This is a genomic window from Streptomyces sp. NPDC020747 (assembly GCF_044334695.1).
In the GTDB taxonomy this organism is placed as follows: Bacteria; Actinomycetota; Actinomycetes; order Streptomycetales; family Streptomycetaceae; genus Streptomyces.
Genome location: NZ_JBIRTJ010000010.1, coordinates 1 through 400099, shown reverse-complemented (window position 1 = coordinate 400099; position 400099 = coordinate 1). Strand labels below are relative to the sequence as shown.

373 protein-coding genes, 4 tRNA genes, 6 pseudogenes and 1 riboswitch are annotated in these 400099 nt (G+C 69.3%); of the genes and pseudogenes, 130 read left to right on the top strand and 253 right to left on the bottom strand.

Annotated elements, in window-relative coordinates; translation table 11 throughout:
* On the top strand, positions 1–234 hold a 234-nt coding region (locus ACH4YP_RS27070), incomplete at its 5' end, for a hypothetical protein (RefSeq protein WP_398492975.1).
* Positions 235–438: 204 nt separating this feature from the next.
* Here the strand turns inward: ACH4YP_RS27070 and ACH4YP_RS27065 are convergent.
* On the bottom strand, positions 439–1446 hold the full coding sequence (locus ACH4YP_RS27065) for a stage II sporulation protein M (RefSeq protein WP_361072709.1): 1008 nt from the start codon (positions 1444–1446) through the stop codon (positions 439–441).
* A 117-nt stretch (positions 1447–1563) separates the two neighbouring features.
* Between ACH4YP_RS27065 and ACH4YP_RS27060 the strand changes: the two genes are divergently transcribed.
* A complete protein-coding gene (locus tag ACH4YP_RS27060) occupies positions 1564–2580 on the top strand; it encodes an RDD family protein (RefSeq protein ID WP_398492973.1) in 1017 nt (338 codons plus the stop codon).
* Positions 2581–2621: 41 nt separating this feature from the next.
* Here the strand turns inward: ACH4YP_RS27060 and ACH4YP_RS27055 are convergent, their stop codons facing one another.
* A complete protein-coding gene (locus ACH4YP_RS27055) occupies positions 2622–3236 on the bottom strand; it encodes a hypothetical protein (RefSeq protein ID WP_361072705.1) in 615 nt (204 codons plus the stop codon).
* A gap of 111 nt (positions 3237–3347) precedes the next feature.
* Positions 3348–4805, bottom strand: coding sequence for an adenosylhomocysteinase (gene ahcY, locus ACH4YP_RS27050; protein WP_361072702.1), 1458 nt, complete (start codon positions 4803–4805; stop codon positions 3348–3350).
* Between the two features lie 415 nt (positions 4806–5220).
* Here ahcY and ACH4YP_RS27045 point away from each other — a divergent pair, with 415 nt between their 5' ends.
* The gene (locus ACH4YP_RS27045) at positions 5221–7458 is read left to right on the top strand and encodes a fructose-specific PTS transporter subunit EIIC (RefSeq protein WP_361072699.1); all 2238 of its coding nucleotides are present in this window, start codon (positions 5221–5223) and stop codon (positions 7456–7458) included.
* Between the two features lie 368 nt (positions 7459–7826).
* Here ACH4YP_RS27045 and ACH4YP_RS27040 read toward each other — a convergent pair whose 3' ends face one another.
* The 7 genes from ACH4YP_RS27040 to ACH4YP_RS27010 form a co-directional block, all read right to left on the bottom strand.
* A complete protein-coding gene (locus ACH4YP_RS27040; RefSeq protein ID WP_361073192.1) occupies positions 7827–8804 on the bottom strand; it encodes a cation diffusion facilitator family transporter in 978 nt (325 codons plus the stop codon).
* A 187-nt stretch (positions 8805–8991) separates the two neighbouring features.
* Positions 8992–10143, bottom strand: a complete 1152-nt coding sequence (gene manA, locus ACH4YP_RS27035; RefSeq protein WP_361073189.1) for a mannose-6-phosphate isomerase, class I — start codon at positions 10141–10143, stop codon at positions 8992–8994.
* 64 nt (positions 10144–10207) lie between these two features.
* On the bottom strand, positions 10208–11335 hold the full coding sequence (locus ACH4YP_RS27030) for an SIS domain-containing protein (RefSeq protein ID WP_361073186.1): 1128 nt from the start codon (positions 11333–11335) through the stop codon (positions 10208–10210).
* Positions 11336–11461: 126 nt separating this feature from the next.
* Complete coding sequence (locus ACH4YP_RS27025) at positions 11462–11632, bottom strand: Trm112 family protein (protein ID WP_079053628.1); 171 nt, start codon at positions 11630–11632, stop codon at positions 11462–11464.
* 246 nt (positions 11633–11878) lie between these two features.
* Positions 11879–13243: a phosphomannomutase/phosphoglucomutase gene (locus tag ACH4YP_RS27020; protein WP_361060548.1), complete on the bottom strand. Its 1365-nt coding sequence runs from the start codon at positions 13241–13243 to the stop codon at positions 11879–11881.
* 127 nt (positions 13244–13370) lie between these two features.
* On the bottom strand, positions 13371–14987 hold the full coding sequence (locus ACH4YP_RS27015) for an L-lactate permease (RefSeq protein WP_361060546.1): 1617 nt from the start codon (positions 14985–14987) through the stop codon (positions 13371–13373).
* A gap of 169 nt (positions 14988–15156) precedes the next feature.
* Complete coding sequence (locus ACH4YP_RS27010; RefSeq protein ID WP_398492968.1) at positions 15157–15537, bottom strand: DUF3499 domain-containing protein; 381 nt, start codon at positions 15535–15537, stop codon at positions 15157–15159.
* Positions 15538–15947: 410 nt separating this feature from the next.
* Here ACH4YP_RS27010 and ACH4YP_RS27005 point away from each other — a divergent pair, with 410 nt between their 5' ends.
* On the top strand, positions 15948–16400 hold the full coding sequence (locus ACH4YP_RS27005; RefSeq protein WP_361060574.1) for a metallopeptidase family protein: 453 nt from the start codon (positions 15948–15950) through the stop codon (positions 16398–16400).
* 26 nt (positions 16401–16426) lie between these two features.
* Here the strand turns inward: ACH4YP_RS27005 and ACH4YP_RS27000 are convergent, their stop codons facing one another.
* From ACH4YP_RS27000 to ACH4YP_RS26990, 3 genes are all read right to left on the bottom strand, one after another.
* Complete coding sequence (locus tag ACH4YP_RS27000; RefSeq protein ID WP_398492966.1) at positions 16427–17944, bottom strand: DUF5719 family protein; 1518 nt, start codon at positions 17942–17944, stop codon at positions 16427–16429.
* Positions 17941–21606: a glycosyltransferase gene (locus tag ACH4YP_RS26995; protein ID WP_398492965.1), complete on the bottom strand. Its 3666-nt coding sequence runs from the start codon at positions 21604–21606 to the stop codon at positions 17941–17943. Before ACH4YP_RS26995 ends, ACH4YP_RS27000 begins: the two co-directional genes overlap by 4 nt.
* A gap of 226 nt (positions 21607–21832) precedes the next feature.
* A complete protein-coding gene (locus tag ACH4YP_RS26990; protein WP_053723761.1) occupies positions 21833–22096 on the bottom strand; it encodes a WhiB family transcriptional regulator in 264 nt (87 codons plus the stop codon).
* 742 nt (positions 22097–22838) lie between these two features.
* On the opposite strand from ACH4YP_RS26990, the gene ACH4YP_RS26985 reads away from it, so the two are divergent.
* The 4 genes from ACH4YP_RS26985 to ACH4YP_RS26970 all read left to right on the top strand — a co-directional run bounded on the left by ACH4YP_RS26985 (position 22839) and on the right by ACH4YP_RS26970 (position 26843).
* Positions 22839–23342: a cysteine dioxygenase family protein gene (locus tag ACH4YP_RS26985; RefSeq protein WP_189845020.1), complete on the top strand. Its 504-nt coding sequence runs from the start codon at positions 22839–22841 to the stop codon at positions 23340–23342.
* Between the two features lie 41 nt (positions 23343–23383).
* Positions 23384–24343: a 2-phospho-L-lactate transferase gene (gene cofD / locus ACH4YP_RS26980; RefSeq protein WP_361060536.1), complete on the top strand. Its 960-nt coding sequence runs from the start codon at positions 23384–23386 to the stop codon at positions 24341–24343.
* Positions 24344–24381: 38 nt separating this feature from the next.
* Complete coding sequence (locus ACH4YP_RS26975; RefSeq protein ID WP_361060572.1) at positions 24382–25740, top strand: coenzyme F420-0:L-glutamate ligase; 1359 nt, start codon at positions 24382–24384, stop codon at positions 25738–25740.
* An 80-nt stretch (positions 25741–25820) separates the two neighbouring features.
* A complete protein-coding gene (locus ACH4YP_RS26970) occupies positions 25821–26843 on the top strand; it encodes a DNA-3-methyladenine glycosylase family protein (RefSeq protein WP_398492963.1) in 1023 nt (340 codons plus the stop codon).
* A gap of 181 nt (positions 26844–27024) precedes the next feature.
* Here ACH4YP_RS26970 and ACH4YP_RS26965 read toward each other — a convergent pair whose 3' ends face one another.
* The gene (locus tag ACH4YP_RS26965; RefSeq protein WP_361060532.1) at positions 27025–28107 is read right to left on the bottom strand and encodes an NDP-sugar synthase; all 1083 of its coding nucleotides are present in this window, start codon (positions 28105–28107) and stop codon (positions 27025–27027) included.
* A 163-nt stretch (positions 28108–28270) separates the two neighbouring features.
* Positions 28271–29980: a peptidoglycan recognition protein gene (locus ACH4YP_RS26960; RefSeq protein ID WP_398492997.1), complete on the bottom strand. Its 1710-nt coding sequence runs from the start codon at positions 29978–29980 to the stop codon at positions 28271–28273.
* Between the two features lie 110 nt (positions 29981–30090).
* Between ACH4YP_RS26960 and ACH4YP_RS26955 the strand changes: the two genes are divergently transcribed.
* The 4 genes from ACH4YP_RS26955 to ACH4YP_RS26940 all read left to right on the top strand — a co-directional run bounded on the left by ACH4YP_RS26955 (position 30091) and on the right by ACH4YP_RS26940 (position 36561).
* Positions 30091–30846: a TIGR03089 family protein gene (locus ACH4YP_RS26955; protein WP_361060528.1), complete on the top strand. Its 756-nt coding sequence runs from the start codon at positions 30091–30093 to the stop codon at positions 30844–30846.
* Between the two features lie 254 nt (positions 30847–31100).
* Entirely contained in the window at positions 31101–32456 is a 1356-nt protein-coding gene (locus ACH4YP_RS26950; protein WP_398492961.1) for an LCP family protein, read from the top strand.
* Between the two features lie 258 nt (positions 32457–32714).
* Positions 32715–34451 (top strand): LCP family protein, encoded by a 1737-nt coding sequence (locus ACH4YP_RS26945; RefSeq protein ID WP_361060526.1) that lies wholly within the window; start codon positions 32715–32717, stop codon positions 34449–34451.
* Positions 34452–34956: 505 nt separating this feature from the next.
* The gene (locus tag ACH4YP_RS26940) at positions 34957–36561 is read left to right on the top strand and encodes an LCP family protein (RefSeq protein ID WP_361060568.1); all 1605 of its coding nucleotides are present in this window, start codon (positions 34957–34959) and stop codon (positions 36559–36561) included.
* 85 nt (positions 36562–36646) lie between these two features.
* On the opposite strand, the gene ACH4YP_RS26935 is transcribed toward ACH4YP_RS26940, so the two are convergent.
* Positions 36647–37675, bottom strand: a complete 1029-nt coding sequence (locus ACH4YP_RS26935) for a glycosyltransferase family 2 protein (RefSeq protein ID WP_361060524.1) — start codon at positions 37673–37675, stop codon at positions 36647–36649.
* Positions 37676–37889: 214 nt separating this feature from the next.
* Here ACH4YP_RS26935 and ACH4YP_RS26930 point away from each other — a divergent pair, with 214 nt between their 5' ends.
* Entirely contained in the window at positions 37890–39251 is a 1362-nt protein-coding gene (locus tag ACH4YP_RS26930) for an LCP family protein (RefSeq protein WP_398492959.1), read from the top strand.
* Between the two features lie 166 nt (positions 39252–39417).
* Here ACH4YP_RS26930 and ACH4YP_RS26925 read toward each other — a convergent pair whose 3' ends face one another.
* Positions 39418–39810, bottom strand: a complete 393-nt coding sequence (locus ACH4YP_RS26925) for an SgcJ/EcaC family oxidoreductase (RefSeq protein ID WP_398492957.1) — start codon at positions 39808–39810, stop codon at positions 39418–39420.
* A 64-nt stretch (positions 39811–39874) separates the two neighbouring features.
* On the bottom strand, positions 39875–40423 hold the full coding sequence (locus ACH4YP_RS26920; protein ID WP_361060518.1) for an acyl-CoA thioesterase: 549 nt from the start codon (positions 40421–40423) through the stop codon (positions 39875–39877).
* Positions 40424–40542: 119 nt separating this feature from the next.
* On the opposite strand from ACH4YP_RS26920, the gene ACH4YP_RS26915 reads away from it, so the two are divergent.
* Positions 40543–41808 carry an LCP family protein gene (locus ACH4YP_RS26915; RefSeq protein ID WP_398492955.1) on the top strand — a complete coding sequence of 422 codons (1266 nt, stop codon included), beginning with the start codon at positions 40543–40545 and terminating at the stop codon, positions 41806–41808.
* Between the two features lie 107 nt (positions 41809–41915).
* On the opposite strand, the gene ACH4YP_RS26910 is transcribed toward ACH4YP_RS26915, so the two are convergent.
* A complete protein-coding gene (locus ACH4YP_RS26910; RefSeq protein WP_361060514.1) occupies positions 41916–43073 on the bottom strand; it encodes an acyl-CoA dehydrogenase family protein in 1158 nt (385 codons plus the stop codon).
* 223 nt (positions 43074–43296) lie between these two features.
* Here ACH4YP_RS26910 and ACH4YP_RS26905 point away from each other — a divergent pair, with 223 nt between their 5' ends.
* From ACH4YP_RS26905 to ACH4YP_RS26880, 6 genes are all read left to right on the top strand, one after another.
* Positions 43297–44640 (top strand): UDP-glucose/GDP-mannose dehydrogenase family protein, encoded by a 1344-nt coding sequence (locus ACH4YP_RS26905; protein WP_361060512.1) that lies wholly within the window; start codon positions 43297–43299, stop codon positions 44638–44640.
* Positions 44641–44931: 291 nt separating this feature from the next.
* Positions 44932–45582, top strand: coding sequence for a hypothetical protein (locus tag ACH4YP_RS26900; RefSeq protein ID WP_398492953.1), 651 nt, complete (start codon positions 44932–44934; stop codon positions 45580–45582).
* A complete protein-coding gene (locus ACH4YP_RS26895) occupies positions 45579–46922 on the top strand; it encodes a copper resistance CopC/CopD family protein (RefSeq protein WP_398492951.1) in 1344 nt (447 codons plus the stop codon). The genes ACH4YP_RS26900 and ACH4YP_RS26895 overlap by 4 nt, the downstream gene beginning before the upstream one ends.
* A 49-nt stretch (positions 46923–46971) precedes the next feature.
* Positions 46972–48051, top strand: a complete 1080-nt coding sequence (locus ACH4YP_RS26890; RefSeq protein WP_398492949.1) for a plastocyanin/azurin family copper-binding protein — start codon at positions 46972–46974, stop codon at positions 48049–48051.
* A 117-nt stretch (positions 48052–48168) separates the two neighbouring features.
* Positions 48169–48663 (top strand): hypothetical protein, encoded by a 495-nt coding sequence (locus ACH4YP_RS26885; RefSeq protein WP_361060504.1) that lies wholly within the window; start codon positions 48169–48171, stop codon positions 48661–48663.
* Positions 48660–49427 carry a cupredoxin family copper-binding protein gene (locus ACH4YP_RS26880; RefSeq protein WP_361060502.1) on the top strand — a complete coding sequence of 256 codons (768 nt, stop codon included), beginning with the start codon at positions 48660–48662 and terminating at the stop codon, positions 49425–49427. Before ACH4YP_RS26885 ends, ACH4YP_RS26880 begins: the two co-directional genes overlap by 4 nt.
* A gap of 51 nt (positions 49428–49478) precedes the next feature.
* Here the strand turns inward: ACH4YP_RS26880 and ACH4YP_RS26875 are convergent, their stop codons facing one another.
* Positions 49479–49979, bottom strand: coding sequence for a CGNR zinc finger domain-containing protein (locus ACH4YP_RS26875; protein WP_361060501.1), 501 nt, complete (start codon positions 49977–49979; stop codon positions 49479–49481).
* A 114-nt stretch (positions 49980–50093) separates the two neighbouring features.
* Here ACH4YP_RS26875 and ACH4YP_RS26870 point away from each other — a divergent pair, with 114 nt between their 5' ends.
* Positions 50094–50459, top strand: a complete 366-nt coding sequence (locus ACH4YP_RS26870; protein WP_361060566.1) for a VOC family protein — start codon at positions 50094–50096, stop codon at positions 50457–50459.
* A gap of 103 nt (positions 50460–50562) precedes the next feature.
* On the opposite strand, the gene ACH4YP_RS26865 is transcribed toward ACH4YP_RS26870, so the two are convergent.
* From ACH4YP_RS26865 to ACH4YP_RS26825, 9 genes are all read right to left on the bottom strand, one after another.
* Complete coding sequence (locus ACH4YP_RS26865; protein WP_361060499.1) at positions 50563–51714, bottom strand: dipeptidase; 1152 nt, start codon at positions 51712–51714, stop codon at positions 50563–50565.
* A gap of 252 nt (positions 51715–51966) precedes the next feature.
* On the bottom strand, positions 51967–53292 hold the full coding sequence (locus ACH4YP_RS26860) for an RNA polymerase sigma factor (RefSeq protein WP_398492946.1): 1326 nt from the start codon (positions 53290–53292) through the stop codon (positions 51967–51969).
* A gap of 41 nt (positions 53293–53333) precedes the next feature.
* Positions 53334–53690 (bottom strand): YciI family protein, encoded by a 357-nt coding sequence (locus ACH4YP_RS26855; RefSeq protein ID WP_055618818.1) that lies wholly within the window; start codon positions 53688–53690, stop codon positions 53334–53336.
* A gap of 171 nt (positions 53691–53861) precedes the next feature.
* Positions 53862–54440 carry a Uma2 family endonuclease gene (locus tag ACH4YP_RS26850; RefSeq protein WP_361060495.1) on the bottom strand — a complete coding sequence of 193 codons (579 nt, stop codon included), beginning with the start codon at positions 54438–54440 and terminating at the stop codon, positions 53862–53864.
* A 59-nt stretch (positions 54441–54499) separates the two neighbouring features.
* Positions 54500–55357, bottom strand: coding sequence for a hypothetical protein (locus tag ACH4YP_RS26845; protein WP_398492944.1), 858 nt, complete (start codon positions 55355–55357; stop codon positions 54500–54502).
* Positions 55358–55604: 247 nt separating this feature from the next.
* The gene (locus tag ACH4YP_RS26840; protein ID WP_398492995.1) at positions 55605–55853 is read right to left on the bottom strand and encodes a DUF397 domain-containing protein; all 249 of its coding nucleotides are present in this window, start codon (positions 55851–55853) and stop codon (positions 55605–55607) included.
* Positions 55850–56665, bottom strand: coding sequence for a helix-turn-helix domain-containing protein (locus ACH4YP_RS26835; protein WP_398492942.1), 816 nt, complete (start codon positions 56663–56665; stop codon positions 55850–55852). Before ACH4YP_RS26835 ends, ACH4YP_RS26840 begins: the two co-directional genes overlap by 4 nt.
* Before the next feature lie 104 nt (positions 56666–56769).
* Entirely contained in the window at positions 56770–57846 is a 1077-nt protein-coding gene (locus tag ACH4YP_RS26830) for an LCP family protein (RefSeq protein ID WP_398492940.1), read from the bottom strand.
* Positions 57847–58035: 189 nt separating this feature from the next.
* Positions 58036–59094, bottom strand: coding sequence for a LacI family DNA-binding transcriptional regulator (locus ACH4YP_RS26825; protein ID WP_361060490.1), 1059 nt, complete (start codon positions 59092–59094; stop codon positions 58036–58038).
* A 233-nt stretch (positions 59095–59327) separates the two neighbouring features.
* On the opposite strand from ACH4YP_RS26825, the gene ACH4YP_RS26820 reads away from it, so the two are divergent.
* The 4 genes from ACH4YP_RS26820 to ACH4YP_RS26805 are packed head-to-tail and all read left to right on the top strand — an operon-like array spanning position 59328 to position 64864.
* Entirely contained in the window at positions 59328–60656 is a 1329-nt protein-coding gene (locus ACH4YP_RS26820; RefSeq protein ID WP_398492993.1) for an ABC transporter substrate-binding protein, read from the top strand.
* 50 nt (positions 60657–60706) lie between these two features.
* The gene (locus ACH4YP_RS26815; RefSeq protein WP_398492991.1) at positions 60707–61591 is read left to right on the top strand and encodes a carbohydrate ABC transporter permease; all 885 of its coding nucleotides are present in this window, start codon (positions 60707–60709) and stop codon (positions 61589–61591) included.
* A 4-nt stretch (positions 61592–61595) separates the two neighbouring features.
* A complete protein-coding gene (locus tag ACH4YP_RS26810) occupies positions 61596–62501 on the top strand; it encodes a carbohydrate ABC transporter permease (RefSeq protein WP_398492938.1) in 906 nt (301 codons plus the stop codon).
* 26 nt (positions 62502–62527) lie between these two features.
* A complete protein-coding gene (locus tag ACH4YP_RS26805) occupies positions 62528–64864 on the top strand; it encodes a glycoside hydrolase family 3 N-terminal domain-containing protein (protein ID WP_398492937.1) in 2337 nt (778 codons plus the stop codon).
* A 102-nt stretch (positions 64865–64966) separates the two neighbouring features.
* On the opposite strand, the gene ACH4YP_RS26800 is transcribed toward ACH4YP_RS26805, so the two are convergent.
* From ACH4YP_RS26800 to tsaB, 4 genes are read right to left on the bottom strand one after another with little or no spacing between them, the layout of a single operon-like run.
* Complete coding sequence (locus ACH4YP_RS26800; protein WP_398492935.1) at positions 64967–65221, bottom strand: hypothetical protein; 255 nt, start codon at positions 65219–65221, stop codon at positions 64967–64969.
* On the bottom strand, positions 65218–66333 hold the full coding sequence (gene tsaD / locus ACH4YP_RS26795) for a tRNA (adenosine(37)-N6)-threonylcarbamoyltransferase complex transferase subunit TsaD (protein ID WP_398492934.1): 1116 nt from the start codon (positions 66331–66333) through the stop codon (positions 65218–65220). Before tsaD ends, ACH4YP_RS26800 begins: the two co-directional genes overlap by 4 nt.
* Positions 66334–66341: 8 nt before the next feature.
* Complete coding sequence (gene rimI, locus ACH4YP_RS26790) at positions 66342–66857, bottom strand: ribosomal protein S18-alanine N-acetyltransferase (protein WP_398492932.1); 516 nt, start codon at positions 66855–66857, stop codon at positions 66342–66344.
* Positions 66854–67510 (bottom strand): tRNA (adenosine(37)-N6)-threonylcarbamoyltransferase complex dimerization subunit type 1 TsaB, encoded by a 657-nt coding sequence (gene tsaB / locus ACH4YP_RS26785; RefSeq protein ID WP_398492930.1) that lies wholly within the window; start codon positions 67508–67510, stop codon positions 66854–66856. Before tsaB ends, rimI begins: the two co-directional genes overlap by 4 nt.
* A gap of 83 nt (positions 67511–67593) precedes the next feature.
* Here tsaB and ACH4YP_RS26780 point away from each other — a divergent pair, with 83 nt between their 5' ends.
* Positions 67594–68175, top strand: a complete 582-nt coding sequence (locus ACH4YP_RS26780; protein ID WP_398492928.1) for a hypothetical protein — start codon at positions 67594–67596, stop codon at positions 68173–68175.
* 445 nt (positions 68176–68620) lie between these two features.
* Here ACH4YP_RS26780 and tsaE read toward each other — a convergent pair whose 3' ends face one another.
* The 8 genes from tsaE to ACH4YP_RS26740 all read right to left on the bottom strand — a co-directional run bounded on the left by tsaE (position 68621) and on the right by ACH4YP_RS26740 (position 76248).
* The gene (tsaE, locus tag ACH4YP_RS26775) at positions 68621–69172 is read right to left on the bottom strand and encodes a tRNA (adenosine(37)-N6)-threonylcarbamoyltransferase complex ATPase subunit type 1 TsaE (RefSeq protein ID WP_398492927.1); all 552 of its coding nucleotides are present in this window, start codon (positions 69170–69172) and stop codon (positions 68621–68623) included.
* A complete protein-coding gene (locus ACH4YP_RS26770) occupies positions 69138–70388 on the bottom strand; it encodes an alpha/beta hydrolase (RefSeq protein ID WP_361060476.1) in 1251 nt (416 codons plus the stop codon). The genes tsaE and ACH4YP_RS26770 overlap by 35 nt, the downstream gene beginning before the upstream one ends.
* Positions 70389–70503: 115 nt before the next feature.
* Positions 70504–71655 (bottom strand): alanine racemase, encoded by a 1152-nt coding sequence (gene alr / locus ACH4YP_RS26765; protein WP_361060474.1) that lies wholly within the window; start codon positions 71653–71655, stop codon positions 70504–70506.
* 35 nt (positions 71656–71690) lie between these two features.
* Positions 71691–72602: a L,D-transpeptidase family protein gene (locus ACH4YP_RS26760; RefSeq protein WP_398492926.1), complete on the bottom strand. Its 912-nt coding sequence runs from the start codon at positions 72600–72602 to the stop codon at positions 71691–71693.
* Between the two features lie 148 nt (positions 72603–72750).
* Positions 72751–74199, bottom strand: coding sequence for an NAD(P)H-hydrate dehydratase (locus tag ACH4YP_RS26755; RefSeq protein WP_398492925.1), 1449 nt, complete (start codon positions 74197–74199; stop codon positions 72751–72753).
* Positions 74200–74343: 144 nt separating this feature from the next.
* Positions 74344–74715 carry a holo-ACP synthase gene (locus ACH4YP_RS26750; RefSeq protein ID WP_398492923.1) on the bottom strand — a complete coding sequence of 124 codons (372 nt, stop codon included), beginning with the start codon at positions 74713–74715 and terminating at the stop codon, positions 74344–74346.
* Positions 74716–74797: 82 nt separating this feature from the next.
* Positions 74798–75751, bottom strand: coding sequence for a hypothetical protein (locus ACH4YP_RS26745; RefSeq protein ID WP_398492921.1), 954 nt, complete (start codon positions 75749–75751; stop codon positions 74798–74800).
* Positions 75752–75831: 80 nt separating this feature from the next.
* A complete protein-coding gene (locus ACH4YP_RS26740; protein ID WP_398492919.1) occupies positions 75832–76248 on the bottom strand; it encodes an ATP-binding protein in 417 nt (138 codons plus the stop codon).
* A gap of 235 nt (positions 76249–76483) precedes the next feature.
* Here ACH4YP_RS26740 and ACH4YP_RS26735 point away from each other — a divergent pair, with 235 nt between their 5' ends.
* Positions 76484–77335 carry a helix-turn-helix domain-containing protein gene (locus tag ACH4YP_RS26735; protein WP_398492917.1) on the top strand — a complete coding sequence of 284 codons (852 nt, stop codon included), beginning with the start codon at positions 76484–76486 and terminating at the stop codon, positions 77333–77335.
* An 8-nt stretch (positions 77336–77343) separates the two neighbouring features.
* Positions 77344–77565: a DUF397 domain-containing protein gene (locus ACH4YP_RS26730; RefSeq protein WP_398492989.1), complete on the top strand. Its 222-nt coding sequence runs from the start codon at positions 77344–77346 to the stop codon at positions 77563–77565.
* On the opposite strand, the gene glmS is transcribed toward ACH4YP_RS26730, so the two are convergent.
* Together glmS and ACH4YP_RS26720 are read right to left on the bottom strand one after the other, a co-directional pair.
* Positions 77526–79373: a glutamine--fructose-6-phosphate transaminase (isomerizing) gene (glmS, locus tag ACH4YP_RS26725; protein WP_398492915.1), complete on the bottom strand. Its 1848-nt coding sequence runs from the start codon at positions 79371–79373 to the stop codon at positions 77526–77528. The two genes, ACH4YP_RS26730 and glmS, sit on opposite strands and share 40 nt — an antisense overlap.
* Positions 79374–79501: 128 nt before the next feature.
* Entirely contained in the window at positions 79502–79750 is a 249-nt protein-coding gene (locus ACH4YP_RS26720) for a hypothetical protein (protein WP_398492913.1), read from the bottom strand.
* Between the two features lie 209 nt (positions 79751–79959).
* Between ACH4YP_RS26720 and coaA the strand changes: the two genes are divergently transcribed.
* Positions 79960–80949 (top strand): type I pantothenate kinase, encoded by a 990-nt coding sequence (gene coaA, locus ACH4YP_RS26715; protein WP_361054399.1) that lies wholly within the window; start codon positions 79960–79962, stop codon positions 80947–80949.
* A gap of 121 nt (positions 80950–81070) precedes the next feature.
* On the top strand, positions 81071–82000 hold the full coding sequence (locus ACH4YP_RS26710) for a DUF389 domain-containing protein (protein ID WP_361054401.1): 930 nt from the start codon (positions 81071–81073) through the stop codon (positions 81998–82000).
* A 120-nt stretch (positions 82001–82120) separates the two neighbouring features.
* Here ACH4YP_RS26710 and glmM read toward each other — a convergent pair whose 3' ends face one another.
* The 3 genes from glmM to rplM form a co-directional block, all read right to left on the bottom strand.
* Positions 82121–83479: a phosphoglucosamine mutase gene (gene glmM, locus ACH4YP_RS26705; RefSeq protein WP_398492910.1), complete on the bottom strand. Its 1359-nt coding sequence runs from the start codon at positions 83477–83479 to the stop codon at positions 82121–82123.
* Between the two features lie 267 nt (positions 83480–83746).
* On the bottom strand, positions 83747–84292 hold the full coding sequence (gene rpsI, locus ACH4YP_RS26700) for a 30S ribosomal protein S9 (protein ID WP_361054407.1): 546 nt from the start codon (positions 84290–84292) through the stop codon (positions 83747–83749).
* A 42-nt stretch (positions 84293–84334) separates the two neighbouring features.
* On the bottom strand, positions 84335–84778 hold the full coding sequence (gene rplM, locus ACH4YP_RS26695; protein ID WP_055614906.1) for a 50S ribosomal protein L13: 444 nt from the start codon (positions 84776–84778) through the stop codon (positions 84335–84337).
* 356 nt (positions 84779–85134) lie between these two features.
* Here rplM and ACH4YP_RS26690 point away from each other — a divergent pair, with 356 nt between their 5' ends.
* Positions 85135–86004 (top strand): hypothetical protein, encoded by an 870-nt coding sequence (locus tag ACH4YP_RS26690; protein ID WP_398492908.1) that lies wholly within the window; start codon positions 85135–85137, stop codon positions 86002–86004.
* Between the two features lie 138 nt (positions 86005–86142).
* On the opposite strand, the gene ACH4YP_RS26685 is transcribed toward ACH4YP_RS26690, so the two are convergent.
* The 38 genes and pseudogenes from ACH4YP_RS26685 to ACH4YP_RS26500 all read right to left on the bottom strand — a co-directional run.
* The gene (locus tag ACH4YP_RS26685; RefSeq protein WP_361054413.1) at positions 86143–86895 is read right to left on the bottom strand and encodes a polyprenol monophosphomannose synthase; all 753 of its coding nucleotides are present in this window, start codon (positions 86893–86895) and stop codon (positions 86143–86145) included.
* A gap of 71 nt (positions 86896–86966) precedes the next feature.
* Positions 86967–88826 (bottom strand): glycosyltransferase family 39 protein, encoded by a 1860-nt coding sequence (locus ACH4YP_RS26680; RefSeq protein ID WP_361054416.1) that lies wholly within the window; start codon positions 88824–88826, stop codon positions 86967–86969.
* Positions 88823–90907, bottom strand: a complete 2085-nt coding sequence (locus ACH4YP_RS26675; protein ID WP_361054419.1) for a glycosyltransferase family 39 protein — start codon at positions 90905–90907, stop codon at positions 88823–88825. The genes ACH4YP_RS26680 and ACH4YP_RS26675 overlap by 4 nt, the downstream gene beginning before the upstream one ends.
* Complete coding sequence (locus ACH4YP_RS26670; protein WP_361054422.1) at positions 90904–91953, bottom strand: glycosyl hydrolase; 1050 nt, start codon at positions 91951–91953, stop codon at positions 90904–90906. Before ACH4YP_RS26670 ends, ACH4YP_RS26675 begins: the two co-directional genes overlap by 4 nt.
* Positions 91950–93545 carry a glycosyltransferase family 2 protein gene (locus ACH4YP_RS26665; RefSeq protein ID WP_361054425.1) on the bottom strand — a complete coding sequence of 532 codons (1596 nt, stop codon included), beginning with the start codon at positions 93543–93545 and terminating at the stop codon, positions 91950–91952. The genes ACH4YP_RS26670 and ACH4YP_RS26665 overlap by 4 nt, the downstream gene beginning before the upstream one ends.
* 200 nt (positions 93546–93745) lie before the next feature.
* Positions 93746–94603 (bottom strand): tRNA pseudouridine(38-40) synthase TruA, encoded by an 858-nt coding sequence (truA, locus tag ACH4YP_RS26660; RefSeq protein ID WP_361054428.1) that lies wholly within the window; start codon positions 94601–94603, stop codon positions 93746–93748.
* Positions 94604–94686: 83 nt separating this feature from the next.
* Positions 94687–95223: a 50S ribosomal protein L17 gene (rplQ, locus tag ACH4YP_RS26655; protein WP_361054431.1), complete on the bottom strand. Its 537-nt coding sequence runs from the start codon at positions 95221–95223 to the stop codon at positions 94687–94689.
* A 191-nt stretch (positions 95224–95414) separates the two neighbouring features.
* Entirely contained in the window at positions 95415–96437 is a 1023-nt protein-coding gene (locus ACH4YP_RS26650; protein ID WP_306939468.1) for a DNA-directed RNA polymerase subunit alpha, read from the bottom strand.
* A gap of 148 nt (positions 96438–96585) precedes the next feature.
* Entirely contained in the window at positions 96586–96990 is a 405-nt protein-coding gene (rpsK, locus tag ACH4YP_RS26645) for a 30S ribosomal protein S11 (protein ID WP_003956432.1), read from the bottom strand.
* A gap of 69 nt (positions 96991–97059) precedes the next feature.
* A complete protein-coding gene (gene rpsM / locus ACH4YP_RS26640; RefSeq protein WP_055513621.1) occupies positions 97060–97440 on the bottom strand; it encodes a 30S ribosomal protein S13 in 381 nt (126 codons plus the stop codon).
* Between the two features lie 194 nt (positions 97441–97634).
* Positions 97635–97748, bottom strand: a complete 114-nt coding sequence (rpmJ, locus tag ACH4YP_RS26635) for a 50S ribosomal protein L36 (RefSeq protein WP_003998809.1) — start codon at positions 97746–97748, stop codon at positions 97635–97637.
* 59 nt (positions 97749–97807) lie between these two features.
* Entirely contained in the window at positions 97808–98029 is a 222-nt protein-coding gene (gene infA, locus ACH4YP_RS26630; RefSeq protein ID WP_003948620.1) for a translation initiation factor IF-1, read from the bottom strand.
* Between the two features lie 268 nt (positions 98030–98297).
* Positions 98298–99134 carry a type I methionyl aminopeptidase gene (gene map, locus ACH4YP_RS26625; RefSeq protein ID WP_398492904.1) on the bottom strand — a complete coding sequence of 279 codons (837 nt, stop codon included), beginning with the start codon at positions 99132–99134 and terminating at the stop codon, positions 98298–98300.
* A 101-nt stretch (positions 99135–99235) separates the two neighbouring features.
* Positions 99236–99961: an adenylate kinase gene (locus tag ACH4YP_RS26620; protein ID WP_361054437.1), complete on the bottom strand. Its 726-nt coding sequence runs from the start codon at positions 99959–99961 to the stop codon at positions 99236–99238.
* Positions 99961–101274 carry a preprotein translocase subunit SecY gene (secY, locus tag ACH4YP_RS26615; protein WP_361054440.1) on the bottom strand — a complete coding sequence of 438 codons (1314 nt, stop codon included), beginning with the start codon at positions 101272–101274 and terminating at the stop codon, positions 99961–99963. The genes ACH4YP_RS26620 and secY overlap by 1 nt, the downstream gene beginning before the upstream one ends.
* A 248-nt stretch (positions 101275–101522) precedes the next feature.
* Positions 101523–101978 carry a 50S ribosomal protein L15 gene (gene rplO, locus ACH4YP_RS26610; RefSeq protein WP_107022203.1) on the bottom strand — a complete coding sequence of 152 codons (456 nt, stop codon included), beginning with the start codon at positions 101976–101978 and terminating at the stop codon, positions 101523–101525.
* 2 nt (positions 101979–101980) lie between these two features.
* A complete protein-coding gene (gene rpmD / locus ACH4YP_RS26605) occupies positions 101981–102163 on the bottom strand; it encodes a 50S ribosomal protein L30 (RefSeq protein WP_006376032.1) in 183 nt (60 codons plus the stop codon).
* On the bottom strand, positions 102163–102765 hold the full coding sequence (gene rpsE / locus ACH4YP_RS26600; protein ID WP_055513610.1) for a 30S ribosomal protein S5: 603 nt from the start codon (positions 102763–102765) through the stop codon (positions 102163–102165). The genes rpmD and rpsE overlap by 1 nt, the downstream gene beginning before the upstream one ends.
* 43 nt (positions 102766–102808) lie before the next feature.
* Positions 102809–103189 (bottom strand): 50S ribosomal protein L18, encoded by a 381-nt coding sequence (gene rplR, locus ACH4YP_RS26595; RefSeq protein ID WP_143642846.1) that lies wholly within the window; start codon positions 103187–103189, stop codon positions 102809–102811.
* Positions 103190–103192: 3 nt separating this feature from the next.
* Positions 103193–103732: a 50S ribosomal protein L6 gene (gene rplF, locus ACH4YP_RS26590; RefSeq protein WP_361054446.1), complete on the bottom strand. Its 540-nt coding sequence runs from the start codon at positions 103730–103732 to the stop codon at positions 103193–103195.
* A gap of 21 nt (positions 103733–103753) precedes the next feature.
* Positions 103754–104152, bottom strand: a complete 399-nt coding sequence (gene rpsH / locus ACH4YP_RS26585; protein WP_055614920.1) for a 30S ribosomal protein S8 — start codon at positions 104150–104152, stop codon at positions 103754–103756.
* A gap of 209 nt (positions 104153–104361) precedes the next feature.
* Positions 104362–104547, bottom strand: a complete 186-nt coding sequence (locus tag ACH4YP_RS26580; RefSeq protein ID WP_003948630.1) for a type Z 30S ribosomal protein S14 — start codon at positions 104545–104547, stop codon at positions 104362–104364.
* A gap of 5 nt (positions 104548–104552) precedes the next feature.
* Entirely contained in the window at positions 104553–105110 is a 558-nt protein-coding gene (gene rplE / locus ACH4YP_RS26575) for a 50S ribosomal protein L5 (RefSeq protein ID WP_100594878.1), read from the bottom strand.
* Positions 105110–105433 carry a 50S ribosomal protein L24 gene (gene rplX / locus ACH4YP_RS26570; RefSeq protein WP_055614922.1) on the bottom strand — a complete coding sequence of 108 codons (324 nt, stop codon included), beginning with the start codon at positions 105431–105433 and terminating at the stop codon, positions 105110–105112. Before rplX ends, rplE begins: the two co-directional genes overlap by 1 nt.
* Before the next feature lie 2 nt (positions 105434–105435).
* Entirely contained in the window at positions 105436–105804 is a 369-nt protein-coding gene (gene rplN, locus ACH4YP_RS26565; protein WP_003992364.1) for a 50S ribosomal protein L14, read from the bottom strand.
* Positions 105805–105915: 111 nt separating this feature from the next.
* Positions 105916–106203 carry a 30S ribosomal protein S17 gene (gene rpsQ / locus ACH4YP_RS26560; protein WP_143642848.1) on the bottom strand — a complete coding sequence of 96 codons (288 nt, stop codon included), beginning with the start codon at positions 106201–106203 and terminating at the stop codon, positions 105916–105918.
* Positions 106203–106427 (bottom strand): 50S ribosomal protein L29, encoded by a 225-nt coding sequence (rpmC, locus tag ACH4YP_RS26555; protein ID WP_003998824.1) that lies wholly within the window; start codon positions 106425–106427, stop codon positions 106203–106205. Before rpmC ends, rpsQ begins: the two co-directional genes overlap by 1 nt.
* Entirely contained in the window at positions 106427–106846 is a 420-nt protein-coding gene (rplP, locus tag ACH4YP_RS26550) for a 50S ribosomal protein L16 (RefSeq protein WP_055614924.1), read from the bottom strand. Before rplP ends, rpmC begins: the two co-directional genes overlap by 1 nt.
* Before the next feature lie 5 nt (positions 106847–106851).
* Positions 106852–107703 carry a 30S ribosomal protein S3 gene (gene rpsC, locus ACH4YP_RS26545; RefSeq protein WP_359940466.1) on the bottom strand — a complete coding sequence of 284 codons (852 nt, stop codon included), beginning with the start codon at positions 107701–107703 and terminating at the stop codon, positions 106852–106854.
* On the bottom strand, positions 107703–108050 hold the full coding sequence (gene rplV / locus ACH4YP_RS26540) for a 50S ribosomal protein L22 (RefSeq protein WP_006604878.1): 348 nt from the start codon (positions 108048–108050) through the stop codon (positions 107703–107705). The genes rpsC and rplV overlap by 1 nt, the downstream gene beginning before the upstream one ends.
* Before the next feature lie 42 nt (positions 108051–108092).
* Positions 108093–108374 carry a 30S ribosomal protein S19 gene (gene rpsS, locus ACH4YP_RS26535; protein ID WP_006376029.1) on the bottom strand — a complete coding sequence of 94 codons (282 nt, stop codon included), beginning with the start codon at positions 108372–108374 and terminating at the stop codon, positions 108093–108095.
* Between the two features lie 12 nt (positions 108375–108386).
* Entirely contained in the window at positions 108387–109223 is an 837-nt protein-coding gene (rplB, locus tag ACH4YP_RS26530; RefSeq protein ID WP_359940463.1) for a 50S ribosomal protein L2, read from the bottom strand.
* A gap of 39 nt (positions 109224–109262) precedes the next feature.
* The gene (gene rplW, locus ACH4YP_RS26525) at positions 109263–109679 is read right to left on the bottom strand and encodes a 50S ribosomal protein L23 (RefSeq protein WP_361054457.1); all 417 of its coding nucleotides are present in this window, start codon (positions 109677–109679) and stop codon (positions 109263–109265) included.
* Positions 109679–110344, bottom strand: coding sequence for a 50S ribosomal protein L4 (rplD, locus tag ACH4YP_RS26520; RefSeq protein WP_361054460.1), 666 nt, complete (start codon positions 110342–110344; stop codon positions 109679–109681). Before rplD ends, rplW begins: the two co-directional genes overlap by 1 nt.
* Positions 110345–110351: 7 nt before the next feature.
* On the bottom strand, positions 110352–110996 hold the full coding sequence (gene rplC / locus ACH4YP_RS26515) for a 50S ribosomal protein L3 (protein WP_361054463.1): 645 nt from the start codon (positions 110994–110996) through the stop codon (positions 110352–110354).
* A 17-nt stretch (positions 110997–111013) separates the two neighbouring features.
* Positions 111014–111322 carry a 30S ribosomal protein S10 gene (rpsJ, locus tag ACH4YP_RS26510; RefSeq protein ID WP_003948644.1) on the bottom strand — a complete coding sequence of 103 codons (309 nt, stop codon included), beginning with the start codon at positions 111320–111322 and terminating at the stop codon, positions 111014–111016.
* A 462-nt stretch (positions 111323–111784) separates the two neighbouring features.
* Positions 111785–112504, bottom strand: coding sequence for a hypothetical protein (locus ACH4YP_RS26505; RefSeq protein WP_398492898.1), 720 nt, complete (start codon positions 112502–112504; stop codon positions 111785–111787).
* Positions 112505–113061: 557 nt separating this feature from the next.
* A pseudogene (locus ACH4YP_RS26500) lies at positions 113062–114111 on the bottom strand (putative T7SS-secreted protein); the annotation flags it as partial.
* Positions 114112–114474: 363 nt separating this feature from the next.
* Between ACH4YP_RS26500 and ACH4YP_RS26495 the strand changes: the two are divergent.
* The gene (locus ACH4YP_RS26495) at positions 114475–116073 is read left to right on the top strand and encodes a hypothetical protein (protein WP_398492896.1); all 1599 of its coding nucleotides are present in this window, start codon (positions 114475–114477) and stop codon (positions 116071–116073) included.
* 11 nt (positions 116074–116084) lie between these two features.
* Here ACH4YP_RS26495 and ACH4YP_RS26490 read toward each other — a convergent pair whose 3' ends face one another.
* Together ACH4YP_RS26490 and ACH4YP_RS26485 are read right to left on the bottom strand one after the other, a co-directional pair.
* A complete protein-coding gene (locus ACH4YP_RS26490; protein WP_398492894.1) occupies positions 116085–116285 on the bottom strand; it encodes a DUF397 domain-containing protein in 201 nt (66 codons plus the stop codon).
* Complete coding sequence (locus ACH4YP_RS26485; RefSeq protein ID WP_398492892.1) at positions 116282–117130, bottom strand: Scr1 family TA system antitoxin-like transcriptional regulator; 849 nt, start codon at positions 117128–117130, stop codon at positions 116282–116284. Before ACH4YP_RS26485 ends, ACH4YP_RS26490 begins: the two co-directional genes overlap by 4 nt.
* Before the next feature lie 140 nt (positions 117131–117270).
* Between ACH4YP_RS26485 and ACH4YP_RS26480 the strand changes: the two genes are divergently transcribed.
* The 3 genes from ACH4YP_RS26480 (at position 117271) to ACH4YP_RS26470 (ending at position 119679) form a co-directional block, all read left to right on the top strand.
* Entirely contained in the window at positions 117271–117729 is a 459-nt protein-coding gene (locus ACH4YP_RS26480) for an ATP-binding protein (RefSeq protein WP_398492890.1), read from the top strand.
* Between the two features lie 314 nt (positions 117730–118043).
* The gene (locus ACH4YP_RS26475) at positions 118044–118985 is read left to right on the top strand and encodes a helix-turn-helix domain-containing protein (RefSeq protein WP_398492888.1); all 942 of its coding nucleotides are present in this window, start codon (positions 118044–118046) and stop codon (positions 118983–118985) included.
* A gap of 52 nt (positions 118986–119037) precedes the next feature.
* Positions 119038–119679, top strand: a complete 642-nt coding sequence (locus tag ACH4YP_RS26470; RefSeq protein WP_398492886.1) for a Uma2 family endonuclease — start codon at positions 119038–119040, stop codon at positions 119677–119679.
* Positions 119680–119695: 16 nt separating this feature from the next.
* Here the strand turns inward: ACH4YP_RS26470 and ACH4YP_RS26465 are convergent, their stop codons facing one another.
* The 20 genes from ACH4YP_RS26465 to ACH4YP_RS26370 all read right to left on the bottom strand — a co-directional run bounded on the left by ACH4YP_RS26465 (position 119696) and on the right by ACH4YP_RS26370 (position 145351).
* Entirely contained in the window at positions 119696–120757 is a 1062-nt protein-coding gene (locus tag ACH4YP_RS26465) for an endo-1,4-beta-xylanase (RefSeq protein ID WP_398492884.1), read from the bottom strand.
* 39 nt (positions 120758–120796) lie between these two features.
* Positions 120797–123982, bottom strand: a complete 3186-nt coding sequence (locus ACH4YP_RS26460) for a glycosyl hydrolase 115 family protein (RefSeq protein WP_398492882.1) — start codon at positions 123980–123982, stop codon at positions 120797–120799.
* 165 nt (positions 123983–124147) lie between these two features.
* Positions 124148–124756, bottom strand: a complete 609-nt coding sequence (locus ACH4YP_RS26455; RefSeq protein ID WP_398492880.1) for a hypothetical protein — start codon at positions 124754–124756, stop codon at positions 124148–124150.
* On the bottom strand, positions 124753–125307 hold the full coding sequence (locus ACH4YP_RS26450) for a sigma-70 family RNA polymerase sigma factor (RefSeq protein ID WP_361054603.1): 555 nt from the start codon (positions 125305–125307) through the stop codon (positions 124753–124755). Before ACH4YP_RS26450 ends, ACH4YP_RS26455 begins: the two co-directional genes overlap by 4 nt.
* Before the next feature lie 235 nt (positions 125308–125542).
* Entirely contained in the window at positions 125543–126736 is a 1194-nt protein-coding gene (gene tuf, locus ACH4YP_RS26445) for an elongation factor Tu (RefSeq protein WP_361054488.1), read from the bottom strand.
* Positions 126737–126878: 142 nt separating this feature from the next.
* Positions 126879–129008, bottom strand: a complete 2130-nt coding sequence (gene fusA, locus ACH4YP_RS26440; protein WP_361054491.1) for an elongation factor G — start codon at positions 129006–129008, stop codon at positions 126879–126881.
* A gap of 39 nt (positions 129009–129047) precedes the next feature.
* On the bottom strand, positions 129048–129518 hold the full coding sequence (rpsG, locus tag ACH4YP_RS26435) for a 30S ribosomal protein S7 (RefSeq protein WP_081218873.1): 471 nt from the start codon (positions 129516–129518) through the stop codon (positions 129048–129050).
* A gap of 2 nt (positions 129519–129520) precedes the next feature.
* Positions 129521–129892 (bottom strand): 30S ribosomal protein S12, encoded by a 372-nt coding sequence (gene rpsL / locus ACH4YP_RS26430; protein WP_003948652.1) that lies wholly within the window; start codon positions 129890–129892, stop codon positions 129521–129523.
* Positions 129893–130180: 288 nt separating this feature from the next.
* Positions 130181–130807: a DUF1707 and DUF4190 domain-containing protein gene (locus ACH4YP_RS26425; protein ID WP_398492877.1), complete on the bottom strand. Its 627-nt coding sequence runs from the start codon at positions 130805–130807 to the stop codon at positions 130181–130183.
* A 134-nt stretch (positions 130808–130941) separates the two neighbouring features.
* The gene (locus ACH4YP_RS26420; protein ID WP_361054494.1) at positions 130942–134841 is read right to left on the bottom strand and encodes a DNA-directed RNA polymerase subunit beta'; all 3900 of its coding nucleotides are present in this window, start codon (positions 134839–134841) and stop codon (positions 130942–130944) included.
* 97 nt (positions 134842–134938) lie between these two features.
* Positions 134939–138421, bottom strand: coding sequence for a DNA-directed RNA polymerase subunit beta (gene rpoB, locus ACH4YP_RS26415; RefSeq protein ID WP_361054497.1), 3483 nt, complete (start codon positions 138419–138421; stop codon positions 134939–134941).
* A gap of 663 nt (positions 138422–139084) precedes the next feature.
* Positions 139085–139465 carry a 50S ribosomal protein L7/L12 gene (gene rplL / locus ACH4YP_RS26410; protein WP_361054500.1) on the bottom strand — a complete coding sequence of 127 codons (381 nt, stop codon included), beginning with the start codon at positions 139463–139465 and terminating at the stop codon, positions 139085–139087.
* 109 nt (positions 139466–139574) lie between these two features.
* Positions 139575–140105 (bottom strand): 50S ribosomal protein L10, encoded by a 531-nt coding sequence (gene rplJ / locus ACH4YP_RS26405; protein ID WP_361054503.1) that lies wholly within the window; start codon positions 140103–140105, stop codon positions 139575–139577.
* Between the two features lie 310 nt (positions 140106–140415).
* A complete protein-coding gene (locus ACH4YP_RS26400) occupies positions 140416–141276 on the bottom strand; it encodes a DUF1396 domain-containing protein (protein ID WP_361054506.1) in 861 nt (286 codons plus the stop codon).
* 145 nt (positions 141277–141421) lie between these two features.
* Positions 141422–142333 (bottom strand): hypothetical protein, encoded by a 912-nt coding sequence (locus tag ACH4YP_RS26395; RefSeq protein WP_361054508.1) that lies wholly within the window; start codon positions 142331–142333, stop codon positions 141422–141424.
* 163 nt (positions 142334–142496) lie between these two features.
* The gene (rplA, locus tag ACH4YP_RS26390) at positions 142497–143222 is read right to left on the bottom strand and encodes a 50S ribosomal protein L1 (protein WP_143642867.1); all 726 of its coding nucleotides are present in this window, start codon (positions 143220–143222) and stop codon (positions 142497–142499) included.
* 77 nt (positions 143223–143299) lie between these two features.
* Positions 143300–143734 (bottom strand): 50S ribosomal protein L11, encoded by a 435-nt coding sequence (gene rplK / locus ACH4YP_RS26385; RefSeq protein WP_030359033.1) that lies wholly within the window; start codon positions 143732–143734, stop codon positions 143300–143302.
* 181 nt (positions 143735–143915) lie between these two features.
* Positions 143916–144803 carry a transcription termination/antitermination protein NusG gene (gene nusG / locus ACH4YP_RS26380; protein ID WP_398492873.1) on the bottom strand — a complete coding sequence of 296 codons (888 nt, stop codon included), beginning with the start codon at positions 144801–144803 and terminating at the stop codon, positions 143916–143918.
* A gap of 77 nt (positions 144804–144880) precedes the next feature.
* On the bottom strand, positions 144881–145168 hold the full coding sequence (gene secE / locus ACH4YP_RS26375; protein ID WP_055610500.1) for a preprotein translocase subunit SecE: 288 nt from the start codon (positions 145166–145168) through the stop codon (positions 144881–144883).
* Positions 145169–145278: 110 nt separating this feature from the next.
* Positions 145279–145351, bottom strand: a tRNA-Trp gene (locus tag ACH4YP_RS26370).
* A 203-nt stretch (positions 145352–145554) separates the two neighbouring features.
* Here ACH4YP_RS26370 and ACH4YP_RS26365 point away from each other — a divergent pair.
* Positions 145555–146781, top strand: coding sequence for a pyridoxal phosphate-dependent aminotransferase (locus ACH4YP_RS26365; RefSeq protein ID WP_398492872.1), 1227 nt, complete (start codon positions 145555–145557; stop codon positions 146779–146781).
* A gap of 149 nt (positions 146782–146930) precedes the next feature.
* Entirely contained in the window at positions 146931–147959 is a 1029-nt protein-coding gene (locus ACH4YP_RS26360; protein ID WP_398492871.1) for an adenosine deaminase, read from the top strand.
* Here the strand turns inward: ACH4YP_RS26360 and ACH4YP_RS26355 are convergent.
* The 10 genes from ACH4YP_RS26355 to ACH4YP_RS26310 form a co-directional block, all read right to left on the bottom strand.
* Entirely contained in the window at positions 147904–148623 is a 720-nt protein-coding gene (locus ACH4YP_RS26355; RefSeq protein ID WP_398492869.1) for a hypothetical protein, read from the bottom strand. The genes ACH4YP_RS26360 and ACH4YP_RS26355 overlap by 56 nt on opposite strands.
* A 60-nt stretch (positions 148624–148683) precedes the next feature.
* The gene (locus tag ACH4YP_RS26350; RefSeq protein WP_361054525.1) at positions 148684–149739 is read right to left on the bottom strand and encodes a UDP-N-acetylmuramate dehydrogenase; all 1056 of its coding nucleotides are present in this window, start codon (positions 149737–149739) and stop codon (positions 148684–148686) included.
* A gap of 79 nt (positions 149740–149818) precedes the next feature.
* On the bottom strand, positions 149819–150196 hold the full coding sequence (locus tag ACH4YP_RS26345; protein WP_398492867.1) for a DUF3291 domain-containing protein: 378 nt from the start codon (positions 150194–150196) through the stop codon (positions 149819–149821).
* A gap of 65 nt (positions 150197–150261) precedes the next feature.
* Positions 150262–151707 carry an MFS transporter gene (locus ACH4YP_RS26340; protein ID WP_398492866.1) on the bottom strand — a complete coding sequence of 482 codons (1446 nt, stop codon included), beginning with the start codon at positions 151705–151707 and terminating at the stop codon, positions 150262–150264.
* A 93-nt stretch (positions 151708–151800) separates the two neighbouring features.
* Positions 151801–152370, bottom strand: coding sequence for a TetR/AcrR family transcriptional regulator (locus tag ACH4YP_RS26335; protein WP_361054534.1), 570 nt, complete (start codon positions 152368–152370; stop codon positions 151801–151803).
* A 179-nt stretch (positions 152371–152549) separates the two neighbouring features.
* Positions 152550–152978, bottom strand: a complete 429-nt coding sequence (locus ACH4YP_RS26330) for a MaoC family dehydratase (protein ID WP_361054537.1) — start codon at positions 152976–152978, stop codon at positions 152550–152552.
* Positions 152979–152982: 4 nt separating this feature from the next.
* Positions 152983–153435 carry a MaoC family dehydratase N-terminal domain-containing protein gene (locus tag ACH4YP_RS26325; protein ID WP_398492863.1) on the bottom strand — a complete coding sequence of 151 codons (453 nt, stop codon included), beginning with the start codon at positions 153433–153435 and terminating at the stop codon, positions 152983–152985.
* 88 nt (positions 153436–153523) lie between these two features.
* Positions 153524–153688, bottom strand: coding sequence for a 50S ribosomal protein L33 (rpmG, locus tag ACH4YP_RS26320; protein ID WP_003948671.1), 165 nt, complete (start codon positions 153686–153688; stop codon positions 153524–153526).
* 96 nt (positions 153689–153784) lie between these two features.
* Positions 153785–153857, bottom strand: a tRNA-Met gene (locus tag ACH4YP_RS26315).
* A gap of 47 nt (positions 153858–153904) precedes the next feature.
* Positions 153905–153977, bottom strand: a tRNA-Thr gene (locus ACH4YP_RS26310).
* A 259-nt stretch (positions 153978–154236) separates the two neighbouring features.
* Here ACH4YP_RS26310 and ACH4YP_RS26305 point away from each other — a divergent pair.
* Complete coding sequence (locus ACH4YP_RS26305) at positions 154237–155511, top strand: amidohydrolase family protein (protein ID WP_398492861.1); 1275 nt, start codon at positions 154237–154239, stop codon at positions 155509–155511.
* Positions 155512–155662: 151 nt separating this feature from the next.
* On the opposite strand, the gene ACH4YP_RS26300 is transcribed toward ACH4YP_RS26305, so the two are convergent.
* Positions 155663–156763, bottom strand: coding sequence for a hypothetical protein (locus tag ACH4YP_RS26300; protein ID WP_398492860.1), 1101 nt, complete (start codon positions 156761–156763; stop codon positions 155663–155665).
* A gap of 107 nt (positions 156764–156870) precedes the next feature.
* Here ACH4YP_RS26300 and ACH4YP_RS26295 point away from each other — a divergent pair, with 107 nt between their 5' ends.
* Positions 156871–157527: an NAD(P)H-binding protein gene (locus ACH4YP_RS26295; protein ID WP_361054547.1), complete on the top strand. Its 657-nt coding sequence runs from the start codon at positions 156871–156873 to the stop codon at positions 157525–157527.
* 119 nt (positions 157528–157646) lie between these two features.
* Positions 157647–158090, top strand: coding sequence for a nuclear transport factor 2 family protein (locus tag ACH4YP_RS26290; RefSeq protein WP_398492858.1), 444 nt, complete (start codon positions 157647–157649; stop codon positions 158088–158090).
* Here the strand turns inward: ACH4YP_RS26290 and ACH4YP_RS26285 are convergent.
* Together ACH4YP_RS26285 and ACH4YP_RS26280 are read right to left on the bottom strand one after the other, a co-directional pair.
* Positions 158001–158213, bottom strand: coding sequence for a hypothetical protein (locus tag ACH4YP_RS26285; protein WP_361054553.1), 213 nt, complete (start codon positions 158211–158213; stop codon positions 158001–158003). The genes ACH4YP_RS26290 and ACH4YP_RS26285 overlap by 90 nt on opposite strands.
* A gap of 206 nt (positions 158214–158419) precedes the next feature.
* Positions 158420–158501, bottom strand: a tRNA-Tyr gene (locus tag ACH4YP_RS26280).
* 202 nt (positions 158502–158703) lie between these two features.
* Here ACH4YP_RS26280 and ACH4YP_RS26275 point away from each other — a divergent pair.
* The gene (locus ACH4YP_RS26275; RefSeq protein ID WP_055614648.1) at positions 158704–159192 is read left to right on the top strand and encodes a YajQ family cyclic di-GMP-binding protein; all 489 of its coding nucleotides are present in this window, start codon (positions 158704–158706) and stop codon (positions 159190–159192) included.
* A gap of 112 nt (positions 159193–159304) precedes the next feature.
* Here the strand turns inward: ACH4YP_RS26275 and ACH4YP_RS26270 are convergent, their stop codons facing one another.
* Positions 159305–159571 (bottom strand): GlsB/YeaQ/YmgE family stress response membrane protein, encoded by a 267-nt coding sequence (locus ACH4YP_RS26270; protein WP_361054556.1) that lies wholly within the window; start codon positions 159569–159571, stop codon positions 159305–159307.
* A 178-nt stretch (positions 159572–159749) separates the two neighbouring features.
* Between ACH4YP_RS26270 and ACH4YP_RS26265 the strand changes: the two genes are divergently transcribed.
* Entirely contained in the window at positions 159750–161045 is a 1296-nt protein-coding gene (locus tag ACH4YP_RS26265) for an APC family permease (protein ID WP_361054559.1), read from the top strand.
* A 191-nt stretch (positions 161046–161236) separates the two neighbouring features.
* Here the strand turns inward: ACH4YP_RS26265 and ACH4YP_RS26260 are convergent, their stop codons facing one another.
* The 14 genes from ACH4YP_RS26260 to ACH4YP_RS26195 form a co-directional block, all read right to left on the bottom strand.
* Positions 161237–161803 (bottom strand): SMI1/KNR4 family protein, encoded by a 567-nt coding sequence (locus tag ACH4YP_RS26260; protein WP_361054562.1) that lies wholly within the window; start codon positions 161801–161803, stop codon positions 161237–161239.
* Positions 161804–161854: 51 nt separating this feature from the next.
* Positions 161855–162994, bottom strand: a complete 1140-nt coding sequence (locus tag ACH4YP_RS26255) for a barstar family protein (protein ID WP_398492854.1) — start codon at positions 162992–162994, stop codon at positions 161855–161857.
* 12 nt (positions 162995–163006) lie between these two features.
* A complete protein-coding gene (locus ACH4YP_RS26250) occupies positions 163007–163405 on the bottom strand; it encodes a YccF domain-containing protein (protein WP_361054567.1) in 399 nt (132 codons plus the stop codon).
* Positions 163402–164265, bottom strand: a complete 864-nt coding sequence (gene htpX / locus ACH4YP_RS26245) for a zinc metalloprotease HtpX (protein WP_200397698.1) — start codon at positions 164263–164265, stop codon at positions 163402–163404. Before htpX ends, ACH4YP_RS26250 begins: the two co-directional genes overlap by 4 nt.
* Before the next feature lie 242 nt (positions 164266–164507).
* Complete coding sequence (locus ACH4YP_RS26240; protein WP_398492852.1) at positions 164508–166019, bottom strand: NADH-quinone oxidoreductase subunit N; 1512 nt, start codon at positions 166017–166019, stop codon at positions 164508–164510.
* Positions 166016–167590, bottom strand: coding sequence for an NADH-quinone oxidoreductase subunit M (locus ACH4YP_RS26235; RefSeq protein WP_398492851.1), 1575 nt, complete (start codon positions 167588–167590; stop codon positions 166016–166018). The genes ACH4YP_RS26240 and ACH4YP_RS26235 overlap by 4 nt, the downstream gene beginning before the upstream one ends.
* Positions 167591–167596: 6 nt before the next feature.
* Positions 167597–169591, bottom strand: a complete 1995-nt coding sequence (locus ACH4YP_RS26230; protein ID WP_398492849.1) for an NADH-quinone oxidoreductase subunit L — start codon at positions 169589–169591, stop codon at positions 167597–167599.
* Entirely contained in the window at positions 169588–169995 is a 408-nt protein-coding gene (nuoK, locus tag ACH4YP_RS26225; RefSeq protein ID WP_398492847.1) for an NADH-quinone oxidoreductase subunit NuoK, read from the bottom strand. The genes ACH4YP_RS26230 and nuoK (ACH4YP_RS26225) overlap by 4 nt, the downstream gene beginning before the upstream one ends.
* Complete coding sequence (locus ACH4YP_RS26220) at positions 169995–170690, bottom strand: NADH-quinone oxidoreductase subunit J (protein ID WP_398492988.1); 696 nt, start codon at positions 170688–170690, stop codon at positions 169995–169997. The genes nuoK (ACH4YP_RS26225) and ACH4YP_RS26220 overlap by 1 nt, the downstream gene beginning before the upstream one ends.
* Positions 170691–170710: 20 nt before the next feature.
* Positions 170711–171334, bottom strand: a complete 624-nt coding sequence (locus tag ACH4YP_RS26215) for a 4Fe-4S binding protein (RefSeq protein WP_398492845.1) — start codon at positions 171332–171334, stop codon at positions 170711–170713.
* 2 nt (positions 171335–171336) lie between these two features.
* Positions 171337–172305, bottom strand: a complete 969-nt coding sequence (locus tag ACH4YP_RS26210) for a complex I subunit 1 family protein (protein ID WP_361054588.1) — start codon at positions 172303–172305, stop codon at positions 171337–171339.
* The gene (locus ACH4YP_RS26205; RefSeq protein WP_398492843.1) at positions 172302–173840 is read right to left on the bottom strand and encodes an NADH-quinone oxidoreductase subunit C; all 1539 of its coding nucleotides are present in this window, start codon (positions 173838–173840) and stop codon (positions 172302–172304) included. The genes ACH4YP_RS26210 and ACH4YP_RS26205 overlap by 4 nt, the downstream gene beginning before the upstream one ends.
* Entirely contained in the window at positions 173837–174508 is a 672-nt protein-coding gene (locus tag ACH4YP_RS26200) for an NADH-quinone oxidoreductase subunit B family protein (protein ID WP_361054594.1), read from the bottom strand. The genes ACH4YP_RS26205 and ACH4YP_RS26200 overlap by 4 nt, the downstream gene beginning before the upstream one ends.
* Positions 174499–174951, bottom strand: a complete 453-nt coding sequence (locus ACH4YP_RS26195; protein WP_055617709.1) for an NADH-quinone oxidoreductase subunit A — start codon at positions 174949–174951, stop codon at positions 174499–174501. Before ACH4YP_RS26195 ends, ACH4YP_RS26200 begins: the two co-directional genes overlap by 10 nt.
* A gap of 488 nt (positions 174952–175439) precedes the next feature.
* Between ACH4YP_RS26195 and ACH4YP_RS26190 the strand changes: the two genes are divergently transcribed.
* From ACH4YP_RS26190 to ACH4YP_RS26170, 5 genes are all read left to right on the top strand, one after another.
* On the top strand, positions 175440–176636 hold the full coding sequence (locus ACH4YP_RS26190) for a sensor domain-containing protein (RefSeq protein WP_361054597.1): 1197 nt from the start codon (positions 175440–175442) through the stop codon (positions 176634–176636).
* Between the two features lie 493 nt (positions 176637–177129).
* Positions 177130–178485: a sensor histidine kinase gene (locus ACH4YP_RS26185; RefSeq protein WP_398492840.1), complete on the top strand. Its 1356-nt coding sequence runs from the start codon at positions 177130–177132 to the stop codon at positions 178483–178485.
* A 263-nt stretch (positions 178486–178748) separates the two neighbouring features.
* Positions 178749–179408: a response regulator transcription factor gene (locus ACH4YP_RS26180; RefSeq protein WP_361072097.1), complete on the top strand. Its 660-nt coding sequence runs from the start codon at positions 178749–178751 to the stop codon at positions 179406–179408.
* A 267-nt stretch (positions 179409–179675) separates the two neighbouring features.
* On the top strand, positions 179676–181604 hold the full coding sequence (locus ACH4YP_RS26175) for a 2-oxoacid:acceptor oxidoreductase subunit alpha (protein WP_398492838.1): 1929 nt from the start codon (positions 179676–179678) through the stop codon (positions 181602–181604).
* On the top strand, positions 181597–182691 hold the full coding sequence (locus ACH4YP_RS26170; protein ID WP_361072088.1) for a 2-oxoacid:ferredoxin oxidoreductase subunit beta: 1095 nt from the start codon (positions 181597–181599) through the stop codon (positions 182689–182691). The genes ACH4YP_RS26175 and ACH4YP_RS26170 overlap by 8 nt, the downstream gene beginning before the upstream one ends.
* Before the next feature lie 48 nt (positions 182692–182739).
* Here ACH4YP_RS26170 and ACH4YP_RS26165 read toward each other — a convergent pair whose 3' ends face one another.
* Positions 182740–183165 carry a helix-turn-helix domain-containing protein gene (locus ACH4YP_RS26165; RefSeq protein WP_361072085.1) on the bottom strand — a complete coding sequence of 142 codons (426 nt, stop codon included), beginning with the start codon at positions 183163–183165 and terminating at the stop codon, positions 182740–182742.
* A gap of 93 nt (positions 183166–183258) precedes the next feature.
* On the opposite strand from ACH4YP_RS26165, the gene ACH4YP_RS26160 reads away from it, so the two are divergent.
* Both ACH4YP_RS26160 and rarD read left to right on the top strand, forming a co-directional pair.
* Positions 183259–184113 (top strand): SDR family oxidoreductase, encoded by an 855-nt coding sequence (locus ACH4YP_RS26160; RefSeq protein ID WP_361072083.1) that lies wholly within the window; start codon positions 183259–183261, stop codon positions 184111–184113.
* Between the two features lie 199 nt (positions 184114–184312).
* Entirely contained in the window at positions 184313–185341 is a 1029-nt protein-coding gene (gene rarD / locus ACH4YP_RS26155; protein WP_361072094.1) for an EamA family transporter RarD, read from the top strand.
* A gap of 44 nt (positions 185342–185385) precedes the next feature.
* On the opposite strand, the gene ACH4YP_RS26150 is transcribed toward rarD, so the two are convergent.
* Both ACH4YP_RS26150 and ACH4YP_RS26145 read right to left on the bottom strand, forming a co-directional pair.
* Positions 185386–186624 carry a 4-hydroxybenzoate 3-monooxygenase gene (locus tag ACH4YP_RS26150; protein ID WP_361072080.1) on the bottom strand — a complete coding sequence of 413 codons (1239 nt, stop codon included), beginning with the start codon at positions 186622–186624 and terminating at the stop codon, positions 185386–185388.
* A 34-nt stretch (positions 186625–186658) separates the two neighbouring features.
* Positions 186659–188197, bottom strand: coding sequence for an MFS transporter (locus ACH4YP_RS26145; protein WP_361072077.1), 1539 nt, complete (start codon positions 188195–188197; stop codon positions 186659–186661).
* Positions 188198–188299: 102 nt separating this feature from the next.
* Here ACH4YP_RS26145 and ACH4YP_RS26140 point away from each other — a divergent pair, with 102 nt between their 5' ends.
* The gene (locus ACH4YP_RS26140; protein ID WP_361072074.1) at positions 188300–188734 is read left to right on the top strand and encodes a helix-turn-helix domain-containing protein; all 435 of its coding nucleotides are present in this window, start codon (positions 188300–188302) and stop codon (positions 188732–188734) included.
* 249 nt (positions 188735–188983) lie between these two features.
* Here ACH4YP_RS26140 and ACH4YP_RS26135 read toward each other — a convergent pair whose 3' ends face one another.
* A complete protein-coding gene (locus ACH4YP_RS26135; protein WP_361071167.1) occupies positions 188984–189583 on the bottom strand; it encodes an ABATE domain-containing protein in 600 nt (199 codons plus the stop codon).
* 37 nt (positions 189584–189620) lie between these two features.
* On the opposite strand from ACH4YP_RS26135, the gene ACH4YP_RS26130 reads away from it, so the two are divergent.
* From ACH4YP_RS26130 to ACH4YP_RS26120, 3 genes are all read left to right on the top strand, one after another.
* Entirely contained in the window at positions 189621–190115 is a 495-nt protein-coding gene (locus tag ACH4YP_RS26130) for a VOC family protein (protein WP_361071133.1), read from the top strand.
* 352 nt (positions 190116–190467) lie between these two features.
* Entirely contained in the window at positions 190468–191409 is a 942-nt protein-coding gene (locus ACH4YP_RS26125; RefSeq protein ID WP_361071136.1) for a M28 family metallopeptidase, read from the top strand.
* Between the two features lie 125 nt (positions 191410–191534).
* Positions 191535–192116: a flavodoxin family protein gene (locus tag ACH4YP_RS26120; protein WP_398492834.1), complete on the top strand. Its 582-nt coding sequence runs from the start codon at positions 191535–191537 to the stop codon at positions 192114–192116.
* 40 nt (positions 192117–192156) lie between these two features.
* Here the strand turns inward: ACH4YP_RS26120 and ACH4YP_RS26115 are convergent, their stop codons facing one another.
* The 5 genes from ACH4YP_RS26115 to ACH4YP_RS26095 all read right to left on the bottom strand — a co-directional run bounded on the left by ACH4YP_RS26115 (position 192157) and on the right by ACH4YP_RS26095 (position 198100).
* Entirely contained in the window at positions 192157–193065 is a 909-nt protein-coding gene (locus tag ACH4YP_RS26115) for an ABC transporter permease (protein WP_398492832.1), read from the bottom strand.
* A complete protein-coding gene (locus tag ACH4YP_RS26110) occupies positions 193052–194119 on the bottom strand; it encodes an ABC transporter ATP-binding protein (protein ID WP_398492830.1) in 1068 nt (355 codons plus the stop codon). Before ACH4YP_RS26110 ends, ACH4YP_RS26115 begins: the two co-directional genes overlap by 14 nt.
* Positions 194120–194192: 73 nt before the next feature.
* Positions 194193–195434: a DUF2092 domain-containing protein gene (locus ACH4YP_RS26105; RefSeq protein ID WP_361071147.1), complete on the bottom strand. Its 1242-nt coding sequence runs from the start codon at positions 195432–195434 to the stop codon at positions 194193–194195.
* 411 nt (positions 195435–195845) lie between these two features.
* Positions 195846–196871, bottom strand: a complete 1026-nt coding sequence (locus ACH4YP_RS26100; RefSeq protein WP_398492828.1) for a CHRD domain-containing protein — start codon at positions 196869–196871, stop codon at positions 195846–195848.
* A gap of 218 nt (positions 196872–197089) precedes the next feature.
* The gene (locus ACH4YP_RS26095) at positions 197090–198100 is read right to left on the bottom strand and encodes a polyprenyl synthetase family protein (protein ID WP_190231051.1); all 1011 of its coding nucleotides are present in this window, start codon (positions 198098–198100) and stop codon (positions 197090–197092) included.
* Between the two features lie 354 nt (positions 198101–198454).
* On the opposite strand from ACH4YP_RS26095, the gene ACH4YP_RS26090 reads away from it, so the two are divergent.
* The 4 genes from ACH4YP_RS26090 to ACH4YP_RS26075 all read left to right on the top strand — a co-directional run bounded on the left by ACH4YP_RS26090 (position 198455) and on the right by ACH4YP_RS26075 (position 204287).
* Complete coding sequence (locus ACH4YP_RS26090) at positions 198455–199984, top strand: peptide MFS transporter (protein WP_398492826.1); 1530 nt, start codon at positions 198455–198457, stop codon at positions 199982–199984.
* 28 nt (positions 199985–200012) lie between these two features.
* Positions 200013–202007 (top strand): CocE/NonD family hydrolase, encoded by a 1995-nt coding sequence (locus ACH4YP_RS26085; protein WP_398492825.1) that lies wholly within the window; start codon positions 200013–200015, stop codon positions 202005–202007.
* 100 nt (positions 202008–202107) lie between these two features.
* A complete protein-coding gene (locus ACH4YP_RS26080; RefSeq protein ID WP_398492823.1) occupies positions 202108–203028 on the top strand; it encodes a DUF5959 family protein in 921 nt (306 codons plus the stop codon).
* 356 nt (positions 203029–203384) lie between these two features.
* A riboswitch (cyclic di-AMP (ydaO/yuaA leader) is annotated at positions 203385–203549 on the top strand.
* Positions 203550–203552: 3 nt separating this feature from the next.
* Positions 203553–204287: a transglycosylase SLT domain-containing protein gene (locus ACH4YP_RS26075; protein WP_398492821.1), complete on the top strand. Its 735-nt coding sequence runs from the start codon at positions 203553–203555 to the stop codon at positions 204285–204287.
* A 277-nt stretch (positions 204288–204564) separates the two neighbouring features.
* Here ACH4YP_RS26075 and ACH4YP_RS26070 read toward each other — a convergent pair whose 3' ends face one another.
* The 3 genes from ACH4YP_RS26070 to ACH4YP_RS26060 all read right to left on the bottom strand — a co-directional run bounded on the left by ACH4YP_RS26070 (position 204565) and on the right by ACH4YP_RS26060 (position 208244).
* Positions 204565–205383 carry an HAD family hydrolase gene (locus tag ACH4YP_RS26070; RefSeq protein ID WP_361055040.1) on the bottom strand — a complete coding sequence of 273 codons (819 nt, stop codon included), beginning with the start codon at positions 205381–205383 and terminating at the stop codon, positions 204565–204567.
* A 312-nt stretch (positions 205384–205695) separates the two neighbouring features.
* The gene (locus ACH4YP_RS26065; RefSeq protein WP_398492819.1) at positions 205696–206898 is read right to left on the bottom strand and encodes an FAD-dependent oxidoreductase; all 1203 of its coding nucleotides are present in this window, start codon (positions 206896–206898) and stop codon (positions 205696–205698) included.
* A gap of 101 nt (positions 206899–206999) precedes the next feature.
* Complete coding sequence (locus ACH4YP_RS26060) at positions 207000–208244, bottom strand: ATP-grasp domain-containing protein (protein WP_398492985.1); 1245 nt, start codon at positions 208242–208244, stop codon at positions 207000–207002.
* Positions 208245–208458: 214 nt separating this feature from the next.
* Between ACH4YP_RS26060 and fahA the strand changes: the two genes are divergently transcribed.
* The 6 genes and pseudogenes from fahA to ACH4YP_RS26030 all read left to right on the top strand — a co-directional run bounded on the left by fahA (position 208459) and on the right by ACH4YP_RS26030 (position 216051).
* Positions 208459–209724: a fumarylacetoacetase gene (fahA, locus tag ACH4YP_RS26055; RefSeq protein WP_398492817.1), complete on the top strand. Its 1266-nt coding sequence runs from the start codon at positions 208459–208461 to the stop codon at positions 209722–209724.
* A 402-nt stretch (positions 209725–210126) separates the two neighbouring features.
* A pseudogene (locus ACH4YP_RS26050) lies at positions 210127–210935 on the top strand (GntR family transcriptional regulator).
* Positions 210936–210983: 48 nt separating this feature from the next.
* Complete coding sequence (locus tag ACH4YP_RS26045) at positions 210984–211211, top strand: ferredoxin family protein (RefSeq protein WP_010986276.1); 228 nt, start codon at positions 210984–210986, stop codon at positions 211209–211211.
* A 15-nt stretch (positions 211212–211226) separates the two neighbouring features.
* Positions 211227–212282, top strand: a pseudogene (locus ACH4YP_RS26040) (ABC transporter substrate-binding protein); the annotation flags it as partial.
* A gap of 17 nt (positions 212283–212299) precedes the next feature.
* Positions 212300–213097 carry an ABC transporter ATP-binding protein gene (locus tag ACH4YP_RS26035; protein ID WP_398492815.1) on the top strand — a complete coding sequence of 266 codons (798 nt, stop codon included), beginning with the start codon at positions 212300–212302 and terminating at the stop codon, positions 213095–213097.
* Positions 213098–213108: 11 nt separating this feature from the next.
* Complete coding sequence (locus tag ACH4YP_RS26030) at positions 213109–216051, top strand: fumarate reductase/succinate dehydrogenase flavoprotein subunit (RefSeq protein ID WP_398492813.1); 2943 nt, start codon at positions 213109–213111, stop codon at positions 216049–216051.
* Positions 216052–216338: 287 nt separating this feature from the next.
* Here ACH4YP_RS26030 and recQ read toward each other — a convergent pair whose 3' ends face one another.
* From recQ to ACH4YP_RS25955, 15 genes are all read right to left on the bottom strand, one after another.
* Entirely contained in the window at positions 216339–218384 is a 2046-nt protein-coding gene (recQ, locus tag ACH4YP_RS26025) for a DNA helicase RecQ (protein ID WP_398492983.1), read from the bottom strand.
* A gap of 179 nt (positions 218385–218563) precedes the next feature.
* Positions 218564–220213, bottom strand: coding sequence for an NADH-quinone oxidoreductase subunit NuoN (gene nuoN, locus ACH4YP_RS26020; RefSeq protein ID WP_361055020.1), 1650 nt, complete (start codon positions 220211–220213; stop codon positions 218564–218566).
* Entirely contained in the window at positions 220210–221781 is a 1572-nt protein-coding gene (locus ACH4YP_RS26015) for an NADH-quinone oxidoreductase subunit M (protein ID WP_361055017.1), read from the bottom strand. Before ACH4YP_RS26015 ends, nuoN begins: the two co-directional genes overlap by 4 nt.
* Before the next feature lie 5 nt (positions 221782–221786).
* Positions 221787–223682, bottom strand: a complete 1896-nt coding sequence (gene nuoL, locus ACH4YP_RS26010) for an NADH-quinone oxidoreductase subunit L (RefSeq protein WP_398492811.1) — start codon at positions 223680–223682, stop codon at positions 221787–221789.
* A 14-nt stretch (positions 223683–223696) separates the two neighbouring features.
* Positions 223697–223996: an NADH-quinone oxidoreductase subunit NuoK gene (nuoK, locus tag ACH4YP_RS26005; RefSeq protein WP_003974374.1), complete on the bottom strand. Its 300-nt coding sequence runs from the start codon at positions 223994–223996 to the stop codon at positions 223697–223699.
* Positions 223993–224835: an NADH-quinone oxidoreductase subunit J gene (locus ACH4YP_RS26000; protein ID WP_398492809.1), complete on the bottom strand. Its 843-nt coding sequence runs from the start codon at positions 224833–224835 to the stop codon at positions 223993–223995. The genes nuoK (ACH4YP_RS26005) and ACH4YP_RS26000 overlap by 4 nt, the downstream gene beginning before the upstream one ends.
* Positions 224832–225434: an NADH-quinone oxidoreductase subunit NuoI gene (nuoI, locus tag ACH4YP_RS25995; RefSeq protein ID WP_361055008.1), complete on the bottom strand. Its 603-nt coding sequence runs from the start codon at positions 225432–225434 to the stop codon at positions 224832–224834. The genes ACH4YP_RS26000 and nuoI overlap by 4 nt, the downstream gene beginning before the upstream one ends.
* Complete coding sequence (nuoH, locus tag ACH4YP_RS25990; RefSeq protein WP_055610922.1) at positions 225427–226815, bottom strand: NADH-quinone oxidoreductase subunit NuoH; 1389 nt, start codon at positions 226813–226815, stop codon at positions 225427–225429. Before nuoH ends, nuoI begins: the two co-directional genes overlap by 8 nt.
* A complete protein-coding gene (locus ACH4YP_RS25985; protein ID WP_398492806.1) occupies positions 226812–229316 on the bottom strand; it encodes an NADH-quinone oxidoreductase subunit G in 2505 nt (834 codons plus the stop codon). Before ACH4YP_RS25985 ends, nuoH begins: the two co-directional genes overlap by 4 nt.
* Positions 229313–230695, bottom strand: coding sequence for an NADH-quinone oxidoreductase subunit NuoF (nuoF, locus tag ACH4YP_RS25980; RefSeq protein ID WP_361055002.1), 1383 nt, complete (start codon positions 230693–230695; stop codon positions 229313–229315). Before nuoF ends, ACH4YP_RS25985 begins: the two co-directional genes overlap by 4 nt.
* Positions 230695–231519 carry an NADH-quinone oxidoreductase subunit NuoE gene (gene nuoE / locus ACH4YP_RS25975; RefSeq protein ID WP_398492981.1) on the bottom strand — a complete coding sequence of 275 codons (825 nt, stop codon included), beginning with the start codon at positions 231517–231519 and terminating at the stop codon, positions 230695–230697. Before nuoE ends, nuoF begins: the two co-directional genes overlap by 1 nt.
* Before the next feature lie 50 nt (positions 231520–231569).
* A complete protein-coding gene (locus tag ACH4YP_RS25970) occupies positions 231570–232901 on the bottom strand; it encodes an NADH-quinone oxidoreductase subunit D (RefSeq protein WP_361054999.1) in 1332 nt (443 codons plus the stop codon).
* Positions 232898–233638 (bottom strand): NADH-quinone oxidoreductase subunit C, encoded by a 741-nt coding sequence (locus tag ACH4YP_RS25965; protein ID WP_361054996.1) that lies wholly within the window; start codon positions 233636–233638, stop codon positions 232898–232900. The genes ACH4YP_RS25970 and ACH4YP_RS25965 overlap by 4 nt, the downstream gene beginning before the upstream one ends.
* Positions 233635–234189, bottom strand: a complete 555-nt coding sequence (locus ACH4YP_RS25960) for an NADH-quinone oxidoreductase subunit B family protein (RefSeq protein ID WP_307523713.1) — start codon at positions 234187–234189, stop codon at positions 233635–233637. Before ACH4YP_RS25960 ends, ACH4YP_RS25965 begins: the two co-directional genes overlap by 4 nt.
* Positions 234190–234255: 66 nt before the next feature.
* On the bottom strand, positions 234256–234615 hold the full coding sequence (locus ACH4YP_RS25955) for an NADH-quinone oxidoreductase subunit A (protein WP_033319564.1): 360 nt from the start codon (positions 234613–234615) through the stop codon (positions 234256–234258).
* A 789-nt stretch (positions 234616–235404) separates the two neighbouring features.
* Here ACH4YP_RS25955 and ACH4YP_RS25950 point away from each other — a divergent pair.
* A complete protein-coding gene (locus tag ACH4YP_RS25950) occupies positions 235405–236241 on the top strand; it encodes a C40 family peptidase (RefSeq protein ID WP_361054991.1) in 837 nt (278 codons plus the stop codon).
* A gap of 171 nt (positions 236242–236412) precedes the next feature.
* Here the strand turns inward: ACH4YP_RS25950 and ACH4YP_RS25945 are convergent, their stop codons facing one another.
* Complete coding sequence (locus tag ACH4YP_RS25945; RefSeq protein WP_398492803.1) at positions 236413–237717, bottom strand: geranylgeranyl reductase family protein; 1305 nt, start codon at positions 237715–237717, stop codon at positions 236413–236415.
* 137 nt (positions 237718–237854) lie between these two features.
* Here ACH4YP_RS25945 and ACH4YP_RS25940 point away from each other — a divergent pair, with 137 nt between their 5' ends.
* A complete protein-coding gene (locus tag ACH4YP_RS25940; protein ID WP_398492801.1) occupies positions 237855–238361 on the top strand; it encodes a GNAT family N-acetyltransferase in 507 nt (168 codons plus the stop codon).
* Between the two features lie 70 nt (positions 238362–238431).
* The gene (locus ACH4YP_RS25935) at positions 238432–238779 is read left to right on the top strand and encodes a PASTA domain-containing protein (RefSeq protein WP_373466232.1); all 348 of its coding nucleotides are present in this window, start codon (positions 238432–238434) and stop codon (positions 238777–238779) included.
* Between the two features lie 12 nt (positions 238780–238791).
* Here ACH4YP_RS25935 and ACH4YP_RS25930 read toward each other — a convergent pair whose 3' ends face one another.
* From ACH4YP_RS25930 to ACH4YP_RS25915, 4 genes are all read right to left on the bottom strand, one after another.
* Positions 238792–239490 carry a demethylmenaquinone methyltransferase gene (locus tag ACH4YP_RS25930; RefSeq protein ID WP_361054982.1) on the bottom strand — a complete coding sequence of 233 codons (699 nt, stop codon included), beginning with the start codon at positions 239488–239490 and terminating at the stop codon, positions 238792–238794.
* Positions 239491–239585: 95 nt separating this feature from the next.
* A complete protein-coding gene (locus tag ACH4YP_RS25925) occupies positions 239586–240896 on the bottom strand; it encodes an acyltransferase (RefSeq protein WP_398492798.1) in 1311 nt (436 codons plus the stop codon).
* Positions 240896–243265, bottom strand: a complete 2370-nt coding sequence (locus ACH4YP_RS25920; protein WP_398492796.1) for a bifunctional polysaccharide deacetylase/glycosyltransferase family 2 protein — start codon at positions 243263–243265, stop codon at positions 240896–240898. Before ACH4YP_RS25920 ends, ACH4YP_RS25925 begins: the two co-directional genes overlap by 1 nt.
* 19 nt (positions 243266–243284) lie before the next feature.
* Complete coding sequence (locus ACH4YP_RS25915) at positions 243285–243782, bottom strand: hypothetical protein (RefSeq protein WP_398492794.1); 498 nt, start codon at positions 243780–243782, stop codon at positions 243285–243287.
* 176 nt (positions 243783–243958) lie between these two features.
* On the opposite strand from ACH4YP_RS25915, the gene ACH4YP_RS25910 reads away from it, so the two are divergent.
* Positions 243959–245011: a chitinase gene (locus ACH4YP_RS25910; RefSeq protein WP_398492792.1), complete on the top strand. Its 1053-nt coding sequence runs from the start codon at positions 243959–243961 to the stop codon at positions 245009–245011.
* An 85-nt stretch (positions 245012–245096) separates the two neighbouring features.
* Here the strand turns inward: ACH4YP_RS25910 and ACH4YP_RS25905 are convergent, their stop codons facing one another.
* The 4 genes from ACH4YP_RS25905 to ACH4YP_RS25890 all read right to left on the bottom strand — a co-directional run bounded on the left by ACH4YP_RS25905 (position 245097) and on the right by ACH4YP_RS25890 (position 250672).
* Positions 245097–245558: an imidazolonepropionase-like domain-containing protein gene (locus ACH4YP_RS25905; protein WP_398492790.1), complete on the bottom strand. Its 462-nt coding sequence runs from the start codon at positions 245556–245558 to the stop codon at positions 245097–245099.
* A 43-nt stretch (positions 245559–245601) separates the two neighbouring features.
* On the bottom strand, positions 245602–246801 hold the full coding sequence (gene mqnC / locus ACH4YP_RS25900) for a cyclic dehypoxanthinyl futalosine synthase (RefSeq protein ID WP_361054965.1): 1200 nt from the start codon (positions 246799–246801) through the stop codon (positions 245602–245604).
* A 140-nt stretch (positions 246802–246941) separates the two neighbouring features.
* Positions 246942–247688, bottom strand: a complete 747-nt coding sequence (locus ACH4YP_RS25895) for an A24 family peptidase (RefSeq protein ID WP_361054962.1) — start codon at positions 247686–247688, stop codon at positions 246942–246944.
* Positions 247685–250672: a BTAD domain-containing putative transcriptional regulator gene (locus ACH4YP_RS25890; RefSeq protein WP_398492787.1), complete on the bottom strand. Its 2988-nt coding sequence runs from the start codon at positions 250670–250672 to the stop codon at positions 247685–247687. The genes ACH4YP_RS25895 and ACH4YP_RS25890 overlap by 4 nt, the downstream gene beginning before the upstream one ends.
* 322 nt (positions 250673–250994) lie before the next feature.
* On the opposite strand from ACH4YP_RS25890, the gene ACH4YP_RS25885 reads away from it, so the two are divergent.
* The 3 genes from ACH4YP_RS25885 (at position 250995) to ACH4YP_RS25875 (ending at position 253800) form a co-directional block, all read left to right on the top strand.
* Complete coding sequence (locus tag ACH4YP_RS25885) at positions 250995–251645, top strand: hypothetical protein (protein WP_398492785.1); 651 nt, start codon at positions 250995–250997, stop codon at positions 251643–251645.
* Positions 251642–252709, top strand: a complete 1068-nt coding sequence (locus tag ACH4YP_RS25880) for a hypothetical protein (protein WP_398492783.1) — start codon at positions 251642–251644, stop codon at positions 252707–252709. The genes ACH4YP_RS25885 and ACH4YP_RS25880 overlap by 4 nt, the downstream gene beginning before the upstream one ends.
* A 71-nt stretch (positions 252710–252780) precedes the next feature.
* Positions 252781–253800, top strand: coding sequence for a hypothetical protein (locus ACH4YP_RS25875; RefSeq protein ID WP_398492781.1), 1020 nt, complete (start codon positions 252781–252783; stop codon positions 253798–253800).
* 275 nt (positions 253801–254075) lie between these two features.
* On the opposite strand, the gene ACH4YP_RS25870 is transcribed toward ACH4YP_RS25875, so the two are convergent.
* From ACH4YP_RS25870 to ACH4YP_RS25820, 11 genes are all read right to left on the bottom strand, one after another.
* On the bottom strand, positions 254076–255107 hold the full coding sequence (locus tag ACH4YP_RS25870) for a hypothetical protein (RefSeq protein ID WP_398492779.1): 1032 nt from the start codon (positions 255105–255107) through the stop codon (positions 254076–254078).
* The gene (locus ACH4YP_RS25865; RefSeq protein WP_398492777.1) at positions 255104–255760 is read right to left on the bottom strand and encodes a hypothetical protein; all 657 of its coding nucleotides are present in this window, start codon (positions 255758–255760) and stop codon (positions 255104–255106) included. Before ACH4YP_RS25865 ends, ACH4YP_RS25870 begins: the two co-directional genes overlap by 4 nt.
* 94 nt (positions 255761–255854) lie before the next feature.
* Positions 255855–256322, bottom strand: coding sequence for a TadE/TadG family type IV pilus assembly protein (locus ACH4YP_RS25860; protein WP_398492775.1), 468 nt, complete (start codon positions 256320–256322; stop codon positions 255855–255857).
* A complete protein-coding gene (locus tag ACH4YP_RS25855) occupies positions 256319–256822 on the bottom strand; it encodes a TadE/TadG family type IV pilus assembly protein (protein WP_398492773.1) in 504 nt (167 codons plus the stop codon). Before ACH4YP_RS25855 ends, ACH4YP_RS25860 begins: the two co-directional genes overlap by 4 nt.
* Positions 256822–257202 (bottom strand): TadE family protein, encoded by a 381-nt coding sequence (locus ACH4YP_RS25850; RefSeq protein WP_361055045.1) that lies wholly within the window; start codon positions 257200–257202, stop codon positions 256822–256824. The genes ACH4YP_RS25855 and ACH4YP_RS25850 overlap by 1 nt, the downstream gene beginning before the upstream one ends.
* A gap of 116 nt (positions 257203–257318) precedes the next feature.
* Complete coding sequence (locus ACH4YP_RS25845; protein ID WP_398492771.1) at positions 257319–257570, bottom strand: hypothetical protein; 252 nt, start codon at positions 257568–257570, stop codon at positions 257319–257321.
* An 89-nt stretch (positions 257571–257659) separates the two neighbouring features.
* Entirely contained in the window at positions 257660–258586 is a 927-nt protein-coding gene (locus ACH4YP_RS25840) for a type II secretion system F family protein (RefSeq protein ID WP_361054936.1), read from the bottom strand.
* Positions 258583–259536: a type II secretion system F family protein gene (locus ACH4YP_RS25835; RefSeq protein ID WP_361055043.1), complete on the bottom strand. Its 954-nt coding sequence runs from the start codon at positions 259534–259536 to the stop codon at positions 258583–258585. The genes ACH4YP_RS25840 and ACH4YP_RS25835 overlap by 4 nt, the downstream gene beginning before the upstream one ends.
* Positions 259537–259567: 31 nt before the next feature.
* The gene (locus ACH4YP_RS25830) at positions 259568–260881 is read right to left on the bottom strand and encodes a CpaF family protein (protein WP_055610897.1); all 1314 of its coding nucleotides are present in this window, start codon (positions 260879–260881) and stop codon (positions 259568–259570) included.
* The gene (locus ACH4YP_RS25825; RefSeq protein ID WP_398492769.1) at positions 260878–261732 is read right to left on the bottom strand and encodes a hypothetical protein; all 855 of its coding nucleotides are present in this window, start codon (positions 261730–261732) and stop codon (positions 260878–260880) included. The genes ACH4YP_RS25830 and ACH4YP_RS25825 overlap by 4 nt, the downstream gene beginning before the upstream one ends.
* 22 nt (positions 261733–261754) lie before the next feature.
* On the bottom strand, positions 261755–262483 hold the full coding sequence (locus tag ACH4YP_RS25820) for a hypothetical protein (protein WP_398492767.1): 729 nt from the start codon (positions 262481–262483) through the stop codon (positions 261755–261757).
* 569 nt (positions 262484–263052) lie between these two features.
* Between ACH4YP_RS25820 and ACH4YP_RS25815 the strand changes: the two genes are divergently transcribed.
* Positions 263053–263766 (top strand): hypothetical protein, encoded by a 714-nt coding sequence (locus ACH4YP_RS25815; protein WP_398492766.1) that lies wholly within the window; start codon positions 263053–263055, stop codon positions 263764–263766.
* A 94-nt stretch (positions 263767–263860) separates the two neighbouring features.
* On the opposite strand, the gene ACH4YP_RS25810 is transcribed toward ACH4YP_RS25815, so the two are convergent.
* Both ACH4YP_RS25810 and ACH4YP_RS25805 read right to left on the bottom strand, forming a co-directional pair.
* Positions 263861–264538, bottom strand: coding sequence for a hypothetical protein (locus ACH4YP_RS25810; protein WP_398492764.1), 678 nt, complete (start codon positions 264536–264538; stop codon positions 263861–263863).
* Between the two features lie 134 nt (positions 264539–264672).
* Positions 264673–265371: a hypothetical protein gene (locus tag ACH4YP_RS25805; RefSeq protein WP_398492763.1), complete on the bottom strand. Its 699-nt coding sequence runs from the start codon at positions 265369–265371 to the stop codon at positions 264673–264675.
* A gap of 520 nt (positions 265372–265891) precedes the next feature.
* Here ACH4YP_RS25805 and ACH4YP_RS25800 point away from each other — a divergent pair.
* The 10 genes from ACH4YP_RS25800 (at position 265892) to ACH4YP_RS25755 (ending at position 275745) form a co-directional block, all read left to right on the top strand.
* A complete protein-coding gene (locus ACH4YP_RS25800) occupies positions 265892–266194 on the top strand; it encodes a hypothetical protein (protein ID WP_398492761.1) in 303 nt (100 codons plus the stop codon).
* 266 nt (positions 266195–266460) lie between these two features.
* The gene (locus tag ACH4YP_RS25795) at positions 266461–267114 is read left to right on the top strand and encodes a hypothetical protein (protein ID WP_398492760.1); all 654 of its coding nucleotides are present in this window, start codon (positions 266461–266463) and stop codon (positions 267112–267114) included.
* Positions 267102–268136 (top strand): hypothetical protein, encoded by a 1035-nt coding sequence (locus tag ACH4YP_RS25790; protein WP_398492758.1) that lies wholly within the window; start codon positions 267102–267104, stop codon positions 268134–268136. The genes ACH4YP_RS25795 and ACH4YP_RS25790 overlap by 13 nt, the downstream gene beginning before the upstream one ends.
* 131 nt (positions 268137–268267) lie before the next feature.
* Positions 268268–268597 carry a hypothetical protein gene (locus tag ACH4YP_RS25785; RefSeq protein WP_398492756.1) on the top strand — a complete coding sequence of 110 codons (330 nt, stop codon included), beginning with the start codon at positions 268268–268270 and terminating at the stop codon, positions 268595–268597.
* A gap of 290 nt (positions 268598–268887) precedes the next feature.
* A complete protein-coding gene (locus ACH4YP_RS25780; protein ID WP_398492755.1) occupies positions 268888–270462 on the top strand; it encodes a DUF6571 family protein in 1575 nt (524 codons plus the stop codon).
* Between the two features lie 91 nt (positions 270463–270553).
* Positions 270554–271129 carry a hypothetical protein gene (locus tag ACH4YP_RS25775; protein WP_398492753.1) on the top strand — a complete coding sequence of 192 codons (576 nt, stop codon included), beginning with the start codon at positions 270554–270556 and terminating at the stop codon, positions 271127–271129.
* Between the two features lie 165 nt (positions 271130–271294).
* Positions 271295–271750 carry an RDD family protein gene (locus tag ACH4YP_RS25770; protein WP_398492751.1) on the top strand — a complete coding sequence of 152 codons (456 nt, stop codon included), beginning with the start codon at positions 271295–271297 and terminating at the stop codon, positions 271748–271750.
* An 86-nt stretch (positions 271751–271836) separates the two neighbouring features.
* Positions 271837–272787, top strand: coding sequence for a hypothetical protein (locus ACH4YP_RS25765; protein WP_398492749.1), 951 nt, complete (start codon positions 271837–271839; stop codon positions 272785–272787).
* A gap of 283 nt (positions 272788–273070) precedes the next feature.
* A complete protein-coding gene (locus tag ACH4YP_RS25760; RefSeq protein WP_398492748.1) occupies positions 273071–273766 on the top strand; it encodes a hypothetical protein in 696 nt (231 codons plus the stop codon).
* A 566-nt stretch (positions 273767–274332) separates the two neighbouring features.
* Complete coding sequence (locus ACH4YP_RS25755; RefSeq protein ID WP_398492746.1) at positions 274333–275745, top strand: PE-PGRS family protein; 1413 nt, start codon at positions 274333–274335, stop codon at positions 275743–275745.
* Between the two features lie 99 nt (positions 275746–275844).
* On the opposite strand, the gene ACH4YP_RS25750 is transcribed toward ACH4YP_RS25755, so the two are convergent.
* The 3 genes from ACH4YP_RS25750 to ACH4YP_RS25740 form a co-directional block, all read right to left on the bottom strand.
* Positions 275845–276681, bottom strand: coding sequence for a hypothetical protein (locus ACH4YP_RS25750; protein ID WP_398492744.1), 837 nt, complete (start codon positions 276679–276681; stop codon positions 275845–275847).
* A 37-nt stretch (positions 276682–276718) separates the two neighbouring features.
* The gene (locus tag ACH4YP_RS25745) at positions 276719–276979 is read right to left on the bottom strand and encodes a WXG100 family type VII secretion target (protein WP_398492743.1); all 261 of its coding nucleotides are present in this window, start codon (positions 276977–276979) and stop codon (positions 276719–276721) included.
* 88 nt (positions 276980–277067) lie between these two features.
* The gene (locus tag ACH4YP_RS25740; RefSeq protein ID WP_398492741.1) at positions 277068–277370 is read right to left on the bottom strand and encodes a hypothetical protein; all 303 of its coding nucleotides are present in this window, start codon (positions 277368–277370) and stop codon (positions 277068–277070) included.
* 176 nt (positions 277371–277546) lie between these two features.
* Here ACH4YP_RS25740 and ACH4YP_RS25735 point away from each other — a divergent pair, with 176 nt between their 5' ends.
* The 4 genes from ACH4YP_RS25735 (at position 277547) to ACH4YP_RS25720 (ending at position 280426) form a co-directional block, all read left to right on the top strand.
* Positions 277547–277876 (top strand): SAV_915 family protein, encoded by a 330-nt coding sequence (locus ACH4YP_RS25735; RefSeq protein ID WP_398492739.1) that lies wholly within the window; start codon positions 277547–277549, stop codon positions 277874–277876.
* Positions 277869–279329, top strand: a complete 1461-nt coding sequence (locus tag ACH4YP_RS25730) for a hypothetical protein (protein WP_398492737.1) — start codon at positions 277869–277871, stop codon at positions 279327–279329. Before ACH4YP_RS25735 ends, ACH4YP_RS25730 begins: the two co-directional genes overlap by 8 nt.
* A 12-nt stretch (positions 279330–279341) precedes the next feature.
* Positions 279342–279986 (top strand): DUF3592 domain-containing protein, encoded by a 645-nt coding sequence (locus ACH4YP_RS25725; protein WP_398492735.1) that lies wholly within the window; start codon positions 279342–279344, stop codon positions 279984–279986.
* Between the two features lie 179 nt (positions 279987–280165).
* Complete coding sequence (locus ACH4YP_RS25720) at positions 280166–280426, top strand: WXG100 family type VII secretion target (protein ID WP_398492733.1); 261 nt, start codon at positions 280166–280168, stop codon at positions 280424–280426.
* Between the two features lie 132 nt (positions 280427–280558).
* Here the strand turns inward: ACH4YP_RS25720 and ACH4YP_RS25715 are convergent, their stop codons facing one another.
* Both ACH4YP_RS25715 and ACH4YP_RS25710 read right to left on the bottom strand, forming a co-directional pair.
* On the bottom strand, positions 280559–285037 hold the full coding sequence (locus tag ACH4YP_RS25715; protein ID WP_398492731.1) for an FtsK/SpoIIIE domain-containing protein: 4479 nt from the start codon (positions 285035–285037) through the stop codon (positions 280559–280561).
* A 111-nt stretch (positions 285038–285148) separates the two neighbouring features.
* A complete protein-coding gene (locus ACH4YP_RS25710; protein ID WP_398492729.1) occupies positions 285149–287485 on the bottom strand; it encodes a PQQ-binding-like beta-propeller repeat protein in 2337 nt (778 codons plus the stop codon).
* Between the two features lie 257 nt (positions 287486–287742).
* Here ACH4YP_RS25710 and ACH4YP_RS25705 point away from each other — a divergent pair, with 257 nt between their 5' ends.
* Positions 287743–288234: a hypothetical protein gene (locus ACH4YP_RS25705; protein WP_398492727.1), complete on the top strand. Its 492-nt coding sequence runs from the start codon at positions 287743–287745 to the stop codon at positions 288232–288234.
* A gap of 31 nt (positions 288235–288265) precedes the next feature.
* Here the strand turns inward: ACH4YP_RS25705 and ACH4YP_RS25700 are convergent, their stop codons facing one another.
* Together ACH4YP_RS25700 and ACH4YP_RS25695 are read right to left on the bottom strand one after the other, a co-directional pair.
* Positions 288266–290032, bottom strand: coding sequence for a serine/threonine-protein kinase (locus ACH4YP_RS25700; RefSeq protein WP_398492725.1), 1767 nt, complete (start codon positions 290030–290032; stop codon positions 288266–288268).
* Positions 290033–290173: 141 nt separating this feature from the next.
* Positions 290174–291055 (bottom strand): menaquinone biosynthesis protein, encoded by an 882-nt coding sequence (locus tag ACH4YP_RS25695; RefSeq protein WP_361054851.1) that lies wholly within the window; start codon positions 291053–291055, stop codon positions 290174–290176.
* A 354-nt stretch (positions 291056–291409) separates the two neighbouring features.
* On the opposite strand from ACH4YP_RS25695, the gene ACH4YP_RS25690 reads away from it, so the two are divergent.
* Positions 291410–291613, top strand: coding sequence for a cold-shock protein (locus ACH4YP_RS25690; protein ID WP_033319512.1), 204 nt, complete (start codon positions 291410–291412; stop codon positions 291611–291613).
* Positions 291614–291717: 104 nt separating this feature from the next.
* On the opposite strand, the gene ACH4YP_RS25685 is transcribed toward ACH4YP_RS25690, so the two are convergent.
* From ACH4YP_RS25685 to ACH4YP_RS25660, 6 genes are read right to left on the bottom strand one after another with little or no spacing between them, the layout of a single operon-like run.
* Positions 291718–292530, bottom strand: coding sequence for an ATP-binding cassette domain-containing protein (locus ACH4YP_RS25685; RefSeq protein ID WP_361054848.1), 813 nt, complete (start codon positions 292528–292530; stop codon positions 291718–291720).
* Complete coding sequence (locus ACH4YP_RS25680) at positions 292527–293522, bottom strand: ABC transporter ATP-binding protein (protein WP_398492722.1); 996 nt, start codon at positions 293520–293522, stop codon at positions 292527–292529. The genes ACH4YP_RS25685 and ACH4YP_RS25680 overlap by 4 nt, the downstream gene beginning before the upstream one ends.
* Before the next feature lie 4 nt (positions 293523–293526).
* On the bottom strand, positions 293527–294378 hold the full coding sequence (locus ACH4YP_RS25675; RefSeq protein ID WP_361054843.1) for an ABC transporter permease: 852 nt from the start codon (positions 294376–294378) through the stop codon (positions 293527–293529).
* Positions 294379–294421: 43 nt separating this feature from the next.
* The gene (locus ACH4YP_RS25670) at positions 294422–295372 is read right to left on the bottom strand and encodes an ABC transporter permease (RefSeq protein ID WP_361054840.1); all 951 of its coding nucleotides are present in this window, start codon (positions 295370–295372) and stop codon (positions 294422–294424) included.
* 33 nt (positions 295373–295405) lie between these two features.
* Complete coding sequence (locus tag ACH4YP_RS25665) at positions 295406–297064, bottom strand: ABC transporter substrate-binding protein (protein WP_398492720.1); 1659 nt, start codon at positions 297062–297064, stop codon at positions 295406–295408.
* The gene (locus ACH4YP_RS25660; protein WP_398492718.1) at positions 297061–298242 is read right to left on the bottom strand and encodes a C45 family autoproteolytic acyltransferase/hydolase; all 1182 of its coding nucleotides are present in this window, start codon (positions 298240–298242) and stop codon (positions 297061–297063) included. Before ACH4YP_RS25660 ends, ACH4YP_RS25665 begins: the two co-directional genes overlap by 4 nt.
* 121 nt (positions 298243–298363) lie before the next feature.
* Here ACH4YP_RS25660 and ACH4YP_RS25655 point away from each other — a divergent pair, with 121 nt between their 5' ends.
* A complete protein-coding gene (locus ACH4YP_RS25655) occupies positions 298364–299269 on the top strand; it encodes a MurR/RpiR family transcriptional regulator (RefSeq protein ID WP_398492717.1) in 906 nt (301 codons plus the stop codon).
* A 213-nt stretch (positions 299270–299482) separates the two neighbouring features.
* On the opposite strand, the gene ACH4YP_RS25650 is transcribed toward ACH4YP_RS25655, so the two are convergent.
* Positions 299483–301384, bottom strand: a complete 1902-nt coding sequence (locus ACH4YP_RS25650) for an AMP-dependent synthetase/ligase (RefSeq protein ID WP_398492715.1) — start codon at positions 301382–301384, stop codon at positions 299483–299485.
* Positions 301385–301926: 542 nt separating this feature from the next.
* Between ACH4YP_RS25650 and ACH4YP_RS25645 the strand changes: the two genes are divergently transcribed.
* Both ACH4YP_RS25645 and ACH4YP_RS25640 read left to right on the top strand, forming a co-directional pair.
* On the top strand, positions 301927–303267 hold the full coding sequence (locus ACH4YP_RS25645; protein WP_361066409.1) for a 3-oxoacyl-ACP reductase: 1341 nt from the start codon (positions 301927–301929) through the stop codon (positions 303265–303267).
* A gap of 54 nt (positions 303268–303321) precedes the next feature.
* Positions 303322–304197: a MaoC/PaaZ C-terminal domain-containing protein gene (locus ACH4YP_RS25640; RefSeq protein ID WP_361066412.1), complete on the top strand. Its 876-nt coding sequence runs from the start codon at positions 303322–303324 to the stop codon at positions 304195–304197.
* A 17-nt stretch (positions 304198–304214) separates the two neighbouring features.
* Here ACH4YP_RS25640 and ACH4YP_RS25635 read toward each other — a convergent pair whose 3' ends face one another.
* The 9 genes from ACH4YP_RS25635 to ACH4YP_RS25595 all read right to left on the bottom strand — a co-directional run bounded on the left by ACH4YP_RS25635 (position 304215) and on the right by ACH4YP_RS25595 (position 311581).
* On the bottom strand, positions 304215–304898 hold the full coding sequence (locus ACH4YP_RS25635) for a TetR/AcrR family transcriptional regulator (RefSeq protein ID WP_361066415.1): 684 nt from the start codon (positions 304896–304898) through the stop codon (positions 304215–304217).
* A gap of 68 nt (positions 304899–304966) precedes the next feature.
* Positions 304967–305269, bottom strand: coding sequence for a DUF4229 domain-containing protein (locus ACH4YP_RS25630; protein WP_361066418.1), 303 nt, complete (start codon positions 305267–305269; stop codon positions 304967–304969).
* A gap of 149 nt (positions 305270–305418) precedes the next feature.
* The gene (locus tag ACH4YP_RS25625; protein ID WP_361066421.1) at positions 305419–305943 is read right to left on the bottom strand and encodes a GNAT family N-acetyltransferase; all 525 of its coding nucleotides are present in this window, start codon (positions 305941–305943) and stop codon (positions 305419–305421) included.
* A 102-nt stretch (positions 305944–306045) separates the two neighbouring features.
* A complete protein-coding gene (gene mqnE / locus ACH4YP_RS25620; protein WP_398492711.1) occupies positions 306046–307209 on the bottom strand; it encodes an aminofutalosine synthase MqnE in 1164 nt (387 codons plus the stop codon).
* Positions 307210–307305: 96 nt separating this feature from the next.
* Positions 307306–307761, bottom strand: coding sequence for an Lrp/AsnC family transcriptional regulator (locus tag ACH4YP_RS25615; protein WP_361066427.1), 456 nt, complete (start codon positions 307759–307761; stop codon positions 307306–307308).
* 134 nt (positions 307762–307895) lie between these two features.
* Positions 307896–308570, bottom strand: a complete 675-nt coding sequence (locus ACH4YP_RS25610; protein WP_361066430.1) for a UbiX family flavin prenyltransferase — start codon at positions 308568–308570, stop codon at positions 307896–307898.
* A gap of 31 nt (positions 308571–308601) precedes the next feature.
* Entirely contained in the window at positions 308602–309174 is a 573-nt protein-coding gene (locus tag ACH4YP_RS25605; RefSeq protein WP_398492710.1) for a Uma2 family endonuclease, read from the bottom strand.
* Between the two features lie 47 nt (positions 309175–309221).
* Entirely contained in the window at positions 309222–310124 is a 903-nt protein-coding gene (gene mqnP, locus ACH4YP_RS25600; RefSeq protein ID WP_361066436.1) for a menaquinone biosynthesis prenyltransferase MqnP, read from the bottom strand.
* Positions 310121–311581, bottom strand: coding sequence for a menaquinone biosynthesis decarboxylase (locus ACH4YP_RS25595; RefSeq protein WP_398492707.1), 1461 nt, complete (start codon positions 311579–311581; stop codon positions 310121–310123). Before ACH4YP_RS25595 ends, mqnP begins: the two co-directional genes overlap by 4 nt.
* A gap of 106 nt (positions 311582–311687) precedes the next feature.
* Between ACH4YP_RS25595 and ACH4YP_RS25590 the strand changes: the two genes are divergently transcribed.
* Positions 311688–312140 (top strand): PLD nuclease N-terminal domain-containing protein, encoded by a 453-nt coding sequence (locus tag ACH4YP_RS25590; RefSeq protein ID WP_361066442.1) that lies wholly within the window; start codon positions 311688–311690, stop codon positions 312138–312140.
* A 190-nt stretch (positions 312141–312330) separates the two neighbouring features.
* On the opposite strand, the gene ACH4YP_RS25585 is transcribed toward ACH4YP_RS25590, so the two are convergent.
* The 3 genes from ACH4YP_RS25585 to ACH4YP_RS25575 all read right to left on the bottom strand — a co-directional run bounded on the left by ACH4YP_RS25585 (position 312331) and on the right by ACH4YP_RS25575 (position 313698).
* Positions 312331–312537, bottom strand: a complete 207-nt coding sequence (locus tag ACH4YP_RS25585) for a hypothetical protein (protein ID WP_361072748.1) — start codon at positions 312535–312537, stop codon at positions 312331–312333.
* A 140-nt stretch (positions 312538–312677) separates the two neighbouring features.
* On the bottom strand, positions 312678–312791 hold the full coding sequence (locus ACH4YP_RS25580) for a DUF397 domain-containing protein (protein WP_398492705.1): 114 nt from the start codon (positions 312789–312791) through the stop codon (positions 312678–312680).
* Positions 312754–313698, bottom strand: a complete 945-nt coding sequence (locus tag ACH4YP_RS25575; RefSeq protein ID WP_398492703.1) for a Scr1 family TA system antitoxin-like transcriptional regulator — start codon at positions 313696–313698, stop codon at positions 312754–312756. Before ACH4YP_RS25575 ends, ACH4YP_RS25580 begins: the two co-directional genes overlap by 38 nt.
* A 116-nt stretch (positions 313699–313814) precedes the next feature.
* On the opposite strand from ACH4YP_RS25575, the gene ACH4YP_RS25570 reads away from it, so the two are divergent.
* Both ACH4YP_RS25570 and ACH4YP_RS25565 read left to right on the top strand, forming a co-directional pair.
* A complete protein-coding gene (locus ACH4YP_RS25570; RefSeq protein ID WP_398492701.1) occupies positions 313815–314039 on the top strand; it encodes a hypothetical protein in 225 nt (74 codons plus the stop codon).
* Complete coding sequence (locus ACH4YP_RS25565; protein ID WP_398492699.1) at positions 314036–314281, top strand: hypothetical protein; 246 nt, start codon at positions 314036–314038, stop codon at positions 314279–314281. Before ACH4YP_RS25570 ends, ACH4YP_RS25565 begins: the two co-directional genes overlap by 4 nt.
* Before the next feature lie 22 nt (positions 314282–314303).
* Here ACH4YP_RS25565 and ACH4YP_RS25560 read toward each other — a convergent pair whose 3' ends face one another.
* Positions 314304–315056 (bottom strand): helix-turn-helix domain-containing protein, encoded by a 753-nt coding sequence (locus ACH4YP_RS25560; RefSeq protein ID WP_361072762.1) that lies wholly within the window; start codon positions 315054–315056, stop codon positions 314304–314306.
* Positions 315057–315282: 226 nt separating this feature from the next.
* Between ACH4YP_RS25560 and ACH4YP_RS25555 the strand changes: the two genes are divergently transcribed.
* The 7 genes from ACH4YP_RS25555 to ACH4YP_RS25525 all read left to right on the top strand — a co-directional run bounded on the left by ACH4YP_RS25555 (position 315283) and on the right by ACH4YP_RS25525 (position 321080).
* Complete coding sequence (locus tag ACH4YP_RS25555) at positions 315283–315957, top strand: DUF4097 family beta strand repeat-containing protein (RefSeq protein ID WP_361072764.1); 675 nt, start codon at positions 315283–315285, stop codon at positions 315955–315957.
* A gap of 64 nt (positions 315958–316021) precedes the next feature.
* Positions 316022–317002, top strand: coding sequence for an ATP-binding cassette domain-containing protein (locus ACH4YP_RS25550; RefSeq protein ID WP_398492696.1), 981 nt, complete (start codon positions 316022–316024; stop codon positions 317000–317002).
* Positions 316999–317793 carry an ABC transporter permease gene (locus ACH4YP_RS25545; RefSeq protein ID WP_398492694.1) on the top strand — a complete coding sequence of 265 codons (795 nt, stop codon included), beginning with the start codon at positions 316999–317001 and terminating at the stop codon, positions 317791–317793. Before ACH4YP_RS25550 ends, ACH4YP_RS25545 begins: the two co-directional genes overlap by 4 nt.
* 198 nt (positions 317794–317991) lie before the next feature.
* The gene (locus ACH4YP_RS25540) at positions 317992–318453 is read left to right on the top strand and encodes a nuclear transport factor 2 family protein (RefSeq protein ID WP_398492692.1); all 462 of its coding nucleotides are present in this window, start codon (positions 317992–317994) and stop codon (positions 318451–318453) included.
* Between the two features lie 47 nt (positions 318454–318500).
* A complete protein-coding gene (locus tag ACH4YP_RS25535) occupies positions 318501–319493 on the top strand; it encodes an aldo/keto reductase (protein ID WP_398492690.1) in 993 nt (330 codons plus the stop codon).
* A gap of 243 nt (positions 319494–319736) precedes the next feature.
* Positions 319737–320180, top strand: coding sequence for a GNAT family N-acetyltransferase (locus ACH4YP_RS25530; RefSeq protein ID WP_361068389.1), 444 nt, complete (start codon positions 319737–319739; stop codon positions 320178–320180).
* A 129-nt stretch (positions 320181–320309) separates the two neighbouring features.
* Positions 320310–321080 (top strand): VOC family protein, encoded by a 771-nt coding sequence (locus tag ACH4YP_RS25525; RefSeq protein ID WP_398492688.1) that lies wholly within the window; start codon positions 320310–320312, stop codon positions 321078–321080.
* Between the two features lie 40 nt (positions 321081–321120).
* On the opposite strand, the gene ACH4YP_RS25520 is transcribed toward ACH4YP_RS25525, so the two are convergent.
* Positions 321121–321654, bottom strand: coding sequence for a hypothetical protein (locus tag ACH4YP_RS25520; RefSeq protein ID WP_398492687.1), 534 nt, complete (start codon positions 321652–321654; stop codon positions 321121–321123).
* Positions 321655–321814: 160 nt separating this feature from the next.
* Between ACH4YP_RS25520 and ACH4YP_RS25515 the strand changes: the two genes are divergently transcribed.
* From ACH4YP_RS25515 to ACH4YP_RS25505, 3 genes are all read left to right on the top strand, one after another.
* Complete coding sequence (locus tag ACH4YP_RS25515; protein WP_398492685.1) at positions 321815–322282, top strand: nucleoside deaminase; 468 nt, start codon at positions 321815–321817, stop codon at positions 322280–322282.
* Positions 322263–323240 (top strand): isopenicillin N synthase family dioxygenase, encoded by a 978-nt coding sequence (locus tag ACH4YP_RS25510; protein ID WP_398492683.1) that lies wholly within the window; start codon positions 322263–322265, stop codon positions 323238–323240. Before ACH4YP_RS25515 ends, ACH4YP_RS25510 begins: the two co-directional genes overlap by 20 nt.
* Positions 323241–323449: 209 nt before the next feature.
* Entirely contained in the window at positions 323450–324610 is a 1161-nt protein-coding gene (locus ACH4YP_RS25505; RefSeq protein WP_398492681.1) for a hypothetical protein, read from the top strand.
* On the opposite strand, the gene ccsB is transcribed toward ACH4YP_RS25505, so the two are convergent.
* The 7 genes from ccsB to hemL all read right to left on the bottom strand — a co-directional run bounded on the left by ccsB (position 324595) and on the right by hemL (position 332746).
* Positions 324595–325716, bottom strand: coding sequence for a c-type cytochrome biogenesis protein CcsB (ccsB, locus tag ACH4YP_RS25500; protein ID WP_398492679.1), 1122 nt, complete (start codon positions 325714–325716; stop codon positions 324595–324597). The genes ACH4YP_RS25505 and ccsB overlap by 16 nt on opposite strands.
* Positions 325713–327599 carry a cytochrome c biogenesis protein ResB gene (locus tag ACH4YP_RS25495; RefSeq protein ID WP_398492677.1) on the bottom strand — a complete coding sequence of 629 codons (1887 nt, stop codon included), beginning with the start codon at positions 327597–327599 and terminating at the stop codon, positions 325713–325715. Before ACH4YP_RS25495 ends, ccsB begins: the two co-directional genes overlap by 4 nt.
* Before the next feature lie 3 nt (positions 327600–327602).
* Positions 327603–328370: a cytochrome c biogenesis protein CcdA gene (locus ACH4YP_RS25490; protein ID WP_361068366.1), complete on the bottom strand. Its 768-nt coding sequence runs from the start codon at positions 328368–328370 to the stop codon at positions 327603–327605.
* 6 nt (positions 328371–328376) lie between these two features.
* Positions 328377–329054, bottom strand: coding sequence for a TlpA disulfide reductase family protein (locus ACH4YP_RS25485; RefSeq protein WP_361068363.1), 678 nt, complete (start codon positions 329052–329054; stop codon positions 328377–328379).
* A gap of 101 nt (positions 329055–329155) precedes the next feature.
* On the bottom strand, positions 329156–330490 hold the full coding sequence (locus ACH4YP_RS25480; protein ID WP_398492675.1) for a hypothetical protein: 1335 nt from the start codon (positions 330488–330490) through the stop codon (positions 329156–329158).
* Positions 330491–330710: 220 nt separating this feature from the next.
* Positions 330711–331385: a histidine phosphatase family protein gene (locus ACH4YP_RS25475; protein WP_361068357.1), complete on the bottom strand. Its 675-nt coding sequence runs from the start codon at positions 331383–331385 to the stop codon at positions 330711–330713.
* Positions 331382–332746, bottom strand: coding sequence for a glutamate-1-semialdehyde 2,1-aminomutase (hemL, locus tag ACH4YP_RS25470; protein ID WP_361068354.1), 1365 nt, complete (start codon positions 332744–332746; stop codon positions 331382–331384). Before hemL ends, ACH4YP_RS25475 begins: the two co-directional genes overlap by 4 nt.
* 383 nt (positions 332747–333129) lie before the next feature.
* On the opposite strand from hemL, the gene ACH4YP_RS25465 reads away from it, so the two are divergent.
* Positions 333130–333789 carry a hypothetical protein gene (locus tag ACH4YP_RS25465; protein WP_398492672.1) on the top strand — a complete coding sequence of 220 codons (660 nt, stop codon included), beginning with the start codon at positions 333130–333132 and terminating at the stop codon, positions 333787–333789.
* Positions 333790–333872: 83 nt separating this feature from the next.
* Here the strand turns inward: ACH4YP_RS25465 and ACH4YP_RS25460 are convergent, their stop codons facing one another.
* The 4 genes from ACH4YP_RS25460 to ACH4YP_RS25445 form a co-directional block, all read right to left on the bottom strand.
* On the bottom strand, positions 333873–334931 hold the full coding sequence (locus ACH4YP_RS25460; RefSeq protein ID WP_398492670.1) for an aldose 1-epimerase: 1059 nt from the start codon (positions 334929–334931) through the stop codon (positions 333873–333875).
* 19 nt (positions 334932–334950) lie between these two features.
* Entirely contained in the window at positions 334951–335733 is a 783-nt protein-coding gene (locus ACH4YP_RS25455; RefSeq protein ID WP_361068348.1) for an ATP-binding cassette domain-containing protein, read from the bottom strand.
* Positions 335730–336764, bottom strand: a complete 1035-nt coding sequence (locus ACH4YP_RS25450) for an ABC transporter permease (RefSeq protein ID WP_398492669.1) — start codon at positions 336762–336764, stop codon at positions 335730–335732. The genes ACH4YP_RS25455 and ACH4YP_RS25450 overlap by 4 nt, the downstream gene beginning before the upstream one ends.
* Before the next feature lie 162 nt (positions 336765–336926).
* The gene (locus ACH4YP_RS25445; protein ID WP_398492667.1) at positions 336927–338045 is read right to left on the bottom strand and encodes a substrate-binding domain-containing protein; all 1119 of its coding nucleotides are present in this window, start codon (positions 338043–338045) and stop codon (positions 336927–336929) included.
* 197 nt (positions 338046–338242) lie between these two features.
* On the opposite strand from ACH4YP_RS25445, the gene ACH4YP_RS25440 reads away from it, so the two are divergent.
* On the top strand, positions 338243–339253 hold the full coding sequence (locus tag ACH4YP_RS25440; protein ID WP_398492665.1) for a LacI family DNA-binding transcriptional regulator: 1011 nt from the start codon (positions 338243–338245) through the stop codon (positions 339251–339253).
* A 289-nt stretch (positions 339254–339542) separates the two neighbouring features.
* On the opposite strand, the gene ACH4YP_RS25435 is transcribed toward ACH4YP_RS25440, so the two are convergent.
* Positions 339543–340463: a DMT family transporter gene (locus tag ACH4YP_RS25435; RefSeq protein ID WP_398492663.1), complete on the bottom strand. Its 921-nt coding sequence runs from the start codon at positions 340461–340463 to the stop codon at positions 339543–339545.
* A 228-nt stretch (positions 340464–340691) separates the two neighbouring features.
* A pseudogene (locus tag ACH4YP_RS25430) lies at positions 340692–340922 on the bottom strand (ATP-binding protein); the annotation flags it as partial.
* Positions 340923–341401: 479 nt separating this feature from the next.
* Here ACH4YP_RS25430 and ACH4YP_RS25425 point away from each other — a divergent pair.
* Complete coding sequence (locus tag ACH4YP_RS25425; protein WP_398492661.1) at positions 341402–343201, top strand: hypothetical protein; 1800 nt, start codon at positions 341402–341404, stop codon at positions 343199–343201.
* 149 nt (positions 343202–343350) lie between these two features.
* Here the strand turns inward: ACH4YP_RS25425 and ACH4YP_RS25420 are convergent, their stop codons facing one another.
* Positions 343351–344385 carry an FAD-dependent monooxygenase gene (locus ACH4YP_RS25420; RefSeq protein ID WP_398492659.1) on the bottom strand — a complete coding sequence of 345 codons (1035 nt, stop codon included), beginning with the start codon at positions 344383–344385 and terminating at the stop codon, positions 343351–343353.
* Positions 344386–344646: 261 nt separating this feature from the next.
* On the opposite strand from ACH4YP_RS25420, the gene ACH4YP_RS25415 reads away from it, so the two are divergent.
* The 4 genes and pseudogenes from ACH4YP_RS25415 to ACH4YP_RS25400 all read left to right on the top strand — a co-directional run bounded on the left by ACH4YP_RS25415 (position 344647) and on the right by ACH4YP_RS25400 (position 346086).
* Positions 344647–345363, top strand: coding sequence for a TetR/AcrR family transcriptional regulator (locus tag ACH4YP_RS25415; protein WP_398492658.1), 717 nt, complete (start codon positions 344647–344649; stop codon positions 345361–345363).
* Between the two features lie 166 nt (positions 345364–345529).
* A complete protein-coding gene (locus ACH4YP_RS25410; RefSeq protein ID WP_361068395.1) occupies positions 345530–345721 on the top strand; it encodes a hypothetical protein in 192 nt (63 codons plus the stop codon).
* Between the two features lie 10 nt (positions 345722–345731).
* Positions 345732–345881, top strand: a pseudogene (locus ACH4YP_RS25405) (aminoglycoside phosphotransferase); the annotation flags it as partial.
* Between the two features lie 13 nt (positions 345882–345894).
* Entirely contained in the window at positions 345895–346086 is a 192-nt protein-coding gene (locus ACH4YP_RS25400) for a hypothetical protein (protein WP_361068392.1), read from the top strand.
* A gap of 167 nt (positions 346087–346253) precedes the next feature.
* Here the strand turns inward: ACH4YP_RS25400 and ACH4YP_RS25395 are convergent, their stop codons facing one another.
* A complete protein-coding gene (locus ACH4YP_RS25395) occupies positions 346254–347486 on the bottom strand; it encodes a M20 family metallopeptidase (protein WP_398492657.1) in 1233 nt (410 codons plus the stop codon).
* Between the two features lie 50 nt (positions 347487–347536).
* On the bottom strand, positions 347537–349117 hold the full coding sequence (locus ACH4YP_RS25390) for an AbgT family transporter (protein ID WP_398492655.1): 1581 nt from the start codon (positions 349115–349117) through the stop codon (positions 347537–347539).
* A 115-nt stretch (positions 349118–349232) separates the two neighbouring features.
* Here ACH4YP_RS25390 and ACH4YP_RS25385 point away from each other — a divergent pair, with 115 nt between their 5' ends.
* Together ACH4YP_RS25385 and ACH4YP_RS25380 are read left to right on the top strand one after the other, a co-directional pair.
* The gene (locus ACH4YP_RS25385; RefSeq protein ID WP_361063581.1) at positions 349233–350258 is read left to right on the top strand and encodes an Lrp/AsnC family transcriptional regulator; all 1026 of its coding nucleotides are present in this window, start codon (positions 349233–349235) and stop codon (positions 350256–350258) included.
* A 197-nt stretch (positions 350259–350455) separates the two neighbouring features.
* Complete coding sequence (locus ACH4YP_RS25380; protein ID WP_361063584.1) at positions 350456–351952, top strand: MFS transporter; 1497 nt, start codon at positions 350456–350458, stop codon at positions 351950–351952.
* Positions 351953–352004: 52 nt separating this feature from the next.
* On the opposite strand, the gene ACH4YP_RS25375 is transcribed toward ACH4YP_RS25380, so the two are convergent.
* On the bottom strand, positions 352005–352820 hold the full coding sequence (locus ACH4YP_RS25375) for an SAM-dependent methyltransferase (protein ID WP_361063587.1): 816 nt from the start codon (positions 352818–352820) through the stop codon (positions 352005–352007).
* Positions 352821–353063: 243 nt separating this feature from the next.
* Between ACH4YP_RS25375 and ACH4YP_RS25370 the strand changes: the two genes are divergently transcribed.
* Positions 353064–353813 (top strand): transglutaminase domain-containing protein, encoded by a 750-nt coding sequence (locus ACH4YP_RS25370; protein WP_361063590.1) that lies wholly within the window; start codon positions 353064–353066, stop codon positions 353811–353813.
* Between the two features lie 88 nt (positions 353814–353901).
* On the opposite strand, the gene ACH4YP_RS25365 is transcribed toward ACH4YP_RS25370, so the two are convergent.
* Together ACH4YP_RS25365 and ACH4YP_RS25360 are read right to left on the bottom strand one after the other, a co-directional pair.
* Complete coding sequence (locus ACH4YP_RS25365; protein WP_398492652.1) at positions 353902–355212, bottom strand: FtsX-like permease family protein; 1311 nt, start codon at positions 355210–355212, stop codon at positions 353902–353904.
* Positions 355213–355217: 5 nt separating this feature from the next.
* Positions 355218–356015: an ABC transporter ATP-binding protein gene (locus ACH4YP_RS25360; protein WP_398492650.1), complete on the bottom strand. Its 798-nt coding sequence runs from the start codon at positions 356013–356015 to the stop codon at positions 355218–355220.
* Between the two features lie 231 nt (positions 356016–356246).
* On the opposite strand from ACH4YP_RS25360, the gene ACH4YP_RS25355 reads away from it, so the two are divergent.
* Positions 356247–356543 (top strand): hypothetical protein, encoded by a 297-nt coding sequence (locus ACH4YP_RS25355; RefSeq protein WP_361063598.1) that lies wholly within the window; start codon positions 356247–356249, stop codon positions 356541–356543.
* Between the two features lie 48 nt (positions 356544–356591).
* On the top strand, positions 356592–357485 hold the full coding sequence (gene ppk2 / locus ACH4YP_RS25350) for a polyphosphate kinase 2 (RefSeq protein WP_361063601.1): 894 nt from the start codon (positions 356592–356594) through the stop codon (positions 357483–357485).
* A 57-nt stretch (positions 357486–357542) separates the two neighbouring features.
* On the opposite strand, the gene ACH4YP_RS25345 is transcribed toward ppk2, so the two are convergent.
* Together ACH4YP_RS25345 and ACH4YP_RS25340 are read right to left on the bottom strand one after the other, a co-directional pair.
* Complete coding sequence (locus tag ACH4YP_RS25345; RefSeq protein ID WP_398492648.1) at positions 357543–359042, bottom strand: ATP-binding protein; 1500 nt, start codon at positions 359040–359042, stop codon at positions 357543–357545.
* Positions 359043–359750, bottom strand: a complete 708-nt coding sequence (locus ACH4YP_RS25340; RefSeq protein WP_361063607.1) for a response regulator transcription factor — start codon at positions 359748–359750, stop codon at positions 359043–359045. It lies immediately after the preceding gene.
* 191 nt (positions 359751–359941) lie between these two features.
* Between ACH4YP_RS25340 and ACH4YP_RS25335 the strand changes: the two genes are divergently transcribed.
* Positions 359942–361207 carry a glycosyltransferase family 4 protein gene (locus tag ACH4YP_RS25335; protein WP_398492979.1) on the top strand — a complete coding sequence of 422 codons (1266 nt, stop codon included), beginning with the start codon at positions 359942–359944 and terminating at the stop codon, positions 361205–361207.
* A 263-nt stretch (positions 361208–361470) separates the two neighbouring features.
* Here the strand turns inward: ACH4YP_RS25335 and ACH4YP_RS25330 are convergent, their stop codons facing one another.
* Together ACH4YP_RS25330 and ACH4YP_RS25325 are read right to left on the bottom strand one after the other, a co-directional pair.
* Positions 361471–362154 (bottom strand): FMN reductase, encoded by a 684-nt coding sequence (locus tag ACH4YP_RS25330; RefSeq protein WP_398492647.1) that lies wholly within the window; start codon positions 362152–362154, stop codon positions 361471–361473.
* Positions 362151–363272: an LLM class flavin-dependent oxidoreductase gene (locus ACH4YP_RS25325; protein WP_398492645.1), complete on the bottom strand. Its 1122-nt coding sequence runs from the start codon at positions 363270–363272 to the stop codon at positions 362151–362153. Before ACH4YP_RS25325 ends, ACH4YP_RS25330 begins: the two co-directional genes overlap by 4 nt.
* Before the next feature lie 180 nt (positions 363273–363452).
* On the opposite strand from ACH4YP_RS25325, the gene ACH4YP_RS25320 reads away from it, so the two are divergent.
* Complete coding sequence (locus ACH4YP_RS25320) at positions 363453–364298, top strand: DUF6597 domain-containing transcriptional factor (protein ID WP_398492644.1); 846 nt, start codon at positions 363453–363455, stop codon at positions 364296–364298.
* 59 nt (positions 364299–364357) lie between these two features.
* On the opposite strand, the gene ACH4YP_RS25315 is transcribed toward ACH4YP_RS25320, so the two are convergent.
* On the bottom strand, positions 364358–364846 hold the full coding sequence (locus tag ACH4YP_RS25315) for a hypothetical protein (RefSeq protein WP_398492642.1): 489 nt from the start codon (positions 364844–364846) through the stop codon (positions 364358–364360).
* A gap of 211 nt (positions 364847–365057) precedes the next feature.
* On the opposite strand from ACH4YP_RS25315, the gene ACH4YP_RS25310 reads away from it, so the two are divergent.
* Both ACH4YP_RS25310 and ACH4YP_RS25305 read left to right on the top strand, forming a co-directional pair.
* Complete coding sequence (locus tag ACH4YP_RS25310; RefSeq protein WP_398492641.1) at positions 365058–365843, top strand: SDR family NAD(P)-dependent oxidoreductase; 786 nt, start codon at positions 365058–365060, stop codon at positions 365841–365843.
* Positions 365843–366004, top strand: coding sequence for a hypothetical protein (locus ACH4YP_RS25305; protein WP_388478260.1), 162 nt, complete (start codon positions 365843–365845; stop codon positions 366002–366004). Before ACH4YP_RS25310 ends, ACH4YP_RS25305 begins: the two co-directional genes overlap by 1 nt.
* Positions 366005–366115: 111 nt before the next feature.
* On the opposite strand, the gene ACH4YP_RS25300 is transcribed toward ACH4YP_RS25305, so the two are convergent.
* Positions 366116–367309, bottom strand: a complete 1194-nt coding sequence (locus tag ACH4YP_RS25300) for an RtcB family protein (RefSeq protein ID WP_361063629.1) — start codon at positions 367307–367309, stop codon at positions 366116–366118.
* Positions 367310–367526: 217 nt separating this feature from the next.
* Between ACH4YP_RS25300 and ACH4YP_RS25295 the strand changes: the two genes are divergently transcribed.
* From ACH4YP_RS25295 to ACH4YP_RS25285, 3 genes are all read left to right on the top strand, one after another.
* Positions 367527–368414 carry a DUF3558 domain-containing protein gene (locus tag ACH4YP_RS25295; RefSeq protein ID WP_398492639.1) on the top strand — a complete coding sequence of 296 codons (888 nt, stop codon included), beginning with the start codon at positions 367527–367529 and terminating at the stop codon, positions 368412–368414.
* 149 nt (positions 368415–368563) lie between these two features.
* Positions 368564–369487: a DUF3558 domain-containing protein gene (locus ACH4YP_RS25290; protein ID WP_398492638.1), complete on the top strand. Its 924-nt coding sequence runs from the start codon at positions 368564–368566 to the stop codon at positions 369485–369487.
* Positions 369488–369665: 178 nt separating this feature from the next.
* Positions 369666–371024, top strand: coding sequence for a DUF2637 domain-containing protein (locus ACH4YP_RS25285; RefSeq protein WP_361063637.1), 1359 nt, complete (start codon positions 369666–369668; stop codon positions 371022–371024).
* Positions 371025–371101: 77 nt separating this feature from the next.
* On the opposite strand, the gene lysS is transcribed toward ACH4YP_RS25285, so the two are convergent.
* The gene (gene lysS, locus ACH4YP_RS25280) at positions 371102–372844 is read right to left on the bottom strand and encodes a lysine--tRNA ligase (RefSeq protein WP_361063640.1); all 1743 of its coding nucleotides are present in this window, start codon (positions 372842–372844) and stop codon (positions 371102–371104) included.
* 273 nt (positions 372845–373117) lie between these two features.
* Between lysS and argS the strand changes: the two genes are divergently transcribed.
* The 3 genes from argS to ACH4YP_RS25265 all read left to right on the top strand — a co-directional run bounded on the left by argS (position 373118) and on the right by ACH4YP_RS25265 (position 377088).
* On the top strand, positions 373118–374899 hold the full coding sequence (gene argS, locus ACH4YP_RS25275) for an arginine--tRNA ligase (protein WP_361063643.1): 1782 nt from the start codon (positions 373118–373120) through the stop codon (positions 374897–374899).
* Positions 374900–375318: 419 nt separating this feature from the next.
* The gene (locus ACH4YP_RS25270; protein WP_361063646.1) at positions 375319–376245 is read left to right on the top strand and encodes an aminoglycoside phosphotransferase family protein; all 927 of its coding nucleotides are present in this window, start codon (positions 375319–375321) and stop codon (positions 376243–376245) included.
* Positions 376246–376290: 45 nt separating this feature from the next.
* A complete protein-coding gene (locus tag ACH4YP_RS25265; protein ID WP_398492636.1) occupies positions 376291–377088 on the top strand; it encodes a DUF4253 domain-containing protein in 798 nt (265 codons plus the stop codon).
* Between the two features lie 3 nt (positions 377089–377091).
* On the opposite strand, the pseudogene ACH4YP_RS25260 reads toward ACH4YP_RS25265, so the two are convergent.
* Together ACH4YP_RS25260 and ACH4YP_RS25255 are read right to left on the bottom strand one after the other, a co-directional pair.
* Positions 377092–377794: pseudogene (locus ACH4YP_RS25260) on the bottom strand (SAM-dependent methyltransferase); the annotation flags it as partial.
* A 53-nt stretch (positions 377795–377847) separates the two neighbouring features.
* The gene (locus tag ACH4YP_RS25255) at positions 377848–379185 is read right to left on the bottom strand and encodes a helix-turn-helix domain-containing protein (RefSeq protein WP_398492635.1); all 1338 of its coding nucleotides are present in this window, start codon (positions 379183–379185) and stop codon (positions 377848–377850) included.
* A gap of 215 nt (positions 379186–379400) precedes the next feature.
* On the opposite strand from ACH4YP_RS25255, the gene ACH4YP_RS25250 reads away from it, so the two are divergent.
* Entirely contained in the window at positions 379401–380129 is a 729-nt protein-coding gene (locus ACH4YP_RS25250) for a DUF4232 domain-containing protein (protein ID WP_361063655.1), read from the top strand.
* Positions 380130–380146: 17 nt separating this feature from the next.
* On the opposite strand, the gene hemB is transcribed toward ACH4YP_RS25250, so the two are convergent.
* Entirely contained in the window at positions 380147–381139 is a 993-nt protein-coding gene (hemB, locus tag ACH4YP_RS25245; RefSeq protein WP_361063657.1) for a porphobilinogen synthase, read from the bottom strand.
* A gap of 206 nt (positions 381140–381345) precedes the next feature.
* On the opposite strand from hemB, the gene ACH4YP_RS25240 reads away from it, so the two are divergent.
* Entirely contained in the window at positions 381346–382752 is a 1407-nt protein-coding gene (locus ACH4YP_RS25240) for an FAD-binding oxidoreductase (RefSeq protein ID WP_398492634.1), read from the top strand.
* A 264-nt stretch (positions 382753–383016) separates the two neighbouring features.
* Here ACH4YP_RS25240 and ACH4YP_RS25235 read toward each other — a convergent pair whose 3' ends face one another.
* From ACH4YP_RS25235 to ACH4YP_RS25215, 5 genes are all read right to left on the bottom strand, one after another.
* Positions 383017–384702: a uroporphyrinogen-III synthase gene (locus ACH4YP_RS25235; RefSeq protein WP_398492632.1), complete on the bottom strand. Its 1686-nt coding sequence runs from the start codon at positions 384700–384702 to the stop codon at positions 383017–383019.
* Positions 384699–385658 (bottom strand): hydroxymethylbilane synthase, encoded by a 960-nt coding sequence (gene hemC, locus ACH4YP_RS25230; protein ID WP_361063666.1) that lies wholly within the window; start codon positions 385656–385658, stop codon positions 384699–384701. Before hemC ends, ACH4YP_RS25235 begins: the two co-directional genes overlap by 4 nt.
* Positions 385655–387493 carry a glutamyl-tRNA reductase gene (locus ACH4YP_RS25225; RefSeq protein ID WP_398492629.1) on the bottom strand — a complete coding sequence of 613 codons (1839 nt, stop codon included), beginning with the start codon at positions 387491–387493 and terminating at the stop codon, positions 385655–385657. The genes hemC and ACH4YP_RS25225 overlap by 4 nt, the downstream gene beginning before the upstream one ends.
* Positions 387490–388266, bottom strand: a complete 777-nt coding sequence (locus ACH4YP_RS25220; RefSeq protein WP_361063672.1) for a redox-sensing transcriptional repressor Rex — start codon at positions 388264–388266, stop codon at positions 387490–387492. The genes ACH4YP_RS25225 and ACH4YP_RS25220 overlap by 4 nt, the downstream gene beginning before the upstream one ends.
* Positions 388267–388588: 322 nt before the next feature.
* Positions 388589–388888, bottom strand: coding sequence for a glutaredoxin family protein (locus tag ACH4YP_RS25215; protein ID WP_398492627.1), 300 nt, complete (start codon positions 388886–388888; stop codon positions 388589–388591).
* Positions 388889–389049: 161 nt separating this feature from the next.
* On the opposite strand from ACH4YP_RS25215, the gene ACH4YP_RS25210 reads away from it, so the two are divergent.
* The 3 genes from ACH4YP_RS25210 to ACH4YP_RS25200 all read left to right on the top strand — a co-directional run bounded on the left by ACH4YP_RS25210 (position 389050) and on the right by ACH4YP_RS25200 (position 392643).
* Complete coding sequence (locus ACH4YP_RS25210; protein ID WP_361063678.1) at positions 389050–389988, top strand: HAD-IB family hydrolase; 939 nt, start codon at positions 389050–389052, stop codon at positions 389986–389988.
* A 361-nt stretch (positions 389989–390349) separates the two neighbouring features.
* Positions 390350–391126, top strand: coding sequence for an ECF subfamily RNA polymerase sigma factor, BldN family (locus ACH4YP_RS25205; RefSeq protein ID WP_361063681.1), 777 nt, complete (start codon positions 390350–390352; stop codon positions 391124–391126).
* Between the two features lie 287 nt (positions 391127–391413).
* Entirely contained in the window at positions 391414–392643 is a 1230-nt protein-coding gene (locus ACH4YP_RS25200) for a DUF5667 domain-containing protein (protein WP_398492624.1), read from the top strand.
* Positions 392644–392731: 88 nt separating this feature from the next.
* Here ACH4YP_RS25200 and ACH4YP_RS25195 read toward each other — a convergent pair whose 3' ends face one another.
* From ACH4YP_RS25195 to ACH4YP_RS25160, 8 genes are all read right to left on the bottom strand, one after another.
* Positions 392732–393781, bottom strand: a complete 1050-nt coding sequence (locus ACH4YP_RS25195) for a lysophospholipid acyltransferase family protein (protein WP_398492622.1) — start codon at positions 393779–393781, stop codon at positions 392732–392734.
* Between the two features lie 14 nt (positions 393782–393795).
* Positions 393796–394857, bottom strand: a complete 1062-nt coding sequence (locus ACH4YP_RS25190) for an NAD-dependent epimerase/dehydratase family protein (RefSeq protein WP_143644173.1) — start codon at positions 394855–394857, stop codon at positions 393796–393798.
* A 349-nt stretch (positions 394858–395206) separates the two neighbouring features.
* Positions 395207–395305 (bottom strand): 30S ribosomal protein bS22, encoded by a 99-nt coding sequence (locus ACH4YP_RS25185; RefSeq protein WP_003948845.1) that lies wholly within the window; start codon positions 395303–395305, stop codon positions 395207–395209.
* A gap of 163 nt (positions 395306–395468) precedes the next feature.
* Positions 395469–395678, bottom strand: coding sequence for a helix-turn-helix domain-containing protein (locus ACH4YP_RS25180; RefSeq protein ID WP_093781815.1), 210 nt, complete (start codon positions 395676–395678; stop codon positions 395469–395471).
* Positions 395679–395808: 130 nt separating this feature from the next.
* Positions 395809–396624 (bottom strand): phosphatase, encoded by an 816-nt coding sequence (locus ACH4YP_RS25175; protein ID WP_398492977.1) that lies wholly within the window; start codon positions 396622–396624, stop codon positions 395809–395811.
* A 245-nt stretch (positions 396625–396869) separates the two neighbouring features.
* On the bottom strand, positions 396870–398042 hold the full coding sequence (locus ACH4YP_RS25170) for an acetoin utilization protein AcuC (RefSeq protein ID WP_361072739.1): 1173 nt from the start codon (positions 398040–398042) through the stop codon (positions 396870–396872).
* Positions 397993–399213: an MFS transporter gene (locus ACH4YP_RS25165; RefSeq protein WP_398492620.1), complete on the bottom strand. Its 1221-nt coding sequence runs from the start codon at positions 399211–399213 to the stop codon at positions 397993–397995. Before ACH4YP_RS25165 ends, ACH4YP_RS25170 begins: the two co-directional genes overlap by 50 nt.
* Before the next feature lie 131 nt (positions 399214–399344).
* The gene (locus ACH4YP_RS25160) at positions 399345–399992 is read right to left on the bottom strand and encodes an HAD family hydrolase (protein WP_361072733.1); all 648 of its coding nucleotides are present in this window, start codon (positions 399990–399992) and stop codon (positions 399345–399347) included.
* Positions 399993–400099: the final 107 nt, after the last annotated feature.

Sequence of the window (400099 nt, the reverse complement as noted above, 5' to 3'; positions counted from 1 at the left end):
CTGGCGTTGATTTTTGGCACGCTGTTGAGTTCTCAAGGAACGGACGCTTCCTTCGTACTCACCCTCTCGGGCTTTCCTCCGGGCGCTTCCCTTCGTGTTTCCAACCTTACCAGATCCGTTTTCCGTTCCGTTTCCGGTCGGAATTCATTTCCGGTGGCCAGTTGGGAGGCCTTTGCCTATTCGATTGCCTGGTGGCTTTCTTTCGGCGAGCCCGACTTTATCAGAAGTTTTTGACCGGCCTGACCGGCTACTCGATCCTGATTTATCGGGAAGTGCTTCTCCGGAACCAAATTCCAGGAAGCTGACAGATGCTAAACCTTCGCCACCGAACTTGTCCAGTTCTAGGCAACTGTTCGAATCTACCTCCCCACACGTCCCGTGTCAACGGTTTTTGTGGGGCGAAGAGGACAGTAGCAGCTCAGTAGGCGTGCCTGCACATCAGGCGGCGGTCGGTACGGAGGCGCTGCGTTCGGCTTCCTCGACGTCGCCCGTCTCGCCGGCTCGCGCCGCGCGACCGCCCAGGATGTAGACGTACGCGAGGAACAGCAGCTCGGCGGCTATGCCGATGCCGATGCGGGCCCAGGTCGGGAGGCCGGACGGGGTGACGAAGCCTTCGATGGCGCCCGAGACGAAAAGGACCAGGGCGAGGCCTATCGCCATGCCCAGGGCGGCTCGGCCCTCCTCGGCGAGGGCGGATCGGCGACTGCGGGGGCCCGGGTCGATGACGGTCCAGCCGAGGCGTAGTCCCGTACCGGCCGCTACGAAGACTGCGGTCAGTTCCAGGAGGCCGTGCGGGAGGATCAGGCCGAGGAAGGTGTCGAGGCGGCCTGCCGAGGACATCAGGCCGATGCCCACGCCCACGTTGAGCATGTTCTGGAAGAGGATCCAGACGACCGGCAGGCAGAGGAAGGCGCCGAGGACCAGGCACATCGCGGCGGCCTGGGCGTTGTTCGTCCACACCTGGGCCGCGAAGGACGTCGCCGGATGGCTTGAGTAGTAGGTCTCGTACTCGCCGCCTGGGCGTGTGAGCTCCCGCAGGTCGCTCGGGGCCGCGATCGAGGACTGGACCTCCGGGTGGGTGCCGATCCACCACCCCAGGACGATGGCGACGGCCGTGGAGAGCAGCGCGGTGGGGACCCACCAGTGGCGTGAGCGGTAGACCGCGGCGGGGAAACCGTGCGTAAGGAAGCGGGTGACATCGCGCCAGGAGGCTCGGCGGGTGCCTGTCACCGCACTACGCGCGCGTGCCACCAGTTGGCTGAGACGGCCGGTCAGCTGGGGGTCCGGGGCGCTCGACTGGATCAGGGAGAGGTGGGTCGCCGTGCGCTGGTAGAGGGCGACGAGTTCGTCGGCCTCCGTGCCGGTGAGGCGCCTCTGGCGTCCGAGGAGTGCGTCGAGCCGGTCCCACTCGGCTCGGTGGGCGGACACGAAGACGTCGAGGTCCATCGGGTTGGCTGCTCCTCGGCTGCTCGTCGTGTGGTCAGCTTGTCGCACTGCGGCGCGATGTGCCCTCAGCTTGGCAGACTGACTGTCCTCGGGGCAGTTCGGGGAAGGACGGCGGGCGTGAGTGAGCTTGTGACGGGCGAGGCGGTGGCGCTGGAGTTGCGCCCCGCGAAGCTGCCGAGCCGAGTGCTGGCCGTGGTGCTCGACCTGGCGGTGGCGGTGGCCGCCTATGTCGCGGTGACCATCGCCCTGGTGGCGTCCACGACCGCGCTCGACGAGGCGGCGCAGATGGCGATCTCGATCGCCGCGTTCATTCTTCTGCTGGTGGGCGGGCCGATCGCCGTGGAGACGCTCAGTCATGGGCGGTCGCTGGGAAAGCTGGCGTGCGGGCTGCGGGTGGTGCGGGACGACGGCGGGCCGATCCGGTTCCGGCACGCGCTGGTACGTGGCGCGGTCGGTGTCGTCGAGATCCTGATGACGTTCGGGGTCGTGGCGTGCATCGCCTCGCTGGTGTCCGCGCGGGGGCGACGGCTCGGTGATGTGTTCGCGGGGACCCTGGTCGTACGGGAACGGATTCCCGCCGGGCGTACGTCTTTCGTGCCCCCTCCGCCGCCTTGGTTGGCGGGGCGGTTCTCCGGCCTTGATCTGTCCGGGGTTCCGGACGCGCTGTGGCTGGCTGTCCGCCAGTACCTGACGCGGATGCAGCAGCTGGATCCACAGGTCGGCTGGGCGATGGCGGAGCGGCTCGCGGCCGATGTCGCGGAGCGCACCGGGGCTCCGGCGCCGCAGGGGGTGCCGCCGGCAGCGTATCTGGCGGCCGTGATGCAGGAGCGGCAGGCGCGGGAGGCCCGGCGGGCGTTCAGTGGTGGGGCCGCTGGTGGTCGTCCTGCCGCGGGTGCGCAGATGGCCGGCACGCCGGCCACACCAGGCATGCCAGGCACGAGCGGGCCCGTGATGCCGTACGGGATGGTGCCTTCGCCGGAATCGGCCTACCCCTCCCATCCGTACCCACCGGCTTCGCCGCCCGCCGGCTACTCGGCTCCCGCACCGACGCCAACACCGACACCGGCCCCCGACCCGGCCCCGCAGGACGCCGGCGCCGAGCGTCCCGCCACCGGCTTCGCCCCGCCCGCGTAACTCCCGGGGAGCCCGGGTGCCCGGGCTCCCCGGGACCTTCGTCAGGCGAACACCGACGGCGGGGATTCCAGGTCCTCCAGCTCGATGCCGGGTGCGGAGAGGATCACGTCGCCCGAGAGGTGCACGGTGTGCTGCTCACCGGTATCCAGGGCTGTGACCTGGTATTCCTCCACGGTCAGGGGGCCGTTGTCAGTGGCGTGTGTTTCTCTCGTGATCAGGGCCCAGGACTGGTCGAGGGTGCGCGGGGCGAGGACCGGGTCGGTGAGGGCGACGAGGCGTACACGCGTGGCGGAGGCATCGGGGGTGAGGCGCAGCAGACGTGCGGTGGCGACGAGGAACGCGGGGGATGTGCCGGTGAAGGCGTGGGCGCGGACATTGCCTTCGGTGGCGTGAGCTCCCGTGGGGTCGGTGCGGACCCAGGTGACGCCGTCGAGGGCGGCGCCGCGGACCTGCCAGCCCGAGGCGTGCAGTTCGAGGCGGATGGGGCGGCCGAGGGCGTCGAGGGCGAGGTCGACGGAACCGGCGGGGTCGCCGGAGGGGGTGGTCAGTTGAGAGACGTAGCGCCAGCCGGAGGGGCCGGGCGCGCAGTGGAAGTGTTCTTCGGCGAGGGGGGTGTGGTCGTGCGGGTCATGGAGCGAATATCGGCCGCGGGGCATGGTGGCTCGGGTCCTCGTAGGGGGCAGGCCCCCGCCGGTGACGACGGGGGCCTGCTGACAACCGTTGGCTGAGTGCCGGGTGAGCGCCGGGTGAGCGCCGGGCTCGGCTGCTCAGTAGCGGTAGTGGTCCGACTTGTACGGGCCCGCGACCTCTACGCCGATGTAGCTCGCCTGCTCCGGGCGGAGCGTCGTGAGCTTCACGCCGAGGGCGTCGAGGTGGAGGCGGGCGACCTTCTCGTCGAGGTGCTTGGGCAGCACGTAGACGTCGGTCGGGTACTCCTCGGGCTTGGTGAACAGCTCGATCTGGGCCAGGGTCTGGTCCGCGAACGAGTTGGACATCACGAACGACGGGTGGCCGGTCGCGTTGCCCAGGTTCAGCAGGCGGCCCTCGGAGAGGACGATGAGCACCTTGCCGTCGGGGAACTTCCAGGTGTGGACCTGGGGCTTGACCTCGTCCTTGACGATGCCCGGGATCTGCGCGAGGCCGGCCATGTCGATCTCGTTGTCGAAGTGGCCGATGTTGCCCACGATCGCCTGGTGCTTCATCTTGGCCATGTCCGAGGCCATGATGATGTCCTTGTTGCCGGTCGTGGTGATGAAGATGTCGGCCTTGTCGACGACCTCGTCGAGCGTCGTGACCTGGTAGCCGTCCATCGCCGCCTGGAGCGCGCAGATCGGGTCGATCTCGGTGACGATCACGCGGGCGCCCTGTCCGCGCAGGGACTCCGCGCAGCCCTTGCCCACGTCGCCGTAGCCGAGGACGACCGCGGTCTTGCCGCCGATGAGGACGTCGGTGGCGCGGTTGATGCCGTCGATCAGGGAGTGGCGGCAACCGTACTTGTTGTCGAACTTCGACTTGGTGACGGCGTCGTTCACGTTGATCGCCGGGAACAGGAGGGTGCCGTCGCGGTGCATCTCGTACAGGCGGTGGACGCCGGTGGTGGTCTCCTCGGTCACGCCGCGGATCTCCGAGGCGACCTGGGTCCACTTCTGCGAGCCGTTCGAGATCGTCCGGGTCAGGAGCCCCAGGACGACGCGGTGCTCGTCGGACTCGGCGGTGTCGAGGGACGGGACCTTGCCGGCCTTCTCGTACTCGACGCCCTTGTGGACGAGCATGGTGGCGTCACCGCCGTCGTCCAGGATCATGTTCGGGCCGCCGGTGGGGGTGTTCGGCCAGGTCAGCGCCTGCTCCGTGCACCACCAGTACTCCTCAAGCGTCTCGCCCTTCCAGGCGAAGACCGGGATGCCCTGGGGGTTGTCGGGCGTGCCGTTCGGGCCGACGGCGATGGCGGCGGCCGCGTGGTCCTGGGTGGAGAAGATGTTGCAGGACACCCAGCGGACCTCGGCGCCCAGGGCGACCAGGGTCTCGATCAGGACGGCGGTCTGCACGGTCATGTGCAGCGAGCCCATGATGCGGGCGCCGGCCAGCGGCTGGGTGGCGGCGAACTCCTTGCGGATCGACATCAGGCCGGGCATCTCGTGCTCGGCGAGGGTGATCTCCTTGCGACCGAAGTCGGCCAGGGAAAGGTCGGCGACCTTGAAGTCCTGTCGGTTGTCGACAGTGGTCATACGAGCTGCTCCTCGGGTTGGGCGAGGTCGGTTGGGCTGGTCTGCGCGGCGGCGGGGCTGGACGTGCGTCCACGGGGCACACGAATGCCCGGTGCCTTGCGCAGCGCAGTCCGTCGGAGGCCCTCTCTCCCTCGGCCGGCCCGTACGGGGCCGCCCGACCGCCATCAGCAGCGACGTCTGGCTCGGTTACGAATCTACACCGATCGGCTCAGCGGGCCCCAGCCCGCCTCCGGCCAGAAAGAAGCGGAGCCTGAGAGTCCGCCGGTGGGGGTCGAGGAGCAACAAGCCTGGACAATCCGGGACTTTTGAACTTTTGGCCCTGCGCAGGGGGCTGTTGCAGGATGCCGGGGATCGGGACCATGTGCACCAGCCCGCGGATCACGATCCCCCACAACAAAGGCGTTAGGAGATCGACGTGACCAGTTCGGCCGGCCTTCCCCCCACGGGCGGCGGCAGTGGCGAGCGGCAGCGGTTGAGGCTGCTCGCGGTGACCGCCTGCCCGACCGGCATTGCCCACACCTACATGGCGGCCGAGAAGCTCTCGCAGGCGGCGGAGCGGCTCGGCGTCGACATCAAGGTGGAGACCCAGGGCTCGATCGGGGCCGAGAACGTACTAACTGACAACGATGTCAGAACCGCGGACGGCGTCATCATCGCCGCGGACAAGGATGTGGACCTGAGCCGGTTCGCCGGGAAGCGGGTGGTGACGGTCGGCGTCGCCGAGGGAATCCACCACCCCGAGCGGCTGATCGAACAGGTGCGGACCGCGCCCGTGCACGGCGGGGGTGGGGGCGGGACCAGTACGTCCAAACCCGCCAACGGCGGCGGTGGCGGTGGCGGCAAGGAGCGGAGCGTCGGGTACAAGGCGCTGATGAACGGCGTCAGCTACATGATCCCGTTCGTCGTGGTCGGCGGGCTGCTGATCGCGATCTCGCTGTCACTCGGCGGGCACACCGATCCGTCCGGTGGCCTGGTCATCCCGAAGGGCTCCTTCTGGATGGACGTCAACAACATCGGCGTCATCGGGTTCCAGCTGATGGTGCCGATCCTGTCCGGCTATATCGCGTACGCGATCGGGGACCGGCCCGCGCTGGTGCCGGGCATGGTCGGCGGGTGGATCGCCAACACCGGTTCGCTGTACGACTCCGAGGCGGGCGCGGGCTTCATCGGGGCGATCGTGACCGGGTTCCTCGCCGGCTATCTGGTGCTGTGGATCAAGAAGGTCGAGGTGCCGAAGTTCGTCCGGCCGATCATGCCGATCATCGTGATCCCGATCGTGGCGACGACGGCGCTCGGGCTGTTCTTCATCTACGTGATCGGCGAGCCCATCTCCTGGGTCTTCGAGCATCTGACGGACTGGCTCGGCGGGATGACCGGAACCAGTGCGGTGCTGCTCGGCGCGATCCTGGGGCTGATGATCGCGTTCGACATGGGCGGGCCGGTCAACAAGACGGCGTTCCTGTTCGGCGCGGGGCTCATCGCGACCGGCAACCAGGAGGTCATGGGCATGTGCGCCGCCGCGATCCCGGTGATGCCGCTCGGGCAGGGCCTCGCCACGCTGATCCGGAAGCGGCTCTACACCGAGCAGGAGCGTGAGACGGGTCTCGCCTCGCTGTTCATGGGGTTGTTCGGGATATCCGAGGGCGCCATTCCGTTCGCCGCCGCGCGGCCGGCGCAGGTCATCCCCGCCAACATGCTCGGCGGCGCGGTGGCCGGTGCGCTCGCGGGTCTCGCCGGGGTCGAGGACGCGGTACCGCACGGCGGGCCGATCGTGGCGGTGCTGGGTGCCGTCAGCGGCGTACCGATGTTCTTCGTGGCCGTGGTGATCGGGACCGTGGTGACGGCCCTGACGACGGTCGCGCTCATGGATGTCGGTGAGCGCAGGCGGCGGGGCCGGTCGATGGTCGACGGGCTCGCGCCGCAGCCGGAACTCGCCCTCGCGGGCGTGGGTGCTGGTGCGGGAGCGGGTGCCGGCAGTGACGGCCTCGGCGCCGGCGGCGGGACGGCCACCGCGCACGCTCCCGCCCAGCGGACGGCATCGGCAGCGGCTCCGGCCTCCGCCGGCTCCACGGCTGTCGGCACCAGCACCGACAGCGACAGCGGCTCGAAGAACCCTGCCGGTGCCTCTCCCCGTGACGCGTCCGCGGACCGATCCGCCGAAGCGTCCCCGGACGCGTCCGCCGGTGGCCCGGACGGCGAAGTCCTTTCCGGGTATCTCACGGCGCAGACCGTCAAGGTTCGGCTCGATTCCGGTGACAAGGAGTCCGCGATCCGGGAGATGGCCGGGCTGCTGGCCGCCACCGGGAAGGTCACGGACGTCGAGGAGTTGGTGGCGGCGGCGCTGCGGCGCGAGGAGCAGGGCACGACCGGGCTCGGCGAGGAGATCGCCATCCCGCATGCCAAGACCGACGCGGTGACGGCACCCGTCGTCGGGTTCGCGCGGTCGGCGGAGGGTGTCGAGTGGGGTTCGCTCGACGGTACGAAGGCGAAGCTGGTCTTCATGATCTCCGTGCCCGAGGCCGCCGCCGGGGACGAACATCTGCGGATCCTGGCGTTGCTGTCCCGGAAGTTGATGGACGCCGGGTTCCGGGATCGGCTGCTGACGGCTCCCGACGAGGCGGCTGTTCTCGACGTGCTGCGCGAGATCCGGTAGCCGCGCGGATCCCGTCCGGGGCCTCGCACCTCACGGAGGCGCGAGGCCCCTCCCGTTCACCGGGGCGCCCCACTCTCCGCACGCGCGGAAGTGCCGCGAGGGGTCCTCGCGCTCGTCGGGCTCGGCTGCGGGATCGCCGCCCGGGTCGTACGACGGCGGTCGTCGCCTCCGCCTCCCGCCGCCGCCCTGGCCCACGCACGCGTAGGCGGCGTGTACGTCGAAGGGCCCGCCGAATCGCTCGGCGGGCCCTGTCTCGTACGAGGAAGGCTCGTACGAGGAAGGCTCGTACGAGGAAGGCTCGTACGAGGAAGGCTCGTACGAGGAAGGCTCGTACGGGGAAGAGGGCGCCCCCTTCCCCGTACCGGAAGTCAGTGTTCAGTGGTGGGTGTCGGGCCGCCCGGGGCTGCCTCGGGGTCCGGGCCCTTCGCGGCCTCGGTCTCGCTGTAGATGTCGGGTTCGAGGTAGATGACGCGGGCGATCGGGACGGCCTCGCGGATGCGGGACTCGGCGGCGTCGATCGCGGCGGCGACCTCGGTGGCCGTTTCGTCGTGCCGGACGGCGATCTTGGCGGCGACCAGCAGTTCCTCGGGGCCGAGGTGGAGCGTACGCATGTGGATGATGGCGGGGACCGTGTCGCCGTCGACGATGGCGGCCTCGATCTTCCTGACGTCCTCGACGCCGGCGGCCTCGCCGAGGAGCAGCGACTTGGTCTCGGCGGCCAGGACGATCGCGATGGCGATCAGCAGGATGCCGATGCAGAGGGTGCCGATGCCGTCCCAGACGCCGTCGCCCGTGCCCAGGGCCAGGCCCACGCCGATGAGCGCGAGGACCAGACCGACGAGCGCGCCGAGGTCCTCAAGGAGCACGACCGGCAGCTCGGGTGCCTTGGCGTGGCGCACGAACTCCTTCCACGACTGCTTGCCGCGGATCGTGTTGGACTCCTTGATGGCGGTCCGGAAGGAGAAGGTCTCGGCGATGATCGCGAAGACGAGGACGCCCACCGGCCAGTACCAGTGGGTGATCTCGTGCGGGTCCTTGATCTTCTCGTAGCCCTCGTAGATCGCGAACATGCCGCCGACCGAGAAGAGGACGATCGAGACGAGGAAGGCGTAGATGTACCGCTCGCGGCCGTAGCCGAAGGGGTGTTGCGGGGTCGCCTCGCGCTGGGCCTTCTTGCCGCCGAGGAGCAGCAGGCCCTGGTTGCCCGAGTCGGCGAGCGAGTGCACGGATTCGGCGAGCATCGACGACGAACCACTGAAGAGGAACGCCACGAACTTCGCTACCGCGATCGCGAGGTTCGCGGCGAGTGCCGCCACGATCGCTTTGGTGCCGCCTGACGCGCTCATGTGTTCCCGATGTCCCTTCGTCTGCCATCTCGGCCGGCCGTCTGCCCGCTCGGCCGCCGTCCCGGGCTTTGCCCGCCCTTTGCGGTGGGCCATTGTTGCAGCCCGCGCCGACATCGGTGCGCCGGGTCGCCGCAGTGACCGTTTCAGGCCACCGTCATCGCCGGGACTCGGGCAGGGCCGCCAGGACTCAGGCGATGACGGTGGCCCGGAAAACCGTGCCGTCGCCGGACACTTCGGCCCTTTCGCCCGCCGGTACGAAGACGGACCGGCCGGGGCCGAGCGCGTGTTCGCCCGCCTGTACGGAACCCGCGGTGCACAGCAGGATCTGCGGGGTGCCGAGGGTGAGATCGTGGACCGGGGCGCCCGCCGCGAGGACGTAACGGGAGAGGCGGAACTCGTCGATGGGGGTCGCGTAGACCTCCTCGCCGTCGGGGGACGCCTCGGGGCGCAGTACGCCCGGGTCGCTCGCCTCGAAGCGGACGATACGCAGGAGTTCGGGGACGTCGACGTGCTTGGGGGTGAGGCCGCAGCGCAGGACGTTGTCGGAGTTGGCCATGATCTCGACGCCGAGGCCGTTCAGATACGCGTGCGGCACGCCGGCGCCGAGGAACAGGGCCTCGCCGGGCTGCAGTCGGACGTGGTTGAGCAGCATCGCGGCGATGACGCCCGGGTCGCCCGGGTAGTGGTGGGCGAGATCGGCGTACGGGGCGTGGGCGCCGCCGAGCCGGGCGCAGGCCGCCGCGGCCTCGGTGACCGTGGCGGCCAGCTGCTCGCGGTCCGCGGACAGCACGGCCGTCAACACCTCGCGCAGCGCCGCCTCTTCGGGGTGGGCGTGCAGCAGGTCGACGTACGGCTTGAGGGAGTCGACCTCAAGGGCCGCGAGCAGGTCGGCGGCCTCCGCCGGGGCCCGGAATCCGCACAGGCCGTCGAACTCCGTGAGCGCGCAGATCAGTTCGGGCTTGTGGTTGGCGTCCTTGTAGTTGCGGTGCGGGGCGTCGATCGGGACGCCCCGGCGCTCCTCGTCCTCGTACCCCTCCTTGGCCTGGTCGAGGTCGGGGTGCACCTGGAGGGAGAGGGGGGCGCCCGCGGCGAGGAGCTTGAGGAGGAACGGGAGGCGCGGGCCGAACTTGGCGACGGCCGCCCGGCCGAGCTCCTTCTCGGGAGCCTCGTCGATCACCTCGGTGAGCGGGCCGCGGGGGGTGCGCGAGGGAGCGCCGGGGTGGGCGCCCAGCCACATCTCGGCCTGCGGCTCGCCGGTCGGCTCGACGCCCAGGAGGCGCGGGATGGCCGTGGTGGAGCCCCAGGCGTAGGGGCGGATCGTGTTGTCGAGGCGGTCCATGCTCTGTTTTCTTCTCCGTACGTACGCTGCTCAGCGGGCGCTGGTCACCAGGCGTGGCTCAAGGTCAGGCTCCCGAGGCGAGCGCCAGGTAAACGGCGGCGAAATCCGTGATGGCGATCAGCTCGGCGAGGGTCTCCAGGTCGCCGCCGTCCTCCGGTTCGAGTTCGCTGATCGGTGTGTCGTGGCTGAGGGCCAGTTCACGGGCGCCGGGGGCGGCGCTGAGGCCGCCGGTCGGGCGGTCGCGGAGGAGGACCACGCGCGCGTGCATGACCTGTGCGTCCTCGACGCGGTCGCGGAAGAAGTCGTCCGGGTCCGCGCCGGCGGCCAGCACTCCCGAGAGCAGGACGCTGTGCGCGTCGAGCGCCTCGGGCAGCTCGGCGGCGAGCGCGGGACGGCCCGCCAGCTCTGCCAGCGCGCCGACGAAACGGCGGCCCGCCGGGCCCGCGGAGGTGCCCTCGGTCCAGATCACCGGGAGCGCCTCGGCCAGTTCGGCCGCGAGGGTCTTGGCGGGGTTGCTGTACGTCGCGACGGCCGGGCCGCAGCGCTCCGCGATCTGGTCGAGCCGGTCGGCGACCTTCTGCAGGGCCTCGGGCGGCGCGGTGACCAGCCCGGTGCGGTCGAGGAGCGCGAGCAGCGGTGTGAGCAGCGCCCAGAGCACTCCGGGGGCGGACGCGGCGGAGGGCGCCCCCGGCTCGTACGGGGCGGTCGCCATCGGTACGAAGAGGCCGTGGGCGCCGTCCACCGCGTCTGTGAGCGGGGAGCGGGCGGGGGCCACGGCGGCGACCGTGCAGCCTCGGCGGTAGGCCTGCTCGATCAGGAGCGAGAGGCCGGGCTCGCTGCCGTCCGGGGTGGCGATCAGGAGCAGGTCGACTGGGCCCGCCCAGCCGGGCAGCTCCCAGCGGAGTGCGCCCGCGGCCGGGGCCACGCCGGTGGGGGTCAGGCGGATGACGGGGCAGCCCGCCCCGGCGAGGGTGCCGAGCAGGTCCGCGGCGCTGATCGCGGCGGCGCCGGGGCCCGCGATCAGGACGGCTCGCGGGCGGCCGTCCGGTTTGAGCTCGGGGATGCCCGCCTCGGCCGCGTGCCGGGCCGCCGTGCGGACTCGGGCGCCCGCTTCGGCGGCGCCGCGGAGCAGCCCGCGGCGGTCGGCCGCCGCGAGGGCCTCGGGGGCGTCGAGCAGCGATTCGTCGAGCATGGGCGGCAGCCTCCGGTCGCCGGTTCTTCCTTGGGGCTCGGGCTCGGCCTTGTGGGTCGCCTGCGGGCCCCTGTGTGCGGGTCGCCTTGCCTCGGGCCCCGTGCGGTGGGCCTTGCACGGCGGGCTTTATGCGGGGCGGCGGGCCTCGTCCACGAGGAGGACCGGGATGTCGTCCCGGACGGGGTAGGCCAGGCCGCAGTCCTGGCCGGTGCAGATCAGCTCGGTTTCCTGCTCCTTGAGGGGGGCGTGGCACGCCGGGCAGGCGAGGATCTCCAGGAGGCCGGCTTCGAGCGGCATGTCGGGTCCCTTCGGGGGCGGGGTGGTGCGGTGATGTGGCCTGGTCAGGGTACCGCTGTGGGTGGCTGGGCGTCGGGGGAGTTCGCCCCCGCCGCCCCTGCCCTTCCCGTCCCTGGGGGCTGCCGCCCCCAGACCCCCGCTGATCGGCCTGAACGGCCTCGTCCTCAAACTCCCCCGCTCTCGGCTTCGCTCGAGCGGGGGGGACCCCCACGACGGGCTGAAATGTCGGCCCGGGCCGACACGGCCTCAGCCCCTGATGATCGCCAACGCCTCGTCCCGTACCTTCGCCATCAACGTCTCCTCCCGCGCTTCCGCGTTCAGGCGGAGGAGCGGTTCCGTGTTGGAGGGGCGGACGTTGAACCACCAGTCGGCGGCGGAGACGGTGAGGCCGTCGAGCTCGTCGAGGGTGATGCCGTCGCGGCCCTCGTAGGCGGCCTTGATGGCGGCGAGGCGGTCGGCCTGGTCGTCGACCGTGGAGTTGATCTCGCCGGAGCCGGCGTAGCGGTCGTACTGGGCGACGAGGGCGGAGAGCGTGCCCTCCTGCCCGCCGAGGGCGGCCAGGACGTGGAGGGCGGCGAGCATGCCCGTGTCCGCGTTCCAGAAGTCCTTGAAGTAGTAGTGCGCGGAGTGCTCGCCGCCGAAGATCGCGCCGGACGTGGCCATCTCGGCCTTGATGAAGGAGTGGCCCACGCGCGTGCGTACCGGCGTGCCGCCGTTCTCCCGGACGACCTCCGGGACCGACCAGGAGGTGATCAGGTTGTGGATGACCGTGCCCTTGCCGCCGTTCCTGGCCAGTTCGCGGGCGGCGACCAGGGCCGTGATCGCGGACGGGGAGACCGGCTCGCCGCGCTCGTCGACGACGAAGCAGCGGTCGGCGTCGCCGTCGAAGGCGATGCCGAGGTCGGCGTCCTCCTCGCGGACACGCTTCTGGAGGTCGACGATGTTCGCCGGGTCCAGGGGGTTCGCCTCGTGGTTCGGGAACGTGCCGTCCAGCTCGAAGTACATCGGGACGAGGGTCAGGGGCAGCCCGTCGAAGACGGTCGGGACGGTGTGTCCGCCCATGCCGTTGCCCGCGTCGACCACGACCTTCAGGGGGCGGATGGAGGTCAGGTCGACGAGGCCGCGCAGGTGCGCCGAGTAGCCCTCCAGCGTGTCCCGCTGCGTGATCGTGCCCGGTGTCGCGTCCGACGTCGGGGCTACGGAGTCGATCCAGGACTCGACCAGTTCGCGGATCTCCGAGAGGCCGGTGTCCTGGCCGACCGGGGCGGCGCCCGGGCGGCACATCTTGATCCCGTTGTACTGCGCCGGGTTGTGCGAGGCCGTGAACATCGCGCCCGCGAGGCCGAACGCCCCCGACGCGTAGTACAGCTGGTCCGTCGAGCACAGCCCGATCTCGGTCACGTCGACGCCGCGCGCCGCCGCCCCGCGCGCGAAGGCCCTCGACAGACCGGGGGACGAGGGGCGCATGTCGTGCCCGGTCACGATCGCGTCGGCGCCCGTGACCTGCACGAAGGCCACACCGAACAGCTCGGCCAGCGTCTCGTCCCACTGGTCCGGGACCACCCCGCGTACGTCGTACGCCTTAACGAGCTGCGACAGATCAGCGGTCACGGCCAGCCTTCCTTGAGTCCTCAACGGTGGCCCCAAACTACCCGTACGGACTGACACTCGGCCGTGCGGGACCCGGGAGGGCACATACGGACATCGCGCACGGACCTCCCACGGACTTCGCAAGGCCTTACGGAAGCATCCATTCCAGGACGGGCGAGCTCTGTCCGACGACGATCAGGCACATGACCAGCAGAAGTCCGAGGCTCCATGGGAGCACCTTGCGCAGCAGGTCTCCCTCGCGCCCGGCGAGGCCGACCGCCGCGCAGGCGATGGTGAGGTTCTGCGGCGAGATCATCTTGCCGAGGACGCCTCCGGAGCTGTTGGCGGCCGCGAGGAGTTCCGGCGAGAGCCCCGACTCGCGGGCCGCGGTCACCTGAAGGGCGCCGAAGAGCGCGTTGGCGGAGGTGTCCGATCCGGAGACCGCCACGCCGAACCAGCCCAGGACCGGTGACAGGAACGCGAGCCCCGCGCCGGCCGCCGCCACGAAGTGGCCGATCGTGGCCGCCTGTCCGGAGAGGTTCATGACGTAGGCGAGCGCCAGGACGGACGTCACGGTGAGGATCGCGAACCTCAACTCGTGGACGGTGGCCGCCCATTCCCTGACCGCCACGCGCGCGTGCACCCCGAGTACGACGGCCGTGCACACCCCGGCGAGCAGTACGAGCGTGCCGCCCGTGGACACGATGGGCCAGGTGAAGACGTTGCCGCCGACGGGGTCGCCGTCCGCGTTCGCGACGTTCAGGAACGGCCAGTCGAAGGTGCGGGTCGCCTTCGCCAACTGGTCCTTCACCACCGGGATCTGGGCGATGGAGAAGATCACGACGATCAGCGCGTACGGCGCGTAGGCCCGCAGCACCTCGGGGCGCGGGTCCTCCTCGTCCAGGTCCTCGCTGCGTACGCCCGTCAGGACCGCGGCCCGTACGGGCTCGGCGGCGGGTTTGCGAGCTTGGGGCACCGCCATCAGCGCGCCCGCGCCGGCCAGGGCGGCGCCGATGTCGGCGAGTTGGGCGGAGATGTAGTTGGATGCCACGAACTGGGCGACGGCGAAGGCGAATCCGCACGCCATGGCCGGGATCCAGGTCTCGCGCAGGCCGCGCCGCCCGTCCACCAGGAAGACGAGCACCAGGGGCACCACCAGGGCGAGCAGCGGGGTCTGACGGCCCACCACGGAGGCGACGGAATCCAGTGGCAGGCCCGTGACTTGAGCGAGTGTCACGACCGGTGTGCCCATCGCGCCGAAGGCGACCGGCGCGGTGTTGGCGACCAGCGCGACCACCGCGGCGCGGACCGGGTCGAAGCCGAGCGCGACCAGCATGACCGAGCAGATCGCGACGGGCGCGCCGAAGCCCGCGAGGGCCTCCAGGAGCGCGCCGAAGCAGAACGCGACGACGAGCGCCTGGATGCGCGGGTCGTCGGAGAGCCGCCCGAACGAGCGGCGCAGGATGTCGAAGTGCCGGGTGTGGACGGTCATCCGGTACACCCAGAGGGCGTTGACGACGATCCACAGGATGGGGAAGAGGCCGAACACGGCTCCCTGGGCGGCGCTGGAGAGCGTCTGGCCGACGGGCATGCCGTACGCGAGCCAGGCGACCAGGGCCGCGGCCGCGAGGCCGGTCAGGCCCGCCAGGTGCGCCTTCATCCGGACGCCGCCGAGCAGGACGAGGACGATGACGAGGGGCAGGGTCGCGACGAGTGCGGACAGGCCGAGCGAGTCGGCCACGGGCTCGAGTTCCTGGATGTACACGAAGCCTCCCCGGATTCCGCGATGCGGAAAGCGATTTCTCACGGGCGGGGGAATGGTCGTGTCCGCGACAAGCGCGCGTCAATGGTCGTGCGTCATCGAGTGAAACGTGCACCGAATGTGCACGGGGTGAAGTCCCGTTCGCGGGAAGGGGGTTCAGGAGTCCGAGGGTTCAGGAGTCCGGCGAGCGCAACACCCGGAGATGACCGCGGCGGGCGACCTCCATCGGGTCCGCGCCGCGGGCGTTGCCGCCGCCGCCCGCCTGCGCGGTCCGCCGCTGCGGACGAGCCGCCTCACGCACGGCGTTGGCGAGCGCTTCCAGGTCGTCACCGCTGGGGCGGGAGGGAGCGGAGGCGTCGGCGAGCCGGACGACCTCCCAGCCGCGCGGGGCGGTGAGGCGCTCGGAGTGCTCGGCGCACAGGTCGTAGCAGTGGGGTTCGGCGTAGGTGGCGAGCGGGCCGAGGACCGCGGTCGAGTCGGCGTAGACGTACGTCAGCGTCGCGACGGCGGGACGGCCGCAAGCGGTGCGCGAACAGCGACGTACAGGGCTCACGACGTTGGACGGTACCGCACTCTTGAGCGGGCCGCGACGACTCCCCCCGGGGTCACCCCACCGTGTCGTGGTGTGACCCCTGACACAGGTGGTTCCTGGCGCGCCTTGTTGACCTGCGGGTACGGGTGTTGGCGAAATTTCGGACGGGTCCAGTAGTGATCCCGAGTTGGTGCGAAAGCTGTCAATTACCGTTATTTCTGCGGCCCTAGAGGCATATGGAAACGAGCCCAACCTTGGCTGGAATGGTCATCAAGTGGCATACGCGGTTGGTGAGTCGCTGCCGGTGGTGGGCGCTGGTCGCGCCGTGGCGCGGGAGCCGTGGGACGCCCCGGCCCCTCTCCTCCGAGGGGGTGACCGCCGGTGGACACGTGCAGGCGGGGGGAGGGTCTGGGGACTACTCTTCGTCAGTGATGGACAACCCCGTACCGCCCCCTGCCGCCGAGCCCAGGCCCCGTCGTCGTGATCGACACGGGCGGGGGATGCGTGGCCCCGTGGCACCGCCGCAGGTACCCCTCTCGGCGCCTCGGGCCGAGGTGTTCGCGGACCTGGTGCAGGACTCCGTGGAGCGGCTGGAGCGGCGCTGGCCGCAGCTCGCCGACATCGAGTTCCTGGTGCTGGAGGTTCCCCGGCTGGACCCGGCGCGTGACGAGGGCTGGGCCGACGAGACGGTGCCCCTGGGCGGCACGATCCCGGCGCGCGAGGGCGGGCCCGCCCGTGTGGTCGTCTACCGCCGCCCGGTCGAGATCCGCACCAAGGGGCGCGACGAGCGGGCCGCGCTCGTGCACGAGGTCGTGGTGGAGCAGGTCGCCGAGCTGCTGGGACTGACTCCGGAGACGGTGGATCCCCGGTACGGGGAGGACTGACCGCACTCCCGGAGGCGTGCGGCGTCCTACTTCTGCAGCACCGAGAGATCCTGCGCCGCGTCCGGTACCTCCACCGTGCCCCGGTCGTCCGGCAGCGTCTGCATCGTGAACATCGGTACGCCGCCACTGGCCTCTTCGAGCATGCGCGCCGCGTAGACCGGACCACCGGACTGCGGCTCGACCGTGAGGGCGTACGTGCCCTTGAGGCCACTGGGGACGGGCAGCTCGACGTTCTGGGTGGTGCCGCCCTTGATCGTGTACGTCTTCTCCGCGGCCGTGCCGCCGCCGCTGCCCGCGGAGGCCGTGACCTTGACCTTCGCGGCGCGGCCGGGGGCCACCAGGGAGAGCGTGGAGCCCTTGGAGCGGTTGTCGGCGACCGTCGCGCGCGCGTCCACCGGGCCGGTCGCCGGGATGAACGCCGTCTCCTGCTTGTCGCCCTTGCCGCAGACGACCTTGAGGGCCGCGACGACCGGCACGGACTGCCCGGTCGGCGTCAGCATCAGGGATCCCGCCTCGCCGCGCGTGACGTCCCCGAGGTCGATGGCTGCGGTCATGCCGGCCTTGATGTGCAGCGTCTCGTTTCCGGCGGGGGTGATCGGCCCGTTCGGAGAGGCGAGCCGCACCTTCAGGTCGGCGTCGGCGTCACCGGGGGCGAAGGCGATCAGCCGCACCGACGTGGCGTCCTTCGGGATGCCCGGCATGACGAGGCTGCCCGCGGGGTCGGTGGAGGGGCCGAGCCAGTCGCCGCCGAGCTTGTCGTCGATGGCCTGGACGGCGGCGGCGACCCGGCCGCTGCGGACCGTGACGTGCACGGTGAGGTTGGTCTGCGGCTCGTCGACGAGCGTGGACAGCAGCACCGCCTCGCTGGAGCGCGGCGGGATCTGGATGCCCTCCCCCACCGTCGACTTGAGGGCGCCGTCCTTGCCGTACAGCTCGATGTCGGCGACGGCGGCGGAGTCGTCCGGGTTGGTCAGGTGCGCGTAGTCCGTTCGTTCCTTGGCGGTACTGGCGCCCGGGAACCAGAACTCCGTGTCCGGAGCGGTGCAGTTGGCGCCGAGCAGGCCTCGGCCGCTGCCCGCCGGGATCTCCGTCGTCTGCTGGACGGTCCAGCCGGGCGCGAACCTGCCCTCGGCGGTGCCGACGAGCGCGGGCGACTCGGCGCCGGACGCCTCGCCGGTGACCGGCTTGCCCGGCTCCTTCGGCGTCAGGACGGCCTTCTCCTTGCCGTCCTTGTCGTCGTCCTTCTTGTCGCCCTTGTCCGTGTCGGTCTTGCCGTCGGCCGACTCCTCGCCCGCCGCCGTGAGTTCGGCCGAGCCGTCGTCACCGGTGCCCTCGGCGACGGGAGTGAAGGACGTGTACGTGGTCTCCGCGAGGTCCGAGGTGCTGGGAGCCGGGCAGAGCAGGCTGGTGCGCTCCACGGGCAGCTGGGCGGCCGCCTTCGCGGTGGCCGTGCCGGAGGTGTCCGGCTCGGACATCGAGGCGAATCCGGTGACGGCGGCGAGCGCGGCCACGCCGGCGATCAGGGACACGGTGGTGCGGTTCACTGCTGGCTCCCGTCGGGGCGCTCACTGTCGGTGCCGTGCGGCGGCTGCTGGTGCTGGTCCGGGTCGTACGCCGGGTCGTAGCCCTGGGAGTACGTCTGCGACGGGTCGTACGCCGCGTTCCCCGTGCCGTACGTCGCGTACGGGTCGTACTGGCCCGTCTGGTACGGATCCGCCTGGTACTGCTGCTGGTCGTAGGTGCCCGCCGGGTACTGCTGCGGGGCGCCCTGGTACTGCTGCTCGCCGCCGTAGGTGCCGTACTCGGCGCCCGCGTACGTCGTCGTGTCCCACTCTCCGTAGGTCTGCTGCTGCGGGACCTGGGCGGCGACCGGGACCTCCTCCGGAGGAGGAGTGGCGGGCGGGGCGTCGGGGGTGAACTCGTCGGGCCGGTCCGTCTGTTCGGCCTCCGCCTGGGCGCGCAGCCTGCGGGCCCTGCGGCCCTCGCCGGAGACGGCCTGGGCGGGGACGACGGGCTCCTCGGGGAGGTCGTCGTCGACGTCACGGCGGCGGCCGGGCAGGGCGAGCACCACGAGGACGACGGCGAGCGCGCCCTGCGCCCACAGCCAGCCGGTGTGGCTCATCGGGGCCTCGAAGGTGACGTCCAGCCGGCCCGCGGTGGCGGGCAGTTCGAAGCCCTGCGCCCAGCCGTCGACCGTGGTCCTGGTGAGCGGCTTCCCGTCGAGGGTGGCCGTCCAGCCCTCGTCGGCGGTGTCGGCGAGGCGCAGGACGCGGCCGTCGGCACCGGCGGGGATCCTGGTGTGCAGTTCGACGGGTCCTGCGGCGATGGGCTGCGGGTCGCCGGAGCCGGGGACGATGGCCGCGCGCGCGACCTGCCGGTCGACGCGCCACAGTGCGCTGCCGTCCTGCTGGCTCAGCCGGCTCAGGCCGGGGGTGGCGTCCAGGACGCGGCTGACCTCGCGGGGCGCGCCGCCGCGCACCAGGACGTAGCGCACGGCGAAGCCGCCGAGCTGGTCGGCCTGGTCGGCTCCGGAGCCCGCCACGAGGTTCGCGACGACCTTGTCGAGCGGCTTGTTCTCGCCGTCCGACGCGGCCAGTTCGGCGTCGCCGAGGCGGACGCCGGAGCCCCGGACGAGCACATAGCCGACCTCGGCCGCCGAGGCGCTGTCCAGGACGAGGGTGCGGGCCTGGTCGCGGGTGCCGCTCTCCTCGGCGACGAACGCGGGCACCTGGACCGGATCGCGGCGCTCCAGGGGCCCGTCCGCGCCGCGGATCATCCACCCGGCGGCGACGAGCAGGGGTCCCGCGGCCGCGGCGAACGCGATGAGCACGGCGAGCGGCTGACGCCAGCCGAAGCTCTGCTCGGCCACGCGCGAGCGTGCGCCGTCGGCACCGAGCGCGGCGGCGGCGAGGAAGGCGAGGCCGTAGACGAGGGTGGCCGGTCCGGCCCAGGTCGAGCTGTTGGACAGGACGGCGAAAACGAGCGCCACGAGGCCGGCCGCCCAGGCGGTCCAGATTCCCGACTGACGCTCTGTACGCACCAGCGCGGCCACTGCGGCGCACACGATGCCGATGAGCATCAGCCCGCTGACGGTCCCGGGGCCGCCCGGGCTGCCGCCCAGCAGGTCGAGCGCGGAGGCCGCCCCCGGCCCGTACTCCATCCCGGCCTCCTGGAAGAAGCCGAACGGCAGCAGCGTCAGCGACCAGGGGGCGAGGACGAGCAGCGGGGTGCCGAGCTGTGCCAGGAAACGTGGCACGTAGGCGGTGATCTCGCCGCGGCGCACCACCAGCAGGGCGAGACCCAGCACGAACGCGATGGGCCACACGATCGGCGTGAAGGCGGTGGCGAGGGTCAGCAGCAGTGCGTACGCCCAGGTGGCACGCCAGCTGCCGCGGGCCGTCTCCGAGGCGAGCCCGCTCGCGGCGATGCCCGTGCGCGCGATGAGGGGCAGCAGCACGGCGAGTACGGCCGTGCCGATGCGGCCGCCCGCGAGCGCGCCGGTGGTGGCGGGCAGGAAGGCGTACGCCACGGACGCCCAGGCGCGCAGCAGGCGCGACTGGACCAGCGGCCGGGAGGCGAAGTAGGCGGTGAAGCCGGCCAGCGGCACCGAGCCGACCAGCAGCACGGTGACGGCGAGCCCGGTGGAGCCGAACAGCAGGCTGGCGAGCATCGCGACGAGCGCGAGATACGGCGGCGCGGACTGGGTGCCGCCGGCGCCGACCGGATGCCAGGCGTCCAGGTAGCGCGACCACAGCTCGGAGGAGTCGGCCGGGGCGGGCAGCAGTGCGCCGCCGGAGAGCGCGCCGCCGCCGAGGAGCTCACGGCAGGCGACGAGCGAGACGAGGAGGAGTGCCACGAAGAGCATCGGTCCCGGCTTGCGGGCGACGCGCTTGACGCGGGCGAACTGCTCGACCTCCAGGAAGTCGGCGTCGTCGCCGCCGGGCCCGGACTCGACGGCGCTGCCGTGGCGTCCCGCCGCGTTCAGCTCCGGGTCGGAGCTGCCCGTGAGGTTGCTCGCGGCCTGTTCGATGGTGGCCCGCACGGTCGCGCCGGGCGGCGGGAACAGCGGGCGCAGCTCGTCCTTGTCGACCTGGGGGCGCCCGCGCCTGCGCCGGCCCGCGAGGATGCGCTCCGGGCGCAGCAGTGTCCCCAGGAGGCCGCGGATCTCGTCGACCGCCTGTCCGGGGACCTTGCCGACGAGGTACGCGACCGTGCGCAGCAGCGTGCCGAGGACGAGCCGTACGAGGATCCAGGGGAGCGCCGCGCTGCGGCTGTTCACGAGCAGGGTGTAGACGGCGCCGGCCTTGTCGACCTTGTGCGGGGAGGCCGAGGTGCGGCCCATGACGTCGACGGTGCGCCGCTCGCGGGAGGACGCCTCGGCGTGCCGCACGACCGCTTCCGGGGCGACGAGGACGCGGTGGCCCGCGGTCTGGGCACGCCAGCACAGGTCGATGTCGTCGCGCATCAGGGGCAGCCGGCGGTCGAAGCCGCCGAGTTCCTCGAAGACGTCGCGGCGGATCAGCATGCCGGCGGTGGACACGGCGAGCACGGGCTTGACGTGGTCGTGCTGGCCCTGGTCCTGCTCGCGCCGGTCGAGGCCGGTCCAGCGGCGGCCGCTGTGCGCGATGGTGACGCCGACTTCCAGGAGCTGTCTGCGGTCGTACCAGCCGCGGAGCTTGGGGCCGATGATCGCGACTTCCTTGCCGAGCTCCCGTTCGTTCTCCACGACCCGCAGCAGCTGGGCCAGGGCGTCCGCCTCGGGGGCGCAGTCGTCGTGCAGCAGCCACAGCCACTGCTCGGGCTCGCCGTGGGGCAGCTCCGGCATGTCGTACGCGTCGTCGCGCCAGGTGCGGGTGACCGGGTCCCAGCCGCTGGGGCGTTTGAGGTACGGCAGGTCGTCCGGGGTCAGCACGCCGGCCGTGCGGGCGGCCTCCTCGACGGCCTGGCCGAAGCCGGTGCGCCGGGCGAGGTGCAGGACCCGGTCGGCGCCGAGGGCGTCGGTGACCAGCCGGGCGGAGTCGTCCGCGCTGCCGGTGTCGGCCGCCACGGCGTTCTGTACGGGGCGTTCCTGACCGAGCAGCCCGGCGAGGGCGTCGGGGAGCCAGCGGGCACCGTCGTGCGAGACGAGCACTGCGGTGACCACGTGCCGTGGGAACTCGGGCGTGGCAGTGTCGTACTGACCTGCCGAATGGCTGTGCACGGACATCGAGGTACGGGCCCCGGTTCGATGGACTGCGGTGGACGCCTGTGCCCCCAGAGGACAGCGGGGCGTCTCGGACGGAGGCCCACACTAACGGCTGGGCACGAGAGCGGCCCGCCGCCTGTGGATAACCCACCGGCGACGGGCCGTTCGTTACGTAGCGGAACGTAGGGGTGTGCGCCGTTCGGTCGGGCGGCGCACACCTGGCGATCAGGTCGCGATCAAGTCACGATCAGACGGCGGCCTTCTTCAGGCGGCGCCGTTCACGCTCGGACAGGCCGCCCCAGATGCCGAAACGTTCGTCGTTGGCGAGCGCGTACTCAAGGCACTCGGAGCGGACCTCACAGGCGAGGCAGACCTTCTTGGCCTCGCGGGTGGAACCGCCCTTCTCGGGGAAAAAGGACTCGGGGTCGGTCTGCGCGCAGAGCGCCCGCTCCTGCCAGCCGAGCTCCTCTTCGGCCTCGTCGACCAGCAGTTCCTGAAACAGCTCGGTCATGTGCGCCCCTCGTCCGTCTCGCGTCCCCGTGATGCTGCCGCTACCGATTTCGGCTGAACGACACGAGTGAAATTACAATTGCGCCGCTCCGGCTCAGTCAAGCCGAGATCTGCTATTGGGCCCCTTATTCACTCTGCGGAACCAAGGCTTTGCGGAAAGTGTTCAAATCGGCATAAACCCTGACAGCCGAATAGGGCCCCGGCCGGGCTCCGTCTCCGCACAGGACCTGTACGAAGAAGGACGCTCAGAAGTTCGATCTCGTTCCTGCACGAACGACGAAGCGAACCGGATCACATGTGGATCACACGGATGCCCCATGGATCAGGGATCGTGACAAGGTTCGTGCGCCCGGTTGTGCGCCATGTGTCCTCACAAGCTCCTGCACAAACCTTTCGCCACAGAGATGAACCGGATGAGGTGAAACATCGCCCACATACCGGACATCAAGTTGACACTGTGAGTGTGAACCGGTGTCCTAGTGGGCATGCTCGCGAACTTGGCACTCACCTCGACCCGCACCGCCGGGTCCCTCGGTGCTGCCCACGCTCGCTGTAGCTGTTTCTGTTGCTGTCACAGCTGTTGAGCCAACCGCGCTCCGGCTGCCACCGGGTCCTCTGACCAAGACCCGGCCGCTGGTCCCCTCGCCCGTACCAAGGGCACACCTCATGCCCGCGACCCGGGCGGACGGTACGTGACACCCCAGTCCTCCAGCACTCTCTTCCGCCGAGGAACCACCGCATCCATGAACAGCGACAGCGACCTCCAGATCGCCGGCGACATCCTCGAAGTACCGCACCTCCTCCAGGCGCCGCGCGAGCACCCGGCCACCGTGGCCGACTTCGTCGGCCTCGCCCGCTCCATCGCGGCCGACCGCTCCCAGTGGGAGCACCTCGTCGAGTACGACGCGACCTCCCGCTGGTACCACCGGCTGCGCACCGGGCCCGGCTACGAGGTGTGGCTGCTCTCCTGGGTGCCCGGACAGGGCAGCGGGCTGCACGACCACGGCCGCTCCTCCGGCGTACTCACCGTCCTGGAGGGCGCGCTGACCGAGCGCACCGAGCGGGGCACGCGCGCGTTGGGCGCGGGCGCCCAGCGTGTGTTCGCGCCCGGGTACGTGCACGAGGTCGTCAACGACTCGCTCGATCCGGCCATAAGCCTGCACGTGTACTACCCCGGGTTGACGGAGATGCCGATGCACGCCGTCCGGTGCGCGGCGGAGTCGGGGACTGTGGCCGAGGTCTCGTAACCGGCCGACGCGTTGTCGTAGCCGCCTGCAAGACTGAATCCATGCGCATTGTGGTTCTGGCAGGCGGCATCGGTGGTGCCCGGTTCCTGCGTGGTCTCAAGCAGGCCGCGCCGGACGCGGACGTCACGGTCATCGGCAACACCGGGGACGACATCCACCTCTTCGGGCTGAAGGTCTGCCCGGACCTCGACACGGTGATGTACACCCTCGGCGGCGGTATCAACGAGGAGCAGGGCTGGGGGCGGACCGACGAGACCTTCCACCTCAAGGAGGAACTCGCGGCGTACGGGGTCGGACCCGAGTGGTTCGGGCTCGGCGACCGGGACTTCGCGACGCACATCGTGCGGACGCAGATGCTGAGCGCCGGGTATCCCCTCAGCGCCGTCACCGAGGCGCTCTGCGACCGGTGGAAGCCGGGCGTCCGGCTGATCCCCATGTCGGACGACCGCATCGAGACCCATGTGGCCGTCGAGATCGACGGCGAGCGCAAGGCCATCCACTTCCAGGAGTACTGGGTGCGGCTGCGGGCCTCCGTGGACGCGTACGCGGTGGTGCCCGTCGGTGCCGACCAGGCCAAGCCGGCGCCCGGAGTGCTGGAGGCGATCGCCTCGTCCGACGTGATCCTCTTCCCGCCGTCCAACCCGGTCGTGTCCGTCGGCACGATCCTCGCCGTGCCCGGCATCCGGGAGGCCATCGCCGAGGCGGGCGTCCCGGTGGTCGGCCTCTCCCCCATCGTCGGCGACGCGCCCGTGCGCGGCATGGCCGACAAGGTCCTCGCGGCCGTCGGCGTCGAGTCCACGGCCGCCGCGGTCGCCGAGCACTACGGCTCGGGGCTCCTCGACGGCTGGCTCGTCGACACGGTGGACGCCGGGACGGTGGAGCAGGTCGCCGCCGCCGGCATCCGGTGCCGGGCCGTGCCCCTGATGATGACCGACCTGGCCGCGACGGCCGAGATGGCCCGTCAGGCGCTGGCGCTGGCGGAGGAGGTGCGGGGCGCTTGAGCGACGACAGCGGCAACGATTTCGGGAGTACGGGGCACATGAGCGGCGAGGTTTCCGCGAGTCCGGCTCCGGCCGGGGACGAAGGGCTGCCGTCGGCTGCGCCCGGCTTCCGGGTGTGGGCTCTGCCCGGGCTGCCCGAGGTACGGCCGGGGGACGATCTCGCCAAGCTGATCGCCAGCGCCGAGCCGGGCCTGGTCGACGGGGACGTACTGCTGGTCACCTCGAAGATCGTGTCCAAGGCAGAGGGGCGGATCGTCGAGGCGGCGGACCGGGAGGCCGCCATCGACGCCGAGACCGTGCGGGTCGTCGCTCGGCGCGGGCCGCTACGGATCGTGGAGAACCGGCAGGGGCTCGTCATGGCCGCCGCCGGCGTCGACGCCTCCAACACCCCCTCCGGGACCGTGCTGTTGCTGCCCGAGGACTCGGACGCCTCCGCGCGCGCGATCCGCGACGGGCTGCGGGACGCGCTCGGGGTCGAGGTCGGGGTCGTCGTCACGGACACCTTCGGGCGGCCCTGGCGGACCGGGCTCACCGATGTCGCCATCGGGGCCGCCGGAGTGCGCGTGCTCGACGATCTGCGGGGCGGCACCGACGCGCACGGGAATCCGCTCAGCGCCACCGTCGTCGCCACCGCCGACGAGCTCGCCTCCGCCGGTGACCTGGTCAAGGGCAAGGCCGCCGGGCTGCCCGTCGCCGTCGTGCGCGGACTGCCCCACGTGCTGAGCGCGAGCGGCGAGGACGAAGGGACGCGAGGCATGGTCCGGGGCGCGCGCGACGACATGTTCCGGCTCGGCACCTCCGAGGCCGTCCGGGAGGCCGTCACCCAGCGGCGTACCGTACGGGCCTTCACCGACGAGCCCGTCGACCCCGATGCCGTACGGCGTGCGGTGGCCGCCGCCGTGACCGCGCCCGCGCCGCATCACACGACGCCCTGGAGATTCGTACTCCTGGAGTCGGCCGAGTCGCGGACGCGGCTGCTCGACGCGATGCGGGACGCCTGGGTCGCCGATCTGGAGCGGGACGGGAAGAACGCGGAGTCCATCGCCAAGCGGGTGCGGCGCGGAGACGTGCTGCGGGGCGCCCCGTATCTCGTCGTGCCGTGCCTGGTCATGAACGGGTCCCACACGTACGGGGACGAGCGGCGGGACGGGGCCGAGCGGGAGATGTTCGTGGTCGCCGCGGGCGCCGGGGTGCAGAACTTCCTCGTCGCGCTCGCCGGGGAGCGGCTCGGGTCCGCGTGGGTGTCCTCGACGATGTTCTGCCGGGAGGTCGTGCGGGACGTGCTCGGGCTGCCGGAGGGATGGGATCCCATGGGGGCCGTCGCGGTCGGGCACGCGGCGGAGGAGCCGAAGGCGCGGCCCGAGCGGGATGCGGGGGCGTTCATCGAGGTGCGTTGAGCGTCGACGTTCACATCACCCCTGGTTCGTACGGCATTCTCGTACGGCATCCCGAGCGGCCCAAGCCCTAGGACCCCATCGTGGCCGGACGTTTTGATCCTCGACCGACGCGTACGACCGTGCGCGGCGGGCATGTCGTCGTGCCCGGGCAGACGGGGGCGGGCCGGTCGGCCGGACTCGGCGGGCGTACGCGGAGCTGGGTGCCGCCGTGGCCGCTGGATCTCGGGCTGGTGCTCGGGCCGTTGCGGCGGGGGCCCGCCGATCCGACCTTCCGTACGACGCCGGACGGGGCCGTGTGGCGGGCCAGCCTCACTCCTGTCGGGCCCGGGACCCTGCGGGTGTCCGTGCGCGCGGGTGTCGTCGAGGGGGAGGCGTGGGGGCCCGGGGCCGAGTGGCTGCTGGAGCAGCTGCCACGGATGCTCGGGGAGTCGGACGATCCCGATGCCTTCGAGCCTCGGCATCGGCTGGTGGCGGTGGCCCGGCATCGGCGGCCCGGGTTGCGGCTGACACGTACGGGGCTGGTGCTGGAGTCTTTGATTCCGTCGGTTCTTGAGCAGAAGGTCACGACGGACGAGGCGTATCGGGCCTGGCGGTTGCTCGTGCGGAAGTACGGGGTGCCCGCGCCCGGGCCCGGGCCGGTGGTGGGTCGAGGTGGGGGGATGTTCGTGATGCCCGAGCCTCGGGTCTGGGCGTTGATTCCCTCGTGGGAGTGGCATCGCGCCGGGGTCGACAACAAGCGGGCCTCGACGATTCTGCGGGTCGTTCAGGTGGCTCGGCGGATGGAGGAGGCGGTGGGGTTCGAGGCGGGGCGGGCCCAGGAGCGGCTTGAGGTGGTGGCGGGGGTGGGGCCCTGGACCTCGGCGGAGGTTGTGCAGCGGAGTCATGGGGCGGCGGATGCGGTGACGGTCGGGGACCTGCACCTTCCCGGGATCGTGGGGTATGCGCTGGCCGGGGACCGGGATGCGGATGATGCCGTGATGTTGTCGCTGCTGGAGCCTTATGCGGGGCAGCGGCATCGGGCTGCTCGGCTCATTTTGTTGAGTGGGCGTACGCCGGCGCGGCGTCAGCCGCGGATGCCTCGCGGGGACATTGGGCGGCTTTGAGTTTTTCGCCCCCGCCGCCCCTGCCCAATCCCGTCACTTACTCAGGGGCTCCGCCCCCGAACCCCCGTATCGCGCTCCGCGCTCGTCCTCAAACGCCGGACGGGCTGGGTGGTGTGAGCCTGCGCCAGATTGTGTGCGCAGACTCTGCTCCCCCCTCGTGAAGCCCTTGCTTGAGTCGGTGTTACTGGTCCGATGAGAAGCGGAGTGCCGCTGCTGGGATCTGGGCGTCGCACCAGATGCGTACGCCCTCGCGGAGTTCGTTGTCGGGGCCTACCGAGGCGCCGTCGCCCACCACCACTCCGGTGAGGATCGAGCGGGCTCCTACTTGGGCGCGGGCGCCGATCAGGGAGTCGGTGATGACCGCGCCCGGGGCGATGACCGCGCCGTCGAGGATGGTACTGCCGGAGATGCGGGCGCCCTCGCCGACGGTGGCGCCGTGGCCGACGACGGTGCCGCCGGTCAGTTTGGCGTCGGCGGCGACCGTGGCCGACGGGAGGACCAGGCGGTCGCCGCAGCGGCCCGGGACGGCCGGGGACGGGGCGCGGCCGAGGACCAGGTCGGCCGAGCCGCGCACGAAGGCACCCGGGGTGCCCAGGTCCAGCCAGTAGGTCGAGTCGACCATTCCCTGGAGGTGGGCGCCGGAGGCGAGGAGTTCCGGGAACGTCTCCCGTTCGACCGAGACCGGGCGGCCCACCGGGATCGCGTCGATCACCGAGCGGCGGAAGACGTACGCTCCCGCGTTGATCTGGTCGGTGACGATCTCCTCGGGGGTCTGGGGTTTCTCCAGGAACGCCTGGACCCGGCCCGACGAGTCCGTGGGGACCAGGCCGTACGCCCTCGGGTCCGTCACCCTCGTCAGGTGCAGGGAGACGTCCGCGCCCGACGACCGGTGCGTGCCGATCAGGGCCGGGATGTCCAGGCCCGTCAGGATGTCCCCGTTGAAGATCAGGACCGGGTCGTCGGGGCCAGAACTCAGCCGGGAGGCCACGTTCCGGATGGCGCCGCCGGTGCCGAGGGGCTCCTCCTCGGTGACGTACTCGATGTGGAGCCCCAGCGACGAACCGTCGCCGAAGTGGGGCTCGAAGACCTCGGCCAGGTAGGACGTGGCGAGCACGATGTGCTCGACCCCCGCCGCTCTCGCCCGTGCCAGCTGGTGCGTGAGGAACGGTACCCCGGCCGCCGGAACCATCGGCTTCGGCGTGTGCACCGTGAGGGGGCGCAGCCGTGTGCCCTTGCCGCCGACCAGGAGGATCGCTTCTGTCACCTGTCGTCTCTGCTTCCTGATGGGGCCGGTCAAACTGTATTTCGACCGGCCAGTGTATGCAGACCGTTTCGATGGCTGTGGGGCGCCTGGGGGAGGTTCGGCTGTGGGGAGCCGCCGGGGCTGGGACCCCGGCGTACCGGGCTCCGTTCCCGCCGACCGGACCTCATCGTCCCTGGTAGCGGGCCGAAGTCGCACGGGCCGTGCCGAGCTTCGCGTACAGCCGGCCGCCCGGGCATTCGGTGGCGAAACCATCCCGGTGACCGGAGATTACATTGAGTCGTACGTTCTTTCCTTTTCGGTACAGATTTCCGCCACCGGACTTGAGGTAGGTCTTACCTTTCGGGTTCGCTCCGAAGAGGCCGAGCTTCCACGCCGTGAGCTTCGAGATCGCCTTCACCGCGGCGGCGGGCGGGTTCGCGGTGCCGAAGCTCCCGAGGACCGCGATCCCCATGCTGTTGGTGTTGAAACCGAGAGTGTGTGCGCCCATGACGGGTTTGGCCACGCCTCCGGCCCGCCCCTCGTAGATGTTTCCGCACTTGTCGATGAGGAAGTTGTAGCCGATGTCCCGCCAGCCGCTGCTCTTCACGTGGTAGCGGTAGATACTGCGGATGACTGAAGGTGCCTGCGCGCAGCGGTAGTTGTTGCCCGACGCGGTGTGGTGGACGAAGGCGGCCTTCACGGTCTTCGTGTAGCTGAAGTTCCGCTCGCGGAGCGTCTCGTCGGCGCCCCAGCCCCGGCGGGTGACGATGCGCGGACGTGCGCCGATGTACGGCTTCACGCGCTGGCCCGTCGCCGGGTCCGCCGCGTCGGCGGTGCCGATCGTGCCGGTCTTGCCTGTCGTACCCGGCTTCTCCTTCGGCCCCGGCTTCTTCTTCGGATCCGGCTTGTCCTTCGCACCCGCCGCTTCCGCCGGGTCTCCGCGGGTCGCGAGCAGGTCGGCCTCCGTCTGCTTCTGGCTGAGGGCGGGGATCGCGGTGGCGCCGAGGGGGGCGAGGTCGGCGTTGACGGCGGAGGACGCCGCCGCCTCCGCGGACAGGACGTTGCCCCGCGGGGTGTCCACCCCGGACGCCTGGGGCGGGGGTTCGGCGGCCGGGTCGACGCCGGGGTCGATCAGCTCGATGTGCAGACCCGTGGGGAGGGCGTCGCCGGCGACGGCCCGGCCGTCCGCCTCCGGCCTGTCGTCCGCCTCCGCCTCGACGCGGACCTCCACACCGTCCGAGTCGCCGACCCACAGCGGGGCCGTGGCTCCCCGTACGCGACCGGAGGTGCGCTCCGCAGTGTCCGGGTCCGCCGCGTGCTCGTGGTTGTGCGTGTCCACGTCCTGCCAGCCGGACCACTTCGCGGTACCGCTCGCGCGGGTACGGACCTGGACCCGGCCCTGGAGTTCCGTGTCCGGGTTGTCCCAGACGACTCCCACGAGGGAGAAGTGGCGTACGTCGCGTCGCGGGAGGCCCTGGACGGCGGCGGGGGCGGCGGCCGGGGCGGACGTGGGCGGCAGGGTGCGGTCGCCGGTGGGCGGGGCGAGGGGCGCGAGGGGGAGGGACTGGGTGCTGCCGGGGATGGAGGGGGTGGAGAGGATCGAGCGGCCGGTCGCGGAGTCGGCGGGGGCAGCGGGGACGACAGGGGCGGCGGGGGCGGCTTCCGCGGCCGTCCCGGCCGGTGTCGTCGAGGTGCTCGGCGTCTCCGGTCGGGCCCTGGCCGTTCGTTCGGATGCCGGTCTGTCCGGTGTCGCCCGCTCGGTGGTCGGGCTCTCGGCCGCCGGGGGTGCGGCCACGGCGTCGGTGGACACGGCCAGGGGGAAGGCCAGGGCGGCCGCACACGTGACGGCGATCGAGGAAGCAAGATATCCGCGCATGCCCCTGATCCTGGACATAGTCATACTTATCTGTCCATCTGGGATTTGACGGACCGTCGGCCGCACTCCGCCGAACCGGTGGCCCGCACTCCCCCGCCCGGGCGGGTGTCCGCGTACCCTTGCGTCCCGTGAACGCCACCGACCGCACCCCTGCCGACCTGCTGCGATCCGCACTCGCCACGGATCCCGCACGCCCCCTGGTGACCTTCTACGACGACGCCACGGGTGAACGTGTCGAACTGTCCGTGGCCACCTTCGCCAATTGGGTGGCCAAGACCGCCAACCTGCTCCAGGGCGAGCTGGCCGCCGAGCCCGGGGAACGGGTCGCCCTGCTGCTGCCCGCGCACTGGCAGACGGCGGTGTGGCTGCTCGCCTGTTCCTCCGTGGGGGTCGTGGCGGATGTCGGGGGCGACGCGGGTGCCGCCGACCATGTGGTGGCCGGGCCCGGGCAGTTCGAGGCCGGGCTCGCGTGCTCCGGGGAGCGGGTGGCGTTGTCGCTCGCGCCGCTCGGGCGGCGGTTCGCCCAGGTGCCCGCCGGCTACGCCGACTACGCCGTCGAGGTGCCCGGGCAGGGGGACGTCTTCCAGGCGTACGGGCCCGTGGATCCGGAGGCGCCCGCGGTGGTTGTCGCCGGGGCGGAGCTGACGGGGGCGGAGGTTGTCGAGCGGGCTCGGGCGGATGCGCCCGCGCTGGGGCTTGCGGGGCCCGGGGCTCGGCTGCTGTCCGCCCTGTCGTACGACACGTGGGAGGGGCTGAGCGCCGGGCTCTTCGCCCCTCTGGCCGTCGGGGGGTCCGTGGTGTTGTGCCGGAACCTTTCACAGGTCGGGGAGGATGTGGTGGCGAAGCGGATCGAGAGTGAGCGGGTTTCGGCTACGGCTCGCTGACGGGGGCCTTCGGGGTGGGGGCCTTTTTTCGCCCCCGCCGCCCCTACCCGTCCCATCCCGTTCCTGGGGGCTCCGCCCCCAGACCCCCGCTATCGCGCTCCGCGCTCGTCCTCAAACGCCGGACGGCCTGAAATTCAGCCCCTCCGGCGAGAAGACCTCCGTCCCCCATTCGGCCCACCCCCCGAAGCCTCCCGCCCCCGCCCGGGCCATGGTCGTAGGACCAGGCCCGTACGCCGTGAGGGGTGGACTCGGACGTGAGCGACACCGGAGGGACGCGGGGCGCGGCGCCGGGGGCGGTCGGGCCCGGGGCCGGCGCGTCTCCCACCGGGGCCGGGATCAGGCGGCGTCGGCGGCGGTGGCTGCGGTACACCGCGGTCGGTGTCGTCGTGGTCGTGGTGGGTGCCGCGGGGGCCGGCTGGGCGCTGTACGAGAAGCTGAACGGCAACATCACGTCGGACGACGACACCGCCGCCGAACTCGCGCGGTACGAGAGGGAGCGGCCGACCTCGCTGGTGCGCGACGCGCAGAACATCCTGCTGATCGGGTCGGACTCACGGTCGGGGAACGGGAACCAGAAGTACGGGCGGGACTCCGGCACCGAGCGGTCCGACACCACGATCCTGCTCCACCTCACGGCGAACCGGCGCAGCGCGACCGCGGTCTCCCTCCCCCGGGATCTGATGGTGGACGTACCGAGCTGCCGCGGGCCCGACGGCGGCCGCACCGCGCCGGTGTTCGCGATGTTCAACCACGCCTTCCAGAGCGGCGGTTCGGCGTGCACGATCCGTACGGTCGAGAAGCTGACCGACATCCGGATCGACCACCACATGGTCGTGGACTTCCACGGCTTCAAGGACATGGTCGACGCCGTCGACGGGGTCGTGGTGTGCCTGAAGGAGCCGATCGACGATCCCGCCGCCAAGCTCCGGCTGCCCGCGGGCCGGGTGAAGCTCAACGGCGAGCAGGCCCTCGGGTACGTACGGGCCCGCAAGACCATCGGCGACGGCAGCGACACCGACCGGATGGACCGCCAGCAGCGCTTCCTGGGTGCCCTCGTCAACAAGGTGCGCAGCAACGACGTACTGCTGAATCCGGTGAAGCTCTATCCGGTGCTGGACGCGGCGACCTCGTCGCTCACCACCGACCCGGGCCTCGCGAGCCTGCGGGGCCTGTACGACCTGGTCCGCGGCATGCGCAACATCCCTACCGAACGGGTGCAATTCCTTACGGTGCCGCGGGAGTCGTACGCCTACGACGCCAATCGCGACCAGCTGGTGGAACCCGAGGCGGAGAAACTCTTCGAACGGCTGCGCATGGACGCGCCGTTGGAGGTCTCCAAGGAGCTTCCGGAGGATTCCGGCGCAAAGAGGAGCGGCACGGCGTCGGTCGACGACGGGGGCGCGTACGGCGATTCGTCCAACTACGAGCGCCGCGACGGGAGTTACGAGCCCCATGACGGGAGTCACGGGGAGCAGGAAAGTGGTTACGGTCAGGAATTCGGCCGGGAAGATGGCAAATCGGGTGCAAAGCGGCCCGACAGCCCTTCGTCGACACCGAGCACCGCGCCGACTTTCCGCGGGAACACGGCCGCCGAGGACGCCTGCGGTTAACGCCCGAACAGGCCTCTGAGTAAAGAGCATGCCAAGACGGGGAACGTACGTTCAAAGAATTGGGCGGATTGCCCGGTTGTATGAACGTGGAATTTCTCACCGTCGTCGCTCGACGCCGAACTGGGCGGCTAGTGTGAGCGATCCGGTGCACCCGGTCCTGAGGTCAGTCCTGAGGTCGCGCACTGGTTGGACCGACTGACCGAGCGTCTTTTGAGGGGGAAAGACGCCGCGTGGCCCCGACGGAGGACTCAAGCAACCGTGGACGCGCAAGGCCGTGGGCGGGCGGACGATATCGACCCCGCAGACCAGTGGGTACTCAACCCGAACACCGGCGACTACGAACTGCGACTGCAGAGTTCCGCACCGCAGTCGACGGTTCCCGGTCCCCGGAGAACCGCCACCCGAGCCGGTGGGGCGGCGACACGCTCGCGTCCCGCGCCGGGCCGTGACCGTGGGATTCCGGGCACCGATGTGCCCGGACCGCGCAGGCGCCGTGGCGTGCCGGACGAGCCGCCTCCGGGCCGCCGCCGGACGCGTACGAAACCCAAGCAGTCGCGGGCGAAGAAAATACTGCTGTGGACCGGCGGCGGCATGGCCCTGGTGCTGGTCGGTGTCTCGGCGGCGGCGTACGCCTACATCAAGCACCTTGAGGGCAACGTCGCCACGACGGACGTCGGCAGCGCGGGCGCCGGCAGCTTCAGCAAGGACGAGGCCTTCAACATCCTGATCATCGGTACGGACAAACGCACCGGCGCGGGCAACGAGGGCTACGGCGACAAGGGCAGCGTCGGGCACGCCGACACGAACATCCTGCTGCACGTCTCCAAGGACCGTACGAACGCGACCGCGATGAGCATTCCGCGTGACCTGAAGGTCGACATTCCGGACTGTCCGACCAAGCAGGAGGACGGCACGGAGAAGATCGTTCCGGGGACGCTCAACCAGCGCTTCAACACGAGCCTGGGCCAGGACGGCCGGGACCCGGGCTGCACCATGCGCACGGTCAAGGCTGTCACCGGCATCCAGCCGCAACACTTCATGATGGCCGACTTCAACGCGGTCAAGACCCTCACCACGGCGGTGGACGGCGTCGACGTCTGCGTGGAGAAGGCCGTCGACGACAAGGAGTCGAAGCTCAAGCTGCCGGCCGGTACGTCCAAGGTCGAGGGCGAGCAGGCGCTGGCCTTCGTGCGGACCCGGCACAGCTTCGGCAACCAGGGCGACCTCGACCGCATCAAGGTGCAGCAGCAGTTCCTCGGTTCGCTGATGCGCAAGATGTCGTCCAGCGACACCCTCACCAGCCCGGGCAAGCTGCTGAAGCTCGCCGAGGCCGCCACCAAGGCCCTGACCGTGGACACCGGTATCGGCAAGGTCAGCACGCTCAAGGACGTGGCGCTGGAGCTGAAGAAGGTGCCGCCGAAGAACATCTCCTTCACGACGGTGCCGGTGGTGGACAACCCGGCCGAGACGGTCAAGGCGACGGTCGTCGTCGACGAGACGCGCGCGCCCCAGGTCTTCCAGATGATCAAGAGCGACACCTCCTTCACCGCGGTGAAGAAGAAGGAGGCGAAGGAGAAGGCCGCCGTCGCCGCCCGTCTCAAGGGCACGAAGGCCGCCGCCTCCGAGGTGCGCGTGCAGATCCTCAACGGCGGCGCCCCGGCCGGCAGCGCGCAGGCCGAGCTCAACTGGCTGCAGTTGGAAGCCGGCGTGAGCAAGTCCGAGAACGCGGGCAACTCCGGTGGCACACAGGCCAAGACGACACTCGAGTACGCGCCCGAGCAGGCGGACCAGGCCCGCAGGCTGGCCGACATCATGGGCCTGAGCGGCTCGGCGATGAAGCCTGGCAAGAGTGTCACCAACTCCCAGGGACTGCCGACGATGACCCTCACGCTGGGAGAGGACTTCAAGGGCGCCGGGGTGAAGCTGAACTCCGCTTCGGCCGCCGCTCCGGATGTGGAGAAGTCCACGGCGGACAAGGTCCAGTGCGCCAGCTGATTCGCTGACACGGGTGACCTGACGGGCCTGTCGCACGTCTTACGGGGCGAGCGACAGGCCTTTGCCGGATACGGAGTTGGCTCCCGGTGGGGCCGAATCGACCGGTGCCGGGTGCGGAGTTGGCCGTGTCAGGTGCAGGCCGGCCAGTATTCGGCTCGGAGTTGTTCGGCTTGGAACACAACCGTGCGGGGCCCATGTTGGTCTGACGTGGCGCACCGCTGTGTCGACTGCGCGTCCGTCCGACGTCGGCCGCATGCCGGGCCGACAGCACAGGGCCGTGCCAGTCGCTGATTTTGCCGACGCGTAGCCAACCTCGTTCGGACCCCAAAACGTCTGGTAGGTGGCGGACCCAGTGTCGGACAGGGTGGCCTGACAGGGTTCGCTCCGCACCGGCCAGGGAGGGCCGGACGCGGGGCGCGGCCTTGTCGGGCAACAGGGGTGGGGAAGGGGCAGGGAGTTGAGCCAGAGCAGTGTGCAGGGGGAGGTGCCCGCGGTCGAGGACACGATGTCCCTCGCACCGCAGGGCCAGGGCACAGCGGCCGGACCGGGCAGGCACGGCGGCGACAAGCGGCGCCCAGGCGGCCACGGATTCGACCGGCCCCGTCGCAGACGGAGGGTGCTTCGCTGGTCGGCGACGGTCCTGGCGGTGGCGATACTCGGGACCGCCGGTACGGGATACCTGTACTACCGGCACCTGAACAACAACATCGAGAAGGGCGAGCGCAGCAGCGGCGACTCGAAGGCGCCGAAGACGGAGCCCAACTCGGCCGGGCAGACTCCGCTGAACATCCTGCTGGTCGGCTCCGACAGCCGTGCCTCCGACGCGAACGTGGCGCTGGGCGGCAGCAGGGACAACCGCGGCAACCCGCCGCTCGGCGACGTACAGATGCTCATCCACCTGTCCGCGGACCGCAAGAGCGCCGCGGTGGTGACGATCCCGCGCGACACCCGGGTCGACATCCCCAAGTGCACGGACCCGGAGGGCGGCAAGACCTATCCGGCGACCAACACCATCATCAACACGTCGCTGTCCCGCGGCGGGGCCGGCTGCACGCTGGCCACCTGGGAGAAACTCACCGGGGTCTACATCGACCACTGGATGACGATCGACTTCGCGGGCGTCGTGAGCATGGCGGACGCGATCGGCGGGGTCGAGGTCTGTGTGAGACAGAACGTGAAGGACGGCCCGCTGCCCGGTGTGCCCGGCGGGTCCGGCCTGAAGCTGAAGGCCGGTACGAAGAAGGTCCAGGGCAAGCAGGCGCTCCAGTGGCTGCGCACGCGCCACGCCTGGGGCAGTGACCTCATGCGGGCCAGGGCCCAGCACATGTACATGAACTCGATGATCCGTGGCCTGAAGGAGCAGAACGTCTTCACCGACACGGGCCGGCTGATGGGCCTGGCCGAGGCGGCCACGAAGTCGCTGACGGTCTCCGAGGAGATCGGCACGGTCAAGAAGCTGTACGACCTGGGCATGCAGCTCAAGACGGTGCCGACGAACCGCATCACCATGACGACGATGCCGAACGTCCCCGACCCGCTGGACGCCAACCACGTGGTCCCGGCCGGTGCGGACGCCGAGAAGGTGTGGTCGATGCTCCGCGACGACGTGGCGTTCGACAACAACGGCTCCGACTCGGACGCGAAGAAGAAGACCGAGGGGGCCGAGGAGAAGACCTCCAAGGACCCGGCCGCTGCCGACGGCCAGATCGCCGTACAGGTGCAGAACGGCACGCGGACCGCCACGGAGGCGGCGGCGCCCATGCGGGCGAGCGCGATCACGGAACAGCTCACGGGCAAGGGCTTCACCCAGGCGGTGGCGGACCGCTCCTCGGCGCTCAGCGAGGACAAGACGGTCGTCCGCTACCCGAGTGCGGACCTGGAGGGCGATGCCCAGCGGGTCGCCAAGTCGCTGGGGATTCCGCTGAGTTCGGTGAAGCGGAGCACCGACGTCTCCGGGGTCACCCTCATCGTGGGCGCCGACTGGCGTACGGGCACTGCCTATCCGAAGAAGTCGGCCCCGAAGGCCGGGGACGTCCCCGGCAACGCCGACGCCATCAACGGGTCGGACAAGAGCCAGTGCATGGACGTGTACGAGCCCTACCGCTGGTAGCCGTCCCGGCGGCACCGCGGACGACGAAGGCCCCTTTCCCTGTCCGGGAGGGGCCTTCGTCGTGCGTGCCTGCGCCCGGAGGCGGTCAGTTCTCGCTCAGCACCGCCGGCCGCCGCGACGCGATGACCTTCTTCGCCAGTGCCTTCGGGCTGGTCAGGAAGCCCCAGCCCCACGACATGTGCATCGTCGCGAGGGCCACCGGGATCTGCAGCCGGGCCTTCGGCGGCAGCCCCTTGCCCGCGGGGAGGGAGCCGAGGGCGATCGCCGCGAGGTAGCCGCCGGGGACCAGGAACCCCCAGGGCGTCACCGCCGCGCCCACCACCAGGCCCGCCACGATCGCGCAGACGGCCGTCGGCGGGGCGAGGTAGCGCAGGTTGATGGAGCCCGAGTGGAAGCGGGCGACGACGTGACGCCAACGCCCGTAGTCCTTGTACTGCTTGGCCAGGGCCCCCACCGAGGGACGCGGGCGGTAGGAGACCCGCAGCTCGGGCGAGAACCAGATCAGGCCGCCCGCCTCACGGATCCGGAAGTTCAGCTCCCAGTCCTGGGCGCGGATGAACTCCTCGTTGTAGCCGCCCTGTTGCTCCAGGGCCTCACGGCGGAAGACGCCGAGGTACACGGTGTCGGCGGGCGCGGCCTCGCCGCCCGTGTGGAAGGCCGCGTTGCCCACGCCGATCTTGGACGTCATCGCCGCGGCGACCGCGTGCTCCCAGTCGTTCTCACCCTCGGCGTGCATGACGCCGCCGACGTTCTGCGCGCCGGTCTCCTCCAGCAGGCGGACGGCGGTCGCGATGTAGTTCGGCGAGAGCATGCCGTGCCCGTCGACGCGTACCACGATCGGGTGGCGGGACGCCTTGATCGCGGCGTTCAGCGCGGCGGGCGTGCGACCGGTCGGGTTCGGGACCGTGTGCACTCGGGAGTCTTCTCGTACGAGTTCGGCCGCGATCTCGTCCGTACGGTCCGAGGAGGGACCGATGGCGATCACGACCTCCATCTCGCCCCCGTACTCCTGGGCGAGGATCGCTTGGACGGCTCCGCGCAGATGCCGTTCCTCGTTGAGGACGGGCATGATCACGGACACGGCGGGAAGCGGCACGGCGGGATTGGCGTTCATCGCGGATTACGTTACCGCGAACGGGGGACACGGACGCGCGCCGCCCGGTCCCTGCGCCGGGCCGCAGATCGTATGGGCCTACGGTGCCAACGGACCCCCACACCCGGCCGACGCGGAGGTGTCCGCCTTGCCCACGCCGCCCCGCTCCCCCGCCCGCCCACAGCGGCAGCGCCCAGCGCGGCCACCCGTACGGCGCACGCGGACGCGCTGGGCCATGAAGGTGACGACCTCGCTGTCCGTGACGGTGCTCGCGGCGGCCGGCATCGGGCACGCGCTGCTCACCGGTCTCGGCTCCGACATCGACCGGATCGACCCCTTCAAGGACATGAAGAACCGGCCCGCGCACGGCCACGGCATGAACGTCCTGCTCGTCGGCACCGACGGCCGCGACCGGATCACCCCGGAGGAGAAGGAGAAGTACCGGCTCGGCGGCGCCCCCTGCCACTGCACCGACACGATCATGATCGTGCACCTCTCCGAGGACCGGAGGCGGGCCAGCATCGTGAGCCTGCCGCGCGACTCGTACGCCGAGACGCCCGCCCACGTCGACCGCACCACCGGCCGACGGCACCAGCCGCACCCGATCAAGCTGAACGCCGCGTACGCGGAGGGCGGGCCGCAGCTGACCGTGCGGACCGTGGAGAACATGACCCATGTGAAGATCGACCACTATCTGGAGGTCGACTTCACCAGCTTCATCAAGACCGTGGACGTGCTCGGCGGCGTCCGGATCTGCACGGTGAAGCCGCTCAAGGACACCTACACCGGGCTCGACCTGCCGACCGGCGTGCACGATCTGAACGGCGGACAGGCACTGCAGTACGTGCGCTCGCGGCACATCGACGGGGCCTCGGACCTCGGCCGGATGCAGCGCCAGCAGCGCTTCCTGGCCGCGCTGATCGAGCGGGCCACCTCGTCCGGGGTGCTGCTCAACCCGATCAGGTTCCGGGACGTGACCGGGGCCGTGCTCGGCTCGGTGCGCGCCGACAAGGGCCTCGGGTCGGACGAACTCGTCGACCTGGGGCGGGCGATGCGGACCTTCTCGCCGTCCTCCTCGGAGTTCACGACGGTCCCGATCGGCAAGATGGGGTACGCCGTGAAGGGCATCGGCTCGACCCTGAAGTGGGACGAGCGGAAGGCGGACCGGCTCTTCCGCACCCTGCGCGACGACAAGCCGCTCGCCCCGCACCGGGTCCGCTCCAAGGCCCTGCGCGTCGATGTCGCCCCGCAGCAGATCAGGGTCCAGGTCGAGAACGGCACCATGACCGCCGGCCTCGGCCGCCGCGTCGACAGCGGCCTGTCGGCCACCGGCTTCCGCACGACCCGGGCCCCCGTCAACGCCCCCGACCGCTCGATCCCGCGCACGATCGTCCAGTACGACCCCCGCTGGGACCGCTCCGCGAAATCCCTCGCCACAGCCCTGCCCGGCAGCGAGCTGCGCCCCGTTGCCGGCCAGGGCCCCCTGATGAAGGTGATCGCCGGCTCGGACTTCAAGCAGGTCCTCAAGGTCCGCGCGGAGGACCCGGCCCAGGGCGAATTCGAAACGGTGACGGGCGACCAGGTGGTCTGCCCGTAACGGGCTTTGCGCGCGGTCCGCCCGCTGCCCCGGCGTGACGACCGGGGACAGCGGTGGATCGGTGCGGGCGTCGGCCGCGGCCGTTCCCACTCCGCATCTCAGATCACCATGCGTCACGCCCAGGACAACGATCCGAGCATGAACCAGCCGCATGATCATTCTGGTTCTATTCGACCCGCACTTCGGTGTTCTGGCATGCGTGCAGCAGCCACCTCCCGCCATCCTGCTTCGTCATGACGTAGAGCGGGGCGCCTTCCGTTTCGCCCTCTGGCGAGTGGTAGACCTGCCGGACCTTGACGGCCGCCACGTCGGGCCGCAGGAATTGCGTGTGCACCGCCTCGTAGGTGATCTCACCGTCCCAGCTGGCCGCGGGCAGCACGGCGCGGGTGAACTCGGCGATCGCGTCGAAGCCGATGAGGACCTTGCCGTGGCCGGTCGTCCAGAGGGCGTCGGGGTGGAAGAGCGCGAGGAACCCCTCGACGTCCTTGGCACGCTGAGCGCGCTCGACAGTGGTGACGACTTCTTCGATGGCTTTGATGTCTGCGGTTTCGGTATCCATGCAGATCACTCTGATACCTCAAGTCAACTTGAGGTCAAGGCCCGGCCGCGAGATCCCACAGGCCCTAGTCGTCGAGCCCTTCCGCGGAACGTTTCTCCCGCAGCTCCATGATCGCCCGCCGCCGGGCGAGCCGGTGCGTACGGCGGATCTGCGCCTCCTGGTGGCGGCGCCGGTCCCGCTCGGTCTCCGGAACCACCGGAGGTACCCGCCGAGGCTTGCCGTCGGCGTCCACCGCGGCGAACACCAGGTAGGCCGAGCCGACCTGCTGAGGCGGCGTGGACTCGTTCCAACGCTCGGCGAGAACGCGGACGCCGACCTCCATCGACGTACGACCCGTCCAGTTCACCTGTGCCTTCACATGCACGAGGTCGCCCACGCGAACGGGTTCCAGGAACGCCATCTCGTCCATGGAGGCGGTCACCGCGGGCCCGCCGGAGTGCCGCCCGGCCACCGCGCCGGCCGCGTCGTCAACCAGCTTCATGATCACGCCACCGTGCACCGTGCCCAGAAGGTTGGTGTCGTTGTGGCTCATGATGTGGCTGAGGGTGGTTCGGGACGCCGAAGTCGGCTTGCCCGGAATATCGGATTCCGGCGTACGGGCCTGGTCTGTCATGCCGCCCACCTTATGCGGGGCACTCTCGGGGGTTGATTTGCATCAGCTCTGCAACAGCCCTGGTGCGATTTTCCGAAGACCCTTGTATGGCACACAGTGGGACCCTGCACACTGGGCCCATGAGTGATTGGCCCCAGGGACACAACGGCGGCGACCGTCACGGCCGCGGCAGCGCAGGCGCCGAGCCCGAGGGCGCGCGTGTGATGCGGCAGGTGCAGCGCGGCCCGGGGGCCGGTCCACGCCCCTCGGCACCGTCGCGCGGAGTCCCGTCCCAGCCGACGTACACGGACGGCTACGGCGAGGACGCCCACGACGGTTACAACACCGGCCAGGTGTACGGCTCGCCCGGTGGCGGCGGTCCGCACGAGCCGCCCGGCGGCCGTGGACGGGGTCCGCGGCCCGCGCCGAACTGGCGCAGGCGGATCAAGTGGACGGCGATCACGGTGGTCACCGTGCTGGTCGTGGTCTCCGTGGGCACGTACTTCTGGGCCGACTCGAAGCTCAAGCGCGAGGTCGACCTGTCGAAGGTGATCGACCGGCCCGACGGCGGCGCGGGCACCAACTACCTGATCGTCGGCTCCGACAGCCGCGAGGGCATGTCCGCCGAGGAGAAGAAGAAGCTCCACACGGGCTCCGCCGAGGGCAAGCGCACGGACTCGATGATGATCCTGCACGTCGGCGACAACGGGAACACGATGATCTCGCTGCCGCGCGACTCGAACGTGACGATCCCCACGTTCAAGGGCTCCGAGTCCGGCAAGACCTTCCAGGGCACCGGCCGTCAGGTGAAGCTCAACGCGGCGTACGCGGAGGACGGTCCCGAGCTGCTCGTACGGACCGTCGAGGCCAACACCGGGCTGCGCATCGACCACTACGCGGAGATCGGCTTCGGCGGCTTCGCGAAGATCGTCGACGCGGTGGGCGGTGTCGAGATGGACATCCCCAAGGCGTTCAAGGACAAGAAGTCCGGCGCCGACTTCCAGGCGGGCAAGCAGACCCTGAACGGCGAGCAGGCACTGGCCTTCGTCCGTACGCGGTACGCGTTCGCGGGCAGCGACCTGGACCGCACGAAGAACCAGCAGAAGTTCCTCGCGGCCCTGGCGAGCCAGACGGCGACGCCGTCCACGATCCTCAACCCCTTCAAGCTCTACCCGACCCTGGGCTCCGGCCTCGACACCCTCACCGTCGACAAGGACATGTCCCTCTGGGACCTCGCCTCGATGTTCTGGGCCATGAAGGGCATCACCGGCGGCGACGGCAAGTCGATGAACATGCCCATCTCCGGCAACGCGGCCAACGGCAACCTCCAGTGGGACACCGCCAAGGTCAAGACCCTGGTGAACGAGCTGAAGAACGACGAGAAGGTGACGGTGTCGGGCAACTGAGGGGAACTGAGCGGTCCCCGAGCCCGTACCGCACGAGAGCCGTATGCATGACAGCGATGGGCCCCCGGCATGGCGCCGGGGGCCCATCGCTGTAGTACGGCTGCGCTCTACGGCAGGTTGCGTGCCATCACGATCCGCTGGACCTGGTTCGTGCCCTCGTAGATCTGGGTGATCTTGGCGTCGCGCATCATGCGCTCGACCGGGTAGTCGCGGGTGTAGCCGTAGCCGCCGAGGAGCTGGACCGCGTCCGTGGTGACCTCCATGGCGACGTCGGAGGCGAAGCACTTGGCCGCCGCGCCCTGGAAGGTGAGGTCGCCGTCGCCGCGCTCGGACTTGGCCGCGGCCTGGTAGGTCAGGGCGCGGGCGGCCTCGATCTTCATGGCCATGTCGGCGAGCATGAACTGGATGCCCTGGAAGTCGGCGATCGCCTTGCCGAACTGCTTGCGCTCCCGGACGTAGCCCTTGGCGTAGTCGAGGGCGCCCTGGGCGATGCCGAGGGCCTGCGCGGCGATCGTGATGCGAGTGTGGTCCAGGGTCTTCATCGCGGTGGCGAAGCCCGTGCCCTCCTCGCCGATCATGCGGTCGGCCGGGATACGGACGTTGTCGAGGTAGACCTCGCGGGTCGGGCTGCCCTTGATGCCGAGCTTCTTCTCCGGGGCGCCGAAGGAGACACCCTCGTCCGACTTCTCCACGACGAAGGCCGAGATGCCCTTGGAGCGCTTCGTGGGGTCGGTCACGGCCATCACCGTGTAGTACTCCGACTCGCCCGCGTTGGTGATCCAGCGCTTCACGCCGTTCAGGACGTAGAAGTCGCCGTCGCGGACCGCCTTCGTCTTCATGCCCGCCGCGTCCGAGCCCGCGTCCGGCTCGGAGAGGGCGTACGAGAACATCGCGTCGCCCTTGGCCAGCGGGCCCAGGTACTTCTTCTTCAGGTCCTCGGAGCCGGACAGGATCACCGGGAGCGAGCCCAGCTTGTTCACCGCGGGGATCAGGGAGGAGCTGGCGCAGACCCGCGCCACCTCCTCGATCACGATGACCGTGGCCAGCGCGTCAGCGCCCGCACCGCCGTACGTCTCCGGTACGTGCACGGCGTGCAGGTCGGAGGAGACCAGGGCGTCCAGGGCCTCCTGGGGGAAACGGGCTTCCTCGTCCACCGCCGCGGCGTACGGCGCGATCTTCGCCTCGGCCAGTGAGCGGATCGCGTCGCGGAGCATGCCGTGCTCCTCGGACGGGCGGTACAGGTCGAAATCAGCCGATCCGGCCAAGGTCTCTCACGCTCCAAAGACGCTGTGATGCTGACGCTAATTACCGTTAAGTAACTCGAATTTTAGGGGCCTGCCCACGGGACGGGTACGTGAGCTTGGCGACAAGGGGGAAACTGCCCGGTGAAGCACTCGAACAAGCCCCGACTATGCTCGGTCAGCGCACTCTGGGCGCACTGCGGTCGCACCCCTGACGGATACCTGACGGACACCTACTGGAGCATCCATGGCCCTCAAGATCACCGTGATCGGCACCGGCTACCTCGGCGCCACGCACGCCGCGGCCATGGCCGAGCTCGGGTTCGAGGTGCTGGGACTCGACGTCGTGCCCGAGAAGATCGAGATGCTCCAGCGGGGCAAGGTCCCGATGTACGAGCCGGGGCTCGAAGAGCTGCTGGCCAAGCACGTCGCCGGTATCGAGGGGTCCAGCGGGCGGCTGCGGTTCACCATGGACTGGGCCGAGGTCGCGGAGTTCGGCGACATCCACTTCGTCTGTGTGAACACCCCGCAGAAGCACGGTGAGTACGCGTGCGACATGTCGTACGTCGACAAGGCCTTCGCCTCGCTCGCACCTCACCTGACGGGCCCCGCCCTCGTGGTCGGCAAGTCCACCGTGCCCGTGGGGTCGGCCGAGCGGCTGGGCCGCACGCTGGTCGAGCTCGCCCCCGCCGGCGAGGACGTGGAGCTGGCCTGGAACCCCGAGTTCCTGCGCGAGGGCCTCGCCGTCCAGGACACCCTGCACCCCGACCGCATCGTCGCCGGTGTCCGCAGCGAGCGCTCCGAGAAGCTGCTGCGCGAGGTGTACGCGACGCCGATGGCCGAGGGCTCACCCTTCGTGGTGACCGACTTCCCGACCGCCGAGCTGGTGAAGACGGCCGCGAACTCCTTCCTCGCCACCAAGATCTCCTTCATCAACGCCATGGCCGAGGTCTGCGAGGCCGCCGGCGGCGACGTCATGAAGCTCGCCGAGGCGATCGGCTACGACGACCGGATCGGAAGCAAGTTCCTGCGGGCGGGCATCGGCTTCGGCGGCGGCTGCCTCCCCAAGGACATCCGCGCGTTCATGGCACGCGCCGGAGAACTGGGCGCCGACCAGGCACTCACCTTCCTGCGCGAGATCGACTCGATCAACATGCGGCGCCGCGGTCAGATGGTGGAAATGACGCGCGAGGCACTGGGCGGCGGATCGTTCCTCGGAAAGCGGATCGCGGTGCTCGGCGCGACGTTCAAGCCGGATTCGGACGACGTCCGGGACTCACCCGCGCTGAATGTCGCCGGGCAGATCCAACTGCAGGGCGGCCAGGTCACGGTCTACGACCCCAAGGGCATGGACAACGCCCGGCGCCTTTTCCCGACGCTGGCGTACGCGGAGACGGCCGCGGAGGCCGTACGCGGCGCGCACGCCGTCCTGCACCTCACCGAGTGGCGCGAGTTCCGCGAGCTGGACCCGGCGGCGCTCGGCGAGGCCGTCACGGACCGCGTCGTACTGGACGGCCGCAACGCGCTCGACCCCGCCGTGTGGCGGGCCGCGGGCTGGACGTACCGGGCGATGGGGCGGCCGGCCGCCTGAGCCGCCGCGTCCGCTTGGCCGTTCGCCGGGCGTTTGCCCTGCACTTCTTCTCTCCAATTGGTTCGAATCGCATTCGAGCAATGTGGTGGAATTGCCGTGCCGTGCGCGCTGATTCTTCACAGTCGCAATGCACGGAATGACGTCGTTGTAGCCCGTTCTCACAGCAGGGGTACCCCTGAAGGAGAGGCAGGCAACAGGCGATTAACCAACGCGTAGCCGCGCGGAATTCGGCTCCCACTCCACTGGTCCGCATTCACCGATCTGAATGACCGGACCATGCCAGGAGTGATCATGCCCCTGTTCAACAGGGCGGATTGGCCGAGGGATCACCGCGACGAGGTGGTCGCGGGCGCGCTCGTCGGCGCCGTGCTGATCGTGCTCGGTTACGCCTCGGGGATCGGCGCCCCACCGTCGTCGGGATCGGCGCAGGCCGCCGTGCCACCCGCGTCACCGCCCGCGGCGACGGCACCGCCGAGTACGACTCCGGCGCCGGGCGAGGACACGCCGGAGGGAGCCGCGCCCGTGCCCCAAGTCCCGGTCGGGGCGGGCGAGTTGCCGATCGGGACCGGCGTCGTGCCGATCGGGGGCAGCGGTCATGCAGGGCACGGGACCGGCACCGGCACCGGCACCGGCAGCGGGAGCGGGGAGTCCGGTGCCGGCGGCCATGACGGTCACGGCGGGCAGGGAACCACGCCGACTCCCACCCCCACGCCCTCCCCCTCCGGCCCCGCGGGAGAGGGGCCCCCGGGCGACGACTCCTGCGACGACGGCGACGTACACCTCGTACAGCCCCTGCTCACCGGGATCGCCGGGCTCACGGGCCAGGCCCTCGGCCTCATGGGCGGCGCGGAACCGACTCCCGGGCCGACACCCTCCCTCTGCGTCGGAGTCGCCACGCCGGGCCTCCTCCCCGCCCCGGACGACGCGGAGGCCACCCCGTGACATTCCGACGCCACCTCCTCGCTCCCTTCCTCGTCCTCCTCACCGCTCTCCTGTACGTCCTCGCCGGCGCGGCGCCCGCCTCCGCCCACACCGAGCTGGTCCGCTCAACTCCCAAGGACGGCACGGAACTCGGCAAGGCGCCCGCCCATCTCACCCTCACCTTCGACGAGCCCGTCGAGCTGTCCGACGTACGCGTGATGACGCTCGACGGCGACCGGCTCCCCGTCTCCCGAGCCCCGCGCGGGGGTGGCGACACCGTGCGGGCCGCACTCCCCGAGGTGGCTCCGAAGACCGGTGAACTCGCCCTCACCTGGTCCGTCATCGACGAGGAGGACGGGCACGCGTCCTCCGGCCGGCTGACGTTCGGCATCGGTACGGCGGCGGCGCCCGCCACCGCCCAGGACCGCGGCGACGAGGCCGCCCCCGCGCCCTCCCCCTCGGTGCGGCACGGCCTCGTCGCCGCTCGCTGGGCCGGCTATCTCTCGCTGGCCCTGTTCATCGGCGGGATCGCGTTCGTCGCACTGCTCTGGCCGCGCGGGGCGGGTGAGCCGCGGGCACGGGCGATGCTCGCCCTGGCCTGGACGGTCGGGCTGCTCTCGACGGTCGTGGCGCTCGGACTGCAGGGCGCGTACGCCGAGTTGGGCGGCCTGCGCGACGCGCTCTCGGCGTCGGCGTACGCGAACGTGCTCACCACCGGGCCGGGCCTCGCGCTCGCCGCCCGCGGGCTGCTGTGGGTGCTCGCCGCCGTGGTGCTGAGCGCGCTGCTCCAGGGCGGTGGCCGTACGGCACGCTCGCCCGGCTGGCGGGTGGGTGCCCTCGCCGTGTCGCTCGGGCTGCTGCGGGCGACCGGTATGACGGGCCACAACTCCGAGGGCACGGAACCGACTTGGGGCGCGCTGGCCGACCTGGTGCATCTGCTCGGGGCGAGTCTGTGGATCGGCGGTCTGGCCATGCTCGCGGTGGCCGTGCTGCCGCGCCGGGACCCCGACGAGCTGGCGCTGGTCGTGCCGGGCTACTCGAAGCTCGCGGGCGCGTCCGTGGCAGCGATCGCCGTGGCGGGGCTCGTGCTGGCCTGGCAGGTCGTGGGCTCGTACGACGCCCTGCTGCACACCTCGTACGGGCAGTTGCTGCTGGTCAAGACCGGTGTGCTGGCCGTCGTTCTGTTCGCCGCGTGGCGCAGCCGTCAGTGGGTGCGTACGCGTCTGGAACTCGCCGTGCTGCTGCGCGGCGAGGCCGCCACCGTGCGGCCCTTCGGTTACTCGGTCGCGGCGGAGACGGGGCTCGTCCTCGTCGTGCTCGCCGTGACGAGTCTCCTGGTCACGGCCGATCCCGGCCGCTGACCTCCTCTGAGAACCCCGAAATCCCCTCACAGACAAGGGAGTTGCGTTGATGCGCAGTAAAGACACCGGTGAACGGCGCCGCCGGGCGCCCGCCGGGAACCGCGCCCTGCTGGTCGCCGGGCTCGGCGCCGCCTTCGCGGCGGTGCTCAGCCTGGGGCTGCTTCAGGCGACGGCCGGTTCGGCGTCGACGACCGACACGGCGGCGGGCGCGGCTCAGGCGCCCGCAGCCGCGGCGGCCGAGGCCCGGCCCGCGGCAGCCGCCGCTGCCGACCACCAGGTCGACATCATGGGCAACAAGTTCGGCGACGGTGAGCAGCTGGTCGTCAAGGTCGGCGAGACCGTCCAGTGGACCAACCACGACACGGCCCCGCACACCGTCACCACCACCAAGGGCCCGAAGAAGTTCGACTCGGGCACCCTGGAGAAGGGCGACTCCTGGTCGTACACCTTCACCACGGCGGGGACCTACGAGTACTACTGCGCGGTGCACCCGGACATGGTGGCGTCCGTGAAGGTCGTCGCGGACGACAGCGGGTCCACGGGTGGGTCCACAGGCGGGTCCACCGGTGGTTCCGGGAGCGGCGGTACGTCCGGCGGCTCCACGGGCGGCTCCTCCGGCGGTACGTCGGGGGGCTCGACCGGGGGCTCCGGCTCGGGCGGTACGAGCGGGGGTGACACCGGCGGCACGTCCGGAGGCAGCTCCGGCGGAACCAGCGGTGGCAGCACGGGCGGCAGCACCGGTGGCGGCACGGGCGGTGGGGACGGCGGCGACGAGCAGTGCGCCAGCGTCCAGGACGTACTGCTGCCGATCCTGCAGCACCTCAACGCCGCGCACCTGGAGCGTTCGCCGGGTGAGCAGGTGCAGGACGCGCTGGCCCTCGACTCGTACATCAAGATGCACACCGTCTGGGTCGAGAGCATCCTCACGCCCGCCACGGAGGGCGGGGGCGCGGTCGTCGACGACACCCTCGGTGTGCTGCTCCAGCACGTCAACTCGGCACATCTGGAGGAGTCGCTCGGCCAGCAGGTCACCGATCTGCTCAACCCCGACAGCTACGTGAAGATGCACACGGTGTGGGCCGAGCACATGCTCGCACCGACGACGAGCTATCTGACCAGCAGCTGCTGACACCGGCGCTACCAGCGCCGCCGCAGGAGGACGCCGGGCCGGCCGAGGCTCAGTCGGCCGGCCCGGCGTCCGGCTTCATTCTCCCCCGCTCTGTTTCTCCTCGGAAGGAGAACCAGGATGACGACCGTCACCCTGCCCACCGTCTCCCCACCGCCCGGCCGGTACGCCGTCGCACCCGGCCGCTCCTTCGCCGAACTCACCGCCTACTACGGCCCGTTGGCGACCCTGCGACGCCGCGTCACCCTGACCGGGGCGTCGCTCACGGTCCCGGAATCGGAGTCCGAGCCCGTATCCCAGTCCGAGGGCGAGGGCGCGCGGCCCGTGTTCCGCTTCGACCTCGCCGGCACGATGAAGGCCTCCCTGGTCTCCGAGCACGTGGAACCCCTGGCCGACGGGCGGCACCTGCAACTGCTCGCCGACCTCGACGTACGAGGTGTCGCGTTCCCGGTGCTGTTGCGCCTGCGCGTGGTGAGGTGCGCCGAGGGCCGGCTGCTGGTGGTGGGATCGGCGCGGCTCCCGTACCGGCTGCTCCGGCACGCCACCGGCTTCCGGCTGCCGTGGTCCCGCCCGGCGACCCGGCTGCGGCTGCTGCTCGCCGCGGAGTTCGCGTGAGCGCGGGACGGCGGGGGCGGCGTTCGCTGCCGGGGACCGCCGCACTCGCCGCACCAGTCGTACTCGCCCTGCTGGTACCGCTGTTGCTGCTGTGGGCGGCGCCCGGGCCCGCGTCGGCGGCCTCCTACCGGGTGGCGATGAAGGGGTACGCGTTCGGGCCCGCGACCCTCACCGTCGCGGTCGGTTCCACGGTGACCTGGACCAACCAGGACACGGCCCCGCACGACGTGAAGACCACCTCCGGCCCGGTCTCCGTCCACTCACCGATGCTGCAGAAGGGGCAGAGCTGGAGCTTCACGTTCACGACGGCCGGGTCGTACGGGTACTACTGCACCGTGCACCCGGACATGACGGCCCGGATAGTGGTCCAGGCTGCGCCGACTCCCGCGGCGCCGACCCATGCGCATACAGGGTCGGACGGTCACGAGTCCGGGAGCGGCACCGGGACTGGGGCCGGGAGCGGGCATCACACGGCTCCGGCGGCTCCGACGGCTTCGGCGTCCGCGGCGTCTTCGGCGGGGCGCTCCAAGTCGCCGACTCCCGCCAAGTCCCCGTCCGCACCGCCGACTTCGGCCCCCGCGGCAGCGGCGGCACCCTCGGCGGCCGGGCAGGCGGCGACCCCGCAGGCCATGGAACCGACCGCCTCCACCCGCCCCCTCGACGGCCTGCTCGTCCTGGCGGGAGTGGTGGCGGGAGTGGCCGTGCTGTGTCTGCTGCTGGTGGGTTCGCGCTCGGCGGCGAGGGAGAAGCAGGACGCCACGTAGCCGTGGCGGGGGTCGGCCGGGCGGCCCCCGCCACGGCTACTTCAGCTCCGGCTACTTCGCGCGGTAGCGGCGCATCTTCGCCCGCGCCCCGCAGACCGACATCGAGCACCAGCGGCCACGCCCGGCCGGACTGCGGTCGTAGTACGCCCAGTGGCAGTCCGGCGCCTCGCAGGCCTTGAGGCGGAGCCAGGTGCCGGCGCTGAGGGACTCGGCGACGGCCGCGGCCACCCGGGAGGTGAGAGCGGCCGGGTCCGCCGGCCGGAGGGTCGCCGAGCCGTCCGCCGCGGAGACCGTGACGACGAGCGGGGCCGAAGCGAGCAGCTCGTCGAGGGGGCGTACCTCCCGGTGTGCGGGATGGCCCGCGTGCGCGAGACAGACGGCCCGCAGCGACTCACGCAGTTCCCGCGCGGCCTCCGCATCGACCTCCGCCAGGCCCAGCCTCGCGCGCCCCTCCGCCGTGTCCAGGGAGTCGGCACCCGACTCGATGTCCAGGGTGTTCACCAGGGACTGGAGCAGGGCCAGCCCGCCGGGTGCGGGTGCGCGGTCATTCATGGTTGCGACGTTACCTCTTATGGGGGAGTATGCAGTAACCGTTACCCGCTGAGACACTTTGCAGGTAACGATCGACGCATGGACATCACGCACGGACATCACGAGGAGGAAGTCATGGCTGTCGCCGAACTGGGCACCGTCGTTCTGGACTGTCCCGACCCCCGCGCGCTCGCCTCGTTCTACGCCGAGGTGCTGGGCGGCACCGTCGAGACCGAGGGGGAGGCCGAGTGGGTCGACCTGCGGCTGCCCGGCGGACAGGCGCTGGCGTTCCAGGCCGCCCCCGGCCACGTACCGCCGAAGTGGCCCGCGCCCGACGGCTCCCAGCAGTTCCATCTGGACCTGACGGTCGAGGACCTGGACGCGGCGGAGAAGGAGGTCCTGGCGCTGGGTGCGAAGGTCCTCGAAGCGGAGGACCGGGCGCGGGGCTTTCGGGTGTACGCGGACCCCGCCGGCCACCCGTTCTGCCTCTGCGCCTGCTGAGCCGAAACGGGGGCCAAGGCCGGTGCTTTCAGGGGCGCGGGGAACTGCGCGCCCAGCCCCTGCCACCCGCAGCCGCAGCCGCCCGGCAACGAACCGCCGGGGGCTACCCGTCCAGTTCGGCGATCTTCGCAGTGGACGGCTCCCGGCGGCTGCGGGCGGCGCGGGCCGTGAAGTCCGCGCTGCGCAGGACGCGTTGGACGTTGCCCCAGGTGAGCAGGGCCAGGTCGGACTCGGACCAGCCGCGGCCGAGGAGTTCGGCGACGAGGCGCGGATACCCCGAGGCGTCGGGCAGGTCCTGGGGGTGCGCGGCCCCGGAGTCGTACGTCCCCGAGAGGCCCACGCACTCCGGGCCCGCGAGCGCGCGTACGTGGTCGAGGTGGTCCGCGACGTCCCGTACCGACGGGCCCGTCTGCTCGGCGGTCAGCGGCACGAGGCACAGGCCCTTGGTGACGCCGAGCTCGACGAGCACGTCGTCGGGGAGGTTCGCCGGGTGGGGGCGCAGGTCGCGGGCGGCGGAGCGGGTGCAGACGACCGGGGACTTGGAGATGGTGATGGCGCGGCGCACGGTCGCGTCGGAGGCGCCGGACAGGTCGACGAGTACGCCGATGCGGTTCGCCTCGCGTACGACCTCCTCGCCGAACCTGGTCAGCCCGTTCTCGCCGGCCCAGGACGCGCCGGAGAGGGTGAGGACGCGCAGGCCGAGAGAGTGCAGCGCGCGCAGGATGCCCAGCGAGTCGTCCAGCGCGGCGGCGGCCGCGGGACCGAGCAGCACGGCGACCCGCCCGCAGTTCCTGGCGTCCGTGACCTGTGCCGCGCTGTGTGCCATCCGCAGGCCCTCCGGATGGGCCTCCACGACGGTCTTCACCAGGTCGAGCTGCTCCAGAGTGGCGCCGACCGCCCGCTCGCCGACGAGGCCCTCGGGCAGATGCAGCGACCAGAACAACGCCGCCACGTGCCCTTCCCTGAGCCTGGGCACATCAGTGTCTATCGTGCTCTCGCCGAGCTCCAGGTCGTACCAGGGGAGGTGCCGCAGCGCCCACGGCAGACCGCTGTAGCCGTCGGCGACGGGGTGGGCGGCGAGCAGGACGTGCGCGCGGACGAGGGGGTCGTCGGCCGCGTCCTCCTCGGGTCCTGCATCGACCGCGAGCCCCCGCTCGTCCTCAAGAGCGTCCGGCTCGAACTCCCCCTCGACATCGGGGCGATCCAGCTCGCCGACCTCGGCGGTTGCGTGCAGTTCGTCCTGCAGATCTGCCATGACGACGCTCCCGGGTCCGGTGGTGGCGACAGGTGTCCCCACCGTGACACGGCAGCCGGACAGGGTCTCGGTGGATGAGCCGTTCGAGCTACCACGTCCCGCGCGCCCCTTGAATAGCACGGGCGCACGCGGGCCTTTGTCTTTAGGGGCGCGGGGAATCGCGCACCCAACCCCCCTCCGACCCGCAGCCTCCGAACCGCCCGCCCAGCAAAGCGAACTCCCGCGGCAGGCGGGCGGAGCCAACCGGCGGAGCTACCCGCGCTCCTCCGCCCGCCCCAGCAAAAGCCCCCGCTCCCGCTCGTTCCGCGTCAACGAGGCCGCCCTCTCGAACTCCGCCCGCGCCTCCTCCACCCGCCCGAGCCGCACCAGCAGGTCCCCCCGCACACTGGGCAGCAGGTGATAGCCCCGCAACGCCGGTTCGGCGACGAGCGCGTCCACGATGGCGAGCCCGGCCTCGGGCCCCTCGGCCATGGACACGGCAACGGCCCGGTTCAACTCGACGACCGGAGACGGGGTCCGGGCGGCGAGCAGCCCGTACAACGTGGCGATCCGCGCCCAGTCCGTCTCCTCGTACGTATGGGCGTGGGCGTGGCACGCGGCGATGGCGGCCTGCAGCACATAGGGCCCGGGCCCGCCACCCGTGGACACGGCCTCCGCGCGGGCGAGGGCGGCGAACCCGCGGCGGACGAGGAGCCGGTTCCACCGGGAGCGCTGCTGGTCCTTGAGGAGTACGGGCTCGCCCGACGGCCCGGTGCGCGCGGCCGACCGTGACGCCTGGATCTCCAACAGGGCGGCCAGCCCGTGCACTTCGGGTTCCTTGGGCATCAACTCGGCGAGCACACGCGCGAGTCGCAGGGCGTCCTCGCAGAGCGCGGGGCGCAGCAGGTCGTCGCCCGCGGTGGCCGCGTACCCCTCGTTGAAGATCAGGTAGATGACTTCGAGTACGGACCCGAGCCGGGCCTCGCGCTCGGGCCCGTACGGCACCTCGAAGGCGACGGCCTTCGCGGCGAGCGTCCGCTTGGCGCGGACGATGCGCTGGGCGACGGTCGCCTCCGGGACGAGGTAGGCGCGGGCGATCTCGACGGTGGTCAGCCCGCCGAGCAGCCGCAGGGTGAGGGCGATGCGGGCCTCGGCGGACAGCACGGGGTGGCACGCGGTGAAGACGAGTCGCAGCAGGTCGTCGTCGATGTCGTCGGGATCGGCCGGCTCGTCGACGTGGCCGTGACCGTACGGCTCGGCCGCCTCCAGGTCCCGCCCCATCTCCACGAGCTTGCGCGCGTACCTCTCGCGCCGCCGGACGAGATCGATCGCCCGGTGCTTGGCCGTGGCCATGAGCCAGGCCCCGGGATTGCCCGGCACCCCCTCCCGGGGCCACTGCTCCAACGCGGCGACCAGCGCGTCCTGCGCCAGCTCCTCCGCGATCCCGACGTCCCGCACGATGCGCGCGACCCCGGCGATGATGCGGGGCGACTCGATACGGAAGACGGTTTCGATGGCGTGGGCGGGGGCTCCCGCCGGGGCGGGGGTGCCCGTCGGTTCCGGCGCTGAACCCGGCGCTGATTCTGGCTCTGGTGTCACGCTCCACCATCAGACACCCCCGGGCCCGTATCGGCCAAGGATCAGCCTTCGACGATCTCCCGTACCTCGCAGGTCACCGTCCAGTGGGCCTCATGGATCTGGAGGAACCGCTTGGTCCACTCGACGGCCTCGGCCTTGTCCTTGGCCTGCAGCATCGCGTACCCGCCGACGACCTCCTTGGCCTCGGTGAACGGCCCGTCGGTGACGGACATCTCCCCGCCTTCCCACCGCACCCGCGTCCCCTCCGCGGTCGGCTTCAGCCCGGAGGTGTCCAGCAGCACCCCGGCCTTCGTCATCTCCTCGATCAGCTCCCCCATCCGCGCCATGAGCTCGTCGCTCGGCCCCTCGGCGGGCGCGTTCTGCTCATCGATACGGATCATCGACAGGTAGCGAGGCATGGTGACTCCCTGAGTCTCTCGGTACGAGGGCGGGGCTTGTCCCACCTTCCCTCTCACCTGTGCGTCGAACGGGGGGCGGTGGGATCGACACGCGCACCGATTTTCTTCGGAATCTCTTCGAAAAGATCTCCTCCGACGCATTTCCGCAGGCCACCGGGCCACCGGCTCAGGTCAGTAGGCGAACTCCTTGAGCTCGTCCGTCTCCAGGGTGAAACCGACGGGGTCCGGCAGATCGATCGCGACGCCGAAGGCCCGACTGGTGACCGAGCGGTACTCACCCTTCTCCGGGTCGGCGTACACAGTGACGCTGTTCGTGTCCCGATCGACGAGCAGGTAGACGGGGATTTCCGCCGCCGCGTAACCGTGCGGCTTGTCGACGCGGTCGCGCTGGTTCGTGTCCCGATCACGGGAGGTGACCTCGACGGTCATCAGGACACCGTCCGGCTCGGCCCACTCGCCCGTACCGACGAAGTGCTTACGGGGAGCCAGAACACCATCCGGCTTGGCCCGCCCCTTGCGGTACTCCTCGATCTTGAGCTCACACTCCGCGTACAGCCTGAGATCAGGGCGGTGCTGCATGCACATCTCCTGCAGCCAGACGATGATCTCCCTGTGGTTACCGTCCGGCACGGGCTTGACCACGACCTTCCCGTTGATGAATTCCAGCCGTACAAGCTCATGCGCGGTGCGTGCCAGCTCCTCGAAGTCCTCGACGAGCATCTGGGGCTGATCGGAAGTGCTGGGGGTCATGGCGTCGCCTCCTCCCCTCCATCCTGCCCCGGTCACGGGTGGACCGTGCTGCAAGGTCGTCATGAACGTGCTCCCTTCTCCGTACTTCCTGTACTCCGCCCGCCCCGCAGGGCAGCACGCACCTCCCCCGCACGGGCGTGAACGTGTTCCGACGCGAGGCCGGGCCGTCCGCCCCAGCAGCCCCCGCACAACCCGCCCCGCATCCCGCCCCCGTCACCCGGCTCACCACACGCCGTGCACACCACCTCGTAACGCGCCGTCCGCGTCTCGACCGGCTCCGGCGGCAGCTTGCCGAGCAGCCGGGCCCGTACGAACCCGTACGGATGGGCCACCCCCTCGCCCGGAAGCCCCGAGGCCACCGCCTGCACGAGCTGCGCCTCGCCCGCGCCCCGCGCGAACCACTCGGCGGCCTGCTCCTCCAGCGCCCCGCACTCGGCGGCGGAGAGCGTGAGCCGGGCGTCGATACGGCCGAGCCGCGCGAGCACGCCGTACGCGGCCGACCGTGCCGCCCGCGTGGGCTCGGTGACCGGCGCTTCGCCGGCCAGGAAGGCACTCCACCACGCGTCGTCGCGAGCGGTGCGCGAGAAGAAGGTGTGCCACACCCAGCGCGGACAGCCGTCGACGGTGACGGGCCGTCGCACTCGCCGCAAGTGCCCGGCCGCGGAGAGGTTGTTGAGGGCGGTCCCGATGGCGCACTGCCCGTACGGCAGATGCTTGGCCAGCATCTTGATGGACATGTCCGCCTCGTCGTCGAGCCGGTCGAGATACCCGGCGATCGACGCCTCGCGAGCGGGCAGATGGCCGAAGTCGCGTCCGGTGCGGGGCTCTTGGTCGGGCGCCGACTTCTTGCCGTATCCCGGATTGGCCATGGGATGGGCGGACGGGCGCGGGGCAGCACTAAGCTGGGCGACAGCCATGGGTCGAAGGCTCGATTCGGTCGATGGTCAGACCCCCGCCTGGTGCTGCTAACACCTACGGGGGTCGAATTCTTTGCGGCGCACGCTACACGCTCGCAACGCTCCGCCGCGACCCGATCACAAAAAGTCATCTCCCCAGGCCCGAGGCCCACTTGAGCCCGCCTCGGCGGGCCACAGGGGAGGGAGGGCGGGTTGAGCCACCCACCCATTCCTTAAAAAAAGGGTCTCGAATCCCGACCCCCGAAGCTCAAGTCCCGACGTACGCGACGAACTCCGCCCACGCGGAGGCGGGGACGGTCAACTCGGGTCCGTCACCGATCGGGTTGAGCTTCGAGTCCCGGATGTGGACGGCACGGGGGCGGAGGGCGACCTCGACGCAGGCGCCGCCTTCGGTGCCGCTGTACGTGGACTTGCGCCAGGCCAGGGCGACCTCGACGCAGTTGCCGCCCTCGGTGCCGCTGTAACTCGACCTGAACCAGGAGAGTTCGGTGTTCACCACTCGTCAGCCACCTTCCCGATGAACCGCGCCGACTCCTCCGTACTGAGGGCCTGCGTACGGATCATGCCAAAGCGCTGCGTCAGATCGCTGAGTTCCTTCGAACCCGAGTGCAGCACACTGACCGCCTGCCCTTCCTCGTACGCGTAATGCTCGCGCTCGGGCGTCTCGATCAGCACCATGGGGCCGTTGAGTCCGGCATGCGCGCCCCGGTCGGTCGGCAGCACCTGGACGGAGACATTGCGCAACTCCCCCAGTTCCAGCAGGCGTCGACACTGCTCCCTCATCGCCGCCGATCCGCCGACCGGACGCCGGAGCACGATCTCTTCGAAGACGAAGCCGAAGTACGCCGTCGGCTTGCGGAACAGCAGTTGCTGCCGCTCCAGCCTGGCGGCCACCCGGCTCTCGATCGTCTCGTCGTCCAGCGGCGGATAGTGGGCGTTGAGCAGCGCCTGCACATACGCCTCGGTCTGCAACAGGCCGGGGACCAGCAACGTCTCGTACGACTGCAAGGCGATCGCGTCCGCCTCATGGTCCATGAAGTCCTGCGTACGCGGTGGAAACTTCTCGGGCTCCAGATACTGTGCCGCCGCCTTCAACTTCCCCCGGGCGCCGAACAGTTCGTCCCCGATGGCCAGCAGCCGGGGCGTCGGCCTGCGGGCTCCGCGCTCGAATGAAGTGATCGTGTCCGGCGAGTAGTTGGACTCCTTGCCCACGTCCTCGCGGCTGACCCCCGCCTCCTGCCGCCACATCTTGAACTGGTGGCCGCAGTACCTCCACGCGATCGGCGGCTGCTCACTCAAGGACCCCACCTCCACCTGCGCACACCACGCTGTGTGCAGCAACGGTCACTTCGAGGTTACGGCAAGTGAAGGGAGCTTAGGCAGATCCGCCCCTACTCAGCTACTAAGAAGCCTCACCGCAACGACTCCCACAGCTCGCTAGCCTCCGGCTCGTTCGCCACCACTCGGTTGGGGTCGGACGGGGCGGGGACCACCGGCATCATCACCGTCTCCGTCGTGGTGGAGGTGAGGGACTTCAGGCTCTCGCCGAGGCCCATCAGTTCGGTGAGGGAGTCGAGGCCGGTGTCCGTGGTGAGGCTGCCGGTGAGGGCGTCGGCGACCCGGTAGAGGCGGGTGGGGTCGGTGAGGAGGTTGGTGGTGTCGACCTGGTCGAGGAGGGCCTTCACCAGTTGCTGCTGGAGGCCTATGCGGCCGAGGTCGCTCTGGTCGCCTATGCCGTGCCGGGTGCGGGCGAGGGCCAGCGCCTTCGTACCGTCCAAGTGGTGGGTGCCCGCGTCCAGTTCGAGGTGGCTGTCCTTGTCGGAGATGTCCTCGTCCGTCGTCACCGTGACCCCGCCCAGCGCGTCCACCAGATCGGCGAAGCCCGCGAAGTCGATCTCGATGTAGTGGTCCATGCGGACGTTCGTCATGGCCTCCACGGTCTTGACCGCGCAGACGGGCCCGCCGACCGAGTACGCGGTGTTGAACATCGCGCCGTACGACACCGATGTCGAACCGCCGGACTCCCGCGGGCAGGAGGGGCGCGTGACGAGCGTGTCGCGCGGGATGCTCACCACGGTCGCCTTCGTCCGGCCCTCGTCGAGGTGGATGACCATCGCGGTGTCGGACCGGGCCCCGTCGCTGCTGCCGCCGCCGAGTTCCTTGTTCCGCTTGCCGTCCCGTGAGTCGGAGCCGAGGACCAGGATGTTGAGCGCACCGCTCGGGAGCGGGGAGGGGGAGGCCGCGCCGTAGGGGCTCGGCGTCGTCATCGCCCTCGCCGGGCGGTCGTCGCCCAGCGCGCTGTCGATGTCGACGCTCTTGATGTTCTGGTTCAGCTGCCAGTACGCCCAGGCCGCACCGGCCAGCGAGACGACCAGGGCGCAGCCGAGTGCGATTCCCGCGGCCCTGAACAGCCGTACCCGTCTGGATCGTTGCCGCCGCGCGCCCGGTGTCGCGGCGCCCCCGTCCCCGTGCTCGTCGTCTCCGCTCACAGACAGGAACGTAAGTCCGAATTATTACAACGAGGAACCACTTCTCGCTTTTCCTAGTCAAACTCTCATATTTCGTTGAGTTTCCTCATGCGGCGACAAGGCGGCGGACGACACCCGTCGAAAGCATTCGAAAGTTTCGACGGCCCGCTCAACGACCAGCTCAACGACCAGCTCAACGTCCCGCTTCGATCACCGCGCCCCGAAGTACGCCGCCCGCCCCTCCCCCGCCGGCGCCGCCGTGCTGCTGCGCACCACCAGGCTCGTGGCCAGCTCCACCCGGGTCGCCGCCGAGGGGCGCTCGCCGCGGCCCAGGTCGAGGACGAGCCGGGCCGCCGCCTCGGCCATCTCCGTGAGCGGCTGGCGGACGGTGGTCAGCGGGGGGCCGACCCAGCGGGCCACCGGCAGATCGTCGAAACCGACGATGCTGAGGTCCTCCGGTACGCGCAGACCCAGCTCGCGGGCGGCCTCGTACAGGCCGAGTGCCTGGAGGTCGTTGCCCGCGAAGACGGCCGTCGGACGGTCGGGGAGCTTGAGCAGTTCCAGGCCCTCCCGGTAGCCGCTCTCGTGGTGGAAGTCGCCGGTGCGGACGAGCACTGGGTCGGCCGGCAGCCCGGCCGTGTCGAGTGCCGCGCGGTAGCCGTCGAGCCGGGCCCGGCTGCACATCATCCGTGAGGGTCCGCTGATCACACCGATGCGCCGGTGGCCGAGGTCGGCGAGGTGCCGGGTGGCCGCGAGGCCGCCCTGCCAGTTGGTGGCGCCGACGGACGGCACGTCGTCGCCCGGGTCGCCCGCCGGGTCGACCACCACGAACGGGATCGAGCGGCTGGTGAGCAGCGCCCGCTGGGACTCGTCGAGCCCGTTCAGGACGAGGACGACTCCGTGCGGGCGGCGCGCGGCGACCTGGTCGGCCCAGGTGCGCCCGGGCGTGAGGCGGCCCGCGCTCTCGGAGAGGACGACGCTCAGCCCCTCGTCCCGCGCCACGTTCTCCACGCCCCGGATGACCTCCATCGCCCACGCGCTCTCCAGTTCGTGGAAGACGAGGTCGATCAGCGGCGACCGGGACGCCTCGGCCCGCCGTCGCCGATAGCCGTGGTTTCGCAGCAGTTCCTCGACCCTGGTGCGGGTCGAGGGGGCCACATCGGCACGGCCGTTGAGCACCTTCGAAACAGTCGGAGCGGAGACTCCCGCCTCGCGGGCGATCTCGGCGAGTGTCGCCGACTGGGCTACAGCGGGATTCGGGCGAGTCATGGACCGGATCGTATCCCTGCGCAACCTCTTGACGAAGCCCTTCGGCAGCCATACGTTCCCGGAACATTCGAAGTTGCTTCCGAAACATTCGTTTAGCGAGTCCAGTCGCGAGTCCAAAAAGAGGTGCTGTCATGGAGTCGATCAGCGGGCGGTCCAACGGCGGACGGCCCACGGGCGGGCAGCCCACGGGCGAAAGCCCCGGCGGTCCCGGGGGCCAGGGCAGCCCCGGGAGCCTGGGCGGCGGAACGTTCGGCGGCAGGACGTTCAGCAGGCGCTGGGTCCTCGGCGCCGGTGCCACCACCCTGCTCGCCACTGGTCTGACGGCCTGCGGCTCCGGTGACGGTTCCGGCGGGAGCGGCAGCACGATCACCGCCTTCACGTACGGGGACGACGCGGCGAAGGTCCAGGTGGCGGCGGTCAAGCGGTTCAACGCGTCGCCCGCCGCCAAGAAGGCCAAGGGCGAGGTCAGGCTGACGAAGGTGCCGGGCTCCGACTACTCCCCCAAGCTGCGGACGGCCATGGGTTCGCCCGGGCAGCCGGACGTCTTCTTCAACTGGGGCGGCGGCTCGATCAAGGCGTACCAGGAGTCGAAGCAGCTCGTCGATCTGACCGACATCATCGAGGCCGACCCGGTCCTCAAGAGCGGCTTCCTGCCCTCGGTGCTCGCGGCGGGCGACCTCGACGGGCGCCACTACGGCATCCCGATGCGCGGCATGCAGCCCGTGATCCTCTTCTACAACAAGTCGGTCTTCGCCGAGCACAAGCTCCAACCACCGAAGACCTGGGACCAGTTGCTGGGCATCAACGCCAAGCTGAAGGCGGCGAAGATCAACCCGTTCGCGCTCGGCGGCGCCGACATGTGGCCCGAGCTGATGTGGCTGGAGTACCTGGTCGACCGCATCGGCGGCCCCGAGGTCTTCAAGCGGATCCAGAACGGCGACGCGCAGGGCTGGGGCGATCCGGCCATGCTGAAGGCCGCCGAGATGGTGAAGGAGCTGGTCGACAACGGCGCCTTCGGCTCCGGCTTCAGCTCCGTGTCGTACGTCAACGGCGGCGCGCCCGCGGCCTTCGCCAAGGGCAAGGCGGCCATGCACCTGATGGGCTCGTGGGAGTACTCGACGCAGCTCGGCAAGTTCCCCGACTTCGCCAAGAAGAACCTGGGCTGGGCCGCCTTCCCCACGGTCGAGGACGGCACCGGTGACGTCCGCAACGTCGTCGGCAACCCCACCAACTACTGGTCCGTCAACGCCCGTACGAAGAACCAGGACGCCGCCGTCGCCTTCCTGAAGGACGCCGCGTCGGAGGCGTACGCGAAGGCCCTCGTCGCCAACGGAGACGTACCGACGACCTCCAACGCGGCGAAGCTCCTCGCTTCGGCGCCGAATCCCGAGTACGCGAAGTTCCAGTACGACATGGTCGAGCAGGCGCCCGCCTTCACGCTCTCCTGGGACCAGGCGCTCGGTGACGAACTCGCCACGCCCATGCACACGGAGATCAGCAAGCTGTTCCTCGGGAAGTCGTCACCGAGCCAGTTCGTGGCAGCCTGCAAGGAGTTGAAGTGAGCGCCACGAAAACGAGCGCCACGGTCCCGACGAAACACCCGCCGGCGAAAGTGAGGCCGGGCAAGGCACACGCGAAGCCCGGCAAGACGCACGCGGGCCGTCCGCACGCCGCCTGGGCCCTGCCCGGCGTCCTGTTCTTCGCGTTCTTCGCCGTCGTCCCGATGGGCGTGGCGTTCTATCTCTCGTTCACCACCTGGGACGGCCTCGGCGACCCCCAACCGGTCGGCCTCGACAACTGGCAGAAGCTGTTCGACGACCCGCGCTTCACCCAGTCCCTGTGGCTGACCGTCCTGCTGACGGCCGCCAGCTGGGTCTTCCAGACGGTCATCGCCCTGCTGCTGGGTGTCTGGGCCGCGGGACGCCAGCGCAACCGGGCGGTCCTCTCGGCGATCTTCTTCGTCCCGTTCCTGCTCTCCTCGACGGCGATCGCGCTGCTCTTCTACGCGCTGCTCGACCCGAACTTCGGCATCATCCAGAAGGACACGCTGGGCTCGTCCAGCGGCGCGTTCCTGGCGATCGTCTTCGTCGGCGGCTGGCAGTTCATCCCCTTCCACACCCTGATCTACCAGGGCGGGGCCCGTCAGATACCCGAGGTGCTCTACCAGGCGGCGGCGATCGACGGCGCGGGCCGCTACCGCCAGTTCTTCTCGATCACGCTCCCGCAGCTGCGTCACACCGTCACGACGTCCACCGTGCTGCTGGTCGTCGGCTCGCTCACGTACTTCGAGACGGTGCTGATCCTCACCAAGGGCGGCCCGGGCACCGACACGGCGATCCTGCCGTACCTGATGTACGAGGCGGGCTTCAAGCGCTACGACTTCGGCTACGCGAGCGCCATCGCATCCTTCCTAGTGGTGGCCGCCACGGGGCTGTCCCTGATCCTCGTGCGGCTGACCGGCTTCGGCCGCATGCGCAGTACCCGCGAAGGGATGTGACGGAGTGTCACACGATACGCTGCCGCGTCAGCATCCCGTGAAGACCGGGGAGCGTCCCACCGGGCCACCCGCGCCACGCCGCCGCCGGCACTGGACCAAGCGTGCCAACCCGCTCGCGGGCCTGGGCTCCGTCCTCTGGCTCGCGGTCGTCATCATCCCCATCTACGCGATGGTGTCGGCCTCGCTCACCAGCCAGGACAAGGCGCTCACCGGCAACCCGCTGAGCCCGCCCACGAGTCCGACGCTCGACAACTACAACACCGTGCTGAACAGCGGCTTCGGCCATCTGCTCAGCAACACCGCGATCGTGGCCGTCTCGGTCGTCGCCATCGTCCTCGTGCTGTCCGTCCCGATCGCGTACGTCGCCGTCCGCACCCGCAACCGCTGGTCGGGCCTGGCCTTCCGGCTGTTCCTCCTCGGCGTCGCGATCCCGGCCCAGGCGGTCGTGATCCCCCTCTATCTCCTGATCGCCAAACTCAACCTGTACGACAGCCTGTTGGCGGTCATCCTGCCGACGGCGGCCTTCGCGATGCCGGTCTCGGTCCTCGTCCTCGTCGGCACTCTCCGGGACGTGTCCGAGGACCTGTACGAGGCGATGGCCCTGGACGGAGCGTCCCCCCAGCGCATGCTCTTCCAGCTCGCCATCCCGCTCGCCAAGGGCGGCATCAGCACGGTCGTCATCTTCGCGGCGCTCCAGGCCTGGAACGGCTTCCTCTTCCCGCTGATCTTCACCCAGTCCGACGGCCCACGCGTCCTGACCCTCGGACTCTTCAACTACGTAAGCCAGTTCGGCGTGAACATCCCCGCCCTGCTCGCCTCGGTAGTCCTCTCCGGCATCCCCATCTTCGCCGTCTACCTGGTGGCCCGCCGCGCCCTGATCGGCGGCCTGATGGGAGTCGGCGGCAAATGAATCCTCTGGACCCCGACAGGAGTTTCATGACCACCGCCCCCTGGCGTGATCCCGCCCTGCCCGCCGAGGCCCGGGTCGATGACCTGCTCGCCCGGATGACCCTGGAGGAGAAGACCGCCCAGCTGTACGGCGTGTGGGTGGGCGCGGCCACGGACGGCGACGGAGTCGCCCCGAACCAGGACGAGATGGCCTCCGACTTCGACTGGGACGAGCTGATCCCCCACGGCCTGGGCCAGCTGACCCGCTCCTTCGGCACGGCCCCCGTGGACCCGGCCCTCGGCGCGCAGGCACTGGCCCGCGCCCAGCACCGCATCGCCGAGGCCGGCCGCTTCGGCATCCCCGCGGTCGCCCACGAGGAGTGCCTGGCGGGCTTCACGGCCTGGGGCGCCACCGCGTACCCGGTCCCCCTGGCCTGGGGCGCCACCTTCGACCCGGCCCTCGTCGAGGAGATGGCCCACCGCATCGGCCAAGACCTCGCCTCCGTCGGCGTCCACCAGGGCCTCGCCCCCGTCCTGGACGTCGTACGGGACCCGCGCTGGGGCCGCGTCGAGGAGACCATCGGCGAGGACCCCTACCTGGTCGGCACGATCGGCGCGGCCTACGTCCGCGGCCTGGAGGCCGCCGGAATCATCGCCACGCTCAAGCACTTCGCGGGGTACGCGTCCTCCGCGGGCGCCCGCAACCTCGCCCCCGTACGCGCGGGTGTCCGCGAGTTCGCCGACATCACCCTGCCGCCGTTCGAGTTCGCGCTCCGCGAGGGCGGGGCCCGTTCGGTGATGGCCGCGTACACGGACACGGACGGCGTACCCGCCTCCGCGGATCCGTATCTGCTGACCGAACTCCTGCGGGAGCAATGGCAGTTCACCGGCACGGTCGTGTCCGACTACTACGGCGTCGGCTTCCTGGAGACCCTCCACCGGGTCGCGGGCACGAAGGCGGAGGCCGCCCACGCGGCCCTGGCGGCCGGCGTCGACGTCGAACTCCCCACCCTCCGCTGCTACGGCACCCCCCTGGTCGAGGCGGTACGCGCGGGCACGGTCCCGGAATCCCTGGTGGACCGGGCGGCGGCCCGCGTCCTGCGCCAGAAGTGCGAACTGGGCCTGCTGGACGAGGGCTGGACCCCCGAGCCCACCGGCCCGATCGACCTGGACTCGACCGCGAACCGCGTGCTGGCCCGCCGCCTCGCCGAGGAGTCCGTCGTCCTGCTCTCCAACCCGGACGGCCTGCTCCCCCTCGCCCCCGACACCCGGATCGCCGTGGTCGGGCCGCGCGCCGCCGACGCCCTGGCCATGCTGGGCTGCTACTCGTTCCCCTCCCACGTGGGCGTCAACCACCCCGGCCTGCCGATGGGCATCGAGATCCCCACCCTCCTGGAGTCCCTGCGCACCGAACTCCCTGACGCCAAGGTCACGTTCACCGAAGGCTGCGACACCACGGACCCGGACACCTCGGGCTTCGCGGAGGCGGTGGCCCGCTCCGCCGAGGCGGACGTCTGCGTGGCGGTACTGGGCGACCGGGCGGGCCTCTTCGGCCGGGGCACATCGGGCGAGGGCTGCGACGTCGGCGACCTCCAACTCCCGGGCGTACAGGCCAAGTTGCTGGACACCCTGACAGCCACAGGCACCCCCGTCGTACTGGTCCTGCTCACCGGCCGCCCCTACGCGCTGGGCCGCTGGAAGGACCAACTGGCCGCCTCGGTACAGGCGTTCTTCCCGGGGGAGGAGGGCGGCCCGGCAGTGGCAGGCGTGCTGTCGGGCCGCGTGAACCCGTCGGGCAGGCTCCCCGTGAGCGTCCCGCAGGAGCCCGGCGGCCAGCCGTGGACCTACCTCCAGCCCCCACTGGGCCTGGCCGGCACGGTCAGCAACCTCGACCCGACCCCCCTCCACCCCTTCGGCCACGGCCTCGGCTACACGGACTTCACCTGGGAGAACATCGAGGACGGGGAGAAGAATGAGGAGCAGGACGGGGGAGAGGAAACGGAGATCGGCACGGACGACTCGTACGACGTGTCGGTCACGGTCCGCAACACGGGCCCCCGAGAAGGCACGGAGGTGGTCCAGCTCTACCTCCACGACCCGGTGGCCCGCGTAACCCGCCCCGACGTCCGCCTGATCGGCTACCACCGCCTGACCCTGCCCCCCGGCAAGGCCCGCCGCATCACGTTCACCTTCCACCCGGACCTGTCGGCGTTCACGGACCGCAGGGGCCAACGCGTAGTGGAACCGGGTGCTTTGGAACTCCGACTGGGCAGCTCCAGCACGAACACCCACCACACGGCCCGCATAAACCTGACGGGCCCGGAACGCCAACTGGGTCCGGAACGCCAACTGCGGTGCGAATCAAGGGAGACGGAGGCATTTTAGGGGCGCGGGGAACGGCACAATCTTTTGTCTTTCAGGGGCACGGGGCTGTATCGATCTGCGGCTCCGCCGCGGGGCGCGACCAGCCACAACGCACCCGCACCCCTACCCCTCCACAACCTCGAACCGCCACCGATGAACCGCCCGCGCAACCAACTCCCCAGCCGGCTCCGGCAATTCAGGCAGCTCAGAGTCATACGCGGCATCCCACCACGTAATGACGAGCACCCGATCCCCCGGAGCCCGCAGGACCTCCCGACGCAGGGGCCGCGCCGGGAGGTCCTGCCCCCTCGCCCACGCAAGCAGCTCTTCTCCCCGCCCCGGGACGGCCCGCGCCTCCCACATCAACGCAACGGTCATGAGTACAGATTGCCCTTGCTGACCTCATGCACATGATCATGATCGTGGCCATGCGAAGGTGAATGCGACTGCCCGGGGACATGCGTGTCGGTCACCGGCAACGACGAGTCCGCGGACAGATCCCAGTCGGAGGCGGCCCGCCCCCGGGCAACCATCTCCGCGCCCAGCGCGGCGACCATCGCCCCGTTGTCCGTGCACAACTTCGGCCGCGGCACCCGCAGCCGAATCCCCGCGGCCTCGCACCGCTCCTGCGCGAGCACCCGCAGCCGAGAGTTCGCGGCGACTCCCCCGCCGATCATCAGGTGGTCGACACCCTCGTCACGACAGGCACGTACGGCCTTGCGGGTCAGCACATCGACGACGGCCTCCTGGAAGGACGCGGCCACATCCCGCACCGGCACGTCCTCCCCGGCGGCCCGCTTGGCCTCGATCCACCGCGCCACGGCGGTCTTCAGCCCGGAGAACGAGAAGTCGTACGCGGCGTCCCGCGGCCCGGTGAGCCCGCGTGGGAAAGCGATGGCACCCGGGTCCCCCTCCTTCGCGTACCGGTCGATGACCGGCCCGCCGGGGAACCCGAGGTTCAGCACGCGCGCGATCTTGTCGAAGGCCTCACCGGCCGCGTCGTCGATGGTCGCGCCCAGGGGCCGTACGTCACTGGTGATGTCCGAGGAGAGCAGCAGCGAGGAGTGCCCGCCGGAGACGAGCAGCGCCATGGTCGGCTCGGGCAGCGCCCCGTGCTCCAACTGGTCCACGCAGATGTGCGAGGCGAGGTGGTTGACCCCGTACAACGGCTTGCCCAGCGCGTACGCGTACGCCTTCGCCGCCGACACCCCGACGAGCAGGGCGCCCGCGAGCCCGGGGCCTGCGGTGACGGCGATCCCGTCCAGATCCCTCGCGCCGACGCCCGCCTCCTTCAGCGCCCGCTCGATGGTGGGGACCATCGCCTCCAGGTGCGCACGGGACGCGACTTCGGGCACCACACCCCCGAAACGCGCGTGCTCGTCGACGCTGGACGCGATCGCGTCCGCGAGCAGGGTCGTGCCGCGGACGATGCCGACGCCGGTCTCGTCGCAGGAGGTCTCGATGCCGAGGACGAGCGGTTCGTCAGCCATTGATTTCGTCAGCCATTGATCTCGGTTCCTTGTACGGATGTCGATGGGTCGTTGAGTCGCATGACGAGCGCGTCCACGTTCCCCGGCTGGTAGTAGCCGCGCCGGAAACCGATCGCCTCGAAGCCGAAACGCTCGTACAGCTTCTGGGCGCGGACGTTGTCGATGCGGCATTCGAGCATCACCTCGGCGCACTCGAACGCCGTCGCGGCCCGCAGCAGCTCGGTCAGGAGCTGCGCGCCGAGGCCGGTGCCCCAGTGCTCCCGGGCGACGGCAATGGTCTGCACGTCACCGACGTCCCCGGCGGCGGCGAGCCCGCCGTATCCGACGATCCGCGCACCTCCCGCGGTGTCCGCCGCGGTCTCGGCCACGACGTACCGCCGAGTCGCCCCCGGCCCCCGCGCATGGGCCAGGTCCGACCAGAACATGCCCCGCGACCAGGCGTCCTCGGGGAAGAGGTCCTTCTCCAGTTCAAGCACGGGCTCGATGTCCCACCAGCGCATCTCACGCAGCACCGCGGTCGTCACTTGGGGGTGACCACCTTGTAGTTCTTGGGCACCTGGGCGTCCGGCCGACGCAGATAGAGGGGCCGGGGCGCCTCCAACTCCTCGCCCGCGGCCAGCCGTTCCGCCGCCAGGGACGCGAGCGCGGCGGCCGAGACGTGCTCGGGTTCGCGCGCGTCCGGGAAGGTGTCGGGGTAGAGCAGCGCACCCGCGCCGACGGCTGGCAGATCGCCGATGTCCAGGTCGCCCGGCCGGTCGACGGCGGGCTCGGTGACCCGGGTACGCGAGTCGGCGTACCGCGCCCAGTAGACCTCTTTGCGCCGGGCGTCGGTAGCCACGACGAAAGGCCCGTCGGCAACAGCTCCCTCGGCCGCGTACGCGAGACCGTCCAGCGTGCACAGTCCGTGTACGGGGATGCCGAGCGCGAGTCCGAAGGTGTCGGCGGTCATCAGACCGACGCGCAGTCCGGTGTACGGGCCGGGGCCCACGCCGACAACGATGCCGGTGACGGCGTCGAGCCGCAGCCCGGCCTCGGCGAGCACCCGGTCGACGGCCGGCAGGAGCAACTCCCCGTGCCGGCGCGCGTCCACCTGGCTGGAGGCGGCGATGACGGACGTCCCGTCGTGCAGCGCGACGGTGACTGCGGGGGTGGCGGTATCCAGAGCGAGCAAGAGCACGCGAACAGCCTACGGCGCCCGGGCTCGGAGCACGGCCGCCCCAATCCGCCGCAGACCTGCTGCTAACGTCACAGAAACCACAAATGCCGTACGAGAGGTGGGCACCCAAGGTGTTTCGGAGCAGCTCGGGAATCGTGGCCGGGCTCACCGCGACGGCGCTCGCCGCGATCGGGTTCCTGGCCTACCAGGCGTCGGCGGACGTGCCGGGGGGCCTGGGCTCCTCCCGGCCCGGCGAGTCCTCGGCGACCGCGGCCGCCAAGGCCCCCCGGGACAAGCAGCACCCGACGGCACTGCCCGCCGCCTCGGGCACGGGACGACGGGTCGTCTACTCGGTGGACGACGACCGCGTGTGGCTCGTCGGGTCGGGTGACCGGGTCAAGCGGACGTTCGGGGTGACCCCCGGAACGGTGGATCCCACGCCCGCCGAGTACGCCGTCACCTCCCGCTCCGGCAAGATCACCGGCTCGGACGGCGTCGCCGTGGAACACGTGGTCCGCTTCACGAACGTGTCCGGCGTAGCGATCGGCTTCAGCGCGGCAGTGAACGGCACGACCTCCGCCCCCGCCTCCTCGAAGAAGCTCGGCGGCATCCGAGAATCCCGCGAGGACGGCACAGCCATGTGGGAATTCGCCACCATCGGCACAAGGGTCACAGTGATCAAATAGACCAACACGAGCGCCCCGCCAGGGGCGCGGGGAACGGCGCACCCCCGCAGAACGCTCAGGCGGCCCGAGGCCGCGACTCCCGCACCGGCTCAGCCGACGGTGGCGGGGGCGGGGCCGTGGAAACGACCCGCGCAAACACCCCGGCGGCAAGCAACTCCCGCATGGAAACCCCGGTCGGAGTCGACTCCACCGGCACCGACGGACGCGTCACATCACGTTCAGACGTCGCCATGGCGGCCTCCTATGGGCTCCGGGAGCAGACGTGGTTAGGTAGACCTAACCAACTCCTCCGTCCATGTGACCACGCCGAAGCCGCCCGACGCAACATCTTCCCGACGCCTTGTCGGAATGTTGGGGCGAACCTACGAGGCCCAGGCCGGACCAGTCGGATCAGCCGGACGAGCCAGATCACGCGGTCGAGCCGGATCAAGCGGTCGAAGCCGGATCAAGCGGAGAGCACGCCGAGCCCGACCGTCGCCCACCGCTCCCCGACCCCCGTCAGCGTGACGTGCCGTACCTCGTCATCGGTGTCGCCGACGGCCCGGTGGATGAGGACGTGCAGCCGGTCGTCGGCCAGCTCCTCGACCTTGCCCTCGCCCCACTCCACGACGATCACGGAGTCGGACAGCGAGACGTCGAGGTCGAGGTCCTCCATCTCGTCGAGCCCGCCGCCCAGGCGGTACGCGTCCACGTGGACCAGCGGCGGACCGTCCCCGAGGGGCGGGTGCACGCGCGCGATCACGAAGGTCGGCGAGGTGACCGCGCCCCGCACACCGAGCCCTTCGCCGAGCCCGCGGGTCATCGTCGTCTTGCCCGCGCCGAGCTCGCCGGTGAGCATCACGAGGTCACCGGCCCGCAACAGCTTGGCGAGCCGACGGCCCAACTCCCGCATCTGTTCGGGTGAGTTGACCGTGATCTCAGTGGTGACGCCGGCCACGGAAGGCTCCGAGGGTCCCGAGGACTCAGCCGGGTTGCGCGGTGCTGCTGGTGCTTCCATAGCCACCCACGGTAGCCCCTGCCGGGACGGCTCCCGCGCGGGTGAGGAGGTCGGCCAGCCGGTCTATGACGACCTCCGGGTGCTCCAGCATCACCAGGTGCCCGGCGTCCGGCACGAGCACCAGCTCGGCGTCCGGCAGCAGGTCGGCGATGGCCTCGCTGTGCTCGCTCGGCGTGACGAGGTCCTTGACCCCGGCCAGTACGAGCACGGGCATCTCGGCGAAGTGCGCGAGCGCCTCCGTCTTGTCGTGGTCGGTGAAGGCCGGGTAGAACTCCGCGACCACGTCGATGGGCGTGCCCTCGATCAGCCGCTCCGCGAACCGCGCGACCGCCGGGTCGACGTCCCTGGAGGCGAACGAGTACCGCTTGATGATCCCGGTGAACAGGTCGGCCGTGGCCCGCCGCCCGCGCTCCACCAGCGCGGCCTGCTGCCCCAGGGCCTTCAGCACTCCGGGGAGCACCCGCCGCACCGCGTTGACGCCCGCGACGGGCAGCCCGAAGTTGACCTCGCCGAGCTTCCCCGACGACGTACCGACGAAGGCGACGCCGACGACCCGCTCGCGGATCAGGGAGGGGTACTGGTCGGCCAGCGCCATCACCGTCATGCCGCCCATCGAGTGGCCGACGAGGACGATCGGGCCCTCGGGCGCGGCGGCGTCGATGACGGCCTTCAGGTCGCGGCCGAGCTGGTCGATGGTGACCGGCATGTCGTCCTCGACCTGGGCCACGCCCCGCGCGGAGCGGCCGTGGCTGCGCTGGTCCCAGTGGACGGTCCGCACGACACCACGCAGCGCGGCCCGCTGGAAGTGCCAGGAGTCCTGGCTGAGGCAGTAGCCGTGGCTGAAGACGACGGTGACGGGGGCGGGGGACTTGCGGCCGAAGAGCCGGCGGCGGCGCGGGGCGAGGGTGGAGTCGGGCTCCACCTCGTCGACCTCGTAGTACAGCTCCGTGCCGTCGTCCGCGACGGCCTTGCCGGGCATGCCGCGCAACGACCCGTACGGACCGGTCGAGTCGAGGGCGAGCCGGGCCTTCCTGCGCATGCCCCGGCCGACCGTGAGCCGCTCTATGGCGACTCCGGCGGCGGCGCCCGCGGCGACCACGCCTATCGCGGCGCCGGCGATCCCGGCCCTGCGCCAGTTCGCGCCCCCCGCCGCGGAGACGGCCGAGGCTGCGGCCGTGGCCGCGTCCACGGCGGCCTCCGCGCTGCTCTCGCTCACGTACCGCTCCTCTTCGCCGGGGTGCTGCCCATGTCCACCACTGTCGGTGCTGCTGTTGCTGCAGGTCGTGCTGTTGCCGCCGGTTCCCGCGATGCCGTGTCCGGCATCTATGCGGTTACCCCGCTTGTTCGGTATTCACGTAAACGCGCGGCACCCGGGTTCCGATCCGGGTGACGATTTCGTAGGCGATCGTGCCGACCGCCTGGGCCCAGTCCTCGGCGGTGGGTTCACCGTGGTCGCCGGGGCCGAAGAGGACCACGCGCTCGCCGACCGGTGGCTCGTCGCCACCGAGGTCGACCGCGAACTGGTCCATCGCGACCCGTCCCGCGACCGTCCGCCACTTGCCGGCAACCAGGACGGGCCCGGTGCCGGAGGCGTGGCGCGGAATGCCGTCCGCGTACCCGACGGGCACCAGGCCGAGGGTCGTGTCGCCCGCCGTGACGTAGTGGTGTCCGTAACTGACGCCGTGCCCCGCCGGTACGTGCTTCACCAGTGCCAGCGACGCCGACAGGGTCATCACCGGGCGCAGCCCGAGGTCGGCCGGGGTGCCCAGCTCGGGGCTGGGCGAGATTCCGTACACCGCGATCCCGGTCCGTACGAGGTCGAAGTGGCTGTCGGGGAGCGTGAGCGTGGCGGGCGAGTTGGCGATGTGCCGCACCTCGGGGCGCACGCCCTGCCCCTCCGCGTACGCCAGCATCTCGCGGAAGCAGCTGAGCTGGGCCTGGACGGAGGGATGGCCGGGCTCGTCCGCGCAGGCGAAGTGGGACCACAGACCGGTGACCCGGACGAGCCCCTCGGCCTCGGCGCGCAGGGCCTCGGCGACGAGCTCGGGCCAGTCGGCGGGCTGGCAGCCGTTCCGCCCGAGCCCGGTGTCGGCCTTGAGCTGGACGCGGGCGGTACGGCCGGACGCACGCGCGGCCTCCACGGCCTCCCGCAGCGCCCACAGCCCGCTGATCCCCAGGTCCAGATCGGCCTCGACGGCCGCCCGCCAGGGCCCGCCGGGGACCCACAACCAGCACATGATCCGCCCGTCGAGACCGGCCGCGCGCAGGGCCAGGGCCTCCTCGGGCGTGGCCGTGCCGAGCCAGGTCGCACCGGCGTCCAGGGCCGCGCGGGCGCACGGGAGTGCCCCGTGTCCGTACGCGTCGGACTTGACCACCGCCATGAGGGCGGCGGTCGGCGCCTGGGCACGCAGAGCCCGCACATTGGCCCGCAGTGCGGCCAGGTCGATCTCGGCGCGGGCCCGCGCGGGTGCAGTTTCAGTCATCGTGCCCAGTGTCTCAGAGGGGTCGGACACAGCCCTCAGGTACCAGGCCTGCGGCCCCACACGTACACGCTGTCGCCCTGGTAGAGCGCGCCCCACAGCGTGCGGGCGTCGGCGATCCGCATGTTCACGCAGCCCATGGAGCCGGGCGGGTTGTAGACGCTGCCGTAGATGCCGTGGAAGGCCTGGCCACCGCTGAAGAACTGGCTGTACGGCATGGGGGTGTTGTAGAGCGTCGACCAGTGGTTCTTGTGCTTCCAGTAGACGCGGAACCAGCCGCTCCTGGTCCGGTACCCGGCCTTCCCGCTGCGGATCGGCACCGGCCCGAACAGCACCTTCGTGCCCTTCTGGACCCAGGTCAGCTGCCGGGTGAGGTCGACACAGGCGACCCGGTAGGCCCGTACGGGACACTTCCCGGCGGCGTTCGGGTTCCTCGCGGCCGCCAGGAGCTGCATCTTCGCCCAGGTCACGGGCCCGGCGAAGCCGCTGTCGGGCCGGATCCCGTATCTGATCTGAAAGGCCCGGATGGCCCGGCAGTCGTTCGCCGACTGCCTCCCGTCCACCCTGAGCCGCAGCCACCGCTCGACCTGCCGCTGGTACGGCCCGGTCTGCTTGCTGCACGCCACGACCCCCGACTGACGGGCCACGGCGTCGCTCAGCGGTACGTACTCGATCAGCTCGTCGCTCTCCGCGTCGGCGTCGGCCGGCTCCGCGGCGTCCTCCTCGGCCGTCGGCGTGTAGACCTTCGGGGCCAGCGCCTGGTCGGGAGTGTCCAAGTGCCAGGGCTGGGACGGACCGGGGGGCACCCCGGGCACCAGCTCGCTCAGCGGCGCGGGAACCCCGGAGGCACCGAGGGCGCCGGGGGCGGGAGGAGGCTCCGCGACGGCCCCCGGCACGGACAGCGCCGTGATGACGGCGACCAACACGGCAACGGTTCTCTGACGGACCATGCCCCCAGCGAAACCCCCGGACCGGCGTACGGGGCTCAGCCGCGCGGAAGGGTCGCCCGTTGTGCGCACGCGGACGGGGTACGGCGGGTGGCCTGCGGCGGGACAGGGGAGGGGCCCGGCGGGACTGCGGCGGGACAGGGGGAGCGGCTCAGCCCTCCAGGACGTCCCGCATGACGTCCCGCCAGGCCTCCCGTACCGCGTCGGCCACGTCGTACGCCCCCACGGGCGCCCCGTCCGCCGCGAACCGCCCCGCCAGCCCGTGGAGATACGCCCCCACGCTGCCGGCGTCGAGCGCCCCGAGCCCAACGGCGAGCAGCGACCCGGTCAGCCCCGACAGCACGTCCCCGCTCCCGGCGGTGGCGAGCCAGGCGGTACCGGTGGAATTCACGCGCACGGGCCCACCACCGGGCTCGGCCACGAGGGTGGTCGACCCCTTGAGCAGCACGGTCGCCCCGTACGCCGCCGCGAGTTCCCGTACAGAGGCCAGCCGCGCCCCCTCGACCTCGTCCCGCGAGACGCCGAGCAGCGCGGCGGCCTCACCGGCGTGCGGCGTCAGCAGAGTGGGCGCGGTCCGAGCCCGTACGACACCCCGCTCCGCGAACCGCAGCCCGTCGGCATCGACAAGCACCGGCACATCGCTCTTCAACACAGCCGCCACGGAATCGGCGTCGTCGCCCACTCCCGGCCCCGCGACCCAGGCCTGCACCCGCCCGGCCCGCTCGGGCGAACCGGCCGACACCAGCGTCTCCGGGAACCGCGCGATCACCGCGTCCCCGGCCGGCCCGACGTACCGTACGGCTCCGGCCCCGCCCCGCAGGGCCCCGGCGACGGCCAGCACGGCCGCGCCGGGATACCGGGCGGACCCGGCAGCGATTCCCACGACCCCGCGCCGGTACTTGTCGCTCTCGGCCCCGGGCACGGGCAGCAGCGCGGCCACGTCGGCGTGCTGCAGGGCCTCCAGCTCGGCGACATCGGGCAACGAGAGCCCGATATCGACAAGCCGCACGGACCCGGCGTACTCCTTCGCGGGATCGACGAGCAGCCCGGGCTTGTGCGTCCCGAAGGTCACGGTCAGATCGGCGCGCACGGCGGCGCCCCGCACCTCCCCGCTGTCGGCCTCGACGCCGCTGGGCAGATCGACGGCCACGACGGCGGCGCGGGATTCGCGGGCCAGTTCCGCGAGGGGGGCGGCGTCGGGCCGCAGGCCACCCTTCCCCCCGATGCCCACGATCCCGTCGACGACGAGGTCGGCACGACGGATCGGTTCTTCAGCCGCGTCCGCCCCTCGCACAACCGTGCCGCCCGCCCGCAGCAGGGCGTCGAGCCCGCCGGCATGGGTGCGCTCGGGTGCCAGCAGCACGGCCGTGACGCCCGCGCCACGCCTGCCCAGCCGGGCCCCGGCGTAGAGGGCGTCGCCGCCGTTGTCGCCACTTCCGACCAGCAGGACGACCCGGCTTCCGTACACCCGCCCCAGCAACTCGGCACAGGCCGCGGCGAGTCCGGCCGCAGCCCGCTGCATCAACGCCCCGTCCGGCAGCCGTGCCATCAGCTCCCGCTCGGCGCCCCTCACCGTCCCCACGCTGTACGCAGTACGCATGCCGTCGAGTCTCCCTGATGCCGTGCCGACAGGTGCAAGAGGCCAAGTGTGCGGAGAGTCCCAGCGACACGCCGCGCGTACGGCGTGTCGCTGGGACTCGTACGACAGTTGCTCTGTCTGCGGGGTGGGGGGCCGGCGGGAGGGCTATCCCTCCGCCAGCACCACCGCCGAAGCCACCCCCGCGTCGTGGCTCAACGAGACATGCCATGACCGAACTCCCAGCTCGGCCGCCCGCGCGGCGACGGTCCCCGTAACCCGCAGCCGCGGCTGCCCGCTGTCCTCGACGTAGACCTCGGCGTCGGTCCAGCGCAGACCACCCGGCGCACCCAGCGCCTTGGCCAACGCCTCCTTCGCGGCGAAGCGAGCGGCAAGGGAAGCGACACCCCGACGCTCCCCACTGGGCAACAGCAACTCGCTCTCCAGAAACAGCCGTTCGGCCATCCCGGGCGTCCGCTCCAGCGACGCCGCGAACCGGTCGATCTCAGCTACGTCGATCCCGACGCCGATGATGCTCATCCGGGGACTCTACGATCCGCCGGAAGAGGTCAAGCACTCCGGCGGCTCGTCCTGTTGGCTGTCTTGCTGGTCAGCCAACAACTCAGGCCTGCTCAGGAGTGGTCCCAGGAACCTCCGGGTCCTCGGCGAACAGGTCCTCGGCCCGCTCGACCGTGCGGGAACGCTCCAGCCAGGCGTCCATGCGGTCGAGATCGGTACAGGTGGTGATGCGCTCGCGCACACTGTCCGGTACGGGGATGCCGCGCACCTCCAGTACGAGCAGGATCCCCTTCGCCTCCCCTTCAGCCCTGCCCTTGGCCTCGCCTTTGGCCTCGCCCTTGGCCTCGCCTTCGAGATAGGCCGTCTCACGGACCGTCCCCCGGCCGGGGAAGTAGCTGACGAACGACATGATGTCCTTCCATTTCTTTCCAGCTGGGGTCTTACCCAGAGTGACTTCCAGGAAGTCGAAGAAGTACTCGGCGGTGTCAGGGTCGGTTTCCCGGAGTTCCTGAAGGGCGCTGCTGATCGCTTCCAGTATGGCGTCGCAGTCTGGGCTGCGGGCGTGTGCCAGGGCGGAGAGCACGGCCAGCGGGAGGTTCTTGGCCACGCTCCTGACGTCCGTGATCACCGGCAGGTTGTCCGGCCCCGCGACCAGCGGATACACCCGAAGAGCCGTCCAGCCGCGCGTGCCGCAGTCGAAGGGGCCGGTCGCCCACTTGGCTGTGGCTGCGTCCTGACAGACCACGAGCAGCAGCACGGGCAGTTCGTACTTCGCCTGGAGGTAGGCGACGTAATACGCCCAACTCCACTCCTTGCCCGCGACCTTGCGCGACTGCGACTCGATGGCGAGCAGGAAGTCCTCACCGTCGGACGGGCCGATCCGCAGCACGGTGTCCACGCGGCGTTCCAGCGGCCGGGTCTCCGTCACGTCCGTGGTGACGGCGTCGACGGTCGCCTTCACGGCGAACGGGACGCCCAGCAGGCCGAACACGGGACCCAGGATCTCGGGCCGCTCCTGGAAGATCCGGTGCATGCCCTCGTGAGCTGACGTAACCATGTGCGCAACCTTGGTGGAGTGAGAGGCCGAAGATCCGGACGATCGGGATGCGTTCACCCATTCGAGCGGCGGGGAAACGTTCACGCCGTCGAGGCCAACTCGCACCACACGTACTTGCCGCGGTTGCCGAATCTGGACAGCGGTTGCCAGCCCCACAGGTCCGAGCACGCGCGGACCAGTGCGAGCCCCCGCCCCTCCTCCGCGTCACCGAGCTGCTCCAGCTTCCCCGGCGGTTCGGGCGGCTCCGGATCGGCGTCCCACGCGCCGATCCGCAGCACACCCGCCGACCAGCGCACCCGCAGGGCGGCGGGTCCCTTCGTGTGGCATACGGCGTTGGCGACCAGCTCGGTCGCGAGGAGTTCGGCGACATCGACGAGCCGGATCAGGCCGTGCATGGTGAGGATCAGGCGGAGCGTGCGGCGGCAGATGGTGACGGCTCGGGGGTCGTTCGGGATGTAGAGGGAGTACTCCCAGGGTTCGGACTCGCTTTCGGGCATGCGTGAACTCCGTTCGGGTGGTGGGGGGTTGGGGTTGCGCGGCGATGGCGGGCGGTGGCCGTGTCACAGCCGTCATGGCAGGACGGAGTGGTGCGCTTCCGGGAGTCCCGGCGTTCCGCAGAGTGTGCGTCGCGTCACCGACGGTAGACCTGCATTTAAAGGTTGGGCAAGTCGATCGCGTAATCTGACCCCGAACGAGCCGCGTTCACGGGTGCGTCGGACAGGGGAGCAATCGATGGGGTTGAGGCGCGAACCAACGGCACGTCAGATGCGCCTGGGGATCGAGCTACGCAGACTTCGCAACGCGGCAGGACTGACGGGCCGCGAGGCGGCAACCTCGCTCGGGGTGAGCTCCGTCCAGATCAACCAGATCGAGTCGGCGCTGTCCGGCGTGAGCGAAAAGCGCCTACGTCGCCTCGCCACCAACTACGCCTGCACGGACCAGGCACTCGTCGACTCGCTGGTCGCCATGGCAACCAACCGAACGCGCGGCTGGTGGGAGGACTACCGAGGGCTACTGCCCACACCCTTCCTCGACCTCACCGAACTTGAGCACCACGCCACGTTCCTGCGGGAGGTCCAGTTCCTGTACATCCCCGGCCCTCTTCAGACGGAGGACTACGCCCGCACCATTTTCTCCGACAGGATCCCCGAACTCCCCAGCGAGGATTTGGAATTGCGCGTCCGGCACCGGATGCAACGCAAGGTGATCTTCGAAGGCTCCGATCCCACGCCTTACGAGGCGATTGTCCATGAGGCGGCACTGCGCATCCGGGTCGACGACCGCGCCGCCTCACGAGCCCAACTCGCCAGCCTCCTCGAACTCTCCGAGGCGGATCACATCACCCTGCGCGTCATCCCGTTCGACCTGGACGGGTTCGGCGGGTCCTGGACCGCCATGATGATGGCAGGCGGCGCCGTACCCAGGCTGGACACAGCCGTTGGCGACGCGCCTCACGCCGCAGCGCTCATCGATTCCGACGCACAACTCAACGTGTTTCGAACGCTCTTCCGTAGAGTTGAAGCCGCGTCACTCGACACAGCGCGTTCGCGTGACTTCATCCACAGACTGTCCAAGGAAGTATGAGGCGCACCGTGGCCACCCCCGACAACTGGCGGAAGTCGTCCTACTCGGGCGCAGGTGACGGCAACTCCTGCGTGGAGATCGTGAACTCCCCCACCCACATAGCCATCCGCGACTCCAAGACCCCGGCCAGGGCAACCCTCACCTTCCCGGCCGGAGCCTTCGCCCCCTTCATAGAGGCGCTGAAGTCGCCCTACTCCACCGTCACCGACTTCGCCAGGTTCCGCGGCTGATCCACCTCGTTGCCCCGGGCGGTGGCAAGCTCGCAGGCGAAGACCTGCAGCGGCACCGTGGCCACCAGCGGCTGAAGCAGCGTCGGGGTGGCCGGGATCCGGATCAGGTGATCCGCGTACGGGACGACCGCCTCGTCCCCCTCCTCCGCGATCACGATCGTCCGCGCACCCCGGGCCCGGATCTCCTGGATGTTGGACACGATCTTGTCGTGGAGGACGGACCGCCCGCGAGGCGACGGCACGACCACCACCACCGGCAGATCCTCCTCGATGAGAGCGATCGGCCCGTGCTTCAACTCCCCCGCCGCGAAGCCCTCGGCGTGCATGTAGGCGAGTTCCTTGAGCTTGAGCGCGCCCTCCAGGGCGACCGGATACCCCACATGGCGCCCAAGAAAGAGCACGGTGTTCTTCCCGGCGAGCGACCGGGCCAGCTCCCGTACCGGCTCCATGGTCTCCAGCACCCGCTCGACCTCGCACGAGATGCGGGACAGGTCACGGACCACGGCCTGGATCTCGTCGCCCCACTTCGTCCCGCGGACCTGGCCCAGATACAGGGCCACGAGATAGCAGGCCACGAGCTGCGTGAGGAACGCCTTGGTCGAGGCGACCGCGACCTCCGGCCCCGCGTGCGTGTAGAGAACGGCGTCGGACTCCCGCGGAATCGTCGACCCGTTCGTGTTGCAGACGGCCAGCACCCGGGCGCCCTGCTCCCGCGCGTGCCGGAGCGCCATCAGCGTGTCCATGGTCTCGCCGGACTGCGAGATGGCGATCACCAGCGTCCGCGCGTCCAGGATCGGATCCCGGTACCGGAACTCGCTCGCGAGTTCCACCTCGCACGGGATCCGCGTCCAGTGCTCGATGGCGTACTTGGCGATCAGCCCGGCGTGGAAGGCGGTCCCGCACGCGACAATGACGACCTTGTCCACCTCGCGCAGCTCGGTGACGGGAATCCGGACCTCGTCGAGCGAGAGCGACCCGCTCGCGTCGATGCGGCCGAGCAGCGTGTCGGCGACGGCCTTCGGCTGCTCGGCGATCTCCTTGAGCATGAAGTAGTCGTAGCCGCCCTTCTCGGCGGCGGACACGTCCCAGTCGACGTGGTACGGCCGCACCTCGGCGGGCCGTCCGTCGAATCCGGTGACGCTCACCGCGTCCCGCCGCAGCTCGACCACCTGGTCCTGGCCGAGCTCGATGGCGGACCGGGTGTGCGCGATGAACGCCGCGACATCGGAGGCGAGAAAGGCCTCGCCCTCCCCGACCCCGACCACGAGCGGCGAGTTGCGCCGCGCCCCCACGACGACGTCCGGCTCGTCGGCGTGGACGGCGACCAGCGTGAAGGCGCCCTCCAGCCGCCGGCACACCAGCCGCATGGCCTCGGCGAGGTCGGCGCAGGCGGAGAACTCCTCGGCGAGCAGATGCGCGACGACCTCGGTGTCGGTCTCGGAGGTCAGCTCGTGCCCGCGGTCCGCCAACTCGGCGCGCAGGGCGGCGAAGTTCTCGATGATGCCGTTGTGGACGACGGCGACCCGCCCCGCGTTGTCGAGATGCGGGTGCGCGTTCGCGTCGGTCGGCCCTCCATGGGTGGCCCACCGCGTGTGGCCAATGCCCGTTGACCCGGTCGGCAGCGGCCGCTCGACCAGCTCCTTCTCCAGGTTGGCGAGCTTGCCGGCCTTCTTCGCCGCCGCCATCCCACCGTCCGCGAGCACCGCGATGCCCGCCGAGTCGTAACCCCGGTACTCCAGCCGCTTCAGTCCGGCCACCACCACATCGAGCGCCGACTGCGACCCCACGTATCCCACGATTCCGCACATGGCGGCAGCCTAGATGCCGACGCACGCCCCGCCCCGGTACCGCGTGCCCGATATCGGAAATTCCCGCCGGGGAGCCCTCTGCCCGCCCCTTGCTCCCCTGCTCCCCGCTGTTCGCCCCGCTTATTCGCCTATTCGCCCCGCTCGATCCGGTCGATCGCCTCCTGGACCAGCCCCAGGTACTCGACCTCCTCGCAGCGCGGCTTGCTGCCCATCTCGTACAGGTCGATGCAGTCGTGGAGGTACTCCCCCAGGTCCTCGTCCGGCAGATCGACGGCCAGCTCGCTGCAGACCCGGCCCTCGTGTTCCACCGACGGGCCCCCGGCCGTCGGCCCGGGTCTGCGTCTGCCGAATCCGGGCACACGGAAACGCACGGTCATGACGACCACCCCAACCCCCCAGAACACCGGAACGCGGCTCGCTCCCGGATGGCCGGACGCTATCCCCGTACGGTCACGCGGTCCAGACCTCCGGACGCGTGTAGACACACCCATCGAAATCGAGCGGACGCCGCGGCGGACGTGTGTAGAGAACACCGACGTGACGGACTCCACCCGCCACCCCGTTCAAACTCCCGTAACAATGAACTGTGATCTCACCGGTCTCCTCGTTGCCGCGGAGCGCCCACCGGCCCAGGCCGGAGGCGACTCCCTACGTCGACCTCACCCGCTCGGAGTGGAGCGCGCTGCGTGAGAAGACGCCGCTCCCCCTGACCGCCGAGGAGGTGGAGAAGCTGCGCGGCCTGGGCGATGTCATCGACCTCGACGAGGTACGGGACATCTATCTGCCGCTCTCCCGGCTCCTCAACCTCTACGTGGGCGCGACCGACGGCCTGCGCGGCGCCCTGAACACGTTCCTCGGCGAGAAGGGCTCCCAGTCCGGTACGCCGTTCGTGATAGGCGTCGCGGGCTCGGTCGCCGTAGGCAAGTCCACCGTCGCGCGCCTCCTCCAGGCCCTGCTGTCCCGCTGGCCCGAGCACCCGCGCGTGGAGCTGGTCACCACGGACGGCTTCCTGCTGCCCACCAAGGAGCTCCAGGCCCGCGGCCTGATGTCACGGAAGGGCTTCCCGGAGTCGTACGACCGCCGGGCGCTGACCCGTTTCGTCGCGGACATCAAGGCGGGCAAGGACGAGGTGACGGCCCCTGTCTACTCGCACCTCATCTACGACATCGTCCCCGGCAGGCGCCTCACGGTCCGCCGCCCGGACATCCTGATCGTCGAGGGCCTGAACGTCCTGCAGCCCGCCCTCCCCGGCAGCGACGGCCGCACCCGCGTCGGCCTCGCCGACTACTTCGACTTCAGCGTGTACGTGGACGCCCGGGCCGAGGACATCGAGAGCTGGTACCTGAACCGCTTCCGCAGGCTGCGCGAGACGGCCTTCCAGAACCCGTCCTCGTACTTCCGCAAGTACACGCAGGTCTCCGAGGAGGAGGCCCTCGACTACGCCCGGACGACCTGGCGGACCATCAACAAGGTCAACCTCCTGGAGAACGTGGCCCCGACCCGCGGCCGCGCCACCCTCGTCGTACGCAAGGGCCCGGACCACAAGGTGCAGAAACTGAGCCTGCGCAAGCTGTAGACGAGCTGTAGACGAGCGGTGGGCGAGCTGCGGACCAGCGGTGGGCGAGCTGCGGGCGAGCCCTGGACGGGCCGCGCGGCCGGTGCCCCGGGCCGTCACCCTCCGCGGCTACTCTGCGGGCATGCTGCATCTCCGCCTGATCACCCCGGCCGACAGGACCGACGCCGTGGTCCGCCTGATCGAGAACACGGTCGGCACCACGCACCTGGCGGTCGTGCCCGGTGCCGCCCGCAACCCGGCCGGCGACATCGTGATGGTCGACGTGGCGCGCGAGGCGGGCGACGAACTGATCGGCGGGCTGCGCGAGTTGGAGATCGACACGCACGGCTCGATCGCCGTCGAGAACATCGACCTGTCGCTGTCGAAGCGCGCCGACAAGGCGGAGGACGACGCCCCCGGCGAGGGCGCGGACGCGGTCCTGTGGGAGCACCTGGCGGACGCGACGCACGAGGAGTCGACGCTCTCGATCACGTACGTCGCCTTCATCACGCTCGCCACGATGATCGCGGCCTGCGGTGTGGTCCTCGACAACGCGATCCTGATCGTGGGCGCGATGGCGGTGGGCCCGGAGTTCGGGCCGCTGGCCGGCTTCAGCACGGCCCTGGTCCAGCGTCACCCGCGCCTGGCCCTGCGCTCCCTGATCGCGCTGCTGGTGGGCTTCGCGGTGGCGATGGCGGTGACGGTCGGCTTCAGCCTCTTCATGGACAGCATCGGCCAGTTCAGCGAGGCCCAGTTGGAGGCCGACCGCCCCAACACGGCCTTCGTCTACGCCCCCGACGCGTTCTCGTTCGTCGTGGCGGTCCTCGCGGGCATCGCCGGCACCCTCTCCCTGACCTCGGCCAAGTCGGGCCTCCTGGTCGGCGTCGCCATCTCCGTCACCACGGTCCCGGCAGCCGCCAACGCCGCCGTGGCCCTCAGCTACGGAGACACCACCCAGACCATCGGCTCGACGAACCAGCTCCTCCTGAACCTCCTGGGCATCGTCCTGGCGGGCACACTGACCCTCCTGGCCCAGAAGTGGCTGTGGTCAAGGCAGAGGGCGCGCGCTTGAGGGGCGCGGGGAACTGCGCAGTCCTTTTTCCTTTAGGGGCGCGGGGAACTGCGCAGTCCAGCCACAGCCACCCCGCACCCCGCAACGAACGGCTCCCCCGCCCCCTGACCGGCCCAAGAATCAACCGAGCGCAGACTTGACCGCATCGGCCAACCGCCCCGCCACAGACCGAGCCTGATCAATATCAGCCGCCTCGACCATCACCCGCACCAACGGCTCGGTCCCGGAAGGCCGCAGCAACACCCGCCCGGTCGCACCGAGTTCCCGCTCGGCCTCGGCCACGGCCGAGGCCAACTCCGCGGACGTCCCCACCCGAGCCCGGTCGACATCGGGCACGTTGATGAGAACCTGCGGCAACCGCTCCATCACGGACGCGAGTTCCCGCAGCGTACGACCGGTCTGAGCGATCCGCGCCGCGAGCAGCAGCCCGGTCAGCGTCCCGTCGCCCGTGGTCGCGTGGTCAAGAATGATCACGTGCCCGGACTGCTCGCCGCCGAGCGCGTACCCGTGCTCCTTCATCTCCTCCAGCACATACCGGTCCCCGACCCCGGTCTGCACGAGGGACAGCCCCTCCCGCTCCATGGCCAGCTTGAACCCGAGGTTCGACATGACCGTCGCGACCACGGTGTCGGACCGCAGCTCGGACCGCTCCCGCATCGCGAGCGCGAGCACGGCGAGGATCTGGTCGCCGTCGACCTCGGCGCCCGTGTGGTCCACGGCGAGGCACCGGTCGGCGTCACCGTCGTGCGCGATGCCGAGGGCGGCCCCGTGCTCGATGACGGCGGCCTTGAGCAGCCCGAGGTGCGTGGAACCGCACCCGTCGTTGATGTTGAGCCCGTCCGGGTCGGCGCCGATCGTGACGATCTCGGCGCCCGCGCGGGTGAAGGCCTCGGGCGAGACGCGGGCGGCAGCGCCGTGCGCCTCGTCGAGGACGACCTTCAGACCGTCCAGACGGTTCGGAACGGCCGTGAGGAGATGGGCGACGTACTGGTCGAAGCCCTCCTCGTACAAGCGGACGCGGCCGACGCCCGAGCCGGTGGGCCGGTCCCAGGGAGCGCCGGTGCGGTGCTCCTCGTAGACGGCCTCGATCCGGTCCTCCAGCTCGTCGGCGAGCTTGTGTCCGCCGCGGGCGAAGAACTTGATGCCGTTGTCCGGCATGGCGTTGTGGCTGGCGGAGAGCATCACACCGAGGTCGGCGCCGAGCGCACCGGTGAGAAACGCCACCGCGGGGGTCGGCAGGACGCCGACGCGCAGGACGTCCACGCCCGCGCTGGCGAGGCCCGCGACCACGGCGGCCTCCAGGAACTCCCCGGACGCGCGCGGGTCCCGTCCGACCACCGCCGTCGGCCTGTGGCCTTCGAAGGTTCCCGCTTCGGCCAGTACGTGCGCCGCCGCCACGGAGAGGCCGAGCGTGAGCTCGGCCGTCAGATCCGCGTTGGCGACACCGCGTACGCCGTCCGTCCCGAAGAGTCGTCCCACTGGTGTCCTCCGAACTTGCTCAGGCTTACTCAGAAACGTGCGGCTCGGGCCAGGGGTCCGGCTACGGCCCTTGTCAGGGTCCGGCTACGACCCCTGTCAGGTATATCCCCCGGACCTGTATATCTCCCAGGTCCGTCGCAAGACTGCTGCCTTGCAGGCCTGTATCAAGGCAGACTTCCGGACCTGTTCCAAGGTTGTGGTAAACGAACGCCCCGACGGCACAGAACGTGCCGCCGGGGCGTTTCGTGCAGAACAGCTGAGCGATATTTAGCGCTTGCTGTACTGCGGGGCCTTACGGGCCTTCTTGAGACCGGCCTTCTTGCGCTCGACCGCACGGTCGTCACGCTTGAGGAATCCGGCCTTCTTGAGGGCGCCGCGGTTGTTGTCCACGTCCGCCTCGTTCAGGGCGCGGGCCACGCCGAGGCGCAGGGCACCGGCCTGACCGGAGACGCCGCCACCCGAGATGCGGGCGACAACGTCGTAGCGGTCGTCGAGCTCGAGCACCTTGAAGGGCTCGTTGACTTCCTGCTGGTGCACCTTGTTGGGGAAGTAGTCCTCAAGGGTGCGACCGTTGATCTTCCACTTGCCGGAGCCCGGGACGATCCGGACGCGGGCGATGGCGTTCTTGCGACGGCCCAGGCCGGCGGCCGGCTGCGGGTCGCCGAAGCGGCCGGCAAGGTCCGCCGAGGATTCAGAGGTGTACTCGCCCTCGACGGGCACCTCGGACTCCGTGGTGTAGCTCTCGACGTTCTCGTTCTCGACGAGCTCGGTCTCAGTCTCTTCTACCGGCTGCTCGGCAGTGGTCTCGGCCACGATTCTCCTCAGATTCTTTTTCGTCTTAGGGGGTGGCCGGAACTACTGCGCGACCTGGGTGATCTCGAACGGCACCGGCTGCTGGGCAGCGTGCGGGTGCTGGTCGCCCGAGTAGACCTTCAGCTTCGAGAGCACCTGACGGCCCAGGGTGTTCTTGGGGATCATGCCCTTGATGGCCTTCTCGACGGCCTTCTCGGGGTTCTTCGCCAGCAGCTCGTCGTAACGGACGGAGCGCAGACCACCCGGGTAACCGGAGTGGCGGTACGCCAGCTTCTGGGTCTTCTTGTTGCCGGAGAGGTGCACCTTGTCGGCGTTGATGATGATGACGAAGTCACCAGCGTCGACGTGGGGGGCGTAAATCGGCTTGTGCTTGCCCCGGAGGATGTTCGCGGCGGTGGTCGCCAGACGGCCCAGGACGACATCCTGAGCGTCAATGACATACCACTGGCGAGTGATGTCGCCGGGCTTGGGGCTGAACGTACGCACTTCGTAGCCTTCGCTTCTTCAGTGGATGGGTCCTGACACATGGCATCACTGAAGCGATCGTGCAGCTGGGGACGACAATGCCGGGGACGCTGCCCGTATGCCGCCCACTGGTAACTGCTCCAGGGAACCTACGTAAGGGCCTCTCGCGTGAGAACGACCAAGCCGATACGCATAACGAAGTGCAAGAGTACTCGCGCCGCCCCGGAAGGGTCAAAACGAGTGACCCCGCCCCTCTCCGGCTCGTACCAACCACCCCGAGATACCCCCTTTGGCCTCATTCCCGCTTGACACATCAGGGGTCCCGGTGCTGCCGGAGACGGACCAGCGCACCCCTTGTCCCGTCTAAGATGCGCCCCATGAGCTTTGGGCAGGGGGGACCCTCGTGGGGTTCCGGGGGATCAGGTTCTCAACCGCCGAAGTGGGGCGGTCAGTCACCGGACTGGGCGGCGCTTGCCGAGGCGTCCGAAACGCGCAACCGGCGCCGCAGATGGCTGCTGATCGGCGGTGGCGCGCTCGCCACGGTCGCGGTCGGCACCGCCGTGGCCATGGCCGTGGTCTCGGCGGACGGCAACGACCAGGCGTCGAACAGGCCTGCCTCCGAGCTGCCCACGTCCGCGGCCATCCCGTCGGACACCACGGGCACCGGTCCGTCCTTCGAGGCCACCTCGGCGCCGCCGCCGCTGGATCCGAAGGACTTCATAGGCAACGTCAAGAAGGACACCGCGCCGCTCGCCCCGGACCTCCTCTTCCCGGGTACGCAGCTGACGATGGGCGAGACCGTCTACAAGAAGGGCGCGATGGCGTCCACGAAGAACTGCGCGTCGGCCGCCCAGGGCACGCTCGGCCCGGTTCTCACCAAGAACGACTGCACCCGCTTCATGCGCGTCACGTACACGAAGGACGGGATCGCCGTGACGGTGGGCGTGGCCGTCTTCGACGCCGAGGGCCAGGCCCTCAAGGCGAAGAACGACGCCGACGACAAGAGCGTCGTCCAGTCCCTGGCCGGCGAGGGCGTCCCGACCTTCTGCCGCTCGGCGATCTGCCGCTCGACCACCAACTCGTACGGCCGCTACACGTACTTCACGGTCGCCGGTTTCACCAACGGCAAGGACGTGACCCAGAAGGACTCCAAGGTCTTCACCACCGGCGACGACCTGGCCGAGTTCACCTTCCGCCAGATCCACCGCCGCGGCGAGTCCCAGGCCTCGGCGGCGGCGAACCAGTAGACCTCGCCACTAGACCTCGTTCGACCGGCGGAACGGCCGCCGGAGAACAGAACGGCGGCCCGCCCCCGGCAGGCCGCCGTCCCCGTTTCTACTCACCCACTGCTGCTCGCGTTTCTGCGGGCCTGCTTGCGCGCACGCCTACTTGTGCTTGAGCCGCAGCTTCACCGGCACCACGGCCGACTCCAGCTGCGTACGCAGGGTCATCTTCGAGACGCCCTCGGTCCGCTCCTCGAAGCGGATCGGGATCTCGACGGCGGCGTGACCCGCGCGTACGGCCTTGAACTTGAGCTCGACCTGGAAGCTGTAGCCGGCGCTGTCCAGGGAGTGCAGGTCGACGTCGCGCAGGGTCTGGGCGGACCACAGGTTGAAGCCCGCGGTGATGTCGCGGATCTTCGTGCCGAGCACCGTACGCGCGTAGCGGTTGGCGAAACGGGACAGCAGCACCCGGTGCGCGCCCCAGTCGTCGTCGAGCTGGCCGCCCTCGACGTACCGGCTGCCGATGACCAGGCCGACGCCCGAGGCCACGGCGGTGCCGAGCATGCGTGGGACCGCTTCCACGGGGTGGCTGCCATCGGCGTCCATCTGGACGACGTACTGCGCGCCCTCGTCGACGGCGGCGCTCATGCCCGCGACGTACGCACGCCCCAGGCCGTCCTTCTCGGTCCGGTGCAGCACGCTCATCCGGCGCCGCCCGTCCCCGTTGTACTTCTCCGCCAGCTCCTCGGCGATCCGTCCTGTACCATCCGGACTAGAGTCGTCCACTACCTTCAAGTGGAGCCCGTTCAGCGGCAGTTGAAGCACAGCCTCGGCCATTCTCGGCAGATTGGCAGCTTCGTTGTACGTAGGCATCACCACGGTGACAGCCACGTCCGCCCCCACGTCGTACGACATCTCTTTCCCTCCCCATTTCTCTGTTTGCCCCCCACCGGACGCGGGACCGGCCCCGCGTCCGGCAACCCAACTCAGGTATGCACCTTGCGCTTGCCTGCGTCGTCGTTCTCCTCGGAGGAGTCGTCCGTCGCCGCGCGCGTCCTTTCGAGGAGCACGAGCTGGAGGTATTTGAGCTTCTTGGTCTTCACGACCTTGAAGCTTCGCTGGATCACGGTCGCCGACGTCTTGGGCATGGCGCTGAACGGCTTCCCGTCGAGCGTGGTCGACACGAGCCAGAGCCGGTCGGCCTTGGCCAGACACTTGGCGGGATGCGGGCACTCGGCCGCGTCGAACGAGCCCCGCTGCTGCGGTGTGCGGTACATCAGCCAGTCCTTGGGACGGCCCGAGTCGTCGCGCAGCTCGTAGTCCATGGCCCGGCGCTCGGTCATCACACCGCTGAAGACGATGCCGTCGCCCTTCTTCTGCCCGGCCTCGATGAGCTGCGCGGCGCCCCGGAAGTCCGGCTCGCCCAGCGCGTTCTGCCGGGTCTCACGGATGCCGGGCAGCGACTGGAAGGCGATCCCGGCGACCGTGGCCGCCACGAGCACCCAGCCGAAGCCGCGCCGGGCCGCCGCCCCCGTACCGGCCTTCGCACCGGCCACCGGGCCTGCGATCCGGACCACTGCGACGGCCGCGAGCAGCACCCACGCGGGCGCGGTGAACAGCAGATACCTCGGCAGGAAGAGGTGCAGCTGCGCGGCGGTGACGTACGTCACGACCGGCGGCAGCACGATCCAGGCGGCCAGCGGAAGGGCCAGCCGGCCCGCGAAGAACAGCCCGACCGTGCCGAGCGCCATCACCGGCACGGCCACCGCCCAGGAACCGAAGAGGTTCATGGGGAAGTCCATCAGGTCGTCGATGCCGGGGTTGTTCCAGGCGATCTGGCCGCTCTGGCCCGAGCCCGAGACGGCCATCGGGACGACGAAGCACATGCCCAGCGTGAAGGCCGCCGTGTACGCCCAGCCCACGATCTTGTCGCCCGCGCGACGCGCGATCACGATCATCACGAGGTGTGCGCCGAGCACCGCCATCGAGGCCAGGTGGCTCCAGCCGATGAGCGGCACCGACAGCGTGTAGGCGACCCACACCTTGAACGACGGCTTGTCCAGCGCCCGCGCGAGCAGCAGCGTCGACAGCAGCACCGCCGCCACGGCGAAGGCGTACGGCCGGATCTCCTGCCCGAAGCGAGTCGTGACCGGCACGACGGCGAAGGCCAGCCCGGCGAGGATGCCCGCCTGCGTGGTGAACAGCCGCCGCCCGAGCAGGGCGAGCAGACCGGCCGACGCCGCCATGGCCACCGCGCCCGGGATGCGCATCGCGGTCGGGGAGTCCCCCGCCACCGCGAGCCACATGTGCATGAACACGTAGTACGGCGTGAACACCACGTCGATCGAGCGGATCAGCAGGCTCAGGTCGTGGAACGACAGCGAGGCCGCCCACCAGGTGGCGTGCTCGTCCCGCCACAGCTGCCGGTCGCCGATGCCGCGCCAGATCATGGCGAAGGCGAGCGCCGTGGGCAGCAGAAACGTCACGGCGGTAGCGAGCCGGCCGCCCTTCGCGTCCTCGGGCTCGTCCTCCCCGGGCTCGTCCGAGGACGGCTCCGGATCGGCCGGCGCCGGCGCGACGGGCTCGGCGGCCTGCGCCTGCTGTTGCCCGGGCGCGGTGTAGGCACCCTGATCGGCGTACTGACCGGGGTCGGCGTACTGACCGGGAGCCGCGTACGCGTCCTGCCCCGGGTCGGCATAGGTGCCCTGACCAGGACCGGCGTAGCCGCCCTGGCCGTCGGTGTACGCACCCTGCCCCGCGTAGGCGCCCTGACCCGCGTACGGATCATGGCCACCTTGGGCATCGGGGTATCCGCCGCCGTACGGCGGAGAGGCATTGACACTCATCGCTTCACCCAAATCCGGAACGCGCCGTCGCCCTTGCTGGTGGTGAAGCGCGACACGGCTGCCAGGCGGTAGTGGGAATTGCCGCGCAGCGCGTCGGTCACGGCCGTATCGACCTCGGGCGTGACCGTCCCGCGCAACACGATGACGTCGAACTTCGCGTCCTTGACCGCGGCACGGTAGGCATCGGGGCCGGAGTACTGCTTGCCCTTCTTGTCCTTGTAGTCCATGCCGAACGTGCTCTGCCACTGGTCGTAGTCGGTCTTGTCCCGCAGGTAGTACGCGGGGACCTCGTGCTCCTCGGCGAGGTAACTGCCCTTGCGGTCGACCATGTTGCGCAGGATCGCCGTCATCTCCTTGGAGTCCGGGAAGCTGTACGCCTGCTGGGACTGCACCATGCCGAACACCAGCGTCAGGACGTAGAGCATGATCCCGAGCTGCGGGTGCCGGAAGTGCGGGCCGACGAGCCGGGACATGCCGAGGCCCGCCATCGGTCCGGCGAAGAGCAGACCGAAGCCCACGTGCTTGAAGAGCGAGATCTCGGTCTGCAGGTGGATCTGGTAGGCCGGGGCGAGCAGCGCGGTGCCGGTCAGCACCACACCGAGCGAGATCCGCCGGAATTTGCCCGGACCCTGCTTGTCGACCCATGGCATCTCGCCCATGCTCGGGCGGATCACATAGGCGATGGAGCCCCCGAGCGCGGCGAGGAACATCAGCCCGCCCCACTCGGAGCTGTGCTGCAGGATCGTCGCCGCCGTGTCGGCGCCCTTGGCACGGTCGGTCGTGGTCTGGCTGATACCGCCGAGCGACCCGGTGTACAGATAGGAGGCGACCAGCATGGCGAGCATCGCCCCGCCGAACACCGCACCGCGGGCGAGCGCGAGCAGCCCGCGGTGCCGGTACGCGGTCAGCACCGCCAGGACCACCAGGGTCGGCAGGTACAGACCCGCCGCGTACTTGGTGCCGAAGGCCAGGAACGCCGGGGGCGCCGCGAGCACGACCGCCAGGATGTGCGACCGGCCGGTCCGTACGACGATCCAGAACGCCAGGGCCAGCAGGAAGATCGCCGCCGCGTCGAAGGTGGCGAAGTTGCCGAGGAACACCGTCGACTGGATGACCGAGAAGAGGGCCGCCGCGCCGAGCGCCGCCCGGACGTTGAACATCCGGCGGGTCGTCGCGTACAGCAGCGCGGTCGCGCCGAGCATGAAGAAGAGGCTGACGATGCGCACTCCGGCGAGCCCGGCCACGCTGTCGACCATGGCCGCGAGCACCGGGTACAGCTTCGGATAGCCCGAGAAGTAGCCCTCGAAGTCACCCGGCACCGGCGTGCCGTGCAGGATGTTCCCGACCTCGTAGTGACCGGCCGCGATGTAGAGCGCCTCGTCCTGGAACGCGGTGCCGCGCAGCCGCAGCGAGAGCCCGGTCTGGATCAGCAGGACACAGAGCATCACCCAGCGGCCCAGCAGCTTGCTGCGCCCGCCGTCCACCGCCCACGCCGACTCCTGCACGGGCGGCAGCGTGTATCCGGGCTTCTCGGACGCCGCTTCCGCCTCGGGCTCCACGGACGCGGGAGCCGCCTCCGGCTCGACCGCGGTGTACGAGGCGTACGGGTCGTAGGGCGCGTAGGTGTCGTAGGTCTGCTGGTCCGGGTACGAGGACGTCCGGTCGTGGACGTCGAAGCGCCAGCTGCCGGTCTCCGTGACATAGCCGCCCTGGTAGGCCTGCTCCTGGTACGGAGGGTAGGTCGGCTGCACCCGGGGCCGGGTCTGGGCCTGCTGCGCGTACTGCCGCAGGCTCTCCTGCTGCGCGTACCGCCGCTGGTCCTCGTCGGTGGGGGCGTACTGCTGCTGGTTCCCGTGGCCGTACTGCTGGTGCTGCTGATTCTGCTGGTACTGGTCGTTCTGCTGCGGGTACCCGTTGCCGGCGTACTGCTGCTGACCCTGCTGCTGTTGCCCCTGCGCCTGGCTCTGGCCCTGGGCCTGCGCCTGGCTCTGGGCCTGCGCCTGGCCCTGCTGCTGCCCGTACCCGTACTCGTCGTGCAACTCGGAGTCGTCCGCCCAGGTGGGCGTGCGTCGGTCGCTCATGGTTTCGTCACATCGAATCCGAAGCGCGAGTTCGCCGCCTGCTCCTTGAAGGTCTTCTCCGACAGCGGACCGCTGTTGATGCGCCAGTCCGTCTCCTTGTCGAAGTTGAACCAGACGAACCCGATGACGTCGTCGCGCTGCGCGGTCCCCTGGAAGAGGGACTTGATGTCGGAGGGCTTGCGCTCACCGGCCTGCGCGGCGGTCTCCGCGATGATGAACGGTTTCTTCGTGAAGCCGCGGATCTGGCTCATCGTCGGCCCGTACAGCGTCTGGTACGTGTTGGGGCCGGTGGCCGCGTAGTAGCCGATGACCCCGACCCAGTCGACGTAGTCGTCGCCCGGCCAGTACGGCTTCAGCTTCACCTTCGGCATCGGGTGGGTGACGTTCGGGCTCCACACCCAGATGACCTGGGTGGCGCCCTCGTCGTCGAAGAGGTCGTGGATGTGCTTGTACGCGGCGGTGAACTCGGCGGCGCTGGTCTTCTTGGTGCCCCACGGGTACCAGAAGCCGTTCATCTCGTGCGCGAAGCTGATCGCGACGGGCAGGTTCAGCTCCTTGACGGACTTCGCGTAGTCGCGGATGTACTTGTCCTCCTTGCCGGAGGCGATGTCCTTCATGCTGGTCTCGAAGGGCTCCCAGGCGATGAACGAGACAGAGCCGTAGTCCCAGGAGTTCTTCACGAGTTCCTGCTCGTACTGGTCGCCCCAGGCGGAGTAGAACTCGATCAGGTTGGGCTTCTTGCCGGCCCGCTTCGCGAAGTCCTGGACGGCGCTCATCTTGGCGGGAGCGCCGTCGGCGGCCACGCCCAGGTACTTCTTCTTCGGGTCCAGCAGCGGCCGCACGTCGTACGGCGGCTCCGGCTTCGCGGACTCGCCGGCCTCACCGGTGCCCTCGGCACCCGGCTTCTCACCCTGTCCGCGCTCGTACTGGTCGCGGCCCTCCTCGGAGAACGTGCTGCACCCGGCCAGCAGCGCACCGGCGATGAGTGTGGCGGCGAGCGCCCGCACGGGACGGGATGCCCGCACTCGGCGTACGGAAAAACTCATGCGGTCGCTTCCTGCACTTCCTGGGCACGCGGCTGTACGAGAACACGGCCGACGACCATCGCGTAGAAGAGGCCGGCGGACAGCATCAGCGCGAAGTCCGGCGGATAGAGGGTGAGCATGCGCCAGGCGGCGACGATGATCCACACGACGGCGGTACCGCCGGTCCAGAAGATCATGCAGTTCCAGTAGCGGCGCATGCCGTTCTTCTTGGCGCCCGCCGAGCCCGTGGGCTTCCAGCCCATCGGACGGCCCCGCAGCACGTCCCAGACCGCGAAGACGTGCGACCACCCGTACATGATCCGGACGGCCCAGGCCTCCAGCCGGTACGGCGCCCGGTGCCACAACGGCAGCACCAGCGTCACGTACGCGACGCTCGGCAGCACCCACAGGGCGGCCTCGGCGCGCAGCAGGTCGGGCCGCAGGATCATCAGGGCGAGCGGGATGACCGGCGCGATGAACGTGGCGAGCGCGGTCTGAAGGTAGTAGAGGAACCCCGACACATAGCAGAGCCGGGTCTTGAACTTGAGGTCCATCTCCCAGAACCGCTTGCTGGTGAGGAGCTCCAGGGAGCCCATGCACCACCGGTACTGCTGGTTGTGGAAGGCACCGGCCGTGTCCGGGCACACGCCGGCGGACAGCGCGACGGGCACGTAGCGCAGCTTCCAGCCCAGCGCCCTGAGGTCGAAGCCGGTGTACATGTCCTCGGAGTGCTCGATCAGCGTGATGCCGTTGGTCTGCTCCAGGGCCGCACGCCGGTAGACGGCGCACGAGCCGACACAGATGGAGCCGTCCAGGTCCTCACGGGAGGTCTGTACGGACCGGTAGAACTGCTCCTGCACGGCGCCCGCGCCGCGCTCGATCCAGTTCTGCGCGTCGACGATGCGGAAGAACTGCGGCGACTGCACGATGGCGCACTTCTCGTCGTCGTCCATGTGCGGCAGCAGCTCGTCGAGCAGGTCGGCCCGCGGCGCGAAGTCGGCGTCCAGGATCAGGATGTGGTCGCCGTCGGTCTTCTCGAACGCGTGGTTGAGGTTGCCGGCCTTCTTGAACCAGCCGCGGTTGGGCCGCACCACGTAGTTGAACCCGAAGTCGCGGGCCATCGCCCCGACCTCTTCCTCCGCCGCGTCGTCCAGGACGTACGTCTTCACGACGCCCTGGTAGCTGTCGGCGAGCCGGTTCACGTGCACCCACGTGTTGTGGAGCACCTCCAGGGGCTCACCGCACACCGGCAGGAAGATGTCCACGCTCGGATACACCGCGGGCTGCCACTTGCGCACGAGGCGCTTGTGGCCCTTGATGTCGAAGTCCTTGCTGAGCCCGTCGAGGTACAACGAGATCAGGTAGTCCGCGATGATGAACGCCAGCAGCGGCAGCGTCAGCCAGAACCACGGACTCGACGCCGTGAACAGGAACTGGCTCATCGCCAGGCACGCGAAGCTGATCAGCGAACCGACCGTCAGCACCCACAGGTGCCGACGGGAGTACGAGTACTTCTCGACGTCGTCAGGCGGCGTCGGCAGGAGCCCATGACTCTGCGGCGTCCTTTTGCGTTTCCTGGTCTGCGGAACACGAGCAGTCCCCACTGCACTCATGCAAAACCCCCGAGGCCGTTGCGGCCCGTTACCCCCACCCGAACTCGGCCATTCCCTAATCGAACCTTCAGCCGAGCAGCGGAATCATAACCGAGTTTCAGAGGTTACGTCCGAACGTACGTGTTACGCAGGGGTTTCATCACACGCCACAGCGGGCATACGTAACCACTTGCCCCTCTATACAGGGCGTGCGGCCACCGTCAGCAGCATCCCACCCCCGGCAGGGTCCGCCGATTCCGCGCCTCCCTGTTCCGCGCCGCCAGCAGCTCGTCGGCCGGATAGCCGACCTCTTCGAGCGTCAGCCCGTGCGGCCGCACCACATGCACGGCGGAGTCCCGCACCCCCGCGGCGAGCACCTTCCCGGGCCAGTCGGCCGCCCGGTGCCCGTCCCCCACGAACAGCAGCGCCCCGATCAGCGACCGCACCATGTTGTGGCAGAAGGCATCGGCCCGCACGGTGGCGGTGATGATTCCGTCACTCCCCCGCTCCAGGCTCAGCTGTTGAAGCGTACGGATGGTCGTGGCGCCCTCCCGCTTCTTGCAGTAGGCGGCGAAGTCGTGCTCGCCGACGAGTTTCTGTGCGGCCTCGTTCATGGCGTCGACGTCGAGCGGCCAGTCGTGCCACAGGACATGACCGCGCAGCAGCGGATCGACGCCGCCGGGGTTGTCGGTGACGCGATAGGCGTACCGCCGCCAGACCGCCGAGAACCGCGCGTTGAAGCCGCTCGGCGCCTCCCCGACCGCCCACACCCGCACGTCCCTGGGCAGCCGCCCGGCCAGCCGCTTCAGCAGCTTCTCCCGCTGCTCGCCCCACACCTCCACGGGCAGATCGACATGCGTCACCTGCCCCCGGGCGTGCACCCCGGCATCGGTCCGCCCGGCCACGGTCAGCTCGTACGTGGTGTCCCGCGACCGGGTCACCGTCCGCAGGGCGTCCTCGATCTCCCCCTGCACGGTCCTGCGCCCACCGGCCTGTTTGGCCCACCCGGAGAACTCGCTCCCGTCGTACGAGAGATCCATCCGGATACGGACATGGCCTGGCGCTGCTTCGTCACTCACCCGGAGATCCTCTCAGGAACACGAGAGCGGGCCCGCTCCTCGAAAGGAACGGGCCCGCCGACGCAGAACGCTTACGCGAACACTTACGCGTCCTTGGACTCCTCGGCGGCCTCGTCGGCCGGCTTGGCGTCCTCGACGACCTCGTCGGACTTGGCCTCGACGGCCTCGTCCTTCTTCAGGACGTCGTCCTTCTTGAGGGCGTCCTCCTTGACGGCACGCTGCGTCGCCGCCTCGGCCTCACCGGTGGCCTGCTGGGCCACGGTCAGGGCCTCCACCAGCTCGATGACAGCCATGGGCGCGTTGTCGCCACGACGGTTACCGATCTTGGTGATACGGGTGTAGCCACCCGGGCGGTTCTCGTAGCGCGGGCCGATCTCGGTGAAGAGCGTGTGCACGATGCTCTTGTCCGTGATGACCGAGAGCACCTGACGGCGGTTGTGAAGGTCGCCCTTCTTCGCCTTGGTGACCAGACGCTCGGCGTACGGCCGCAGCCGACGGGCCTTCGCCTCGGTGGTCGTGATCTTGCCGTGCTCGAAGAGCGACTTCGCGAGGTTCGCAAGAAGCAGCTTCTCGTGCGCGGCACTGCCGCCCAGACGGGCACCCTTGGCAGGCTTCGGCATGATGTTTCTCCTAGGTGTCTGCCCCGGCCGTATCAGGTACCGAGGTCAGTATCCGAGCGGGCGGCTGCCCGTCGAAGATCCGGCCGCCTTTTTCAAGGCCCCGGAAACCCGCGCCCCGTAAGGGGCGCGAGGAACTGCGCGACCAGCCACAACGGCCCCGCAGCCAAGAACCAGCAGTGGAACCCGAGCTCTTAGTACTGCTCGGTCTCCACAAAGCCCGCGTCCGCGTCGTCGTCGGCGCCGAAGGCATCGGCGGCGGCCGTGGGGTCGAATCCGGGCGGGCTGTCCTTCAGGGCCAGGCCCATGCCGACCAGCTTCGCCTTGACCTCGTCGATCGACTTCGCACCGAAGTTACGGATGTCGAGCAGGTCCGCCTCGGACCGCGCCACGAGCTCACCCACGGAGTGGATGCCCTCGCGCTTGAGGCAGTTGTACGACCGAACGGTGAGCTCCAGCTCCTCGATCGGCAGGGCGAGATCGGCGGCGAGCGCGGCGTCCGTCGGGGACGGACCCATGTCGATGCCCTCGGCGTCGATGTTGAGCTCGCGCGCCAGACCGAACAGCTCGACCAGCGTCTTGCCGGCCGACGCCATGGCGTCACGGGGACGCATGGCCTGCTTGGTCTCGACGTCGACGATCAGCTTGTCGAAGTCGGTGCGCTGCTCGACACGAGTCGCCTCGACCTTGTACGTGACCTTCAGAACGGGCGAGTAGATCGAGTCGACCGGGATGCGCCCGATCTCCTGACCGACCTGCTTGTTCTGCACCGCGGAGACGTAACCGCGACCGCGCTCGACCGTCAGCTCCATCTCCAGCTTGCCCTTGCCGTTGAGCGTGGCGAGGACGAGATCGGGGTTGTGGACCTCGACACCGGCCGGGGGCGCGATGTCGGCGGCGGTGACCAGACCCGGGCCCTGCTTGCGCAGGTACATCACGACAGGCTCGTCGTGCTCCGAGGAGACGACCAGCTGCTTGATGTTGAGGATCAGGTCGGTGACGTCTTCCTTGACGCCCGGCACGGTGGTGAACTCGTGCAGGACACCGTCGATGCGGATGCTGGTGACAGCCGCACCGGGGATCGAGGAGAGAAGGGTCCGGCGGAGCGAGTTGCCGAGGGTGTAGCCGAAGCCCGGCTCCAGCGGCTCGATCACGAACCGGGAGCGGAACTCGTCGACGACCTCTTCGGTCAACGAGGGACGCTGAGCGATCAGCATGAAGTGAATCCTTCAGTCAGGGGCACCCACTATTTGATGCCCTTGCCACCGGGCGGTAGCCCGTTGTGTTACAGGTACAAGGGTACGGGCGGCACGGCCCCGAAAGGCCATACCGCCCGGACCCCAGAAAAATCAAGACAACCGTGCGTCAGACGCGACGGCGCTTGGGCGGACGGCAGCCGTTGTGCGGCGTGGGCGTCACGTCCTGGATGGAGCCGACCTCAAGACCGGTCGCCTGAAGCGAACGGATGGCCGTCTCGCGACCCGAACCCGGGCCCTTGACGAAGACGTCGACCTTGCGCATGCCGTGCTCCTGCGCGCGGCGGGCGGCCGACTCGGCGGCCATCTGCGCGGCGAAGGGGGTGGACTTGCGCGAGCCCTTGAAGCCGACGTGGCCGGCGGAGGCCCAGGAGATCACGTTGCCCGAGGGGTCCGTGATCGAGACGATCGTGTTGTTGAACGTGCTCTTGATATGCGCGTGACCGTGAGCGACGTTCTTCTTTTCCTTGCGGCGCACCTTCTTGGCAGCGCCCTGACGACCCTTGGGGGGCATCTATAACTCCTACGGGGAGGTGGTCGGTCCTACAGCGAAGACCGCTGATGAAGCGTTGTCCGCTGCGGACTACTTCTTGCCCGGCTTCTTCTTGCCGGCGATGGCGCGACGCGGGCCCTTGCGGGTACGAGCGTTCGTGCTGGTGCGCTGACCGTGGACGGGCAGGCCACGACGGTGGCGCAGACCCTGGTAGCAGCCGATCTCGACCTTGCGGCGGATGTCGGCCTGAACCTCGCGGCGGAGGTCACCCTCGGTCTTGAAGTTGTTGTCCACGTACTCGCGGATCCTGACCAGCTCCTCCTCGGAGAGGTCACGAACGCGGGTGTCGGGGTTGACGCCGGTGTCGGCCAGCGTCTTCTGCGAGAGGGTCCGGCCGATGCCGAACACGTAGGTGAGGGCAACCTCCACGCGCTTTTCGCGCGGGATGTCAACACCGGAAACGCGTGCCATTCAATGGCTCCAGTTGTCGTTCGGAGGTCTTCCGCAAAACCGGTTCCCAGCCGCCGTATGAGGTACGAACTGGGTCCCCGGCCTCCGACCGGGGGTATCGGAATCCCTGCGAACAGTGAATCCGGGCTCTGCGTATGAACATGTGCTACTTGCGTCGCGCGAAACTCTGCGGGTGCAGAAGGTTCGGTCGTGCGTCAGCCCTGGCGCTGCTTGTGCCGCGGGTTTTCGCAGATGACCATGACCCGGCCGTGACGGCGGATCACCCTGCACTTGTCGCAGATCTTCTTGACGCTCGGCTTGACCTTCATTGGGTGAGGTTCTCCGGGTCAGTGCCACCGCCCCGCGGAATACGGGACACAGGCAAGATCTACTTGTACCGGTAGACGATCCGGCCACGGGTCAGGTCGTACGGAGACAACTCCACCACGACCCGGTCGTCAGGGAGGATGCGGATGTAGTGCATACGCATCTTGCCGCTGATGTGTGCCAGGACCTGGTGGCCGTTCTGGAGCTCGACCTTGAACATGGCGTTCGGAAGAGACTCGACGACAGTGCCCTCGATCTCGATGGCACCTTGCTTCTTGGCCACGCTTCGCCCTTCGAATCGACTACCTTGATCGACTCCGCACTTACTGCACGCAGACATGCAGATGCACGAGAGCCGACGAGTCAGTCTACGCCAGGGCCCTCGGAAAGACGAATCGAGATAGCCTGCCCCGCACGGAAGATCCCTAAGCAGCGGGCGCCCCGAAGGGACGCGGGGCTGCGTCGATGTGCGGCTCCGCCGAGTGGGCCCGACCGGCCCCCACAGGGCCGCGGCGGTGACGCGCACACCGGCCCACCCCTACGGCGTGAACTCAGCCCAGAGGATCGGGAGCCGCGGTGATCCCGTACTCGGCCAGCTTCGCCCTGCCCCCGTCGGGAGCCGTCAGCACAAGCGGACCGTCCGCGGTCAGCGCGACGGAGTGCTCCCAGTGGGAGGACCACGTGCCGTCCGTCGTGATCACCGTCCAGTCGTCGGACAGCACCTCGGTCTTCGGCGTACCCAGCGAGACCATGGGCTCGATGGCGAGGCAGAACCCGGGAACGAGCTTCGGCCCCTTCCCCCGCCGCCGCTCCACGTAGTTCAGCAGATGCGGATCCATGTGCATCTCGGTGCCGATGCCGTGGCCGCCGTAGTCCTCGACGATCCCGTACTTGCCACCGCCGGGCTTCGGCTGGCGCCGGATGTACGTCTCGATGGCGCGGGAGACGTCGACGAGCCGGTTCCCCAGCTTCATCGCGGCGATCCCGGCCCACATCGACTCCTCGGTCACCCGGGACAGCTCGATGAGCTCCGGAGAGTGACCGGATCCGACGAAGGCGGTGAAGGCGGCGTCCCCGTGCCAGCCGTCGACGATGGCGCCGGCGTCGATCGAGATGATGTCGCCGTCCTTCAGGACGACCTCGTCGCTCGGGATGCCGTGCACGACGACCTCGTTCGCCGAGGTGCAGATCGTCGCGGGGAAGCCGCCGTATCCCAGGAAGTTCGACTTGGCGCCGTGCTCGGCCAGCACCTTGCGGGCGACCTCGTCGAGGTCCTTCGTCGTGGCCCCGGGTACCGCCGCTTCCCGTGTCGCCCGGTGGACGGCGGCGACGACCAGGCCCGCCTCACGCATCTTGGCGATCTGCTCGGGGGTCTTGATCTGCACCATGAGGGCCCGCGCTCTCCGTCTTCTCTGCCTGCTCGATTACCTACACAACAGTACGGCCGCGGCGCCCAACCAGGGCACCGCGGCCGAACCAGCCAGGACGACTACTTGTCGTCGCCGCCCTGGCTGTCGTTCTTGTCCTCGTCGCTCTTGTCCTCGTCGCTCCGGCCCTTGCCCTCGGACTGGCTCTTGAGGGCGTCCATCGCGCGCTTGGTGACGTCGTCCACCTTGCCGAGCGCCGAGATCGTCACGACCAGGCCCTGGGCCCGGTAGTAGTCGATGATCGGCTCGGTCTGCGTGTGGTAGACCTCCAGGCGCTTGCGGACGGTCTCCTCGGTGTCGTCGTCGCGCTGGTACAGCTCGCCGCCGCAGACGTCACAGACGCCTTCCTTCTTCGGCGGGCTGTACGTCACGTGGAAGACATGCGCCGAGTTCTTGCGGCAGATGCGGCGGCCGGCGATGCGCTTGACCACCTCGTCCTCGGGGACCTCCAGGTCGAGTACCCCGTCCAACTCCACACCATCGCCCTTGAGGGCCTGGTCGAGCGCCTCGGCCTGCGAGACGTTCCGCGGGAAGCCGTCGAGCAGGAAGCCGTTCGCGGCGTCCGACTGCTCCATGCGGTCCCTGGCCATCGCGATGGTGACCTCGTCCGGCACGAGGTTGCCCTCGTCCATGTACGACTTCGCCAGTTTGCCGAGTTCCGTCTGCTGGCTGATGTTCGCACGGAAGAGGTCGCCCGTGGAGATGTGCGGGATCGACAGGTTCTGGGCGAGGAACGCAGCCTGCGTTCCCTTGCCCGCACCGGGCGGCCCGACGAGGACGATACGCATCAGCGGAGGAACCCTTCGTAATTGCGCTGCTGGAGCTGGCTCTCGATCTGCTTCACCGTCTCCAGACCCACACCCACGATGATCAGGATGCTGGTACCGCCGAACGGGAAGTTCTGGTTTGCCCCGAAACCAACCAACGCCATCGTCGGTACGAGAGCGATCAGGCCCAGATACAGCGAACCCGGCCAGGTGATCCGGTTGAGTACGTATCCCAGGTACTCAGCGGTTGGCCGGCCGGCCCGGATGCCCGGGATGAAGCCACCATACTTCTTCATGTTGTCGGCGACTTCCTCGGGGTTGAACGAGATAGCCACGTAGAAGAAGGCGAAGAACACGATCAGCAAGAAGTACGTGCTGATGTAGATCGGGTGGTCACCCTTGGTGAGGTTCTGTTCGATCCAGGTCTTCCAGCCGGACGTCCCACCTGCGAACTGAGCGATCAGCGCCGGGATGTAGAGCAGCGACGAGGCAAAGATCACAGGGATGATGCCGGCCTGGTTGACCTTCAGCGGGATGTACGTGGACGTGCCGCCGTAGGACCGGCGGCCGATCATGCGCTTCGCGTACTGGACGGGAATGCGGCGCTGAGCCTGCTCCACGAAGACCACCAGACCGACCATGACGAGACCGACCGCGATCACGGTGCCGAACTCGATCCAGCCGCCCGCGAGGTTGCCCTGCACCTTGATGGCCCACAGAGCGGACGGGAAGGTCGCGGCGATCGAGATGAACATCAGGATCGACATGCCGTTGCCGATGCCGCGGTCGGTGATGAGCTCACCGAGCCACATGACGACGGCAGTACCGGCGGTCATCGTGATGACCATCGTGATCGTGACGAAGATCGACTGGTCGGGCACGATCTGCTGCGCGACCGGGCAGCTGGTGAACAGTGCACCACTGCGGGCGGTGGCCACCAGGCCGGTGCCCTGCAGGATGGCCAGGGCCACCGTCAGGTAACGGGTGTACTGCGTGATCTTCGCCGTACCGGCCTGACCCTCTTTCTTGAGGGCCTCCAGTCGCGGGATCACCACGGTCAACAGCTGCAGAATGATGCTCGCCGTGATGTACGGCATGATGCCCAGCGCGAAGATCGTGATCTGCAGCAGGGCGCCACCGCTGAACATGTTGACCAGACCGAACAGGCCCGTGTTCTGGCTCGCGTCGTCGATACAGATCTGGACGTTCTTGTAGTCGACACCGGGGATCGGGATGTGCGTGCCAACCCGATAGACCACGATGATGCCGAGCGTGAAGAGCAGCTTCTTGCGCAGGTCGGGCGTCTTGAACGCCCGGGCGAACGCGGTGAGCACGGTGCCTCCTGCGACCCCCGCGCAAGTGCGTCAGAGGTGACGGTCTTGAGGTTCGACGAATAAGTAACGGACAGCTGACTAACAGTTAAGAACCGCCCTGAGTTCCCAGGGGTCACACCGGGCGAAAATTAGCAGTGCAGGCCACCTTACCGGCGACACCGCTCCCCTAGGAACGACCAACCGGGGATGCCCCTTTTGTGGGGCACCCCCGGTCGGGTTCGCTCAAGTCATCGAGACGCCTGGTGATTTCAGATGAGCTCGGTGACGGTACCGCCGGCGGCGGTGATCTTCTCCTTGGCGGAGCCGGAGACGGCGTCGACCGTCACCTGCAGTGCCACGGAGATCTCGCCCTGGCCGAGGACCTTGACGAGGCTGTTCTTGCGAACCGCACCGTTGGCGACGAGCCCCTCGACGGTGACTTCGCCACCCTCCGGGTACAGCGACGCCAGCTTGTCGAGGTTCACGACCTGGTACTCGGTCTTGAACGGGTTCCGGAAGCCCTTGAGCTTCGGGAGACGCATGTGGAGGGGCATCTGGCCACCCTCGAAGCGCTCCGGAACCTGGTAACGGGCCTTCGTGCCCTTGGTACCACGTCCAGCCGTCTTACCCTTCGACGCCTCACCACGACCCACACGGGTCTTGGCGGTCTTGGCGCCCGGGGCGGGACGGAGGTTGTGGATCTTGAGCGGGTTGTTCTCCGCCATGATCAGTCGACCTCCTCAACCGTCACGAGGTGGCGGACGGTGTGAACCATTCCGCGGAACTCGGGGCGGTCCTCCTTGACGACCACGGTGTTGATCCCCTTGAGACCAAGGGACCGCAGGGTGTCACGGTGGTTCTGCTTGCTACCGATGTACGACTTCGTCTGCGTGACCTTGAGGCGAGCCATTACGCACCCGCTCCCGCACGCGCACGGAGCAGAGCCGCGGGGGCGACGTCCTCGAGGGGCAGACCGCGGCGGGCCGCGATCTCCTCGGGACGCTGCAGGCCCTTGAGGGCCGCCACGGTCGCGTGCACGATGTTGATCGCGTTGGACGAGCCGAGCGACTTCGACAGGATGTCGTGAACGCCGGCGCACTCGAGGACAGCACGCACCGGGCCACCGGCGATAACGCCGGTACCGGGGGAAGCAGGCTTGAGCAGGACGACGCCCGCGGCCTTCTCGCCCGTGATCGGGTGCGGGATGGTGCCCTGGATGCGGGGGACCTTGAAGAAGTGCTTCTTGGCCTCTTCAACACCCTTGGCGATCGCGGCCGGCACCTCCTTGGCCTTGCCGTAACCGACACCGACGGTGCCATCGCCATCGCCCACTACGACGAGCGCAGTGAAGCTGAAGCGACGACCACCCTTCACAACCTTGGCGACGCGGTTGATCGCGACGACGCGCTCGACGTACGCGGTCTTCTCGGCAGCAGCGCCGCCGTCACGGCCCTTCCGGTCCCGCCGCTCGCCGCCACCGGCACCGCTTCCGCGGCGCTGGGGTCCAGCCATTGGAATTACCTCTCTCTGTTTCCGCTAGCTACGGAACCGAGACTCAGAACTTGAGTCCGGCTTCGCGGGCGGCGTCCGCCAGAGCGGCAATGCGCCCGGCGTACTGGTTTCCACCACGGTCGAATACGACAGCCTCGACACCGGCGGCCTTGGCACGCTCGGCGACAAGAGCGCCGACCTTGCCGGCCTGCGCCGACTTCTCGCCCTCGCCACGGATCGACGTGTCCAGGGTCGACGCCGACGCCAGGGTGTGACCCTTGATGTCGTCGATGACCTGGGCCACGATGTGGCGGTTCGAGCGCGTCACGACCAGGCGAGGACGCTCAGCCGTTCCGTTGACCTTCTTACGGATCCGGATGTGGCGGCGCTTGATGGCAGCACGCTTGTAAGCGTCGCCCTTAGCGATCTTCGTACCGTATGCCATGGCTTACTTACCCGCCTTTCCGACCTTGCGCCGGACGACTTCGCCCTCGTACTTGACGCCCTTGGCCTTGTACGGGTCGGGCTTGCGCAGCTTGCGGATGTTGGCCGCAACCTCGCCGACCTTCTGCTTGTCGATTCCCTCGACCGAGAAGTGCGTCGGGTTCTCGACCTTGAACGAGATGCCCTCGGGCGCCTCGACCGTGATCGAGTGGCTGTAGCCGAGCGAGAACTCCAGGTTGGAACCCTTCGCCAGGACGCGGTAACCCACACCGCTGATTTCGAGCTTCTTCACGTAACCCGTGGTCACGCCGGTGATCATGTTCGCCACCAGCGTGCGGGACAGGCCGTGCAGGGCCTTGTTCTGACGCTCGTCGTTCGGGCGGGTGACATTGAGAATGCCGTCCTCGCCCTTAGCGATCTCGATCGGCGCCGCGACGGTGTGGGAGAGCGAGCCCTTGGGGCCCTTCACCGAAACCGTACGGCCGTCGATGGTGACGTCCACGCCGGCGGGAACCGTGATGGGGAGCTTGCCAATACGCGACATAGCTTCTTCCGTTCCCTTCCGCTACCAGACGTAGGCGAGGACTTCTCCGCCTACGCCCTTCTTGCCGGCCTGCTTGTCGGTGAGGAGACCGTGCGACGTGGAGATGATCGCCACGCCGAGGCCACCGAGCACCTTGGGCAGGGAGGTGGACTTCGCGTACACACGCAGACCCGGCTTCGAGATCCGCTTGATGCCCGCGATGGAGCGCTCACGGTTCGGGCCGAACTTCAGCTCGAGGACGAGCTTCTTGCCGACCTCGGCGTCCTCGACCTTCCAGCCGGTGATGAAGCCCTCCTGCTGGAGGATCTCCGCGATGTGAGACTTGATCTTGCTGTGCGGCATCGCGACATCGTCGTGGTACGCCGAGTTCGCGTTACGCAGACGAGTAAGCATGTCTGCGATGGGATCAGTCATGGTCATGAATTGGCCTTCGGCCTCTCTCGCCGGGGTTTCCAGTGCGCCATCCCTCTCCCCACTCAGTGGCGGGACGGGTGCGGTGCGGGGACCTACGGCGTAGTAAGTCGTACGGGCGTCAGAGCGCCCAACCCTCCTAGCCTAAGCCATGAAGGGGTGGGCGCCTGACATCACCCATTACTTACCGAGAGCTTCCGGAATCCCGAAGTACGGGACTACCAGGAGCTCTTGGTCACGCCCGGCAGCTCGCCACGGTGAGCCATCTCACGAAGGCACACACGGCAGAGGCCGAACTTGCGGTACACGGAGTGCGGACGGCCACAGCGCTGGCAGCGCGTGTAGCCACGTACGCCGAACTTGGGCTTACGAGCAGCCTTGGCAATCAGAGCCTTCTTCGCCATCTCGCTTACGCCTCCTTGAAGGGGAAGCCGAGGTGACGGAGAAGGGCACGGCCTTCGGCGTCGTTGGTCGCCGTGGTGACCACGGTGATGTCCATACCCCGGACGCGGTCGATCTTGTCCTGGTCGATCTCGTGGAACATGACCTGCTCCGTGAGACCGAAGGTGTAGTTGCCACGGCCGTCGAACTGCTTGGGGGACAGACCACGGAAGTCGCGGATGCGCGGCAGCGCGAGCGACAGGGTGCGGTCCAGGAACTCCCACATGCGGTCGCCACGGAGTGTGACGTGGGCACCGATCGGCTGACCCTCGCGCAGCTTGAACTGCGCGATGGACTTGCGGGCCTTGGTGATGGCCGGCTTCTGACCGGTGATCGTGGTCAGGTCACGGACGGCACCGTCCATGAGCTTCGAGTCACGGGCGGCGTCGCCGACACCCATGTTGACCACGATCTTGACGAGGCCCGGGGTCTGCATGACGTTCTCGTAGGAGAACTCTTCCTGCAGCTTGCCCGCGATCTCCTCGCGGTACTTCGTCTTGAGACGCGGAGTCGTGGTGGTAGCCATCAGATGTCCTCACCCGTCCGCTTGGCAACGCGAACCTTGTTGCCCTCGTCGTCGAAGCGGTAACCGACACGCGTGACGACCTTGTTGCCGTCCTTCTCAACGACCAGCTGGACGTTGGAGACGTGGACGGGCGCCTCGGTCGTGACGATGCCACCGGCCTGCGAACCGCGAGCGGTCGGGCCGGCCTTGGTGTGCTTCTTGACCCGGTTGACACCCTCGACCAGGACGCGGTCCTCGCGGGGGTAGGCCGCGATGACCTTGCCCTGCTTGCCCTTGTCCTTACCGGTGATGACCTGTACCAGGTCGCCCTTCTTGATCTTCATGCTTACAGCACCTCCGGCGCGAGCGAGATGATCTTCATGAACTTCTTCTCGCGCAGCTCCCGGCCCACCGGGCCGAAGATGCGGGTGCCGCGAGGGTCGCCGTCGTTCTTCAGAATGACGGCGGCGTTCTCGTCGAAGCGGATGTACGAGCCGTCGGGACGGCGGCGCTCCTTGACGGTGCGAACGATGACCGCCTTGATGACGTCACCCTTCTTCACGTTGCCGCCGGGGATCGCGTCCTTGACGGTGGCGACGATCACGTCACCGATGCCCGCGTAGCGGCGACCGGAGCCACCGAGCACACGGATGCAAAGGATCTCCTTCGCACCAGTGTTGTCGGCGACACGCAGTCGCGACTCCTGCTGGATCACGTCTATCTCCTGTTTGTCTGCCGGTTCCCGGCAGGGGCCTTGTCCTGTACGGGATTCGGACCCCTGCCGAGCCTGGCGGAACTGTCCTGCGGGGGGTGCCCCGCAGGAGAATTACTTGGCCTTCTCGAGGATCTCGACGATGCGCCAGCGCTTCGTCGCGGACAGCGGCCGGGTCTCCATGATGATGACCCGGTCGCCGACGCCCGCGGCGTTCTGCTCGTCGTGTGCCTTGAGCTTGTTCGTACGGCGGATGACCTTGCCGTACAGCGCGTGCTTGACGCGGTCCTCGACAGCGACGACGACGGTCTTGTCCATCTTGTCGCTGACGACCAGACCCTCACGGGTCTTGCGGAAACCGCGGCTCGTCTTGGTCTCTTCAGTCACGTTGCTCTCGCTCATCAGGCGCTCTCCACCGTCTCGATGCCCAGCTCGCGCTCACGCATCAGGGTGTAGATCCGCGCGATGTCCTTGCGGACGGCCTTCAGCCGACCGTGGTTCTCGAGCTGACCCGTGGCCGCCTGGAAGCGGAGGTTGAACAGCTCTTCCTTGGCTTCGCGGAGCTTCGCGAGAAGCTCCTCGTCACCCAGTTCGCGCAGCTCGGACGCCTTGGTACCGGCCGACATCACGCTTCACCTGCCTCGCGCTTGACGATCCGGCACTTCATCGGCAGCTTGTGGGCTGCGCGAGTCAGGGCCTCACGGGCGATCTTCTCGTTGGGGTAGGACAGCTCGAACATGACCCGGCCCGGGTGCACGTTCGCGACCCACCACTCGGGGGAACCCTTACCGGAACCCATGCGGGTCTCGGCGGGCTTCTTGGTCAGCGGGCGGTCCGGGTAGATGTTGATCCAGACCTTGCCGCCACGCTTGATGTGACGGGTCATCGCGATACGAGCCGCCTCGATCTGGCGGTTCGTCACGTACGCCGGCGTGAGGGCCTGAATGCCGTACTCGCCGAACGAGACCTCCGTACCACCCTTGGCCTGACCGCGGCGCTTGGGGTGGTGCTGCTTGCGGTGCTTGACCCTACGGGGGATCAGCATTTCGGTCAGGCCTCCGTTCCGGTGCTTTCAGCAGCCGGAGCGGCAGCCGCCGGAGCCTCGGCCTTGGGGGCCTCGGCAGCCGGCGCGGACTGCTGCTGCGGCTTGCGGCCGCGGCCGCCACGCTCGCCACCGCGGCCACCGCCACGGGCCGGGCGGTCGCCGCCCGGGCCGCCGCCACGGGCCGGGCGGTTACCCGCACGGGCCGCTGCGTTCTCGGCGCGGACCTCGGCGATGTTCTTGACGTCGCCCTTGTAGATCCAGACCTTCACACCGATACGGCCGAAGGTCGTCTTGGCCTCGAAGAAGCCGTAGTCGACGTTCGCGCGGAGCGTGTGCAGGGGCACACGGCCCTCGCGGTAGAACTCCGAGCGGGACATCTCGGCACCGCCGAGACGGCCACCACACTGGATCTTGATGCCCTTGGCGCCGGCCTTCATCGTGCCCTGCATGCTCTTGCGCATGGCACGACGGAAGGAGACGCGGGAGGACAGCTGCTCGGCGACGGCCTGGGCCACCAGCTGAGCGTCCGTCTCCGGGCTCTTGACCTCAAGGATGTTCAGCTGGACCTGCTTGCCGGTCAGCTTCTCGAGGTCACCGCGGATGCGGTCGGCCTCGGCGCCACGACGGCCGATGACGATGCCCGGGCGCGCGGTGTGGATGTCCACACGGACGCGGTCACGGGTGCGCTCGATCTCAACCTTCGAGATGCCGGCGCGCTCCATGCCGGACGTCATCATCCGACGGATGGCGACGTCTTCCTTGACGTAGTCCTTGTACAGCTTGTCGGCGTACCAACGGGACTTGAAGTCCGTGGTGATGCCGAGCCGGAACCCATGCGGGTTAACCTTCTGGCCCATTACCGGGTTCCTTCCTTGCTGCTGACGACCACGGTGATGTGGCTGGTCCGCTTGCGGATCCGGTAGGCACGGCCCTGGGCGCGCGGACGGAACCGCTTCAGGGTCGGGCCCTCGTCGACGTAGGCCTCGGAGATGACAAGGCTGCCGGCGTCGGTGTGGTCGTAGTTGTGTGCGGCGTTGGCAATGGCGCTGTCAAGCACCTTGCCGACCGGCACGCTCGCGGCCTGCGGGGCGAAACGCAGGACCGCCTGAGCCTCCGTGGCATCCATGCCACGGATAAGGTCCACCACGCGGCGGGCCTTCATGGGCGTAACGCGGATGTACCGCGCCTGGGCCCTGGCTTCCATGGTTGTCCTTCCAGTGTCTGTCATGGTCGATTCCACCCCGCGTTAGCGGCGCTTCGACTTCCGGTCGTCCTTGACGTGACCCCGGAAGGTGCGCGTCGGCGAGAACTCGCCGAGCTTGTGGCCGACCATCGACTCGGTGACAAACACCGGGATGTGGGTCTTGCCGTTGTGCACCGCGATCGTGTGGCCGAGCATGGCCGGGATGATCATCGAGCGACGGGACCAGGTCTTGATGACGTTCTTGGAACCGGCTTCGTTCTGTACGTCCACCTTCTTGATGAGGTGGTCGTCGACGAAGGGCCCCTTCTTGAGACTGCGCGGCATCTAAACCCGCTCCTAGCGCTTCTTGTTCGTCTTGCGGCGGCGGACGATGTACTTGTTCGAAGCCTTCTTCGGCGAACGAGTACGACCCTCCTTCTGACCCCACGGCGAGACCGGGTGACGACCACCGGAGGTCTTGCCTTCACCACCACCGTGCGGGTGGTCAACCGGGTTCATCGCCACACCGCGAACGGTCGGGCGGACGCCCAGCCAGCGCTTGCGGCCGGCCTTGCCCCAGTTGATGTTGCTCTGCTCGGCGTTGCCGACCTCGCCGACCGTGGCGCGGCAGCGCTGGTCGACCAGGCGGATCTCACCGGACGGCATGCGGAGGTGGGCCATCGAGCCCTCCTTCGCGAGCAGCTGTACGGAGGCACCGGCGGAGCGGGCGAACTTGGCGCCGCCACCGGGACGGAGCTCGATCGCGTGGATCGTGGTACCGACCGGGATGTTGCGGAGCGCCAGGTTGTTGCCCGGCTTGATGTCGGACCCGGGACCGTTCTCGACACGGTCGCCCTGCGACAGGTTGCGGGGGGCGAGGATGTAGCGCTTCTCGCCGTCCGCGTAGTGCAGCAGCGCGATGCGCGCGGTGCGGTTGGGGTCGTACTCGATGTGCGCGACCTTCGCCGGCACGCCGTCCTTGTCATGGCGACGGAAGTCGATGACACGGTAGGCGCGCTTGTGTCCACCACCCTGGTGGCGGACGGTCACACGACCGGAATTGTTACGGCCGCCCTTGCTGTGCAGCGGGCGAACCAGCGACTTCTCCGGCGTGGACCGCGTGACCTCGACGAAGTCGGCGACGCTGGAGCCACGACGGCCCGGCGTAGTCGGCTTGTACTTGCGGATTCCCATTTCTCAGTCCTCGTCCGATATTCGGACCAGGGCGCTCCGTTAGGAGGCCTGGCCGAAGATGTCGATACGGTCGCCCTCAGCGAGGGTCACGATGGCGCGCTTGGTGTCAGCACGCTTGCCGAAACCGCTCTTGGTCCGCTTGCGCTTTCCCTGGCGGTTGATCGTGTTGACCCCGGTGACCTTGACCGAGAAGACCGCCTGGACGGCCTCCTTGATCTGCGTCTTGTTGGAGCCGGGCGCGACGACGAAGGTGTACTTGCCCTCGTCGAGCAGCGCGTAGCTCTTCTCGGAGACGACCGGCTTGATGAGGACGTCACGGGGGTCCGTGAAGCTCTTGCTCAGCGGCGTCTCGACGGTGTTCTTGCCCTCGGTGGCGTGGCGCTTCGCCTTGGCGACGCGCGCGGCCTTGGCGGCCTTGGCCGCCTTCGAGGCGATGCTCGGGTGACGCGTAGCCATCAGGCTTCGCTCCCTTCGGTGTCAGCGTTCCGCTCTGCAGAGGGCGCGCCGGACACGAAGGACTCGAAAGCGGCCTGGGTGAAGACCACGTCGTCCGAGACGAGAACGTCGTACGTGTTCAGCTGGCCCGGGTCCAGGATGTGGACCTGGGGCAGGTTGCGGGCGGAGAGCAGGCCCTGCTCGTCCTCGCGGGAGATGACCAGGAGCACGTTCTTGCGCTCGCTGATCTTGCCCAGCAGGGACTTCGCGGCCTTGGTGGAGATCTCGCCGTCGACCACGCCGGTGACGACGTGGATACGAGCGTTGCGGGCCCGGTCGGTGAGGGCGTGGCGCAGGGCCGCGGCCTTCATCTTCTTCGGGGTCCGCTGCGAGTAGTCACGCGGCTGCGGGCCGTGGACGACGCCACCGCCGACGAACTGCGGGGCGCGGGTCGAGCCCTGGCGCGCGCGGCCGGTGCCCTTCTGACGGTAGGGCTTCCTACCGCCACCACGGACCTCGGCGCGGGTCTTGGTCTTGTGCGTGCCCTGGCGGGCAGCGGCCAGCTGGGCGACTACGACCTGGTGAAGCAGCGGGATGCTGATCTTCTCGACGTCGAAGATCTCCGCGGGGAGCTCGACCGTCCCGGTCTTGTCGCCTGCGGGCGAAAGGATGTCAACAGTGCTCATCGTTACCTCAGGCCCCCTTGGCCGCAGTGCGGACCAGGACGAGGCCGCCGTTCGGACCGGGGATGGCTCCCTTGATGAGGAGCAGTCCCTTCTCCGCGTCAACGGCGTGGACGGTCAGGTTCTGGGTGGTGACCCGCTCGTTACCCATGCGGCCCGCCATGCGCATGCCCTTGAAGACACGGCCAGGGGTGGCACAGCCACCGATGGAGCCGGGAGAGCGGTGCTTGCGCTGGACACCGTGGCCGGCGCCGAGACCATGGAAGTTGTGACGCTTCATGACACCGGCGAAGCCCTTGCCCTTGCTCTTGCCGGTCACGTCCACCTTGACGCCGGCCTCGAAGACCTCCGCGGAGATCTCCTGGCCCAGCGTGTACTCGGAGGCGTCCGCGGTGCGGATCTCGACGAGGTGGCGGCGGGGGGTGACGTCGGCCTTGGCGAAGTGACCCTTGAGGGGCTTGTTCACCTTGCGAGGGTCGATCTCGCCGAAGGCGATCTGGACCGACTCGTAGCCGTCGGAGTCATTCGTACGGACCTGGGTGACGACGTTGGGGCTGGCCTTGACGACCGTCACGGGAACAACACGGTTGTTCTCGTCCCACACCTGCGTCATGCCGAGCTTCTCGCCCAGGATGCCCTTGATCTGCTTAGCCATTCTCAGATCACCGGCCCCTAAAGCTTGATCTCGATGTCGACACCGGCCGGGAGGTCGAGTCGCATCAGGGAGTCAACGGTCTTCGGCGTCGGGTCGAGGATGTCGATCAGGCGCTTGTGCGTGCGCATCTCGAAGTGCTCGCGCGAGTCCTTGTACTTGTGCGGCGACTTGATGACGCAGTACACGTTCTTCTCAGTGGGCAGCGGCACCGGGCCCGCGACCGACGCACCAGTTCGCGTCACCGTCTCGACGATCTTCTTCGCCGAGGAATCGATGACCTCGTGGTCGTAGGCCTTGAGCCGGATGCGGATCTTCTGTCCCGCCATGGCTACTCAGTAGTCCTTAGTCTCGTTTAACGCTCTGGAACCCGGGGGTTCGCGTCCCTTGCCTCCGACCCACGCGGTCGGGTGTGTCGCGCTCCTGCTGACAGAGATATCCACAAGTGGATTTCCCTGCCGAGGGACGCGGCTGAGCCCAAAAGACAACCGCTGGACCGGGGGCTGAACACCCACCGGGCGCCTGGCCGGCACCCCGCTGACACTTCCCGAAAGATTCCCGTACGTCCGCTCCAGCGCTGCCTTACGGCAGTTGGAGCGACGAGTACTGTGGGACTCGCTTCCGGTCCTCCCGACGGGAGGCGCGCAGCATCGGCACTCAACCGAGCAACCCCGACAGTCTGCCATACGGGGCACGGGGCTGGCGAATCGAGCCGGAGAGAATACCCCCAGGGTGACGCAGGTCAAACACGGGCTCGCGGGGGCGGGCCGGGTGGGCCTGCCCCCGGCTTCTCAGCTCCGGGGCTCGTCGCGTTCGAGTGCGTCGAAGTCGATCGGCTGATAGCCCGGGGCGTAGCCACGCAGGAACGCGGCCGCCTCCGTCGGCAGGGGCGGGGTCGCGATCACCGCGTACTCCAGTACGCGCTTCGGGGCGAAGTACTTCCAGAACTCGTACTCCGGTTCCCCCGCCGCGAGGCCCGGATACCGGTCCGTGACGCCGAGGCCGTCCAGGAGTTCGGAAAGCGTGGCATCGGCGAGATTCGCCATCGGCTCACCCGGGAGCACGATCCGCTCCACACCGGGGTCGAGACGAGGCCGCTTCCCTTGCGCGATGTCCTCCAACTGGGGCCGGTCCAGCACGTACCAGGGCCCGGCATACTCCTGCACGAGCCAGCTGTCCCGGGTGTCACTGCGATGGATGGCGCATTCGTCGCCCCGGAAGATCTGCTCGACATAGCCGAGACCGGGCTGGATCAGGGTCTGGGTCTCGCCGGCCGCCTGATACGTGATCTCCCTTCCGTGTCCTGTCGCGATCCGCGCGAACTCGGCGGCGAACTCCGACCGGGCGGGCGAGGCACGCAGGCAGGAGAAGTGGAGCGACCCGACCACGAACGCGTGGTCCTCCTGCCAGGTCGCCCGCATGAGGCGGTACGAAGGAACACTGCTGGCCCACCCGGGGATGTGCAGGACGAATTCCCCGCAGAAGACACACGAAGCGTGTTCATTACTCATTACGGCTTTCCCTTTCCGCGGCACGGTTCATTCCAAAGTGCACACATCGGTCATCCCATTCGCACGGGAACGATGAACCCCAATGGATTCACCGGACCACCCTCAGGGTACGTTCCCTGCGGCAGCTCACGGATTCCCGCACCGTCGAAGAATCTCAGATTCCCGTCCCTGCTGACGACCACTTCCATATGGTCCGACGCTTTGTATTCCAGGTCCCGCGACATGCTGTTGGGAATTCCCCGCGCTTCTTCTATTCGGTTGGGCGGTCCGGGGATTCGGTCTTCCGGGTGTGTATGGGCGATGAAATCGTAGTCCTGTCCCCTGAGGTCCCGTGGAATGGAACTCGTCCGCTCCGTCCCCCGGAAGAGACGCAGATCTCCCGCCGGATTCTGGATGATGGCGTGCTCGACCCCGTGGAAGCTCTGGAGTTCGGAGAGATGGGAAACATTCACCTCTCCGGGCCGGATGGGTATGTGCCCGTTCTCCAGCGCCCGGGTGAGCTGCCTGGCCTTCGGGGACAGCGCCCGGTAAGGGATCTGGCCACCCGGCATACGGGCTCCGCCCTTGAAGACGCCGCTCATACCGCGAACGCCCTCGGCCATGCCCTTGAGCCCGGCCTTGAGCCCGTTCATGGTCCGGAGACCCTTGAGCCCCTTGGCGAGTCCGCCGAGGGTGGTGAGGCCCTTCATTCCGGGTATGCAGTCCAGCGCCGCGAAGGCCACATCCCACAGGGACGCCTGCCCCTTCATGTATTTGTTGAGGGTGTCGGCCAGGACGACGAGAGCGGCGATGAGGACGATGGCGCCGAGAATGGGCCCGCCGATAATGAGGGCGATGATCCCGAGGACGGCGACGACGACCTTGCACACGGCGACGATGGTGTCCCAGTTGTCGACGAACCAGTCCCCGACCTCCTCGTACCACTTACGGTTCTGAATACCCGCGTCGGACGCCTCGTCCAGCTTGCGCTTCGCCTCACCGGCCGCGTCCTCGCGCATCTTCCGCGCATCAGCCGCCATCTTCTTCGCGGCATCGAGGGCGTTGGAGGCGGAGGTGACATCCGACTGGGCGGACGTCTGCGCGGACTCGGCACTCTGCGCGTCGCGGGTGGCGGCACGGACCTTGGACTCGTCCGGCTTGGGGACGTCCTTGCCCGCCGACCCGGGGTCGTCCTTGTACTTGTCGGCTTCCTTGTTGGCCCGGGTCACCCACGAATCGGCCGACGACAGACGGGACTTGGCAGAGGAGAGGTCCGACTGCGCCTCCCGCCCCTGGGCCAACGCCTTGTCCGCCAGCGCCTGCGCACGTTCCAACTGCGGCCAGTACGCCGCCAGCGCATCCCCCGCCAGGTCGTACGACTTCTTCAGCTTCTTCAAGTTCTTCGGCACGCCGGAGAACTCGTCCCGGAACACATCGGCGGTCTTGCCCACCATCGTCAGGACGGCGTCTTCCTCCGCCATCCCCTTGACGAGACGCAGCGCGTCCTGCACATCGTCCGCGAAGTCGTGCAGGCTCTTCGCCAACGACTTCACCCGGACCGGATCCCCCGGCGTCGGATCCTTCTCCAGATCCAGCACATGCCAGTCCGTCGGCCGATAACCCGCCACGCCGCAACCCCCGTCACAACCGCCCCGTACGAAACCGTACGCAGCAGCGAATTTACTAGGCGTCGGCGTCCCTCGCATGCAAGAACAGTTCGGATCCCGAGGCCAGGCCTGCCAGCCGAGTTGCTGTTCAGGGACTCCGACGGAGCGTCCGCGGCAGACTCTCGGCCATCAGCACTCCTTCAGGCATCCCCGCCTCCTTGTCGTGGCCGCAGTGAACGCGAACTCCCCGCCGGCGTACTCGGCCCGAGCAACCCACCGCCCGCGCCCCACAGCATCCGCGAGGAGTTTCCCCGCCGCTCCCCTTCTGTTTGCCAGGTGTGGCTACCTTCGCCTCGCCCGGTCCGGTACAGGAGAGGCCCATCCATGAGCACCCCGATCCACCGCACCTCGACACGGCAGTCCGCAGCCGTCCTGACGTCGGCCCAGCAGCGTCGGGAAGGGAGCCGGACCGGGAGTACCGCCGCACGCTCGACGGAGCACGCCCTCCTCGCGATGCAGTCCCGCGCCGGCAACCGGGCCACGACCGCGGCGGTGCAGCGCGCCCGGGACACCGCCCGAGACCCCGCCCGGGACACCGAGAGAGACAGAGCGGCGGAGAACGGCGGCGCGACCGCCGGAGCGAAGAAGAACTATCGCGACCGGATCGCCGCGCTCCTCGACAGGTTCAAGAAGAATCTCGAACCCATCGACACTTTCATCAAGGGCTTCCAGACCCCCACCAACGCGGCCTTCACCCAGCAGGCCGCCGTCTCGGCCAATGAGGGCCTCAAGCACTCCACCGCCGCATCGGGGACCTCCGCGGCGTCGGGGAACCTCCTCACGGAGGCCGCCGGCACCGTGGTCAGTGGCATGGACGCGTACAAGAACATGAAGGGCGCCAAGAAGCACGAGACCGGGGCCAACCACCACACGGCGAAGAAGAGGGCCAAGACCAAGGGGGCCGACGCGGTTGTCGGCGCCGCCAATTCGGGAAGCTACAGCGCCGCCATCGCCAAGGAGGTGACCAAGGTCCAGAAGGCGGCGGACGCCGCGGTGGCGTCCGAGGCGAGCGGTATCGCCAGCGCCTCCATCGGCGCGATCAAAGGCATGCGGTCCGCCTTCCGCGTCGGCGGAGCAGCCGGCAAGTACCGGCAGATCAAGAAGCTGGGAGACCCCCACGTCGTCCAGGCCGGGTCACTGGCCCGGCTGAACGAGTCGCGGGAGCAGGCCGGCTGGGCCGCCGCGGAGGCCTACGTCGCACTGGATGCCTACTGGGCCCACGACGGCCCGGAACGGCTGGAGCTCGTCTCCGAGGCCATCGACGCCGCCTGGGATGCGATGGGCGAAGCCCGTAACGCCGCCGAGACCCTCCAGCACGCCGAACGAGACGTGGAAAAGCTGAGCACCGTGCAGGGGTACGCGAAGAAGAAGCAGCTCACCAAGATGGGCAAGGAGACGGTCAGCGGCGGGGGCGAGTCCACCAAGGCCGCAGCCGGCATCGTGACGGCGGTCGCGGCGGGAACAGTCGGGCTGGCGAGCAACCCGGTCGGATGGGGCCTCGCCGGGGCCGGGGCCGGCCTCGTCCTCGGCGTCACCATGTACAAGGCGCTCCGCGCCGCCACGAAGCGCTACGAAGAGGTCCACCACCCCGAGCGCTGGGCGCCGAAGGGCGAGACCCCCGCGGAGGCCGCGTCCCGCAAGGAGTCACTGCAGCATGCCCTGAAGTTCTGGAAGAAGGTGTCGAAGGGCGAACGCCAGGCCATGGCGCGCGAGATCTACGCCCTGGCGGCGGGTCCCGACATCTCCGGGAGCGGCAGCACGACAGCCGAGATGCGGGAGTCCGCCAGATCCCTGCTCATCGCTCTCAAATCCGGCCCCGCCAAGCACAAGCTGGAGCCGGAAGCGTGGGTTGAGACCCTCAATGACCCGGCGAAGACCGGCAATTGGATCCAGGAGATAGCGGAACAGCTGGCCTCGGGGTGACCAGCCCCGTTCTACTGGGCCATCGACAGGGGCGCCACGAATGACGACCAGGCCGCCAGACTGAGCGTGACCTGTGGGCCTTCGGCATTCTTGGAGTCGCGGACGTGGATGGTGGCGGGGGTCGTGGCTATCTCCACGCAGTCCTCGCCATTGCTACTGCTGCTGTAGCTGCTCTTGAACCACGCCAGTTCGAAGGCGTCCCCGACAGTCATGTCTCTCCCAGCACCTGTTCGATGAAGACCAGCGATTCCCCTGGCGTCAGTGCCTGGGCCCGGATGATGCCATATCGCAATTCAAGGACCCGGAGTTGCCTCGGATCGGAGACCGGCCGCCCGCCGAACTGGCCATCGGTGCGTCCCAGCGCCGTGCCGTCCCCGAATTTCAGCACCTCGATCAGCCCGCCTGTTCCCGGGTGATCCGCGCGAGCTGTCGGCATCACCTGGAGTTCGACGTACGGCAACTGCGCCACCTCCAGCATGTGTTCGAGCTGTCGGCGCAGCACCATTGTGCCTCCGACCGGGCGGCGCAGCGTCACCTCTTCCTGGACAAAGCTGAGTTCGGGCGCGGGGTCCCTCTCGAAGATGACCTTCCGGGCCATACGTGCGGCGACCATGCGCTCCAACTCGCCGCTGGAGTAGGCCGGGCGCCAGGTGCTGAGCAGCGCCCGCGCGTACTCCTCCGCCTGCAACAGCCCATGGATGTTGTGGTTGCCGTACAGATTGAGCTCGACGGCCCGCTCCTCCAGCTGGGCCAGTTCCCGCACCTTCCTCGGATACCGGGCCTTCTCCACGTCCTCCCTGAACGCCTTGAGATGCCCGCCCGCGTTCAGGACCTCGTCCGCCCGGTCCAACAACTCCGGCCGGGGAATCCGAGCCCCGCGCTCGATCTTGCGGATCATGTCCTCGCCGTATCCGATGGCTTCCCCGAAGTCGGCGACCCGCATCCCGGCCGCCTCCCGGCAGATCCGGACCAGCCGCCCCACGGCTTCCACCAACGGCACGCTCTCGTCCCCCGGTTCGAGGTCCCAGCCCGCCTCGTCCACACCTTCGCTGCTCATGCCCACCCACCTCCAACGCCCACCCGTACCCGTACGGGACCCGAGACAGCCAAGACAGAACGAGACAACGGCGGGACAGTCCCGGTACGCACAGTCGTCATCGCAGCTCAGAGTAGGCAGCATCCGCCACGCTGAGTGACATGAATCAGGAAACGGCCCGGCCGCAGCCCCAACTCGACTGCACCGTGCGCAACTTCAGCGTGCTCCTGTCCCCCACACCACGCGGCGCCCGCCTGGCCCGACTCCTCGCGACAGAGCAACTCCGCGCCTGGGGACTCCCGTTGGAGGCAGCGAGCCACATCGTCGCCGAGCTGGCGAACAACGCGGCGACCCACGGCCGCGTCGTGGGTCGCGACTTCCGGCTCACGCTGTACGTGATCGGCGGCATCCTGCGCATCGAGGTGACCGACACCCGTGGCGACCAACCGGTCCCGTGCCACCAACACCTCACGCCCACAGCCGAGTCGGGACGCGGCCTCGTCATCGTCGAGGCACTGGCCGACCGCTGGGGCGTGATCGCCGGCCCACCCCCACGCAAAACGGTCTGGGCCGAGATCGGTCCCGCCGTCACCGGCCCCCGGAACTTCCCGTCCCGGTAAATGACAGACCGGTCCCGCACGACATCAAAGCTCTTCAAAGAACTTCGGGAGAGAACCCCACCAAACCCAACCCGGCCCTCCGCGTCAGGACCACGTCGGCACCACGTCAGCGCCGCGAGTCCCCGTCGCCCACAAGGGTGACAATCGCCAACTCGGCTGGATTTCCGTCCGGTTGGCGGGCATATGCTCGCCCCGCGACAAGCGAGACGACCGGCAAGTCGGCCGGCGAGACAACTCCAGAACATGCGACGGCCCTCGCCGGGAGTGCAATCCCAATGCGAGGGCCTGACCACCGAGGAAGCAGGCCTTTCCCGATGGATAAGCAGAACCCTAGCGCGCCCCCGTGCGCCCAGCCCCGGATTCCGCGGGGTATCACCCATATCAACGTCCGCCACACCACCCGCTTCACGGTGATCGGCAACCATCTCGCCCAGCACCCGGAGCTGTCGGGGCTCGCGATCGGGCTCGGCGTCCACATCCAGTCGCTGCCCACCGGTGCCCGCGCCGACATCAAGACGCTCGCGGCCCGCTTCCCCGAGGGCGAGACGAGAATCGCCGCGGCGCTACGGGAGTTGGAGACGCACGGCTATCTCACCCGCACCCGCGAGCGCCTGCCGAGCGGCCGCGTAGTCACGCACACGGTGTCGTACAACCGGCCGAGGGACGCCGACGCCCAGGAGCCCCGACCCACAACTCCCGAGTCGAAGCCTGCTCCCACGCCGACGCTCACCCCTGCCCCGGCCCCGGCGCCTGCCCCCGCTCCCGCCCCCACCCCCGTACGGCCTGACGCCAAGGTTCCACCGAGCCCCGCCGCAGACCCCCACCCCAAAAACCCTCTCCCCGCCCCCGAACCGCACACCCACGACTCAGCCGCCCACCACACAGCCACCACCCTCCTCGCGAGCCTGCACCGCGACGACCCCCGCCTGCTGCTCGCGGAGCGCGACGTACGCCGTCTCGCCCCCGCCGTCACCGCCTGGCTGGACCGCGGCGCCGCCCCCGAAGCCGTACGCCGCACCCTGACGGCGGGCCTCCCCGAGGACCCCATCCACTACCCGGCCGGCCTCCTGGCCCACCGCCTCACCGAACTACTCCCACCCCCACTCCCCGCGGCCCCGGCACCCCGGGCAGCCGTACGCCTGCGGCCTCCCCTCCAGAACTGCGACGGCTGCGACCGCGCCTTCCGCGCCCCTGAACCCGGCCGCCGCTGCCGCGGCTGCCGCTCCGATCAATCCGATCTCCTGGAGGCCGCCTAGCATGAACGTGACGATCCTTGCCCCTGGGCACAGAGCACGAGGAGCGAGCGCGATGACCATCGCCCCGGACGACGCGCAGCAGGGCGCCTCCCACCAGTACCGGGCCATGCGGGACTTCGTTCAGTCCATGGACGACACCCTTCCCGGCAAATTCGAGATCACCAAGGAAGGGATCGTCCACGACATGATGGCCCCCGTGAAGCAGCACGAGCTCACCGTGCTGCGCCTCCGGAAGCGTCTTGAGCAGGTGATGCCGGAGGAGATCGTGGCTCATACGGGCGAACCAGACGTGGAGGACGCGCCCGAAGGCATCATGCGTCGCCCTGATGTGATGGTGATCGCCGAGGCGGACATGGAAGGAGAGGGGACCTTCGATCCACGCACGCTTCTCGCAGCTGTCGAGATCGTGTCCAACTCCAATCCGGACAACGACTGGGTGAGCAAAGTACGGGACTATCCCCTGGTCGGTGTTCCCATCTACGCGGTCTTCGATCCGCGCACCGGTACGGGTGCCGTCCTGACCGACATCCACTCCACGCCCGACGGCCCCCGCTACGCGACCCGCAAGGACTTCGTCTACGGCGAGGACGTCACCATCGGCGACTGGACGATCTCGACGGAGAACCTGCCGCGCTACGCGGACAAGGACAGGCCCAAGCCCAACGGCAACGGCAACGGCAACGGCAACGGCTGACAAGCCCCTCCCCTGGTCAGCGCCCCGCCGCCAACTCCTCCCCCACAGCCCCGTACGCCGGCTTCCGTCCGAAGTCCTCCCCCGTCAACGTCGCCGCCCCCTGCCCCGCGAAGACCCCCGGCACCCACGAGTACTTGTCCGTGAACCCCCACACGGTGAAGGACCCGCAGCTCCGCGCCCCCAGGCAGGCATCCAGCAGCCCCCGGAAGTACGCCGCCTGCGTGGCGAGCTTCTCCGCATCCGCGGGCAGGATCATCCGTACGTCCACCTCGGTGAAGGCGGTCTGCATCCCCAGCCGCTCGAAGCGCGCGAGGTTCCCCGCCACGTCCCCCGGGAAGCCGTACTGGATCGCCAGGTGTCCCTGGATCCCGAAGCCCTGCACCGGAACGCCCTCCGCCCGCAACCGCTTCGCCAGTTCGTAGTAGGCGGTCGACTTCGCGTTGACGCCCTCCACGTTGTAGTCGTTCAGGAAGAGCTTCGCCTTCGGGTCCGCCGCGTGCGCCCAGCGGAAGGCGTCGGCGATGTACGACGGTCCGAGCTTCTGCAGCCAGATGGAGTTCCGCAGCGAACCGTCCTCCTCGAAGACCTCGTTCACCACGTCCCACTGCTGGATCCTGCCCTTGTACCGCTTGACCTCCGTGGTGACGTGCTGCCGCAGGATCCCCCGAAGCTCCCCCGCTCCGATCGAACCGTCCGCCACCCCCGTCGTCAGCCACCCCGGCAACTGGCTGTGCCACACCAACGTGTGGCCGCGCACCACCTGCCCCCGCTCCCGCGCGAACCGCACCAACGCATCCGCCCCCGACCAGTCGTACGTCCCCCGCGTCGGCTCGACGACCTCCCACTTCATTACGTTCTCGGCGGTGACGGAGTTGAACTCCCGCCCGGTCGCCCGCCGGTACGTCGTGTCCTCGCCCAGCGCCGCCATGTCCACGGCCGTACCGATCCGCAGGTCGGTGCGCTCGGCGAGCACCCGCAGCGGAGCCGGTGACAGCTCGTCCGCGGAAGCCGTCTGGACACCCGTGACCAGCAGCGTCGCGCTGAGTAGCCCGACGACAGGCATACGGAAGTTCTTCATCTGCGGTGCCTCCAGTGAGTAGCACTCGGCGAACTCGGCTCAACGAACGCGATAGCTCTCCAGCGGCCCCAGATACGTAGGCGTCAGCCCACCCGTATCGATCACCAGCCGCTGCACCACCACCGTCGGATCGACCATCCAGAACTTCAGCCGGTGCACCCCGCCAGCCCCGATCATGTGGCGCGTAGACGTGCGGTTGACGTTGTCCGATGTGTTGCGGGCCCACTCGATGTCCATCAGGCCGTCATCGGCGCCCGTGGCCGCGTGGATGTCGACGATCTGCGGGGCGTCCCCGTCGAACGAGATCCCGTACTTCAGCCCACCCGTGGGCAACACCGGATTACGCGGAGACAGGTACGCCCATACCGTGACCGGCCCCTCGGACAGCAGGCTCACCTCGTACTCCAGCCGCGGAGACGACCCTCCCGGCGTCCGCCGCGGAGCCGTCACCGGCCACGGCGTCACCCCCGCCCCCGTACGACCGATCCCGTCGATCCGCCGCCACGTCCCCACCGAACGCTCGAAGTGCTCGGCATCGACGGCCACATACCCACCCGCCTCGACGAACCCCCGCAACCCACGCGACCCACTCGCCCCAGGCAACCCAGGCAACCCAGGCAACCCAGGCAGTCCTCGCACCCCACGCACCCCACGCACCCCACGCCCCGACGGCTGCTCGGCAACCACCCCCACCGTCACCACCGCGCCCGCCCCCTCCACGGTCACCGACGCCTCCGTACGCCCCCGCGGAGCCCGGGCCCAGTCCACCGTCAGCACCGCCCGCACCTGCTGCCCGACCCGGCCCCGCGGGCGGTCGACCCTGATCCACGGCACCGACGGCGTGATCCGGTAGTCGAAGGCCGTACGCCCCCGGTTGAAGACCTCGATGTACTGGTCGGGCCGGGTCTGATACGGGCTGAACACAGGCAGCACCGCCTCGCCGGAGGCATGCGAACCCGGCCACCACTCCCCCGACTCGGCCCCGTCCACCGCCACCCCCATCTCAGCGGCCACCGGCACCTCGACCCGCCTCACCGCCGGAAAGATCTCGTCCGGCAACGCCATGTTGTCCCGCTCCGGCTGCTGCCACGGCGCGTTCGGCCCGTACCGCTCCACATCCCCGTACCCGATGTGCGGCTGTGTCTGGAAACCCCGCCATTTTCCGCCCGCCACTTGGGAGTTGAAGCGCTCGGCCAACGCGAAATCGCGAGCCAGCCCGGCCTCCGCGGCCGCCGCCAGGTCATTCGTCGCCGCCCGCCCCTGCCGCGCGTACAGCAGGTTGGTGAACTCGGCCTGCCTCAGCCCGTACAGGTTGGCCGTCGCCGCCACCTCGTACCCGACGAGCTCGAACCACGCGTCCTGGTCCGCGGCCGGCAGCCGACGGCCGATCCGCTCCGCGTCCTTCCCCAGCCGCCGCCACTCCTCCGTCACCCGCTCCAGTTCGCGATGACCGAAGTAGAAGGGCGTCTGCTGGTCGTCGTACACGACCTTCCCGTCCACCAGCGTGATCCTGCGGTTCAACAACTCGGGCTTCCGCCGCGACTGGAGCCGCGCGTACCTCGCCAGCACGGACGCGATCTCGGCGGCGGGCCCCTCTCCGAAGTTCTGCCGCGCATACCTCCGCTCCCACTCCCCCAGCCTCTCCAGCGGCCAACGCCCCGGATCCCAGGCGTAGTTGAGGAAGAACTCGGTCGGCAGCTCGTTCCCCTTCAAGTCGCCGACGTTGGTGACCCACAGCTCCCGGTTCCCGTACTCGACCGCTTGGTGGAGCTGGTCCCACATGTTCGGCAGCGAAGTGGTGTCCACCCACTTGTAGTTGCGGCCGACGCCGACGTAGTCGAAGTGGTAGTACAGCCCGTAGCCGCCGCCCCGAACCGCCTCCGCGGGATCCGGATGCTTGCGGATGTTGCCCCAGTTGTCGTCGGTCAGCACGACGGTGACGTCGTCCGGCGCCCGCAGCCCGCGGTCCCAGTACCGCTGGACCTCCTTGTAGAGCGTCCAGACCTGCGGGGTCTCGGCGGAAGCACGGCCGGTGACGTCCTCGATGATCGACCGCTGCGTCGCGATGATCTCCCGCATCAGCTCGATGCCGTCGCCGTCGGGCAGACTCGTGTCCCCGTTCCCACGCATCCCCAGCGTGACGACACCCTCGAAGTCCTGGTCGACCATGCGCCGCACGCCCTCGCGCCAATACGCCTTGATCGCCTCGGAGTTGCGCCGGAACGACCACTCCCCGGTGCCACCGTACGGATCCCGACCCGGCGTCACGACGTTCCCCGCGCTGTCGCGCACGGCCGGCACCGCATGCCGGTTCCACTCCTCGATGCCCCGCATCATGGGCGCCTCATGAGACGTGCCCATGACAATCCCGTACGCCTTCGCTCTCGCGTGGTTCTCGGGGTCGTCCTCGGCGAAGGCCCGCCCCCACACCGCCGGCCACAGATAGTTCGCCTTCAGCCGCAGCAGCACCTCGAAGACCCTGGCGTAGAAGTCAGCGTTGAAGCCACCGGGATGACCAGGCGCTCTGCCCGGCCCGAAGAACGCGGGCGCCCACGTCCCCAGCGCCGGATTCTCGTCGTTGACGAAGATCCCGCGGTACTTCACCGCCGGCGTGCCCTGGGTGTACCGCCCCGGCAGCACGTACGCCTCGCTCCGCCGCACCGGCCGTACGTCGTCCCACCAGTACCAGGGCGAGACCCCGATCCCGTACGAGACGTCGTACGCCCCGAAGATCGTGCCGCGCGGATCGCTGCCCGCGACGACGAAGGCCCGCTCCACCCCGGGCATCGGCCGCTCGACCACGGTCTGCAGCGAGGTCTCCCACCTGCCGCGGATCCCGCGGACGTCGAGCTTCCCCGCCGCGATCAGCCCGTCGATCAGCGGACTGCGCCCGATCGTCCCGACGAGCACGACCTCCCGCGCCACCGCCGAACCCGGCCGCACACCCGTGACCCGCTCGATGTCGTCCCGCAGATCCCCCGCGACCCGTACGACTCCGGGGTGGTCGTCATCGCTGACCACGACCGGGGCGCCCACCAGCGGAAAGGCGCCGGCCTGCGGCGAGAAGGAGATGTACGCGCCCGGATCCGTGGGCGCCGGCTCCGGGGACCCCGACCCCGCTTCCCCCGCCCACGCGGCACCCGACAACGCGGACAGCGCGACCGACCCGGCCCCCGCTGCCACCCCCGCTCCCAGAACGGCCCTACGGCTGACGCGCCCAGACATACCTCACCCCTCGAACATGTCATCCCGAATTTGCTCAGCGGCATGACAAATGGTGGAGGGAGGGGCCCCTGAGGGGAATGGGTCGTCGGCGCCGAATACTTTCGTTACAGCAACAGGCAACAGCAAAGGGGCCCGCACGACCGAAGTCGTACGGGCCCCTCGGTCCTACTTCGATTCCGGAATCTCCTCGAATGCCCGTTCCCCGTCCCAGGGCACCTCTTCGCAGGGCTCCACCGCCCCCTTGACCGCGTAGATGCTCGCGGCAGGGCTGATCCGGCCCTTCACCGGTTCGGGCTCCTCGAAGACCAGGGAGTCACCGGAACGCAGTGTGTACTCGTGCTTGGGCATCACAGAGGGGTCGCCCGACGAGTTCAGGCTCCAGCGCGGCGAGTACGCCTCGCCACGAGGTTGCGCACAGACATAGCCGCTCCTGGGCTTGTCCACGCTCACGGTGATGCCCTCGGCCCGGAGCCGCTCGGTCAGTTCCTCCTTCTCCTCCCCGCTCAGCAGGATCTCCTCCATGCTGACCGTGACACTGCCGTCCTCGTGCCGCTCCACGGCGTACGCCTGCGACCCACCCGTCGACGCCGGCAGCGCCACCACGCCCCCCACCGCGGCGGCACACGCCGCGAGGGCGACCAGCGCCCGGCGAGTGGTGATCGTGCGGCGGATCACCGGCGCCGGCCGCGGCGGGTCCTCGGCCCTGAGAGCGATCTCCCGCTGGAGTTCGTTCAGCAGCCGGTCCTCGAAGGTATGCGTCGTCCTGGCGCTCATGCCTCTCCCCCTGCGTACGTGAGTGGTGCCTGTTGCCCGCCGACTCCGGCCGCCGCCGAGCGCAGCGACCTGCGCGCCCGGTGCAGCCGCACCCGGGCGGTGACCTTGCGTATGCCCAGCGCCACGGCGGCCTCGGTGACGCTCAGCTGGTCCACGGCGACGAGTTCCATCACCGCACGCTCGCCGTCGGGGAGCCTGACCAGGGCGGCCAGCGCGCGACGCCCGGCCTCCTCGGCGTCGAGCTTCTCCTCCAGCCGGTCGATGTCGTCGCCTTCCAGCAGCCGGCGGCCGGCGATACGGCCGCCGAGCACGTTCTGACGCGCGCTCCTTCGGGCTTCCGCGGCCACCACGTTGCGTGCGATGCCGTACAGCCAGGCCACCTCGCTCCCGAGGTCGGGGCGGTAGGCACGGGCGGAGTCGATCACCGCGAGGAAGGTCTCGGCGGTGAGATCGGCGACGGTGTGCGGGTCGGAGACCCGCCGGGCCATGAAGCGGGTGACGGCGTCGACATGGCGGCGATAGAAGACCTCGAAGGCGGCCGGGTCGTACATCTCTCCCGGTGGACCGCCCCGGCTTCTGCTGTCGGATGCCAAGGTGTGAACCTCCCGTTGTCCGTCCTGCTGTCACTTCTACTTGGAACAGCGGGCCGAATGCGTTACGGGACGGCCCCGACGGGCCTGCCGGGAAAAGCAAAGGGGCCCGCACGACCGAAGTCGTACGGGCCCCTTCAAGGAGCTCAGCGATGCTGGAGCTACCAGGCGTTCAAGCCCAACAGGTAAGCGAAGCCTACTTGTTGATCTTGGTGACCTGGCCGGCGCCCACGGTCCGGCCACCCTCACGGATGGCGAACTTCAGGCCCTCCTCCATGGCGACGGGCTGGATGAGCTCGACGGTCATCTCGGTGTTGTCGCCCGGCATGACCATCTCGGTGCCCTCGGGGAGGGTCACAACGCCCGTCACGTCAGTCGTACGGAAGTAGAACTGGGGACGGTAGTTGTTGAAGAACGGCGTGTGACGGCCGCCCTCGTCCTTGGACAGGATGTACGCCTGCGCCTCGAACGAGGTGTGCGGGGTGACCGAGCCGGGCTTGATGATGACCTGGCCGCGCTCGACGTCCTCGCGCTTGATGCCACGGAGGAGCAGACCGACGTTCTCGCCCGCCTGGCCCTCGTCGAGCAGCTTGCGGAACATCTCGATGCCGGTGACCGTGGTGGTGGTCTTCTCGGTCTTGATGCCGACGATGTCGACGGTCTCGTTGACCTTGAGGACACCACGCTCGATACGACCGGTGACGACGGTGCCACGACCGGTGATCGTGAAGACGTCCTCGATGGGCATGAGGAACGGCTTGTCGACGTCACGCTCGGGCTGCGGGATCGACTCGTCGACGGCCTTCATCAGGTCGAGGACGGACTTGCCCCACTCGGCGTCACCCTCGAGAGCCTTGAGCGCCGAGACCTTGACGACCGGAAGGTCGTCGCCCGGGAACTCGTACTCGGAGAGCAGCTCACGAACCTCGAGCTCGACGAGCTCCAGGATCTCCTCGTCGTCCACCATGTCGGCCTTGTTCAGCGCGACAACGATGTACGGAACGCCGACCTGGCGGGCCAGGAGCACGTGCTCCTTGGTCTGCGGCATCGGGCCGTCGGTGGCGGCGACCACGAGGATGGCGCCGTCCATCTGGGCAGCACCGGTGATCATGTTCTTGATGTAGTCCGCGTGACCCGGGCAGTCGACGTGCGCGTAGTGACGCGTCTCCGTCTGGTACTCGACGTGCGCGATGGAGATCGTGATACCGCGCTGGCGCTCCTCAGGAGCCTTGTCGATCTGGTCGAACGCCGACGCCTCGTTGATGTCCGGGTACGCGTCGTGCAGCACCTTGGTAATGGCGGCCGTGAGGGTCGTCTTACCGTGGTCGATGTGACCGATGGTGCCGATGTTGACGTGCGGCTTAGTCCGCTCGAACTTTGCCTTCGCCACTGGGTCCTCCTGCGGAGTGGTTCTGGTACGCCTTACTCATCGGCGCCAGGTGATCTTTGCTGGGATGCCGCCCGCCGGGATTTCCGTTTCCGGATGAATCCCGTCGGTCGGTGTCAAGCCTAAAGCGTGCAAACGGTGTGCGTTACTCGCCCTTGGCCTTCGCGATGATCTCCTCGGCGACGTTCCGGGGAACCTCGGCGTAGGAGTCGAACTGCATCGAGTAACTTGCGCGACCCGAGGTCTTGCTGCGGAGGTCGCCGACGTAGCCGAACATCTCCGAGAGGGGCACGAGGCCCTTCACGACACGAGCACCGCTGCGCTCCTCCATGGCCTGGATCTGGCCACGGCGGGAGTTGAGGTCGCCGATGACATCACCCATCGACTCCTCGGGCGTGGTGACCTCGACGGCCATCATCGGCTCGAGCAGCACGGGGCTGGCCTTGCGGGCGGCCTCCTTGAAGGCCTGCGAACCGGCGATCTTGAACGCCAGCTCGGAGGAGTCGACCTCGTGGTAGCCACCGTCGAGAAGCGTGACGCGGACGCCCGTCATCTCGTAACCGGCGAGGATGCCGAACTGCATGGCGTCCTGCGCACCGGCGTCCACCGACGGGATGTACTCCCGCGGGATACGACCACCGGTGACCTTGTTCACGAACTCGTACGCCGGACCATCGATCTCGGTGATGGGCTCGATCGCGATCTGCACCTTGGCGAACTGACCGGTACCACCGGTCTGCTTCTTGTGGGTGTAGTCGTGACGCTCGACGGTCTTGCGGATCGTCTCACGGTACGCGACCTGCGGCTTACCGACGTTGGCCTCGACCTTGAACTCACGGCGCATACGGTCGACCAGCACCTCGAGGTGCAGCTCGCCCATACCACCGATGATGGTCTGGCCGGTCTCCTCGTCCGAGTGAACCTGGAAGGAGGGGTCCTCCTCCGCGAGACGCTGGATGGCTACACCCAGCTTCTCCTGGTCACCCTTGGACTTGGGCTCGATGGCGACCTGGATGACCGGCGCCGGGAAGTCCATGGACTCCAGGATGACCGGGTTCTTGTCGTCACTGAGCGTCTCACCGGTGGTGGTCTGCTTCAGGCCCATCACGGCGACGATGTCGCCGGCGCCCACCGCCTCGATCTCCTCACGCTTGTTCGCGTGCATGCGGTAGATCTTGCCGATGCGCTCCTTCTTGCCCTTGACGGAGTTCAGCACGGCAGTGCCGGACACCAGGCGGCCCGAGTAGACCCGGACGAAGGTGAGCTTGCCCAGGTGCGGGTCGCTCATGATCTTGAACGCGAGGGCGGACAGCGGCTCGTCCACGGACGGCTTGCGCTGGATGACGACCTCGGGGTCCTTCACGTCGTGGCCCTCGATGGCCTCGACGTCAAGCGGGGTCGGCAGGTAGCGCACGACCGCGTCGAGCAGGGGCTGAACGCCCTTGTTCTTGAACGCGGTGCCACAGAACACCGGGGTGACCGTGGTGCCCTCGGACTTGCCGGACGCGATGGTGATGCGACGGATCGCGGCGTAGAGCTGCTCCACGGAAGGCTCCTTGCCCTCCAGGTACAGCTCCATGATCTCGTCGTCGTTCTCGGCGACCGTCTCGACGAGCTTGCCGCGGTACTCCTCGGCAGCCTCGGTGTGGGTGGCCGGGATGTCGACGACGTCGTACATCTCGCCCTTCTCCGCCTCGGCGGACCACACGAGAGCCTTCATCGTGACCAGGTCGACGACGCCCTTGAAGTCGGCCTCGGCACCGATCGGGAGCTGCATGACGATCGGCTGCGCGCCGAGGCGGCCGCTGATCATGTCGACGCAGCGGTGGAACTCCGCGCCGGTCCGGTCGAGCTTGTTCACGAAGCAGATGCGCGGCACGCCGTAACGGTCGGCCTGACGCCACACCGTCTCGGACTGCGGTTCGACACCCGCGACACCGTCGAACACGGTGACGGCACCGTCGAGGACGCGGAGCGAACGCTCCACCTCGACCGTGAAGTCGACGTGACCCGGGGTGTCGATGATGTTGATGGTGTAGTCGTTGTCCTCGAGCGGCCAATGACAGGTGGTAGCAGCAGAGGTGATCGTGATGCCACGCTCCTGCTCCTGCTCCATCCAGTCCATGGTGGCAGCGCCGTCGTGGACTTCACCGATCTTGTAGCTGACGCCGGTGTAGAAGAGGATCCGCTCAGTGGTGGTCGTCTTGCCCGCGTCGATGTGGGCCATGATCCCGATGTTGCGGACCCTGGCCAGGTCAAGTGAAGTGGTAGCCATAAGGCTTCGGTCTTCTCTCGGTCTCGATGTGGGGTACGACTACCAGCGGTAGTGCGCGAAGGCCTTGTTGGACTCGGCCATCTTGTGGGTGTCCTCACGCTTCTTCACAGCGGCACCGAGGCCGTTGGAGGCGTCGAGAAGTTCGTTGAGCAGACGCTCGGTCATGGTCTTCTCGCGACGGGCGCGGGAGTAACCGACGAGCCAGCGCAGCGCGAGCGTGCTGGCGCGACCGGGCTTGACCTCGATCGGAACCTGGTACGTCGCACCACCGACACGGCGGGACTTGACCTCGAGGGTCGGCTTGATGTTCTCCAGAGCGCGCTTGAGCGTGATGACCGGGTCGTTGCCGGTCTTCTCGCGCAGGCCCTCCATGGCGCCGTACACGATGCGCTCGGCGGTGGAGCGCTTGCCGTTCAGCAGCACCTTGTTGATGAGGGAGGTCACCAGAGGAGAACCGTAGACCGGGTCGATGATGACCGGGCGCTTCGGGGCGGGGCCCTTACGAGGCATTTCTACTTCTCCTTCTTGGCGCCGTAGCGGCTGCGGGCCTGCTTGCGGTTCTTGACACCCTGGGTGTCGAGCGAACCGCGGATGATCTTGTAGCGAACACCGGGCAGGTCCTTCACACGGCCACCACGCACGAGCACGATCGAGTGCTCCTGCAGGTTGTGTCCCTCACCCGGGATGTAAGCGGTGACTTCGATCCCGCTGGTCAGACGCACACGCGCGACCTTACGCAGGGCCGAGTTCGGCTTCTTCGGGGTGGTCGTGAACACACGCGTGCAGACGCCGCGACGCTGGGGCGAACCCTCGAGTGCGGGCGTCTTGTTCTTCTCGACCTTGTCCTGCCGGCCCTTCCGGACCAGCTGCTGGATCGTAGGCACTACTTCTCCGGTTTCTGTGTGCCGAATGGTGAAGCTAACCTGGAACATCTCCGACCCACGCGGTCGGGTGTGTCGAATCCTGCAGACTCTCGCCGTGAGGCGAGAAGGGCGCAGATTTACGGTGGCCGCTTACGACTCCCCTTGCGGTTTGAAGGCACGCACGGGAGCCAGGGCACACCCCAGGCACAAGGTCTGAGCGTACCTACCTCATAGGCTGCGGTCAAAACAAATGGGCCGCACTACCATCCGTGAGCGGACCATGCCAACCCGCCACGCCGTCCGTGATCTTCATCCGGTCGTCAGCGCGGCGATGAGCAGCAGCGTCACCACAAGGGTCCAACTGGCCGTGGCCAGCCATCCGATGACGAGCCCGGTGAGCGCGAGACCGTCTCCGCCCTCGCCCGTGCGCCGGATCTCCGAGCGCGCGGAATGGCCGAGAATCACCGCGGGAAGACCGGTGAGCCCGACGGTCACCAGGCACAGCCCACCACAGATCGCCGAGCCGATCGCCTTCTCGTTCGTCTTCGGCACGGGAAGGGGCAGGAACGTCCGTGGCACGGCTCCCACGGCCACCGGCAGCGGTACGGGCCCCTGGGGCAGGTCGGCCACCAGAAGGGCCAGCTCGCCCACCGTACGGGCCGCGTAGGCCCGCGCCACCCGCTTCTCGAACTCGGACTGCTCCATGCGTCCCTCGCCGAAGCCCGCTCTGAGCACGTCGACGGCCCGCTCCCGGTCCGCGTGGGAGGCGAGCATGGAGTGACCCCCGTCCCCGTACACGGGCTGCGGAGGTCCGCCCTGCCCGTACCAGACCGGCGGCTGACCGCCCTGCCCGCGCCAGGACGGCACACCACCCGGCCCCTGCCGGGCCTGCGCATCCTTCGGCCCCTCCCCGGGCTGCCACGACGGGTACGACACGGGAGCACCTCCCCCCGAAAGACTGGGCTTCCATCATGCTCCAACGCGGCATTTCCGGCATAGGTTCCCGTCACCGGAAAAGCCGAAGGGCGGCCACCCCGGAGGGTGACCGCCCTTCAACTCAAGCAACCCGCTTACTGGTTGTACGGACCGTAGTCGTAGTCCTCCAGCGGAACGGCCTGGCCGGAGCCCGTGCCGAACGGCGAGTAGTCGATGTCGTCGTAGCCGACGGCCGAGTACATCGCGGCCTTGGCCTCCTCGGTCGGCTCGACCCGGATGTTGCGGTAGCGGGACAGGCCCGTACCGGCCGGGATGAGCTTACCGATGATGACGTTCTCCTTGAGGCCGATCAGGGAGTCGGACTTGGCGTTGATCGCCGCGTCCGTCAGAACCCTGGTCGTCTCCTGGAAGGACGCCGCCGACAACCACGACTCGGTGGCCAGCGACGCCTTGGTGATACCCATCAGCTGCGGACGGCCGGAGGCCGGGTGGCCGCCTTCCTGGACCACACGACGGTTCTCGGTCTCGAACTTCGAGCGCTCGACGAGCTCGCCGGGCAGCAGCTCGGCGTCGCCGGACTCGATGATCGTCACGCGGCGGAGCATCTGCCGGATGATGATCTCGATGTGCTTGTCGTGGATCGACACGCCCTGCGAGTTGTAGACCCGCTGGACTTCGCCGACCAGGTGGACCTGGACGGCACGCTGACCCAGGATGCGCAGCACGTCGTGCGGGTTGGTGGCACCCACGGTGAGCTTCTGGCCCACCTCGACGTGGTCGCCCTCGCCCACGAGCAGACGGGCACGCTTCGAGATCGGGAACGCCGTCTCGTCGCTGCCGTCGTCCGGGGTGACGACGAGCTTCTTGGTCTTCTCGGTCTCCTCGATCCGCACGCGGCCGGAGGCCTCGGAGATCGGGGCGACACCCTTCGGCGTACGAGCCTCGAAGAGCTCGACGACACGGGGCAGACCCTGGGTGATGTCGTCACCGGCCACACCACCGGTGTGGAAGGTACGCATCGTCAGCTGCGTGCCGGGCTCACCGATGGACTGGGCGGCGATGATGCCGACCGCCTCACCGATGTCGACCAGCTTGCCGGTGGCCAGCGAACGGCCGTAGCACATGGCGCAGGTACCGACGGCGGACTCGCAGGTCAGGACCGAACGGGTCTTGACCTCCTCGATGCCGTACTTGACGAGCTCGTCGATGAGGACGTCGCCCAGGTCGGTGTTGGCCGGGGCCAGCACCTTGCCGTCGACGGTGATGTCCTCGGCCAGCGCACGTGCGTACACGCTGGTCTCGACGTTCTCCGTCTTGCTCAGGACGCCGTCGGCGCCCCGCTCGGCGATCGCCAGACGCAGACCGCGGTCGGTGCCGCAGTCCTCCTCGCGGATGATGACGTCCTGCGACACGTCCACCAGACGACGGGTGAGGTAACCCGAGTCGGCGGTACGCAGGGCGGTGTCCGCCAGACCCTTACGGGCACCGTGCGTGGAGATGAAGTACTCCAGCACCGACAGGCCCTCACGGAAGGACGCCTTGATGGGACGCGGGATCGTCTCGTTCTTGGCGTTCGACACCAGACCACGCATACCGGCGATCTGACGCATCTGCATCATGTTTCCGCGAGCGCCCGAGTTCACCATCATGGAGACCGGGTTGGTCTTCGGGAAGTTCGCGTTCATCGCCTCGGCAACCTCGTTGGTCGCCTTGGTCCAGATCGCGATGAGCTCCTGCGTGCGCTCGTCCTTGGTGATCAGACCACGCTCGTACTGCTTCTGGACCTTCTCGTCCTGGTCCTCGTAGCCCTTGACGATCGCGCGCTTCGCGTCGGGAACGACGATGTCGGAGATGGCCACGGTGACGCCGGAACGGGTCGCCCAGTAGAAGCCGGCCGCCTTCAGGTTGTCGAGCGTCGCCGCCACGATGACCTTGGGGTAGCGCTCGGCGAGGTCGTTGACGATCTCGGAGAGCTGCTTCTTGCCGACCTCGTAGTCGACGAACGGGTAGTCCTCGGGCAGCAGCTCGTTGAAGAGCGCGCGGCCCAGGGTGGTGTTCAGGCGGAAGGTGTCACCCTGCTGCCACTCCGGGTCCCCCGCCTCCTGAGCCGGCGGGGTCCAGCCGCGCGGCGGGATGGTGCCCACCGGGAAGCGGATGTCCACGCGCGACTGCAGCGAGAGGTCGCCGGCGTCGAACGCCATGATCGCCTCGGCCGCGGAGCCGAAGGACCGGCCCTCGCCCTTGACGTCCCGCAGCTCGCCGTCGGTGGTGAGGAAGAACAGACCGAGGACCATGTCCTGGGTCGGCATCGTCACCGGACGGCCGTCCGCGGGCTTGAGGATGTTGTTCGAGGACAGCATCAGGATGCGGGCCTCGGCCTGCGCCTCCGCGGAGAGCGGCAGGTGCACGGCCATCTGGTCACCGTCGAAGTCCGCGTTGAACGCGGTGCAGACGAGCGGGTGGATCTGGATGGCCTTGCCCTCGACCAGCTGCGGCTCGAAGGCCTGGATGCCGAGGCGGTGCAGGGTGGGAGCACGGTTCAGCAGAACCGGGTGCTCGGCGATGACCTCTTCGAGGACGTCGTACACGACCGTGCGGCCGCGCTCCACCATGCGCTTCGCGCTCTTGATGTTCTGCGCGTGGTTCAGGTCCACCAGGCGCTTCATCACGAACGGCTTGAAGAGCTCCAGCGCCATGGCCTTCGGCAGACCGCACTGGTGCAGCTTGAGCTGCGGACCGACGACGATCACGGAACGCGCGGAGTAGTCCACACGCTTGCCGAGCAGGTTCTGACGGAAACGACCCTGCTTGCCCTTGAGCATGTCGCTCAGGGACTTCAGCGGGCGGTTACCGGGACCGGTGACCGGACGGCCACGACGACCGTTGTCGAACAGCGCGTCAACGGCCTCCTGGAGCATGCGCTTCTCGTTGTTCACGATGATCTCGGGCGCGCCGAGGTCGAGAAGCCGCTTCAGACGGTTGTTCCGGTTGATCACACGGCGGTACAGGTCGTTCAGGTCGGAGGTCGCGAAGCGGCCACCGTCCAGCTGCACCATCGGGCGAAGGTCCGGCGGGATGACCGGGACGCAGTCGAGAACCATGCCCTTGGGGCTGTTGGAGGTCTGCAGGAAGGCAGACACGACCTTCAGCCGCTTCAGCGCACGGGTCTTCTTCTGGCCCTTGCCGGTACGGATGATCTCGCGGAGGCGCTCGGCCTCCTCGTCCAGGTCGAAGGACTCCAGGCGCTTCTGCAGGGCAGCGGCGCCCATGGAGCCGTCGAAGTAGGTCCCGAAGCGGTCACGCAGCTCGCGGTAGAGGAGCTCGTCACCCTCCAGGTCCTGGACCTTGAGGTTCTTGAAGCGGGTCCACACCTCGTCGAGACGGTCGATCTCGCGCTGCGAACGGTCACGCAGCTGCTTCATCTCACGCTCGGCACCTTCGCGCACCTTGCGGCGTACGTCGGCCTTGGCGCCCTCGGCCTCGAGCTCGGCCAGGTCGGTCTCGAGCTTCTTGGCGCGGGTCTCGAGGTCGGCGTCGCGGCGGTTCTCGATCTGCTGACGCTCGACGGAGACGTGAGCCTCCAGCGACGGCAGGTCGCGGGTACGACGCTCGTCGTCCACGTACGTGATCATGTACGCGGCGAAGTAGATGACCTTCTCGAGGTCCTTCGGGGCGAGGTCGAGCAGGTAGCCCAGCCGCGACGGAACGCCCTTGAAGTACCAGATGTGGGTGACGGGAGCGGCCAGCTCAATGTGGCCCATCCGCTCACGACGCACCTTGGCGCGAGTGACCTCGACGCCGCAGCGCTCGCAGATGATGCCCTTGAAGCGGACACGCTTGTACTTGCCGCAGTAGCACTCCCAGTCCCGGGTCGGACCGAAGATCTTCTCGCAGAAGAGTCCGTCCTTTTCGGGCTTGAGGGTGCGGTAGTTGATGGTCTCCGGCTTCTTGACCTCACCGTGTGACCACTGACGAATGTCGTCAGCGGTAGCAAGGCCGATCCGCAGCTCGTCGAAGAAGTTGACGTCGAGCACTTGTCGTCAATCCCTCTTTCGGGGTCGATTCTTCACTGGTCTGACTGGGGTCCGGGGTTAGCCGGGGCTCTTGTTCAAGGAGCCCCGGCCAGACCCGTCAGACCTCTTCGACGCTGCTCGGCTCGCGCCGGGACAGGTCGATACCGAGCTCCTCCGCGGCGCGGAAGACGTCCTCGTCCGTGTCGCGCATCTCGATGGACATGCCGTCCGAGGACAGCACCTCCACGTTGAGGCAGAGCGACTGCATTTCCTTGATGAGCACCTTGAAGGACTCGGGAATGCCGGGCTCGGGGATGTTCTCGCCCTTGACGATGGCCTCGTAGACCTTCACGCGGCCGGTCACGTCGTCGGACTTGATGGTCAGCAGTTCCTGGAGGGCGTAAGCGGCGCCATAAGCCTCCAGCGCCCACACCTCCATCTCACCGAAGCGCTGGCCACCGAACTGGGCCTTACCACCCAGCGGCTGCTGGGTGATCATCGAGTACGGACCGGTCGAGCGGGCGTGGAGCTTGTCGTCGACCAGGTGGTGGAGCTTGAGGATGTACATGTAACCGACGGAGACGGGCTCCGGGAACGGCTCGCCGGAGCGGCCGTCGAAGAGCGGCGCCTTGCCGGTCGGGAGCACCATGCGCGAACCGTCGCGGTTCGGGATGGTGTGCTGCAGCAGACCCGCGAGCTCGTCCTCACGCGCACCGTCGAAGACGGGGGTGGCGACGTTCGTGCCCGGGTCGACCTTGTCGGCCTCGATGGACTGGAGGCGCTGCGCCCAGTCGTCCGCGAGACCGGAGACGTCCCAGCCGCGGCTGGCGAGCCAGCCGAGGTGGATCTCCAGGACCTGTCCCGGGTTCATTCGGGACGGGACACCCAGCGGGTTGAGGATGATGTCGACGGGCGTGCCGTCCTCAAGGAAGGGCATGTCCTCGATCGGAAGGATCTTGGAGATGACGCCCTTGTTTCCGTGACGGCCGGCGAGCTTGTCACCGTCCGTGATCTTGCGCTTCTGCGCCACGTAGACACGAACCAGCTGGTTCACGCCCGGCGGCAGCTCGTCGCCCTCTTCACGGTCGAAGACGCGGACGCCGATGACCTTGCCGATCTCGCCGTGCGGCACCTTCAGCGAGGTGTCGCGCACCTCGCGCGCCTTCTCACCGAAGATCGCGCGGAGCAGGCGCTCCTCCGGGGTCAGCTCGGTCTCACCCTTGGGCGTGACCTTGCCGACCAGGATGTCGCCGGCGACGACCTCGGCACCGATGCGGATGATGCCGCGCTCGTCGAGGTCGGCCAGGACCTCCTCGGAGACGTTCGGGATGTCCCGGGTGATCTCCTCGGGGCCGAGCTTGGTGTCACGGGCGTCGACCTCGTGCTCCTCGATGTGGATCGAGGAGAGGACGTCGTCCTGGACGAGGCGCTGCGACAGGATGATCGCGTCCTCGTAGTTGTGACCCTCCCACGGCATGAAGGCGACGAGCAGGTTCTTGCCCAGCGCCATCTCGCCTTCCTGGGTGGCCGGACCGTCGGCGAGAACCTGGTTCTCGACGACCCGGTCGCCCTCGTCCACGATCACCTTCTGGTTGACCGAGGTGCCCTGGTTGGAACGCGAGAACTTGGCGACGCGGTACGTGGTGTACGTGCCGTCGTCGTTGGCGACGGTGATGTAGTCCGCGGAGACCTCCTGGACGACACCCGCCTTCTCGGCCTTGATGACGTCACCGGCGTCGACGGCGCAGCGGTACTCCATGCCCGTACCGACGAGGGGGGCCTCGGCGGTGATCAGCGGCACGGCCTGGCGCATCATGTTCGCGCCCATGAGGGCACGGTTGGCGTCGTCGTGCTCCAGGAAGGGGATCATCGCGGTCGCGACGGACACCATCTGGCGCGGGGAGACGTCCATGTAGTCGACGTCGTCACCGGGGACGTAGTCGACCTCGCCGCCACGACGGCGGACCAGGACACGAGCCTCGTCGAAGCGCATGTCGTCATTGAGCGAGGCGTTGGCCTGCGCGATGACGAACCGGTCCTCCTCGTCGGCCGTGAGGTAGTCGACGTCGTCGGTGACCCGACCCTCGACGACCTTGCGGTACGGCGTCTCGACGAAACCGAACGCGTTGATCCGGCCGTAGGAGGCGAGCGAGCCGATCAGGCCGATGTTCGGGCCTTCGGGGGTCTCGATCGGGCACATGCGGCCGTAGTGCGAGGGGTGCACGTCACGGACTTCGAAGCCGGCCCGCTCACGGGACAGACCACCCGGACCGAGCGCGTTGAGACGACGCTTGTGCGTCAGGCCCGACAGGGGGTTGTTCTGGTCCATGAACTGCGACAGCTGGCTGGTGCCGAAGAACTCCTTGATGGAGGCGACGACCGGCCGGATGTTGATCAGGGTCTGCGGCGTGATCGCCTCGACGTCCTGGGTCGTCATCCGCTCACGGACGACTCGCTCCATACGCGCCAGACCCGTACGGACCTGGTTCTGGATGAGCTCGCCGACGTTGCGCAGACGACGGTTGCCGAAGTGGTCGATGTCGTCGGTCTCGACGACGATCGAGGCGCCGTTGGGACCGACGGTCTCGGTCTCACCGGCGTGCAGCTTCACCAGGTACTTGATCGTCTCGATGATGTCTTCGACGGTCAGGATCCCGGCGTCCAGCGGGGCCTCGCTGCCCAGCTTCTTGTTGACCTTGTAACGGCCGACGTTGGCGAGGTCGTAGCGCTTCGGGTTGAAGTACAGGTTCTCCAGAAGCGTCTGCGCGGCCTCACGGGTCGGCGGCTCGCCCGGACGCAGCTTGCGGTAGATGTCGAGCAGTGCGTCGTCCTGGCCCTGGGTGTGGTCCTTCTCCAGGGTGGCGCGCATGGACTCGTACTCGCCGAACTCCTCGAGGATCTGCTCGGTCGTCCAGCCGAGAGCCTTCAGGAGAACGGTGACGGACTGCTTGCGCTTGCGGTCGATGCGGACACCGACCATGTCGCGCTTGTCGATCTCCATCTCCAGCCAGGCGCCCCGGGAGGGGATGACCTTGACCGAGAAGATGTCCTTGTCGGACGTCTTGTCGATGGAGGAGTCGAAGTAGACACCCGGCGAACGGACCAGCTGCGTCACGACGACACGCTCGGTGCCGTTGATGACGAAGGTGCCCTTGTTGGTCATGAGCGGGAAATCGCCCATGAAGACCGTCTGGGACTTGATCTCGCCGGTCTCGTTGTTGGTGAACTCGGCGGTGACGAAGAGCGGGGCGGCGTACGTGAAGTCGCGCTCCTTGCACTCGTCGATCGAGTTCTTGGGAGGCTCGAAGCGGTGGTCGCGGAAAGTCAGGGACATCGACCCGGAGAAGTCCTCGATCGGGGAGATCTCCTCGAAGATCTCCTCCAGACCGGACTTGGTGGGGACGTCCTGTCCGCTGTCCAGAGCCGCCTCGACACGAGCCTTCCACGCGTCGTTTCCGAGCAGCCAGTCGAAGCTCTCGGTTTGCAGCGCAAGAAGGTTCGGAACCTCGAGGGGCTCCTTGATCTTTGCAAAAGAGATGCGCAGCGGGGCGGTGCTGGCGCCGTTGTTCGTATTCGCGGAGGCAGTGCGCGAGGCGGCCAAGAGGGGGTCCTTCCGAGGGCTCGGACTCACTACGCGCGTACCGGTCCCAAGCCGGACACCGGGACAGCCGTTTCCTGAATCAGCCAAAAGGCCAGGTCAGGATCGGTTCAATCCACAGTGCTGAAGCGAGGGCATGCCCCTGGTGACGGGCAGGAGGCAGCTAACAGGCAGCGCAAAGGGTCAGTGTAGCCACTAGGCCCACTGATGTCCAGTGCGGGTTTTTGAAGACCCTCGTTGTTCTCAACCCCTGCTGCAAGCCACGCCCTCGATGCACATCGATACTGCCCTCTTCGCCACCGATCCATGCCTCGGATCCGGATCGTTGTGACGACGCGTCCTGAGAATTGCGCGCTGCGTGCGGTTCGTCAAGGCCCCCCATGCCCGAACCGGGTGCTGCCATCGTCACTTGCAACCCGTCTTGCAACCTGTCTCGCTGCCCGTCACAGGGCGGCCGGAGGCACGAACGAAGATCACCATACTCGTAGCGACCGACAGCGCAAGGCAGTCGCCGCACGGCCCCCTCGAACGCCGAAGAGCGACCACCCAGATGGATGATCGCTCTTCGGTGCGTCAGCGTTACAGCCCCTGCTGGAGCGGCTGTGTCGGCTCACTGGAGCCGCTGCCACAGCGCCCCTGAGGGCGCGTGGCGGACGGCTCGTGGGGTTACTTGACCTCGACGGAGGCGCCGGCGCCCTTGAGGGACTCGGCGGCCTTCTCCGCGGCGGCCTTGTCGACCTTCTCGAGAACGGGCTTCGGGGCGCCGTCCACGAGGTCCTTGGCCTCCTTGAGGCCCAGCGAGGTCAGCTCACGCACGACCTTGATGACCTGGATCTTCTTCTCGCCGGCGCCGGTGAGGACGACGTCGAACTCGTCCTGCTCGGCCTCGGCCTCGACCGGGGCGGCAGCGGCGGCGGGGCCGGCGGCAACCGCGGCGGCGGCGGTGACGTCGAACTTCTCCTCGAAGGCCTTCACGAACTCGGAGAGCTCGATGAGGGTGAGGGACTCGAACTGCGCGAGCAGCTCTTCCTGGGACAGCTTCGCCATGATGGCGTCCTTCCACTAATTCGGCAGGTGCCGGATGTACTGGTGAGGCGGGCGTACGTTCGGCCCGCTACGACCGTCGCCTCAGGCGGCGGTCAATGCGCGAGCCGAATTACTCGGCACCGCCCTGCTCGGCCTGCTTGGCACGAAGAGCCTCCGCGGTGCGGACGAACTTCGAGGGAAGCGCCTGGAAGAGCTGAGCAGTCTGCGTCTGCTTGCCCTTGAAGGCACCCGCCAGCTTGGCGAGCAGAACCTCGCGGGACTCGAGGTCCGCAAGCTTCTTGATCTCGTCGGCGGACAGCGCCTTACCGTCAAGGACACCGCCCTTGATGACGAGGTTCGGGTTGTCCTTGGCGAAGTCACGAAGACCCTTCGCCGACACCACCGGGTCACCGGTGATGAAGGCAACCGCCGTCGGACCGTTGAACAGGTCGTCGAGCGTAGAGATCCCGGCCTCGTTGGCCGCGATCTTGGTCAGCGTGTTCTTCACCACGGCGTACTGGGCGTCTTCACCGAGCGAACGACGCAGCGTCTTGAGCTGCGCCACGGTGAGACCCCGGTACTCGGTCAGCACAGCGGCGTTCGAGCTACGGAACTGGTCCGCGAGCTCGGCTACCGCGGCAGCCTTGTCGGGCCTTGCCATAAGCGTGGCCTCCTTCCGGGTGATGAGGACCGCTCAGAAGGAGACTGGGAAAACGAAACGCCCCGGCGCAGGCGCACGGGGCGTGACTCGACCGAACGGATCCGTACGAAGTACGGGACTGTCCGGGAGTTCATCCACAGTCACCTACGCGGGTCGTCCGCAGTTTCAGCGGATCCTTCGGTCACCGCGCCCTTTGAAAAGCACACGGCAACGACCAGCGGTCTTTGGCTTCTGTGGAAGGTTACGTGAACGGGTCGCGGTCAAGCAAATCCGTACGTGGGCCGACGTGGTACGCCGACCGACGCCCAGGTCAGCTCTCGATGTCGCCCATCATCTCGGCGAGGTCCATGACGTCCTTGGCGGGCGGCGCCTCGACCGTCACCGGCTTGTTGTAGTCGACGAAGGTGATGGTCATGTCGAGCTTGCCCTTGGTGGCGTCGCCCCGCATACGGAACTGCTTGGCGTGGTCCTCGCCGTCGATCCACATGTCCATCGTGAGCGCGTCCACGCCCATCTTCTCGTACTGCTCAAGGCTCTTCTCCCGCTGCTCGCGGGTGGTCTTGGTCTCGTCCTTGAGGGACTCGCGGAACTCGTCGAGGGTGACCGTGCCCTTGTAGTGGGTGGTCTCGACACCGTCGACCTTCTCGGTGCCGACCTTCTTCACGTCCTTGGAGCCGGTGAGGAAGGTGGACTCCTGGGCCGGGTTCTTGTCGGCCGTCCCGGCGCCCGGAGCCGCGCCCCCCAGCGCGTCGTCCCCCAGCGTGGACAGGTCGAACTTGATCCAGCTCTTGCCGTCCATCTCCTTGGCGGCCGCGGCGCCCCCACCTATGTACATCGCCTTGTCGACGAGGCGGATCTCGGCGGTGCCGTCCGCGCCCTGGTCGAGGGCGGTCATCTTCATGCTCATGGCGACGTCGGGCTTCATGCGCATCTGGGCGTCGGCCTTGACGCGCCCCTCCTCGGGGGTCCTGCCGGTCATCCGGTAGCTGATGGAGGTGATGTCCTCCGTGTTCTTCGCCGCCTTGGCCACGGCCGCGGCGGGCGTCATCTTCGGCGACTCCTCGCTCGCGCCGTCCTTCGAACAGCCGACGGCACCCCCGGCGAGCACCAGCGCGGCGAGTGCCGCACCGGTCGTCCTACGACGCACGGATCCGCGCACAGCAAACTTCATGGTTCCCCCCAAGGAACAGATGAGCGACTCACAGACAGGGCGCGAGCGTATCCCAGAGGGACTCGGGCAGTCCTCCGAGTTCCCTGAGGCCCGTATGACGGGCGGGACGCCTGGGTGGCGCCACCTGTGTCCCGTACGTGAGCTCTCAGGCCGCCGGCTGAGTCTGCATCAGATCCTTGAAGTCGGCGGTGTCGCCGGCCGGGGGCTCCTCGGTGGAGACCTTCACGCCGTAGTCGCTGTAGAACGCCGTCGAGGACATCGAGCCGGTCGCCAACTCGCCCTTCTCGACCTTCTTGACCAGCAGATCCTCGTCGTTGACCCAGATGTCGATGGTCTCGGTGGTGACTCCGGCCTGCTCCAACTGGCGCTTCATGTCGGCCAGTTGGTCCGCGGTGAGGTTCGAGCTCTCGCCCGCGAGGTCCGCGACGTCGACCGTGCCCGAGTAGTGCGTGGTGTTCTCGCCGCGCACCTTCTCCTCGCCGACCTTCTTGACGTCCCCGGAGGCCAGCAGGAGCTTCACCGACTGGTTCGGCGTGGTGTTCTGCATCTGGTCCTTCATGTACGCGCCCGATCCGCCTGCGAGGTCCGCCAGGTCGTCGTACGCGTACTTGATCCAGTGCTTGCCGCCGGACTGCTCGGCGAACTTGTCGCCCATCTTCGCGTAGTAGGCGTCCGGCAGATAGCGGGCCTCCATGGAGGTGGTGCCCAGCTGGCGCATCTGGTCGGCCATCGTGCCGCCGGTGTACGTGATCGTCAGGGTGCCGGTGAGGCCGTCGGACCAGCCGAGGGCGCCGTCCGCCTCCATGGACATGATCGTGCCCATAGAGGTGGTGGACTCGACCTTGGCCGAGTCGGCCTTGTCGGTGGACTTCTCGACGGAGCGCAGGGCCGCGATCGGGTTCGCCTGTGTCCTGGCCTTGCCGGCCGCCTTGTCGCCCCCCTTCGAGCCCCCGCCCGAGCCCCCCTCGGAGTCCGATCCACTACAGGCCGCGACCCCCGTCAGCGCGGCGGCCATCGCGATCGAGACAGTCACGCGTCGCACGACAGTGCTCTTCATTCGTCCCCCTATGCGATTCCTGTGCCCTGCACGCTAGCGCAGGGCACTGACACCCGGTCCGGAAAAGGGCATCTGACAAAAAGGGACGGGCCCCGCACCTCGAAAGGTTGCGGGGCCCGTCCTGGAATCGCGTGTGCGACGCGGCTGCCGGTGAGCGTCAGGCTCAGACGGCGGCCGGGTCCTCCTCGACGAGGAGGTTGCGGGTGCGGTTCGGGTCGAGCGGGATGCCGGGGCCGATCGTCGTGCTGATCGCGGCCTTCCGGATGTAGCGACCCTTGGCGGCGGACGGCTTCAGACGGAGGATCTCCTCCAGCGCGGCGCCGTAGTTCTCCACCAGCTGGGTCTCGTCGAACGAGGTCTTGCCGATGATGAAGTGCAGGTTCGAGTGCTTGTCGACGCGGAACTCGATCTTGCCGCCCTTGATCTCGGTCACGGCCTTGGCCACGTCCGGGGTCACGGTGCCGGTCTTCGGGTTCGGCATCAGACCACGCGGGCCGAGGACACGGCCCAGGCGGCCGACCTTGCCCATGAGGTCCGGGGTGGCGACGACGGCGTCGAAGTCCAGCCGGCCCTTCGCCACCTCGTCGATGAGCTCGTCGGAGCCGACGATGTCGGCGCCCGCGGCGGTCGCGGCCTCGGCACGGTCACCGGTCGCGAAGACCAGGACCCGGGCGGTCTTACCGGTGCCGTGCGGGAGGTTCACGGTGCCACGGACCATCTGGTCGGCCTTGCGCGGGTCGACACCCAGGCGGAAGGCGACCTCGACGGTGCCGTCGAACTTGCTCGTGGAGGTCTCCTTGGCGAGACGCACGGCTTCGAGCGGGGCGTACTGCTTGTCCCGGTCGATCTTGGCGTCCGCAGCGCGGAGAGACTTGCTGCGCTTGCTCACTACTGCTCCTGTGTGTTCTGAGGAGTCGTGGTGTGGGCCGAGCAGGCCCTGCCACGGTCTTTCCTACGGGGTGGAGGTCAGCCCTCGACCGTGATGCCCATGGAACGGGCGGTGCCGGCGATGATCTTCGACGCGGCGTCCAGGTCGTTGGCGTTCAGGTCGGGCATCTTCGTGGTGGCAATCTCGCGGACCTGCGCCTGAGTGATCTTGGCGACCTTGGTCTTGTGCGGCTCGCCGGAGCCCTTCTCCACGCCCGCGGCCTTGAGGATCATCTTCGCGGCCGGCGGGGTCTTGGTGATGAAGGTGAAGGAGCGGTCTTCGTAGACCGTGATCTCCACCGGGATCACCCAGCCACGCTGCGACTCGGTCGCGGCGTTGTAGGCCTTGCAGAACTCCATGATGTTGACGCCGTGCTGGCCCAGCGCGGGGCCGACCGGCGGCGCCGGGTTGGCCGCACCGGCCTGGATCTGGAGCTTGATGAGCCCCGTGACCTTCTTCTTCTTGGGAGGCATTGCTCTCTCCGGGTCCTAGTGAGAGTTTCCAGCCGCCGATCCGGATCATCCGGACGGAGGCATACCGCACAACGATAACGGGTATCGGTCCGCGGCCAAAAACCGAGCAGGTCAGACAGGCTTTGAGGGCCCGTCTGACCTGGTCGGAGGCATGTGTTCCGGAAGATCGTCCCGCGAGGGGTCAGTTCTTCTGGATCTGGTCGAAGCTCAGCTCGACCGGGGTCTCGCGGCCGAAGATCTCGACGAGGCCCTTGACCTTCTTCGAGTCGGCGTTGATCTCGTTGATGGTCGCCTGCAGCGTCGCGAACGGGCCATCGGTGACGGTGACCGAGTCGCCCACCTCGAAGTCCAGCACCTGGACCTCGAGCTTGCGGGACGGAGCCGGCTTGCCCTCGGCCTCGGCCGCCTCGCGAGCGGCCTTCTCCTCGGCCTCCGGGGCGAGCATCTTGACGATCTCGTCCAGCGTCAGCGGGTACGGGTCGTACGCGTTGCCCACGAAGCCGGTGACACCGGGGGTGTTGCGGACGACGCCCCAGGACTCGTTCGTCAGGTCCATGCGCACCAGCACATAGCCGGGGAGCTTGTTCTGACGGACGGTCTTGCGCTCGCCGTTCTTGATCTGCGCGACCTCTTCCTGCGGCACCTCGGCCGCGAAGATGAAGTCCTCGACGTTCAGAGAGACGGCGCGCTGTTCGAGGTTCGTCTTCACGCGGTTCTCGTAACCCGCGTACGTGTGGATGACGTACCACTCGCCGGGCAGCCTGCGGAGCTCCTCACGGAGGGCCACTACGGGGTCGACCGGCTCGGCCTCTTCTTCGGTCTCGTCAGCCTTCTCGGCTTCCTCGACCTCGTCGGAGACGATCGCTTCCTCGGCGTCGGCCTCGGTGTCCACGTCGGTCTCGACGTCCTCACCGGACTCGTCCTCGACGTGCAGGGCAACCTCTTCGGCGGCCTCGCCGGCTTCGGCAGCCTCGACCTCGTCCTCGACGTCCGCGCCCTCGACGATGTCGAGCTCGTCGTCAACGGACTCGACAGACTCGCCGGCGTCGTTCAGGTTCGGGTCAGACACGGTGGCTGCTTCTTCCTGGATCATGGGGGTGGAACACGCGAAAGCGGGCGCCGGGTACGGCGCCCTTCGCGCTTGGCTCAGCCGAATACGTACTTGGCGGCCTTGTCGAGTCCGAAGTCAATCACAGTCACCAGACCGATCATGATGACAACGAACACAATCACCACTGTGGTGTACGTCGTCAGCTGATTGCGGGTCGGCCAGACAACCTTGCGGAGTTCCGCGACGATCTGGCGGTAGAAGAGGGCAAGGCGCTTCAGCGGGCCCTTCTTGGCACGCTTACCGCCCTTGCGGCCCTTCTTCTGGGACTCCGGCGCCTCATCCTGGGCATCAGGCATGTCGATGGAGCCCACGGCGTCCGTCACTCGTCCTCACCTGATTCCGGGTCGTGGCCGTGCCGCGCCCGGGTATGAGCCGCACGGCGGTGCAATGCAGTACGTACATGCGCACACATCCTGGCGAAAGGAGTGTGTAGCAGGGCCGGAGGGACTTGAACCCCCAACCGCTGGTTTTGGAGACCAGTGCTCTACCAATTGAGCTACGACCCTTTGTTTCCCCAACAACGTACCGCATCCGCCCGGGTGCTCGGTGTGCACCGGGTGGGCGCGGCCGGTGAAGGCCAACGAGGTGAGAGTGTACGTGGTCGACGGCCGGTCGTCGAACAGAAAGTGTCCGTAAGGACTTTGTCGGCCACTGCTCAGTCTGTGAAACCGGTGTGCCGGGGAGGTTTCGTGTCTGGAACGATGGGCCCATGAGCCCTGCAACCCCTCCCACCGAGCGCCGGGTCTCCGCCCGGGTCGGTGCGATCTCCGAGTCAGCCACCCTCGCCGTGGACGCCAAGGCCAAGGCCCTCAAGGCCGCAGGACGTCCGGTGATCGGCTTCGGCGCCGGTGAACCCGACTTCCCGACCCCGGGCTACATCGTCGAGGCCGCCATCGAGGCCTGCAAGAACCCGAAGTACCACCGCTACACGCCGGCCGGCGGCCTGCCCGAGCTGAAGGCGGCGATCGTCGCCAAGACGCTGCGCGATTCCGGCTACGAGGTTGACGCCTCCCAGGTCCTGGTGACCAACGGCGGCAAGCAGGCCATCTACGAGGCGTTCGCCGCGATCCTCGACCCGGGCGACGAGGTCATCGTCCCGGCGCCCTACTGGACGACGTACCCGGAGTCGATCCGTCTCGCCGGCGGTGTCCCGGTCGAGGTCGTCGCGGACGAGACCACCGGCTACCGCGTCTCGGTCGAGCAGTTGGAGGCGGCCCGTACGGAGAAGACGAAGGTCGTCCTCTTCGTGTCGCCGTCCAACCCGACGGGCGCGGTCTACAGCGCCGAGGACACCGAGGCGATCGGCCGCTGGGCCGTCGAGCACGGTCTGTGGGTACTGACGGACGAGATCTACGAACACCTGGTCTACGGGGACGCGAAGTTCACCTCGCTGCCGGCGGTCCTGCCCGAGCTGCGTGACAAGTGCATCGTGGTCAACGGCGTCGCGAAGACGTACGCGATGACCGGCTGGCGGGTCGGGTGGATCATCGGCCCGAAGGACGTGGTGAAGGCCGCGACGAACCTCCAGTCGCACGCCACGTCGAACGTGTCCAACGTCGCCCAGGCCGCCGCCATCGCCGCCGTCTCCGGCGACCTGACGGCCGTCGCCGAGATGCGCGAGGCCTTCGACCGCCGCCGCAACACCATCGTGCGGATGCTCAACGAGATCGACGGCGTGCTCTGCCCGGAGCCCGAGGGCGCCTTCTACGCGTACCCCTCGGTGAAGGCCCTCATCGGCAAGGAGATCCGCGGCAAGCGCCCGCAGAACTCCGTCGAGCTGGCCGCGCTGATCCTGGAGGAGGCCGAGGTCGCGGTCGTCCCGGGCGAGGCCTTCGGCACGCCGGGCTACCTGCGGCTGTCGTACGCGCTGGGTGACGAGGACCTCGTCGAGGGCGTCTCGCGGCTCCAGAAGCTGCTGGCCGAGGCCACGGACTGAACCTCCTCACCTTGAGTGGGTACGAGCGGGCCGCCTCCCTCCTGGAGGCGGCCCGCTTCTTCGTGTCTGCGTTCGCGTCTTAGTGCGAGCAAGACCACGTTCAGGGAAAGCGCTACCGATACGGAGGCGGCGTACGGCAGGATCCTGGAATGGAGCACGTACGTGATGTCTCTGAGCTGCCCAAAGCTCATCTGCACCTGCATTTCACCGGGTCGATGCGGATCACCACTCTGCTGGAACTGGCCGACAAGCACGGGATCCACCTTCCCGACGCGCTGACCAGCGGGGAACCGCCGAAACTGCGGGCCACCGACGAGCGGGGCTGGTTCCGCTTCCAGCGGCTGTACGACGCGGCACGGTCCTGCCTCAGAGATCCCGAGGACATCCGGCGGCTGGTGAGAGAGGCTGCCGAGGAGGACCTCAAGGACGGCTCGGGGTGGCTGGAGATCCAGGTCGACCCGACCTCGTACGCGCCCCGGCTGGGCGGGCTGATCCCGGCGCTGGAGATCATCCTGGACGCCGTGGACTCGGCCGCGCGCGAGACCGGGCTCGGGATGCGGGTCCTGGTGGCCGCGAACCGGATGAGGCATCCGCTGGACGCCCGCACGCTGGCCCGGCTGGCCGTGCGGTACGCGGACCGGGGCATCGTCGGTTTCGGGCTCTCCAACGACGAACGGCGCGGTATGGCGCGGGACTTCGACCGGGCCTTCGCCATCGCGCGTGAGGGCGGGCTGCTGGCGGCGCCGCACGGCGGCGAGCTGACGGGCCCGGCGTCCGTCCGCGACTGCCTGGACGACCTGCACGCCTCGCGGATCGGGCACGGGGTGCGGGCGGCCGAGGACCCGCGGCTCCTGAAGCGGCTCGCGGACCGGGGCATCACCTGCGAGGTCTGCCCGGCGTCGAACGTCGCCCTGGGGGTGTACGAAAAGCCGGAGGACGTCCCCCTGCGCAAGCTTTTCGAGGCAGGGGTCCCGCTGGCACTCGGCGCGGACGACCCTCTCCTGTTCGGCTCACGGCTTGCCGCCCAGTACGACATCGCACGTCAACATCACGCCTTCACGGACGCCGAACTGGCCGAGCTGGCACGGCAGTCGGTACGGGGTTCGGCGGCCCCGCACGACATCAAGGAGAAGCTGCTGTCCGGGATCGACGACTGGCTGACCGCCCCGGTCGCCTGAAGTGGGCGTAGGGCGGGTACGCCTGGAAGCCGATGTCCAGTTCCGTGTGACGTCCCCGGCTGAGCGGCATGTGCAGCGTGAGCGAGGTGACCAGCACGTCCTGTCCCTCGGCGGCCCTCTTGTGCCGGGGGCCGAAGCCTGCCGCGGCCTCCAGCTGGACGGACGCCGAGGCGAAGGTGTCCCGGGCGCCGAAGAGGAACAGCGTCCGGGCGTGGACGGCGGGGCGGATCCGGTCGACGGGGTCGAGGCGCTCCCAGCGCTGCTCCCAGCGCGCCTGCCAGGCCGCGGCGTGGTCCGCGGTGCGCTGTTCGTCGGTGCGGACGGTGCCCGGGGCGCCCCGGGTCAGCCCGCGGCGCAGCGACGGCCACGCGGAGGGCCGCAGGCCCAGTGTCCGGTGGGCTAGGACGAGGTCGACCGGCGTTCCGGGCGCGTACGTCCTGGGCACGCTGTCGCGCAGCGGGACGTGGACGACCGTGTGCGGGGAGTACGCGGCGAACGAGAACAGCGCGGCGAGGCGGGCCAGTCCGTCGTGGTCGCCGACCAGATAGCCCCAGTCCCGCAGGGGGTCGCTGAGTGTGGTGTGGCGCAGTGCGGGGCGCGGCTGGACCACCCGGAACGCGTACCGGCCGGCGCTCGGCCGGAACTCACCGACCCTCAGCCGCACAGGAGTTCTCTCATGACTCCAGGGTGATCGCCGGGCCGGGCGACCGGCAAGCGAAATAACTCAGAGGCTGACGCCGACCGTCACCGGTTCGTTGACGAGGGTGATCCCGAAGGCGGCGTGGACGCCTGCGACGACCTCGCGGGCGAGCGCGAGGAGGTCCTCCGTGGTGGCCTCGCCGCGGTTGGTGAGGGCCAGGGTGTGCTTGGTGGAGATTCGGGCGGGGCCGGTGCCGTAGCCCTTGGTGAAGCCGGACTTGTCGATCAGCCAGGCCGCGGAGGTCTTGGTGTGCCCGTCGCCCGCCGGGTACGCGGGCGGGATCACGCCGTCGCCGAGGCGCTCGGCCACGCGCGCGTGGAACGCGGCGAACTCCTCGTCGGTGAGGATCGGGTTGGTGAAGAACGAGCCGGCCGACCAGGTGTCGTGGTCCTCCGGGTCGAGCACCATGCCCTTGCCCGAGCGCAGCTTCAGGACGGTCTCACGGGCCTTCTCCAGCGGCACGCGGTCGCCGGGCTCGACACCGAGGGCGCGGGCCGTCTCGGCGTACTTGACCGGCGCGGAGAGCCCGGAGGCGTCCTCCAGGTCGAAACGGACGCGCAGCACGACGAAGCGCTCGGGCTCGGCCTTGAAGCGGCTGTGGCGGTACGAGAAGGCGCACTCGTCGTTCGGAACGGTGACCCTCTCACGGGTCCGCCGGTCGTAGGCGATCACTTCGGTGATCGTCGACGACACCTCCTGGCCGTACGCCCCGACGTTCTGGATGGGTGTCGCGCCCGCGGAGCCCGGGATTCCGGCGAGGCACTCGATGCCCGCGAGGCCGGCCTCGACGGTGCGGGCGACGGCGTCGGTCCACACCTCGCCGGCGGCCAGCTCCAGCTTCGTACCGTCGAGGGCGAAGCCGCGGGTGGCGATGCGCAGGGCGGTGCCCGCGAAGCCCTTGTCGCCGATGACCAGGTTGGATCCGCCGCCGATCAGCAGCAGCGGTGTGCCGGAGTCGTCGGCCTCACGGACGGCGGCGATCACCTCGGCGTCGGTCGTGGCGGTGATCAGGCGCGCGGCGGGGCCGCCGAGCCGGAAGGTGGTCAGCGGGGCGAGCGGGGCGTCGTGGAGTTCCAGCACGTGCCCAAGAGTACGAGAACGGCCCCGCCGGTCGGGGCGGGGCCGTTCTCGCGGCTGAACTGTTCGCGGCCTCGGTCGGTCACAGACGGCGCAACGCCTCCGCCCAGTCGAGCGGGAGGTCGTCCGCCGTGACCGTCCACGAGACGAACTTCGCGTCCCGCATCTGAGGGCCGAGGCCCCGGGCGGTCGGCGCGTGCGTGCCGGAGGGGGCGAAGGCCTTGAGCGCCGCGGGCGACTCCCAGGCGGACAGGGTCCAGAAGGTCCGCCGCAGCGGGGCCGCCTTGAGCGTGGCGCCGTACGCTCCGGGGGCTTTGCTCACCTGTCGCCAGACGGCCGGTGTCCTGGCGAAGAACTTCAGCGCTCCCCAGCGGGTGCGGGTCTCGAAGCGGGAGGCGAAGACGTGCACCTCGGCGCCCCGCGGCGGCTTGTTCGGCACGGTCCAGGGAAGGGTGGGCACGATCGGACTCCTTTCGGTTTGATTTCCGGACTCTCGTAGGTTTGGCTTCCGGACTCGGTGAGCCTTCAGCGGGAGGCCGTCTCCAGGACCCGCTCGGGCGGGGTCTCCGCGCTCTCCTCGCCCGCCTCCGCCGCACGGCGACGACCGGGGATGAGCAGTGCCGCGACTCCCGCCACGGCCACCGCGGCGGAGCCGACCCAGAGCGCCGGCTGGGTGCCGTCCACGAAGGTCTGTGCGGTCCCGTAGCCGCCCTGGGCGGAGAAGATCGAGGCCATCACCGCGATACCGAGCGCGCCGCCGACCTCGCGCAGCGCGTTGTTGGCGCCGGACGCGATCCCCTGTTCCTGCGGCCGGACGCTGGACATGACCAGGTTGGAGGCGGGGGCGAAGAAGAGGGACATGCCCACGCCGCTGATGATCAGGGCGGGCAGCTGCGTGGCGTACGACGTGTCGGGCGCGATCACGGTGGCGAACCAGCCGAGCCCGACGGCCTGGAGGAACAGCCCCGCGGCGACGACCGGGCGGCCGCCGATCCGGTCGGACAGATAGCCGGCGACGGGCGCGATGAGCATCGGCATCCCCGTCCAGGGCAGCATCCGCAGCCCGGCCTCGGTGGGCGAGTAGCCGAGGACGCCCTGCATGTACTGACTGAGCAGGAAGATCGACCCGAACATCCCGAGGAACATCAGCAGGCTGGCCGCGTTGATCCCGGCGAAGGCCCGGTTGCGGAAGAGCCGCATGGGCAGCATCGGGTTCTTGGCGCTGATGCCGTGGAACACGAAGCCGACGAGCAGAGCGGTACCCGCGAACAGCCCCAGCAGGACTATCCCGTCGGTCCAGCCGACGACGGGCGCCCGGACCAGCCCGTACACGATTCCGAAGAGGCCGCCGCTGGCCAGCAGGGTGCCGCGGATGTCGAGCGGGGCGCCGACGCCGAACGACTCCGACAGCCGCAGCCGGGCGAGCGGCAGCAGGACCAGCCCCAGCGGAACGTTCAGCCAGAAGATCCACTGCCAGGAGATGTGCTCGGTGAGGCTGCCGCCGATCAGCGGCCCCGAAGCGACCGCGAGACCGTTGACGGCACCCCAGATCCCGTACGCCATCCCGCGCTTGGCGGCCGGAACGGCGGCCGTGAGCAGGGTCAGCGTCAGCGGCATCATGATGGCGGCGCCGACACCCTGGACCGCGCGGGCGGCGATCAGCGAGTCGATGCCGGGCGCCATGGCCGCGGCGGCGGACGCGCCGGTGAACACGGTGATGCCGACGAGGAAGAGCCGGCGCCGTCCGAACCGGTCGCCCAGGGCCGAGCCGAACATCAGTAGCACGGCGAAGGTGAGCGTGTAGGCGCTCACGGTCCATTCCAGATCGGGGAGTTCGCCCCCGAGGTCCTTGCGGATCGAGGGCAGTGCGGTGGTGACGACGAGGTTGTCGAGCGCCGCCATGAACCCGGCGACGCTGGTGATGACGAGGGCCCAGACGGCTCCCCCGCGACGTGCGGTCTGCTGTGACATCGCTTCCCCCAGCGGGTGATCGCTGACTTCGATTAGTTATTGCTGACTAACTTTCACGGACATGAAAAGGCGGCGATCTCCACCGCCCTTGGTTCAGTGTTCGAGCCGGCCCTTGATCCGGGCCGAGGGGTAGAGCCCCTCCCAGACCCGGTGCTCGGGCGGAAACCCCATGACCACCAGGCAGTTGACGAGCATTCCGTACGCCATGAAGGTCGTCGTCTCGTCGACATCCGCGCCGAGCGGCAGATGGACGGTGTCCCACAGGCGCATCCAGCCCGCCCGTACCGCCTCGCCCAGTTCATGGTCGCCGGTCTGCTCGGCGGCCGCCACCGCGACGTACATCTGCATCTGCATGAGCAGCTGTTCCGGATTCTCGGCGATGACCCTGGTGTACGCGTTCGCCATGGCGTGCAGGGCCTCTTCGCCCTCCAGCCCCTTGGAGGCATCGGCGAAGGTGCGCATGGTCTCCTCCATGCACCGCTCGGCCGCCGCGAGGAAGATCGCCTTCTTGCCCGGGAAGAGCCGGAAGAGATACGGCTGCGAGACACCCACGCGCTTGGCGATCACCTCGGTGGACGTGCCGTAGTAGCCGCCCCGGGAGAACTCGCTCATCGCCGCACGGATGACGCTCTCGCGCCTCTCTTCTGCGCTCATCCTGACCATACGAACAAGTTAGTACTCAATCACTAACTAGGTCAAGGGGTGAGATGCGGAGAGAAGAAGCGAGGTGCACAGCAGGACACAAGCAGTCGGGACGCAAGAAGTAAGGGGCATCCGCAATGGCGGACGCCCCTTACTCACGCTCCTCGTGCTCCAGCCGAGCCCTGCCCTGCCCTGCCCTGTCAGGCGAGGCGGACGACCGCGCGGGACATGCCCAGGACCTTCTGGCCGGCGCTCATCGCGACGAGGTCGACGCGGACGGTGTTGTCGTCGAGCTTGGCCGCGACCTTGCCGCTGACCTCGATCGTGGCGCCCTGGTCGTCGTTCGGGACGACGACGGGCTTGGTGAAGCGGACGCCGTACTCGACGACCGCGCCCGGGTCGCCGGTCCAGTCGGTGACGACCCGGACCGCCTCGGCCATGGTGAACATGCCGTGCGCGATGACGTCCGGGAGGCCGACCTCCTTGGCGAACTTCTCGTTCCAGTGGATGGGGTTGAAGTCCCCCGAGGCGCCCGCGTATTGCACGAGCTTGGCGCGCGTCACGCCGAAGGTCTGGGCCGGCAGTTCGGTGCCGACCTCGACGTCGTCGTACGAGATCTTCGCCGTCATCTGTTCACGCCCCCTCGGCCGCGCGGGACACGAGCTTGGTCCAGGCAGTCACCACGTGCTCGCCCACCTCGTCGTGGACCTCGCCTCGGATGTCCAGAATGTCGTTGCCCGCCAGCGACTTGATCGCTTCGATGGTGGAGGTGACCGTGAGCCGGTCACCCGCGCGCACCGGGCGGCGGTAGACGAACTTCTGGTCGCCGTGCACCACGCGGCTGTAGTCGAGCCCCAGTTGGGGGTCCTGGAAGACCTGTCCCGCGGCCTTGAACGTGATGGTGAACACGAAGGTCGGCGGGGCGATCACATCGGCGTGACCGAGGGCCTTGGCGGCCTCCGGGTCCGTGTACGCGGGATTGGCGTCGCCCACCGCCTCCGCGAACTCGCGGATCTTCTCCCGGCCGACCTCATAGGGCTCGGTGGGCGGATAGGACCGCCCCACGAAGGACTGGTCGAGCGCCATGGGCCCGGCACCTCCTGGTTCGCAACTGGGTGTAACGACGCGAGGCCGCCCCCCAACTTCAGGGGACGGCCTCGTGTACGAGCCTTATTTATCGCGTTTCGCGGTGCGCGGTATGCGCGTTGCAACGCGGGCAGTGCTTCTTCATCTCCAGTCGGTCCGGGTTGTTACGCCGGTTCTTCTTGGTGATGTAGTTCCGCTCCTTGCACTCCACGCAGGCCAGCGTGATCTTCGGGCGGACGTCGGTGGCAGCCACAGGAGTGCTCCTTGACGAACGGATGGGACGATTGGCGCATTAACACATAGAAGAGTAGCCGATCGAAGGACCGACCCCACAATCGGCTACTGTCAGTAGCGGTGACCGGACTTGAACCGGTGACACAGCGATTATGAGCCGCTTGCTCTACCGACTGAGCTACACCGCTGTGATGTGATCAGTTCCCGCCTTGCGAGCGGGAACCTCCCACACCAGAGCCCCAATACGGAATCGAACCGTAGACCTTCTCCTTACCATGGAGACGCTCTACCGACTGAGCTATTGGGGCGAGCGATGAAGACATTACACGCTCGGCCACCGATCGCCCAAATCCGTTTCGCGGCACCTGCCCCAGCCCGTTCCGGGCCGCTCACGGGGCGTTTCACGCGCCCCTTCCGCACGACGGACCACACCGGTACGACTATTCCGCTCCTCCTCGATGCGCGCCGGTCGCCACCCTAGGCTCGACTCACGCTGCGTGATCTTGTGCCCCTCCTTCGCAGCCGCCTGTCCCCCTTCCGCAGCCGCCGCCGAGCCCCAGGAGCGCGATGCCCGACAGTCAGCCGCAGCAGCCCCACTCCTCCTCGTCCTCGTCGGGCTCCTCTGGCTCGTCCGGCCGGAGCGACGGCTCCGACCTGCTGCTCTGCGGCGCGCGGCTCACCGACGGCCGGACCGTGGACGTGAGGCTGGGCGGCGGGCGCATCGAGGCGGTCGGCACGGCGGGCAGCCTCACCGCACACAGCGCGCGCGTGGACCTCGCCGGCTATCTGCTCCTGCCGGCCCCGGCCGAGCCCCACGCGCACGGTGACACGGCCCTGTCGGCGGACGGCGACGGACCGGTGTCGTACGAGGCCCACGAGGTCCAGCGCCGTACGACCGAGGCGGCGTTGCTCCAGCTCGGGCACGGGGCCACCGCCCTGCGCTCGCACGTGCGCGTGGGCGATGTGCAGGGGCTGGGCTCGATGGCCGCGATGCTCCAGGCGCGGCGCGCGCTGCGGGGGCTGGCCGAGTTGACGGTGGTTGCGATGCCCCGGGTACTGACCGGGCTCGCCGGGGCGGACGGGCTGGCGATACTGCGGGACGCGGTGAAGATGGGCGCCTCCGTAGTGGGTGGTTGTCCAGATCTGGACCCTGATCCGACGGGATACGTGGAGGCGGTCCTGGAGGTCGCCTCGGAGCACGGCTGCCCGGTCGATCTGCACACGGACGGTGACGACCCGGCGCGGCTCGCACGGCTCGCGGCGATGGCCGGCGGACTGCGGCCCGGGGTGACGCTCGGCCCGTGCGGCGGACTCGGGCGGCTGCCCACCGAGGTCGCCTCGCGCGCGGCGGACCAACTCGCCGCGGCCGGCGTGAGCGTGGTCTGCCTGCCCCAGGGCGGCTGCTCGGGCGTGGACCGCCGCGGGACTGCTCCGGTACGGCTGCTGCGGGCGGCCGGGGTGCGCGTGGCGGCCGGGAGCGGCGCCCTGAGGGACGTGTCGAACCCCGTGGGGCGCGGGGACCCGCTGGAGGCGGCGTATCTGCTGGCCTCGCGGTACGGGCTGCGGGTTGGGGACGCCTACGACGCGGTGAGTTCGTCGGCGCGGTCTGCGCTGGGGCTGCCCGAGGTGCGGGTGGAGGCCGGGTTTCCCGCGGAGTTGCTCGCGGTACGCGGGGACCGGCTCGACGCGGCGTTGTCCCTGGCGTACAGCCGGATCGTGGTGCATCGGGGGCGGGTGGTGGCGCGTACGAGTGCGGTGCGGGAGTACTGCAACTCGGCCGTGACCGTGGCGTTGGACCTGCCTCGGCAGGGGCGGACGGGGCGCGCGGAGGAGCCGTCGTGAGGCCCGGGGTGTCCTGAGGCGGGTACCGCTTTCAGCGCGGGCACGTGCGCGTGGAGTCTGTTCCGGCTCCACGCGCACGTGCTGATGCTTTCGAAGTCCACCTACTCGTGGCCATCGGGTCGCCCGTGGCCGTCGAGTTCCGGACAGGCCGTCAGAAGCCGCCCAGCAGGCCCCCGGTGAACGGGCTGCCCGGGCCCCCGAACCCGTCCGCGGGTATCTCGGTGGCACCGGACGGGGCGCTGATGTCGCCCGCCTCGCCAAACTTGACCACCAGGGGGAGCCGGGTGCCCTTCGGGCCGTCCGCGAGGGCGGCGAGGTCTACGGAGACACGGGTCAGGTCGCCGTTCTTCAGGGAGAAGTCGACGGCGATCTTCTTGTCCGGGGCGTCCTTGAGATCCTCGTCGGTGGGCAGTTCGGCGCCCGCCGGAAGGTCGTCGGCCAGGGGCCGGAGCTTGTCGAGGAGACCGGTGAGCAGTTCGCGGAACGAGGCCTTGGCGACGATCCGTTCGACGCCGTCGCTGCCTCCCTCGTTGCTGAAGGTGACCTCGCGGGCCACGACTCCGCGTACGGCCTTGAGGATCTTCTGCTGGGTCCTGGTGTCGATCTCGCCGGGCCCACCGGACTTGTCAGCCTTGCCGCCCTTGCCGGCCCGGTCGAGTTCGCTGGTGTCGACCTTGACCCACTTGCCCTCGAGGACCTTCTTGAGCTCCTTCTCGCTCTCGGGGAGTTCGCCGGCCGACGGCAGCGGGAAGCCCATGACCTCGCCGAGCGCCTTCATGTCGGCGCGGTAGTACGTGTAGTCGCCAACGAGGCGGTACTCGGCCAGAACGCCGTCGGGCCCCGAGATCGTCACGCCCGTACCGACGAGATCCTTCTCACCCGAGTCGGCGAGCGGTTTCCTCGACTCGACGGACACCTTGACCCGCACCCCGGTGAGGAGTTCGGCGAGCTCGGGCGGCAACTCCTCGCCGGGCGCCGCCTCTCCGGCCAGCTTCGTGAGAGCTGAGGGCTTGGCGTCGAGCCCCAACTCGAAGGCCAGCGACTTCTTCTCGCCGAGCCCTTCGAAGGCGTGGTCGACCTTCTGACCGGCGGTGAGGTTCTCGACCGTGCCGCAGGCGGCCACGCCCGTGAGCAGAGCCGTGGTGCAGGCGGCCGCGGTGAGGGCCTTGCGCAGGACAGGGCGGTCGCGCGTGGCAGGGCTCATGCGCATCGCGAGGCTCTCGCGTGTGGTGGTGATGACGGTCTCCTTCATGACGCCGTGCGGCGTCCCCCCTCGTACACAGTGATCGTTGATGAGACCCACGAGTTATCCACAGGGTTGTGCGGCGAGTGGGGTCGTCCGGGCGTACGGTCGGAAACATGCGCATTGTCATCGCTGGAGGTCATGGTCAGATCGCGCTGCGGATGGAGCGGCTGCTCTCCGCGCGCGGTGACGAGGTGGCGGGGATCATCCGCCGTGCCGAGCAGGGCGAGGATCTGCGGGCGGCCGGCGCCGAGCCGGTCGTGTGCGATCTGGAGTCGGCTTCGCTGGAGGAGGTCGCCGCGCACCTGGAGGGCGCGGACGCCGCCGTCTTCGCGGCGGGCGCGGGCCCTGGCAGCGGGGTGGACCGCAAGAACACCGTGGACCGGGGCGCCGCCGTGCTCTTCGCGGACGCTGCCGCCCGGGCCGGGGTGCGGCGGCATGTGGTCGTGTCGTCGATGGGCGCAGATCCGGAGCACCCCGGGGACGACGTCTTCGACGCGTATCTGCGCGCCAAGGGCGAGGCGGACGCGTACGTACGCGCTCACCGGGGCCTGGACTGGACGATCCTGCGTCCCGGGATGCTGACGAGCGACGCCGGCACCGGGCTCGTACGCCTGGAGGCCGCCACGGGGCGCGGCCCCGTCCCGCGTGACGACGTCGCGGCGGTCCTCGCGGAACTGGTGGACACCCCGGCGACGGCCGGGCTGACCCTGGAGCTGATCAGCGGGTCGGCGCCGGTGTCCGTGGCGGTGAAGTCGGTGGCCGGGAACTGACCGGGAGGACGCACGCGGGCGTGGGGCGGTGATCGGCCGCCCCGCCCCACGAGCGCGAGGGGGAGGTTCCGTACCCGTCGAGGTACCCGCGCGCGGCTCAGGAGATCCTGCCGCGGAAGATGCACGACGTCTTCAGCACCGCCGAACGCGACGCGTTCGTCCCCCACTGCCTGGCGCCCGACGTGAACTGGCCGAACGTCGCCGACGGGGTTCGCCTGCACGGCCACAAGGCGGTATACGCCTACTGGGCAGCCCAGTTCGCAGCCGCACACCCCCTCGTACGACTGGAGGGGCTGCGCCTCGACGAGGACGGGCGGCGCGTGGTCGCCCTGGTGCGCCCCGGACTGCGGGACGCCACGGGCGAGCACTGGGCGGAGGAGCCGTCGAGCACGTGTACGCCTTCGGGGACTGGGACTGCGGCATCGGCGGGAGGCGGTGCGGGTCGGCAGGGCGCAGCAAGCCCGCAGCGCGGGTCAGAAGAGCGGCAGCTGGCCGGGGAACTCCGCGACGACGTACCCGTCCAGCGCCGGCTGCGCGGCGCCCAGCTCCGCCTGCCTGCGTGACCCGGGGCACGACACGAGCTCCCCGCTCCCCCGCGCGCCCGGCGGGTCGTGCCGGGCGAACCGCCCCGCGACAACGGCGATCTCGCGACGGCACTCGGAGCAGTTCCTGCGACGTGAGGACATGAACTCAGGGTACGAAGGAAGCGGGGGAAGGCCGGTGAGGCCCCGGCCAGGGAGTCGGCCGCCACCCCGCTCGCGACAGGGCCGGCGGCCTCGCGACAGGGACAGCGTCCAAGGCCCGCGCTCACCTTTGCGATCGCACCGCCCCAGACACGCAGAAACCCCCTCCGAACTGCAAGAACGCAGTTCTGAGGGGGTTTCTCTCAGCGTGGCGGCGCCAGGATTCGAACCTGGGAAGGCTAAGCCGGCAGATTTACAGTCTGCTCCCTTTGGCCGCTCGGGCACACCGCCAGGGTTGCTGCCGTTCGAACCGCTGTTTGGCGGCGCTCCGTGGCAACAACGTAAACGATACCCGATGCTCGGGGGTGCTTCGCCACCCGATTGATCGGCGCTCGGAGGGGAGCGGGTGGCTAGGCTTATGCGGATGCGGCCCGGGACCGAAGCGGTGCTCGACGGCCGCCACTACGCACCCCGATACAAGGAGCCACAGGACATGGCCGACTCCAGTTTCGACATCGTCTCGAAGGTCGAGCGGCAGGAGGTCGACAACGCCCTCAACCAGGCCGGCAAGGAGATCTCGCAGCGCTACGACTTCAAGAACGTCGGCGCCTCCATCTCCTGGTCCGGCGAGAAGATCCTTATGGAGGCGAACTCAGAGGAGCGGGTCAAGGCCGTCCTCGACGTCTTCCAGTCCAAGCTGGTCAAGCGGGGCATCTCGCTGAAGGCGCTGGACGCCGGCGAGCCCCAGCTCTCCGGCAAGGAGTACAAGATCTTCGCCTCGATCGAGGAAGGCATCTCCCAGGAGAACGCGAAGAAGGTGGCGAAGATCATTCGTGATGAGGGCCCGAAGGGCGTGAAGGCGCAGGTGCAGGGCGAAGAGCTGCGGGTCAGCTCGAAGAGCCGTGACGACCTCCAGGCCGTGCAGGCGCTGCTGAAGGGCCAGGACTTCGACTTCGCGTTGCAGTTCGTCAACTACCGGTGACCGCGTGCTCGTTGCGCGTACGTAGGACAGCACGAGGAACAGCACGAGGAAGGGTGGGCACCGGCGGTGCCCACCCTTCTCGCCTGCTGGCCGCGGTCTCGGGGGTGCGCGCTCAGTTGCGCGAGTTGCCGAACAGGAGGCGGTAGGCGATCAGCAGGACGAGCGAGCCGCCGATCGCGGCGGCCCAGGTGGTGCCGTCGTAGAACTCCTTGGTGACCGGGTGGTCCAGCCAACGGGCCGATATCCAGCCGCCGATGAACGCGCCCGCGACGCCTATCAGCGTCGTGCCGATGAAGCCGCCGGGATCACGGCCCGGCAGCAGGAATTTGGCGATGGCGCCGGCCAACAGCCCCAGGATGATCCAGCTGATGATGCCCATGCCGTGAACCTGCCTCTCCGTGCTGTGCCTGTGCTGTGATCTTTCTCCGGCCAGGCTGTGTTCATGCAACTCTCGTGGTGCCGATCGCGCGCTTGTTTGCTCGCTTGTTCGTTTGCTGTTGCCGGGGAGGACGTCGGCACGGCGGTGACCGGTTGCACTGATCAGTAGGGTGCGACCCATGGCACAGTCCGATTCCGGCCGAATCGGTTCGGCCCGGCCCGGAGCACCACAGCGCACGGCGGAGCTGAAGCGAACGCTCGGCGTCGGCGACGCCGTTGTCATCGGCCTCGGCTCCATGGTCGGTGCGGGGATCTTCGCCGCGCTGGGGCCCGCGGCACGGGCCGCCGGGTCCGGGCTTCTCCTCGGCCTGGGCATCGCCGCCGTCGTCGCCCACTGCAACGCCACGGCGTCGGCACGCCTCGCCGCCCGCTGTCCCGCGTCGGGCGGGACGTATGTGTACGGGCGGGAGCGGCTCGGGGAGTTCTGGGGGTATCTGGCGGGCTGGTCGTTCGTCGTCGGCAAGACCTCCTCATGTGCGGCGATGGCGCTCACCGTGGGCGCGTACGTCTGGCCGGGGCAGGAGCACGCCGTGGCCGTCGGGGCCGTGGTGGCGCTGACCGCGGTGAACTACGGCGGGGTCCAGAAGTCCGCGTGGCTGACGCGGGCGATCGTGGCGGTGGTCCTCGGGGTCCTCGCTTCCGTGGTCGTCGTGTGCCTCGCCTCCGGCAACTCCGATGCCGGGCGGCTGGACGTGGGGGTCTCCGGGGGCGTGGGCGGGGTGCTTCAGGCGGCCGGCCTGTTGTTCTTCGCCTTCGCCGGGTACGCGCGGATCGCGACGCTCGGGGAGGAGGTACGGGATCCGGCGCGCACCATTCCGCGCGCGATCCCGCTCGCGCTGGGCATCGCGCTGGTTGTGTACGCGGCTGTCGCGGTGGCTGTCCTCTCCGTGCTGGGGTCGGGCGGGCTCGGGCAGGCGACGGCACCACTGGCCGACGCGGTGCGCGCCGCTGGTGCGCCGGAACTCGTCCCGGTCGTACGGGTGGGCGCCGCCGTGGCAGCGCTCGGCTCCCTTCTCGCGCTGATTCTGGGTGTGTCACGGACCACGCTGGCGATGGCCCGCGACCGGCATCTCCCGGGCGCGCTGGCCACCGTGCATCCGCGCTTCCAGGTGCCTCATCGGGCGGAGCTGGCCGTCGGAGCGGTGGTCGTCGTGGTCGCCGCGACGGTGGATGTGCGGGGTGCCATCGGCTTCTCCTCCTTCGGGGTGCTCGTGTACTACGCGATCGCCAACGCGGCGGCCTGGACGTTGAGTTCGAGGGTCGTGTCGCGGATTGCGCCGGTGGTGGGGCTGGTGGGGTGCGTGACCTTGGCTTTCGCGTTGCCGTGGGTGTCGGTGGTTGTGGGTGCGGGCGTGTTGGGGTTGGGAGCGGCCGCGTACGGGGTGCGAGGGCGGCTGTCTCGTACTGAGCGCTGAGCGCTGAGCGCTGAGCGCTGAGCACAGGGCACGGGCACGGGGGCAGGCACCTGACACCGAAGGCTCCGCGCGGAGTGCGCGTGCAGGAGGTGCGGGTCGTGGGGGCCGGTCGCGCCCCGCGGCGGAGCCGCACATGTCACAAGCGCCGCGCCCCTGAAGCGGCGCCCCCCTCGAAGGTCGGACTCCTGGCGCTACGAAGCCCGCGCCGCCCCCGTGCGTATGCGGAAGTCGCCCCACGGCTCCAGATCCGCGCCGTCGTGGGACTCGTCGTACCAGCCCGTGCCGTCGAGCCAGGTGTGGAGCCAGGCCGTGAGGGTCGGCGCGTCCACGTACCAGGCGTGGTCGGCGTCGTCCGCGTTCGGCTCGAAGAGGAGGACGGTGGCGTCGGGGGTGCGGCAGTCCACGCAGGCGTACATGCCGCAGCCCCAGTGGGATATCGGCAGGACGCCCTCGGGCCAGGGCCATTCGGGGTCCTTGCGGCCGCTCTCGCGATGGGCGAGGTACTGCGCGACGACAGCGGGCTCACCGGACGGCGGGCTGTCGAGCAGGGGCAGCAGACCGTACTCCGGGCCGAATCCGCCGTCGCCTATCCGCAGATAGAGGGCAGCGAGCAGCGGCGGGACGGTGAAGCCCAGGGTGGACTCCGCGCGGGCCAGCGTCGCCGCGTCCACGGGCTCGGGGAGCGAAGGCCAGCCCCACGGCCGGGAGTTGCGCGCCTCGGCGGAGACACCTGCCAGCAGCTGCTCGATCTCGGTCATGCGTTCATGATGCAGGCTGCCACTGACATTCGGGCAGCCTGTGGATAACCCTCATTCGAGGCGGACCGCGATGCCGTTCTCCGCCAAGAATTCAAGGAGTTCCTCGAATGTCCAGGGCCGCTGACCTGTGCGCGGGACGAGGCCCAGGCAGGTGCGGGCGACCTGCGCGTCGTGCCAGACGAGGGTGAAGGGCCACCGGGCTCCCCAGCGGCCGCGGAGGCAGTCGGCGAGCGCGTCCAGCCCCCAACCGAAATAGCCACCGGGCCCGTTCACCGCCTCGCCCAGAGCGCAGAAGAAACCCGGCAGGTCGATGATGCGGCGGCCGTCGAGGTGAAACGTGCCGCCGGCTTCCGCGTCCGGCCTGTCCGGCTCGTGATGGTCCAGCGCCGTGCTCAGCCAGTGTCGGCGCCCCTCCACGCCGCACCGGGCCCAGAGACCGGGCTCGGTGGGGCGACCGCCGTCCCACAGCTCCCAGACCTCCTCGGCCGCGGTCGGGGGCCGTTCCGACCAGGGTTCGAGCGTAAGGTCCACCAGGCCGCGGCCGCGCGCGGACGGGATCCACGCGACGAGTTCACCCTCGACGGCGGACTGGACGGTGCGGCCGGACTCGTCGAGGCGTATCAGCCTGGCGTGTCCGAGGTCCTCCTCCCCCGCGTCCAGGGCCGCCTTGAGGGCTCCGCGCGGGGCGCAGCCGAGCACCCGCACGGACGCTTCGGCGAGGTCGGGCTGTCCGTCCGGAACGTGCGCCAGGTCCCGGCAGCCACCCCATGGTTCGCCCTGCGCGCCGAGCAGCCGGTAGCCCGGGGAGAGCGGCGGACACTGTGGATAGTCGTACGGGTTGTACGGGGACTCGCTCGCCTCGATCGTGATGTCGCGCAGCGACAGGTCACGTGCGCACGGACGGTCGCCGAGAACACGTACGTCCTCCAGGGACCACTCCTCGACCTGTGCGCCCTCCTTGTCGAGGATCTCCAGGGTGAGGGTGCCGAGGGGCGCCGAACCGTCGGCACGCGCGCGCGTGAGGGCCTTGTCCAGGTCCCCCACGGGAGCGCAGCCGATCAGTTCGTACGTCCCTCGCGCGGGAGGCGGCGGATCGCCGAAGAGGTTCTCGGCGTCCGCGCACAGGGCCCAGATCTCGTCGTTCTCGGCGTCGGCGTCGTACGCCGCCAGGGCGTACTTCGGCCGCCGCACTCCGGCGCCGCCCTAGCGGACCGACGACGCGAACGGCTGGTCCGTACTCACGATCTCGCGTCCCAGGGGGAACAGCGAGATCGGGATCAGCTTGAAGTTGGCGATGCCCAGAGGGATACCGATGATCGTGATGCACTGGAGGAGGCCCGTAACGATGTGGGCGAGGGCCAGCCACCAGCCGGCGAGGATCAACCACAGGATGTTGACAATGAAGGACGGCGCGCCCGCGTCACGTCGCTCCACCGTTGTCCGACCGAACGGCCACAGCGCATAGGCGCCGATGCGGAACGCCGCGACACCGAACGGAATGCCGATGATCGTGATGCACAGCAGCAAGCCCGCGAACATGTAGCCGAGGAACAGCCAGAAGCCGCTCAGGACGAGCCAAATGACGTTCAGGATTGTCTTCACTGGTTACGACCTGCCATCTGCTCGAGCCGGGCGATGCGCTCCGCCATCGGCGGATGCGTAGAGAACATCTTGGAGAGTCCCTGGCCCGGACGGAAGGGGTTGGCGATCATCATGTGGCTTGCGGTCTCGATACGCGGCTCCGGAGGCAGCGGAAGTTGTTTCGTGCCGGCTTCCAGCTTGCCCAGGGCGCTCGCGAGGGCCAGCGGGTCGCCGGTGAGCTGGGCACCGGACGCGTCCGCCTCGTACTCCCTGGAACGGCTGATGGCGAGCTGGATGAGGGACGCGGCGAGCGGGCCCAGGATCATGATCAACAACATACCCAGGATGCCGGGGCCGTCGTCGTCGTTGGATCGCCCGATCGGGATCAGCCAGGCGAAGTTGACCAGGAACATGATGACGGAGGCCAGGGCGCCCGCGACGGACGAGATCAGGATGTCGCGGTTGTAGACATGACTCAGTTCGTGGCCGATGACGCCGCGCAGCTCCCGCTCGTTCAGGATGCGCAGGATGCCCTCCGTGCAGCACACGGCGGCGTTGCGCGGATTGCGGCCGGTCGCGAACGCGTTCGGCGCCTCCGTCGGGGAGATGTACAGCCGGGGCATGGGCTGGCGGGCCTGTGTGGAGAGCTCGCGGACCATCTTGTACAGAGCCGGGGCCTCGAACTCGCTCACCGGGCGGGCGCGCATCGCGCGTAGAGCCATCTTGTCGCTGTTCCAGTACGCGTACGCGTTCGTGCCGATCGCGATGACGAGTGCGACGACGAGACCCGTACGCCCGAAGAAACTGCCGATGCCGATGATGAGTGCGGACAGTCCCCCGAGGAGTACGGCGGTCCTGAGCCCGTTGTGCCGGCGGTGCACGGTACGCCCTCCAAGTGGTGCGGCAGGGGAACCCTTTGCTTGTCGATCTCTGACGTCACTGGTCCGTGGCTCCACGGTCCAGTGGACCCTCCCGTACTGGTCAACGCCAGGCGGGAAGCACTAGTTCCCTTGTGCTCGCGGCGACGCGCGTGGGCCGTCCGGGTGACGAAGGGGGACATCGCACGCGCGCGTGGGCCTCGGATGCTCCACGCGCGCGTGCGCATGCTTCGGGGCAGCGGCGGTCAGAAGAGGCCGGTGTCGGAGAAGCGCAGGACCAGTTGGGGTGCTCCGGAGAGGGCGATGCCGAGGACGGCGGTCAGGGCGATCGCGGCCGTGAGAGGGGCCGGGACGCGGTGGGTCTCCGGTTCGCCCTCCGGGGCGCGGAACAGGAGGGTCGTCCACTGGAGGTAGTAGAAGAGCGCGATCACGACGTTGACGGCCATGACCACGGCGAGCCAGCCGAGGCCCGCGTCGACGGCGGCCGAGAACACGGTGACCTTCGCGAAGAGGCCGATGATGCCCGGCGGCAGGCCCGCGAGACAGAGCAGGAAGAAGCCCAGGACGAGCGCCGCGAGGGGCCGTGAGGCATACAGGCCCCGGTAGTCGCTCACGCGGTTCAGCGGCTTCGTACGGGCCACCAGGGCGGCCACCGCGAAGGCTCCGAGGTTCACCGCGGCGTACATCAGGGCGTACGCGACGGTGGAGCCGATGGCCTTCTCGGCGTCCTCGGAGTACGCGGCGGCGGCGATCGGCACCAGGAGGTAGCCGGCCTGGCCGACGGAGGACCAGGCGAGCAGGCGGACCGCGCTGTACGCGCGCGTGGACTGCTGCCTGAGGGCTCCGACGTTGCCGACGGTCATGGTGAGCGCGGCCAGCGCGGCGAGTGCCGGACCCCAGACGTCCGCGTACGACGGGAGGGCGATCACGGTGACGAGGATCAGCCCGGAGAAGCCGACCGCCTTGCCGACGACCGACAGGTAGGCCGCGACCGGGAGAGGCGCTCCTACGTAGGTGTCGGGTACCCAGAAGTGGAAGGGGACGGCGGCGGTCTTGAAGGCGAAGCCGACCAGAGTGAGGACGACGCCCGCCTGGGCGAGCGTCTGCAACTGGTCGTCGACGTTCTCGATCCTGGTGGCGATCTCGGTGAGGTACAGGGTGCCCGTCGACGCGTAGACGAAGCTGACGCCCATGAGGCTCACGGCGGTCGCGGTGACCGAGGACAGGAAGAACTTCAGGGCCGCTTCGGAGGACTTCCTGTCGCCGTGCTTGATGCCCACGAGGGCGAAGGCGGGCAGGGAGGCGACCTCCAGGGCGACGATCAGGGTCGCGAGGTCGCGGGAGGCGGGCAGCAGGGCGGCGCCCGCGGCGGAGGAGAGCAGCAGGAACCAGAACTCCCCTTCGGGGAGTTCCTTGTCGGCGTCCTTGAGGGCGGTCATCGACAGGAGTGCCGCGAGGAGTGCGCCGCCCAGGACGAGGAACTGGATGACCAGCGTGAACCGGTCTGCGGTGTAGCTGCAGACGGCGGCGTCGCCCGTCAGGCAGAAGGTGGAGCGGTCGCCGTCCAGGAGGGGCAGCAGCATGAGCGCGGAGGCGGCGAGTCCGGCGACGGAGACCCAGCCGAGCAGGGCCTTCCTGTTGTCTCCCACGAACAGGTCGGTGACGAGCACCACGAGGCCGACGACCGCCGCGATGGTGGGCGGCGCGATCGCGAGCCAGTCGACGGACTGGACCAGGGACTGGGCCTGGGAACTCATCGGGTGCCTCCTGAGAGGAGCTGCTGCACGGCCGGGTCGGTCAGGCCGAGGAGCGCCTTGGGCCAGAGCCCGGCGACGACGGTCAGGACGACGAGCGGCGTCCAGGCGGCGAACTCGTACGACTGGACGTCGGCGAGCTTCGGCCCCTCCTGCGGGACCGCGCCCATGCAGACGCGGCGGACCACGACGAGCATGTACGCGGCGGTGAGCAGGGTGCCGAACGCGGCGATCGTCATGAAGGTCAGGAACGCGGGGCGGCTGAGGCCGTCGGCGGGGTCGAACGCGCCGAACAGGGCCAGCATCTCGCCCCAGAACCCGGCCAGGCCCGGCAGACCGAGCGAGGCGACGGCGGCGAAGGCGAGCAGGCCGCCGAGCCGGGGGGCCTTGCCGTAGAGCGCGGCGCCGGTCTGCTGCGCGAGGGTGTCGAGGTCGGTCGTGCCCGTACGGTCCTTGAGCGCGCCGACCAGGAAGAAGAGCAGGCCGGTGATGAGGCCGTGGGCGATGTTGGCGAACAGCGCGCCGTTCACGCCGGTCGGCGTCATCGACGCGATGCCGAGGAGCACGAAGCCCATGTGGCCGACGGAGGAGTACGCGATGAGGCGCTTGAGATCGCCCTTCGCGCCCTGCTTCGCGAGGGCGAGGCAGGCGAGCGATCCGTAGATGATGCCGACGACCGCGAAGGCGGCGAGGTAGGGCGCGAACGTGTTCATGCCGTCCGGCGTGATGGGCAGCAGGATCCGGACGAACCCGTACGTACCCATCTTCAGCAGGACGCCGGCCAGCAGGACCGAGCCGACGGTCGGGGCGGCGGTGTGCGCGTCCGGCAGCCAGCTGTGGAGCGGCCACATCGGCGTCTTGACCGCGAGCCCGATCCCGATCGCCAGAACGGCGATGACCTGCACCGATGTGGTCAGCGCCGGGTGATTGTCAGTGGCGAGTGCCACCATGTCGAATGTGCCCGCCTTGATTCCGATCAGGAGCAGGCCCAGCAGCATGACGACGGAACCGAGCAGTGTGTAGAGGATGAACTTCCAGGCAGCGGCCTGCCGTTGCTCACCGCCCCAGCGGGCGATGAGGAAGTACATCGGGATGAGCACCATCTCGAAAGCCAGGAAGAACAGCAGCAGGTCGAGGACGGCGAAGGTCACGAGGGTGCCGGACTCGAGGACGAGGACGAGCGCCACGAATGCCTTCGGGGACGGGCCCGACGGCATTTTGAAATAGGAGTACAGCGCGCAGAGGAAGGTCAGCAGCGCGGTCAGCACGAGGAGGGGGAGCGAGATGCCGTCGATGCCGAGGTGGATCCGCACGTCGAGTGCGGGGATCCAGCTGATGTCCGTCGTGGCCTGCATCTTCGACGGATGGTCGTGGTCGAAGCCGAGCGTGAGGACGATCGCGGCGATGAGCACGGCGCCGGTGACGGTCACGCCGTGCCGCAGCGCGGCCTGTTCGGGCGACTTCCCCTTCAGCCCGGGCGGGGCCGGCAGGAGAGCCGCGGCGGCGCCGATGAGCGGGCCGACGACGATGAACGCCAGAAGGACCTGCATCACGGATTCACTGATATCGATCACGCCTGCTCACGCTCCCGCGGTGGCGACGAGGAGGGCGGCGACCACCAGGACGACGGTGCCGGCGAGCAGCGCGCTCATATAGGTCTGCAGATTGCCGGTCTGGGCACGGCGGACGGCCGTGCCGAGCCAGCGGGGCAGGGCGCCCGCGCCGCGTACGTAGGTGTCGACGACCTCGCGGTCGAGGAACCGGACGAGCGTGGCGGCGGCCTGGACCGGGCGGACGAACAGCGCCGAGTACACGGCGTCGAGGTGGAAGCCGGCGGCCGCGTGGCGGTGCAGCGGGCCGAGCAGGAGGCGGCCCGGGTCCGCCGGGTCGGGCGCGGAGGCCACGTCCCCGTAGACGGGCGCATGGCTGGCGATGGCCTCGGCCTCGACGAGTCCGGCGTCCCCCTCGGGGTGGGCCGCGACCGCACCCAGCGGTACGCGGGCCGCCATGGCCATGGTGTGCCGCCAGGCGCCGTACATGACGATGCCGCCGACCAGAGCCACACCCGTGCCGAGGACGGAGGTGGTGAGGGTCGGGGTCAGGTCGCGTCCGTCGAACCAGTCGGGCAGCGGGCCGGTGGCGAGTCCGAAGGCGAGCGACGGGACGGCGAGCACCCAGAGGACGGCGTTCATGGCGATGGGCTGCCTGCCGTGGTCGGGGGCCTCCGGTCCATGGCCGCGGAAGACGAGGAGCCACAGGCGCATCGCGTACGCGGCGGTGAGCAGGGCCGTGACCAGGCCGGCGACGAGGACGATCCAGCCGACGGCGCCGGGAATGCCCTCGGCGTGGCCGGTGGCGACGTGCTCGGCGGCGCCCAGGACGGCCTCCTTGGTGAAGAAGCCGCTGAAGGGCGGGATCGCGGCGAGCGCGAGGAGCGCCACGGTCATCGTCCAGTAGGCGTCGGGGACGCGGGCGCGCAGGTCCTTCATACGGGACATGGCCGCCAGCGAGTTGGTGCCGGCGGCGTGGATGATCACGCCTGCCCCGAGGAACAGCAGCGCCTTGAAGGCGCCGTGCGAGAGGAGATGGAAGACGGCGGCACCGCGGTCGCCGACGGCGAGGGCGCCGGTCATGTAGCCGAGCTGGCCGATCGTCGAGTACGCGAGGACGCGCTTGATGTCGTCCTGGGCGAGCGCGGCGAGGGCCGAGCCGGTCATCGTGACGGCGGCCATGACGGCGAGGACGACCAGGGCTGCCGAGGAGGCGGCGAAGACGGGGAGGAGCCGGGCGACGAAGTAGACACCGGCGGCGACCATCGTCGCGGCGTGGATCAGCGCGGAGACGGGGGTGGGGCCCGCCATCGCGTCGGGGAGCCAGGTATGGAGCGGGAACTGCGCCGACTTGCCCGCCACGCCGGCGAGGAGCAGCAGGGCGATCAGGGTCGGGTGGTCGAGTCCGCCGCTCGCGACGTTGCCGAGGATCTTCGTGATGCGGAAGGACCCGGCGTCGGCGGCGAGCGCGAACAGGCCGATCAGGAAGGGGACATCGCCGAGCTTGGTGACCAGGAAGGCCTTGATGGAGGCGGCGCGGGCCTCCGGGGTCTCCCAGTAGTGGCCGACGAGGAAGTACGAGCAAATGCCCATGATCTCCCAGCCGACCAGCAGCACCATCAGGTCGCCGGAGTAGACGACGAGCAGCATCGCGGAGGTGAAGAGGGAGACGAGAGCCGCGTACGAGGGGTAGCGCGGGTCGTCGCGCAGGTAGCCCGTCGAGTAGATCTGCACGCAGGTGGCGACCAGGCCGACCAGCACGGCGACGAGGGCGGCGAAGCCATCGATGTGCAGGGCGAGTTCGATGGGGACCGAACCGGTGGGGGTGAGCTCGGTGGCGGCGTTCACCGCCTGGTCGCCGCCCTGTCGTACGGCGACGACGACGGCGAGTCCGAGGGCCGCGAGCGGGGGCAGCACGGCGAGGGGGCGTACGAAGCCGGGGGCCGTGCGGCCCAGGAGCAGGCCGGCCACGGCGCCCAGGAACGGGAGGAGGGGGACGAGGACGGCGAGGGTGGTCGTGGTCACGCGGTGGCCTCAGCCTTCTCGGCCGGTTCGGGACGGGCGGCGCCGGAGTCGTCGGGCTCGCTGTCGTCCGGCTCGGGGGCGTCGTCGCTCTCGGCGGTGTCGCGGAGCTTGTCGATGTCCGCGGTGCCGCGGTTGCGGTGGACGGCGAGGACGATCGCCAGGCCGATGCCGATCTCGGCGGCGGCGATGGCGATGGTGAACAAGGTCAGGGCCTGACCGGAGTGGAGCGTGTCCTGGGCGGTCTTGCTGAGCCAGACGTCGAAGGCGACGAGGTTGAGGTTGACGGCGTTGAGCATCAGCTCGACGGACATCAGGACCAGGATCGCGTTGCGGCGGGCGAGGACGCCGTAGAGGCCGGTGGAGAAGAGGAGGGCGGCGAGTACGGCGGGATAGGCGAGATGCATCAGTTGGCACCTTCCTGCTGGGCCGACTCGGTTCCCCTGGTCGACCCATTTCGCCCGATCGTGTGATTACGGGAATCCGGTACAGAGAGGGAACTACCGGTCGCGGCTCGGGAGTTCACAGAGGGAGAGCTCGACTCCGCCTTCGTCTTGCGGGACAGGACGATCGCCCCGACCAGGGCCGCGAGGAGAAGGACGGAGAGGGCCTCGAAGGGGAGCACCCAGCTCTGGAAGAGGCTCGCGCCGGTGACCTCGGTGGAGCCGGCGGCGGCACCGTCCAGGTCGATCCAGGTCGTCCGGAAGGCGTCGACGACGACCCAGACCAGGGCGGCGGCCGCGGCGATCGCCACGGTCAGGGCGGCCCAGCGGTTGCCGGAGTCGGCGTCCGGGGAGCGGCCGATGGGGGCCCGGGTGAGCATCAGACCGAAGAGGAGGAGTACGACGACGGAACCGACGTAGATGAGGACCTGTACCCAGGCGATGAACTCGGCCGTGAGGAGGAGGTATTCGACGGCGAGACCGCCGAGGGCCACCACCAGCCACAGGGCGGCGTGCACCAGCTGCTTCGTGGTGACCGTGACGACCGCGGCGCCGAAGGTGACCAGACCGACGAGGAGGAAGGCGACCTCGACGCCGGTCGGGGAGAGGAAGCCGTGGGATTCGGAGGCGGCGGAGGTGGTCGTGGCGTGGGCCGCCATGACGGTGGCTGCGGCGAGGGTCACGATTCACCGCCCTGCGGATCGGTGGGCTCGGCCTGCGGGGTGGAACCGGGTTGGGTGCCGGGCGCGGCTCCAGGTCCGGGTGTGGGTTCGGGTTGGGCCGCGGCGGCCAGCTTTTCCGCGGATTTGCGGGCGGCGGCGATTTCCTTCGGTTCCTCGGCGCCGGGGTCGAGGGCCGGCGGGGCCGGGACGGTCCACATCCAGTCGCGGAGTTTGTCGCGCTCGTGGGTGAGTTCGTGGATGTCGGTCTCTGCGTACTCGAACTCGGGGGACCAGAAGAGGGCGTCGAAGGGGCAGACCTCGATGCAGATACCGCAGTACATGCAGAGGGCGAAGTCGATGGCGAAGCGGTCGAGGACGTTGCGGCTGCGCTCGCGGCCACCGGGGGCAACGGCCGGGACCGTCTCCTTGTGGGAGTCGATGTAGATGCACCAGTCCGGGCACTCGCGGGCGCACAGCATGCAGACCGTGCAGTTCTCCTCGAAGAGGCCGATGACGCCACGGGTGCGGGGCGGGAGTTCGGGCTGGGCGTCCGGGTACTGCGCGGTGACGGTCTTCTTCGTCATCGTGCGGAGGGTGACGGCCAGGCCCTTGGCGAGGCCACGACCGGGGATCGGAGCCATGGTTACGAGATCACCACCTTCACGACGCCGGTCAGGGCGATCTGGGCGAGGGAGAGGGGGACGAGGAGGGTCCAGGCGAGTTTCTGCAGCTGGTCCTCGCGCAGGCGGGGGTAGGTGACGCGCAGCCAGATGACGACGAAGGCGAGGACGGCCGTCTTCAGCAGGGTCCAGACCCAGCCGAGGCCGTCGGCGTCCCAGGGGCCGTGCCAGCCGCCCAGGAAGAGGACGGTGGTCAGGCCGCACAGGACGACGATTCCGGCGTACTCGGCGAGGAGGAACAGCGCGAAGCGGAGGCCCGTGTACTCGGTGTACGCGCCGAAGATGATCTCCGAGTCGGCGACCGGCATGTCGAAGGGCGGGCGCTGGAGTTCGGCGAGGCCCGCCACGAAGAAGACGATCGCGCCGACGATCTGCCAGGGCAGCCACCACCACTCGAAGGCGTCGACGATGCCGGGGAGGGAGACCGTGCCCGCCGCCATGGCGACCGAGGCGGCGGTCAGCAGCATCGGGAGTTCGTATGCGAGGAGTTGAGCGGCGGTGCGGAGGCCGCCGAGGAGGGAGAACTTGTTGGCCGAGGCCCAGCCCGCCATGAGCGAGCCGAGGACGCCCACGCCCATCACGGCGAGTACGAAGAAGATGCCCGCGTCGATGACCTCGCCGACCGCGCCCTCGCCCGGGCCGATCGGGATGGCGAGGAGGACGAGGAGGTACGGGAGGAGGGCGACGGCGGGGGCGAGCTGGAAGATACGGCGGTCCGCGCCCGCGGGGACGATGTCTTCCTTCTGCGCGAACTTCACGCCGTCCGCGACGAGTTGGGCCCAGCCGTGGAAGCCGCCCGCGTACATGGGGCCGAGGCGGCCCTGCATGTGGGCCATCACCTTGTGTTCCGTCTGACCGACGATCAGCGGGAAGGTGAGGAACACGACGAAGACGATCAGGAGTCGCAGGGCGACGTCGAGCACGTCGTTCACTGCCGACCTCCTGAAGAGTTTTCGTCGTCGGTGGGGGTGGGGCTGGGGGCGGGGGTGGGGCCGGCTTCAGATGATTCGGAGGGCTCGGTGGCCTCGGATTCCGGAGTACTCCCGGATTCCGGTGCCGGCTGCTCGGCCGGTGGCGGCTTCCCCGTGGCGGAGTCCTGGTCGGCCTCGTCGAAGGCGGGGCGTGCGTGGTGCCAGGGGGCGTCCGAGCTGCGGGGGCGCGCCGGGCCGGTCGACCGGTCGGCACCGGATGGGGCGGCCGGCCTGGCAGGTGTGGCGGGCGTGGCGGGTGTCGCAGGTGCCTGGCGCTGTGACGCCGAGCCTTCGCCCGCGCCGCGCGCTCTGCGCGGGGACGTCGGCGCCGGGGCCGGGACGGGTTCTGATGCCGGTGCGGCTTCGGCGCCCTCGGCCGAATCCGTGGCTGGGACAGCCCCCGTGGTAGAGGCCGGGGCCTGGACCGCCTCCGAAGCAGGATCGGAAGCAGAAGCCGGAGCCGGAGCCGGACCGGCATCCGGAGCTGCTTCCGGCGCCGGAGCCGGAGCTGCTTTCGATGCCGGAGCGGGAGCCGCCTCCGCAGCTGAGGCTGACGCAGATTCCTCAGCCGGGGCGGTGTGGCGCTGGGTCGCCGAGCCCTCGCTCGCGCTGCGAGCCCGTCGGGCCGTGGGCCGAGCCTCCGCTGCCGCACCGCCGCCCTCCGTGGACGCGGCACCACCGGCCTGCACACCACCGGACGCACCGGACGCGGAACCCGCAACTGGCACACCACCGGAAGCGGCGGACCCAGCCTGCGTACCACCGGGCGTGGCAGTCCCAGCCTGCGCACCCGTGGACGCGGTGCCCCCAGCGGCGGCACCCGGCGCGGCCGACTGGCTTGCCGAGCCCTCCCCCGTCGTGCGGGTGCGCCGCGCCGGGCGGTCGCCGGGCGCGCGGGCCGCGCCTCGGGCCGGGCGGGCCGGGGCGGGAGGGAGTTGGCCCTTGAGGGGGCCCCACTCGTTGGGGTCGGGGACGCCCGGCGGGAGCATCTGGCGGCGCTTCGGGCCGCCGTGTTCCGACTCGCCCGGTTCCTTCGCGCCCGGCCAGGCCTTGGCCACGCGCGCGGCCAGGACGAAGTCCTTGCGGAGGGGGTGGCCCTCGAAACCCTCGGGGAGCAGGAGGGGATCCAGGCCCGGGTGGCCCTCGAAGGTGACGCCGAACATCTCGTGGGTCTCGCGTTCGTGCCAGGCGGCGCCCGCGTAGACCTCGACGGCGGAGGGGAGTACGGGGGCGTCGTGCGGGACGGTCGTCCGTACGAGGAGGCGGCGGACCGGAGCGAGGGCGACGACGTGGGCCGAGACGCGGAAACCGGTGCCGGGTTCGTCGACGGCGCTCAGCCAGTCGAAGTACGTACAGCCGAGCCCGTCGCGCGCGGCCTCCAGGGAGGCGAGCCAGGACGTCGGCGGTACGTCGACCGTCAGGACGTCGTACGACTCATCGGCGGTGGTGTCCGGGCCGAAGAGTTCCTCGACGGGGGCGGGGAGCCAACCGGTCATCGGGCGTCCCCCGTGGCCGACGGCGGTGTGGACAGTGATGTGGACGGCGGCTGTACGAGGCCGCTCTGGAGGGCGGCCGTGGAGGGACGGGAGGTTCCGTAGCGCTCCCCCAGCGACTCCCGGGCGATCTTCTCCTGGAGCTTGAGGATTCCCTGGAGGAGGGCCTCGGGTCGGGGCGGGCAGCCGGGTACGTACACGTCGACGGGGATGATCTGGTCGACGCCCTTCGTCACGGAGTACGAATCCCAGTACGGGCCGCCGCAGTTGGAGCAGGCGCCGAAGGAGATGACGTACTTCGGCTCGGGCATCTGCTCGTACAGACGCTTCACGGCCGGGGCCATCTTGTCGGTGACCGTGCCGGACACGACCATCAGGTCGGCCTGGCGGGGGCCGGGCGCGAACGGGATGACACCGAGGCGGATGAAGTCGTGGCGTGCCATCGACGCCGCGATGAACTCGATCGCGCAGCAGGCGAGGCCGAAGTTGAAGACCCAGAGCGAGTAGCGGCGGCCCCAGTTCAGGACCACCTTCATCGGCTCGGGGGCCAGGCGGGAGAGCACGCCCAGACGCTTCGGTTCCGGCAGAAGAACCGGCTCGGCAGCCGAAGGGGCCGAAGCCGCCGAAGTCTCCGAGGAGGTCGCGTCCGGGTGCGGACGGGTCACGTCCATGTGAGGACGCCCTTCTTGTATGCGTACAGCAGGCCCACGGCCAGGAAGCCGAGGAAGATGAACATCTCCACGAGCGTCGCCGCGCCGTAGCCGGGCGCGGCGAAGACCGTCGCCCAGGGGAAGAGGAAGATCGAGTCGACGGCGAAGATCACGTAGAGGAAGGCGTAGACGTAGTAGCGGACCTGGGTGTGGGCCCAGCCCTCGCCGACGGGGTCGACGCCGCATTCGTACGTCATGAGCTTCTCGGGTGTCGGCACGACGGGCCGCAGCAGACGGCCCGCTCCGAAGGCGACGGCGACGAACAGCACGCCGACCACGGCGAGCAGTCCGACGACCGAATAGGACTCGAAATAGTCCGCCGCGTAGTCCGTCGCGAGGACGGTCCCGGCTGTCTCGGCGGCCCCAGCGGTCCCGGTCGCCACGACCATGGTCGGTTCCGGCACGTCCGCCCCTCGCTCCCTGACCTCGTATGACCCCGTACTGACTACGCGCTGACGACGCGCGCGCCGTGCGATGCGCCGCGTTCGACGATCTGTACGCACCGGAGTCTAGGGCCTGATAAAGAGACGGTAAGCAGCCCGTCACGGGTAGGCATGAGGCGACGGCTTTCCCAGGCCACACTCCGGCGGCCTTCCGGCCGACTTCCAGCCGACTTCCAGCCGTCCGCCGGCCGTCCGCCGGCCGCCCGTCGGCCGTCTCCCGGGACACCTTCCGGGCATCCTCCAGCCGGTTCACAGTCGCCCTCGCTCGGCCACCGACCCGCGCACAAACCGGTCGCGCACCACTCACGCACCACTCGCGCACCGTTCGCGGGTAGGGCTCAGGACTCCCCCGGGTCGCCCTGGCGGCCGGGGATGGTGGGGTTTACCCCAGGGGATCCGGGCGGTCCACCTCATGGCGCGGCGGCCTGCGGCCCGGCAGGCTGGCGCCTATGACCGAACGCATCCTGGCCGCCGACACTCCTGACGGCGGCACCGACCGGCCGCCACCCGCGCGCTTCGCGTACGACCGGCACACCTGGAAGGAGATCGCGCATCTCCTGGCCAACCTGCCGGTTTCGCTCGTCGGGTTCACGTACGTGGTGACCGTGCTGTTCACGGGTGCCTTCCTGACTCTGACGGTGATCGGCTTTCCGCTGCTCGCGGCCGGGCTGTTGGGCGCGCGCCAGCTGGGCAAGCTGGAGCGGGGCCGGGCCAGGTGGCTGCTCGGGGTGCGGATCGACGAGCCGAGCCCGCTGCCGTTGCGCGGGCGCGGCGGGTTCTTCGCACAGTTGTGGATGGCGCTGAAGGATCCGGTCGGCTGGCGCACGGTGCTGTACGAGTTCATGCGGTTGCCGTGGGGCGTGCTCACCTTCACCATCACGCTGGTCTCGTTGTTCGTGCTGTGGCCGGTGCTTCCGTACATCGCGCGGGGACTGGCCAACGCGGACCGGGCGATGGTGCGCGGGCTGCTCTCGCCCTCGGACGAGCTGGAGCGGCGGATCGCCGAGCTGGAGTCCGACCGGGGAGTGGTCGTCGACACGGCCGCGGCCGACCTGCGGCGTATCGAGCGCGATCTGCACGACGGGGCGCAGGCCCGGCTGGTGAACCTCGCCATGGGCCTCGGCCTGGCGAAGGAGAAGCTGCTGGAGGGCCAGGCCGACGAGACCGTCGCCGCCATGGTCGACGAGGCGCACGGCGAGGTGAAGCTGGCCTTGCAGGAGCTGCGGGATCTGGCCCGCGGCATCCATCCCGCGGTCCTCACCGACCGCGGTCTGGACGCCGCGCTGTCCTCGGTCGCCTCGCGCTGCACGGTGCCGGTGAAGGTGACCGCCGATCTGCCGACGCGGCCGGCCGCGGCCATCGAGGGCATCGCGTACTTCACCGTCTCCGAGCTCCTTCAGAACGTCAGCAAGCACAGCGGGGCGCGGTCCGCGTCCGTCGATGTGTGGCGCTCCGACAGCCGCCTCCTCATACAGGTCTGGGACGACGGCCGCGGCGGGGCCGCCCTCGACGGCGGCACGGGAATGGCGGGGCTCGCGGACCGGCTCGGCGCGGTGGACGGCTTGTTCGTCATCGACTCACCGGTGGGTGGACCGACGACGATCACGGCGGAACTCCCCTGGCGGGACCGGGAACAGGTCGAGTAGGCCGAGCAGACCGAGCAGACGAACCGGTGGAGTGAGCGGAACCGGTGGACCGGGCGGGACGGTGGAGCGGGCAGGGCGGGCAGAGCAGGCCGGACGGGCGTGGACGTGGACCTCGCGCTCCCGGGCCGGGCCTGCACGCGCCTGCCCGCCCGCACGTGCCCGCCCGCACGCACGTGCCCGCCTGTGTTCATGCTTCCTGCCGGTCACCGTCGCAGGCCCCGCACGCTGCCCCAGCCGTACCTCGGAGGAGTCCGGCGCACCCGGCCCCCTCCGGCCTCCCTCACCCGAGCCGACCTCCGGCATCGGCCCGGCCCGAACCCCGCTGCCGGCACCAGCACGGGCAGCATCAGCTTCCGGAGGCCGGTACCGGCACGGGCCCCCGGAAGGTAGGGAAAACCCCCGCCCCAAGACGCCGACTCGCTCCATGTCCCGGCTGCGCGGGACCGAGCACTGTGGAGTTACAACAGCGGACGAGCAGAAACGGACGGCGGCCATGGCCACGGAGTACGGACAGGGATACGGGTGGGACGGCGGACCCGGCTTCCGCGGGGAGGGCGCCGAGGAGCGGCGACACCTGCTCCCGGCCGCGCTGCGGGCGCCGATCGAGGCGCGCAGCTGGCGTGAGTTCGCGTATCTGATGCTGAGCCTGCCGGTCAGCATCATCATGTTCACCTTCGCCGTGACGATGGTGTCGCTCGGCGCGGGCCTGCTGGTCACGTTCCTGGGCATCCCGGTACTCGCCGCCGCCCTCGCGGGCTGCCGCGGTCTCGGCGCGCTGGAGCGGGCCCGGGCGCGCGGGCTGCTGGGGCTCGACGTCGCGGCGCCGGAGCCGTTGCGGATGACGAAGCAGGGCGCGATGGCGTCGATGGGCGCGATGCTGAAGAGCGGCGCGTCCTGGCGGCACCTGCTGTACTCGGTACTGCACTTCCCCTGGGCCGTGTTCGCCTTCTCGGTGGCCATCAGCTTCTGGACGTACGGCTGGGCGATGCTGACGTACCCGCTGTGGTTCTGGCTGTTCCCGGTCTACGGCGGGCAGGACGGGCTCCAGCTGTACGGGGACCAGGGGCACAGCATCTATCTGGACAACCCCTTCGAGATCACGGTGACCGCGCTGGTGGGGCTGCTGCTCACGATGGCCACGCCGTGGATCGTGCGGGCGCTGACGCAGGTGGACCGGCTGCTGGTGGGCGGGCTGCTCGGGCCGTCGCGGCTGGCCACGCGGGTCGTCGAGCTGGAGTCGGACCGGGGCGTCGTGATCGACACGGCGGCGGCCGACCTGCGGCGCATCGAGCGCGATCTGCACGACGGGGCGCAGGCCCGGCTGGTGGCCCTCGCGATGGATCTGGGGCTGGCGAAGGAGAAGCTCACGGAGGATCCGGAGGCGGCTGCGCGGATGGTGGGCGAGGCGCACGGTGAGGTGAAGACGGCCCTTCAGGAGCTGCGGGATCTGGCCCGCGGCATCCATCCCGCGGTTCTCACCGACCGGGGTCTGGACGCGGCGTTGTCCTCGGTGGCGTCCCGGTGCACGGTTCCCGTGCACGTCGAGGTCGATCTGCCGGCCCGGCCGGCGCCGGCGATCGAGGGGATCGCGTACTTCACGGTCTCGGAGCTGCTGCAGAACATCAGCAAGCACTCGGGTGCCACCCGGGCCTCGGTCGATGTCTGGCGGATCGAGAACCGGCTCATGATCCAGGTGGTCGACAACGGTGTGGGCGGTGCGGATGTCGCCGCCGGCTCGGGGCTCGCGGGGCTGGCCGAGCGGCTCGACGCGGTCGACGGCATCCTCGTGGTGGACTCCCCTGTCGCCGGGCCGACCCGCATCACGGCGGAGCTGCCCTGGCGGGGATGAGCCGTTCTCCTGCTCTCCGCCCCCTCATGTCCCCCCTCATGTCCCCCCCTGTTGTCCGCCCTGTTGTCCGCCCCCGAGGCCTGTCCGTCGGCCTCGGGGGCGGACGTCGCGCCGGTCCCCACGCCCCCTGTGGGGCGCGGTCGACGCCCTGCGCACCCACGAACTGACAACGATTCCCTCACCCACCCTCAGTTGGTCCCAAATGCTGGAATGCTGGGGGTTGACGTACGAGCGTGGGGGGCCGAGCAATCGTGGAGGACAGGGTGCGCGTGGTCATCGCCGAGGATTCAGTGCTGCTGAGGGAGGGCCTGACCCGGTTGCTGACCGACCGTGGGCACGACGTGATCGCCGGAGTCGGGGACGGGGAGGCTCTGATCAAGACGATCACGGAGTTCGCGGCGCAGGACGCGCTGCCGGACGTCGTGGTCGCGGACGTACGGATGCCCCCGACGCACACGGACGAGGGCGTGAAGGCCGCCGTGCAGCTGCGCAAGCAGCACCCGGGACTCGGGGTGCTCGTGCTGTCGCAGTACGTGGAGGAGCAGTACGCCACCGAACTGCTCGCCGGTTCCACTCACGGCGTCGGCTATCTGCTGAAGGACCGGGTGGCCGAGGTGAGGGAGTTCGTGGACGCGGTCGTCCGCGTGGCCCGCGGCGGCACCGCGCTGGATCCCGAGGTCGTCGCGCAGCTGCTCGGGCGCAGCCGCAAGCAGGACGTTCTCGCGGGGCTGACGCCACGCGAGCGGGAGGTCCTAGGACTCATGGCCGAGGGACGGACGAACTCCGCGATCGCGCGACAGCTCGTGGTGAGCGACGGCGCGGTCGAGAAGCACGTGAGCAACATCTTCATGAAACTGGGCCTGTCCCAGAGTGACGGGGATCACCGGCGCGTTCTCGCGGTCCTCACCTACCTGAACTCCTGACGAACTGACACTGTGTCAGAAATTGCCGCAACGCGAGCACGAGAGCCAGGCATGAGCACGAGAACCAAAGGATGAGCATCAAGCGTCTTCACAGGTAACGCCGGGGGGCGGATAAATCGTGGCAAATCAGGGTGTCCGGTGGTCTCAAAAAGGGGTCCACCGTACGAACAGTCAGGGGAAGGCGACCCTTAGCGACGTAGGGTTGGACCCGGGATGGCCTGCGGGAGGGCCGATCCCGGACAGCCGCCTCGAAGGAGGTTCACTTCAGTGACCAGTCAGGTCAGCAGTCCGGCCGAGCATGCCGACGGAACAGTCGTAGGAGAACAGCGCAAACCGGCGGGCACAAAGGACGTACGCCGGTTGGACCGGGTGATCATCCGGTTCGCGGGGGACTCCGGTGACGGTATGCAGCTCACCGGAGACCGCTTCACCTCCGAGACGGCAACCTTCGGAAACGACCTTTCGACACTGCCGAACTTCCCCGCCGAGATCCGCGCGCCCGCAGGTACCCTGCCGGGCGTTTCGTCTTTCCAGCTGCATTTCGCCGACCACGACATCCTCACCCCCGGCGACGCGCCCAACGTCCTGGTCGCGATGAACCCGGCCGCGCTGAAGGCCAACATCGCCGACGTGCCGCGCGGCGCGGAGATCATCGTCAACACGGACGAGTTCACCAAACGGGCGATGCAGAAGGTCGGCTACGCCACGAGCCCCCTGGAGGACGGTTCGCTGGACGGCTACAGCGTCCACCCCGTCCCCCTCACCACCCTGACCGTCGAAGCGCTCAAGGAGTTCGACCTCACCCGCAAGGAGGCCGAGCGCAGCAAGAACATGTTCGCGCTGGGCCTGCTGAGCTGGATGTACCACCGGCCGACCGAGGGCACCGAGAAGTTCCTCACCACCAAGTTCGCCAAGAAGCCCGCTATCGCGGCGGCCAACATCGCCGCGTTCCGGGCGGGCTGGAACTTCGGCGAGACCACCGAGGACTTCGCGGTCAGTTACGAGATCGCGCCGGCCACCGCGGCCTTCCCGACCGGCACCTACCGCAACATCTCCGGGAACCTGGCCCTGTCCTACGGCCTGATCGCCGCCTCGACCCAGGCGGACCTGCCGCTCTACCTGGGCTCGTACCCGATCACCCCGGCCTCGGACATCCTGCACGAACTCAGCAGGCACAAGAACTTCGGCGTACGGACCTTCCAGGCCGAGGACGAGATCGCCGGCATCGGCGCCGCACTCGGAGCGGCCTTCGGCGGATCCCTCGCCGTCACCACCACCTCCGGCCCCGGTGTGGCACTGAAGTCGGAGACGATCGGGCTCGCCGTCTCCCTCGAACTGCCGCTGCTGGTCATCGACATCCAGCGCGGCGGCCCCTCCACCGGCCTGCCCACCAAGACCGAACAGGCCGACCTGCTCCAGGCCATGTTCGGCCGCAACGGCGAGGCACCGGTGCCCATCGTGGCCCCCCGGACCCCCGCCGACTGCTTCGAGGCCGCCATCGAAGCCGCCCGCATCGCCCTCACCTACCGCACCCCGGTCCTGCTGCTGTCCGACGGCTACCTCGCCAACGGCAGCGAACCGTGGCGGATCCCGGATACCGACGAACTCCCCGACCTGCGCGTGCAGTTCGCCCAGGGCCCCAACCACACCCTGGACGACGGCACCGAGGTCTTCTGGCCCTACAAACGCGACCCTGGAACCCTCGCCCGGCCGTGGGCGATCCCGGGTACGCCTGGTCTCGAACACCGCATCGGCGGCATCGAGAAGCAGGACGGCACGGGCAACATCTCCTACGACCCGGCCAACCACGACTTCATGGTCCGTACGCGCCAGGCGAAGATCGACGGCATCGACGTACCGGATGTCGAGGTCGACGACCCGCACGGCGCCACCACCCTCGTCCTGGGCTGGGGCTCCACCTACGGACCCATCACCGCGGCCGTCCGGCGGCTGCGCGGGGCCGGGGAGGCGATCGCGCAGGCGCACCTGCGGCACCTCAACCCGTTCCCGGCGAATCTCGGCACGGTGCTGAAGGCTTACGACAAGGTGGTGATCCCCGAGATGAACCTCGGCCAGCTCGCCACCCTGGTCCGGGCGAAATACCTGGTGGACGCCCACTCCTACAACCAGGTCAACGGAATGCCGTTCAAGGCCGAACAGCTCGCCACGGCTCTCAAGGAGGCCATCGATGGCTGAGACGACCACGGAAGGCCCGGGCACGATCGAGGCGCTCACTCTGGTGCCCAAGGCCGAGGGCAGGCAGTCCATGAAGGACTTCAAGTCCGACCAGGAAGTGCGCTGGTGCCCCGGCTGCGGCGACTACGCGGTCCTCGCCGCGGTACAGGGCTTCATGCCCGAACTGGGTCTCGCCAAGGAGAACATCGTCTTCGTCTCGGGCATCGGGTGCTCGTCCCGTTTCCCGTACTACATGAACACGTACGGGATGCACTCCATCCACGGCCGCGCACCCGCCATCGCGACCGGACTCGCCTCCTCCCGCCGCGACCTGTCCGTGTGGGTCGTGACCGGTGACGGCGACGCGCTGTCCATCGGCGGCAACCACCTCATCCACGCCCTGCGCCGCAACGTGAACCTGAAGATCCTGCTCTTCAACAACCGGATCTACGGACTCACCAAGGGCCAGTACAGCCCCACTTCAGAGGTCGGCAAGATCACCAAGTCCACGCCGATGGGCTCCCTGGACGCACCCTTCAACCCGGTCTCCCTCGCCATCGGCGCGGAGGCGTCGTTCGTGGCGCGGACCGTTGACTCCGACCGCAAGCACCTCACGGAGGTCCTGCGGCAGGCGGCGGCCCACCCGGGCACCGCCCTCGTCGAGATCTACCAGAACTGCAACATCTTCAACGACGGCGCCTTCGAGGTCCTCAAGGACCGGCAGCAGGCCGAGGAGGCGGTGATCCGTCTGGAGCACGGGCGGCAGATCCGCTTCGGCGCCCCGCTCGACAGCGGCCTCGGCTCCAAGGGCGTCGTACGCGATCCGGTGACCGGCGACCTGAAGGTCGTCACCGTCACCCCGGAGAACGAGCCGCGGATCCTGGTCCACGACGCGCACTCCGCCTCCCCCACCACGGCGTTCGCGCTGTCCCGGCTCGCCGACCCGGACACGCTGCACCACACGCCGATCGGCGTTCTGAGGTCCGTCGACCGCCCGGTCTACGACACACAGATGTCGGACCAGCTCGACACGGCCATCGAACAGAACGGCAAGGGCGACCTGTCGGCACTGCTCGCGGGCGGGGACACCTGGACGGTCGTCGGCTGACACCGCCATACGGAATACGGGATACGGATTCGGTGAGGCCCGGGCTCTTCAGGCCCGGGCCTCGCCGTTCGCCTGGCGGGCCTTCTGCTCGTCGTATGCCTGGCGGGCCTCCAATACGGCGTCCATCCGCTCCTCGGTCCAGCCCGCGAGGGCCTTCACCTGGTCGGCGGCCTCGCGGCCCAGGTCGGTCAGCGAGTAGTCGACGCGCGGCGGGATGACCGGCTTGGCGTCCCGGTGCACGAGCCCGTCGCGCTCCAGGGTCTGCAGGGTCTGGGTGAGCATCTTCTCGCTGACCCTGCCGATCGCGCGGCGCAGCTCGCTGAAGCGGTAGGGCCGGTCGAGGAGTTCGATCAGCACCAGGACGCCCCAGCGGCTGGTGACGTGCTCCAGAACGAGGCGGTACGGACACATCACCTCGCCGGTGTCGTACTTGCTGACGGCTTCCTTGCTGACTGCTTCGGTGCTTACGGCCATGCCAGTACCTTACTTCAAAGTGGGTACTTTCGCAGAGTTAGTGCAGCTCCTATGGTTAGTGCCGTACCCACCCCACAAGGAGTTGCTTCCACCATGAGCATCGTCGTCACCGGAGCCACCGGACACCTCGGCCGTCTCGTCATCGAGGGCCTGCTGGAGAAGGTCCCGGCCGACCAGGTCACGGCCGTCGTCCGCAGCGAGGAGAAGGCGGCGGGCTTCGCGGCCCGCGGCGTGAAGATCGCGGTCGCCGACTACAACGCCCCCGAGACCTTCGACAGCGTCTTCTCCGCCGGCGACAAGGTGCTGCTCATCTCGGGCAACGAGTTCGACAAGGGCCGCGTCGCCCAGCACAAGGTCGTCCTCGACGCCGCCAAGGCCGCCGGCGTCGCCCTCCTCGCGTACACCAGCGCCCCCGGCAGCCTGACCGCCGCACTCGCCGACGACCACCGCGGCACCGAGGCGGCGATCCTGGAGTCCGGCGTGCCCTACGCCCTGCTGCGCAACGGCTGGTACCACGAGAACTACACCGAGAACCTGGCCCCGGTCCTGGAGCACGGCGCCGTCGTGCAGGCCGCCGGCGAGGGCCGGATCTCCGCGGCCTCCCGCGCGGACTACGCGGCCGCCGCCGTGGCCGTGCTGACCGGCGAGGGCCACGAGAACAAGACGTACGAACTGGGCGGCGACACGGCGTTCGGCTTCGCCGAGTACGCGGCCGAGCTGAGCAGCCAGACCGGCAAGGAGATCGTCTACAACTCCGTCCCCGGCGAGGTGTACGAGGGCATCCTGACCGGCGCCGGACTGCCCGCGCCCTTCGCCGCGATCCTGGCCGGTGTGGACGCGTCGATCGAAAAGGGCGAGCTGGTCGTCGCCACCGGTGACCTGTCCCGGCTGACCGGCCGGCCGACCACACCGATCGCGGAGTCCATCGCGGCGGCCCTGAAGGGCTGACCCCGGCTCACGGGAAGCACCCCCGTTCGTAACCCACGGGAAGCACCCCCGACTGTAATGACCGTATGGCGATACGGGCATGACAGGCGGGGGTGCCCGGCGTTACCTTCTTGGAGGTTGCGCGTGGTTCGGACGCCGCGCGTCCGCAGCCTGGTGAGAGGGAGGGGCCGTGCCGGTGGAGTCCAAGGGCGAACAGCACATAGGTCTGGATTCCAGGGGCGAACAGCGGATCGGTCTGCTGAACGGCTTCGCGGCGTACGGCATGTGGGGGCTCGTGCCCCTCTTCTGGCCGCTCCTCCAACCCTCGGGAGCGGCGGAGATCCTCGCCCACCGCATGGTGTGGTCGCTGGGCGTCGTACTGATCGCGCTCGTGGTGATGCGGCGCTGGGCCTGGGCCGGTCCGCTGCTGCGGCAGCCGCGCAGACTGGGCCTGATCACCATCGCGGCGGCCACCATCACCGTCAACTGGGGCGTCTACATCTGGGCCGTGAACGCGGGCCATGTGGTGGAGGCGTCCCTCGGCTACTTCATCAACCCGCTCGTCACCATCGCGATGGGTGTCCTGCTCCTGAAGGAGCGGCTGCGGCCCGCCCAGTGGGCGGCGGTGGGCATCGGCTTCGCCGCGGTGCTCGTACTGACCGTCGGCTACGGACAGCCGCCGTGGATCTCCCTCTGCCTCGCCTTCTCCTTCGCGACGTACGGGCTGGTCAAGAAGAAGGTCAACCTCGGCGGTATCGAGTCGTTGGCCGCCGAGACCGCGATCCAGTTCCTGCCCGCGCTCGGCTATCTGCTGTGGCTGTCGTCCCGGGGCGACGCGACCTTCGGCGGCGAGGGCGCCGGGCACGCGGCACTGCTGGCCGCGACCGGAGTGGTGACCGCGTTGCCGCTCGTGTGCTTCGGGGCGGCGGCGATCCGGGTGCCCCTGTCGACGCTCGGGCTGCTGCAGTACCTGGCGCCCGTGCTGCAGTTCCTGCTCGGCATCCTGTACTTCCACGAGGCGATGCCCGCCGAGCGGTGGGCCGGGTTCGCGCTGGTGTGGGCCGCGTTGTCGCTGCTCACGTGGGACGCGCTGCGGACGGCTCGGAAGTCGCGGACGGTGCTTCGGGAGGCGGCCACCACGGCGACCGCGGCGACGGCAGCGACCGCAGCCGCGGAAGCGGCCCGGGAAGCGGCGGCGGCCACGAGCCCGACCACCACCAGCGGCACCGCCACCGGCACGAACACGTAGCCGGTGACGGCGTCGGTAGCCGACGGCGTCAGTAATCGACGCCGTCAGTAATCCGTGTCCTTGCCGAGGAACAGTTCCGCGAAGCCGGTCGCCGCGGCGGGTGAGGCGAGGATCCGGCGCAGCCTGGCCATCGAGGTGCCCGCCTTGAACGGATCGCCGGACGAGGCGCCGTGGTACACGTCGGAGAGCCACTGCGAGAACTCCTGGTACTGCCACACCCGCCGCAGACAGGCCGCCGAGTAGCCGCGCAGCCCGCTGTCGTCCCCCTTGCCGCAGTACGCGACGAGCGCGTCGCCGAGCAGCAGGGAGTCGTGGATCGCGAGGTTCATGCCCTTGGCGCCGATCGGCGCAAGGAGGTGGGCCGCGTCGCCGGTGAGAAACAGCCGCCCGTACGCCATCGGCTCCACCACGTAGTTGTGCATGGCCAGGACGCGCTTCTCGATCAGCTTGCCCTCGTTGAGCGGCTGGGCGCCCTCCGCCCCGAGGCGCGCGTGGAGTTCGGTCCATACGCGCTCGTGCGACCAGTTCTCCGGGTCGTCGTCCGGCCCGCACTCCAGGTAGTAGCGGGTGACCTGCGGGCCGCGGGCCATGTGACCGGCGAACCCGCGCGGATGGATGCCGAAGACGACACAGTCCGAGGACGGCGGCGCCTCGGCCAGCAGCGCCAACCAGCCGACACCGAAGTCGTGCCGGGCGACGGTGACGTGCTCCGAGGGCATACGGTCCCGGGTCACCCCGCGAGCGCCGTCGCAGCCCGCGATGAACTCGCAGTCCAGGCGGACCCGTTCGCCCGTCTCCGGATCCGTGTACGCCACCGAGGGCCGGTCCGTGTCGATCCCGGCCGGCTCGACGTCACGGACGCCGAACCGGATGTCGCCGCCCCGGACGTCCGCGTACTCGCGCACCAGGTCCGTCACCAGCAGCGGCTGCGGGTACACGTAGTGACGGTGGCCCGACACCTCGGCGTACGGGAACCTGTGGCGCTCTCCGGCGAACCGGAACTCGCACTCGGTGTGCGCCAGGGTGTTCTCCAGGAGCCGGTCCGCCAGGCCCCGCCCCTCCAGCGCGCGGACCGCCCACTCCTCCAGGAAGCCCGCGCGCGGCCGCTGTTCGATGAAGTCCCTGCTCTCGTTCTCCAGCACCACGCAGTCGACGGAGGCGGCCCGGAGGATGTTGGCGAGGGTGAGTCCCGCGGGCCCCGCCCCCACGATGACGACGCGGGTGCGCTGTACGTGGGCGGGGAGGGAGGCGAAGGCGGACGGAGTGGGGGCGTCTGCGGTCATGCGAACAGTATGGCGAATCCGGTGTGGCCGGTTATCAACTCATGGCCTGTCGGGTGGGGTTGGCGGACGCGTCGGGAACGGCCGCGGTGGTGGCGGCAGTTCCGGCAGCAATGGCGGTGACCGCGGCCGTCGTGGGTGCGGTGGGCGCTCCGGCCGTCGGCGGCTTCGTACGGCTTCCGATGCCGAAGGACGACAGCAGCGCGCCCAGTGTCACCATCGCCACCGGGACGACCAGGGCGGCGCGGAAGGCGGAGAGGGTGGCGTCCGGGTCGGAGCCCGCGGAGGCGCCGGAGGAGGCGAGGCCGTACACCGCCGTCACCGCCGAGATGCCGATCGCCGAGCCGAACTGGGTGGCCGTGTGCAACAGGCCGCTCGCCAGGCCCTGTTCGGACTCCGCCACACCGTCCGTCGCCGCGATCGTGAGCGGCCCGTAGGCCAGCGCGAAGGCGGTGCCCGCGATGATCAGGGTCGGGAACATCGCGGCGTACGACCAGTCCATGCCCACGGGAAGGAAGAGCCCGTACGCGACGACCGCCAGGACGAAGCCGCCGAGGATCACCTTGGCGTGGCCGAAACGGGTGACCAGGCGCGGGGTGAGCGTGGGGGCCAGGATCGCGTCGCAGCCCAGCACCACCAGGGCGATCGCCGTCTGCAGGGAGGACCAGCCGCGCAGTTCCTGGAGGTAGAGCGTGAGGACGAACTGGAAACCGAAGAAGGCGCCCACGAAGAGGAGTGCGCCGAGGTCGGCCCGTACGACGGAGCCGGTACGGAGGATGCCCAGGCGGACGAGAGGGGTGGGGGTACGGCGTTCGACGGCGACGAAGACGACGAGCAGAGCGGTGGCCGCGACGGCCGCTCCCACGGTCAACTGCCACCCGTCCAGGCCGTGTTCGAGGCGGATGACGGCGTAGGCGGCGAGCAGCATCGCCGCCGCGGCGGTACCGGCACCGAGAACGTCGAAGCCTTCGGTACGACGCCGGGGGCGCCCGGAGCTCTTCTCTGGCTCCTTGGTGAGCGGCACGGCCGGGATCAGGCGTATCGCGGCCACGAGCAGGGCGCCCGCGAGCAGGACCGGGGCGAAGAAGACCCAGCGCCAGCCCAGTTGGGTGAGCAGGCCGCCGATGACCAGGCCGAGGGAGAAGCCGCCGGCCGCCGTGCCCGCGAAGACCAGCAGCGCCTTGTTGCGCTGCTCGCCCTCCTCGTACGACGTCGTGATGAGGGACAGCGCGGCCGGCGTCATGAACGCGGCCGAAACTCCGGTGACGAAGCGGGCAACGATCAGAGTCCAGCCCTCCGTGGCGAAGCCGCCCAGGCCGGAGAAGGCGAGGAAGACCGTCAGCCAGGTGAGGAACATCCGGCGGCGGCCCAGCAGGTCGGCCGCGCGTCCGCCGAGCAGGGTGAAGCCGGCGTAGCCGAGTACGTACGCGCTCATCACCCAGGCCGCGGTGTCGGTCGGCAGGCCGAGGTCGGACCTGATGGAGGGGATCGCGACCGCCAGCATGGCGACGTCGATGCCCTCCAGGAAGATCGTTCCGCAGAGGACGAGCAGCAGGGCCCAGGCACGGGTGCCCATCACGACTCCTTGGGTAGGCGTGGGTAGGCGAAGGGGCGGTTACCCGAATGAGGGTCGGTTCCCTCTTGTAACCGGTGCCAGCCTGCGGCAGCATCGGCGGACATGGAAGAAGGCACTTTGGAGTCACCCAGTAAGTGCGCGGTAACCATGGACGGCGCGGACACCGATCCCTTCCAGTGGGACACCCGGGAGGACTGCCAGGTACGGCAGATCCTCGACCGCGTGGCCGACAAGTGGTCGCTCCTCGTGATCGCCCTGCTCGACAACCGGCGGCTGCGGTTCACCGAGTTGCGGCGGGAGATCGACGGGGTGAGTCAGCGGATGCTGACCGTGACTCTGCGGCAGCTGGAACGGGACGGGCTCGTGAAGCGGACCGTGCATCCTGTGGTGCCGCCTCGCGTGGAATACGAGCTCACTCCCCTCGGCGGGACCCTCCACTCGACCATCCGGTCGCTGGTCGCCTGGACGGAGGCCCACCAGGGGGAGATCGCGGCGGCCCGGGAGGCTTATGACGAGCGGGTGGGGGCGGCTGATTGAGGCTGACTTTTTTCGCCCCCGCCGCCCCTTCCCGTCCCGTCCCGTCCCTGGGGGCTGCGCCCCCAGACCCCCGCTATCGCGCTGACGCGCTCGTCCTCAAACGCCGGACGGGCTGGTTGCGCCTGGACTGGGCTATTGAGGTTCGGCCCGGCCGCGAAGTATTCAGCCCCTCCGGCGTTTGAGGAGCGGGGGTTCGGGGGCTGGCCCCCGAGACGGGACGGGTAGGGGCGGCGGGGGCGAAAGACAGCCTTAGCCGTCCTCCTCCTCGGCCCGGCGGGCCCTATGCGTGCGGGCCTTCTGGCGGTTGCCGCAGTGCTCCATGGCGCACCACCGCCGCCGCCCGGGCCGCGAGGTGTCGACGAAGAGCAACGCACAGTTGTGGGACCCGCACTCCCGGATCCGATCCGCGTACGGCCCGGTGAACAACTCCACCGCGTCCCGCGCGACGGTGGCCAGCAACCGCGCTCCGGTGGCCCCCGGCGCCCACCCCCGCGCCCCGTCCGCCTCGACCCGGGCGGCAAGCGGCGCCCCGGCAGCCGCGGCGTTGACGACGTCGAGGTGACGGGCCTGGAGGGGCCGCCCGTGAGCCCGGTCCGCGGCCAGCAGGAAGACCGCGTCGCGCAAGGCTCGCGTTTGCGCCAACTCCCCCTCCGTGACCGTCACTTCGAGCCCGCCCGGCAACCGGCTCCGCTCCACCCAGCGCACCAGATCCGCGGGCTCGTGCAGCACCTCGTACCGCGCGAACTCCCCCGGCCCGCCCGTCGTCACGAGCTCCATGCACAGCGCCCCGGGATCGAAGCGGAACGTCTTCCCCCCGTACGACACGAGAGTCAGACCGGGCGATTTCATTGCACGCTCACTCACGTAACCACTATAAGTGGTTACCATGACAGAGACCCAGCCCCAGCCCCAGACACCCTCGTCGGCACCGGCGCCCCTGCACTGGAAGCTCGTCATCGACACCGCCGACCCACACGCCCAGGCCGACTTCTGGGCCGCCACCCTCCACTATCCGGTCGAGGACCACAGCGCCCTGGTCGAGCGCCTGCTCGGCTTCGGCGCCGTACCGCCCGAGGTCACCGTCGAGTCCCACGGCCGCCGGGCCTGGCGGGACGCGGCGGCCGTACGCCACCCCGACGATCCGTACGACAAGGACAGCGGGACCGGACTCGGACGACGCCTGCTCTTCCAGCGCGTACCGGAGCCGAAGACGGTGAAGAACCGGTTGCACATCGACGTACACACCACGGACGGGCAACGGGCGGCGGAGGTCGCGCGACTGACCGGGCTGGGGGCGGCGGTGCTCCGGGAGGTGAAGGAGCAGGGCGGCGAGTGGGTGCTGATGGCGGACCCGGAGGGCAACGAGTTCTGCGTGCACTGACGGGCGAGGGCCCGCATGACCCACGATGTCCGCTCTACGCCGCAACCAGGGACACCGCCCCGGGTGTCAGCCGGGGGTGTCCGCCCAGGATTCCCGCCCAGGACGCCCTCCACTCATGGCGACCCGGGCGGCGCCCGCCCACCCTGTCGCCCGCCCATCCGCCCGGCCGTCCGTGGCGACAGTGACGGCCGCCCTTCCATGACGCCCCCGAAGTGTCACGAGCGGCCGCGATCGGATGAACTCCAGGGATCCGCTATGCGAACACCCCTGACCGGATTGCGCTCTTGACTGAACGTCAGCCTCAGCTTCACCATCAGGCACCCATTCCCGTATGGAATTCGGAGCCCCCCACATGAAGCTCTCTGTTCCCGGACGTGTCACGGGTGCCGCGGTCATAGCCGTCGCCGCACTCCTCACCACGAGCGCGATAGCCGACGCCGCGCCCGCGCGCGTGGCCGCCGCACCGGACATACCCGTCGCCAACGTCAAGGCCCATCTCACCCAACTGCAGTCCATAGCCACCGCCAACGGCGGCAACCGCGCCCATGGCCGCACCGGCTACAAGGCGTCCCTCGACTACGTGAAGGCCCAGCTGGACGCGGCCGGATTCACCACGACCATCACGCAGTTCACCGCCTCCAGCCGCGTCGGCTACAACCTGATCGCCGACTGGCCCGGCGGCGACGCCAACCAGGTCGTCATGGCGGGCTCCCACCTCGACAGCGTCACCTCGGGGGCCGGCATCAACGACAACGGCTCGGGCTCGGCGGCCCTGCTGGAAGCCGCGCTCACCGTGTCCCGCACCCAGTACCAGCCCACAAAGCATCTGCGGTTCGCCTGGTGGGGAGCCGAGGAGCTGGGCATGGTCGGCTCGCGCAACTACGTCAACGGCCTCTCCACCGCCAACCGCGCCAAGATCAGCGGCTATCTCAACTTCGACATGATCGGATCGCCGAACCCCGGCTACTTCGTCTACGACGACGACCCGGCCATCGAGAAGACCCTCAAGGACTTCTACGCGGGTATAGGCGTCGCCACCGAGATCGAGACCGAGGGCGACGGCCGCTCGGACCACGCCCCCTTCAAGAGCGCGGGCATCCCCGTCGGCGGCGTCTTCACCGGCGCCAGCAGCACCAAGTCCGCGGCCCAGGCCGCCAAGTGGGGCGGCACGGCGGGCCAGTCGTTCGACCGCTGCTACCACTCCTCGTGCGACACGACGTCGAACATCAACGACACCGCCCTGAACCGGAACAGCGACGCACTGGCGTACGCGGTCTGGGAGCTCTCGGAGTAGCCGGATCGGCTCCGGAAGGCTCCGGCCCGCCGCGGCCCGATCTCCGGGGTAGCCGACGACTGCATGCGTGTGCATATACTGCGTACGCATGCAGTCGTCGTACGCCTTCCATGACGGAGCCGCTCATGACCCGCCACTTCCTCTTCCTCCTGGGCAGCGCCCGCGACAGCGGCAACACCGAGCTGCTGGCCCGCAGGGCCGCGGAACAGCTGCCGGCCGACATCACACAGCGCTGGCTCAGTCTCACCGAGCACCCGATGCCCGACTTCGAGGACCTGCGCCACGACAGCGACCACGTCCGGCCGTCCGGCGACAACACCGCGCTGCTGCTCGACGCCACGCTCGCCGCGACGGACCTCGTCATCGCCTCCCCGCTGTACTGGTACTCCGTGTCCGCGCACACCAAGCGCTACCTGGACCACTGGTCGGGCTGGCTGCGCACCCCGGGCCTCGGCTTCAAGAAGACGATGGCCGGGCGCACCCTGTGGGGCGTCACCGCCCTCGCGCACGAGGAGGAAGAGGTCGCCAACCCGCTGGTAGGCACGCTCAGCCACTCGGCCGCGTACATGGGGATGCGGTTCGGCGGCGTCCTCCTCGGCAACGGCAGCAAGCCCGGGGACGTCCTGACCGACACCGCCGCCCTGACCCGCGCCAAGACCTTCTTCGCGCAGGAGCCCCCGCTCGCCCGCTTCCCGTACGACAGCTGAGGCCTCTCGGCACCAGCGGGTCCCACGGCCGGTGTGCGCCTTAGGCGGTGATGTCCTTCGCCGTGAACCGCGCCCACGCCGCCGCTCCGAACACCGCCGCGTACAGCCCCTGGAGCTGCAGGTTGCGTATCAGGTCGTCCCAGTAGACCGGGTCGCGCATGAGGTCGGCGAAGGACAGCCAGTAGTGCGAGAAGAAGTACGGCTGTATCGCGTGGAGCTGGGGGATCTGGTCGAGGATCTGCACGGTGATGAGCAGGCCGACGGTCGTCGCCATCGCCGCGATCCCGCTGTTCGTCAGGGTCGAGACGAACAGGCCGAGGGCCGCGATCCCGATCAGTGAGGCGGCGACGGCCAGCGCGATCAGCAGCGCCCGCCCGAGCCCCTCGCCGAAACTGATCCGCGTGCCGGAGATCGTCGTCAGCTCGCCCAGCGGGAACAGGAGCGCGCCCACGATGAGCGCCGAGGTCGCCACCACGAGGGTCGCGATGACGCAGAAGGCCAGCGTGGTCGCGTACTTGGTGATCAGCAGGCGGGTCCGGCCGGCCGGGGCGACCAGCAGATAGCGCAGTGTCCCCGCGTTGGCCTCGCCGGCTATCGAGTCGCCAGCGACGACACCGACCGCCATCGGCAGGAAGAACGGCAGTGTGGCGGCGAGCGCGGTGAAGACCAGGAACAGTCCGTTGTTGGTGATCTGCGCGATGAAGGCGGGCCCCTCGCCCCCGCCGCCTCCGGCCGACGAGCCGTCGCTCGTCTCGATCTTCACCGCGATCCCGACCAGCACCGGCACCGCGGCCAGCACGCCGAGCAGCGCGATCGTCCGCCACCGCCGGAGTGTGCTGCCCAGCTCGTTGCGCAGCAGACCGAGCGTCCACAGCGGGGTCGCCGTCCGTGCGCCGGCGGCTGTCTTCGCGGCCTGGGCCTGCGGTTCGGTGAGTTCAGCCCGCGACATCGAATCCCTCCCCCGTGAGCGCCACGAACGCGTCCTCCAGCGAGGCCCGTTCGACCCCGAAGCCCCGGACGCGGACGCCCGCCGTGACCAGCGCCGCGTTCACCTCGGCGAGCTCACGGTCCGGTGGCTCGGCCGTCACCCGGTCCTCGGCGACCACGACATCGCTCACGCCCTGTTCCTTCAGCACCCGGGCCGCGTCGCCCGGATCCGGTGTCGTCACGACGAGCCGGCCGCGCGCGCCCGCCGCCAGGTCGGCCACCGGTCCCTGGGTGATCAGCCGGCCCTGGGCCATCACCGCCACGTGCGTGCACACCTGCTCGATCTCGTCCAGCAGATGCGAGGAGAGGAAGACGGTGGTGCCTTCCGACGCCAACTCCCTTACCAGGGAACGGATTTCCCGCATCCCCTGCGGGTCGAGCCCGTTGGTCGGCTCGTCCAGCACGAGCAGCCTGCGGGGCTGCAGCAGCGCCGCCGCGAGCCCGAGCCGCTGCTTCATCCCGAGGGAGTACGCCTTCGCCTTCTTACCCGCGGCTGCCGTCAGGCCGACGCGGTCGAGCGCGGCCGCGACGCGTGTACGCCGGGTGCGCGGGTCGGCGGTCGGGTCGGCCGAGTCGTATCGCAGGAGGTTGTCGCGGCCGGAGAGGAAGCCGTAGAGAGCCGGTCCCTCGATGAGCGCGCCGACGTGCGGCAGCACGGCGCTGGTGGCGCGCGGCATGGGTTGCCCCAGCACGCGCACCGTCCCGGAGGTCGGCTCGATCAGGCCCATCAGCATCCTGATGGTGGTCGTCTTGCCGGAGCCGTTCGGCCCGAGGAAGCCGAAGACGCTGCCCGCCGGGACGGCCAGGTCCAGGCCGTCGACGGCGAGCTGTCCGCCGCGGTAGCGCTTGGTGAGGGCGCGGGTGGCGATCACGGTGTCACCCGTGTCCGCGGTCGCTGCCACGTCCGCCGGCGTGTCACCGGCCTTCGCCGTGCCACCGGCCTCCGCGGTGTCGCCCGCGTCGGCCCTGTCGCGCTCACTCGCCATGTCCCCGTCCGCGGTGGACAGTTCCGCCATCGACTCCCTCACTTCGCCTTTCCCACAGGGGACGCTTTCGCCTTTCCCACAGGGCCTACCGGGACCGCGTGCGCTACTTCGCCGCGTTGGCCGCCTTCACCAGCGCGTCCTTGGTGACCGCGCCCGCGTAGACCTTGCCGTCGTCCGTGATGAGCGCGTTGACCAGGCGGGTCGAGAAGACCGTGCCCGAGCCGAACTTGCCGGTCACGTGGTCGCCCAGCGAGTCGAGGAAGCGGCCCGCGTCACCCGCGCCGGAGGACCCGGACGGCATGCCCTCGCCGCCGGTGTCGAACTGGGCTATCGAGCTCCAGCCCTCACCGATGACATTCAGGCCCTGGAACTCCTTGCCCAGGTCCTCGCCGCCCTCGAACTCCTTGCCCAGGTCCTCGCCAGCCTTGGGCCGCGCCCGGTCCGCCCGGCCCTCGGACTTCGCCTCGTCGCCCTCGGTGACCTTCGCGCCCTTGGGCGGGCTGAAGTCGAAGGTGGACGCGGCCGGCTTGGAGAAGTCGACCTTGGTGAAGCCCGCGTCGATGACGGCCGCGCCGCCGCTCGCCGGGGTCAGTGTGAACTTCAGGGGCAGACCGGTCTTCGAGTCCACCGCGATGGAGATCGCGCCGACCGTCGAACCGGACGTCTTGGGCTTGATCAGCAGCTTGTAGGCGTCGCGGCCCGCGACCTGCGCCGTACCGTCGACGGTCACGGACGTCGTGTCGTCGGCCGCCTTCAGCGCCTCTTCGGCCAGCTCCTTGGGCGTGGCCGGCACGTCGTCGGCCTTGCCCTTCGCCCCCTTCTCGGCGGCGCCGGAGGAGTCCTTCACGTGGTACGCCTCGTTCGACGCGCTGTCGTACGCCCACACCTCGTCGCCGTTGTGGATCACGCTGTACTCGGCGGCCTTGTCGAGCAGTGAGAGCTTCTGCTTGTCCTCGCCGTCGGACGCGACCCGCAACGTGTGCGTACCGGACGCCAGTTCAAGCAGCTTGGACGACGGGTCCGCCGAGGAACCCGACTCCTCACGCCCGCCCACTCCGCCGCCGAGGCTGCTCTCCAGCCCGCCGAGGTTCGGCAGGCCGAGGTCCGTGCTGATCTTCACCGTGCCGGACAGCTGCTGTACGTCCGACGCCGCGATCTTCTCGATGAGCTGCTGGGCGGTGATGTCCGGCAGGTCCGGGTCGCCGGAACCGGCGAACGCCGGGACCAGCCCGATGGTCACGGCCGCCACCCCCAGCACCGCGACGGGAACGGCGTACCGAGCGGCTTTGCGTCGGCCGGTGCGCGGGTCCTCGTTCGTGTTGTCGTCGGATTCGTACGGTGCCATGTGTGCCCTACCTCCGTTGTCGGCGGCTGATGCACTCGTCCATCCCCGCCGCCATTGTCACCCGAACTCCTGTGAATCGATGTGTCCAATCTGACCAAACCGGCCGGCGGAAAGCGTCAGACCTCGGAGCCAACTCCGTGTACACCTGCGGTATGACATGGGTGGACGGCGCCTCCCCCGACCCGTAGGGGTCGTACGGGGAAGACGCCGTCCGTGTATCTCGCCGGAGCGGGGTGAAACCCCTTCAGATTCGGGAGGATCGCTGCCGAATCCGGGTGGATCGCTCCCTGGTTCGGGTGGAGCCGCTTCCGGATTCGGGTGGAGCTCTTCCTGTTTCGGACGGTCCGCTTCCGGATTCGGTGGATCAGCCGGTGGTCAGTGGGCAGTTCACCCGTTCACCCGTTCACCCGTTCACCGGTTCACGAACACGTAGTCCGCCCCGTACGAAACTCCCACGATCTTGCCCACCTTGCAGGACCCGGCCGGAGCAACCCCGCCCACGGTGTTCAGCCGCAGGATCTCCGCGGTGCCCGCGAGCAGCCCCCGGTGCTTGCCGGACTGCGTGGCCCTGAGGTCCAGTTCGGGGATGTTCTTGTCGCCGTTCGGGGTCTTGGAGATCAGCGCGCCGGTGACCGCGCTGCGGTCGGCCGAGATCCACTGCGGAGTACCCGAGTTGGGCTTCACGAACGAGTGCGCGATGGGACCGCCGAGCACGGCGAGCACGTCTCGCTGGGCGAAGGACGTGGTGCCGTCGGCCGCCTTCTTGCACTCGTAGATCTGCTTGCCCTTGATGACGGACGCCTGGAAGTTGTTCAGCGCGTGCCGGAAGTCGAACTTCGTGGTGACCTTGTGGAGCTGGCCGCGGACCGCTCCGCCCGGGAACTCGGCGGTGTGCAGGTTGGCGTGGAAGCTGCCCGGGTCGGCCTTCAGCTGCCCGAGCAGGGCGGCGTCCTCGACCTTGACCGTGCCGGTGACCGTGCGGCCCCTGGCGTTGTCCAGCAGCTTGGTGAAGTCGACCTTGATACCGCCGTTGACCCCCTTCGCGCCCTGGTGGATGTGGAGCAGGGTCGGCTTGCCGGTGCCGCGCCACTTGACGGCGACGGACACCTTGTCCCCCTTGACCTTGACGAACTCGAGCGCTGCACCGTCCTTGTCACCGACGGCGGGGCCGCCCTGCACCGGCACCTCGTTGGCGCCGTTCAGACTCGCGGCGAGGATGGTGCCCCCGCTGCCGCCGGCGAGAGCGCCGCTCTGTACCTCGATGGACTTGTCCCCGTGCCCCGAGTGGCCCGCGCTCGCGCTCGAACCCTTGCCGGAGCTCCCGCTGTCGGCGACCGCCGGGATGACGGCGGCGGCGACTCCGGCCGCGGTGGCCACCGCGACGCCGGTCATGACGAGGCTCTTACGACGCTGTGCGAACGTAACGATCGTCCCCATGATTCTTTTTTCTCCCCGTAGTTCCGCTGATGCCCCCTGCATCAGCTTCTGTGCTTGAACTACGGAACGGATCCTAGATTGGACTCATTCCAAGGATGTGACCTGCGTCACACGCAAAGGGGATCCTGGAGCAGAAACCGAGGGGATCCTGCAGAAGAACAGGCAGACACGCAGGTCAGCCCGCCCGGTGCACCACCGCCCGGCGCACCACCGCGCGGTCAGCCCGCCCGGTGGACCACCGCGTCGCACAGCTCCACCAGCGCCGCCTTCGCGTCGCACTCCGGGAGCGGCGCCAGCGTGGCGCGGGCGTCCTCCGCGTACCGCACGGTGTCGCGGCGGGCCTGGTCCAGGGCGGGGTGCACCCGCAGCCTGGCCAGCGCCTCGGCGTGGCGCGCGTCGTCGGACAAGTCCGAGGCGAGCAGCTCCGACAGCGCGATGTCCTCGGCGAGCCCCAGCCGCTCCACCCGCTCGCGCAGCCGCAGCACGGGCATCGTCGGGATGCCCTCGCGCAGGTCGGTGCCCGGCGTCTTGCCGGACTCGCGCGTGTCGCTGGCGATGTCCAGCACGTCGTCGGCGAGCTGGAAGGCGACGCCGAGCCGTTCGCCGTACTGCGTCAGCACGTCGACGACCGTCTCGTCGGCGCCCGACATCATCGCGCCGAATCGTCCCGCCACGGCGATCAGCGAGCCGGTCTTGCCGCTGAGCACGTCCATGTAGTGGTCGATCGGGTCGCGCCCGTCGCGCGGGCCGGCCGTCTCCAGGATCTGGCCGGTGACCAGCCTCTCGAACGCCTCCGCCTGGATGCGTACGGCCTCGGGGCCGAGGTCGGCCAGTATGTGAGAGGCCCGCGCGAAGAGGAAGTCGCCGGTGAGGACCGCGACCGAGTTGCCCCAGCGGCTGTTGGCGCTGGGCACCCCGCGGCGCACGTCCGCCTCGTCCATCACGTCGTCGTGGTACAGCGTGGCGAGGTGGGTCAGCTCGACGACCACGGCCGAGGGCACGACACCCGGCGCGTACGGGTCGCCGAACTGCGCGGCGAGCGTCACGAGCAGCGGCCGGAACCGCTTGCCGCCCGCGCGCACGAGGTGCTGCGCGGCCTCCGTGATGAACGGGACCTCGCTCTTGGTGGCCTCGAGCAGTCCCTCCTCGACAGCCGCCAATCCGGCCTGGACATCGGCTTCGAGAGCCTGGTCCCGCACGCTCAGCCCGAACGGCCCGACGACGGTCACGAGGGTCTCCTGTCTGCTGACGCTCTCAACGGCGGTCTCTGGATGCTCTGGGTGTGCTGGGCCTGCTGGGTACTACAGGTGCTGCGGATGCTGTGGGTGTTTGTCGATGTGTCGCTGCTGGCACTCAAGTCAGCGTATCCGGTCGCCTTTCGATCACAGTGAGCGCCCGCCCGCCACCTGCCATCACCCTGCCTGACACGCTCCACCTGCCCCCTTTTGCCCCCCGCCGCCGACCGGGCGGTATCCGATCACGGACGGTATGTTCTTGATCTGCCGATACGACTGATACATCCGGTACGGACGACACATGCGGTACGTCCTGAAAGTGAGCCATTTTTCAGGAAGTGATGCTTCTTGTCCCGCGACACGATCGAGTCCGACCCTGATCCGGAGCCAGATCCGGAACCCGGTGGTCCGCCCTCGGACCCTGCCGACGACCATGCCTTCTTCGGCCAGCCCAGGGGCCTGCTCACCCTCTCGGGCCTGGAGGTCTGGGAGCGGTTCTCGTTCCTGGGGATGCAGGCGATCCTCGTCCTGTACTTCGCGGACACGGTGGCCCACGGCGGCATGGGCATGTCCGCCGGAACGGCCGCGTCCGTCTCGGCCGCGTACGGGACGCTGGTCTATCTGGTCTCGGTGGCCGGCGGCTGGCTGGCCGACCGCATCCTCGGCTCGTACCGGGCGGTCCTGTGGGGCGGCGTCCTGATCGCCTGCGGCCACTACGCGATGGCGGTGCCCACCGCGGCCATGACCTGGGCGGGACTCGGCCTGATCAGCGCGGGCACGGGCCTGCTGAAGCCGAACGTCGCCACGATGGTCGGCAAGCTCTACCGCACCGACGACGACCGCCGCGACGCCGGTTTCGCCGTGTACTACATGGCGATCAACATCGGCGCCTTCGCGGGTCCGCTGATCACCGGCTGGCTCGGCGACCACCAGGGCTGGCACTGGGGCTTCTCGGCGGCCGCGGTCGGTATGACCTTCGGTCTGATCCAGTACGTCGCGGGCCGCCGTCACCTGGCCGGGCGCAGGAACACGGCCGAATTCGCGCTGCCGCCGGCGTCCATGCGCAGGGCCGTCCGCCTGATCGTCCTCGGCCTGCTGGCGGTGGCCGTCCTCGCGGTCCTGCTGGCCGCCGCCGGATGGCTGACCATGGGCCGCTTCGTGGACCTGCTGACCCTGATCTCGGTGATCGCGCCGGTGGTCTACTTCGCGGTGATGTTCAGGAGTCCCCGGGTGACTCCCGGGGAACGGGGCCGGCTGCGCCCGTACATCGTGCTGTTCCTGGCCTCCACGGTCTTCAACTTCATCCTCTTCCAGGCGTACTCGACGATGATGCTGCTGGCCGCGTCGAACGCCGAGACGACGATCCTCGGCTTCGACTTCCCCGCCAGCTGGTACGCGTCCGCCCTGGGCGCCTTCGAGGTGGCGCTCGCCCCGGTCGTGGCCGCGCTGTGGGTGCGGATGGGGCACAGCCAGCCGCACGCCTCCAACAAGATCGCCTTCGGGGTGGTGCTGGGAGGCCTGTCCTTCCTCCTGATGGTGCTGCCGACCTCCGGCCACGACAACGACGACTACCTGATGTCGGCCTGGTGGATCGTCGGCTCGTACTTCCTGCTGGGGCTCGGCGACATCCTCCTGGAGACCTCCGGCATGTCGGCCACCACGAAGCTCGCCCCGCGGGCCTTCGCCAGCCAGACGATGTCCCTCTGGTTCCTCTCGCTGGCCCTCGCCAACGGCATCCAGGCCCAGACCGTAAAGCTCTACGACGACGTCTCCAAGCCCGCCTACTTCGGCGTCAACGGCGCGATCGCGGTCGCCGCGGGCCTGCTCGTGATCGCCGCCGCACCCTGGCTGCGCCGCACGATGCACCCGGTCCACTGAGACCCCACAGGCCCTGGAGGTCACCGCCATGCGCATCCGTACGTCCTTCCCCTACGAGACGACTCACGACGACCTCCGCGTTCCCCTCCCGGACGGAACCAAGCTCTACGCGCGCGTGTGGCGCCCGCTCACCGACGAACCCGTACCGGCCCTGCTCGAATACCTGCCCTACCGACTGACCGACTGGACGGCCCCGCGCGACTGGCAGCGCCACCCCTGGTACGCGGGGCACGGCTATGCCTCCGTACGCGTGGACATCCGGGGGCACGGCAACTCCGAGGGCATGCCCGGCGACGAGTACTCGGCGACGGAGCTGGCCGACGGGGTCGAGGTCGTCAACTGGCTCGCCGCCCAGCCCTGGTGCTCCGGCAGGGTCGGCATGTTCGGCATCTCCTGGGGCGGCTTCAACTCCCTCCAGATCGCGGCCCTCGCGCCCGAGCCGCTCAAGGCGGTGGTCACCGTCTGCTCGACGGACGACCGCTATGACAACGACGTGCACTACATGGGTGGTTCCGTACTCGCCGTCGACATGCACGCGTGGGCGGCGACCATGCTCGCGTTCGTCTCCCGCCCACCCGATCCGGTGTACGCGGGCGAGGTCTGGCACGACCTGTGGGTCAAACGACTGGAGATGGTCGATCCGTTCCTGCACACCTGGCTGGCGCACCAGACGAGGGACGACCACTGGCGCCGCGGCAGCGTGTGCGAGGACTACTCGGCGATCGGGGCGGCGGTGCTCGCGGTCGGCGGCTGGCACGACCCGTACCGGGACGCGGTCCTGCGTCTGGTGGAACATCTCCCGGCCGACCGCGTACGGGGGATCGTCGGGCCGTGGTCGCACCAGTACCCCGACCGGGGGCTGCCGCCCGGCCCGGCGATCGGCTTCCTCCAGGAGACGCTGCGCTGGTGGGACCACTGGCTCAAGGACACGGAGACCGGGATCATGTCGGAGCCGCTCCTGCGCTCGTACGTCAGCGACTCCCACCCGCCCGCGACGGTGTACCCGACGCTGCCGGGCCGCTGGGTCGGCGATCCGGCCTGGCCCTCTCCTCTGGTGGCCCCGGTGACGTACGCGCTCAAGGGCGAGCCCGTGGCGGTGCGGTCCCCTCAGCACACGGGGGTGGACGCCGGCCGTTTCTTCCCCTTCGGCAACGACGCGGACCTGCCACCCGACCAGCGGGACGAGGACGCGAGGTCGGCGTGCTTCGACTTTGAGGTCCCGGAGGAGATCTGGGTACTGGGCCGCCCGCGCGTGCGCCTGAGGCTCACCACGGAGGCGACGCGAGGACAGGTAGTGGCCCGGATCTGCGACGTGGCCCCCGACGGCTCCTCGACCCTCGTCACCCGAGGCGTCCTGAACCTGTCAGCCCGTCATGGCCGTGACCAGGTCGTTCCCTGGAAACCGGGCTCTACGGAGGATGTGGTTCTCGACCTGAACGCCATCGGCCACGCCTTCCCTCCGGGCCATCGCGTCCGGCTCGCCGTCTCCTCCGCGTACTGGCCGTGGATCTGGCCCCAGCCCGGTTCGGAGGCGGGCTTCACCCTCACCCCTTCGGGGAGCGTGCTGGAACTCCCGCTCCGCGCACAGGAGTCGGACCCGTCCGTCTCCTTCGAGGAACCGGAGGTGGCGGAGCCCATGGGGGTCAACTTCCCCGCGACACTGGACGAGCCACGCCCCGAGCGTCTGGTCGTCCGCGATGTCGCCAAGGGCGAGTGGCGCCTGGAGGTGGACCCGCGGTACGGAGGCACCCGGGTGTATCCCGACGGCCTCGAATTCACCGAGGAGGCCCTGGACACGTACACGATCGTCGAGTCGGACCCGCTGTCGGCGAGCGCCCGCTCGGACTGGTTCGTCCGGCTGCACCGACCGGACCTCCCGTGGGACGCGAGCGTCGAGTCGCACTCCGAAACAACCTGCGACGAGGCGGACTTCATCACCTCGAACGAGGTGATCTGCAAGGACGGTGACGAGGTGGTGTTCCACCGCACCTGGGAGAAAAGGATTCCGCGGACCGCGGGCTGAGCTCGTACGCTCCCCGCATGACGGCGAACGCGTACGTGGGCCCCACGACCGCAGTCGCGCGTGTAGGTCCCACGACCGCAAACGCGTATGCAGGGACCCCATGACCGCGTACGCCTATGTGGGGCCCGAAGACATAAGGGAGGCAGCCCGGCCTGGCGGGGGCGGCGCCCGGATCCGGACCCCGGCCGACCTCGACGCCTTCCTGTGCGCCCGCCCCGCCGACGAACTCGCCGAACCGTTCACCTTCGTCGTCGACGCCTCCCTGACCCTGCGCCTGGCTCCACGCCGCTCCGAACACGTGGCCTGCGCGGACGGGAAACCGGTGCGCGCCGCCGGGGAGTTGGGCTTCGCACGGACCTCGTCCGGCTGGGCGGTCACGTACGCGAGCAACCAGTCCACCGGTTACTGCCCCGACCCCGAGTCGTGGCGATCGCTCGCGGCGGCCCTCACCCGCGCGGGCATCGACCGCACCGGCGCCCACACCGGCGGCTACACCCACCCGATCACCTACCGCCGCTGCCCGTCCTGCTCCGGATGGAACTCCGTGCAGGACGCCCACTTCGTCTGCGCCCTGTGCGACGCCGACCTCCCGGCCGACCACCGCACCGGCCCGACGGACCTCGCGCTCCTCGCCGACGAGGAGGGCAACTCGGTCAGGATCACGGTCCTCGGCCGGCACCCGCTGATGGCGGCGGGCCTGGCGGCCGAGATCGTCGTGGAGACGCCTTTCGTCCGTGGCCGCCTCGAACTCGCGCTGTGGCGCCGCCGACTTGAGGCCTGGGGGCGCGCCCTGGACGCCGCGTCGGACCGCGGCGAGGACATCTCGTGGATGACGGTCGAGGGAGGACCGTCGATTTCCATTCGGCTTACGGGAGAACGGGATTGCCCCGAGGTGATCGTGGAGGACGACACGATTTCCATGGCCACCGTGTGCGTACCCGTCGATCTTCCCCGGAACTGGATCGACAGCCACCGGCAGAAACTGCGTGACGTACTGACCCTCTGGAACCCAGAAGACTGACTCTCCGGAACTCCGAAGGGCAGCGAGAACGTTTACGGACAAGTAGCACCTTATGCCGACTGGGCGGACATCCAGACTCCGCCCGACTTGCCCGTATTACGCACTGGACGCACTTAATTCCCTACCTGCACCAGTGAATTGGGTCACGTCCGCTCGGGGCCGCCGATTTGCCAAGTCGGCCGATTCACCTTTGCTCAAAGCAAGTTGAACTTCACCTTCCGAATGGATCAAGAATTCCCATCTGCCCTGAACAGGCAAATGGCATAGCCATGCGAATTCCGGGCTTGTTCACGGCATGTGCTCTCGCATACGTTCACGTCACTCCGGATGGACCGCCTAATCCTGCCGCCGCCCGGAGATCCCAACCATCCATTCACTCGCGTACGGCAGGAGCGGGGGACCCAGGTAGGCCGCCGGTCCGGATTCCGGAACGGCTCGGGGTGAAGCCGCGTGCAGCATGCGGCCGGGCAGCTCCCGCCCGAACCCGACAGCTCACCTCGCAGGCGTCGGAGAGGAAACGCGCCATGGCCGCACGAGGCAAGCACCGCCGCACCAGAATGAACACCCTCACGCGCGGCATCGTCGCCGCGGGAACCGGCGGAGCCGCGCTCGCGCTCCCCCTCGTGGGGGCGACCGGCGCCCACGCCGCACAGCCGACGCAGGCCGCCCAGGTCGCACCGGCCGCGGTCCCGCAGGTCTCGCTCGTCACGTACAAGGTGGTCGCGGGCGACACCCTGACCAAGATCGCCAAGAAGCACTCCACGAGCGGCGGCTGGCAGAACCTGTACAAGGCCAACCGCGCGGTCATCGGCGACGACCCGGCGGTCATCCGCCCGGGCCTCAAGCTGACGGTCGGCACGAAGAACGCCCAGACCTCGGCGAAGACGGCCACGGCGACCAAGGCGTCCACCGTCACCCCCGCCGCCGCGAAGACGTACTCGAACAACCTCGACGGCTGGATCAGGGAGTCGCTGGACATCATGGCCCAGCAGGGCATCCCGGGGTCGTACGACGGCATCTACCGCAACGTCATGCGCGAGTCGTCGGGCAACCCGCAGGCCATGAACAACTGGGACTCCAACGCCGCTGCCGGCACGCCGTCGAAGGGGCTCCTCCAGACCATCGACCCGACCTTCAACGCCTACCACGTGGCCGGCACCTCGATGGACCCCTTCGACCCGGTCGCCAACATCACGGCGGCGTGCAACTACGCCGCCGCGAGGTACGGCTCGATCGACAACGTCTTCGGGGCCTACTGAGCGGGCCGGCATCGGCGGGGCCGATATCGGCCCCGCCGATGCCGGGCGGGCCCGCGGCGAGGGGAGCCGACCTCTCCGCGGGCCCGCCGCCATGACTTCTCCCGGCGAAGAACTAGGGCCCTTCTGATGGATCTCCGTGGGAGAAGGAGCGGCGGTCGGTGCGTGCGATCGGCGTGCGGTGTGGAGGGTCATGTGGCGGAGCCACCTGGCCCTTCGCGCCGTGCGGCGAGCGTGCGTGCCGGGCGTCGCGACGCCGCGGAGATCCATCAGAAGGGCCCTAGGGCCGCCGCGAGTCGAAGAGCCGTTCCAGCACCACCGCGATGCCGTCCTCCTCGTTCGACAGGGTCACCTCGTCGGCCACCGCCCGGAGTTCGGGGTGGGCGTTGGCCATCGCGACGCCGTGGGCCGCCCAGTCGAACATCGGGATGTCGTTGGGCATGTCACCGAAGGCGATCGTGGTGGCGGGAGTGAGGCCGAGGTGTTCGGCCGCCAGGGCGAGACCCGTCGCCTTGGTCACGCCACATGGCTGGAGTTCGACGGTGCCGGGGCCGGACATCGTGACCGTGGCGAGGGAACCGACCGCTCCGCGGGCCGCGGACGCCAACTCGTCGTCGGACAGCAGGGGATGGCGCAGCAGCACCTTGCTGATGGGTTCCGTCCAGAGGTCGTCGCGGCGCAGGACACGTACCGCGGGCAGTGTCGGGTGCGGCATCTCGTACCCCGGCTCGATGAGCGTGAGTCCGTCGACCCCGTCCTGGTCGACCGCGGCGTACACGTCACCGACCTCCGCCTCGATCTTGCCGAGCGCCGTCTCGGCCAGCTCGCGGTCGAGGGTGACCGACCAGACCATGCGCTCGGCGCCGGCGTCGTACAGCTGCGCCCCCTGACCGCACACCGCCAGTCCCCGGCTGCCCAGTTCGTCCAGCAGGGGGCGTACGCGTGGTGCCGGGCGCCCCGTCACCACGAGGTGCCTGGCACCTCTCCCGATTGCCATCGCCAGCGCGGCGCGTGACCGGTCCGACAGGGTGTCGTCGCCTCGCAGCAACGTCCCGTCCAGGTCAGTGGCGATGAGTGAATATGCAATCGGTGCGGCCATGATCAGAGAATACGGATCGAACGCCCCAACGACTCGACGGGAACCGGACGTCGTCCGGTATCTCGTCAGGCACAGAGGTCGTCACAGGCACCATCCGTCGGCCGCCCGGAGGCAAATCGCGGGCGAAGGGGATCAGTTGACCATGCCCGGCCCGCTCCCCCGCCCCCGGTCAACCGGCCCGTCGCCCATCCCCGGGCCCCTGTTTCCCCATGCCCGGCCCTGTCCAGTGGTCGCCGCACGCACACGACCCGCGCGCCGCTCGGTGGCTTCGGCGACGCGTCGATGCGTACGCGCACGAAGCGGAGGTTCCGTTCAGCCGCGCGCCCCCACCAGATGCCGGACCAACCTCGGTGAGGCGAACTCCGTCCCGCACACGAACCGCATCACCGGCCCGTACGAAGCCGCCGCCGGCAGCCCAGTGAAGTAGAGCCCGGGTACGGAAGACCTGAACCCGGCGCCCAGCTTCGGTGTCCCCCGGCTCACCGCCAGCTCCGTACGCAGTTCGTGCCCGAGGAAGTCCATCGCGGCGAGGTCGACGCGGTATCCGGTCGCGGAGACGACGTGGTCCGCGGAGAGTTCCTCGACGCGTCCGTCGAGCGTCCGGACGGCGAGGGCCGGGTGGCCGTCCACCGATCCGGAGCGGACTATTCGCGACACCTCGCTCACCTGCACCTTCCCCTCGAACCGCTCGCGCAGCCACCAGGCACCGAGAGGGCCGAGCACGCGGCGGACGAGGAAGTGCCTGGCCTGCGGCGGCAGATGGCGGTACGGGTGGGGGTAGTAACTGAGTGCCCACAGCGACCAGGCCCGGCCGAAGGGCGACTCGGGACGCAGCCTCGGCTGTGTCCAGGGGGGCGCGCCGAAGGCGACCGACCCCTTGCCGCGCGCCACCACGCGCACCTGCGCGCCCGCCTCCGCCGCGAGCGCCGCCGTCTCCAGGGCGGACTGGCCCGCGCCCACGACGATCAGCTCCTTGCCGGAGAACCGGGACAGGTCGTGGAGCTGCGAGCTGTGCGAGACGGGCCCCGTGGGGGTCGGTCCGTCCGGTGCGGCCGCGGCCAGCTCGGGCGGCAGATGCGCCAGCCCGGACAGCCCGGTCGCGACGACGACCGCCCGAGCGGCGAACAACTCCCCGGAGTCCAGTTTGAGTTCGAAGCCCCCCGAGCCGCGCCGGTCGACCGAGACGACCCGCACCCGCTCCAGGTCCGGCACGAGCTTCTGCCGGAACCAATCCCCGTACGCGACGAACGTCTCGACCGGGACGATGTCCTCGTCCGTGACGAGTCGGCGGATGCCGGCCGCGTCGCAGTAGTCGACGAGGTTGTGCCCGGGCTGCGGGGCGTCGATGTTCGAGGCGGCCGGGGTCGACTTCAGAAGCATCCCCTCAGGCATGTGCGCACGCCAGCTCACCATGGGCTCACCGAACACCCGTACCGGAATGCCGCGCGCTCGCAGATGCGCGGCGGTGGACAGGCCGAAGGGCCCGGCACCGATCACTGCCACCGGCTCCATCACGAAGTCCCCTCCCCAGGACGCTGCTTCGTCACTTCGTGGTCAACACCATCAGGTGCTGTGTACTGGTTCGTCGTACTGCTGGCTCGTGCTCAGGCAAGCCCTCACCCCGTGCTCGGGCGGGTGCTCCGGCGGTTGGTCCGCCACAGTTGGTACATGTGCTTCACTCCGGGCCGTACGAAGCGCGCGAGCATGGTGAAGAACGGCCGCAGGTCGTCCGCCGCCAGCCACGCCAGCTCCGTGCCGCTGGCGTGGCTGGGGGCGTGCGGTGTCGTGTAGCCGCTGCGGCGGTACGCGAGCAGCGCGGGCAGGTCGATGTTCTCCACGATGTAGCGCCGGCCCGCGAGCTGTTCCCCCTCCGGAACGGTGCGGCCGGTCAGGTCCAGATGCATCGCGCGAACGACGTCGATCCCCGACTCGCTCTCGAAAAGCCGGAACTGTGCTCCCATCCGCGGGTTGAAGTCGAGCAGTTTGTACTGGCCGTCGCGCCGGTCGAAGCGCAGGTCGAGGTCGATGACACCGCTGAAGCCGATCTGTTTGATGAAACGCGCGGCGATGTCCGCGAGTTCCGGATTGTCGACCACGTACGCGTTCGCCGTCATCCCCGCGTGCGGCGGCCAGGAGCGGACCTTGACGCCGGTGAACATCGCGAGCGGCGTCGAGTCCGCGTCGAAGTACGCGTGCACGATCCAGTCCTCGGCGTCCTCCCTGGGCAGGTACTCCTGGAGGATCACCCCGGGGTGCTCGCCCCAGCCGCGAGCGAGCGCGAGCAGCCCCTCGCGGGTCCCGATACGCGTCGTCCCCCTCACGGCCGGTCGCGCGCGGCGCACGAAGGCCTCGCGGTTCTTGGCCACGAGCGGGAAGGTCGCTTTCGCCGCGAAGTCCTCGATCTCCGCGTACGACTCCGGGCAGGCGGACTCCGGACTGGGTATGCCGTGTTCCAGGCAGAGTTCGTGCAGGCCCTGCTTGCTGGCGAGGCGACGCGGAAGGCCGGCCTCCACTCTGGGAAACAGGAAGCGGTCCGCGAGCTCCTCCTGGTGCTCGGCGATCAGCACCGCGGCCTCCTCGTCGGTCGGGATCAGCACGGTGGGCCGGCCGATCCGGCGCCCGACGCGCAGCAGCCCCTCGACGAGCCGCTCCGGCCGCTCCGTCCCGGTGGTCGGCCAGACGAACGCCTGCCGCAGATGCCGTGAGACCGCGGCGGGTGTGTAGCGGTCCTCCGTAATCGCGTACATCGGTACGCCCAGGCGCCCGAGGCTGCGGATCGCGCCCACTCCGCCGTGGTGCAGCGGGTAGTCGCCGAACTTCACGATCAGGCCCGGAACATCCCGGTCCGCGCCGAACGGCACGCCTGCGAAACGTCTGGCCACGGGTCCCCCCACGTGTCCCCCTCTACCGGACCCGGACCCACCCCGTCCGCGTCCCCCGAAAGGACGCTAAGCCGGAATCAACTACTCCGACCCCGCCCTTAATCGGACATTGCGAACTCTTTAGACACTGCCCAAGAGCGGCGACTCCCCCGTAACGTGTGCTGCACCCACCCGGAAAGCGAGGCAGCACCCGATGCCCCCCTTCGATGTCACCGAGGGCGATCCCTTCGGCCCGCACAATCTTCCGTACGGCGTGTTCTCCCTCGACGGTTCCGACAGCGGCTCCGATGCCGTCTCCGGCAGCGGCAGCGGCTCCGGCCGGCGGAGCGTGGGCGTTCGGCTGGGCGACCACGTGCTGGACGCGGGGGCCGCGGCCGTGGAACTCGGTTCCCCGTACGCCGCGCTGCTCGCCCGTCCCTCGCTGAACCCACTGCTCGCGGCCGGCCGCACGGCGTGGTCGGACGTGCGGCGCGCGATCACGGCGTGGGTGACGGTGCCGGCCCACCGCGAGACGATCGCGCCCCTGCTGCACCCGCTCTCCGAGGTGACGCTCCACCTCCCCTTCGAGGTCGCCGACTACGTCGACTTCTACGCCTCCGAGAACCACGCCCGTAACGTCGGCCAGATCTTCCGCCCCGACGCCGAGGACTCCCTCACCCCCAACTGGAAGCATCTGCCGATCGGTTACCACGGCAGGTCGGGCACCGTCGTGGTCTCCGGGACCGAGGTCGTACGCCCCTCGGGTCAGCGCAAGGCCCCGGCCGACCCGGCGCCGGTCTTCGGGCCGTCCGCCAAGCTGGACATCGAGGCGGAGGTCGGCTTCGTCGTCGGCACGCCCTCCACGATGGGCACGGCCGTCCCGCTGAGCGGCTTCCGCGATCACGTCTTCGGGCTCTGCCTCCTCAACGACTGGTCCGCCCGCGACCTCCAGGCCTGGGAGTACGTCCCCCTCGGCCCGTTCCTCGGCAAGTCCTTCGCCACCTCGGTGTCGGCCTGGATCACCCCGCTCGACGCCCTGGACGACGCCCGGGTCACACCCCCGGCACGTACGCATCCGCTGCTGCCGTATCTGGACGACGCCGACGACGCGGCGGAGGACCCAGGCGGCTACGACCTGCGCATCTCCGTCGCCGTCAACGGCCATGTCGTCTCCGAGCCTCCCTTCTCGACCATGTACTGGACGGCCGCCCAGCAGCTGGCCCACATGACGGTGAACGGCGCGTCGCTGCGCACGGGCGATCTGTACGGGTCGGGCACCGTGAGCGGGGCCTCTGACGACCAGCGGGGCTCCCTCCTGGAGCTGACCTGGAACGGGCGCGACACCCTCGACCTGCCGGACGGCAAGCGGACGTTCCTGGAGGACGGCGACACGGTGACGCTGACCGCGTGGGCTCCCGGGCCGCATGGCACGCGGGTGGGCCTCGGCGAGGTGAGCGGGCGCATCGCGGCGAGCGCGTAGCTGCCCGCCCGCGGGCACGTCCGGCCGCACGGCGGTCCCGTATGCGGGCGGGTCCCGTACGCGGGCCGGTCCGTACCCGGTCGCGACGGTCCGCCCCTGGCCAGGGCGGTCCGTACCTGGCCAGGGGCGGCCTTTCCGGTGGGGTGGGTCGGCGTCGGCGTTCGCTGACGCCGGGTTGTTCCGAGCTGCGGGTCGGTGGGGGCTCGTCGCGCCCACGCTGCGGAGCCGCACAATGTCACAGCCCCGCGCCCCGGGAACGTGCCCTCCCCGGCGGCGCCCGCAGTGGCAGATCTTGCCGCGCCCCCGAAGAACCCGCAGGTCATCCGCTCGACCGGCGGAGCCGCCGGTGGCGCAACACTCCGGCAACACCACTTTCCGTACCCCGTCGGTATGGTCCGTCGCATGCCCACCGAACGCATCCGTGACCACGCCGGCCAGGGCGCGACCACCGTCGCCGCCCACCGGCGGCGGCTGCGCGCGGACCGGGCCAGGCAACTCGCCGACCTGCTGCGCCACCAGGTGCTGGCGGGCGGTTTCCCGCACGGCACGCTGCCGCACGAGGCGGCCATCGGCGCCGACTACCGGGCCTCGCGCAACACCGTGCGCCAGGCCCTCGACCTGCTGCGGGCCGAGGGCCTGGTGGAACGGCTGCCCGGTGTCGGCACGGTCGTCGTCGCCGAGAAGTACCCGCACGGGCTCGACCGGCTGATGGGACTCGCGGAGACCCTGCGCGAACACGGCCGGGTCAGCAACGAGGTCCGTACCGCGGGCCCGGTCGCCGCACCGGCCCCGGTCGCCGAACGGCTGCGGGTGCCCGTCGGCGCCGACGTCCTCTACATCGAGCGGCTGCGACGGCTCAACGGCCTCCCGCTCTCCCTCGACCTCACCTACGTCCCACTCGACCTCGGCACCGCCCTGCTCGGCGCCGACCTGGAGAACACGGACGTCTTCCGCCTCCTGGAAGGCATCACCGGACAGCCGCTCGGGCACGCCGAGATCACCCTGGAGGCCGTCAACGCCGACGCGCACTCCGCGACGGTTCTGCAGGCCCCACGCGGCTCGGCCGTCCTGATGCTGGAGCGCCTCACCCACCTCGCCGACGGCCGGCCCGTCGACCTGGAGTTCATCCTCCCCCATAGCTGAACGCATGGGGGGACCCCCATCGCGGCGACCGCATCACGATGAGCGGTCTGCTGCGCCGCTCGCTCTGACCGCCCCGCCCCCTTTCCCGTGTCAGCGGGATCTCCCTGGAGACAGCCATGCCCTTGGCGCCCCAGCGGGCCGACGTGCCCGTGACCATCGACGAGTCGAAGTGCATCGACGGCTGCACGCTCTGTGTGGACATGTGCCCGCTGGACTCCCTCGCCATCGACGAGAGCAACGGCAAGGCCTACATGCATGTCGACGAGTGCTGGTACTGCGGCCCGTGCGCGGCCCGCTGCCCCACCGGAGCCGTGACGGTCAACATGCCCTATCTGCTCCGGTGAGAGGCCAGAACTCCCATGAAACGTACGGCAGTCGCCCTTTCCGCGGTCGCCCTGCTGCTTCCCCTGTCCGGCTGCGGCGGCAGCGCGGAGGCCGGTAGCGGCAACACGGTGACGGTCACCGTCGGCTACCAGTCCAAGACCATCAACACCGTCACCGCGAGCACCCTCCTGCGCTCCCTCGGCTCCTTCGAGCAGCAGCTGAACGCCCTCCACGACGACCACACCTACAAGGTGGACTGGCAGGACTACGCGACCGGCGCCCCCATCACCGCGCAGATGGCCGCGGGAAAGATCGACATCGGCTCGATGGGCGACTTCCCTCTCCTCATCAACGCGGCTCGCGGCAAGCAGCTGGGCCGCCCCACCCGCCTCGTCTCCGTCACCGGCTACAACCTGCGCGGCGGCCTCAACACCGTCGTCACCGCGCCGGATTCGAAGCTCGGCTCTCTGGAGGACCTGCGCGGCAAGAAGGTGTCGACGAGCATCGGCTCGGCGGCCGACGGCACCCTCGTACGGGCGCTGCAGCGCGCCGGAATCGACCCGGACAAGGGCATCGAGAAGCTCAACCAGCAGCCCGCGGTGGGTGCTTCGGCACTCTCGGCGGGCAGCACCGACGCGCTCTCGCAGTTCGTCGCGTGGCCCGGCCTGCTCGCCTTCCAGGGCAAGGCGAAGGCCCTGTACGACGGCGCCGAACTGAACCTGCCGACCTTCCACGGGGTCACCGCCCGCGAGGACTTCGCGAAGAAACGCCCCGCCGTGCTGGAAGCGTTCCTCAAGGCCCAGGCGGAGGCGACGGACTACCTCCACGACCACCCGGTTGCCGCGGCGGAGAAGGTCGCGAAGGCGACCGGGCTGCCCGCCGAGGTCGTGTACCTCTACAACGGCGCGCACGGCATCGCCACCTTCGACCCGGCGATCAAGCCGAAGCTCGTCTCCGCCCTCAAGAAGGACGTCTCGATCCTGAAGTCGGCGAAGCTGACCGGCGACGTGGACGTGGACTCCTTCGTCGACGACCGGTACGTCAGGAAGGCCCTCGGCCCGGACTACGCCGAGCGCCTCCACCGCCGTCCACACCGAGGAGGCGCGCGATGAGCACCTCGTCTGAGACCCGAACGTCCGCCGAGACGACGGCGGTTCGGGCACCCGCGCCCGTACGCGGCACCCGGCTCACCCTCCGCGCCGCCACGCTCGGCCGACCGGACGCCTCCGCGCTGGCCGACGTCGACCTGGATGTCGCCCCGGGCGAGATCCTCACCGTCGTCGGCCCTTCGGGCTGCGGCAAGTCGACGCTGCTGCGCACGCTCGCCGGGCTGCTGCCCGTCCTGGACGGGACGGCCGAACAGGACGGCCGACGGATCGAAGGACCGGCGGCGGACCGCGCCCTGGTCTTCCAGGAGGACGCCCTCCTCCCCTGGCGCACCCTGCGCGCCAACGTCGAACTGCCCCTGGCCATCCAGGGATTGCCGCGCGGCGAACGCAGAAGGCAGGCCGAGTCCTGGCTCGACCGGGTCGGACTCGCCGACCGGTCACAGCAGTTGCCGCACCGCGTCTCCGGGGGCCAGCGCCAGCGCGCGCAGTTGGCCCGCGCGCTCGCCCCGCGCCCGCGCGCCGTCCTGATGGACGAACCCTTCGGCGCCCTCGACGCCCAGACCCGCGCCGGCATGCAGGACCTTCTGGTGGACGTGCTGCACGGCACAGGGGCGACCGTCGTCTTCGTCACCCACGACGTGGACGAGGCCCTGTTCCTCGGCGACCGCGTGGCGCTCCTCGGCTCCGGCCGGCTCACGACGGTGCGCGAGGTGCCCCGGCCGCGCGACCGTACGGCGCACGACGACCCCGCACGCGTGGCTCTGCGCCGCGAGATCCTCACCTCTCCGAGCACGTGAAAGGCACCCTGGTGGACACCCCGGAAAGCCCGGACACCCGCGAACCCGGCGACACCCTCCTCGCGATCCCGGACCTCGGTGACGCCGAGGAACTCTCCTGCGACGTCCTCGTCATCGGCGGCGGCACGGCCGGCACCATGGCGGCGCTGACCGCCGCCGAGCACGGGGCCGACGTGCTGCTGCTGGAGAAGGCGCACGTCAGGCACTCCGGCGCCCTCGCCATGGGCATGGACGGCGTCAACAACGCGGTCATCCCCGGCCGCGCCGAGCCCGACGACTACGTCGCCGAGATCACCCGCGCCAACGACGGCATCGTCGACCAGTCCACCGTCCGCCAGACCGCCACCCGCGGCTTCGCGATGGTGCAGCGCCTGGAGTCGTACGGCGTGAAGTTCGAGAAGGACGAGCACGGCGAGTACGCGGTCCGCCAGGTCCACCGGTCCGGCTCGTACGTGCTGCCGATGCCCGAGGGCAAGGACGTCAAGAAGGTCCTCTACCGGCAGCTTCGGCGGCGCGAGATGCGCGAACGCATCCGCATCGAGAACCGGGTGATGCCGGTGCGCGTGCTGACGTCCCCCGAGGACGGGCGCGCCATCGGGGCGGCCGGCTTCAACACCCGCACGGGCCGGTTCGTGACGGTTCGCGCGGGCAGCGTGATCCTCGCGACCGGCGCCTGCGGCCGCCTCGGCCTGCCCGCCTCCGGCTACCTCTACGGGACCTACGAGAACCCCACCAACGCCGGTGACGGCTACGCCATGGCCTACCACGCGGGCGCCGAACTCACCGGCATCGAGTGCTTCCAGATCAACCCGCTGATCAAGGACTACAACGGCCCCGCCTGCGCCTATGTCGCCAACCCCTTCGGCGGCTACCAGGTCAACCGGCACGGCGAACGCTTCGTCGACTCCGACTACTGGTCGGGGCAGATGATGGCGGAGTTCGCCGCGGAGGTGGCGAGCGACCGGGGCCCGGTGTACCTCAAACTGAGCCACCTTCCCGAGGAGTCGATCTCCGCCCTGGAGTCGATCCTGCACTCCACCGAGCGGCCCACCCGCGGCACCTTCCACGCCGGTCGCGGTCACGACTACCGCACCCACGACGTCGAGATGCACATCTCCGAGATCGGCCTGTGCGGCGGCCACTCGGCCTCCGGCGTACGGGTCGACGACCACGCCCGTACGACCGTGCCGCGGCTGTACGCCGCCGGGGACCTGGCCTGCGTCCCCCACAACTACATGATCGGCGCGTTCGTCTTCGGCGACCTCGCGGGGGCGGACGCATCCCAGTACCGCGCCCACCAGGGCGAGTTGCCCCAGGAGCAGCTGCGCGAGGCGCACGAGTTGGTCTACCGCCCGCTGCGCAACCCGGAAGGGCCGCCCCAGACCCAGGTCGAGTACAAGCTCCGCCGCTTCGTGAACGACTACGTGGCGCCCCCCAAGTCCGGTGCCCGGCTGTCGCTCGCCGTCGAGTCCTTCGAGCGGATGCGCGACGACATCTCGGCGATGGGCGGGCGCACTCCGCACGAGCTGATGCGGTGCGCCGAGGTCACCTTCATCCGCGACTGCGCGGAGATGGCGGCCCGTGCCTCGCTGGCCCGCACGGAGTCCCGCTGGGGCCTCTACCACGACCGCACGGACCATCCCGCGCGCGACGACGTCTCCTGGTTCCACCACCTCGACCTGCACAAGTCCCCCTCTGGTTCGATGGAGTGCACGGCTCGTCCCGTGGCTCCCTACGCCATCCCCGTAGACGGCTTCGACCCGACCGGCGGCCCCTCCCGGCACCTCGGCGAGATACACCCGGAGGGCGTGGCCACGGCTGGCGCACGGGACGCGGCCCCCGTGGCCGCGCGGCCCTCCACCGCCGTGGCCGGAAGCACCGGTCCCGACTCCGGCTCCGGCAACAGCGACGGCACCAGCAGCGACAGCGCCCGCCAGGACGCCTCGCCCCGGCTGCTCGAACTCCTCGCCCTCGCCGAGGAGGAGCCCGAACTCTCCGCTGTCCAGCCCTACTTGACCGACCACGAGCCCTCCGTCCGGCGAGCGGCCGTCAGCGTGCTCACCGAGACCACGCCCCCCGGAACCGGTCCGGCGCTGGCCACCGCCCTCGCCGACACCGACGCTGCTGTACGCGCCTCCGCGGCGGCCTCGTTGCGCGAACTCGTCGAGACGCTCACGCCTGAACCGGCCCTGCGCGACCCGCTCACACACGCCCTCGCACAGTCCGACCCGGTCGTCCGCGCCGCCGCCCTCGACGTCCTGCGTGCCCTGCGGCTGGGCGACGCCGGCCTCTTCGCCCGCTCACTGGGCGATCCTGATATCTCCGTCCGTATCGAAGCGATCCGAGCACTGGTCTCCGTCGACGCGGCCGACGAACTGGTCCGGGCGGCGGACGACCACTCCCGTGAGGTGCGGGTGACCGCGGCCAAGGCACTGGCGACGGTGGGCGCGGTCGCGGACCGCCGAAACGTGGCGGTCGCACCGGGCGCGAATGCGGACGCGGACCGCCGGAACCTGGCTGTCCCGTCGGGCGCGGGCGACGCACCGGCTCCGGACGCCACGGCCGCCGACCCCGTGATCGCCGCCCTCGACCGCCTCACCGAGGACGCCGACGCCCTGGTCCGCGGCGCCGCCTTCGCCTCGCTGGCCGGCACGGGGTGCCCAGCGCCGCTGGCCGAACGCGCCGTCCGTGCTCAGGCCGATCCCGCGTGGCAGGTCCGGGCCGGCGCCGCCACCGCGCTGTCCGCGGCTGACGCCGAGGTGGCCGTGCCCGCCCTCGCCAAGGCGCTGGCCGACCCGAACGCGGACGTCCGCAAGGCCGCCGTCCTGGCACTCGTCAGGCACACGCGGTCCGGTGCCGCCGACGCGTCAACCGCTGCCGCCCGGGCCGCACTCGCCACGGCCACGACGGACTCGGACGCGGACGTCAGGGCGTACGCCTCACGCGCGCTCTGATCTGTGCGGCCAGGCCCTGTGCGGTGCGGGGGCGAGCGTCGCACCACCCGGCAAACCCGAACCGGACCGAGCCCGTCCCCGGCTCAGCAGAACCGGACCAGGCAAGCCCCGACCGAGCCGGGCTCATCGGACACGGACCGACCAAACCCCGCCGCCCGAGTTGGGCTCAGCGGAACCAGAACAGGCCTGGGACCGGACGGCACCGGACCAGGTCGGATCGGCCCGGCCGAGCCAACCCTCACAGGCACGGGCATCGCGGCCACGGCACCAAGTAGCCGGACCTGGACCTATATCCAGTCCTCGGGCTCCGGCTCCGGCTCCATGTCGGGCCAGTAGAACCCAGGGTCGTCGTCGCTCCGGCGTGCCGGAGCCGACCCCGCGCCGTTCCCTGGACCCTCCGCTCGCCCGGCGCCGGAACCCGAGCCGGAGTCAGAGCCCGAACCGGTGCCGGAAGGCCGCTCCAGGGCAGCGAGCACCCCGATCACGCCCTCCCCGTACGTCACGAGCTTCTTCTCGCCGATCCCGCTGATCCCGCCCAGCTCCGCGACGGAGCCGGGCCACACCGTGGCGATCTCCCGCAGCGTGGCGTCGTGGAAGATGACGTACGCCGGGACGCCCTGCTCCTTGGCCTGGCCGGCACGCCAGGCGCGCAGGGCCTCGAAGGCGGGCTGCAGCTCCGCGGGAAGGGAAGCCGCGGCGGCCGCGGCCTTGGCCTTGCGCTCGCTGCGACCGGAACCGGACGAGGAACGGGAGGCCACCGGCTTCGACGGCTCCTTGCGCAGCGGCACCTCCCGCTCACGCCGCAGCACGGTCCCGCTCGCCTCGGTCAGCACCAGCGTGCCGTACTCACCCTCGACCGCGAGGAGCCCCTGGGCCAGCAACTGCCGGACGACACCGCGCCATTCGCCCTCGGCCAGTTCCTCACCGATGCCGAACACGGACAGCTGGTCGTGGTCGAACTGGATGACCTTGGCACTCCTGCGCCCGAGCAGGATGTCGACGATCTGGATCGCGCCGAACTTCTGCCCCCGCTCACGCTGCAGCCGCACCACGGTGGACAGCACCTTCTGGGCCGCGACCGTGCCGTCCCAGGTCTCGGGCGGGAGCAGGCACGTGTCGCAGTTCCCGCAGGCCGGGGCCTCCGGATCCTGGCCGAAGTAGGCGAGCAGCTGACCGCGCCGGCACTGGGCCGTCTCGCACAGCGCGAGCATCGCGTCGAGATGCGAGGCCGCCCGGCGCCGGAACGTCTCGTCGCCCTCGCTCGACTGGATCATCTTTCGTTGTTGTATGACGTCGTTCAGGCCGTAGGCCATCCACGCCGTGGACGGCAGTCCGTCGCGGCCGGCGCGGCCGGTCTCCTGGTAGTAGCCCTCGACCGACTTCGGCAGGTCGAGGTGGGCGACGAACCGGACGTCCGGCTTGTCGATGCCCATGCCGAAGGCGATGGTCGCGCACACCACCAGGCCGTCCTCGCGCAGGAACCGCGACTGGTGGTCGGCGCGCATGCCGGAGTCCAGACCCGCGTGGTACGGCACCGCCGCGATGCCGTTGCGGACGAGCAACTCGGCCGTCTTCTCGACCGAGTTGCGCGACAGGCAGTAGACGATGCCCGCGTCGCCCGCGTGCTCCTCCTTCAGGAAGGACAGGAGCTGCTTCCTCGGATCGGCCTTCGGCACGATCCGGTACTGGATGTTGGGCCGGTCGAAGCTCGCCACGAAGTGACGGGCGTCCGGCATGCCCAGGCGCTGGGTGATCTCCTTGTGGGTGGCGTCCGTGGCCGTCGCGGTCAGCGCGATCCGCGGTACGTCGGGCCAGCGCTCACCCAGCAGCGAGAGCGAGAGGTAGTCGGGGCGGAAGTCGTGGCCCCACTGCGACACGCAGTGCGCCTCGTCGATCGCGAAGACCGAGATCTTTCCGCGCTTGAGGAGGTCGAGCGTGGACTCCAGGCGCAACCGCTCCGGTGCGAGGTAGATCACGTCGAGCTCGCCCGCGAGGAACTCCGCCTCGACGGTGCGCCGCTCGTCGAAGTTCTGCGTGGAGTTCATGAACCCGGCGCGCACGCCGAGCGCCCGCAGCGCGTCCACCTGGTCCTGCATCAGCGCGATGAGGGGTGAGACCACCACGCCCGTGCCCGCTCTGACCAGGGCCGGGATCTGGTAGCAGAGCGACTTTCCGCCGCCCGTGGGCATGAGGACGACCGCGTCCCCGCCGCTCACCACATGCTCGATGACGGCTTCCTGCTCACCGCGAAAGGCCTCGTAACCGAAGACCCGGTGGAGCGTGCCGAGCGCTTCGCTCTCCGCCACCTCTGTCATCACACCCGTCCCGCCCATTGTCCCGTCCCCCGTACGTCGTGCCTCGACCACTGCCTCCACGATAGGGGTCCGCACCGACAGCCTCAGAGTTATCCACAGGCTGCGACCGAGGTTCCGTCGAATACGTCCGTCGGACCGCACCCCAAAACACTTCGGGCCCCGGCTCCCAATGGAACCGAGGCCCGAAGAACACCAGGTCAGCGGACGAACACGCCCGCCTGGCCGGCCAGGTCGAGGAAGTACTGCGGCGCCACACCCAGTACCAGCGTGACCGCCACCCCCACCCCGATCGCCGTCATCGTGAGCGGCGACGGCACGGCGACCGTCGGTCCCTCCGGACGCGGCTCGCTGAAGAACATCAGCACGATCACGCGGATGTAGAAGAACGCCGCGATGGCCGACGAGATCACACCGACCACGACCAGCGCGCCCGCGCCGCCCTCGGCCGCCGCCTTGAACACGGCGAACTTCCCGGCGAAACCGGAGGTCAGCGGGATGCCCGCGAAGGCCAGCAGGAAGACCGCGAACACGGCGGCCACCAGCGGTGACCTGCGTCCGAGACCGGCCCACTTGGACAGGTGCGTGGCCTCGCCGCCCGCGTCCCGTACGAGGGTGACCACCGCGAACGCGCCGATGGTGACGAACGAGTACGCGCCCAGGTAGAAGAGCACCGACGAGACACCGTCCGGTGTCATCGCGATGACACCCGCGAGGATGAATCCCGCGTGTGCGATCGACGAGTACGCGAGGAGGCGCTTGATGTCGGTCTGGGTGATCGCGACGATCGCACCGCCCAGCATGGTGACGACCGCGACGCCCATCATCACCGGCCGCCAGTCCCAGCGCAGGCCCGGCAGCACGACGTACAGCAGCCGCAGCAGCGCGCCGAAGGCGGCCACCTTGGTCGCGGCGGCCATGAAGCCGGTGACCGGGGTCGGCGCGCCCTGGTAGACGTCCGGGGTCCACATGTGGAACGGCACGGCGCCGACCTTGAAGAGCAGACCCATGACGACCATCGCGGCACCGATGAGCAGCAGCGCGTCGTTGCCCATGGTGTCGGCGAGTGCCGGGTTCACCGTCCCGATGGTGCCGTCGACGACCTGCGCGATCGTCGCGTACGACACCGAACCGGCGTAGCCGTACAGCAGGGCGATGCCGAAGAGGGTGAACGCGGAGGCGAAGGCGCCGAGCAGGAAGTACTTGACCGCGGCCTCCTGCGACATGATCCGCTTGCGGCGGGCCACGGCACAGAGCAGGTAGAGCGGCAGCGAGAAGACCTCCAGGGCGATGAACAGCGTCAGCAGGTCGTTCGCCGACGGGAAGACGAGCATGCCCCCGATCGCGAAGAGCAGCAGCGGGAACACCTCGGTGGTGGCGAACCCGGCCTTGACCGCGGCCTTCTCGCTGTCACTGCCCGGCACGGACGCGGCCTGCGCGGCGAAGGAGTCGACGCGGTTGCCGTGGGCCACCGGGTCGAGGCGCCGCTCGGCGAACGTGAACACGCCGAGCACACCGGCCAGCAGGATCGTGCCCTGTAGGAACAGCGCGGGCCCGTCGACCGCGATGGCGCCCATCGCGGCGATACCGGCCTTCGTGGTGCCGTATCCGCCGGCCGCGAGCCCGACGACCGCGGCGAAGGCGGCGGCGAGGGCGACGACGGACACGAACAACTGGACGTAGTAGCGGGATTTCCGGGGCACGAAGGCCTCGACCAGGATCCCGATGATCGCCGCACCGATGACGATCAGGGTGGGCGACAACTGCCCGTATTCGATCTTCGGCGCGTCGATCTTGTCGATCGGGTCCGCCGCCATTGTCCACAGGCTGTGGACGGCTGTAGCACTCACGGGGCCGCCTCCACCTCGGGCTTGGGGTCTGTCTTCTGTACGTCGGACATGGTCTGTTTGACCGCCGGGTTGACGATGTCGGTGAGGGGCTTCGGGTAGACGCCGAGGAAGATCAGCAGGGCGATCAGCGGGGCGACCACCGCGAGTTCCCGCACCCGGAGGTCGGGCATGGCCGACACCTCGGGCTTGACCGGGCCGGTCATCGTCCGCTGGTAGAGCACGAGCGTGTAGAGCGCGGCGAGGACGATGCCGAAGGTGGCGATGATCCCGATCACCGGGTAGCGCGTGAACGTGCCGACCAGGACCAGGAACTCACTCACGAACGGCGCGAGCCCCGGCAGGGACAGCGTCGCGAGGCTGCCGATCAGGAACGTGCCGGCGAGCACCGGCGCGACTTTCTGCACCCCTCCGTAGTCGGCGATCAGACGCGAGCCGCGCCGCGAGATCAGGAAGCCGGCCACCAGCATCAGCGCGGCGGTCGAGATTCCGTGGTTGACCATGTAGAGCGTCGCGCCCGACTGGCCCTGGCTCGTCATGGCGAAGATGCCCATGATGATGAACCCGAAGTGGGAGATCGACGCGTACGCCACCAGCCGCTTGATGTCGCGCTGGCCGACCGCGAGCAGCGCCCCGTAGATGATGCTGATCAGGGCGAGTACGAGGATGACCGGCGTCGCCCACTTCGAGGCCTCCGGGAAGAGCTGGAGGCAGAAGCGGAGCATCGCGAAGGTGCCGACCTTGTCGACCACCGCTGTGATCAGGACGGCGACCGGGGCGGTGGCCTCCCCCATCGCGTTGGGCAGCCAGGTGTGCAGCGGCCACAGGGGCGCCTTCACCGCGAAGGCGAAGAAGAAGCCCAGGAAGAGCCATCGCTCGGTGTTGGTCGCCATGTCCAGCGTGCCGTTGGCCCGGGCCTCGGCGATCGCCTGGAGCGAGAAGTTTCCCGCCACTACGTAGAGACCGATCACGGCGGCCAGCATGATCAGGCCGCCGACGAGGTTGTAGAGGAGGAACTTCACGGCGGCGTACGAGCGCTGGGCTGCCGCATGCTCGTCCGAGCCCGCGTGGGCACGGTCTCCGAAGCCACCGATGAGGAAGTACATCGGGATGAGCATGGCTTCGAAGAAGATGTAGAAGAGGAAGACGTCGGTGGCCTCGAAGGAGATGATCACCATCGCCTCGACGGCGAGGATCAGGGCGAAGAAGCCCTGCGTCGGCCGCCAGCGGCTGCTGTTGGTCTCCAGGGGGTCGGCGTCGTGCCAGCCCGCGAGGATCACGAACGGGATCAGCAGCGCGGTCAGCGCGACGAGCGCCACCCCGATGCCGTCCACGCCCAGTTCGTACCGCACCCCGAAGTCCGCGATCCAGGCGTGCGATTCGGTGAGCTGGTAGCGGTCGCCGTCGGGGTCGAAGCGGATCAGGACGACCAGGGCGAGTACCAGGGTGGCGAGCGAGACGGTCAGCGCCAGCCACTTGGCGGCGGTGCGGCGCGCGGCCGGCACGGCGGCCGTGGCGATGGCCCCGATCGCCGGAAGCACCGCCGTCGCTGTCAGCAGAGGAAAGGACATCGGTATCAGACCGCCCTCATCAACAGGGTCGCGGCGATGAGGATCGCAGCACCGCCGAACATGGAGACCGCGTACGACCGCGCATAGCCGTTCTGCAGCTTGCGGAGCCGTCCGGAGAGGCCGCCCATCGAGGCCGCCGTGCCGTTCACGACCCCGTCGACCAGGGTGTGGTCGACGTACACCAGGGAGCGCGTGAGGTGCTCTCCGCCGCGTACGAGGACGACGTGGTTGAAGTCGTCCTGGAGAAGGTCGCGCCGGGCGGCCCGGGTGAGCAGGGAGCCGCGCGGGGCGACCACCGGGACGGGACGGCGCCCGTACTGGACGTAGGCGAGAGCGACGCCGATGACGAGCACGACCATGGTGGCGAGCGTGACCGTCGTCGCGCTGACCGGCGGGTTGCCGTGCGCGTGCTCGGTGACGGGCTCCAGCCAGTGCACGAACCGGTCGCCGATGCTGAAGAACCCGCCCGCGAAGACCGATCCGAAGGCCAGCACGATCATCGGGATCGTCATGGACCTGGGGGACTCGTGCGGGTGCGGCTCGTGGCCGTTCTCGTCGGGCTGCCAGCGCTTCTCTCCGAAGAAGGTCATCAGCATCACGCGCGTCATGTAGTACGCGGTGATGGCCGCGCCGAGCAGGGCCACGCTGCCGAGGATCCAGCCCTCGGTGCCGCCCTTGGCGAAGGCCGCCTCGATGATCTTGTCCTTGGAGAAGAAGCCGGACAGGCCCGGGAAGCCGATGATGGCCAGGTAACCGAGGCCGAACGTCACGAAGGTGACCGGCATGTACTTCCTGAGGCCGCCGTACTTCCTCATGTCGACCTCTTCGTTCATGCCGTGCATGACCGAACCGGCGCCGAGGAAGAGCCCGGCCTTGAAGAAGCCGTGCGTCACCAGGTGCATGATCGCGAAGACGTACCCGATGGGGCCGAGGCCCGCCGCGAGGATCATGTAGCCGATCTGCGACATCGTCGAACCGGCGAGCGCCTTCTTGATGTCGTCCTTGGCGCAACCGACGATCGCACCGAAGAGGAGCGTGACCGCTCCGACCACGGTGGTCACGAGCTGGGCGTCCGGCGCGGCGTTGAAGATGTCGGCGGAGCGGACGATCAGGTACACGCCCGCGGTCACCATGGTCGCGGCGTGGATGAGGGCCGAGACCGGGGTCGGGCCCTCCATCGCGTCCCCGAGCCAGGACTGCAGCGGCACCTGGGCGGACTTGCCGCAGGCGGCGAGCAGCAGCATCAGGGCGATGGCGGTGAGCTTGCCCTCGCCGGTCTCACCGGTGGCCTCCAGGACCGGCCCGAAGGCGAAGGTCCCGAAGGTGGTGAACATCAGCATGATCGCGATCGACAGGCCCATGTCGCCGACGCGGTTGACCAGGAAGGCCTTCTTCGCGGCGGTGGCGGCGCTGGGCTTGTGCTGCCAGAAGCCGATCAGGAGGTACGAGGCGAGGCCGACGCCCTCCCAGCCGACGTACAGCAGCAGGTAGTTGTCCGCGAGGACGAGCAGCAGCATCGCCGCGAGGAACAGGTTCAGATAGCCGAAGAAGCGGCGGCGCCGCTCGTCGTGCTCCATGTACCCGATCGAGTACACGTGGATCAGCGAGCCGACGCCCGTGATCAGCAGCACGAACGTCATCGACAACTGGTCGAGCTGGAAGGCCACGTCAGCCTGGAAGCCCTCTACGGGGATCCAGCTGAACAGGTGCTGGCCGATGGCCCGGTGTTCGGCGTCCTTGCCCAGCATGTCGGCGAAGAGGATCGCGCCGATCACGAAGGAGACGGACGCGAGAGCCGTACCGATCCAGTGGCCGACGGCATCGAGCCGCCGGCCGCCGCACAGCAGTACGGCCGCTCCGAGCAGAGGCGCCGCCACAAGCAGCGCAATCAGGTTCTCCACGATTCAGCGACCCCTTACAGCTTCATCAGGCTGGCGTCGTCGACCGAGGCCGAGTGGCGGGAACGGAACAGCGACACGATGATCGCGAGCCCGACCACGACCTCCGCGGCGGCGACGACCATCGTGAAGAAGGCGATGATCTGGCCGTCGAGATTGCCGTGCATCCGGGAGAAGGCGACGAACGCGAGGTTGCAGGCGTTGAGCATGAGCTCGATGCACATGAACACCACGATCGCGTTGCGCCTGATCAGGACGCCGGTGGCGCCGATCGTGAACAACAGGGCGGCGAGGTAGAGGTAGTTGACGGGGTTCACTTCGCGGCCTCCTCTTCCCGCTCTTCGCGGCCGAGCCGCTCCTCGGAGCGCTGCTCCAGCGCCTTGAGGTCCTTGATCGCCTCGTCCGACACGTCACGGATCTGGCCGCGGTCACGCAGTGTCTTGATGACCGTGAGCTCGGACGGGGTGCCGTCCGGCAGGAGGCCGGCGATGTCCACCGCGTTGTGCCGGGCGTAGACGCCGGGGGCGGGCAGCGGCGGGAGCTGCTTGTTCGCCCGCACGCGCTCCCCGGCCAGTTCGCGCTGGGTCTTGGCCCGCTCGGTGCGCTCGCGGTGGGTGAGCACCATGGCGCCGACTGCGGCTGTGATGAGCAGGGCGCCGGTGATCTCGAAGGCGAAGACGTACTTCGTGAAGATGAGGGCCGCCAGACCCTCCACGTTGCCACCGGAGTTGGCCTGGGTCAGGCCGTTGAACTCCGAGAGCGACGCGTTGCCGATGCCCGCGCAGAGCAGGATCCCGAAGCCGAGGCCGCACAGGAGGGCCAGCCAGCGCTGGCCCTTGATGGTCTCCTTCAGGGAGTCCGCCGCGGTGACACCGACGAGCATGACCACGAAGAGGAACAGCATCATGATCGCGCCGGTGTAGACGACGATCTGGACGATGCCCAGGAAGTACGCGCCGTTGGCGAGGTAGAACACCGCCAGGATGATCATGGTCCCGGCGAGGCAGAGCGCGCTGTGCACGGCCTTCTTCATGAGGACGGTGCACAGGGCGCCGATCACGGCGACGGTGCCGAGGATCCAGAACTGGAAGGCCTCGCCGGTGGACGTCGAGTAGGCCGCGAGGGAGGTGGCGTGGGCGGCGACCTGCGCGCTCATGCGTCCACCTCGTCTTCCTCGGGCTTCTCTCCCTTGGAGACGGCGACTTGGGGCACCGTGCCGGGCGCGGCCTCCGTGACCAGGCCCCGGTAGTAGTCGCCCTCGTCCATGCCCGGGAAGATCGAGTGCGGTGACTCGACCATGCCCTCCTCAAGACCGGCGAGCAGCTGCTCCTTGGTGTAGATGAGGTTGGCGCGGCTGCTGTCCGCCAGCTCGAACTCGTTGGTCATCGTCAGCGCGCGCGTGGGGCACGCCTCGATGCACAGGCCGCACAGGATGCAGCGGGCGTAGTTGATCTGGTAGACGCGGCCGTACCGCTCCCCCGGGGAGTAGCGCTCCTCCTCGGTGTTCTCCGCGCCCTCCACATAGATGGCGTCCGCGGGACAGGCCCAGGCGCACAGCTCGCAGCCGATGCATTTCTCCAGGCCGTCCGGATGGCGGTTGAGCTGGTGCCGGCCGTGGAACCGCGGGGCGGTGGTCTTCTGCTGCTCCGGATACTGCTCGGTCAGCCGCTTCTTGAACATGGCCTTGAAGGTCACGCCGAAGCCTGCGACGGGATTCTGGAAACCGGGTTTGGTCTCCTTCTGCTCATCAGCCATCGGACGCCTCCTTTCCGTCACGAGGTCCATCGGTTCCGTCACTGTCAGTATTCACGCCACCACTGACAATCAACTCCCGCTCCCGGCGCGGACGTCGCCGGGGCACCGGCGGCAGCTCCTGTCCGGGCAGCGGCGGTACGGGGAATCCGCCCGCCATCGGGTCGAAGGCGACGGGTTCTTCCGGCGTCTCCTGGGCGTCCTTCCGGTCGCGGTACATGTCGGCGATGAAGGACAGCAACAGCAGGACAAGGACCGCGCCCGCCACGTACAGGGCGATGTCGGCGAAGTCGTAGTTCTCGTTCCGCAGGGTCCGTACGGTCGCGACGCACATCAGCCAGACCACGGAGACCGGGATGAGGACCTTCCAGCCGAGCTTCATCAGCTGGTCGTAGCGGACGCGGGGCAGCGTGCCGCGCAGCCAGATGAAGAAGAACAGCAGCAGCTGCACCTTGATGACGAACCAGAGCATCGGCCACCAGCCGTGGTTCGCGCCCTCCCAGAAGGTGCTGACCGGCCAGGGAGCCCGCCAGCCGCCCAGGAAGAGCGTCACGGAGACCGCCGAGACGGTCACCATGTTCACGTACTCGGCGAGCATGAACAGCGCGAACTTGATGGACGAGTACTCGGTGTTGAAGCCGCCGACCAGGTCGCCCTCGGACTCCGGCATGTCGAAGGGGGCGCGGTTGGTCTCGCCGACCATCGTCACGATGTAGATCAGGAACGACACCGGCAGCAGGATGATGTACCAGCGGTCCTGCTGCTGCGCGACGATCTCCGAGGTCGACATCGAGCCGGAGTACAGGAACACCGACGCGAACGCGGCGCCCATGGCGATCTCGTACGAGATCATCTGCGCGCAGGAGCGCAGACCGCCGAGGAGCGGATACGTCGATCCGGAGGACCAGCCCGCGAGCACGATCCCGTAGATGCCCACCGAGGCGACCGCAAGGATGTAGAGCATCGCGATCGGCAGGTCGGTGAGCTGCATCGTGGTGCGCTGGCCGAAGATCGAGATCTGGTTGTCGGCCGGCCCGAAGGGGATCACGGCGATCGCCATGAAGGCCGGGATCGCGGCCACGATCGGCGCGAGGATGTAGACGACCTTGTCCGCGCGCTTGACGATCAGGTCTTCCTTGAGCATCAGCTTGATGCCGTCGGCGAGCGACTGGAGCATGCCCCAGGGGCCGTGCCGGTTGGGGCCGATGCGCAGCTGCATCCAGGCGACGACCTTGCGTTCCCACACGATGGAGAACAGCACGGTGATCATCAGGAAGGCGAAGCAGAAGACCGCCTTGATGACGACGAGCCACCAGGGGTCGCGGCCGAACATGGAGAGGTCCTCCGCGGCCAGGTACACGGGCGCGGCGAGGTTTCCGGTCATGCCTCCACCTCCTTGGGGGTCTCGGCGGCGAGCGTCGCCGGGCCGATGCGGACGAGCGCGCCGGGCAGCGCGCCCGTGTCCGAGGCGACGCCTCCCCCGGCGGAGTTCAGCGGGAGCCAGACCACGCGGTCGGGCATCTCCGTGATCCGAAGGGGAAGTTCGACCACTCCGGAGGGGCCGGTCACGGCGAGCAGGTCGCCGTTCTTGACGCCCGCCTCGGCGGCCGTGGCGGCCGACACGCGCGCGTGTGCGGCATGCCGCGTCCCGGCGAGCGCCTCGTCGCCCTCCTGGAGACGGCCCTGGTCGAGCAGCAGCCGGTGTCCGGCGAGCACCGCCTCGCCCGAGGCGGGCCGCGGCAGCACGGCCGCGGTCTCCACGGGTCCGGTGGCCCGCGGGCCGTCCCAGGTGCCGAGCCGGTCCAGCTCCACGCGCGCGGTGCGCAGGTCCGGCAGCCCCAGGTGTACGTCCATGGCGTCGGCCAGCATCTGCAGGACGCGCCCGTCGGTGGGCGACACCCGGCGGGTCAGCTGCTCGGGCTTGAGCGCGGACTCGAAGAGGCGTGCGCGGCCTTCCCAGTTGAGGAAGGTGCCCGCCTTCTCGGCGACCGCGGCCACCGGGAAGACGACGTCCGCGTGTCCGGTGACCTCACTGGGGCGCAGTTCCAGCGACACCAGGAAGCCCACCGCGGAAAGTGCTTCACGCGCGCGTGCCGGGTCGGGAAGGTCGGCGACCTCGACGCCCGCGACGACGAGCGCGGAGAGCTCTCCGGTGGCGGCGGCCTCGACGATCTGTCCGGTGTCGCGGCCGTGGCGGTGCGGCAGCGCGGCGATTCCCCAGGCCAGCGTGACCTCGTCCCGCGCGCGCGGGTCGGTGGCCGGGCGTCCGCCGGGCAGCAGCGAGGGCAGCGCCCCCGCCTCGATCGCGCCGCGCTCCCCGGCCCGGCGCGGGATCCACACCAGCTGGGCGCCGGTCGCGGTGGAGGCCCGTACGGCGGCGGTGAGCCCGCCCTCCACGGCGGCCAGCCGCTCGCCGACGACGATCACGGCGCCCTCGGTGCGCAGCGCCTCGGCGGCCTTCGCCCCGTCGCCCTCCAGGCCGGTCCCGGAGGCGAGCGCGTCCAGCCACTCGGTCTCGGTGCCGGGGGCGGCCGGCAGCAGTGTGCCGCCCGCCTTCTCCAGGCCGCGGGTGGCGTGTGTGGCCAGCGAGAACGTCTTCTGCCCGTGTCCCCGCCAGGCCTTGCGCAGCCTCAGGAAGACACCGGGCGCCTCCTCCTCGGACTCGAATCCGGCGAGCAGGACGGCGGGTGCCTTCTCCAGTGCGGTGTACGTGACGCCCGTACCGTCGAGGTCACGTCCGCGTCCGGCGACCCGGGCGGCCAGGAAGTCGGCCTCCTCGCCGCTGTGCACGCGCGCGCGGAAGTCGATGTCGTTCGTGTCGAGGGCCACGCGCGCGAACTTGCTGTACGCGTAGGCGTCCTCGACGGTCAGCCGGCCGCCGGTGAGGACGGCGGACCGGGAGCGGGCGGCAAGCAGCCCCTGGGCCGCGGCCTCCAGGGCCTCCGGCCAGGAAGCGGGCTCCAGCTCACCGGACTCGCCGCGCACCAGGGGGGTCTGCAGCCGGTCCCGCTGCTGGGCGTACCGGAAGCCGAACCGCCCCTTGTCGCAGAGCCACTCCTCGTTGACCTCGGGGTCCGGGGAGGCGAGGCGCCGCATGACCTTGCCGCGTCGGTGGTCGGTGCGGGTCGCGCAGCCGCCGGAGCAGTGCTCGCACACCGAGTGCGACGAGACGAGGTCGAACGGCCGGGAGCGGAAGCGATACGCCGCCGACGTCAGCGCGCCGACCGGGCAGATCTGGATGGTGTTCCCGGAGAAGTACGACTCGAAGGGGTCGCCCTCGCCGGTACCGACCTGCTGGAGCGCGCCCCGCTCGATCAGCTCGATCATCGGGTCGCCCGCGATCTGGTTGGAGAACCGGGTGCAGCGGGCGCACAGCACGCACCGTTCGCGGTCGAGCAGCACCTGGGTGGAGATCGGGACGGGCTTCTCGTACGTGCGCTTCTTGCCGTCGAAGCGGGACTCGGAGTAGCCGTGCGACATGGCCTGGTTCTGCAGGGGGCACTCGCCGCCCTTGTCGCAGACCGGGCAGTCCAGCGGGTGGTTGATGAGCAGGAGCTCCATCACACCCTTCTGGGCCTTCTCGGCGACAGGAGAGGTGAGGTGGGTCTTGACGACCATCCCGTCCGTACAGGTGATCGTGCAGGACGCCATGGGCTTGCGCTGGCCCTCGACCTCGACGATGCACTGACGGCAGGCACCGGCCGGGTCGAGGAGCGGATGGTCGCAGAACCGGGGGATCTCGATGCCGAGCTGTTCGGCGGCGCGGATGACCAGGGTGCCCTTGGGCACGCTGATCTCGACGCCGTCGATGGTCAGCGCGACGAGATCCTCCGGCGGAACCGCAGCCTCCCCGCCTCCGGAGGGAGCGCTCGTGGTTACCGTCATGCGTTCACCTCCGTGTGCTTGTCCTTGTCGGCCCAGGCCGTCGACTTGGCGGGGTCGAAGGGGCAGCCCCGGCCGTTGATGTGCTCCTCGTACTCCGCGCGGAAGTACTTGAGCGAGGAGAAGATCGGCGAGGCGGCGCCGTCGCCGAGGGCGCAGAAGGACTTGCCGTTGATGTTGTCGGCGATGTCGTTCAGCTTGTCGAGGTCGGACATGACGCCCTTGCCGGCCTCGATGTCGCGCAGCAACTGCACGAGCCAGTACGTCCCTTCGCGGCAGGGCGTGCACTTGCCGCAGGACTCGTGGGCGTAGAACTCGGTCCACCGCGTGACGGCACGGACGACGCAGGTCGTCTCGTCGAAGCACTGGAGTGCTTTTGTGCCGAGCATGGAACCCGCGGCGCCCACTCCTTCGTAGTCAAGAGGGACGTCGAGGTGCTCGTCGGTGAACATCGGGGTCGAGGAGCCGCCCGGCGTCCAGAACTTGAGGCGGTGTCCCTTCCTGATGCCGCCGCTCATGTCGAGGAGCTGACGAAGCGTGATGCCGAGCGGGGCCTCGTACTGGCCGGGGCTGGTGACATGGCCGCTGAGGGAGTAGAGCGTGAAGCCCGGGGACTTCTCGCTTCCCATCGACCGGAACCATTCTTTGCCCTTGTGGAGAATCGCGGGAACCGACGCGATGGACTCGACGTTATTCACAACAGTCGGACAGGCATAGAGGCCCGCGACGGCAGGGAAAGGGGGACGAAGTCGCGGCTGTCCACGGCGGCCTTCGAGCGAGTCGAGCAGCGCGGTCTCCTCACCGCAGATGTACGCGCCCGCGCCCGCGTGCACGGTGAGCTGGAGATCGAGTCCGCTGCCCAGGACGTTCTCACCGAGGTAGCCCGCCGCGTAGGCCTCGCGGACGGCCTCGTGCAACCGCCTCAGCACGGGGACCACTTCACCCCGCAGATAGATGAAGGCATGCGACGACCGGATCGCATAACAGGCGATGACAATGCCCTCAATGAGGCTGTGCGGGTTCGCGAAGAGAAGCGGGATGTCCTTACAGGTTCCCGGCTCCGATTCGTCGGCGTTGACAACTAGATAGTGAGGCTTTCCATCACCCTGGGGAATGAACTGCCACTTCATTCCGGTGGGGAATCCCGCGCCGCCGCGGCCGCGCAGACCGGAGTCCTTCACGTACGCGATGAGGTCGTCCGGTGACATCGCGAGCGCCTTGCGCAGGCCCTCGTACCCGTCGTGCCTCCGGTACACGTCCAGCGACCAGGACTTGTCCTCGTCCCAGAAGGCGGACAGCACCGGTGAGAGCAGCTTCTCGGGGCTCGTTTCTCCGCCGGTCTCCGGCCGGGAGGTGCCCCCGTATTGAGTGGACAAGGTCATCACTCCCCCTCCTCGGCAGCGGGCCCGGCCGGGTGGGACGGGTCGGAGGCCGACGTGTCCTGCGGTGCGTCGTGCGAACTGAGGTGCTCGGACGGGGACGGGTCGTGCGGCGGCTCGTCCTGGGGAGCGCCGGACCCTCGCGGGTGCACCACGCGCGCGGGGCCCGTCTCCCCCTTGGCCAGCCGGAGGCCGATCAGCGAGGCGGGGCCCGCGCCGCCGCTCGCCTCGACCGCGCCCTCGCGCTCGTCGGGGAAGCCCGCCAGGATGCGGGCGGTGTCCTTGAACGTGCACAGGGGGGCACCGCGCGTCGGCTCGACCCGTGTTCCCGCGCGCAGGTCGTCGACGAGACGCTTCGCGCTCGCCACGGTCTGGTTGTCGAAGAACTCCCAGTTGACCATCACGACCGGCGCGAAGTCGCAGGCCGCGTTGCACTCGATGTGCTCCAGGGTGACCAGGCCGTCGTCGGTGGTCTCGCCGTTGCCGACACCGAGGTGGTCCTGCAGTGACTCGAAGATCGCGTCGCCGCCCATGACCGCGCACAGGGTGTTGGTGCAGACGCCCACCTGGTAGTCACCGCTCGGCTTGCGCCGGTACATCGAGTAGAAGGTCGCGACCGCGGTGACCTCGGCCGTGGTCAGGTCCAGCATCTCCGCGCAGAACCGCTGCCCGGTGCGCGTGACATGGCCCTCCTCCGACTGCACGAGATGCAGCAACGGAAGGAGGGCGGACCGGGAGTCCGGGTAGCGGGCGATGACCTCGCGCGCGTCCGCCTCCAGCCTGGCTCGAACGTCGTCCGGGTAGTCGGGCGCGGGCAGTTGGGGCATGCCCAGGCTGACGCCCTGTGGCTGTACGCCCTGCTCGGAAGGAGTGGTGGTCACCGGTCGACGCCTCCCATCACGGGGTCGATGGACGCGACGGCGACGATGACGTCGGCGATCTGGCCGCCCTCGCACATCGCCGCCATGGCCTGCAGATTGGTGAAGGACGGGTCCCGGTAGTGGACCCGGTAGGGGCGGGTGCCTCCGTCGGACACGGCGTGCACCCCGAGTTCGCCCTTCGGCGACTCGACGGCCGCGTACACCTGTCCCGGCGGCACGCGGAACCCCTCAGTCACCAGCTTGAAGTGGTGGATCAGGGCCTCCATGGAGGTGCCCATGATCTGCTTGATGTGGTCGAGCGAGTTGCCGAGTCCGTCGGGGCCGAGCGCGAGCTGGGCGGGCCAGGCGATCTTCTTGTCGGTGACCATGACCGGGCCGGGCTGCAGCCGGTCCAGGCACTGCTCGACGATCCGCAGCGACTGGCGCATCTCCTCCAGACGGATCAGGAAGCGCCCGTACGCGTCGCATGTGTCGGTGGTCGGGACGTCGAAGTCGTACGTCTCGTAGCCGCAGTACGGCTGCGCCTTGCGCAGGTCGTGCGGCAGGCCGGCCGAGCGGAGGACCGGGCCCGTGGCGCCGAGGGCCATGCAGCCGGCCAGGTCGAGATGGCCGATGTCCTGCATACGGGCCTTGAAGATGGGGTTCCCGGTGGCGAGCTTGTCGTACTCGGGAAGGTTCTTCTGCATCTTCTTCACGAACTCGCGGATCTGGTCCACCGCGCCCGGGGGCAGGTCCTGGGCGAGGCCGCCGGGCCGGATGTACGCGTGGTTCATGCGCAGGCCGGTGATCAGCTCGTAGATGTCGAGAATGAGCTCACGGTCACGGAAGCCGTAGATCATGATCGTGGTGGCGCCGAGTTCCATGCCGCCGGTGGCGATGCACACCAGGTGCGAGGAGAGCCGGTTCAGCTCCATCAGGAGCACCCGGATGATCGTGGCGCGGTCCGGGATCTGGTCCTCGACGCCGAGGAGCTTCTCGACGGCCAGGCAGTACGCGGTCTCGTTGAAGAACGACGTCAGGTAGTCCATGCGCGTCACGAAGGTCGTGCCCTGTGTCCACGTACGGAACTCGAGGTTCTTCTCGATGCCGGTGTGCAGATAGCCGATGCCGCAGCGGGCCTCGGTGACCGTCTCGCCGTCGATCTCCAGGATGAGCCGGAGCACGCCGTGCGTGGACGGGTGCTGGGGGCCCATGTTGACGACGATGCGCTCGTCGTCGGCCTTGGCCGCGGTCTGGACGACCTCGTCCCAGTCGCCGCCGGTGACCGTGTAGACGGTGCCCTCGGTGGTCTCGCGCGCCGAGGCGGCAGATGCGTGCGACGTGCTCATGAGTACGACCTCCGCTGGTCCGGAGCCGGGATCTGGGCGCCCTTGTACTCGACGGGGATGCCGCCGAGGGGATAGTCCTTGCGCTGCGGAAAGCCCTGCCAGTCGTCCGGCATCATGATCCGCGTGAGTGCCGGGTGGCCCTCGAAGACGATGCCGAAGAAGTCGTACGTCTCGCGCTCGTGCCAGTCGTTCGTCGGATAGACCGTGACCAGGGACGGGATGCGCGGCTCGCTGTCCGGGGCGCTGACCTCCAGGCGGATCAGCCGGTTGTGGGTGATCGAGCGCAGGTGGTAGACGGCGTGCAGCTCGCGGCCCTTGTCCTGCGGGTAGTGGACTCCGCTCACGCCTGTGCAGAGTTCGAAGCGCAGGGCCGGGTCGTCGCGCAGGGTCTGGGCGACCTGGAGCAGGTGCTCGCGGTCGATGTGGAAGGTCATCTCGTCGCGGTCGACGATCGTCTTCTCGATCGCGTTCTCGGGAACGAGACCCTGTTCCTCCAGGGCGCCTTCGAGCTCGTCGGCGACCTCGTCGAACCAGCCGCCGTACGGGCGGGAGGCCGGTCCGGGCAGCCGGATCGAGCGGACCAGGCCGCCGTAGCCGGAGGTGTCCCCGCCGTTGTTGGCGCCGAACATGCCGCGCTGGACGCGGATCTCCTCGCCGCCGTCGCCTCGCTGGCCCGGGAGGTTGGAGGCTCCGAGGTCCTTCTCGGGGTTCACCCCGTTGCCGTTCGCGTCGCTCACCGCAGCAGGCCCTTCATCTCGATGGTGGGGAGCGCCTTGAGCGCCGCTTCCTCCGCCTCGCGGGCCGCCTCCTCGGCGTTCACGCCGAGCTTCGAGGACTGGATCTTCTGGTGGAGCTTGAGAATCGCGTCCACCAGCATCTCGGGCCGTGGCGGACAGCCGGGCAGATAGATGTCGACAGGGACGATGTGGTCGACGCCCTGCACGATCGCGTAGTTGTTGAACATGCCGCCCGACGACGCGCAAACCCCCATGGAGATAACCCACTTGGGGTTCGGCATCTGGTCGTAGACCTGCCTCAGGACCGGCGCCATCTTCTGGCTGACGCGTCCGGCGACGATCATCAGGTCGGCCTGGCGCGGCGAGCCGCGGAAGACCTCCATGCCGAAGCGCGCCAGGTCGTAGCGGCCCGCGCCCGTCGTCATCATCTCGATGGCGCAGCAGGCGAGGCCGAAGGTGGCGGGGAAGACGGACGACTTGCGCACCCATCCCGCGGCCTGCTCGACGGTGGTCAGCAGGAAGCCGCTCGGCAGCTTTTCTTCGAGTCCCATGCTCAGTGGCTCCTCTGTCCCCTATACGGGGCTCAGTCCCTTGCGGGGTTCAGTCCCATGCGGGTTTCAGTCCCATTCCAGGCCGCCTCGCCGCCACACGTAGGCGTACGCGACGAAGACGGTGAGCACGAAGAGCAACATCTCCACGAGCCCGAATACCCCGAGTGCGTCGAACGTGACGGCCCAGGGATAGAGGAAGACGATCTCGATATCGAAAATGATGAAGAGCATCGCCGTCAGGTAGTACTTGATGGGGAACCGCCCGCCGCCGGCCGGCGTGGGGGTCGGCTCGATACCGCACTCGTAGGCTTCGAGCTTGGCCCGGTTGTAGCGCTTTGGACCGATAAGCGTGGCCATGACCACGGAGAAGATCGCAAAGCCTGCTCCGAGGGCTCCCAGTACGAGGATGGGCGCATACGCGTTCACCGCTCCTCGCTCCTCTCAGTCGGCATTGACTGCTGGCGGTTACATCAGGCGTTGTTCCCTGCCCCACGTGCCCCATGAACCTCATGAGGCCCACGAGCTCCGTGCGGCTCCACGAAGATCGCGTACATGTGAAGCAGGTCACAAGCCCAACTGCCCCGCATCTTATGCCTGCGGGTCTGTGATCTGCGACACGGGGTACGACAACGTCTTTGTGATCTCCACCACCCGGCGAAGGATCATGAAGTCGGATGAGTGCCGATCTTCGTACGAGAAGCGTCCGAGTGATCACCAGAGGTGACATTTTCGCCCGTCATCGCTGGTCCAGGCCTCGGCGCACTATCAAGGCGGCGAGATCCAAGGCAAATTGGCGTTGGACATCGGCGCTTGATAGAGGAACTCGTTCACACTTCGGGGGGAGTTGGAGTGCCCGGTGTGGACGACCCGGGTGCGTGCATCCGTTCACGAGCGGAACGGAGTCCCCGCTCGCGAGCGAAAGGGTCGGCGGCCCGACCTCCACGGCTCCCCCGCCTCACGCGCGCGACACCGCCGCAGGGGCAGCCATTCCGTGACCTGCGTCACATTGGTAACAGCCGGGAAACAACGGGGCTTGGCCAACCGCTCCAACGAATGGTAGGTCGCGGGCAATTCGGACGTAACGCGGAAAGGGCGTGATCACAGGCTTCGCGGGTGGTGTCCGCAATGCCCGTTACGGCGTCAATAAGGAACGCCACGCCCGGGATTTGGGCGGCCCATTGAACAACTGTGGCGCACCACACGTTTCTTGAAGGTATGGAGGAGCCCCTGATACCGGTTGTCCCTATGTCCCACACCGCTCACATACGCAGCCACCGGAAACCCCGGCCTCGCAGCAGCTCGGCGCTCGCGATGCGCGCCGGAGTTGCCGGTGGCGTCCTCAGCACCCTGGCAGTGGCAGGTGCGGCCGGATCGGCGAACGCCGCCGAGCCGGTCACCCAGACCATGGAGCTGCCGACGCTCACGGCCGACATGACCGCCCAGGTCGCCGAGTCCGCGGAGGTCACCCAGCAGGCCGCGGCCGACTACCAGCTGCGTGCCGAGCGCGACGCGGCCGCCACCAAGGCCGCCAAGCAGGCCAAGTCGGACCTCGCCGAGGCCAAGAAGAAGGCGGAGGCCAAGCAGAAGGCCGAGGACGCCCGCAAGGCCGCCGCGGAGCGCGCCACCCGGTCGTCGGAGCGGACCACGCTCACCTCGACGTCCACGTCGGCCGACAGCGACGTCCCCGCCCCCGCGAGCGGCAGCGTCGGCACGGTCATCAACTTCCTCAAGGCGCAGCTCGGCGACGCCTACGTCATGGGCGCCAGCGGCCCGGACGCGTGGGACTGCTCCAGCCTGGTGCAGGCCGCGTACAAGCAGGTCGGCGTGGACCTGCCGCGCGTCTCCCAGGACCAGTCCGTGGCCGGCACCCCGGTCTCGCTGTCCAACGTCCAGGTCGGCGACATCCTGTACTGGGGTGGCGCGGGCTCGGCGTACCACGTCGGTGTCTACATCGGTGGCGGTCAGTACCTGGACGCCGCGAACCCCTCGAAGGGTGTCGTCATCCAGGACCTGTCGGGCTACCCGGCGAGCGGCGCGGTACGCGTGCTCTGACCTCGGTCACGCCTTCCCGGCCCCTGACCGGGCTTCTCCGGCCTCCGGCCACGCACTTTGAAGGGCCGCTCCCCCGACACGGGGAGCGGCCCTCAGGCGTGCCACAGCGGCCCCACCCGAACAACGGGCCCCGGGAAGCGGGCGTCCGCCCGCTTCCGGCCCGTCCGTGCGTCACGCCCTCGGGGCCACCTTGGTGAGGCCGTTGATGATGCGGTCCATCGCGTCGCCGCCCGTCGGGTCGGTCAGGTTGGCCAGCATCTTCAGCGTGAACTTCATCAGAACGGGGTGCGTGAGACCCCGCTGCGTGGCGATCTTCATGACCTTCGGGTTGCCGATGAGCTTCACGAAGGCGCGGCCCAGCGTGTAGTAGCCGCCGTAGGTGTCCTTGAGGACCTTCGGGTAGCGCTGGAGGGCGAGTTCGCGCTGGGCGGGGGTCGCCCGGGCGTGCGCCTGGACGACGACGTCGGCCGCGATCTGCCCGGACTCCATGGCGTACGCGATGCCCTCGCCGTTGAAGGGGTTCACCATGCCGCCCGCGTCGCCGACGAGCAACAGGCCCTTCGTGTAGTGGGGCTGGCGGTTGAAGGCCATCGGGAGGGCGGCGCCCCGGATCGGGATCGTCATGTTCTCCGGGGTGTAGCCCCAGTCCGCGGGCATCGAGGCGCACCAGGCCTTCAGGACCTCGCGCCAGTCCAGCTCCTTGAAGGAGGACGTGGTGTTGAGGACGCCCAGACCGACGTTCGACGTACCGTCGCCCATGCCGAAGATCCAGCCGTAGCCGGGCAGCAGCCGGTCCTCGCCCGGCCCGCGCTTGTCCCACAGTTCCAGCCAGGACTCCAGGTAGTCGTCGTCGTGGCGCGGGGACGTGAAGTACGTACGGACCGCGACACCCATCGGACGGTCCTCGCGGCGGTGCAGGCCCATCGCCAGGGACAGCCGGGTCGAGTTGCCGTCGGCGGCGACCACCAGGGGCGCGTGGAAGGTGACCTCGCGCTTCTCCTTGGAGTCGGCGTCGCCGAGCTTCGCGTGCACACCGGTGATCCGGCCCGTGCGGTCGTCGATGATCGGGGCGCCGACGTTGCAGCGCTCGTGCAGCCGCGCGCCCGCCTTCTGCGCCTGCCGGGCCAGCTGCTCGTCGAAGTCGTCCCGCTTCCGTACGAGTCCGTAGTCGGGGTAGGCGGCGAGATCCGGCCAGTCCAGCTGGAGGCGGACGCCGCCGCCGATGATGCGGAGCCCCTTGTTCCGGAGCCAGCCCGCCTCCTCCGAGATGTCGATGCCCATCGAGACGAGCTGTTTGGTGGCGCGCGGTGTCAGCCCGTCACCGCACACCTTCTCCCGCGGAAACGCGGTCTTTTCGAGGAGCAGGACGTCCAGTCCGGCCTTGGCCAGGTAGTACGCGGTGGTGGAACCGGCTGGCCCGGCCCCGACGACGATCACATCGGCGGTGTGTTCGGAGAGGGGCTGGGACTCGGTCACTGCGGGTTCTCCCCAAGTCTCGAAGGCTCTAGGTCTCTAGGTCTCGAAGTGCGAAGTCTCGAAATCCGCGTGCTGAGGGGCACGGGACATGGGCAGTCTATGCAGCGGTACTGATCACCTGGCTGAAGGGCTGCCCCGTGAACCGAGCTCTCCCCGTGGTACACCTGCGCGTCCCGACCGATGAGGACGCGTTCGCCTGGCACCGGGTCTTCGACGACCCGGACGTGATGGAGTTCCACGGCGGAAAGCCGGCCGAACTGTCCTTCTACGAGGAACTGACGGCCAGGCAGCGGCGGCACGACGCCGAGTACGGCTTCTGCTTCTGGACCATGCTCGACGAGGAGGGCCAGGTCATCGGCTTCACCGGCGCCCAGCCGTGGCCGCGCGAGTGGGGACCGAAGGGCGAGATCGAGATCGGCTGGCGGCTCGGGCGCAAGCACTGGGGCAAGGGATACGTCACCGCGGCCGCGCGGATCACGCTGGAGAGGGTGCGCGCGACGGGCGTACCCAGCGTGGTGGCCATGGTGAACTCCCGCAACGAACGCTCGATCGCGGTGACCAGACGCCTCGGCATGGAGCTCGCCGAGACGTTCACGACGGAGGCGTCGGACCAGCTGGGGCAGTGCTACCGGTTGGCTCTCTGACGGTTTCCCCCCGGTTTCCGACACCTTCCGGCACGGCTCGGCAGGGCTTACCCTGCCGGTACCGCTGGGGGTGACGTCTGTGCGCATACCACGCAAGACACCCGAAGTGCGCGTACCGCGGCTCGTCGGTCTGATGGCCGTGGACGCGCGCGAGACGGCCGAGGCGCGTGGGGTGCTGCTCGCCGCGCCGGATCGGCCCGACTTCCATCTGACCGTCGTCGACTACGTCGTACGCCAGTACCCGTTGCCCGGGTCCGAGGTGCCCCGGGGTGCGGTCGTCACCGTGTGGTTCGACTTCGGGGAGGGTGAAGGCGGGGGCGGGGCCGGTGTGCGGGAGCCCCGGCGGGGTGGGCCGCCGGCCGGGGGGCTGTACCGGGAGCTGGACGAGCCGGGGGATCCGTTTGCCGTGCTGCGGTAGTTGAGAAGCGGCTTACGGGGTCTGCTTGTAACCCCTGTGCAGGGCCACGACCCCGCCCGTCAGGTTGCGCCAGGCCACCTTTGACCAGCCCGCCTTGGTGAGGCGTTCGGCGAGGGCCCGCTGGTCGGGCCAGTCGCGGATGGACTCGGCGAGGTAGACGTACGCGTCGGGGTTGGAGGAGACCGCGCGGGCCACCGGCGGGAGGGCGCGCATCAGGTACTCGGTGTAGACCGTGCGGAAGGGCGCCCAGGTCGGATGCGAGAACTCGCAGATCACGACGCGCCCGCCGGGCTTGGTCACCCGGTACAGCTCGCGCAGCGCGGTGTCCGTGTCCTGCACGTTCCGCAGGCCGAAGGAGATCGTCACCGCGTCGAAGGTGTCGTCCTTGAACGGCAGCTTCGTGGCGTCGCCCGCGGTGAGCGGCAGCCAGGGGTGGTTCTTCTTGCCGACCTTCAGCATCCCGAGGGAGAAGTCGCAGGGGACGACGTACGCACCCGTGCGCGCGAAGGGCAGCGAGGAGGTGGCCGTGCCCGCCGCCAGGTCGAGGATCTTCTGGGCGGGCCGCGCGTCGACCGCCTTCGCGACCTCCTTGCGCCACACCCGGTCCTGGCCGAGCGACAGCACGTCGTTCGTCAGGTCGTAGCGTTCCGCCACGTCGTCGAACATCGAGGCGACTTCGTGCGGCTGTTTGTTCAGGGATGCGCGGGTCACGCTCCCATTGTGGCAGTACGGACCGGGTGACTCTCCAGCACCCGGCCCGTACGCCGGTCAAAAGGCCGCCGTGAGTACGGCTCTCGCAACGCTCCTCAGGGCAGCAGCCTCGGCTTCTTCTTCGCCGCCACGTCCTCCACCCAGCCGCAGAGCAGGATGAACACGGCGATGAGGATCCAGCCGATGCCGAACATGAACCACTGGCTCTCCAGCGGCAGATACGTCTCGAAGGCCGGCACGTTCCAGAACTGGTCGATCAGCGGGACGGCCAGGATCAGTGCGATCTCGTGCCAGAGGTAGAGGGTCACGGCACGGGCGTTGAAGATCGTGACGATCCGGTCGAGGCGCCTGAAGCGGGCCAGCCCGGCGAAGTCGATCCGGAAGTGCGCCTTGGCGTACATCAGGAGCGTCACGAACCCCGCCGACCAGAAGGCCTGCGCGAGCGGGATGTCGTCGAGGTCGTACGAGCCCGTCTCGGCCTGGTGCGTGAAGGCGTACCAGCCGGCGTAGCCGATCGCGGCGAGCGAGAGGACGACGACGGCGAACGGCTTGAGCCGTTGCAGTACGCCGTCGCGGTGCGCGAAGCCGAGGATCCAGCAGAAGAGGAAGGTGGCCAGGTCGGTGAGCGCGCTCCCGAAGCGGTCGTCCGGCGGCTCCCACAGGAAGTGGACGACCAGGATCGGGGCGAGGGAGAGAACGAGCACCGCGACCGGGGCCAGCCGGAACACCCTCAGGAGAAGGGGCGACAGCAACACGAACCACAGGTATGTCCGCAGGTACCAGAGGATCTCCCAGGCCTGCTCGCCCCACGCGTTGCCCGGCGGGTCGCCGAGCGGCACGATCCAGTAGACGATCTGCCAGCCGGGCATCCAGTCGTGGATCAGCATCGCGACCACGACGAAGAAGCCCCAGAACCAGAAGGGCGGCAGGAGCCGGCGGATCCGGCTCCTGATCACCTTGAGGGCGGGCCGCTCCAGCGACTTCGCCATCAGTGTGCCGGCCAGCGCGAACATGATCCCCATGGAGGGGAAGACCATGCCCGCCCAGGCCCAGCCGAAGGTGTGGTACGTGACCACGCGGACGAGCGCGACCGCGCGGAGGGTGTCGAAGTAGCGGTCGCGGCCGACGGGCTTCGGCGGCGCGTCCGGGGCCGGTTCGGGCGCCGGATCCGGATCCGGCGCGGGGTACGCAGTGTGGTCCGCCGACGCCTGCTCCGGTACGTACTCCGGTGCGTACCCCTGCTGGTCGCGGTCGACGTACTGCTCGGGGTACGGCCGGCCACCGTACTGCGGCTGCCCGTACGGCTGTTGCTGCCGACCGTACCCGTACCCGTAGTCGTAGTCGTAGCCCTGTGGTTGCTGTGGATGCTCCTGCGGGTAGCCCGATTGATCCGTCCCCCAGCTCATCAGCCGACCCCCGCCGGTGTGCCGACCTCGCCCGTACGCTTCAGTTTCTGCCAGCGCAGGCGGCCGCCGGTGAGGGCGGTGATGCAGGAGTGGATGAGGACGAGGTACATCATCTGCCGGTACGCGAGTTGCTGCAGCGGCATCATCAGCAGGTAGCGGTACTTCTCCCGGTCCAGCCGGAACGCGTAGGCCGCGCAGACGAGTTGGACGCAGAGGACCGCCAGCCAGGCGAGCAGGGCCGCCTTGAAGTCGATGAAGATCATCGAGTAGAGGGTGAACACGTCGATGAGCGGGGCGAAGACCGGCGTGACGATCTGGAAGATGACGACCAGCGGCATGCCGACCCGGCCGAAGCGGCCCGAAGGACCCTTGTCCGTAAGGGACTTGCGGTGCTTCCACAGCGCCTGCATCGTCCCGTACGACCAGCGGTAGCGCTGCGACCACAGCTGCTTGAGCGAGGCGGGCGCCTCCGTCCAGGCCCTGGCGTGCTCCTGGTAGACGACCCGCCAGCCGCCGCGGTGCATCGCGATGGTGATGTCGGTGTCCTCCGCGAGCGTGTCCTCGCTCATGCCGCCGACCTCCAGGACCGCGTCCCGGCGGAACGCGCCGATCGCACCCGGGATGGTGGGCATGCAGCGCAGCAGGTCGTACATGCGGCGGTCGAGGTTGAAGCCCATCACGTACTCGATGTGCTGCCAGGCGCCAATGATCGTGTTGCGGTTGCCGACCTTGGCGTTGCCCGCGACCGCGCCGACCTCCGGGTCCGCGAAGGGCTGGACGAGCTGGTGGACGGCGTCCGGCTCGAAGACGGTGTCGCCGTCCATCATCACGACGATGTCGTAACTGGCGCTGCGGACGCCGTTGTTGAGGGCGGCCGGCTTGCCCGCGTTCTCCTGGCGGATGACCCGGACGTTCGTCATGCCGAAGGACCGTGCCGCATCGCGCGCGATCCGGGACGTGTCGTCCGTCGAGCCGTCGTCGACCACGATGATCTCGATCGGGTGGGTGCTCTTCGCCAGCGACTCAAGGGTGTTGGCGATGCACTCCTTCTCGTTGTACGCGGGCACGATCACGCTGACCGGCTGTGTGACGGTCGGCCCCCAGCTGAACCGGTGTTTGTTGCGCTGCCGGTAGTGCCTGCGGGCGAGGATCAGCATCATCCCGAAGCGGCCCATGACGGCGACGCCGACGACGGCGAGCCCGGTCGCGAGCCCCGGTACGGTCCACTCGGCGACGGCGACGGCCGCGACGAGGGCCTTGCCTTCGTAGAGGGTGGTGCCGGTGGCCGTGCGGTGGGCGGCCTGGAGGCTGTTGACTCCCCCCGCCTGTCCCGCCTGTCCCGACTGACCGGGCTGCCCCGACTGATCAGGCTGCTGGCCCTGTTGGTCCTGTTGGGCGCCGGGGGCCTGGCCGCCGGCCTGCTCACTCTGCCCGGCCTGCTCACCCTGTTCACCGGCGGGCTGCTGGCCGCTCTGACCGTTCTGGCCGTTCGTCTGCTGGATCGCGCCGCTGATGGTGGTGAAGGTGTAGCCCTTCGCCTTCATCTTCTTGATGTACGTCCCGAGCGCCTTGACCGTCTGTGAACGCTCGCCGCCCGCGTCGTGGAAGAGGACGGAGGCGCCCTTGTTCTTCGTCGGCGTGGCCCACTTGATGATCTTCGAGACGCCCGGCCGCTTCCAGTCGTCGCTGTCGGTGTCGACGAAGACGCTGGTGTAGCCCTCCTCGCCGAGCTTCTTGTAGACGGGCCAGCTGTAGTTGTCGATGGCGTCCGCCTCGGAGGAGTACGGAGCGCGGAACAGCGTGGTCGTGATGCCCGCCGCACCCGCGAGCGCGAGTTGCGTCTGGTCCATCTCGCGGGCGATCCGGTCGTCGCTCTGGTACGAGAGGTCGACGTGCGTGAAGGTGTGGATGCCGATCTCGTTGCCCTGGTCCACCAGGTTCTTCACGATGCTCGGATAGCGCGACACCATCGAGCCGACCACGAAGAACGTGCCCGGGACGTCGTTCTCCTCCAGGATCTTGAGGATCTGTGGAGTCCAGGTGGGGTTGGGGCCGTCGTCGAAGGTGAGCGCGATGGTCTTCTCGGGGACCGACTGGCTCTCGGCCTGTCCGCCCCGGAAGGAGAGGATCGGCCCGCCGTCGAGGACCTTGTCGGGGACCTTGCTGGAGCTGGCGTTGCTGCGTACACGCTCGTCGCCGCCGACCTCGGCACGCAGATAGCCGTCGAGCAGCATCACGCTGGTGAGTGCGAGAAGGAGCAGCAGGGCGAGGATGACACGCGGTTTCTGCAGCGCCGCGGCCTTGCCCGCGGCCCGTGTCATCCGGGACGGGGCACGCCTGCGGCCGCGCGAGGGCGTCGTAGTAGCCATGAGTGTGAGTGCGTTCCGGTCAGTTGGCGCCCGCGGCCGCCGAGGCGGACGCGGACGGAGCGGAGACGGAGGCGGGGTCCGCGGATGCCGACGGGACGGCGGTGGGCGCGGCTCCGGCCGGCGGTGCGCCGGTGGCGACGCCTGTGGGCGGGGTGCCGGTGGGCCGCGTTGGCGGGCTGCCGGTGCCGCCCTGCGGCTGGACACCGCCGCCGGGCCGGGAGTTCTGGTTGCCGCCCGGGCCGCCGCCCCCGAAGGGCAGCAGCGAGGACGGGGAGAGTGAGGGGCCCCAGCCCATGAACGCCATGCCGAGCACGACCGCGTACCCGATGCAGACGACACCCAGGAGGAGACCGATCCGGCGCAGCAGCTTCGCTCTGCGCCCGGAGTTGTCAACGAACACGGGACCGTCTTCGGATCCCTTGGACCCGAAGGACCCGTTGGACCCGTTGCCGCGTTTGCGGCGGCGGCCGCGGCCGTGGCCGGCGGCGCGGGATTCGATGGCAGGCTCGGAATGCATTCCCCGGATATTAGGCAGCCTTTATGTGTCCGAAACTCTGATTTTGTTGTGAGACGGCCATGAGAATTGCCTGATCCTGTCGTTTCCCTGAGAGAGTTCCGCTCGACTTCGTGGACCGCGGACGCCTGTGAGACGTTTTCAGTCCACGACGTGAACCAGAGAGCGGTGCATACGCAATGCGGAGTTTCCTCAAGCCGACTGCCGGGCTCGTCTGTCTGGCGGCCCTGACCTGCGCCGGATGCTCCTCGGAACCGGACTCGGAGTCGTCGTCATCGTCGTCATCGCGGCCGTCGGCGGCGGGGGCGGGGGCGGCCTCTGAGTCGCCATCGGCCTCGGCCCCGGCGGAGTCGGCCGCCACCACGTACGCCCCGTACGTCAGCGCCACCACCGCCTCCGGGAACGACTCGGCCGGCTCCCCGGCCACGTACAACCTGGCCTTCGTCATCGCGGGCGGCAGCGGCTGCACGCCGAAGTGGAACGGCACGACGGCCATCGGCGACTCGGCGGTCAAGTCCCGTATATCGGCGCTCACGGAGTCCGGCGGCGCCGTGCGCGTCTCCTTCGGCGGCGCCTCCGGCAAGGAGCTCGCCTCGACCTGCGACAGCGCCTCCGAACTGGCCGCCGCCTACGGGGCGGCGCTCGACGCCGCCGGGGCGACGGAGGCCGACTTCGACATCGAGGGGAAGCAGTTGACCGACTCCGACTCGGTCGCGCTGCGCTCCGAGGCGATCGCCCTGCTCCAGAAGGAGCGCTCCGACCTGGCGGTCACCTTCACCCTGCCCGTGATGCCGTCCGGGCTCGACAACGACAGCCTGGCGCTGCTGGAGTCCGCCAACGACAACGGCGTCCAGGTCTCCACGGTCAACATCATGACCATGAACTACGGCAGTTCGTACGACGAGGACATGGGCGACTACGCCGAGACATCGGCCCAGGCCGCCCACGATCAACTGGAGGACGTATTCGGGCTGTCGGACGCCGGGGCCTGGAAGGGGCTCGCCCTCACCTCGATGATCGGCGTCAACGACGTGGACAACGAGACGTTCTCCCTGTCCGACGCGGCGCAGGTTCGCTCGTTCGCGGAGGAGAAGGGGGTCGCGTGGGTGTCGATGTGGTCGACGTTCCGGGACCAGCCGTGTAAGGACAATTCCTCTGCGGATGACGCGGCCACTGATTGCAGCGGAGTTGACCAGCAGGCCGGGGATTTCGCGGAGGCGTTCACCGGGTGAGTACGGTCATATTTCGGCTGCGGGTGGATGGGGTTGCTCGCGCGCCGCGGCGGACCCTCACCCGAAAACCGCCCAACCAGCGGAGCTACCGGCGCCTGTGCACAAGGCGCCCCGCGCACACGGTCGCCACGCACACCCCGTCCTCGTCGAAGACCGCGAGGTCCGCCCGGCCCCCGGCCGCGATCTCCGCGGGACGGACCTGGGACAGCACGACCACGTCGTTACGCCCGGCCGCCGCCCTCAGCGCGGCCGTGTCGGCGTACTCCTCCAGCACCCCCACCGCCCCCAACTTGAGCACGGCATGGATCCGCTCGCGCGGTGTCGGGGCATCCGGAAGCGGCCCCCGGTGGACGAGGGCGGGCCCGAGAACGCCGGGCCACCGCCGCACACGCGCACCCGGGAAGCGCTCCTGAAGGCCGGCGAGCGCCCCCGTCGCGGCGACCCGGTCGCCCTCCACTGCGACGGCCCCGTCCTTGATGGTCTGGTGCACCGGATCGGGGTCGTCCCAGGCGTACCGCAGCTCGTCCGCGACGTGAATCGTCAGCACAGCAAAGCCAGTTGAAGCACTGGTCGGGACACCGGCCGGGGCACTAGTTGGAGGCGAGGAGCTTGAGCTCCGGGTGGGCCGTACCGCCCTCGATCGCCGTCGAGGAGATGTGGGACTGGACCCGCTCGTCGACCGGGTCGTTCGCCGGGTCGTCGTGGACGACGAGGTGCTCGTACGTCGTGGCCCGCTGGGCCGGGACGCGCCCCGCCTTGCGGATCAGGTCGATGATCTCCATACGGTTGGAGCGGTGCTTGGCGCCGGCGGACGACACCACGTTCTCCTCCAGCATGATCGAGCCGAGGTCGTCGGCGCCGTAGTGCAGCGACAGCTGGCCGACCTCCTTGCCCGTCGTCAGCCAACTGCCCTGGATGTGGGCGATGTTGTCCATGAAGAGCCGCGCGATGGCGATCATCCGCAGGTACTCGAAGAGCGTGGCCTGCGTACGGCCCTTGAGGTGGTTGTTCTCGGGCTGGTACGTGTACGGGATGAAGGCCCGGAAGCCACCCGTCCGGTCCTGTACGTCACGGATCATCCGCAGGTGCTCGATGCGCTCGGCGTTGGTCTCGCCGGTACCCATGAGCATGGTGGACGTGGACTCGACACCCAGGTTGTGCGCGGCCTCCATGATCTCCAGCCAGCGCTCGCCGCTCTCCTTGAGCGGGGCGATGGCCTTGCGGGGCCGCGCGGGCAGCAGCTCGGCACCGGCACCGGCGAAGGAGTCGAGCCCGGCGGCGTGGATGCGCCGGATCGCCTCCTCGGCGCTCACCTTGGAGATACGGGCCATGTGCTCGACCTCGCTCGCCCCCAGGCTGTGGATGACGAGCTGCGGATAGGCGGCCTTGATCGCGGCGAAGTGCTCCTCGTAGTACTCGACGCCGAAGTCCGGGTGGTGTCCGCCCTGGAACATGATCTGCGTGCCGCCGAGCTCGACGGTCTCCGCGCAGCGGCGCAGGATGTCGTCCAGATCCCGCGTCCAGCCCTTGGCGGTGTCCTTCGGCGGCGCGTAGAAGGCGCAGAACTTGCACGCCGTGACGCAGACGTTCGTGTAGTTGATGTTGCGCTCGATGATGTACGTCGCGATGTGCTCCGTACCGGCGTACCGACGGCGGCGTACGGCGTCGGCGGCGGACCCCAGCGCGTGCAGCGGGGCGTCACGGTAGAGGTCGAGCGCCTCTTCCGGGGTGATCCGCCCACCCTCGGCGGCACGGTCGAGGACGGACTGAAGGTCGGCCTTCTCGGTCACCGGAGCGGTCCCTTTCATAGGGGTGTGGACGGACTGATCCAGCGTACGCCAGGACATGTGATCACCCGACGTCAGGCCGTACGAGCACTCCACGTCAGGCCGTGCGAGCACTCGACGTCAGGCCGTACGAGCACTCGACGTCAGGCCGCGTACGCCCCGATGAGCAGGCCCACGAAGGCGCCCGCGATCAGGAAGGGGCCGAAGGGCATGGAGGTCTTGCGGCCGGCCCTGCGGACGACGACGAGCCCCAGCCCGTACAGCCCGCCGAACAGGAACCCGGCGAAGGTGCCGAGCATCAGGGCTCCCCAGCCGTACCAGCCGAGGGCGGCGCCGAGACCGAGCGCCAGCTTCACGTCACCGAAGCCCATGCCGTTGGGGTTGATGAGGAAGAGGACGAAGTAGCCGCCGCCGAGGGCGAGGGACCCGTACAGCGCGGTCAGCCAGTCCCCGGCGTTCTCGGGCGCGACGGCTGCTCCCGCGAGCAGGACCAATGCGGCCCCCGCGAGCGACAGCGTCAGCACGTCCGGCAGCCGCTGCACGGTGAAGTCCACGACGGCGAGCAGCACACCGAGGGGCGCGATCAACAGCCAGACGCCCAGCTCGGGCCGGGTCCCGGTCGCCACGGCCAGCGCCCCGCAGACGAGCGCGGTGGCGAGGGCGACGAGGGGGGTGCTGGGACCGTACGTCCGCCGCCCCACGCACTCCCGACAACGGGCCAGGCCGACCCAGCCACCGATGAGGTGCCCTCCGGGACACCGCGTCCGCCAGGGCTCGTCGGGGGCGACGGAGAAGCGGTGGGCGGGGCGGGGGACGAGCAGACCGGCGGCGCCGCCCCAGAGGGCGGCGCCGACGATCATCAACAGGTCGATCGACTGGAGGCCGCTCATCCCACGGCGGCCACGCCGCTGCGCCAGGTCGGCAGCAGCTCGTCCAGCAGGGCCTCGGTCCGGGGCGGCAGGCCGCGTGCCCCGGAGCGTGAGACCAGATCCGCGGCGAGACTCTTCAGACGGTCACTGTCGCCGGTCGCGTGCGTGGCGCGCAGCAACTCGTTCCACAGCCGCTCGTCGCCCGGCGCGGAGCCGAGCGCCGCGTTCAGCGCCTCGATCGCCTTCTCCGCCCGGCCCTTCTCCAGGTGGAACGCGGACAGGGCAAGCCCGATGTCCGCGACGAGCAGGGGCAGTTGGGCGTCGATGATCTCGTGGGTCAGCCACCCGTACCGCCCCGCGGGCCGCTCGGCGAGCAACGGCCCCCGCACCAGCACGAGCGCGTCGGTCAGCAGACGCCCGCGCACGGCACGGCTGTCGGCGCCCCGCCCCTGCGTGGCCTCGTGGTACAGCGACCGCAGCACGTCCAGGTCGGACACGACGGACTTGGCGAGCTTGAGCCGCCCGGTCGAGTCGGTGCCGAGCCTCGGCGTACCGTCCGGGTCGTTGCCGAGCCAGGCGCGCAGCCGCTCGACGAGCGCGTCCCGTACGTCGTCCGTGACACCGCGCGGCCAGAGCGCGGAGGACAGCACCCGCGGGTGCACACCCTCGCGGTGCAGAAGCAGCAGCGCCAACGCCTCGTGCAGCAGCGGGCTGCGCTCACCGTCCGGCGTTTCGAGGCCGATGATCTCGTACGGGCCGACGAGCCGCGCGTACACCGCGGGACGCCCCTGCTCGCTGATGTCGACGAGGAACGGCGGGGTGGTGGTCGGGCGGTCGTCGTCGCGCTCGGGGTCGGCGTCGGTGAACAGCTCGACGACGGCCCGCTGCTGGGACACCGGCAGGAGCTGCGCGTCGAGTTCGAGGCCGAGGAGCGGCGCGAGGAGCTTGCCCTCGCTGGTGATCTCCATCTCCCAGGCGGCACCGGGCAGATCGCCCGACTGCGTGCCGACGAGGTATCCGATGCCCAACCGGCTCGCGTCGGCGGCCAGTTCGGCGAGCGTGACGGCGTCCTCGGCGGACGGCTCGGCGGCGAGCAGTACGAGGTGCGGGGCCCAACGGGTGTGCTGGGCAGGCCCCGTACGCCCGGTCAGCACGGAGTCGTGACCGGCGGCACCCAGTGCGCCGCGCCGCTGCCGCGTCTCCGCCTCCATGGTCTCCACGAGCGCCTCGATGTCGTCGAGGTGGCGGAGCCGGTTGGGCGCGAGGGGCGTCAGGTCCTCCCCGAAGCCGACGAGGGTGATCGTCATGCGGTCGGACCAGCCGTTCGTCGCCAACTCGGCGGCCACGGAGGCGAAGACGCCCGCCCGGTCCTGCTCGCGGCCGCTCAGCGAGACGATGCCGGGCACGGCCTCCAGGTTGAGGAGGAGCCGCGAGTCGTCCATCGTGCCGAGGCTGACGAGGCCGGGGTAGGGGGCGGCCGTGTCGACGTCCTCGTACCGCTCGGCGTCCGCCCTCGCGAGCATCCAGAACGTCTGGTCCTGCCCGAGCTGCCAGGGCGCCGGCGGCTTTCCGGCGGGCTGGGCGAGCTGGAGGTGCAGGTCGCCGTTGCCGCTCATCCAGGCCGCGTAGACGGTCGGCAGCGGCCGGGACTCCCCCGCGAGCGACGCGGCGAGCCCGCGCAGGGAGAGGTCGAGAAGGCGTACGCCCTCGGGGTCGGCCCCCACCAGCAGCGCGTCCTGCGCGTCGGCGGCGGCGCCGGTGGGCGTCGGCGGTTCCATGCCGCGCCGCCCGCCGACGGCACCGAGGGCGGACTGCCACAGGGCCTGACGGCGGCGCCTGCCGAGGGCGCCGAGGAGACCGGCGGCGAGAAGGGGCGCGCCGAGCAGTGCCTGCGGCAGCCCGAACCCACCGTCTTCACCGGCGGCGGGGGCGGCGTGCTCCTGGCCCTGCCGCCCGTCCTGACCCTGCTGGTGTCCCTGGTCGGGGGCGGGCCGCTGCTCGGGAAGGCTGATGTGGGCGGTGTCGCGGTCGAGGGACCCGGAGCCGCCGCCCTGCTGGCCGCCTGCGCCCTGGGCACCGCCGGTCCGGGCGTAGTCGGAGATCTGCTGCTGTACGTCTTCGGAGACCTTCGGGGCCTCGTCGGGCATCTCCACGAGCTCGCCGCCACGGGCGTCGCCGGGCATCTCCATGATCCAGCCGGGCCGGATGAGGCTGGCCTCGGAGAGCTTCGAACCGTCGGGCTGCGTACGGTCCTTGTTGAGCTGGTAGATCTCCTTGTACCGCCGCCCGTCGCCGAGGTGGCGCTCCGCGACCTCCCAGAGGGAGTCGTGGTGCCGGCCCTCGGGGGGCTGGATCCGGTAGAACTTCGTGTCGTCGTCGGAGGCGTGGGCGCCGGTCCCGCTCTCGGCGTGCGCGGCGGCGGAGGCCGCCTGCTCGGCCAGGGCGGCCGCCGTCGAGGCCGCCTGCTCCTGCTGCTGGCCGAGGAGCCCGCCCGGCGTCTGCTGCGCGGCCGCGGCGGCAGGCCGCTGGTTCCCGTCCAGCTGCTGCCCGAGCTGCGACAGCCCCGGCGTGAAGCTCGCCGCCGTCGCACCGACGAGCAGCAGCGCCGCGACGAGCTGCCGCGCGAGCAACTGGCTCGGGCCGGCGCCGGGCACGCGGTTCGGCAGCCCGACACCCGACAGGGCGGCCTTCACCTCGACGAGCACACACGCGGTGAACTGGGCCCAGGCGAACCAGACGACGACGGTCAGCGTGTTGATGAACGTATCGACGCTGATCTCTTTCTGGAGCCAGTCCAGACCCGGCGAACCGCTCGGCAGCGGCCACCCGATCTGCGAGGCCAGCGCCCCGGGCACCCCGATCAGCAGCAAGAGCAGGGCCACGAAGGCGACAAACGCCTTCAGAAAGTCCCCGAACGTACGGCGCCGCCGAGGCAGGGGCTGCGGCGTCCGATTCCTCGGACCCGGCGAGCTTCCCGTCGAGTTGGAAGTGGTACGTCGCGCCATGGCGGGTGTCCTGATGTCGTGTGTGGAGGGAGGGAGAGCAGGGGGTGTGCTGAGCCTACTTAGATCTTATTGAGGGTGTCGAAGGGCTGGGAGAGGAGGAGTCCTTGAGCCCGACCGATTCCTCACGGCCCGCCCCCTATGCCCGCGATATCCAACCAGCCCTCTGCCCTTCCCTGCCTGGGCTCCGGGCACTTCGCAACTGTCACGTCACAGATCTCACGATCCCCACACAATCCCCCACTGCCGCCCCGAGACCCTCTACTCCCCCCTGATAGCTTCGTTCTCTGTTGCACACATGCCTTAAAACAGGGGGAGTACACCCGTGGCCCGCCGCACCGTGACCACCGCTGCCGCGCTCGCCGCCACCGCGGCAATTCTGCTGACCGCCTGTGGCGGCGGAGACGACTCGTCCTCGGACGGCATCAAGGGGGCCGACAAGGGGTCGAGCAGTCCGTCGGCCTCGGCGTCCGCGACAGCGAGTGGCAGTCCGGACATCAGCGTCCCGGACGATCTGGATCTGGTCTTCGACTTCGATCAGCCGTCCGACGCCAAGCACGCGGCGGCGCTCACCGACGCGCAGAACTACCTCCGGGCGTTGAACCACGGACTCGCCGAGCAGGCCCCGGACGATCCGGCGTACCAGTACTACTCGGCCGGTCAGGCCACGCAGTACGCGAAGCAGCAGATCCAGACCTGGGTGAAGGGGGGCTGGACCCCCACCGGGACGGACAAGTTCTACGACGAGGACGTCAACACGCTGAGCGACGGCAAGGGCGTCCTCGTGCGCTTCTGCGAGAACCAGGCCAAGTACTACGGCAAGGAAATCAAGACCGGGAAGACCTTGTACACCAAGGAAAGCCTGAAGAGCTACCTGAAGTACAGCGTGCTCATGCTCCCGCCGTCCGGATCCTCGAAGGTCTGGAAGGCGTCGATCATCGAGGTCGTGGGCAAGGCCAAGGAGTGCAAGGCATGAGGACGGCGAATCCCTCACGCCTCCTGGTCCCGATAGCCGCTGTCGCCGTAGCTCTGTGGAGCGGCGGCATCGCGCACGCCGACGCCCCGTCGGACAAGGAAACCCAACCGTCGGGCCCCGCCGGGAAAGTCGACGACAGGTCGCTGTCCGCCTCCGTCTCCCGTATCAAGGTCACCCAGGTCAGTGGCCCCACCGGCGGTAAGCGCGGCCGTATCTCGTCGACGGATGTGAACTGGACGCCGCCGCCGTGCTGGTACGAGCCCGTTCTCACGCCGGAGCAGCTCAAGGCGCTCGCGGAGACGAACGGCCTGGGATATGTCGGCCCCCACACGTCCTGGGGCGGCGAGAAGCTGTGGACGGATCACTACCGGGACGGCAAGGACGCCTACAACTACAAGGACGGCTCCCTCAACCCCGCCAAGGGCTACGACAACTACAACATCGGCAAGGACGGCTACTTCTGGCGAGGCGTCGCCCCCGACACCGCCGACCCGGAGTCGTGGGACTGCGAACGCGTCATGTTCTGGCAGGACGCCGGTGAGGTCCCCGCCGTGCCGAACGCCCCCACCGCGGAGACTCTCGCCAAGTACGCCTACGACAAGGTCGAGGTCCCCGACACCGAGATCGAGCTGAAGCCGGCGACCAAGTCCACCGTCAACCTGCCCACTTGGATGTGGCTCGACAAGGGGACCTTCCAGGAGGTCAAGGTCCGCGCCGAGCTGCCCAACACCAACCTCTGGGCGGAGACGACGGCGAAGCCGGTCGCCCTGCACCTGGAACCGGGCACGGAGGACGCGGAGACCTACCCCGCGAGCGGTGACTGCGAGATCAACGAAGACGGTTCGATCGGCACCCCGTACGTGAAGGGCGAGTCCGACGGAACTCCGCCCTGCGGCATCAACTATCTGCGTGCCTCCAGCGGCAAGCCGTACGAGCTCAGCGCCTCCGTCACCTGGCAGATCACCTGGGAAGGCACTGGCGGCGCGGGCGGCGACCTGCCCGACGGCACCTTCGAGACCACCCAGGACATGAACGTCCAGGAGATCCAGTCGATCAACCGCTGACGCGCGACCGCGCCTTCGCGTCAGTCGTTCCCTTCACCGAGACCCACAACAGAAGAAGAGACGCGCACACCATGGCATCCCTCCACCCGGCACGCGCCACACGCACGACCGGTATCGCTCTGCTGATGCTCGGTCTGACCTCCACCGTCGCTCTCACCGCGTGTGGCGGCGGCACCACGGACGACGACGGGAAGGCCGACGCGAAAGCCTCGGCCTCCGCCGCCCCCAAGGGCGCCGTGACCCGCGAGCAGGCGGCGAAGATCGTCGACAACTACACGACTGTCAACGGCAAGGCGAACAAGACACGGAACGCCAAGCTGCTGTCGACGGTCGAGGGCGGCCAGGTCCACGAGCAGAGCAAGGCCGACTACAAGACCTTCAGCACCTGGACGAAGGCGGACCGGAGCGACTACGAGAAGCCCTTCACCTACCAGGACCGTACGTACTACATCCCCGCCGGTGAGGACTGGTTCGCCGTCAAGGCCACCGCCAGTGGATCGAAGACCCCCGCCCTCCTGGTCTTCGGCAAGGAGGGCGGGGCCTGGAAGCTGACGTCGGCGGTCTACTCCGAGGCGCCGATCCCGACGATCGACACCGGCAACCACGGTCTCGCCACCGCCGTAGCCCCCTCCACCCGGGTCGGAGCCCTCGCCCCGAACGACGTGAGCGCGGCGTTCGAGGACCTGTACGAGACCGGTGGGAAGAAGGCCGGCGCCGGGATCTCCCACACCACGGACCCGGCCAAGGACGCCCTCAAGCTCTACAAGGGGCGCGAAACATTCGATCTGGCCAAGTGGGCGACCAAGAAGTACTTCGCCAAGGACCCGGCGCACGGGACGACTTACGCGCTGCGGCTGGCCGACGGCGGGGTGCTCGCGGTCGTCCCGACCGCCCACACCCAGGAAACGCTGCTCAAGCAGCAGTACATGGGCAGCTTCGAGATCAACCCGAACAAGCAGGAGTCCGTCTACAACCCGGCCAAGCGCGCCCTCGTCACCGACACCTTCCAGGGCATGACGCTCGCCACCCTGCCGAAGTCGGGCAAGCCCTCGGTGATCGCGTACGAGTACCGGATGACGAACTCGAAGTAGACGACGCGAAGTAAAGTCACCACTTGCGCAGACGGCAAGAGCCGCATGAACCACACGAAGAAACTCTTCGAGTCCTGCAAGGACGACATCGGCGACGGTGGTGTCTACGACAAGCCCAGATGTCCGAGGCGGTCGTCCGTGAGTTCAAGAAGCTGGACGACGACCTGGCGAAGCAGGTCTCCGAGGGCGTGAAGTCCGAGGACAAGGGCGGCGGCGAGTAGCGGACGGCCCCGAGGAAAGGCGTTCCCTCGGGGCCGTCTCGCCTCGCCCTCGCCTCAGCGGTTGACCGACTGGATCTCCTGCACCGTCACGTCCTGCGTCGCGCCGAACGTGCCGTCGGGGAGAGCCCCGCCCTCCCCGTTCGTGCTCGTCCAGGTGATTTTCCAGGTGACGGTGGCCTTGAGTTCGTACGCGTCGTCCGTGCCCGAGGAACGCAGGTACGTCACCCCGCACGGCGGCGTCCGGTCCGCCTTGCCCTTGGCGTAGGGCTCGCCGATGCTGCCGTCGTCGTTGATCGTGCAGTCGCCGTTCGCCGGATACGTCTCGGCGTCCGCCGTGCCCGGTTCGATGTGCAGCGACACCGGCTCTGCGCTCGTGGTCGCGGACAGGCCCGTACCCGGGAGGCTCGCCGTGACGGAGATCTTCCGGAACTTGGCCCTGTCCAGCCAGATCCAGGTGGGCAGGTTCACGGTCGACTTCCCATCGGGGGCCGACTTGAACTCCGTGTCGGGTACGGGGAGTTCGTCGTACGCGTACTCGGCGAGGATGCGCGGGGACACGGCGAGGGGCTCCTCCGGAGTCTCCCCGTTGTCCACCCAGAACGGCAGCTTGTCGCAGGACGTGGCCTCCGGGTCGTCCTTGCGGTTCGGATTCACCGCCGCCGCCCAGAACATGCCCTCGCCCTGCTTGTCGAGGTTGTAGTCCTTGTACGGTTCGCCGTCCTTGTAGTACGAGTCGAACACCCCGCCGACCAGGTCCCCGATCCCGAGCACGTCGACCTTCCGCCACGCCTTGACGGTGGACTCGATCTCCTTCGGCGAGAACGCCGGCTCGTACCAGCATGCGGGTGGCGTCCAGTTACTGTCCGCCGACGACAGATTCCCGGTCTTGGCAGACCGGGAATCACCGTCGACGGTCGTCTGGACCCGAGTCTGCACGCTGATGGTGCGACCGTTCCGTTTGCCGCTGGCGTCCTTGCTGGTGCCGTTGGTGTTGGTTCGATCGGCCCACGCCGTGGGAGCGGCCTGGGCCGTGAGGAGCAGGGCCACGGCCGTGCCCAGGGCTGCGGTCCGGGTCGAGCGGTTCACGGCTGGCACACCTCGCTGCCTCGCTTCGAGATGCTCTTGGTGGTCTGCCACACACCCTGGTCGCTCTTCCGCAGCCGGTCGTTGTAGAGGACATACGAGTCTTTGGACGCCTTGGTGACGTTGGTCTTCTGCGTCTTGACGTCCTTGGTGTAACCCTTCGACTCGTCGGAGCAGTACGTGAGTCCCGCCGAACCGTCCTCGCTGAACGTGACCTTGCGGTCGAAGAAGCGGACCGTCCCGGTCACCGTGGTGCCGTCCTTGACGAAGCCAGCGATCCAGTCGACCGAACCGAGGTAGGCGGAGTCCTTGCTGTAGAAGGCCACCGCCTTGGACTTGGGGTCCTGGTCGCCGATCGCCTCGTCGATGGCACGCAAGTACTCGGCGTTGTCCCTCATCACCGCGTCCGCCTTGGCCTCACCGCTCTCCTCAGGGGTGAAGACCAGTTCGTCGCCCTCCGGCAGTTCGACCGTCGGTCGGTCGATCCCGTCGTCCGACGGAGATGTCGAGGGTGAGGCCGATCTCGACGTGTCCGTGCCCGCCCCCGCGATCTTGTCCTCATCCTTGGACCCGGACCCGCCACCGCACGCCGTCAGCAACAGCGCGATCGCGGTCGCCAGGAAGGCCGCGGCGACGGTCGTAGGACGTTTGGACATAGGGAGAATACCTCCAGAAACAGGGGGAATTGTTACGCTATTCGGCGCACCGGTGCGTACGAGGGATGCGCGGATGACGTGCGGCTGGGCCATCTCAGCCGACCTCGTTCTCGGCGACAGCCCGCCCCCGCACCACCACATCCCCGCCGTAGAACATCCCCGTGAAGACCGGCGAGTACGTGAGCTGGACCTCCACCTCGACCTCGTCGGCGTTGGCGGCGACGCAGTGGGTGGCGGCGATGTCCGCGCCGGTCATGCCCATTTCCTGGGCGAAGGCCTTGACCCGGGCGCCGCAGTTCTCGAAGAGGATGGGGGCGGCGCCGCCCTCGTTCTCGTACAGGGCCTCGCGGTCGATGTCCTGGGCCGCGTACCGGGCGGCCTGTTCGGCGATGTCGGCGGCGCGTTCCCGCTTGGAGATCGACAGGCCGCCGTCGATGACGAAGGCCGACAGGGACAGGAACACGAGGGCGAAGATGATGACCGCTCCGGCGCCGGAGCCCCGGTCGTCGAGCCGCGAACGGCGGGCGCGGGCCCAGTCGCGTACGGCGGGCGGGATGTTCACGCGGCCCTCCGCAGGGGGTCGATCGGCGAACTGAAGCTCGCGGTCAGCGTCGTGGGGACGTCGAGGCCGAGCATCGCCAGGCCGCGCACCTCGCAGCTCACCTCGACCGTGAAGATGGTGTCCGGCTCGAAGCCGGCGCTGGTCTGGTTGACCGTCACGGGACCCGAGCAGACGTCTCCGAGGTCCGCGGCGGCCGCCTTGCGGGCCTCGGACACGGCGATGGCGTGGTTCTTCTGGATCGAGCCGGCCCGGGCCGCGTCCCGCGCGGCGCCGTCGATCGCACCGCGCCCGTCCACGAGTTGCCCGAAGGCCACGAGGACCAGGATGAAGAGGATCATCACCGGGGCCAGGATGACCACTTCGATGGTGGACAGCCCCCGGTCGCGGGCACCCGCGGCGGCACGAGCCCGCTGACGTACGAAACCCGGTACGGAGTGCCTTACAAAGCCCGGCACGAAGTCCCGTACGGCCGAACGCACTTCGGCAGGAAGCACCCGCATCAGTTGCCCTCCTCCTGCACGAACCGCTCCACCGGTCCCGAGGACTGCGCGTGCACCGTGAGGTCCAGCCCGGGGAACACCGACGGCACCTTCGCCGTGATCTCCACGCCCACCGTGTTCTGCTCCGGCTGGAGCATCTCCACGGTCGGGGAGAGCACCAACTGCGGCCCCAGCTGCGCGATGTAGCTGTCGACGACGTCCCGTGCCTCGCCCCGCCACGCGCCCGGCTGTTCGTCGGCCGTCGCGCGGGCCTTGCGGGCGCCGGCCTGGGCCGCCGCCTGGGCCACGTGGTCGGCGAAGAAGTACAGCGCGAACTGCACGGTGGCGAAGATCATGAAGAAGAGCACGGGCGTGAGCAGCACGAACTCGATCGCGGTCATGCCGGAGTCGCCGCGGGCGGAGGCGGCCTCCACCCGGCGGCGTACCCAGCGTCGTACGCTCACCAGTTACCCCGTATGAGAGATATGAGAGAGAAGAGAGTCGGGTCGGAAGCGGATCAGCAGGTGCTGCCCGCGTCCGCGCCCTTGATGCAGTCGCCGACCTTGTTGGCGCCGTCGCTCAGCGCGGCGTTGATGATCGCGGCGACCACGCCGACGATCGCCACGACGACCGCCGAGATGATGACCCACTCCACCGCGGACGCACCACGGTCGAGCTCGCCGGAGCGGGCGCGCTGCACCCGGCTCTGGAGGAAGGTGATCAGGAAGTCCACCCCCGGGATCCCGGTGCTGAAGTTCCGTCCGTTCATGGTGAGTTGTCCTCTCAAGACAGTTCTCGAGTCATTGCAGAGCAGTTCGGGGATGCAGTTGTTCGGGGATGCGGTTGTCGGTGCCGGAGTCAGACCTGGAACACGCGCATCGCCGCCGGGAAGATCAGGAAGACCAGGAAGCCCGCGCAGAGCAACAGCTGCGCGACGAGCATCGACTGCGACTTCTCACCCGCGCTGCCCTCGATCTCGGCAAGTTCGCGGTGCCGCATCGTCTCGGCGCGGGAGGCGAGCGACTCGCGCACCTTCGCGCCGTCGTCCGCGACCAGCGCCAACGACGCCGACAGGTCCTTGAGTTCCTCGACCCCCAGGTCCTCTCCCAGCGAACCGAGCGCCTGCCACTGGCTGATGCCGGTGATCCGGGCGTCCGCGAGCGCGTTACGGATGCGCTGCGTGGCCCAGCCGTCGGAGACCTCGGCGGCGGCCATCAGGGCCTCCGGGAGACCCCGGCCGCCCGCCAGGCTCATCGACACGAGGTCCAGATACGCGCCGATCACGCGCCGCAGGTCACGCCGCTTCTCCGCCGCGTCCCTGCGTACTTCCAGGTCCGGCAGGAAGAAGAAGATGGTCGCGAACATCAGCGCGAGCCAGACCGGGATGACGGGGCTGCTGCCGAAGCCGAGCGTCCAGACCACGGCGAACATGAACGGGCCGAAGAACAGCCCGGCCGCCGCCAGCAACACCTTCGTCGAGAGGAAGTTCTCCCAACTCCGGTCCAGCACGGCCAGGTCGGCCCGCAGCGAGCGCAGCTCCCAGCCCTGCTGCAGGTAGAACTCGGAGACGCGCGCGCCGACTCCGGCCCGTACGCTCCCGATCCGCCCCGCGTCGGCGGTGCGGTGCGAGGACTCGTACGCCGCTCCCCGCGCCCGCATCGCGTCGATGCGGGCGACCTGCGAGACCGCGCTGCGCTTGGACGGCATCAGGGCGCGTACGAGGGCGTAGACGCCCAGGCCCAGGACGGCACCGACCACGACGGGCATGGTCAGGGACGAGTTCATCGGCGTACCCCCTCTTCCGGCAGCGACTGGGGCTGGGACGGCGTGGGCGACGAGGTACGGGGACGGACGAACTGGACGGACGCCTCGTCCCGTACCAGGAAGCGTTCCGGTGTCTCGATGGTCGACAGCTTGCGCAGCCACAGGAAGCCCATGGCGAACAGGCCGCAGACACAGGCGAGTACGAGCTGGCCGACCGCCGTGCCGTACGGCTCGACGAACTCGCGGTTGAAGATCGACAGGCCGAGGACGAAGGCGACCGAGACGGCGACGACGATCTGTACGGAGCGCCGGGTCGAGGCGCGCTGCGCCATGACCCGCTGCCGCATGTCGACCTCTTCGCGCGCCGACTTGGCGAGCGCGCCCAGGACCTGCCGCAGACCCGGGCCGCGCAGCCGCGCGTTGAGGATCAGTGCGGCCACGATGATGTCGGCGGACGCGTCGTTGATCTCGTCCGCGAGCTGCTGGAGGGCTTCCGGCAGCGGCGTACGGGAGCGGAGGCGGTCGACGAGGGCGTCGAGGTGCGGGCGCAGGACCGGTGCCGCGGCGCGCGCGGAGGCGGGGATGGCCTGTTCGAGGCCGACCGCGCCCGCGATGGTGTCGCGCAGCGACTCGGTCCAGGAGGCGAGGGCCTCCACGCGGCGCATGGCGGACTTCTCCTCGGAGGCGCCGCCGAAGAGCTTGTCCCAGAAGAAGACGAGGACGGCGGTCGCGATTCCGGCGACGGCCCACCGCGTGAGCAGCAGGACGACGATGCCGGCGCCGGCCGCGATCGAACCGCGCTGGCCGGCGAACCGTACGAGCTCGGAGGCCCGTTCGCTCGCCTTCTGCTTCTCGTGCTCGGGCTTGGCGGGCAGTCCGCGGACCGCTACGGCCAGCAGCGCGAGGCCGCCGCCGACGGCGATGCCGCAGCCGAGCGCGTACAGGACCGTCGTGGAGAACAGCCCGCCCATGGAGCCGAGTCCGTCGAGGTTCATGGTCAGCTCACCCCCAGTTCCCGCCGCCGGGCAGGCGATAGCCGTGCTGGATCAGGTCTTCGAGGCAGGCGAGGGGCGCGTGCGGCACGATCCGGCCGTCCGCCGCCTCGGCGAACACCTCGCTGGACAGGACGCGTCCGTCGACGCCGTTGACCTCGCGGATGGAGGTGACCATGCGCTGGAGTCGGCCGCCCGTCTGGTAGTTGTTGCGCCGCTGGACGAAGACGACGAAGTTCACCGCGCCCGCGACGAGCATCTGGCTGGCCTCGATGGGCAGCCGCTCGGTCGCCTGGAGCGCGTACGTGGAAATACGGTTGAAGACCTCGCTGGAGCTGTTGGCGTGGATCGTGGACAGCGAGCCGTCGTTGCCCTGCGACATCGCGTTCAGCATGGTCACGATCTCGTCGCCGAGGACCTCACCGACGATGACGCGCGAGGGGTTCATACGCAGCGACCGCCGGACCAGTTCCGCCATCGAAATGGTGCCCTGGCCCTCGGAGTTGGGCAGCCGCTCCTCGAACGCCACGACGTTCGGGTGCAGATCGGCGAACTGGTCGAGGCCGAGCTCCAGGGCGCGCTCGACGGTGATGAGACGCTCGTGCGGCGGGATCTCGTTGGCGAGGGCGCGAAGGAGCGTCGTCTTACCGGCGTTGGTCGCGCCCGCGATCATGATGTTCTTGCGCGCCCGGACGGCACAGGCGAGGAAGTGCCCGATGTCGGGGGTGAGCGTGCCGTTCCCGACGAGGTCGGACATGAAGACCTTGCCCATGCGCGCGCGACGGATGGACAGGGCGGGCCTGCGCGTCACGTCCATGACGGCGGAGAGCCGGGATCCGTCCGGCAACCGCAGGTCGAGCTGCGGGTTCGCGGAGTCGAAGGGCCGGGAGGAGAGACCGGAGTACGCGCCGAGGATCTGGATGAGCTCGATGAGCTCCTCGTCGGTCTCCGCGACGGGATCGCCCTTGGTCTCCTCGCCGTTGGCGTAGCCGACGAAGACCTGGTCGTACCCGTTGATGTCGATGTTCTCGACCTCGGGGTTGTCGAGCAGCGGCTGCAGACGCCCCACCCCGAAGAGCGCGGCGTGCACGGCGGCCGCGTACTGCTCCTCGGTCTCCGCGTCCAGCGGCGTACGCCCGGAGTTGATCTCCGTACGGGCGTACTCCTCCAGTATCTGGGCTATCACCGCGCGGGCGTAGTGCCGCTCGTCCTCGTTGGACATCGGTGTGACGCCGGAGACCTGGTCGAGCCGGCGCTGTTCGGCGATGCGGTCGCCGGCCTCCTGCCGGAACCGCTTGACCAGCTGGTGGTCGACCGCTGTCATCGGCCGGCTCCGGCGGTGGCCTGACCGTTCGGACCGCCGGCCGCCGGTACGGCCCAGGCCGCGCCGAACTGCTGGTAGAGGTCCGAGGTCACCTTGCGCGCCGAGCGGATGAGCAGCGACTTGTCGAGCCGTCCGCGCTTGCGGCCGGCCAACTGGTCGGCGCCCGCCGGGTCTTCGGCGATCGTGCCGACAACCCGGGCGCCGGTCTGCGCGGCCACCAGCATGTCGTTGACCTGGTGGACGAGCTTGCCGGACTCGCTCGGGTCGGTGATGAGGACGACCCCGATGAGGGGCGTGCCGAGCGCGGCGGCACCCCGTGCTCCGCCGTGCAGCTTGGCGCTGAGGGCGGTGGCCCGGTCGCGTACGCGCGCGATGGCCTCCGGCTCGGTGCGGGAGATGAGGAGTACGAGGGCCGCCTGCGAGAACATCTCGACGGCCGGGGTGTCACCGCTGATCCGTCCGCAGTCCGCGATGACGTCGGCGGGCGCGTGCGGGGAGTCGGCGAGCTGCGCGAAGGCCCGGCCCAGCGTGGGCCACAGCCCCGCGAGCCCGGCCGCCTGCTCGGCGTTCCCGAGCCCGACGAGCACTTCGAGCCCACCACTCAACGGCTGTACGTGGTCCCAGAGTTGATCCGGTACGAGGCCACGGCGGGCGGTGGCGGCGATGGACAGCATGCCGGTGTTCGGGTTCAGCGGCCCGCCGTGCGCGGCGGCACTGCGGTACACGAGGTCGCCGCCGGCCGGGTCGGTCTCGGCGAGCAGCACCCTGCGGGGCCAGACGGCGGCGAGGGCGACGGCCGCCGTGGTGACGCCGGGGGAACCTTTGTCGGCGGCTAGGGCGATGAGGGCCATGGTGTGTGTGACTCTCTTGCCGCTAGTTGCCGGGGATGAGGACGAGGGCGACCTGGTTCGCGGCGGCGGCACGGGCCAGCGCGGCGGCATCACTCTCGTCGACGGTTACCGTGATGCGCTTGTTGGTGCTGCTGATGGTGCTGTCGCCCTTGTCGTCCGGCACCTTGGCGACACGGGCGTTGTCGACGATCGGCGTACCGCCGGTGCCCGCGGAACCGGAGGAGCCGGTGCCCGTCTCGTCGTCCGAGTTCGAGGAGTTGGTGTCGCCGACCTGGTAGGCGGCCACAAGGTCGCCCGCCTGGATGCCCTCGGGGTACTGGCCCTCCTTGAGGGAGAGACCGACGACGGCCTTGCCCGCCGGGACGCTTGCCTCCGTGCCGAACATCTCGCCGATGACGAGGGTGCCCTTGTAGATCGTGGACTTGGCCTTGAGCTTCTCCAGGGTCTTGTGCTGGGACCACCTGACGTAGTTGATCCCCGCGTCGTCCGCGACCAGTACCGACTCCACGTGGTCGCCGACGGACTCACCGGCCTGGATGTCGCTGGTCACCTTCACGACCTCGATACGGTCACCGGCGCGCAGCACCAGCATGGTCGCCCCGAGCGCACCCACGAGGATCAGCAGGACCGCGAGCGCGGCCAGCGCGGGTTTGCGCTCGCGAGGCGGCGAGGGAAGGCGCTCCCCCATCGTCGGCTGAACCGGCGCAGCGGAACGGTTGTTGCCCGCCCCCGTACGCTCTTGGATCTTCACGCAACCGCTCCCCGTACACCCAAGAAGGTCTCGTCATTCAGGACACTTGGAACACTTCGGCCGCACCGGGCGTACCGCCCGACCTGGTCGAATAGCCATGGCCGGAATGAGTGTCAAGTCATCGCACCGTATCAGCAGCGCATAAGCCCCTCAAGGCACACCCGAAGCCGCGAAGCCCACACGCCTCGACGTTGTCCACGCGCAACGTGGGGGGTTCGGTTCCCGGTTGGGAACGGGCCTGCCCAGACTCCTTCCGCTGTGCATCCGCGAATCGATCGCGGTCACCCTGACGTGCGTTTCGTTACCCAGCGTCCACTATGCCTGCACGACATGCTCACGGGTTGGCGCGGAGGCGTGCCATGATCTTCAGCCGCAGGGATGACGCCGGTACCTGTGCCGGATGCCAGGGCAACAGGCCTGGACCGAGCGGTCGCAACGGCCCGGCACCATCCACGCCATGCTCACCGATGAGCCCCGGCCGGGCCCGAACAGCGCCCGGCACCGTCCTCACCTCACACACCTCCCCCACTTTCCCCCTCCCCTCCAGCAATTGAGGAGCCCGTCCCCCCATGAAGCGAACCGTCCTGGCCGCCTCCGCGCTCTCCGCCGCCGTAATCACAGGCCTGACCGCATGCGGAGGTTCCGGCTCGGACACCGACGCGGCCGCCGACAAGCCGAAGGCCACGGCTTCTCAGGCCAAGGAGGTGAGCCCGGCGGAGCGCCTGGCGAAACTCATGGTCACCAAGGCCGAGAGCGGCTACACCGTCAAGGAGCCCTCCGACGGCGACGCCCTGGCCGCGAGTCAGGAGGACATGGACGTCGACAAAGCCGTCTGCACCCCGCTGGCGTACGCGATGAACGAGCTCCCCATCGGCTCCCCGCAGGCCACGCTCACACACGTCGCCACCAGGTCGGGCGCCATGTTCACCTACATCACGCTCTCCACCTACGCGGACGGCGCAGCGGAGTCCGCCATGAAGGACCTCGCCAAGGCGGCCGACTCCTGCGGCAGCGGCTACACCGCGACGTCGGACAGGGGATCCTCGCCGTACAACTCGGTCACGGTGGAGACCGCCCCCTCGGGCAGCGACGAGTCCCTCGCCACCGCTGCCACCTTCGAGTTCAAGGGCTTCACCCAGAGACTCCGCACCCAGACCTTCCGCTTCGGCGACACCATCGTCAACTACTTCACGCTGGACAGTGGGGCGTTCCTGCAGTCCCGCCCCGGTGAGGCCAAGATCCCGGCCGACCTCGTCAAGGCCCAGAACGCGAAGCTCGGTTGATCTGCGCGTCGGCCCCGAGAACCTTCCGGTACTCGGGGCCGGTGCCATATTCAGGCGTTGTCTGCCCGGCTGCCCCCGAATGTCGGGGCCCGGCTCAGATGACCTGGTCCAACAGGGAAGGGCGGTTCTTGCGCCGCCGTACATGCCCGCGCCAGCCGGCCAGCAGTGCCATGCCCGTCCATCCGATGACACCCATGACAAGGCCGCCGAGCCGACCGTCCGGATCGACTTCGGCGGCGTCCTCCAGCGGGACGTCTCCTTCCGGGTCGTAGACCACCTCGATGCGGTCGCCCACCCGGTAGTCGGGGTGGCTTCCCCGGTACTCCAGGGTCTCGTCGAGCTCACCGTCCTTGCCGAGAAGGGTGTACCGGTGGTTCTTGCCCCCTGTGGTGTCAGCCGAGTCCTTGGTGATCACGACGGTCTCGTGGACCCCACGGCGATCCAGTGCGGCCTCGGGGGCGTACTGGACCGAGCCCACGAGGACGAACAGCGCCGGTCCGGCGGAGAGCACGGCGAGCCACCATGCGCGGTGGAGCAAAGCCAGAGTGATCAAGAAGACAAGGCACAGGACGACACCGCTCGCGATCGGGATGAAGTCCATGCCCAACGCGGCATAAGCGACACCGGTGTTGACTGCGGCGATCGCCCAGCCAAGCAGCACCACCGCCAGAGCGGCCAGCGTCGACACCCGTCGGCTCACGGTCGTGGTCGTCGGGGTGTGGATGGCCGTTCCGCCGATACCTTCGCGGTCATTCGTGTCCGTGTTACGCATGTGAGGAGCGTAGAGCCGACATCGGACCCGCCCGAGAGCGCCAGTCCACAAGCGGGGTCGACCAGCCGTTCCTCATCTTCCCGGCCCATGAGGGCCGCCCCATGAGGGACGTTGCCGAGCACCCGACCTCAGGACTACCGGCGCTTGAGGCTCCGCTTCACCGTGTCGGTCTCGGACCGTCGCCGCTGCCCGGCGTGGAGGAGGGCCGAGCCGGTTACCAGAAAGAGTCCGGTCGTGATCCCGAGGGTGAGGGGATCGACGGTCCGATCGCCTGGAAGGGCCTCGATCCACGGATCAAGGGCGCCCAGCGGATCCTCGAACAGGATGACGTGCTGCCCCGGCTTGAACTGGCCATGGCAGTTCTGCTGTTCGGACAGGTCCTGCACAGTCCCCGACGTATCGACGACTCGGCAGACGGACAGCTCAGAGGTCCGCTTCACTCCCTGCCGTTCCCCGGTGTCGGCCACGACGGCGTGGACCCGCTCGCCGACCTGCTTCGCGTACAACTCGTACAGCCCGGGCCCCGCGAAGAAAGGCAGCGCCAGCGCGGCGACGGACGCGAGCGTCGCGGCACCTGCCCGGTGCCAGACACCGCCCGCGATGATGGCAGCGGCGGCGGCCGCACCTAGAGCGATGACGACCCCGACCCACATGCCGTAGGGGTACTGGCCGAGGAACCCGGCGACAACGCCCAGCACCGGGATCGCCAGGGCCCACTTCAGGCTGTTGAGCGTGCGACGTGAGGTAGGCGCCGCGCCATTTATCAGGCGCTCACCCTCCCCCTCCCCTTCCGTCTCCGCCTGCCCGGCCGACGGAACCTCGTACGTCCCCACGTTGGCCAACTCCCCATGAACGTACGCGCCGACCTACCGCCATGCTCGTCTGCACGGCACTCCCCGGCGAATTCCCGAACGCACACCCTAACGGTCCGACGCAACCGCGATCGGCGGCGGCCTTGCCGAGACGTTTGGAGAGTTTGGGCCACGGGCCGGGGGACAATCCGCGGCTCCGCCGTCCCAAACCGTCCAATCGCTGGCCTTGGGCGGGGGGCGACTCTTGGATTGGTTGAGTTGTCGGTCGCTGTCCTGGAGTCGGGTGCGTGGGGCGACCCGCGCGCCGCTCCCGGGTCCCGCTTCGAGGACACGAGCGCCTGGGCCGGGCGGCCCCCCTCCGTTTCACAGGTCAGCGTGCGCGATCGCTACGGCCGACGGTGAGTACTTCCACGGTCACCGTCTTCTCCTGGATCTCGTACATCACCCGGTAGTAGCCAAGGAGCATCCGGTAGCTGTCGCTGGCACCGAGGCGAGCGGCGTCGGTAGGGCGGAGTTCTCCGCCAGCTCGTACACCGCGGCCGTGATGAGCATGGCCGCGTCGGAGTGCCGTTCATTGATATACGGCCAGCTGATTGATGGCGCTACAGGACAGCGCATCCCCTTCGGCCAGGCGGTCTACGCTCACCGGTCCACCTTGGGCTGGTGCACGGCGGAACTGGCCTACCGGTCCGGGATGTCGACCATTGGCATCGAGCGCATCGAGGAAAGCGGAATCGATCCGGCTCTCGAACCCGTCGAGCATCTGGCCACCGCCCTCAACTCTGTGGCGCGGATCGCTCCAAACACTCGCTCTGAGTTCAGCTTCGAGGAGCCCACCACCTGAACGGGTGCTTCACGCACTGCGGCACCCTCGTCGCGCAAGCAACGCATGAATCCAGACAAACAACACCTTGCGCCCGGCCCCGAAGGGGCACGCAGTGTTCGGGGCCGACACATGTCCAGGCACAATCGGACCACAAGAACATTCGAATTGCCCAGATTCCTCCCTATCTGCCCAGCCATGCAAGGAACTTCACCGTGGCGAAACCGATCGCCCCACGGATACCGTCGTTCCTCTTGACCACACCTTTGTCTCACGGGGAGTCCACTGTGAAGCGCCGCACTTTGCCCGTTGCTACCGCGCTCGCCGCGACCGCAGCCCTGCTGCTGACGGCTTGCGGCAGCGGGGACGACAAGTCCAGCGACAACGAAAAGATCGCCGGGGCCGACACTGGCGATGAAAAGTCCGCGTCACCGAGTGTGAACGCATCGGATGACGTCGAACGGCCGAACCTGTCCCTACCTGAAGACGTGGAAGAGGTCTTCGAAGACTGGAAGACAGGTGATGACAGCAAGGACTCCGTCCTCACGGACGCTGGGCACTCCATGACGGCGATCGAGCGAGCCATCACGGATGGTGACGCCAAGTCGCCTGCCCTGAGCTTCTATTACGAGGGCGAAGCCCTAGTGGGCGCCGCAAAGTGGGTCCAGACGTTCGTGGATCACAACGCGACGATCAGCGGCGTCACGCGCTACTACGCACCCGAAGTCACTCTCTCGGGCAAGAGCACAGCTGCTGTCACGCTCTGCGCGGACGAGAGCAAGGTGTTCAACAAGGACCGCAAGACGAAGAAGAGCGACAGATCCGCCCCCACGGACGACTCGTACGTGTATTACGTCAGTCGACTCAAGCTGAATCCTAAGAAAGTCTGGGTCACCACTGAAGTCGTTTCGAAGAGGGGGAGCGAGAAATGCACTCCGTGATCCCCACCCGGAAGAGTGCTTTGACTGCGCTCACGCTCGCGATCAGCGCCTTCCTCATCCCGGGAACAGCGCAAGCGGAAATAGGATTTGGCGGATCCCGCAACGACGTCGACACCGACAGTGGATCAGATGACCGGACGATCTCGTCCCAGGTCACCTTCGACGTTTCGAAGAATGGCGGCGGAAAGTCAACCGGCGCACTTACTGCGGTAGGCAACTACGATCCCCCGGCGTGCTGGTACGAACCGCAGTGGACTCCTGAGGAATACGAGAAGGAATTCAAGAAACGCTGGAACGTGAGCCACTTCAGTGGCGCTGCCGAGGGATACGCGGCGGAACAGAATCGCTACATCAAGGGGAAGCCCTACAAGGATTTCAATAAGGACAAGGCTGGCGAGGGCATGTTCTGGGGAGCCGTCTACGACTGGGACAAGCTTGAGGGAGACGACTACTTGGCCTGCGGCGGAGCGGACTTCTGGGTTGAGAACGGGGACTTCCCCGACGTCGAAGATGCCATCGACGCAGAAACGCTGGCCATGCTCGCCTACAACGAGGTAAAGGTCCCCGACACGAAGATCTCTCTCGCCCCGGAGAACATCACCAAGGTCAATCTCCCCACCTGGGCCTGGCTCGACAAGGCGGAGTTCCACGAGGTGTCCGTCACCGCGTCTCTCAACGTCCCGGGCTGGAACCTGTCGGCGACCACCACCGCCAAGCCCGTGTCCCTGAAGCTTGAGCCGGGCACTGGCGACGCCACTACCTTCCCGACCTCTGGCGAGTGCGCGATCAACGACGACGGCTCCATCGGCGAGCCCTGGGCCAAGGGAAAGTCAGACGAGACCCCACCCTGCGGCATCACCTACCTGCGCTCGTCCGGTCAAGGTACATACAAGCTCAAGGCAACCGTCACCTGGGAAATCACCTGGGAAGGAACCAACGGCGAAGCTGGAACGCTCCCCGATGGCGCCTTCGGCAGCGAACAAGACATCACCGTCCAGGAGATCCAGTCCGTCAATCGGTGAGCACACTGACTGCGATCGACGTTGGGGCGGTTGCCTGCCCTCTTACCCCTGCAAGACGCTCCCACGCCAGCGCGGCGCCATCAGTCGATATCCCGTCTTATGCCCAAGAAACAAAAGAATAAGGTAGGGGAATGGGAGCCGATGGCGACAAGCCAAAACAGAATAATCCGGAGCGGGAGCGGCTGCAGAGACTGAAGCGGGAGCTTGAGAAGGAACGGTCCGACCTGGTCGACGCCCTGAAGAGGGCGGCTGCGGACATCGGGAAAGGGGGTCGAGACTCCGCAAGGTCATGGGTGGGCAAGAACGCCGACAAGTGGCACAGCGACGTAGCCGGCCACCGCAAGACACTGCGCGCCCGCGTCGACAAGGTAATTGAGGACATTCAGCGCGAAATCGACCGCATGCCAGAGAAGGTCACGCCGGAGGAAGCCAGTTCGATGAACCGCAGCAGGCGAATGTAACGAGAAGCGGCTCAAGGCTGGCAGTGAATCTGATGCGAACGGGGACGGTGGCATGCTCAAGGATGAAAACGGAAGCGGCGGAAGTGTCTTTTCGGGGATAGACCCAGACGCGCTCAAGGGCACGATCGACTCTGTGCGACGGGATCAGGAGACACTCCAGGACCGAGCCTCCTACTACAAGACGGAGCTTGCCTACTACGGAGTGGGGGCAGAGGTTTAAAGACGTCCTGCACGTGGCGAGTTGGGCCAGGGACGAGCTACCCATGTTGAAGAGGCGCTACCACTTGGCCATGAACATGGACAACGAGCCGTACCCCGGCTTCAAGGGCATGGTCCAGATCAACGAGGCGAAGGTCACCCGAGCCGCCAACGCGGCGGCGGCCAAGGATGCCAAGCGCGCCACGAAGCTCGCGAAGAAGGACCCCGAGGACCTCAGCCCCGAAGAGTTCGACGAGATGCAGAGGAACCTGAGTCTCACCGTTGCGGCGGCAACCAACTCTGATTCGCCGGCGATGATGAAGTGGAAGAAGGACATGGTCGCAATCGGCGACGATCCGATCAGAGATCCGGGTCCTGCCCCACATGGCGACTCCGGCGGTCCTGAAGGTTTCATCGTCATGAGCAACCTCATGCGCTACGGCGACTATGACGACAAGTTCCTCGAGGAATACGGAACAGCACTCGTCAAGGAAGACAAGCGCGTATTGGAGGGCGCCAAACAGCTCAACGGATCCGGCTGGGGAACCACGAGCACGGTCAACCACCTGGGCAACGACGAGGGCAACGACCCTCTCACCGGTTACATGAAGGCGCTCGCCAACAGCCCAGACGCGGCAACCAAGTTTTTCACCGCCAAGCAGAAGGGCGATGACGGCAAGGCGGAGTCGAACTTCAAGTACCTCTTCGAAGAGCGCAAGTGGCCGGACGACAGCATGCCGGGCAAGGAGAGCGTGACTGGCCGGAACTCGATGGGCCATGCCCTCGAAGCAGCCACCACCGGCCACCGGCCCGGCGAACCTGCCACCGCCGAGAACGTGAAGCACTCGAAGGAACAGGCTGGCCTGTTCAGCGCGCTCGTGAATTCAGTGTCCGAAGACCAGGACCGCCTGCGCCGCCACGAATACATGTCGGACAGCTTCGCGAACATCTCGGCCGAGTACATGCCGGACCTGAACCGCAGCCTGGATTCGGACATCAAGAACCGCGACAAACTCTTCCCGACCTCTGGAACTGCTGCCGAGATCGACAAGTACGATGCCGTGAGATTCCTCCACACCGTGGCCCGCAATAACGAAGGCTACGACACCCTCAACGTCTCCCAGCACGTATATGCTGCCGCTCTGATGGAGCAGCAGCATAACCACCCTAATGCCTATCCGGAGAGTACTGAGAAAACCATCAACAAGCTCTCCTACGGCACCGGTCTCTTCCAGGGGATCATTGGAGCGAGCCACCACTTCCAGGCCGACAAGAGCGACGCTGACGAGGCCGCACGCGGGGACGCCTGGAAGGAACACGCAAGCACCTGGGGAGGCTCCGTCGTCGGCAGCGCGACAGCCGTCGCGATGACACCCTTCACCGGTCCCGGAGGCATCGTGGCAGGCGGCCTGGCCGGAACGGCCGCAGGCGAGGTCTTCAACGGAATCCTCAACGGTTTCGGCGACGACGGAGAAAAGCAGAAGGAGCAGGTTTACCAGAACGTAAAGGAGATGGATCAAGTAGAACACTCCGCGATCCTGACCACGCAGGAGTCCGCCAAAGCCGCCACCGGATCCGAAGAGGCCGAATCCGAGGCCGGCGACGAGGCCGGCAAGGGATTCCGCGACGCTACGCCTCTGATCGAGGACAGTATCGCCGCTCAATAGCATTTCATCCAGTTCCGAAACGATTAGGTGATCGACCTTGACGGAACCTAGCGACCGCACATCCCTTCGTAAGCCCATCCTCTACGGCGCAGTGACCGCGGCCGTCGCCATCACCCTTCTCGTTGCCTACCTGGCCGGAGCATTCGAGCAACGTGGGAAAATACGGGCAGATGATGTCTGCCGCAGCCTGCCAAACCGGAAAGAGGCTGCCGAAATTTTCAACTCCGTGCTGCCTCGGGCCGCCAGCTACGACTTCGACATGAGGTCGTCACCGATCCAGGACTGGCACTACAACAGCAACTGTTTCGTAAAGGGGGATGGCAAGGATCTCCTCCTCAGCCTGCATGCCAACGCGGTCGCCACCGTTTCCTGGCAGAAGTGGGCTGACCATGAACTGCCTCCCACCTCCAACGGCAAGCTCACTGACTTCAATGCCGGCCTCAAAGGTCTGTCGACGCCACGCATGGCCGCAATCTATGTTCCCTGCTACTCCAGTGAGAGGGAAAGCAAAGATCCGTGGAGTCTGACCGTATTCGCCCAGGCCCCATCTGGCCTTGAGGGTTCGGACAAGGAAGCGCGGCAGACGCTCATCAAGCTGGCTACCGAATTCGGCCGCTACGTCCACCATGAAGCGAAGTGCGATCTCCCGTCCAAACTCCCGTCCTGAGAATCGAATCCGGTGGGCTTACTCCGCACCACAAAGGTGAGTTCCGGGATTACTGGAGGCTCCAGCCTCAAGCAAACCCGTCTACCTGGTCTTCGTCTTCCTCGACAGTCTGCCGGGCACCCAAGCCGACGCGCATCTCATTCACGACGGGTACACACCAGCACCATGTCCAAGCAACAGTCAACTCTCACACCGGCCCGCGCTGAACCTGCCTCTCAAGCGCGCCGGGCCACCGCCGCGTCCGTCGACGCGCTCATCGCCCTGGTGTGCGGCCTCTCGGCCGGAGCCGCGGCCAGCGTGAAGGTAGTCGACGGAGTGGTCGAACTCCGGCCGCAGTCCCCCACGGTATGGGGCGCAGCACTCGCCGCGGCGATCGGGCTCTCCTTCGTCAACCACGTCCTGCTCACGCTGGCAACCCGGGCCAGCCTCGGGAAGCTGCTCACCGGACTGCAAGTCGTCCGCGCGTCCGACGGCGGACGTCCTGGTTTCTTCCGGCTCATCGGCCGCTGGCTTTTCGGCTTCTACTGGACGATGGTCTTTGTCCCTATCCACCTGGCAACGGATAGCGATGTTGAACAGCAGGATGCGGTGGGGCTACGTATCGTACGCCGCAGCAGTTGAACTCGCAGTCGGCCCACCTTTGTGAAATTTATGCCGTTCGGGCAGATGGGAACAAGATGCGCCGTCCTCACTCAATAGTCGCAGTGATGTCGATCGCGGTCCTCACAGCTTGCACCAGCGAGAAGCCGCCCGCCAAAACCGAACCACCAGCGAGTCCCGTATCCCTGAAATTTCAGCGCCTAGACGATTACGCCAAAGGGACACCTGGCCGCATACTCTTCGAAGTAGAAAATGAGGGCCCCTACCGAGAGGTAGCCGACATCGACCTCTCCTTTGACTTCAAGAACGCACCAAAGGGCGGAGATGGGATTTCCGTTGAATACCAGGAACCAAAATCTCACTCATGGAAGATCCTCCGCCTTTCCCCCAAGGACGCAGAGGGTGCCAAGGCTCTGGAGGGCTCCTACCAGGTGCCGTTGCCCCGAGGAGCCAGCACGCTGATGCTCCGTTTGACGCCTGCCGCCCGCCCCACGACCAGTGGACAATCAATCGGCGTAACCGCCAATTTGCGGAGCGGAAGGAAGACTCTAGCCAGCCACCACGGAACTGCACCGCTGGCCAACCTTCAGGTCGTTGCAGATTCAGGCAACGATTACGTGCGACGGGAAGGCGGCTGGTCCGAGTACAGCTTCTCCGTCAACAACATTTCCACAGTCGACTACCCGAAGATTCAAGTTCTGGCCTCTGTATGCAAGGACAGCGAAGACGCCTGGAGCGGAGACTGTGAATCCGACGAGTCAACCTCAGGACTTCACATCCAATGGAAAGCGCGAGATAGCTGGAAGAATTTGGAGACTTCTTCCGAGGAGGCTGATCCGAAACCCGATGACGTGGACCTGATGGAAATTGACACAATACTCAACACCAACATTCCGCTGCCGCCACGAAAGAGCCGGATTATCCATTTCCGCATCAGGGCAACCAGTGATTTTCCGACGGGGAACTGGAGCGGACAGCTACAACTCTTGGCACGTCACAAGGGAGACGAATCCACAACGGAGTTCAGTGTGGAGAACAGCTCCCTCCGAGTGAAGTAGCAACCCACCTTTCCCTTCTCGGGATCGTCTCCGATGACTGCATCGATGATGGGGGCAGCGTGAGCGTATTTCTGAGGATTTCGAATTACTTGGCCAGGTCAACTAGACGTCTACTCTGCGCGGATTGGGAAACTGGAGCGGATCGAAGAAGGGTGAGTTAAACAACACGTGCGCTTCGACAAGCCATAGCCCACCAGCGACCCGAGGAAGGCGACCAGCTACCCCATCGTCCCCCTCGGTAGGCTCAAGTCGTCCACCACGGAGATCACCCAAGGAGGCAGCGGTGGCATTTGGTAATCAGCCTGGCAAATCAGACGAGGAGGCTCCCGTCGAGCCTGTCGCCTGGGCGACCGTCCGGGAGTTCGTCGTCGGTACCGTGGAGCGACCGCAGACGTCCAAGCGGAAGCGGTCCGTTTGGGGCCCGCGCGCGGTGCGCGTCCCGAAGGGCGGAAAGGACAACCGCGTTCTCGCGCCATGCGCCTTCCTCGCGACATCCGACCACACCGATTTGCCGTCGCGCCCTGAACTCACCCTGTACGAGGACGTTGAAGCCAACCGTCTCCTCTGTTATGTCGATCTGCCCCAGGAGGTCGACGGTGAGCAGCATCATGTGGTGCGCGATGGCCAGGACCATGTCATCGGGACGATCCGACGGGTTCCTCCCAAGCGCCCGTTCAAGCACACCTGGCGTATCGACCAGCCCGGCCACCCTGAAGTCGCGGGTCGCAACGAGTGGGCGAGCGGAGACGCCAAGGAGGTCGCGGGACGCGCGGCCGGCAAATTCGTCCTCGGAGTGGTCGGGGCGATCGCCGACATGGGGGCAGAGGGAGGTGACCAGCGCTCCAAGTCCCGCTCGCTTGAGTGGAGGGCGGACGACAAGGTGGTGATGGTGTCGGAGGGCAGCGCGAAGGTCATCGTTCGAGCCGACTGGCTCGACCGTCGGCTGGCCTTCGCGTTCGCACTCGTCGGCGACCAGTGAATGTGACGACCCGTGTCACGCTCGCCACCAGATCCGTCTGTTCCGGGTGCCCGACCGACCGCCACTCAGGCCGAGCCGCCCCGACGGACATCGACCTCGGGGACAGACCGGTTTCCGACGAGAACAAGCGCGTCGACGATCCTCCTGTGCCTCCCGTCCCCTGAACCGACGCGCGGGAATTTGCCATCGGCAATGAAGGGTGGCCCACCGCCGGTCAGCGTATGCATCCCGTACTTGGGCAGCGTGCGCCTTGCGAGTCCCGCACGGCGGAGTAGCGCAACGCGTCTTCGCTCCCGCGCTTTCTTCCCGTTGGAGAAGGCAGCCCGCCACGATGCCGCCACGTGATCTTCGTCTGCACAAGGGCGCCGAAAAACCGCACTCTGGTAAACCACCACAGATTCCTCACCTGCGCTGCACGGTTCGGCCACCGCCTCGCATTCGCATACGCACTCTTGAGCACCACTGATCGTCTGGTGCTCAGAACACACCCCTATCATGGGTTCGCCTGCTTCCAACCAGCCCAAAGGGGCCCACGCTCAGATGCTTTAGGGGGATGAAGCATGGGCATGAGGAATGCCAACCCGGACGATCTTGATCAGCTCGCGAAACTCCTGGACGGCCGCGGTGGAGTCCAGGACAAGCTGGACGAAGCGTTCACGAGAGCATCGCAGCTCGGCGTCACGAGCAAGCTGACCTCGCTCAAGCCTTTGCGCTCCTGGGTCACCGACACCGGTCCGGACCTTCGTAAGCGTGCCACCTTCGCCCGGCTGGAGAACGGCGACCCGGAGGCAGGCCTGCGCTGGGCCGGGTTCAGTCCCGAGGACATCAAGAAGTACAAGGGCGAGCAACTGGGTCCCGACGCACTTCTGTTGGCCAACTCCGTCGCCGCAAGCGACGATCCGAACGCCGACAAGTTCAAGCGGCAGCCCAACGAGTCCTTGTCCGACTGGATCGAGCGCCTGGAGGCGCATGCGATATCGCGAATACCCGGCCTCCAGCCGCACGAAGAGACCATCGCGACCATGATCGGGCTCTACGGAGACTGGGGTTCCATCACCGCCGCCACCGCGGTCGTCACGATTCAAGGCGCGTCGATGACCAAGGTGCTGCTCGGTAACTCCTTGAAGACAGGTGCGCTCCGCACCTGGAAAACCCGCCTCGGTGTAGCGTTGCGCGGTTCCGACAGTGGGCTCATACGTTCGGCCGGCAACGGCCTCATCAGGTGGACACCGCAGCTCCGTTCCCTCAGCGCGCCCGGCAGCTGGCTGCCGGGGCAGCTCGGCAATCTCCTGTCACGCAGTTCCGTCTACCAGAACATCTCCCGGATTCCGATGACGGCCGGCGTCCGGGGCGATTTGCTCGGCACCGGCTGGAACGCCCTGAGGTCCACCCCTCTCATGCGCGGCCTCGGCGCGAACGGGGTCATCGACTTCGTCGTCGGCGCGGACTCGATCGCCGCTCGCTACGGCGGGCTGACCCACTCCGGCCAGGCGGTGGCACGCGCAGGCAATGCCAGCCTCTTGAAGGTCGGAAGCAACATCTTCTCCAGGGCACGTGGGCTCGGCCTCACCCGGGCCTCATCCTTGAGCAAGGCGTTTGGCGGCGCGGCAAAGGTCTCGGGCGCCCTACGCGGGCTGGGTGTCGTAGGCGGCGTCGCCTCCACCGGCTTCAGCGCCGCCAACGTCATCTCACAGGGCAACCCTGTCGAGGCATTCAAGAGGAACGGCGCCGGGTACGTCGCCGACGTGGCTGAGGTCGGCTTCAACGCCTCCCTGACCGCGGCGATGGTGGCCCCCAACCCGATCACGATCGGCCTCGCTGTGGGTACCGGCCTCATTTACGGCGGCGCCAAGGTCGTCGAGCACTGGGACGACATCAAGAAGGGCGCGGGGGAAGCCGCCGACTGGGTCGGCGACAAGGCAAAGGATCTAGGGAAGAGCATCGCCAAATCGAAGGCGAATCCAATGAACTGGTTCTGACCCACGCCTCTCTGCCGAAAGGCTGCCCGGTGCCAGCCAGGCACCACAGACTGTCGGAGCCGCAGACCATGAGGTGCGGCCCCGATTCGATGACGAAACTCAGTCCTCGTCAACCAGGTCTTCCCTGTCCGGCAACAGGTCCGTGATCTTCTCCCAGACCTCCGCCGAGTTCGACCCGGCCACCACCAGCGCGCTCTCGGGGCCCACCTGACCCGGCATGATGGGCTCTTCGGGCTGTTCACGGACCCAGTAACCGAGAGGGCCACAGTCCCAGACTGCGAGAGCCCGGATCATCGCTGTGCGCTCGCCTTCGTGCTTGCCGTCCCAGGCCACCGTGATCCGCCATGTGGCGTTGAGGGCGGAGACCAGCTCCAGGAACTGACCGAGGTCCGGGTCCTTGAGGGTGCTGTCCGCCTCCAGGACCGCCTTGCGCGCCAGGTCACGAGAGGCTTCGTCGTCGCCGCTCGATTCGCCGAGCGCGACGAACGCGGCGTCCAGCGCGCCCATCGTCGTCTCGATACGGACATCCGCGGCGTCCTCCTCGGGCTTCTGGCCACGATGGAGGTTGACCTTGCGCGCGAGCTCCCACACGAGGGTGTTGGGCTCGATCGAGACGTACTCGGATTCTTCCTCGCCCGGCCAGCCGTCGTGAGAGATGACCGCTTCCTGGCCAACGACCACGCCGTGGTTGACCGGACCGTGCTCGCCCGTGACCTCCACCTGGATCATGACCATCGGGTCGGCGAGGGCGCCCAGCAAATCACGCAGCAGCGGGGCCAGTTCGCCCTCTTCTCCGACCAAGCCGATCCGCTGCAGCTCGGCCAGGGAGGCCCAGAGTTCCTCCGGCGGAGTCTCACCGTCCAGGAGATGCGCAAACACCGCGATATGGCGGTCGGCGAGCCGGAAACGTCCGCGGGAACTGTCGTACGAAGGCACTGTTCTCGTTTCCTCCCGTGATTCGGCGATCACCGGTTCACTTCTTGTTGTCCTGCAAACCCTTGGCGTCCTGGGTGCACTGCTGCGCCTCGTCCCGCAACGCCTTGGCCACGGTGCCGCATGTCGTGTGCCACGTCCCCAACTTGCCGCGCACGGCGTCGGCGTTGGGGCCGGACCAGGTCTTCATGACGGTAGTGCTGTGGGTCTTGGGCTGGCTCACGAGTGAGTCGATGTGATCCGCGAGCGACCGCAACCGTGCGGCACGCTGGTTGAGTTCCTGAATATCCGGATTTGCCACAGTTGCCTTCCCGGCTGTTCCAGAGCCCAGCCTGGCCACAGCAGCCAACGGGCTTCACTGGGTGCCCCTCAAGTCCGCAACGAAGTACTCAGATCCCCTTGTTGTAGGTACGGGCCTCGCTCGCCGACACCTTCTCCGGCTCGCTTCTGATGGCGGCGTCAATGATCGGGAGCAATTTGTCGACCTGGACGCCCAGCTTCTTGTGACGCCCATCCAATTCCGTGTGCCACGTTCGAGCGTTCTTGCCGACCCAGACCGTGTCTCCACCGATGTCCTCGGTTGGCTTCTTGAGAGCGGTCCTGAGTTCTTCCACTTCCTTGGCCAAATCGCTGCGAAGCTTCTCCAGGTCCGCCTTACGTGGATTTGGTACTTTCGGCTCCGGATCCGACACCGTCCCCCACTTCCTCCGCTCCCGCCAACTGATCGACACCGCATGTTACCCAGCACGAGCCGCCTGCGGCATGGAGAAGGCCGGCCCCCCACACTGCACCGGTCGCGCCTCGCCTCCTCTCTCTTGTACGCCCGATCACGTTGCCTCCCGTCGAGCGGCCCTTCTAACCTGGCGAGATGAACTCGGCAGCAGCGACCAGTGAGATTCCCGACGTCTTGGTGCTTCCCACCATGACCGAGGTCCCCCAGGACTCGGAGGGTTCCCCGCTCCACGACGGCACGGTTGACGTCATGCTCGTCCCCGTAGCGGCAGAGGGAGGACAGGAGCGGCTCGTGGCTCTCGCCTTCACCTCGGTCCCCCTCCTCGTCGAGGCTCTGGGCCAGGAGCAGGCATGGGTGATGGTCCCGACGGAAGCGATGGAGAGGACACTGACGGGCTCCGGGGCTCAAGCGATCCTGGTGGATCCGCAGCTGGCCGAGGGTGCGGGGGAGAAGGCCGATGACTGACCCCAACTTCTCCGGCATTAATCCTCAAAATCTCCTCAAGACCGTCAACAGTCTTGAGTCCAGCGGAAAGAAACTGCATGGCGCCAAGGCGTCCTATCTGAGTAGATTTCAGAAGTACGGGCTGGAAACCGGCAGCCTCACAGAAATCGGAAAGATCGCCAGTTGGGTCGATGACGAACTGCCTATGCTGCGCCGCCGTCAGGCCCTGGCCGCAGCCATGGAGGTAGAGGGCGGATACGGACCTAAGGCCCCCATGGTCCAGCTCCGTGAGCCCATCGCCACCGTGACGGAAGCCAGAAAAGACGGCAAGGAACTCGCCGACGCGGCCACCAAGGCCGGGGACCTCGATCCGAGCAAAGCCGGTGCCGAGTTCCATCGGATCGCCGAGGTACTGAGCAAACACAAGAGCGACCCCGACTTCACCTCGGCTTTCTACGCGAAGATGGACCCGGAGCTCCTGAAGAACCTGCCCATGGCCGTTGCCACGGCCAACGCCCCCACGGCCAAGGATGACGCCAGACTCTTCGGCTCAGCCTTCACCACTGCAGTTAATGCCGAGTCACCTGCTCCTGGTTTCGACAAGACAGTGGCACTGTTCCACGGAGATCTCCCGAAGGACGAGCCGGGGGCTGTTTTCAATCGCGCGCTCATGCAAGGAGATGACCCAGAGCTTTGGGAGATCGCCTGGAAGCATACGAAGATTGCAGTGAAGAAATTGGGCGACCCTGCGGACACTTGGTCCGACAGCGCCGGCCTACTGGCCAGCGTCATCGGCGTTCAGTCCAAGTTCGCCAGTCACTACTGGGACCAGGCGCAGAAGTTCTCTGACGAAGCAAGCCAGAAATATAGCGACCGACGCGCCGCGATGAGCAAAGCGAAAAAGAGAGAATTCAAAAACGCGACAAAAAGGGCCGCCAAGGCATCCAAGGCATCCGTACGCAAGGCAGAGCGGATGCTCGCTAAGTACGGCATGGGATCGTTCTCCCGCTTGATGGAAGCTTCCGTGGCTGACGGCGGAAGCTGGCTCATTGGAAAAGTTCCCGGTCTCCGCCCCCCGAGCACCACATCACTGTTCGGCAGAACGCTACGCGCAGGCGGGAAGCTTCCTCTGGTCGGCACGGTCCTCACGATCGGTGCCACCGCCTGGGACATCGGTCACGGTGAAGAAAAGGACGTCGCCATTGCAGCGAATGCCGGCGGCATGGCAGCAGGCGCTGCAGGCACTTGGGCTGGCGTAACAGTGGTTGCGATGGCTGGAGGACCTGTCGGCTGGGGTATCGCGGCTGGTGTCATCGCAGGCTTTGGCGTCGGGTACGTTGCCTCTTACGCGATCAAGACAAAGACCGGCAGGAGGGTTGTCAATGCGGCCACTGACGCAGCCAAAGACACCGGAAAAGCGATCAGCGATGGCGCGTCATCAGTAAAGAAATCCGTAACCGGCTGGTTCTCGTGAGGTTGGTCCGATATGGCTAAGAAACAGAAGAAGAGGCATCCCACAGGTGAGTGGCAGCTACCACCGCACACAGAGGAAACCCGTGCCTCTTCCCAGCGATGGGCCAAGATAAAAGAGGCAAAATCGCGGCCTCTCCTTCCAGGGCGCAAGACAATCTTGGGTATGCTTGGCGTCTCTGCACTCACCATCGGAATGTTTCTTGCCCTCCTCCTTCCCGCAAATTCACTCGTAGACGATCTAAACGATCGAGGAGTTACCGCATCTGCAGTGGTTACCGGAGTGGACAACAAACCGAAGTATGTGAAAGTTAAATTCAAATTCTCCGGAAATACCACCCAGACTGACCTGTATGATTTTGCGGGCATGCAACCGGAAGTCAATGTCGGGGAAAACCTGATGGTCGTCTACGATCCTCGGAATCCCAATCGCGTCCTCTCGCAGGATTGGGTCGATAATCCTCCGTTCTTGAGCTTCCCCATCCTCGGCACCGCGCTGCTGGCTCTGGTCTGCACAGCCATGGCGGTGACGGTAATTCTGCGTCGCCGCTGGCACCTCCGCACATTCGGACCCCCGCCCCTTACGGACGCCAAGGACCCGTCAGCATTTGAACCCAAGAAGCGAAAGGGTAAAGCTGCTACGGACCTCACCAAACCGTAGCCCAGCCTCAAAGAACAATGTGGCAAATCGGGCAATCTTCACAGACCCCGGCATGTCTGCGCCGAAGGGCCTCCTCGTCCCATGGTTGGTCCCCCTTTACGGGAACTACCGTCGTTGCGGTAGCGTCCACTGGTGCAAACGGACAGTCCGTTTGCCTCTGTTACACGGGGAGGATCGCCATGGATCGCGGTGCAGATCTACCACGGCTCCGGGAACTGTCCAAGCTCTACGGAAAGAAGGGTGACGATCTGCGGGTCCTCATCAGTGCTCTGCAGAAGGCCACGGCCGACAGCTCGAGCTACTGGAAGGGCCCGAAGGCCGACCGCTTCCGCAACGACTGGGCAGACGTGAAGCCGACCTTCGACAAGTGGGTCGACACGCTGAACGAGGCCAGCAAGTCGGCGAACACCAGCGCCGACAACATCGAGCGCGCCACCTGATCCAGGGGCGACTGCCACAGAGCGGCGGGGCACCTACCTCAAGAGACATCTCCTTGAGGTAGGTGCCCCGCCGCCGTTGGGTTTGCTCCAGGGGGGTCGTTCCGTCCCCCCTGGAGGCCCCACGGAAGAACGTCAGTTGTTCATGACCGCCTGAATCGGCATGAACGCCCCGCCCGACACCAGCAAGCCACTGCCCGCCGGACCGCCGCCGCTGTTCGCGGGGAGTCTGATGCCGAAGAGCTCTCCCTCCGACGGGCTCTGAGGAGTCAGCAGCAGGCCGTTGCGGGACTTTCGCGCCTCGACGGAGAACCCTCGGTACTGACCGGACAGGCTGTCCGTCGCGCCGGCGGCGACAAGCCCGATGCCCCCGTCCGCCCCCTTGCGGATCACGGACTCCAACGCCTCGTCCAGGGGCGTGTCATAGAGCAGTTCGGCGTCATCGACGACGACGACGTACGAGTCCTCCGCGAGGTTCTCGACCAGCTCCTCAAGGTCGCTCTCCCTGCTGTCCGCGTTGAGCATGCCCAGTACGCCTTCACGGCCTTCCAGCTCCCTCAGCGGGGACCTGCGAGGGGTGACGAGTACAACGGGGGTGCCGGCCCGTAGCAGAGACTCCGTCGCGGCCACGAGCGCTGTGGAACGGCCGGACTTGGGCGGCCCCGCGATGAGGAAACCGGGCCCGTTGTCCTCCAAGTCGATCCCGATCGGGTGCAGTTCGTCACCGCCCACACCGATCAGCGCCCACAGCGGTGACGGCGGCGTGAAGTCCGGGTCGAGGGCCAGCGCCTCGGTCGCCGTGATACGCGCGGGCAGCGCGTCCACACGCATCGGTCGTCGAGCGGTCGGAAGACGTCCGAAGCGTGCCCCCGCCTCTTCGGCGATCTCTCTCAACGCACGTACCTGTGCCTGCCCCGCGGGATCCTCGGCGAGCAGTCCGATCTGTGTCTCGTCCACGCCCACGTCGGTGATCCGCAGGGCACGCCCCGGTGGCATGTTCTTGGGTACTTCTCGCACCTGAAGCCCTGCGGTGGAGTAGTCGTTCGGGTCGGCGAAGCGCAACACGAGCCGATCCGCGAAGGCGGATGAGACCTGACCGCTCAGACCGCTTCGGTCGGCGGTCATGACGACCTTGAGGCCCACTGCGGCTCCCTCTCGGAAGATTCGCTGGGCCGACTCAAGCAACTGTCCGTAGTTGTAGTTCTCGAAGGTGGACGCGAAGCCCTCCCAACCGTCCAGCAGCAGCACCATCCACGGGAGACGGTCCTCCGGGGCGGCACTCGCCCGCTGTTCCGCGGCGCTCGACGCGCCCTCCATGGCGAGCAGTTGCTGACGCCTGGCGATCTCGCCGAGCAGACGGTCGATCAGACGGCGTACCCGGTCGGGCTCGTCACGGCTCACCACGGCGCCGACATGCGGCAGCCTCACCAACGGCAGCAGCGCGTTCGATCCGCAGTCGATACCGTAGACGTGCACGTCGTGCGGAGATGTACTACGGGCCATCGATCCGGCCAGCGTACGCAGGGCGGTGGAGCGGCCGGACCTGGCGCCGCCGAGCAACAGGCTGTGCTCCCCGTGAACGAGGTCCAGGGCCAGGGGCTTGCGACTTTGTCGAGCCGGAAGGTCGACGAGGCCGAAGGGGACCGGCGCGACATCGTCACCGGACACCGGATCAACGTTGTACGAGGCGAGTTCGTCCAGTGTGACCAGCTCGGTCAGCGGCGGCAGCCAGGGGCTTCGCTGCTCTCCGAAGCCCATCTTCTCGGCCCCGGCGCGGACGGCGTCCACGAGGACGGCGAGGTCGGTGACCATGGTGCCGTCGTCCTCGGCCTCCGTCCGCTTCGCCAGCGGACGGCTGTACGCGCTCCAGGGCAACGGAACCATCGTCGCCTTGGGCCCGCTCCGGCCGGTCGCGGGCCTGCGGCCACCGATACGCGCCGACTGCACCCCGACGAGCGACTGGGCGCCCGAGCGCACATAGGCCCGGCCCGGTGTGGACTTGGAGATCGCACCCGAGTCCGGCGCCTCGATGACGTCCAAGGACTCCGAGGCATCCGTCACGCGCAGCGCGATGCGCAGGTTCGTGTTGGCGCGGATGTCCGCACTCACCACGCCGGCGGGGCGCTGCGTCGCCAGGATCAGATGCACACCGAGCGACCGGCCACGTCGGGCGATGTCGACAAGTCCCGCGATGAAGTCGGGGAGTTCCGCGACCAGCGACGCGAACTCGTCGATGACCAGCACGAGCCGGGGCATCGGCTCCAGCTCGGGTCGGAACTTGCGGGTGTCGTTGTAGTCCTCGATGTCCTTGGTGCCGGTGTTGAAGAGGATTGTCTCGCGACGGTGGAGTTCAGCGGCGAGCGAGGCAAGAGCCCGCTCCGTCAGGTGGGCGTCGAGGTCGCTGACCATGCCGACGGTGTGCGGGAGCCGGGCGCAGTCCATGAAGGCGCTGCCGCCCTTGTAGTCGATCAGCACATAGTTCAGGGCGTCCGGCCGGTTCGCGACAGCGAGTGACGCGATGATCGTCTGCAGCAGTTCGGACTTACCGGCACCGGTCGTGCCTGCGACGAGCGCGTGCGGACCGTCACGCCGGATGTCCAGGACGAACGTCCCGTCTGCCGCGATACCGATGGGAGCGGCCGTCGTCGAACCACCGGCCTGCCAGATCCGCTCCACGTCACCGCCCGTCGGGTCGGGCATGCCGAGCAGGGAGAGCAGCCGAGCGGAGGTGGGCAGCGCGCTACCGGCGTCGTCACGGCTGACGTCCCGTACCGGCGCGAGGGAACGAGCGACCAGTTCGCACCACTCGAACGTGACCTGATCGGCCAGCACGTCGCCCACCGACTCAAGGCCGTAGCCCCGTACCCGGACGTGATGCGGCGCGTCAGGTGTCCAGCACACGACGGCCTTGCACTCCTCCGGGAGGAGCCGCTCGTCCTCGTCGATGCAGAGTGCGTAGATCCCGTGCTGCGGCCCCTCGGTGAGGATCTGCGGGATACCGGGCATCCGGCGCAACAGCCGTGCCCCGTCAAGGATCACCAGGACGTTGGGGTCCGGGTAGAGCTGCCCCATCGTGTTCTGGTGCTCGCGGGCGGCTTTGCGCCGGTTCAGCTCGTTCAGAAGCTCGTTGACACGGCGCGCGACGGCTTCCGAGTCCGAGGCCACGAGGGCGACGCAGTCCTGGCCCTGATCGGGCGCCGTGTGGGGCAGCCAGTGGGCCCAGCTCCACTCGGCGCCGGCGGCCGCCGTCGAGGAGAGCGAGACGAGTGAGAGGTCTCTGGGGCTGTGCAGAGCCGCCGCCTGCACGCCCATCCACCGTGCGGTCGCGAGTGCGCGGGCCCGATCGCCCGCCACGCCGACGACGCCCAGTTCCGAGAAGGGAAGCGTGACCGGGACGTCCGGCAGGATCGGTGGTTCCGGGCGGTCCTCGTCGTAGTGGGTGCCGCCACGCCCCAGTACGAGCTCGACGTCGGACGGCAGTCCACCGACGCCGATTCTCAGCTGCATCGCGTCCGGGTCCGTGAGTCTGCGCTCCCAGAGGCGGCGACGCGGTCCCGTGGCGAAGAGCAGAGTCTCCGCCGGGTCCGGATGGTCGGTACGCCGATCGCGCTGTTCCTCCTTGCCCACGCGTACGAGTTCGGCCTCATGGGCAGCGAGATCCTTCTTGTACTGCTTGACCGAGGTCTTGTGCTTCTGCTTGCCCTCACGGTTCTCGCTCAGCCACTGGCCGGCCATCATCAGGGGGCTCATCAGGCAGAAGAGCAGCATGTAGATCTGTTTGGTGACGAAGTACATGACCAGGCCGAAGATCATCGGCGTGAAGGCCATGATGAACTGGAAGCGGGCCCGCTCCCCCTTGGTGGGCGGCTGTGGCACGACGAGCCGCCGTCGGGGCCGGAACGGGGAGAGCCGGGGAGGCCGGTTGTAGGCGAGGCCGCCCTCACTCATCTCGGACAAGTGCGCGTCCGGTTCGGCGACTTGGTCGAGTACGAGGAGCGAATCGCCTACGCGAACCACACCGCCGAGCGGCCACGCGGTCTCGCCCTGCACCCGTTCGTCGTCGAGCTGTGTCTCGACGCCGGGCTGCGGGTCGAGTACAGCGCCACCCCGGACGTCGACCATCAGACGGATTGCCACAGGTGGCAGCGAAGTGTCCGGTAGGGGCAGGGAGCAGGTGGGGGCCGATCCGACGGTGGCCACGCCTGCGCCCAGGCGCACGACCCGGCCGGAGGCGGGGCCGCCTGTGGCCCTCAGTTCGTGCTGTCCGACGGGTTCTCCCCGGCGCAGCAGCGGTCCGATCGTGTCGTCGACGGAGACGCGCATGCCGTCGCGCAGCACGGCGGCCGCCGGGGACACCGGGTCGCAGGGGAGACCGTCGGTCCACAGAGTTGGTGCCGCCACCGACGTTCCGTAGCCGGGCAGTGAGGCCAGTGACGTGCCAGGCAACGCCACGACGTTCGGCATGGGACCGCCCGAGGGGGAGGGGGGCCTCGGCGTGCCCGGAGCCGCCGCGAGAGCTTCCGCGACGTCGCCGGCGGTGGCCGCGTCGTCCATGGTGACCATGACATCCTGTGGCTCACCGCCCTCGTGCACGACAGTCACCAGCACCTGCATGGTCGCTTTCCTCCCCCTCGGCCAGTGCGGCCACGTTCATTACCTCGGTTCACGGAGACTAGCCGCAGTCTCGTGCCCCGTGACCAGTCGTCTTGGTTGAGCACTTGTGCATCAGACCGCCGGCAGCGCGTAGACCTCGTACCCGTGCGTAGCCAACAGGCGGTTGCCCGAGACAGCCACCTGCCACGGCTCCCCCGTACCCCGGTTGTCGTTGTAGACCCACCGCGGTCGGCCGTTCTTGGCCTCCAGGGCGAAGACCCCGCCACCGTCCGTGTCGGAGGCTCCGTACAAGGTCTCGGCTACGCGCAGGAACTGGGTGGGGGCGCGGTCGGCGCCCGGGTCCTCGCAGAGCCAGAGTTTGCGGCCCGTCTTGACGTCGACGGCCCATACGCCGCCGTCGTGGTCGGCGGTGTAGAGGACACCGTCGATGACCGTCGGGTTGTCGAAGCCACGGCGGCCGTTCGGGGAGAGGGTCCAGCGGGGCTTTCCGGTTTCGACGTCCACTGCCGTCAGGTTGTCGCCCGGGAGGAAGACCAGGCCCGCGCCGGGGGCGACCGTGGGGCGCCAGGTCCAGTCGTCGCCGACCTTCCTGGTCCACATCTGGGTGCCGGTGGCCGTATCACGGACGGTGAGGTTGTAGTTGGAGTCGGCGTAGACGAGCTGCTTTCCGGAGGCGGTGCCCTCGACGTCGTAGTCGTTGGTGCCCCAGTCGCGCTTCTGGAGCCAGACCTTCTTGCCCGTGCCGTGGCTGATGGCCGCGACGCCCGTGCGGTAGTCCGTGGCGCTGCGGGAGTCGCTGAAGTCGGTCACCGTGACGTAGACGTTCTTCGCATCGACGGCGATCGTCTTCTCGACCTTCAGGTCCTTGCCGAGGCGGCTGCGCCACGCCTCCTTGCCCGTCGTCACGTCCAGGGCCTTGAGCACCCCGCTTGTGTCGGTGTCGGCCATGAACAGCTTGCCGTCGGCGAGCAGCAGCGGAGCGCCGAACGGCAACACGTCCTTACGTGACCAGCGCGGCTTGCCGGTCTTCACGTCGTACGCCACCAGCGGGTCACCGCTGACCAGCAGCAGACCGTCGTGGGTCAGGAGCTTCTCGGTGGTACTGATGCTGTCCTCGGCGACCGACTTGTGCCACAGGGGCTGCGGGGCCGTCCCTGCCGGTGGTGTCGTGAAGTTCTCTGCCGCGGGCTCGGCCGTTCCTCCGTTGCCGGCGGCCGTGGACGCCCTGTCGTCGGCGTCGGCGTCGTTCCGGGTCAGCCACCAGGCCGTACCGCCGCCGGCGACCACGACTCCCGCGACACCGGCCGTCGCCAGGCCGAGGAAGCGGCGGCGGGACGAGGCAGGGGTGGCTACCGGGAGGGTGGTGCCCACCTGGACAGTGCCGGGGAGCGGTCCGCCGGTCTCGTACGGTGCGCCACCGGACGGCGGGGTGCCGTACCCGTATCCCGGTACGGGCGTGCCCGTACCGGGCGTTCCCGTCGCGGTCGACGTTCCGTCCAGCATCGTCGGTGGCCGCCCGAACCCCGGAGCCGGCTGCGCCTCCGGCGTCTCCGGTGCCTCCAGGTCAAGGATGCTCGCCGCGTGCGTCGCGATCGTCGAAGCGACCGCCGACGGCAGCCAGTTCGTCAGCGACCTCTCGACTCCGCCGGGCGCCAGCGCGGCCACGATCTCCGCGGGAGCGGGGCGCCCCGCCGGGTCCTTCTGCAGGCAGGCTCGTATCAGGCCGAGGAGGGACTGCGGTATGCCCGTGACGTCCGGTTCGCCGTGGACGACTTGGTAGAGCATCGCGGCGTGCGAGGCGGCGCCTTCGCCGAAGGCGTTGCGGCCCGTCGCGGCGAAGGCGAGAACGGCGCCGAGCGAGAAGACGTCCCCTGCGGTGCCGACGTCCTGCCCCAAAGCCTGCTCGGGTGGCAGGTAGCCGGGCGAGCCGACGACAACTCCCGTCTGCGTCATACGGTTTCCGTCCACCGCCCGCGCGATGCCGAAGTCGATGACGCGAGGGCCGTCCGCAGCCAGCAGGACGTTGGACGGCTTGAGGTCGCGGTGGATCAGGCCGGCCGCGTGGATTTCCTGGAGAGCGGCGGCGAGGCCCGCGCCCAACGCGCGGACCGTGTGCTCGGGGAGGGCTCCGTGCGCCTCGACCACATCGGTCAGGTCGGGGCCGAGGACGTACGACGTCGCGAGCCATGGCAGTGCCGCGTCCGGGGCCGCGTCCACGACCGGGGCCGTGTAACGGCCGGAGACCGCGCGGGCTATCTCGACCTCGTGCTGGAAACGGCGGCGGAAGTCGGCGTCGGCGGCCAGGTCCTGGCGTACGACCTTGACCGCGACCGTACGACCGCCCGGCGAGCGTGCGAGATAGACCCGGCCCATGCCTCCCGCGCCGAGTCGCCGCAGCAACCGGTAGCTGCCCAACTCCCTTGGATCGTCGGGCTGCAGTGTCTCCATGGTTGTGGCTTCCCCGTTCGTCCGTTGTGCTCCGCGGCCCGGATGATGTGGTTGTGGTGCCTGCGGTTCGCATGATGGTGTTCGCTATCGCAGACACAGTAGTAATCGCCGGGACGAGCACGGCGGGCGGGGAGGCGGGCGTGGGCGGTGGATCGGCGAGGCCCAAGCGGCGGAAGGCGGCAGGGGCTGCACTGCAGTACAAGCACTCACGCGAGCGGCCGCCCCGCCCTCGCGCACCCCGCCGCCCCGGTGACATCGTGCGCGGAGCCGCCGTCGTGGTCGCGGTCGTCGCCGGAGCCGGCGTCCTGTTCGCGGCGTTCGCGTTGGGCCCGTTCACCTGGGCCGGTGAGCTGTGGCGGGAGGCCGCGCCGGCCTGGCCCGGGGAGGGTTATGGCTTCGCCGCAACCGCCGGTGCCGTGCTGCCTGTCACGCTGGCCGCGACGGTGAACGCGCTCGGGCGGGCGAGCAAACACTGGAGCCACCGCAGGGTGCCCGCACTGCTCTTCATTGTCGCAGCTCTGCCTGTCGGAGCCGTGTCCCTTATGGTGCCGGCCATCGCCGCACACTCGATGCGCCCCAAGCGCAGCCACCGCGGCGGCTACTGCTCCACCGCGGGCGAGTACTGCTGGATCAGCATGCAATACCCGTACGTGTGGCTGGTCGGCCTCGCGGCAACTGTGCTGAGTGCGCTGCTGCTCATGTCCCTCCACCAGGCGTACGAGAAGTGGCGTGGCGCAGCCCGCCCGTGAACTCGTGCTCTCGTAGCGGTGGACAGAACGCCTATTTCACCTTCGACATCCGGGCCACCGGATCCCCCGCGTCCGCGTTGTCCGTCTCGTAGCGGAGGTCGTCGCCCACCGGGATCAGGCGGACCTCGTGGCGGCCCGTCGTGCACTCGGAGGTGGTGGACGGCTTGGAGATGCTGGTGGCGATGAGTTGCTTCGGGGTGACCTTCTTGAGGATGAGGTCGGTGTCGCAGGTGCCGCCGATGAGGTCGGTCTGGCGGAAGGTGCCGAGTGGGTCGCCCGGCTCGGCCTGGCGGACGGTGACGCGGAACGTGCCCATGGGCAGCTTGCCGTCGAGGGCGAAGCCGTCGCCCTCCCAGGTGCCGAGGTAGGAGCTGGGGACGGCTGAGACGCCGCCGCCGTCCGTGCCGGAGGCACTCGGAGTGGCCGCGGGCTCGTTGGGGGCCGGACCCGCGTCACTGCCGTTGTCGCTGGAGTTGCTCCCGCCCGGCAGCAGGTCGAGCACGAACACTCCGCCGACCATCACCGCCGCCAGCGCTCCCGCCACCGCGAGCGCCACCGTGCAACTCAGCTTGCGGCCGCGGCCGTTCGCCGTCGGTACGGAGGTCGCGGCCACGCTGACGGACACCTTCCCCGGGGAGGTGTCCGGGCCTGCCGCCGCGTCGCGTGGTTCCGGAACGTGGGTCGGAGGGCCGCCGGGCAGATGCGCCTGCGATGCGTGCGGTACGTGCGGCGTATGGGGCATGTACGGCGCGTACGACGGGTCCGGGGGGCCGAACACACCGGCGGGAGGTGCGGAGTCGGCCGGGGGTGGCGTCCCTCGGAGTTCCTCCGCCTGCGCCGAACCGTTGGAGTCCCCCACCGAAGGGCTGCTGAAGCCCACCACCCCCGACGGCGTCACCTCCGCCGCCTCCAGGTTCAGGAGCTGGACGGCGCTGCGGCTGACCTGTTCCACCAGCGGGCCCGGGAGCCATCCCGCCGTCACCAGTCGCGCCGCGCCCTCCGCGGCGAGGCGGGAGGCGAGGGCGGACGGGGAGGGGCGGGCGGCCGGGTCCTTCGAGAGGCAGTCGGCCACCACGTCCCTCAAGTCGCCCGACAGCGCGCCCAGTTCGGGCTCCTCGTGGACCACCTTGTAGAGGAGCGAGGCCGAGGAGTCGCCGGGGAAGGGGGACGAGCCCGTCGCCGCGTACGCCAGTACCGCACCCAGCGAGAAGACGTCCGCCGCGCCCGTGACCCCCTTGCCGAGAATCTGCTCGGGCGACATGTAGCCGGGCGAGCCGACGGAGACGCCGGTCGAGGTCAGGGAGGCCGTGCCGTCCGTCGCGCGGGCGATGCCGAAGTCGATGAGCAGGGGGCCGTCGAGGGTCAGCAGGACGTTCGACGGCTTGACGTCACGGTGGACGAGGCCCAGGCCGTGCACCGCCGACAGCGCCTCGGCGAGTCCGGCGCCGAGGACCCGTACGGAGTGCTGCGGGAGCGGGCCCGCGTCGGCGACCGCGGCGGCGAGGGAGGGGCCTGCGGCGTAGGCCGTCGCCACCCACGGGACCGGCGCGTCGGGGCCGGCGTCCAGCACCGGTGCCGTGTACGCGCCGCCCACCCGCCGCGCCGCCTCCACCTCCCGGCGGAAACGGGCCCGGAACTCCTCGTCGAGCGCGAAGTGCGGGTGAACGATCTTGACCGCGACGGTGCGGCCGCCCGCGCTGCGGCCCAGATAGACCCGGCCCATCCCGCCCGAGCCGAGCCGGCCCAGCAGCCGGTAGGGCCCCACGACGGTGGGTTCATCGACTCCGAGCGGTTGCATGGTGCCCGCACCTCCCCCGTGTTCCATTACCCCGTCCATCCCGTCCGCGTAGGTGCCGCACCGTCCCGCCGTGCCGCCCTGTCCAGCAGGGTAATGCCGTGCCGTACGCCGGTGACCTTCCCTACGGCGGTAGCGGATCCGCTACGGCTGCAGCAGATCCACCTTCACGTCCGCGGCGAACCCGGTCGTCGGCCCCACCCTCCGCGCGAACTCGGTGACCGCTTCCAGCTGCGGGCCCCCGAAACGGAAGTCGAGGGTCGTGAAGTAGCGCTCCAGGACGCTCTCGTCGAAGGCCTCCCAGCGGGCCGCCTGCTCGGCGACCTTGCCGACCTCGTCCAGGGAGAGGTCCCGGGAGGCGAGGAATGCCTCGTGGACCTGGCGCGTGAGGACGGGCTCGCGCTCCAGGTACTCGCGGCGGGCCGCCCAGACGGCGAAGACGAACGGCAGGCCCGTCCACTCCTTCCACAGCGTGCCCAGGTCGTGCACCGCGAGGCCGTAGCGCGGGCCGTCGAGGAGGTTGGCGCGCAGGGCGGCGTCACCGATCAGGACCGCCGCGTCGGCCTCCTGCATCATCAGGCTGAGGTCGGGCGGGCACGTGTAATAGGACGGCTGGACGCCGTACCGCTCCGCCAGCAGGAGCTGCGCGAGGCGTACGGACGTACGGGAGGTCGAGCCGAGGGCGACCCGGGCGCCGTCCAGCTGGTCCAGCGGGACCTGGGAGACGAGTACGCAGGACATCACCGGGCCGTCGCAGCCGACCGCGATGTCGGGGAAGGCGACCAGTTCGTCGGCGTGCCTGAGGAACTCGACGAGGGTGATGGGGCCGATGTCGAGCTCGCCCCGCACCAGCCGCTCGCTGAGCTTCTCCGGGGTGTCCTTGGTGAGCTCGAAGTCGAGCAGCGTGCCCGTTCTCGCGAGACCCCAGTAGAGGGGCAGGCAGTTCAGGAACTGGATGTGGCCGACGCGCGGCCTGGACGGGCGGGCGCCGGGACGCCCCTCGGGAGACTCGGGAGAATTGTCCACATCGCGAGGCTAACGCCCATGGGATACGGTGCAGGCTTCAGGGTCCCGAGTGGTTCCGAATGGATCAAGCCCGCTCCTGTCAACCCCTGTGACGCCAAGTGATACCGCTACGTCAACCCATCCGGCGACCCCGCCAAACTTCCGGGTGACGTGATCTTGTCCTCTATTGCTTTCGGCTGCCCTCGTGGGTACGCTCATCGCAAGTTGCAGTTTGGTTTCCCTTGCAGTACAGAGCCTGCGGAGCATGTGACCGCGGGCTCTCGTCGTTTTCAGATGAATGCAGTTGTTTACAAGTTTTTGTTTACACCTTGCAGGTTCTGGAGCAGGGCAACCCTTTGGGCCCAAGGAGGGCTTATGGCTACCGGAACCGTGAAGTGGTTCAACGCTGAAAAGGGCTTTGGTTTCATCGCCCAGGAAGGCGGCGGCCCGGACGTCTTCGTCCACTACTCCGCGATCAACGCGAGCGGATTCCGCTCTCTCGAAGAGAACCAGGCGGTTACCTTCGACGTGACCCAGGGTCCGAAGGGCCCGCAGGCGGAGAACGTCACCCCCGTCTGATCCTTCGGCCGAGTCTTGGCTCCATGAGCCCAATACTCTGATCCGGAACCTAGTAGAAGTACCCAAGGAGCCCCCACACCGTCAGGTGCGGGGGCTCCTGCCTTTCAGACGCTGAGAGAGGCCCGCGCCGCGACCGCGTCCGCCGGGTCCCAGCCCTCGCCCGGTACGGAGGCGAGGAGCAGGCGGGTGTACGGGTCCGACGGCTCGGTGAGTACGCGGGCGGTGGGCCCCTGCTCCACGGTCCTGCCCCCGCGCATCACCAGGACCTCGTCCGTGACGTGCTGGACGACTGCCAGATCGTGGCTGACGAAGACCAGGGCGACCCCGGTGTCCCGGCGGATGTCGTCCAGGAGCCGCAGGATCTGGGCCTGGATCGACACGTCGAGCGCGGCGACCGCCTCGTCCAGGACGAGGATGCGGGGGTCCACGGCGAGGGCCCGGGCGATCGCGAGCCGTTGGCGCTGGCCGCCGGAGAGGTGGCGGGGGCGGGCCTGCGCCTCCCGTTCCCCGAGGCCCACCTGGTCCAGGAGCGTTGCCGCGAGGGACTCCGCGCGGCCGTGCAGGCGGAGGGCCGTGCGGAGGCACTGGGTGGCGGTGAGTCTGGGGTCCAGGGAGACGTACGGGTCCTGGAAGACCATCTGGATCTCGCGGGCGCGGGTCAGCCTCGCGGCGCGGCGGCGGGGTGTGCGGGGTTCGCGAGGGCGGCCCTCGACTGTGATGGTGCCGGTGTCGGGGGTGGTCAGGCCTACGAGCATGCGGGCGACTGTGGTTTTGCCTGAACCGGATTCGCCGACGATGCCCAGGGCTCCGCCGGGCTGGAGGATGAAGGAGATGCCCTCCGCGGCGGTGTGGCGGCCTCCGCCCGGGAGGGGGTACGTCTTGCCCAGCCCTTCTACCTGCAGCAGGGTGCTTGTCATTTGTGGCTCACCTTGTCTTTCGGCTTACCCGCCGCCGTGCGTTGTGCCCACCCGTTCCCCCCTGCGGAACGCCTGCCCACAACGTGCAGGCAGGCTGCCGAGCCGCCCTCTTCCAGTGGTACCGGCTCCGGGAGCCATGTCTCGCAGGCTTCCTCCGCCTCGCCGCATCTTGGGGCGAAGGGGCAGCCCGGGAAGGTGTCCGAGAGGGATGGGGGGCGGCCCGGGATCGGGGTCAGGGGGTGGGAGTCGCCGAGGGTTGGGGAGCAGGCGAGGAGGCCTTGGGTGTAGGGGTGGGCCGGGGTCGTGAAGAGGGCTCGGGCTGTACGTGCCTCGACCACTCGGCCGGCGTACATGACGTACACGCGGTCGCAGTACGCCGCCGCCAGGTGCAGGTCGTGGGTGATGAAGAGGAGGCCCGCGCCCTGTTCCTCGCGGGCCGTGCGGAGTTGGGCGAGGATCTCGGCCTGGGTGGTGACGTCGAGGGCGCTGGTGGCCTCGTCGGCGAGCAGGAGGCGGGGGCGGGCGGCCAGGGCGCCGGCGATGACGACGCGCTGGAGCATGCCGCCGGAGAGTTCGTGGGGGCGCTGACGGACCCGCTGTTCGGGGTCGGACAGGCCGACGGCGGCGAGGAGTTCGACGGCCCGTTCCCTGGTGGCGCCGCGTTCGACGAGGAAGTCGCCGATGCGGCGGACCGGGTTGAGGGTGGCGCGCGGGTCCTGGTGGATCATCGCGACGGTGTCGGCGCGGTGGGCGCGCAGGGCTTCGCCGCGCAGGCCGAGTACGTCCGTGCCGTCGACGCGGACCGAGCCCGTGTAGTCGGCGCCCGTGGGCAGCAGGCCGAGCGCCGCCTTCGCGGTGGTCGACTTGCCGGAGCCCGACTCGCCGACCAGGCCGACGACCTCGCCCTCCGCGACGGTCAGGGTGACCGAGTCGAGCAAGGGGCGGGCCGTGCCGGGGAGTTGGACCGTGAGGTCTTCGAGGGACAGCAGCATGGGCTCAGTCCTGACTTCCTAGGCGGTCGGCGGCCCAGACGCCGGCCACGTTGACGGACACGACGACCAGGGCGATGGCCGTGCCGGGGACGAGGGCGGGCAGCAGGGCGCCCTGGACGACGGCGGACTGGCCCTCCTGGACCATCAACCCCCAGTCGGATGAGGGCGGTTGAGCACCGAAGCCCAGGTAGGAGAGGGTCGCGAGGGACATCACGGCCTCGCCGAAGAGGACGACGAGGTAGCCGAGGACCGAGCGGCCCAGGTTGGGCACCAGGTGCAGGGCGCAGATGCGGGTGCCGCCCATGCCCTGCACGCGGTAGGCGTCGACGTACGGCTTGCGGACCTCGGAGAGGGCGAGCGAGCGGGTGTACCGGGCGACGGTCGGGGTGAAGGCGAGGCCGAGGGCGAGCACGGAGGTGGTGGTTCCGGTGCCGAAGACGGCGATGATCAGGACGGTGAAGAGCAGGCCCGGGAAGGCGTACATCACGTCGGTGATCCGGGAGACGAGGCTGTCGATCCAGCCGCCGTGCCAGGCCGAGAGCACGCCGAGGGTGACTCCGAGGACGGCGGCGACCGCGAGGAGCAGGAGCGGTGCGATCAGGCTCGTACGGGCTCCGTGGAGTACGCGGGAGAGCAGGTCCTGGCCGGAGGAGTCGGTGCCGAGGAGGTGGTCCGCGCTGGTGCCTGCGAGGGACGCGGAGAGGTCGATGGCGTCGGGGGCGTAGGGCGCGATCAGCGGAGCCAGGGCCGCCGCGAGGACGACCAGGGCGAGGACCGCGGCGGCGATGAGGACGCCGACGGGACGATGGTGTCCCTTGTGTCCGGTCGCCGCGGGCCGCAGGGCGAGGGTGGTCATCCGGGGCGCATCTCCTTGGGCCGGGCCGGCGTCGTGGTGGTCGTCATGCGGGGCGTACCTCCTTGACGCGCGGGTCCAGCAGCGGATGGACGAGGTCGACGACGGTCGTCACCACGACGTAACCGGTGACCATCAGCAGCAGGACCGCCTGTGCCACCGGGAAGTCGTGCGCGTTGATCGAGCCGACCAGGAGCGAGCCGATGCCGCTCAGGCCGAAGGCCGTCTCGACGACGACCGTGCCGGCGAGCATCCCCGCCATGACCAGGCCGCACATGGTGACGATGGGGCCGAGCGCGTTGCGCAGGACATGCCGGCGGATGATGTCGCGCTCCGGGACGCCCGAGGCGCGGGCCGCCTCCACGTGGTCGGAGGCGGCGGCGTCCGCCATGGCCTGGCGGGTGACCCGGCTGATGATCGCGAGCGCGCCGAGCGCCAACGACAGGGCGGGCAGCGTCAGATGGTGCAGGGTGCCCGCGATGCCCGTACCGCTGCCGGTGACCGGGAACCAGCCCAGTTGTACGCCGAAGAGCGAGACGAGTGCGATCGCGGCGACGAAGGACGGCACGGACGCGGCGAGGGTCGTGCCGCCGACGACCGCCGAGTCCACCCAGGTCGAGCGGCGGACGGCGGCCAGGATTCCGGCGCCGACGCCGAGGACGACGAAGAGCACGGTGGCGTACGCGACGAGTTGCAGGGTGGTGGGCAGGCGGGCGGAGACCAGGTCGCCGACCTGGTCGCTGTACTGGAAGGAGCGGCCGAGGTCGAGGTGGACGCAGTCCCACAGCCAGCGCCCGTACTGGACGACGAGCGGCTCGTCGAGGTGGTACTGCGCGCGGACCGAGGCGAGCCGTTCGGGGGTGAGCTTGTCGCGGCCGCCCGCGAGGAACACGGCGGGGTCGCCGGGAGCCGCGTACACGGCGGCGAAGATGACGAAGGACGCGGCGAACAGGGTGGCCAGCAGGCCGGCCAGCCGCCGGGATGTGCGAGCGAGCATGAGAGGTGTCTCCAACTGACCTTGCTTGGCGAACTAGCTCTTCCTGGAGCCGAGTTCGGCTGCCCACGGGTAGTAGAGGTAGGCCTGTGATGCCGGCGGGCCGGTCAGTTTCGCGTCGAGGAGCAGGATCGTGGGCACCTGGGCGACCGGGATCCAGACCGCCGCGTCCGCGAAGCGCTTCTGTACGTCGATGGCGAGCGAGGCCCGTTCGGTGTCGTCGAGGGTGGCGAGCGCCTTCTTGACGTTCCTGTCGTACGTGGCGTCCTTGAAGCCGACCCAGTTGTTGGAGGAGTCGGACAGGCCGTTGTCGTAGAAGCCCATGGGGTCGGCCTTGGAGATGTACCAGTCGCCCACCAGCAGGTCGATCTCGTCGCGGGCCTGCGGGTCGCTGTAGAACTCCTCGAACTGCGACGTCGGTACGGTCTTGATCTGGGCCTTGAGCCCGATGCGCTGGAGTGCGGCGCGTACGGCGTTGGCGGTGACGGTCCGGCCCTGGCTGGCGTCGGTGCCGATGACGAGAGGCTCGCCGGGTGTGCCCGCCTCCTTCACCAGCTTCTTGGCCTCGGCGAGGTCGTCGGCGGTGGGTGACGCGGGGGCCAGTGACGCCAACTGCTTCTGCGCGGACTGGAATTCGGCCTTCTCGTAGCCCCAGGCGCCGGAGCCGACCGGGGTGGCCCAGGGTTCGACGAGGCCGCCGTACCCGGAGTCGGCGATGCCCTTGCGGTCGAGGGAGAGCGAGAGCGCGCGGCGGATCCTCTCGTCCTTGAGGCCACCGCGGGCGGTCGGGATGAGGACGAGGGAGGCGGTGGAGGGCCCGTAGTGCTGGGCGATGTCCTTGTCCTTGAGGAGGGCGGCTGCCGTGTTGGGCGTCTCGGCGTACGCGCCGTCCGCCGCACCGGTCTTGAGCGCGTTCACGAGCGCGCTGTCGGCGGCCCAGCGGAAGACGACCTCGCGGGTCATCGGCCGCTTGCCCCAGTAGTCGTCGTACGCGGCGATGGTGATCGAGTCGCCGGACTTCCAGTTCTTCAGCGCGTACGGTCCGGAGCAGGCGTCCGCCTGGCCGGGGGTGCCGAAGTCCTGGCCGGACCGCTCGACCTGCTCCTTGTTCCAGACGATTCCGGCGTCTCCGGCGAGGGCCTTGGTGAAGAGGGCGTCGGGGGCCTTGAAGCCGATCGTGATCTCGTCGGCGCCCGTCTTCTTCATCGAGGAGACGTTCCCGAACTCGTCGGACTGTTCCATGTCCGGGTCGGCGTGCCGTTTCAGGGACCACAGGACGTCGTCGGCGGTGAGCTTCGAGCCGTCGTGGAAGGTGACGCCGGAGCGGACGGTGAGGGTGAGGGTCCGGCCGTCGGTGGAGGTCTTCGCCGACGAGGCGAGGAAGGGCTTGGTCGTCATGTCGGGCTGGAGCTGGTAGAGCCGCTCGCAGACGTTGGTGAGGACGACGCGGCCGGCGCTGGTGCCCTGGGTGTCGAGGTCGAGCGAGTCGGGCTCGTCCTCCAGGAGCCAGTCGACCCTGGCGAGCGTGCCCTTGGCGGCCGGGGTGGTGGGGCTGAGCTCCAGCTTGGCCGCGTCGGCGGATCCGCCGCCGGTGCCGCTCGTGGTGTCGGCGCCGCTGCAGGCGCCGACGGTGAGGAGGGTCGCTGCGGCGAGGACCGCGGTGGCGCCCCGCCTTCTGTCGCTGTGGTTCGTCATCCGGCGTCTCCGTAAGGGCCGTCGTACAGGTTCCAGGGCAGGTGCTGGTAGTCGCGGTCGCAGGGCGTGCCCGCGGTCACGTGGTAGTCGCCGCCGGTCAGGTCGACGCAGGAGGAGACGAGCGTCTTCCAGTGCTCGACCTCGGGCCTGCGCGCGTCGGGGTGGGTGCACAGCGACTCGGGGAGGCCGAGGTGGTCCGACATGGCCTGCTTGATGAGCTTGCGGCTCTCGTCGGGGCCGGTGGAGGCGCGCAGGGTGCGCAGGCCCTGTTCGGCGCGCGGCACCCGGACCAGGGAGTCCGACGACAGGGGCCGGTAGCCGGCGGCGAGGGCGACGGGGACGCCCGCCTGGTAGTGGTTGCCGTGGACCAGGAGCCCGTCGGTCGGATGCATCCAGCCGTGCCCGGCGGGGGTGGTCTCCAGGTCGATGGCGTACCCCTCGCGGCAGGTCAGCAGGGCGTTGCTGGCGATGTGCGCGCGGGTGCGGCACAGCACTTCGAGGGCGTCGGTGATCGCGTGCTGGTCCAGGACCCGGCGTCGTACGACGGTCTGCGGCAGGCCCACCGCGTCGTCGAACCGCCCGCCCAGGCCGTTCGCGTTGAGCGCGATGCCCGCCGAGTTGGCGCCCTGGCGGCCGATCTGGCCCGCCTCGACCTGCATGATCAGGGTGGGCTTGGGCGGCTGGACGACGCGGATCATGACGACCGTGTCGGCGACACCGGCCCGCCAGTCCCAGTTCTGGCCCGCCCAGACCCGGCCGTCGCCGCTGGCCTCTCCGTAGGCGGCGAAGGAGGTGCAGCCCTCGGAGCGTTCCTCGGCGACCACCTCGGCGGGTGTCTCCAGCTCCTGTCGTCCTTCGGCCATCCTGGCGAAGGACCGGTCGTAGATGACCTCGCCGCGGGCGTTGAGGGCGAGGACGTCGAGCAGGTCCACGCCGGCGCCGTCGGCGATCCCCCGCATCTCCTCGACGAGGTCGGGGGCGTAGTCGCGTACGGGGTCCAGCCAGCGGGCGGCTCGTGCGGTCACCTGCTGCCAGGTGAGGCCCGACGAGTGGCCGAACGCCTCCTCGTAGTAGGCGAGCGCGGTGTGCAGCTGGGGGCGGACTGCTTCGCCGTACTGGCGGCCGCGGTCCAGGGGGTTGCCGGAGATCTCGATGATGGGGAGGGTGCGGGGTGCCATTCTTCTCCTCGCGGTGGAGAGCTCTCCGCAACCGTCCTGTAACGTTGGTTACGAGATACTCTCCTTTTGGAATGCGTTGCCCAGGAGAGTAACGGCAATCACACCGGAGTCAATACCCGTAATGAATATTTCAGAGGAGTCGGGCGGCGGCGCGGGGCTCGCCCGGCTGCGCGCGACCGTGCGCGAGAAGTGGGATTCGCTGTCCGCCTCCGAGCGGGCCGTGGCGCAGCACCTGGTCAGCGCGCCGGTGGAGTCCCTGCTGTTCGCGTCCGCCCAGGAGCTGGGCAGCGCCAGCGGCACGAGCAACGCCAGCGTCGTCCGCACCCTCCAGCGCCTCGACTACGCGGGGCTGCCCGCGCTCAAGCGGGAGCTGGCCTCCGACTTCACCTCGTCGGTGGCTCCCGAGGTCCGCCTCCAGCAGCGCATCGCCCATGTGGGCCGGGACCTGGACTCCATCTGGGGCGAGGTCTTCGACGAGGCCCAGGAGCGGATCGAGCACGCGCGGCGGCTCACTCCCGGTGACGCGTTGCGGGACGCGGTCGGCATACTCGCCGAGGCCGCCGAGTCCGGCGAGATCCACTGCTACGGCGTCGCGGCCTCCGAACTCGCCGCGCGCCACCTCGCGTTGGCGCTCGGGCGCATCGGGTGCCGGGCCCGCCATCTCGGCGAGACCGGCTTCGCGCTCGCCGATCCGCTGCTCCGGCTGCGGCAGGGCGACGCGGTGGTCATCTTCCAGCCGGGGCGTGCGCTGGCCGAGTTGACGGTCATCACTGAGCGGGCGCGGTCCGTGGGTGCGCGGGTCATCCTCGTCACCGACGAACTCGCCGAGTTGTACGGGCCGAGTGTGGACGCCGTCCTCACGGCGCCGCACACGCCGACGGGCATAACGACCGAGGCTCTCACCGCGCTCGTGGTCGCCGACGCGCTGCTGCTTGCGCTGACGGCTCTCGATGAGACGCGGGCGGTGGAGACGTCCCATCAACTCACCGCGTTGCGGGAGCAGTTGCTGAAGACGAAGCGCAAGTAGCGACGACCTTTTTTCGCCCCCGCCGCCCCTACCCGTTCCCGTCCCTTGGGGGCTCCGCCCCCAAACCCCCGTATCGCGCTGACGCGCTCGTCCTCAAACGCCGGACGGGCTGGTAGTCAGCCCCTCCGGCGTTTGAGGAGCGGGGGTTCGGGGGCTGGCCCCCGAGACGGGACGGGAAGGGGCGGCGGGGGCGAGAAAAGTCCGGCCCAGGGGCTACTCCCCGTACAGCTCCTCGATCTCCCGGGCGAACTCCCGCGTGACCACGGCCCGGCGGAGCTTCATCGTCGGGGTCAGGTGGCCTGCCGTCTCCGTGAAATTCAGGGGGAGGACGGTGAAGCGGCGGATGGACTCGGCTCGGGAGACGAGGCGGTTGGCGTCGTCGACGGCGCGCTGGAGGACGGTGAGGAGGTCGGGGTCGGTGACGAGCGTGGCGACCGGGACGTCCGACTTGCCGGTCATGCGGCACCAGTGGGCCATGCCCTCGGCGTCGAGGGTCAACAGGGCGGTGATGTAGGGCCGGTTGTCGCCGACGACCACGCACTGGTTGATGAGGGGATGCGCGCGGAGCCAGTCCTCCAGAGGTGCCGGGGCCACGTTCTTGCCGCTGGTGGTGACGAGGATGTCCTTCTTGCGGCCGGTGATGGTGAGGTAGCCGTCGTCGTCCAGCTCGCCGAGGTCACCGGTGGCGAACCAGCCCTCCTGGTCGGCCGGGACCACCCCGCCCGCCTGCGGGTCCCAGTAGCCGCGGAACACATGCTCCCCGCTGAGCAGGATCTCGCCGTCCTGGGCGATCCGGACACGCGTGCCGGGCAGCGGCCAGCCGACCGTGCCGAGCCGCGGCCGGTGCGGGTACGTGAGGGTCGTGGCGGCCGTCGACTCGGTCAGGCCGTAGCCCTCGAAGACCTGGATGCCCGCGCCGGCGTAGAAGGAGGCGAGGCGGCGCCCGAGCGGGGAACCGCCGCAGACCACCTGGCGGACCTTGCCGCCGAGGGCCGCGCGGATGCGGCGGTAGACGAGCGGGTCGTAGAGGGCACGGGCCGCCTTGAGTTTCGCACCCGGCCCGGGGCCCGTGCCGTGCTGCTGGGCCTCCAGCGCCTCGCCGTAGCCGCGGGCAACGCGGGCCGCCCGGTCGAAGGAGGCGGCGCGGCCCATCTTCTCGGCGGTGGCGCGGCCGGTGTTGTAGACCTTCTCCAGCACGTACGGGATGGCCAGGAGGAAGGTCGGGCTGAACCCGGCGAGGTCGGCCAGCAGCTCCTCCGTACGGATGCTCGGCGCGTGGCCCAGACGGACCCGCGCCCGCATGCAGGCGATGGCGACCATCCGGCCGAAGACGTGCGAGAGGGGCAGGTAGAGGAGCGTGGACGCCGGGTCCTTGAAGCTGGACTTGAAGACCGGGTGGAGCAGTTGGACGGCGTTGTCGACCTCGGCGAAGAAGTTGGCGTGGGTCAGCGCGCAGCCCTTGGGCCGGCCCGTGGTGCCCGAGGTGTACATGATCGTCGCGAGCGAGTCGGGGCCGAGGACGCCACGGCGTACCGCGACCTCCGAGTCCGGCACGTCACGGCCCAGCTCGGCGAGGCGCTCGGTGTGCCCCTTCTCGAAGACCCACATGTGGCGGACGTCGGGGAGCCGCTCGCGCTCCGGACCCAGTGCGGCGGCCTGCCCCACATGCTCGACGGCGATCGCCACCGCGCCGGAGTCCTGGAGGATCCAGCGGGTCTGGAAGACGGAAGAGGTGGGGTAGACAGGGACGGTGACCAGCCCGGCCGCCCAGGCCGCGAAGTCCAGCAGCGTCCACTCGTACGTCGTACGCGCCATGATCGCGAGCCGGTCCCCCGGCAGCAGGCCCTCCGCGATCAGCCCCTTGGCGACCGCGAGCACCTCGGCCGCGAACTCGGCGGCCGTGACGTCCGTCCAGCTGCCGTCCGCGCCCTTCCGGCTGAGCACCGGGTCGTCGGGGGCCTCCTCCGCGTTGTCGAAGGGGATGTCCGCGAGCGAGCCGTGCGTCACGGCGTACACCATCGGGGGCACCGAGACCTCACGCACGACCCCGTCGAGCCGCCTGACCTCGGGTTCAGGGATGACGAGCTCGGGGTTGTCGGAGGGATCGCGGGACACTGACGGCTCCTAACTCTTGCACTCCCCCCATTACGGACCTGTGAAGTGGCGGGTTCACCCGGGAAAGTGAGGTGCTTCTGTGCGGAAGAGTGAGAGGTTCGTGCACGTTCGGACGTCTGTTCATCTTTTGCCCAACATACCGACGCAACAAGGGCGTTGCCCGCGGATCCGTCGAGTTCGGACCGTTCGACCCGTCACGTGCGCGTTCTTCGCACCCTTCGCGCTCTTCGCACCCTTCGCACCCTTCTCGTCCTCCTCGTCCTTCTCGTCCTTCTCGCCCTTCGTGCGCCTCCACGGGCGTTCGAGGATCGCCGTGACACCCTGGCCGCCCGCCGCGCAGACCGAGATCAGGCCGCGCCCGGGAGCGTCGCCCCATTCAGCAGCCCGCCCTCGCCACCGGCCACGTCACCCCTGACGAAGTCGACGGCCGCCGTCTCCGAGCGGGCGAAGGGCTCATCTCGACCTGCTCCTCACCGTGACGTAGGCTTACCTCGGGTAACCTTACTCCAGAGTAAGAATACGACCGAGCTGGGAGTTGGACGATGGCCGACCGCTACCTGAGTCTCACCGGCACCGCCCCCGGCCGGTTCCTGACCCGCCGGCTCGGGCTGCCGCAGCCGGTGCGGTTGCGCCGCTGGAGCACCGAACAGCCGTCGCTCCGAGGGGAGTTGCTGCATCTCACCGCGGGCAAGTCCGAGCTGGACCTCGCGCCCGTCCTGGCCCGGTCGGGGCCGCGCTCCGGTGGCGAAGGGTCCCTCTCCGGCGACGCGGGCCCGGTCGCCGTCGTCCTCGACGCCACCGGTGTCCGTGACGTCGACTCACTGGCCGAGGTGCACGCGGCCCTCCACCCCGTCGTACGGTCGGTCGCCGAGAGCGGGCGGGTCGTGGTGCTCGGTGCGCCGCTGGACCCCGCCGACCATCACCAGGCCGCCGTCCAGCAGGCCCTCGAAGGGTTCGTACGGTCTCTCGGCAAGGAGATCGGGCGCGGGCGGACGGTGAATCTCGTACGGCTCTCGGAGGCGGGGGCCGCCGAGTCGACGCTGCGTTTTCTGCTGTCGCCGAGGTCGGCCTATGTCAGCGGCCAGGTGATCGAGGTCGGTGGTGACGACGGCCGCGCCGGTGACGCGCCCCTGCCCGAGGATCCGGAGAAGCCCCTTGCCGGGCGCACCGCGCTCGTCACCGGCGCCGCCCGCGGGATCGGTGAGGCGGTCGCCGCGACACTGGCGCGGGACGGGGCTCTGGTGGTGTGCCTCGACGTGCCCGCCGCCGGGGGCGATCTCGCCGCCGTCGCCGAGCGGCTCGGCGGTCTCGCGCTGCCGCTCGACATCACGGCGGACGACGCGGGGGCACGGATCGCGGACGCGTTGCCCGGCGGGCGGCTCGACGTGCTGGTCCACAACGCGGGGATCACCCGGGACCGGAGGCTGGTCAACATGGCCGCGGAGCGGTGGGGTTCGGTGCTCGACGTCAACCTCGCGAGTGTGCTCCGCACGACCGATGTGCTGCTCGGCGCGGGGGTGTTCCGGGGCGGCGGGCGGGTGGTCGCCACCGCGTCCATCGCCGGGATCGCGGGGAACGCCGGGCAGACGAACTACGCCGCGTCCAAGGCGGGGGTGGTGGGGCTGGTGCGGTCTCTCGCCCCGCGAGCGCTGTCGGAACACGGGGTGACCGTGAACGCGGTCGCGCCCGGGTTCATCGAGACGAAGATGACCGCGGCCGTTCCTCTGTTTATTCGTGAGGCGGGGCGGCGGATGAACTCTCTCGCGCAGGGCGGGCTGCCGGTCGATGTGGCCGAGACGACGGCCTGGTTCGCGCATCCGGGGTCAGGAGCTGTGAACGGGCAGGTTGTCCGGGTGTGCGGCCAGAGCCTTCTGGGCGCGTGAAGGAGACCTGTGCTCAGCGGAGAAAGCCGAGAAAGCCGAGAAGGGAAGCCAGGGTTGGACGACGTAAAGGGTTCTGTACCCACCCACGTTCTCGACCGTTCGCCGCGCCTGTGGCCATTGCTCGCCCGGGGTGCTTTCCTCTCGCTCTTCAAGCGGCCCCGGACGGGAGTCACGGCACCCCGTACCCGATTGGTCCTCGCGGGTCTCCGTATCGATCTGGGAAAACTCGCCGCGTATGAGCGGGCCTGCGGATTCGGGGTGGGGGAGGACGAGTTGCCCATTACCTATCCGCATGTTCTCGGATTCCCGTTGGCCATGCGGCTGATGAGCGAGCGGGCCTTTCCGTTGCCGTTGCTCGGGCTGGTGCACACGTCCATCGGGATCACCCGGCAGAAGGCGACGGCGGCGACCGGGGAGTACGAGATCGCCGTGTACGTCGATGAGTTGGTGCCCCACCGGCGCGGGACCGAGGCCGTCGTCGTGACGGAGCTGCGGGCGGCGGGCGAGGTGGTGTGGGAGTCGCGGAGCACGTATCTGGCGCGGCACCGCACCTCGGCGGCGGCGGGGAGCACGCGCGGGCCGGCCGCGCCCGATGAGCGCAAGCCGCTGCCCGTCGTGGCCGAGTGGGCCCTCGCCGGGGATGTGGGGCGGCGGTACGGGGCCGCGTCCGGCGACCGCAACCCGATCCACCTCCACCCCCTCACCGCCCGGCTGTTCGGCTTCCCCCGGGCCATCGCGCACGGCATGTGGACCGTGGCACGCTGCCTCGCCGAGCACGGGGCGCCCCAAGCGGCCGTGGTCCGGGCGGAGTTCAGGGCGCCGGTGCTCCTGCCGGGGACGGTGTCGTACGGGGCGGAGGGCGCCGCCTTCGAACTGCGCGGGGCGGGTGGCCGGGTGCACCTGTCCGGAGAGGTCCTCCCCGTGCTCTGACGCGCGCCCCGCCCTGCTTACTCGGGTGACCCGGCCGACCCGTGCTCCGAACCGCGCTGCGACCCGTGCTCCGACCAGGGTCTCCCCTCCATCAGGTCCCCCAGGCCCGCCCAGGCGAAGTTCATCAACGTCGTGGCGGCCTGACGGGCGGAGACGCCGGGAGTGGCGTTGGCCCAGGCGGCGAGGGACTCGGCGGCGCCGACGAGGGCTTCCGCGAGGCCGGCGACCTCGCGCTCGGGCAGCGACGGGTCCCGGTGCGCCTCACGGGCGGCCACCACGATCAGCTGCGTGACGAACGCGACGATCTCCTCGCGCATCGCGGCGAACTCCGCGGCGAACGGCTCCCCGTGCGTACGCGCCTGGAGGTGCAGCACCGCCCACCCGTCCGGGTTCTGCGCGGTGTGCGTGAAGAACGCCCGCAGCCCGTCCCACAGTTGGCGGTCGGCGGGCACGTCCGGCTGAACTCCCGCGCGCACAGCCGCGGTCAGGGCGGCGGCCTCGCGCCGGATACACGCGGTGAAGAGGTCTTCCTTGGAGTTCAGGTACAGATAGACCAACGGCTTGGACACACCCGCCAGATCGGCGATCTCGTCCATCGACGCGGCCCGGTACCCCCGCTGTCCGAAGGTCTGCACCGCCGCGTCCAGCATCTGCTGTTCACGCACGGCACGCGGCATCCGCTTGCTCTTCACTGCACCCATACGAGCAAGAGTACGAGTTGTCCGCCGACGACTCGGCGGAGTTGTGGTTCGTGCGGAGTTGCCGGTCGTTACGACGTCTGGCCCTGGGCCCGTGTCACCTCGTCCACCACGTCGTCCTCCTGGCTGCGGTTGGCGTCCAGGTTGGACTTGACGCGGTCGACGCGCTCGACGATCTGGATCGAGGCGCGGTCGCGCTCCTTGCGCAGGACGACGAAGCTGATGGGGGCCGAGATCAGCAGGGAGAGCAGGACGATCCACATGCCGTTCGAGTCGCCGAGCCCGCGCGGGGCGACACCGGAGTAGACGAGGCCCCAGACGACCACGAGGCAGCCCACCAGGATTCCCAGGCGCATCAGCGTGTAGCGGAGCATCTCAATCCACTCTTCCGTGTCGAACGGGTCTGCAGGATCCCGAAGGGGTCTGAAGGGGGCTGAAGAGGTCCGAAAGTCCCCGACATTCCCAAAGGGCACCGTCCAGTCAAGCACGCCCGGCACCGGATCTTGCAGGGGGGTGCGGGGAGTCAGGCGAGCGGCAGCAGCATGAAGATGTCGTCGCGGTCGTCGCCGGGCGCGACGCGTATCGCGTCCGGCACCCGGCCGACCTCCTTGTAGCCGCACGAGCCGTAGAACCGCTCCAGGCCGTGGCCGCCGCGGCAGGTGAGCCGGATCGCCTCGATGCCGTCGAAGGTGCGGGCCGCGTCCGCGGCGGCGGCCAGCAGGTCCCGGCCGTACCCCTTGCCCTGGTGCTTCGGGTGCAGCATCACCGTGTAGAGCCACACCCAGTGGGTCATCAGCCGGTGTGTGTTGAAGGTGAGGAAGGCGGTCGCGGCCACCTGCCCCTCCTCGTCGAACCCGGCCAGCAGCCGGGCGCGGCCCTCCGCCATCGCCACGAAGTGTTTCACCAGCTCCGGACGGACCATCTCCCGGTCCACCGGCGCGACGAAACCGACTGCGCCGCCGGCGTTGGAGACATCCGTCCACAGGTCGAGAAGGCCGTCGCGCACCTCGGGGGTCACGGCCGGATCGAGAGCGAAGGTAAGGGGCATGCGGCAAGGCTAGCTATTACGCCCGGCGGGTCTCAAGCGCGCCCGACGTCACGTACGTCACGCTGCCCTCACCCCCGCCCGCGCCCCGACACACCCGCAGCCTCAGACCCGCATCGGCTGAGGCGACTCCCGACGACCCGCGTCCGGACCGTCGTACTCACGAAGGATCTCGTACCGGGTGTTCCGCTCCACCGGCCGGAACCCCGCGTCACGGATCAGGTCGAGCAGGTCCTCGCGGGTCAGCTTGTTCGGGGTGCCGTAGTTGTCGGCGTCGTGGGTGATCTTGTACTCGACGACCGAGCCGTCCATGTCGTCCGCGCCGTGCTGGAGGGCCAGCTGGGCGGTCTGGACGCCGTGCATGACCCAGAAGACCTTGACGTGCGGCACGTTGTCGAAGAGAAGGCGCGAGACCGCGAAGGTCTTCAGGGCCTCCGCGCCCGTCGCCATCTGCGTCCGCGCCTGGAGGCGGTTGCGGACCTTGCCGTCCTTCACGTCGACGAAGTCGTGCTGGTAGCGCAGCGGGATGAACACCTGGAAGCCGCCGGTCTCGTCCTGCAGCTCACGAAGACGCAGGACGTGGTCCACACGGTGGCGGGGCTCCTCGATGTGCCCGTACAGCATCGTGCACGGGGTCTTGAGCCCCTTCTCGTGCGCGAGGCGGTGGATGCGCGACCAGTCCTCCCAGTGGGTGCGGTGGTCGACGATGTGCTGCCGGATCTCCCAGTCGAAGATCTCCGCGCCGCCGCCGGTCAACGACTCCAGACCCGCGTCGATCAGCTCGTCGAGGATCTCGGACGCCGACAGACCGCTGATCGTCTCGAAGTGGTGGATCTCCGTCGCCGTGAAGGCCTTCAGCGAGACGTCCGGGAGTGCCTTCTTCAGTTCGCTGAGCGAGCGCGGGTAGTAGCGCCACGGCAGGTTCGGGTGCAGGCCGTTCACGATGTGCAGCTCGGTGAGGTTCTCGCCCTCCATCGCCTTGGCGAGCCGGACGGCCTCCTCGATGCGCATCGTGTACGCGTCCTTCTCGCCCGGCTTGCGCTGGAACGAGCAGTAGGCGCACGACGCGGTGCACACGTTCGTCATGTTGAGGTGGCGGTTGACGTTGAAGTGGACGACGTCGCCGTTCTTCCGCATCCGCACCTCGTGGGCGAGCCCGCCCAGCCAGGCCAGGTCGTCCGACTCGTACAGCGCGATGCCGTCCTCGCGGGTCAGCCGCTCACCGGCCCGGACCTTGTCCTCCAGCTCGCGCTTGAGCCCGACATCCATGCTGCTTCTACCTCTCGTAAGTGACGAACCCTGCCAACCGTACTCCCCCACCCTTCGGGCGGGAGGGGCCCCCATCAGGCACTTCGTGCCCGCTCCCTACTCCTCTTCGGGCAGCTCACCCACCCGGTTCTCCCACTTCGTGGAGAGCACGATGGTCGTACGGGTCCGGGAGACGCCCTTGGTCCTCGACAGCCGTCGGATGGTCTTCTCCAGGCCGTCCACGTCGGGCGCCCGCACCTTGAGCATGTAGGAGTCGTCGCCGGCGATGAACCAGCAGTCCTCGACCTCGCCCAGGTCCTTGAGCCGCTGCGCCACGTCCTCGTGGTCGGTGGCGTCGGAGAGCGAGATGCCGATGAGGGCTGTGACGCCGAGGCCGAGCGAGGTCGCGTCGACCGTCGCGCGGTAGCCGGTGATGACACCGGCGGCCTCCAGGCGGTTGATGCGGTCGGTGACGCTGGGTCCCGACAGGCCGACGAGGCGTCCCAGCTCCGCGTAGGAGGCCCGGCCGTTCTCCCTGAGAGCCTGGATGAGCTGCCTGTCCACCGCGTCCATGCGATCGAAAGCCTTCCGCTGAAAGTTCCTGAAGTGATGTGTGGGTACTGCGCGTTGCTCGGTCGTACGGGTCTGTCGTTCAAGTCGGTCGTACTGCTCGGTCGTACAGGTCGAACGTGGTGCTCGGGTGGTACTCAGGCGGTGCGTGCGCCGCCGCCGAGTTCGCCCTCCCAGCGGCGGTAGAGCGTGTGCCCGACGCCCGCCGCGTCCAGCACGCGCCCGGCGACGAAGTCCACCAGGTCCTGGATGTGGGTCGCTCCCGCGTAGAACGCCGGGGAGGCCGGCAGTACGGTCGCGCCCGCGTCGTCCAGTGTCACCAGATGCCGCAGGGTCTGCCCGTTCAACGGGGTCTCGCGGACGGCGACGACCAGCTTGCGCCGCTCCTTGAGCGTGACGCTCGCGGCCCGCTGCAACAGATCCTTCGAGAGGCCGAGCGCGACCCCGGCGACACAGGCGGTGGAGGCTGGCACGATCAGCATGCCCTTGGTGGCGTACGAGCCGGACGACGGCCCCGCCGCCAGGTCCCCCGCGCTCCAGTGCCGTACGTCGTCGACGTCGACCGCGAAGGTGCCGGGCTTTCCGTCGGCGCCCCGGGCCAGCCACTCCCGCAGGTCCTCCTGCCAGTGGCCGTCCCGGAAGCTGATCCCGGTCTCGTCGAGCAGCGTGAGCCGTGAGGCCCGCGAGACGACCAGGTCGACGCTCTCGCCGGCCGCGAGGAGGGCACGCAGCACGGCAGCCGCGTACGGCGTTCCGGACGCGCCGGAGACCCCCACGATCCAAGGCCGACGCTGAGTTTCTCCTGCGTTCACACCCTGAGCCTACCGGCGGGCCGCCCGGAGCTCAGGACCGGCCGCGCGTCTTCGGGTCCATGGGAAGACGTGCGGTGGCGATCGTCAGCTTGCCCAGCGGCGAATCGACGATCAGGTCCGTGCCGTACGGAATGGTGTCGCGGCCCCGGTAGCCGTCGGGGCCGGGGTTCCACATCGTGACGCAGTGGCCTTTGAGCGGGTCGAGAATCAGGTAGTTGGCGATGCCGCGGGACGCGAACCAGCGGGGCTTCACCTCGTAGTCGCGCCGGACGCTCTCCGGAGACACCACCTCGGCGACGAACTCGATCAGGTCGAAGGGATACGCACTGCGGTTCTCGGCCTCCGCCTCGGCGGGGATCACCGCGAGGTCCGGACAGAACTCGTTCGCGTCATCGAACGGAAAGGCCACATCACTCACCAGGGCCCACTCCGACGGCAGCTGATCCTCGACGATGGCCCACAGCCGCTGGATGGTCCTTCCGTGGAACGGCCTGACCGGGTTCATCACGATGCTGCCCTCGACAATCTCTGTCAGGTAGCCGGGGAACATGTCCTCCAGCTTGCTGAGCTGTGAGTGCAGGCGGTCAAGGTCCGAGACGGTCACGGTGGCCTCCCTGGGGTTCCTGCCCTCGATGGTAGGCCGCACCGTAATCACACGGTCAGACCACGAACCAGAAGATCGAGCAGCGCACACACGAACAGGGCGATCCCGATGAAGCCGTTGACGCTGAAGAAGGCGCGGTTCACGCGGGAGAGGTCGTGCGGGCGGACGATCGAGTGCTCGTACAGGAACGCGCCCGCGACGATCACCAGGCCGACCCAGAAGAAGGTCCCCGCGTCGGTGGCCAGGGCGTACCAGACGAAGAGTGCCGTGGTGAGGGTGTGGCAGACGCGCGCGCCCCAGATCGCGGCCGGGATGCCGAAGCGCGCCGGGACCGACATGACGCCGATCTCGCGGTCCGTCTTCACGTCCTGGCAGGCGTAGATGAGGTCGAAGCCGCCGATCCAGACGCCGACCGCGAGGCCGAGGATCACCGCGTCCCAGGACCACTCGCCGGTGATCGCCAGCCAGCCGCCGACCGGCCCCATCGCCTGCGCGAGCCCGAGGATGGCCTGCGGGAAGTTCGTGAACCGCTTGCCGTACGGGTAGACGACCATCGGGATGACCGCGATGGGCGCGAGCGCCAGGCACAGCGGGTTGAGCAGGGCCGCCGCGCCGAGGAAGAACACCAGGGCGACCAGCGCGCCCGTCCAGGCGTGCTTCACCGTCATCGCGCCGGTGACCAGCTCGCGATGGGCCGTACGGGGGTTGCGGGCGTCGATCTCCCGGTCGATGATCCGGTTCGCGGCCATGGCGAACGTCCGCAGGCCGACCATCGCGACGGTCACCAGCAGCAGCCGGCCCCAGGCGATGTTCTCGTCCACCGTGAACATCGCCGTCAGCGCCGCGATGTACGCGAAGGGCAGCGCGAAGACGGAGTGCTCGATCATGACGAGGCGCAGGAACGCCTTGGTGCGCCCCGGCTGCGGGATCGCGGCTGATGCGCTGCTCACGAGAGTCCGTACTCCTTCCACCGGCGGTCGACCTTCGCCGCCGTCTCCGGGTCGGACAGCACCATGTCGGGCCAGCCGCCGTCCCGTGTGTACCCCTCCTCGGGCCATTTCCTCGTCGCGTCGATGCCCGCCTTGCCGCCCCAGAACTGCTGGTACGAGGAGTGGTCGAGGTGGTCGACCGGCCCCTCGACGACGGTGAGGTCACGGGAGTAGTCCGTGTTCCCCAGCGCGCGCCACGCGACCTCGTGCAGGTCGTGGACGTCGCAGTCGGAGTCGACGACCACGATCAGTTTGGTCAGGGACATCATGTGGGCGCCCCAGACGGCGTGCATCACCTTCTGGGCGTGCTTCGGGTACTTCTTGTCGATCGCGACGATCGCGCAGTTGTGGAAGCCGCCCGCCTCGGGCAGGTGGTAGTCCACGATGTCCGGCACGATGATCTTGAGGAGGGGGAGGAAGAACCTCTCCGTCGCCCGGCCCAGCGGACCGTCCTCGGTCGGCGGCCGGCCGACCACGATCGACTGGAGCAGCGGCCGCTTGCGCATCGTCACGCAGTCGATGGTCAGGGCCGGGAAGGGCTCCTGCGGCGTATAGAACCCGGTGTGGTCACCGAAGGGGCCTTCCGGGAGCATCTCGCCGGGCTCCAGCCATCCCTCCAGTACGACCTCGGCCTGCGCCGGCACCTGCAACGGCACGGTCTTGCAGTCGACCATCTCGATCCGCTTGCCCTGGACGAACCCGGCGAAGAGGTACTCGTCGATGTCACCGGGCAGCGGCGCCGTGGACGCGTACGTCACCGACGGCGGGCACCCGAAGGCGATCGCGACCGGCAGCCGCTCGCCCTTGCGCGCGGCCACCTGGTAGTGGTTGCGGCTGTCCTTGTGGATCTGCCAGTGCATGCCGATGGTGCGCTTGTCGTGGCGCTGGAGGCGGTAGAGCCCGAGATTGCGGATACCGCTCTCCGGGTCCTTGGTGTGGGTCAGGCCCAGGTTGAAGAAGGACCCGCCGTCCTTGGGCCAGGTGAAGAGGGCCGGCAGCCGGTCCAGGTCGACCTCGTCGCCCTGCAGCACGACCTCGTGCACCGGCGCGTTGTCGGACTTGATCTTCTTCGGCGGTACGTGGGTCATGGCGCCGAGCTTCCCGAAGGCCTCGCGCACCCCGATGAACCCCTGCGGCAGCTCCGGCCTGAGCAGGCCGCCGATCTTCTCGCTGATCTCGTCGTACGACTTCAGGCCGAGCGACTTGAGGAGCCTGCGGTCGGTCCCGAAGACGTTCATCGCGAGCGGCATCGCCGACCCGCGCACGTTCTCGAAGAGCAGGGCCGGGCCGCCCGCCTTCTGGACGCGGTCGACGATCTCCCCGACCTCCAGATACGGGTCCACCTCGGCCTTGATGCGCTGGAGGTCGCCCTCGCGCTCAAGCGCCCGGAGCAGGGAGCGAAGATCGTCGTAAGCCATGCGTTCCAGTATCGGCTACTCGCTACGCTGAACCTGTAACGGGGGCCGCTGACCCGGCCCCGATCTCGCACGCCTCTCCACACTCCACATGCAGGGGGACCGCCGAATGCTTCGGGTGCTGATGATTCTGGTGCCATTGGGGCTCAGCATCTATGCCTTCATCGACTGCATCACCACCGACGAGAAGGACATCCGCTACATCCCGAAGCCGCTCTGGGCGATGCTCGTGCTGCTGTTCCCGCTCGTCGGCTCGATCTCCTGGCTGCTCGTCGGCCACGTACGCAAGCCGCGCGGCCTCTCGTCCCCCGGCCGGGGCGGCTGGGTCGCACCCGACGACAACCCGGAGTTCCTGAAGTCCCTGAAGGACGACAGCAAGGACGGCAACAAGGGCGAGGGCAAGGACCAGAACAAGGACGACTCCCCGACGGACGCCGTGACGGACGACGAGGCGCACCTCAAGAACTGGGAGGACGACCTCCGCCGCCGCGAGGAGGAGCTGAAGCGGCGGGAGGGCGGGTCCGGCGACGGCCCGGACGACTCCACACCGCCGAAGCCCTGAGGCGGGGTCCTGAGGGATTTTCGCCCCCGCCGCCCCTACCCATTCCCGTCCCATGGGGGCTGACACCCCCAGACCCCCACTTGAACTTCAGCCCCTCCGGCGTTTGAGGAGCGGGGGTTCGGGGGCGGAGCCCCTGAGTAAGGGAAGGGAATGGGTAGGGGCGGCGGGGGCGAGAGAAAAGGCCCTGCGGTCAACGCCCCACCGCCAGGCGGTTGAACGCCTGCGTCGTGCGCGGATGGGCCATCTCGTCGAGCAGATGCCGCCACTCGGGATCACCGGTCGCGGCCGAGTGCGCGTGATCCCAGGCGGCCAGCAGCGGAGCGAGATCACTCTCGGGCGCCGCGATGACGGCGGACGGGCCGGTCGTGGGGGTGCTGACGGTGGCGGGGATGTTCATGGCGGTTTCCTTCCGGGCGGAGAGGCTGTGAACCTCCGGGAGCGTCTGGGTTCAACCATCCCGCCACCCGCTCCTCGCCACCATGAAGCGACCTCCCTGAGTGGAGGTGTAGCTAGCCCTACCAAAGGAGTTGGCGTCTCCTACCGGACGCCCGCCACGAACACGGCCCAGGCGCTCCGCCGGATGAGCAGGACGGGGCCGGCGGGGTTCTTGCTGTCACGGACGGGGACGATGCCGGGGAAGGCGGGGGCCACTTCGACGCAGTTGCCGCCGTTGTTGTCGCTGTAGCTGCTCTTGATCCAGGTCGCCGCGCTCAGCTCGTACCTGTCCATGATGCTCGTACCCCTCCATCACGTCGCTGATCAGAGCGGCGGATTCGCGGGCTGACGGAATGTCCGCCCTGAGCACATCATAGGTCTGGCTGTAGCGCGCGAAGACGGCCGGATCGTCGTTGAAATGCCCACGGTCCAGCGACTCCGAGTACACCCACTCGTGCCCGTCGGGCAGCTTGATCAACGACATCGAGCCCCTGGGGCGGACGAGCCCGAAGAGGCCCGCCGGGGCCACCTGGATACGGATGTTGGGGCGCTGTCCGACGCTCAGCAGATGCGCGCACTGCTCACGCATGACCTCCGGACTCCCCACCGCGTTGCGCAGACAACTCTCGTCCAGGACGGCGACGTACAGCGGACCGCCGTCGGCCAGGAATCGCGGCTGGCGGCTCAGCCGAGCCCGTACACGCTCCTCCACCTCGTCACCGCTCGCGACCTGGGAGAACAGCGCGTGCGCATAGCCCGGCGCCTGCAACAGGCCTGGGACGACCCGCTCTTGATACTCCCGCAGGGCCACCGCCTGCTCATCCATCTTGGCCCTGCGCTCGAACCAGTCCGGATGCTGCACCTCCGGATACCAGTCGATGCGGCTCCACAACCGCACCAACACCCCACCCGTACCCAGGAGTTCGTCGCACGACTTGGCGAACGTGTCCTGTGGGACGCGCGTACCGGCCTCCACGCGGGCCACGTGTGAGCGGTCGCACGGGATCTGGCGGGCCAGGCCCTCCTGGGTGAGGTCGGCGGTCTCGCGGAAGTGTTTCAGGACCTCCCCGAACACGGCGGCGGTGGTGACCGCCGAACCGCCCTCGGCGTTGCGTCGACTCACGGCGTCCGTTCCCTCCGTGACAGTGCGCCAGTGGCACGCGTCATGCGTTGAAACGGGCTGTTCCGTTCGGCAACGCTGGATGCACCCAGAGTAATGAGCGAACGTACGGAGCGTAAGTGGAAGCTGAAACAGCGCCGGAACGCGGAGCCCTCGTCTACGACCCGGGGACGCAACGGGTCGGCGAGTACCGGGACACGACAGGCCCGTACGCGATGCTGCGCCCGGTGGGCGGCGGCCGGGAGTGGCAGGCCGACCCGGAGCGGATCCGCCCGGCCACCGCCGACGAGCGACTGGCCGCAACTCTCAAGGCGACCAACAAGCGCTCGGGGAGGCTGCTGTGACGGTACGTCAGAACCAGGACCAGGACCAGGACCAGGACCAGGACCGGGGTCATGGCGATGAAGACGACCTGAGCCGTCCGCCCGTGCCCGTCCCCGGCTGCCCGGCGTGCACCGAGCTCGCGATACGGCGTGACGATGCCCGCGCCCGGTGCAACCGCAGCGCGGAGACCGACGCCGACGTGCTGCTGAGACGACATCTCCGTGGGGACGGGGTGGAAGACGTACACCGTCAGGGACACTGACTGACCGACCACCCCTGCCACTTCACTCGCTCCCGGCGGGCTCTCCGGTGCCCCGTGGGGCCGATTCGGGTTTCGTGTGGAGGATTTCGCGGGCCTGGTCCGCCGCGCGGCTGATGCTCTCGCCGACGAAGTCCATGAAGCGGGCGATGTTCTCCAGGCGGGCGGCGGCGGGGGTGTCGGGGCCGAGGATGCCGACGCCCTGCCGTGCGGTCTCGGCGAGCTGGAAGGTGCCGCGGGCGCTTGCCACCATCGACTGGTACCAGACGTCGTCGTCGACCACGTAACGCTCCCGGCGGCTTTCGTCGCGCTCCCGGCGGACGAGGTCCTGGCTCTCCAGGAACGCGATCGCCTTGGAGACGGACGCCGGGCTGACCTGGAGACGCTCGACGAGTTCGGCCGCGGTGAGGCTGCCCGCGTCACTGGTGAAGAGGGAGGCCAGCACCCGGGACATCATCTTGGGCAGGCCCTGCCCCATGAAGACGGTGGTGAACGTCTCCTCGTACTCGCGCACGGCTTCGGCATCGCGCCCGTATGCCTGCGGAGGTGCCTCCGCCCCCCGGGGCCCGGCCTGTCTGCGCCGGTGGGCGCGGCGCTCGGTGGCGCGGTGGGCCAGGTCGGAGCGGTAGGCGGTGGGACCGCCGTTGCGCATCACCTCACGCGTGACCGTCGAGGTCGGACGGTCGAGACGCCTGGCGATCTCCGCGTAGGCGAGCCCGTCGGCCAGCCCCAGCCCGATCTGCTGGCGCTCCTGCTGGGTGAGTCTGCCTCCCGGCATCGCGGTCCCCTTTCACACTTCTTCGACACCTCCAGCATAGCGTTCACTCGCAGCCCAATGCAACGCGCAGCCTAACGTACGTTGCATTAAAACCTAGACGATTGCAACGATAACTGCACCTCTAGCTGCACTGATGCCAATTCAGCGCAACGACTCAATTGCGCGATCTATGAACGCAACGTAGCGTTTGCGATGCCAGAAACAAGCAGCGCAAGAGGAGAACACCATGCAGAAGTTCGACACCCCCGCCGCGATCTCCGCCGTTCTCGACATCCCCGCGGGCCGCATCCGGTTCATCGCCGCCGACCGGGCCGACACCACGGTCGAGGTCCTGCCGGCGGACACCTCCAACAGCCGCGACGTGAAGGCGGCGGAGCGGATCGAGGTCGCGTTCGGCGACGACGGTGTCCTGCGGATCGAGACCGCACCGGCGAAGAACCGGATCCTCGGCAACTCCGGATCCGTCGAGGTGACCGTCCAGCTGCCCGCCGGCTCCCGTGTCGAGGCGAAGGCGGCCAGCGCCGAGTTCCGGGGCGTCGGACGGCTCGGCGACGTCGCCTTCGAGGGCGCGCAGGGCTCGGTCAAGCTCGACGAGACCGCGAGCGCCCGCCTCACCCTCCTCGCGGGCGACGTCGCCGTCGGACGCCTGGGCGGCTCCGCGGAGATCAGCACCCAGAAGGGCGGCATCCACATCGCCGAGGCCGTGCGCGGCACGGTCGAACTGCGCACCGAGGCCGGCGAGATCTCCGTCGGCGCCGCACGCGGAGTCTCCGCCTCCCTGGACGCCGGTACCACCTACGGCCGGATCGACAACGCGCTCAAGAACACCGAGGGCGCCGACGCCGGCCTGAACATCCGCGCGACCACGGCCTACGGCGACATCACCGCCCGAAGCCTCTGAGCGACCACCCCACCCGCAGCCTCCGGACGACACACCGTCCGCGGCCTCCGAAGGAGCACCCATCATGACCGACCTGGCCATCTCGGCGAACGGACTGCGCAAGTCCTACGGCGACAAGACAGTGCTCGACGGCGTCGACGTGGCCGTCCCCGAAGGAACGGTCTTCGCCCTGCTCGGCCCGAACGGCGCCGGCAAGACCACCGCGGTGAAGATCCTCTCCACTCTCGTCTCCGCCGGCCCCGGCACCGGCGACATCCACATCGGCGGCCACGACCTGGCCGCCGACCCCCAGGCGGTGCGGGCGGCGATCGGTGTCACCGGCCAGTTCTCCGCCGTGGACGGCCTGATCACCGGCGAGGAGAACATGCTCCTCATGGCGGACCTGCACCACCTCTCCAAGCAGGAGGGCCGCCGGGTCACCGCCGAACTCCTGGCACGCTTCGACCTGCTGGAGGCGGCGAAGAAGCCGGCCTCCACCTACTCCGGCGGCATGAAACGCCGCCTGGACATCGCCATGACCCTGGTCGGCAACCCCCGGATCATCTTCCTCGACGAACCCACCACCGGCCTCGACCCACGCTCCCGCCACACCATGTGGGGCATCATCCGGGAGCTGGTCACGGGCGGGGTGACGGTCTTCCTCACCACCCAGTACCTGGAAGAGGCCGACGAACTCGCCGACCGCATCGCCGTGTTGAACGACGGCCAGATCGCCGCCGAAGGCACCGCCGAGGAGCTGAAACGCCTGATCCCCGGCGGGCATGTGCGGTTGAGGTTCTCCGACCCGGGTGCGTACCAGACGGCCGCCCTCGCCCTGCGCGAGGCGACCCGCGACGACGAGGCACTCTCCCTCCAGATCCCCAGCGACGGCAGCCAACGCGAACTCCGCTCCGTCCTCGACTGGCTCGACGCGGCAGACATCGAGGCCGACGAACTCACCGTCCACACCCCCGACCTCGACGACGTGTTCTTCGCCCTGACCGGCCCGGCCGACGTCCCCAACCAGCCCAACCAGCCCAACCAGCCCAAGGAGGCTGTCCGATGAGCTCCCTCGCCCTCGCCGTGCGCGACTCGTCCACGATGCTGCGCCGCAACCTGCTCCACGCCCGCCGCTACCCGTCCCTCACCCTGAACCTGCTGCTCACACCGATCATGCTGCTGTTGCTCTTCGTGTACGTCTTCGGCGACACGATGAGCGCGGGCATAGGCAGTGGCAGTGGTCCGGACCGGTCCGCGTACATCGCGTATCTCGTCCCGGGCCTGCTGCTGATGACCATCGGCAGCACGACCATCGGCACCGCGGTGTCCGTCTCCAACGACATGACCGAGGGCATCATCGCCCGCTTCCGCACGATGGCGATCCACCGCCCCTCGGTACTCATCGGGCACGTCGTCGGCAGCGTGCTGCAGTGCGTGATGAGCGTGCTCCTCGTCGGCGCCGTCGCCGTGGCCATCGGCTTCCGCTCCACGGACGCCACGGTCCTGGAGTGGCTGGCGGCGTTCGGACTGCTCGTACTCTTCGCCCTGGCACTCACCTGGATCGCGGTCGGCATGGGCCTGATCAGCCCGAACGCCGAGGCCGCCAGCAACAACGCCATGCCGCTCATCTTCCTGCCGCTCATCTCCAGCGCGTTCGTCCCGGTCGACGCGATGCCGGGCTGGTTCCAGCCGATCGCCGAGTACCAGCCCTTCACACCGGCCATCGAGACCTTGCGCGGCCTGCTGCTCGGCACCGAGATCGGCCACAACGGCTGGCTCGCCCTCGCCTGGTGCGTGGGGCTCGCGGTGCTCGGCTACTTCTGGTCGACCGCGAAGTTCAACAGCGACCCGAAATAACCGCCGTGACAGCGCGGGCCACCTCCCGCAACTCGTCCCGCCCCAGGGCGGCGCACTCCGACGTGGTGTCGGAGTACGCCGCCCTGTCGGCGTCCTCGGAGAGATCGGCGCGGCGGGACCGACGCGGAAAACGCGGCGCGGCGTGACCGCCGAAGACTGGAGACTCGTAGGAGACCCGAACGAACGGAGACCGATGCCATGCCTGACACAGCAGCCGTCAACTCCTCCCCCGGCCCCCGCGAGGTGCTGGCCCGCTATCAGCAGGCGATGCTCGACAGTTCCGCGGACGACCTGGCCGACCTCTACGCGGTGGACGCCGTCCACGAGTTCCCGTTCCTCTTCCCCGGCATGCCCGAGCGGTACCAGGGGCGCGAGGAGGTACGTACGGGATACCGGGCGGCCTGGGGCGCGAGCCCGGCGCGACCGCGGGAGATCCGTGACGTCGTCGTGCACGACAGCACCGACCCCGAGGTGATCACCGTCGAGCAGGTCGTCACCGGGACCGTGACCACGACCGGCCGGTCCTTCAGCTTCCCCGGCCTGCTGGTGATCCGGGTCCACGACGGCCTGATCACCCATGTCCGCGACTACATGGACGGACTCGGCGTGGCGCACGCCATGGGCCGCCTGCCGGCGGTGGCCGCCGCCCTCGCCGAGTAGGCACGCCGGTCGCGTTAGACGGGTCGTGTCGTGGGGAGAGGTTGGTGATGAGAGCCGACGACCTCGTACCACTGGGCCGCACGGGACTTCGGGTCAGCCGACTCGGGCTGGGACTCGCCTCCCTGGGCGGCCTGTTCGAGCCGGTGCCCGAGGAGCAGGCGGCCGCCGCCATCGACACCGCCTGGGAGTTGGGCGTACGACTCTTCGACACGGCTCCCGTGTACGGGTACGGGCGCTCGGAGACCCGTACGGGCACTGCCCTCGCGTCGCGGCCCCGTGACACGTACGTGCTGTGCACCAAGGTGGGGCGGCTCATCGAGCCGGGCGGGCCGGACACCCAGCCGATCTGGGCGGACCCGCCGGCCGGGGTCGGGCCGCGGCTCGACTACTCGTACGCCGGGGTGCTGCAATCGGTCGAGGAGAGTCTGGGGCGGCTGGGGCTCGACCGGATCGACGTACTCCATGTCCACGATCCCGACGAGGACTTCGGGGCCGCGGTGGGCGAGGCGTACCGCGCGCTGGCCGATCTGCGGGCCGAGGGTGTCGTCGGCGCGGTCTCCCTCGGCGTCAACCACGCGCCGGTGGCGGCGCGCTTCCTGAGGGAGGCGGCTGCGCCCGGGCCCGACTGCGTGCTGCTGGCCGGGCGGTACAACCTCCTCGACCAGTCGGGGCTCGACGAGTTGCTGCCGTTGTGTGTCGAGCGGGGGGTGGCTGTCATGGCCGCGGGTGTCTATCAGTCGGGGTTGCTGGCCGATCCGCGGCCGGGTGCTCCGCACGGGTACTCGTCGGTGCCGGCTGAACTGGCCGCGCGTATCGGTGCGTTGAGGAGAATCTGCACGGCCTTCGACGTCCCGCCCCTCGCGGCGGCCGTCCAGTTCCCGCTCGCCCACCCCGCGGTCACGAACGTGGTCGTCGGGGCGCGGTCGCCCACGGAGGTGGCGGAGACCGTGTCTCACTTCAACCGCCCTGTTCCGGGGGAGTTCTGGGCGGCGGTGAAGGCGGGTGGGTTGCTGGCGGAGGGGGTGCCGACGCCGGGGTAGGGGGTCTTTTCTCGCCCCCGCCGCCCCTACCCATTCCCGTCACTACTCGGGGGCCAGCCCCCGAACCCCCGCTCCTCAAACGCCGGAGGGGCTGACTACCAGCCCGTCCGGCGTTTGAGGACGAGGCCGTTCAGGCCGAAGCGGGGGTCTGGGGGCGGCAGCCCCCAGGGACGGGACGGGTAGGGGCGGCGGGGGCGAAGAACCCGGTTGACGATCGCCCGCCCGCGGGGATTCCCTGCTGCCATGACTGATCTTCGTATCGAGCAAGTCGGCGCCGACAAGCCCCTGCTCGAAGACTGGCGGCACGTTCACAACGTGATCGTGCCGCCCGCCGCCATGGACCTCGCCGAGGTGCGGGAACGGGCCGCCCGGAACCACCTGGAAGTCGCCTACCTCGACGACGTCCTCGTCGGGTGCACGACGGTCCGCCCGCCCACGGACGACACGGCGACGGCCACCGTGATCGCCCGCGTACTCCCCGCCCACCGCCACCAGGGACTCGGCGAGCAGCTCTACGTACGGGGGCTGGCGAAGGCGCGCGAACTCGGCGCCCGCCGGATCGAGACCGTCGTGCTGGCCGCCAACACGGAAGGACTCCGGTTCGCGGAACGGCACGGATTCGTCGAGTTCGACCGGTACACCCTGCCGGGCGAGAGCGCGCTCTGGATCGACCTGCGGCTGGCGTGAGGCACGCCGGACCTGAGCCCTGCTCGTATAGGACATGGTCTGGCCTACACGGCTCCTATCGTCGGGCTCACCGCCTCCGTCGACCGACGAACCGACGGCCGACGACCGACGACCGACCAAGGAGCCCTCATGAGCCTCGTCACCACCATCCAGCCGGACGGTACGCCCACCTGGCTCGACCTCCGGGTGCCCGACCTCGAACGCGCGCTGGAGTTCTACAACGCGCTCTTCGGATGGGAGTACGCACCGGACTCCGCGCAGACCGGCCTCGGCACGGTGTGCCTGCTGCGCGGGCTCCCCGTCGCGGCCATCGCACAGGCCGCCCCGGCCGTCCCGGCCGCCACGAACCCCGACTGGACCATGTACTTCGCGACGGCGGACTGCGACGGCACCGCCAAGCGCGTCGCCGACGCGGGCGGATCCGTGCTCACGGCTCCGACGGACATCGGGGAGCACGGCCGCGCGGCCCTCGCCGAGGACCCGGTCGGCGCCCGCTTCGGCCTCTGGGAAGCGCGGGCTCACATCGGCTGCGAGGTCGTGAACGAGCCCGACTCGCTCGTACGGAACGACCTGGTCACCCCGGCCCCCGAGCCGGCCCGGGCCTTCTACACGACCGTGTTCGACTACACCCTCGACCTCAACGAGACCCTCCCGGACCTCGACTTCACCTTCCTGCGCCGCCCGGACGGCCATGAGATCGGCGGCATCTTCGGCCTCCCGGTCGCCCCCAGGTCCGTCTGGGCGACCACGTTCGAGGTGGCCGACACGGATGCCGTCGTCGGCCGTGCCGTCGCGGCGGGCGGCACCGCCGGCACCCCCGAGGACACCCCGTACGGCCGGAGCGCCACCATCACGGACCCCTTCGGCGTGGAGTTCTCGGTCATCACCAGGCCCGCCTAGAACCGCCTCCTGGAGCCGCCTCCTGGGACCGCTGCCCAGGTCAGGACCGCTGCGGCGCCCCCCAGTCGTAGCCGTGCGCCGCGAAGGCCTCGGCGAGGCGGCGCCAGGGGAGGCCGCACTTCTCCCGGGCCAGCTCCCCACCGTCCGGGGCGACCAGCACGAGCTGTTTGCCGTCCCGGCACGCCAGGGCGATCTCGTCGTGCGTGAACTCCTGGTCCGACTCCCTGATCGTGAGGACCACGCGGCTGTCGGAGAGACGGACCGTCAGGGACTCGTACACGGCGGTGAACCCGACCAGCACGCCCAGCGCCAGGCCCGCAGCGACCGCGCCGACGGTGAGCCAGGGTTCGGGGACGGAGGTCAGCAGCCGGGCCGGACCCTTCATCGGCACCCAGGGCAGCGACAGCCACAGGTCGGCCAGGAGCGTGAGCAGCCAGCCGCCCACGCTCCCGCACCCCACGCAGACGAGCATGAGCTGCCAGACCGGCTCCGCGAGCACGGTGGCCTCCCCCGAGTCCGCCACCGTCCGGCCCCGCGGATCCGGACCGCTCGGGCCGCTCTTCTCCATGTCCACGCTGCTTCTCCCCCGATCGGCGCCGATGGTGCGCTCTCCAGTCTGGCGAGCAGCGGCCGTCCGGTCGTCGGCCGATGGTCTACGTGCCCGCAACTTTGGTCGCCCACCGGGTATTTTCCGCACGTCGCCCCGGTACACCGGCCGAAGGAAAGTGGACGGCATGGATCAAGCACAGACACAGGTACAGGCGCTGGCACGCGCGTGGCTGGTCACCGCTGTCGAGGAGGCACGCGCGGGGCTGGAGGAGGGCGGCATCCCCATCGGGGCCGCGTTGTACGGAGCGGACGGCACCCTGCTGGGGCGCGGGCACAACCGGCGCGTCCAGGACGGCGACCCGTCGATGCACGCGGAGACGGCCGCCTTCCGGAACGCGGGACGGCAGCGTACGTACAAGGGCACGACGATGGTGACCACCCTCTCCCCCTGCTGGTACTGCAGCGGTCTCGTCCGGCAGTTCGGGATCTCGCGGGTCGTCGTCGGGGAGGCCGAGACCTTCCACGGCGGGCACGACTGGCTCGCCGAACACGGGGTCGAGATCGTGCTGTTGGACGACCCCGAGTGCACCGCCCTGATGCGCGACTTCATCGAGGAGCGCCCCGAGTTGTGGAATGAGGACATCGGTGAGTGACCCGACCATCCCGACCGTCGACCTGAGGCCCTGGGTCTCCGGCGACCCGGCGGCCCGCCGGGAGATCGCCCGTACGGTCGACGCGGCGCTCCGGACCGCCGGCTTCCTCCTGGTGACCGGCCACGGCGTCGATCCCGCCCTCCGCGCGGACATCCGCGAGGCCGCCCGCGCCTTCTTCCGGCTGCCCGCCGAGGTGAAGCAGGCGTACGCCGTCAAGGTCGGCGGCCGCGGCTGGCTCGGCCCGGGCGCCGAGGCCAACGCCTACTCGGAGGGCACGGAGACGCCGCCCGACCTCAAGGAGTCCCTGACCTTCGCGACGCGCGAGCCCTTCGACGACCCGGCGACGAACGCGGAGTGGTACGCGCCGAACGTCTGGCCCGCGGAGGCCCCCGGACTGCGAGCGCTGTGCGAGGAGTACCTGGCCCGGATGGCCGAGCTGGAGAACCACCTCCTGGACCTGCTCGGCGCGTCCCTCGGCCTCGAAGCCGACTTCTTCACCCGCCACATGAGCCACCCGACCTACGGCTTCAACATCAACTGGTACCCGGGTACGGAGGTCGTCGGCGAGCCCGAGGAAGGCCAGTTCCGTATCGGCCCGCACACCGACTTCGGCACGGTCACCATCCTCGACCGCCAGGCGGGCAAGGGCGGTCTGCAGGTCCACACGGACGACGGCGGCTGGGAGGACGCCCCCTTCGACCCGGCGGCCTTCACCATCAACATCGGTGACCTGATGGCCCGTTGGACGGGAGACCGGTGGCGCTCGGGCCGTCACCGCGTCCTGCCGCCGCCCGCCGACGCCCCCGCCGAGGAGCTGATGTCCCTCGTCTACTTCGGCGAGTGCACCCCGGGCACCGTCGTCGAGTCCGTCCCGGCTCCGGTGGGACGGGTGGCCCACGAGCCGGTGGACTCGCACACGTATCTGCGGGCGAAACTGGACTCGATCACGGTGGACTGACGACGGCCCTCGGAGCGAGCTCCCGCGGACCACGAGCCACGCGCCGCACGACCACCGGTTCCGCGATCACTCTCCGCCAAACGCGGCGACACTTTCGCAAGCTGCCGGACATCATGCGGCCTACTCCGAATCAACTCCCCCTCCCCGCCCTGCTGTTGATACACCTCTCAACAGCAGGGCGAACCGGACCGCCCCAGGGGGGAGATGCGGTGCACAGTGGGCTGCACGGCCGAGGGGCGCTGTTCGACACGGATCCGCCCGGCCTCGTCGCACGGCTCGTCGGCCTGTGCCCGTTCCAGCACGGGCCGACTCCTCTGGAGTACGCGAAGGAGCCGCCGTTCGTGGTGTTCACGGGCGGGCCCGGGCTCGGCAAGAGCGCGCTGCTCGGCGAACTCCGGGCCGCCTACGAGCGGCACACGCCCCTCGCGCTGATCGACTGCGAGGACGAGTCGTTCGCGGGGCCCCCGGCGGGGCGGCCCGACGAGGCCTGGTCGCCCGTGTCACAGGCCGTTCTGGCGATCGCCGAGCAACTCGCCGTGCCGGTCGCCGGTGCCGGGCGGATCGCCTTCCCGCGGCTGACGGCGGGGCTGCTGGCAGTGGCCGCGGGCGGCTGGCGCGACCGGGACCTGTCGCGCATCCGGCAGGAGGCCGAGCGGATCCTGCTGCTGAACGACACCGGCTCCTGGGTCGCCGGATTCACCGGCCGCTGGGTCGGCCGGGTGTCGACCAGACTGGTCGACACGCTGTCCGGCAGGGGACGGGTCGACGCGCTGTCCGGTGCCGGGGCACCGGCCGGGTCGTCCAGTGCGGCATTGCCCGGTACGGGGTCGGTCGTCGAGCCGATCATCGAGGCGACCCTGGAGGTCTTCTCGGAGGGCGTCACGCCCACCCACCGCCGGCTGCGGAAGGCGGCCGCCTGGTACCGCGACTGCCCGGGCGCGGGCGGCAGTCCGAAGCTCGGACTCATCCTGCTCTCCGGGCACTTCAGGGCGGGCGGCGACTCCCGCACCCACGCCGAGCGTTATCTCGTACGGGCCCTGCTGGCCGACCTCGACGACGCCTACACCGGTGCCGTACAGCGCGCGCACCGGCTCGGACGTCCGGTCGTCCTCGTAGACAACGTGCAGGCCACGGCCGGTGTCGGGCTGATCGGCCCGGTGCTGCGGGACCGGGCCGACGGCATCGCCGACCGGGTGGCGTTCTTCGCGGGGCTGCGCGGCGACGGCCACCCCTCCCTGCACAACGCCGCGCGCCGAGCCCTGCCCGAGGTGGCCCGCGCCACCGGCTGGGAGCCCGGCGGCACGGTCTCGTCCCACGCACTGCTCGTACCGCTGCCGCCGACGGCCAAGGCTTCTCAGACGCCCGCGTAGGAGTGCTTGCCGGTGACGAAGATGTTCACGCCGTAGTAGTTGAACAGCCAGCAGGCGAAGGCGATGAGCGCGATGTAGGCGGCCTTGCGGCCCTTCCAGCCGGCGGTGGCCCTGGCGTGCAGGTAGCAGGCGTAGGCGACCCAGGTGATGAAGGACCAGGTCTCCTTCGGGTCCCAGCCCCAGTAGCGGCCCCACGCGTCGCCCGCCCAGATGGCGCCCGCGATGATCGTGAACGTCCACAGCGGGAAGACGGCGGCGTTCACGCGGTACGAGAACTTGTCGAGGGACGCCGACGCGGGCAGCCGCTCCATGACGGACGTGGCGAACCGGCCGGGCTTCCCGCCGGTCGTCAGCTTGTTCTCGTACGAGTCCTTGAAGAGGTACAGGATCGTGCCGACCGCGCCCACGTAGAAGACGGCACCGCAGAAGATCGCGGTGGAGACGTGGATGTAGAGCCAGTACGAGTGGAGGGCGGGAACCAACTGGTCGCTGGCGGTGTACAAGACAGTGACGGCGAGACCGAGATCGAGGAGGACCGTGGTCACCAGGAAGAGGCCCATCCAGCGGACGTTCTTCTTCATCGCGAGCAGCGAGAGGTACACAGCGACGGCGACGGTGGAGAAGGTGATGTTGAACTCGTACATGTTGCCCCACGGCGCCCGCTGCACCGACAGAGCACGTGTGAGCACACCGCCGAAGGCGATGAGGAAGGCGAGCACGGTAAGGGACACGGCGATACGCCCGTAGAGGTCCCCCTGCTCGTCCCCGCCGTGCGCGCCGGGCCCGTCCGGCACGTCCCGGGAGCCGGGGGCGGCCCGCGTGACGACCTTGGGCCGTTCCAGTACGGCTGTTCCGCCCGCGTTCTTCACGGTGACCGCGGGAGCCGCCGCCTTCTTGGCGTCCTTGTCCGCGGTCAGCGCGGCGGCCGTCCGGCCGACCTTGCTGCGGCTGCCGAAGAGCCATTCGGCGATGTACGCGAAGAAGGCCAGCGTGTAGACGGCCATCGCGGAGTAGATCAGCGTGTTGCTGAGGTTCGCGAGGTTTTCGTTGGTCGCGGCGGCGAGCTCGGTTGCGGCGGCGAGCTCGGTTGCGGCGGCGAGAGTCATTTGGTCTCAGCCCCTTCGGCGGCAGGTACGGCAGGGGGTTCGGGGGTGGAGGTCTTTGCTTCCGAGTCCGGGTCGGACTCCGGTGTGCTCGGGGTTTCCGGAGTGTCCGGTGCGCCCGGCGCCAGGTCGTACAGGATTCCGGCCAGGTCGCCCAGTTCCTCCGGGACCTTGGCGGACTCGCTGCGGCCGAGGCCGGCCATTTCGACGACGGTGACGCCGTCGGGCCCGGCGGTGGCGCGGACCCAGACGCGGCGGCGCTGGATGAAGAGGGAGGCGGCGAGGCCGAAGATGGCGGTGAGGGCTCCGGCGAGGGCCCAGCCGGCGCCGGGCTGCTCGGTGACCTGGAAGCCGGCCCACTCCTTGATGTCCTTCTCGAAGGTGATCGAGCCGGCGCCGTTCGGGAGCTTCATGGTCTCGCCCGGCTTCAGGTTCTCCCTGAGCTGCTTGCCCTTGGAGTCCTTGAAGCCCTTCATGTTGGTCTTGTCGAGCTGGTACACGCTCTGCGGGAGGCCCGAGTCCACGCCGAGATCGCCGTGGAAGGCCTCCAGGTTCAGCACCGGGTTGAGCAGCGCGGGGAACTGCGAGACCACCGCGGTGTTCGCCCCGCCGTAGGCCGGAAGGAAGAAGGCCCGGAAGCCGAGCTGGTCCTTCTTGCCCTTGGCGTCGCGGTAGCCGTCCATGACCTTGATCGCGCCGGTGGAGGTGACGTTGGAGTCGAGCGGCAGCAGCGGCACGGCCTGGGAGTAGACGATGTCGCCCTTGCCGTCCCGCACGGTGACGACGGGCGCGTACCCGTGACTGACGAGGTAGACCTTCGTGCCGTCGATGTCGAGCGGCTCGTTGACCTTGATCGTCCGCTGCTTCTCCTTGCCGTCGGAGCCCTCGCTGTAGGTGACGTCGGACTCGTACGTGCGCGGGGTGCCCTTGTTGGGCCCGCTCGGCTCGTACGTGCCCTTGAAGTTCTTCAGGACGAAGCTGAACGGCTCCAGGTCGTCCGGGCTGAAGAGGTTCCCGGACTTGAAGTCGTCGTACTGCGTGAGGGTGTTGGCGAAGCCGTCGCCCTCGACGATCAGCTTGTTGCCCTCGTACTTGAAGAGCTGGCCCCAGGCGAAGGCGGTCAGCATCACGATCAGCGCGATGTGGAAGGCGAGGTTGCCGACCTCCCGGAGGTAGCCCTTCTCGGCGGCGACGGCGTCCCCGGCGGCATGCGCGCGAAAGCGCCGCCGCTTGAGCAGCTTCAGTGCCTCCTCGCGGACCGCCTCCGGCTCGGCCTCGGTGCGCCACGTCGTGTACGCGGGCAGCCGGTTCAGCCGTCGCGGGGCGCCCGGCGGCCTGCCACGCAGCTGGCCCACGAACTGCCAGGTGCGGGGCACGATGCAGCCGATGAGCGAGATGAACAGCAGGATGTAGATCGCCGAGAACCACACCGAGCTGTAGACGTTGAAGAGGCCGAGCTTCTCGTAGATCGGCCCCAGGGTCTCGTGCCGGCCCATGAAGTCGGCGACCTTGGTCTCGTCCTGGCCCGTCTGCGGGATCAGGGAGCCGGGGATCGCGCCGAGCGACAGCAGGAAGAGCAGGATCAGCGCGACCCGCATCGAGGTCAGCTGCCGCCAGAACCAGCGCACCCAGCCGACGGTCTCGCGGCCGGTCCACGCCAGCCAGCCCGCGGCACCGGGGGCGCGCACACCACCGAAGGAGCCCGGTACGACCGTGTCCCGGGGCGCGGTGGACAGCTGCGCCCCGGCCGCACCGAGTTCGCCCGCGTCCCGCGCCGCGGCGCTGTCCGTCGCGGTGCTGCCCGTCGCGGCGGTGTCGTTCCCCTCGCCGGTCGCCTCGCCGGACGCCCCACCGGTCCGCACGTCCGTGTCCCGTGTCGTGCCCATCGATCAGACCCCTACCGTGAAGCCGTCGGACCAGCCCTGCATCTCCTGCACGATGCTGTCCCACGCGCCGGTCAGCAGCAGCAGACCGGTCGCGATCATCATTCCGCCACCGACGCGCATGACCCACACGTAGTGGCGCTTGACCCAGCCGAAGGCACCGAGCGCCTTGCGGAAGGCGACTGCCGCGACGACGAAGGGCACGCCCAGACCGACGCAGTACGCGATGGTCAGTATGGCCCCGCGGCCCGCGCTCGCCTGGTCGGAGGAGAGCGCCAGCACGGAGGCGAGGGTCGGGCCGATGCAGGGCGTCCAGCCGATTCCGAACAGCGCACCCAGCAGGGGGGCGCCGACCAGCCCGGCGACCGGCCGCTTGTGAAAGCGGAACTCCCGCTGGGTCAGCCAGGGCATCATCCCCAGGAAGAACACGCCCATGAGAACCATGAGCACGCCCAGCACCTTGGACAGGGTCTCCTTGTGTTCCTGAAGGGTCGACCCGAAGTAGCCGAAGAGCGCCCCGCCGGAGACGAACACGACGGTGAAACCGAGCACGAACAGCGAGGCCCCGGCGACCATCCGCCCACGCCGCGCATCGGCCAAATCGGTGCCGCTGACCCCGGTGACGTACGACAGATAACCCGGCACGAGCGGCAGTACGCACGGTGAGAAGAAGGAGACGAGTCCGCCGAGTACGGCGATCGGGATGGCGAGTACCAGCGCCCCGGTGAGGACGGTCTGGTTGGGGTCGGTGCCCGCGGCTACGAGTAGGGACACGAGCCGTCACTTCTCCGCGAGGATCGGCTTGAGCATCTTGCGCAGGCTCGCCTCGCTGAGCGCCGACAGCGAGCGGGAGGCGACCTTGCCGTCCCGGTCGAGCACGAGCGTGGAGGGGATCGTCTGCGGGTTGAGCGTGCCCTTCTTGAAGCGGAGCATCAGCTTGCCCGTCGGGTCGTACAGGCTCGGGTACGTGACGCCGTGCGCCTTCTCGAAGGCGATCGCCGGACTGGTGCTGGTGTCGCGGGTGTTGATGCCGACGAACTGCACGCCCTGGTCCTTGAGGTCCTCGGAGACCTTGACGAAGTTCTTCGCCTCCAGGCGGCAGGGGCCGCACCAGGAGCCCCAGACGTTCAGGACGACGATCTTGCCCTTGTAGTCGGCGACGTCGAGCTGCTTGCCGTCGATCGTCCTGCCCGACAGTTCGGGAGCCGCGACCCGGCCGCTCTTCGCGACCGTCGCGATGCCGTCGGAGCCGGTGACGAAGCCGGTGTTGCCGGCCCCGCCGGACTTGCCCCCGGAACCGCAGGCGGACAGCAGCAGCGCCGCGACGACGGCCCCGCCGGTCAGCAGGACGGCGCGGCCACGACTACGGCTGCGACTACGGCCGTGGGCCCGGTTCGTACGGTTCGTGCGCTGAGGGGTCCGGATCGAGCGCTGGGGGGCGCGGCTGGCGGCACTCATGTGAAAAGTTTCGCATGTCCGTTCCGGGGATCTTGCGCACCCCCCTCGCGGGCGGAAACCCGCATGTCAGACGCTATTTCGGGCACTGCCTCCGGCGGGCGTCAGGCGGCCTTGCCCGTGCCCTTCTCCGGCCGGTTCGCGGAGTTCGTGCCGGCCTGGCCGAGGAACCTGTTCCAGCCACCGTCCGGTTCCTGCCCCACACCGAGCGAGCGCAGCTTCTCCAGGACGGCCGGGTCCTGCGCGTCGAGCCAGTCCACGAACTGGCGGAACGACACCAGGCGTACGTCCTTCTTGCCGGCGATGTGCTTCAGCGCGCCCTCCACGGCATCCATGTAGATGCCGCCGTTCCACTCCTCGAAGTGGTTACCGACGAAGAAGGGAGCACGATTGGCCCCGTATGCCCGCTCGAAGCCCGCTATGTATGACTTGGTCGCCTGCTCGCGCCAGGCCGGGTAGTTGGCGGGCGGGGCCTGCGTCGAGTTGACCGACTGGTTGGCGAGGATGTTGTAGTCCATCGACAGGACCTCGAAGGAGTGGCCGGGGAAGGGCATCGCCTGGAGCGGCAGGTCCCAGACGCCGCCGTTCTTCCTGGGCCAGACCTGGGTGCCGCCGGGCGAGGAGGCGTCGTAGCGCCAGCCGAGTTCGCGGGCGGTGGGCAGCAGGTTGCCCTGGCCGAGCAAGCAGGGCGTGCGGCCGCCGATGAGTTCCTTCTCGTAGTCGAAGGGCAGCGCGGGCACCTCGGCCTCGCTCCAGCCGGTGTTCGTACGCCATTCCTTCACGAAGGATTTCGCCTGGGCTATCTCGCTCTTCCACTGGGCGGGCGTCCAGTTGCCGACCGTGCCGCTGCCGCCGCAGAAGTGGCCGTTGAAGTGCGTGCCTATCTCGTGGCCGTCGAGCCAGGCCCGCCGGACGTTCTTCAGCGTCGACTTGATGTGGTCGTCCGTCAGATAACCGATGTCGGACGCGCCCGGCGCGTTGTTCGGCGGGAGGTACTTGCGCTTTTTCGACTCGGGCAGCAGATAGAGCCCGGAGAGAAAGAACGTCATGCTCGCGTCGTGCTCTTCGGAGAGTTTCAGGAATCGCTCGAAGAGGCCGTTGCCGACGTCACCCGCGCCGTCCCAGGAAAAGACGACGAACTGCGGCGGGGTCTCGCCGGGTTCCAGACGCCGGGGCTTACCGGGCTGCTTAGGCTGCTTCCCGGTGAAGGAGGTGGAACCGTCACCGATGGGGCGTACGGGGTGGTCGCCGCCCTTGTTTCCGCCGGTACCACGATTTCCGCCGGTACCACGGTTTCCGCCGCGGTTTCCGCCACTGTTTCCGGAACCCCCGGCCCCGCCGGAGCCGTCTCCCAGTGCGGTACCGCAGCCCGCGAGTCCCATCGCGGCCGCGGTCCCGACTCCGAGCCCCAGCGCTCCCCTCCGACTGATGCCGCGCATTCCGTCCCCATTCGTCGCGCCCGGTGCCCATGTCGAATGGACACCGGGTTAGAGGGCACGACGAACACGTGGGTTCCCGGTCACACGCAGATATTTCGGTGACTATACGAAGATGAACCTGTAACGGACACCCCGGAACGTGACAGACCGATTTCCCGTCCCGGCAGGGCAACTTTCTCGGGGGCCCAGAGGCCGGCCCCCACTGCCTTCACGATGAGAACTACGCCCCGAAGGCCTTGGACTTGCCCTTCACGGGCTTGGCGCCGGCCAGCAGATGCGCGGGCACAAGATCCCGCGCGGGCTCGCTGTAGCCGACGGACACGATCTTGTCGCCCTGGTACGTGAAGGTCGTCAGCGACGCCAACGTGCACTGCCGCTTCCGCGGGTCGTGCCACAACCGCCGCCGCTCCACATAGGACCGCACGATCCAGATCGGCAGCTGATGGCTGACACACACCGCCTCGTGCCCCCGGGCCGCGTCCTTCGCGGCGTCGAGCGCCCCCATCATCCGTACGACCTGGTCCACGTACGGCTCGCCCCAGGACGGCCTGAACGGGTTGACGAGGTGCTTCCAGTTCTCGGGCCGGCGCAGCGCACCGTCCCCGACGCCGAAGGTCTTGCCCTGGAAAATGTTCTCGGCCTCGATCAGTCGGCCGTCGGTGGCGAGGTCGAGGCCGTGCGACTTGGCGATCGGCGTGGCCGTCTCGCGCGCCCGCTCCAGCGGGGAGGAGACGACATGGGTGATGTCCCGCGGGGCGAGGTGCTCGGCGACCCGCTCGGCCATCTGCTGCCCGAGCTCGGACAGGTGGTAGCCCGGGAGTCGCCCGTACAGAACCCCGTCCGGGTTGGCGACCTCGCCGTGCCGCATCACGTGTACGACGGTGATGTCACTCATGCTGCCGTGGCCTCCGCTGCTGCCCGTGCCGCCGCCGGAAGGGCGTCGGCGATCCGCTGAACCGCCCGTTCGTCGTGCGCCGTCGACACGAACCAGGACTCGAACGAGGACGGCGGCAGGTACACACCCTGCGCCAGCATCGAGTGGAAGAACGCGGTGAAGCGGTACGACTCCTGCGCCTTCGCGTCCTCGTAATTACGTACCTCCGCCTCGGTGAAGAAGACGGAGAACATGTTGGACGCGTTCTGCAGCCGGTGCGCCACACCTTCCTTGGTGAGGGCGTCCGTGACGAGCGTACGGATCTGCTCGGACACCGCGTCGACCTTGACGTACGCGGCGTCGTCGAGCAGCCGCAGCTGCGCGAGCCCGGCGGCGGTCGCGACCGGGTTCCCGGACAGGGTGCCGGCCTGGTAGACGGGACCCGCGGGCGCGAGGTACGCCATGACATCCCGCCGCCCGCCGAACGCGGCGGCCGGGAAGCCGCCTCCCATGACCTTGCCGAAGGTCATGAGGTCGGGGGTGACGCCGTCGATCCCGAACCAGCCGGCCCTGCTGGTACGGAAGCCGGTCATGACCTCGTCGGAGATGAACAGCGCGCCGCCCTCGGCACAGACGTCCTTGAGGCCCTGGTTGAACCCGGGCCCGGGCGGCACCACACCCATGTTCCCGGGCGAAGCCTCCGTAATGACGCAGGCGATCTCACCGGGGTGGGCCCGGAAGGCCTCGCGCACGGCGTCGAGATCGTTGTACGGCAGGACGATGGTGTCCCCGGCCTGGGCGCCGGTGACGCCCGGGGTGTCGGGAAGCCCGAAGGTGGCGACACCGGAGCCGGCCGCGGCGAGCAGCGCGTCCACGTGCCCGTGATAGCAGCCGGCGAACTTCACGACCTTGGCGCGGCCGGTGAACCCGCGGGCCAGCCGGATCGCGGACATGGTGGCCTCGGTCCCGCTGGACACGAGCCGCACCTGTTCGAGGGGCTCGATCCGCCCGGTCATCTCCTCGGCGAGTGCGACCTCGCCCTCCCCCGGCGTACCGAAGGAGGTGCCTCGGGACACGGCCTCCTGGACCGCCGCGATCACCTCGGGACGAGAATGGCCGAGGATCATCGGCCCCCAGGAACAGACCAGGTCCACGTACTCCCTCCCGTCGGCGTCCGTCAGGTAGGGACCGTTGCCGGACACCATGAACCGGGGCGTACCGCCCACGGCCCGGAACGCGCGGACGGGAGAGTTCACGCCACCGGGCGTGACGGCCGCCGCACGGTCGAAAAGGGTCTGCGAGACCGGCGCCTCATAGGGATAGGGGATCACTGCCCCCGCCTCGGGTGACGCACCGCCGGAGTTGTTGTTCGCCTCTGCCATGTCCTTCAGCGTACGGCCCGGGGCCGTACGCCCCGGCTCTGCCCCGGGGTCTCCGGCAGCAGAGCCCTCCCGTCCGAACCATCCCCTCCAGATGCCCGATTTCACCTATATCTGCTAATCGGCTCGGGAACGGTATACCCTGCTGTCACGCGATACCGCGCGCCGCTCCACACTTCGTTGGTCACCGCGAGCGCGAACTACCTAGACTCCCTGAAGGTGCCGTTCTCGGGGATAGTTGACTTCACGCGCGTGGGGTCGGTCCACGGCGACGGACAAGTGTTTCAACGCACGTTTCGGCGGGCGGTCGTGGGGGAGGTCACTCTCACGATGATCGGGTTGCGTGGCGGGGGTCGCGCGCCTTGGAAAAGCAGTCGGGTGGAGATATGCATCGCGGTGGCGGACTGGGCGAGGGGACCGATGACCTGGGTCCTCGGCGTGCCCGGCGGGGGAAGCACCGACGCGAGGCGGAAGCGGCCGAGACACGTCACGCACAGGGATCACAGGGCGAACCTGAGCGGAACGACCCGTCGAGCCGTATGGACGGTATGGACTACACAGACCGCGGGGCGGACCAGCTCAGGGCAGGAAGCGGGAATGGTGGCCGGGTGGGGGTGACGTACAAATACTTCGGAGCCCCGGACGGCGCGACCGCCGCTCGCGTTCCGATCTCCATGAGGCCCGAGGAACTCGGCGGCGACGAGCTCGGCATGAACGGCATGTTCACCAAGATCAAGCCGGAGACGATGGCCGCGATGGTCCTCACCGGCATAGAGGGCATACCTCTGCACAAGGTGCCCCCGCTGGAACTCGTCGTCCTCCACCCCGACTACGCCGTCGTCAAGCTCCCCATGACCGTCGTCGACCCCCTGCGCGGCATCGGCGAGGAGGCCGTGGGCGCGGCCGCCTTCATCTGGTCCACGGTCCCGGACCGCGGCGGCCCCCGAGACGCGTACAACGTGTACCAACTGCTGCACGAGTGGCAGGACTTCAGCCACCGACTGCATGAGGCGGGGCACCAGCCTTATTGCCTGGTCTGGCCCTGATCCGATCCGACCCGATCCGATCCGGGGTTTCACTGGTAGCGGGCGAGGCCTTTTGGCCTCGCCCTTTTCAGTGCCGTCACCGTTCAGTGAGTTGAGGGCAGGTACGTGACGCCGAAGTGGAATTTCCGTTGTCGGCGGGGCTCCAGGGCGAGGGCGTCGGCGTGTTCGGGGCGGTTGAAGGCGTCGGTCGTCGCCTCGACGGGTTCCAGGGCGATGGAGGCGCGGCGGTCGCGGGCCAGGGTGTCGCCGGTGAAGACGTGCATGTTCCCGCCGTGCTGCCACACGCGTAGTTCGTCGCCGGTCGCGGGGTCGCTCAGCACCGTCTCGGTCCGGCCGTCGGGGCCGGGGGCCAGGTCGGTGAAGCAGGCGTCGATGACGGCGTCGCCGAGCTTCCTGGGCGTACGGAAGTCCATGTCGGGGCGGCGGTCCAGGGGCAGCAGGGCCTCCTCTCCGCGCAGGGGGATGAGGGAGGCGTCGGTGCGGATCAGGGTGTGGGCCGGGATCTGCAGGACCAGGTCGTCGATGGGGCGGGAGAGCGTGAAGTAGGGGTGCCAGCCCGACGCGTAGGGGGCGGTGGTCTCGCCCACGTTCGTCGCGCGGATCTCGATGCCGAGTTCGCGGCGGCCGATGGTGTACTCCACGTCGAGGTCGAGCGCGAACGGGTAGCCGGGGTACCGGCCCGGCCTCAGGCTCGTGGTGCGCAGCAGCAGCCGCGCGGAGTCGGCCGTCGTGGTGGCCGCGACGATCCGGAACGGCGCCTCGCGCGCGAAGCCGTGGTAGACCGTGCGGTCCGCCAAGCGGCCGGGCAGCAGATCGTGGTCGCGGCCGCCGTACCGGTAGCGGCCGTCGGCGACGCGGTTGGGGAACGGGGCGAGCAGGCCCGCCCGTACGCCGTCCTGCGACAGCATTTCCGTCTCGTCGCGGTAGCCGTCCGTCAGTTCTGTGAGTTCTGTCAGTTCCTTCTGTTCCGTCAGGTCCTTCTGTTCCGTGAGCTGGCCGGGCGCTTCGCGTGCCACCTGCCAGCTCAGCAGTGTCGCCCCGCGCAGGGCGAGGACGGCGCGCGCCCGGCCGTCCGGCGCCGAGACGGTCACGGTGGGTTCCTCGCCGAGGCGGCCTTCGGTGATCTGGTACGTGTCCGCCATCCCGGGCCCTCCCCTCATCTCATCCGGCTTCCGGGGCGAGCTTCTTCGCCCCCGTCATGATGGCCACCGCGTCCTCCATCGAGTACGACTGCGGGGTGATGACCCCGGCGCAGCCGCCGAGGCGCTGGATGTGGATGCGGTCGGCGACATCGAAGACGTTGGGCATGTTGTGGCTGATCAGGATGACGCCGAGGCCCTGGTCGCGCAGGTCGCGGACGAGCTTGAGCACCTGGCCGGTCTCGCGGACGCCGAGGGCGGCGGTGGGTTCGTCGAGGATGACCACCCGGCCGCCGAAGATCGCCGTCCGGGCGACGGCCACCGACTGCCGTTGGCCGCCGGAGAGCGTCTCCACGGCCTGGTTGATGTTCTGCAGGGTGCCGATGCCGAGCCGCTTGATGTGGTCGGACGCCTGACGCTTCATCTCGCCGGTGTCGAGCATGCGGAACACCGAGCCGAGCACACCCTTGCGGCGGATCTCGCGGGCGAGGAACAGGTTGCTGGCGATGTCCAGCGCCGGGGCCACCGCGAGGGTCTGGTAGACCGTCTCGATACCGGCCTCGCGGGCGTCCTGCGGCCGTTTGAAGTTCACCTCGGAGCCGTCGACCAGGATGCTGCCCCGGTCCGGGACGAGCGCCCCGGAGAGGCACTTGATCAGGGTGGACTTGCCGGCGCCGTTGTCGCCGATGACGGCGAGGACCTCGCCGGGGTAGAGGGTGAGATCGACGTCGTTCAGGCCGATGACCCGGCCGAAGACCTTGACCAGGCCCTTGGCCTCGAGAACGGGGGCGGTGGCGGTCGTCACGACTTCACACTCCGGATCCACTGGTCGACGGAGACAGCGGCGATCACCAGGACGCCGACTGCGAGGACTTGGTAGTTGGGGTCGATGCCGGCCAGCGCCAGGCCGTTGACGAAGACCTGGACGATCAGCGCGCCGATCAGCGAGCCGATCACCACGCCGCGTCCGCCGAACAGGCTGGTGCCGCCGATGACGACGGCGGTGATGGACTGCAGGTTGGCGTTGAGGCCGCTGTTGGGGTCACCGCCGCCGACCCGGCCGACCAGGATCCAGGCACCCACCGCGATGGCGAACCCGCCGACCACATAGGCGCTGAGCAGCACCCGGTTGACGGAGATGCCGGCCAGGCGGGAGGCCTCGATGTCGTCGCCGACTGCGTACAGGTGACGGCCCCAGGCGGTGTAGCGCAGCGCGTAGCCGATCACCGCGTACAGGGCGATCATGAGCAGGACGCCGTTGGTCAGGTTCAACTGCCCGATGGAGACGGTCTCGCCGCTCCACATGAGGATGTTGTCCGGCTGCAGGGCGATGGTCTGGCCCTTGGCGTAGATGAGCGTGATCGCGGTGAAGATGCTGAGGGTGCCGAGCGTGACGATGAACGGCGGCAGTTTGATCCTGGTCACCAGCAGCCCGTTGAGGGCCTGTGCGGCGACGGCGACGGCCGCTCCCGCCAGCAGGGCAAGCACGCCCGGCACGCCGTTGTCCGCGACGAGCTTCGACATCAGCAGCGAGGCGAGCACCATGACCGCGCCGATGGACAGGTCGATGCCGGCCGTGAGGATGATGACGGTCTGACCGACGGCCAACGAGCCGATGACGGCCGTCTGCTGGGCGATCAGCGACAGGTTCTGCAACGCGTAGAAGCGGTCGTTGACCAGGGAGAACACGATCGCGGAGATCACCAGCACGATCGCCGGGCTGAGTGCCGGCTGACGGTGCAGCACCGAGTGGATGCGCTGAGCTGGGGTGGCGGGCCGGTTGAGGAACTCCTCCGCCGGTGCCGGTGTGGCTTGACTGTCCACGTGGGTGGTCACAGGGGTCCTTCCGGTTCTTTCCCTCGTGCCCTCGTGCGGGCCTTCATTGCGGGTTGCGGGCTCGGCTCATGGGCTCGGCTCATGGGCTCGGCTCATGGGCTCGTGCGGTGCGGGTGTGCCGCCGGTGCGGTGCCGTACCGGCGGCACACCCGGCCGGCCGGGTCAGCTGCCCCAGCAGGCGGAGGCGGCCTGCGACGGGGACTGGACCTTCAGGCCCTCGATGGGCTTGGCGGCGACCAGCGCGGTGCCGGTGTCGTAGAACGACTTCCCGTTGGTCACGCTGGGCTTGCTGCCGCCGCGGGCCAGCTTCGCGATGGAGCTGACGCCGAGCGCCGCCATCTTGCCCGGGTACTGCACGGCGTCGGCGGCGAACTTGCCGCTGGTGACGTTCTTCAGGCCCGAGCAACTGCCGTCGATCGCGTAGATCGCGACGCCCTTCGTCTTGCCCGCCGCCTTCAGCGCGTTGTACGCGCCCTCGCCCGCCGGCTCGTTGATCGCGTAGACCACGTTGATGTCCGGGTTGGCGGACAGGCAGTTCTCCATCGCGGTGCGTCCGCCGTCGATGGCACCCTGGGTCGGCTGGTGGCAGGCGATCGTGTAGGTGCCGCCCTTGCCGCCGGTGTACTTGCCGGTCTTGGCCTCCTTGCCGTTCTCGGTCTTGCTGCCCGGGTCGATGCCCATGCCCTTGAGGAAGCCGTGGTCGCGGTTGATGTCGACGGAGACGACCTGGTTGTTGAACAGGTCGAGCATGGCTATGACCGCCGGCTTGCCCTCCAGCGCGGCCGCGGCGTACTCGCCGTCGAGCTTGCCCGCCTGCTCGTTGTCGGTGGCGTACGTGATGTCCGCGACGCTCGCCGGGTTCGGCGCGGTGTCCAGGGCGATCACGAACAGGCCGGCCTGCTTGGCGCGCTTCAGCGCGGTGTTCACCGCGTCACCGTTCGTGGTGATCAGGATGCCCTTGTCGCCACGCGAGACGGCGTTGTCGATGGCGGTGATCTGGGTCTGGGTGTCGCCGTCCGACGTTCCCGCCGCCACGGTGAGGCTCACCTTGTCCTTGGCGGCCTGGGTCTTGGCGTCCTTCTCCATGCTGACGAAGTACGGGTTGCTCAGTGTCTTCAGGATCAGTGACACACCCACCTTCTCGCCGCCGGACGACGAGGAGCTTCCGTCGGAGGAGCCGCAGGCCGCGAGGGTCGCGCAGAGGCACACGCTGATGCCGATCGCTGCCGCCCGGGTGCGCCGACTGCGGTGGCCCGACACCTGGCTGATGGAGAGGTTCATGGCTTGATCCCTTTCGGAGCCGTCCCGTGGCCGACGCTGAGACAACGTTGACTCGACGGGATACTGGGCCCATATGGACGAGCGAGTCAAGACACTGGTAGACATGCATGGGCAACGAGTAGGTAACGCGTAATCAGCTGGAGACAACGATGACTCTTGGCGAGCCACCGCCACCGTCGGCCCGTAGCCGCCCCACCATGCGTGAGGTGGCGGCACTGGCCGGCGTCGCCATCAAGACGGTCTCGCGCGTGGTCAACGAGGTGCCCACCGTCGATCCGGCCATCGCCGCCCGGGTACGTGAAGCGGCCGACAAGCTGGGCTACCGGCCCAACCTGACCGCCAGCAGCCTGCGCCGCGGGGACGGCCGGACGGCCACGATCGGGATGCTCGTCGAGGACTCGGCGAACCCCTTCTCGGCGGCCCTGACCCGCACCGTCGAGAACGTGGCTCGGGCGCGCGGAGTACTCGTGCTGGTCGGAAGCCTCGACGAGGACCCGGCGCGGGAACGGGAGCTGGCCCAGGCCCTCATCGACCGGCGGGTCGACGGCCTGGTCATCGTGCCGGCCGGCCGCGACCACAGCTATCTGATCAGCGAGCAGCGGACGGGCACCCGCATGGTCTTCGTCGACCGCGAGCCCAGCCTGCTCGACGCCGACACCGCCGTCTCCGACAACCGGCAGGGCGCCATCACCGCCGTCAACCACCTGCTGAAGGCAGGCCACCGCCGCATCGCCTACCTCGGCGACCGCGCGACCATCCCCACCGCCGCCCAGCGCTTCGACGGTTACCGGCACGCCCTGGAGGTCGCGCACATCGAGTACGACGACGAGATCGTCCGGCACACCGGCGCCAGCGAGGAATCCGCCATCACCGCGACCAGGCAGCTCCTGGCGCTGCCGAACCCGCCCACCGCCCTGTTCACCAGCCAGAACCTCGTCACCATCGGAGCCGTACGGGCGCTGCGCGCACTAGGCCTGCAGAACACCGTCGCCCACCTGGGCTTCGACGACTTCCCCCTGGCCGACCTCCTCAGCCCGGGGATCTCCGTCATCGCCCAGGACGTCGAGCAACTGGGCAGAACAGCCGCCGAGATGCTCTTCCGCAGACTGGACGGCGACCGGTCACCCACCCGCACGGTCACCATTCCGACTCGGCTGATCGAGCGGGGGTCGGGCGAGATCAGGGCGGGAGGACCTCGCCAGGGCTGACAGGACTGAACGGACGCGCTCGACCGGCTGGGGCGGCGTTCACTGGGCTCTGGCACAGATCCGTTCAGTGGCCCCACCGAGGCGACTCCAACCGGCCCCATTTCGTGGGCTGTTGATCAAGATCAGGTGTGCCGGGATGGCCCCGGGGGCGGCTTGAACTGGGACCACTCCGTCGATGGGGCTCGTCGGGTTGGTCCCCGCTGGGTGCTCGGGCGATGGACGGACCGGCTCGCCCGAGTACCCGCTCAGTGCCTCGCAGGAGAGTCAACCGTGGACAGGCAGGGGGTGTTCACGATGTGGAGGTCGCTCTGGCCGGAGCCTGTTGGATCCCGATCGAGACCAGGAGGAGGAAGGCGCCGAGGATCTGGGCCCCGCCCATGGACTCATGGCCGAGGAGCCCCGCAAGCAAAGTGGCGGTGAGTGGTTCCAGGAGGACTGCGACAACACCGGCGGCTGCACCGGCGCGATGCAGACCTGCGAAGTAGCTGGTGTAGGCGACGGCCGTGGGCACCAGCCCGAGGAACACCAAGGCGCCGACAGCGTCCACCCGCGGTGGCAGTTCCATCCCGGTCACCAGGCCGATGGGCAACAGCAGCAGGCCCCCCACCAGGAAGCCCAGCCCGGTCGCGGCGGACCGGTCCAGGCCGGGCAGAGGCGCCCGGCGGTCCAGGGTGAGCACGGCGAACCCCAGCGCGGCGATCAGCGCGAGGCCCGCGCCTGTAGCGCGGTTGGTACCCGCGCCGGCCGGGGAACCGAGCAACAGCACCAGCCCGCCGACAGCGATCACGACCGATCCTGCCGCACGGCGTGTGGGCAGGCGTCGGTCGAGGGCGGCGGAGCCGGCCGTGACCAGGACGGGGACGGCGACCATCGTGGTCAGTGTCGCCAGGCCGACCGAAGTGGCCTCCACCGCCGCGAAGTAGGCGGCCTGGAATACGGCCAGCAGCAGGCCGGAGGCGGCTACCCGGGCAGCCGCCGCGCGCGTGCGCGGCGCGGCCGTGAGCCGGCCTGCCGCCGCGGCATACGCGGTGATGAGTGCGCCGCCGACGAGGAGTCGGTAGGCGGCGACGGCGACCGGCTGCAGCCCGGCGCGGGAGGCGAGGAGTGAGCCGGCGAGACCGCCGGTGCCCCAGAGGAGTCCGGCAAGGACCAGCAGGGCGGCGCCGGACCGCGGGATGCGGGCAGCCGCGGGTGAAGAGTGTGCGGGCATGGAAGGGCTCCGACTTCGACATGGATGAAGGCACGTCGGAGCGGGGCGTCAGCGGATCATCGGCGGGTCAGGCCACGCCGAACTGGGGCCGCGACCGCAGGAGTCGGCCGGGCCCGGGAAGCACCCCGCTCAGGAGCGGGGCGGCGGGCAGATGATCCGGTGAGAATGCACGGCACGCAGCCTAACCAGGGCGGCCTCCCGGACCCCGTTTCCTTGCGAAGATCCGCTCTATCGCAGCTGGGGGCCCGTCTTGTCCCGGCGGGCTTTGGTGCGGGCCAGGCGGTAGGACTCGGTGCCGGTCTCGATGAGGGTGGCGTTGAAGGTGAGCCCGTCCACGATCGCCGCGCAGAGCCGCGGGCCGGTGAACGCCTTGCTCCAGCCTGTGAACGCCTCGTTCGAGGCGATCGCAATACTGCTCTTCTCCTCACGCTCGGTGAGAACCTGGAAGAGCATCTCGGCTGACGCCCCAACCTCCCAACAGGTTTCGTGCCCGACCCGCTGACGGAAATGCCTTGATGCGTCGGCGAGCCCTCGTCGACGTGGTGCGCCACTCCAGCACCAGTCCCATGGAAGAAACAAGGCCCGCCATATCTGCCACCAGGATTCCCAACACCTGAGACATGGACGTCACACCATCTGTAGTGTCCGCGGCCATGGGAGATCTGATACACCCACAACCATGGGCGGAACGGGCCATGGGTATGCCTGTGCTGCCAGGAAAGCGATCCCAATGGATGGGCACACTCCGAGACCTGGTCGAGGAGTTGACGTCCAGCAAGGTCGCGCCCCCAGACGGGCATGTCTCCTTACCGCAGGCCGGTGGACTCGACCGATACCAGCTTCAGCGGTTTGTCCGATCGGGGCTGCTCTCACGCGAGGGTCCAGCCCTGATGCCCAGTGCCGCAACGCAAGCCTGGTACCGAAACAGCGATTCAGCCGTGCTGATCGAGGCGCTCCACATCAACGTCAGATTTGTCGGCGAAGTCATGAGCGCCCTCGCATCTGAGCCTCGCACATATGAGCAACTGCTGGCTGTGGCTCGTGAGGAGTACGACCTGCCGTGGGACACAACGGGGCCGGTGCACAACCGAACTGCGTGGCTCTCCGTCGCAGGCATGGTCGACCTCTTCAACGGCCACCTCCACCTGACGGACGCAGGCCGTAGTGTTCTGGCCCGCCTTGTTTTGGGAAGGCCCGAGCCCGACGAAGCCGACATGACCAAACGGCTCACACCGGCTGTGGGCGCAATTGCCGATCTGATCGACTCATTGGACGAGGCCAAACTCCGAGCCCGGGCAGACGGCGCGAATCTCTACATCCCGGGTACTTCCGCAAACGGCGGCAGCTTGGACGCGCTACACATGCTCACAGAGGCGGCGATACCGTCGATCAAGGACGCCGACTTCATTCACTTCGTGCAGGCCAACTTCCCCAAAGCTCAGACCGCGGCCACAGCACGCACCGCGAGAGAGGCCCTCAAGGCTCTCGGACTTATTCAGCGGACGTCATCAACGACCTGGAGCGCCACACCTGGCGCCGTCGCATGGACCGAGTCCGGGGAGACGCTGGATCTCGCACGCACCGTCCACGCCTCCATCGCCTTCTTCGGCGAAATTCTGGGTGAGCTCGACGGAGCAGATCGGCTTACTACAGGAGCGCTTGCGGAACGGAGCGCTCAGTACCTCCCCAACCGGCAGAAGGCCGTCTCCCGGAGCGCGGTCAATACGCGTCTCAACCTCCTTGAGGCGTGCGGATTGGTCTCCCGTCTCTCGCAGACCGTCTACCGTACGACCCCTCTCGGGCTGGCGTTCAAGGACTCGCTGCCCTGCCTCAGCCCGGAAGATGCCATATCCCGCCCCTCGACCGACAGTTACGCCAACCACGATCCGGGCAGTCGTCCCGATACCGCTCAGCCGGCCGTCGCGCCCGGGGAGGAGATCGCGGCAGAACTGAACAGCGCCGCACGTGACAGCCCAAACCACAAGCGTTTGGAGAAGGCCGCCGTCGCCGCCCTGGGGTATCTGGGCTTACCCGGCGAACACGTTGGCGGCAACGGACGTCCGGACGGACGAGTACGTTTCGGCATCGGCGCCTACTCCCCGGTCCTGGCTGTGGAGGCAAAGGCTTCGGCCGTTGGACGCGTCGTAGATCAGTCGTTGTTCGGGCTGCCGGAACACCGGGCTCAAATCGGTGCTCAAGTCACCCTTCTCATCGGTCCGGGGTTCGAGCGCCGCATGCTCAGGGAAGCCGATGACGACCCTGCGATCGCGGTCATCGAGACCGAGTTGCTGGCCGAGATCGTCCGCCGCCAGGAGCACACACCGCTCACGTTGGGCCAGTTGGCACCTCTAGTCGATCCCTCGTTGCGTGCAACCCAGCGTAGAGATGCCCTCCTCGGATACTGGCAAGCGCAGGAGACTCGCAGTCAGCTCGAGTACACGCTCGTCGACATCTTGAACGCGGAAGCGGAAGACCCGTTTGAGGAAGGCGGCTGGCTCGATCTCACCTCCATTCGCCGCGAGCTTCGAACCCGCGGCTACCGCGTCGGGGAGGACGAAGTGGAGGAAGCTCTGGCGTTTCTGGCTTGGGGCCGGATCGACGTGGTGCAACGGTCCGATCGGGGCTATCGCTGTACCGCCAGTGTGCATACCGCCGGACTGCGCATACGGGCACTCGGGCGTCAATGGTCGACAGCCTCAGCACATCACCATCAGGTGATCTCGGGTGATCCAAGGTGATCAGATGAACCAGGCAAGGCCGATATAGCGTTTCGGGTGTTCCCCGGTGCCGAGCCGTACGACTTCTCCGCCGGCTGGCCACCAAACGAAAGCCTCGATGCTCGGCCGGCGCTCGGAGAATCGACGGCTCAGGCGTCGCCGTGATCAAGTCATCGCATGACGCGGCTGGTGCCGAACGGATAGTCGGGCAGGTCTACGGTGCTGCTGATTTTCGCCCCCAGCTTGAGCATTCCGTTCAGGAACAAGGGGCGGGACAGCAGGGTGTTGCGGAGACGTATGCCGGTGGCGGTGCCGGGGGCGAGGAACCTGCCGGTGCGGTCGCCGCCTGCCTGGCAGCCCTGGGCGTACTTCCGAAGCCTGCCCTCGTACCGAGTGAAGGCCACCCGGTAGTCGCCCTGGGCTCGTGCGAGTTCGCCGGCCAGCACGTAGGCGGCGACCACCGCGGTTCCTGTGCCCATGCCGCCGATGGTGGCCCCGCAGGCGGCGTCACCGACGAGGCACACTCGCCCTGTGGACCAGGTATCCACATCTGCGCGGCTGATCGAGTCGAAGTGCAGGTCAAGGGCCTGTTGCAGTGAGGCGAGCAGGCGGGGCACCTCCCAGCCGAGACCGGCGAGCGCGTTGTCGATCAGATCCTTCTGCTGTTCGGAATCATGGCGGTCGTACGACAGTTCAGGCGCGGCGAAGACGACGAACGCCCTGGCATGTGCCGGGTCCCGGTGGTCGGCGCCGACCGAGGCGAGACGCCCCGGTGCGTTGTATCCGACCGAGCCCTTTCTCAGACCCAGGTCGTTGGGCAGCGGCCAGGTGGCGGCGTAGTAGCCGAGGTGGCTCACATACTCCTCCTCTGGGCCGAAGGCGAGGCAACGGACGTTGGAGTGCAATCCGTCCGCGCCGATGACCAGGTCGAAGTCGCGTGAGACTCCCTGTTGGAAGTCGACCCGCACGCCGGAGGGGGTCTCGGTGAGGCGGGTGATCGAGTCGCCGAAGATGTATTCAGCGTGTGGGCGGCTGTGCTCGTACAGCACCCGGGCCAGGTCCCCGCGGAGCACCTCTATCTCGCCGCCGGCGAACTCGGCAGGCAGGTGCAGCAGTGTTCGGCCGCGTTCGTCGACGAAGCGCATCGGGCTGCCGCCTGTCTCGATGCGGCGCAGTTCGGGAGTCAGGCCCATGCGTTCCAGCACGGTCAGGTGTGTTTCGCCGCGGAAGTCGACGGCCTGACCGCCGCCGCGCAGGGCTGGGGCCAGTTCGACGACGGTGGGCTTGAAGCCGTGCCCGTCCCAGCCAGTAGGCCAGCGCGGGGCCGGCGATGCTCGCGCCGGAGATGAGGACGTTCCCGTTCACGGATTCCTCCACTCTAGAAACTGTGTCCTATGGACACTGTTAATTACTGTGTACCGTAGACACAGTTGATTCGGCAAGGTCGGTCAGGAGGGGCGGCGGACATGGGTGACGAGCGCGCCGAGGCGGTGCGGCTGCTGTGGGGGCCGCACTCCAAGCCCGCACGGGGGCCCAGGCCGACACTCGACCTGGACCGCATCGCGCGGGCCGGGATCGAGATCGCCGACTCGGAGGGGTTGGCCGATGTGTCCATGCAGCGCGTCGCCGCGCGACTGGGCGTGACCAAGATGGCGCTGTACCGGTACGTGCCGGGCAAGGCTGAGCTGGTCGCTCTGATGGTGGACGCCGCGATCGGCCCGTACCCGCAGGTGAGGGTGCGACACAGCGGCTGGCGGGAGCAACTGGAGGAATGGGCCCGCGAGCTGATTCACGCCTTTCGCCAGCACCTCTGGGCACTGGACGCGACCGTGGGGCCGCGGATCATGGGACCCGCGGAGCTGTCCTGGCTGGAGCGTGCCGTCTCTGCCTTGGACGGCACGAAGCTCAGCGGCGCCGAACGGATGGACGCGGCTGTCCTACTGGTCGGTCACGTACGCGGTATCACCCAGCAGGCCCGTGCGACAGGCCCGGCGGGCAACCCCGAGGCCCAACTGGGCTCCATTCTCGGCGACCTGATGCAGGCACACGGCGAGCGATTCCCCGCCCTCACCGCAGCCCTCACTTCAGCAGCCCAATCCCACGGCCAGGACCAGGCATGGGAGTTCGGCCTGCAGCGCATCCTGGACGGCTTGGCCGTCCTCATCGACGAGCGCGCACGCTGACCCCAACTACATCGGCGACACCCCCACCTGAAGGCAGGCCGCTCACCGATGACCGCCTGCGTGGACGATACTGACCTCACGCCCCTCAGCCAGCCGCATCCGTCTGACCTGCGCATATCAGTGTGGGATCTAGATAAGCCGCGCACCGGCCGGATACGACACCGCCATGCTCCTGGCGTACGCGCTTCTCGTGCCCGGATTCGCCCACGGCGTCCGCCAGACGTTTCCCGTGCTCATGACGGAACCAGGACGCGTCGCGCAGATCATCGTCGTCACGGAGCTATCGCAGTCGGCGTCGCGTGGAGACCATCCCGAACTCGTCCCCGCTCTACACGCCTTGGCCACAGAACTGGCCTGACGCTGCTGCACACGATGTGCTGATCCCCGGCAACGTGTTCGTGTCCGCGAACCGGCTTGCGGGGATTCTCGACGTCGGCGGCTTCGGACCGGCTGGCCCTTCCCTGGATCTCGTGAGCGCCTGGCATCTACTGGAGGCCGGGCCACGGCAGGCGCTCCGCGGCCTTCCAGGAGGTGTTCCACGTCCATCTGCATGTCTTCCCCCGCTTCAAGGGGGACCCGTTCCGTATCGAGGCGGACTGGCGGGTGCGTGAACGTCGGCTGCTCGACGAGGTGGCTGTGGCGGTCCGCAGCGGGATCACCGCCTTGGAGGCGGCGGCGGGTGGAGCCGGGCCCGGGCCACCCGGTGTCCTGCGGCAGCCGTGAGGCACCACTTGAGGCGCGGCCGGCTGCTCCCCGACGCGAGCCCGCCCGCGTCCACCCGCATCCACCCGCGCCCACCCGCATGGGGCCATGGGGGCCATGGGGCCGCCACCGCCTGACTGTCCTCCCAGGAAGGCCGCGAAGTTCGGCCCTTGATCCCGCCTGGGCGTTCAGCCTCGCAACGGCCGCGCCAAGCGTCCGAGCAACCCCGCCACCAGCGCCGTCTGCGCAGGCACCGTGTCCGGGTAGATGAACTCGCCCTGGGCATGGGCGCCGTCGCCGACCGCGCCCATGCCGCAGAGCACCGGCAGGCCGAGTGCGGCGACGAAGTTGGCGTCACTGGCGCCGCCGACGGCGGCGTCGGGCAAGGAGGCGCGGCCCTGCTCGCGGGCGACCTCGCGGGCGAGGTCGAGGAGGGGGGCGGAGGCGGCGTTGAGGGTCATCGGGGGCCGGTTCCAGGCGTGGTCGATGTCGATGCGGACGCGCGGGTCGCTGACCTCGATGGCGTCCAACTCGGCGTCCACACGGGCCTGTTCGGCCTCGCTGCCGACCCGGATGTCGACGCCCGCGGTGGCCTGACCGGCGACCACGTTGATGGCCGAACCGCCCTTGAAGAGCCCGGTGTTGATCGTGGTGCCCCGGTCGGGCGCGGCGACCTTCGCAGCGGCGACCACGAACTCCGACAGCGCGGTGATCGCGCTCGCCCCGTCCTGGGGCGCGAGCCCGGCGTGCGCCTCGACGCCGGTGGCGGTGACCTGGAAGATCCCGGTGCCCTTGCGGGCGGTCTTGACCGCGCCGTGGGCGGTCGGCTCCAGCACCAGCGTGACGTCGGCCTTCTGCGCGACCTCCTCGATCACCGGCCGCGAGGACAGCGAGCCGATCTCCTCGTCGCCGTTGAAGAGGAAGGTGACGGTGGGCACGGGTGCGCCGCTCTCCCTGGCCAGTTTCAGGGCCCAGATGCCTTGGGCCAGGCCGGTCTTCATGTCGAAGATGCCCGGTCCGCCGAGTTTCTCCCGCCCGTCTTCGGACGCCCCCGGCTGCTCCCATCCGGCGAGCGTCCCGGTCGGCCACACGGTGTCGTAGTGGCCGACGAGCAGGACGTGCCCGGCCCCGACGCCAGTACCGGTGCCCGTACCGGTACCCATATCCGTGCCGGCGCCCGTACCCGCGTACGTCAGGGTGAGCGTGTCCCCGCACTCGCCCCCCGGGTAGCGGTGCTCCTGGTCGGGTCGCCCCAGCCGCTGGACGGTCAGTTCGCGCAGGAGGTCCAGGCCGGCGGCGAGGCCGGGCAGGTCGTAGCTGCTGGTCTCCTGGCGGACGAGGGTCAGGATGTCGCCGACGATCTCCGGCGAGACCTCCTCGGCGCGGGCGGTGAGAGCGGCGGCAGCGGGCGATGCGGTCATGGTCTTCTTTCTCGTACGGAGGCGTGGGGGGCTGTTGTGGGAGAGCGGCGTCAGCCGACGCCCAGGGGGATGCCCAGCAGGTACCAGGCCACGAAGAACGCGACCCAGGCGACCCAGACGACAGCGGCGATCGGGATCGTGAAGGAGGCCAGCGTGCCGATGCCGGCGGACTTCTTGTGCTGCTGGATGAAGCCGAGCGCCATCGCGAAGTACGGGCTCATCGGGGTGACGCAGTTGGTGACCGAGTCGGCGACGCGGTAGACGGCCTGGGTGGTCTCGGGCTCGATGCCGATGAGCATCAGCATGGGTACGAGGATCGGAGCGGCCAGGGCCCACAGGGCGGAGCCGCTGGTGATGACGAGGTTCATGAAGGTGATGAGCACGGCGATGCCGACCAGTACGGTCCAGCCGCCCAGGTGCAGGTCCTTGAGGGTCTGCGCGCCCTCGATGGCGATGACGTTGCCGATGTTCGTCCACTTGAAGTACGCGAGGAACTGGGAGATCGCGAAGAAGAGAACGAGGATCGGGGCGTACGTGCGCGTGCCCTCGACCAGCGCGTCGACGAGGTCGGCGGGGGCACGGAAGGTGCCCGTCATCCGGCCGTAGACCCAGCCGAGGAGGGTGAAGAACAGGAAGAGGACGAGCGACATGCCCGTGATCAGCGGGGACTCGACGATGGAGCCGTTCTCGCCGCGCAGCGGTGAGGAGGACGGGACGAGGGACGCCGCCGAGAGCGCGACGAAGCCGAGCGCGACCAGCCCGGTCACGCGCAGCGCGCGGCGCTGCTGCTCGGTCACCTCGATCGTCTTCAGCTCGTCGGCGGTCAGCGCGGTGACCGGCTCGTCGGGCTCCAGGTCCGAGCGGCGGGCGAGGACCTTGTCGACGACGAGCGTGATCACCAGGGCCACGAGGACGGACGAGGCGAGCGCGAAGAAGTAGTTCGCCACCGGGGTGACGACGTAGTCCGCGTCGATGGTGTGGGCCGCGGCGGTGGAGATCGACGACAGCAGCACGTCGGTCGTGGTGATCGCCGGGGAGGCGTCGTACCCGGCGGAGATGGAGACGTAGGCGACGATGCAGCCGAGCACCGGGCTGCGGCCGGCGGCGCGGTAGACCAGCGCCCCGAGCGGGATGAGCGTGACGTACGCGGCGTCGCCTGCGACGTGGGCGACCATCGCCGTCATCGACAGCGCGAAGGTGAGGTACCTGCCCGGCACTCGGGCGACCATGCGGCGCAGCATGGTCGTGAACAGCCCGCTCGCCTCCGCGACGGCGATGCCGAAGCCCACGATGAGGATCGTGGCCAGCGGCGGGAAGGTCGCGAAGTTCTCGACGGCCCCCTCGACCATCGTCGTGAGCCCGGCCCTGCTGAGCAGGCTCCGGACCTCGATCGTCTCGTGCGTTCCGGGGTGCACGGTGCCGGTACCGGCCGCCGCCAGTATCGCGCTGAGGACGATCACGACCCCCGCCAGGATCCAGAACAGCCAGAACGGGTTGGGGAGCCTGTTCCCGACCTTCTCGATCGCCGCGAAGCCCCGGAACGCGGCCCGCAGGGCTCTCGACCGGGGCTCGGCCGGCTGCCCGGTGGGCTGTGGACCGGTCGGCTGTGGCTGGGCAGAGGTGGCACTCATCGGTACCTCTTCGCGCATGTGAGGGATGTTCCCGCGAACAATGGCATCCAGATGAGAGATTCTCTATACCGCCGATGTAACAGTGGGATTAATCGGCAGTCTAAGGTGGGGCGCTATGACCCGCCCTCTCCTCGACGAGCTCGACCGGCGCCTGATCGGGGCACTGCACCTGGCGCCCCGGGCCACCTGGGACGACATCGGCGCGATCCTGTCCGCCGACGCCGGCACGCTGAAGCGCCGTTACGACCGGCTGCACGAGGCCCGGATGGTCCGCGTGATCGGGCAGGCCGACTGGGGCATGCACTCCACGGCGATGCCGGTCCACGTCTTCCTGGACATCACCGGCGAGACCCCACTGGCAGTCCTCGACCGGCTCCGCGACCTGCCCCACCTTCAGCTCCTCGCGCAGATCTCCGGCGACCACCCGCTCTACGCCGTCGTGCACGCCCCCTCCGAGGCAGCGACCAGCGAGGCGATCGACCGGATGTTCTCCGTGCCCGGCGTCCGCCGCGTCAAGGCCCTGCCCGCGCTCAGCACCCTGCGCCGGGGCATCACCTGGGACCCGCAGTTCCTGACCGGCACCGAACGGGCCGAGCTGCTCGCACTCACCGGCACCCGGCCCGAGGGCACGGCGACCGCGACACCCCCCGCCAAGCCCCTCAGCGAGGCCGAACGCACCGTCGTCGCCCTGCTGCTCCAGGACAGCCGGGCCTCCGCCGCGAGCATCGGCCGGGCCGCGGGCCTGGCCACCTCCACCGCGCACCGGGTCGTCCGCCGGGTCCTCGACGAGCGATGGGTCCAGCCACGCCTGGAGATCGTGTCGGACTGGCTGGGCTTCCAGACGCCCTTCGTGCTCCGCCTGCGGATCGCGCCCGGTGAGACCCCCGACGTCATGCGCCGCATCGACCTGCTCCCCCAGACCCGACTCGCCGCCCACGTGGCCAGCGACCTGTCCGTCCTCGCCACCGGCCTGGTGGCCGACCGCTCCGCCCTGGCGCTCTTCATCGACAACGAACTCGCCAGGATCCCCGGCGTCCTCACCGTCAGCGTCGACGTCATGCTCGCCGAACCTCGCCGCTACTGGCTGGACCGCGACCTGGCCTCGGGCCTCGGCACGTTCCACGCACCGACGCTGCTCTGAGACACGGAGCGGCACCTAGCAGCACCGGGCGACACCGAGCGGCACCAGGCAGCACAAAGCACCCTCCCCTTCCCCCTCCCCCCTTTGCCCTGTCTTTGCGGCACCGTCGGCCGAATCCACTTGCGTAAGTCAATCAATCCTGCATATCGTTGAGTAAGTCAAGCAAATCCGATGTCCCTTCCGACGGAGGCAGCACGATGTCCGACGCCCTTGTCCGATCCGCGGAGGCCGGGGATTCCGCCCGGCCGAGGTCGAACGCCGTCGTGGCGGTCCTGGCCTTCGCCGGAATCGTCGTCTCGCTGATGCAGACCCTGGTGATCCCGATCGTCCCGGAGCTGCCGAAGTACCTGGACGCCTCGGCGTCGAACGCCGCCTGGGCGGTGACCGCCACCCTGCTGGCCGCCGCCGTCGCGACCCCGGTCGTCGGGCGCCTGGGCGACATGTTCGGCAAGCGGCGGATGCTGCTGGTCAGCATCGTCCTGCTGGTGAGCGGCTCGGTGGTCGCCGCGTTCAGCGACTCACTGGTCCCGATGATCGTCGGCCGGGCGCTGCAGGGCCTGGCGGCCGGTGTCGTCCCGCTCGGCATCAGCGTCATGCGTGACGTGCTGCCCTCCGAACGGCTCGCCGGCTCCACCGCGATGATGAGCGCCTCGCTGGGCGTGGGCGGCGCGCTGGGTCTGCCCTCCGCCGCGTTCATCGCCGACAACTACGACTGGCACGTGCTGTTCTGGGTCTCCGCGGTGCTCGGCGCCGTCGCCTTCGCGCTCGTCCTGACGATCGTGCCCGAGTCGAAGGTGCGTACCGGCGGACGCTTCGACCTGGTCGGCTCCCTCGGTCTGTCGGCCGCGCTGGTCTCCCTGCTGCTGGCCGTCTCCAAGGGCGCCGACTGGGGCTGGGGCAGCGGCACGACGCTCGGCCTGTTCGCCGTCGCGGCAATCGTGCTGGTGACGTGGGGCTTCTACGAGCTGCGTACGTCCCAGCCGCTGGTGGATCTGCGGACCACCGCCCGCCGGCAGGTGCTGTTCACCAACCTCGCCTCGATCGCGTTCGGCTTCTCGATGTTCGCGATGTCGCTGGTGCTTCCGCAGCTGCTCCAGCTGCCCGAGCAGACCGGTTACGGCCTCGGCAGGTCCATGATGACCGTCGGTCTGGTGCTGGCCCCGCAGGGGCTGGTGATGATGGCGATGGCGCCGGTCTCCGCCGCGATCACCAGGACCAGGGGGCCGAAGATCACCCTCATGACGGGTGCCGCCGTCGTCGCCGCCGGCTACGGCCTGAACATCCTGCTGATGTCCGAGGTCTGGCACCTCATCCTGGTCTCCTGCGTCATCGGCGCCGGTGTCGGCTTCGCCTACGGCGCGATGCCCGCACTGATCATGGGCGCCGTGCCCGCCTCCGAGACGGCCGCCGCCAACAGCCTCAACACCCTGATGCGGTCCATCGGTACGTCGTTCGCGAGCGCCCTCGCCGGTGTCGTACTGGCGCAGATGACCACGGACCTCGGCTCGGTCGCACTGCCCTCCGAGAACGGCTTCAAGGTGGTCATGGCGATCGGTGCGGGTGCGGCGCTCCTCGCGCTGGTGCTCGCCGCCTTCCTGCCGCGGCAGCGGACCGCCGCGCAGCCGGTGTCTCCGGCCGGGGACACCGGCGGGGGCCAGGCAGCGGTCACGGAGGCCGCCGGAGTGAAGGCGTAACGCTCCCCGTGTCCGGACGCCCAGGCGCCTGGGCGTCCGGACAGTCGTCGGGTCAGGGCTTGCGGCCCAGTCCCCCGTGCTGGCCGATCGGCGCCGGGGCCGGGTCCGTCTTCTCCGGGTGCCACAGCGGGACCGAGACGACGCCGGGCTCGACGAGTTCGAGGCCCTCGAAGAACGCCTCGATCTGGGGGACGGGACGCAGGAAGTACGGGACCGCGCCGGTCTCGTTGTAGCCGTCCTGGGCCGCCTCGTACGCCGGGTCCGTGCCGCGGGAGCCGTCGTTGACGCACAGGTAGCTGCCCGACGGGAGTCCGTCCACGAGGGTGCCGACGAGGGTGCGGGCCCGGTCGTAGTCCGCGACATGGCCGAGGATGCCGCTGAGGATCAGGGCGGTCGGGCGGGAGAGGTCCAGGGTCCGGGCGGCCTCCGCCAGGATGAGGTCCGGCTCGTAGAGGCTGGAGTCCACGTAGTCGGTGGCCCCCTCCTTCGAGGAGGTCAGCAGGACGCGCGCGTGGGCGAGGACCAGCGGGTCGTTGTCGACGTAGACGATCCTGGACTCCGGCGCGAGGCGCTGGGCGACCTCGTGGGTGTTGTCCACGGTCGGCAGGCCCGTACCGACGTCCAGGAACTGCCGGACGCCCGCCTCCTCCACCAGATGACGGATGCTGCGGCCGAGGAAGGCGCGGCTGCTGCGGGCGATGGTCACGATGCCGGGGAAGACGGCCGTGTAGGCGTCGCCGGCCTCCTCGTCCACGGGGTAGTTGTCCTTGCCGCCCAGCCAGTAGTTCCAGATCCGCGCCGAGTGCGGCACGGAGGTGTCGATTCTCTGCCTCGCCGCCGGGCCGGTCGAGCTCTCGTGGTCGGTCATGGGCACCGTCTTCTCATCCAAGGCGTGTACGGACACGCACAAACATAAGGTTCAAGATTCACCGATCAGGGTCCAATCTCCAAGATACGTACGCCTTTTCGCACTTCGCGCGCCGACCCGCGTACCGAGGCCGCGCGCGGGGCGGTCCAAGGGCGATCGCACGGCCGTGTGCCACCCTCCGGGCCGGCCGGCGGGGCGTGTGATGATGGCGGAAGTCGTGGAGAGAAGCGGGGGTGGGCGACCATGACCAGCCGGTTGCTGATGCCGTACCGGAGCGCCGGACGGGCGGCACGGTCGGACGTACGGCGGGTGGCCCGGCCACCGGAGGTACGGGGTTCGACGCGGGCCACCGAGATCCTGGACTGGGCCGATCCGGGTGCCACGGCCCTGGTGAACCGGGTCCGGGGGCGGGCCTCCGCACCCGAGACACTGCGCGTGGCACACGGGATCATCGCGCGGGAGATCCGGCCGGTGTACTCCGTGGAGGACCGGCGGCGGGTCTCGACGACTCTGCGGCTGGGGCGCGGTTCGTGCAGTCAGCGGATGGCGGTCCTTGAGGCGGTCGCCCGTGCCGTGGGCATCCGCACGCGGGTACAGGGCCTGCTCGTCGACGGCGTCTTCTGGTATCCGCGGTTCCCCCGGCTCAAGCCCCTGGTGCCCAAGCAGGTGCTGCTGGCCTGGCCGGAGTTCCGGCTGGAGGGCGCCTGGGTGCCGATCGGCGAGCTGTTCGGGAAGGCCGGCGGCGACGGCGCGTTCACCAACCGGGGCGGCGAGACGCTCTTCGACGCCGTGGCCCGTACGACGGTCGACTGGGGCGGCGCGACGGCCTGCGGCGCCACCGGTGGGGGTTGCGACCTGTCGGCCCAGGTCCGGACGGACCTCGGCCACTTCGACTCCCGCGACACCCTCTTCACCGACCACGGCCAGACCCTGTGCTTCGCGGCCCGCACGATGACCGAGCCGGTGCTGGGCAGATGGAGTGCTGGGGCCTGAGCCCCTTCAGGGGTGTGGGCAACCGCCCGAAGCGGTTGCCCACGCCCACCGGTCCGGTCCGGTCCGGTCCAGTCCAGTCCGGTCCAGTTCAAGCGGCCAGCGAAACCGCCCCGACCGCCGGCGTCCGCAGTGCCCGCCGAGCCGTCACCAGGCTCGTCACCAGCACCGCCGCCCCCGCGACCGCCACGATCCCCAGCCAGACGCCCAGGCCCTCGTCCGGAAGGACGGAGTCAGTGCGGACCATCGCGAAGGGGATGATCCCGGCAAGCCCGGCCGCCGTACCGAAGAAGACACCCGTCACCGTGAGGACCAGGGACTCGATGCCGATCATCCCGAGGACCTGCCCGGGGGTCGCCCCCGCCAGCCGCTGCTGGCCGAACTCCCGGCGCCGGTAAGTGGTCGCCGCGTACAGCGAGTTGATCAGCATGATGCAGGAGAAGACCACGATGATGCCGACGACCACGAGGTTCAGCGTTTCGAGGTTCTTGGCGTCGATGGACTTCGGGACTCCGGAGGCGTCGATGGCGTCGTTCTCGACGGCCTGCATGTAGAGGGTCGCCGTCGCCATACCGGTGAAGAGGATCAACGGCATGAGGACCCCGGACAGCTGCGCGGCACGCTCCCGCATGGTGCGTACGGCGAGATAGCCGCTCGGGCCCATCGGAGGAAGCCGGTCGAGCAGGGCCCTCAGCAGCTTCGGCGACAGCAGCGCGAAGCCGACCGCGAGCAGGATCGAACCGTACGCGGCCGGTGCCATCAGCGCGGCGGCGGTCGAGGAGAACGCGAAGGTGGAGCAGACCGACAGACCGCCGAGGACCAGGGCCGCGCGGACGAAGAACGAACGTCCCCTGCCGCGGGGCGCGGTCTTCCGGGTGGCTCGGCGCACCGCGAGGAACGCCGCGCCCGCCGCCGCGAGGACCGTGATGTCGATGCCCGAGAGCAGCGCGATCGTCCCGAAGGAGTAGTCGACGGACTCGGCGACCTGCCCGCTGTCCTGGAAGAGGTCGAGCAGCAGCCGTCCGCCGAGCATCGCGGGACCGATCGCGAGCAGCGCGCCGACCAGGGCGACGGCGACCGACTCCCCCACGACCATCCGCTTGATCTGTGCGGGGGTCGCGCCGGAGCAGCGCAACAGCTCGATCTCGGCGGAGCGCTGACGGACGTTCACCGTCAGGGTGGAGGCGACGGCGAAGAACACCAGGAGCGTGCCGTAGCCGCCGACGACGCCCGCCGCGGTGGAGAGGCTCTCCGCGCTGGTGGAGTCGACGCCCTTCGCGCCCGCAGTGTCGTGCATCGAGTTGAAGGTCATGATGATCGCCGCGCCCAGGAAGGCGGACAGCAGCGTCGCGCCGAAGCGACCGGGGCGCTGCCGGATGGAACGCATGGCCAGAGCGAACATGACGGTCACACCCCCGCCATCACGTCGTCGCCGAGGTGCGCGAGGCGCTCGGCCACCGCGTCCACGGTCGGCCGGCGCATCTCACCGGCGAGCCGGCCGTCCGCGAGGAACAGCACGGAGTCGGCGTACGAGGCCGCCACCGGGTCGTGGGTCACCATGACGACCGTACGGCCGTGGACCCGTACAGCCTCCTGGAGGAGCCGCAGGACGTCCCGCGCGCTGCGGGTGTCCAGGGCGCCGGTCGGTTCGTCGGCGAAGATCACGCTCGGCTCGGTGACCAGGGCGCGGGCGATGGCGACGCGCTGGCGCTGGCCGCCGGAGAGCTGGTCGGGCCGGTGGCCGAGGCGGTCGCCGAGGCCGACGGCGGTGAGGATCTCCGCCACCCGGGCCCGGTCGACGCGGCGGCGGGCGAGCTTGAGCGGCAGGATGGTGTTCTGGGCGACGGTGAGGGTGTCCAGCAGGTTGTACTGCTGGAAGACGAAGCCGATCCGGTTGCGCCGGAACCTCGTCAGCTCGGCCTCGGTGCCGCCGGTCATCTCGGCGCCGTCGACCACGACGATGCCGCTGTCGGGCCGGTCGAGTCCGGCCGCGCACTGCAGCAGCGTGGACTTACCGGAGCCCGAGGGCCCCATCACCGCGGTGAACGTGCCGCGCGGCAGGGCGAGCGTCACCCCGTCGAGGGCGGTCACCGCGTTCTCCTCGCCCCCGTAGGTCTTGGTGACCTTGACCAGCCGCAGTGCCTCGGCGGCGGGGCCCGTGCCGTGCTCGTGGTTGCGTCGATCGGTTCGGCGGAACATCGTCATCAGCCTCCGTCGGGCACCGTCCGTGCCCCGCTGTCCGGGCACTTCCTGTGCCCCGCCGAAGACGCTACGGAGAACGCGGGGCGGGCACATTGGGCGCAGAACCCGTATCGGGGGGTGTACTCAGCGACACCGCCCCCGGCGGAAGAACTCCCCGGAGCAGCGGACTTGCAGGTGGCATGACCACACGCATGCGTACCCTTTGCCTCCGCTTCGCCGCCCGTACGCCTCGGCTTGCTTGCATCGACGGGCAGACGTCTCGCCGAGGTGCGGTGGGGCACGGCGGGAGGGATGGTGGTGGCGTGGCTGGTGACACTTCCCGCCGCCGCGCCGGTCGGCGGTCTCTCCGCGAGCGTGGTGACGCACGGCGGGAACTTCGGCATCGTGGGGATCGCGCTCCTCGCGCTCGCCGTCGCCTCCTTCATCGTGGTCATGTCGCGCCGCGACCCGGTGCACGCGTCCGACGTCAACGCGACCCACGAGGTCGGCGTCCGCAGCACCGCGCCGGCAGGGGTCGGCACCGCCGCCTGAGCCGCGTCACGGAGACCGCAGTTCCACTGATCCTCCCGGGGAGTAGAGATGACCGAGCTGCTGAGTGACATGCGCGTCGACTACAGCGACCACGACGACCCGGTGCTGATCCGCCCCGACGGCAGCGCGGTGGACACCTGGCGGGAGAACTACCCGTACACACAGCGCATGGAGCGCGGCGAGTACGACTGGCACAAGCGGCTGCAGCAGATCGAGCTGCTGAAGCTGCAGAGCTGGATCAAGGAGACCGGGCGCCGGCTCGTCGTCGTCTTCGAGGGGCGGGACGCGGCCGGCAAGGGCGGCACGATCAAGCGCTTTACCGAGCACCTCAACCCGCGCGGTGCCCGGGTGGTGGCCCTGGAGAAGCCGACGGAACGCGAGCGCGGACAGTGGTACTTCCAGCGGTACGTCGAGCATCTGCCGACCGCCGGGGAGATCGTGCTCTTCGACCGGTCCTGGTACAACCGGGCCGGTGTGGAGCGGGTGATGGGCTTCTGCACGGGCGACGAGTACCGGCGCTTCATGCGGCAGGCGCCCGCGTTCGAGCGGATGCTCGTCGATGACGGCGTGGACCTGGTGAAGTTCTGGTTCTCGGTGTCGCAGGGCGAGCAGCGCACCCGGTTCACCATCCGGCAGGTCGACCCCGTACGGCAGTGGAAGCTCAGCCCCATGGACCTCGCGTCCCTCGACCTCTGGGACGACTACACCGCCGCCAAGGTCTCCATGTTCCGCGAGACGGACACCGAGCAGGCCCCCTGGACCGTGGTGAAGAGCAACGACAAGAAGCGGGCCCGCGTGGAGGCCATGCGCAGCGTGCTGGCCCGCTTCGACTACACCGGCAAGGACGACGAGGTGGTCGGCAAGCCGGACCCCCGGATAGTCGGCGCGGCGGCGACCCTCCTGGAGGCGGGCGAGGACGACGAGTTGCAGGAGGGCTGGTAGGGGGCTCGCGGTGGGGCGCTTGGCACCGGCAGTGGTCCGAAGGCGTACGCGGACACCTCAGCCCCCGCTGCCCCCGTCGCCCCCGTCGCCCCCGCTCACCGTGAACCCGATCGCCGACCCCCCGCCCTCCCGGCGTCGGGCGAACGGGGCTCCGCCGTGGGCGGCGGCCACCTCGCGGACGATCGACAGCCCGAGGCCCGAGCCGGGCAGGCTCCGGGCGTCCGGCGCGCGGTAGAAGCGGTCGAAGACCCGATCGAGGTCCTCCTCGGCGATACCGGGCCCACGGTCGAGAACCTCGACGCGGACGGCGGCCCCGGATCCGACACCACTACCGGCACCGGCGCTCGCGCCCACAGGCGTCCCCGCTCCCGTCACCACGATGTCGATCGGCTCGCCCCCGCCCCGGTCGAACTTCGCCGCGTTGTCCACGAGGTTGGACAGCGCCCGTTGCAGCGCGCCGGGCCGGCCGTCGACCGCCGTGTCGCCGGACACCCGCACCGTGACGGCCCGGCCCGTCCGCCGCCGCGCCGCCACCGCCACGTCCTCGGCGATGTCGGCGAGGGCCACCCGCCGGAGCGGCTCCCGGTCCGACTGGCCGGCCGCGAGGTCGACCAACTCGTTGACCAGGTCGGTGAGTTCGCGGGACTCCTGGGCGAGGTCGGCGACCAGTTCGCCGCGGACGGCGGGCGGGAGCTCGTCGATCCGGCGGAGCATCGAGATGTTGGTGCGCAGGGAGGTCAGGGGCGTACGGAGTTCATGGCCGGCGTCCTGGACGAGGCGCCGCTGGTCCTCCTCGGACTGGGCGAGGCGGCCCAGCATCCGGTCGAAGGAACGGCCGAGCCGCGCCACCTCGTCGTATCCGGCGACCGGCACCTGGATGCCGAGCCGCCCGGTGCGGGCCACGTCCTCCGCGGCCCCGGCGAGCCGGACGAGCCGCGAGGTGATGCGCCGGGCCAGCCACCAGCCGAAGAGACCGGCGGCGATCACGACGGCGGCCACCAGCAGCACGGTCCGCTGCTGGAGTTCGCGCAGCAGGTCCTCGGTGTCGCTGAACTCCTGCGCGATCTGCACCGCGCCCCGCCCCTCGCCGAGCGAGACGGTGGCAACCCGGTACATGCCGTCGCCGACGTCGACGTCACGGTGTTCCACCAGTTGCCCGGCGGGCCGCGCGGCAGCGGTCCGCCTGTCGTCGGCGCCTACGGGCAGCGGCGGATGACCCCGGTCGACGACCGACGCGTCCGGTCCGAGCACCTGTACGACCGTGCCGCTGGGCCTGATGAGTTCGTCGCGCGGGCCGCCGTCGGCGTCCGCGGTGGCGAAGTCGGCGGCGGTCAGCCCGCTGTGGCGCACCTCGTCGAGCAGGTCCTGCACGACACCCTCGAACACGGTCTGCTGGTCGACGCGTACGAGCCGGGCGGCGGCGTCGTACGACAGGAACCCGACGAGGACGGTGACGACGGCCGCCACCGCCGCGAACGACACCGTGAAGGTGGTGCGCAGCGAGGACAGCCGGGCCCGCGCCACCCAGCGCCTCAGGCGCGCGCCGCCGGAGCGCACTCAGTCCTCCCTCAGCACGTACCCCACACCGCGCACCGTGTGGATCAGGGAGGGCGCTCCCGGCTCGTCGAGCTTGCGCCGCAGGTAGCCGACGTACACGGCGAGGTTCTTGGAGCCGGGCCCGAAGTCGTAGCCCCAGATGCGGTCGTAGATGGTGGTGTGGTCGAGGACGATGCCCGCGTTGCGGACGAGCAGTTCCAGCAGGTCGAACTCGGTGCGGGTGAGCTCGACCTCGTGCGGGCCCCGCCACACGCGACGGGCCTGCGGATCGATGCGCAGCCCCGCGGCGACGATCTGGCCGTCGGGCATGCGCGGCGGTTCACTGGGTACGTCGACGGGGGCGCCCGTACGCCGGAGCAGGGCCCGGAGCCGGGCGAAGACCTCCTCGACGTCGAAGGGCTTTACCACGTAGTCGTCGGCTCCGGCGTCCAGACCGGCGATGCGGTCCGCGGTCTCGACAAGTGCGGTGAGCATGAGGATGGGGGTGCGGTTGCCCTCTGCACGCAGGACGCGACAGACCTGGAGGCCGTCGATGCCCGGCATCATCACATCGAGAACGAGCACGTCGGGTGGGGTGCGGTGGGCCTGCGCGAGCGCCTCGACACCGTCGGCGACCGCCGTGACCGCGTATCCCTCCAGGGTCAGGGCCCGTTCCAGGGCATGGCGGATCGCGCGGTCGTCCTCGGCGAGCAGCAGATTCTGGGGCACGGGACCAGTCTGCCAAGCCATGCTGTACGTACTACCTGCTGGAGAGGGGTACGGCCGGGCCTCTTACCCGGCTCTCACCCTGCCGGGACCAGTGGCTTACCTCGCCCAGCCACTGTGTCCACGATGCCGGGGGCGAGCGCCGCAACGGGGAGGCAGCGCACCGCATGAAACGTAGGGAGACCACCGAGCGCATGAGGATCGTGTTCCTTCTGCACAACGCGTACGCCATCGGAGGGACCGTCCGCACCACGCTCAACCTCGCGACGGCGCTCGCCGCGCGGCACGACGTGGAGATCGTGTCGATGAGGCGGCACCGGGACGAGCCGAGGTTCACCGTGGACCCACGGATCACGGTGGTCCCGCTGGTGGACGAACGGGAAGGCAGCGAGGACCTCACGGATCCGTCCTACGCCCGGCCGGCCGTCGACTTCCCCGCCTCGGACAAGCGCTACGAGCAGTACACGCTCCTCACCGACCTGCGCGCCCGTGACTATCTGACGGGCTGCGACGCGGACGTGGTGATCGGTACGCGGCCCGGCATCAACGTGTACGTGGCCCGGTTCGCCCCGCGCCGGGCGCTGCGGATCGCCCAGGAGCATCTGCGCCACGACGCGCACAGCAAGCGGCTGCGGGGTGTCCTGGGCCGCTCCTACCGCTCGCTGGACGCGGTGGTGACGACGACGGAGGCGGACGCGGAGGTGTACCGCCGGCGGATGCCGCTGCCGGGCGTCCGGGTCGCCGCGGTGCCGAACATGGTGCCCGCGCCGGTCGGGATCACCCGCGACGACACGACGAAGGTGATCACCGCGGCGGGCCGCCTGGTCCGCGGCAAACGCTTCGACCTGCTGATCGAGGCGTTCTCCGCCGTCGCCTCGAAGGAACCCGACTGGCAGCTGCGGATCTTCGGCGGCGGCCCCGAGCGCGAACACCTCCAGCACCTGATCGACGGCCTGGGCCTGGCCGGGCACGCCCGCCTCATGGGACCGCGTACGCCGATCGAGGCGGAGTTCGCCAAGTCGGCGATGCTGGTCTCGGCCTCGGACGCGGAGTCGTTCGGGATGACCCTGGTCGAGGCGATGCGCTGCGGGGTGCCGGTGATCAGCACGGACTGCCCGCTGGGCCCCGCCGAGATCATCACGGACGGCGTCGACGGCCGTCTGACGCCCCTGGGCGACGCCCGTTCCCTCGCCGACGCGATGCTCGACCTGATCACCGACGAGCCACTGCGGCACGCGATGGGCGAGGCGGCCCTGCGGAGCTCCCACCGCTACGACGCCGACCCGATCGTCGAACGCTACGAGGCCCTGTTCACCGAACTCAAGGCGACCCGCGTCCGCCGCGCCTGGACCCGGCGCCGGGTCCGCGCGGTGGGCTGGGCCCGCCGCCAGACCCGCCGATTCCGCCGCCCGCCGACCCCCCGGACCCCCGTCAACAGCACGAGACCCGCGGGGCCGTGACGCCCGGCCTCCCGGGGCCGCGTCACATCCAGTACGCCGGGCGGCCCACACGGGTTCCCAGTCCCCCAGGACCGCCCGGCTCCCACACCGGCCCGCCCGGCTTCCCGGCCCGGTGCGACGAGCCGCCCGTTTTCGCACGGCGGGCGGCTCGTCGGGGGGACACGGCCCGTGGCACCCCACAACTCCGCCCGGCCGGCCGGAGGACGCCCCCAGCACCCCCGGCCGGCCGGTGCGGCACCACCACGAGCCCTGCTCGCTACTCGCTACTCGGGTCGCAACGCGGCGAGCTGCTGCTCGAAGGGGATCACTTCGAAGCCGCCCTCGCGTACACGGTCGGTCCGTCGCGCGGCCGGCACGGCGGCGTGCGGGGCCGGCACGGCAGTGTGCGGGGCCGGCTCCGGCGTGAGCGCCCCGGCCGACTCGGTCCGCCCCGCCGCCAGACCGCCCATCAACCCCGCCAGCTCCCCCGCGGCCCGGTCGATCCGCTCGACGAGCCCCTCCGCACCCCAGTCCTCCGAGGCCGCGTACACCCCGGTCGGCACGACCACCGCCCGCAGGTACGCGAACAGCGGCCGCAGCGCGTGCTCCAGGACCAGCGAATGACGAGCCGACCCCCCGGTCGCCGCGACCAGCACGGGCTTCCCGGTCAGCGCGTCCGGGTCCAGCACGTCGAAGAAGGACTTGAACAGCCCGCTGTACGAGGCGGAGAACACCGGCGTGACGACGATCAGCCCGTCCGCCGAGGCCACCGCGTCCAGGGCGGCACCCAGCGCGGGCCCGGGAAAGCCGTTGGTGAAGTTGTGCGCGATCTCGACCGCGAGGTCACGCAGCTCCACCACCCGGACGTCCGCCGAGGTGCGCTCGGCCGTGGCGTTGGCCAGCCGGTCACCCAGCAGCCGTGTGGACGACGGAACGCTCAGCCCCGCCGAGACGACGACCAGCTTCATGACGAGGTCACCTCCTTGCCGACGGCGTCGGCGTCAGCCGCTGCCGCTGCCGCGGCGGCAACGCGCGCCGCGTGCGTAGGCGCCTCCGGCACGCCGGCCGGCCGCCGCTTCGCGAACTCCTCGCGCAGCACGGGCACGACCTCCCCGCCCAGCATGTCGAGCTGCTCCAGTACGGACTTCAGCGGCAGCCCGGCATGGTCCACGAGGAACAGCTGACGCTGGTAGTCACCGGCGTACTCCCGGAAGGCCAGCGTCTTCTCGATCACCTGCTCCGGCGAGCCGACCGTCAGCGGGGTCTGCTCGGTGAAGTCCTCGAGGGACGGCCCGTGCCCGTACACCGGCGCGTTGTCGAAGTACGGCCGGAACTCCCGCACCGCGTCCTGCGAGTTCCTGCGCATGAACACCTGGCCGCCGAGCCCGACGATCGCCTGCTCCGCCGTGCCGTGCCCGTAGTGCGCGTACCGCGACCGGTACAGCTCGACCATCCGCTTGGTGTGGTCGGCCGGCCAGAAGATGTTGTTGTGGAAGAACCCGTCGCCGTAGTACGCGGCCTGCTCGGCGATCTCCGGCGAGCGGATCGAACCGTGCCAGACGAACGGCGGCACGCCGTCCAGCGGCCGGGGCGTCGAGGTGAACGACTGCAGCGGCGTACGGAACTTGCCCTCCCAGTCGACGACGTCCTCGCGCCACAGCCGGTGGAGCAGGGCGTAGTTCTCGACGGCGAGGTTGATGCCCTGCCTGATGTCCTGTCCGAACCAGGGGTAGACCGGGCCGGTGTTGCCGCGCCCCATCATCAGGTCCACGCGCCCGTCCGCCAGATGCTGGAGCATCGCGAAGTCCTCGGCGATCTTCACCGGGTCGTTGGTGGTGATGAGGGTGGTGGAGGTGGAGAGGATGAGCTTCTCGGTGCGTGCGGCGATCCAGCCGAGCATGGTGGTCGGCGACGACGGCACGAACGGCGGGTTGTGGTGCTCGCCGGTCGCGAAGACGTCGAGCCCGACCTCCTCGGCCTTCCGCGCGATGGCGACCATGGCCTTGATCCGCTCGTGCTCGGACGGCGCACGACCCGTGGTGGGGTCGGGCGTGACGTCACCGACGCTGAAGATCCCGAACTGCATGGTTGCCTCATCCTCCGCTGGTAGGTTGTTCACGACTCAGGTTGTTTACGATTCAACTATACCGCCAACGATGGACCCCGCCGGGCTATTCCCCGCCTCCGACACCGCGAGTACCGCGGCACACGGCCCCGGCCACACGCGCCCCGCGCCGTTGTCAGTGCCCCGTCCTACCATCCCGATATGGCCGCCCCACGCCGTGACCCCAGCCGTGACACCGACCGCGACACCAGCCGCGACACCCGAGGCATCGTCGACGCCGCGGACTTCCTCACGCATGTGGACTTCCGCCGCCCCGAGCCCGCCGAGCCCCTCCGCCGCCACGTGGAGCACTACTGGCTGATCGACTGGGACCTCCCCGAGCCGTACGTGTCACACGTGGTCCCGCACCCCGCGGTCCACATCGTCTTCCAGCAGTTCGAGGGCCAGGACCCCTTCGTAGAGTTCGCGGGCATCCAGCTCGGGCTCTTCACACAGAAGCTGGAGGGGCGGGGCCGGGTGTGCGGCATCAAGTTCCGGCCCGGCAGCTTCCACCCCTTCGCCCCGCGGCACCCGGTGTCGGAGTGGACGGGCAGGCGCCTGCCCCTGGCGGAGGTACTCCCCGCCGCCCGGAGCAACCTCGATGCCGTGCTCACCCCGCCCGACGAGACCGCCCGCGTGGCAGCGCTCGACACGTTCCTGCTGGGCCTCGCCCCGGCCCCCGACCCCCGCGCCGACCTGGCGATGGCCCTGGTCGACACCATCCGGACCGACCGCACGATCCGCCGCGTCGCCGACTTCGCCCGCGCCCAGGGCATGACCGTACGAGCGATGCAGCGCCTCTTCTCCACGTACGTCGGAGTGGGCCCCAAGTGGATCATCCTCCGCTACCGCATCCACGAGGCCCTGGAGCACGCCGAGTCCACCCCGACCACCGACTGGGCCGCCCTCGCGGCGGACCTCGGCTACGCGGACCAGGCCCACCTGATCCGCGACTTCACAACGACAGTGGGGGTACCCCCGACGGCGTACGCCCAGAGCACTCGCTGAGGGCGCTGTAGCGGGGCTCGCGCCCACCGGCCCACGGCCGAACCGCAACGGGCCGCCCCCTAGAAGACATACGTGTCCCCGGTGTCCAGCACCAGCACCTCCTGCCGGTCGTTGTGGTGGTTGCGGTCCACCGCGCCGCCGCCCCACACCGTGTCGATGCCCAGCGTCACCTCCGAGGGCGCCCCCCTCAGCCGTACGGCCATGGTGATCGACTCCCCCCACCCGTCCGCGGGAAGCACCCCCGTCCGGCACATCACCGTCCGCGCCTCCGTCCGCGCGCACCCGGCCGGCAGCCCCTGCTCGTCCGCGAGCGGCACCGACCACCGCAGCCGTACGGTCGCCTCCGCGACACCGGAGGGGCCGTGGTTCTGCGGGGTCATCCGCAGGTCCACACGCCCGCCGGTCATCGACAGGTGCCCGTGATAGGCGAGATCGGCCTCGGGCGCCACGACCGAGGCCGCATCCACAATCGGTGCCGCCGTGGCAGCCGGAGAGGCCAGGGCCACCAGGACAGCCGCACCCAGCCCACAAAGAATCCGAATCCGCATGTGTCATGTCCTCCGCGTCGACCCGCATGTCCCCGTACGTCAACGGATGTATGCCACCTGGGCCACGCGACAGGCGCCGCCCATCAGGTGAGACGCCGGACGAGGCGCCCCGGCCCGCCCGCCTATCCTGGCCGGTGAAGCAATCGACCGTACGAGCGAGCGGCGGCCCCGCACCACGGCCTCGCCCGCACCCTCCCCCGAGGAGCAGCCCATGACCGCCGCCGCATCCGCCGCGCCCTCCGCCGCCTCCCGCATCGCCGTCGTCACGGGCGCGAGCAGCGGAATCGGCGCCGCGACGGCCCGGCAGCTGGCGGCCGCGGGCTACCGGGTGGTCCTCACCGCCCGCCGCAAGGACCGTATCGAGGCGCTCGCGGAGGAGATCGGCGCGGCGGGCGGCCAGGCGACGGCGTACGCGCTGGACATCACGGACCGCGCGGCCGTCGACGAGTTCGCCACCGCCTTCAGGACGATCGGCGTCCTCGTCAACAACGCGGGCGGCGCGCTGGGGGCCGACCCGGTCGCGTCCGGCGACCCGGCCGAATGGCGCCAGATGTTCGAGACGAACGTCATCGGCACGCTGAACATCACCCAGGCCCTGCTGCCCGCCCTGACCGCGAGCGGCGACGGCACGGTGGTCGTCGTCTCCTCGACCGCCGGACACGGCACGTACGAGGGCGGCGCGGGCTATGTGGCCGCCAAGCACGGCGAGCACGTCCTGGCCGAGACCCTCCGCCTGGAGATCGTCGGCACCCCGGTCCGCGTCATCGAGATCGCCCCCGGCATGGTCAAGACGGACGAGTTCGCCCTGACCCGCTTCGGCGGCGACACGGACAAGGCCGCGAACGTCTACGCCGGCGTGGCGGAACCCCTGACCGCCGAAGACGTCGCCGACACCATCACCTGGACGGTCACCCGCCCCTCCCACGTCAACATCGACCTCCTCGTCGTACGCCCCCGCGCCCAGGCCTCCAACACAAAGGTCCACAGGGAGCTGTAGTGCCGGACGCCGAACCCACCCCTCAGCGGGACCAGGAACAACGCCGCCTGGCCCAGGAGAAGAAGGACGAACGCTACGTCTGGTGGTATCTCGCGTACTTCCTCTTCGGCATCCACCTGGTGGCGTTCGTGATGATCTACGCGGTGACACACGCGAAGTAGGCACGCCCGAGAACGCGCCCACGATTCGCGCGGCCACGCGCGGTGCGAAATCCCGCCGACGCAACGAGAAATGGGACTCGGGCCGACAACAGCCCGAGCCCCACTCCTAGTTCAGCCCTTCACGCAGACAACCTGCTTCAGCTTCGCCACGACCTCCACGAGGTCGCGCTGCTGGTCGATGACCTGCTCGATCGGCTTGTACGCGCTCGGGATCTCGTCCACGACGCCGGAGTCCTTACGGCACTCCACGCCCCGCGTCTGCTCCTCCAGATCCTGCGTCGAGAAGCGACGCTTGGCGGCGTTACGGCTCATGCGCCGACCCGCCCCGTGCGAGGCCGAGTTGAAGGCCTTCTCGTTGCCGAGGCCCTTCACGACGTACGAGCCCGTGCCCATCGAACCCGGGATGATGCCGTACTCGCCCGCCCTGGCACTGATGGCACCCTTGCGCGTGACGAGCAGATCCATGCCCTCGTAACGCTCGCGGTTGACGTAGTTGTGGTGGCAGCTGACCTCCGGTTCAAAGGTCACTCGGGCCTTCTTGAACTCCTTGCGGACCACGTCCTTCAAGAGCGCCATCATGATCGTCCGGTTGTACCTGGCGTACTCCTGCGCCCAGTAGAGGTCGTTCTGGTACGCCGCCATCTGCGGGGTGTCCGCGATGAATACGGCGAGGTCACGATCGACCAGACCCTGGTTGTGCGGGAGCTTCTGCGCAATACCTATGTGGTGCTCGGCCAGTTCCTTGCCGATGTTCCGGGAACCGGAGTGCAGCATCAACCAAACAGAACCGGTCGTATCCGTGCACACTTCGACAAAATGATTCCCCGATCCAAGCGTTCCCATCTGCAAAGTCGCTCGCCCCTGACGGAACTTCACGGCCTCAGCCACACCGTCGAACCGCCCCCAGAAGTCGTCCCACCCCGAAGTAGCAAGCCCATGGAACCGCCCGGGCTCCACCGGGCTGTCATGCATCCCCCGGCCCACAGGAATCGCCTGCTCGACCTTCGACCGCAGCCGGGAGAGGTCCCCGGGCAGGTCGTTGGCCGTCAGGGACGTCTTTACCGCGGACATCCCGCAGCCGATGTCGACCCCGACCGCCGCGGGGCACACGGCCCCCTGCATGGCGATGACGGAACCGACCGTCGCGCCCTTGCCGAAGTGGACGTCCGGCATGACGGCGAGGCCCTTGATCCAGGGGAGCGTGGAGACGTTGCGGAGCTGCTGCATCGCGACGTCCTCGACCGACGCCGGGTCCGCCCACATGCGGATCGGCACCTTCGCGCCCGGCACTTCCACGTACGACATCTCGTCCTCATTCCCCCGTAAAACAAACAGAAGTCGCAAATCGCAAAACCGGCACCAAGGTCAACGTTTGGGACAACGGACCGGCGTCCACGGCAGTGCGTGCGATACACATTGTCTCCAGGGGCCGCCCCCGCGCGGCAACTGATTAACCAACGCATAACCACAGGACACCCCGGTCGCGCGCCCAGCGCGGCGACCCGTCGAGAGGAGCCTCACCGTGCAGCGGAAGGCCTACGTACCCGGCGTCGCCGCGCTCCTCGCGGTGCTGCTGGCCGGCTGCACCGGTGGATCGGGCAACGACGACGGCACGAGCGACCCGAAGCCGGGCGAATCGGCCACGACGCCCACCGCGGCGCAGCCCGGCAAGTACCGCACGCTCCCGGAGCCGTGCGCCGCGGTGTCGCACGGCACGCTCGACTCGCTGCTGCCGGGCATCAAGCAGGTCACGGACGAGGAGCAGCGCGAGAAGACGTACGAGGGCACGGCGACGCAGACGTACGACACGGACCGCAAGGTCGGTTGCCGCTGGAAGGCGGAGTCGACCGGGGGGACGGATCACCTGCTGGTGGACTTCGAGCGCGTGGTCTCTTACGACAACGCGGTCAGCGACGACGACCGCGCGACGGAGATCTATCTGAAGACGGAGACGGCGGCGGACCTTCCGGAGCCGGTCGCCTCGTCGGAGTCATCGGAGTCGTCGGAGTCATCGGAGGCATCCCAGTCGCCGGATTCGTCCGAGTCGCCCGAATCGGCCCCGGAAGGGAGCGGATCCCCCTCGGACGGCTCCGGTTCCGGGCCGAGCTCCAGCGCGTCGGGATCGGGCAACGGCGACGAGAGCGGTTCCGCCACGCCCTCCGACGGCTCCACCCCCTCCGCCCTGCAGCCCCGCACGCTCGACGACCTGGGCGACGAGGCGTTCCTGGACGACGTGCTGAGCAGCTCCCGGCAGCGCACGGTGACTGTGGTGTTCCGCACGTCCAACGTGGTCGTGACGATCCAGTACGACGAGCAGCCGGCGACCACGACCGACGTCCCCAGCAGCAAGGACATGCAGGACAGGGCGCGGAAACTGGCGGGTCAGCTCGCCGGGACGTTCAACGACTAGGGGCTCCCGGCAGGGGTTTCGGGCTGGGCGGAACCCGAGTCACCCGTGTCCCGTTCGGCGTACCGTGGCCCCTCGGACCCGACCGAAGTGCGGCCGACCGAGGACGCGGCCGTTCGCACGCACACCCGAGCGTCTTGAGTGAAGGAACCATGCACCGACCCGCACAGCGCCAGCGTCAGCGACTCACCCGCATCCTCGTCGGGGCGGCCGCCGTCCCGATGGTGCTCGTCGCCTCCGGCTGCTCCTCGGACTCCGGCGACGGCTCCGGCGACGACGCGAAGAAGGACTCCGGCGCCTCGGCGTCGTCCTCCGCGACGGAGGCGGGCGCGGTGGTGAAGGAGGCCGCGTACGCGAAGCTTCCCGAGCCCTGCAAGGCGTTCTCGTCGAAGACGTTGAAGGAAATGGTCCCGAAGGGCACCAAGTCCGACAAGGAGGGAAAGTCGGGCGACGCGGCGACGCGCGGCAACTGCTCCTGGAACAGCCTGGACAACAACGGCGTGGACGGTTCGCAGTTCCGCTGGCTGAACGTGTCCCTGCTGCGTTTCGAGTCGGACGCGACCCGCGGTACGGGCGAGAAGCTGGCCTCGGAGTACTTCACCAAGCACGCCGAGGACGCGCGCTCGGTGACGGACGCGAAGAACACCAAGTCGCAGCCGCTGACGGGGATGGGCAACGAGGCGACGCTGGTGACGTACGACCTGAAGAAGAAGGAAGGCACCTTCAAGCAGCAGACGGTCGTGACGCGGGTCGAGAACGTCGTCGTGACGGTCGACTACAACGGCGCGGGTCTGGCGGGCGACAAGGCCCCCAAGGTCGCCGATCTGACGAAGGCGGCGGAGAAGGCCGCCAAGGAGGCCGTGGAGTCGGTCCGGACGGCGAACGGGGCCGGCGGCGGCTCCGCGGCCGACGGCAGCACGGCGCCGAGCAAGAGCCCCGGCAAGGACCCGACCTCTGGCTCGGACTCCAGCAAGGACCCGAGCCAGGGGTCGGACTCCAGCAAGGACCCGGGCCAGGGCTCGGACCTCAAGGACTCGACCCCGGGCCCGAGCCCGTCGGCCACGAAGAAGAGCTGACGGCCGTTCCGGCAATCCGGCCGCTGCCCAACTCGCGGCCGGACCAGGACATTTGCAGCGGCCCGGCCTCCGTGGGGGCCGGGCCGGTGCCGTACTGCGCGCCCGGAGCCCGTACACATGTGCCACTCTGTTGCGCGCAACAGGTCGTCATGGGAGGGGAGTACGGGTGTCCGCGCCTATGGAGCTCACGAGGACGCACCGGATTCTCATCGGGGTGGTCGTCTTCGGAGCCGTCGTCATCGCCGCGATCGGCTTCGCCGGTTCGTACGCGGCGGTGCGCGAACTCGCCCTCCAGAAGGGCTTCGGGAAGTTCAGCTACGTCTTCCCGATCGGTATCGACGCGGGAATATGTGTCCTGCTCGCGCTCGACCTGCTCCTGACCTGGATCAGGATCCCGTTCCCGCTGCTGCGCCAGACGGCGTGGCTGCTGACGGCGGCGACGATCGCGTTCAACGGCGCGGCCGCCTGGCCGGACCCGCTGGGCGTCGGGATGCACGGCGTGATCCCGATCCTGTTCGTGGTCTCCGTGGAGGCGGCGCGGCACGCGATCGGCCGGATCGCGGACATCACGGCCGACAAGCACATGGAGGGCGTGCGCCTCACCCGCTGGCTGCTGTCCCCCTTGCCCACGTTCCTCCTCTGGCGCCGGATGAAGCTGTGGGAGCTGCGCTCCTACGAGCAGGTCATCAAGCTGGAGCAGGAGCGTCTCGTCTACCAGGCCCGGCTGCGTTCGCGCTTCGGCCGCGCCTGGCGCCGCAAGGCCCCGGTCGAGTCCCTGATGCCGCTGCGGCTGGCGCGTTACGGTGTGCCGCTGGCGGAGACGGCCCCTTCGGGTCTGGCCGCGGCGGGCATCGAGCCGGCGCTGCTGCCTCCGGCGCCCCGGCAGCAGACGGAGCTGGAGCGCGTGGAGGCGCCGCAGGCCGCCGTCCCCGCCCAGGTGGGCCCGGGAGCACCCCGGGACGACCGGCAGCGCCAGGACCTGGACGCCGACGGCTACCCCGTTCAGGAGCGGCAGCAGGCGCGGCTCGGGCAGCAGGAGCAGCAGCCGGAGTACCTGGAGGAGGAGCCGGAGTCGAGCCCGTGGTTCGCTCCCCCGCAGCAGGAGATCGTCTACGAGGGCGGCTACGACCCCGCGTACGCGCCGGACCAGATGTGGGCCCAGTACGAGGCTCAGCAGGCCCAGTACGAGGCCGAGCAGCGTCAGGCGTACCAGAACGGGCAGGGGCAGGTGATCGAGGAGTACGAGGAGCGTGAGCCCTCTCCCGAGGACACCGGCACCTTCCCCATCCCGTCGGGCCCGAACCGCACCCGTCAGCTCGGCGAGGGCGGCGGCACCCCGGCCCCGGAGCCGGACGAGGAGTCGTTCTACCAGGTCTTCAAGCAGTCGATAAACGGCAGTTACCCGACTCCGCGCGAGTTCGGCGACAACGTCGAGGCGGAGTACCGCGTGACCCTCCCGGAGCCGGAGGCGAAGCGCCTGGTCACCCGCTTCACCAACCGCCACACGATGGAGCTGGAAGAGGACCACATCGCGTAACGACCTGCATGTGTACGTGATGGGGGCGCCCGGAGATTCTCCGGGCGCCCCCATCACGTACGACTACTGGCTACTTGCTACTCGCCGAGCAGCTTCCTCACCCGCTCCTGGCCCACGGCGAGGAGCAGGGTGGGCAGGCGGGGGCCGGTGTCACGGCCGACCAGCAGGTGGTAGAGCAGGGCGAAGAAGGTGCGCTGGGCGACCTTGATCTCCGCCGGGAGTTCCTTGGGCGTGGCGTCGGCGGAGAAGCCGGCCTGGACCTTCGGGACTCCGTACACGAGGTGGGTGAGTCCGTCGAGCGACCAGTGCGAGTCGAGGCCGTCCAGGAGCAGCCTCAGCGAGGCGCGGCCCTGGTCGTCGAGGGACTTGATCAGCTCGGTGTCGGGCTCCTTGCGGACGACGGTGCGCTGGTCGGCGGGGACCTGGGTGTTGATCCAGGCCTCGGCCCGGTCGAGCCGCGGCCGGACCTCGTCGAGGGACGAGAGCGGGTCGGTCGGGTCGAGCTCGCTGAGGATGCGCAGGGTCTGGTCCTCGGCGCCGGCGGTGATGTCGGCGACGGAGGCGAGCGTGCGGTACGCCATCGGGCGGGGCGTCTTCGGGAGCTCGCCCGCGGCGGTGCCGACGGCGCGCGAGTGCGCGGCGACGTCCGCCGGCAGGGCGGACCCGTCGGCGACCTTGCCCTCCAGCTTGTCCCACTCGTCGTAGAGCCGCTGGATCTCCTGGTCGAAGGCGATCTTGAAGGACTGGTTGGGGCGGCGGCGGGCGTAGAGCCAGCGCAGGATCTGCGGCTCCATGATCTTCAGCGCGTCACCGGGGGTGGGCACGCCTCCCTTGGAGGAGGACATCTTCGCCATGCCGGAGATGCCCACGAAGGCGTACATCGGCCCGATGGGCTGCTTGCCGCCGAAGATGCTCCCGACGATCTGTCCGCCGACCTGGAAGCTGGACCCGGGCGAGGAGTGATCGACGCCGGAGGGCTCGAACACGACCCCCTCGTACGCCCAGCGCATCGGCCAGTCGACCTTCCAGACCAGCTTGCCGCGGTTGAACTCACTGAGCCGCACGGTCTCGGAGAAGTCGCACGCTGTGCAGGTGTACGTCAGCTCGGTGGTGTCGTCGTCGTAGGCCGTGACGGTGGTGAGGTCCTTGCCGCAGTCGCCGCAGTAGGGCTTGTACGGGAAGTACCCGGCGGAGCCGGTGCCGTCGTCGTCGGCCGCCGCGCCCGACCCCTCGGCGGCTTCGAGCTCGGCCTCGTCGAGGGGCTTCTGCGACTGCTTCTTGGCCGGGGCCTTCTTGGTCCGGTACTGGTCGAGGATCGCGTCGATGTCCCCGCGGTGCTTCATCGCGTGCAGGACCTGCTCGCGGTACGTACCGGAGGTGTACTGCTCGGTCTGGCTGATGCCGTCGAACTCGACGCCCAGCTCGCCGAGCGCCTCGACCATGGCGGCCTTGAAGTGCTCGGCCCAGTTCGGGTACGGGGAGCCCTTCGGGGCGGGGACGGCGGTGAGGGGCCTGCCGATGTGCTCGGCCCAGGAGTCGTCGACACCCACGACGCCGTTCGGCACCTTGCGGTACCGGTCGTAGTCGTCCCAGGAGATGAGGTGCCTGACCTCGTGGCCCCGGCGGCGGATCTCGTCGGCGACGAGATGCGGGGTCATGACCTCCCTGAGGTTCCCGAGGTGGATGGGGCCGGACGGGGACAGTCCGGACGCGACGACGACCCGTTTGCCCGGGGCCCGACGCTCCGACTCCTCGATGACCTCATCCGCGTAACGGGAGACCCAGTCGGTGGTCTCGGTGCTCTGAGCCACGATCGGCACGTCCTTCTTTCCTCAGGAGGTGTCATGGGCCGGCGGTACGGTTCGCACGGCTGACCGCCCCATTCTCCCAGCTCCCACCGCATCCACGAAAACGGCTTTTCACCGGCCCCGGAATCTTCAGCCCCTCCAGCGTTTGAGGAGCGGGGGTTCGGGGGCGGAGCCCCTGAGCAAGGGAAGGGATTGGGTAGGGGCGGCGGGGGCGGAAACTCGCTTTACCCCCATGGGATACTGGACGGATCCACCCGTACCCACGAGGAGAACGGCACCCACCCCATGGCCTCGGTCACGTCCCTCACCGCCCACGTCCACCAGCGCCTGACGGACGCGCTCACGGCAGCCCTGCCGGAGACCGCGCCCGCGGACCCGCTGCTGCGACGCAGCGACAGGGCGGACTTCCAGGCCAACGGAATCCTCGCCCTGGCGAAGAAGGCGAAGGCCAACCCCAGGGACCTGGCGACGCAGGTCGTCGACCGGGTGGTCAAGGGTGACCTGATCAAGGACATCGAGGTCTCGGGCCCCGGCTTCCTGAACATCACGCTCACGGACCGGGCGATCACGGAGAACCTCGCGGCCCGCGCCACGGACCCGGCGGACCGCCTCGGCGTCCCGTTCACGGAGAACCCCGGCACGACGGTCATCGACTACGCCCAGCCGAACGTGGCGAAGGAGATGCACGTAGGCCACCTCCGCTCCGCGGTGATCGGCGACGCGGTCGTCCAGGTCCTGGAGTTCGTCGGCGAGACGGTCGTCAGGCGGCACCACATCGGCGACTGGGGCACCCAGTTCGGCATGCTCATCCAGTATCTGGACGAGCACCCGCACGAGCTGGACCACAGGTCCGCCGAGGACGGCGTCGTGACGGGCGAGGAGGCGATGTCGAACCTCAACCGCCTCTACAAGGCCGCGCGCACGCACTTCGACTCCGACGAGGAGTTCAAGACGCGGGCCCGGCGCAGGGTGGTCGACCTCCAGGCGGGCGACCCGCACACCCTGGCCACATGGCAGAAGTTCGTGGACGAGTCGAAGATCTACTTCTTCTCGGTCTTCGAGAAGCTGGACATGGAGATCCGGGACGCGGACATCGTCGGCGAGTCGGGCTACAACGACATGCTGGACGAGACGTGCCGCCTCCTGGAGGAGAAGGGCGTGGCGGTCCGCTCCGAGGGCGCGCTGTGCGTGTTCTTCGACGACGTCAAGGGCCCGGACGGCAACCCGGTCCCGCTGATCGTGAAGAAGTCGGACGGCGGCTACGGCTACGCGGCCACCGACCTCTCCGCGATCAGGAACCGCGTCTTCGACCTGAAGGCGAACAACCTGGTCTACGTGGTCGACGCCCGGCAGTCCCTGCACTTCAAGATGGTCTTCGAGACGGCGCGCAGGGCGGGCTGGCTGAACGGCGACGCGAAGGCGGAGCAGCTGGCGTTCGGCACCGTGCTGGGCAAGGACGGCAAGCCGTTCAAGACCCGTGAGGGCGAGACGATCCGGCTGGTCGACCTGCTCGACGAGGCGATCGACCGTGCCACGGCGGTGGTCCGCGAGAAGGCCGAGAAGGTCGGCCTGACCGAGGACGAGATCGTCGAGAACGGCCGGTACGTCGGGATCGGCGCCGTGAAGTACGCGGACCTGTCCACGTCGGCCGTCCGGGACTACAAGTTCGACCTGGACCAGATGGTGTCGCTGAACGGCGACACGAGCGTGTACCTCCAGTACGCGTACGCCCGTATCCAGTCGATCCTCCGCAAGGCAGGGGACGCGCGTCCGCTGGCCCACCCGGAGCTCGAACTGGCTCCGGCGGAGCGCGCGCTGGGGCTGCACCTGGACCAGTTCGGCGAGCTGCTCCTGGACGTGGCGTCGGGGTACGAGCCGCACAAGCTGGCCTCGTACCTGTACCAGCTGGCGTCGCACCTGACGACGTTCTACGACCAGTGCCACGTGCTGAGCGACGCGAACCCGAAGGAGGTCGTCGAGAACCGGCTGTTCCTCGTCGACCTGACGGCCCGCACGCTCCACCAGGGCATGGCCCTGCTCGGCATCAGGACGCCCGAGCGCCTCTGATCGTCGCGAGCTTCACCGGCAGCCACCCGAGACCCGGGCGCGGCCCCTCACCACGGGGCCGCGCCCGGGTCTCGGCACATGCGCCCGGGTCCCGGCACATACGACAACCGACCCGGCCGCTTCCCCCGTTCGGGTGAAGGAAGTTGAAGGCGTACACGACAGGCGGGCCCCCGCGATAGAGGTGACCCGTGCGGCGACAGAGGCCCGCATATGCCACTGGCCTCACCCCGCGCTGACCTGGCAATCCGTACGAGTGATGGCCAAAGGTTGAGGTGCTCGGGCGCACCCCGGAGTATGCGATGCTGCGGGGCGCAAACCCCAACTCCGGGGAATCCAGAGCCCTGTTGGACCGCACTGGGAGCCCAATGAGCACTGCACTGCCCTTCTCCGTCACTCGGCCGTCTGGATGGTGTTGACCCGTGCTGCCACTCGTTGAGACCGGCGAGGAGCTGGACGACATGGTCCGTGACGAGGCCCTGTTGCGGCCCGCCGTCATGGACCTGTGCGAGCGCCTCGAAGTGCCGGTGAAGCCACTGATCCGCTTCATCGAGGGTTCGCTGCCGGTCTACTCCGTCGGTGCCGCGCACGTCGTCAAGCTGTTCCCCGCCTTCGAGAAGATCGACGCCAGGCGCGAGGAGCGGGTACTGAGCCATGTGTACGGCCGACTGCCGGTTCCGACACCACAGGTGTACTCCGCGGGGGCCTACAAGAACGGCTGGTCGTTCGTGCTGATGTCCCGGCTGCCCGGCGAGAGCCTCGCCGACGCGTGGCCGCGGATCCCGGCCGCGGAACAGGACCGAATCGTCACGGAGGCCGGCGAGACCCTCGCGGCGCTGCACGCGCTGAACCCGGCGCCGCTCGCGAGCTCCGTCGGCCCCTCCGACTGGGGCCTGTTCGTCGACGCGCAGCGCATGAACGCGGTGGAGCAGCAGCGCGAGGCCGGTCTGTCGAAGGACTGGCTGGAGCAGATCCCGTGGTTCCTGAGCTCGGTGCCGCTGGCGCCTCCGGCCCGGCGGGTGCTGCTGCACACGGAGTTCATGCGCCAGCATCTGACCGTGGACCCGGACGGCTGGCGCCTGACGGGCCTGTTCGACTTCGAGCCGGCGATGATCGGCGACCCGGCGTACGACTTCGTGGGCGTCGGGCTGTTCATCTCGTGCGGGGACCCCCGGCTGCTGAAGCGGTTCTACGAGGCCTACGGGTGCCCGCCGATCGACCCGCACACGCTCATGGCGTACACGCTGCTGCACGTCTACAGCAACCTGCCCAGCTATCTGAGCCTGCTGCCCAAGCCGCCGGAGCCGACGCTGGACGCGCTCGCCGAGACGTGGTTCGGCACCGGCTGACGGCCCCCACGGGCGTTGTCAGTGCCGGGCCCTAAAGTCACGGGCATGGCGACTCTTCCGAACCAGCTGCCGACGCTGGCGGCCGACCCGACCGGCCGCTCGCTCGGTCTCGACCTCCCGCCCGGGACGCTGCTCGACACGACGGTCGACGGCCCCTGGGACGAACCGCTGCTGTGGCGGTCGGACGCCCCGGCGGCGCCGGGCGACTGGCTGCGGCTGGCGTCCGCGCGCCGCTCGGCGGGCCTGCATCCGGTGCTGCTCGGCGCCGACGCGGACAGCGAACCCCACCCGGACAAGTGGGAGTTGGACCCCGGCCTCGCGTCGTATCCGGGCGACCACGACGCGGAGGAGGTGCTGGCGGACCTCTGGGAGGAGTACGCGGCCGAGTCGGAGGACGCCGACTGGCCGGGCCTCGCCGAGGCGGGCCCGCCGGACGCCGACCCGGACGAGCGGGCGGCCGAGGTCGCCGACTCCCTGACCGGCGGCGGGAGTTGGCTGGTGCGGGCGCACCTCGCCCTCGTGCCTGCCCGCCGCAGCGCGGACATCCCGGCGGCCGTCGGCTGGTGCGGCCCGGTCAACCACACGGAGGACGTGGCGCCGCTGTGCGCGGTCCTCCGCTCCTGGGAGGACCGCTTCGGGATACGGATCGTGGCGATGACCTACGACCAGCTGGTCGTCTCGGTCGCGGCCCCGCCCCGGACAGTGGCCGAGGCGGAGGCGGTAGCCGCCGAGCACTACGCGTTCTGCCCGGACAACATCGAGCAGAGCGCCCACGGCTCCCTGCGGGCGTACGCCGAGCACGAGGTGCTCGACGCACGCTCCTGGACGTTCAGATGGGACTGAGGCTCAGGGCTTGCGGCCCGTGACCGCGTACACGTTGATGTCCGCGTCCGTCACGTCGTTGATGTCTCGGTACCTGACCTTCTCGATGTCGTCGAGGCCCTCGAAGCGGCCGGGCTCGGGCTGCTCGGGCACGGGCGCCGCGTTGTCGGGCCGCCAGTGGTGGGCGGGGACCACGCCGGGCTCGTCGATCTCCAGGCCGTTCTCGGTGAGGAACCGCTCGACCTCCGCCTTCGAGCGCAGCACGAAGGTGAAACCGCGCTCGGTGTACGTCCGCTGGACCGCGCGGATGTTCTCGGGGTAGAGGTCCTCGGTGAGATGGCTGAGGACGAGCCGGCTGCCCGAGGGCAGGGCGTCGATCAGCTCGCGCACGATCGGGTGGGCCCTGTCGTCCTCGACGAAGCGCAGGATCGCCACGAGCGCGAGGGCGACCGGCCGGTCGAAGTCGAGGGTCTTCCCGGCCGCTTCGAGGATCTGGGCCGGGCTTTCGAGGTCGGCGTCGATGCAGTCGGTCCGGCCCTCGGCCCCGCCGGCGAGCAGGGCGCGCGTGGGCGAGGACGACCGGGTCGTTGTCGACGTACACGACCCGGGAGTCGGGGGCGAGCCGCTGGGCGATCTGGTGGACGTTCTCCTGGGTCGGCAGACCCGTGCCGATGTCCAGGTAGCCGCGCGGGTTGGCCGAGAGCGCGGCGGCTGCCGCGGCCCGGTCGACCTAACTCTCAGGGTGACTTGACAGTGCCCGGCCCGGGAAGGAGGAGGCACTCAGCCCGGAATGTCGGGCTCGTACTCGTTCCGCCCCCATTCGGAGTCGCCGAGCGGGTAGTTGTAAGCGGGCCGCCCCACGTTCCCGCTGGTCCGGAAGGGCTGCCCCTTGTTGTCGACGCGTACGGTGCCCTGCTTGTCCCCGCTGGACCAGTCGAGCTCCAGGTACCAACTCACGTTGTGCGCCCGGGCGTCCGCGAAGACGTAGAAGACCTCGGGGTCGGACTCGCTCACCTTGTACGGGAAGTCGCGCTGCCCCGCCTTGGGCGAGGTCGCGGGCCGCCCGGCGTCAAGGTTCACGGCGAACGACGTGGTCTCCACCCCGCCGCCGCACCCGACGCCCATCTCGAAGTCGTTCCAGGCGAGCGGCGCGCTCTTCTCCACCACCCGCACGTGCAGCGCCTCCAGGACGACGGTGGCCTTCCCGGTGCCCTGCACGGTCAGCGCGAGCATCTGCTGCCCGCCGGCGACCCCGCCGAGCGCGCTGACCCACCCACGCGCGTCCGACTCACTCGGCGGCGGAGGCACCTGCTCGGGCTTCCGGTCGACGAGGTAGTGCTGACTGCACGGGCTGTCCCACTTGTACGGGTTGACGGCGACGGTCGGCGCGGAGGCACCGGCCTCGGCCCCTGAGTCCTTCACGGCCCCGGCCCCTGCCCCAGCCCCGGCGTTCCGGGAGGCGGAGGAGGACGCCGTGGGAGTACCACTGCGCGAGGCGGACGGCGAGGCCGACCTGCCCTTCGCGGCGCCGGACTCAGTGGCCCCGGGACTGTCGTCGACGGTCTCGGCGGCGGCCCCCACGGGCTGCTTCCCGCCGTCGCCGTCGTCGCCCTTGCCCGGCACGAGATTCACCACGAGGGCGGCCGACACGATCGCTGCGGCCACGGCGGCACCGGCGAGCACGACGGTACGCCGCCGCCGCGTCACGGGCACGTCCGGCGCCCCTCCGAGCTCGACCTCGGGAGCCCCCGAGCCGACGACATCGGCCGAACCGGACTCACCGACTCCCTCCCCCGGCTCTTCGAGGGACCCCGCGGCCGACCCCACAGCCGGTTGTCCGACCGCGGCCCCCTGCACGGGCCCCTCGTCCGCCTTCTGCCCCCGCCGCGCGTCCGCGAGGACCCATCGCCGATGCAGCTCCACCAGTTCCTCGGGGGAGGCCTTGCAGGCGCGGGCGAACCGCTCCACGGGCGCGTAGTCCGTCGGCACGGCATCCCCGTTGACATACCGGTGAAGCGTGGACGTACTCGTGTGAAGCCGCTTCCCGAGCACCCCGTAACTGAGCCCGGACCGCTCCTTCAACTGTCCCAAGAGCGCCGAGAACTCGTCCCCCGCCACCGTTCCTCCCTCTCCCACGTCCCGGATCAGCGTTCCAGGGGAGGGTCGTTCCCCCAGTTCAGAGCCATTACGGGCGTTCCAGCGTCCCGCAAACCCCGGCAGGTGTGGCGGCCGGGACAGGGCGCCGCACAAGCTTGGGCCATCCAAGCACGCCGCTCCCGACACTCGGTCGAGCGGTCCGCACCAAGACCCGTACCGCATCAGGGAGATCAGCCATGTCCGCACGTACCATCCGCACCCGTACGCTCGCCGCCGCCGCACTCACGATCGCCGCGCTCACGCTGACGGCGTGCAACGGAGCGGAGGGCGTCCGGGACGAGGGCGCGTCGAAGGCGTCCACGTCCACGCCGGCACCGAAGACGGACGAGAAGGCACCGGCGGACAAGGGACAGTCGACCGTCCCCGCCGGCGCGAAGAACACCGCGGGCGGCACGACGAACGCAAAGGGATCCACAGGTTCCTCGAACTCTTCGAACTCGTCGGGCACTTCGAACTCCTCGGGCTCCAAGGCCTCCGGGAAGTCGAAGAAGCCGGCCGCCACGCCCACCTGCTCCAGCGTCCGCACGACCGCCACGGTGGTCTCGCGCCCCCTGAACCACCTGCTCCTCACCGTCACCAACACCGGCTCGAAGAACTGCAACGTGATCGGCTACCCGGCCGTCCGCTTCGGCGAGGCCCAGTCGGTCCCGCCGGCCTTCGAGGACTCCAAGCCGCAGGCCGTGGTCACGCTGGCCCCGGGCGAGTCGGGCTACGCCGGTGTGCAGCTCTCGGCGGCGGACGGCAGCGGCTCCAACGGCTACACGGCCAAGTCGCTCGCGGTCTACGTGAACCAGGGCTCGGGCACCGCGTCCAACCCGTCGCTGCCCGCCAAGGGCGTGTACGTGGACGACTCGATCACCGTCACGTACTGGCAGCAGACGATGGCGGACGCCCTCGCCTGGTAGGCCGGAGGCAAGAGGGCTCAGCGCAGCTTCTGCGCCACCTCGGACGCCCAGTACGTGAGAACGTTCTGGGCGCCGGCCCGCTTGATCCCGGTAAGCGTCTCGAGGATCGCCTGGTCCCGGTCGATCCACCCCTTCTCGGCGGCGGCCTCGACCATCGAGTACTCACCGGAGATCTGGTACGCGACCACAGGCACGTCCGCCACGTCCGCGACCCGGGCGAGGACGTCGAGGTACGGGCCGGCCGGCTTGACCATCACCATGTCGGCCCCCTCCTCCAGATCAAGGGCCAACTCCCGCAGGGACTCACGCACATTGGCGGGATCCTGCTGATAGGTCTTCCGGTCGCCCTTCAACGAGGAGGCGACGGCTTCCCGGAAGGGCCCGAAGAAGGCGGAGGAGTACTTGACGGTGTAGGCCAGGATCGACACGTCCTCCCGCCCGATCTGGTCCAGAGCATCGCGTACGACCCCGACCTGGCCGTCCATCATCCCGCTGGGGCCCACCACATGGGCCCCGGCGTCGGCCTGTACCTGGGCCATCTCGGCGTACCGCTCCAGGGTCGCATCGTTGTCGACGCGCCCCTGACTGTCCAACACCCCGCAATGCCCGTGATCAGTGGTCTCATCAAGACACAGATCGGACATCACCAACAACTCGTCGCCGACCTCGGCCCGCACATCCCGAAGGGCGACCTGCAGAATCCCGTCAGGATCGGTCCCCGGAGTCCCCACCGCGTCCTTCTTGGACTCCTCCGGAACACCGAACAGCATGATCCCGGAGATCCCGGCCGCCACAGCCTCCGCGGCAGCCTTCTTCAGACTGTCCCGGGTGTGCTGCACGACGCCCGGCATGGCCGCGATCGGCACGGGTTCGGCCACTCCCTCACGCACGAACGCGGGGAGGATGAAGTCGGCAGGATGCAGCCTGCTCTCGGCGACCATGCGCCGCATCACGGGGTTGGTCCGCAACCGCCGCGGCCGGCTGCCGGGGAAGGATCCGTACGTAGTCATACACCAACGCTACGCCCGCCCCAGAACCACCTTTGCCGACGAGAAGTCGGCGCTACGGCCCCTCCCCACGCCCCTGCCGCCCCCACATGCGCCCGGGACGCCCCAGGCGCAAGCTGGTGGAACAAGGACCCCGACGGCCTCTCTGGGCACAGAACCGCCGCCGTCCCTCCGCCGCGCGACGAAGTACGCGCCAGAAGGAGGCCGAGATGACGACCGCGCACCACACCCCCACCCCCACTCCCACCCCCGACCTCTTCGCCCTCTCGGCCATCCGGGGCCCGGTCCTGAGACCCGACGACGCCGCCTACACGGCGGAGGTGACGGGCTTCAACCTCGCGCAGCGCCACACGCCGGACATAGTGATCGGGGCGACGGGAACGGACGACATCGTCGCGGCACTCCGCTGGGCGACAGCGACAGGCACCCCCGTCTCGGTCCAGGCGACGGGCCACGGCGCGAACTTCCCGATCGACGACGGCCTGTTGATCAACACCAGCCGCATGACCGACGTACGGATCGACCCGGCCGAACGCACCGCGACGGTGTCCGCCGGAGCGAAATGGCGGGACGTCCTGGAGGCGGCCGCGCCCCACGGCCTGGCCGCGCTCAACGGCTCGTCGACCGACGTGGGCGTGATCGGCTACACGCTGGGCGGCGGCCTGCCGGTCCTCGGCCGAACGTACGGCTACGCATCCGACCTGGTCCGCTCCTTCCAGGTGGTGACCCCCGACGGAGTCCTGCACGAGACAGACGCGACCCACGAGCCCGACCTCTTCCGGGCCCTGCGCGGCGGCAAGGGCAACGTAGGCGTCGTAACGTCCCTGGTCACCGACCTGCTCCCGCTCACCCGCATCCTCGGCGGCGCGATCTACTGCGCGGGCAAGGACGCGGAGGCCCTCCTCCAGGCCTACGCGAACTGGACACCAACCCTCCCCCCAGAGATGTGCACGGCATTCAGCCTGCTCCGCCTCCCCCCGCTCCCCCAGATCCCGGAACCGCTGCGAGGCGGCTTCTGGGCCCGAGTGGCAGTGGCGTGGACAGGCGACCCATCACAGGGAAACGACCTCCTGACCCCCATCCGCGAGGCAGCCCCAGCCGTAATCGACACCATCGCCGCGATGGACTACACGGCGGTGGACGAGATCTACGCGGAACCCGAGGACCCACTCCCCGCCCGCGAATCGTGCGCCCTGCTCCACGACCTCACCCCCGAGGCCGTCCGGACGTTCCTCGACCAGGTGGGCCCGACAGCAACGGACTGCCCCCTCCTCCTGGTCGAACTCCGCCACATGGGAGCCGCACTGTCCCGCCCGGCAGCCGTACAGGACGCGGTCTGCGCCAGAGACGCCACGTACTTCCTGGAATCGGTGGCAATCCTGCCCGACCCAAAAACGGCACAGGCAGTAGAGCAGGCCACAACAGCCCTGCAGCAGGCCATGGCCCCCTACGGCACGGGCCACACCATGGTCAACATCCACGGCACCCCCGGAAACGAGGCGGACCGAGCCCGAGCCTGGACCCCGGAGGTCTACGAACACCTCCAACAGACCAAGGCCACCCACGACCCGGCCAACCTGCTCCGCTACGGCCACGCAATACCCCCGGCGGCATAAAACGAGAGCCGAACCGAACCGCAGCCAAGTACGCAAAGGAGCGGGCCGTGCCGGTACGTCGAAAGCCCGCCGCGTAGGGCTCCTCCCGTAGCCGGGACCCTAGGAACCGCAGCCGTACACCCGGAAGCGGCGGGCTCGACGTACCGGCACGGCCCGCGCCCCACGAACAACGCAACGCACACCGCACCGCACCGCACACGACAACGCGCCGCACTCCCCAAGGGACCGCGACGCGCTGCCACACACCTACTTCGACTACGTCGACTACGTAGTACGCCGCCGCCGAGACCCCGGCCGCCGCTCACTGGGCCGAGTAACAGGATCCCCGGCCTCAAGCGCCGCGGCCCGCCGCCGAAGCCCGAAGTCCGCCAACGCCTCGGCCAGCCGATGCACGGACGGCTCCGGAGCCATGACATCGACCCGCAGCCCATGCTCCTCGGCGGTCTTGGCCGTGGCGGGCCCGATACAGGCGATGACGGTCACGTTGTGAGGCTTCCCGGCGATACCCACGAGATTCCGCACCGTCGAGGACGAGGTAAAGAGAACGGCGTCGAAGCCACCCCCCTTGATCGCCTCCCGAGTCTCCGCAGGCGGAGGCGAGGCCCGCACGGTCCGATAGGCGGTGACGTCATCGACCTCCCACCCGAGCTCGATCAGCCCGGCGACCAACGTCTCCGTGGCGATATCGGCCCGAGGCAGAAACACCCGGTCGATCGGATCAAAAACGGGATCGTAGGGAGGCCAGTCCTCCAGCAACCCGGCAGCCGACTGCTCCCCACTGGGCACCAGATCCGGCTTCACCCCAAAGGCGACCAACGCCTTGGCGGTCTGCTCCCCCACCGCGGCGACCTTGATCCCGGCAAAAGCCCGAGCATCGAGCCCGTACTCCTCGAACTTCTCCCGCACGGCCTTGACCGCGTTCACCGACGTGAAGGCGATCCACTCGTACCGCCCGGTCACAAGCCCCTTGACGGCCCGCTCCATCTGCTGAGGCGTCCGCGGCGGCTCGACGGCGATCGTCGGCACCTCGTGCGGCACGGCCCCGTACGACCGCAGCTGGTCGGAGAGCGAAGCCGCCTGCTCCTTCGTACGCGGCACGAGCACCTTCCAGCCGAACAGCGGCTTGGACTCGAACCACGACAACTGGTCGCGCTGGGCGGCGGCGGAACGCTCACCGACCACGGCTATCACCGGCCGCCCGCCATCGGGCGAGGGCAGCGCCTTGGCCTGCTTCAGCGTCTGCGCGATGGTCCCGAGCGTCGCGGCCCAGGTCCGCTGACGCGTGGTCGTACCGCCGACCGTCACGGTCATGGGCGTATCGGGCTTGCGCCCGGCGGCCACGAGTTCCCCCGCGGCCGCACCCACGGATTCGAGGGTCGCCGAGACGACAACGGTCCCGTCGGACGCCCCGACCTCGGTCCAGCAACGCCCGGACGCGGTACGGGCGTCGACGAACCGCACGTCCGCGCCCTGGGCGTCCCGCAACGGAACACCCGCGTACGCGGGCACTCCGACAGCGGCGGCGACACCGGGCACGACCTCGAAGGGCACACCCGCGGCGGCGCAGGCGAGCATCTCCTCGGCGGCGTACGCGTCGAGCCCGGGGTCGCCCGAGACGGCACGGACGACCCGCCTGCCACCGCGCGCGGCCTCCATGACAATATTGGCCGCGTCCTTCGACGCGGGGACGCCAGAGGTAGTTGACGTGCCGTCAACTACCGTCAGCTGAGGCGTGTCCGGGCTCGCCCCCGTTTCGGTGTCGAGCACGGTGACGTTTCGTCTGGCGTGCGTGCGGACGACGTCGATCACTTCGGGTTCGGCGACCAGGACATCCGCGTTCGCCAGCGCCTCGACGGCGCGCAGAGTCAGCAGTCCCGGATCCCCGGGTCCGGCACCGAGAAAGGTGACGTGCCCGTGTTCGAGGCCGGCGGGAAGGGTGGTGGGGCTCAATGTGCTCGCTCCCCCATCAGACCGGCCGCGCCCTTGGCAAGCATCTCGGCGGCGAGTTCACGGCCGAGCGCCATTGCTTGGTCATGTGTCTCGGGCACGGGACCGGTGGTGGACAACTGCACCAGCGTCGAGCCGTCGGTCGTGCCGACGACGCCGCGCAGGCGCATTTCCTTGACAATCTGCCCGTCGGCCAGAAGGTCGGCGAGCGCACCCACAGGTGCACTGCAGCCGGCCTCCAGGGCGGCGAGCAGGGACCGTTCGGCGGTCACGGCGGCCCGGGTGAACGGGTCGTCGAGCTCGCCGAGCGCAGCGACGAGGTCCGCGTTGTCCGCGGCACACTCGATCGCGAGGGCCCCCTGGCCGGGGGCGGGCAAAACTGTGTCGACGGGCAGGAAGTCGGTCACTTCCTCAATCCGTCCGATCCGCTTCATTCCAGCCGCAGCAAGCACGACACCATCGAGCTCACCACTGCGCACGTACCCGATCCGCGTATCGACGTTCCCACGGACCGGAACGGTCTCGATCGTCGTCCCGTGGTCGCGCGCGTACGCGTTCAACTGGGCCATGCGACGCGGCGAGCCGGTGCCGAGCCGCGCCCCGTCGGGCAGTTGCGCGAAGGTGCGCCCGTCGCGGGCGATCAGCACATCGCGCGGGTCCTCGCGCACCGGCACCGCGGCCAGCACCAGGTCGTCGGGCTGCGCGGTCGGCAGGTCCTTGAGGGAGTGGACGGCGAAGTCGACCTCACCGCTCAGGAGCGCGTCGCGCAGGGCGGTCACGAAGACCCCCGTACCGCCGATCTGCGCGAGCTGCTCGCGGGACGTGTCCCCGTAGGTCGTGATCTCCACAAGCTCGACGGATCGCCCTGTCACCTGGCTCACGGCATCCGCCACCTGCCGGGACTGGGCCATGGCGAGTTTGCTTCGCCTCGTCCCCAGTCTCAGTGCTTGCCCATTCATGCTCGCCCTCGGTTCTCGGCGCTCTCGAAGTTGTTGCTGTCAAAGTTCTCGCGGCCGAAGTCCAGGCCGCCGAAAGCAGCGCTGTCTCCGTTCCGACTGCTGCCGTCGAGGCTGCTGTCGTCCGGGCTGTTGCCATCGGCCCGGGAGACGGCGGCGACCGTCTCGGGTTCCAGGTCGAACAGGGTCCGCAGCGCGTCCGCGTACCCTGCACCGCCGGGCTCGGCGGCCAGTTGCTTGACCCGTACGGTCGGCGCGTGCAGGAGCTTGTCCACGACGCGTCGCACGGTCTGGGTGATCTCGCCGCGCTGCTTGTCGTCGAGGCCGGGCAGCCGGCCGTCGAGCCGGGCGATCTCGCTCGCCACGACGTCGGCGGCCATGGCGCGCAGCGCCACGACGGTGGGCGTGATGTGCGCGGCCCGCTGAGCGGCGTCGAAGGCGGCGACCTCGTCGGAGACGATCCGCCGCACCTGGTCCACGTCGGCGGCCATCGGGGCGTCCGCGGAGGCCTCGGCGAGGGACTCGATGTCCACCAGCCGCACGCCGAGCAGCCGGTGCGCGGCCGCGTCGATGTCGCGGGGCATGGCGAGGTCGAGCAGGGAGAGTACGGGCAGCGGCCGGGGCACCTCGGCGACGGGCTCGGGCCGACGCCGCTCGGGCACCCGCCCGAGGGTGGCCGCGGCGGCGGCGAGGGCGGCGACGGCCTCGGTGTCGATCTCGGGCGTACGGCGGCCCTCGCGACGGTCGACGGTCCCGTTGTCGACCCAGGCGGCGTGCTGTTCCAGGGTGGCCGCGTCCATGCCGGCCACCGCGGCCTCCCCCATGACGGAGAAGCCGGTGGAACCCTGCACGGCAGCGCCCTGCACGGCGGACAGGTCGAGCGGACAGCCGTCCTCGCTGCCGACGCTGGTGGGCGGCAGACCGGACCGTACGGAGCCGGAGTCGGCGGCGCGCTCCACGGCGGGCGCGCCCGTGCGTCCCTCGACGGCCTCGGCCACCAGGTCCGCCGTCAGCACCAGCCCGGTCGCGCCGGTGCAGGACACGACGACATCGGCACGTGTCAGCTCGTCCGGCACCGATTCCATCGGTACCGCGCGGGCCAGCACGTCCGGATCGTCCCGCTCCGCGGGGCTTTGTCCGTACTGTTCGGCGAGCAGGGCCGCGAGGCGCTCCGCCCGGTCGAACGTCCGGTTGGCGACGACCAGCTCGGCCACCCCGGCCCGCGCGAGCGTCGCCGCGGCGAGCGAGGACATGGAGCCCGCGCCGATCACGAGGGCCCGCTTGCCCTTGAGCCAGGCGTCGGCCGGGGCGCCGGACGACAGCTGCTCCAGGCCGAAGGTCACCAGGGACTGCCCGGCCCGGTCGATGCCGGTCTCGGAGTGGGCGCGCTTGCCGACCCGCAGCGCCTGCTGGAAGAGGTCGTTCAGCAGCCGCCCGGCCGTGTGCAGTTCCTGCGCGGTGGCGAGGGCGTCCTTGATCTGGCCGAGGATCTGCCCCTCGCCGACGACCATCGAGTCGAGCCCGCAGGCCACCGAGAAGAAGTGGTGGACGGCCCGGTCCTCGTAGTGCACGTACAGATAAGGGGTGAGCTCTTCGAGGCCGACGCCGCTGTGCTGCGCGAGCAGCGTGGAGAGCTCGGCGACGCCCGCGTGGAACTTGTCCACGTCGGCGTAGAGCTCGATCCGGTTGCAGGTGGCGAGCACCGCGGCCTCGGCGGCCGGCTCGGCGGCGACCGTGTCCTGGAGCAGCTTGATCTGGGCGTCCGCGGACAGCGCGGCCCGCTCCAGGACGCTGACCGGAGCGCTGCGGTGGCTCAGCCCGACGACAAGAAGACTCATGCCGGCATCACGGCGGGGACATCCCCGTCGGGCCCTTTCCCGGCCTCCTTGGCCGCGGCGGCCGCCTCGGCCTCCGCCTCCAGAGCGGCCCCGGCCTGCGCCTCGGCCTCCTCGCCGGCCTTGCGCTGCTCGTGGAAGGCGAGGATCTGCAGCTCGATGGAGAGATCGACCTTGCGTACGTCGACACCGTCGGGGACGGTCAGCACGGTCGGCGCGAAGTTCAGAATGGAGGTCACACCGGCGGCGACGAGCCGGTCGCAGACCTGCTGGGCGGCACCGGCGGGGGTGGCGATGACACCGATCGACACGCCGTTGTCGTCGATGATCTTTTCCAGCTCGTCGGTGTGCTGCACGGGGATCCCGGCGACGGGCTTGCCCGCCATCTCGGGATCGGCGTCGATCAGCGCCGCGACACGGAACCCGCGCGAGGCGAACCCGCCGTAGTTGGCCAGCGCCGCGCCGAGGTTACCGATACCGACGATCACGACCGGCCAGTCCTGGGTGAGGCCGAGTTCGCGGGAGATCTGGTAGACGAGGTACTCGACGTCATAGCCCACACCGCGCGTCCCGTACGACCCGAGGTACGAGAAGTCCTTGCGCAGCTTGGCGGAGTTGACCCCCGCCGCGGCCGCGAGTTCCTCGGAGGAGACCGTGGGTACCGAGCGCTCCGACAGAGCGGTGAGGGCTCGGAGGTACAGCGGAAGCCTGGCGACGGTGGCCTCGGGAATCCCTCGGCTGCGGGTCGCCGGTCGGTGAGTTCGGCCAGTTGCCACGGTGCTCCTGCGGGTAGCGCGGGGCTTCAGGCGGTCGCACGTACCTAGACCGCCCCGTCGAATGCAGGCTATGTCTTTGTGAACGCGTGCACAAAGATGGTGTCCGATTTGCCCGGGCAACGTGACCGGGGTCACGCGCCCCCGGCGCACCCGTACGGAACCGGCGCACACGCACCTTCGTTCCTCACTTGTTGGGGGCAAAACCGCACACTCTCCTCTACGATCCCCGCCCCCGAGTCCGAACCGCGCTCGATCCTAAGTGACTTTCCGGCCCACTTGGACGCCTCGGTCAGGCCACGGTTCCATTACTCCGCCCCATCGGCTACGCCTTGAGCGCCCTGCGCAGCCGCTCCTCGTCCACCCGCCAGAACGTGTGCTGGGCCCCGTCCACCAGCACCACGGGGATCTGCTCCCAGTACTCGCGGTGCAGTTCCTCGTCCTGGGTGATGTCCTTCTTCTCCCACGGGACCCCGAGATCGGCGCAGACCTTCTCCACAACTCCCTGTGCGTCTTCGCACAAATGGCAGCCGGGCTTCCCGATCAACGTGACCAGCCGCTCCCGCGACACCTTGTTCTCCGCCCGACGCTCCGCACGCCGAAAAATGGACCTCATACGAGCCATTCTCCCGCAGTTCCCCCTGTCTCTTCAGGGGCGCGGGCTGTGACATCGCGCGGCTCCGCGTCCCGAAGCGATGAGTTCTTTAACGACACGGTCGCGGAGAGTTCACAGCCTCCGAACCTCCCGACTCCGGAACCACCGAACAAACTGGCTATGCTCACGCCATGGCCGCTCTCGGATGGCTCACCCCCCGTAGGCGCTCCGCCACCGCGCGGAGCGTGCTGGCAGGCGAGGCCTCGGCCGAGGCTGCGCGCAAGTCCTCCCAGGAACTGGAGGAGCTCGCGCCCGAAGCCACGCCCGAAGGCACCGAACCGGACTTCCCGGTGATCGGCGACGACAAGGCCGCCGCGTTCTTCGACCTCGACAACACCGTGATGCAGGGCGCCGCGATCTTCCACTTCGGCCGCGGCCTCTACAAGCGCAAGTTCTTCGAGTCCCGCGACCTCTACCGGTTCGCCTGGCAGCAGGCCTGGTTCCGGCTGGCCGGCGTCGAGGATCCCGAACACATGCAGGACGCCCGCGACTCGGCGCTGTCCATCGTGAAGGGCCACCGCGTCTCCGAGCTGATGTCGATCGGCGAGGAGATCTACGACGAGTACATGGCCGAGCGCATCTGGCCCGGCACCCGCGCACTCGCCGAGGCCCACCTGGACGCGGGCCAGAAGGTGTGGTTGGTCACGGCGGCGCCCGTCGAGATCGCCACGGTGATCGCCCGCCGCCTGGGCCTGACCGGCGCGCTCGGCACGGTCGCCGAGTCGGTCGACGGCGTCTACACCGGCAAGCTCGTCGGCGAACCGCTGCACGGCCCCGCGAAGGCGGAGGCGGTACGCGCCCTGGCCGCGGCGGAGGGCCTGGACCTCGGCCGCTGCGCCGCGTACAGCGACTCCCACAACGACATCCCGATGCTCTCGCTCGTCGGGCATCCGTACGCGATCAACCCGGACGCCAAGCTCCGCAAGCACGCCCGCAGGCTCGACTGGCGGCTGCGCGACTACCGCACGGGCCGCAAGGCGGCGAAGGTCGGCATTCCCGCGGCGGCGGGCGTCGGCGCGGTCGCGGGCGGCACGGCCGCGGCGATCGCCCTGCACCGCCGCCGTCGCTGACGCCGTCACCCACACGCTTCGAACACCCGCTGAGCTGCGGCCCCGCACACCGACATGCGGGCAATCGTGCTGTCCTACCCGCGCAGAGCCCCCGCCAGTCCCGTTAACGGCACCCGGCCACAACACGCCCCGGACTCAGACGGAACACGGACCAAAGCGATCAACAACCGGTCACTGTCCGACACTTGATCAGGCGTCATTCGGTTACAGAAGCGACGTAATCGATGATTTGAGCAACTGGGTGTAGCACTGCCTGTACGAAGCGTTATTCTCCTCAGACGCATGACGGGCCCCGCTCTTCGCTACGACGGGTGAACGGTCCGGTACTGCACGTGATGGAAGCTCTGCCTCTGGGAGTCCCGTGTACCCACACGTCGGGGTTGACGCCTCGGGCCTGGCTACGCTGCGCGCAACGGTCATCGACCGCCTGCGCGGCTTCGTCCCCACCGCGTACGCCGTCCCCGCCCTCGCTGTCTCCGTCGCGCCCGTCGGCCCGTGCTACGCACTGGCGGACGGCAGCGCGGCGGTGGGCAGACGAGGTCGTTCGAGCGCGTCGGCCACCACCGCACGCCGCCCGGCCGCAGACAGTGACAGCGCCCGGATGATGGACCTCGTGGAGCGCGCACAGGCCGGTGAGGCCGAGGCCTTCGGCCGGCTCTACGACCAGTACAGCGACACTGTGTACCGCTATATCTATTACCGCGTCGGCGGGAAGGCGACCGCGGAAGACCTCACAAGCGAGACGTTCCTGCGCGCCCTGCGCCGCATCGGCACGTTCACCTGGCAGGGCCGTGACTTCGGCGCCTGGCTCGTCACCATCGCCCGCAACCTCGTCGCGGACCACTTCAAGTCGAGCCGCTTCCGGCTCGAAGTGACCACCGGCGAGATGCTCGACGCCAACGAGGTCGAGCGCTCCCCCGAGGACTCCGTCCTGGAGTCCCTCTCGAACGCGGCGCTGCTGGATGCCGTCCGCCGCCTCAACCCGCAGCAGCAGGAATGCGTGACCCTGCGCTTCCTCCAGGGCCTCTCGGTCGCCGAGACCGCCCGCGTGATGGGCAAGAACGAGGGCGCGATCAAGACCCTCCAGTACCGGGCGGTGCGCACACTGGCCCGGCTCCTCCCGGAAGACGCCCGCTGAGACCCCGTACACGGCGGGCCCTGCCCCGCCTCCTCTCCGTACGACTCCGTATGACTCCATACGCTCAGCGATGCCCAACTCACCGTCCGTGAAAGTCCGTTGACTTCGCGGTCCGATCATCCGTCGTCCGTAACCCAAGTGCCGAGCCGCTCGTTGTGCGGGATACAGGCTCCCTGTGGTCACACCCTGGCCGTCTTCGGCCACTCGATCGAGTGGTCGTGGTCAGGGTGTGCAACCCTCAGGACCCCCTGGGGAGTCGACCGTGATGACGAGAGGAGGTGCCGCCAGTGATCGCGAACGTATCGGCGCACCGGCGGGCGAACGCCTTCGCCCAGGCCCTGGATGAGCAGCCCGACCGGGGCACGGCGGCCGAGCAGTCCGAAGGCCCTGCTCCGGCCACCGTGGACCGGCCCGAGCAGGGCCGGATGCTGTCCCTGGCGACCGGCCTCGGCGAACTGCCCAAACCGGAGCTGGACCCCGAGGTCAAGGTCGTCCAGCGCGCCCAGCTGGTGGCCGCGATGGAGGCCATGCTCCAGGAGGGCACGGCCGCGGGAGGCGGGGCGGCGGACCCTTCGGTGCCCGAGCAGCGGTCCCACCGGGGCCGGGGCGCGCACCGGGCGACCGGGCTGGGGAAATTGCGACCGCGTTCCCGGCTGTCGAAGGGGCTCGCCGCGGGCGGGCTCACCGTCGGTGTGGCCGCCGGAGCCTTCAGCGGTGTCGCCGCTGCCAGTTCCGACGCCCTGCCCGGTGACTCGCTCTACGGGCTCAAGCGCGGCATGGAGGACCTCAAGCTGGGCATGGCCGACGGCGAGGGCGACCGCGGCCGGCTCTACCTCGACCAGGCCTCCACCCGGCTGAGCGAGGCACGCCGCCTGATGGAGCGCGGCCGCTCGGGGCCCCTCGACCACGAGTCCCTGGGCGAGATCCGGCGTGCGCTGTCCGGCATGCAGCACGACGCATCCGAGGGCCACCGCCTGTTGCACGAGGCCTATGAGCGGGACCCGGACTCCCTGGGCCCCATCCAGGCCCTCTCCGCCTTCTCCCAGTCGCACCGCGAGGCGTGGGGCGCCCTGCGCGACCGGCTGCCCGTGCAGCTCGGCGACGTCAGCCGCCAGGTCAGCTCGGTCTTCGACGCCATAGACGAAGAGGTCGAACCGCTGCGCTCGCTGCTCCCGCAGCCGCCTTCCCCGGAGGGCACCGGCCGCCACCGCGGCGCGAGTTCGGACGCCACCGGCTCGTCCCGTACGGACCGGCCGGCCGCCCCCAGCGCCACCGGCGGCGGCTCCTCCGACGGCACCGGCTCCAGCAGCGGCAACCCCAAGCCGTCCACCTCCAAGACCCAGGACGACGGCCTGCTCGGCGGCAACACCGGCGGCCTCCTGGACCCGCCCGAGGACGAGACCAGCCCGTCCCCGTCCGGCAAGGACACCCCACCGACAGAGCCGGACGTGACCCTGCCACCCCTCCTCCCGGGCCTGCTCCCGGGCCTGGGAATCGACGGCGAGGACGCGAACTAGCTTCTTCGGATACGTCGGTGGGGGCGCCCCTTTCCACAAGGGGCGCCCCCACCGACGTATCCAGGAGTCCTAGGCGTATCCAGGACCGTTAGAAGAACACCGACCGCCGCTGCACCAGCAGCTTGTAGAGGGTGTGCTGGATCTGCTCCCTCACCTGGTCCGTGAGGTTGAACATCAGCATCGGGTCCTCCGCCGCCTCCGGCGGGTAGCCGTCGGTCGGGATCGGTTCGCCGAACTGGATCGTCCACTTCGTGGGGAGCGGGACTCCGCCGAGCGGGCCCAGCCACGGGAAGGTGGGCGTGATCGGGAAGTACGGGAAGCCGAGGAGACGGGCCAGCGTCTTGGAGTTGCCGATCATCGGGTAGATCTCCTCCGCGCCCACGATGGAGCACGGGATGATCGGGGTGCCCTGGCGCAACGCCGTCGACACGAAGCCGCCGCGGCCGAAGCGCTGGAGCTTGTAGCGCTCGCTGAACGGCTTGCCGATGCCCTTGAAGCCCTCCGGCATCACGCCCACCAGTTCGCCGCGCTCCAGGAGCCGTTCGGCGTCCTCCGCGCAGGCCAGGGTGTGACCGGCCTTGCGGGCCAGCTCGTTGACCACCGGCAGCATGAAGACCAGGTCGGCCGCGAGAAGCCGCAGATGACGGCCGCCGGGGTGGTTGTCGTGGACGGCGACCTGCATCATCAGGCCGTCCAGCGGCAACGTCCCGGAGTGGTTGGCGACGATCAGCGCCCCGCCCTCCGACGGGATGTTCTCGATGCCCTTCACCTCGACGCGGAAGTACTTCTCGTAGAGGGGCCGCAGCATCGACATCAGGACCTGGTCGGTGAGCTCCTGGTCGTAACCGAAGTCGTCGACCTCGTACTCACCCGTCAGTCGCCGCCGCAGGAAGGACAGGCCGCCGGCGATGCGCCGGTCCCAGCCATTCTCCTGCGGCTTCTCCACAGCAGCCGGTTCCTCGCGCGTCACGGGAACATCATCCTGCGGAATCGTTCGTGCGGGCAGGGGCTGGACCTCACGAACCACCACGGGCTCGCCCTTGCGCCTGCTCCCCGCACCCCGGCGCCGCGGCGGCCGCTGTACGGCACTCCCGCGGGACCGGTCGTCGTCGAACGGAATGACCTTGGCGTCCGCCATCGTTGATGCGCTCCTCAGTTGGCGCTCTGCGTCGGGAGGTGGCCACCGCCGAGTACAGGCAGTGCGGCGATCCGGTCGACGGCCCCCGCGAGGGCCTCGGGGGGTAGGAGTCCGGGCCCCCGGCTGCGTGCGAAGTCCGCGAAGGTCTCCGCGGTCGTGTACCTGGGACCGTAGCCGAGCGTCTCGCGCATCTGCCGGGTCGCCACGACCCGGCCGTGGGTGAGCAGCCTCAGCTGCTCGGGCGAGAAGTCCGTCATGCCCAGCGTACGCAGCGCCGAGCCCACCCAGCTCACCGCGGGCATCAGCACGGGAACCGTGGGCCGCCCGAGCCGCCGCGCGCACTGCGAGAGCAGCAGGACACCGTCACCGGCGATGTTGAACGTGCCGCTGTTGAGCGTGCCGCGCCGCGGCTCGTGCGAGGCGATCCGCAGCACCTCGATCACGTCGTCCTCGTGCACGAACTGCAGCCGCGGGTCGTAGCCGAGGACGGTCGGCAGCACGGGCAGCGAGAAGTACGCGGCGAGCGGCGAGTCCGCGCTCGGCCCGAGGATGTTCGCGAACCGCAGCACACACACGGCGACGTCGGGCCGGCGCCGGGCGAACCCCCGCACATACCCCTCGACCTCGACCGTGTCCTTCGCGAAGCCGCCGCTGGGCAGCGACTTGGGCGGGGTGGTCTCGGTGAAGACGGCCGGATCGCGCGGCGCCGACCCGTACACGTTCGTACTGGACTTCACGACGAGCCGCTTGACCGTCGGCGACTTCTGGCAGGCGCCCAACAGCTGCATGGTGCCGATGACGTTGGTCTCCTTGACCGTGGTCCGGCTGCCGCCGCCCAACGGGGTGGCCGTCACGTCCAGGTGCACCACCGTGTCCACGGAGTGCTCCGCGAGCACCCTGGCGATGGCGGGCTGCCTTATGTCGGCCCGTACGAAGTCGGCGCCGCCCAGGTGGTGCTCCGGCGGGACCGCGTCCACGGCGACCACCCTGTCCACCTCGGGGTCACGCTGGATCCGTCGTACGAACCGGCCCCCCAGCTGACGGGCCACTCCGGTCACGAGCACGACCTTCCCCAAGATCAGCGCCTTCCTTCCAGCCGTCGACGACATGCTGCTCGTTGTGCCGTTCGTACTCTGCCGTGTTCCCCGTGACGGCCACGTTAGCGGGTCGGTGTTGCGCTGTGATGACCGCCCGATGCACGAAGTGACGGCACCCCCGGACATACGATCAGACCCAGCCATTCGCCGCAGGGTCGTAGGCCCAGACATACGCACAGCGTTCGTCCGGCCGGACACCGCGGCAGAGAATGCAGCGGATACGACTGTGGCCCCCCACCAGCCGGTGGGGGGCCACAGAGCGCACTGTCACAGCGTCGTCGCCCGCCGCTCGCCCTGCTTGTGGCGGGTGACCGCTGTCCGTCGCGACTTACTTCTTGTTGCGACGCTGAACGCGAGTGCGCTTGAGCAGCTTGCGGTGCTTCTTCTTCGCCATCCGCTTGCGCCGCTTCTTGATAACAGAGCCCACGACTACCCTCGCTCACTTCTCTTTACTCGTTGCTGGGCTGCATGGGCCCACACGACTTATGAGGGGCCAGCCTACCCGCCCGAGGGCCGAGGTCGTAATCGAGAGTTCCGGGTGAGACCCCCGGGACGCGATCGAGCCGTCCCGGGACCTCCCCGGACCGCCGTCAGGCTGTCTCCACCCCCACGTAGGACTCGCGAAGGTACTCGTGAACCGCTTGCTCCGGGACGCGGAATGACCTCCCGACCCGGATCGCGGGCAGATGACCGCTGTGCACCAAGCGGTACACGGTCATCTTCGACACTCGCATCACCGAGGCGACTTCCGCCACGGTAAGGAACTGAACCTCGTTCAGAGGCCTCTCGCCAGCAGCCATGACACACCTGAACCTTCCGCACTCGACGGGTCACCGGCTTCCCCTTCCGGTGACACTTCGTCGTTGCGTGCTCACTCCCCAGAGTAGGGGCGTGTGATGCGAGTGGGGAAGAGGAGGGGCCATCGGCGGCCTACTGTGACAGACACGCTCGATTGAGTACATAGCGAGTAAGCGGTCGGTAGTAATCAGACCGCACAGCGTCATCAAGTGGAACGACGACGGACACCCGCCCCTCTGCCTCCCCGACGAACAGCGCGGGATCGTCGGTGTCACCCAGGCCGATGGCCTCGAACCCCAGCTGACCTGCTCCGCAGACCCAGCCGTGGTCTCCCACCACGAGTTCCGGGAGCGGTCCGCCGGCCTCCGCCGCGGCGGCCAGAGCGGTACGAACCGGGAGGGGAGAGTGCGTGTGTGCGCCGGTCTCACGACCGGGGTCGCACGCCCCGGGTTCGCGCACCAGCGCGACTCCTCGTACGTAGTCAAGGTTGTACATGCGTAGACCGAACCGGGTCGTTATGTCGACAGAGTGACCATGCGCGGGGGTGAGGACGGTACACCCCACCGCCGACAGAGCGTCCGCCAACGCGGCGTAGAAACCGATCAGCCGGTGCGGGTGTCCGGTGCCGAGCAGCACCGGGGAACGGTTCCGTGCGGCTTCCGCAAGCCGGGCGGCGAAGGCATCAAGAGCCGCCAAGGTCCGCTCAGGATCGATCACATCAGGACCAGAGGTATGTCCCGGATCGGGCGACACCCCGCACTTGTCCGCCATCAAAGCGATCAGATCCGGTTGTTCCCATGTCCATTCGGGGTCAAGCCCGATCGTCACCCGCGGATCCCGCGCGGCGAACAACCGATAGCTCCTGAGACTCGCCTCCCGCGAGGTGGCCACCGTCCCCGCCAGCCTCGCCGCCAGCAAATGCGCCCGCAACGCTCCACTACTCAACACGCCCCGATGCTGACGCATCCACCCGCCCCTCACCCCCAAAACCCCTGAAACACCCCACAGTTGGCGTAACGGGCTCTATGACGGCAGAGGCGACATGGCCGCCTTCCAGCCCGGTCCGACATATCCAGCCCGTCCGGCGTTTGAGGACGAGCGCGTCAGCGCGATAGCGGGGTCTGGGGGCGCAGCCCCCAGGGACGGGACGGGAAGGGGCGGCGGGGGCGAGAGAAAAGGCCCCCGGCGGAGCCCTACGCCAGCAACCCCCGCAACGGAAACACGGCCCGCCGCGCAGCCAGCACAGCCTGATCAAGACGGTCGGCGGGGTCATACCCCGACTCCCACCCCTGCCACGACACAGGCCACCGCCCATCAGTCATCCGCGCGGGCGCCAACTGCCGCGTACGAGCGAAGACCTCCTGCCGCCACCCCTCAGGAACCACCGTCTCCGGCGCGATCTCCCGTCCCGCCGCGACAGCGACAAGATGCGTCCACGACCGAGGCACCACATCCACCACGGCGTACCCGCCCCCACCAAGAGCGACCCACCGCCCCTCGGCGTACTCGTGGGCCAGCTCATGGCAGGCCACCTGCACAGCCCGCTGCGCATCCAACGACACGGCAAGATGAGCGAGCGGATCCTCGAAGTGCGTATCGGCCCCGTGCTGGGTGACCAGCACCTGCGGCCGGAAGTCCGCGACCAGCTCCGGCACGACGGAGTGGAAGGCCCGCAGCCACCCCGCGTCCCCGGTCCCGGCCGGCAACGCCACGTTCACGGCGGACCCCTCCGCGGACGCGGCCCCGGTCTCCTCCGGCCACCCCGTCTGCGGAAACAGGGTCCGAGGATGCTCGTGCAACGACACGGTCAGCACCCGCGGATCCTCCCAGAACGCGGCCTGCACCCCGTCCCCGTGATGCACGTCCACATCCACGTACACGACCCGCTCGGCCCCGAGCTCCAGCAGCCGGGCAATGGCCAGCGAGGCGTCGTTGTAGATACAGAACCCCGACGCGCCCCCGGGCATCGCGTGGTGCAGCCCGCCCGCGAAGTTCACCGCGTGCAGCGCCTCACCCCGCCACACGGCCTCGGCGGCCCCCACCGACTGCCCGGCGATCAGCGCGGACACCTCGTGCATCCCGGCGAAGGCGGGATCGTCCATGGTCCCCAGCCCGTACGCCCCGTCCGCGGCCCTCGGATCCACAGAGGCGGCCTTGACCGCCTCGATGTAGTCCTCCCGGTGCACAAGCCGCAGGGTCGAGTCCCCGGCGGCCTTGGCCGAGACGACCTCCATCTCCCGGTCGAGCCCGAAGGCATCGACCAGTCGCCGGGTCAACGCCAGCCGGACCGGATCCATCGGGTGATCCGGGCCGAAGTCATAGCCCGTTACTGCCTCGTCCCACATCAGCTGTGCGCGGCCGCTCATGCCCGTCACCGTATCCGGAAGGTCCAGGAGCGAACGACTTGGCGTACACCAGCGTCACCAGCACCAACACCATCGGCACGAGCATGGCCCCCCGATAACTCCACGCATCACCCACAGCCCCCACCAGGGGCGAACCGATCAAGAACCCCACATAGTTGAAGATATTCAGTCGAGCGACGGCCGCGTCCGCAGCCCCTGGGAAGAGCCGTCCGGCGGCCGCGAAGGTCTGCGGCACGATCACGCACAACCCGAACCCCAGCAGCGTGAAGCCGAGCATCCCGACCCAGGCCCCCGGCGCCGCCGCCACCACCGCGAACCCCACCGCCGCGACCACCGCACCGGCCCGCACGACCGTCACGGCCCCGAACCGCCGCACCCCGAAGTCCCCGACGGCCCGCCCGATCAGCGTGGTGACCATATAGACGTTGTACGGAACGGTCGCCAGCTGCTCCGAGCTGCCGAGCACGTCCTGCAGATACTTGGCGCTCCAGTTGGAGACGGTCGAGTCCCCGATGTACGCGACGGCCATCACCAGGCACAGAGGCAGCAGCAACTTGAACCCGACGCCACCGCTACCGCCCTCGCCCTGGCCCTTCGCCTCGGCCTCGGGCCCGCTTCCGTCGACGTACCACCGACTCCCCACGAACGCGGCGGGCAACAGCACGACCACAACCGGCAGATACGACACGAACAACGCCAGATCCCAGTGCGCCCCCACCCACGCGAGCGACGCCCCGACGATCCCGCCCAGACTGAACGCCGCGTGGAACCCGAGCATGATGCTGCGCCCGTACCTGTGCTGGAGGCTGACCCCGAGCATGTTCATGGAGGCGTCGAGCGATCCGACGGCCAGCCCGAAGGCGGCGAGCGACAGCCCGATCGCCCACAGCCCGTCGCCGGCCCCCACCCCGAGCAGCGCCAACAGCACGACCGGCTGCGACCAGCGCAGTACGTGACTGGCCGGCACCCGCTTCACCAGCTGTTCGGTGCAGACACTGCCGACCCCGGCGAGGATCGGCACGGCTGCGAGGAAGGCGGGCAGCAACGCGTCGGATATCCCGTACCGGTCCTGGATCGCGGGTATACGTGTCACGAGCAACGCGAAAGCGACGCCCTGGGCGAAGAAGCTGAATGCCAAAGAAGCCCGGCCACGCCGCAGCACATCTGTCATGGCGGCTCAGCGTAGGGCTCAGGCTTACCCGTGGGTAGACGGTTCAAAGATGAATTTTGTTCAACTCCGGTGCCGGAAGATCAACTTGGCGACCGGAGGGCGTCCAGAGAGCGACCAGGAAGGGCGGCCGGTCAGCTCTGAAGCAGGCCGATCAGCTCCCCCATGTCCCCGAAGAGCCGGTCCGCCCCCGCCAACCGCTCCGCCGGCGTCATCGCCGTGAACCCGTACACGTCCATCCCTGCCGCGACGGCCGCCCGCACTCCCAGCGGACTGTCCTCGACGACAAGGCACTTCTCCGGCGGCACCCCCATGCGCGATGCCGCGTGAAGGAACAGATCCGGCGCCGGCTTCCCCCGCCCCACGTCCTGCGAACTGAAGATCCGCCCGTCGTCGAACCACCGGTCCAACCCGGTCTTCCGGTGCCCCACCCGAATCCGCTCATGACTCCCCGACGACGCCACACAGTACGGAACCCCGTCCGCGGCCAGCTTCTCCAGAACCTCCACGGCCCCCGCCACCGGCTCCAACTCCCGCTCGAAGGCAGCGAACACCCGCGCGTGAAAGACATCATCGAAGTCGGCGGGCAGCCGCTCCCCGGTCCGCTCCTCGACGATGTCGTGTACGCGGTGCATGGCGGCGCCCATGTAGTCGCGCAGGGAGTCCTCGTACGAGGTGGGGTGGCCCAGCTCGGTGAGATAGGCGGCCAGCAACGTATTGGAGATCGGCTCACTGTCCACGAGTACGCCGTCGTTGTCGAAGATCACCAGTTCGTAGCGCATAACAAAGACCCTAAACGCAAGAAAGCCCCCGCACCGAAGTGCGGGGGCTTTCTCATCAAAATTTGTTCGGCGGTGTCCTACTCTCCCACAGGGTCCCCCCTGCAGTA

Excerpts from the sequence above, each read along its gene's own strand:
- ACH4YP_RS27065 (WP_361072709.1), bottom strand. The coding sequence starts at position 1,446 with ATGGACCTCGACGTCTTCGTGTCCGCCCACCGAGCCGAGTGGGACCGG.
- ACH4YP_RS27055 (WP_361072705.1), bottom strand. The coding sequence starts at position 3,236 with ATGCCCCGCGGCCGATATTCGCTCCATGACCCGCACGACCACACCCCC.
- ahcY (WP_361072702.1), bottom strand. The coding sequence starts at position 4,805 with ATGACCACTGTCGACAACCGACAGGACTTCAAGGTCGCCGACCTTTCC.
- ACH4YP_RS27040 (WP_361073192.1), bottom strand. The coding sequence starts at position 8,804 with ATGAGCGCGTCAGGCGGCACCAAAGCGATCGTGGCGGCACTCGCCGCG.
- manA (WP_361073189.1), bottom strand. The coding sequence starts at position 10,143 with ATGGACCGCCTCGACAACACGATCCGCCCCTACGCCTGGGGCTCCACC.
- ACH4YP_RS27030 (WP_361073186.1), bottom strand. The coding sequence starts at position 11,335 with ATGCTCGACGAATCGCTGCTCGACGCCCCCGAGGCCCTCGCGGCGGCC.
- ACH4YP_RS27025 (WP_079053628.1), bottom strand. The coding sequence starts at position 11,632 with ATGCCGCTCGAAGCCGGCCTCCTGGAGATCCTCGCCTGCCCGGCGTGC.
- ACH4YP_RS27005 (WP_361060574.1), top strand. The coding sequence starts at position 15,948 with ATGGACAACCCCGTACCGCCCCCTGCCGCCGAGCCCAGGCCCCGTCGT.
- ACH4YP_RS26995 (WP_398492965.1), bottom strand. The coding sequence starts at position 21,606 with ATGTCCGTGCACAGCCATTCGGCAGGTCAGTACGACACTGCCACGCCC.
- ACH4YP_RS26990 (WP_053723761.1), bottom strand. The coding sequence starts at position 22,096 with ATGACCGAGCTGTTTCAGGAACTGCTGGTCGACGAGGCCGAAGAGGAG.
- ACH4YP_RS26985 (WP_189845020.1), top strand. The coding sequence starts at position 22,839 with ATGAACAGCGACAGCGACCTCCAGATCGCCGGCGACATCCTCGAAGTA.
- cofD (WP_361060536.1), top strand. The coding sequence starts at position 23,384 with ATGCGCATTGTGGTTCTGGCAGGCGGCATCGGTGGTGCCCGGTTCCTG.
- ACH4YP_RS26975 (WP_361060572.1), top strand. The coding sequence starts at position 24,382 with ATGAGCGGCGAGGTTTCCGCGAGTCCGGCTCCGGCCGGGGACGAAGGG.
- ACH4YP_RS26960 (WP_398492997.1), bottom strand. The coding sequence starts at position 29,980 with ATGTCCAGGATCAGGGGCATGCGCGGATATCTTGCTTCCTCGATCGCC.
- ACH4YP_RS26940 (WP_361060568.1), top strand. The coding sequence starts at position 34,957 with ATGTCCCTCGCACCGCAGGGCCAGGGCACAGCGGCCGGACCGGGCAGG.
- ACH4YP_RS26935 (WP_361060524.1), bottom strand. The coding sequence starts at position 37,675 with ATGAACGCCAATCCCGCCGTGCCGCTTCCCGCCGTGTCCGTGATCATG.
- ACH4YP_RS26930 (WP_398492959.1), top strand. The coding sequence starts at position 37,890 with ATGAAGGTGACGACCTCGCTGTCCGTGACGGTGCTCGCGGCGGCCGGC.
- ACH4YP_RS26925 (WP_398492957.1), bottom strand. The coding sequence starts at position 39,810 with ATGGATACCGAAACCGCAGACATCAAAGCCATCGAAGAAGTCGTCACC.
- ACH4YP_RS26920 (WP_361060518.1), bottom strand. The coding sequence starts at position 40,423 with ATGACAGACCAGGCCCGTACGCCGGAATCCGATATTCCGGGCAAGCCG.
- ACH4YP_RS26915 (WP_398492955.1), top strand. The coding sequence starts at position 40,543 with ATGAGTGATTGGCCCCAGGGACACAACGGCGGCGACCGTCACGGCCGC.
- ACH4YP_RS26905 (WP_361060512.1), top strand. The coding sequence starts at position 43,297 with ATGGCCCTCAAGATCACCGTGATCGGCACCGGCTACCTCGGCGCCACG.
- ACH4YP_RS26900 (WP_398492953.1), top strand. The coding sequence starts at position 44,932 with ATGCCCCTGTTCAACAGGGCGGATTGGCCGAGGGATCACCGCGACGAG.
- ACH4YP_RS26890 (WP_398492949.1), top strand. The coding sequence starts at position 46,972 with ATGCGCAGTAAAGACACCGGTGAACGGCGCCGCCGGGCGCCCGCCGGG.
- ACH4YP_RS26885 (WP_361060504.1), top strand. The coding sequence starts at position 48,169 with ATGACGACCGTCACCCTGCCCACCGTCTCCCCACCGCCCGGCCGGTAC.
- ACH4YP_RS26875 (WP_361060501.1), bottom strand. The coding sequence starts at position 49,979 with ATGAATGACCGCGCACCCGCACCCGGCGGGCTGGCCCTGCTCCAGTCC.
- ACH4YP_RS26870 (WP_361060566.1), top strand. The coding sequence starts at position 50,094 with ATGGCTGTCGCCGAACTGGGCACCGTCGTTCTGGACTGTCCCGACCCC.
- ACH4YP_RS26865 (WP_361060499.1), bottom strand. The coding sequence starts at position 51,714 with ATGGCAGATCTGCAGGACGAACTGCACGCAACCGCCGAGGTCGGCGAG.
- ACH4YP_RS26855 (WP_055618818.1), bottom strand. The coding sequence starts at position 53,690 with ATGCCTCGCTACCTGTCGATGATCCGTATCGATGAGCAGAACGCGCCC.
- ACH4YP_RS26850 (WP_361060495.1), bottom strand. The coding sequence starts at position 54,440 with ATGACCCCCAGCACTTCCGATCAGCCCCAGATGCTCGTCGAGGACTTC.
- ACH4YP_RS26845 (WP_398492944.1), bottom strand. The coding sequence starts at position 55,357 with ATGGCTGTCGCCCAGCTTAGTGCTGCCCCGCGCCCGTCCGCCCATCCC.
- ACH4YP_RS26825 (WP_361060490.1), bottom strand. The coding sequence starts at position 59,094 with ATGACTCGCCCGAATCCCGCTGTAGCCCAGTCGGCGACACTCGCCGAG.
- ACH4YP_RS26805 (WP_398492937.1), top strand. The coding sequence starts at position 62,528 with ATGACCACCGCCCCCTGGCGTGATCCCGCCCTGCCCGCCGAGGCCCGG.
- ACH4YP_RS26800 (WP_398492935.1), bottom strand. The coding sequence starts at position 65,221 with ATGACCGTTGCGTTGATGTGGGAGGCGCGGGCCGTCCCGGGGCGGGGA.
- tsaD (WP_398492934.1), bottom strand. The coding sequence starts at position 66,333 with ATGGCTGACGAACCGCTCGTCCTCGGCATCGAGACCTCCTGCGACGAG.
- ACH4YP_RS26780 (WP_398492928.1), top strand. The coding sequence starts at position 67,594 with ATGCCGTACGAGAGGTGGGCACCCAAGGTGTTTCGGAGCAGCTCGGGA.
- tsaE (WP_398492927.1), bottom strand. The coding sequence starts at position 69,172 with ATGGAAGCACCAGCAGCACCGCGCAACCCGGCTGAGTCCTCGGGACCC.
- alr (WP_361060474.1), bottom strand. The coding sequence starts at position 71,655 with ATGACTGAAACTGCACCCGCGCGGGCCCGCGCCGAGATCGACCTGGCC.
- ACH4YP_RS26760 (WP_398492926.1), bottom strand. The coding sequence starts at position 72,602 with ATGGTCCGTCAGAGAACCGTTGCCGTGTTGGTCGCCGTCATCACGGCG.
- ACH4YP_RS26755 (WP_398492925.1), bottom strand. The coding sequence starts at position 74,199 with ATGCGTACTGCGTACAGCGTGGGGACGGTGAGGGGCGCCGAGCGGGAG.
- ACH4YP_RS26750 (WP_398492923.1), bottom strand. The coding sequence starts at position 74,715 with ATGAGCATCATCGGCGTCGGGATCGACGTAGCTGAGATCGACCGGTTC.
- ACH4YP_RS26745 (WP_398492921.1), bottom strand. The coding sequence starts at position 75,751 with ATGGTTACGTCAGCTCACGAGGGCATGCACCGGATCTTCCAGGAGCGG.
- ACH4YP_RS26740 (WP_398492919.1), bottom strand. The coding sequence starts at position 76,248 with ATGCCCGAAAGCGAGTCCGAACCCTGGGAGTACTCCCTCTACATCCCG.
- ACH4YP_RS26735 (WP_398492917.1), top strand. The coding sequence starts at position 76,484 with ATGGGGTTGAGGCGCGAACCAACGGCACGTCAGATGCGCCTGGGGATC.
- glmS (WP_398492915.1), bottom strand. The coding sequence starts at position 79,373 with ATGTGCGGAATCGTGGGATACGTGGGGTCGCAGTCGGCGCTCGATGTG.
- ACH4YP_RS26720 (WP_398492913.1), bottom strand. The coding sequence starts at position 79,750 with ATGACCGTGCGTTTCCGTGTGCCCGGATTCGGCAGACGCAGACCCGGG.
- ACH4YP_RS26710 (WP_361054401.1), top strand. The coding sequence starts at position 81,071 with ATGCTGCATCTCCGCCTGATCACCCCGGCCGACAGGACCGACGCCGTG.
- ACH4YP_RS26690 (WP_398492908.1), top strand. The coding sequence starts at position 85,135 with ATGAGCTTTGGGCAGGGGGGACCCTCGTGGGGTTCCGGGGGATCAGGT.
- ACH4YP_RS26685 (WP_361054413.1), bottom strand. The coding sequence starts at position 86,895 with ATGTCGTACGACGTGGGGGCGGACGTGGCTGTCACCGTGGTGATGCCT.
- ACH4YP_RS26680 (WP_361054416.1), bottom strand. The coding sequence starts at position 88,826 with ATGAGTGTCAATGCCTCTCCGCCGTACGGCGGCGGATACCCCGATGCC.
- ACH4YP_RS26675 (WP_361054419.1), bottom strand. The coding sequence starts at position 90,907 with ATGAGCGACCGACGCACGCCCACCTGGGCGGACGACTCCGAGTTGCAC.
- ACH4YP_RS26670 (WP_361054422.1), bottom strand. The coding sequence starts at position 91,953 with ATGAGTTTTTCCGTACGCCGAGTGCGGGCATCCCGTCCCGTGCGGGCG.
- ACH4YP_RS26665 (WP_361054425.1), bottom strand. The coding sequence starts at position 93,545 with ATGAGTGCAGTGGGGACTGCTCGTGTTCCGCAGACCAGGAAACGCAAA.
- rplQ (WP_361054431.1), bottom strand. The coding sequence starts at position 95,223 with ATGCCGAAGCCTGCCAAGGGTGCCCGTCTGGGCGGCAGTGCCGCGCAC.
- ACH4YP_RS26650 (WP_306939468.1), bottom strand. The coding sequence starts at position 96,437 with ATGCTGATCGCTCAGCGTCCCTCGTTGACCGAAGAGGTCGTCGACGAG.
- rpsK (WP_003956432.1), bottom strand. The coding sequence starts at position 96,990 with ATGCCCCCCAAGGGTCGTCAGGGCGCTGCCAAGAAGGTGCGCCGCAAG.
- rpsM (WP_055513621.1), bottom strand. The coding sequence starts at position 97,440 with ATGGCACGCGTTTCCGGTGTTGACATCCCGCGCGAAAAGCGCGTGGAG.
- rpmJ (WP_003998809.1), bottom strand. The coding sequence starts at position 97,748 with ATGAAGGTCAAGCCGAGCGTCAAGAAGATCTGCGACAAGTGCAGGGTG.
- map (WP_398492904.1), bottom strand. The coding sequence starts at position 99,134 with ATGGTGCAGATCAAGACCCCCGAGCAGATCGCCAAGATGCGTGAGGCG.
- ACH4YP_RS26620 (WP_361054437.1), bottom strand. The coding sequence starts at position 99,961 with ATGCGTATCGTCCTCGTCGGGCCGCCCGGTGCGGGCAAGGGAACGCAG.
- rplO (WP_107022203.1), bottom strand. The coding sequence starts at position 101,978 with ATGGCGGAGAACAACCCGCTCAAGATCCACAACCTCCGTCCCGCCCCG.
- rpmD (WP_006376032.1), bottom strand. The coding sequence starts at position 102,163 with ATGGCTCGCCTCAAGGTCACGCAGACGAAGTCGTACATCGGTAGCAAG.
- rpsE (WP_055513610.1), bottom strand. The coding sequence starts at position 102,765 with ATGGCTGGACCCCAGCGCCGCGGAAGCGGTGCCGGTGGCGGCGAGCGG.
- rplR (WP_143642846.1), bottom strand. The coding sequence starts at position 103,189 with ATGGCATACGGTACGAAGATCGCTAAGGGCGACGCTTACAAGCGTGCT.
- rplF (WP_361054446.1), bottom strand. The coding sequence starts at position 103,732 with ATGTCGCGTATTGGCAAGCTCCCCATCACGGTTCCCGCCGGCGTGGAC.
- rpsH (WP_055614920.1), bottom strand. The coding sequence starts at position 104,152 with ATGACCATGACTGATCCCATCGCAGACATGCTTACTCGTCTGCGTAAC.
- ACH4YP_RS26580 (WP_003948630.1), bottom strand. The coding sequence starts at position 104,547 with ATGGCGAAGAAGGCTCTGATTGCCAAGGCTGCTCGTAAGCCCAAGTTC.
- rplE (WP_100594878.1), bottom strand. The coding sequence starts at position 105,110 with ATGGCTACCACCACGACTCCGCGTCTCAAGACGAAGTACCGCGAGGAG.
- rplX (WP_055614922.1), bottom strand. The coding sequence starts at position 105,433 with ATGAAGATCAAGAAGGGCGACCTGGTACAGGTCATCACCGGTAAGGAC.
- rpsQ (WP_143642848.1), bottom strand. The coding sequence starts at position 106,203 with ATGAGCGAGAGCAACGTGACTGAAGAGACCAAGACGAGCCGCGGTTTC.
- rpmC (WP_003998824.1), bottom strand. The coding sequence starts at position 106,427 with ATGTCGGCCGGTACCAAGGCGTCCGAGCTGCGCGAACTGGGTGACGAG.
- rplP (WP_055614924.1), bottom strand. The coding sequence starts at position 106,846 with ATGCTGATCCCCCGTAGGGTCAAGCACCGCAAGCAGCACCACCCCAAG.
- rpsC (WP_359940466.1), bottom strand. The coding sequence starts at position 107,703 with ATGGGCCAGAAGGTTAACCCGCATGGGTTCCGGCTCGGCATCACCACG.
- rplV (WP_006604878.1), bottom strand. The coding sequence starts at position 108,050 with ATGGAAGCCAGGGCCCAGGCGCGGTACATCCGCGTTACGCCCATGAAG.
- rpsS (WP_006376029.1), bottom strand. The coding sequence starts at position 108,374 with ATGCCGCGCAGTCTCAAGAAGGGGCCCTTCGTCGACGACCACCTCATC.
- rplB (WP_359940463.1), bottom strand. The coding sequence starts at position 109,223 with ATGGGAATCCGCAAGTACAAGCCGACTACGCCGGGCCGTCGTGGCTCC.
- rplW (WP_361054457.1), bottom strand. The coding sequence starts at position 109,679 with ATGGCTACGCGTCACCCGAGCATCGCCTCGAAGGCGGCCAAGGCCGCC.
- rplD (WP_361054460.1), bottom strand. The coding sequence starts at position 110,344 with ATGAGCACTGTTGACATCCTTTCGCCCGCAGGCGACAAGACCGGGACG.
- rplC (WP_361054463.1), bottom strand. The coding sequence starts at position 110,996 with ATGGCTAAGCAGATCAAGGGCATCCTGGGCGAGAAGCTCGGCATGACG.
- rpsJ (WP_003948644.1), bottom strand. The coding sequence starts at position 111,322 with ATGGCGGGACAGAAGATCCGCATCCGGCTCAAGGCCTACGACCACGAG.
- ACH4YP_RS26505 (WP_398492898.1), bottom strand. The coding sequence starts at position 112,504 with ATGAGTAATGAACACGCTTCGTGTGTCTTCTGCGGGGAATTCGTCCTG.
- ACH4YP_RS26495 (WP_398492896.1), top strand. The coding sequence starts at position 114,475 with ATGAGCACCCCGATCCACCGCACCTCGACACGGCAGTCCGCAGCCGTC.
- ACH4YP_RS26490 (WP_398492894.1), bottom strand. The coding sequence starts at position 116,285 with ATGACTGTCGGGGACGCCTTCGAACTGGCGTGGTTCAAGAGCAGCTAC.
- ACH4YP_RS26485 (WP_398492892.1), bottom strand. The coding sequence starts at position 117,130 with ATGAGCAGCGAAGGTGTGGACGAGGCGGGCTGGGACCTCGAACCGGGG.
- ACH4YP_RS26480 (WP_398492890.1), top strand. The coding sequence starts at position 117,271 with ATGAATCAGGAAACGGCCCGGCCGCAGCCCCAACTCGACTGCACCGTG.
- ACH4YP_RS26475 (WP_398492888.1), top strand. The coding sequence starts at position 118,044 with ATGGATAAGCAGAACCCTAGCGCGCCCCCGTGCGCCCAGCCCCGGATT.
- ACH4YP_RS26470 (WP_398492886.1), top strand. The coding sequence starts at position 119,038 with ATGACCATCGCCCCGGACGACGCGCAGCAGGGCGCCTCCCACCAGTAC.
- ACH4YP_RS26465 (WP_398492884.1), bottom strand. The coding sequence starts at position 120,757 with ATGAAGAACTTCCGTATGCCTGTCGTCGGGCTACTCAGCGCGACGCTG.
- ACH4YP_RS26460 (WP_398492882.1), bottom strand. The coding sequence starts at position 123,982 with ATGTCTGGGCGCGTCAGCCGTAGGGCCGTTCTGGGAGCGGGGGTGGCA.
- ACH4YP_RS26455 (WP_398492880.1), bottom strand. The coding sequence starts at position 124,756 with ATGAGCGCCAGGACGACGCATACCTTCGAGGACCGGCTGCTGAACGAA.
- ACH4YP_RS26450 (WP_361054603.1), bottom strand. The coding sequence starts at position 125,307 with ATGTACGACCCGGCCGCCTTCGAGGTCTTCTATCGCCGCCATGTCGAC.
- fusA (WP_361054491.1), bottom strand. The coding sequence starts at position 129,008 with ATGGCTACCACTTCACTTGACCTGGCCAGGGTCCGCAACATCGGGATC.
- rpsG (WP_081218873.1), bottom strand. The coding sequence starts at position 129,518 with ATGCCTCGTAAGGGCCCCGCCCCGAAGCGCCCGGTCATCATCGACCCG.
- rplL (WP_361054500.1), bottom strand. The coding sequence starts at position 139,465 with ATGGCGAAGCTGTCCCAGGAAGAGCTGCTCGCGCAGTTCGAGTCCCTC.
- rplJ (WP_361054503.1), bottom strand. The coding sequence starts at position 140,105 with ATGGCAAGGCCCGACAAGGCTGCCGCGGTAGCCGAGCTCGCGGACCAG.
- ACH4YP_RS26400 (WP_361054506.1), bottom strand. The coding sequence starts at position 141,276 with ATGAAGTTTGCTGTGCGCGGATCCGTGCGTCGTAGGACGACCGGTGCG.
- ACH4YP_RS26395 (WP_361054508.1), bottom strand. The coding sequence starts at position 142,333 with ATGAAGAGCACTGTCGTGCGACGCGTGACTGTCTCGATCGCGATGGCC.
- rplK (WP_030359033.1), bottom strand. The coding sequence starts at position 143,734 with ATGCCTCCCAAGAAGAAGAAGGTCACGGGGCTCATCAAGCTCCAGATC.
- ACH4YP_RS26365 (WP_398492872.1), top strand. The coding sequence starts at position 145,555 with ATGAGCCCTGCAACCCCTCCCACCGAGCGCCGGGTCTCCGCCCGGGTC.
- ACH4YP_RS26360 (WP_398492871.1), top strand. The coding sequence starts at position 146,931 with ATGGAGCACGTACGTGATGTCTCTGAGCTGCCCAAAGCTCATCTGCAC.
- ACH4YP_RS26340 (WP_398492866.1), bottom strand. The coding sequence starts at position 151,707 with ATGTCACAGCAGACCGCACGTCGCGGGGGAGCCGTCTGGGCCCTCGTC.
- ACH4YP_RS26335 (WP_361054534.1), bottom strand. The coding sequence starts at position 152,370 with ATGGTCAGGATGAGCGCAGAAGAGAGGCGCGAGAGCGTCATCCGTGCG.
- ACH4YP_RS26330 (WP_361054537.1), bottom strand. The coding sequence starts at position 152,978 with ATGACGGCGAAGATCTCGTACGACGACGTCGAGGTCGGCACCGAACTG.
- ACH4YP_RS26325 (WP_398492863.1), bottom strand. The coding sequence starts at position 153,435 with ATGGCGCTCGACCAGTCCTTCGTGGGGCGGTCCTATCCGCCCACCGAG.
- ACH4YP_RS26305 (WP_398492861.1), top strand. The coding sequence starts at position 154,237 with ATGCCCGACAGTCAGCCGCAGCAGCCCCACTCCTCCTCGTCCTCGTCG.
- ACH4YP_RS26300 (WP_398492860.1), bottom strand. The coding sequence starts at position 156,763 with ATGAAGGAGACCGTCATCACCACCACACGCGAGAGCCTCGCGATGCGC.
- ACH4YP_RS26295 (WP_361054547.1), top strand. The coding sequence starts at position 156,871 with ATGCGCATTGTCATCGCTGGAGGTCATGGTCAGATCGCGCTGCGGATG.
- ACH4YP_RS26290 (WP_398492858.1), top strand. The coding sequence starts at position 157,647 with ATGCACGACGTCTTCAGCACCGCCGAACGCGACGCGTTCGTCCCCCAC.
- ACH4YP_RS26285 (WP_361054553.1), bottom strand. The coding sequence starts at position 158,213 with ATGTCCTCACGTCGCAGGAACTGCTCCGAGTGCCGTCGCGAGATCGCC.
- ACH4YP_RS26275 (WP_055614648.1), top strand. The coding sequence starts at position 158,704 with ATGGCCGACTCCAGTTTCGACATCGTCTCGAAGGTCGAGCGGCAGGAG.
- ACH4YP_RS26270 (WP_361054556.1), bottom strand. The coding sequence starts at position 159,571 with ATGGGCATCATCAGCTGGATCATCCTGGGGCTGTTGGCCGGCGCCATC.
- ACH4YP_RS26265 (WP_361054559.1), top strand. The coding sequence starts at position 159,750 with ATGGCACAGTCCGATTCCGGCCGAATCGGTTCGGCCCGGCCCGGAGCA.
- ACH4YP_RS26260 (WP_361054562.1), bottom strand. The coding sequence starts at position 161,803 with ATGACCGAGATCGAGCAGCTGCTGGCAGGTGTCTCCGCCGAGGCGCGC.
- ACH4YP_RS26240 (WP_398492852.1), bottom strand. The coding sequence starts at position 166,019 with ATGAGTTCCCAGGCCCAGTCCCTGGTCCAGTCCGTCGACTGGCTCGCG.
- nuoK (WP_398492847.1), bottom strand. The coding sequence starts at position 169,995 with ATGCATCTCGCCTATCCCGCCGTACTCGCCGCCCTCCTCTTCTCCACC.
- ACH4YP_RS26220 (WP_398492988.1), bottom strand. The coding sequence starts at position 170,690 with ATGGCGGCCCACGCCACGACCACCTCCGCCGCCTCCGAATCCCACGGC.
- ACH4YP_RS26215 (WP_398492845.1), bottom strand. The coding sequence starts at position 171,334 with ATGGCTCCGATCCCCGGTCGTGGCCTCGCCAAGGGCCTGGCCGTCACC.
- ACH4YP_RS26205 (WP_398492843.1), bottom strand. The coding sequence starts at position 173,840 with ATGACCGGTTGGCTCCCCGCCCCCGTCGAGGAACTCTTCGGCCCGGAC.
- ACH4YP_RS26200 (WP_361054594.1), bottom strand. The coding sequence starts at position 174,508 with ATGGACGTGACCCGTCCGCACCCGGACGCGACCTCCTCGGAGACTTCG.
- ACH4YP_RS26190 (WP_361054597.1), top strand. The coding sequence starts at position 175,440 with ATGACCGAACGCATCCTGGCCGCCGACACTCCTGACGGCGGCACCGAC.
- ACH4YP_RS26185 (WP_398492840.1), top strand. The coding sequence starts at position 177,130 with ATGGCCACGGAGTACGGACAGGGATACGGGTGGGACGGCGGACCCGGC.
- ACH4YP_RS26170 (WP_361072088.1), top strand. The coding sequence starts at position 181,597 with ATGGCTGAGACGACCACGGAAGGCCCGGGCACGATCGAGGCGCTCACT.
- ACH4YP_RS26165 (WP_361072085.1), bottom strand. The coding sequence starts at position 183,165 with ATGGCCGTAAGCACCGAAGCAGTCAGCAAGGAAGCCGTCAGCAAGTAC.
- ACH4YP_RS26160 (WP_361072083.1), top strand. The coding sequence starts at position 183,259 with ATGAGCATCGTCGTCACCGGAGCCACCGGACACCTCGGCCGTCTCGTC.
- ACH4YP_RS26150 (WP_361072080.1), bottom strand. The coding sequence starts at position 186,624 with ATGACCGCAGACGCCCCCACTCCGTCCGCCTTCGCCTCCCTCCCCGCC.
- ACH4YP_RS26145 (WP_361072077.1), bottom strand. The coding sequence starts at position 188,197 with ATGGGCACCCGTGCCTGGGCCCTGCTGCTCGTCCTCTGCGGAACGATC.
- ACH4YP_RS26140 (WP_361072074.1), top strand. The coding sequence starts at position 188,300 with ATGGAAGAAGGCACTTTGGAGTCACCCAGTAAGTGCGCGGTAACCATG.
- ACH4YP_RS26135 (WP_361071167.1), bottom strand. The coding sequence starts at position 189,583 with ATGAAATCGCCCGGTCTGACTCTCGTGTCGTACGGGGGGAAGACGTTC.
- ACH4YP_RS26130 (WP_361071133.1), top strand. The coding sequence starts at position 189,621 with ATGACAGAGACCCAGCCCCAGCCCCAGACACCCTCGTCGGCACCGGCG.
- ACH4YP_RS26125 (WP_361071136.1), top strand. The coding sequence starts at position 190,468 with ATGAAGCTCTCTGTTCCCGGACGTGTCACGGGTGCCGCGGTCATAGCC.
- ACH4YP_RS26120 (WP_398492834.1), top strand. The coding sequence starts at position 191,535 with ATGACCCGCCACTTCCTCTTCCTCCTGGGCAGCGCCCGCGACAGCGGC.
- ACH4YP_RS26115 (WP_398492832.1), bottom strand. The coding sequence starts at position 193,065 with ATGTCGCGGGCTGAACTCACCGAACCGCAGGCCCAGGCCGCGAAGACA.
- ACH4YP_RS26110 (WP_398492830.1), bottom strand. The coding sequence starts at position 194,119 with ATGGCGGAACTGTCCACCGCGGACGGGGACATGGCGAGTGAGCGCGAC.
- ACH4YP_RS26105 (WP_361071147.1), bottom strand. The coding sequence starts at position 195,434 with ATGGCACCGTACGAATCCGACGACAACACGAACGAGGACCCGCGCACC.
- ACH4YP_RS26100 (WP_398492828.1), bottom strand. The coding sequence starts at position 196,871 with ATGGGGACGATCGTTACGTTCGCACAGCGTCGTAAGAGCCTCGTCATG.
- ACH4YP_RS26085 (WP_398492825.1), top strand. The coding sequence starts at position 200,013 with ATGCGCATCCGTACGTCCTTCCCCTACGAGACGACTCACGACGACCTC.
- ACH4YP_RS26080 (WP_398492823.1), top strand. The coding sequence starts at position 202,108 with ATGACCGCGTACGCCTATGTGGGGCCCGAAGACATAAGGGAGGCAGCC.
- ACH4YP_RS26075 (WP_398492821.1), top strand. The coding sequence starts at position 203,553 with ATGGCCGCACGAGGCAAGCACCGCCGCACCAGAATGAACACCCTCACG.
- ACH4YP_RS26070 (WP_361055040.1), bottom strand. The coding sequence starts at position 205,383 with ATGGCCGCACCGATTGCATATTCACTCATCGCCACTGACCTGGACGGG.
- fahA (WP_398492817.1), top strand. The coding sequence starts at position 208,459 with ATGCCCCCCTTCGATGTCACCGAGGGCGATCCCTTCGGCCCGCACAAT.
- ACH4YP_RS26045 (WP_010986276.1), top strand. The coding sequence starts at position 210,984 with ATGCCCTTGGCGCCCCAGCGGGCCGACGTGCCCGTGACCATCGACGAG.
- ACH4YP_RS26035 (WP_398492815.1), top strand. The coding sequence starts at position 212,300 with ATGAGCACCTCGTCTGAGACCCGAACGTCCGCCGAGACGACGGCGGTT.
- recQ (WP_398492983.1), bottom strand. The coding sequence starts at position 218,384 with ATGGGCGGGACGGGTGTGATGACAGAGGTGGCGGAGAGCGAAGCGCTC.
- ACH4YP_RS26015 (WP_361055017.1), bottom strand. The coding sequence starts at position 221,781 with ATGTCCTTTCCTCTGCTGACAGCGACGGCGGTGCTTCCGGCGATCGGG.
- ACH4YP_RS26000 (WP_398492809.1), bottom strand. The coding sequence starts at position 224,835 with ATGAGCGCGCAGGTCGCCGCCCACGCCACCTCCCTCGCGGCCTACTCG.
- nuoI (WP_361055008.1), bottom strand. The coding sequence starts at position 225,434 with ATGGCTGATGAGCAGAAGGAGACCAAACCCGGTTTCCAGAATCCCGTC.
- nuoH (WP_055610922.1), bottom strand. The coding sequence starts at position 226,815 with ATGACCGGAAACCTCGCCGCGCCCGTGTACCTGGCCGCGGAGGACCTC.
- ACH4YP_RS25985 (WP_398492806.1), bottom strand. The coding sequence starts at position 229,316 with ATGACGGTAACCACGAGCGCTCCCTCCGGAGGCGGGGAGGCTGCGGTT.
- nuoF (WP_361055002.1), bottom strand. The coding sequence starts at position 230,695 with ATGACCTTGTCCACTCAATACGGGGGCACCTCCCGGCCGGAGACCGGC.
- nuoE (WP_398492981.1), bottom strand. The coding sequence starts at position 231,519 with ATGCCCCAACTGCCCGCGCCCGACTACCCGGACGACGTTCGAGCCAGG.
- ACH4YP_RS25970 (WP_361054999.1), bottom strand. The coding sequence starts at position 232,901 with ATGAGCACGTCGCACGCATCTGCCGCCTCGGCGCGCGAGACCACCGAG.
- ACH4YP_RS25960 (WP_307523713.1), bottom strand. The coding sequence starts at position 234,189 with ATGGGACTCGAAGAAAAGCTGCCGAGCGGCTTCCTGCTGACCACCGTC.
- ACH4YP_RS25950 (WP_361054991.1), top strand. The coding sequence starts at position 235,405 with ATGGAGGAGCCCCTGATACCGGTTGTCCCTATGTCCCACACCGCTCAC.
- ACH4YP_RS25925 (WP_398492798.1), bottom strand. The coding sequence starts at position 240,896 with ATGAGCTGGGGGACGGATCAATCGGGCTACCCGCAGGAGCATCCACAG.
- ACH4YP_RS25920 (WP_398492796.1), bottom strand. The coding sequence starts at position 243,265 with ATGGCTACTACGACGCCCTCGCGCGGCCGCAGGCGTGCCCCGTCCCGG.
- ACH4YP_RS25915 (WP_398492794.1), bottom strand. The coding sequence starts at position 243,782 with ATGCATTCCGAGCCTGCCATCGAATCCCGCGCCGCCGGCCACGGCCGC.
- ACH4YP_RS25910 (WP_398492792.1), top strand. The coding sequence starts at position 243,959 with ATGCGGAGTTTCCTCAAGCCGACTGCCGGGCTCGTCTGTCTGGCGGCC.
- ACH4YP_RS25895 (WP_361054962.1), bottom strand. The coding sequence starts at position 247,688 with ATGAGCGGCCTCCAGTCGATCGACCTGTTGATGATCGTCGGCGCCGCC.
- ACH4YP_RS25890 (WP_398492787.1), bottom strand. The coding sequence starts at position 250,672 with ATGGCGCGACGTACCACTTCCAACTCGACGGGAAGCTCGCCGGGTCCG.
- ACH4YP_RS25880 (WP_398492783.1), top strand. The coding sequence starts at position 251,642 with ATGAGGACGGCGAATCCCTCACGCCTCCTGGTCCCGATAGCCGCTGTC.
- ACH4YP_RS25875 (WP_398492781.1), top strand. The coding sequence starts at position 252,781 with ATGGCATCCCTCCACCCGGCACGCGCCACACGCACGACCGGTATCGCT.
- ACH4YP_RS25865 (WP_398492777.1), bottom strand. The coding sequence starts at position 255,760 with ATGTCCAAACGTCCTACGACCGTCGCCGCGGCCTTCCTGGCGACCGCG.
- ACH4YP_RS25855 (WP_398492773.1), bottom strand. The coding sequence starts at position 256,822 with ATGCGGGTGCTTCCTGCCGAAGTGCGTTCGGCCGTACGGGACTTCGTG.
- ACH4YP_RS25850 (WP_361055045.1), bottom strand. The coding sequence starts at position 257,202 with ATGACCGCGATCGAGTTCGTGCTGCTCACGCCCGTGCTCTTCTTCATG.
- ACH4YP_RS25845 (WP_398492771.1), bottom strand. The coding sequence starts at position 257,570 with ATGAACGGACGGAACTTCAGCACCGGGATCCCGGGGGTGGACTTCCTG.
- ACH4YP_RS25840 (WP_361054936.1), bottom strand. The coding sequence starts at position 258,586 with ATGAACTCGTCCCTGACCATGCCCGTCGTGGTCGGTGCCGTCCTGGGC.
- ACH4YP_RS25835 (WP_361055043.1), bottom strand. The coding sequence starts at position 259,536 with ATGGGCGGGCTGTTCTCCACGACGGTCCTGTACGCGCTCGGCTGCGGC.
- ACH4YP_RS25830 (WP_055610897.1), bottom strand. The coding sequence starts at position 260,881 with ATGACAGCGGTCGACCACCAGCTGGTCAAGCGGTTCCGGCAGGAGGCC.
- ACH4YP_RS25825 (WP_398492769.1), bottom strand. The coding sequence starts at position 261,732 with ATGGCCCTCATCGCCCTAGCCGCCGACAAAGGTTCCCCCGGCGTCACC.
- ACH4YP_RS25815 (WP_398492766.1), top strand. The coding sequence starts at position 263,053 with ATGAAGCGAACCGTCCTGGCCGCCTCCGCGCTCTCCGCCGCCGTAATC.
- ACH4YP_RS25810 (WP_398492764.1), bottom strand. The coding sequence starts at position 264,538 with ATGCGTAACACGGACACGAATGACCGCGAAGGTATCGGCGGAACGGCC.
- ACH4YP_RS25790 (WP_398492758.1), top strand. The coding sequence starts at position 267,102 with ATGCACTCCGTGATCCCCACCCGGAAGAGTGCTTTGACTGCGCTCACG.
- ACH4YP_RS25785 (WP_398492756.1), top strand. The coding sequence starts at position 268,268 with ATGGGAGCCGATGGCGACAAGCCAAAACAGAATAATCCGGAGCGGGAG.
- ACH4YP_RS25780 (WP_398492755.1), top strand. The coding sequence starts at position 268,888 with ATGAACATGGACAACGAGCCGTACCCCGGCTTCAAGGGCATGGTCCAG.
- ACH4YP_RS25770 (WP_398492751.1), top strand. The coding sequence starts at position 271,295 with ATGTCCAAGCAACAGTCAACTCTCACACCGGCCCGCGCTGAACCTGCC.
- ACH4YP_RS25765 (WP_398492749.1), top strand. The coding sequence starts at position 271,837 with ATGTCGATCGCGGTCCTCACAGCTTGCACCAGCGAGAAGCCGCCCGCC.
- ACH4YP_RS25755 (WP_398492746.1), top strand. The coding sequence starts at position 274,333 with ATGAGGAATGCCAACCCGGACGATCTTGATCAGCTCGCGAAACTCCTG.
- ACH4YP_RS25735 (WP_398492739.1), top strand. The coding sequence starts at position 277,547 with ATGAACTCGGCAGCAGCGACCAGTGAGATTCCCGACGTCTTGGTGCTT.
- ACH4YP_RS25730 (WP_398492737.1), top strand. The coding sequence starts at position 277,869 with ATGACTGACCCCAACTTCTCCGGCATTAATCCTCAAAATCTCCTCAAG.
- ACH4YP_RS25725 (WP_398492735.1), top strand. The coding sequence starts at position 279,342 with ATGGCTAAGAAACAGAAGAAGAGGCATCCCACAGGTGAGTGGCAGCTA.
- ACH4YP_RS25720 (WP_398492733.1), top strand. The coding sequence starts at position 280,166 with ATGGATCGCGGTGCAGATCTACCACGGCTCCGGGAACTGTCCAAGCTC.
- ACH4YP_RS25715 (WP_398492731.1), bottom strand. The coding sequence starts at position 285,037 with ATGCAGGTGCTGGTGACTGTCGTGCACGAGGGCGGTGAGCCACAGGAT.
- ACH4YP_RS25710 (WP_398492729.1), bottom strand. The coding sequence starts at position 287,485 with ATGGAGACACTGCAGCCCGACGATCCAAGGGAGTTGGGCAGCTACCGG.
- ACH4YP_RS25700 (WP_398492725.1), bottom strand. The coding sequence starts at position 290,032 with ATGCAACCGCTCGGAGTCGATGAACCCACCGTCGTGGGGCCCTACCGG.
- ACH4YP_RS25690 (WP_033319512.1), top strand. The coding sequence starts at position 291,410 with ATGGCTACCGGAACCGTGAAGTGGTTCAACGCTGAAAAGGGCTTTGGT.
- ACH4YP_RS25685 (WP_361054848.1), bottom strand. The coding sequence starts at position 292,530 with ATGACAAGCACCCTGCTGCAGGTAGAAGGGCTGGGCAAGACGTACCCC.
- ACH4YP_RS25680 (WP_398492722.1), bottom strand. The coding sequence starts at position 293,522 with ATGCTGCTGTCCCTCGAAGACCTCACGGTCCAACTCCCCGGCACGGCC.
- ACH4YP_RS25675 (WP_361054843.1), bottom strand. The coding sequence starts at position 294,378 with ATGACCACCCTCGCCCTGCGGCCCGCGGCGACCGGACACAAGGGACAC.
- ACH4YP_RS25670 (WP_361054840.1), bottom strand. The coding sequence starts at position 295,372 with ATGCTCGCTCGCACATCCCGGCGGCTGGCCGGCCTGCTGGCCACCCTG.
- ACH4YP_RS25665 (WP_398492720.1), bottom strand. The coding sequence starts at position 297,064 with ATGACGAACCACAGCGACAGAAGGCGGGGCGCCACCGCGGTCCTCGCC.
- ACH4YP_RS25660 (WP_398492718.1), bottom strand. The coding sequence starts at position 298,242 with ATGGCACCCCGCACCCTCCCCATCATCGAGATCTCCGGCAACCCCCTG.
- ACH4YP_RS25655 (WP_398492717.1), top strand. The coding sequence starts at position 298,364 with ATGAATATTTCAGAGGAGTCGGGCGGCGGCGCGGGGCTCGCCCGGCTG.
- ACH4YP_RS25645 (WP_361066409.1), top strand. The coding sequence starts at position 301,927 with ATGGCCGACCGCTACCTGAGTCTCACCGGCACCGCCCCCGGCCGGTTC.
- ACH4YP_RS25635 (WP_361066415.1), bottom strand. The coding sequence starts at position 304,898 with ATGGGTGCAGTGAAGAGCAAGCGGATGCCGCGTGCCGTGCGTGAACAG.
- ACH4YP_RS25630 (WP_361066418.1), bottom strand. The coding sequence starts at position 305,269 with ATGCTCCGCTACACGCTGATGCGCCTGGGAATCCTGGTGGGCTGCCTC.
- ACH4YP_RS25625 (WP_361066421.1), bottom strand. The coding sequence starts at position 305,943 with ATGCCCCTTACCTTCGCTCTCGATCCGGCCGTGACCCCCGAGGTGCGC.
- mqnE (WP_398492711.1), bottom strand. The coding sequence starts at position 307,209 with ATGGATGTCGGGCTCAAGCGCGAGCTGGAGGACAAGGTCCGGGCCGGT.
- ACH4YP_RS25615 (WP_361066427.1), bottom strand. The coding sequence starts at position 307,761 with ATGGACGCGGTGGACAGGCAGCTCATCCAGGCTCTCAGGGAGAACGGC.
- ACH4YP_RS25595 (WP_398492707.1), bottom strand. The coding sequence starts at position 311,581 with ATGGCTTACGACGATCTTCGCTCCCTGCTCCGGGCGCTTGAGCGCGAG.
- ACH4YP_RS25590 (WP_361066442.1), top strand. The coding sequence starts at position 311,688 with ATGCTTCGGGTGCTGATGATTCTGGTGCCATTGGGGCTCAGCATCTAT.
- ACH4YP_RS25585 (WP_361072748.1), bottom strand. The coding sequence starts at position 312,537 with ATGAACATCCCCGCCACCGTCAGCACCCCCACGACCGGCCCGTCCGCC.
- ACH4YP_RS25560 (WP_361072762.1), bottom strand. The coding sequence starts at position 315,056 with ATGCCGGGAGGCAGACTCACCCAGCAGGAGCGCCAGCAGATCGGGCTG.
- ACH4YP_RS25555 (WP_361072764.1), top strand. The coding sequence starts at position 315,283 with ATGCAGAAGTTCGACACCCCCGCCGCGATCTCCGCCGTTCTCGACATC.
- ACH4YP_RS25550 (WP_398492696.1), top strand. The coding sequence starts at position 316,022 with ATGACCGACCTGGCCATCTCGGCGAACGGACTGCGCAAGTCCTACGGC.
- ACH4YP_RS25545 (WP_398492694.1), top strand. The coding sequence starts at position 316,999 with ATGAGCTCCCTCGCCCTCGCCGTGCGCGACTCGTCCACGATGCTGCGC.
- ACH4YP_RS25540 (WP_398492692.1), top strand. The coding sequence starts at position 317,992 with ATGCCTGACACAGCAGCCGTCAACTCCTCCCCCGGCCCCCGCGAGGTG.
- ACH4YP_RS25535 (WP_398492690.1), top strand. The coding sequence starts at position 318,501 with ATGAGAGCCGACGACCTCGTACCACTGGGCCGCACGGGACTTCGGGTC.
- ACH4YP_RS25530 (WP_361068389.1), top strand. The coding sequence starts at position 319,737 with ATGACTGATCTTCGTATCGAGCAAGTCGGCGCCGACAAGCCCCTGCTC.
- ACH4YP_RS25525 (WP_398492688.1), top strand. The coding sequence starts at position 320,310 with ATGAGCCTCGTCACCACCATCCAGCCGGACGGTACGCCCACCTGGCTC.
- ACH4YP_RS25515 (WP_398492685.1), top strand. The coding sequence starts at position 321,815 with ATGGATCAAGCACAGACACAGGTACAGGCGCTGGCACGCGCGTGGCTG.
- ACH4YP_RS25510 (WP_398492683.1), top strand. The coding sequence starts at position 322,263 with ATGAGGACATCGGTGAGTGACCCGACCATCCCGACCGTCGACCTGAGG.
- ccsB (WP_398492679.1), bottom strand. The coding sequence starts at position 325,716 with ATGACTCTCGCCGCCGCAACCGAGCTCGCCGCCGCAACCGAGCTCGCC.
- ACH4YP_RS25495 (WP_398492677.1), bottom strand. The coding sequence starts at position 327,599 with ATGGGCACGACACGGGACACGGACGTGCGGACCGGTGGGGCGTCCGGC.
- ACH4YP_RS25485 (WP_361068363.1), bottom strand. The coding sequence starts at position 329,054 with ATGAGTGCCGCCAGCCGCGCCCCCCAGCGCTCGATCCGGACCCCTCAG.
- ACH4YP_RS25480 (WP_398492675.1), bottom strand. The coding sequence starts at position 330,490 with ATGCGCGGCATCAGTCGGAGGGGAGCGCTGGGGCTCGGAGTCGGGACC.
- ACH4YP_RS25475 (WP_361068357.1), bottom strand. The coding sequence starts at position 331,385 with ATGAGTGACATCACCGTCGTACACGTGATGCGGCACGGCGAGGTCGCC.
- hemL (WP_361068354.1), bottom strand. The coding sequence starts at position 332,746 with ATGGCAGAGGCGAACAACAACTCCGGCGGTGCGTCACCCGAGGCGGGG.
- ACH4YP_RS25465 (WP_398492672.1), top strand. The coding sequence starts at position 333,130 with ATGCATCGCGGTGGCGGACTGGGCGAGGGGACCGATGACCTGGGTCCT.
- ACH4YP_RS25460 (WP_398492670.1), bottom strand. The coding sequence starts at position 334,931 with ATGGCGGACACGTACCAGATCACCGAAGGCCGCCTCGGCGAGGAACCC.
- ACH4YP_RS25445 (WP_398492667.1), bottom strand. The coding sequence starts at position 338,045 with ATGAACCTCTCCATCAGCCAGGTGTCGGGCCACCGCAGTCGGCGCACC.
- ACH4YP_RS25440 (WP_398492665.1), top strand. The coding sequence starts at position 338,243 with ATGCGTGAGGTGGCGGCACTGGCCGGCGTCGCCATCAAGACGGTCTCG.
- ACH4YP_RS25435 (WP_398492663.1), bottom strand. The coding sequence starts at position 340,463 with ATGCCCGCACACTCTTCACCCGCGGCTGCCCGCATCCCGCGGTCCGGC.
- ACH4YP_RS25415 (WP_398492658.1), top strand. The coding sequence starts at position 344,647 with ATGGGTGACGAGCGCGCCGAGGCGGTGCGGCTGCTGTGGGGGCCGCAC.
- ACH4YP_RS25410 (WP_361068395.1), top strand. The coding sequence starts at position 345,530 with ATGCTCCTGGCGTACGCGCTTCTCGTGCCCGGATTCGCCCACGGCGTC.
- ACH4YP_RS25395 (WP_398492657.1), bottom strand. The coding sequence starts at position 347,486 with ATGACCGCATCGCCCGCTGCCGCCGCTCTCACCGCCCGCGCCGAGGAG.
- ACH4YP_RS25390 (WP_398492655.1), bottom strand. The coding sequence starts at position 349,117 with ATGAGTGCCACCTCTGCCCAGCCACAGCCGACCGGTCCACAGCCCACC.
- ACH4YP_RS25385 (WP_361063581.1), top strand. The coding sequence starts at position 349,233 with ATGACCCGCCCTCTCCTCGACGAGCTCGACCGGCGCCTGATCGGGGCA.
- ACH4YP_RS25380 (WP_361063584.1), top strand. The coding sequence starts at position 350,456 with ATGTCCGACGCCCTTGTCCGATCCGCGGAGGCCGGGGATTCCGCCCGG.
- ACH4YP_RS25375 (WP_361063587.1), bottom strand. The coding sequence starts at position 352,820 with ATGACCGACCACGAGAGCTCGACCGGCCCGGCGGCGAGGCAGAGAATC.
- ACH4YP_RS25370 (WP_361063590.1), top strand. The coding sequence starts at position 353,064 with ATGACCAGCCGGTTGCTGATGCCGTACCGGAGCGCCGGACGGGCGGCA.
- ACH4YP_RS25365 (WP_398492652.1), bottom strand. The coding sequence starts at position 355,212 with ATGTTCGCTCTGGCCATGCGTTCCATCCGGCAGCGCCCCGGTCGCTTC.
- ACH4YP_RS25360 (WP_398492650.1), bottom strand. The coding sequence starts at position 356,015 with ATGACGATGTTCCGCCGAACCGATCGACGCAACCACGAGCACGGCACG.
- ppk2 (WP_361063601.1), top strand. The coding sequence starts at position 356,592 with ATGACCGAGCTGCTGAGTGACATGCGCGTCGACTACAGCGACCACGAC.
- ACH4YP_RS25335 (WP_398492979.1), top strand. The coding sequence starts at position 359,942 with ATGAGGATCGTGTTCCTTCTGCACAACGCGTACGCCATCGGAGGGACC.
- ACH4YP_RS25330 (WP_398492647.1), bottom strand. The coding sequence starts at position 362,154 with ATGAAGCTGGTCGTCGTCTCGGCGGGGCTGAGCGTTCCGTCGTCCACA.
- ACH4YP_RS25325 (WP_398492645.1), bottom strand. The coding sequence starts at position 363,272 with ATGCAGTTCGGGATCTTCAGCGTCGGTGACGTCACGCCCGACCCCACC.
- ACH4YP_RS25320 (WP_398492644.1), top strand. The coding sequence starts at position 363,453 with ATGGCCGCCCCACGCCGTGACCCCAGCCGTGACACCGACCGCGACACC.
- ACH4YP_RS25315 (WP_398492642.1), bottom strand. The coding sequence starts at position 364,846 with ATGCGGATTCGGATTCTTTGTGGGCTGGGTGCGGCTGTCCTGGTGGCC.
- ACH4YP_RS25310 (WP_398492641.1), top strand. The coding sequence starts at position 365,058 with ATGACCGCCGCCGCATCCGCCGCGCCCTCCGCCGCCTCCCGCATCGCC.
- ACH4YP_RS25300 (WP_361063629.1), bottom strand. The coding sequence starts at position 367,309 with ATGTCGTACGTGGAAGTGCCGGGCGCGAAGGTGCCGATCCGCATGTGG.
- ACH4YP_RS25290 (WP_398492638.1), top strand. The coding sequence starts at position 368,564 with ATGCACCGACCCGCACAGCGCCAGCGTCAGCGACTCACCCGCATCCTC.
- ACH4YP_RS25285 (WP_361063637.1), top strand. The coding sequence starts at position 369,666 with ATGGAGCTCACGAGGACGCACCGGATTCTCATCGGGGTGGTCGTCTTC.
- argS (WP_361063643.1), top strand. The coding sequence starts at position 373,118 with ATGGCCTCGGTCACGTCCCTCACCGCCCACGTCCACCAGCGCCTGACG.
- ACH4YP_RS25265 (WP_398492636.1), top strand. The coding sequence starts at position 376,291 with ATGGCGACTCTTCCGAACCAGCTGCCGACGCTGGCGGCCGACCCGACC.
- ACH4YP_RS25250 (WP_361063655.1), top strand. The coding sequence starts at position 379,401 with ATGTCCGCACGTACCATCCGCACCCGTACGCTCGCCGCCGCCGCACTC.
- hemB (WP_361063657.1), bottom strand. The coding sequence starts at position 381,139 with ATGACTACGTACGGATCCTTCCCCGGCAGCCGGCCGCGGCGGTTGCGG.
- ACH4YP_RS25240 (WP_398492634.1), top strand. The coding sequence starts at position 381,346 with ATGACGACCGCGCACCACACCCCCACCCCCACTCCCACCCCCGACCTC.
- hemC (WP_361063666.1), bottom strand. The coding sequence starts at position 385,658 with ATGAATGGGCAAGCACTGAGACTGGGGACGAGGCGAAGCAAACTCGCC.
- ACH4YP_RS25225 (WP_398492629.1), bottom strand. The coding sequence starts at position 387,493 with ATGAGTCTTCTTGTCGTCGGGCTGAGCCACCGCAGCGCTCCGGTCAGC.
- ACH4YP_RS25215 (WP_398492627.1), bottom strand. The coding sequence starts at position 388,888 with ATGGCTCGTATGAGGTCCATTTTTCGGCGTGCGGAGCGTCGGGCGGAG.
- ACH4YP_RS25210 (WP_361063678.1), top strand. The coding sequence starts at position 389,050 with ATGGCCGCTCTCGGATGGCTCACCCCCCGTAGGCGCTCCGCCACCGCG.
- ACH4YP_RS25195 (WP_398492622.1), bottom strand. The coding sequence starts at position 393,781 with ATGGCGGACGCCAAGGTCATTCCGTTCGACGACGACCGGTCCCGCGGG.
- ACH4YP_RS25180 (WP_093781815.1), bottom strand. The coding sequence starts at position 395,678 with ATGGCTGCTGGCGAGAGGCCTCTGAACGAGGTTCAGTTCCTTACCGTG.
- ACH4YP_RS25170 (WP_361072739.1), bottom strand. The coding sequence starts at position 398,042 with ATGAGCGGCCGCGCACAGCTGATGTGGGACGAGGCAGTAACGGGCTAT.
- ACH4YP_RS25165 (WP_398492620.1), bottom strand. The coding sequence starts at position 399,213 with ATGACAGATGTGCTGCGGCGTGGCCGGGCTTCTTTGGCATTCAGCTTC.
- ACH4YP_RS25160 (WP_361072733.1), bottom strand. The coding sequence starts at position 399,992 with ATGCGCTACGAACTGGTGATCTTCGACAACGACGGCGTACTCGTGGAC.